This window comes from Plantactinospora sp. WMMB334 (genome assembly GCF_049179095.1).
Taxonomy (GTDB): Bacteria; Actinomycetota; Actinomycetes; order Mycobacteriales; family Micromonosporaceae; genus Plantactinospora.
Genome location: NZ_JBMHME010000002.1, coordinates 5,460,949 through 5,922,321 on the forward strand (window position 1 = coordinate 5,460,949; position 461,373 = coordinate 5,922,321).

General features: G+C 72.1%; 389 protein-coding genes, 2 tRNA genes and 7 pseudogenes (2 of these 398 cut by a window edge). 175 read left to right on the top strand and 223 right to left on the bottom strand.

The features are described 5' to 3' along the window. Nucleotides 1-1,076, top strand: the final stretch of a protein-coding gene (gene alaS / locus ACN27G_RS23295) for an alanine--tRNA ligase (protein WP_421494888.1). The gene continues 1,600 nt to the left of window position 1, outside the view; 1,076 of the gene's 2,676 nt are visible here — the last part of the coding sequence; its start codon lies beyond the left edge, outside the window; the stop codon is at nucleotides 1,074-1,076. Nucleotides 1,077-1,146: 70 nt separating this feature from the next. On the opposite strand, the gene ACN27G_RS23300 is transcribed toward alaS, so the two are convergent. The 3 genes from ACN27G_RS23300 to ACN27G_RS23310 all read right to left on the bottom strand — a co-directional run bounded on the left by ACN27G_RS23300 (nucleotide 1,147) and on the right by ACN27G_RS23310 (nucleotide 3,192). Next, nucleotides 1,147-1,785, bottom strand: a complete 639-nt coding sequence (locus ACN27G_RS23300; protein ID WP_421494889.1) for a hemerythrin domain-containing protein — start codon at nucleotides 1,783-1,785, stop codon at nucleotides 1,147-1,149. Nucleotides 1,786-1,885: 100 nt separating this feature from the next. After that, nucleotides 1,886-2,725: a hypothetical protein gene (locus tag ACN27G_RS23305; protein ID WP_421494890.1), complete on the bottom strand. Its 840-nt coding sequence runs from the start codon at nucleotides 2,723-2,725 to the stop codon at nucleotides 1,886-1,888. A gap of 77 nt (nucleotides 2,726-2,802) precedes the next feature. Beyond that, nucleotides 2,803-3,192, bottom strand: coding sequence for a hypothetical protein (locus ACN27G_RS23310; protein WP_421494891.1), 390 nt, complete (start codon nucleotides 3,190-3,192; stop codon nucleotides 2,803-2,805). Nucleotides 3,193-3,351: 159 nt separating this feature from the next. Between ACN27G_RS23310 and ACN27G_RS23315 the strand changes: the two genes are divergently transcribed. Both ACN27G_RS23315 and ACN27G_RS23320 read left to right on the top strand, forming a co-directional pair. Continuing rightward, nucleotides 3,352-3,690, top strand: coding sequence for a PadR family transcriptional regulator (locus ACN27G_RS23315; protein ID WP_421494892.1), 339 nt, complete (start codon nucleotides 3,352-3,354; stop codon nucleotides 3,688-3,690). Then, nucleotides 3,687-4,412, top strand: coding sequence for a hypothetical protein (locus tag ACN27G_RS23320; RefSeq protein WP_421494893.1), 726 nt, complete (start codon nucleotides 3,687-3,689; stop codon nucleotides 4,410-4,412). Before ACN27G_RS23315 ends, ACN27G_RS23320 begins: the two co-directional genes overlap by 4 nt. A 562-nt stretch (nucleotides 4,413-4,974) precedes the next feature. Here ACN27G_RS23320 and ACN27G_RS23325 read toward each other — a convergent pair. The 10 genes and pseudogenes from ACN27G_RS23325 to ACN27G_RS23370 form a co-directional block, all read right to left on the bottom strand. Next, the gene (locus tag ACN27G_RS23325; protein ID WP_421494894.1) at nucleotides 4,975-5,949 is read right to left on the bottom strand and encodes a hypothetical protein; all 975 of its coding nucleotides are present in this window, start codon (nucleotides 5,947-5,949) and stop codon (nucleotides 4,975-4,977) included. A 57-nt stretch (nucleotides 5,950-6,006) separates the two neighbouring features. Then, nucleotides 6,007-8,100: a glycogen debranching N-terminal domain-containing protein gene (locus tag ACN27G_RS23330; protein ID WP_421494895.1), complete on the bottom strand. Its 2,094-nt coding sequence runs from the start codon at nucleotides 8,098-8,100 to the stop codon at nucleotides 6,007-6,009. Beyond that, nucleotides 8,097-8,504, bottom strand: a complete 408-nt coding sequence (locus ACN27G_RS23335; protein ID WP_421494896.1) for an SCP2 sterol-binding domain-containing protein — start codon at nucleotides 8,502-8,504, stop codon at nucleotides 8,097-8,099. Before ACN27G_RS23335 ends, ACN27G_RS23330 begins: the two co-directional genes overlap by 4 nt. A 73-nt stretch (nucleotides 8,505-8,577) precedes the next feature. Beyond that, nucleotides 8,578-10,641: a glycogen debranching N-terminal domain-containing protein gene (locus ACN27G_RS23340; protein ID WP_421494897.1), complete on the bottom strand. Its 2,064-nt coding sequence runs from the start codon at nucleotides 10,639-10,641 to the stop codon at nucleotides 8,578-8,580. Then, nucleotides 10,638-11,012, bottom strand: a complete 375-nt coding sequence (locus ACN27G_RS23345) for an SCP2 sterol-binding domain-containing protein (RefSeq protein WP_421494898.1) — start codon at nucleotides 11,010-11,012, stop codon at nucleotides 10,638-10,640. Before ACN27G_RS23345 ends, ACN27G_RS23340 begins: the two co-directional genes overlap by 4 nt. Before the next feature lie 75 nt (nucleotides 11,013-11,087). Then, nucleotides 11,088-11,504: a CBS domain-containing protein gene (locus tag ACN27G_RS23350; protein ID WP_421494899.1), complete on the bottom strand. Its 417-nt coding sequence runs from the start codon at nucleotides 11,502-11,504 to the stop codon at nucleotides 11,088-11,090. 117 nt (nucleotides 11,505-11,621) lie between these two features. Next, complete coding sequence (locus ACN27G_RS23355; protein WP_421494900.1) at nucleotides 11,622-12,059, bottom strand: PPOX class F420-dependent oxidoreductase; 438 nt, start codon at nucleotides 12,057-12,059, stop codon at nucleotides 11,622-11,624. A gap of 29 nt (nucleotides 12,060-12,088) precedes the next feature. After that, a complete protein-coding gene (locus ACN27G_RS23360) occupies nucleotides 12,089-13,108 on the bottom strand; it encodes an aspartate-semialdehyde dehydrogenase (RefSeq protein ID WP_421494901.1) in 1,020 nt (339 codons plus the stop codon). 27 nt (nucleotides 13,109-13,135) lie between these two features. Then, nucleotides 13,136-14,512, bottom strand: coding sequence for a M16 family metallopeptidase (locus ACN27G_RS23365; protein ID WP_421494902.1), 1,377 nt, complete (start codon nucleotides 14,510-14,512; stop codon nucleotides 13,136-13,138). A gap of 116 nt (nucleotides 14,513-14,628) precedes the next feature. After that, nucleotides 14,629-15,906: pseudogene (locus tag ACN27G_RS23370) on the bottom strand (M16 family metallopeptidase); the annotation flags it as partial. Nucleotides 15,907-16,101: 195 nt separating this feature from the next. Here ACN27G_RS23370 and ACN27G_RS23375 point away from each other — a divergent pair. Further along, on the top strand, nucleotides 16,102-19,893 hold the full coding sequence (locus tag ACN27G_RS23375; protein WP_421494903.1) for a M12 family metallo-peptidase: 3,792 nt from the start codon (nucleotides 16,102-16,104) through the stop codon (nucleotides 19,891-19,893). A 215-nt stretch (nucleotides 19,894-20,108) separates the two neighbouring features. Here ACN27G_RS23375 and ACN27G_RS23380 read toward each other — a convergent pair whose 3' ends face one another. Both ACN27G_RS23380 and ACN27G_RS23385 read right to left on the bottom strand, forming a co-directional pair. After that, a complete protein-coding gene (locus ACN27G_RS23380) occupies nucleotides 20,109-20,360 on the bottom strand; it encodes a flavin reductase (protein WP_421494904.1) in 252 nt (83 codons plus the stop codon). Nucleotides 20,361-20,362: 2 nt separating this feature from the next. Then, nucleotides 20,363-20,767 (bottom strand): hypothetical protein, encoded by a 405-nt coding sequence (locus ACN27G_RS23385; RefSeq protein WP_421494905.1) that lies wholly within the window; start codon nucleotides 20,765-20,767, stop codon nucleotides 20,363-20,365. A gap of 257 nt (nucleotides 20,768-21,024) precedes the next feature. Here ACN27G_RS23385 and ACN27G_RS23390 point away from each other — a divergent pair, with 257 nt between their 5' ends. After that, complete coding sequence (locus tag ACN27G_RS23390) at nucleotides 21,025-21,891, top strand: helix-turn-helix domain-containing protein (protein WP_421494906.1); 867 nt, start codon at nucleotides 21,025-21,027, stop codon at nucleotides 21,889-21,891. Beyond that, on the top strand, nucleotides 21,888-22,088 hold the full coding sequence (locus ACN27G_RS23395) for a DUF397 domain-containing protein (protein WP_421494907.1): 201 nt from the start codon (nucleotides 21,888-21,890) through the stop codon (nucleotides 22,086-22,088). Before ACN27G_RS23390 ends, ACN27G_RS23395 begins: the two co-directional genes overlap by 4 nt. A 122-nt stretch (nucleotides 22,089-22,210) precedes the next feature. Here ACN27G_RS23395 and ACN27G_RS23400 read toward each other — a convergent pair whose 3' ends face one another. Further along, complete coding sequence (locus tag ACN27G_RS23400) at nucleotides 22,211-23,005, bottom strand: hypothetical protein (protein WP_421494908.1); 795 nt, start codon at nucleotides 23,003-23,005, stop codon at nucleotides 22,211-22,213. A 387-nt stretch (nucleotides 23,006-23,392) separates the two neighbouring features. On the opposite strand from ACN27G_RS23400, the gene ACN27G_RS23405 reads away from it, so the two are divergent. The 4 genes from ACN27G_RS23405 to ACN27G_RS23420 all read left to right on the top strand — a co-directional run bounded on the left by ACN27G_RS23405 (nucleotide 23,393) and on the right by ACN27G_RS23420 (nucleotide 28,089). Continuing rightward, nucleotides 23,393-24,487: a 3-deoxy-7-phosphoheptulonate synthase gene (locus ACN27G_RS23405; protein ID WP_421494909.1), complete on the top strand. Its 1,095-nt coding sequence runs from the start codon at nucleotides 23,393-23,395 to the stop codon at nucleotides 24,485-24,487. Between the two features lie 273 nt (nucleotides 24,488-24,760). Further along, on the top strand, nucleotides 24,761-27,259 hold the full coding sequence (locus ACN27G_RS23410) for a penicillin-binding protein (RefSeq protein WP_421494910.1): 2,499 nt from the start codon (nucleotides 24,761-24,763) through the stop codon (nucleotides 27,257-27,259). A gap of 345 nt (nucleotides 27,260-27,604) precedes the next feature. Further along, nucleotides 27,605-27,826 (top strand): hypothetical protein, encoded by a 222-nt coding sequence (locus ACN27G_RS23415; RefSeq protein ID WP_421494911.1) that lies wholly within the window; start codon nucleotides 27,605-27,607, stop codon nucleotides 27,824-27,826. A 65-nt stretch (nucleotides 27,827-27,891) separates the two neighbouring features. Then, nucleotides 27,892-28,089, top strand: a complete 198-nt coding sequence (locus tag ACN27G_RS23420) for a hypothetical protein (protein WP_421494912.1) — start codon at nucleotides 27,892-27,894, stop codon at nucleotides 28,087-28,089. 89 nt (nucleotides 28,090-28,178) lie between these two features. Here ACN27G_RS23420 and ACN27G_RS23425 read toward each other — a convergent pair whose 3' ends face one another. From ACN27G_RS23425 to ACN27G_RS23435, 3 genes are read right to left on the bottom strand one after another with little or no spacing between them, the layout of a single operon-like run. After that, nucleotides 28,179-28,697, bottom strand: coding sequence for a DUF1360 domain-containing protein (locus tag ACN27G_RS23425; protein WP_421494913.1), 519 nt, complete (start codon nucleotides 28,695-28,697; stop codon nucleotides 28,179-28,181). A 46-nt stretch (nucleotides 28,698-28,743) separates the two neighbouring features. Continuing rightward, complete coding sequence (locus tag ACN27G_RS23430; protein WP_421494914.1) at nucleotides 28,744-29,151, bottom strand: hypothetical protein; 408 nt, start codon at nucleotides 29,149-29,151, stop codon at nucleotides 28,744-28,746. Next, nucleotides 29,145-29,519 carry a DUF6158 family protein gene (locus tag ACN27G_RS23435; RefSeq protein ID WP_421494915.1) on the bottom strand — a complete coding sequence of 125 codons (375 nt, stop codon included), beginning with the start codon at nucleotides 29,517-29,519 and terminating at the stop codon, nucleotides 29,145-29,147. Before ACN27G_RS23435 ends, ACN27G_RS23430 begins: the two co-directional genes overlap by 7 nt. 138 nt (nucleotides 29,520-29,657) lie before the next feature. On the opposite strand from ACN27G_RS23435, the gene ACN27G_RS23440 reads away from it, so the two are divergent. Both ACN27G_RS23440 and ACN27G_RS23445 read left to right on the top strand, forming a co-directional pair. After that, nucleotides 29,658-30,071, top strand: coding sequence for a hypothetical protein (locus tag ACN27G_RS23440; protein ID WP_421494916.1), 414 nt, complete (start codon nucleotides 29,658-29,660; stop codon nucleotides 30,069-30,071). Nucleotides 30,072-30,083: 12 nt separating this feature from the next. Continuing rightward, on the top strand, nucleotides 30,084-30,395 hold the full coding sequence (locus ACN27G_RS23445) for a DUF3817 domain-containing protein (RefSeq protein WP_421494917.1): 312 nt from the start codon (nucleotides 30,084-30,086) through the stop codon (nucleotides 30,393-30,395). 149 nt (nucleotides 30,396-30,544) lie between these two features. Here the strand turns inward: ACN27G_RS23445 and ACN27G_RS23450 are convergent, their stop codons facing one another. Continuing rightward, nucleotides 30,545-30,901 (bottom strand): DUF397 domain-containing protein, encoded by a 357-nt coding sequence (locus ACN27G_RS23450; RefSeq protein ID WP_421494918.1) that lies wholly within the window; start codon nucleotides 30,899-30,901, stop codon nucleotides 30,545-30,547. 156 nt (nucleotides 30,902-31,057) lie between these two features. Here ACN27G_RS23450 and ACN27G_RS23455 point away from each other — a divergent pair, with 156 nt between their 5' ends. Both ACN27G_RS23455 and ACN27G_RS23460 read left to right on the top strand, forming a co-directional pair. Next, nucleotides 31,058-31,924: a helix-turn-helix domain-containing protein gene (locus ACN27G_RS23455; RefSeq protein ID WP_421494919.1), complete on the top strand. Its 867-nt coding sequence runs from the start codon at nucleotides 31,058-31,060 to the stop codon at nucleotides 31,922-31,924. 114 nt (nucleotides 31,925-32,038) lie between these two features. Next, entirely contained in the window at nucleotides 32,039-32,932 is an 894-nt protein-coding gene (locus ACN27G_RS23460; protein ID WP_421494920.1) for a C40 family peptidase, read from the top strand. Here ACN27G_RS23460 and ACN27G_RS23465 read toward each other — a convergent pair. Both ACN27G_RS23465 and ACN27G_RS23470 read right to left on the bottom strand, forming a co-directional pair. Continuing rightward, nucleotides 32,905-36,219, bottom strand: a complete 3,315-nt coding sequence (locus ACN27G_RS23465) for a BTAD domain-containing putative transcriptional regulator (protein WP_421494921.1) — start codon at nucleotides 36,217-36,219, stop codon at nucleotides 32,905-32,907. The genes ACN27G_RS23460 and ACN27G_RS23465 overlap by 28 nt on opposite strands. A gap of 9 nt (nucleotides 36,220-36,228) precedes the next feature. Further along, nucleotides 36,229-36,768: a DUF6232 family protein gene (locus ACN27G_RS23470; protein WP_421494922.1), complete on the bottom strand. Its 540-nt coding sequence runs from the start codon at nucleotides 36,766-36,768 to the stop codon at nucleotides 36,229-36,231. A gap of 670 nt (nucleotides 36,769-37,438) precedes the next feature. Here ACN27G_RS23470 and ACN27G_RS23475 point away from each other — a divergent pair. After that, nucleotides 37,439-38,401, top strand: coding sequence for an NlpC/P60 family protein (locus tag ACN27G_RS23475; protein WP_421494923.1), 963 nt, complete (start codon nucleotides 37,439-37,441; stop codon nucleotides 38,399-38,401). 25 nt (nucleotides 38,402-38,426) lie between these two features. On the opposite strand, the gene ACN27G_RS23480 is transcribed toward ACN27G_RS23475, so the two are convergent. Both ACN27G_RS23480 and alr read right to left on the bottom strand, forming a co-directional pair. After that, nucleotides 38,427-39,485 (bottom strand): D-alanine--D-alanine ligase family protein, encoded by a 1,059-nt coding sequence (locus ACN27G_RS23480; protein WP_421494924.1) that lies wholly within the window; start codon nucleotides 39,483-39,485, stop codon nucleotides 38,427-38,429. Beyond that, nucleotides 39,478-40,656, bottom strand: a complete 1,179-nt coding sequence (gene alr / locus ACN27G_RS23485) for an alanine racemase (RefSeq protein WP_421494925.1) — start codon at nucleotides 40,654-40,656, stop codon at nucleotides 39,478-39,480. The genes ACN27G_RS23480 and alr overlap by 8 nt, the downstream gene beginning before the upstream one ends. A 35-nt stretch (nucleotides 40,657-40,691) precedes the next feature. On the opposite strand from alr, the gene ACN27G_RS23490 reads away from it, so the two are divergent. Next, nucleotides 40,692-41,156 (top strand): DUF6480 family protein, encoded by a 465-nt coding sequence (locus tag ACN27G_RS23490; RefSeq protein ID WP_421494926.1) that lies wholly within the window; start codon nucleotides 40,692-40,694, stop codon nucleotides 41,154-41,156. Here the strand turns inward: ACN27G_RS23490 and ACN27G_RS23495 are convergent. The 5 genes from ACN27G_RS23495 to ACN27G_RS23515 form a co-directional block, all read right to left on the bottom strand. Next, entirely contained in the window at nucleotides 41,146-41,346 is a 201-nt protein-coding gene (locus tag ACN27G_RS23495) for a DUF397 domain-containing protein (RefSeq protein ID WP_421497432.1), read from the bottom strand. The two genes, ACN27G_RS23490 and ACN27G_RS23495, sit on opposite strands and share 11 nt — an antisense overlap. A gap of 34 nt (nucleotides 41,347-41,380) precedes the next feature. Then, nucleotides 41,381-42,235 (bottom strand): helix-turn-helix domain-containing protein, encoded by an 855-nt coding sequence (locus ACN27G_RS23500; protein ID WP_421494927.1) that lies wholly within the window; start codon nucleotides 42,233-42,235, stop codon nucleotides 41,381-41,383. Between the two features lie 236 nt (nucleotides 42,236-42,471). Further along, complete coding sequence (locus ACN27G_RS23505; RefSeq protein ID WP_421494928.1) at nucleotides 42,472-43,470, bottom strand: sigma-70 family RNA polymerase sigma factor; 999 nt, start codon at nucleotides 43,468-43,470, stop codon at nucleotides 42,472-42,474. 477 nt (nucleotides 43,471-43,947) lie between these two features. Then, nucleotides 43,948-44,847 (bottom strand): N-acetylmuramic acid 6-phosphate etherase, encoded by a 900-nt coding sequence (murQ, locus tag ACN27G_RS23510; protein ID WP_421497433.1) that lies wholly within the window; start codon nucleotides 44,845-44,847, stop codon nucleotides 43,948-43,950. 277 nt (nucleotides 44,848-45,124) lie between these two features. Next, the gene (locus ACN27G_RS23515) at nucleotides 45,125-46,033 is read right to left on the bottom strand and encodes a MurR/RpiR family transcriptional regulator (RefSeq protein WP_421494929.1); all 909 of its coding nucleotides are present in this window, start codon (nucleotides 46,031-46,033) and stop codon (nucleotides 45,125-45,127) included. A 262-nt stretch (nucleotides 46,034-46,295) separates the two neighbouring features. Here ACN27G_RS23515 and ACN27G_RS23520 point away from each other — a divergent pair, with 262 nt between their 5' ends. Beyond that, nucleotides 46,296-46,991 (top strand): SDR family NAD(P)-dependent oxidoreductase, encoded by a 696-nt coding sequence (locus ACN27G_RS23520; RefSeq protein WP_421494930.1) that lies wholly within the window; start codon nucleotides 46,296-46,298, stop codon nucleotides 46,989-46,991. Between the two features lie 148 nt (nucleotides 46,992-47,139). Here ACN27G_RS23520 and ACN27G_RS23525 read toward each other — a convergent pair. Next, a pseudogene (locus ACN27G_RS23525) lies at nucleotides 47,140-47,775 on the bottom strand (dTMP kinase); the annotation flags it as partial. Nucleotides 47,776-48,020: 245 nt separating this feature from the next. On the opposite strand from ACN27G_RS23525, the pseudogene ACN27G_RS23530 reads away from it, so the two are divergent. From ACN27G_RS23530 to ACN27G_RS23545, 4 genes and pseudogenes are all read left to right on the top strand, one after another. After that, nucleotides 48,021-48,578 (top strand): annotated as a pseudogene (locus ACN27G_RS23530) (nucleotidyltransferase); the annotation flags it as partial. Between the two features lie 80 nt (nucleotides 48,579-48,658). Then, on the top strand, nucleotides 48,659-48,934 hold the full coding sequence (locus ACN27G_RS23535) for a hypothetical protein (RefSeq protein ID WP_421494931.1): 276 nt from the start codon (nucleotides 48,659-48,661) through the stop codon (nucleotides 48,932-48,934). A gap of 10 nt (nucleotides 48,935-48,944) precedes the next feature. Continuing rightward, the gene (locus ACN27G_RS23540) at nucleotides 48,945-49,718 is read left to right on the top strand and encodes a metallophosphoesterase family protein (RefSeq protein WP_421494932.1); all 774 of its coding nucleotides are present in this window, start codon (nucleotides 48,945-48,947) and stop codon (nucleotides 49,716-49,718) included. Nucleotides 49,719-49,721: 3 nt separating this feature from the next. Beyond that, nucleotides 49,722-49,865 (top strand): GPGG-motif small membrane protein, encoded by a 144-nt coding sequence (locus tag ACN27G_RS23545; RefSeq protein WP_421494933.1) that lies wholly within the window; start codon nucleotides 49,722-49,724, stop codon nucleotides 49,863-49,865. A 182-nt stretch (nucleotides 49,866-50,047) separates the two neighbouring features. On the opposite strand, the gene ACN27G_RS23550 is transcribed toward ACN27G_RS23545, so the two are convergent. Continuing rightward, a complete protein-coding gene (locus ACN27G_RS23550) occupies nucleotides 50,048-50,824 on the bottom strand; it encodes a peptidoglycan DD-metalloendopeptidase family protein (protein WP_421494934.1) in 777 nt (258 codons plus the stop codon). Nucleotides 50,825-50,953: 129 nt separating this feature from the next. Between ACN27G_RS23550 and ACN27G_RS23555 the strand changes: the two genes are divergently transcribed. From ACN27G_RS23555 to ACN27G_RS23580, 6 genes are all read left to right on the top strand, one after another. Then, on the top strand, nucleotides 50,954-51,709 hold the full coding sequence (locus ACN27G_RS23555) for an HD domain-containing protein (protein ID WP_421497434.1): 756 nt from the start codon (nucleotides 50,954-50,956) through the stop codon (nucleotides 51,707-51,709). A 179-nt stretch (nucleotides 51,710-51,888) separates the two neighbouring features. Continuing rightward, a complete protein-coding gene (locus ACN27G_RS23560) occupies nucleotides 51,889-53,232 on the top strand; it encodes an ABC transporter substrate-binding protein (RefSeq protein ID WP_421494935.1) in 1,344 nt (447 codons plus the stop codon). 74 nt (nucleotides 53,233-53,306) lie between these two features. Beyond that, the gene (locus ACN27G_RS23565) at nucleotides 53,307-54,374 is read left to right on the top strand and encodes a carbohydrate ABC transporter permease (RefSeq protein WP_421494936.1); all 1,068 of its coding nucleotides are present in this window, start codon (nucleotides 53,307-53,309) and stop codon (nucleotides 54,372-54,374) included. Between the two features lies 1 nt (nucleotide 54,375). Next, entirely contained in the window at nucleotides 54,376-55,344 is a 969-nt protein-coding gene (locus tag ACN27G_RS23570) for a carbohydrate ABC transporter permease (RefSeq protein WP_421494937.1), read from the top strand. A 123-nt stretch (nucleotides 55,345-55,467) separates the two neighbouring features. Further along, entirely contained in the window at nucleotides 55,468-56,493 is a 1,026-nt protein-coding gene (locus ACN27G_RS23575) for a LacI family DNA-binding transcriptional regulator (protein WP_421494938.1), read from the top strand. Between the two features lie 136 nt (nucleotides 56,494-56,629). Continuing rightward, complete coding sequence (locus ACN27G_RS23580) at nucleotides 56,630-58,276, top strand: glycoside hydrolase family 13 protein (protein WP_421494939.1); 1,647 nt, start codon at nucleotides 56,630-56,632, stop codon at nucleotides 58,274-58,276. 14 nt (nucleotides 58,277-58,290) lie between these two features. Here the strand turns inward: ACN27G_RS23580 and ACN27G_RS23585 are convergent, their stop codons facing one another. The 5 genes from ACN27G_RS23585 to xylA form a co-directional block, all read right to left on the bottom strand. Further along, the gene (locus ACN27G_RS23585; protein ID WP_421494940.1) at nucleotides 58,291-59,748 is read right to left on the bottom strand and encodes an MFS transporter; all 1,458 of its coding nucleotides are present in this window, start codon (nucleotides 59,746-59,748) and stop codon (nucleotides 58,291-58,293) included. Nucleotides 59,749-60,032: 284 nt separating this feature from the next. Beyond that, nucleotides 60,033-60,347: a DUF6458 family protein gene (locus ACN27G_RS23590; protein ID WP_421494941.1), complete on the bottom strand. Its 315-nt coding sequence runs from the start codon at nucleotides 60,345-60,347 to the stop codon at nucleotides 60,033-60,035. Nucleotides 60,348-60,470: 123 nt separating this feature from the next. Continuing rightward, nucleotides 60,471-61,937 carry a hypothetical protein gene (locus ACN27G_RS23595; RefSeq protein WP_421494942.1) on the bottom strand — a complete coding sequence of 489 codons (1,467 nt, stop codon included), beginning with the start codon at nucleotides 61,935-61,937 and terminating at the stop codon, nucleotides 60,471-60,473. A gap of 126 nt (nucleotides 61,938-62,063) precedes the next feature. Then, nucleotides 62,064-63,479, bottom strand: coding sequence for a xylulokinase (gene xylB, locus ACN27G_RS23600; RefSeq protein ID WP_421494943.1), 1,416 nt, complete (start codon nucleotides 63,477-63,479; stop codon nucleotides 62,064-62,066). A gap of 69 nt (nucleotides 63,480-63,548) precedes the next feature. After that, on the bottom strand, nucleotides 63,549-64,736 hold the full coding sequence (gene xylA / locus ACN27G_RS23605) for a xylose isomerase (RefSeq protein WP_421494944.1): 1,188 nt from the start codon (nucleotides 64,734-64,736) through the stop codon (nucleotides 63,549-63,551). A gap of 136 nt (nucleotides 64,737-64,872) precedes the next feature. Between xylA and ACN27G_RS23610 the strand changes: the two genes are divergently transcribed. Beyond that, on the top strand, nucleotides 64,873-66,171 hold the full coding sequence (locus ACN27G_RS23610; RefSeq protein WP_421494945.1) for an ROK family protein: 1,299 nt from the start codon (nucleotides 64,873-64,875) through the stop codon (nucleotides 66,169-66,171). Between the two features lie 633 nt (nucleotides 66,172-66,804). Here ACN27G_RS23610 and ACN27G_RS23615 read toward each other — a convergent pair. Continuing rightward, nucleotides 66,805-67,281, bottom strand: coding sequence for a MarR family winged helix-turn-helix transcriptional regulator (locus ACN27G_RS23615; RefSeq protein WP_421494946.1), 477 nt, complete (start codon nucleotides 67,279-67,281; stop codon nucleotides 66,805-66,807). Between the two features lie 116 nt (nucleotides 67,282-67,397). Here ACN27G_RS23615 and ACN27G_RS23620 point away from each other — a divergent pair, with 116 nt between their 5' ends. Next, on the top strand, nucleotides 67,398-68,537 hold the full coding sequence (locus ACN27G_RS23620; RefSeq protein ID WP_421494947.1) for a PP2C family protein-serine/threonine phosphatase: 1,140 nt from the start codon (nucleotides 67,398-67,400) through the stop codon (nucleotides 68,535-68,537). On the opposite strand, the gene ACN27G_RS23625 is transcribed toward ACN27G_RS23620, so the two are convergent. The 3 genes from ACN27G_RS23625 to ACN27G_RS23635 form a co-directional block, all read right to left on the bottom strand. Beyond that, nucleotides 68,531-70,015 (bottom strand): sugar transferase, encoded by a 1,485-nt coding sequence (locus tag ACN27G_RS23625; RefSeq protein WP_421494948.1) that lies wholly within the window; start codon nucleotides 70,013-70,015, stop codon nucleotides 68,531-68,533. The genes ACN27G_RS23620 and ACN27G_RS23625 overlap by 7 nt on opposite strands. A gap of 313 nt (nucleotides 70,016-70,328) precedes the next feature. After that, nucleotides 70,329-72,080, bottom strand: coding sequence for a substrate-binding domain-containing protein (locus ACN27G_RS23630; RefSeq protein ID WP_421494949.1), 1,752 nt, complete (start codon nucleotides 72,078-72,080; stop codon nucleotides 70,329-70,331). 219 nt (nucleotides 72,081-72,299) lie between these two features. Further along, nucleotides 72,300-73,331, bottom strand: coding sequence for a lactonase family protein (locus ACN27G_RS23635; protein ID WP_421494950.1), 1,032 nt, complete (start codon nucleotides 73,329-73,331; stop codon nucleotides 72,300-72,302). Between the two features lie 134 nt (nucleotides 73,332-73,465). On the opposite strand from ACN27G_RS23635, the gene ACN27G_RS23640 reads away from it, so the two are divergent. From ACN27G_RS23640 to ACN27G_RS23655, 4 genes are read left to right on the top strand one after another with little or no spacing between them, the layout of a single operon-like run. After that, nucleotides 73,466-74,167, top strand: a complete 702-nt coding sequence (locus ACN27G_RS23640; RefSeq protein ID WP_421494951.1) for a GntR family transcriptional regulator — start codon at nucleotides 73,466-73,468, stop codon at nucleotides 74,165-74,167. Beyond that, the gene (locus tag ACN27G_RS23645) at nucleotides 74,158-74,901 is read left to right on the top strand and encodes a (Fe-S)-binding protein (RefSeq protein WP_421494952.1); all 744 of its coding nucleotides are present in this window, start codon (nucleotides 74,158-74,160) and stop codon (nucleotides 74,899-74,901) included. The genes ACN27G_RS23640 and ACN27G_RS23645 overlap by 10 nt, the downstream gene beginning before the upstream one ends. Beyond that, the gene (locus ACN27G_RS23650) at nucleotides 74,898-76,439 is read left to right on the top strand and encodes a LutB/LldF family L-lactate oxidation iron-sulfur protein (RefSeq protein ID WP_421494953.1); all 1,542 of its coding nucleotides are present in this window, start codon (nucleotides 74,898-74,900) and stop codon (nucleotides 76,437-76,439) included. The genes ACN27G_RS23645 and ACN27G_RS23650 overlap by 4 nt, the downstream gene beginning before the upstream one ends. After that, nucleotides 76,436-77,080: a LutC/YkgG family protein gene (locus ACN27G_RS23655; RefSeq protein WP_421494954.1), complete on the top strand. Its 645-nt coding sequence runs from the start codon at nucleotides 76,436-76,438 to the stop codon at nucleotides 77,078-77,080. The genes ACN27G_RS23650 and ACN27G_RS23655 overlap by 4 nt, the downstream gene beginning before the upstream one ends. Before the next feature lie 152 nt (nucleotides 77,081-77,232). On the opposite strand, the gene ACN27G_RS23660 is transcribed toward ACN27G_RS23655, so the two are convergent. The 5 genes from ACN27G_RS23660 to ACN27G_RS23680 form a co-directional block, all read right to left on the bottom strand. Then, a complete protein-coding gene (locus ACN27G_RS23660) occupies nucleotides 77,233-77,835 on the bottom strand; it encodes a GTP-binding protein (RefSeq protein WP_421494955.1) in 603 nt (200 codons plus the stop codon). Beyond that, complete coding sequence (locus ACN27G_RS23665; RefSeq protein WP_421494956.1) at nucleotides 77,816-78,208, bottom strand: DUF742 domain-containing protein; 393 nt, start codon at nucleotides 78,206-78,208, stop codon at nucleotides 77,816-77,818. The genes ACN27G_RS23660 and ACN27G_RS23665 overlap by 20 nt, the downstream gene beginning before the upstream one ends. After that, nucleotides 78,198-78,620: a roadblock/LC7 domain-containing protein gene (locus tag ACN27G_RS23670; RefSeq protein WP_421497435.1), complete on the bottom strand. Its 423-nt coding sequence runs from the start codon at nucleotides 78,618-78,620 to the stop codon at nucleotides 78,198-78,200. Before ACN27G_RS23670 ends, ACN27G_RS23665 begins: the two co-directional genes overlap by 11 nt. Continuing rightward, nucleotides 78,621-81,371 carry a nitrate- and nitrite sensing domain-containing protein gene (locus ACN27G_RS23675; RefSeq protein WP_421494957.1) on the bottom strand — a complete coding sequence of 917 codons (2,751 nt, stop codon included), beginning with the start codon at nucleotides 81,369-81,371 and terminating at the stop codon, nucleotides 78,621-78,623. Nucleotides 81,372-81,558: 187 nt separating this feature from the next. Further along, nucleotides 81,559-82,812, bottom strand: coding sequence for an MFS transporter (locus ACN27G_RS23680; RefSeq protein WP_421494958.1), 1,254 nt, complete (start codon nucleotides 82,810-82,812; stop codon nucleotides 81,559-81,561). Nucleotides 82,813-83,228: 416 nt separating this feature from the next. On the opposite strand from ACN27G_RS23680, the gene ACN27G_RS23685 reads away from it, so the two are divergent. Together ACN27G_RS23685 and ACN27G_RS23690 are read left to right on the top strand one after the other, a co-directional pair. Further along, nucleotides 83,229-83,831 (top strand): hypothetical protein, encoded by a 603-nt coding sequence (locus ACN27G_RS23685; RefSeq protein ID WP_421494959.1) that lies wholly within the window; start codon nucleotides 83,229-83,231, stop codon nucleotides 83,829-83,831. 14 nt (nucleotides 83,832-83,845) lie between these two features. Further along, complete coding sequence (locus tag ACN27G_RS23690; RefSeq protein WP_421494960.1) at nucleotides 83,846-85,282, top strand: hypothetical protein; 1,437 nt, start codon at nucleotides 83,846-83,848, stop codon at nucleotides 85,280-85,282. Nucleotides 85,283-85,414: 132 nt separating this feature from the next. Here ACN27G_RS23690 and ACN27G_RS23695 read toward each other — a convergent pair whose 3' ends face one another. Continuing rightward, on the bottom strand, nucleotides 85,415-85,561 hold the full coding sequence (locus tag ACN27G_RS23695; RefSeq protein ID WP_421494961.1) for a hypothetical protein: 147 nt from the start codon (nucleotides 85,559-85,561) through the stop codon (nucleotides 85,415-85,417). Between the two features lie 132 nt (nucleotides 85,562-85,693). Between ACN27G_RS23695 and ACN27G_RS23700 the strand changes: the two genes are divergently transcribed. Then, nucleotides 85,694-86,062: a hypothetical protein gene (locus tag ACN27G_RS23700; RefSeq protein ID WP_421494962.1), complete on the top strand. Its 369-nt coding sequence runs from the start codon at nucleotides 85,694-85,696 to the stop codon at nucleotides 86,060-86,062. Between the two features lie 171 nt (nucleotides 86,063-86,233). Here the strand turns inward: ACN27G_RS23700 and ACN27G_RS23705 are convergent, their stop codons facing one another. Then, a complete protein-coding gene (locus ACN27G_RS23705; RefSeq protein ID WP_421494963.1) occupies nucleotides 86,234-87,997 on the bottom strand; it encodes a glycoside hydrolase family 6 protein in 1,764 nt (587 codons plus the stop codon). Between the two features lie 722 nt (nucleotides 87,998-88,719). On the opposite strand from ACN27G_RS23705, the gene ACN27G_RS23710 reads away from it, so the two are divergent. The 4 genes from ACN27G_RS23710 to ACN27G_RS23725 all read left to right on the top strand — a co-directional run bounded on the left by ACN27G_RS23710 (nucleotide 88,720) and on the right by ACN27G_RS23725 (nucleotide 91,971). After that, on the top strand, nucleotides 88,720-89,448 hold the full coding sequence (locus tag ACN27G_RS23710) for a hypothetical protein (protein WP_421494964.1): 729 nt from the start codon (nucleotides 88,720-88,722) through the stop codon (nucleotides 89,446-89,448). Continuing rightward, entirely contained in the window at nucleotides 89,432-90,163 is a 732-nt protein-coding gene (locus ACN27G_RS23715; RefSeq protein ID WP_421494965.1) for a class F sortase, read from the top strand. The genes ACN27G_RS23710 and ACN27G_RS23715 overlap by 17 nt, the downstream gene beginning before the upstream one ends. A gap of 253 nt (nucleotides 90,164-90,416) precedes the next feature. Beyond that, nucleotides 90,417-91,214, top strand: coding sequence for a hypothetical protein (locus ACN27G_RS23720; RefSeq protein WP_421494966.1), 798 nt, complete (start codon nucleotides 90,417-90,419; stop codon nucleotides 91,212-91,214). Nucleotide 91,215: 1 nt separating this feature from the next. Beyond that, the gene (locus ACN27G_RS23725; RefSeq protein ID WP_421494967.1) at nucleotides 91,216-91,971 is read left to right on the top strand and encodes a class F sortase; all 756 of its coding nucleotides are present in this window, start codon (nucleotides 91,216-91,218) and stop codon (nucleotides 91,969-91,971) included. A gap of 66 nt (nucleotides 91,972-92,037) precedes the next feature. Here ACN27G_RS23725 and ACN27G_RS23730 read toward each other — a convergent pair whose 3' ends face one another. Beyond that, the gene (locus ACN27G_RS23730; protein ID WP_421494968.1) at nucleotides 92,038-97,086 is read right to left on the bottom strand and encodes an NAD-glutamate dehydrogenase; all 5,049 of its coding nucleotides are present in this window, start codon (nucleotides 97,084-97,086) and stop codon (nucleotides 92,038-92,040) included. A 427-nt stretch (nucleotides 97,087-97,513) separates the two neighbouring features. Between ACN27G_RS23730 and ACN27G_RS23735 the strand changes: the two genes are divergently transcribed. Next, nucleotides 97,514-99,478, top strand: coding sequence for a penicillin-binding transpeptidase domain-containing protein (locus tag ACN27G_RS23735; RefSeq protein ID WP_421494969.1), 1,965 nt, complete (start codon nucleotides 97,514-97,516; stop codon nucleotides 99,476-99,478). A gap of 122 nt (nucleotides 99,479-99,600) precedes the next feature. Here the strand turns inward: ACN27G_RS23735 and ACN27G_RS23740 are convergent, their stop codons facing one another. Both ACN27G_RS23740 and ACN27G_RS23745 read right to left on the bottom strand, forming a co-directional pair. Further along, nucleotides 99,601-99,834 carry a TM2 domain-containing protein gene (locus ACN27G_RS23740; protein WP_421494970.1) on the bottom strand — a complete coding sequence of 78 codons (234 nt, stop codon included), beginning with the start codon at nucleotides 99,832-99,834 and terminating at the stop codon, nucleotides 99,601-99,603. Between the two features lie 111 nt (nucleotides 99,835-99,945). Further along, the gene (locus ACN27G_RS23745; protein ID WP_421494971.1) at nucleotides 99,946-100,503 is read right to left on the bottom strand and encodes a TetR/AcrR family transcriptional regulator; all 558 of its coding nucleotides are present in this window, start codon (nucleotides 100,501-100,503) and stop codon (nucleotides 99,946-99,948) included. A 903-nt stretch (nucleotides 100,504-101,406) separates the two neighbouring features. On the opposite strand from ACN27G_RS23745, the gene ACN27G_RS23750 reads away from it, so the two are divergent. Beyond that, nucleotides 101,407-101,667, top strand: coding sequence for a hypothetical protein (locus ACN27G_RS23750; RefSeq protein ID WP_421494972.1), 261 nt, complete (start codon nucleotides 101,407-101,409; stop codon nucleotides 101,665-101,667). Nucleotides 101,668-101,758: 91 nt separating this feature from the next. Beyond that, nucleotides 101,759-102,043, top strand: coding sequence for a hypothetical protein (locus ACN27G_RS23755; RefSeq protein WP_421494973.1), 285 nt, complete (start codon nucleotides 101,759-101,761; stop codon nucleotides 102,041-102,043). A gap of 667 nt (nucleotides 102,044-102,710) precedes the next feature. On the opposite strand, the pseudogene ACN27G_RS23760 reads toward ACN27G_RS23755, so the two are convergent. The 4 genes and pseudogenes from ACN27G_RS23760 to ACN27G_RS23775 all read right to left on the bottom strand — a co-directional run. After that, nucleotides 102,711-103,790, bottom strand: a pseudogene (locus ACN27G_RS23760) (arginase family protein); the annotation flags it as partial. 82 nt (nucleotides 103,791-103,872) lie between these two features. Further along, a complete protein-coding gene (locus ACN27G_RS23765; RefSeq protein WP_421494974.1) occupies nucleotides 103,873-104,805 on the bottom strand; it encodes a tetratricopeptide repeat protein in 933 nt (310 codons plus the stop codon). Nucleotides 104,806-104,914: 109 nt separating this feature from the next. Next, on the bottom strand, nucleotides 104,915-106,603 hold the full coding sequence (locus ACN27G_RS23770) for an acyl-CoA mutase large subunit family protein (RefSeq protein WP_421494975.1): 1,689 nt from the start codon (nucleotides 106,601-106,603) through the stop codon (nucleotides 104,915-104,917). 167 nt (nucleotides 106,604-106,770) lie between these two features. Beyond that, nucleotides 106,771-107,205: an Asp23/Gls24 family envelope stress response protein gene (locus tag ACN27G_RS23775; RefSeq protein WP_421494976.1), complete on the bottom strand. Its 435-nt coding sequence runs from the start codon at nucleotides 107,203-107,205 to the stop codon at nucleotides 106,771-106,773. A 171-nt stretch (nucleotides 107,206-107,376) separates the two neighbouring features. Between ACN27G_RS23775 and ACN27G_RS23780 the strand changes: the two genes are divergently transcribed. Continuing rightward, a complete protein-coding gene (locus ACN27G_RS23780; protein ID WP_421494977.1) occupies nucleotides 107,377-107,829 on the top strand; it encodes a DUF2000 family protein in 453 nt (150 codons plus the stop codon). Here ACN27G_RS23780 and meaB read toward each other — a convergent pair. After that, nucleotides 107,804-108,811: a methylmalonyl Co-A mutase-associated GTPase MeaB gene (meaB, locus tag ACN27G_RS23785; protein ID WP_421494978.1), complete on the bottom strand. Its 1,008-nt coding sequence runs from the start codon at nucleotides 108,809-108,811 to the stop codon at nucleotides 107,804-107,806. The genes ACN27G_RS23780 and meaB overlap by 26 nt on opposite strands. A gap of 41 nt (nucleotides 108,812-108,852) precedes the next feature. Continuing rightward, entirely contained in the window at nucleotides 108,853-110,052 is a 1,200-nt protein-coding gene (locus ACN27G_RS23790; protein ID WP_421494979.1) for an acetyl-CoA C-acetyltransferase, read from the bottom strand. 64 nt (nucleotides 110,053-110,116) lie between these two features. Here ACN27G_RS23790 and mce point away from each other — a divergent pair, with 64 nt between their 5' ends. Next, nucleotides 110,117-110,581, top strand: a complete 465-nt coding sequence (gene mce, locus ACN27G_RS23795; protein WP_421494980.1) for a methylmalonyl-CoA epimerase — start codon at nucleotides 110,117-110,119, stop codon at nucleotides 110,579-110,581. 59 nt (nucleotides 110,582-110,640) lie between these two features. Here mce and ACN27G_RS23800 read toward each other — a convergent pair whose 3' ends face one another. Beyond that, the gene (locus ACN27G_RS23800) at nucleotides 110,641-111,522 is read right to left on the bottom strand and encodes a hypothetical protein (protein WP_421494981.1); all 882 of its coding nucleotides are present in this window, start codon (nucleotides 111,520-111,522) and stop codon (nucleotides 110,641-110,643) included. A gap of 179 nt (nucleotides 111,523-111,701) precedes the next feature. Between ACN27G_RS23800 and ACN27G_RS23805 the strand changes: the two genes are divergently transcribed. The 5 genes from ACN27G_RS23805 (at nucleotide 111,702) to ACN27G_RS23825 (ending at nucleotide 119,734) form a co-directional block, all read left to right on the top strand. Next, nucleotides 111,702-112,838 (top strand): TIGR03621 family F420-dependent LLM class oxidoreductase, encoded by a 1,137-nt coding sequence (locus ACN27G_RS23805; RefSeq protein WP_421494982.1) that lies wholly within the window; start codon nucleotides 111,702-111,704, stop codon nucleotides 112,836-112,838. A gap of 110 nt (nucleotides 112,839-112,948) precedes the next feature. Continuing rightward, the gene (locus ACN27G_RS23810; RefSeq protein ID WP_421494983.1) at nucleotides 112,949-114,217 is read left to right on the top strand and encodes a cell division protein DivIVA; all 1,269 of its coding nucleotides are present in this window, start codon (nucleotides 112,949-112,951) and stop codon (nucleotides 114,215-114,217) included. A gap of 191 nt (nucleotides 114,218-114,408) precedes the next feature. Next, a complete protein-coding gene (locus tag ACN27G_RS23815; protein ID WP_421494984.1) occupies nucleotides 114,409-116,673 on the top strand; it encodes a hypothetical protein in 2,265 nt (754 codons plus the stop codon). A gap of 146 nt (nucleotides 116,674-116,819) precedes the next feature. Further along, complete coding sequence (locus tag ACN27G_RS23820) at nucleotides 116,820-118,121, top strand: AI-2E family transporter (RefSeq protein ID WP_421494985.1); 1,302 nt, start codon at nucleotides 116,820-116,822, stop codon at nucleotides 118,119-118,121. Nucleotides 118,122-118,381: 260 nt separating this feature from the next. Beyond that, nucleotides 118,382-119,734 (top strand): hypothetical protein, encoded by a 1,353-nt coding sequence (locus tag ACN27G_RS23825; RefSeq protein WP_421494986.1) that lies wholly within the window; start codon nucleotides 118,382-118,384, stop codon nucleotides 119,732-119,734. Here the strand turns inward: ACN27G_RS23825 and ACN27G_RS23830 are convergent. Genes ACN27G_RS23830 through ACN27G_RS23850 form a run of 5 tightly spaced genes read right to left on the bottom strand, consistent with a single transcriptional unit; the run spans nucleotide 119,704 to nucleotide 125,182 of the window. Continuing rightward, a complete protein-coding gene (locus tag ACN27G_RS23830) occupies nucleotides 119,704-121,113 on the bottom strand; it encodes a Coenzyme F420 hydrogenase/dehydrogenase, beta subunit C-terminal domain (RefSeq protein ID WP_421494987.1) in 1,410 nt (469 codons plus the stop codon). The genes ACN27G_RS23825 and ACN27G_RS23830 overlap by 31 nt on opposite strands. Then, on the bottom strand, nucleotides 121,113-122,444 hold the full coding sequence (locus ACN27G_RS23835) for a polysaccharide pyruvyl transferase family protein (RefSeq protein ID WP_421494988.1): 1,332 nt from the start codon (nucleotides 122,442-122,444) through the stop codon (nucleotides 121,113-121,115). Before ACN27G_RS23835 ends, ACN27G_RS23830 begins: the two co-directional genes overlap by 1 nt. Next, nucleotides 122,441-123,076: a PIG-L deacetylase family protein gene (locus ACN27G_RS23840; RefSeq protein WP_421494989.1), complete on the bottom strand. Its 636-nt coding sequence runs from the start codon at nucleotides 123,074-123,076 to the stop codon at nucleotides 122,441-122,443. Before ACN27G_RS23840 ends, ACN27G_RS23835 begins: the two co-directional genes overlap by 4 nt. Beyond that, nucleotides 123,073-123,933, bottom strand: coding sequence for a glucose-1-phosphate cytidylyltransferase (locus ACN27G_RS23845; protein ID WP_421494990.1), 861 nt, complete (start codon nucleotides 123,931-123,933; stop codon nucleotides 123,073-123,075). The genes ACN27G_RS23840 and ACN27G_RS23845 overlap by 4 nt, the downstream gene beginning before the upstream one ends. A 19-nt stretch (nucleotides 123,934-123,952) precedes the next feature. Further along, nucleotides 123,953-125,182, bottom strand: coding sequence for a methyltransferase domain-containing protein (locus ACN27G_RS23850; protein WP_421494991.1), 1,230 nt, complete (start codon nucleotides 125,180-125,182; stop codon nucleotides 123,953-123,955). Between the two features lie 179 nt (nucleotides 125,183-125,361). Here ACN27G_RS23850 and ACN27G_RS23855 point away from each other — a divergent pair, with 179 nt between their 5' ends. Genes ACN27G_RS23855 through ACN27G_RS23870 form a run of 4 tightly spaced genes read left to right on the top strand, consistent with a single transcriptional unit; the run spans nucleotide 125,362 to nucleotide 130,235 of the window. Beyond that, nucleotides 125,362-126,393: an NAD-dependent epimerase/dehydratase family protein gene (locus tag ACN27G_RS23855; protein ID WP_421494992.1), complete on the top strand. Its 1,032-nt coding sequence runs from the start codon at nucleotides 125,362-125,364 to the stop codon at nucleotides 126,391-126,393. Then, nucleotides 126,390-127,652: a methyltransferase domain-containing protein gene (locus ACN27G_RS23860; protein WP_421494993.1), complete on the top strand. Its 1,263-nt coding sequence runs from the start codon at nucleotides 126,390-126,392 to the stop codon at nucleotides 127,650-127,652. Before ACN27G_RS23855 ends, ACN27G_RS23860 begins: the two co-directional genes overlap by 4 nt. Nucleotides 127,653-127,666: 14 nt before the next feature. Then, complete coding sequence (locus ACN27G_RS23865; protein WP_421494994.1) at nucleotides 127,667-128,599, top strand: glycosyltransferase family 2 protein; 933 nt, start codon at nucleotides 127,667-127,669, stop codon at nucleotides 128,597-128,599. Between the two features lies 1 nt (nucleotide 128,600). Next, complete coding sequence (locus ACN27G_RS23870; RefSeq protein ID WP_421494995.1) at nucleotides 128,601-130,235, top strand: lipopolysaccharide biosynthesis protein; 1,635 nt, start codon at nucleotides 128,601-128,603, stop codon at nucleotides 130,233-130,235. A 454-nt stretch (nucleotides 130,236-130,689) separates the two neighbouring features. On the opposite strand, the gene ACN27G_RS23875 is transcribed toward ACN27G_RS23870, so the two are convergent. Both ACN27G_RS23875 and ACN27G_RS23880 read right to left on the bottom strand, forming a co-directional pair. Continuing rightward, the gene (locus tag ACN27G_RS23875) at nucleotides 130,690-133,530 is read right to left on the bottom strand and encodes a PQQ-dependent sugar dehydrogenase (RefSeq protein ID WP_421494996.1); all 2,841 of its coding nucleotides are present in this window, start codon (nucleotides 133,528-133,530) and stop codon (nucleotides 130,690-130,692) included. 163 nt (nucleotides 133,531-133,693) lie between these two features. Beyond that, a complete protein-coding gene (locus ACN27G_RS23880) occupies nucleotides 133,694-136,588 on the bottom strand; it encodes a PQQ-dependent sugar dehydrogenase (protein ID WP_421494997.1) in 2,895 nt (964 codons plus the stop codon). A gap of 477 nt (nucleotides 136,589-137,065) precedes the next feature. Here ACN27G_RS23880 and ACN27G_RS23885 point away from each other — a divergent pair, with 477 nt between their 5' ends. From ACN27G_RS23885 to ACN27G_RS23910, 6 genes are read left to right on the top strand one after another with little or no spacing between them, the layout of a single operon-like run. Beyond that, nucleotides 137,066-138,319, top strand: coding sequence for a glycosyltransferase family 4 protein (locus tag ACN27G_RS23885; protein WP_421494998.1), 1,254 nt, complete (start codon nucleotides 137,066-137,068; stop codon nucleotides 138,317-138,319). A 41-nt stretch (nucleotides 138,320-138,360) separates the two neighbouring features. Continuing rightward, nucleotides 138,361-139,182, top strand: a complete 822-nt coding sequence (locus ACN27G_RS23890) for a hypothetical protein (RefSeq protein WP_421494999.1) — start codon at nucleotides 138,361-138,363, stop codon at nucleotides 139,180-139,182. Between the two features lie 53 nt (nucleotides 139,183-139,235). After that, nucleotides 139,236-140,636, top strand: a complete 1,401-nt coding sequence (locus ACN27G_RS23895; protein ID WP_421495000.1) for an O-antigen ligase family protein — start codon at nucleotides 139,236-139,238, stop codon at nucleotides 140,634-140,636. Then, a complete protein-coding gene (locus ACN27G_RS23900; RefSeq protein ID WP_421495001.1) occupies nucleotides 140,633-141,484 on the top strand; it encodes a glycosyltransferase family 2 protein in 852 nt (283 codons plus the stop codon). The genes ACN27G_RS23895 and ACN27G_RS23900 overlap by 4 nt, the downstream gene beginning before the upstream one ends. Beyond that, nucleotides 141,478-142,338 carry a glycosyltransferase gene (locus tag ACN27G_RS23905; protein ID WP_421495002.1) on the top strand — a complete coding sequence of 287 codons (861 nt, stop codon included), beginning with the start codon at nucleotides 141,478-141,480 and terminating at the stop codon, nucleotides 142,336-142,338. The genes ACN27G_RS23900 and ACN27G_RS23905 overlap by 7 nt, the downstream gene beginning before the upstream one ends. Further along, nucleotides 142,335-143,321, top strand: a complete 987-nt coding sequence (locus ACN27G_RS23910; protein ID WP_421495003.1) for a glycosyltransferase family 2 protein — start codon at nucleotides 142,335-142,337, stop codon at nucleotides 143,319-143,321. The genes ACN27G_RS23905 and ACN27G_RS23910 overlap by 4 nt, the downstream gene beginning before the upstream one ends. Nucleotides 143,322-143,331: 10 nt before the next feature. On the opposite strand, the gene ACN27G_RS23915 is transcribed toward ACN27G_RS23910, so the two are convergent. Both ACN27G_RS23915 and ACN27G_RS23920 read right to left on the bottom strand, forming a co-directional pair. After that, complete coding sequence (locus ACN27G_RS23915; RefSeq protein ID WP_421495004.1) at nucleotides 143,332-144,132, bottom strand: alpha/beta hydrolase; 801 nt, start codon at nucleotides 144,130-144,132, stop codon at nucleotides 143,332-143,334. A 140-nt stretch (nucleotides 144,133-144,272) separates the two neighbouring features. Next, the gene (locus ACN27G_RS23920) at nucleotides 144,273-144,599 is read right to left on the bottom strand and encodes a hypothetical protein (RefSeq protein WP_421495005.1); all 327 of its coding nucleotides are present in this window, start codon (nucleotides 144,597-144,599) and stop codon (nucleotides 144,273-144,275) included. Nucleotides 144,600-144,775: 176 nt separating this feature from the next. Between ACN27G_RS23920 and ACN27G_RS23925 the strand changes: the two genes are divergently transcribed. From ACN27G_RS23925 to ACN27G_RS23945, 5 genes are all read left to right on the top strand, one after another. Continuing rightward, nucleotides 144,776-145,882, top strand: coding sequence for an Ig-like domain-containing protein (locus tag ACN27G_RS23925; RefSeq protein WP_421495006.1), 1,107 nt, complete (start codon nucleotides 144,776-144,778; stop codon nucleotides 145,880-145,882). A 197-nt stretch (nucleotides 145,883-146,079) separates the two neighbouring features. Further along, on the top strand, nucleotides 146,080-147,168 hold the full coding sequence (locus ACN27G_RS23930) for an Ig-like domain-containing protein (protein ID WP_421495007.1): 1,089 nt from the start codon (nucleotides 146,080-146,082) through the stop codon (nucleotides 147,166-147,168). A 75-nt stretch (nucleotides 147,169-147,243) separates the two neighbouring features. Then, nucleotides 147,244-148,371 carry an FG-GAP-like repeat-containing protein gene (locus ACN27G_RS23935; RefSeq protein ID WP_421495008.1) on the top strand — a complete coding sequence of 376 codons (1,128 nt, stop codon included), beginning with the start codon at nucleotides 147,244-147,246 and terminating at the stop codon, nucleotides 148,369-148,371. 41 nt (nucleotides 148,372-148,412) lie between these two features. Next, entirely contained in the window at nucleotides 148,413-149,528 is a 1,116-nt protein-coding gene (locus ACN27G_RS23940) for an FG-GAP-like repeat-containing protein (RefSeq protein ID WP_421495009.1), read from the top strand. A gap of 177 nt (nucleotides 149,529-149,705) precedes the next feature. Beyond that, a complete protein-coding gene (locus ACN27G_RS23945) occupies nucleotides 149,706-150,806 on the top strand; it encodes an FG-GAP-like repeat-containing protein (protein ID WP_421495010.1) in 1,101 nt (366 codons plus the stop codon). A 54-nt stretch (nucleotides 150,807-150,860) separates the two neighbouring features. On the opposite strand, the gene ACN27G_RS23950 is transcribed toward ACN27G_RS23945, so the two are convergent. From ACN27G_RS23950 to ACN27G_RS23960, 3 genes are all read right to left on the bottom strand, one after another. Continuing rightward, a complete protein-coding gene (locus tag ACN27G_RS23950) occupies nucleotides 150,861-152,561 on the bottom strand; it encodes a 3-hydroxyacyl-CoA dehydrogenase family protein (RefSeq protein ID WP_421497436.1) in 1,701 nt (566 codons plus the stop codon). Nucleotides 152,562-152,726: 165 nt separating this feature from the next. Further along, nucleotides 152,727-153,860: an alpha/beta fold hydrolase gene (locus ACN27G_RS23955; RefSeq protein ID WP_421495011.1), complete on the bottom strand. Its 1,134-nt coding sequence runs from the start codon at nucleotides 153,858-153,860 to the stop codon at nucleotides 152,727-152,729. A 111-nt stretch (nucleotides 153,861-153,971) separates the two neighbouring features. Continuing rightward, a complete protein-coding gene (locus ACN27G_RS23960; protein ID WP_421495012.1) occupies nucleotides 153,972-154,517 on the bottom strand; it encodes an FHA domain-containing protein in 546 nt (181 codons plus the stop codon). A 234-nt stretch (nucleotides 154,518-154,751) separates the two neighbouring features. Here ACN27G_RS23960 and ACN27G_RS23965 point away from each other — a divergent pair, with 234 nt between their 5' ends. Together ACN27G_RS23965 and ACN27G_RS23970 are read left to right on the top strand one after the other, a co-directional pair. Beyond that, nucleotides 154,752-156,239 (top strand): aldehyde dehydrogenase family protein, encoded by a 1,488-nt coding sequence (locus ACN27G_RS23965; RefSeq protein ID WP_421497437.1) that lies wholly within the window; start codon nucleotides 154,752-154,754, stop codon nucleotides 156,237-156,239. A 79-nt stretch (nucleotides 156,240-156,318) separates the two neighbouring features. Further along, on the top strand, nucleotides 156,319-156,978 hold the full coding sequence (locus ACN27G_RS23970; protein ID WP_421495013.1) for a class I SAM-dependent methyltransferase: 660 nt from the start codon (nucleotides 156,319-156,321) through the stop codon (nucleotides 156,976-156,978). Between the two features lie 27 nt (nucleotides 156,979-157,005). Here the strand turns inward: ACN27G_RS23970 and ACN27G_RS23975 are convergent, their stop codons facing one another. From ACN27G_RS23975 to nucS, 4 genes are all read right to left on the bottom strand, one after another. Beyond that, nucleotides 157,006-157,851: a MauE/DoxX family redox-associated membrane protein gene (locus tag ACN27G_RS23975; RefSeq protein ID WP_421495014.1), complete on the bottom strand. Its 846-nt coding sequence runs from the start codon at nucleotides 157,849-157,851 to the stop codon at nucleotides 157,006-157,008. Between the two features lie 84 nt (nucleotides 157,852-157,935). After that, nucleotides 157,936-158,538 carry a cell wall protein gene (locus tag ACN27G_RS23980; RefSeq protein WP_421495015.1) on the bottom strand — a complete coding sequence of 201 codons (603 nt, stop codon included), beginning with the start codon at nucleotides 158,536-158,538 and terminating at the stop codon, nucleotides 157,936-157,938. A gap of 13 nt (nucleotides 158,539-158,551) precedes the next feature. Next, nucleotides 158,552-158,962: a hypothetical protein gene (locus ACN27G_RS23985; RefSeq protein ID WP_421495016.1), complete on the bottom strand. Its 411-nt coding sequence runs from the start codon at nucleotides 158,960-158,962 to the stop codon at nucleotides 158,552-158,554. A gap of 195 nt (nucleotides 158,963-159,157) precedes the next feature. Next, entirely contained in the window at nucleotides 159,158-159,817 is a 660-nt protein-coding gene (gene nucS, locus ACN27G_RS23990; RefSeq protein ID WP_421495017.1) for an endonuclease NucS, read from the bottom strand. 100 nt (nucleotides 159,818-159,917) lie between these two features. Here nucS and ACN27G_RS23995 point away from each other — a divergent pair, with 100 nt between their 5' ends. The 3 genes from ACN27G_RS23995 to ACN27G_RS24005 are packed head-to-tail and all read left to right on the top strand — an operon-like array spanning nucleotide 159,918 to nucleotide 162,263. Then, nucleotides 159,918-160,553, top strand: coding sequence for a DUF4126 domain-containing protein (locus tag ACN27G_RS23995; protein ID WP_421495018.1), 636 nt, complete (start codon nucleotides 159,918-159,920; stop codon nucleotides 160,551-160,553). 7 nt (nucleotides 160,554-160,560) lie between these two features. Beyond that, nucleotides 160,561-161,409, top strand: coding sequence for an ABC transporter ATP-binding protein (locus ACN27G_RS24000; protein WP_421495019.1), 849 nt, complete (start codon nucleotides 160,561-160,563; stop codon nucleotides 161,407-161,409). After that, nucleotides 161,406-162,263: an ABC transporter permease gene (locus ACN27G_RS24005; RefSeq protein ID WP_421495020.1), complete on the top strand. Its 858-nt coding sequence runs from the start codon at nucleotides 161,406-161,408 to the stop codon at nucleotides 162,261-162,263. Before ACN27G_RS24000 ends, ACN27G_RS24005 begins: the two co-directional genes overlap by 4 nt. Nucleotides 162,264-162,291: 28 nt before the next feature. On the opposite strand, the gene ACN27G_RS24010 is transcribed toward ACN27G_RS24005, so the two are convergent. Together ACN27G_RS24010 and ACN27G_RS24015 are read right to left on the bottom strand one after the other, a co-directional pair. After that, complete coding sequence (locus tag ACN27G_RS24010; protein WP_421495021.1) at nucleotides 162,292-163,140, bottom strand: 3-hydroxyacyl-CoA dehydrogenase family protein; 849 nt, start codon at nucleotides 163,138-163,140, stop codon at nucleotides 162,292-162,294. Nucleotides 163,141-163,235: 95 nt separating this feature from the next. Then, complete coding sequence (locus tag ACN27G_RS24015; protein WP_421495022.1) at nucleotides 163,236-163,796, bottom strand: NADPH-dependent FMN reductase; 561 nt, start codon at nucleotides 163,794-163,796, stop codon at nucleotides 163,236-163,238. A 102-nt stretch (nucleotides 163,797-163,898) separates the two neighbouring features. Here ACN27G_RS24015 and ACN27G_RS24020 point away from each other — a divergent pair, with 102 nt between their 5' ends. Further along, nucleotides 163,899-164,423 carry a MarR family winged helix-turn-helix transcriptional regulator gene (locus ACN27G_RS24020; protein WP_421495023.1) on the top strand — a complete coding sequence of 175 codons (525 nt, stop codon included), beginning with the start codon at nucleotides 163,899-163,901 and terminating at the stop codon, nucleotides 164,421-164,423. A gap of 17 nt (nucleotides 164,424-164,440) precedes the next feature. On the opposite strand, the gene murA is transcribed toward ACN27G_RS24020, so the two are convergent. Then, complete coding sequence (gene murA, locus ACN27G_RS24025; protein WP_421497438.1) at nucleotides 164,441-165,811, bottom strand: UDP-N-acetylglucosamine 1-carboxyvinyltransferase; 1,371 nt, start codon at nucleotides 165,809-165,811, stop codon at nucleotides 164,441-164,443. Nucleotides 165,812-165,920: 109 nt separating this feature from the next. On the opposite strand from murA, the gene ACN27G_RS24030 reads away from it, so the two are divergent. Both ACN27G_RS24030 and ACN27G_RS24035 read left to right on the top strand, forming a co-directional pair. After that, nucleotides 165,921-166,493: a cob(I)yrinic acid a,c-diamide adenosyltransferase gene (locus ACN27G_RS24030; protein WP_421495024.1), complete on the top strand. Its 573-nt coding sequence runs from the start codon at nucleotides 165,921-165,923 to the stop codon at nucleotides 166,491-166,493. Beyond that, nucleotides 166,480-166,908: a VOC family protein gene (locus ACN27G_RS24035; RefSeq protein ID WP_421495025.1), complete on the top strand. Its 429-nt coding sequence runs from the start codon at nucleotides 166,480-166,482 to the stop codon at nucleotides 166,906-166,908. Before ACN27G_RS24030 ends, ACN27G_RS24035 begins: the two co-directional genes overlap by 14 nt. On the opposite strand, the gene ACN27G_RS24040 is transcribed toward ACN27G_RS24035, so the two are convergent. Together ACN27G_RS24040 and ACN27G_RS24045 are read right to left on the bottom strand one after the other, a co-directional pair. Continuing rightward, on the bottom strand, nucleotides 166,885-167,604 hold the full coding sequence (locus ACN27G_RS24040) for a response regulator (protein ID WP_421495026.1): 720 nt from the start codon (nucleotides 167,602-167,604) through the stop codon (nucleotides 166,885-166,887). The two genes, ACN27G_RS24035 and ACN27G_RS24040, sit on opposite strands and share 24 nt — an antisense overlap. Continuing rightward, complete coding sequence (locus ACN27G_RS24045) at nucleotides 167,601-168,647, bottom strand: sensor histidine kinase (RefSeq protein ID WP_421495027.1); 1,047 nt, start codon at nucleotides 168,645-168,647, stop codon at nucleotides 167,601-167,603. Before ACN27G_RS24045 ends, ACN27G_RS24040 begins: the two co-directional genes overlap by 4 nt. 130 nt (nucleotides 168,648-168,777) lie before the next feature. Between ACN27G_RS24045 and ACN27G_RS24050 the strand changes: the two genes are divergently transcribed. Next, entirely contained in the window at nucleotides 168,778-169,431 is a 654-nt protein-coding gene (locus tag ACN27G_RS24050) for a class I SAM-dependent methyltransferase (protein ID WP_421495028.1), read from the top strand. Here the strand turns inward: ACN27G_RS24050 and ACN27G_RS24055 are convergent. The 16 genes from ACN27G_RS24055 to ACN27G_RS24130 all read right to left on the bottom strand — a co-directional run bounded on the left by ACN27G_RS24055 (nucleotide 169,428) and on the right by ACN27G_RS24130 (nucleotide 184,479). Next, the gene (locus ACN27G_RS24055; RefSeq protein ID WP_421495029.1) at nucleotides 169,428-169,871 is read right to left on the bottom strand and encodes a DUF2550 domain-containing protein; all 444 of its coding nucleotides are present in this window, start codon (nucleotides 169,869-169,871) and stop codon (nucleotides 169,428-169,430) included. The two genes, ACN27G_RS24050 and ACN27G_RS24055, sit on opposite strands and share 4 nt — an antisense overlap. A gap of 12 nt (nucleotides 169,872-169,883) precedes the next feature. After that, nucleotides 169,884-170,165: a F0F1 ATP synthase subunit epsilon gene (locus ACN27G_RS24060; protein WP_421495030.1), complete on the bottom strand. Its 282-nt coding sequence runs from the start codon at nucleotides 170,163-170,165 to the stop codon at nucleotides 169,884-169,886. 88 nt (nucleotides 170,166-170,253) lie between these two features. Next, nucleotides 170,254-171,504: an LCP family protein gene (locus ACN27G_RS24065; RefSeq protein ID WP_421495031.1), complete on the bottom strand. Its 1,251-nt coding sequence runs from the start codon at nucleotides 171,502-171,504 to the stop codon at nucleotides 170,254-170,256. Nucleotides 171,505-171,806: 302 nt separating this feature from the next. Then, nucleotides 171,807-173,243: a F0F1 ATP synthase subunit beta gene (gene atpD, locus ACN27G_RS24070; protein WP_421495032.1), complete on the bottom strand. Its 1,437-nt coding sequence runs from the start codon at nucleotides 173,241-173,243 to the stop codon at nucleotides 171,807-171,809. Continuing rightward, nucleotides 173,243-174,175 carry a F0F1 ATP synthase subunit gamma gene (locus ACN27G_RS24075; protein WP_421495033.1) on the bottom strand — a complete coding sequence of 311 codons (933 nt, stop codon included), beginning with the start codon at nucleotides 174,173-174,175 and terminating at the stop codon, nucleotides 173,243-173,245. Before ACN27G_RS24075 ends, atpD begins: the two co-directional genes overlap by 1 nt. A 9-nt stretch (nucleotides 174,176-174,184) precedes the next feature. Beyond that, a complete protein-coding gene (gene atpA / locus ACN27G_RS24080) occupies nucleotides 174,185-175,840 on the bottom strand; it encodes a F0F1 ATP synthase subunit alpha (protein WP_421495034.1) in 1,656 nt (551 codons plus the stop codon). Nucleotides 175,841-175,920: 80 nt separating this feature from the next. After that, a complete protein-coding gene (locus ACN27G_RS24085; protein ID WP_421495035.1) occupies nucleotides 175,921-176,742 on the bottom strand; it encodes a F0F1 ATP synthase subunit delta in 822 nt (273 codons plus the stop codon). Continuing rightward, nucleotides 176,742-177,302 (bottom strand): F0F1 ATP synthase subunit B, encoded by a 561-nt coding sequence (locus ACN27G_RS24090; RefSeq protein WP_421497439.1) that lies wholly within the window; start codon nucleotides 177,300-177,302, stop codon nucleotides 176,742-176,744. Before ACN27G_RS24090 ends, ACN27G_RS24085 begins: the two co-directional genes overlap by 1 nt. Nucleotides 177,303-177,331: 29 nt before the next feature. Continuing rightward, complete coding sequence (locus ACN27G_RS24095; RefSeq protein WP_107260457.1) at nucleotides 177,332-177,571, bottom strand: F0F1 ATP synthase subunit C; 240 nt, start codon at nucleotides 177,569-177,571, stop codon at nucleotides 177,332-177,334. A gap of 90 nt (nucleotides 177,572-177,661) precedes the next feature. Continuing rightward, nucleotides 177,662-178,474 carry a F0F1 ATP synthase subunit A gene (gene atpB, locus ACN27G_RS24100; RefSeq protein WP_421495036.1) on the bottom strand — a complete coding sequence of 271 codons (813 nt, stop codon included), beginning with the start codon at nucleotides 178,472-178,474 and terminating at the stop codon, nucleotides 177,662-177,664. A 12-nt stretch (nucleotides 178,475-178,486) separates the two neighbouring features. Beyond that, a complete protein-coding gene (locus tag ACN27G_RS24105; RefSeq protein ID WP_421495037.1) occupies nucleotides 178,487-178,714 on the bottom strand; it encodes an AtpZ/AtpI family protein in 228 nt (75 codons plus the stop codon). Nucleotides 178,715-178,920: 206 nt separating this feature from the next. Next, the gene (locus ACN27G_RS24110; RefSeq protein ID WP_421497440.1) at nucleotides 178,921-179,376 is read right to left on the bottom strand and encodes a hypothetical protein; all 456 of its coding nucleotides are present in this window, start codon (nucleotides 179,374-179,376) and stop codon (nucleotides 178,921-178,923) included. 302 nt (nucleotides 179,377-179,678) lie between these two features. Beyond that, nucleotides 179,679-181,967: a transglycosylase domain-containing protein gene (locus ACN27G_RS24115; RefSeq protein WP_421495038.1), complete on the bottom strand. Its 2,289-nt coding sequence runs from the start codon at nucleotides 181,965-181,967 to the stop codon at nucleotides 179,679-179,681. Between the two features lie 179 nt (nucleotides 181,968-182,146). Then, nucleotides 182,147-182,767 (bottom strand): phosphotyrosine protein phosphatase, encoded by a 621-nt coding sequence (locus tag ACN27G_RS24120; RefSeq protein WP_421495039.1) that lies wholly within the window; start codon nucleotides 182,765-182,767, stop codon nucleotides 182,147-182,149. Beyond that, the gene (locus ACN27G_RS24125) at nucleotides 182,768-183,412 is read right to left on the bottom strand and encodes an L-threonylcarbamoyladenylate synthase (RefSeq protein WP_421497441.1); all 645 of its coding nucleotides are present in this window, start codon (nucleotides 183,410-183,412) and stop codon (nucleotides 182,768-182,770) included. Between the two features lie 59 nt (nucleotides 183,413-183,471). Further along, complete coding sequence (locus ACN27G_RS24130) at nucleotides 183,472-184,479, bottom strand: N5-glutamine methyltransferase family protein (protein WP_421495040.1); 1,008 nt, start codon at nucleotides 184,477-184,479, stop codon at nucleotides 183,472-183,474. A gap of 167 nt (nucleotides 184,480-184,646) precedes the next feature. Between ACN27G_RS24130 and ACN27G_RS24135 the strand changes: the two genes are divergently transcribed. Beyond that, nucleotides 184,647-186,206 (top strand): GGDEF domain-containing protein, encoded by a 1,560-nt coding sequence (locus ACN27G_RS24135; RefSeq protein ID WP_421495041.1) that lies wholly within the window; start codon nucleotides 184,647-184,649, stop codon nucleotides 186,204-186,206. Between the two features lie 102 nt (nucleotides 186,207-186,308). On the opposite strand, the gene prfA is transcribed toward ACN27G_RS24135, so the two are convergent. Both prfA and rpmE read right to left on the bottom strand, forming a co-directional pair. After that, nucleotides 186,309-187,397, bottom strand: a complete 1,089-nt coding sequence (gene prfA, locus ACN27G_RS24140) for a peptide chain release factor 1 (protein ID WP_421495042.1) — start codon at nucleotides 187,395-187,397, stop codon at nucleotides 186,309-186,311. Nucleotides 187,398-187,529: 132 nt separating this feature from the next. Continuing rightward, nucleotides 187,530-187,754 (bottom strand): 50S ribosomal protein L31, encoded by a 225-nt coding sequence (gene rpmE / locus ACN27G_RS24145; protein WP_203867866.1) that lies wholly within the window; start codon nucleotides 187,752-187,754, stop codon nucleotides 187,530-187,532. Between the two features lie 354 nt (nucleotides 187,755-188,108). On the opposite strand from rpmE, the gene ACN27G_RS24150 reads away from it, so the two are divergent. Continuing rightward, nucleotides 188,109-189,005: an AAA family ATPase gene (locus ACN27G_RS24150; protein WP_421495043.1), complete on the top strand. Its 897-nt coding sequence runs from the start codon at nucleotides 188,109-188,111 to the stop codon at nucleotides 189,003-189,005. A 210-nt stretch (nucleotides 189,006-189,215) separates the two neighbouring features. On the opposite strand, the gene ACN27G_RS24155 is transcribed toward ACN27G_RS24150, so the two are convergent. Together ACN27G_RS24155 and ACN27G_RS24160 are read right to left on the bottom strand one after the other, a co-directional pair. After that, complete coding sequence (locus tag ACN27G_RS24155) at nucleotides 189,216-192,647, bottom strand: phosphodiester glycosidase family protein (RefSeq protein ID WP_421495044.1); 3,432 nt, start codon at nucleotides 192,645-192,647, stop codon at nucleotides 189,216-189,218. A gap of 128 nt (nucleotides 192,648-192,775) precedes the next feature. Beyond that, nucleotides 192,776-193,645 carry a hypothetical protein gene (locus ACN27G_RS24160; RefSeq protein ID WP_421495045.1) on the bottom strand — a complete coding sequence of 290 codons (870 nt, stop codon included), beginning with the start codon at nucleotides 193,643-193,645 and terminating at the stop codon, nucleotides 192,776-192,778. Nucleotides 193,646-193,862: 217 nt separating this feature from the next. On the opposite strand from ACN27G_RS24160, the gene ACN27G_RS24165 reads away from it, so the two are divergent. Continuing rightward, a complete protein-coding gene (locus tag ACN27G_RS24165; protein WP_421495046.1) occupies nucleotides 193,863-196,802 on the top strand; it encodes an AfsR/SARP family transcriptional regulator in 2,940 nt (979 codons plus the stop codon). Nucleotides 196,803-196,905: 103 nt separating this feature from the next. Here the strand turns inward: ACN27G_RS24165 and ACN27G_RS24170 are convergent, their stop codons facing one another. Then, nucleotides 196,906-197,286 (bottom strand): winged helix-turn-helix transcriptional regulator, encoded by a 381-nt coding sequence (locus ACN27G_RS24170; RefSeq protein WP_421495047.1) that lies wholly within the window; start codon nucleotides 197,284-197,286, stop codon nucleotides 196,906-196,908. A gap of 96 nt (nucleotides 197,287-197,382) precedes the next feature. Here ACN27G_RS24170 and ACN27G_RS24175 point away from each other — a divergent pair, with 96 nt between their 5' ends. Then, nucleotides 197,383-198,267: an NAD(P)-dependent oxidoreductase gene (locus ACN27G_RS24175; RefSeq protein WP_421495048.1), complete on the top strand. Its 885-nt coding sequence runs from the start codon at nucleotides 197,383-197,385 to the stop codon at nucleotides 198,265-198,267. Nucleotides 198,268-198,354: 87 nt separating this feature from the next. Here ACN27G_RS24175 and rho read toward each other — a convergent pair whose 3' ends face one another. The 11 genes from rho to argS form a co-directional block, all read right to left on the bottom strand. Next, entirely contained in the window at nucleotides 198,355-200,334 is a 1,980-nt protein-coding gene (gene rho, locus ACN27G_RS24180) for a transcription termination factor Rho (protein WP_421495049.1), read from the bottom strand. A 298-nt stretch (nucleotides 200,335-200,632) separates the two neighbouring features. After that, nucleotides 200,633-201,580, bottom strand: coding sequence for a homoserine kinase (gene thrB, locus ACN27G_RS24185; protein ID WP_421495050.1), 948 nt, complete (start codon nucleotides 201,578-201,580; stop codon nucleotides 200,633-200,635). Nucleotides 201,581-201,589: 9 nt separating this feature from the next. Further along, on the bottom strand, nucleotides 201,590-201,841 hold the full coding sequence (locus ACN27G_RS24190) for a hypothetical protein (protein WP_421495051.1): 252 nt from the start codon (nucleotides 201,839-201,841) through the stop codon (nucleotides 201,590-201,592). A 12-nt stretch (nucleotides 201,842-201,853) separates the two neighbouring features. Continuing rightward, the gene (locus ACN27G_RS24195) at nucleotides 201,854-202,720 is read right to left on the bottom strand and encodes an SPFH domain-containing protein (protein WP_421495052.1); all 867 of its coding nucleotides are present in this window, start codon (nucleotides 202,718-202,720) and stop codon (nucleotides 201,854-201,856) included. Between the two features lie 123 nt (nucleotides 202,721-202,843). Next, nucleotides 202,844-203,569, bottom strand: coding sequence for a phosphodiesterase (locus tag ACN27G_RS24200; protein WP_421495053.1), 726 nt, complete (start codon nucleotides 203,567-203,569; stop codon nucleotides 202,844-202,846). Between the two features lie 143 nt (nucleotides 203,570-203,712). Beyond that, nucleotides 203,713-204,969: an MFS transporter gene (locus ACN27G_RS24205; protein WP_421495054.1), complete on the bottom strand. Its 1,257-nt coding sequence runs from the start codon at nucleotides 204,967-204,969 to the stop codon at nucleotides 203,713-203,715. Nucleotides 204,970-205,083: 114 nt separating this feature from the next. Beyond that, complete coding sequence (locus tag ACN27G_RS24210; RefSeq protein ID WP_421495055.1) at nucleotides 205,084-208,362, bottom strand: efflux RND transporter permease subunit; 3,279 nt, start codon at nucleotides 208,360-208,362, stop codon at nucleotides 205,084-205,086. Nucleotides 208,363-208,568: 206 nt separating this feature from the next. Beyond that, the gene (gene thrC, locus ACN27G_RS24215; protein WP_421495056.1) at nucleotides 208,569-209,618 is read right to left on the bottom strand and encodes a threonine synthase; all 1,050 of its coding nucleotides are present in this window, start codon (nucleotides 209,616-209,618) and stop codon (nucleotides 208,569-208,571) included. Nucleotides 209,619-209,757: 139 nt separating this feature from the next. After that, a complete protein-coding gene (locus tag ACN27G_RS24220; RefSeq protein ID WP_421495057.1) occupies nucleotides 209,758-211,107 on the bottom strand; it encodes a homoserine dehydrogenase in 1,350 nt (449 codons plus the stop codon). Nucleotides 211,108-211,109: 2 nt separating this feature from the next. Continuing rightward, nucleotides 211,110-212,495, bottom strand: coding sequence for a diaminopimelate decarboxylase (gene lysA / locus ACN27G_RS24225; protein WP_421495058.1), 1,386 nt, complete (start codon nucleotides 212,493-212,495; stop codon nucleotides 211,110-211,112). A 65-nt stretch (nucleotides 212,496-212,560) separates the two neighbouring features. Further along, nucleotides 212,561-214,222, bottom strand: a complete 1,662-nt coding sequence (gene argS / locus ACN27G_RS24230) for an arginine--tRNA ligase (protein ID WP_421495059.1) — start codon at nucleotides 214,220-214,222, stop codon at nucleotides 212,561-212,563. A 95-nt stretch (nucleotides 214,223-214,317) separates the two neighbouring features. Between argS and ACN27G_RS24235 the strand changes: the two genes are divergently transcribed. The 7 genes from ACN27G_RS24235 (at nucleotide 214,318) to ACN27G_RS24265 (ending at nucleotide 220,359) form a co-directional block, all read left to right on the top strand. Continuing rightward, on the top strand, nucleotides 214,318-215,181 hold the full coding sequence (locus ACN27G_RS24235; protein ID WP_421495060.1) for a DUF3105 domain-containing protein: 864 nt from the start codon (nucleotides 214,318-214,320) through the stop codon (nucleotides 215,179-215,181). A gap of 5 nt (nucleotides 215,182-215,186) precedes the next feature. After that, nucleotides 215,187-215,864, top strand: coding sequence for a DUF305 domain-containing protein (locus ACN27G_RS24240; RefSeq protein WP_421495061.1), 678 nt, complete (start codon nucleotides 215,187-215,189; stop codon nucleotides 215,862-215,864). Nucleotides 215,865-216,056: 192 nt separating this feature from the next. Then, nucleotides 216,057-216,737, top strand: a complete 681-nt coding sequence (locus ACN27G_RS24245) for a winged helix-turn-helix domain-containing protein (protein WP_421495062.1) — start codon at nucleotides 216,057-216,059, stop codon at nucleotides 216,735-216,737. 102 nt (nucleotides 216,738-216,839) lie between these two features. Then, nucleotides 216,840-216,914 (top strand) — tRNA-Arg (locus ACN27G_RS24250). Between the two features lie 215 nt (nucleotides 216,915-217,129). After that, a complete protein-coding gene (locus ACN27G_RS24255; RefSeq protein WP_421495063.1) occupies nucleotides 217,130-218,584 on the top strand; it encodes a hypothetical protein in 1,455 nt (484 codons plus the stop codon). 177 nt (nucleotides 218,585-218,761) lie between these two features. Further along, the gene (locus ACN27G_RS24260) at nucleotides 218,762-219,898 is read left to right on the top strand and encodes a DUF4238 domain-containing protein (RefSeq protein ID WP_421495064.1); all 1,137 of its coding nucleotides are present in this window, start codon (nucleotides 218,762-218,764) and stop codon (nucleotides 219,896-219,898) included. 260 nt (nucleotides 219,899-220,158) lie between these two features. Continuing rightward, nucleotides 220,159-220,359: a hypothetical protein gene (locus ACN27G_RS24265; RefSeq protein ID WP_421495065.1), complete on the top strand. Its 201-nt coding sequence runs from the start codon at nucleotides 220,159-220,161 to the stop codon at nucleotides 220,357-220,359. Between the two features lie 432 nt (nucleotides 220,360-220,791). On the opposite strand, the gene ACN27G_RS24270 is transcribed toward ACN27G_RS24265, so the two are convergent. The 5 genes from ACN27G_RS24270 to ACN27G_RS24290 all read right to left on the bottom strand — a co-directional run bounded on the left by ACN27G_RS24270 (nucleotide 220,792) and on the right by ACN27G_RS24290 (nucleotide 227,340). Next, nucleotides 220,792-221,370 carry a hypothetical protein gene (locus ACN27G_RS24270; RefSeq protein WP_421495066.1) on the bottom strand — a complete coding sequence of 193 codons (579 nt, stop codon included), beginning with the start codon at nucleotides 221,368-221,370 and terminating at the stop codon, nucleotides 220,792-220,794. A 507-nt stretch (nucleotides 221,371-221,877) separates the two neighbouring features. Then, the gene (locus tag ACN27G_RS24275) at nucleotides 221,878-223,278 is read right to left on the bottom strand and encodes an IS701 family transposase (RefSeq protein WP_421495067.1); all 1,401 of its coding nucleotides are present in this window, start codon (nucleotides 223,276-223,278) and stop codon (nucleotides 221,878-221,880) included. A 271-nt stretch (nucleotides 223,279-223,549) separates the two neighbouring features. After that, complete coding sequence (gene ltrA / locus ACN27G_RS24280) at nucleotides 223,550-224,896, bottom strand: group II intron reverse transcriptase/maturase (RefSeq protein ID WP_421495068.1); 1,347 nt, start codon at nucleotides 224,894-224,896, stop codon at nucleotides 223,550-223,552. A gap of 837 nt (nucleotides 224,897-225,733) precedes the next feature. Beyond that, nucleotides 225,734-226,558 (bottom strand): hypothetical protein, encoded by an 825-nt coding sequence (locus ACN27G_RS24285; RefSeq protein WP_421495069.1) that lies wholly within the window; start codon nucleotides 226,556-226,558, stop codon nucleotides 225,734-225,736. Further along, entirely contained in the window at nucleotides 226,555-227,340 is a 786-nt protein-coding gene (locus ACN27G_RS24290; protein ID WP_421495070.1) for a hypothetical protein, read from the bottom strand. Before ACN27G_RS24290 ends, ACN27G_RS24285 begins: the two co-directional genes overlap by 4 nt. 195 nt (nucleotides 227,341-227,535) lie before the next feature. Between ACN27G_RS24290 and ACN27G_RS24295 the strand changes: the two genes are divergently transcribed. The 3 genes from ACN27G_RS24295 (at nucleotide 227,536) to ACN27G_RS24305 (ending at nucleotide 229,801) form a co-directional block, all read left to right on the top strand. Beyond that, a complete protein-coding gene (locus tag ACN27G_RS24295; RefSeq protein WP_421495071.1) occupies nucleotides 227,536-228,735 on the top strand; it encodes a PucR family transcriptional regulator in 1,200 nt (399 codons plus the stop codon). 344 nt (nucleotides 228,736-229,079) lie between these two features. Next, complete coding sequence (locus ACN27G_RS24300; protein ID WP_421495072.1) at nucleotides 229,080-229,541, top strand: hypothetical protein; 462 nt, start codon at nucleotides 229,080-229,082, stop codon at nucleotides 229,539-229,541. A 2-nt stretch (nucleotides 229,542-229,543) separates the two neighbouring features. After that, the gene (locus ACN27G_RS24305; protein WP_421495073.1) at nucleotides 229,544-229,801 is read left to right on the top strand and encodes a DUF3817 domain-containing protein; all 258 of its coding nucleotides are present in this window, start codon (nucleotides 229,544-229,546) and stop codon (nucleotides 229,799-229,801) included. A 283-nt stretch (nucleotides 229,802-230,084) separates the two neighbouring features. Here ACN27G_RS24305 and ACN27G_RS24310 read toward each other — a convergent pair whose 3' ends face one another. Continuing rightward, nucleotides 230,085-230,567, bottom strand: a complete 483-nt coding sequence (locus ACN27G_RS24310; RefSeq protein WP_421495074.1) for a MarR family winged helix-turn-helix transcriptional regulator — start codon at nucleotides 230,565-230,567, stop codon at nucleotides 230,085-230,087. Between the two features lie 77 nt (nucleotides 230,568-230,644). Here ACN27G_RS24310 and ACN27G_RS24315 point away from each other — a divergent pair, with 77 nt between their 5' ends. From ACN27G_RS24315 to ACN27G_RS24325, 3 genes are read left to right on the top strand one after another with little or no spacing between them, the layout of a single operon-like run. Then, complete coding sequence (locus ACN27G_RS24315; protein WP_421495075.1) at nucleotides 230,645-230,932, top strand: hypothetical protein; 288 nt, start codon at nucleotides 230,645-230,647, stop codon at nucleotides 230,930-230,932. 4 nt (nucleotides 230,933-230,936) lie between these two features. Next, on the top strand, nucleotides 230,937-231,635 hold the full coding sequence (locus ACN27G_RS24320) for an NADPH-dependent F420 reductase (protein ID WP_421495076.1): 699 nt from the start codon (nucleotides 230,937-230,939) through the stop codon (nucleotides 231,633-231,635). A gap of 52 nt (nucleotides 231,636-231,687) precedes the next feature. Beyond that, entirely contained in the window at nucleotides 231,688-232,065 is a 378-nt protein-coding gene (locus ACN27G_RS24325) for a DoxX family protein (protein ID WP_421495077.1), read from the top strand. Nucleotides 232,066-232,077: 12 nt separating this feature from the next. On the opposite strand, the gene ACN27G_RS24330 is transcribed toward ACN27G_RS24325, so the two are convergent. From ACN27G_RS24330 to ACN27G_RS24345, 4 genes are all read right to left on the bottom strand, one after another. Next, the gene (locus tag ACN27G_RS24330) at nucleotides 232,078-234,087 is read right to left on the bottom strand and encodes a beta-galactosidase (RefSeq protein ID WP_421495078.1); all 2,010 of its coding nucleotides are present in this window, start codon (nucleotides 234,085-234,087) and stop codon (nucleotides 232,078-232,080) included. Nucleotides 234,088-234,176: 89 nt separating this feature from the next. After that, nucleotides 234,177-235,517, bottom strand: a complete 1,341-nt coding sequence (locus tag ACN27G_RS24335) for an ABC transporter substrate-binding protein (protein ID WP_421495079.1) — start codon at nucleotides 235,515-235,517, stop codon at nucleotides 234,177-234,179. A gap of 49 nt (nucleotides 235,518-235,566) precedes the next feature. Next, on the bottom strand, nucleotides 235,567-236,367 hold the full coding sequence (locus ACN27G_RS24340; protein WP_421497442.1) for a carbohydrate ABC transporter permease: 801 nt from the start codon (nucleotides 236,365-236,367) through the stop codon (nucleotides 235,567-235,569). Between the two features lie 122 nt (nucleotides 236,368-236,489). Further along, nucleotides 236,490-237,407, bottom strand: a complete 918-nt coding sequence (locus ACN27G_RS24345; RefSeq protein ID WP_421495080.1) for a carbohydrate ABC transporter permease — start codon at nucleotides 237,405-237,407, stop codon at nucleotides 236,490-236,492. Nucleotides 237,408-237,657: 250 nt separating this feature from the next. Here ACN27G_RS24345 and ACN27G_RS24350 point away from each other — a divergent pair, with 250 nt between their 5' ends. The 4 genes from ACN27G_RS24350 to ACN27G_RS24365 all read left to right on the top strand — a co-directional run bounded on the left by ACN27G_RS24350 (nucleotide 237,658) and on the right by ACN27G_RS24365 (nucleotide 242,776). Further along, complete coding sequence (locus ACN27G_RS24350) at nucleotides 237,658-238,821, top strand: LacI family DNA-binding transcriptional regulator (protein ID WP_421495081.1); 1,164 nt, start codon at nucleotides 237,658-237,660, stop codon at nucleotides 238,819-238,821. A 112-nt stretch (nucleotides 238,822-238,933) separates the two neighbouring features. Continuing rightward, a complete protein-coding gene (locus ACN27G_RS24355; RefSeq protein ID WP_421495082.1) occupies nucleotides 238,934-239,611 on the top strand; it encodes a permease prefix domain 1-containing protein in 678 nt (225 codons plus the stop codon). Nucleotides 239,612-239,802: 191 nt separating this feature from the next. Next, on the top strand, nucleotides 239,803-242,043 hold the full coding sequence (locus tag ACN27G_RS24360; RefSeq protein ID WP_421495083.1) for an MMPL family transporter: 2,241 nt from the start codon (nucleotides 239,803-239,805) through the stop codon (nucleotides 242,041-242,043). Beyond that, the gene (locus ACN27G_RS24365) at nucleotides 242,036-242,776 is read left to right on the top strand and encodes a nitrilase-related carbon-nitrogen hydrolase (protein WP_421495084.1); all 741 of its coding nucleotides are present in this window, start codon (nucleotides 242,036-242,038) and stop codon (nucleotides 242,774-242,776) included. Before ACN27G_RS24360 ends, ACN27G_RS24365 begins: the two co-directional genes overlap by 8 nt. On the opposite strand, the gene ACN27G_RS24370 is transcribed toward ACN27G_RS24365, so the two are convergent. Beyond that, complete coding sequence (locus ACN27G_RS24370) at nucleotides 242,773-243,804, bottom strand: ArsR/SmtB family transcription factor (RefSeq protein WP_421495085.1); 1,032 nt, start codon at nucleotides 243,802-243,804, stop codon at nucleotides 242,773-242,775. The two genes, ACN27G_RS24365 and ACN27G_RS24370, sit on opposite strands and share 4 nt — an antisense overlap. Before the next feature lie 63 nt (nucleotides 243,805-243,867). On the opposite strand from ACN27G_RS24370, the gene ACN27G_RS24375 reads away from it, so the two are divergent. From ACN27G_RS24375 to ACN27G_RS24385, 3 genes are all read left to right on the top strand, one after another. Continuing rightward, the gene (locus ACN27G_RS24375) at nucleotides 243,868-244,848 is read left to right on the top strand and encodes an aldo/keto reductase (protein WP_421495086.1); all 981 of its coding nucleotides are present in this window, start codon (nucleotides 243,868-243,870) and stop codon (nucleotides 244,846-244,848) included. Nucleotides 244,849-245,040: 192 nt separating this feature from the next. Beyond that, nucleotides 245,041-245,931, top strand: a complete 891-nt coding sequence (locus ACN27G_RS24380) for an oxidoreductase (RefSeq protein ID WP_421495087.1) — start codon at nucleotides 245,041-245,043, stop codon at nucleotides 245,929-245,931. Nucleotides 245,932-246,692: 761 nt separating this feature from the next. Then, the gene (locus ACN27G_RS24385; protein WP_421495088.1) at nucleotides 246,693-248,606 is read left to right on the top strand and encodes a hypothetical protein; all 1,914 of its coding nucleotides are present in this window, start codon (nucleotides 246,693-246,695) and stop codon (nucleotides 248,604-248,606) included. Between the two features lie 206 nt (nucleotides 248,607-248,812). Here the strand turns inward: ACN27G_RS24385 and ACN27G_RS24390 are convergent, their stop codons facing one another. After that, complete coding sequence (locus ACN27G_RS24390; protein WP_421495089.1) at nucleotides 248,813-249,181, bottom strand: DUF3499 domain-containing protein; 369 nt, start codon at nucleotides 249,179-249,181, stop codon at nucleotides 248,813-248,815. Nucleotides 249,182-249,364: 183 nt separating this feature from the next. On the opposite strand from ACN27G_RS24390, the gene ACN27G_RS24395 reads away from it, so the two are divergent. Beyond that, nucleotides 249,365-249,814 carry a metallopeptidase family protein gene (locus tag ACN27G_RS24395; RefSeq protein ID WP_421495090.1) on the top strand — a complete coding sequence of 150 codons (450 nt, stop codon included), beginning with the start codon at nucleotides 249,365-249,367 and terminating at the stop codon, nucleotides 249,812-249,814. 74 nt (nucleotides 249,815-249,888) lie between these two features. On the opposite strand, the gene ACN27G_RS24400 is transcribed toward ACN27G_RS24395, so the two are convergent. The 3 genes from ACN27G_RS24400 to ACN27G_RS24410 all read right to left on the bottom strand — a co-directional run bounded on the left by ACN27G_RS24400 (nucleotide 249,889) and on the right by ACN27G_RS24410 (nucleotide 254,442). Then, complete coding sequence (locus ACN27G_RS24400; RefSeq protein ID WP_421495091.1) at nucleotides 249,889-250,146, bottom strand: WhiB family transcriptional regulator; 258 nt, start codon at nucleotides 250,144-250,146, stop codon at nucleotides 249,889-249,891. A gap of 325 nt (nucleotides 250,147-250,471) precedes the next feature. After that, on the bottom strand, nucleotides 250,472-253,015 hold the full coding sequence (locus ACN27G_RS24405) for a bifunctional FO biosynthesis protein CofGH (RefSeq protein WP_421495092.1): 2,544 nt from the start codon (nucleotides 253,013-253,015) through the stop codon (nucleotides 250,472-250,474). A 116-nt stretch (nucleotides 253,016-253,131) separates the two neighbouring features. Then, entirely contained in the window at nucleotides 253,132-254,442 is a 1,311-nt protein-coding gene (locus ACN27G_RS24410; protein ID WP_421495093.1) for a hypothetical protein, read from the bottom strand. 99 nt (nucleotides 254,443-254,541) lie between these two features. Between ACN27G_RS24410 and cofD the strand changes: the two genes are divergently transcribed. Next, nucleotides 254,542-255,504 carry a 2-phospho-L-lactate transferase gene (gene cofD / locus ACN27G_RS24415; protein ID WP_421495094.1) on the top strand — a complete coding sequence of 321 codons (963 nt, stop codon included), beginning with the start codon at nucleotides 254,542-254,544 and terminating at the stop codon, nucleotides 255,502-255,504. Beyond that, nucleotides 255,501-256,688: a coenzyme F420-0:L-glutamate ligase gene (locus tag ACN27G_RS24420; RefSeq protein ID WP_421495095.1), complete on the top strand. Its 1,188-nt coding sequence runs from the start codon at nucleotides 255,501-255,503 to the stop codon at nucleotides 256,686-256,688. The genes cofD and ACN27G_RS24420 overlap by 4 nt, the downstream gene beginning before the upstream one ends. Nucleotides 256,689-256,775: 87 nt before the next feature. On the opposite strand, the gene ACN27G_RS24425 is transcribed toward ACN27G_RS24420, so the two are convergent. Then, nucleotides 256,776-257,795, bottom strand: coding sequence for an ArsR/SmtB family transcription factor (locus ACN27G_RS24425; RefSeq protein WP_421495096.1), 1,020 nt, complete (start codon nucleotides 257,793-257,795; stop codon nucleotides 256,776-256,778). Nucleotides 257,796-258,196: 401 nt separating this feature from the next. Next, on the bottom strand, nucleotides 258,197-259,255 hold the full coding sequence (locus tag ACN27G_RS24430; RefSeq protein WP_421495097.1) for a hypothetical protein: 1,059 nt from the start codon (nucleotides 259,253-259,255) through the stop codon (nucleotides 258,197-258,199). Between the two features lie 233 nt (nucleotides 259,256-259,488). Here ACN27G_RS24430 and ACN27G_RS24435 point away from each other — a divergent pair, with 233 nt between their 5' ends. Both ACN27G_RS24435 and ACN27G_RS24440 read left to right on the top strand, forming a co-directional pair. Beyond that, nucleotides 259,489-260,781: a M20 metallopeptidase family protein gene (locus ACN27G_RS24435; protein ID WP_421495098.1), complete on the top strand. Its 1,293-nt coding sequence runs from the start codon at nucleotides 259,489-259,491 to the stop codon at nucleotides 260,779-260,781. 33 nt (nucleotides 260,782-260,814) lie between these two features. Next, a complete protein-coding gene (locus tag ACN27G_RS24440) occupies nucleotides 260,815-261,390 on the top strand; it encodes an NUDIX hydrolase (protein ID WP_421495099.1) in 576 nt (191 codons plus the stop codon). On the opposite strand, the gene ACN27G_RS24445 is transcribed toward ACN27G_RS24440, so the two are convergent. Together ACN27G_RS24445 and ACN27G_RS24450 are read right to left on the bottom strand one after the other, a co-directional pair. Beyond that, nucleotides 261,381-262,487 (bottom strand): mannose-1-phosphate guanylyltransferase, encoded by a 1,107-nt coding sequence (locus ACN27G_RS24445; protein ID WP_421495100.1) that lies wholly within the window; start codon nucleotides 262,485-262,487, stop codon nucleotides 261,381-261,383. The two genes, ACN27G_RS24440 and ACN27G_RS24445, sit on opposite strands and share 10 nt — an antisense overlap. 74 nt (nucleotides 262,488-262,561) lie before the next feature. After that, nucleotides 262,562-263,710: a glycosyltransferase family 4 protein gene (locus ACN27G_RS24450; RefSeq protein WP_421495101.1), complete on the bottom strand. Its 1,149-nt coding sequence runs from the start codon at nucleotides 263,708-263,710 to the stop codon at nucleotides 262,562-262,564. A gap of 243 nt (nucleotides 263,711-263,953) precedes the next feature. Between ACN27G_RS24450 and ACN27G_RS24455 the strand changes: the two genes are divergently transcribed. After that, nucleotides 263,954-264,661, top strand: coding sequence for a TIGR03089 family protein (locus tag ACN27G_RS24455; protein WP_421495102.1), 708 nt, complete (start codon nucleotides 263,954-263,956; stop codon nucleotides 264,659-264,661). Nucleotides 264,662-264,710: 49 nt separating this feature from the next. On the opposite strand, the gene ACN27G_RS24460 is transcribed toward ACN27G_RS24455, so the two are convergent. The 3 genes and pseudogenes from ACN27G_RS24460 to ACN27G_RS24470 form a co-directional block, all read right to left on the bottom strand. Further along, entirely contained in the window at nucleotides 264,711-266,582 is a 1,872-nt protein-coding gene (locus ACN27G_RS24460) for an acetoacetate--CoA ligase (protein ID WP_421497443.1), read from the bottom strand. Between the two features lie 21 nt (nucleotides 266,583-266,603). Next, a pseudogene (locus tag ACN27G_RS24465) lies at nucleotides 266,604-266,870 on the bottom strand (acetyl-coenzyme A synthetase N-terminal domain-containing protein); the annotation flags it as partial. 156 nt (nucleotides 266,871-267,026) lie between these two features. Then, nucleotides 267,027-267,548 carry an acyl-CoA thioesterase gene (locus ACN27G_RS24470; RefSeq protein ID WP_421495103.1) on the bottom strand — a complete coding sequence of 174 codons (522 nt, stop codon included), beginning with the start codon at nucleotides 267,546-267,548 and terminating at the stop codon, nucleotides 267,027-267,029. A 147-nt stretch (nucleotides 267,549-267,695) separates the two neighbouring features. Here ACN27G_RS24470 and ACN27G_RS24475 point away from each other — a divergent pair, with 147 nt between their 5' ends. After that, nucleotides 267,696-268,358 (top strand): hypothetical protein, encoded by a 663-nt coding sequence (locus ACN27G_RS24475; RefSeq protein ID WP_421495104.1) that lies wholly within the window; start codon nucleotides 267,696-267,698, stop codon nucleotides 268,356-268,358. A 147-nt stretch (nucleotides 268,359-268,505) separates the two neighbouring features. Beyond that, nucleotides 268,506-269,372: a DUF3824 domain-containing protein gene (locus ACN27G_RS24480; protein ID WP_421495105.1), complete on the top strand. Its 867-nt coding sequence runs from the start codon at nucleotides 268,506-268,508 to the stop codon at nucleotides 269,370-269,372. A gap of 246 nt (nucleotides 269,373-269,618) precedes the next feature. Here the strand turns inward: ACN27G_RS24480 and ACN27G_RS24485 are convergent, their stop codons facing one another. The 3 genes from ACN27G_RS24485 to ACN27G_RS24495 all read right to left on the bottom strand — a co-directional run bounded on the left by ACN27G_RS24485 (nucleotide 269,619) and on the right by ACN27G_RS24495 (nucleotide 272,290). After that, on the bottom strand, nucleotides 269,619-270,788 hold the full coding sequence (locus ACN27G_RS24485; RefSeq protein WP_421495106.1) for an acyl-CoA dehydrogenase family protein: 1,170 nt from the start codon (nucleotides 270,786-270,788) through the stop codon (nucleotides 269,619-269,621). Between the two features lie 163 nt (nucleotides 270,789-270,951). Beyond that, nucleotides 270,952-271,380, bottom strand: coding sequence for an organic hydroperoxide resistance protein (locus ACN27G_RS24490; RefSeq protein ID WP_421495107.1), 429 nt, complete (start codon nucleotides 271,378-271,380; stop codon nucleotides 270,952-270,954). Nucleotides 271,381-271,462: 82 nt separating this feature from the next. Continuing rightward, complete coding sequence (locus tag ACN27G_RS24495) at nucleotides 271,463-272,290, bottom strand: alpha/beta fold hydrolase (protein WP_421495108.1); 828 nt, start codon at nucleotides 272,288-272,290, stop codon at nucleotides 271,463-271,465. 114 nt (nucleotides 272,291-272,404) lie between these two features. Here ACN27G_RS24495 and ACN27G_RS24500 point away from each other — a divergent pair, with 114 nt between their 5' ends. Then, a complete protein-coding gene (locus tag ACN27G_RS24500) occupies nucleotides 272,405-273,019 on the top strand; it encodes a TetR/AcrR family transcriptional regulator (protein WP_421495109.1) in 615 nt (204 codons plus the stop codon). A gap of 102 nt (nucleotides 273,020-273,121) precedes the next feature. Here the strand turns inward: ACN27G_RS24500 and ACN27G_RS24505 are convergent, their stop codons facing one another. Next, the gene (locus tag ACN27G_RS24505; RefSeq protein ID WP_421495110.1) at nucleotides 273,122-275,920 is read right to left on the bottom strand and encodes a M14 family zinc carboxypeptidase; all 2,799 of its coding nucleotides are present in this window, start codon (nucleotides 275,918-275,920) and stop codon (nucleotides 273,122-273,124) included. 520 nt (nucleotides 275,921-276,440) lie between these two features. Here ACN27G_RS24505 and ACN27G_RS24510 point away from each other — a divergent pair. From ACN27G_RS24510 to ACN27G_RS24520, 3 genes are all read left to right on the top strand, one after another. Then, nucleotides 276,441-277,868, top strand: a complete 1,428-nt coding sequence (locus ACN27G_RS24510) for a UDP-glucose dehydrogenase family protein (RefSeq protein WP_421495111.1) — start codon at nucleotides 276,441-276,443, stop codon at nucleotides 277,866-277,868. Between the two features lie 246 nt (nucleotides 277,869-278,114). Further along, entirely contained in the window at nucleotides 278,115-283,283 is a 5,169-nt protein-coding gene (locus ACN27G_RS24515; protein ID WP_421495112.1) for an SCO7613 C-terminal domain-containing membrane protein, read from the top strand. A 110-nt stretch (nucleotides 283,284-283,393) separates the two neighbouring features. Beyond that, nucleotides 283,394-284,233, top strand: coding sequence for a hypothetical protein (locus ACN27G_RS24520; RefSeq protein WP_421495113.1), 840 nt, complete (start codon nucleotides 283,394-283,396; stop codon nucleotides 284,231-284,233). 31 nt (nucleotides 284,234-284,264) lie between these two features. On the opposite strand, the gene purE is transcribed toward ACN27G_RS24520, so the two are convergent. The 7 genes from purE to mca all read right to left on the bottom strand — a co-directional run bounded on the left by purE (nucleotide 284,265) and on the right by mca (nucleotide 293,702). Continuing rightward, complete coding sequence (purE, locus tag ACN27G_RS24525; protein ID WP_421497444.1) at nucleotides 284,265-284,747, bottom strand: 5-(carboxyamino)imidazole ribonucleotide mutase; 483 nt, start codon at nucleotides 284,745-284,747, stop codon at nucleotides 284,265-284,267. A 29-nt stretch (nucleotides 284,748-284,776) separates the two neighbouring features. Beyond that, nucleotides 284,777-285,991, bottom strand: a complete 1,215-nt coding sequence (locus ACN27G_RS24530; RefSeq protein ID WP_421495114.1) for a 5-(carboxyamino)imidazole ribonucleotide synthase — start codon at nucleotides 285,989-285,991, stop codon at nucleotides 284,777-284,779. 13 nt (nucleotides 285,992-286,004) lie between these two features. Continuing rightward, nucleotides 286,005-288,005, bottom strand: coding sequence for a thioredoxin domain-containing protein (locus ACN27G_RS24535; protein ID WP_421495115.1), 2,001 nt, complete (start codon nucleotides 288,003-288,005; stop codon nucleotides 286,005-286,007). A 139-nt stretch (nucleotides 288,006-288,144) separates the two neighbouring features. Beyond that, nucleotides 288,145-289,164, bottom strand: a complete 1,020-nt coding sequence (locus ACN27G_RS24540) for a hypothetical protein (protein ID WP_421495116.1) — start codon at nucleotides 289,162-289,164, stop codon at nucleotides 288,145-288,147. A gap of 311 nt (nucleotides 289,165-289,475) precedes the next feature. Then, nucleotides 289,476-292,289 (bottom strand): putative bifunctional diguanylate cyclase/phosphodiesterase, encoded by a 2,814-nt coding sequence (locus ACN27G_RS24545; protein WP_421495117.1) that lies wholly within the window; start codon nucleotides 292,287-292,289, stop codon nucleotides 289,476-289,478. Between the two features lie 173 nt (nucleotides 292,290-292,462). Next, nucleotides 292,463-292,765: a hypothetical protein gene (locus ACN27G_RS24550; protein WP_421495118.1), complete on the bottom strand. Its 303-nt coding sequence runs from the start codon at nucleotides 292,763-292,765 to the stop codon at nucleotides 292,463-292,465. Nucleotides 292,766-292,820: 55 nt separating this feature from the next. Next, entirely contained in the window at nucleotides 292,821-293,702 is an 882-nt protein-coding gene (gene mca / locus ACN27G_RS24555) for a mycothiol conjugate amidase Mca (protein WP_421495119.1), read from the bottom strand. A gap of 165 nt (nucleotides 293,703-293,867) precedes the next feature. On the opposite strand from mca, the gene ACN27G_RS24560 reads away from it, so the two are divergent. Together ACN27G_RS24560 and greA are read left to right on the top strand one after the other, a co-directional pair. Next, nucleotides 293,868-294,302: a DUF4307 domain-containing protein gene (locus ACN27G_RS24560; protein WP_421495120.1), complete on the top strand. Its 435-nt coding sequence runs from the start codon at nucleotides 293,868-293,870 to the stop codon at nucleotides 294,300-294,302. A gap of 118 nt (nucleotides 294,303-294,420) precedes the next feature. After that, the gene (greA, locus tag ACN27G_RS24565) at nucleotides 294,421-294,918 is read left to right on the top strand and encodes a transcription elongation factor GreA (protein ID WP_421495121.1); all 498 of its coding nucleotides are present in this window, start codon (nucleotides 294,421-294,423) and stop codon (nucleotides 294,916-294,918) included. A gap of 84 nt (nucleotides 294,919-295,002) precedes the next feature. Here the strand turns inward: greA and ilvA are convergent, their stop codons facing one another. The 3 genes from ilvA to ACN27G_RS24580 all read right to left on the bottom strand — a co-directional run bounded on the left by ilvA (nucleotide 295,003) and on the right by ACN27G_RS24580 (nucleotide 298,920). Further along, nucleotides 295,003-296,223 carry a threonine ammonia-lyase gene (ilvA, locus tag ACN27G_RS24570; RefSeq protein WP_421495122.1) on the bottom strand — a complete coding sequence of 407 codons (1,221 nt, stop codon included), beginning with the start codon at nucleotides 296,221-296,223 and terminating at the stop codon, nucleotides 295,003-295,005. 97 nt (nucleotides 296,224-296,320) lie between these two features. Then, nucleotides 296,321-297,721 carry an amidase gene (locus ACN27G_RS24575; RefSeq protein WP_421495123.1) on the bottom strand — a complete coding sequence of 467 codons (1,401 nt, stop codon included), beginning with the start codon at nucleotides 297,719-297,721 and terminating at the stop codon, nucleotides 296,321-296,323. 56 nt (nucleotides 297,722-297,777) lie between these two features. Next, complete coding sequence (locus ACN27G_RS24580; protein ID WP_421495124.1) at nucleotides 297,778-298,920, bottom strand: cystathionine gamma-synthase; 1,143 nt, start codon at nucleotides 298,918-298,920, stop codon at nucleotides 297,778-297,780. A gap of 23 nt (nucleotides 298,921-298,943) precedes the next feature. On the opposite strand from ACN27G_RS24580, the gene ACN27G_RS24585 reads away from it, so the two are divergent. The 5 genes from ACN27G_RS24585 to ACN27G_RS24605 all read left to right on the top strand — a co-directional run bounded on the left by ACN27G_RS24585 (nucleotide 298,944) and on the right by ACN27G_RS24605 (nucleotide 303,155). Further along, a complete protein-coding gene (locus tag ACN27G_RS24585; protein WP_421495125.1) occupies nucleotides 298,944-299,357 on the top strand; it encodes an HIT family protein in 414 nt (137 codons plus the stop codon). Between the two features lie 72 nt (nucleotides 299,358-299,429). After that, on the top strand, nucleotides 299,430-300,092 hold the full coding sequence (gene msrA, locus ACN27G_RS24590; RefSeq protein ID WP_421495126.1) for a peptide-methionine (S)-S-oxide reductase MsrA: 663 nt from the start codon (nucleotides 299,430-299,432) through the stop codon (nucleotides 300,090-300,092). A 378-nt stretch (nucleotides 300,093-300,470) separates the two neighbouring features. Continuing rightward, nucleotides 300,471-301,448, top strand: coding sequence for a ribonuclease Z (locus ACN27G_RS24595; protein WP_421495127.1), 978 nt, complete (start codon nucleotides 300,471-300,473; stop codon nucleotides 301,446-301,448). A 38-nt stretch (nucleotides 301,449-301,486) separates the two neighbouring features. Beyond that, nucleotides 301,487-302,014, top strand: coding sequence for a GNAT family N-acetyltransferase (locus ACN27G_RS24600; protein ID WP_421495128.1), 528 nt, complete (start codon nucleotides 301,487-301,489; stop codon nucleotides 302,012-302,014). 121 nt (nucleotides 302,015-302,135) lie between these two features. Then, complete coding sequence (locus tag ACN27G_RS24605; RefSeq protein WP_421495129.1) at nucleotides 302,136-303,155, top strand: S1C family serine protease; 1,020 nt, start codon at nucleotides 302,136-302,138, stop codon at nucleotides 303,153-303,155. A 60-nt stretch (nucleotides 303,156-303,215) separates the two neighbouring features. On the opposite strand, the gene ACN27G_RS24610 is transcribed toward ACN27G_RS24605, so the two are convergent. Both ACN27G_RS24610 and ACN27G_RS24615 read right to left on the bottom strand, forming a co-directional pair. Continuing rightward, on the bottom strand, nucleotides 303,216-304,592 hold the full coding sequence (locus ACN27G_RS24610) for a cystathionine beta-synthase (RefSeq protein WP_421495130.1): 1,377 nt from the start codon (nucleotides 304,590-304,592) through the stop codon (nucleotides 303,216-303,218). 205 nt (nucleotides 304,593-304,797) lie between these two features. Next, complete coding sequence (locus ACN27G_RS24615; RefSeq protein ID WP_421495131.1) at nucleotides 304,798-305,181, bottom strand: YkvA family protein; 384 nt, start codon at nucleotides 305,179-305,181, stop codon at nucleotides 304,798-304,800. A gap of 136 nt (nucleotides 305,182-305,317) precedes the next feature. Here ACN27G_RS24615 and ACN27G_RS24620 point away from each other — a divergent pair, with 136 nt between their 5' ends. The 3 genes from ACN27G_RS24620 to ACN27G_RS24630 all read left to right on the top strand — a co-directional run bounded on the left by ACN27G_RS24620 (nucleotide 305,318) and on the right by ACN27G_RS24630 (nucleotide 308,621). After that, a complete protein-coding gene (locus ACN27G_RS24620; protein ID WP_421495132.1) occupies nucleotides 305,318-306,430 on the top strand; it encodes an SGNH/GDSL hydrolase family protein in 1,113 nt (370 codons plus the stop codon). Beyond that, nucleotides 306,427-307,260: an SGNH/GDSL hydrolase family protein gene (locus ACN27G_RS24625; RefSeq protein ID WP_421495133.1), complete on the top strand. Its 834-nt coding sequence runs from the start codon at nucleotides 306,427-306,429 to the stop codon at nucleotides 307,258-307,260. Before ACN27G_RS24620 ends, ACN27G_RS24625 begins: the two co-directional genes overlap by 4 nt. A gap of 98 nt (nucleotides 307,261-307,358) precedes the next feature. Further along, nucleotides 307,359-308,621, top strand: coding sequence for an acetyl-CoA C-acetyltransferase (locus ACN27G_RS24630; protein ID WP_421495134.1), 1,263 nt, complete (start codon nucleotides 307,359-307,361; stop codon nucleotides 308,619-308,621). 64 nt (nucleotides 308,622-308,685) lie between these two features. Here ACN27G_RS24630 and ACN27G_RS24635 read toward each other — a convergent pair whose 3' ends face one another. The 3 genes from ACN27G_RS24635 to ACN27G_RS24645 form a co-directional block, all read right to left on the bottom strand. After that, nucleotides 308,686-309,027 carry a hypothetical protein gene (locus ACN27G_RS24635; RefSeq protein WP_421495135.1) on the bottom strand — a complete coding sequence of 114 codons (342 nt, stop codon included), beginning with the start codon at nucleotides 309,025-309,027 and terminating at the stop codon, nucleotides 308,686-308,688. A gap of 180 nt (nucleotides 309,028-309,207) precedes the next feature. Beyond that, nucleotides 309,208-310,029, bottom strand: coding sequence for a Bax inhibitor-1/YccA family protein (locus ACN27G_RS24640; protein ID WP_421495136.1), 822 nt, complete (start codon nucleotides 310,027-310,029; stop codon nucleotides 309,208-309,210). Nucleotides 310,030-310,138: 109 nt separating this feature from the next. Next, nucleotides 310,139-310,219: transfer RNA gene (locus ACN27G_RS24645), tRNA-Leu, on the bottom strand. A 98-nt stretch (nucleotides 310,220-310,317) separates the two neighbouring features. Between ACN27G_RS24645 and ACN27G_RS24650 the strand changes: the two genes are divergently transcribed. Next, entirely contained in the window at nucleotides 310,318-312,159 is a 1,842-nt protein-coding gene (locus ACN27G_RS24650; protein ID WP_421495137.1) for a hypothetical protein, read from the top strand. A 57-nt stretch (nucleotides 312,160-312,216) separates the two neighbouring features. Here the strand turns inward: ACN27G_RS24650 and ACN27G_RS24655 are convergent, their stop codons facing one another. The 13 genes from ACN27G_RS24655 to ACN27G_RS24715 form a co-directional block, all read right to left on the bottom strand. Then, the gene (locus ACN27G_RS24655; RefSeq protein ID WP_421495138.1) at nucleotides 312,217-313,563 is read right to left on the bottom strand and encodes an NAD(P)/FAD-dependent oxidoreductase; all 1,347 of its coding nucleotides are present in this window, start codon (nucleotides 313,561-313,563) and stop codon (nucleotides 312,217-312,219) included. Nucleotides 313,564-313,695: 132 nt separating this feature from the next. Next, the gene (locus ACN27G_RS24660; RefSeq protein WP_421495139.1) at nucleotides 313,696-314,247 is read right to left on the bottom strand and encodes a hypothetical protein; all 552 of its coding nucleotides are present in this window, start codon (nucleotides 314,245-314,247) and stop codon (nucleotides 313,696-313,698) included. Nucleotides 314,248-314,275: 28 nt separating this feature from the next. Continuing rightward, a complete protein-coding gene (locus tag ACN27G_RS24665; protein ID WP_421495140.1) occupies nucleotides 314,276-315,751 on the bottom strand; it encodes a DUF58 domain-containing protein in 1,476 nt (491 codons plus the stop codon). Then, nucleotides 315,748-316,761 carry an AAA family ATPase gene (locus ACN27G_RS24670; protein ID WP_421495141.1) on the bottom strand — a complete coding sequence of 338 codons (1,014 nt, stop codon included), beginning with the start codon at nucleotides 316,759-316,761 and terminating at the stop codon, nucleotides 315,748-315,750. The genes ACN27G_RS24665 and ACN27G_RS24670 overlap by 4 nt, the downstream gene beginning before the upstream one ends. Then, nucleotides 316,758-317,345 carry a hypothetical protein gene (locus ACN27G_RS24675; RefSeq protein ID WP_421495142.1) on the bottom strand — a complete coding sequence of 196 codons (588 nt, stop codon included), beginning with the start codon at nucleotides 317,343-317,345 and terminating at the stop codon, nucleotides 316,758-316,760. The genes ACN27G_RS24670 and ACN27G_RS24675 overlap by 4 nt, the downstream gene beginning before the upstream one ends. After that, nucleotides 317,342-318,133: a DUF4129 domain-containing protein gene (locus ACN27G_RS24680; protein WP_421495143.1), complete on the bottom strand. Its 792-nt coding sequence runs from the start codon at nucleotides 318,131-318,133 to the stop codon at nucleotides 317,342-317,344. The genes ACN27G_RS24675 and ACN27G_RS24680 overlap by 4 nt, the downstream gene beginning before the upstream one ends. Before the next feature lie 21 nt (nucleotides 318,134-318,154). Then, nucleotides 318,155-318,880, bottom strand: a complete 726-nt coding sequence (locus tag ACN27G_RS24685; protein ID WP_421497445.1) for a uracil-DNA glycosylase — start codon at nucleotides 318,878-318,880, stop codon at nucleotides 318,155-318,157. 121 nt (nucleotides 318,881-319,001) lie between these two features. Beyond that, nucleotides 319,002-319,691, bottom strand: a complete 690-nt coding sequence (locus ACN27G_RS24690) for a dienelactone hydrolase family protein (RefSeq protein WP_421495144.1) — start codon at nucleotides 319,689-319,691, stop codon at nucleotides 319,002-319,004. A 206-nt stretch (nucleotides 319,692-319,897) separates the two neighbouring features. Beyond that, entirely contained in the window at nucleotides 319,898-320,908 is a 1,011-nt protein-coding gene (locus ACN27G_RS24695; RefSeq protein ID WP_421495145.1) for an HAAS signaling domain-containing protein, read from the bottom strand. Next, entirely contained in the window at nucleotides 320,908-321,240 is a 333-nt protein-coding gene (locus ACN27G_RS24700) for a PadR family transcriptional regulator (RefSeq protein WP_421495146.1), read from the bottom strand. The genes ACN27G_RS24695 and ACN27G_RS24700 overlap by 1 nt, the downstream gene beginning before the upstream one ends. Nucleotides 321,241-321,272: 32 nt before the next feature. Next, entirely contained in the window at nucleotides 321,273-322,163 is an 891-nt protein-coding gene (locus ACN27G_RS24705) for a cytochrome c oxidase assembly protein (protein ID WP_421495147.1), read from the bottom strand. After that, a complete protein-coding gene (locus ACN27G_RS24710) occupies nucleotides 322,163-322,747 on the bottom strand; it encodes a DUF2243 domain-containing protein (protein WP_421495148.1) in 585 nt (194 codons plus the stop codon). The genes ACN27G_RS24705 and ACN27G_RS24710 overlap by 1 nt, the downstream gene beginning before the upstream one ends. 168 nt (nucleotides 322,748-322,915) lie before the next feature. Beyond that, a complete protein-coding gene (locus ACN27G_RS24715) occupies nucleotides 322,916-324,448 on the bottom strand; it encodes a DHA2 family efflux MFS transporter permease subunit (protein WP_421495149.1) in 1,533 nt (510 codons plus the stop codon). A gap of 169 nt (nucleotides 324,449-324,617) precedes the next feature. Here ACN27G_RS24715 and ACN27G_RS24720 point away from each other — a divergent pair, with 169 nt between their 5' ends. Beyond that, nucleotides 324,618-325,097: a MarR family winged helix-turn-helix transcriptional regulator gene (locus ACN27G_RS24720; RefSeq protein ID WP_421495150.1), complete on the top strand. Its 480-nt coding sequence runs from the start codon at nucleotides 324,618-324,620 to the stop codon at nucleotides 325,095-325,097. A gap of 406 nt (nucleotides 325,098-325,503) precedes the next feature. Here the strand turns inward: ACN27G_RS24720 and ACN27G_RS24725 are convergent, their stop codons facing one another. From ACN27G_RS24725 to eno, 6 genes are all read right to left on the bottom strand, one after another. Then, on the bottom strand, nucleotides 325,504-326,637 hold the full coding sequence (locus ACN27G_RS24725) for a low temperature requirement protein A (RefSeq protein WP_421495151.1): 1,134 nt from the start codon (nucleotides 326,635-326,637) through the stop codon (nucleotides 325,504-325,506). An 80-nt stretch (nucleotides 326,638-326,717) separates the two neighbouring features. After that, nucleotides 326,718-327,728, bottom strand: a complete 1,011-nt coding sequence (locus ACN27G_RS24730) for an exopolyphosphatase (RefSeq protein WP_421497446.1) — start codon at nucleotides 327,726-327,728, stop codon at nucleotides 326,718-326,720. A gap of 139 nt (nucleotides 327,729-327,867) precedes the next feature. Further along, complete coding sequence (locus ACN27G_RS24735) at nucleotides 327,868-328,398, bottom strand: amino-acid N-acetyltransferase (protein ID WP_421495152.1); 531 nt, start codon at nucleotides 328,396-328,398, stop codon at nucleotides 327,868-327,870. Then, the gene (locus ACN27G_RS24740) at nucleotides 328,395-328,922 is read right to left on the bottom strand and encodes a DUF501 domain-containing protein (protein ID WP_421497447.1); all 528 of its coding nucleotides are present in this window, start codon (nucleotides 328,920-328,922) and stop codon (nucleotides 328,395-328,397) included. The genes ACN27G_RS24735 and ACN27G_RS24740 overlap by 4 nt, the downstream gene beginning before the upstream one ends. A gap of 77 nt (nucleotides 328,923-328,999) precedes the next feature. After that, the gene (locus ACN27G_RS24745; RefSeq protein WP_421495153.1) at nucleotides 329,000-329,692 is read right to left on the bottom strand and encodes an FtsB family cell division protein; all 693 of its coding nucleotides are present in this window, start codon (nucleotides 329,690-329,692) and stop codon (nucleotides 329,000-329,002) included. Nucleotides 329,693-329,759: 67 nt separating this feature from the next. Then, nucleotides 329,760-331,043, bottom strand: a complete 1,284-nt coding sequence (gene eno, locus ACN27G_RS24750) for a phosphopyruvate hydratase (protein ID WP_421495154.1) — start codon at nucleotides 331,041-331,043, stop codon at nucleotides 329,760-329,762. A 234-nt stretch (nucleotides 331,044-331,277) separates the two neighbouring features. On the opposite strand from eno, the gene ACN27G_RS24755 reads away from it, so the two are divergent. Continuing rightward, the gene (locus ACN27G_RS24755) at nucleotides 331,278-331,994 is read left to right on the top strand and encodes a hypothetical protein (protein WP_421495155.1); all 717 of its coding nucleotides are present in this window, start codon (nucleotides 331,278-331,280) and stop codon (nucleotides 331,992-331,994) included. A 45-nt stretch (nucleotides 331,995-332,039) separates the two neighbouring features. Here the strand turns inward: ACN27G_RS24755 and ACN27G_RS24760 are convergent, their stop codons facing one another. Further along, nucleotides 332,040-333,665 carry a DUF885 domain-containing protein gene (locus ACN27G_RS24760; protein WP_421495156.1) on the bottom strand — a complete coding sequence of 542 codons (1,626 nt, stop codon included), beginning with the start codon at nucleotides 333,663-333,665 and terminating at the stop codon, nucleotides 332,040-332,042. Between the two features lie 162 nt (nucleotides 333,666-333,827). Here ACN27G_RS24760 and ACN27G_RS24765 point away from each other — a divergent pair, with 162 nt between their 5' ends. Beyond that, the gene (locus tag ACN27G_RS24765; protein ID WP_421495157.1) at nucleotides 333,828-334,409 is read left to right on the top strand and encodes a redoxin domain-containing protein; all 582 of its coding nucleotides are present in this window, start codon (nucleotides 333,828-333,830) and stop codon (nucleotides 334,407-334,409) included. Nucleotides 334,410-334,417: 8 nt separating this feature from the next. Continuing rightward, a complete protein-coding gene (locus ACN27G_RS24770) occupies nucleotides 334,418-335,281 on the top strand; it encodes a cytochrome c biogenesis CcdA family protein (protein WP_421497448.1) in 864 nt (287 codons plus the stop codon). A gap of 47 nt (nucleotides 335,282-335,328) precedes the next feature. Here ACN27G_RS24770 and ACN27G_RS24775 read toward each other — a convergent pair whose 3' ends face one another. The 3 genes from ACN27G_RS24775 to mfd are packed head-to-tail and all read right to left on the bottom strand — an operon-like array spanning nucleotide 335,329 to nucleotide 340,780. After that, nucleotides 335,329-336,345: a nucleoside triphosphate pyrophosphohydrolase gene (locus tag ACN27G_RS24775; RefSeq protein ID WP_421497449.1), complete on the bottom strand. Its 1,017-nt coding sequence runs from the start codon at nucleotides 336,343-336,345 to the stop codon at nucleotides 335,329-335,331. Then, nucleotides 336,342-337,127, bottom strand: a complete 786-nt coding sequence (locus ACN27G_RS24780; protein ID WP_421495158.1) for a hypothetical protein — start codon at nucleotides 337,125-337,127, stop codon at nucleotides 336,342-336,344. The genes ACN27G_RS24775 and ACN27G_RS24780 overlap by 4 nt, the downstream gene beginning before the upstream one ends. Continuing rightward, nucleotides 337,124-340,780, bottom strand: a complete 3,657-nt coding sequence (mfd, locus tag ACN27G_RS24785) for a transcription-repair coupling factor (RefSeq protein ID WP_421497450.1) — start codon at nucleotides 340,778-340,780, stop codon at nucleotides 337,124-337,126. Before mfd ends, ACN27G_RS24780 begins: the two co-directional genes overlap by 4 nt. Nucleotides 340,781-341,442: 662 nt before the next feature. Between mfd and ppc the strand changes: the two genes are divergently transcribed. Continuing rightward, on the top strand, nucleotides 341,443-344,229 hold the full coding sequence (gene ppc / locus ACN27G_RS24790) for a phosphoenolpyruvate carboxylase (protein ID WP_421495159.1): 2,787 nt from the start codon (nucleotides 341,443-341,445) through the stop codon (nucleotides 344,227-344,229). Nucleotides 344,230-344,552: 323 nt separating this feature from the next. Then, on the top strand, nucleotides 344,553-345,194 hold the full coding sequence (locus tag ACN27G_RS24795) for an N-acetylmuramoyl-L-alanine amidase (RefSeq protein ID WP_421495160.1): 642 nt from the start codon (nucleotides 344,553-344,555) through the stop codon (nucleotides 345,192-345,194). Nucleotides 345,195-345,330: 136 nt separating this feature from the next. Here ACN27G_RS24795 and ACN27G_RS24800 read toward each other — a convergent pair whose 3' ends face one another. The 4 genes from ACN27G_RS24800 to ACN27G_RS24815 form a co-directional block, all read right to left on the bottom strand. Beyond that, nucleotides 345,331-346,041, bottom strand: coding sequence for an ABC transporter permease subunit (locus ACN27G_RS24800; protein WP_421495161.1), 711 nt, complete (start codon nucleotides 346,039-346,041; stop codon nucleotides 345,331-345,333). 5 nt (nucleotides 346,042-346,046) lie between these two features. After that, the gene (locus tag ACN27G_RS24805) at nucleotides 346,047-346,958 is read right to left on the bottom strand and encodes an ABC transporter ATP-binding protein (RefSeq protein WP_421495162.1); all 912 of its coding nucleotides are present in this window, start codon (nucleotides 346,956-346,958) and stop codon (nucleotides 346,047-346,049) included. A gap of 121 nt (nucleotides 346,959-347,079) precedes the next feature. After that, nucleotides 347,080-347,964 (bottom strand): ABC transporter permease, encoded by an 885-nt coding sequence (locus tag ACN27G_RS24810; protein WP_421495163.1) that lies wholly within the window; start codon nucleotides 347,962-347,964, stop codon nucleotides 347,080-347,082. Next, the gene (locus ACN27G_RS24815; protein ID WP_421495164.1) at nucleotides 347,961-348,914 is read right to left on the bottom strand and encodes an ABC transporter ATP-binding protein; all 954 of its coding nucleotides are present in this window, start codon (nucleotides 348,912-348,914) and stop codon (nucleotides 347,961-347,963) included. Before ACN27G_RS24815 ends, ACN27G_RS24810 begins: the two co-directional genes overlap by 4 nt. Before the next feature lie 177 nt (nucleotides 348,915-349,091). On the opposite strand from ACN27G_RS24815, the gene ACN27G_RS24820 reads away from it, so the two are divergent. The 6 genes from ACN27G_RS24820 to ACN27G_RS24845 all read left to right on the top strand — a co-directional run bounded on the left by ACN27G_RS24820 (nucleotide 349,092) and on the right by ACN27G_RS24845 (nucleotide 356,618). Further along, complete coding sequence (locus ACN27G_RS24820) at nucleotides 349,092-349,769, top strand: DM13 domain-containing protein (RefSeq protein WP_421497451.1); 678 nt, start codon at nucleotides 349,092-349,094, stop codon at nucleotides 349,767-349,769. Nucleotides 349,770-349,987: 218 nt separating this feature from the next. Beyond that, entirely contained in the window at nucleotides 349,988-351,514 is a 1,527-nt protein-coding gene (cysC, locus tag ACN27G_RS24825) for an adenylyl-sulfate kinase (RefSeq protein WP_421495165.1), read from the top strand. Nucleotides 351,515-351,713: 199 nt separating this feature from the next. After that, the gene (locus ACN27G_RS24830) at nucleotides 351,714-353,873 is read left to right on the top strand and encodes a beta-galactosidase (protein ID WP_421495166.1); all 2,160 of its coding nucleotides are present in this window, start codon (nucleotides 351,714-351,716) and stop codon (nucleotides 353,871-353,873) included. Next, nucleotides 353,873-354,652, top strand: a complete 780-nt coding sequence (locus ACN27G_RS24835; RefSeq protein ID WP_421495167.1) for a DeoR/GlpR family DNA-binding transcription regulator — start codon at nucleotides 353,873-353,875, stop codon at nucleotides 354,650-354,652. The genes ACN27G_RS24830 and ACN27G_RS24835 overlap by 1 nt, the downstream gene beginning before the upstream one ends. Nucleotides 354,653-354,755: 103 nt before the next feature. Further along, the gene (galT, locus tag ACN27G_RS24840) at nucleotides 354,756-355,835 is read left to right on the top strand and encodes a galactose-1-phosphate uridylyltransferase (RefSeq protein ID WP_421495168.1); all 1,080 of its coding nucleotides are present in this window, start codon (nucleotides 354,756-354,758) and stop codon (nucleotides 355,833-355,835) included. Nucleotides 355,836-356,174: 339 nt separating this feature from the next. Next, the gene (locus ACN27G_RS24845; protein WP_421495169.1) at nucleotides 356,175-356,618 is read left to right on the top strand and encodes a VOC family protein; all 444 of its coding nucleotides are present in this window, start codon (nucleotides 356,175-356,177) and stop codon (nucleotides 356,616-356,618) included. A 278-nt stretch (nucleotides 356,619-356,896) separates the two neighbouring features. On the opposite strand, the gene ACN27G_RS24850 is transcribed toward ACN27G_RS24845, so the two are convergent. Next, a complete protein-coding gene (locus tag ACN27G_RS24850; protein WP_421495170.1) occupies nucleotides 356,897-358,114 on the bottom strand; it encodes an NADP-dependent isocitrate dehydrogenase in 1,218 nt (405 codons plus the stop codon). 235 nt (nucleotides 358,115-358,349) lie between these two features. On the opposite strand from ACN27G_RS24850, the gene ACN27G_RS24855 reads away from it, so the two are divergent. Next, the gene (locus ACN27G_RS24855; protein ID WP_421495171.1) at nucleotides 358,350-359,942 is read left to right on the top strand and encodes an alkaline phosphatase D family protein; all 1,593 of its coding nucleotides are present in this window, start codon (nucleotides 358,350-358,352) and stop codon (nucleotides 359,940-359,942) included. Nucleotides 359,943-360,002: 60 nt separating this feature from the next. Here ACN27G_RS24855 and mdh read toward each other — a convergent pair whose 3' ends face one another. Next, nucleotides 360,003-360,953 (bottom strand): malate dehydrogenase, encoded by a 951-nt coding sequence (gene mdh / locus ACN27G_RS24860; RefSeq protein WP_421495172.1) that lies wholly within the window; start codon nucleotides 360,951-360,953, stop codon nucleotides 360,003-360,005. Between the two features lie 152 nt (nucleotides 360,954-361,105). Continuing rightward, the gene (locus tag ACN27G_RS24865) at nucleotides 361,106-361,987 is read right to left on the bottom strand and encodes a bifunctional methylenetetrahydrofolate dehydrogenase/methenyltetrahydrofolate cyclohydrolase (RefSeq protein WP_421495173.1); all 882 of its coding nucleotides are present in this window, start codon (nucleotides 361,985-361,987) and stop codon (nucleotides 361,106-361,108) included. A gap of 475 nt (nucleotides 361,988-362,462) precedes the next feature. On the opposite strand from ACN27G_RS24865, the gene ACN27G_RS24870 reads away from it, so the two are divergent. The 8 genes from ACN27G_RS24870 (at nucleotide 362,463) to ACN27G_RS24905 (ending at nucleotide 372,328) form a co-directional block, all read left to right on the top strand. After that, on the top strand, nucleotides 362,463-364,094 hold the full coding sequence (locus tag ACN27G_RS24870) for a peptide ABC transporter substrate-binding protein (RefSeq protein ID WP_421495174.1): 1,632 nt from the start codon (nucleotides 362,463-362,465) through the stop codon (nucleotides 364,092-364,094). Between the two features lie 103 nt (nucleotides 364,095-364,197). Next, a complete protein-coding gene (locus tag ACN27G_RS24875; RefSeq protein ID WP_421495175.1) occupies nucleotides 364,198-365,136 on the top strand; it encodes an ABC transporter permease in 939 nt (312 codons plus the stop codon). A 13-nt stretch (nucleotides 365,137-365,149) separates the two neighbouring features. Next, a complete protein-coding gene (locus ACN27G_RS24880; RefSeq protein ID WP_421495176.1) occupies nucleotides 365,150-366,079 on the top strand; it encodes an ABC transporter permease in 930 nt (309 codons plus the stop codon). Between the two features lie 4 nt (nucleotides 366,080-366,083). After that, a complete protein-coding gene (locus ACN27G_RS24885; RefSeq protein WP_421495177.1) occupies nucleotides 366,084-367,133 on the top strand; it encodes an ABC transporter ATP-binding protein in 1,050 nt (349 codons plus the stop codon). Then, on the top strand, nucleotides 367,120-368,169 hold the full coding sequence (locus tag ACN27G_RS24890) for an ABC transporter ATP-binding protein (protein ID WP_421495178.1): 1,050 nt from the start codon (nucleotides 367,120-367,122) through the stop codon (nucleotides 368,167-368,169). Before ACN27G_RS24885 ends, ACN27G_RS24890 begins: the two co-directional genes overlap by 14 nt. A 136-nt stretch (nucleotides 368,170-368,305) precedes the next feature. Next, nucleotides 368,306-368,512, top strand: coding sequence for a hypothetical protein (locus tag ACN27G_RS24895; protein ID WP_421495179.1), 207 nt, complete (start codon nucleotides 368,306-368,308; stop codon nucleotides 368,510-368,512). Beyond that, entirely contained in the window at nucleotides 368,509-369,375 is an 867-nt protein-coding gene (locus tag ACN27G_RS24900) for a DUF2637 domain-containing protein (protein WP_421495180.1), read from the top strand. The genes ACN27G_RS24895 and ACN27G_RS24900 overlap by 4 nt, the downstream gene beginning before the upstream one ends. Nucleotides 369,376-369,961: 586 nt before the next feature. After that, complete coding sequence (locus tag ACN27G_RS24905) at nucleotides 369,962-372,328, top strand: tetratricopeptide repeat protein (protein ID WP_421495181.1); 2,367 nt, start codon at nucleotides 369,962-369,964, stop codon at nucleotides 372,326-372,328. Nucleotides 372,329-372,704: 376 nt separating this feature from the next. Here the strand turns inward: ACN27G_RS24905 and ACN27G_RS24910 are convergent, their stop codons facing one another. Together ACN27G_RS24910 and ACN27G_RS24915 are read right to left on the bottom strand one after the other, a co-directional pair. After that, entirely contained in the window at nucleotides 372,705-373,616 is a 912-nt protein-coding gene (locus ACN27G_RS24910; protein ID WP_421495182.1) for a phosphotransferase family protein, read from the bottom strand. After that, entirely contained in the window at nucleotides 373,613-374,983 is a 1,371-nt protein-coding gene (locus ACN27G_RS24915) for a helix-turn-helix domain-containing protein (protein ID WP_421495183.1), read from the bottom strand. The genes ACN27G_RS24910 and ACN27G_RS24915 overlap by 4 nt, the downstream gene beginning before the upstream one ends. A 695-nt stretch (nucleotides 374,984-375,678) precedes the next feature. On the opposite strand from ACN27G_RS24915, the gene ACN27G_RS24920 reads away from it, so the two are divergent. From ACN27G_RS24920 to ACN27G_RS24975, 12 genes are all read left to right on the top strand, one after another. Beyond that, nucleotides 375,679-376,308 carry a GOLPH3/VPS74 family protein gene (locus ACN27G_RS24920; RefSeq protein WP_421495184.1) on the top strand — a complete coding sequence of 210 codons (630 nt, stop codon included), beginning with the start codon at nucleotides 375,679-375,681 and terminating at the stop codon, nucleotides 376,306-376,308. Nucleotides 376,309-376,357: 49 nt separating this feature from the next. Then, nucleotides 376,358-377,878: an APC family permease gene (locus tag ACN27G_RS24925; protein WP_421495185.1), complete on the top strand. Its 1,521-nt coding sequence runs from the start codon at nucleotides 376,358-376,360 to the stop codon at nucleotides 377,876-377,878. After that, on the top strand, nucleotides 377,875-378,498 hold the full coding sequence (locus ACN27G_RS24930; RefSeq protein WP_421495186.1) for a GNAT family N-acetyltransferase: 624 nt from the start codon (nucleotides 377,875-377,877) through the stop codon (nucleotides 378,496-378,498). Before ACN27G_RS24925 ends, ACN27G_RS24930 begins: the two co-directional genes overlap by 4 nt. Continuing rightward, nucleotides 378,495-378,701 carry a hypothetical protein gene (locus ACN27G_RS24935; protein ID WP_421495187.1) on the top strand — a complete coding sequence of 69 codons (207 nt, stop codon included), beginning with the start codon at nucleotides 378,495-378,497 and terminating at the stop codon, nucleotides 378,699-378,701. Before ACN27G_RS24930 ends, ACN27G_RS24935 begins: the two co-directional genes overlap by 4 nt. Next, on the top strand, nucleotides 378,698-379,576 hold the full coding sequence (locus tag ACN27G_RS24940; protein WP_421495188.1) for an SAM-dependent methyltransferase: 879 nt from the start codon (nucleotides 378,698-378,700) through the stop codon (nucleotides 379,574-379,576). Before ACN27G_RS24935 ends, ACN27G_RS24940 begins: the two co-directional genes overlap by 4 nt. A 54-nt stretch (nucleotides 379,577-379,630) precedes the next feature. Further along, the gene (locus tag ACN27G_RS24945) at nucleotides 379,631-380,296 is read left to right on the top strand and encodes a DUF4254 domain-containing protein (protein WP_421495189.1); all 666 of its coding nucleotides are present in this window, start codon (nucleotides 379,631-379,633) and stop codon (nucleotides 380,294-380,296) included. Nucleotides 380,297-380,559: 263 nt separating this feature from the next. Further along, entirely contained in the window at nucleotides 380,560-382,218 is a 1,659-nt protein-coding gene (locus tag ACN27G_RS24950) for a hypothetical protein (protein ID WP_421495190.1), read from the top strand. Beyond that, nucleotides 382,199-382,753: a phosphoribosyltransferase gene (locus ACN27G_RS24955; protein ID WP_421495191.1), complete on the top strand. Its 555-nt coding sequence runs from the start codon at nucleotides 382,199-382,201 to the stop codon at nucleotides 382,751-382,753. Before ACN27G_RS24950 ends, ACN27G_RS24955 begins: the two co-directional genes overlap by 20 nt. After that, a complete protein-coding gene (locus tag ACN27G_RS24960) occupies nucleotides 382,732-383,829 on the top strand; it encodes a glycosyltransferase family 9 protein (protein ID WP_421495192.1) in 1,098 nt (365 codons plus the stop codon). Before ACN27G_RS24955 ends, ACN27G_RS24960 begins: the two co-directional genes overlap by 22 nt. Further along, a complete protein-coding gene (locus tag ACN27G_RS24965; protein WP_421495193.1) occupies nucleotides 383,817-384,959 on the top strand; it encodes a hypothetical protein in 1,143 nt (380 codons plus the stop codon). Before ACN27G_RS24960 ends, ACN27G_RS24965 begins: the two co-directional genes overlap by 13 nt. Beyond that, nucleotides 384,956-385,702, top strand: a complete 747-nt coding sequence (locus ACN27G_RS24970) for an SDR family NAD(P)-dependent oxidoreductase (protein WP_421495194.1) — start codon at nucleotides 384,956-384,958, stop codon at nucleotides 385,700-385,702. The genes ACN27G_RS24965 and ACN27G_RS24970 overlap by 4 nt, the downstream gene beginning before the upstream one ends. Nucleotides 385,703-385,719: 17 nt before the next feature. Next, nucleotides 385,720-386,316 (top strand): histidine phosphatase family protein, encoded by a 597-nt coding sequence (locus tag ACN27G_RS24975; RefSeq protein WP_421497452.1) that lies wholly within the window; start codon nucleotides 385,720-385,722, stop codon nucleotides 386,314-386,316. Here ACN27G_RS24975 and ACN27G_RS24980 read toward each other — a convergent pair. Further along, entirely contained in the window at nucleotides 386,282-386,722 is a 441-nt protein-coding gene (locus ACN27G_RS24980) for an NUDIX hydrolase (protein WP_421495195.1), read from the bottom strand. The genes ACN27G_RS24975 and ACN27G_RS24980 overlap by 35 nt on opposite strands. 429 nt (nucleotides 386,723-387,151) lie before the next feature. Here ACN27G_RS24980 and ACN27G_RS24985 point away from each other — a divergent pair, with 429 nt between their 5' ends. Beyond that, the gene (locus ACN27G_RS24985; protein ID WP_421495196.1) at nucleotides 387,152-387,895 is read left to right on the top strand and encodes a replication-relaxation family protein; all 744 of its coding nucleotides are present in this window, start codon (nucleotides 387,152-387,154) and stop codon (nucleotides 387,893-387,895) included. 695 nt (nucleotides 387,896-388,590) lie between these two features. On the opposite strand, the gene ACN27G_RS24990 is transcribed toward ACN27G_RS24985, so the two are convergent. From ACN27G_RS24990 to ACN27G_RS25005, 4 genes are read right to left on the bottom strand one after another with little or no spacing between them, the layout of a single operon-like run. Further along, nucleotides 388,591-391,488, bottom strand: coding sequence for a Z1 domain-containing protein (locus tag ACN27G_RS24990; RefSeq protein ID WP_421495197.1), 2,898 nt, complete (start codon nucleotides 391,486-391,488; stop codon nucleotides 388,591-388,593). Next, the gene (locus tag ACN27G_RS24995) at nucleotides 391,485-392,477 is read right to left on the bottom strand and encodes a PD-(D/E)XK motif protein (protein ID WP_421495198.1); all 993 of its coding nucleotides are present in this window, start codon (nucleotides 392,475-392,477) and stop codon (nucleotides 391,485-391,487) included. The genes ACN27G_RS24990 and ACN27G_RS24995 overlap by 4 nt, the downstream gene beginning before the upstream one ends. Then, nucleotides 392,474-393,988: an ATP-binding protein gene (locus ACN27G_RS25000; RefSeq protein WP_421495199.1), complete on the bottom strand. Its 1,515-nt coding sequence runs from the start codon at nucleotides 393,986-393,988 to the stop codon at nucleotides 392,474-392,476. The genes ACN27G_RS24995 and ACN27G_RS25000 overlap by 4 nt, the downstream gene beginning before the upstream one ends. Nucleotides 393,989-394,014: 26 nt before the next feature. Continuing rightward, nucleotides 394,015-396,000, bottom strand: a complete 1,986-nt coding sequence (locus ACN27G_RS25005; RefSeq protein WP_421495200.1) for an AIPR family protein — start codon at nucleotides 395,998-396,000, stop codon at nucleotides 394,015-394,017. Nucleotides 396,001-396,305: 305 nt separating this feature from the next. Here ACN27G_RS25005 and dcm point away from each other — a divergent pair, with 305 nt between their 5' ends. Further along, nucleotides 396,306-398,315: a DNA (cytosine-5-)-methyltransferase gene (gene dcm, locus ACN27G_RS25010; RefSeq protein ID WP_421495201.1), complete on the top strand. Its 2,010-nt coding sequence runs from the start codon at nucleotides 396,306-396,308 to the stop codon at nucleotides 398,313-398,315. Here dcm and ACN27G_RS25015 read toward each other — a convergent pair. The 4 genes from ACN27G_RS25015 to ACN27G_RS25030 form a co-directional block, all read right to left on the bottom strand. Next, nucleotides 398,273-399,589: an ATP-binding protein gene (locus ACN27G_RS25015; protein WP_421495202.1), complete on the bottom strand. Its 1,317-nt coding sequence runs from the start codon at nucleotides 399,587-399,589 to the stop codon at nucleotides 398,273-398,275. The genes dcm and ACN27G_RS25015 overlap by 43 nt on opposite strands. 49 nt (nucleotides 399,590-399,638) lie before the next feature. Further along, complete coding sequence (locus tag ACN27G_RS25020) at nucleotides 399,639-400,043, bottom strand: very short patch repair endonuclease (protein ID WP_421495203.1); 405 nt, start codon at nucleotides 400,041-400,043, stop codon at nucleotides 399,639-399,641. A gap of 464 nt (nucleotides 400,044-400,507) precedes the next feature. Next, nucleotides 400,508-400,804 (bottom strand): hypothetical protein, encoded by a 297-nt coding sequence (locus ACN27G_RS25025; protein ID WP_421495204.1) that lies wholly within the window; start codon nucleotides 400,802-400,804, stop codon nucleotides 400,508-400,510. A 218-nt stretch (nucleotides 400,805-401,022) separates the two neighbouring features. Then, the gene (locus ACN27G_RS25030; protein ID WP_421495205.1) at nucleotides 401,023-401,688 is read right to left on the bottom strand and encodes a DUF6907 domain-containing protein; all 666 of its coding nucleotides are present in this window, start codon (nucleotides 401,686-401,688) and stop codon (nucleotides 401,023-401,025) included. Nucleotides 401,689-402,343: 655 nt separating this feature from the next. Here ACN27G_RS25030 and ACN27G_RS25035 point away from each other — a divergent pair. Then, nucleotides 402,344-404,071, top strand: a complete 1,728-nt coding sequence (locus tag ACN27G_RS25035) for a replication-relaxation family protein (protein WP_421495206.1) — start codon at nucleotides 402,344-402,346, stop codon at nucleotides 404,069-404,071. Nucleotides 404,072-404,808: 737 nt separating this feature from the next. Further along, nucleotides 404,809-404,961, top strand: coding sequence for a hypothetical protein (locus tag ACN27G_RS25040; protein WP_421495207.1), 153 nt, complete (start codon nucleotides 404,809-404,811; stop codon nucleotides 404,959-404,961). Nucleotides 404,962-405,028: 67 nt separating this feature from the next. On the opposite strand, the gene ACN27G_RS25045 is transcribed toward ACN27G_RS25040, so the two are convergent. Beyond that, a complete protein-coding gene (locus tag ACN27G_RS25045; protein WP_421495208.1) occupies nucleotides 405,029-406,591 on the bottom strand; it encodes a recombinase family protein in 1,563 nt (520 codons plus the stop codon). A 221-nt stretch (nucleotides 406,592-406,812) separates the two neighbouring features. Here ACN27G_RS25045 and ACN27G_RS25050 point away from each other — a divergent pair, with 221 nt between their 5' ends. Continuing rightward, entirely contained in the window at nucleotides 406,813-407,301 is a 489-nt protein-coding gene (locus ACN27G_RS25050) for a hypothetical protein (RefSeq protein ID WP_421495209.1), read from the top strand. Between the two features lie 64 nt (nucleotides 407,302-407,365). Here ACN27G_RS25050 and purH read toward each other — a convergent pair whose 3' ends face one another. Next, a complete protein-coding gene (purH, locus tag ACN27G_RS25055; protein WP_421495210.1) occupies nucleotides 407,366-409,564 on the bottom strand; it encodes a bifunctional phosphoribosylaminoimidazolecarboxamide formyltransferase/IMP cyclohydrolase in 2,199 nt (732 codons plus the stop codon). A 248-nt stretch (nucleotides 409,565-409,812) separates the two neighbouring features. Between purH and ACN27G_RS25060 the strand changes: the two genes are divergently transcribed. Further along, on the top strand, nucleotides 409,813-410,100 hold the full coding sequence (locus ACN27G_RS25060; RefSeq protein ID WP_421495211.1) for a CD225/dispanin family protein: 288 nt from the start codon (nucleotides 409,813-409,815) through the stop codon (nucleotides 410,098-410,100). Between the two features lie 29 nt (nucleotides 410,101-410,129). Next, entirely contained in the window at nucleotides 410,130-410,699 is a 570-nt protein-coding gene (locus ACN27G_RS25065) for a hypothetical protein (protein WP_421495212.1), read from the top strand. 214 nt (nucleotides 410,700-410,913) lie between these two features. Here the strand turns inward: ACN27G_RS25065 and ACN27G_RS25070 are convergent, their stop codons facing one another. The 4 genes from ACN27G_RS25070 to ACN27G_RS25085 form a co-directional block, all read right to left on the bottom strand. After that, nucleotides 410,914-412,371: a DUF6350 family protein gene (locus ACN27G_RS25070; RefSeq protein ID WP_421495213.1), complete on the bottom strand. Its 1,458-nt coding sequence runs from the start codon at nucleotides 412,369-412,371 to the stop codon at nucleotides 410,914-410,916. Between the two features lie 207 nt (nucleotides 412,372-412,578). Further along, on the bottom strand, nucleotides 412,579-413,478 hold the full coding sequence (gene sucD, locus ACN27G_RS25075) for a succinate--CoA ligase subunit alpha (RefSeq protein WP_421495214.1): 900 nt from the start codon (nucleotides 413,476-413,478) through the stop codon (nucleotides 412,579-412,581). 1 nt (nucleotide 413,479) lies between these two features. Then, the gene (gene sucC / locus ACN27G_RS25080; RefSeq protein ID WP_421495215.1) at nucleotides 413,480-414,658 is read right to left on the bottom strand and encodes an ADP-forming succinate--CoA ligase subunit beta; all 1,179 of its coding nucleotides are present in this window, start codon (nucleotides 414,656-414,658) and stop codon (nucleotides 413,480-413,482) included. Nucleotides 414,659-415,258: 600 nt separating this feature from the next. After that, nucleotides 415,259-415,666, bottom strand: a complete 408-nt coding sequence (locus ACN27G_RS25085; RefSeq protein ID WP_421495216.1) for a cobalamin B12-binding domain-containing protein — start codon at nucleotides 415,664-415,666, stop codon at nucleotides 415,259-415,261. Between the two features lie 399 nt (nucleotides 415,667-416,065). Here ACN27G_RS25085 and ACN27G_RS25090 point away from each other — a divergent pair, with 399 nt between their 5' ends. Together ACN27G_RS25090 and ACN27G_RS25095 are read left to right on the top strand one after the other, a co-directional pair. Then, nucleotides 416,066-416,797 carry a M23 family metallopeptidase gene (locus tag ACN27G_RS25090; RefSeq protein ID WP_421495217.1) on the top strand — a complete coding sequence of 244 codons (732 nt, stop codon included), beginning with the start codon at nucleotides 416,066-416,068 and terminating at the stop codon, nucleotides 416,795-416,797. A 273-nt stretch (nucleotides 416,798-417,070) separates the two neighbouring features. Continuing rightward, on the top strand, nucleotides 417,071-417,964 hold the full coding sequence (locus ACN27G_RS25095; protein WP_421495218.1) for a M23 family metallopeptidase: 894 nt from the start codon (nucleotides 417,071-417,073) through the stop codon (nucleotides 417,962-417,964). An 83-nt stretch (nucleotides 417,965-418,047) separates the two neighbouring features. On the opposite strand, the gene pcrA is transcribed toward ACN27G_RS25095, so the two are convergent. Beyond that, entirely contained in the window at nucleotides 418,048-420,453 is a 2,406-nt protein-coding gene (gene pcrA, locus ACN27G_RS25100; protein WP_421495219.1) for a DNA helicase PcrA, read from the bottom strand. 287 nt (nucleotides 420,454-420,740) lie between these two features. On the opposite strand from pcrA, the gene ACN27G_RS25105 reads away from it, so the two are divergent. Continuing rightward, on the top strand, nucleotides 420,741-421,070 hold the full coding sequence (locus tag ACN27G_RS25105; RefSeq protein ID WP_421495220.1) for a chorismate mutase: 330 nt from the start codon (nucleotides 420,741-420,743) through the stop codon (nucleotides 421,068-421,070). Nucleotides 421,071-421,326: 256 nt separating this feature from the next. Here the strand turns inward: ACN27G_RS25105 and ACN27G_RS25110 are convergent, their stop codons facing one another. The 7 genes from ACN27G_RS25110 to ACN27G_RS25140 all read right to left on the bottom strand — a co-directional run bounded on the left by ACN27G_RS25110 (nucleotide 421,327) and on the right by ACN27G_RS25140 (nucleotide 429,652). Beyond that, entirely contained in the window at nucleotides 421,327-422,358 is a 1,032-nt protein-coding gene (locus tag ACN27G_RS25110) for an ABC transporter ATP-binding protein (protein ID WP_421495221.1), read from the bottom strand. Further along, a complete protein-coding gene (locus ACN27G_RS25115; RefSeq protein WP_421495222.1) occupies nucleotides 422,339-423,385 on the bottom strand; it encodes an ABC transporter ATP-binding protein in 1,047 nt (348 codons plus the stop codon). The genes ACN27G_RS25110 and ACN27G_RS25115 overlap by 20 nt, the downstream gene beginning before the upstream one ends. Nucleotides 423,386-423,393: 8 nt before the next feature. Beyond that, nucleotides 423,394-424,335, bottom strand: coding sequence for an ABC transporter permease (locus ACN27G_RS25120; protein ID WP_421495223.1), 942 nt, complete (start codon nucleotides 424,333-424,335; stop codon nucleotides 423,394-423,396). Nucleotides 424,336-424,419: 84 nt separating this feature from the next. After that, nucleotides 424,420-425,346, bottom strand: a complete 927-nt coding sequence (locus tag ACN27G_RS25125) for an ABC transporter permease (RefSeq protein ID WP_421495224.1) — start codon at nucleotides 425,344-425,346, stop codon at nucleotides 424,420-424,422. Nucleotides 425,347-425,528: 182 nt separating this feature from the next. Continuing rightward, entirely contained in the window at nucleotides 425,529-427,163 is a 1,635-nt protein-coding gene (locus ACN27G_RS25130; protein WP_421495225.1) for a peptide ABC transporter substrate-binding protein, read from the bottom strand. Between the two features lie 567 nt (nucleotides 427,164-427,730). After that, the gene (locus tag ACN27G_RS25135) at nucleotides 427,731-428,414 is read right to left on the bottom strand and encodes a response regulator (RefSeq protein WP_421495226.1); all 684 of its coding nucleotides are present in this window, start codon (nucleotides 428,412-428,414) and stop codon (nucleotides 427,731-427,733) included. A 5-nt stretch (nucleotides 428,415-428,419) separates the two neighbouring features. Further along, nucleotides 428,420-429,652 carry a PspC domain-containing protein gene (locus ACN27G_RS25140; protein ID WP_421495227.1) on the bottom strand — a complete coding sequence of 411 codons (1,233 nt, stop codon included), beginning with the start codon at nucleotides 429,650-429,652 and terminating at the stop codon, nucleotides 428,420-428,422. Nucleotides 429,653-429,850: 198 nt separating this feature from the next. Between ACN27G_RS25140 and ACN27G_RS25145 the strand changes: the two genes are divergently transcribed. The 3 genes and pseudogenes from ACN27G_RS25145 to ACN27G_RS25155 all read left to right on the top strand — a co-directional run bounded on the left by ACN27G_RS25145 (nucleotide 429,851) and on the right by ACN27G_RS25155 (nucleotide 433,555). Beyond that, nucleotides 429,851-431,545: a PspC domain-containing protein gene (locus tag ACN27G_RS25145; protein ID WP_421495228.1), complete on the top strand. Its 1,695-nt coding sequence runs from the start codon at nucleotides 429,851-429,853 to the stop codon at nucleotides 431,543-431,545. Beyond that, nucleotides 431,542-431,799: pseudogene (locus ACN27G_RS25150) on the top strand (hypothetical protein); the annotation flags it as partial. The gene ACN27G_RS25145 and the pseudogene ACN27G_RS25150, both read left to right, overlap by 4 nt. 502 nt (nucleotides 431,800-432,301) lie before the next feature. Further along, entirely contained in the window at nucleotides 432,302-433,555 is a 1,254-nt protein-coding gene (locus ACN27G_RS25155) for a phosphatidylserine decarboxylase (RefSeq protein ID WP_421495229.1), read from the top strand. 124 nt (nucleotides 433,556-433,679) lie between these two features. On the opposite strand, the gene ACN27G_RS25160 is transcribed toward ACN27G_RS25155, so the two are convergent. From ACN27G_RS25160 to ACN27G_RS25170, 3 genes are all read right to left on the bottom strand, one after another. After that, nucleotides 433,680-434,612, bottom strand: a complete 933-nt coding sequence (locus ACN27G_RS25160) for a CDP-alcohol phosphatidyltransferase family protein (RefSeq protein ID WP_421497453.1) — start codon at nucleotides 434,610-434,612, stop codon at nucleotides 433,680-433,682. 391 nt (nucleotides 434,613-435,003) lie between these two features. Beyond that, the gene (locus ACN27G_RS25165) at nucleotides 435,004-435,921 is read right to left on the bottom strand and encodes an NUDIX hydrolase (protein ID WP_421495230.1); all 918 of its coding nucleotides are present in this window, start codon (nucleotides 435,919-435,921) and stop codon (nucleotides 435,004-435,006) included. A gap of 82 nt (nucleotides 435,922-436,003) precedes the next feature. Next, complete coding sequence (locus ACN27G_RS25170; RefSeq protein WP_421495231.1) at nucleotides 436,004-436,951, bottom strand: NUDIX domain-containing protein; 948 nt, start codon at nucleotides 436,949-436,951, stop codon at nucleotides 436,004-436,006. Between the two features lie 165 nt (nucleotides 436,952-437,116). On the opposite strand from ACN27G_RS25170, the gene ACN27G_RS25175 reads away from it, so the two are divergent. Beyond that, entirely contained in the window at nucleotides 437,117-437,575 is a 459-nt protein-coding gene (locus ACN27G_RS25175; protein ID WP_421495232.1) for a PspC domain-containing protein, read from the top strand. Nucleotides 437,576-437,582: 7 nt separating this feature from the next. Here the strand turns inward: ACN27G_RS25175 and guaA are convergent, their stop codons facing one another. Both guaA and ACN27G_RS25185 read right to left on the bottom strand, forming a co-directional pair. Next, nucleotides 437,583-439,142, bottom strand: a complete 1,560-nt coding sequence (gene guaA, locus ACN27G_RS25180; RefSeq protein ID WP_421495233.1) for a glutamine-hydrolyzing GMP synthase — start codon at nucleotides 439,140-439,142, stop codon at nucleotides 437,583-437,585. Nucleotides 439,143-439,267: 125 nt separating this feature from the next. After that, entirely contained in the window at nucleotides 439,268-441,019 is a 1,752-nt protein-coding gene (locus ACN27G_RS25185; protein WP_421495234.1) for an FAD-dependent oxidoreductase, read from the bottom strand. A gap of 188 nt (nucleotides 441,020-441,207) precedes the next feature. On the opposite strand from ACN27G_RS25185, the gene ACN27G_RS25190 reads away from it, so the two are divergent. Next, nucleotides 441,208-442,371: an LCP family protein gene (locus tag ACN27G_RS25190; RefSeq protein WP_421495235.1), complete on the top strand. Its 1,164-nt coding sequence runs from the start codon at nucleotides 441,208-441,210 to the stop codon at nucleotides 442,369-442,371. A 41-nt stretch (nucleotides 442,372-442,412) separates the two neighbouring features. Here ACN27G_RS25190 and ACN27G_RS25195 read toward each other — a convergent pair whose 3' ends face one another. Further along, nucleotides 442,413-442,637 (bottom strand): helix-turn-helix transcriptional regulator, encoded by a 225-nt coding sequence (locus ACN27G_RS25195; RefSeq protein WP_421495236.1) that lies wholly within the window; start codon nucleotides 442,635-442,637, stop codon nucleotides 442,413-442,415. A 150-nt stretch (nucleotides 442,638-442,787) separates the two neighbouring features. On the opposite strand from ACN27G_RS25195, the gene ACN27G_RS25200 reads away from it, so the two are divergent. Together ACN27G_RS25200 and ACN27G_RS25205 are read left to right on the top strand one after the other, a co-directional pair. Beyond that, the gene (locus ACN27G_RS25200) at nucleotides 442,788-443,072 is read left to right on the top strand and encodes a hypothetical protein (RefSeq protein ID WP_421495237.1); all 285 of its coding nucleotides are present in this window, start codon (nucleotides 442,788-442,790) and stop codon (nucleotides 443,070-443,072) included. Between the two features lie 252 nt (nucleotides 443,073-443,324). Then, nucleotides 443,325-444,317, top strand: a complete 993-nt coding sequence (locus ACN27G_RS25205) for a hypothetical protein (RefSeq protein WP_421495238.1) — start codon at nucleotides 443,325-443,327, stop codon at nucleotides 444,315-444,317. Nucleotides 444,318-444,380: 63 nt separating this feature from the next. On the opposite strand, the gene ACN27G_RS25210 is transcribed toward ACN27G_RS25205, so the two are convergent. The 3 genes from ACN27G_RS25210 to guaB form a co-directional block, all read right to left on the bottom strand. Beyond that, entirely contained in the window at nucleotides 444,381-445,754 is a 1,374-nt protein-coding gene (locus ACN27G_RS25210) for a M1 family metallopeptidase (RefSeq protein ID WP_421497454.1), read from the bottom strand. Between the two features lie 122 nt (nucleotides 445,755-445,876). Then, nucleotides 445,877-446,995 carry a GuaB3 family IMP dehydrogenase-related protein gene (locus tag ACN27G_RS25215; protein ID WP_421495239.1) on the bottom strand — a complete coding sequence of 373 codons (1,119 nt, stop codon included), beginning with the start codon at nucleotides 446,993-446,995 and terminating at the stop codon, nucleotides 445,877-445,879. A gap of 48 nt (nucleotides 446,996-447,043) precedes the next feature. Continuing rightward, nucleotides 447,044-448,606 (bottom strand): IMP dehydrogenase, encoded by a 1,563-nt coding sequence (guaB, locus tag ACN27G_RS25220; RefSeq protein ID WP_421495240.1) that lies wholly within the window; start codon nucleotides 448,604-448,606, stop codon nucleotides 447,044-447,046. A gap of 243 nt (nucleotides 448,607-448,849) precedes the next feature. On the opposite strand from guaB, the gene ACN27G_RS25225 reads away from it, so the two are divergent. Next, a complete protein-coding gene (locus ACN27G_RS25225; RefSeq protein WP_421495241.1) occupies nucleotides 448,850-449,269 on the top strand; it encodes a DUF5319 domain-containing protein in 420 nt (139 codons plus the stop codon). 54 nt (nucleotides 449,270-449,323) lie between these two features. On the opposite strand, the gene ACN27G_RS25230 is transcribed toward ACN27G_RS25225, so the two are convergent. Beyond that, nucleotides 449,324-450,412, bottom strand: a complete 1,089-nt coding sequence (locus tag ACN27G_RS25230) for a response regulator transcription factor (protein ID WP_421495242.1) — start codon at nucleotides 450,410-450,412, stop codon at nucleotides 449,324-449,326. A gap of 263 nt (nucleotides 450,413-450,675) precedes the next feature. Between ACN27G_RS25230 and ACN27G_RS25235 the strand changes: the two genes are divergently transcribed. Further along, complete coding sequence (locus ACN27G_RS25235; protein WP_421495243.1) at nucleotides 450,676-451,056, top strand: WhiB family transcriptional regulator; 381 nt, start codon at nucleotides 450,676-450,678, stop codon at nucleotides 451,054-451,056. Nucleotides 451,057-451,134: 78 nt separating this feature from the next. Here ACN27G_RS25235 and ACN27G_RS25240 read toward each other — a convergent pair whose 3' ends face one another. The 7 genes and pseudogenes from ACN27G_RS25240 to groES all read right to left on the bottom strand — a co-directional run bounded on the left by ACN27G_RS25240 (nucleotide 451,135) and on the right by groES (nucleotide 459,715). Then, a complete protein-coding gene (locus ACN27G_RS25240) occupies nucleotides 451,135-452,622 on the bottom strand; it encodes an FG-GAP repeat domain-containing protein (protein ID WP_421495244.1) in 1,488 nt (495 codons plus the stop codon). An 85-nt stretch (nucleotides 452,623-452,707) separates the two neighbouring features. Further along, the gene (locus ACN27G_RS25245) at nucleotides 452,708-453,616 is read right to left on the bottom strand and encodes an FG-GAP repeat domain-containing protein (protein ID WP_421497455.1); all 909 of its coding nucleotides are present in this window, start codon (nucleotides 453,614-453,616) and stop codon (nucleotides 452,708-452,710) included. A 21-nt stretch (nucleotides 453,617-453,637) separates the two neighbouring features. Beyond that, nucleotides 453,638-453,904, bottom strand: a pseudogene (locus ACN27G_RS25250) (hypothetical protein); the annotation flags it as partial. Between the two features lie 727 nt (nucleotides 453,905-454,631). Beyond that, a complete protein-coding gene (locus tag ACN27G_RS25255) occupies nucleotides 454,632-455,657 on the bottom strand; it encodes a helix-turn-helix domain-containing protein (RefSeq protein WP_421495245.1) in 1,026 nt (341 codons plus the stop codon). Nucleotides 455,658-455,876: 219 nt separating this feature from the next. Then, complete coding sequence (locus ACN27G_RS25260) at nucleotides 455,877-457,481, bottom strand: molybdopterin-dependent oxidoreductase (RefSeq protein ID WP_421495246.1); 1,605 nt, start codon at nucleotides 457,479-457,481, stop codon at nucleotides 455,877-455,879. A gap of 198 nt (nucleotides 457,482-457,679) precedes the next feature. After that, entirely contained in the window at nucleotides 457,680-459,320 is a 1,641-nt protein-coding gene (gene groL, locus ACN27G_RS25265; protein WP_421495247.1) for a chaperonin GroEL, read from the bottom strand. 80 nt (nucleotides 459,321-459,400) lie between these two features. Then, entirely contained in the window at nucleotides 459,401-459,715 is a 315-nt protein-coding gene (gene groES, locus ACN27G_RS25270; RefSeq protein ID WP_199187625.1) for a co-chaperone GroES, read from the bottom strand. Between the two features lie 248 nt (nucleotides 459,716-459,963). Between groES and ACN27G_RS25275 the strand changes: the two genes are divergently transcribed. Together ACN27G_RS25275 and ybaK are read left to right on the top strand one after the other, a co-directional pair. Next, on the top strand, nucleotides 459,964-461,253 hold the full coding sequence (locus tag ACN27G_RS25275; protein WP_421495248.1) for a THUMP-like domain-containing protein: 1,290 nt from the start codon (nucleotides 459,964-459,966) through the stop codon (nucleotides 461,251-461,253). A gap of 87 nt (nucleotides 461,254-461,340) precedes the next feature. After that, nucleotides 461,341-461,373, top strand: partial view of a Cys-tRNA(Pro) deacylase gene (gene ybaK, locus ACN27G_RS25280; protein ID WP_421495249.1) — the beginning only. The gene runs 447 nt beyond the window's last position; only the first 33 of its 480 coding nucleotides appear in the window; the start codon lies at nucleotides 461,341-461,343; its stop codon lies off the right edge, out of view.

The window sequence follows — 461,373 nt, forward strand, 5'->3', positions numbered from 1 at the left end:
CGGGCCTGCACGTGCACGCCGGTCGGGTCGAGCGCGCCGAGCTGCGGCCCGGCGACCCGGTCGTGGCCGAGGTGGACGGTGCGCGGCGGGCGGCGACCGCGCGTTCCCACTCGGCGACCCACGTGCTGCACGCGATGCTGCGCCGGGTGCTGGGCGGGCACGCCCGGCAGCGGGGCTCGCTGGTCGCGCCCGGCCGGCTGCGGTTCGACTTCACGCACGTCGCCCCGGTCGACGGGACCGCACTCGACACCATCGGCACGCTTGTCGACGACTATCTGCTGACCGACCCGGAGGTGCGGGTCTGGCAGGCGAGCCGGGCCGAGGCGGAGGCGGCCGGCGCGATCGCGTTCTTCGGCGACCGGTACGGCGAGCGGGTCCGGATCGTCGACATCGGTGACGCCTCCCGGGAGCTCTGCGGCGGCACGCACGTCGGGCACGGCACCCAGGCCGGGCCGGTACGGATCCTCGGCGAGTCCTCCGTCGGTGCCGGCGTACGCCGGATCGAGGCGCTCACCGGCGGCGACGCCCTCCGGTACGCCGACACCGAGCGGCGGCTCCTCGCCGAGGTCGGCCGGCTCGTCGGCGCCCGCCCCGACGAACTGCTCGACACCCTGGCCAGGCGGCTCGACGCGCTCGCCACGGCCGAGGCGGCGCTGCGCCGGCACCGGCGCGACGAGCTCGACTCGCTCGCCGGGGCGCTGCTCGGGCGGCGCCGCCCGGTCGGCGCCGGTTGGCTGGTCAGCGACCGGCGCGACGACCTGACCCCGGCCGAGCTCCGTACCGTGGCCGGCGGCGTGCTGGCGCGGAGCCCGGCCGGCACCCCGACGGTCGTGGTCCTGGCGACCGCGCGGGAGGGCCGGGCGCAGCTCGTCGCCGGCCTGGACCGGACGCTGCTGGACCGGGGCGCTCAGGCCCGCGAGCTGCTGGCCGGGGCGGGTCGGTTGGTCGGCGGCGGCGCCGGTGGCACGGGCGGCCTGGCCCACGCGGGCGGTCGGCACGCGGACCGGATCGGCGAGGCGCTGTCCCGGGCCGAGGCGGCGGCACGCGACCTGCTCGGCCACCACCCCGACCGGTAGCGCCAGGACGTCCCGTGCGGCTCCCGCGCAGGAGCGGCACGGGACGCGCCACCGGTCGTCGTCGCGCGGCTCAGACCTGTCCCGGATAGAAGCCGTGCCGGGCGAGTGGGCCGATCAACTGCGCCTCCTCGTACGCGAAGTGCGAGAGCAGGGTGTCGGTGAGCAGGTCGATCGCCTCGGTGATCGGACCGTGGTCGGTGGGGTTGCGGGCCAGGTGCACCAGCGCCGCGTCGATCCCCTCCAGGACCTCGTGGATGGCGAGGTGCTCCTCGTGCAGCCGGTCCAGCACGGCCGCCAGGTCCGGTTGGCTGCGCCGCAGGTGCGGGAAGATGGCCTGGCTCTCCATCGTGTGGTGGTTCGCCACCGAGCGGCAGTGTGCCTGGCAGACCCCGCCGAGGGTCCAGTCGTTGGCCCGGATCGTCATCATGTTGAGCTGGTCGCGGGCGTCGCCGACCTGCGTCGCCCCCTCCCTGACCTGCTGGAGGATGTCCCGGACCTGGCGCAGCTCCGCCCGGTAGTGGTCGTGCACGTCGACGAGGTGCTGACCGACGTACCGGCCACGGTGGGGGAAGGTGATCTCCGGGGGTGGCTCGGGGGCGACCGGCCGGGTCGCCTCGTCCAGCACGCTCTTCGGGCTGAGTCGTTCGGCCGGCGGAACGGTCGGCGGGACGCCGGTCCGCCGGGTCAGCCAGTCGTTCTCGGTGGTCATGACCTGCCTCCCGCGATCTTCTGGAGGCGTCGATTATCCGCCATCCCGACCCAGGTCATGATCGGCAGGGTCGCCGCGAGCGGACCTGCCCCAGGCCGGGTCAGCCGGCCCGGGCCGCCCGCCACCGCCGGGCCGCCCGGCGCTGCCGGATCTCACCGCTCGCCTGCTGCCGGGCGTTACCGCTCCCGGCCGGTCCACCCCGCTTCCCCGCCGTGGGCGGCAGCCATCGGTGGAGCTGTTCGGCACGGCTGGCCGCCGCGAACGCCTCCTCGCGGAGGCTGCGGGCCGCGGCGGCGGCGACCTCGGCGTCCCGCCACGCGGCCTGTTCCCGCTCCTCCGCCGCGCGGTGCGCGGCCAGCAGGGTGTCCCGGGCCACCCGGCGGAGCACGATCTCCTGCTCGGCCGGGTGCCGCCTCGGGTCCCAGCCGTTGCGGTTGGCCAGCGCGTCGCTCAGTTGCAGTACCGAGAGCTCGTGCCGGGTGGCGGCCGCCATCGCGGCGCGGTGCAGGAAGCGCTCCCGTTCGGCGTACTCGGCAGGGGTGCGCGGCGTACGCGGCTCGGGCAGCAGCGCGGCGGCACCGATCCGGCTGGCAGCCGCGTCCGCCGCCTCGTAGCGCCGCCAGGCCGCCTCGGCCGCCTCCTGCGCCGCCAGCCACTCGTCCCGGTGCCGCTGGGCGGTGACGGTCGACCGCTCGGCGGCCACCGCGACCTCCTCGGCGTAGCGGTGCAGTTCGGCCGCCCTGGCGGCCAGCCGCTCCCGGCGTCCCTGGGCATCCGCAGCCGCCACGTCGTAGCCGGTCGCGTCCCGGTGGTCGGGTGCGTGCTCGCGTGGACGCACGACGATCCAGATGCCGGCGGCCAGAGCGAGGCCGACCACGGCGAGCCAGAACGTGGTGGACGTGGCCACCTCGATCAGGAAGTTGTACAGCAGGTCGTTCATCAGGGCACCTCACGGGGGTGGACGTTGCGAACGGGGTCGGCGAGACCGGACCGGACGCCGTCTGGTGCGGCCGGCCCTCAGCGGAGCGGAGGCGCGCGCGGCCCGGTGGCCCGGACGTACGCGTCGCCGGCCTGCCGTGCCCCGGCCGCCGAGCCGGCCACGGGCCGGTCCGGCCGCTCGACGAGCAGGCCGGCCCGGACCAGCACGGTCGGCACCACCGAGCCGGCAAGTGCCGGCCCCTCCGTCACGGTCGACTGCTCGACCCCCGCCGACGGCCGATCGGCCACCAGTGCCTGCTCCCGCCCGGCGCCCTGCACGCCCGGCGGCGGCGCGTCCACAGTCGACCCGACGACGGCGGGCGGCTGCGGGGTTGCCGCCGCGGCCGGACCGGCGGGGGAAAGGGCGGTCCCGGCCCCACCCGCGCCGAGTAGCAGGCCCATCAACACCAGGGCGGTCACGAACCGCACCGACCGGCACGCTATCCACCACACGGGGCGGACCAACGCGACGGAGAGCACCCACCCAAACTACCTCGGACCCCGCGCAACCGCTCGTCGAGGAGCTCGCCGGTGACCGACGCCAGTAGATGGCTGTGCCAGCTAGCTTGCTGTGCTACTTTCTTCGGCGTGGATCAGGAGCGCCGTGGCCAGTGGCTGCGCGGGGTGCTCGACCTGTGCGTCCTCGCCCTGCTGCACCGCCGGGAGTCCTACGGATACGAGCTGGCCCAGTCGCTGGACGCGGCCGGCATCGGCCCGATCCAGGGCGGCACCCTCTATCCGGTGCTGCTCCGGCTGCAACGCACCGGCCTGGTCAGCGCGCAGTGGCGGGAAGGGGGCGCCGGTCCGGCCCGCAAGTACTACCGGATCACTCCGGTCGGCGTCGAGACGTTACGCCGGACCGCCGTCGACTGGGACGCCTTCTCCGGCGGGGTGGGGATGGTCCTGCGGGAGGTGCGGAAGCGATGAACCACGACGGATGGTTGCACGCACTCGCCGGTGAGCTGCACCGGCGCGGCGTCGACCCGGACCTCTCGCGGCATGTGGTCGCCGAGGCCGCCACCCATCTGCGGGACAGCGGCGAGCCGCCGTTGCGGGTCTTCGGCGCGCCCGCGGCGTACGCCACGGCGGTGGCGGAGAGCGTCGGCGTGCCGCAGCCGGCCGGCACGCCCGGCACGGGCCGGGGCACGCCACAGCCGGCCGCGGGCGTCGCCCGGGTGGCCGGGCCGGCGGCCACGGCACCGCGCGGCCACGGCCCGGTCCGGTTGGAGGTGCGCGGGATCACCAAACGCTACCGACGGCGGCCGGTGCTGAGCGGGGTCGACCTGACCGTCCGGGCCGGCGAGATCGCCGCCGTGGTGGGACTGCTGGTCCACGCCCCGCAGCACCCCTGTCGCGCTGACCGGGGCCGAGACCGCCGAGATCCTGGCGCTGGCGGACCCCCCGCCACCGGCCCGGCCCGACAACCGGCGAGCCCGGCGGGACGCGCCGACGAACCCGCATCGGAACAACGGCCGGGCCGGCACCCTGACCCCGGCCCAGCAGCGCCGCTCCCGGTCCGGCGCCCGGGTCTGACCCGTGATCGGGCCGTGGGCACGGTGGGAACGGCACGCCGCACGGCGCCGCACGAGAGCGGCCCGCATGGCCCGCGCGGCCCGCCCGGCCCCGGTGCCCGGCGAGCACGAGCCTGACGGGCGATACCGGTGCCGGGTGTGCGAGTACACGCCCTGGCCGTGCGAGACCGCGCGGACGGACCTCCTGACGGGCTTCGGCGGAGACCGCGTGGCTCTGCTGACGTACCTCGGAGTGCATTTGACCCGAGCGCTACAGGCGCTACCCGACACGCATCCCGCCCTGGTCGTCAGCCAGATCATCTACTGGGTGCCCCGGCGCCGACCCTGACCTGACCGTCCACTCACCACCGGTAGGACCCCACGGCCCGCCCTGGACTCCTTCCCAGGTCCCGGGCGGGCCGACGGCCGGGACCTCCGGTCACGACACTGTCGAGCTGCCCCGCCTGTGCTCCCGGGCGCTGCCCGACTCGCCGACGACAGCGAAGGTGTCCCGTCCATGCACCCAGCTCGACAGTCACGCGAGAACCATCAGCCCCGCCCCACGACCACCACACCGCCCCACGACCACCACACCGCCCCACGACCACCACACCGCCCCACGACCACCACACCGCCCCACGACCACCACACCGCCCCACGACCACCACCGCCACCCGACGACCGGCGCTCCTGTCCGGGTTCAGTGGTCGGGTCGCGGCGCGGGCGGGTCGAGCAGCAGGGCGAGCCGGTCGACGCTGAGCGCGCTGACCAGCAGCCGCTCCTTGCGGTTGCCGAGCAGCCGACCGGTCCAGTCGACGAAGCCGCCGTCGCCGAGTTCGACCCGCTCGCCGTCGACCACCGCGCCGATCTTGAAGCACCATCCCGTGTAGTAGCCGCGACCGCCGGAGCGGTCCGGATCGTCGCGCAGCACGACCTTCGGATGGTCGGCGAGGGCGGCCCGAGCCGCCTCGGCGACCGGTGCCGCCGACGGTTCCAGCACGGTGAGGGCGACCTCGACCGCCTGCACCCCGGCACTCTCCAACGCCGCGCAGAGGATCCGCAGCTGCTCGCCGCAACTGCGCCGCTCGAACGCCAGACTGCCGGTGTCCCGGCCGGCGGTGACCAGGGCGAAGAGGCTGAAGTGGGCGAACCGTCCGGCACCGGCGAAGCGCTGGGCCCGGATCACCCGTTGCAGGGTCGCCAGCCGCACCGGCGGCGCGGAACGGCCGTGCCGGGCGAGCAGCTCCCGGCGCCGGACCGCCGCCTCCAGCGCGAGGCCGTTGGTCGGATCGGCCGCCACCTCACTGCCCCGGATGGTGGCGAGCACGTTGTTCTGGTTCACGCCCGCGACGGCGGAGTGGGTGCCGAGCGGCACCACCGGGGCTAGGGTGAGCAGGTCGAACCGGTCCGGAAGGGCGGAGAGCAGCAGGTCCTCGGCCCGGCGCAGCCTGCGGAAGCCGGCCGGGGCGGGTGCCACGAAACGGTCCTCGGCGTACCGGCGCAGCACGTCGGCGGGGGTGAGGAACCCGGCCCGGGTCCGGAACGCGGCCAGCAGCAACGTGACCAGGTCGGAGCCGGAGAGCCGTACGCCCAGGATGTTCAGGATCTCGGCACCGCCGGCCTGGCGTAGTACGCGGGCCAGCGCGGCACCCTCCACCGTGTCAGGATCCGCCATCGCATATCGCTATCACGACGGATCGCCGTCCACCACCCGCATTTCAGGCCCGGCAGGTCACCGGTCCCCACCCCGTCCGTCGCGGGCGACCGGGCCGCGTCCCGGCCAGCGCTCATCGGGCTCGATGTGGACCCGCCCCCTGCCGAACGCGTCGGTCCGGCCCCAGCGCCCGAGGATGTCGATCAGCTCGACCCGGCCGAGATCCTCGGGGATGGCCGGGTCGATGGTCAGGTGGTCCTCGTGCGGGCGCAGTCCGAGCATCGTACGCAGCAACGCCAGCGGGGTGCCGGCCGACGAGGCGTGCGGGCCGCACGCCCGTGGGTACTGCACCGGATACCTGGTGAGCCGCCGGTCGTAGCCGGCGAACGCCTCCGGCATCCTCGCGCCGAAATACCGCGACGCCTCCAGCAGGCCCATCGCCAGCCGGGCCGACTCCTCGACGAAACCGTAGCGGCGCAGGCCGAGGGCGATTATCGAGTTGTCCCACGGCCAGATCGCGCCGGTGTGGTAGCCGATCGGGTTGTAGCGGGCCTGGTCGTCGGCGAGCGTACGGACGCCCCAGCCGGAGAAGAGCGGGCGGCTGAACAGGTGGTCGACCACCTGCCCGGCCCGGGACTCGTCGACGATGCCGCTCCAGAGCAGGTGTCCCATGTTGGAGGCGAGTGCGTCGACCTGACCGCCCTCGGCGTCGAGCGCGAGCGCGTAGTAGCCGCGCTCGGCGATCCAGAAGTCCCGGTTGAACCGGGTGCGCAGCTGGGCGGCCTCCCGCTCCAGCCGGTCCGCGTACGCCGGATCGTTCCAGAACCGGCGGGCCAGCCGGGCGGCCCGGATCTTCGCGTCGTACGCGTAGCCCTGCAACTCACAGGTGGCCCGGGGCGTGCCGGGCAGCCGCCCGTCGGCGTACGAGATGGCGTTCCACGAGTCCTTCCAGCCCTGGTTCTCCAGCCCGCCCGGACTGCGGCGCTCGTACCAGACGTAGCCGTCGTCCATCAGGTTGCCGTACGAGTCGATCCAGGCGATCGCCTGCCGGGCCTCGAATTCGAGCTGCCGCACCGTCTCGACGTCCCCGGTCCACCGCTCGTACTCGTCCAGCAGGATCACGAAGAGCGATGTGCAGTCCGCAGTGCCGTAGTAGGTGGTGTAGGGACTGTCCTCGAACCCGCCCGGCTCGCCGTACCGGATCTCGTGCAGGATCTTGCCCGGCTCCTCGTCGCGAAAGTCGTCGATCCGGCCACCCTGGAGCAGGCCGAGCACCCACAGCGCGCTGCGGGCGAGTTGCGGCTTGAACGGCAGCGCCTGGAAGCCGGTGATCAGGCTGTGCCGGCCGAAGATCGTCATGAACCAGGGCAGCCCGGTCGCCGTCAGCCGCACCTGGCTGGTCAGCCCCGTGTACTGCAGGGCGGCGAGGTCGACCAGGCTCTGCCGGTAGACGTCGGCCAGCGGCTCGCAGTCGCAGGTGAGCTTCGGCGCCTGCGCCAGCCACTCGCGCAGTTCCCGCCGCTTCTCCGGGCGGGTCTGCTCGTAGCCGCGAAGGTTCTCCCGGACGTCGCGGCCTCCCGCGCCGAGGATGACCCCGACCGCCTGGAGGGTCGTGGACCACGCCCCGTGCGGGCCGAGTTCGATCCGGAAGGTGATCCCGTGCTCGTCGATCTCGGCGGGCTCGCTCGTGGAGACGACCGTCTCGGAGACGTGCCGTTCCCGGTCGCGGCGCAGCCGGAGCCGGCCCGGCTCCACGAACCTGCGCGCCCGGCCGGGCAGCGATCGGGCCTCCCGGGCGTCGAAGATGTCGGCGAAGTCGCAGTCGACCTCGACCCGGAGGGTGAGTTCCACCGGCTCGTCCCGGTGGTTGAGGACGGTCAACTGCTCCTCGAACGCGCCGCTGAGCGACCGGTGCCGGATCACCGACGTCTTCGCGTCCACGTAGTGGGTCGGCTCCCCCGGCACCAGGAAGAACCGGCACTCGAAGTACTGGAGGTCGTCCACGGAGAGGGCGTGCAGCCGCTCGCCGTCGACGGTGAGCACCCACTTGGAGAGAAAGCGGGTGTCCCAGGCGAAGAGTCCGGACGGATAGTCCGGGGACGGGTCGACGTCGCCGCGGGAGTCGCTGAGCATGAACGTGTTGCCGTCCAGGATGTCGACGAGATCTTTCACGGCACCGGCTCCCCGTCCCGCAGCCCTCTCCGGCCGGCGAACCGCTCCCGGATCCGCTCCCGGGGATCGCGGGTGCCGGGCGGTGGTGGAAAGACCCGCCGGAACATCAGCAGCAGCGGCAGGCTGCCCTGCACCGTCAACTCGTTCCGGTTGTACGCGGCGACCACCTGTGCCTCACCCGTCGCGAACCGGTCGAAGAGCGCCTTCTCGACACCGACGACGCAGTCGGCGTCCCGCCGCTCGTGCGAGACCAGCACGTTGCCCCGGTTGATCGCGACGAACCAGTGCTCGACCCCGCCGTCCCGGCCGAGGTCGAACCGGATGGTTCCCCTGGCCTTGACGGGCAGGATCTCCGGCCCGCCCTGCTCGAGCCCGGCGAAGAACTCGGCGGTCGGATCCGCCATCGGATGCCGCCTCCCCTCCTGGTTCGTCCGATCCGTGCGCCGCGACGGCTGTGACTGGTCGCGACGACTGCGACTAGTCCGTCAGGTGCGGCGGCGTCCGGCTGTGTTCGGCCCGGCCCCGGCCGAAGGCGTCGATCAGGCCCCAGCGCCCCGGAATGTCCAGCAGTTCCATCCGACCCATCGACGCCGGCAGGGCCGGGTCGACCACCAGGTGCTCGCCGTGCGGGTCCAGGCCGAGCAGGGTCCGGATCATCAGCATCGGCGTGCCCGTCGACCAGGCCTGCGGGCTGCACGCGGTCGGATACTGCACCGGGTACTTCGTCAGCGCCCGGTCGTATCCGGCGAACGCCTCCGGCAGCCGGCCGGCGAAGTACCGTCCCGCGTCGATCATGGCTTCCGCGATCTGGCCCGCCTCGTGCCGGAAGCCGTACCGGCGCAGGCCCCAGGCGATCAGCGAGTTGTCGAACGGCCACACCGTGCCGACGTGGTAGCCGATCGGGTTGTACCGGCCCTCTCCCTCGGCCAGGGTGCGCACCCCCCAGCCGGAGAAGAGCCGGGGACCGAGCAGGTGCTCGGCCACCTTCGCGGCCCGGTCGTCGTCGACGATCCCGCTCCACAGCAGGTGCCCCATGTTCGACGAGAGCGCGTTGACCTGGCCGCCCTCGGTGTCCAGGGCGAGCGCGTAGTACTCGCCGTCGGCCACCCAGAAGTCCCGGTTGAACCGCTGCTTCAGCTCCATCGCCTCCCGCTCCAGCCGGTCGGCGAAGACCGGATCCTGCCAGATCTCGCGGGCCAGCCGGGCGCTGCGCATCTTGGCGTCGTAGGCGTAGCCCTGAAGCTCGCAGGTGGCCCGGGGAAACGCCGGCAGCCGCCCGTCGGAGTACGAGATGGCGTCCCAGGAGTCCTTCCAGCACTGGTTCTCCAGGCCGTTGCGCAGGTTCCGACGCTCGAACCAGATGTAGCCGTTGCCCATCAGGTCGCCGTACCGGTCGATCCAGCGCAGCGCGGCGTGGGCCTCGTGCTCCAGCGTCGCGACCAGCTCGACGTCCCCGGTCCAGCGCTCGTACTCGTCGAGCAGGATCAGGAAGAGCGGGGTGGAGTCGGCCGACCCGAAGTAGGCGGAGTGCGGCTGCTCCTCGAACGCGGAGGACTCGCCGTACCGGACCTCGTGCAGGATCTTGCCGGGCTCACGCTCCCGGAAGTCGTCAAGCGTGACCCCCTGGGTGGTCGCCAGGTAGCGCAGGGTCCGGCGGGCGAGTTCCGGAGTGAACGGCAGCGACTGCAGGCAGGTGATCAGACTGTCCCGGCCGAACATGGTCATGAACCAGGGCAGGCCGGCGGCGGGCAGCGAACCCTCGGAGATCAGCGGTGAGTAGCGCAGCGCGGCCAGGTCGACCAGGCTCCGCTCGTACGTCTCCCGCAACGGGTCGCTGTCGGTGTGCAGCTTCGGCGCCCGCGCGAGCCAGGTGTCCAGGTCCCGGCGCAGCTCCTCCGGGGAGCGGCTCTGGTGCCGCTGGATGCTGAGCCGGATGTCCCGACCCCCGGCGCCCTCCACCAGGGTCTCGACCCGCAGCCGGGTCCGCCACTTCCCGTGCGCGTCGATCCGCAACGCGAAGGTGAGGCCGTGTTCGTCGAACTCGGCCGGCGCGCTGGAGGTGACGACCGACTCCCGGCGGAAGGTCTCCCGCTGGTAGGTGAGGCACAGCCGGTCCTCCCCCACGGTCGCGGTGGTCTCGCCCACCTTCTCCCGCACGTCCTTGATCTCGAACAGGTCGGCGAAGTCGCTCTCCACGTTGATCCGGACCGTCAACTCGGCCGGCGTGTCCTGGTGGTTGAGGACGGTGAGGTCCTCCACGAAGCTGCCGCCGACCGTCCGGTGCCGGATGATCGACAGCTTGGCGTCCACGTAGTGAGTCGGTTCTCCCGGCACCAGGAAGAACTGCGACTCGAAGTACTGCAGGTCGTCGACGGAGAGCACGTTGAGCCGGGCACCGTCGACGGTCAGCTCCCACTTCGACAGGAACCGCGTGTCGAAGGAGAAGAGCCCGGTGGGGAAGACCGGCGACGGGTCGATGTCGCCCCGGTTGTCGCTGACCACGAAGGTGTTGCCGTCGAGGATGCTCACCAGTGGATTCATTGCCGCTGCCCCCGCTGTCGTACCCAGTCCTGCGGTTCGTGCGCGCCGGGCGGGCCGGGCACCAGATGGTGCAGGTAGCTGTAGAGGGCGATCTTGCCCTCCACGGTGACCCGGTTGCGCAGCAGAGCCGCCAGCGGATTCGCCTCGCCTGCGGCGATCCGGTTGAAGAAGAGCCGGTCGGTCCGGACGGTGCAGTCCGCCGGGCGGTCGGCCTGGGCGGCGCTCACGCTGCCGGCACTCATCACCAGCAGCCAGACGTCGTCCCCGTCGTCCGACTCGAGTTCGAAGCGGATGGTCCCGCGGACCCGGCTCAGCAACGGATCCGGCGGACGGTGGTTGAGCCCTTCGAAGAACTCGGTGGTCGGATCCATCGCACCGCCTCTCCCTCGCGCCGTAGCCCGACGAGCCCGGGGACGCCGTTGTCGCCCGGACCCGTCGGGCCGCTCTCAGTTGTTCGGTTCATCGGCGCTGATGTCGGCGAGCACGGACTGCGGCTCGCGCTCGACCGCGAGGTCACCGAGGGAGACCAACCCGATCAACCGGCCGTCCTCGACGACCGGCAACCGGCGTACGCCGTACGTGCGCATCAGGTCGGCGGCGGCGACCGCGTCGTCGTACTGCGTCACGGTGATGACGTCCTGGGTGAGTATCTGGTTGAGGGTGGCGCTGGACGGGTCCAGTTCCTCTGCCACCCCGCGAACCGTGATGTCCCGGTCGGTGACGATGCCTATCACGTCGTCCCCGTTGGTCACGATTACGTCGCCGATCGCGCTGTCCCGCATCTCCTGGGCGGCGGCGGTGAGCGTGTCGCCGCCGTCCATGGTCACCAGGCGGGTCGTCATGAACTCTCCGACGGTCGTCATCCCGCTCCCCTCTCCGTGTCGGCCGTCGCGGTCTACCCGGGCAGACCGCGACGTAACGCCGCACGACGAGAGCTGGAAAGACCGGCCGGAATCCGGGCTCAGGCGGGCCTGAAACGGTCAGGCGCGCGGTGGTGCGCCGTACACCCGGTCGACCGGGAGCCGGAGCACCAGCCGGCGGTCGGCCACCATCGCCCGGCGGTAGTCGTCCCAGTCCGGGTGCTCGCCCCGGACCGCCCGGTAGACGTCGATCAGCTCCTCGACGGTCGGGTCGGTCGGCTCGGCGGCCTCCGGGGTCAGCTCGGCGACGCCCTCGACGACCGCGTACGCCCAGCCGTCCGGGGTGCTGACGTGGAAGCTCGCCCGGGGGTCACGCCGCAGGTTGGCGGTCTTGGCCCGGTCGCCGGTGACGGAGACGCGGATCAGCCGGCGCTCCGGGTCGTAGGTGTAGCTGACGTTGGAGAGCTGCGGCCGGCCGTCCCGCTTGAGCGTCGCGAGCACGCCGAGCGACCCGCGCCGGACGATGCCGAGCAGCGCCTGTTCCGTGCGTCCGTCCACCACGCTCACCTCCCGAGGCCGAGTCGAGCCTAGCCCGCGGCGAGCAGCTCGGCGATCTGCACCGCGTTCAGCGCCGCCCCCTTGCGCAGGTTGTCGTTGGAGCAGAAGAACGCGAGCCCGTGCGCGACCGTCTCGTCGACCCGGATCCGGCCCACGTACGTCGGATCCTGTCCGGCCGCCAGCAGCGGGGTCGGCACGTCGGCCAGGGCCACCCCGGGCGCCCCGGTCAGCAGCTCGCGGGCACGCTCCGGCGTCACCGGCCGGGCGAAGCTCGCGTTGACCTGCAACGAGTGCCCGGTGAAGACCGGCACCCGCACGCAGGTGCCGGAGACCTTCAACTCGGGGATCTCCAGGATCTTGCGGCTCTCGTTGCGGAGCTTCTGCTCCTCGTCGGTCTCCGCCGACCCGTCGTCGACGACCGAGCCGGCCAGCGGCAGCACGTTGAAGGCGATCGGCGCGGCGTACTGCCGGGGGGCCGGGAACTCGACCGCCCGGCCGTCGTGGGTGAGCGCGGCGGCGCCGTCGACCACCTTGCGGACCTGCTCGTCCAGCTCGGCGACGCCGGCCAGGCCGGAGCCGGAGACCGCCTGGTAGGTCGCGACCACCATGCTGAGCAGGCCCGCCTCGGCGTGCAGCGGGCGCAGCACCGGCATCGCCGCCATCGTGGTGCAGTTGGGGTTGGCGATGATGCCCCTGGGGCGTACGGCGGCGGCGTGCGGGTTGACCTCGGCGACCACCAGGGGCACCTCGGGGTCCATCCGCCAGGCCGAGGAGTTGTCGATCACCACGGCGCCGGCCTCGGCGACCCGTGGGGCGAGTGCCCTGCTCGTGCCCTTTCCGGCCGAGAAGAGTGCGATGTCCAGCCCGCCGTAGTCGGCGGTCTCCGCGTCCTCGACGGTGACCTCGCCGTCCCGCCACGGCAGAGTGCGCCCCGCCGAGCGGGCCGAGGCGAAGAGCCGCAGCTCCGCCACCGGAAACTGGCGTTCGGCGAGTATCCGCCGCATCACGCCACCGACCTGCCCGGTGGCCCCCACAATGCCGATCCTCATACCGCGGCCGATCCTCATACCGCGAGGCTACCCAGCCGCCCCGGAGCCCGCGTCGACCACCTCACCGAGGCCGCTGGCGACCAGCTCGTCCCGGATCACCGCCGCATCACCCTCGACCACCAGCGTCATGCCCTGCGGGTGCAGGTGTGCCGCGGCCGCCGCCGAAACCGCCGGCTCCCCGGTGGAGAGCAACCGCTCGCGCAGCGTCGCGTGGTAGTCGTCCGGCAGGCCGTGCACGACAAGCGTGGCCAGAGCGCTGGCAATGGCCCGGGGCGTCTGCAACTCCACCGAGAGCTGCCCGGCCCGCCAGGCGCGGGCGACCGCCAGCTCCGGCTCGGTCACCCCGGCGTCCCGGGTCCGGGTGATCTCGCCGACCGCGTCCACCAACGCGGGTGCGGTCACCGCGGTCTGCACCCCCGAGCTGACCACGAAACGCCCGAACCGGCGGGAGTGGCCGAACTCGGACCTGATCCCGTACGTGTAGCCGCGCACCTCGCGGATCAGGTGGTTGAGCCGGGAGGTGAACGCCCCGCCGAGCACCGTGGCGGCCAGCGTCATCGGCACGTGGTCGGGGTGTGCCCGGTGCGGCGCGGTGTGCCCGAGCCGCAGCGTGGACTGGACCGAGCCGGGCCGGTCGACCAGGATGATCCGCCGGTCGTCACGCACCGCCACCTCGAGCACCGGGCCGGTCGGCTCGGCCGCACCGGAGGCACCGGCGAACGCCGCGCCGCCGAGCGCGTCGAGGTCGATCCGGTCGAGGTCGCCGACGACCAGCAGGGTGCCGAGCCGGGTCAGCCACCCGGCGTGGAACGACGTCACGTCCTCCACCGTGACGGCGGCGACCGACTCCGGATCGCCGTCCATCGGGCGGCCGGGCCGCTGGTCGGCACCGAAGAGGTCGGCCCGGAGCGCCGCGTCGGCCCGGGGGCCGGGGTTGGCCCAGTACATCCGCAGCGCGGTCACCTCGTCGTCGCGTACCCGGAGGATGTCCGCCGGGTCGAGGCGCGGGGTGCGGACGGCCTCGGCCAGCAGTTCCACCGCGGCCGGCAGCCGCTCCACCGGGACCTGGACGCTGACCTGGAACGCGTCCCAGTCGGTGGAGATGGTCAGGTCGGTGCCGAGCCCCTCCAGCGCCAGCGCGTACGCCGTGGAGTCCCGCCGGGTCGTCCCCTCCTCCAGCGCCTTGGCGAGTACGCCGGAGAGCCCTTCCCGGCCGACCGGCTCGCGCCCGGCGCCGCCGTCGAGCAGCAGCACCGCGACGGCGAGGTTGTGCCCCGGCAGGTGGGCGGCGACCACGTCGCCACCGGCCACCGTCCGCCGGACGACCCGGGGAAAGGCGTACGGCCGCGCGGTGCCGGTCGGCGGCCGTTCCGCGATCAGGATGGGGCCGGGCTCGGTGGTCATGAAACGCTCTCCTGGCTCTCTTCGGTCTCCCGGGTCGCTTCGGTCCTCTGGCCGTCTTCGGTCCTCTGGCCGTCTGCGGTCTCCTGGCCGTCTGCGGTCTCCTGCGTCTCCCGGGTCTCCGGCAGGTAGCTCAGGGTGGCCCGCTCCTCGGGGCGGAGCAGTTCGGCGGCGAGCGCGCCCACCTGCTCGGCGGTGACCGCGAGCAGGGACGGCAGCCGGTCGGCGGCCCGCGCCGGGTCGCCGAGCTGGACGGCGTGCCGGCCGAGGATGTCGGCCCGACCGTCCACGCTGGCGAGCTGCCGCCACCAGGCGGTGGTCAGCAGGGCCCTGGCCCGGTCGAGCTCGGCCTCGGTGACCCCGTCGGCCATCCCGTCCAGCACCTCGACCAGCCCCGCCTCCAGCCGGTCGGCGGTCACCCCGTCCCGGGCGGTGGCGGTGACGATCAGCGGAGCCGGCGCGTACGCCAGGTCGACGCCGAACGCACCGACGCTCTCCGGCTGGGCGAGCCGGGCGCCGTCGGCGAGCCGCTGGTAGAGCCGGCTGCCCCGGCCGCTGCCGAGCACCGTGGCGAGCACGGTCACGACGTCGTAGCCGGGGCTGCCGAACGGATGGGTCCGGTGTGCCAGATAGACCCTGGGGGCCGGCACGTCGGCGGTGACGGTCTCCCGGACCGGGGCGCCGGTGGCCGGCACCACCAGGCCGTCCGGGGCCGGCGGGATGTCCGGCTGCGGGACGAGCCGGCCGAAGTAGCGCTCGGCGAGCGCGAAGACCTCCTCGGCCGAGGCGTCCCCGGCCACCGTCAGCACCGCGTTGTTCGGCGCGTAGTAGGTGGTGTGGAAGGCCTGGAAGGTGGCGAGGTCGGCGGCGTTCAGGTCCGCCATCGAGCCGATCGTGGCGTGGTGGTAGGGGTGCCCGGGCGGATAGAGCAGCGGCAACAGGCGCAGCCAGGCGTCGCCGTACGGGACGTTCTCGTAGCGCTGCCGCCGCTCGTTCTTCACCACCTCGCGCTGGTTGTCCAGGGTCTCCTGGGTCAGCGCCGGCACCAGGCCGCCCATCCGGTCCGCCTCCAGCCAGAGCGCGAGCTCCAGGTGCTCCGACGGCAGCGTCTCGAAGTAGTTGGTCCGGTCCGGATTGGTGGTGGCGTTCAGCGAGCCGCCGGAGCCCTGCACCAACTGCATGTGCTCGGTCTTGGCCACGTTGACCGAACCCTCGAACATCAGGTGTTCGAACAGGTGGGCGAAGCCGGTCTGGCCGTCGGGCTCGTGCCGCGAGCCGACGTCGTACCAGAGGTTCACCGCGACAACGGGTGCGCTGCGGTCCTCGCTGACCACCACGCGCAGGCCGTTCTTCAGGCGGGTGGTCTCGATCGGCCAGGGATAACCGGTCTCGGGCATGGCCACGACGCTATCCGATGGACCCGCCCCGGCGGGGACAACCCCGCCGGAGCGCGGTGCCCGGGGCTATCCACATCGGCCTCCGGGCGCCTATCGTTCGGCACACCACCGCCGTCGATCAATGGCTCAGCTGGGTAGAGACACGCGCCCCCGCACCCCCGGACCGGCGCGGCGAGCAGTCCCGAGGAGACCTCCTTGACCACTTTCCCCCCACCCGGCGCCGACGGCCGCCGGGCCACGTCCGGGCGGCGCCCGCCGACCTCCCGGCGCCGCCTGGCGGTCGTCGCGGTCGCCGCGCTCACCGCCGGCATGCTGCCGGTGCTGACCGGCACTCCGGCGGCCACCGCCGCCCCGGACCGGCCGGCCAACCCGTGGACCCGGCTCGCCGACGGCTCACCCGCCGCCCGCACCGCCGGCCCCACCGACGTCCGGGCCGCCCGCTTCACCGGGTACGCCCTCGACCGCGCCGCCCTCGCCGCCACCCTGGCCCGGGCGCCGGAGGAGCGCGGCGGCGCCGCCCGGTCGGGTGCCGACGCCCGAGCCAGCGACGCCCTGGTGGTGGCCCTGCCCACCCCCGAGGGCGGCTTCCAGCGGTTCACGCTTGTCGACTCGCCCGTGATGGCTCCCGGCCTGGCCGCCCGGCACCCGGAGATCCGGACGTACGCCGGCCGAGGGCTGGACGACCCGACCGCGACCGTCCGGGCCGACCTCACCCCGCTGGGCTTCCACGCCTCCGTCCGCTCCGCGCACGGCGTCTGGTACGTCGACCCGTACAGCCGGACCGACCAGGGCCGGTACGCCAGCTACCACGTGCGGAACGCCACCAACCCGGACGGGCCCTTCGTCGAGCGGGAGGACGTGGCGCACACCGCCGACGCGCTCGCCGACGAGGTCGGCCCCGGCGCGACCGGCCCGACCGGCCCGACCGGCCCGACCGGCGCGACCGGTGGGGACGTGACGCTGCGGACGTACCGGCTCGCCCTGGTGACCGATCCGTCCTACGCGACCTACTTCGGCGCCGCGAACGTCACCGCCGCCAAGGTGACCCTGGTGAACCGGGTGACGCAGGTCTACGAGGACGAGACCGCGATCCGGCTGGTGCTGGTCGAGGAGACCGAGAAGACCAACCTGAACACCCCGGCCGAGGCGATCGGCGCCGACGGTCCCTGCGGTGCCGCGCCCTGCTACACGGCGGCGCAGCTCACCTCCTGCGGCAGCGGCACGCTGAACCGCAACATCGTCGCGCTCGGCCAGCTCGTCGGCGCGTCCGACTACGACGTCGGGCACATCGGGCTCGGCGTCAACGGCGGCGGCGTCGCCGGGCTGGGCGTGGTCGGCGGGGCCAGCAAGGCGCGCGGCTGCACCGGCCTGCCGACCCCGGTCGGCGACTTCTTCGCGGTCGACTACGTCTCGCACGAGATCGGCCACCAGTTCGGCGGCAACCACACCTTCAACGGCACCCAGTGGAACTGCTCCGGCGGCAACCGCAGCGCCGCCAACTCCTACGAGCCCGGCAGCGGGTCGTCGATCATGGCGTACGCCGGCATCTGCCAGCAGGACAACCTGCAACCGCACAGCGACCCGTACTGGTCGCAGCGGAGCTACACCGAGATCACCACCTTCGTCACGTCCTCCCGGCCGGCCGTCAACGAGGTGCAGAACGTCGCACTGCGCGGCTTCGACACCGACGGCGACTCGTTCAGGCTCAGCTTCGGCGGTGCCGAGTCGGCGCCGATCGTCCGGGGCGACACCTACAGCACGGCCGGGATCAGGGCGGCGATCGAGGCGATCCCCGGCTGGCCGGCCGGCGCCGCGGTCTCGGTCGCGGCGTTCGGCGGCAGCGGGGCGCTGGACGACACCGGCTTCCAGGTCACCTTCTCCGGCGGGCCGGTGGCGACCACCAACGTGGACGCGCTCGCCGTCACCGGCGCCACCGGCACGGACGGCTTCGTCGGCGAGACGGTCAAGGGCGGCCCGATCGACAACGGCGGCGCTGAAATCGAGCAGACCGGCAACTCCGCCCCGGCGGTCAGCGCGCCGGAGGCGCACACCATCCCGGTCCGTACGCCGTTCGCACTGACCGGCAGCGCCACCGACCCGGACGGCGACACGGTGACGTACCTCTGGGAGCAGAACGACCGGGGCGGGGTCAGCGGCGGCAGCAGCGCCGGGACCGCGCTGGTCAACAACACCAGGACCAACGGCCCGCTCTTCCGGCAGTTCGGCACGGCGGCGATCGTCGGCCCGGACGACACGCTGGAATACCACTCCCCCGGGCTGAACGCGGTCAGCACCGACCCGACCCGGGTCTTCCCGGACCTGGCGCAGATCCTGGCCAACAACACAAACGCGGCGACCGGCGCCTGCCCGCCCGCGCCGCCGGCACCGCCGAGCGGCGGGGCGAGCAACGTGCCGCCGGAGCTCGTCGACTGCTACTCGGAGTTCCTGCCCACCGCCGACTGGGTCGGCTTCAGCGGTGACCGGACCCTGCACTTCCGGCTCACCGTCCGGGACGGCCATCCGGGTGCGGGCGGAATCGCCAGCGCCGACACCGCACTGACCCTGGCCCCGGCCGCCGGACCGTTCCTGGTCACCTCGCAGGCGGACGGTGCGCCGCTGGCCGGCGGCGCGGCCGTGCCGGTCAGCTGGGACGTGGCCGGCACCGACGCCGCCCCGGTCGGGGTCGGCGAGGTGAAGATCTCGCTCTCCGTCGACGGCGGCCGGACCTTCGGGTACGTCCTCGCGGAGCGGACCGCCAACGACGGCGCCGAGACGGTGACCCTGCCGAACGTCGGCGCCAAGGCGGCCCGGATCAGGGTCGAGGCGGTCGGCAACGTCTTCTTCGACCTCAACGACGCCGACTTCGCGCTCCGGGCCACCCCGCAGGTGGCGCTCGACGGGCCGGGCGGGGTGGTGACGGTCCAGTACAGCGACCCGATCCTGCCCGAGGTGCGGGTCACCGCGACCGACCCGGACGGCGCACCGGCCGGACTCACCGCGACCGCCACCGGGCTCCCGGCCGGCCTGCTGCTCGGCACCGCCAAGCTGCCGGACGACCCGGACGCCGCCGGTGGCACCGCCAGCTGGAACATCGTCGGCAACACCCGGGCGGTCCCCGGCGACTATCCGGTGACGGTGACCGTCGCCGACCAGCACGGCCTGACCGGGACGGTCTCGTTCGTGGTCCGGGTGCTGCCGGAGGCCGCCGAGGTCGCCTACACCGGGGACACCCTGGCCTCCGGTGGCTCCTCGGGGGCGACGGTGCTGCTCCGGGCCACCCTGCGGGAGATCTCGCCCTATCCCGGGGCCGAGCCGTGGCCGGGTGACGTCTCGACCGCGACGGTGACCTTCGCCGCCGGTGGCCGGACGCTCTGCACCGACGTGCCGGCCCCGCTGGCCGACGGCGACGGTGCCTCGGTGGCGAGCTGCACGGCGACGCTGCCGGCCGGCGGCACCGAGGTGACGGTGACGCTCGGCGGCACCTACGCCGGCAGCGCGACGGCGCGGGTCGAGGTGGCCCGGCCCGGCACCCGGGTGGTGCTCGGCGGCGGCTCGCTGACCCCGGCCAGGTCGGCCGGGGCGTACCCGGTGGACCCGCGCTCGCGGGCCGACGTCGGTCTGCTGGTCGCGCAGACCCGGCTCGGCGGCACCGGCACGGCGACGATCTCGTTCCGCTCCGACGGCCGGAGGTACGAGATCCGGGGCGTCGGGCTCGACTCGTTCGGCGTACGGTCGGCCGGCGGTGCCGACCGGCTGGACCTGCGCACCCGGGCCGGCCTCTACGACGTCACCGACCCGCGCCGCCCGGTGACCGTGGCGACCGGGCTCACCCTGCGGATCACCGGCACCGACCGTGGCCTGCTCGGCGGCAGGGACAGCCTCGGGGTCACCCTGACCGACGGCGACCGGCTGCTCCTCTCCTCCGACTGGACCGGCCTGACCACCCAGGAGACCACCCTGACCGGCGGCACCCTCGTCGTCCTCTGACGGCACGCCCCACCAGACCCGCCCCGAGCTGTCCTGACCACCCCGACAGCTCGGGGCGGTGTCGGTCGGGCAAGGTCGAGCACTGGTCAGCGCCGACGGTCAACCCGGTAACCCGGATCCCCCAGGCGGCACGCCGTGGTCAACGAGAAGACGAGGAGATCTTGACGAGTTGTTGTCGTTCCAGGCGCAACAAGTCGTCGAGATCGGATCGACAGTCAGCGACGGCGTGGGATCCAGTGCAGGAAGCGGGCGGCGAGGAGCGCGGGATGCGCGTCGGGCAGCTCGCGCAGCGCGCGGGCCAGGTGGGCGCCGAGATAGACCATCAGGCCCAGCCGGTCGCCCCGGAAGCCGGTCAGCAGCGTCAGGCGCGCCCGCCGGCACGGCCAGTCGTCGCCACAGCTCCGGCACCGGTACGAGGGATGGGCCGGCAGGTGCCGGCGTCGCCACCGCTCCTCTGGCCCGATCACGGCTACGCGCCACCGACCCGCTCCGCCCGGCCAACCCGCTCCGCCCGGCCAACCCGCTCGACCCGGCCAACCCGCTCCGCCCGGCCAACCCGCTCGACCCGGCCCGGTCGCTCAGCCGCGAAGCGGGCTCTCCCGGACCGGGCCGCGCGCTCCGCCCGGCCCGACGCCGAGGTCCAGAGTGGATCGCGGCTGTTCCGGGCCCACGGCCGGAGCGGTGACCAGACCGACGGCGGCCCGACGGTCAGCCCGACCGACGGCGGCCCGACGGTCAGCCCGACGGTCGGTGGCACCTGTGGGGCGTACGGCATCGGCACGGGGGGCAGGGAGTCGGGGCAGCGCCAGCGGAGGCCGCAGCGGCAGTAGCGCCAGAGGCGCCGCCAGTCCCGTCGGTGTCGAAGGCTGCTCATCACGTACCTCCTGGGAAGTGGGAGGGGAGCCGGTCCCGGCGGGGAAAGTGAGACCGGCTCCCCGTTGGCGAGTTCCACCCGGGCGGCTGGCGGTCACCGAGCGGTCCTGCTGGTGCCACTCTCGGTGCCCCCACAGATCACCTGCAAGCGTCTAAGCTGGCACATCCCACACCACTTGTTCCTTTCTCACATTCCAGTGGAAACGGTCGCAGCGTCGGCCACATTGTTGCTCCAATTTGAGACAGGAGGGCTCGACGATGACGTACGCCGGATCGTCCATCCCGCGCCGGCAGCTCGGCCGGTTTCTCCGACAGGCCCGGGAGGAGGCCGGGCTCTCGCTGGAGGCCGCCGGCGCCGACCTGGAGTGGTCGCGCTCCACGATGTACCGGATCGAGGGCGGCCAGGCCGCCGTCAAGGCGCGCGACGTCGAGGCGATGTGCCGGCTCTACGGTGCCTCGGGCGAGTGGACCGAGGCGCTGAAGAAGCTCGCCGCCGAGACCAAGGCGAAGGGCTGGTGGCACGCGTACGGGGACACCCTGCCCGCCTGGTTCGAGCTCTACGTCGGGATGGAGGCGGCGGCCTCCCGACTCCGACGCTGGGAGCCGGCCGCGATCCCCGGCCTGCTCCAGACCAGGGAGTACGCCGACTTCCTGCTCCGCTCGCACCCGGACCTGCCGCCCCGGGAGGTCGACCGGCTGGTCGAGGTGCGGATGGAACGCCAGAAGATCCTGACCCGGCGGAACCCGCCCCCGCCGCGCCTGGACGTGATCGTGGACGAGGGCGTGCTGCGCCGCCCCTTTCCCGGCATGGTCGCGCAGCTCGGCCACCTGCGCCGGCAGGCCGCCGACGGCGTCGCGACGATCCGGATCGTGCCCCGCTCGGCGCCGCCGAACTACGCGCTGACCAACGGCGGCTTCGCCATCCTGGAGTTCCCGACCGCCGGTCTCCGGACGCCGGAGCCGGTCACCGTCTACAGCGAGTCGCTCACCGGCGCCCTCTATCTGGACAAGCCGAAGGAGGTGTCGATGTACGCTGTGGCATGGAAGGTGCTCGAGGGACTGTCGCTCGACCCGGAGCGGTCCATGGAGCTACTGGCGCAGATCGCCGAGGAGATGCAGCGATGAGCAACCTGACCGGAGCGGTGTGGCGGACCTCCACCCGCAGCAACGGGGCGGGCGGGGAGTGCGTGGCGGTGGCCGGCAACCTTCCCGGGGTCGTCGGCGTCCGGGACAGCAAGGACCCGGAGGGCGGCACGCTGGCCTTCGCCCCCGACCGGTGGCGGGCGTTCGTCGCCCACGTGCGGCGGGTCCCGACCGGCTGACCACCGACGTCCGACGAGTGACGCGACCGGCCTCCCCGCGTCGTCGACGCGGGGAGGCCCGGTGGCCGCCACCGTGGCGACCAGCCCTCGGGTCACCAACCTCCTCAGCCTGGTCCCCACCGTCAGACTCCCCCGTCGGTCATCCGCTGCAACTGGTCCTTGGCCAGTTCCCAGCTCGTGCCGGCGCCGGCCGCGGCCTCGAGCGCCGGCCGGGTCCACGGCCCTTCCCGCCATTCGCCGTCGACCTGGTAGTCCTGGAAGGTGCGGAGGCCATGCGGAGTGGAGCATTCGTGCACCACGTGATAGATCGACGGGTGGTAGTCCAGCTCGCCCTCGCGAGAGGTACACCTCGGCTTCAGCCGGTCGACGATCGCCTGCATCGCCTCCCGGTAGTTCGGCATGTACGTGCTGGTGCCGATCCCCGCCGCGACCCGCGCCTCGAGCCCGACCGAGTAGAGCGAGTAGATGGCGAAGCCGAGGTGGTCCGCCTCGACCTCGGAATCGACGGCGTCGAAGACACGCCTGGCCTGACGCGCGTGCAGGGCGACCTCCAGCGCATAGTCCTGCAACGTGTCCTCGGTGAGCACAGGCAGCGTGGGGACCTCCAGGATCGCGTGCTCGGCCGCACCGACCCACGGAGCCGAGGCGAGCGCGTCCAGATGCGCCATGATCGCGTCCTCGGCCTCGCCGACCACCGTGACGAACTCCTGCAACGCCTCGAAGATCTGCTGCTCGGTGAGATCACCGTCGCGGGCCTGAAGGAACAGGCTGAATGCCTTCACACCGATCCTCTTGATCGAGTCGACGCCGACGGTCGCCCGCGCCGGGGTGATCGCGGCGGGGAGCAGCACCACCACCGCCAGCAGCCCTGCGGTGATGCCGCGCCACGAGGCGCCGCGCAACGATCTGGCTCTCACTCCGAGTCTCCCTCCCTGTGGCCGCAGACGGGTCGAGCCCGTCGATGCGGTGCCGGTTGCGGTAGGAAGGTTGCCAAGCACGACTGGACATCGACTGGACGCGATGGCGGAAAGTCCGGGACGGCCGGGCGGGCTTCCGGGCGTACCAGGGATTGGGCACCCGGCTCCGGTCGGGCCCGGCATCGGGTATGGTTCGCTGCGTGGCGCGCTCGTATCGATGGTTTAGCCAGCCGGCTCCGGAGCCGGTGACTCGGCCATGAACTGACGTCACCAGATCCAGCAGAGCCGGCTCGAGCAGGGACACTGTCCCTGCTTTTTGTATGAGCAGCCGGCTCGGCTCCCGGGCGCCGGCCCCGGGCGGCGGTCGGCAGAGAGGGAGCCTCGACGATGACCACCACCGGATTGGGTCGGGTCAGCGACCAGCGCATCGACCGGGTCGTGCCGCTGACCACCCCGGCCATGCTGCACCACGAACTTCCGCTCGGCGACGAGCTGGCCGGCGCCGTCCTGGACGGCCGACGATCCGTCGCCCGCGTGCTCGACCGCGAGGACGACCGGCTGCTCGTCGTGGTCGGGCCCTGCTCGGTCCATGACCCGGAGGCGGCCCTGGACTACGCGCGGCGGCTGCGGGAGGCGGCGGCCGAGCACGCCGACGACCTGCTGGTGGTGATGCGGGTCTACTTCGAGAAGCCCCGCTCCACCGTCGGCTGGAAGGGCCTGATCAACGACCCCGGGCTGGACGGCTCCGGCGACGTCAACGCCGGGCTGCGGGCCGCCCGGGCACTGCTGGTGGACGTGCTCCGGCTGGGGCTGCCGGTCGGCTGCGAGTTCCTGGACCCGATCACCCCGCAGTACATCGCCGACACGGTGGCCTGGGGTGCCATCGGCGCCCGTACGGTCGAGAGCCAGGTGCACCGGCAGCTCTCCTCCGGCCTCTCCATGCCGATCGGGATGAAGAACCGCCCGGACGGCAGCGTGGGCACGGCGGTGGACGCGATCCGGGCCGCCGGGGTGCCGCACGTCTTCCCCGGCATCGACATCTCCGGCGCCCCGGCGATCATGCACACCCGGGGCAACGCCGACTGCCACCTGGTGCTGCGCGGCGGGCGGGGTGAGCCGAACTACGGCGCCGAGTCGGTGGCGGCGTCGCTGGCGCTGCTCCGGGCGGCCGGGCTGCCCGAGCGGCTGGTGATCGACGCGAGTCACGACAACAGCGGCAAGGACCACCGCCGGCAGCCGGTGGTCGCCGCCGACGTGGCCCGGCAGATGGCCGACGGCCAGCGGGGGATCGCCGGGGTGATGCTGGAGTCGTTCCTGGTCCCCGGCCGGCAGGACCTGGACCCGACCCGGCCGCTGGAGTACGGGCAGTCGATCACCGACGCCTGCCTCGGCTGGGCGGAGACCGAGGACGTGCTCGCGGATCTGGCGGCGGCGGTCCGGGCCCGGCGGGCGGCGACCCCGGCCGGCACCGCCCTGGGCTGAGCCCTCCGGCGAGCGGGCGAGCGGGTGGACCGGGCGAGCAGGTGGGTCGGGCGAGCAGGTGGGTCGGGCGAGCAGGTGGGTCGGGCGAGCGGGGCGACACGGGTGTGACGTACCGGGTGTGACGTAGCAGTCAATTGGGCGGGCGGCCGCGACGCAACCGCGTGGTTCCGGGCTGCGTCTGGATCAATAGGGGTAAAAGACGCGCGTACGGTTGTGCTCGCGCCGGCCGCCCCGCCCGCGACCTGTCCGCCAGACCCAGAGGTTTCCGCGATCATGCCCAAGCTCAGCCGCCCACCAGGCCGGGGCCCCGGCCGCCCGCACAGCCCGGGGCAGCGGCCCCGCCGACGCGGTGTGACCAAGGCCGGCACGCTGCTCACCTGCGCCGTGCTCGCCGGGGTGGTGGTCGCCGGGGCGGCCTTTCCGGCGGTGGCGATGTCCGGGCTGGCGGCGAAGGCCGGGGCCGACTCGTTCCAGGACCTGCCCACCGAGCTGACCGTGCCGCAGGTGCCGGAGGCGACCCAGGTCTACGCGGCCGACGGCAGGACGCTGATGGCGACGTTCTTCGACCAGAACCGCCAGGACGTTCCGCTCGCCGAGATCTCCCAACCGATGCGGGATGCGATGATCGGCGCCGAGGACCACGCCTTCCTCCGGCACAACGGGGTCGACCTCAAGGGATTCGTCCGGGCGTTGATCTCGAACTTCACCGGCAACTCCCGGCAGGGTGCCTCGACCCTGACCATGCAGCTGGTCCGGATGTCGATCGTCTACGGGGCGACCGACCCGAACGACGTGGTGGCGGCGAGCGAGGACACCAACGCCCGGAAGCTGCGCGAGATGCGGCTGGCGGCGGCTCTGGAGAACAGGCTCGGCAAGGACGAGATCCTGGAGCGCTACCTGAACATTGCGCCGTTCGGCCACGGCACCTACGGGGTGGCCGCGGCGAGCCGGTTCTACTTCGGCAAGGAGCCGAAGGCGCTCACCGTGCCGGAGGCGGCGATGATCGCCGGCCTGGTCAAGTCGCCGAGCTACTACGACGCGCTGGACACCGAGGGGCCCGGCTACGACCGGACGGTGGAGCGGCGTAACTGGGTGATCGGGCAGATGCGGGAGATCGGCGCGATCACGGAGCAGGAGAAGGAGGCGGCGCTCGCCACCCCGCTGAAGGTCAGGGGAAAGGGGCCGACCAACGGCTGCACCAGCTCGGCGCATAACGACTGGGGCTTCTTCTGCGACTACTTCCGGCGGTGGTGGCTGGAGCAGCCGGCCTTCGGCGACAGCGCGTACGACCGGGAGCGGCGGCTGATGAGCGGCGGCTACCGGATCGTCACCACGCTCGACCCGGCGGTGCAGAAGGCGGCGTACAGGAACGTGCAGCAGTACCTGCCGACCGGGAAGCGGGACGCCCTGATGGTCGCCGCCGTCGAACCGGGCTCCGGCCGGGTCCGCGCCCTGGCCACCAACCGGACCTTCGGGCTGGACGATCCGGCGAAGCCGAAGAACCCGATCTCCAGTAACCCGAGGCAGGCCGCCGCCGGGATGCGGGCCACCTATCCGCGTACGACGAATCCGCTGCTCACCGGCGGCGGCGACATCACCGGCTACCAGGCCGGCTCGACGTTCAAGGGGTTCACGATGGTGGCGGCGCTGGAGCAGGGCTATCCGCTCAGCCACAGCTACGACGCGCCGCAACGCTACCCGTCGAAATACTCGGCGGCGGCCGGCACCGAGTCCGCCTGCCCCGGCACCGAGCGGTGGTGCCCGAGCAACGACAACACGAGCATGGCCGGCCGGCACGACATGTGGAGCGCGTTCGGCCGCTCGGTGAACACCTACTTCGTGCCGCTGGAGGAGCGGGTCGGGGCGGCCGAGGTGGTCGACGCGGCCAAGCGGCTCGGCATCCGGTTCCGCGAGCCGGGTGAGGCGGCGATCGCCGACGACCCGGCGCAGGCCGACACCTGGGGCTCGTTCACCCTCGGCGTCTCGGCGACCACCCCGCTGGACCTGGCCAACGCGTACGCCACGCTGGCCGCCGACGGCCGGCACTGCGAGCCGATCCCGGTGCAGGAGATCAGGGACCAGGCCGGCAGGCCGCTCGACATCGCCGAGCCGCGCTGCGACCAGGCGGTGGATCCCGAGGTGGCCCGGGCGGCCGTGGACGCGGCCCGCTGCCCGGTCGGCGACCAGTCCGCGTACGGCAGGTGCCGGGGCGCGACGGAGTCGGACGTGCACCGCGTGGTGGGGCACCCGGTGGCGGGCAAGACCGGCACCACGGACAGCGACCGGACGGCGTCGCTGGTGGCCATGACCACGACGCTCTCGGTCGCCGGCATCATGGCGAACCCGGACTGGCCGGAGACGACCGCCAACATGGACCACGACATCGTCAACCCGGCGGTCTACGAGACCCTGGCCGACGCGATGAAGGGGAAGCCGAAGAAGGACTTTCCCAAGCCGGGCGAGACGCTGGTCTACGGGGACCAGCGTTCCGTGCCGTCGGTGAGCTGCCGGTCGGTCGACGAGGCGACCGCGGTGCTGCGCGACGCCGGGTTCACGGTCGAGGTGGATTCGCACCAGGTGGCCTCGAACTGCCCCGCCGGCTCGGTCGCCGGTACCGACCCGTCCGACCGGACCGTCTCCGGCGGGGTGGTGATGCTCCGGATCAGCAACGGGCAGCCCTCGGCGGGCGGTGCCGGCGACGGGCAGGACCCGCCCGACGGCGCGGCCGGGGCCGGTGCGGGCCCGGCGGACCGGCCGGGACGGCGCCGCTGACCGGCGGCAGGTGAGCGCGCCCAGCGGAGCCCGGCCAGCGGAGGGGCATTGCGCGGCGGCCGGAAGCGTTACGCCGCCCATGGCACGGGGCCATGGGCGGCGTGGGTGTCGGTGTGCAGGTCGCCTCTCGGCGCGTGGCGCGACGCGGCTCCAGCCGGACGGTATTCCGCGAAGGCAATTTAGGTGAGGCCCGGGGACACTGGACACACCGACATACCTAGTCAACCGCAGGTCCCGGCCCACTGTTCCGGCTTCCACGGTGACGCACGTCACCTGACCGACCGCCCGCCCGGCGGCAGGGATACGGGTGCGTTTGGCCGGTTCGGCGCTGGGTAGCTGATCTCCGTGACCCATCTACCGGCCCCGGACGGCGCCACCAGCCCGGAACTCGACGCCCTGCTCGACGACCTCTACGCGGGTCAGGAGCGGGTCACCCAGTCGGAGATCCAGCGGCGGGCCGTCGCCGCGGAGGTACCCGCCGAGCTGTTGACCAGGATCACCGCCCTGCCCGAGGGCGAGTACGCCGCCGACGAGGTCGCCGACCTGCTGGGCGGTACGTCGGGCTGAACCCGACGGCGAGGCAGGCAGCCCGGGACGGCACGGCAGCCCGGGACGGCGAGGAGAGGTAGTCGATGAACAGCAGGGACGACAAGCCCGGTCCGGCCCGTCTGGCACCGCTCGGGCAGCCGCCCGACGAGACCGACCCGCAGGACGACCCGGACTTCACCACCGAACACGACAAGACGGCGGTGGACGCCGACATCATCACCGGCGCGGACACCGAGCGGGAGCCGGAGTCTCCCCGGGGCTGGTCGGGCATGCAGCGCTGAGCGACCTTTGATCCGACGCGGAGCAACCTCGGACCCGACGCACCGGCGACGGGCCGCAGACCCCGACTACGCGGGGCGCCGAGCCCCGACTACGGGCGGGAGGCGGCCCGCTGCGCGACTGCGTAGCCCATCTGGAGAAAGTCGGAGGCGGCCACGGCGGTGAACGCGGCCGCCACCAGCCGGGTCAGCCGGGGAGCGAGCACCAGGCCGCCGGTCAGCCCGGTGGCCACCCAGACGGCCAGGCAGAACGGACAACTGAGCAGTTCGCCGACGGCGTGCCGGGCCGGGCTGCCCTGGTCGCGTACCTGCTCCATCACCTCGCCACTGCCGATCGGCCGGTCGTAGCGGGTGAACGGGGCGCGCAGCGGGCTGGTCACGGCGTCCTTGGAGAGCATCCGGCTCAGCTTGTGGGTGGCGATCGAGAGCAGCACGACATCGCCGGCGGTGGGCCGTTCCGGCACCCGCCGGCCGGTGGTCTTCGCGGCCGTCGCCAGCGCCAGCGCCACCCCGGCGTAGGTGCCCATCGCCGCCAGGTAGCCGCCGAGCGGCCGGTGCTCGTCCGGCGCGTACGCCTTGCGCAGTCGCGCCACCCTGTCCCGTACGTTCATCGCTGTCCCCTCTTCCCCACCACCCGGTCCGGCCGGTCCCACCGGCTCATCCCGCGCTGAGGTTGTCGTCGACCTCCCGGGCGAGGCTCGTCAGCGACTCGTCGGCGATCGCACGCAGGTCCCGGCCCGACGACGGGTCGGACTCCGCCTCCAGTTCGAGTCGTACCGTGGCTCCGCCGGCCGCGGCCGGTGACACCTGCAACCAGGCCGACCAGTCCGGTTGCCCGGAGCTGTGCCAACGGGCCTGCAGGTCGGTGGCGGTCGCCAACTCCGGCCCGTCCCGCCCGTCGCCGTCCCGCCCCGGCCCGCCGTTGTTTCGCAGGTGGGCCGGGAGTCCGCCGTTCTCCCGCAGGTGGGCCGGGAGCCAGGCGGCGACCCGGTCGGGGTCGGTGGCGGTGTTGAACACCACCTCCGGCGGGGCGGACATGCCCCGCTCGGCGCCGGCTCTCACCATGCGCCGTCCCGGAGGCGACCCGGGTCGACCTCGCGGCCCGGATGCCGGGTCAGGTATTCGGTCTCCAGTTCGGCGGTGCGCCGCAGGTGGTTGCCGAGTGCGGTGTCAGGGGCGTGCCGGAGGGTGTCGAGCCTGGTCCGGTGCAGGCTGTGCATCTCCCGGATCAGGTCCTCGTCGCTCAACTCGACCGGGTCGATACCGAGGTTCTCCTCCTCGGCGACGGCGAAGTCGCTGGCCGTACCGCCGCCGCTGGCCGTACCGCCGCCGCTGACCGGGTCGCCGTCCCACTGGCCGATCCGCTGCTCGGGGCTGGCGTCGACCGGCGCTCCGGCCGGGGAGAACTCGTCGTTACGGACTGATTCGGACATCGTCGCCCCCGATATCTCCGTTTGGGTTGACGACTAGACGGTTGCCCAAACCGGGTACCGCCAAACCCCCGGCGCGGCGCGGGCGACACTACGACGCCTCGTCGGAGACGAGACCGGCTCCCCGGTACGCTCGGGGGCATGAAACGGCTGTGCACACCGGCGTGGATCGCACGCCACGTGCTCACCGTCGCGCTGGTCGTGGCCTTTCTGGCGCTCGGCTGGTGGCAGATCAGCCGGGCGCTGTCAGGCAACGCGCTGAGCTGGGCGTACGCCTTCGAGTGGCCGATCTTCGCCGGCTTCGTGATCTTCCTCTGGGTACGCGAGGCCCGGTACACGCTGCGCGGTGGCCGGCCGGCGCATCCCGAGCCGGCCGCGCCGCCGACCCGCACGGCCGCCCAGGGGGTACGCCGACCGGTGCGCACGGCCCGTCCCCGGCCGGCCGCCGAGGGCCCGGACGACCCCGCGCTGGCCGAATACAACCACTACCTGGCGTGGCTGAACGCCAACCCGGGCGCTCGGCCCGCCGACTATCCCGGCCTGGGCCGGCAGTAGGAAGGATGGATCGTGGGCGCAGCCCTGACCCGCTACCGCGTGGTCGCTTACGTCGTCGGCGTCGTCTTGATCGTGCTCGTCGTGCTGGGCATGCCGCTCAAGTACGCCTGGCACGACCCGGTGATCGTCGAGACGGTCGGCCCGGCACACGGCTTCCTCTACATGGTCTACCTGGCGGCCACCTTCGACCTGGGCCGCCGGGCACGCTGGCCGTTGGGGCGGATGGTGCTGGTCATGCTGGCCGGGACGGTGCCGTTCGTCTCGTTCTACGCCGAGCGGTTGGTCACCCGACAGATGCGCGAGCCGCAGCCGGCGGCCGGCTGAACGACACCGCCCGGATCCGGGGCGGCTCGCCGGCGAGCCGCCCCGGATCGTCATTCATGCGAATGTCTCGCAATATGCCGGCCAAACTCCGTGGTCAGGGCGACCGGCGGAGCCGGAACGTGAATGAATCACGTCGCCGGCTCGGCTCTTCACGCGCGACGGAGACCGCGCACAAATGCTCGCCATGAGGCGGCGCCGAACAGCAGCGAGTGGGCGGGATCGACCGAGTCGCGGACGGCGGCGGCACCATCCCCGACCTGAGCCACCTCGACACAATGCTGCGATTCGCATCGGGTGCTCTTCCGCCATACGAGCTCGGCGGAACCAGTCTGTGACATGCGCCCTCCTCGGCAGCCAATACTGTTGGGACAGACGCCGCGACAGATGCCGCGACAACGGACAGAGGCTACCCGTCGCCCCGCATTTGGCACAGCCCGAGAAACCAGGATTATGATGTCGTCGTCGACAATGGACACGACCGGTGATGGGGTGGTCGCGACAAGCATCGGCGCTGGTGGAACCCGACCGGCCCGTGTAGCCTGCACAAAGCCCTGGCAATCCGGCAGGTGACCGGTAGCCAGGTGGCATGTTTGAGGGATCGAAATCAGCCGAATTGACCCCTCACTCGGCCGCCGGGACGCCGTGTGAAGGGAGCGTTCCCGATGACTACGGCCTACGGCCCGACGGTGGGGCGCCGCAAGCTCCGCTCGGCGATCCGGCGGGCCCGGGAAGCGGCCGGGTTCACCCAGGAGCAGGCGGCCGTCGCGATGGACTGGTCGCTCTCCAAGCTGATCCGGATCGAGGCCGGCTACGTCTCCATTTCCACCAACGACGTCAAGGCGTTGCTCGATTACTACCAGGTGCGGGATCCGAAACAGGTCGACGAACTCGTGCAACTGGCCCGGGTGGCCCGGAAACGCACCTGGTGGTCGCAGTATCGCGACGCGCTGCGACCCGCCTACTATTCGTACATAGGCTTGGAGGCGGAGTCCTCGGAGCTTTGTTTCTATCAGTCCGTCGGCATGCCCGGCCTGCTCCAGACAGAGGCGTACGCGCAGGCGGTCCTCAGGTCGGCAATTCCCAGGCTGGACGATCCCGACGAGGCGCAGGCGTCGGTCGCGCTCCGTTTACGCCGGCAACGGGAAGTGTTCGACCGGGCCGATCCGCCGGCAATCGTCGTGGTGTTCGACGAGGCGGCACTGCACCGGCAGACCGGCGGGCCGGCGGTCATTCGGGAACAGCTTCTGCACCTGGTCGACCTGGCCGAATCCGGCCGGATCACCGTGCAGATACTGCCGTTCACCTCCACCATCTACACACCGCTCGGCCAGTTCGTGATCGTGCGCTTCGCCGCCGCCGAGGACGCCGACGTCGTCTACCTGGAGAGCACCGGCCTCGAGGATGTCATCGACGATCCCGACGAGGTGACCGCCCACCTGCGCACCTTCACCGGGCTCCGGGCGGCGGCCCTGGATCCGGCCGACTCGACGCGCCGGATCTCGGAGATCGCCGCCGCCCTGGCCGGATGACGGACGCGCCGGCCGTCCCGGTACGGGTGAGGTACGGGAATCGGCGACGCCGGCCGGATTCCTAGTCTCCCTGATGTCCGATCACAGGACGGACGAACCGAGGGAGAGAGTCGAATGCTCACGAAGACGCCCGGCCGGCGACGCCTGTCGCTTCCCGCGACACTGCTCGCCGTACCGGTGTTCCTGGCCACCAGCCTCGCCATGGCCGCGCCGGCCTCGGCCGCGCCGATCGGCAACCCGAGCCTGGAGATCCCGGTCGGCTGCCCGGGTGCCCGCGCGGTCATCCAGGTCGAGTGGGAGGGCACCCGCACCGCCAAGGTGCACTGGGAACTGACCGACACCAGCTCCGACGGCAAGTCGCCGTTGATCAAGATCGCCGCCAGGGACGACTCCGGCGACGGCCGGAGCTGGGTCTTCCGGAACGACGAGGTGGTGTTCGGGGTCGACGGCGGCTACGGCGCCTCCGCCAGCGGCGGCGGCCACTCCTGGGACCCGGCCGGGATCGCCCAGTTCAACCACCTGGAGGTGAAGGTCAGCAACGGCACGAGCGGGCAGGGCACCACCTGCTCGGTGACGAAGAAGACCTACAACTACACCCGGCTCGCCTACCAGTACGCCCTCAACCAGATCGACAAGCGTTACGTCCTGGGCGCCGAGGGTCCGGACGCGTACGACTGCTCGGGCCTGGTCAAGTTCGCCTACGAACGGGTGGTCAACTTCCCCGGCTGGGGCGGCGTCAGGTCGTCGGCGCAGCAGTACGACTGGGCGCGTTCGGAGGCCAACAACAACAATGCCGACCTCACCAACCTGAAGAGCCGCGATGCCATCCGGGTCAGCCGCGGCCAGCTCAAGGTCGGGGACCTGGTCTTCTACGACGGCCACGTCGGCCAGTACGCGGGCGGTGGACAGTTGTACTCGGCCATGACCCCGGCGGCGGGGATCGGTTACATGAGCGTCGACTTCAAGCCCCCGCTGGGCTACTACCGGGTGGTCGGCGTCACCGGCTGATCGGGAACCGGCGGGTCCGCCCCGATCGCCCTCGCCTCCGTGGCGAGCGTCCCGAACCCCAGGTCGTGGGCGACCCGCTCGGCCCGGCCGGCCTCGTGTCGCGCCGCATCCGGCTCACCGGCCAGCGCCAGGGCACGGGCCAGGCCCACCCGTGCCCTGGTCTCCAGATAGCGGTACGAGTGCCGCCTCGCCATCGCCACCCCGTCCCGGAGTACGTCGAGCGCCTGCGTCATCTCGCCGTTCTCCCGGAGCGCGTCGCCGAGCGTGCCGGCGGTCATCGCCTGGGCCCGCCGGTCGTACGTCTTGACCGCGAGATCGTGTGCCTGCCGGGCCAGGCCCAACCCGGTGGCGAGGTTCCGCCGGTCGATCTCCAGCCGACTCATCTCGTCCAGGGTGGACAGTTCGCCGCGCAGGTCGCCGCGCCGCCGGTACCTGCGCAGGACGGTGTCGAGCTGCTCGGCCGCGTCGAGGAGTTCACCACGCTGCCGGAGTACGCTCGCGAGGTTTCCCCGGTTGACAAGCGCCGAACGCTCGCGCCCCGTCGCCTTGTTGATCTCCAGTGCGGCGGTGAGGCTCGTCGCGGCGTCCTCGCGGCGGCCACGATCGAGCATGATCATGCCGATGCCGTTCAGGGCCGCCGCGCGGATGTGCCCCAGGGGCTCGTGCGCGGTCAGGTCGAGAGTTCGGCCGAACCACGTCTCGGCGTCGGCGAACCGGCCGAACTCGTAGTACTGCCAGCCGACGTTGTGGGAGAGATAGGCCGCCGCCGCGTCCCAGTCGCACTCCTGCGCCAGCCGCAGGGCGGTGAGCGCGTCGTCGAGACCTTCCCGGTCGCGACCGACCATGCTCCGGGCCTGCCCCCTGGACATCAGCATCGCCGCCCGCGCCCGGCGGTCGGCCGAACGCTCCGCCGCGGACCAGCCGGCCTCGACGATCCGGGTCCAGCCGTCGACGTGCGGGTTGACCAGAAAGTAGCCGCGCAACTGGTCGGCGATCCGCCAGGCGAAGTCGGCGAGCCCGTCCTCCCGGCCGGCCCGCTCGGCCAGCAGCACCAGCGCGGTCGCCTCGGCGTCGAGCCAGGCCGCCGCCCGCTCCTCGTCCGGGAACCGGCCCTCCGGCCGGGGATGACCGGCGAGCCGGACCGTCTGGGGCAGCGCCCGGTCCATCGCGGCGGTCACCCGCTCGGCATAGGAGGCCAGCAGCCGTGCGAGGGCGTCGTGTCGGGTCCGGCCGCTCTCCGCCTCGACCAGCTTGCCGGCGTAGAGCCGGAGCAGGTCGTGGAACCGGAACCGGTGTGCCGAGTACTGCAGCAGCATGTTGGCGTCGAGCAGTTCGTCCAGGATCCGCTCGGCCGTGCCGTCGTCCGTGTCGAGCAGGGCGCCGGTGGCGGTCACCCCGAAGTCCTGCGCCGGGTGCAGCGCGCAGAGCCGGAACGCCCGCCGGGCCGGTTCGCTGAGACTGTCGTAGCTGAGCTGGAAGCTGGCCAGTACGCTCGTCGACCCGTCGTCGAGCTGGGCGAGGCGGCCATTGTCGTCACGCAGCCGCTGCACCAGGTCGCCGATCGCCCACGACGGACGGCTCGCCAGCCGCGCCGCCGCGATCCGCAACGCGAGCGGAAGGTGCCCGCAGACGGTCGCCAGTTCCTGCGCGGACCGGGCGTCGGCCGCGACCCGTTCGCCGCCGGCCGCCGCCGCGATCATGTCGAGCGACTCGGCCGCCGTCAGGGTGCCGAGCGGCACCGAGGCCGCGACCTCCAGCCCGCGCAGCAGCCGCCGGCTCGTCACCAGGACGTCACTTCCGCCGGTACCCGGCAGCAGCGGTCGCACCTGCGCCGCGTCGCTCGCGTTGTCGAGCACGACGAGCATCCGGCGCCCGGCCAACTCGGTACGCAGCAGGGCCGAGTCCTCGACGAGGTCGCCGCCGATGCGGTCGGCCGGCACGCCGAGTGCCCGGAGGAACCGGCCGAGGACCGCCGCCGGGGAGGCGGGCTCGGGCGAGGCGCCACCGAGATCGGCATAGAGCTGGCCGCCGGGATACCGCGGGCGCAGCCGGTGCCCGGCGGTGTGCGCCAGGGCCGTCTTCCCCGATCCGGCCGCACCGTGTACGAGGACGACCCGCGACGACGCGTGCCGCAGCTCGTGCCCCGTACGCGCGACGGCGGCGACGATGCGGGCGAGCTCCGGCTCCCGGCCGACGAATCCGGTCGGGGCGGCCGGGAGCTGCTGGACCACGGTGCGGGCGGCCGTCTCGGGCACCCGCCAGCGCTGCTGGAGCACGCCCACCTGGGCGTCCCGCAGCAGCTTCCCGGGATCGAGCCCGAGCTGTTCGCGCAGGTTGGCCCGAACGCGCTCGTACGCCGCCAGTGCCTCCGCCTGCCGCCCGCTGGCCGCCAGCGTGACGATCAGCGCGGTGTGCAGCGGCTCGTGGAACTCCAGTCGACCGGCCAGCTCACGCAGGCGTGGCAGTGGCCGCTCCGGCTCGCCGACGTGCCGGGCGACCTCGGCGAAGTGCCGCAGCAGGGTGGCGTACTCCTCGGTGACCGAGGCGAGCAGCGGGTCGCCGGCCAGCTCGTCCAGGGCGCACCCGCCCCGCCACAGTTCCGCCGCCTGCGCGAGGAGCGTGAGCGCGTACTCGGGCGACGCGTCGCGCGCCCGCGCGGCCAACTGCCGGAGTCGGGCCAGGTCGAGCTGTTCGGCGGTGGCGACGAGGCGGTAGCCCGACGGGGTCGGGACGATGAGGCGCTGGCCCGAGGGCTCGACCAGTCGGCGAAGCCGGGTGAGGTGCGTACGCAGCAGCTTCGTCGCGTCCTCCGACGAGTACCGGCCCTGCAGCGGTTCGCGGAGGGAGCCCCGGGGGACCGGTCCCGGGGCGCCGAGGGCGAGCTTCGCGAGCAGAACCCGTTGGGTGGCCGAGCCGATGGCGACGGGTTCGTTGCCGCGCCGGAGTTCGAGCGGCCCCAGCACCCGGATCTGTACGGGCGCACCGGGGTCGGCCACCGGCCCCGGCTCGTACGCCCGCGTCGCCGCGGTGGCCGAGGTGTGCAGCGCCTCCCTGGCCCGGTCGTCGAGGCCGAGCGCCGCCGCGATCGCCGCCACCGAGGCGTGTCTCGGCCTGGTGCTCCGCCCCTGTTCCAGGTCGCGGAGCGCGGCGATGCTGAGGCCGGCCCGGACCGCCAGCTCGCGCTGGGTTAGCCCGCTGTGCAGGCGGTACCTCCGGAGCAGCCTGCCCACCGTGGGTCGGCCGGACGGCGTGTTCGGGGGATCCCCCGAGGTCACGCCGTCGCCCATGCGGCGATGTTAGGACATCGGCTCGTAGGGGGTGGTGGAGGCGGGCGGGTAGGCCAGCCCGCCCAGCCGGGCGGCTTCCCGGGCACGGATCAGCGCCCGCGTCACCTGGCCGAACTGGCGCTCGTGATCGGAGCTGAACAGCAGCACCAGGTCACCCTTGTGCCGCCCCCACAGCTCGTACGCCGGCGGTCGCCAGCGGGCACCCGCGAGCGCGAGCCCGACCGGCACGAAGGCGGCCAGCCCGAGCCCGGCGTACGTGGTGGCGGGGAGCCGGTAGAGGTCACCGGTGTAGCCGAGGGCGATCCCGATGCCGATCAGCACCGCCGCCGTGATCCCCACGGCCCGCAGCGTCAGCCGGTCGTGCGGCCCCCGGGCGGTCTGTAGATGGGTGAGTTCGGTTATCGGGAACTTCCGCCCGGCGACGAAGAACGCCTCGCTGGTGACCCGTACTCCGGGTTGGCGGTAGAGGTCGACGGGACGCGGGCGGCCCGGTCCAGATACCTCGAATGACGCGTCTGGCAGGTGGACTGGAGGGCGGGTAGGCTCCATTCTTGCCTCCAACGGCTCCTGAGGCGGGCTGGTGTGGTGGTTCGTAGAGATCGGCATCTGGTGGCAGCCGGGTGCCGATCGTCCTGCGGGACGGCAAGCCTGCGGGGCGGCTGCTCGTCGGGACATTCCGGGCATCGACGGCCCGCGACTACGACTGGTTCACTGCAAGCGACCTCGCCCCCCTGCTGGCGGCTACGCCATGTGCATGTTGTGCCGGTCCCCCGGGAGCCTGACGGCTCCTGCCTTCATTGTGCGAACGGGATACCAGCAAGTGGTAGTGGCGCAGACAGCCACCTGGCAGATTTCCAGGCGGCAGCTTGGCCGCCCGCGGCCCTCTGCCCCGCCTGATGATGGTTTGCCCACAATCGACACCGGCCACCATCCGCAGGAACCGACCTATCGGGCGAACGACGGGAGAGCGGCCGGACCGTCGCCCACCCGCCGGCAATATCACGTTCGGAGTCGATCTCGATACGATTCGTGATCATGACATTCCGGCTATCCCGCGCTACTGCCGCATCTCGCCCGCCGGCCACTGTCGGTCACCGCCGAGCCGGGCTACCGTGAACCGGCTGGACCGGTCGTCAGTCATCCCGCAGGGGTGGTGCCGGTCCGGTGCCGCCGCAGGGGGACCCCGCGGCGGCGTACGGGAAGAAGGGTTCTGCACACGTTGTCTTCGGTGCGGATCCTGCTGCGGACCCTCGTCGTGGCCGGCCTCTCGGCGGCGCTCCTCGCCCCGGCATCGGCGGTCCGGGCCGAACCGTCGGTCAGCGAGCTCACGCAGCGGATCAACAAGGCCTCCGCCGAACTGGAGAAGGTCGTCGAGTCCTACAACAAGCTGAACGAGGAGATCAAGGACACCAGGGCCGCCGCAGCCGCGCTCGGGGCCCGGATCGAGCCGCTCCGGCAGCAGGCCGACCAGAGCCGGGCCGCGGTGGCCGACCTCGCCAATCGGGCGTACAAGCTCGGTGGCCTGAGCACGGCGAACGCGCTGCTGATCCGCGGCGACGGCGCCAGCCTGGCCGACCGGCTCGGCGTGCTGGAGCAGTTGGCCCGCGACCGGGACCGGCAGATCGCCGGGTTCGACGCGGCCCAGCGCCAGTACACCGAGGAGAAGTCCCGGCTCGACACCACGCTGGCCCGGCAGAACGCCCAGGCGAAGCAGTTGGCCGCCGGCAAGAAGAAGATCGAGGGTGAGCTGGCCAAGCTCTACGAGATGCGCCGCGAGGCGTACGGAGCGGCGACCTCGGCCGGCAGCCGGTACACCGGCAGCGTTCCCGCCGTCTCCGGCAAGGCCGGTGTCGCCGTCCGATACGCGTACGGCGCGATCGGCAAGCCCTACGTCTGGGCGGCCGAGGGCCCGAACGGCTACGACTGCTCCGGGCTCACCCTGGCCGCCTGGCGGGCCGCCGGCAAGTCCCTGCCGCACAACGCCGCGATGCAGTGGAACAAGGTGGCACACATCGGCCGGGGCCAACTGAAACCCGGCGACCTGGTCTTCTACAGTGGACTCGGCCACGTCGCGCTCTTCGTGGGCGGCGGAAAGGTGATCCACGCGCCCCGGGCCGGTGAGAGCGTCAAACTCGCCAGCGTGGACATGATGAGCCCGTACGGCTACGGGCGCGTCCGCTAGGCGACCGCCCGCCCAGCGGGGCAGATCAGCGTGATGCTCGCGCGCCGGACCGGTCGGTCCGGCGCGCGAGCGCGTTCTCGACCAGGATGTCCAGCAGCTCCGGATAGTCCACCCCGGCGGCCCGCCAGATCTGCGGGTACTGCGACACCGGCGTGAACCCGGGAAAGGTGTTCACCTCGTTGAGCACCGGCGTGCAGCCGCCGTCGGCTAACCGCCCACCGTCACGGAGCGGGCCGCCGTCACGGAGGAAGAAGTCGATCCGGGCCAGTCCGGCGCAGCCGAGCGCCCGGAACGCGCGCACCGCGAGATCGGCCAGTTCCGCCCGTACCCGGTCGGGAAGCCGGGCCGGGATCTCGAAGACCGTGCCGGGGTCGCCGTACTTGGCGTCGTAGTCGAAGAACGACCGCTCACCGGCGACCAGGATCTCCAGCGGTGGCCCGACGTCGAGCCGGCCGTCCGGACGTTCGAGGACCGCCAGGTCGATCTCCCGGCCGGGCACCGCCGCCTCGACCAGCACCTTCGGGTCGCTCGACCGGGCCCACTCCAGCGCCGCCGGCAGCTCCGCCCAGTCGGTCACCCTGGTCACCCCCAGGCTGGAACCGGCCCGGGCGGGCTTGACGAAGACCGGCAGGCCCAGCCGGCGCAGTTCCGCCTCCGGCGGGACGCCCTCCGGATCTGTCGGCCGGGACACCACCGCGTCGGCCACCGGTATCCCCTCGGCGGCGAGCAGCTTCTTGGTGAACTCCTTGTCCATCCCGGCGGCGCTGGCCAGGACGCCGTTGCCGACGTACGGCACGCCGGTCAGCTCCAGCACCGCCTGGAGGGTGCCGTCCTCGCCGTACGGGCCGTGCAGGGTCGGGAAGATCACGTCCACCGTACCCAGCCGCCGTACCGCCTCGAAGACGGTGACCGGCGCCCCGGCGCCGAAGACCCACTGCCCGGTCCTGGTGATCAGCACCGGCTCCGGCCGGTAGCGCGCCGGATCCAGATTCGCCAGTACGGCCGCCGCCGACCGGCGCGATACGTCGTGCTCGCCGCTGCGCCCGCCCGAGACGACCGCGACCCTGATCGGGGACTCAGACATTGACCCGCTCCCGTCCGGTGTGCCGCCCGGCCCGCACCGGCAGGTAGCGCCGGCCGACCCGGGCGCCGATGCCGGTGAAGATCTCGTGCGGGTTCGTGCCGGCCCAGCCGGCCCAGTCGACGACGGACGGCTCGCCCCGGTCCCCGGGACCGAAGAGCAGCACCTCGTCCCCGGTACGCACCGGCAGGTCACCGACGTCGACGACGATCTGGTCCATGGTCACCCGCCCGGCCACCGGGTGGCACCGGCCCCGGATCCAGACCTGGGCCGCCCCGGCCACCGCCCGGGGAACGCCGTCGGCGTAACCGACCGGCACCAGCGCCAGGGTGGTCGGCGCGGCGACGACGTAGTCGTGCCCGTAGGAGATCCCGGTGCCCGCCGCCACCCGCTTGGTCAGGATGACCCGGGACCGCAGCGTCATCACCGGGCGCAGCCCGGCCGGTCGCGCCGGCAACGGCTCCACCCCGTACACCGCGATGCCGGCCCGGACCAGGTCGAAGTGCGTCTCCGGGAGGCCGACCAGGGCGGCCGAGTTCGCCAGGTGCACCAGCTCCGGAGCCAGCCCGGCGGCCCGGGCCAGCGCCAGCGCCCGGCCGAACCGTCGCAGCTGTGCGATGTCCCGCGGATCGTCCGGCCCGTCGCCGCCGGCCAGATGCGACCAGACCCCCCGGACCCGGATCCGGCCGACCGCCTCCAGGGACCGGGCCGCCCGCACCAACTCGGGCCAGTCGCTCTCGGCCGCCCCGTTGCGGGACAGGCCGGTGTCGGCCTTGAGGTGGACGTCGGCCCGTACGCCGGCCCGGGCGGCCCCGGCCGCGATCCCGCGCAGGTGCGCCACGGAGGCCACCGACAGGTCGATCCCGGCCGCCACGACCGGGCCGAAGTCCTCGTCCTCGGCGTGCAGCCAGCTCAGCACCGGCGCCTCGACACCGGCGGCCCGCAGCGTCAACGCCTCGGCCCGGGAGGTCACGCCCAGCCAGCGTGCCCCGGCCGCCAACGCCGTACGCGCCACCGGCAGGAAGCCGTGCCCGAAGGCGTCCGCCTTGACCACGGCGAGCAGCTCCGCCCCGGTCAACCCGGCCAGGGTACGAACGTTGTGCGCGACCGCGTCGAGGTCGACGACCGCCTCCGCGAGCGGCCGAAACGCACCTGCTCCCCCGATTGTGATCACGGTGCGTGAGCCTAGAAGGCAGGTATGCGGATCTCGTGAAGGCGGAGTGCGGTGGCTGTGCGGGCTCTCTGCCCGGCGCCCTCCACGGCCGGGCGCCAACCTGCCGGGGTGACCCCGCCCCCGCCGGAGCGACCCCGCCCGCCGAGAGCCCCCGAGAGGCTACCGGCGACCGCCGGGAGACCCGCGGACAGCCCCGATCCCGCCGCTACGGCCCGTGGATCGCGCTCGGCGCGGTCGTGCTGCTCCTGCTGGCGGCCGGTCTGGTCGTCCGGGCGGTGCTCGGTGAGATGACCGGCGTCGGCGGCCTGACCGCGGACTCGAGCTGCGCGGAATACCGGCAGGCGCCGCCCGAGGAACGGGTGGCGGCGATCCGACGGGTCGGCCTGGCCAAGGGAATCTCCGGGGTCGACGGCCCGCTGGTGATGACGGCCATCGACCAGCTCTGCGAAACCCAGCCGTCAGCCCGGCTCGGCGACCTCCTCGCCCGCCTCAACCGCTGACCCCCGGGGGTTGGGGGTGGGCGGGGTCGACGACGGTGAGGAAGGCCGCCCAGGCGGCCGACCCGAACCTGAGCACGGGACCGGCGGTGTCCTTCGAGTCACGCACGGCAACGCCGAGGGCGAGCCGGGCCACCTGGACACAGTTGCCACCCTCGCCGCCCGAGCGGCTGCTCTTTTGCCAGCTCAGCATGGTTTCGTCCGGTCGCATCCCCGCCAGCCCTCCCTCACGTCCAGAAGGCCGCCGTCTCCCTGAGCAGCCGCGCCGATTCTTTCCGCGACAACGCTGCCGCAACGAGGTGGTCGAAGGCAAGCGCGAAGGATGCGATCTGGGCCGGCTCGTCGATGTAGAGCGCGCCGGTGCGATGTTCGGTGTAGACCAGCCCCGGATCGGTGGGCTCGGGGAAGCCGAGGATCGCGAACGGGCGGCCGAAGGCGGTGTACGCCGGACTGTTGAACCGGACCACCCTGAGCTCGACGTTCGACCGCTCGGCGAGCACCGCGAGGTTGCCGAGCTGGTCGCGCATGACGGCGTTGTCGCCGACCCGGCAGCGCAGCACCGCCTCACCGAGCACCACCCTCAGCCGCATCGGGTCGTGCTCGAAGAGCCGCCGCTGCCGGGCGAGCCGGAGTTCGACCTGACGGGTCAGTTCCTCGGCCGGGGCGAGCGGCTGGGTGGCCCGGATGAGCGCCGCCGCGTACGCCTCGGTCTGCAACAGGCCGGGCACCAGGTGGCTCTCCACCGTCCGGATCTCGGTCGCCTCGGACTCCAGTCCGACGTACACCTCGAACCAGTCCGGGATCGCGCCGCCGTAGGTGACCCACCAACCGCGCTGGGTCGACTGCTTCGCCAGGGTCGCCAGCACCTCGCGGGTGCGCTCGTCCGAGACCCGGTAGATGTCGAGCAGGGCGAGGACGTCCCGGGTCCGGGTGGAGTGCTTGCCCGCCTCGATCCGGGAGATCTTGGCATCGGAGCACTTCATCCGCTGCGCCACCTGGAGGAGGGTGAGCTGCTCCCGCTCGCGTAGGCGGCGCAGCTCGATGCCGAGCCGGCGACGCCGGGCGGTGGGACTGATCGGCACGGAATCCTCCCCGTAGAAACCGTCGTCGGTGCCGAGCGCGCCGTCGTCGGCCGCGGCCCGGGCGCCGCCACGAACGAGCGCACAGTCGTGGTGCCGGTCACCCTAATTGGTCGGCCCGGGGTCGCAATCCGCGGGCACCGGACGATTCCGGGGTACGACGACGAGTGGCCGGCGTCCTCTCTGGACGCCGGCCACTCACCGCTGTATATGCCGGCCGTTGACCGCCGGTCGGTTGCTCAGGCCGCCTGCAGCCCCTCCGCGCGGGCAAGCTCCCGCAGCCGACCGAGCGCCTGGATCTCCAGTTGCCGGATCCGCTCGCGGGAGAGGGAGAAGCGGGAGGCGACCTCGGTCAGCGAGTGCTCGCGCCCGTCCTCCAGTCCGTAGCGGGCCCGCATGATCCCGGCCGACCGGTCGTCGAGGTGGTTGAGCAGCCCCTCGATGCGCTGCCGCTCCAGCCCGGTGAGCACGATCTCCTCCGGCGACGGGGCGTCGCTGTCCGCGACCAGGTCGCCGAGGTTGGTGTCGCCGTCGTCGCCGACCGGGGTGTCGAGCGAGACGGTGTCCTGCGACCAGCGGACCAGCTCGTGCACCCGCTCCACCGGCACGCCCAGCGCCGTCGCGATCTGCTCCGGCTCCGGGTCGGTGCCCAGCTCGCGGGTGAGCTGCCGGGCCACGTTGCGCATCCGGTTGACGTCCTCGACCAGGTGCACGGGGAGCCGTACGGTCCGCTCCTGCTGCGCGATCGCCCGGCTGATCGCCTGCCGGATCCACCAGGTCGCGTACGTCGAGAACTTGTAGCCGCGCTCGTAGTCGAACTTCTCGACCGCCCGGACCAGACCGGTGTTGCCCTCCTGGATCAGGTCCAGCATCGGCATCCCGGACCGGACGTACCGGCGGGCGATGGAGACCACCAGCCGGAGGTTGGCCCGGATGAACAGGTCCTTGGCCCGCTCTCCCTCGACCACCAGCCGCTCCAGCTCGGCGCGGGTGACGCCGACGGGGAGCTTGTCCTCGTCGATCAGATGCTCAGCGTAGAGGCCAGCCTCGATGGACTTGGAGAGGTCGACCTCGGCGGCGGCGTCGAGCAGCGGTGTGCGGGAGATCTCGTGCAGGTAGACGCCGACCAGGTCGCGCTCCTCGGCGACCTCGTCGGTCCGCATGACAATCTTCTTCTCCACGTTCCCCACGGTCCCCTCGTCGTTCCTCCCGGCGGCCCGGGTTCCTGCTCCTGCCATCCCCACGTTCATCAGCCCTCCCCGTAACCTCCGCTGTGCCCCGTGGTGCTGACACCTACACAACAGTTGAGACGCGTTAGGGATTCCATCTGGTGAGTCGAAAGTGTCACGAATGCCTGAGTAGTTGCTGAGAGCACGATCGACGTTTGCTGTCAGTCGTCCTGATCGGGGGGTGTGCCGCCCCGGCGACGCCGCAGCTCCGCGGCCTACCGCGGCCGCCCGCCGGCTATCGCACCATCACCGGACAACGACGCACAGCGATGTAGGTCACCAGGTTGCTGCGATTCTCGTCACGTCTGTATCTACGTCCGGCACGGCTCGTCGGTTCATCCTCACCGCTTGAGGATTACCCCTCCGCCTGGCCAACAATCCGGAGCCCGGAGATAGTCCCCGCCCGACACGCCAGATCGACGACGGGCCGGGGTGACGACGGTGGGGTTCAGCCGGCGGGGTGGGGTTCAGCCGGCGGGGTGGGGTTCAGCCGGCGAGCAGGGCAATGGCCCCCCGGACCTGGTTGGCCGACCGGTCCAGCGCGGCACGGGCGTCGGCGATCGCCGCGCCGGAGAGCAACGACACCAGCGCGGCCTTGAGATCACCATCCGCCTCGGTCAGCGCACGCTGTGCGATCTCCTCGGCACATCCGGTCGCCTCCACGAGGATCGAGATCATCCGTCCCCGCAGTTTGGCGTTGGTCGCGACCATGTCGATCATCAGGTTTGAGTAGACCCGTCCGAGTCGCACCATCACGGCCGTGGAGAACCCGTTCAACACCAGTTTCTGGGCGGTCGCCGCCTTCATCCGGGTCGAACCGGTTACCACCTCCGGGCCGGTCTCCACCCCGATGAAGACGGTCACCGACCGGGCCGCCGCGGCGTCCGGATCGGCGCAGAGCAGGACGGTGTCGGCGCCCACCTCGGTCGAGGCGCGCAGCGCGCCCAGCACGTACGGCGTACGCCCGCTGGCGGCCAGGCCGACCACCAGATCACCGGCGGCCACGCACGACCGGGCCTCCTCCGCACCGCCGACCTCGTCGTCCTCCGCGTCCTCGACGGCCCGCCACATCGCGTCCGGCCCACCCGCCAGATGGGCGCAGAACCAGCGGTCGGGAGCGTTGAACGTCGGCGCCAGCTCGGCGGCGTCGAGTACGCCCAGCCGCCCCGAGGTGCCCGCGCCGAAGTAGTGCACCCGCCCACCGGCGCGCAGTGCCGTCACGGCCAGCTCGACCGCCACGGTGATCTCGTCCAGGACCTTCGTGACCGCCGCCGGCACCCGCCGGTCGTTCTCGTTGATCACCTTCAGCACGTCCCGGACGGACATGAGATCCAGGTCGAGACTGCTCGGGTTGCGCAGCTCCGTCGGGGAGCTGACCCGGACCATCGTCCGCACCTCCGGCTGCCGCGCCCCCGTGCCGTCCGGCCGGTGGCCCGGCTCGTCCACCGGGTAGGGGGATCCGCCGTCGGCCGCCGGGGCAGGAGACTCGTCCACCGGGTAGGACGACCCGGTCGCCGGGTAAGAGGACCCCGCGTCGGAATCCGGACGCGGGGTGGCGGCGGGTGGTGCACCGGGCTCGGCCCGGCCGGCCGTCATCGCCGCCCCACCGCGCCGGCACCACCGGCCGGCGACCCCGCGCCGGGCCGGTCGATCCGCCCGCTTCTCATGCCCGCCTCCCCTTGACCCGGTGCGGTTGTACCGCCTCGGCGGTCACCTCCAGGGCCTTCTTCGCCTTCGCCCGGTTGCGGGCCGCGACGCCGACGAAGAGGCAGTCCACCACCGTCAGCTGGGCGAGCCGGCTGGCCATCGCGCCGGACCGGTAGGTCGTCTCCCGCGCCGCCGTGGTGAGCACGTGGTCCGCGACATCGGTGATCGGTGACCGTGGAAAGTTGGTGAGCGCGACGGTTGTCGCGCCCCGGGCCCGCGCCTGCTCCAGCACCTCGACCGCGTCCAGCGTGGTGCCGGTGTGCGAGATGCCCATCGCGACGTCGCCCTTGCCGAGCAGGGCGGCCGAGGTGAGCGCGGTGTGCACGTCCGGGAAGTAGAAGGCGGTCCGGCCGATCCGGTGCAGTTTCTGCTGGAAGTCGGAGGCGACGAAGCCACTCGCCCCGGCGCCGTAGATGTCGATCCGGCCGGCCCCGTTGATCGCCTCGACCACCTGCTCGCAGACCGCCGGATCGAGTTGTTCCGCGGTCTCCTCGACCGCCCGCGCGTCGCTGAACGCGATCGTCGCGATGATCTGCGCCAGATCGGCGCCGGGCGGGATGTCACCACCGACGACCCTGGCGTCCGGCGGCTCGACCCGCCGGGCCGCCTCGGCGGCGAGCCGGATCCGCAGTTGTGGGTAGCCGTCCATGCCGACGGAACGGCAGAACCGGATGACCGTGGCCTCCGACGTCTCGGCCGCGGTCGCGAGGTCTGTGATGGTGCGGCGAGCGGCGTCCGCGGGATCCGCCACGACGAGTCTGGCGACCCGTTGCTCGGCGGGCGACAACGACGGGAGCAGGCCGCTGATATGGACTATCAGCCCGCCCGTCTCGTGACTCGCAGAAACCTTCGCAGTCTTCACCACGGATGAAACTTACTTTCACGGAGGCGGAAGCGTCAACCGTGACGCGCTATACCTGCGAAAGTACGCCCACCCCGTGGGAATTTGCGGCCGGTCGGACCAGCCGACCGTGCCATTCCCACCGCACCTTCGTCTCGACGGGGTCACCGGGACGCAGTACCGGACAGCGTCCGGATGAATAGGCATCGATCGATAGGCTGGCGGATCGGTCGGACGCGCCGGGTCGCGGGCGTCCGACCGGGGCCGGGGCGATAGCGTGACGCCCATGGCGGATCGCAGTGTACTCATCAGCGGCGGCGCGGGCGGGCTCGGCCGAGCGGTCAGCGCCGCATTCGTCGCGGCCGGTTGGCGGGTGGTGGTCCCGGTGCGCCCGGGCGCGGCCGGCGACGGGCCGGGCACCCCCGACGGTGTGCTGCGGATTCCGGCGGAACTCAGCGACCCGGAGCAGGTCCGCGCGGCGGTGGAACTGGCCGGCGGCGATGCCGGGGCACCGCTGCGGGCCGTGGTCAACCTGGCCGGCGGATACGCGATGGGCGGCCTGGTGCACGAGACACCGATCGCCGACTTCGAGGAGATGCTCGCCCGCAACCTGCGCCCGACGTACCTGGTCACCCGGAGCGCGTTGCCGTACCTCGTCGAGGCCGGCGGCGGGTCGGTGGTCTGCGTCTCCTCCCGGGCGGCGCTGCGCCCGTTTCCCGGCGCCGCCGGCTACGTCACGGCGAAGGCGGCGGTGTTGGCCTTTGCCGCGGCGGTGGACGTCGAGTACCGCCAGTCGGGTGTCCGGTGCAACACGGTGGTGCCCAGCATCATCGACACGCCGGCCAACCGGGCGGCGCAGCCCAGCGCGGACCACTCTCGTTGGGTGCCCCCGGCCGAGATCGCCGGTGTGATCCGCTTTCTGGCCAGTGACGAGTCGGCGCCGACGAGCGGCGCGACGATACCGGTGTACGGGCGGGCCTGACCGGCGCCGAGCCGGCCGGTTCGGGCGCGCCGGGCTGGTGCCCGACCTCGCCCGGCCGGGCGAGATCCGCCTCCGGCCGGGTACCTGCCCCGTCCGGCGGACCCGCTGCCCCGTCCGGCTCGCGGTCGGCCCCGCCCGGCGGGATCGGCGGCGTGGGTCCGGAGTCCGGCGGCGGGCCGCCGGCCGGCAGCCACTCGCCCATCCCGGCCCGGATCGCCCGGCTCACCTCGTCGGGAGCCCGGTTGGCGTCGACCACCACGAAGCCGGCGAACTCCGGCAGCGACCGGTACGCCGCCCCTCCGGCCGCCAGATAGGTGATGTCCTCGTGGTCGGTGCCCCGGGCCTCGATCCGCCGGTACGCCTCCCCCGGGTCGACGGCGAGCAGAAGGGTGACGTCCGGGGGCGGAAAGACGCGGTAGAGCAGTCGGGCGAGCCCCTCCCAGCGGCGACCACCACCGTGTGCCCGGATGCTGGCGTACTGGCAGACCGAGTAGCGGTCCATCACGGCGACCCGGGAGCGCAGCCGGGACCGGAGCAGTGCCCGCGCGATGGCGAGCCAGCGCAGCACCGACTCGGCGAGGAGCATCCCGTCCCGCCCCAGCAGGCGCTGGGCGTCCCGCCGGCCCAGTTTCCGGGCCAACCGGCCGAACCACCGCCGGCCGCCCGCGTTCTGCCAGTACGTCGCCGGTAGGCCGGCCGCGGTCAACGCCTCCGCCAGCAGGTGCGCCTGCGTGGTCTTGCCCGAGCCGTCGATCCCGACCAGGGCCACGGTCCGCAGCCGCATCCCGTTTCGCCGCTGAACCAGAGTCCGGGCCACGCTCAGCAACGGTACCCGGCGGGCGCATCCCTCCCCGCCCGGCAACGACCGCCCGGGGCGGTCTGCGGCGACCTGTGCCGTACGCCCGGTTCGGGCCGTGCCGGGCGGTTGCCGGAACCTGGGCCAGGTGTGAAGGAACGAAGTGCCGGGTACCGGTAAATCTCCACCCCGTTGACCAGATGCCCATCCGACCACCGACCCGGGAGACCCTGATGGATGATCGCGGCGACGAGACCCTACTTGCCACGCTCAAGCGGGTCGCCGCCGTCCTGAAGCAGTCCGAGATCCCCTTCGCGCTGGGCGGCAGCTTCGCGGTGTACGCGCACGGCGGCCACTCCAGCGACCACGACGTCGACTTCCTCATCCGCGAGCAGGACACCGAGCGTGCGCTGGAGGCGCTCGTCGAGGCCGGTTTCACCGCCGAGCGCCCGCCGGAGGACTGGCTGGTGAAGGTCTGGGACAACGACCGGATGGTGGACCTGATCCACCGGCCGATCGAGACCCCGGTCACCGACGAGACCTTCCGGGACACGGTGGTCCGGCCGGTCGACGCCATCCACATGCCGGTGCTCTCCGCCACCCACCTGATGGTGCACAAGCTGTTGAGCTTCTCCCAGCACTACTGCGACTTCGCCCGGGGACTGCCGCTCGCCCGCTCGCTGCGGGAACAGATCGACTGGGACCGGGTTCGCAAGGAGACGGCGCACTCCCCCTACGCCGAGGCCTTCCTGGTGCTGCTGGACCGGCTGGACGTCGTGCCCTACTCGGGGGCCGGCGGCGAGCGGCGCTACCCGCGGGCCGGCCGGGAGCAGGAGATCACCGTCATGGACGAGCGGAGTGAGGTGGCGACATGAACCAGCGCGGCACGGGCGGCACCGAGCCGCCGGACGACTATCTGGAGGCGGCGATCCAACGCCTGCTCACCGAGCGTACGGAGATCGCCGAGCAGGGCATCACGGTGAGCCGGCGGGACCACTCGGTGGTGCTCTGCGGCGAGGTGGAGAGCGCACAGCGCCGCGAGGAGATCCTCCGGCTGGTGTTGGAGCACTTCCCCAAGGTGCCGCTGACGGTCGACATCGGACTGATCCGCACCCAGGCACCGACCGAGGTGGAGGATTTGCGGTGAGGGAGGGAACATGGTGATCCGGATCGCGGCGGTCGGCGACGTACACCTGGACCAGGACGTGGTGGGCCGGTTCCGGCCCGCCCTGGAACAGTTGCCGGACGTCGCCGACGTGCTGCTGCTCGCCGGTGACCTGACCCGGCACGGCACGGAGTCCGAGGCGCGCTGCGTGGCGACCGAGTTCGGCAACCTCGGCGTGCCGGTGGTCGCCGTGCTCGGCAACCACGACCACCACTGCGACGAGGTGCCGGCGGTGATCCGGGTCCTGGAGGACGCCGGCATCCAGGTGCTGGAGGGCACCAACGTGGTGCTGGACTGTTTCGGAACGCGGCTGGGCATCGCCGGTGCCAAGGGATTCGGCGGCGGCTTCGCCGGGCGCTGCGCCAGCGCGTTCGGCGAGCCGGAGATGAAGGCGTTCGTCGGCACCACCAGCGCCATCGCCGACCAGCTCGGCGAGGCGCTGCGCGAGATGGAGTGCGACCTCCGGGTGGCGCTGACGCACTACGCCCCGGTGCCCGACACGCTGGCCGGTGAGCCGCTGGAGATCTATCCGTTCCTCGGCTCGTACCTGCTCGGCCAGGCGATCGACTCGGCACCGACCGACCTGGCCCTGCACGGGCACGCGCACGCGGGCAGCGAGCGGGGCACCACCCCGGGCGGCGTACGCGTCCGCAACGTGGCGCACCCGGTGATCAAGCAGGCGTACAGCGTCTTCCACCTGCACCCGCGCCGCGCCGGAGCGTCCGCCGGGAAGGTTTCCGCGAGCAGCGCCCCGGGTAGGTCATGAGGCATGGAATTCTTGCTCTGGATCCTTGCGGTCGTACTCGTGGTCGCCGGCGTGTTGGCGCTGTTCCGGCGGCAGATCCTCTGGGGGGTCGTGCTGATCGTCGTCGGGCTGCTGGTCGGGCCGGGCGGCGTCAGCCTCTTCACCTGACAGCGGGGCCGACGTCGGTGCTGCGCCGGCCTCACCCGATCGGAGAAACCCTCCAACCGAAAACCCCCACAGGACCGGAAACCCCCACAGGCAAGCCGGGGTCGCCGCGCCCGGGTCTCCGCTCTCCCCCTGGATGACCCGGGCCCGGCGGCCCCGGCGCGATCGTCTGCCGGGATCCCGGCTCAGCAGCGTGGTACGCCGGGGATGAAGCCGTCGTAGCCGGTGTAGACGTAGGCGTCGGAGACGAAGCGACCGGAACCGATCCGGTCCCAGATGTTGCTGGTGCCGTAGGTGCCGGTCACCGTCGTACCGGTGGTCTGGCAGTGGATGGTGACCCCGGCGCCGTCGGCGACCGTGCCGACCGAGGAGTAGCCCGTGCCGGGCCCGGAGCGGACGGTGAGCGGGCTGCCGGCGGTGTTGACCGTGCCGGATCCGGTGCCGCCGGAGCAGGCGTTGTCGCTGGTGTAGGTCCGGGTGCCCCAGTAGAGCGCGAGCGTGCCGTTGAACCTCACCTGGATGTCGGAGCCGTTCAGGCGCTGCTCGTAGTGCAGGTGCGGCCCGGTGGAGCCGCCGGTCGAGCCGACGTACCCGATCACGGTGCCGTAGCCGACGGTCCGCCCGACGGCGGTGTTGAAACTGCTCAGGTGGGCGTAGTAGGTCGTGTAGCCGCTGCCGTGGTTGATCCGGACGTACCTGCCGTAGCTGGTGTTGCCGAGGTCGGTGACGACGTCGACGGTGCCGGGCGCGCTGGCCACCACCGGGTCGCCCTGGTCGTCGGTGCGGTTGAAGTCGACGGCGTACGCCGGGCTGTGGTTGGTCCGGGTCTGGCCGGACCAGGACTGGCCGCAGGGGAAGGGGACCTTGAAGGTGGGTGCGGCGGCGGCCGGCGAGGCCGGCAGCAGCACCGTGGCGGCCAGCAGCAGGCCGGCACCGACGGAAGCGAGCGGGCGGAAGCGCACGAGGACCTCCCATGGCGAAAGTTTTCCATGTATTGATGGATCGTGGCAGAAAACTTCACCCAGCGGAAGGGGCGGGACCGGGCGCGGGCGGACCTCGGCAGCAGGGACGATCCGGTATACCTGGACGACATGGCCTCGCCGACGTACCTGATGAGCATGCCGCTGCACGCCGTGACCGAGGTCTACGGCGAGGCCGGCCTGCGGGACCGCTTCCGGCTGGAGGTGGCGGCGCGCTTCGGCGCCGCCGACCAGGCCCGGCTGGCGACGGCGCTGGAGCTGGCCGCCAGCCTGCACCGCGACGACCGCCGGGTACGCGAGCCCTACCTCAACCACCTGCTCCGGGTGGCGATCCGGATCATCTGCTACTACTCGGTGACCGACGTCGACGTGATCGTGGCGGCGCTGCTGCACGACGCGGTGGAGGACCACCCGGCGGAGCTGGCCGGCCTGCCCGCCGAGACGAACCGGGCCGTGGCCACCGAGGCCGGCCTGGCCGAGGTCGCCCGGCGGTTCAACCCCCGGGTCGCCCGACTCGTCGCGGCGGTCACCAATCCGGAGTACGACCCCGGCCGGGACCGGGACGAGCAGTACCTCGCCCACCTGACGGAGAGCCTGGACCGGGAACCCTGGGCCCGGGTGATCAAGGTTTCCGACTTCACCGACAACGGGGTGGGGATCATCCACACCACCGGCGAGAAGGTGCAGCGCTCGGCGCGGAAGTACCGCCCCCTGGTGCCGCTCTTCCGTGACCTGATCACCCGGCCGGACACCCCGCTGGACGCCGAGGCCCGGGAGCACATCCTCGACCAGATCGACCTCGCCGAGCAGCGCTTCGCCGCGATCCTCGACAACCCGCCCGGCTTGCCGGCGGCCCCGCACCGCTGACTGGCCGGCATTCACCGGGCAGTCCCCACCCCGGCGCTGAGCAGGTTTCCGAATCGTTACGGCCTCGTGGCTCACTGGGTCTGGACGATCTTGGCTGCAAGCGCTTACATGTGGTGACGCCCACTGGCCGGCTCGGACGCCAACAGGTGACCGGCACGCCGGCACGAAAGGAGGACGGCATGGCGGTCCAGTCCAGACCACGCCAGGCCTTCGCGATCGCCGGTGTGTTGGCCCTGGCACTCGGCGCCACCGCCTGTTCCGGCGAGAGCGAGAGCGGGCTCGACCCCGACTCTGCGGAGTGCGAGCCGTACTCGGCATACCAGGGCCACGACGGCGAGAACGTCTCGATCTACGCGTCGATCCGGGACGCCGAGGCCGACCTGCTGCGGGAGTCCTGGAAGCAGTTCGAGGACTGCACCGGGATCGAGATCGACTACGACGGCAGCGGCGAGTTCGAGGCGCAGCTCCAGGTCCAGGTGGACGGCGGCAACCCGCCCGACCTGGCCTTCATCCCCCAGCCCGGACTGCTCGCCCGGTTCGCCAACGCCAGCAAGCTCAAGCCGATGACGGCCGAGCAGAAGAGCCTGGCCGAGTCGAACTACCCGGCCGACTGGCTCACGTACGCCACGGTGGGCGGCCAGTCCTACGGCACCCCGCTCGGCGCGAACGTGAAGTCCTTCGTCTGGTATTCGCCGAAGGCGTTCGCCGACAAGGGCTACCAGGTCCCCACCACCTGGCAGCAGATGATGGAGCTCAGCGACAAGATCGCGGCGACCGACCAGAAGCCGTGGTGCGTCGGGCTGGAGTCGGGTGAGGCCACCGGCTGGCCGGCCACCGACTGGATCGAGGACCTGATGCTGCGTACGCAGCCGCCGGAGGTCTACGACCAGTGGACCACCCACGGCATCCCGTTCAACGACCCCCGGGTCGTGCAGGCGGTCGACCAGGCCGGCCAGGTGCTCAAGAACCCCGAGTACGTCAACGGCGGCTACGGCAACGTGAAAAGCCTGATCACCACCCCGTTCCAGGAGGGTGGCCTGCCGATCCTCCAGGGCCAGTGCTCGATGCACCGGCAGGCGAACTTCTACGCCAACTACCTGCCCGAGGGCACCAAGATCGGGCCGGACGGCGACATCTACGCCTTCTACTTCCCGGCGGTCGACCCGAGCAAGGGCAAGCCGGTGCTGGGCGGCGGCGAGTTCACGGTGGCCTTCACCGACGGTCCGGCGGTGCAGGCCGTCCGGCAGTACCTGATGACCGGCGAGTACGCCAACTCCCGGGCGAAGCTCGGCAACTGGATCTCGCCGAACAACAAGCTCGACGTCAACAACGTCACCCAGGCGGTGGACAAGCTCTCGATGGAGGTCCTGCTCGACTCCAGTGCGGTCTTCCGGTTCGACGGCTCCGACCTGATGCCGGCCGCGGTCGGCTCGGGCACCCTCTGGAAGGGCATGGTCGACTGGGTCAACGGCAAGGACACCAAGAGCACCCTCGACTTCGTCGAAGGCTCCTGGCCGAAGTAGTCCGCCGACGGTCCGGCCCGCGCAGGTGCGGGCCGGACCGTCGTTTCCGCTCCACCCGGCGTTGGAGGCGCTGAATGGAATTCGCCGACGAGGCACCGAAGCTGCTGATGCTGCTCTACGGCCTGATCGCCTTCGCGGTCGTGGTCGGCGGACTGCTCGTGCTGCTCGACGTCGTACCCAACTGGTTCACCCGGCGCCGCGAGGCGGCGCTGGTCGCGGCGGCCCGGGCCGGCACCCCGCCCGCCGCCGGCCCCCGGCCGCGCCGCCGCTCGGTGGCGAACCGTCCCGAGGGCGGGCTCGCGCTCTTCTTCCTGCTGCCCGCCCTGCTCCTGCTGGCGGTCGGCCTGGTCGTGCCGGCCGTCCGGACCACGGTTCTCTCCTTCATGGACGGCGGCAGCGACCGCTGGGTCGGGTTCGCCAACTACCGGTGGATGTTCGCCCAGGACGAGATCCTCGGCATCCTCACCAACACCCTGATCTGGGTGATCCTGGTGCCGCTGGTGGCCACCACGGTCGGGCTGGTCTACGCGGTCCTGGTCGACCGGGCCCGGTTCGAGGCGGTGGCCAAGGCGCTGATCTTCATGCCGATGGCGATCTCGTTCGTCGGCGCCAGCATCATCTGGAAGTTCGTCTACGCCTACCGCGCCGCCGAGTACGACCAGATCGGCCTGCTCAACCAGGTCTGGATGATGCTCGGCGGCGAGCCCCGGCAGTGGCTCGCCAACCCGCCGCTGAACACCCTGCTGCTGATCGTGATCATGATCTGGATCCAGGCCGGGTTCGCGATGGTGGTGCTCTCGGCGGCGATCAAGGCGATTCCGAACGACGTCGTGGAGGCGGCCCGGCTGGACGGGGTGAACCCGTGGCAGATGTTCTGGCAGATCACCCTGCCGAGCATCCGGCCGGCCCTGATCGTCGTGGTGGTCACCGTCTCGATAGCCACGCTGAAGGTCTTCGACATCGTCCGGACCACCACCAACGGCAACTTCGACACCGGTGTGATCGCCAACGAGATGTACAACCAGGCGTTCCGGTTCGGCCAGACCGGACAGGGATCCGCGCTGGCCGTCTTCCTCTTCGTCCTGGTGATCCCGATCGTGATCTACCAGATCCGCAACCTGCGCAGGCAACGGGAGGTATGAGATGACCACCACGACTCCTCCCGCGCCGGCCGGCACCCGGGACGCGGACGCGCTGCCGGCCAGCCGGGGCGCCCGGGTCCGCCGCCGGCTCAACACCCCGGTCGCGACCGCCGCCTCGATCGTGATCGCGGTGCTCTGGACGATCCCCACCTTCGGCCTCTTCGTCTCGTCGTTCCGACCCGAGGACGAGATCAAGACGACCGGCTGGTGGACCGCGTTCAGCAATCCCCAGTTCACCCTGGAGAACTACCAGGAGGTGCTCTTCGGCCGCTCGGCATCGGCCGGGCAGCTCGCCGGATACTTCGTCAACTCCCTGGTGATCACGATCCCGTCCGTGCTCTTCCCACTGGCCTTCGCCGCGCTGGCCGCGTACGCGCTGGCCTGGATGAACTTCCGGGGCCGGGACTGGATCTACATCGCCGTCTTCGCGCTGCAGATCGTGCCGTTGCAGATGGCGCTGGTGCCGCTGCTCAGCTTCTTCTCCGAGGGCGTCAGCCTGGGCGGCATCGGGCTGCTCCCGGCGTGGAACCTCGACGACGAGGAGAAGTTCATCCAGGTCTGGTTCGCACACACCTGCTTCGCGCTGCCGATCGCCGTCTTCCTGCTGCACAACTTCATGTCGCAGCTCCCGAAGGACCTGATGGAGGCCGCTCGGGTGGACGGCGCCACCCATCCGAAGATCTTCCGCTCCATCGCGCTGCCGCTGATCGTCCCGGCCCTGGCCGCCTTCGGCATCTTCCAGTTCCTCTGGGTCTGGAACGACCTGCTGGTAGCGCTGATCTTCGCCGGCGGCGGCAGCGAGACGGCGCCACTGACCGTACGCCTGGCCGAGCTGGCCGGCACCCGGGCCAACGAGTGGCAGCGGCTGACCTCGGGCGCGTTCATCTCGATCGTCGTACCGCTGATCGTCTTCCTCTCCCTCCAGCGCTACTTCGTACGTGGCCTGCTCGCCGGCGGTGTCAAGGGCTGACCGGTCGGCCCGGACCGACCGGGTACGGCCGGCACGTCGACCGGGTCGCCGGGCACCCGCCCGGCGGCCCGCGGCCGTGCGGGCCCCCGGCACCGGCGGTAAGGTCGGATCAGGATGGCACCCGTGACCACAATCGACGACGTGGCCCGTCTGGCGGGGGTCTCCACCGCCACCGTCTCCCGTGCCCTGCGCGGCCTGCCGACCGTCTCCGAGACGACCCGGATCCGGGTGCTGCTCGCCGCGGAGCAGCTCGACTACGCCGCCTCACCCAGCGCCTCCCGGCTGGCCGGCGGAAAGACCTGCACCGTCGCCGTGATCGTCCCCAGGATCACACCCTGGTTCGTCGGCGCCGTGCTGGAGGGTGCCGAGGAGATCCTGCACGCCGCCGGGTACGACCTGCTGCTCTACAACATCGGCGGCCGTGAGCAGGCCCGGGCGCGCCTGCTACGCAAGGCCAACCTGCCCAAGCGGGCCGACGCGGTGATGCTGGTCGCGACGCCGATCGGCGCCGGCGACCTGACCGTCATCGCCCACCTGGCGCTGCCCGGGGTCACGGTCAGCTCCGGCACCGTGGTCCCCGGCTGGCCGAGCATCCGGATCGACGACCGGGCGGCCGGCCGGGCCGCCACCGAGCACCTGCTGCGGCTCGGGCACCGGCGGATCGCCTGCGTCTTCGGCGACCCGGCCGACGAGTTCGCCCATCCCGCCCATCTGGAACGGCAACTCGGCTACCGGGAGGCGCTGGACGCCGCCGGGATCCGCCCCGATCCCCGGCTCGGCATCGAGACCCGGGCGGACGCCGAGGGGGGCCGGTCGGCGACCGAGCAGTTGCTCACCCGGGGCGACCTGCCCACCGCGATCTTCGCGAGCTGCGACGAGGTGGCGATGGGTGTGGTCAACGCGGTACGCCTGGCCGGGCTGCGGGTGCCGCAGGAGGTGAGCGTGGTCGGCGTCGACGACCACGACCTGGCCGGCGCGTTCGGCCTGACCACCGTCGCCCAGCCCGCCGCCGAACAGGGCCAGCTCGCCGCCGCCAGCCTGCTGGGCCCGCTCGCCGGCCGGACGCGGAGCCAGGAGGAACTGGACCCGGTGATCCTGCCCACCCGGCTCGTCGTGCGGGATTCGACCGGCCCGCCCCGGGCAGACTGACCTGACGGGCCTGACCCGACCTGACCCGACCTGACCTGATCGCTGCCGGAAGCGCGACCATAGGGAGAACATCCTGAACAGCACCGGAACAACCCCGCCCGCCGTCACGTCCACCGACGCGGCACCCACCGGCCCCGTGCCCGCCACCGAGGCGGTGCCGTGGTGGCGGCACGCGGTCATCTACCAGATCTATCCCCGCTCGTTCGCCGACTCCGACGGCGACGGCGTCGGCGACCTGCCCGGGATCACCGCCCGGCTCGACCACCTGGTCGAACTCGGCGTCGACGCGGTCTGGCTCTCGCCGTTCTATCCCTCCCCACAGGCGGACGCCGGCTACGACGTGGCCGACTACCGGGAGGTGGACCCGCTCTTCGGCACCCTGGCCGACCTGGACCGGCTGATCGCCGCCGCCCGGGAGCGCGGCCTGCGGTTCATCGTGGACCTGGTGCCCAACCACACCTCGTCGGCACACCGCTGGTTCACCGCCGCCCTCGCCGCCGGTCCGGGCAGCCCGGAGCGGCAACGCTACGTCTTCCGGGACGGTCGCGGCCCCGGCGGCACCGAGCCGCCGAACGACTGGCAGAGCGTCTTCGGCGGACCCGCCTGGACCCGGGTCACCGAGCCGGACGGCCGCCCCGGGCAGTGGTACCTGCACCTGTTCGACCGGGAACAGCCCGACCTCAACTGGGACCTCCCCGAGGTGCGCGCCGAGTTCCTGGACATCCTGCGCCACTGGCTCGACCGGGGCGTGGACGGCTTCCGCGTCGACGTGGCGAACGGGCTGGTCAAGCAGGCCGACCTGGCGGACTGGCATCCGCCGGTGGAACCGGTCACCGGTGAGGGCACCGAGGGCCCCCGGCCACCGATGTGGGACCAGGACGGCGTACACGAGATCTACCGGGAGTGGCGGCGCCTGCTGGCGGAGTATCCCGGCGAGCGGATCCTGGTCGCCGAGGCGTGGGTGCAGTCCTCCGAGCGGCTGGCCGCGTACGTCCGGCCGGACGAGATGCACCAGGCGTTCAACTTCGAGTACCTGGAGGCGGCCTGGACCGCCCCGATCCAGTACGCGGTGATCACCCGCTCGCTCGAGGCCAACGAGGCGGTCGGCGCACCCACCACCTGGGTGCTCTCCAACCACGACGTGCTGCGGCACGCCAGCCGGCTCGGGCTGCCGGTCGGCACGCCGCGACCCCGGGGCATCGGGGTCGACGACCCGCAGCCCGACCCCGTCGTCGGGCTGCGCCGGGCCCGCGCCGCCACCGTGCTGATGCTCTCACTGCCCGGCTCCGCCTACCTCTACCAGGGCGAGGAGTTGGGCCTGCCGGAGCACACCACCCTGCCGGACGAGGCCCGGCAGGACCCGACCTGGGAGCGGAGCGGGCACACCGAGCGCGGCCGGGACGGCTGCCGGGTGCCGATCCCCTGGGAGGCGGACGCCCCGTCCTACGGCTTCGGCCCGGGGGACGCGAGCTGGCTGCCGCAACCGGAGATCTGGGCCGAGTACGCCCTGGACCGGCAGCGCGGGGTGGCCGGCTCGACGTACGAGCTCTACCGGACCAGCCTGCGGCTGCGCCGGGAGCTGGGGCTCGGCACCGGCACGGTGCAGTGGCTGACCAGCCCGGACGAGGTGCTGGACTTCCGCAACGGCGCGACCCGGGTGCTGACCAATTTGGGCGCCGACCCGGCCCCGCTGCCCGAGGGCGCGGAGCTGCTGCACGCCAGCGGCCCGCTCGACCCCGACGGCCGGGTGCCCACCGACGTCACCGTCTGGTTCCGGGAGTAAGGAAGGGCCCCCGCTTATCGTTTTCTGTTGTAGCGGGGGCCCTTCCTAACCGGTGGGGCGGTGGCTTCGGCGCGGTCGGTGAGCAGGGAGTGCACGGCCCGGATGTCGTCGGGGGCGGTGCGGGAGGCCAGCCAGTACATGATGCCGGTGGGCAGGAAGAAGAGCTGGAAGGCGGCGAGCCCGACGGCGAAGTTCATCGGCGGCGGGAACGCCGCGCGCAGCGCCTGGGCGGCCACCCCGATCAGCCCGTTGCCGGCCGCCCGGCCCACCCCGTTGACCAGGTTGCCGAGGCTGTAGACCGTGCCCCGGTGCTCCGGCGGGTTGACGTCGGCGATCAGCGCGAACCAGTTCGGCGAGTTGGCCGAGGTGAGGCCGAGCGCGAGCAGGGCGGTGAGCAGGCCGATCCCGACCGTCGGTTCGGTGAGGACGCTGCCGAGCACCGCCCCGGCCACCGTGGCGGCGCCGGCACCGTCCGGCACGTCGATCCGGATCGGCACGAAGAACAGCACCGCGTAGAACGGCACCGCCGCGAGGATCCCGATCGCCGCGACCAGCGCCCGCCCCCGGGGCGTACGCCGTTGCGCGGCGTCGCCGACCAGCCCGCCGACGATCGAGAGCACCCCGCCGAGCTGGAAGAGCACGGCGAAGATGCTCCCCACCATCGTGGCGGTGGCCGACGAGTATCCCTGTGCCTCGGCACGCTCGCGGAAGAGCGCCGGCAGCCAGACCAGCGAGCCGAACGCCACCTGGGCGGTGAGCCCCTGCAGCACGAGCCACCGGTTCGTCCGGCGCTGCAGGATCACCGGCAGGTCGGCCCGGCTGATCCGGTAGTCGTAGTCCCCGCCGGCCGCCAGCGCCCCGGTCAGCTCGGGCTCGCTCTGACCGCGCCGGATGTCGTAGGTCAGCAGGTAGGCCAGGGTCGCCACCAGGCCGGCGACGCTGAGCAGCAGGAACGGCCGGCGCCAGTCGTGCGCGCCGAGCACGCCGCCGACCAGCGTGCCGGCCAGGGTGCCGACGCCCTGGGAGAGCCCCCAGAAGCTGAGTACCACGCCCCGGCGGCGCGGGCTGACCAGGTCGGTGACGACGGAGAAGCCGACCGAGCCCACCGCGCCGAGCCCGATCGCGGCCAGCAGTTGCGCGCCGAAGAACGCCGGGTACGTGCCGGCGTACGCGCTGCCGGCGGTCCCGGCGGCCCAGAGCAGGGTGCCGGTCATCAGCAGCGGCTTGCGGTTGGTCTGGTCCCCGACATACGCCCAGCCGACCGCGGCAACCGCGCTGACCAGGAAACTCGTCGCGGTCACCGCGCCGACCGCGCCGGTGCCGACGCCGAACGCCGGTGCGATGGAGCCGTAGAGCGGCGGCACCAGCCCGATGGCGACGTTGTCCAGCGAGGCGAGCACGACGAAGACCGCGACGCTGTAGAACCGGTGGACCGGCCCCCCGCCTCGGGCGACACGGCCGCCGATCGTCATGTGTGGCACCCAACCAGGATCAGGTAACGGTGGGGTGACGGGTTCACCGGGGAGGCCGACCGGATGTTCCGCAGCGGCGGCTCATCCGTACCGGGCGGGCGCCACGACCGCACACCAGCGGTCCGGTCCGGGACCCGGCGCGGCCGGCCGTGACGCGTACGTGCTCGGCGGCGCTGTCTGAGATGCCGGCTGGGGTGCGATCGGTGCCCCCAGCCACCGGATCCACACCCCAGCCGGCCCGGTCGCGGGCCGGCCCGCGCCGGCCCGGTCGACCGGCCCGTCGGTCAGCGCGGCGGCGTCACGTCCCGGCGCTCCTCGACCCGCCGGTACTCGGCCGGCTCACCGGCGACGCCGCGCCGGTACTCGACCGGCTCGGTCTCGGCCTGCCGGTACTCCGTCGGCTCGGTGGTCGTTGTCGTGGTCGCGGCCGAGCGGCGCCGGTTGTTCCAGAACACCATGGTCAGGATCAGGCCGAGCACGCCGGCCGCCATCAGGACCCAGCCGACCACGTCCAGGTCCAGGCCGCCGATGGCGACGTCCACCGCGAAGGTCAGGATCGCACCGAGCGCGATCAGGAAGATGCTGGTGCCGATACCCATGACACGCCTCCTTGCAGGGGTGTTGGCTGTCGTGGTGCTGCTACCCAATCCCGGAGCCGGCCAATCCGGACCCCGGCCGGACCGGCGGGCGTCCCCTCGCCCTACCAGCGCCAGTTCCGCCAGCTACCAGCGCCAGTTCCGCCAGGAGAGCAGCCGGCGCCGGCCGGCCAGCGCCGCACCAACCTGCCGGACCATCCGCCCGAACAGCGGCGCCACCAGCCAGAGCAGCACCACGCCGTACCCGGCGAGGGCGACCCGTTGCCACCCGCTCAGGGCCGGCGTGTCCACCAGCGGATACCACAGCGGACTGAACTCCGGGGTGAAGTGACAGAGTGACTCCAGGTAGTAGTCGTTCTCGTAGCAGGTCCACGGCCAGAGTTGCCCGTACACCAGGCTGCTGGCCGCGCCCCAGACCGAGAGCAGCGTGGCGGCCAGGGTGGCGAGGTTCGCCCACGGCCCGGCGTCCCGCGCCCCGAGCCGTACGGCGAGGGCCAGACTCGCCGGCAGGATGGCGATCAGGAAGAACCTGGGCCCCCAGTACAGACCGCCGTACCAGGCCCACCAGGAGGCGTAGACCAGCACCAGCCCGGCCACGAAGAGCAGCCACGACAGCCAGACCCCGGAGACCGCGTCACCCGGCCGGCGCAGCCGCAGGAACAGCCCCGGGGTGAACCAGAACAGCCCCTTGCCGAAGGAGAAGAGGATCGCCACCACCCCGAGCAGGAACGGATAGGAGAAGCCCGGCTCGCCCGAGTACGGCATCACGGTCTGGCCGCCGCCGTTGCCCGCGTACGCCCGGTGCAGCGGGTCACCGAAGCGCAGCCACGCCTCCCCGGCGATCAGCAGGCCGGTGGCGAACAGCACCGACAGGTAGCGCAGCCGCCGCTCGCGGAGGCAGCGCACCGCGACGACGAGGCCGAGCGCGACCACCGACGCCGGGGTGTTGGCCACTCCCAGCACCACCCCGCCCCAGCCGGCGAGCCGGGTCGGCCGGCTCGTCCCGGGCAGCGTCGCGGCGAGCAGCCCGACCCCGACCGTCGTCGCGGTGAAGACCTCGCCGTAGAAGTCCTGCACGTGCACCGCGATCATGCTGCCGGCGACCAGCACCAGCAGGAACCGCCGGAGCAGCCGGGGCTCCATCCGGTCCCGGAGCAGCCGGTGGACCGCGACCAGCGCCAGGGTGAAGAGCAGCAGGTTGTACTGCGCCAGGAACGGCAGCGGGTCGCCGTACCAGCGGCCGACCGCCCAGAGCGGCGTCGCGAAGAGCGGGCCGATCAGCGAGTACGGCATCTCCGGCAGCTGCCGCTGGTCGAGGAGTTGGAGCAGTGCCTGGTAGCGGGCGAGGCCGTCGCCCATCATCGCCGGTCGGGGGGTGAGCGCCAACAGTGCCATGCCGGCCGCGATCAGGAACGGCTCCACCACCGCCGCGACACCGCCACCCGACCGCTCCGCCACCCCGCCCGGCGCCTCCGGGGACCGCCCGGAACCCGCCGAGGACTCTCCGGGCCCCGACCGCTCGGACTCCGAGCGCTCGGACTCCGGCCGCTCGTCGGGCCCCTCCCGGGCGCCGTCGACCACCGGAGCGTCCATCGACAGGCCCCCTTCACGCTCGCACACCGGCACGGACGGAACTCCGACCACACGCAGTGTGCCAAACGCCGACCGACCGTTCCATAGGCATCCGTAGATGTCTTTGGGACGGTCGGTCGGCCGCGGTCAGCCGGTCGTCCGTTCCACGATCAGGTCGCGGGCGCGGGCGTACTGCTCACGGATCTGCGGGACGCCGCTGCCGGCGTACTCCTGGACCTGGCCGGCCGACCACGAGGGCGGCTGCGACCCACCCTGGAGGACCCAGGCGGCCTGCCGGGCGGCCCCGTCCGCGACGTACTCCCCCGGCTCGGGCACCAGCACCGGGCAGCCGAAGACCTCCGGCGCGATCCGGCGCACCGCCTCCGACCGCGCACCGCCACCCACCAGGATGATCCGGTTCGCCGTGGCCCCCTGCGCGAGCAGCGCGTCCAGCCCGTCGGCGAGCGCGCAGAGCATCCCCTCCACCGCCGCCCGGGCCAGGTGTGTCGCAGTGGCGGTCCGCAGGGTCAGCCCGTGCACCGCGCCGGTCGCGAGGGGACGGTTCGGCGTCCGCTCCCCCTCCAGGTACGGCACCATCACCAGCCCCTCCGCGCCGGCCGGTGCCGACAGCGCCAGCTTGGCCAGCTCGTCCAGCCCGACGCCGAGCATCGCCGCCGCCGCGTCCAGCACCCGTGCCGCGTTGAGGGTGCAGACCAGTGGCAGGAACCGCCCGGTGGCGTCGGCGAACCCGGCCACCGCACCCGACGGGTCCGCGGCGGGGGTGTCCGCGACGCTGAACACCGTCCCCGACGTACCGATCGAGACGACGACGTCGCCCGGCACCGCACCGACGCCGAGCCCGGCGGCCGCGTTGTCCCCGGTCCCGGGACCCAGCAGCGCGCCGCCCGGCAGCCGCCCGGCCGCCTCCGCCGGCCCGAGCACCGCCGGGACCACCGGCACCCGACCGAGCGCCCGCTCCAGCAGGTCGAGGCGGTATTCGCCGGTCGCCGGCGACCAGTAGCCCGTCCCGCTGGCATCTCCCCGGTCGGTCCGCAGCGCGTCGAGCCCGGGCGCACCCGCCAGCCGCCAGGTCAGCCAGTCGTGCGGCAGGCAGACCGCCGCCACCCGGGCCGCGTTCTCCGGCTCGTGCCGGGCCAGCCAGCGCAGCTTGGTGACGGTGAAGCTCGCCACCGGCACGCTGCCGACCGCGTCCGCCCAGGCCCGCCCCCCGGCCTCGCCGCCACCCAGCTCCTGCACCAGCTCGGCCGCCGCATCTGCCGAGCGGGTGTCGTTCCACAGCAGGGCCGGGCGCACCACGGCACCGGACTCGTCCAGGCAGACCATCCCGTGCTGCTGGCCGCCGACCGACACCGCCGCCACGTCGTCGAACCCGCCGGCCTCGTCGGTGGCGGCCCGCAACGCCGCCCACCACGCCCGCGGGTCGACCTCGGTCCCGTCCGGATGCGCCGCCCGGCCGCTGCGGACCAGCGCCCCGGTCCCGGCCTCCCGGATCACCACCTTGCACGACTGGGTCGACGAGTCGACCCCGGCGACGAGCGCCATCTCATGCCCTCCCTCCGGGCTCAACGGACGGTGTCGGTCATCCGGCCGATCGAAAGCGGCGGGGACCACTCAGCGGGCCCCGAGCAGGTGCTCCACGGCCAACTGGTTCAGCCGGACGAACCCGAACCCGCGCGCCGCCACCGCGTCGACGTCCACGTCCTCGAACGTGCTCCGATCGGCCAGCAGGTCCGCGTAGGTCTCGCCCGGGTTCAGCGTCGGTGTCGAGAGTTCCGTCACCTTGCTGGCCGCCAGCGCCTCCCGCACCTCCGGGTCGGCCCGGAACGCCGCCGCCCGCTCCTTGAGCAGCAGGTAGGTCCGCATGTTCGCCGCCGCCGAGGCCCACACCCCGGTGTAGTCCTCGGTGCGGGACGGCTTGTAGTCGAAGTGCCGGGGCCCGGTGTAGGCCGGTCCGCCCTGCGGCCCGCCGAACTCCAGCAGGTCCACCAGCGCGAAGGCGTTCATCAGGTCGCCGTGCCCGAAGACCAGGTCCTGGTCGTACTTGACCCCGCGCTGCCCGTTGAGGTCGATGTGGAAGAGCTTGCCGGCCCAGAGCGCCTGGGCGATCCCGTGCATGAAGTTGAGCCCGGCCATCTGCTCGTGCCCGACCTCGGGGTTCAGCCCGACCAGCTCCGGGTGGTCCAGCTCGTTGATGAAGGCGAGCGCGTGCCCGACCGTCGGCAGCAGGATGTCGCCGCGCGGCTCGTTCGGCTTCGGCTCGATCGCGAACCTCAGCCCGTAGCCCCGGTCGACGACGTACTGGGCGAGCAGGTTCACCGCCTCGCGGTAGCGGTCCAGCGCCGCCCGGACGTCCTTGGCGTGATCGTATTCCGAGCCCTCCCGGCCGCCCCACATCACGAAGGTCTGCGCACCCAGCTCGGCGGCGAGGTCCAGGTTGCGCAGCACCTTGCGCAGGGCGTAGCGGCGCACGTCCCGGTCGTTGCTGGTGAAGCCGCCGTCCTTGAAGACCGGATGGGCGAAGAGGTTGGTGGTGACCATCGGCACCACGAGACCGGTCGCCTCCAGCGCCTTGCGGAACCGGGCGATGTGCTGCTCCCGGGCGGCGTCGTCGGAGCCGAACGGGACCAGGTCGTCGTCGTGGAAGGTGATCCCGTACGCACCCAGCTCGGCGAGCCGGTTGACCGCCTCGACCGGGTCGAGCGCCTCCCGGGTCGCTTCACCGAAGGGGTCCCGGGCGGTCCAGCCCACCGTCCAGAGACCGAAGGAGAACTTGTCGGCAGGGGTTGGTTGGGCTGCCATGGCGGACCTCCAGGGGAACCGACTCGACGTTGAGGTGAGGGGCGCGGGCGGTGAAATCCCGGGTTGACGCGCCGGCAACCCGGCCGATTTGTTTATCGGTTGAATTATTTGACTGCGGTATGGCATTGTCAATAGCGTGACGCAACCCGCGGCGGTGCCGGTCGGCGCGGCGGTGAGCGCCGTCCGCCAGGCGAGCCTGCGCGAACACAACCTGGCCCTGGTGCTGCGGCAGATCGCCGCCGCCGACCGCCCGCCGTCCCGGGCGGACCTGGCCGCCGCCACCGGCCTGACCCGGGCCACCGTCTCCGCCCTCGTCGACGACCTGATCACCGGGCGGTTGCTCACCGAGGTCGCCCCGACGCCCCGGTCCGGCGCCGGCCGCCCGGCGGTCGGCCTCACGCTCGCCGGTCACGGCCCGGCCGGCCTCGGCCTGGAGATCAACGTCGACTACCTCGCCGCCGTCCTGGTCGACCTCGCCGGGACGGTACGGCACCGCGCGGTACGCCGGGTCGACCTGCGCCCGGTCTCCCCGGTCGAGTCCCTGGCACTGGTCGGCGAGATGATCACGGAGGCGGGTGCCGAGGCGGACCGGCAGGACCTGACCCTGGCCGGCACGGCGCTCGCGGTCCCCGGCCTGGTCACCGCCACCGGGCTGGTCCGGCTCGCGCCGAACCTCGGCTGGCGGGACGTGGACGTACCGGCCCTGCTCGGGGCGCATCCGGGGCTGGGCGGGCGCGGGCTCGGCGTGGACAACGAGGCCAATCTCGCCGCACTCGGCGAGCTGCACGCCGCACCACCCGGCTCCGCCAACTTCATCTACATCTCCGGCGAGGTCGGCATCGGCGCCGGCATCGTGCTGCACGGCACGCTGTTCCGGGGGGCGCGGGGCTGGAGCGGGGAGATCGGCCACGTGCCGGTGCACCCGGAGGGCCGGCCGTGCCGCTGCGGCGGTCGGGGCTGCCTGGAGCAGTACGCCGGCCAGGAGGCCATCCTGGCCCGGGCCGGAGTGACCGACCCGCCCGCCCTCGACGCCGGCCCGGACGCCCTCGACGCCGACCCGGACGGCTCCCTGCCGGCCCCGGTGCCGGGCGCGGCGGTCACCCGGCTGGTGGCGGCGGCCACCCGGGACGAGCCCGCCGCCGAGCGGGCACTGGTCGAGGCGGCGACCGCGCTCGGAGTCGCGGTCGCCGGAGTGATCAACCTGCTGGACGTGGACACGGTGGTGCTCGGCGGCGTCTACGCCCCGCTGGCCCGCTGGCTGGCCCCGACCGTGGAGGCCGAGATCCGCCGCCGGGTGCTCACCGCCGCCTGGTCGCCGGTGACCGTCCGGCCCGCACTGCTCGGCGGTGACGCGGCCGCGCTCGGCGCCGCCGGATCGGTCGTCCGCACGGTGCTGGAGCATCCCGCCCGCTGGCTCGGCCGCCCCGGCCGCTAGCCGGAAGCGGCCCGCGGCGCTAGCCGGAAGCGGCCCGCGACGCTAGCCGGAAGCGGCCCGCGACGCTAGCCGGAAGCGGCCCGCGACGCTAGCCGGAAGCGGCCCGCGACGCTAGCCGGAAGCGGCCCGCGAGGAACCGCCGGACGCACACCGGGCGGAGCGGTCCGACGCGGCACGCGAAGAACCCCCACACGCACCACGCGGAGCGGCCCGACGCGGCCCGCGAAGAACCGCCGGACGCACCGGGCGGAGCGGCCCGACGCGGCACGTGCGGAGCCGCCGGCAACGGCACGCCGCGAGCGGGAACACCGACGGCCGGGAACAGGAGACAATCGGACGTCCGGCCCGCCACGCCGCTCGTCACGCCGGGCGGGACCGGCCGGACGCACCGCTCGTTGCCCGGGCGGAAACGGAGGTGACACGCGGCGCGGCGCCCCGGGGCGACCTCGGCGACGGTGCCGAGATCGGCTCGCTATTGTTGCCCCCGAGCAACTATTCCGATCAGCAATCATTGTCGTGGCGACAGGAGTGCCAGCGCCGATGCGCACAGCTCGACGAGCCGGAGAATGGCCCGCGAACCACCGCTGCCCGCGCCGGTCACAGGACCGCGCCGACGTGCCGCCGACGCTCCGTTCAGGCCGAGCGCTCGGTCCGCTCGACGCTGCCCCGGAACGCCCGGTCGAACTCGACGAGCCCACGCAGCAGCGCCTGCCGGCCGGCCGGACTCATCCCGCCCAGCGTCTCGGCGAGCCGCTCCCGACGGTCGGCGCGGATCTCGGCCAGCAGCTTCTGCGCAACCGTGGTGAGATGCAGCGAGATCTCCCGGCGGTCGGCCCGGCCCGGCTCGCGTTCGAGCAGCCCGGCCGCGACGAGCCGGTCACAGAGCCGGCTCGCCGAGGAGAGCAGCATCCCGAGGATCCCGGCGAGTCCCCGCAGGTTGATCCCGTCGAACTGCTCGACCACCATCAGGGCGCGCAGTTGCGAGCTGGAGAGCCGCCCGCTCGTCCGTTCCCGGGCCGCGTCCCAGATCGACAGCAGCGCCGCCGCGGCGGTGTCCACCGCCGTAGCGAGTGTCGCGTCCGGTCCGCCGGGACCGCCGGAATCAGCCATGGTGGTCTCGACACTACCGCCGTCCCGCGGGCGACCGCATCGGTGCGGGTCGGGACGGCCCAGCCGGATCGGCGCGGACGACTCCCGCGCGGCGCTTCCGTTACGGCAGGTCGGAAGTGACGGACCGGCTCTCCGACATCCGCCGCCGCCTGGCCGAGGCGCCGGCCGATCTCGTGGTGGAGTGTCTGGCCACGGAGCTGGCCAGGGCGTACGGGACGGTGGAGACCGAGCTGCTCCAGGTCGACTACCGGCTCGCCGCCCTGGTCCCGCTGCACGGCGGCGACCCGGTGACCGGGGCCGGCACCGCGGCCTGGCGCTGCTTCGACCATCAGGCACCCGCGCTCCAGGACGGGATTCTCCACCTACCGGTCACGATGCGCGGGGAGCGGCTCGGTGTGCTCCGGCTCGCGCCGGCACCCGAGGATCCGCGGCGGCGCGACGAACTGGCGGAGGCGGCCGACGCGCTGGCGCACGAGCTCATCGTGGTACGCCCCGGCACCGACAAGTACGCCGTGGGCGCCCGGACCCGCCGGCTGACGCTCGCCGCCGAGATGCAGTGGGAACTGCTGCCCGGCCGCAGTCGCATCCGTCCCGCCTTCAGCCTCGCCGGCCAGCTCGAACCGGCGTACGCGGTGCGCGGCGACAGCTTCGACTGGGCCGACGACGACCAGCGGCTCTGGCTCTCCACCGTCAACGGCATGGGCGAGGGGGTGACCGCCTCGATGCTCACCTGCCTCGGCACCAACGCCCTGCGCAACGCGCGCCGGGCCGGCCTCGAACTCGCCGACCAGGCGGCCCTGGCCGACCAGGCGATCTACGCCTACCACCAGGGCATCCAGCACCTCTCGGCGCTGCTGCTGGAGTTGGACCTGCGGACCGGGGTGGTGACGGCGGTGGACGCCGGCTCGCCGCGGCTGCTCGTGCTGCGCGACGGTGAGGTGATCGAGCAGCCGTTGGACGACCAGTTCCCGCTCGGGATGTTCGACGGCACCATCTACCAGTCGCAGAGTTTCCCGCTCTCCGTCGGTGACCGGCTCTTCGTGGTTAGCGACGGCGTCTTCGACGCGACCTCCCGCACCGCCCGGTACGGCGACACCGCGCTGCACCGCTCCGTCCGGCGCACCAGGTCGATGGCGCCGCTCGAGGCGGTACGGTCGCTCCTCGGCGACCTGCGGGCGTTCGTCGGCAGCGACCTGGTGGACGACGCGGTGGTGGTCTGCCTGGAGTGGCGGGGCTTCCACGCCGAGGGTCAGTAGGCGCCCCTGGTCCGGACCACCGCGCCGAACGTCTTCCAGAGGATGGTCAAATCGGCGGCGAGCGACCAGTTCTCCACGTAGTAGAGGTCGAGCCGGATGCCGTCCTCCCAGCTCAGGTCCGACCGGCCGCTGATCTGCCAGAGGCCGGTGATGCCCGGCTTGACCAGCAGCCGGCGGGCGACGTCGCCGTCGTAGCGGGCCACCTCGGACGGCAGCGGCGGGCGGGGGCCGACCAGGCTCATGTGCCCGAAGAGCACGTTGGCGAGTTGCGGGAGCTCGTCGAGGGACCACTTGCGCAGGATCCGACCGACCCGGGTGACCCGGGGATCGACCCGCATCTTGAACATCAGGCCGTCGGTCTCGTTCCTGGCTGCCAGGTCGGCCAGGAGCGCGTCCGCGTTCACCACCATGGTCCGGAACTTGTAGACCCCGAACTCCCGGCCACCCTGGCCGACGCGGATCTGCCGGAAGATCACCGGCCCGCGGCTGTCCAGCTTGACGGCGAGCGCGATGACGGCGAGCAACGGCAGGGCGACCGCCAGGGCGGCGGCGGCCATCGTCCGGTCCACAAAGGCCTTGACGACCTTGCGGGCGCCACGGAACTCGGGCGCCTCCACGTGGATCAGCGGCAGACCGGCGACCGGCTGGGTGTGGATGCGTGGGCCGGCGACGTCGGTCAGTGCCGGGGCGAGCACCAGGTCGATCCCGGTCCCCTCCAGCTGCCACCCGAGCCGACGCAGCCGGGTGGCGGTCAGCTCGTTGGAGGCGGTCACCGCCACCGTGTCGGCGTTGATCGCCGCCGCGGCGTCGACGATCGCCCGGAACGATCCCAGCACCGGCACGTCACCGAGTCGCTGCGGCACCGGGGCGAGCAGCGCGTCCGGGATGCAGGCGCCGACGACCTGGTAACCGGCGTACGGCTCACGGCGCAGCGTGTGCACCAGCTCCAGTACGTGCGCGGTGTCGCCGACCGCCAGCACCCGCCGGGACCAGCCGGCCCCCCGCGAGCGGGACCGGTGCAGCCGCTTCCGCGCGGCGAACCGGGCGAGCACCAGCCCGACGGTGCCGACCGCGAACGAGATGCCGAGGAAGCCCCGGGAGACGCCGACGTCGGCGAGGTAGCCGGCGATCGCGATGCCCCCGGCGAGCCGGAGACCGGCCGAGACGACCCGACGGTACTCGTCGGCACCGTAGCCGAGCACCCGGTGGTCGTAGCAGCGCAGCGCCTTGAGCGAGGCCAGCCAGGCGAGCACCAGGGCCGGCCCGACGATCGCGTACGGGATGTCGGAGCCGACGGCCTCGTCGCCGCCGAACCGGGCGACGTAGCCGCCGGTCACCGCCAGCACCAGGATGACCGCGTCGAGCAGGAACAGGGTGCGGATGTAGCCGCGCTGGCGCGTCCGGGACGACGTGACGGATGCCCCCGCAGTCGACTCCGGAGGCATCGTGGTGGGGCTCAGCAGTGTCGCCGACGTCACCGGCCCTCCCTCGCTCCAGGGGGCACCACCCGATCGGCCGCCCGCCGTCTGACCGAGCGGCCCGGAGGCACCTGGACATCTTCACCCCACCGACAGCATCACGGAGAGCTTCCGACAGATTACTGTCACTTGATTGCGTCGCCGCTGATCCGGCTGCTCATCTCGTCGTCGCGCCGCGCCCGACGGGAAACGACCCGACGGGAAACAAGCGTGCCCGCCGTACCGGCACGGCTGACCGGTACGGCGGGCGCTGTCGATCGGGATCGTGTGGGTTGGCGGGAAGCGGCCGGCCCACACCGGGGTGGCACGGGCGTCAGCGTGGGGCGGACGGCCGGCTGGCGATGGCCTGCAGGAAGATGTCGCCGATCTTCGCCGGGTCCTCGGTGACGAAGGCGGCACCGCCGGTCACCTTCGGGATCGGATCCAGCTCGGCCTTGCTGACCTCGGCACCGATGCCGACGATGATCACCTGGACCGGACGGTCCGGGTCACTGATCCGCTTCAGCTCGGCGAGCAGGGTCGCCTGGCTGATGCCGTCGGCGTCCTCGTTCTTGCCGTCGGTCATCAGCACCACCGAGTTGACCCGGCCGGGCTCCCACTCGTCCTGGACCGCCCGGTAGGCGGCGAGGATCGTGTCGTACATGCCGGTGTCGCCACCCCGCTTGGGTGTGATCCGGCCGAGCGCGCCCTCCAGCTCCTCCCGCTGACTGGACATCGGTCCGATCGGCACCAGCGAACGGTAGTCGCGGGAACCGTTCAGCTCGGTGGAGAAGATCCAGAGGCCGAGCGCCCAGGAGTCGTCGAAGAGCGCCAGCCCTCGCCGGGCCGCCTCCAGGGTGACCTGCATCCGGGTGGCGTTGTTGGCGGTGGGCACCCGCTCGAACATCGAACCGGAGACGTCGATGACCGCAAGCATCCGGCCGGACTGGGTGGCGACCGACCAGCTGGAGAGCACCCGTTCGATGGTCGCCCCGTCGCCGCCGCCGGCCGTACCGCCGGGGTTGGGCGCCGCGGTGGTCGGCGCCGGCTCGGTGCCGGCCGGGCTCGGCGCGCCCCGGGGCGGCGCGAAGCCCTCGGCCCAGGTGCCGTCCGGCGCCCGGAGCCCCTGCCCGGCCAGCCTGCCCCGGAAGGCCGGGGTGCCGAGCGCGGCGAAGAGCTTCCCGGCGGCCTCCGCCTTGGCGGGTTCGGTGCCGGGCATCACCGCGTACGGGTAGTCGAGCGAGATCGGCGCCGGCTCGAGGTAGAGCGCGGCGAGCGGAACGGGCGGCTTCTCCGCGTTGAACTTGATGACCTCCTCTTCGGAGAGCGCCGCCGCACCCAGCCCTCGGGCCAGGGAGGTCGGGTCGGTCGCCCGGGGGAACCGGGCGATCAGCTCCTCACGGACGGCCGAGACGCCGGTGGCCAGGGCCCGCAGGGCCGCAGTGGTCGCCTGCTGCGCCCGGGCACCGCCACCGGACTGCGCGGCGGTGGCCAGCGAGAGCAGCCCGGCCAGACCGGCGGCGTCCCGGCTCGGCTCGACGAGGCCGGTCTTGAGCTGGGTCCCGGTGGTGATCTGGCCCAGCAGGTCCTTCCAGCCGAGCTTCTTCTGCGGCCAGCCGACGGTGGTCGCGAGCGGCTCCGGCATGGCCACCACGACAGGGCTACGGGCGACCGAGGCGTTGTTGCGGGAGGCGAACGCGGGGGCCTGCTGCCGCAGCCGCAGCAGCCAGGTTGAGGAGTCCGCCAGCCAGACGTTGGGCAGTACGGCGCTGCCGCTGGCCTGCCCGACGCCGGAGAGCGACACGCCGTGCTGGCCGGCGATGGCCGCGGCCACCTCCACAGGCTCGCTGGCGGTCACCTCGACGGCGACGCAGAGGCCGTCGACCTCGGCACCGTCGGCGGTCAGGTCGGCGGCGGTCTCCTTGACGGCCGGAGCGATCTCCGGCGCCGCGGCGACGGTGAGCGTCAGCTCACCCGAGCAGTTCGACCCCGCCCATTGCCGATAGCCGAACCACCCTCCAACCGCGACAAGGACGAACGCCATCGCACCGGCGATGGCGCCCGCCCCACGGATACTTCTACGCATGCGATGGCGGCCAGGCACCTGACCATCTTGAGGGCTTCTGCGAAGTCGTGCCAGGGGCGAACGGCGGAATGTTATCGAGCCGGGAAAGAGTTTCTGAAAGTTGTTGACTTTCGGTAGTCGAGCGGCCTCGGACCGTCGAAGATCGGGCCCAACGGGGCCCGATCCGCGCACGGCGCACCAAAAAGATCTTATAGAGATTTATGCAAGAATTAAGGGCCGCTATCCGAGGAGACAGGTCGGGCTGGCCACCGCGACCCGGGTCGGCGGCGCCGCCGGGATCCCTGATCCGGGGTCGACCGCGAAGACCGCGACCGCGTCGGCCCGCTCCTCCGCGACGTAGAGGTGACGGCCGAGCAGCGCGAGGTGCCGGGGCCAGTCGCCGATGCCCTGGACCTCCGCCAGATAGCGGGGCACCTCCGCGTCGAGGGCGAAGACCGTCACCGTGCCGGCGCCCCGGTTGGCCAGGTAGAGGAAGCGGCCGTCCGGCCGCACCGCGATCTCGGAGGGCTGGACCGGGCCCGGCCGTTCGCTGGCCCGGACCCGACCGCGCTCGGCCAACCGGTCGGGTCCGTCCCAGGCGTACGCGGTGACGGAGGCGTCCAGCTCACCGGCGACGAAGCAGCGCCGCCCGTCCGGGTGCCGGGCCAGATGCCGGGGGCCGGTGCCGGGCGCCGTCGGGATCCGGGCGGTGGTGCGCAGTCGCCCGGCGGCGTCGCGGTGGTGCCGGTAGAGCGTGTCGGCGCCGAGGTCGACGGCGAGCAGCCCGGTGCCGGTCGGATCCGGCGAGACCATGTGCGCGTGCGGCCCGGCCTGGCGGTCGGGAACCGGCCCTCGACCGTCGTGCACGACCAGGTCGCTCCGGTCACCCGGCGCCCCGGTCCCGTCCAACGGGTGTACGGCGACACTGCCGCTGCCGTAGTTCGCCACGTACAGGAACGTTCCCGCCGGGTCGACGGCGAGGTGGCACGGATCGGCACCGCCGGTGGCACGGACCGCGAGCGGGGTGAGCGCGCCGTCCGGACGGACCGTCCAGGCGCTGACGGTCCCCTCGGCCAGCTCGTTGACCGCGTAGAGCACGGGGAGCCGGGGATGGCGGGCCAGGAACGACGGCGACGGCGTGGCCGCCACCACGCCGAGCAGCTCCAGCTCTCCGGTGTCGGCGTCCCGGCGGGCCGCCACGATGCCGGTACCCCGCCCACCGCCCTCGACGGTGTAGCAGCCGATGTGCACGATCCCGACCTCGCCCGACATGCGCCGCTCCCTTCCGGCCGACCGCCCCGGGTCGCACCGTTCCGGCCCGATCAAACCAGAGCCCGCCCCTGGCGGCAGGGCAATCGCTTCCGTGCCCTCCCGCCTCGACAGCTTTTCCTATAGGATCTTCGATCGTGAACGGTCTCCTCCGGCCGGCTCGCCGGACCACGCTCGCCGACGACGTGTACGAGTCGGTCCGGGCCCTCCTGATGGACCATGCCGTCGCCCCCGGGGAACGGATCAACATCGACGCCCTCGCCCGGCGACTGGAGGTGTCGCCCACCCCGGTCCGCGAGGCCCTCGCCCGGCTGGAGTCCGACGGTCTGGTCCGGAAGCGGCCGCTGGCCGGCTACACCGCCGCACCGCTGCTCACCCGGGCCGAGTTCGACGAGCTGGTCGAGATGCGGCTGATCCTGGAGACCGCCTCCGCACGCCGGGTCGCCGACCGGTTCGCGGACCGGCCCGACGCCGGAGCGGCCGGCGAGCTCACCCGGCTCCGCCGCGAGGCGGAACTGCCCGGCCAGGTCCCCGGCACCGAGGGCTTCGCGGCGATCGCCGCGTTCACCAGCCAGGACGCACGCTTCCACCACCTGCTCGCCGAGTGGTCCGGCAACCGGATGCTGCACGCCGCCGTGGTGCGGCTCCGGGCCCACCTGCACCTGTTCCGGCTGCACTTCCCCGCCGCGCACCACGGCACCAGTGCCCGCGAGCACCTGCGGATCGTCGACGCCGTCGCCACCGGCGACCCGGACGCCGCCGGCACCGCCATGCGGGACCACCTGCTCGCCGCCGCCGACCGGCACCTGCCGTTCTTCCAGGGAACCCCATGCGCATAGCTCTCTTCGTGACCTGCGTCAACGACCTGGTCTACCCGGCCACCGGCCGGGCCGTGGTACGCGTACTGGAGCGGCTCGGCCACACCGTCGACTTCCCGGCCGCGCAGTCCTGCTGCGGGCAGATGCACGCCAACAGCGGCTACCGCGCCGAAGCGCTGCCACTGGTCCGGCACTTCGTCGACACCTTCGCCGGCTACGACGCCGTGGTGGCGCCCTCCGGCTCGTGCGTGGCGATGGTGCGGGAGTCGTACCCCCGGCTCGCCGGGGCGGACCCGCACCTCGCGGCGGCGGTCGCCGACCTCGCACCCCGGGTCCACGAACTCTCCGAACTGCTGGTCGACGTGCTGGAGGTCACCGACGTCGGCGCCACCTTCCCGCACCGGGTGACCTACCACCCCACCTGCCACGGCCTGCGGATACTGCGGCTGCGCGACCGGCCGCTGCGGCTGCTGCGCGCCGTGCGCGGGCTGGAGCTGGTGGAGCTGCCCGGCGCCGAGGAGTGCTGCGGCTTCGGCGGCACCTTCGCGGTGAAGAACGCCGACGTCTCGGCCGCGATGCTCGCCGACAAGTGCGGCGCGGTCCACGACACCGGGGCGGCGTATCTGGCGGCGGCGGACAACTCCTGCCTGGCCCACATCGGCGGCGGCCTCTCCCGGCACGCCGCCGCACCGCCCGGCGGCCCCCGCCCCATCCACTACGCCGAGATCCTGGCAAGCACCGAGGAGCAGCCATGAGTGCAAGGAAGGGCCCCTCCTTATCGTTTTCTGTTGTAGAAGGGCCCCCTCCTTACACCTCGGGCAGCGGGAACATCGTGGCGGCGGTGCCGTTTCCGGTGGCGGCCCGGCGGGAGCTCGCCGACGGGCAGCTCCGGGCCAACCTGCGCCGGGCCACCCACACGATCCGGGACAAGCGGCTCCGGGTCGTCGACGAGGTGCCGGACTGGGCGGCGCTGCGCCGCTCGGGTGCGGCCATCAAGGACGACGTCCTGGCCCGCCTGCCTGAGCTGCTGGAACAGTTCGAGGAGGCCGCGACCGCCGCCGGCGCGACGGTGCACTGGGCCAGGGACGCGGCCGAGGCGTGCAAGGTGGTGACCGGGCTGGTCGAGCGGACCGGCAGCCGCGAGGTGGTCAAGGTCAAATCGATGGCCACCCAGGAGATCGGCCTCAACGAGGCGCTCGCCGAGGCCGGCATCGCGGCGGTCGAGACCGACCTGGCCGAGCTCATCGTGCAGCTCGCCGACGACACCCCGTCGCACATTCTGGTGCCGGCCATCCACTACAACCGGCGACAGATCCGGGACATCTTCGCCAGCCGGATGCCCGGGGTCGACGTCGACGCGCTCACCGACGATCCGTCCGCGCTCGCCGAGGCGGCCCGCCGGCACCTGCGGGCGAAGTTCCTCGACGCGCGGGTGGCGGTCTCCGGCGCCAACTTCGCGGTCGCCGAGACCGGCACCCTGGTCGTGGTGGAGTCCGAGGGAAACGGCCGGATGTGCCTGACCCTGCCCGAGACGCTGATCTCCGTGGTCGGGGTGGAGAAGCTGCTGCCGACCTTCCGCGACCTGGAGGTCTTTCTGCAACTGCTGCCCCGCTCCTCCACCGGCGAGCGGATGAACCCATACACCTCGCTCTGGACCGGGGTCACCCCGGGGGACGGTCCGCAGACCATGCACATCGTGCTGGTGGACAACGGGCGTACCGAGACGCTGGCCGATCCGGTCGGGCGGCAGGCGCTGCGCTGCATCCGCTGCTCGGCCTGCCTGAACGTCTGCCCGGTCTACGAACGGGTCGGCGGACACGCGTACGGGTCGGTCTACCCCGGTCCGATCGGCGCGATCCTGTCGCCGCAGATGACCGGCCCCGAGGCGGGCGCGAACCGCACCCTGCCGTACGCCTCGACGCTCTGCGGCGCATGCTTCGACGCCTGTCCGGTCCGGATCGACATCCCGGAGGTGCTGGTGCACCTGCGGCAGCGCGGTGTGGACGCGCGCCGGGGCAGGCCCTCGGCGGAACGCACCGCGATGCGGGCGCTCTCCTGGGCCATGCGCGACCGGCGGCGGTACGCGGCCGCGCTCCGGGCCGCCCGGCGTGGCGCCGCGCCGCTGCGGCTGGTCGCCGGGAGACGCGGCCAGGTACGCCGGCTGCCGTGGCCGCTCTCGGCCTGGACCGCGAGCCGGGACGCCCCGCTGCCGGCGGCGCAGACCTTCCGGGACTGGTGGGCCGAACGTGGACGGGATCGCCCCGGTGGTGCCGAGCGGGGTGATCGGGCGTGACATCGGCTCGGGAGGAGATCCTGGCCCGGATCCGGGCCGCCCGGCCCGACGGACCGGTGCCGGTGCCCCGGGACTACCGGACCGGCCCGATCGGTGTGCCGGACCGGTCGTCGCCGGACGGGGCGCTCCTCGACCTGCTGGTCGATCGCCTCGTCGACTACCGGGCCACGGTACGCCGCTGCGGGTCCCGGGAGGTGCCGGAGGCGTTGACCGATCTGCTGGGCGAGGTACCGACCGTGGTGGTGCCACCGGGAGCTCCGGCGGAGTGGCTGTCGGCGTACCTCGGCCGGATCCGGCGGGACGGCGACCCGCACCCGCTGACGGTGGCCGACCTCGACGCGCCCGGCGTGGCCGTGGTCACCGGCTGCGCGGTGGCGATCGCGCAGACCGGCACGCTGCTGCTGGACGCCGCTCCCGACCAGGGGCGGCGGCTGCTCAGCCTGGTGCCCGACCATCACCTCTGCGTGGTCCGCGCCGACCAGGTGGTCGACGGGGTACCGGAGGCGCTGGCCCGACTCGCCGCGCCGGAAAGGCCGATCACGCTGGTCTCCGGACCGTCGGCGACCAGCGACATCGAGCTCAACCGGGTGGAGGGGGTGCACGGGCCACGCCGGCTGGACGTGCTGGTCGTCACCGGCTGAGCGGGGGGACGATCCGGCAGGCCCGGTTCGGTCCAGCGGGCCGGCTCAGACGGGCGATCCGGACGGGCCGGCTCAGACGGGCGATCCGGACGGGCCGGCTCAGACGGGCGATCCGGACGGGCCGGCTCAGCCGGAGGGTCCGGCAGGCCGGCTCAGTTGGCCGGGACGCGGTCGGTGCGCCGGGCGGCGACGTGCTCCACCAGGGCGACCAGCACCACCTTGCCCGACTGGCGGCTACGGGCGTCGCAGAGCACGACCGGGACGTCCGGGTCCAGGTCGAGCGCGCCGCGCACCGCGTCGGGGCTGAACCGCTTGGCGCCGTCGAAGCAGTTGACCGCGACCACGAAGGGGATGCCCCGGCGCTCGAAGTAGTCGACCGACGGGAAGCAGTCGGCGAGCCGCCGGGTGTCGGCGAGCACCACGGCACCGAGCGCACCGAACGCCAACTCGTCCCAGAGAAACCAGAACCGGTCCTGTCCCGGGGTGCCGAAGAGATAGACCTGGAGATCCTCGTTGATGGTGATCCGGCCGAAGTCCATCGCGACGGTGGTGGTCTGCTTGCCCTCCACCCCGTAGAGGTCGTCGGTGCCGGTCCCGGCGTCGGTGAGCACCTCCTCGGTCTGTAGTGGACGGATCTCGCTCACCGCCCCGACCAGGGTCGTCTTGCCGACCCCGAAGCCACCGGCGATCAGGATCTTCAGGGCGAGCGGGATACGCCGCCTACCCGTCCCCTGGTCAGAGAGCCCGGAGTCCATTGACCACCGCCTTGAGGATGTCGTCGTCGGGGAACTGGCGAGAGGTGGGTGGGTCGTACATCGAGACCTGGCCGGTGGCGAGCAGGTCTCCGAGCAGGACCCGGATCACCCCCACCGGCAGGTCGAGGTCGGCGGCGAGGTCGGCGACGGTCACCGGCTGCTGCGCCCGCGAGATGATCGCCCGGTGCTCCGGGTGGGGCGGCGGACCGTCGCCGCCCTCCTCCTCCAGCGGGCCGGCCACCACGTACGCCACCAGGTCGAACCGGCCCGCGGAGGGCTGGACCCGACCACCGGTCATCGTGTAGGGCCGGACGACCGGCCCGGCCTCGTCGTCCAGCCAGTCGTGGTGGGGCCCCGGAGCGTCACTGCGCATCTGCCGGCGCCCTGGGCGATCGGCTCGGCGCGGAGAGGGTCTGCCCGACCCGGGTCACCAGCATCGCCATCTCGTACGCGATGACGCCGATGTCCGACGCGGCGCTGGCCAGTACGGCGAGACAGGCGCCCTGGCCGGCGGCGGTGACGAAGAGGAAGGCGCCCTCCATCTCGATCACGGTCTGCCGTACCGGGCCCGCCTGGAAGTGCCGGCTGGCCCCCTTGGCCAGGCTGTGGAAGCCGGCCGCCATCGCCGCCATGTGCTCGGCGGCCTCCCGGCCCATCTCCCGCGACGTGGCCATCAGCAGACCGTCCGCGGAGAGTAGTACGGCCTGCTGCGCGGAGGGCACCCGCTCCACGAGATCGTCGAGCAGCCAACCGAGGTCCGCACCCGGCTTCGTCGTGTGCACCAGTCACCCGTCCCCTTCAGAGTGTGTGGCTCCCGGATCGGCGACCCGGGAGATGGCGTCAGAGGTGGCACCGGAGGTGTCCGCGTCGGCCGGCGCCGCCGTCTCGGCGTCCCGGCGCCCCCGCGCCGTGCCTGCCTGCAGCGCCGCCATCACCGCCCGGACCTGCTCCGGGGTACGCGGCCGCGGCTCGTCCAGCGCCGCACCGCGCTCTGCGTCGGCGGCCGCGTCGGCAGCCGGTCGTGCGGACCGGTCGGAGCTGGCGTCCGGGCCGTTGCGCAGTTGTGGCGCCAGGCTCGTCTGCCGGATCCGCCGGGGCAGGCCGTCCGGGCCGATCGGGGCGACGTCCGGCCGCACCGGGCCGCCCGACTGGACCGCCGGAAGGACCACGGTGTCGTCGTCCATCGCCGGCTGCACCGACCCGGGTGTCATGCCGGCAGGGGCCGACTTCGACTCCCCCGGGCCGGCAGGGGCCGACTTCGACTCCCCCGGATCGGCAGGGGCCGACTTCGACTCCCCCGGATCGGCAGGGGCCGACTTCGACTCCCGCTGTCCGGCGGCGGCGACCAGCGCGGCGAGCGCCGCTCCCGCCTGCCGCCTCGGTCCGAGTCCGGCACCCCGACCGGCGCCCGGACCGGGATCCGTGGCCGGCCCGTCACTGTCCGGGATGACCCCGCCCCGGTCCGATCGGGACGGCGGGGCCACCGTGCCAGGACCGTTCGCGCCGACGGCGTCCGGGCCCGGGGTGGCCGTCGCCGGCGGGGCGTCCGGGCCGGCGATGGCCAGCGGAGCCTTTCGGCCGCCGATTCCCCGCTGTGCGGCCGGGACGGTGCCGGACGCCTCTCCCTGCCCGCCGGAGAGGGCGGTGGCGGTGCTCTCCGGCACCACGAGATCGCCGGGTACGAGCGCGACCGCGGTCACCCCGCCGTACGGCGAGGTGCGCAGCTGGACGCGTACCCCGTGCCGGGCGCCGAGCAGGGCGACGACGAAGAGGCCGAGCCGGGCACTGTTGGACGGATCGAAGTCCGGTGGGTCGACCAGCCTGCGGTTCGCCTGCTCGATCGCGTCCGCGGTCATGCCCAGGCCACGATCCTCGATCTCGATCGCGTAGCCGTTGGAGACCACCTGGCCGGTCACCTGCACCCGGGTGTGCGGTGGCGAGAACGATGTCGCGTTCTCGATCAGCTCGGCGAGCAGGTGAATGACGTCGCCGACCGCCCGGCCGGCGCAGGCCGCCGGTGACACGCTGACCAGGTGGACCCGGGCGTACTCCTCGACCTCGGAGATCGCGCCCCGGATCACGTCGACCATCGACACCGGGTTGCGCCAGCCCCGTCCCGGCGCCGCTCCGGCGAGTACGACCAGGTCCTCCGCGTGCCGCCGCATCCGGGTCGCCATGTGGTCGAGCCGGAAGAGGTCCTCCAACTCCTGCGGCTGCGCGGCCCGCCGCTCCATCCGGTCGAGCAGCGCCAACTGGCGGTGCAGCAGAGTCTGGCTTCGCCGGGCGATGTTGAGGAAGACCTCCCGGAGGCCGCGCCGCAACGCGGCCTCGTCGATCGCCGAGGCGACGGCGGTCCGCTGCACCTCGTTGAAGGCCTGGCCGACCTGGCCGATCTCGTCCTGGCCGTAGTCCAGCGGTGGCGCCTCGGTGTCGACGTCCACCTCCTCGCCCTTGCGCAGCCGGGCGACGACGTCGGGTAGCCGTTCGTCGGCAATGGTCAGCGCGGCGGCCCGCAGGCCGGTCAGCCGCCGGACCAGGGAGCGTCCGATCCGCAGCGCGACGACCACCGAGAGCAGTACGGCGACGAAGCCGAGCAGGCCGGCCAGGCCCAACCGGAGCAGGATGCCGGCGGCCACCGGCCGACTGCGCTCGGCGAGTGCCTCCGCACCGGCCAGTTCGAAGTCGCGCAGTTGCCGCTGCACCGAGTCGTAGCTGCTCTGCCACTGCGTGGCACGGACCGGCAGCGTGCTTCCGTCGCCCCGGCCGATCAGTTCGTCCTCCATCCGGCGCAGCCGGACGTAGGAGTCGCCCTCGGTGAGCTGCTGGTATTCGACCCGGTCGGCGTCGGGCAGCTCGGCGGTCGCCGTCGCGTAGAGAAACCGCTGGGTACCGACGATCTGGATGAACTGGGCGTGCTCCCCCGGCCCGAAGCGCCCCTCGTTGAAGACCCCGGCGAGCAGCGCGTCGGCCTGGGCCAGCACCTCGCGGGCCCGGCCCAGCTCGGTCAGGGTGCGCGCCTCCCGGTCGAGCGTGTCGTCGGGGAGGGTGCTCAGCGCGGAGAAGGTGCGGAACGCGGCGTCGATGATGCCGCTGTAGAGGCCGAGCGCGCCACTGGCGTCGACGCTGCGGCGGTCGACGAAGAGCCGGCCGGACTGCAACGCGTCGACGGCGGTGAGCAACTGGTCGATCCGGGCGTCGAGCAACTCGCCGGTGGTGTCCCGCACATCGCTGTCCGAGGTCCGGCGCCGGAACTCCACTATCGCGCGATCGGTACGGATCCGCTGGTCGGCGAGGGCCGCGGTGGCGTTCGGATCGGCCAGCTGGAGCACGGAGAGCCGGCGCTCCCGCTGCAATTCCGCCACCAGCGCCTCACCCGGCCGGCCGACCTCGTCGAAGAGGGTCCGCGCGGCGAGCAGATCCGACGCCGGTCCGACCGTGAGCGTCGTCGCGAAGATCCAGAGAGCCGACAACGCGAGGATCGGCACGGCGACCAGCGCGACGATCTTCGAGCGGATCGGCCAGTTCTGGGTTTCCATCAGACCTCGCCGGAATGGGTTGTGTCAGGGACGACACCCGCACCGGCGGCCCGCGGCTCCGGCCAGAGTCCGAGGGTCACGGGCGCGCGTGCCTTCGGCAGGATACGTAATCGAGGGCGTCGGCACTACTGGACGGGGGGCTCCGAGTTGATCGGACCGAGGAAAAAATCATTGATCACTGTCTTTATTAATTCGTCTCGACGCCTTCCGGTGCGTCCGACCGGGGCTCCGCCGGTGGCCCGGCCCACCGCAGCGCCACCGCCAGGGCCAGGTACGGAAGGGCGAACAACGCGAAGATGGCGCCGTGTCCGGCGACCGTCGAGGCGAGGGCGTAACCGCCGTACACACCGATCGTGACGAGTTCGGTGCCGAGTCCCGCCAGCGACGTCATCGTGGCCCGCGCCGATCCGCCGATGCTCTCCTGCAGGCGTACGTCCGCCACCAGGCTCGCCATCTGCAACGCGCAGAACGCCGCCGCCACCAGTACGAAGCCGGCTGGCCGGCCGCTCAGCGCGCCAAGGGCCAGGGCGACCGGGGCCGCTCCGACCGCCACCGCGAACCGTCCCGCCGGCAGGCGCTGCCCGATCGGGGTCAGCAGGCCACCCAGCATGACCCCGAGCCAGACCAGCAGCACCAGCAGCGGCACGCCGGAGGCCGGAACGACCGTGCCGGCCAGCAGCGGTACGTACTCCTCCAGCGCCCCCCAGATGCCCAGCATCGCCGGCAGGAGCAGCAGTGCCCGCCGTACTCCCGGGTTGTGCCGGGCCTCGACGAGCGCGGAGCGCAGGATCGCGAGACAGCCGGGCGACGCGGGATCCGCGGTCTCCGCGCCCGGCCCGTCGACCGGCAGCGGCGCCCGGTGCTCCGGCAGCGCCAGCCCCACGGCCGCGCAGAGCAGGCTGGCGAGCACGCTGGCGATCCCCACCGCGACGTAGCCACCGGCCGCGAAGACCGGCCCGGCGACCGCGATCGCCAGCAGGGCGGCGAGCAGGCCGATCGTGCTGGCCCGGCCGATGACCCGCCCGTACCGGTCGGCCCGGCCCACCCGGTCGAGCTCGTCGAAGAGCAGCGCCTCGGCGGCTCCGGACTGCAGCGCGCCACGGGCGCCCCAGAGCACGAAGCCGAGCGCGAACGCCCAGTACGACGGGGCCACCACCCATAGCCCGAAGCCGGCGGCGCCGAGCAGCGGGGCCCCGGCGAGCAGCAGCCGCCGGGACACGGCATCGGCCCAGACGCCGGAGGGGACCTCGAGCACGACCCCGGTCAGCGACCAGATCACGAAGAGTGACGAGACCTGGGCGACCGAGAGCCCGGTGTCGGTGAAGAGCAGGGCGTAGACCGGGTAGAGCAGGACGAACTCGTCCAGGAACGCGTACAGGTAGAAATTGACGGTCAACCGCCGCGCGGAGGTTGTCGGCGCGGCGGACGGGGCGACGGGCATGAGACCTTCCCACGGGGACGATTCGGACTCTCGGATCGGGTCACGAACGCCCCTGGGCGGGCCCCGGCAGCGCGGGCCGGGCCGGCCTCCGGCGGGGAATTAATGTCGGTGCGTCATACGGCCGAGTGTAGCGACGGGCGGCCGTGACCGCGCCGGCCCGGGCGGCACGGCCACACCAGGCGATCCGGGCGGCACGGCGATCCGGGCGGCACGGCCACCAGGCCATCCGGGCGGCACGGCCACGGCCGATGGTTGCGGCTCGATCCACCGGTTCCGGCCGGTTTCGGCTGCCGGAAGCCGTAACGGCCGGTTTCTGCCTTGTCTGCGCCGGCTCCCGGCGCCGGGGCCCGAAAGTGTGCCGGATCTGGATTGGTGATCAGGGCTGAGCGGGAATACCAGGAGACGAAGGAGGAGTCATGTCGCCCATAGAAGTCATCCTCATCGTCCTTGTGGTCCTCGCCGTCGCCGCAGCCGTTCCCGCCATCTGGGTGGCGAGCCGCCGCCGCGCGCTGCGCCACAGATTCGGCCCGGAGTACGACCGGCTGGTCGCCGAAGAGCAGAGCCGGTCGGCCGCCGAGCGCGAACTCCGGGAACGCGAACGCCGGCACGCGGACCTCACCCTCACCCCGCTCTCCGCCGACTCCCGCCGCCGGTACGCGGCCGACTGGGAGGAGATCCAGGCCCGCTTCGTCGACTCGCCCGCCGAGGCGGTGGGCGCGGCGGACGAACTGGTCACCCGGCTGATCGCCGAACGCGGATATCCGATCGGGGAGTACGACGACCAGCTCGCCCACCTCTCCGTCGAGCACGCCCGCACCCTGGGCCACTACCGGGACGCCCACGAGATCCATCTGCGCAACGAGCGCGGCGAGGCCAGCACCGAGCAGCTCCGCCAGGCCGTCGTGCACTACCGGGAACTCTTCGCCGACCTGCTCGGCGAGGACCCCGTACGACAGCCGTCGGACGAGTCCGGTGCCGAGTCCCGTCCGGACACCACGCACGACGTACCGAGCCGGTGAGGAGGAACGCCGTCATGCGCCAGAAGGAAGAGCAGATTACCGACAACGGCCCCGACGTGATCCGCTCCGAGCCGGTGCCCGTGACCGGTCCGGGTGAGGTCGGGACCGCCCCGACCGACGAGGGCCGGCACCGGTCGGAGTATCCGGAGGGCACCGGCGACCAGGGCCCGGACGCCCTGGACGAGCGGGGCTCGTACGACAGCGACCTCGCCACCAGCGGCGCGGGACCGGCCTGGCCGACCGACCCGGCCGCGGCGGCACGCGCCAGGGACGACCGCCGGGGCGAGGAACGCTCGGGTGAGGAACGGACCGAGGATGCCGCGCTCGACGACGACGCGCTCTCCGAGCGCTCGCCCACGGACCGCAGCACGGCGGGTCCCGCCGACGACGTCCGGAGCAGCGACGACCTCCAGGGCACCGGTGAACTCCAGAGCACCGGTGACCGGGGTGACCTGGCCGACGCCAGCCGGGCCGACGCCGACGCCAGCCGGGCCGACGCCGGCAAGGACGCCGGGGCCGGCAAGGACGCCGGGGCCGACAACGGCGCCGGGGCTGACACGGTGGACACCGAGAGGACGGTGGACACCGAGAGGATGGACACCGACGCGGACACCGACGCGGACACCGGCAAGGTCCATGACGACGGGCCGGAGTTCCACGAGCCCGCGCCGGTACCCACCAGCTTCGGTGCGCCCACCGTCGGCGGTGCGGTGGCGGCGGCGGCGATGGCCGGCAGTCACCGCGATGCCCGCAACGACGACACCGTACGCAGCGGTGACGGGCCGGCCGAGGACCGGATCGACGGTGCCGGCGACGAGCCCGCCGGCAGTGCCGCGCAGCCGTCCCGGGGTGCCGGCGCCGGGCGGCCGGTCGACGGCGTCGCGCAGCCGGACGTGCCGGACCGGAGTCTCGGCGCGGCCGACGCCACCACCGCCCCCCGGCCCGGCGTCCGGCCGGACGCCGACCTGGACGGCGACGCCGGGGCGGACGCGGACGGCGACCGGCCGGTCGACCCGCTCGGCCGGGCCGAGCCGACGCAGACGGTGGCGGTCGGGGTGGCGCATCCACCGACCCCCAACGTGCTCAGCGCGGGCAACCCCGACGTGCTGACCAGCGACGACGGCGAACCGGACGACCGTGTGGACGGTGGCATGCGCCCCGCCGGGGGACCGGAGGCCGACCCGATGGTCGGGCTCCTGGACGGGGAGGCGGTACAGGGCTTCCGGGACCGTTGGCGGGAGGTGCAGCTGCGCTTCGTCGACGATCCGCCGGGCGCCACCGCCGACGCGCACCGGGTGGTCGAGGAGACCGTGGAGGCCGTCACCGCCGCCCTGAGCCGCCAGCGCGACGACCTCGGCGACTGGCAGCGTGACGGCGCCGCGGACACCGAGCAGCTCCGCATGGTGGTACGCCGCCACCGCGACTTCCTGGACCGCCTGCTCGGCCGGTAACCGTCGCGACGCGACCGAGGGCTCCCGCTATCGCTTCCCGTCGTAGCGGGAGCCCTTCCCGCACACCCTGCCGACGGCTCACGGCTCCCCCACGGCTCAGGGCTCCGCAACGGCTCAGGGCTCCGCAACGCCTCAGGGCTGCCCCAACGCCATGCAGGCACTGCTCGGCTGGCCGCTCTGGGTCTCCATCGTCGTCGGTGCGCTGATCGTGCTGGTCCACATCACGATCGGTGGACTCTCCTCGGCGATCCACAACGAGGTGCTCCGGTTCTTCGGCACCGCTCCGACTCCCGGCGGCAGGCGGGCGGATGCGCAGGCATGGCGCCGGTCATCCGGGGTAGTCGATGCGGAGGACCGGTCAGCCGGAAGACCGGTCACCCGCACGCCGCATCCGGACAGGAGGGCAGCACGATGACGGAGCGCGATCCGACGCCGAACCGGCCATTGGAGGAGAGTCCCGAGGTGGCGGCCGCGGTCGAGGACGAGACCGCCGTACCGCAGTTGTCCTCCGACGGCGGACGAGGCGTCGACAATCCGGACTTCGTGGACGTCGAGGAGGTTCCCGGCGACTTTCCGGCCACCGACGACCTGCTCGGCGACCCGCACGGGCAGGGAGCGGGCGGTGCCGGCGACGCCCGTACCGGTGCCGAACAGCCGTGGGATCCGGAGGACGTGGCGGCCGCGCAGGGGCGTGACCCGACACCGGACAACGTCGGGCGGGCCCGCGAGCAGCTGGACCGGGAGGGCACCGCCGCCACGGTGGAGAGGACGGTGCCCTGACCGGCGGGCGCAGGAGCGGGCGGCGGTGCGGGCGAACCACACCCGCCCCTCCGACCACATGCGACGGTCCCCGGGACGCGACGGTCCCCGGGCCCGCGCGTCGCCGCGCCGACCCGGGGACCGCCCGGATGGTACTGACTTCGTCGTGCTACCCCGGTTGGTGCCTTCGGATCAGAGCGCCGGGTAGGCGTTCTGCATCAGCTGGGTGAGCTGTGCCGGGAACCAGGCACCCGAGATCGGGGCGCCGGAGAGCGCACCGCTCATGTTGTTGTTGTTACGCGGGTTGCCACCGTAGGTCGGGTCGCACATCCGGTCGAAGCCCTTGCCCTCGTCGTTGTCGATCTGGGTGCTGGAGCCGTCCGACTCGCCCGGGGGCTTGATCCAGACGTACGCGTCGATCCCGGTCGCCGGGTTGGCCCGCGGCCGCTCGCCGAGACCGGCCCCGCTCTGGTTGCACCAGTTGCCGAGGTGGATCCGGCGGTCGATCCGGGAGCCGTCGACCTGCTGGTCCACGCTGCCGCTGGTGACCGGGCCGGTGGGCCGGGCCGAGCCGCCCCAACCGTTACGCGAGGTGTCGATCAGCATACCGATGTTGCGGTCGAAGCCCTGCGAGACCAGCTCGGTACGGAGTGCCTGGGCGAAGCGCTGCTCGTCCACGTACCGGTTGTAGTCGATCCACTTGGAGAGCCGGTTCTGCTCGGTCACGTTCAGGTAGGGCTCGAGCGTGGCCGAGTAGTTGGCGGTGTTGGCGATGAAGCCGTGCACGTTGGCCGTGGTGCTGCCCTCGGCGCGGGCGGCCTCGGCGAAGATCTGCGCGGAGGCCCGGAAGTTGTCGTCCCACCCGATCCAGCCGTGGTGGCCGGCGTCGATGTAGTTGTAGACGTTCGGCACCGCACCGAGCTTGGCCAGGGCGTAGCCGACACCCTTGACGTAGTTGCCGTTGGCCTTCATCGTGTCGCACTGCGCCGTCGCGGTCTCCCGCGGCGCCACGTTGGTGACCAGGTTCGGCAGCGAGTCGATCTCGATGATCGCGACGATCCGCAGGTTCCGGTACGCCGAGTCCGACATGATCGCCGCGATCGGGTCGATGTACTCGGACTTGTACCTGGGCAGTGCGTCGGCCGGAAGCTCACCGTTCGAGGCGAGCGCCGCGCAGTCCCGGCCGGGCAGGTTGTAGATGACGATCTGGATGTAGCCGGCGTTCTGTGCCACCGCCTCGTCCAGGTGGTCCCGCAGGCCCATCGGGCCGTTCGAACTGCTGTCCGGGGTGCCGGTGATCGCCGCGATCCGGTCCAGCCAGACGCCGGTGGGGTTGTTCGAGATCCGGCTGCCGCCGGAGACGCTCTCCGCCTTGGCCTTCCACTCCGGGTTCACGTAACCCCGGGCGCCCGCGTACGGGTTGTCGACCCGCTGGCCCGGGGTGCCGGTCGGCGGGTTCGTCGGGTTGCCGGTGGGCGGGTTCGTCGGCGGGTTGGTCGGCGGGTTCGTCGGCGGGTTCGTCGGCGCGGTGCCGTTGCAGGTGGTCCCGTTGACGCTGAAGGACGTCGGCGCCGGGTTGCTGCCGCTCCAGGAGCCGTTGAACCCGATGCCGGTGGAGGCGCCGGTGGCCAGGTTGCCGTTCCAGGACATGTTCGTCGCGGTCACCTGGCTGCCGGACTGGGTCCAGTTCGCCGACCAGCCCTGGGTCACCCGCTGGCCGCTGTCGGGGAAGGTGAAGCGGAGGGTCCAGCCGTTGATCGCGTCACCGACGTTCCGGATGGTGATGCTGGCGCTGAAGCCACCCTGCCACTGGTTGGCGGTGTAGGTGACGCTGCACCCGGGGGCCGCCTGCGCCACCGACGCCGGGATGGTGACCAGACCGGCGGCGACCAACGCGCTGGCGCCTGCCACCGCGACGGCCTTCTGCCGGACGGACAGTCTACTCCGTAAATTCATGCCACTGATCTCCTTGGGCCAGCCGGTTACGACGGACGGAACCGGCGCGGCGGTCACGGACGTCACGTCAGGTGGGGTACTCCGTGGACGCCATGGGGGATTGCAAAGGTGCCCGACCCGGACGGGCGCATGTGGTGGTGGTGCCGGCCGCGGCTGGCGGCCGTGGTGACGCCGTCCGGTGAACCGGCTGCCCTCGGCGTCTGCTGCGCGGTGTGGCTCCCCCAGCACAGTGGATGAATTCTTGCATGGGAGCGCTTCCACCACAACACCCCGGCACTGATGGATGACGATTCCCTGCTCGCGCGGGCTGCCGCGCCCACCTCGGCCGACCTGCGACGGCACGCCCGGACGAGCACAGCGGCACGCCCGAGCGAACACAGTGGACGCACGCCGGAGGGGAAACCGTACCCCACTCTGGCCCTCCCGGGCCGGGCCGTCAACCGGGCGAACAGGGACCGGGCGATTCCGGCAGACCCGCCGCACCCACCCGATCAGGTGATCGGCACCGATCCCGGCCGATCCCGCCCGGGCGCGGCCAGCCGGCGCAGTCGGTGGCGACCCGGCCGGTACGCCGCCAGAGGCCCCAGGTAGCACGGGCAGCCCGCGTCCGGGGTCAATCGGGGAAATGTGACGAAAATAAGATGAAAACTCACAAACTCGCTACTCTCAGTCATGGCTCGTCTGCCGGCGAGCTGAGGCAGAACGGAAGGATGACGAAAGTCATGTCCAAGAAGTTCCTCGGCAAGGTGATCGCTGGAGCCGCCTTCGGCGGCGCCTCGCTACTCGTTTTCACCCCCTCCGCCGCGCTCGCGGACGGCGGGTACCACCCGGAGGGACAGCGGTCCGGCAGCTCGGGCCGGATCTTCACGAAGCCGCACGTCGCGAAGGCCGGAGACAAGATCGAAGTCGTCGAGGTCTGCCCCGAGGCACAGCAGCACGCGTGGTTGTGGTCACGGGTCACCGGAAAGGTGGACCTGACACCCGGGCACCGCGACGACCACCCCACCGGCGGGGACTCCGGGACGGGCGGGGACGGGCGGGAAGGCGGCGGAGAACCGGAGGACACCGACGGGCCCTCGAACCCCGGCGACTACGGGGAGTACAGGGGCGAGAACGGCGAGGAGACAGGGCCGGCGAGCGGCCGGCCCGGCGGCGACCACCGGGCGGCCGGCCCGGACGGCTGGACCGGTGGGGACCGGGCCGGCTTCGAGTACGGGACCACCGTCACCATCCCGTGGGACGCCGAGCCGGGATCGTACGCGCTCAAGGGCTCCTGCGGCGAGGGTGAGCTGATCGTCGCGCCGAAGGGCTGGGTCGACGGCGGTGCCGGCGGCACGTCCTCCGGCAACCGCGACAACCTGGCCGTCGCGGGCACCGGGACGCTCGGGTTGGCCGCGCTCGGCGGGCTGGCGTTGCTGCGCCGGCGCCGTACCGATGAGTCGCCCGACTGAGGCGACGGCGGGCCGTGCCGGCGGCGCCCCCGGGAAACCGTGGCGCGCCGCCGGCACCGCCCTCGTCGCGGCGCTGGCGCTGGTCGGTGCCGGCCTGATCGGCGTTGCGCTCGCCGCCCCGGATCCGGTCGCTCCGCCGGCGCCGGGCGCCGGTGCCGCCCCGGACGACCCTGACCGGGTCTCCGGCGACGCTCCGGCCGGTGGCCCCGGGGACGCCTCCGCGCCCCCCGCGCCGGAACTCCCCGGCGGCACCGGCCTGGCCAGGTCGGAGCCGGCGATGATCAGAATTCCGAAGATCGGCGTGGTCGCCACCATCCTGCCGCTCGGGCTCACCCCGGACGGCATGGTGCAGGTGCCGCCGCTGACCAGGGCGGAACTGGCCGGCTGGTACGAACTCGGCCCGACACCCGGCGAACCCGGCAACTCCGTGATCGTCGGGCACGTCGACTCCCGGGAGGTCGGGCCGGCGGTCTTCTTCCGGCTCGGTGCCCTGCTGCCCGGGGACGGCGTGGAGGTGATCCGGCGGGACGGCAGCCTGGCCAGCTTCGTGGTGGAGGGCGTGAAGTCGTACCCGAAGAGCGCCTTTCCCACCGAACTCGTCTACGGCCCGAGCGAGACCCCGGGACTCCGCCTGGTGACCTGCGGCGGAGACTTCGACGAGCGGACCGGCTCCTATCCGGACAACATCATCGCCTTCGCGAGGCTCGCCAGGTAGGGAGACTCCCACCCCGACGGCGCCCGCGACGGCGCCCGAAGCATCCCGGGCCCGCAGGGGACAGCGACCGACGCTGTCCCTGCTTCGGTACGCCGATCCGGACATCGTCGGAGCGAAGACTCTGTACCACCCAGAGGTGAGCTTTCCCGGGAAATACTCGTAATCACGACATCAGCTCACAAAGTGGCTAGCGTCGGTCGTGGCTCGACTGGCCGTCGAGCAACGGAAACGGGGAAGGAAGTGACTACGAGTCATGGGTAGCAAGTTGCTGGGCAAGGTGATGGCCGGTGCCGGCCTGGGCGCCGCGTCCCTGCTGATCTGCGCACCAGGGACCGCCCTCGCCGACGGTGGCCCGTACGACTGGGAGGACGGCGGGCACATCTACACCGTGCCCAAGGGAGTGAAGGCAGGACACAAATTCAAGATCATCCTGAAGTGTGACCGTCCGGTGGAGAAGCCCTGGGTTTCGTCGAAGGTCACCGGCAAGGTCTGGCTCAAGCCCCTGGAGGACGGGGTCCGGGTGCCCGACGACGTCCAGCCGCCGACGCCGCCCAACGGCGGACAGCCACCGCTGCCGCCCAACGGCGGACAGCCGCCGCTGCCACCCAACGGGGAACAGCCACCGCTGCCACCCAACGGCGGACAGCCACCGCTGCCACCCAACGGGGAACAGCCACCGCTGCCGCCGGACGGCGGACAGCCGCCGCTGCCCGACGGGGCGCAGCCCGCGGCGCCGGACGGTGCCGACGAGGGTGCCGGTGCGCAGCCGGAGGGCGGCCAGGGCGGTCAGGCCGCGTACGGCCACGAGGCCACCTACTGGGGCTGGGCCAAGGTGTCGTACAAGACCAAGCCCGGTCACTACTCCGCCTGGGGGGCCTGTGACGGCAGGGGCAAGATCATCGTCCTGCCCAAGGGCTGGGTGCACGGTGGTGACGGTGGCGCCAGCACCGACCAGAGCCGGGTCGCCGCTGGTGCGGGTCTGCTGGGGGCGGCCGCGCTCGGTGGCTTCCTGATGATCCGGCGGCGTCGTACCGATGGCTCACTCGCCTGACGTGCCGACCAGGCGCGCCGGCGGCCGGCACGGGCGACCGTGGCGTGCCGCCGGCGTCACCCTGGTCGCTCTCCTCGCGCTCAGCGGCACCGCGCTGCTCACCGCCGGCCTGAACCCGGCACCGGCGCAGCCGCCACAGCCCGCCCGGACCGAGGCCGGCGAGGCGTCGGCGCAGCCGACGCCGGGCCCGGGGACGGCCACACCGACCCCGACGACGACGCCGGGCACCCGCTCGGGCGCGCCCGGCACCGCCTCCGGCCCGCCCCCCGGGGCGGCCGCACCGCCCCGGGCGGTGGGACTGCCCCGCTCCGAGCCGGTCCGGATCACCATCCCGAAGATCAAGGTGAATGCGAAGATCATCCCGCTCGGGGTGGAGGAGGACGGCACCGTGCAGGTGCCGTCGCTGAAGGAGGCCAGGCTCGCCGGCTGGTACAGAGGCGGCGCCAGTCCCGGCGAGATCGGCAACGCGGTCGTGGTCGGGCACGTCGACTCGGCCGCGATCGGACCGGCGGTCTTCTTCCGGCTCGGCTCGCTGAAACGCGGCGACCGGATCGAGGTGACCCGCAAGGACGGCAAGGTCGCCCGCTTCACGGTGGACGCCGTCGCGTCGTTCCCGAAGACGGCGTTCCCGTCCGAACTGGTCTACGGGGATGCGGAGACCGCCCGGCTCCAGGTGGTGACCTGTGGCGGCACCTTCGACCGCAAGAAGGGCAGCTATCCCAACAACATCGTCGTCTCCGCGACCCGGATCCCCTGACCGCGACGGCGGCGTGCCGGGCCGGCCGCTCGCCGGCCCGGCACGCCCCTGGTCGACAGGGCCGGATCAGGAGGCGGCCGAGGTCCGCACCAGGGTACGGATCTGCCGCAGCAGCACCGAGAGCGCGGAGAGATCGGCCCGGGACTCGTCGAACTCACCCATCGCCCGACGGGTACGGCCCACCGAGATCGAGTTCGACTCCTCCCACTCCCGCACCCGCTCGTCCGGCGGCAGCTCGGCCGAGGTCGCGCCGAGCACCTCGGCGGTGAGCGCGGCGAGCGCCGCGTAGAGGTCGTAGCGCAGCGCCATCCGGGCCAGCGTCTGCCAGCGGTCCTCCCGGGGCAGCAGCGAGATCTTCGACAGCAGCGAGTCGACCCGGAACCGGTCGGAGAGGACGAAGTAGACCGCCGCCACCTCGCCGACCTCCCGGCCGGTTGCGGTGGCGGTCTCCACCACGTCGAGCAGGCCGAAGCTGTACATCAGCCGGGTGGAACGCTCGGCCAGCTCCCGGGGCAGCCCGCGCCGCACGCACATGTCGACGTGCGCCTCCAGCGCCGCGCGCTCGCCGCCGCAGAAGAGCCTGTCCAGCAGGGGCAGGAGCCGGGACACCCCGTCGTGCAGCCGGGAGATCTCGGCCGGTACGTCGATCGGCGAACGCCGGTTGGTCACCAGCCATCGCACGGCACGGTCGAGCAGCCGGCGGGTGTCGAGGTAGACGGCGGTCTGCACATCGGTCGGCACCCTGTTGTCCAGCGCCTCGATGTCGGCCCAGACCTGCCGCAGCCCGAACACCTCGCGGACCACCACGTACGCCCGGATCACGTCGGCGGGCGTGGCACCGGTCTCCTCCACCACCCGGTAGATGAAGGAGATGCCGCCCCGGTTCACCGCCTCGTTGACCAGCACGGTGGTGACGATGTCCCGGTGCAGCCGGTGCTCCGGCATCCGGCCGGCGTACCGCTCGCGCAGCGGGGACGGGAAATAGCCGGTGAGCACCTGGAAGGTCCACTCCTCGTCCGGCAACCTGTCGGCCAGGATCTCCCGCTCCAGCACGATCTTGACGTACGCGAGCAGCACCGCGAACTCCGGCGCGGTCAGCCCGATGTCGCCGCGGACCGCCAGTTCCTCGTCCGGCGGCAGCGCCTCCAACTGTCGGTCGAGGTGACCGGCACGCTCGAAGTCGGAGATCATCCGGCGGTGCACCGGCAGCAGCGAGGCCGCCTGCGCCTGCGCGTTGCCGATCGCCCGCGCCTGGTCGTAGTTGTCCCGGAGCACCAGCTCGGCGACCTCGTCGGTCATCTCGGCCAGCAGCGCGTCCCGGTCCGGCACGCCCAGCTCGCCGTCGGCGACCGCCGCGCCGAGCAGGATCTTGATGTTCACCTCGTGGTCCGAGGTGTCCACCCCGGCCGCGTTGTCGATGAAGTCGGTGAAGATCCGGCCGCCGGCCAGGGCGTACTCGATCCGGCCGACCTGGGTGAAGCCCAGGTTGCCGCCCTCGCCGACCACCCGGGCGCGCAGGTCCTTGCCGTCCACCCGGATCGCGTCGTTGGACTTGTCCCCGACCTCGGCGTTCGACTCCGACGACGCCTTGACGTAGGTGCCGATGCCGCCGTTCCAGAAGAGGTCGACCGGGGCGCAGAGGATCGCCTTCATCAGCTCCTGCGGCGACATCGACTCGACGTCGCCGAGGTCGAGCACCGCCCGGACCTGCGGGCTGATCGGGATCGACTTCGCGGTACGCGGATAGATCCCGCCGCCCTCGCTTATCAACTCCGCGTTGTACTCCTCCCAGGAGGAGCGCGGCGTGTCGAAGAGGCGGCGGCGCTCCGCGTAGGAGACGGCCGGGTCCGGGTCCGGGTCCAGCACGATGTGCCGGTGGTCGAAGGCGGCCACCAGCCTGATGTGCTCGGAGAGCAGCATCCCGTTGCCGAAGACGTCGCCGGACATGTCGCCGACACCGACCACGGTGAAGTCCTGGGTCTGGGTGTCGATCCCCATGTCCCGGAAGTGCCGCTTCACCGACTCCCAGGCGCCCCGGGCGGTGATCCCCATCCTCTTGTGGTCGTAGCCGGCCGAGCCGCCGGAGGCGAACGCGTCGGCCAGCCAGAAGCCGTTGCGCATCGAGATCTCGTTGGCGATGTCGGAGAAGCTGGCGGTGCCCTTGTCCGCCGCCACCACCAGGTAGGGGTCGTCGGCGTCGTGCCGGACCACGTCGTGCGGCGGCACGATCTGCCCGCCGACCAGGTTGTCGGTGACATCCAGCATGGCGGAGATGAGCCCCTGGTAGCAGGCGACCGCCTCGTCCCGGTCGCCCGGCTTCTGCTTGAGCACGAAGCCGCCCTTGGCGCCCACCGGCACGATCACGGCGTTCTTCACCATCTGTGCCTTGACCAGGCCGAGCACCTCGGTCCGGAAGTCCTCCCGCCGGTCCGACCAGCGGATGCCACCCCGGGCCACCGGCCCGAACCGCAGGTGCACGCCCTCGAAGCGCGGCGAGTAGACGAAGATCTCGTACTTCGGGCGGGGTGCCGGCAGGTCGGGCACGGCCTGCGGGTCGAGCTTGAACGCCACGTACGACTTCGGCCGCCCGTCGGTGCGCCGCTGGTAGAAGCTGGTCCGCAGGGTCGCCTGGATCAGCGTCAGGTACGACCGCAGGATGCGGTCCTGGTCCAGGCTGCTCACGTCGTCGAGCTGCTGGTTGATGGAGGTGACCAGCTCCTTGCTCCGCAGGTTGCGCTCCTCGGCGGAGTAGCCCAGCGTCGGCGAGAACCGCACCTCGAAGAGTTCCACGAGCGAGGCGGCGAGCTGCGGGTACGCGATGAAGGTCGACTCCATGTAGTCCTGCGAGAAGACCGTGCCGGCCTGCCGCAGGTATTTCGCGTACGCCCGCAGCACCACCACCTGCCGCCAGGTCAGACCGCCGCGCAGCACCAGCTCGTTGAAGCCGTCCACCTCGGCCTCGCCCCGCCAGGTGGCGGAGAAGGCGTTCTCCACGTGCGGGCGCACCTCGGTCAGGTCCCGGGCGCCCTCCGGCAGCTCCAGGCCGAAGTCGTAGAGGTAGATCCGGCCGTCGAGCCGCTCCACCTCGTACGGGTGCTCGTCGATCACCCGTACGCCGAGCGAGTGCAGCACCGGCAGCACGGCGGAGAGCACCATCGGTTCGCCGTACCGGTAGACCTTGAACCGGACGTCCTCGACGGTGGTGGCCGGGGCCGGCCCGCCCGGCCGGGCCGTCTGGTGCTTGCGGAACATGTGCATCTCGAGCTGGCCCGGCTCCTCGAGCAGTTCGAGCTTTGCCAGGTCCTTCATCGCCTCGTACGGGGTGTGCCCGTCCTTGTAACCCTCGGGAAAGGCGTCGGCGTACCGGGTGAAGAGCCGCTTGGCCTGCTCGTCGCCGAGCTTGCGCTCCAGCACCAGCCGGTAGTCGTCGTCCCAGAGCCGGGTCGCGTCGGCGAGCTCCTCGGCGAGCAGGTCCGCGTCGACCTCGCCGGGCGGGTTCGACGGGTCGGTCCGGACGATGAAGTGCACCCGGGCCAGCATCGACTCGGTGACCCGGGTGGTGTAGTCGACGCCGATCCCGTTCAGCTCGCGGAGCAGGATCTCCTGCATCCGCAGCCGGTTCTGCGTGGTGAACCGGTCCCGGGGCAGGTAGATCAGGCAGGAGATGAACCGCCCGTAGCCGTCCCGGCGCAGGAAGACCCGGAGCTGCCGGCGGCCCGCCATCCGGAGCACCCCGACGACGGCGTGGTAGAGGTCGTCGGTCTTGATCTGGAAGAGCTCGTCCCGGGGATAGGTCTCCAGGATCTGCAACAGGTCCTTGCCGGAGTGGCTGCGCGGGCTCAGCCCGGAGCGGTCCAGCACCTCGGCGACCTTGCGCCGGACCACCGGCAGCTCCCGGACGCTGGTGCGGTACGCCGCCGTGGCGAGCAGACCGAGGAAGCGCCGCTCCCCCACCACCTCGCCCGCCGAGTTGAAGATCTTGAAGCCGATGTAGTCGAGGTAGGCCGAGCGGTGCACGGTGGCCCGGGAGTTCGCCTTGGTGATGATCAGCAGGCGCTTCTCGGTCACCTTCTGGTGCGCCTCCGGGGTCATCGAGGAGAGCGTGCGGGGCGTGGTGGAGTCCTGGCGCAGGATGCCCAGCCCGCTGCCGAGGATCGCCTCCAGCGCCGGCCCCTGCTCGGTCTGGATCAGCCGGTATTCCCGGTAGCCGAGAAAGGTGAAGTGCTCGTGGGCGAGCCAGCGGAGCAGCTCCACCGAGTCGGTGATGTCCTTCTCCGGCACCGGTGGGCGGTTCTCCGAGGTACGCGCGGCGGCCAGCTCGTCGGCGAGCGAGAGAGCCCGCTGGCGCATCTTGGGCCAGTCCTCCACCGCCTCGCGGACGTCGGTGAGCACCCGCTGCAGCTCGGCGCGCAATCGGTTCCGGTCGGCCTCGCCGCGTACCGGGTCGATCTCGATCCGCATCCAGCTCTCGACGATGTCGCCGTCGATCCCGTCGTCGGGCTCGACGTCGGCGGCGACCTCGGTCAACCTGCCGAGCGGCTCGCGGCGGACCACCACGAGCGGGTGTACCAGCATGTGCACGTCGAGGTGGTGCCCGGTGAGCAGCGCGGTGACGGAATCCACCAGAAAGGGCATGTCGTCCGTGACGATCTCGATCACGGTGTGCTGCTGGTCCTCGTCCGGCTCGCGGATCCGCAGCTTCAGCTCACCCGGTACGCGCTGCTGGGCGAGATCCCGGTGCTCCCGGGCCGCGGTCAGCATCTCCTCCGCGGTGAAGCCGACCAGTTCCTCGTCAGGTGCGAAGCGCCAGAACCGGTCGACCAGGGTCGCCGCGTCGTGGTCGTCGCCGGCCAGCGCCACCGCCTGGGCGACCAGCCGCTCGGCGTTCGGCACCGGCTCGTCCAGGTCGGCGTCCTCGACGTCGTCGACGAGGGCCTCCGGCGGCAGTCCGAGATCGTAGAGCGTGTCGATGCTGGCCCCCGGCACACCGGTGACGCCGGAGGCGAGTCGAGAGCCCGCCCCGTCGTCGTCGATCGCCGCATCGTAGCTGTCGTCCCGGCCGGCATCCTCCGGCCGAAGGACGGGTTCCGGTGAGATCGCCGGACGCCGGTCCATCGTGCAACTCCCCTCGACCCACCACGCCGTGGGTCACTCTCCGCCCAGACTAGGCCCTACCGATAAGCCCCTCTGTCGGTGGACCGGCGGCCGGATGTCGGATCTGGGTTATGTCCTTTCCTGCGGTGCGGGCACCCGACACGCCCGCCCCGGAGTACCCACGCACGCTCCGCCATCACCCGATCCATGCGGCGGACAGCGGGTCCGGCACGGTGCCAACACCAGACATCTCCACCCTGACCAGCACGGAAACCCGAGAAGAGCCTCGAAAACAGGGGTGATCCGGCCCGCAGCGTGCCGTAGCGGGACAGCCGGCATTGGTTCCCCCGTACTACCGTCAGACTGCCGCCGAGCGACGCCCGGCGCTGCGTTGAACTGCCGCCGGAGCGAAGTCCGGCGAAGCGCCGACCTGGGAGGTAACCGCGGCATGCGCTTTCCGACGCCACCTCGTCAGCTCCACCCCGGGCAGCACGTCCGGCGTGGCGCCGCCACCGCACTGGCCGGTGTGCTGCTGGCCGCCGGGGCGCTCGCCGGCTGCTCCGAGTCGGACGGGCCGGACCGCGCGGTCGACGCGTTCCTGGCGGGCTGGCGCGGCGGCGATCTCCACAGGGTCGGTTTCCGCAATCCGGCCGGCCAGCGGGTCCCGGCCGAGGAGGTGGCCGAGGAGATCACGCAGCTCTCCGGGGAGCTGGCCAGCACCCCACCGGCACTGCGTCGGGAGGGCGACGCGAAGATCGAAGAAGACATCGCGACCGCGACGGTACGGGTCGACTGGACGTTGCCCGGTGACACGCACTGGACGTACCCGTCGGAGATCCAGCTCAAGCGTGGCGAGGACGACGAGTGGCAGGTGATCTGGGAACCGAAGGTCGTCGAGTCGCGCCTGACCAGGGGTGACGAGCTGACGCTGCGCCGCCTGACGGCCACCCGGGCGGCGGTGACCGACGGTGCCGGTGCACCCCTGGTGGCGCCCCGGCCGGTGGTGGTGGTCGGTGTGCAGCCCGACCAGGTGACCGACGTGCCAGGGCTGGTGCGGCAACTGGACGCTGCGTTCCGGGCGATCCGGCCGCCGATCACCCCGGCGATCGACCTGACCGACCTGCCGGGCCGGATGCGGGAGGCGAAACCGGACGCCTTCGTCGAGGTGGTCACCCTCCGCCGGGATGCCTACCTCCAGGTCAAACCACGCATCCATCCGCTGGAGGGGACGAAGTTCCGCGAGGAGCAACGGGAGCTCGCCCCGACCCGGGACTTCGCCCGGGCCCTGCTCGGCTCGGTCGACCCGGTGCAGGCCGACGACATGACGGCCAACCCCGGGCTCTTCGAGGAGGGTGACCTGGTCGGCCACGGCGGGCTCCAGGGCCGGTACGACAGGCAGCTGCGCGGCGGGACCGGGCTGAGCGTGATCATCGCGAGCAAGCGGCCGGACGGTACGGTCACGCCGAGCGGCACCGAACTCTTCCGGCGAGAGCCGGAGCCCGGCGTACCGCTGAAGACCACCCTCGACGTGCCGACCCAGAACGCGGCGGACGACGCGCTGCGCGGCACCCGGCAGCGCTCCGCCCTGGTGGCGGTCCGGGTCAGCGACGGCGCGGTACTGGCGGCGGCGAACGGTGGCACCGCCGAGAACCTCGCCTTCACCGCCCAGGTGCCACCGGGCTCGACCTTCAAGATGGTCAGCACACTCGGCCTGCTCGACGCCGGTGCGGTCACCCTGGACGGCCCGGTCGCCTGCGACAGGACCTTCACCGTCGACGGCCGCTCGTTCAAGAACTCCGACAACTTCGCGCTCGGCACGGTGCCGTTCCGCACCGACTTCGCGCGCTCCTGCAACACCGCCTTCGCGGCGCTCGCCCCGAAGCTGGGGCCGGACGGGCTCGCCAACGCCGGGCGCAGCCTCGGCCTGGAGGCCGAGTGGAAGCTCGGGCTGGACGCCTTCTCCGGCAAGGTGTCGGCGGGCGGCCCGCCGGCCGAGCGGGCCGCCGCCGCCTTCGGCCAGGGCACCACCCTGGTCAGCCCGGTGGCGATGGCGGCGGCGACGGCCGGGGTCGCCCGCGGTCAGTGGCAGCAGCCGAAGCTGGTGCTGGAGCCGTCGCCGGGTGAGCCCGCGCCGGCCGGCCCACAGCTGAAGGCCGCTTCGGTCGAGCCGCTCCGCACGATGATGCGGGAGGTGGTCACCAAGGGCACCGGCACGGCGCTCGCGGACGTGCCGGGCGGCCCGGTCCACGGCAAGACCGGCACCGCCGAATACGACGACAACCCGGCACACACGCATGCCTGGTTCGTGGGCTGGCAGGGGGATGTCGCCTTCGCCGTCTTCGTCGAGAAGGGCGGGTCGAGTACGGCCACCGCCGTGCCGATCGCCGAGAAGTTCCTTCGCGGCCTCGCCTAGTTCCTGGGCGGCCTCGCCTGATGACCCGTGGCAGGCGGCGGACGACCGTCAGACGCGACGGCCGGGACGGTCGACGGGGGGGGTTCCCCGGACCGCCCCGGCCAGCGGAGTGTGTGCCTGCCTCAGCGGGCGAGCGCCTGCCCCTGCTTGTCGGTGAACCTGCCGATCAGGATCATGATGAAGTCGATCAGAACCCAGAGGCCCAGCCCGCCGAAGGTGAGGAGCATCAGGATGCCGGTGCCGACCTTGCCGACGTAGAACCGGTGCACCCCGAGCGCACCGAGGAAGAAGCAGAGCAGCACCGCGACGATCCAGGACTTCTGCCCGGTGGCCGGAACAGCGGCGGTTGTGGACATGGTTATTCCTTTCAGGACACTCAGAAAATAGGGTGTTCGCGCGGCGTCGAAGGTCCGCCGTGAACAGCGATCGCGGACATTACCGCACTCCATGCCGCTGCGCTGTCCCGGTCAGCGGCGGGGCAGGCTGGCGACGAACATCGCGATGAGTTGCTCGTAGGTCTCGTCCAGGTCCTCCGGCAGCCCGAAGCCGCCGCTCGCCTCCAGCGAGGCGAACCCGTGCGCGATGCTCCGACCGCAGCGGGTGGCGTGGATCGCCGCCGAGTCGGTGAGACCGTAGCCCCGCAGCGCGGCGAGGAAGACCTGCAACATCCGGCTGGCGGCGTCGACCATCACCGGCTCGTGCAGGGGGTTGGGCGGCATCGCGGCGTACCGGGCCGGATGCTCGCGGACGTAGTCGCGGTAGGTACGCAGCAGCACGGCCACCGCGTCGTCGCCGCTGCGGCCCAGCACCGCCGCCACGAACCGGTCGGTCATCTCGGTCATCACCCGGATGCCGACCAGCGTCCGCAACTCGGCCAGGCCGGCGACATGCTTGTAGAGCGAGGGCGGGGCGACCCCGGTGCGCGCGGCGACCGCCGCCAGGGTCAGCGACTCGACGCCGTGCTCGTCGATGACCTCGATCGCGGCGTTGACCACGGCGGTCGTCGAGAGCCCGACCCTAGGCACCGCACCACCCGTGCGACGCTCCTCGTCGACCCGCTGACTCGCTAATCACAATAGCCTGAAAGCTAGTAACGCTAGCCCGCAATGTCAAATCCTCGCCTGACCCATCCTGCCCGATCAGCCATCGGTGCAGTGGCCTGATTCCAGAGGGTGTGGGCTACGCGCGGGCTGGGCGAGGGCATATGGATGGCACGGCTGCCGGCGTTCTGCCAGTGCCGGCCGCCCGCGAGGTGAACCCTGCCGCCCCTGGGATCGCCGGTCACCCGGTATAAGGGAGCGTCCGGCTCGCCCTGACGGGCCGGACGCTCCCTTATCAAGGTCGTTCGCTCCAGGTCGCCGCTTCAAACACCTTTGCTGCTACTCGTCCGAGGCATCGTGCAATCGCTCACGGCGCCGCGCTGCGTACGCCCGGACGTCGGTGGCGGACCAGATCCGGCCGACAGTCAGTGTGTCCAGAGGCGCCGGGAAGTCGGGCCTGTCCACCAAGACCGCAGCGCGCTGGCGGCTGACCCCGAGGTGGTCGGCCACTTCTGCGAGCGCCATGACATGCATTCGGCGCACCATCTGCTTGGAGGGGTTGACAGCTTGCCTAGCCCTGGGTTGACTACTTGCCAACGGCCGATCAGAAGCCCCGAGCATGCCCGGTTGCGGGACGACGAAACGCCCGCGATCGGGCCGACGACGGATCCTCGCACCGGCCGGAATTCAGGACTGTCCCCGTTGCCGTACTGCGAGCTGGGCTGCGGTGGCGGGGGTGGGGTGATCCGGTCGGGCCCGAGATGGCCGGGTCACCCCGCCCAGGGGAACTGAGGGCACAGGACAGATCAGCGAGAAGGGACGTAGCGACGTGCGGCAACTCCTTCGGCGCACCCCGGCACGATCACGTACACCCGACCGGGTGACCCCATGCGGGTGAGCCGGTACGTCATCCACCTGCCGATCGTCACGACCGACCTCTCCCGGGCCCGCATCCTGGCCCGGACCGCCGCCCGGGCGTTGGCCTTCCTCTGCGTCGACGTCCAGGAGACCACCGTGTCGGAGGCGGCGACGCCGGGCGTACACCATCGGGTCTTCTGCGACCGGCGACTGGCCAACGGCCGGCGCTGCGGCCTGCGGATCGACCATGAGCTTCCGTGTACCCGGCGGGTGCGGCGGCGGTCGATATGACCGTGCTCACCTGCTCCGAGTGTGCCGGGGTGACCTTCACCGTCGTCGCCTGCCGGTGTACCGGAGTCTGCCGGCGGCGGTCGCGGACTGCGTGACATATCTCGAGGTCGCGCTCGCCGCGACGGTGCCGACCGACCCGCACCAGCCGATCCCGGTGCCGCAGACCCCACGACCACACCCGGTCGACGACCCGGCCCGGTTGACAGCGCGGCTCGGGGAGCGCCACCCGGGCAGGCCCGTCACGGTGCGCTTCGACCGCACCGGCTGCACGATCCACCTGCACGAGGATGGCTCGTCCCGGTTGCTGGCCGGGGCGGCCACCCTGCGCCAGGCCGTCGCCGCACTCGGGTTGCCCAGCCCGGACCCACCTCGCTGACCAGCGACGGTGCCCAGTGCTGCGAGCGCCGGCCGCAGTGAGCCCGGCCCGGCGTTGCTCGCTGCCCGTCGCCGGGGCCGGACCGGGGCCGGACGTGCGCCGATCCTCAGGCGATCTCCGCCGCCGATCCCCGCTCCAGACCAGGGGTCGGTGCGTCACCCCGCGCTGCGGGCCCGTTGTCGGCCTGGCCAGAATCCGGCGGAGCCCCGGCGGCGGGTCCCCCGACCGGCTCCCCGACCGGCCCCTCGGCCGGTTCGTCGGCGGGTTCCTCGACCGGCGGTGGCGGGTTGCGGCGGAGCCGTCCAGGACCGGCCGAGGCGGGCGGGCCGACCGGCTCCGACCAGCGGGCAGACAGGTCGGCTACCTCGGACCGGGCTCGGTCGGCGCCGTCCGGCCCGAGGGTGGCATCGCCGTGATCCCGCTCCGCCGCCGGTAGGTCTGACGAAGCTGCCTCGACAGGCCGCGGACCGGCCGATCCCGTGTCGGCACCCTCCCGCCCGGCGGGTTCGCTCGCCGCGCCGGTCGAGCCCGGCGCAGTGGACGGAGCGGACGGGGCCGGCACCGCTCCGAACGCCGTCGCGGCCGGAGAGGGGCGGGAGAAGGCGGGAAACTCGACCGCCGGTATCCCCCGCCGGACGGTGGCCGGCGCCGCGCCGGTCGACGGCACCACCGGCCGCCGGACCGGCACCGCCGGAACGGCTTGGGAGGGTGCCGCCGGAACGGCTTGGGAAGGTGCCGCCGGAGAGGCTTGGGACACCGTACGGGGTCCCGGCACGACCGGGTCCCGCCCGGGGGCGGCCGGCCGGCTCGGGGCCAGCCGGGGCGGCACCGCCTCCGGCGCGGCGACCGGGGCCAGGCCGGCGACCAGGGCCTCGACGATCTCGGCCGCGTAACTGCCGTCCGGGTCGTAGTCCGGGTCGAAGACGGTGAGCTCCACCCCCAGGCAGTGCGGGGTGTCGACCAGCCCGGCCAGCAGCAACTCCAACTCGGCGAAGGCGATCCCGCCCGGGTCCGGTGCGTCGACCGCCGGCATCACGGCCGGATCGAGCACGTCGACGTCGACGTGCAGCCAGTAACCCGCGCAGTCGGTCAACTGGTCGTGTGCCCACTGCGCCGTCCGGGCCGCCCCCTCGACCCGCAGCGCCGGCACCGGCCGGGTCACGATCCCGGCCGCCTGGAGATCGAGCCGGTACTCGTCGTGCGCCCGGATGCCGAGCACCACCACGTCGATGTCCCGGAAGTATGGCCGGCGCCCCTCGATGGCGGCCAGGTCGGCCTGCCCCCGCCCGGTGACCAGGGCCAGGTCCTCCCCGGCGGCGGCGCCGACGTAGGAGGCGTTGCCCGGATGCCGGAAGTCGGAGTGGCCGTCGACGAAGACCAGGCCGATCCGACCACCCACCGCCTCGCCGAGCCGGTGCATGGCCAGTGCCGAGCCGAGCAGGACCGAACAGTCCCCGCCGAGCACGAGCGGGAACTCCCCCTGGTCGATGATGCCGCCGATCCGCTCGGCCAGCTCCGTCGAGTACCGCGCGATCGCGTCGGCGTGGCACACCCCGTCCCCGGGACGCCAGTCGCCCGGGTCGTACCGGGGCGGGGTGAGGCAGCCGGCGTCCCGGGCGGCGAGCCGGCCGAGCAGGTCGTGGTCGCGCAGCGCGCCCGGCGCCTTGGCGCAGCCCGGCACCGACGTGGGGGTCGGTGGACGCAGACCCAGGTTGGACGGGGCGTCCAGGACGGCGATCCGGCGCATACTGTGCTCCCGTCCGGTATCGCGGCTGCCAGGCCGGCACTCGTGCCGCTCGTAGTGCCTACTGACGCTAGCTGCCTATTGTCTAGAAAAGCGCACGCGAGAGCGCCCGTCGGGCACCGGCCACCGCGGGATCGTCCGGACCGGCGATGGTGAAGAGGGAGACCAGGTGCTGCCGGGCCACCTCCCGGTCGTCGCCGGCCGTCCGGCGGACCAGCTCGACCAGCCGGGCGTACGCCTGCTCCGCCTGACCGCTGAGCACCTCCACGTCGGCGGCGAGCAGCTGCGCCGGTACGTCGTCCGGCGCCGCCGCGGCCGCGGCCAGCGCCGCCGCCGGGTCCGCGCCGCTCACCCGGCGGGCCAGCGCGACGTGTGCCAGGCCGGCCTCGGCCGCGGCGTCCGAGGGCGCGTCCGAGAGGATCTTCTTGTACGCCCGCTCGGCGGCGTCCAGGTCACCGCTGATCAGCGCCTCGTCGGCCTCGCTGAGCCGGGGGTCCTCCGGGGCCTCGACCGACACCCCGCCGGCCTTGAGCACGGCGCCGATCCACTGCCGCAGCTGGGCCTCGGGCACCACACCGGCGAAGGCGTCGACCGGCTGGCCGCCCACCACGGCGTAGACCATCGGGATGCTCTGCACCCGGAACATCTGCGCGAGCCGCTGGTTGGCATCGACGTCGATCTTGGCCAGCACCCAGGAGCCGCCGCCCTCGACGGCCAGCCGCTCCAGCACCGGGGAGAGCTGCTTGCAGGGCTCGCACCACTCGGCCCAGAAATCGATGACGACGGGCGTGTTCAGGGACCGTTCCAGCACCTCGGACTGGAACGTGGCCTCGGTGACGTCGATCACCGTGACCCCGCCTCCACCCGTCTGGGGTGTGCCCGGGCCGCCGGCACTGCCGGGACCGGCCGGCGAGGGGGCGGCTGCCGCCGGTGTCGCGGGCGTCTGGGCGGCGCGCAACGCGCCGAGGTCGACCGCGCCGCGGGTGAAGATCGACGAGGTGATCCGTGGGTCGCTCATGGTTCCCTAGTCTCGCACGCGGTGTCGCGAACCCTGTCCAACCGCCCGTGCCGGACGTGCCAACCGCCCGGACCGCCCGGACCGCCCGGACCGGACCCGGCCCCGGGGATCAGAACCGGGCCGGTTCGCGGTAGACGCCCCACTCGGCGCGGAGCGCGTCGCAGATCTCCCCGAGGGTGGCCTCGGCGCGCACCGCCGCCAGCATCGGCGGGATCAGGTTCTCCCCGGTCCGGGCGACCTCGACCATCCGGCCGAGCGCGGCGGTCACCTCGGCGGCGTCCCGGCCGGCCTTGCGCCCGGCCAGCACCTGCCGCTGCTCCAGCTCCACCTCGTGCGAGACCCGCAGGATCTCCAGCTCCTCGGCGACCGTGCCGGTGTGGCAGTTGACCCCGACGATCTTCTTGTCGCCCTTCTCCAGGGCCTGCTGGTAGGTGAAGGCCGACTCGGCGATCTGGCCGGTGAACCAGCCCTCCTCGATGCCGCGCAGGATGCCGGAGGTCATCGGCCCGATCCGGTGCGGGCCGTCGCCGCCGAGCTGCCTGATCCGGGCGAAGATCTCCTCCGCCTCGGCCTCGATCCGGTCGGTCAGCGCCTCGACGTACCAGGAGCCGCCGAGCGGGTCGGCGACGTTGGTGACCCCGGTCTCCTCCATCAGCACCTGCTGGGTCCGGAGCGCGATCTCGGCCGACGAGTCGGTGGGGAGCGCGAGAGTCTCGTCCAGCGCGTTGGTGTGCAGCGAGTTGGTGCCGCCGAGCACCGCCGCCAGCGCCTCCACGGCGGTGCGCACCACGTTGTTGACCGGCTGCTGCGCGGTCAGCGAGACACCGGCGGTCTGGGTGTGGAAGCGCAGCCAGAGCGCCCGCTCGTCGGTGGCGCCGTAGACCTCGCGCAGCCAGCGGGCCCAGATCCGGCGGGCGGCCCGGAACTTGGCGATCTCCTCGAAGAAGTCGACGTGCGAGTCGAAGAAGAAGCTCAGCCCGGGGGCGAAGCGGTTGACGTCGAGCCCCCGGCTCAGCCCCAGCTCGACGTAGCCGAACCCGTCCGCCAGGGTGTACGCCAGCTCCTGCGCGGCGGTCGAGCCGGCCTCCCGGATGTGGTAGCCGGAGACCGAGAGCGGCTTGTAGCGCGGGATCTCCCGGGCGCAGTACTCCATCAGGTCACCGATGAGCCGCAGGTGCGGCTCGGGGTCGAAGAGCCACTCCTTCTGCGCGATGTACTCCTTGAAGATGTCGGTCTGCAGCGTGCCGTCCAGGGTGGAGAGATCCGCCCCCTGCCGCTCGGCGGCGACCAGGTACATGCAGAAGACCGGCACCGCCGGCCCGGAGATGGTCATCGAGGTGGTGACGGCGGCCAGGTCGATCCCGTCGAAGAGCACCTCCATGTCGGCGGCCGAGTCGATGGCGACGCCGCAGTGCCCGACCTCGCCGAGCGCCTGCGGGTCGTCGGAGTCCCGCCCCATCAGGGTCGGCATGTCGAAGGCGACCGAGAGACCGCCGCCACCCGCGCCCAGGATCATCCGGTAACGCTCGTTTGTCTGCCGGGCGTTGCCGAAGCCGGCGAACTGCCGGATCGTCCAGGTCCGCCCCCGGTAGCCGGTCGGATACAACCCCCGGGTGTACGGATATTCGCCCGGCCAGCCGATCCGGGCGAACCGGGGGTCGGCGCTCCCCTCCGGCGGACCGTAGACCGGCTCGACGGGCAGCCCGGAGAGCGTGGTGAAGTCCGCCTCCCGCTTGCGTGCCCCGTCGTACCGGGCCTGCCAGCGGGCTCGACCGGCGGCGATCTCCTCGGCGTTCATCGCGGGGGCCTCCTCGCACTCCTCGACTTCGCCCGAGTGTAGAGGGGATCCCTGAACGATCGCTAAGGCGACCCACGATCAGGGGATCTTCCGGCCCCGGGCCCCGGCCCAGGCCGGTGCGGTGGCCGGTGCGATCCGCCCGGAAGATCCCTGATCACGGCGCCCGGTCAGGCTCCGGCGGCCGGCCCGGCGTTCAGCTCGATGTCGTCGACCTTGACGTTCACCTCGGCGACCGTGATGCCGTACGCCTCCACCGCCTCGACGACCGTGGCCCGGACCGCCTCGGTCACCTCCTGCACGACCGAACCGGCCGCGATCACCAGGACGACCCGGATCGTCGCGCTGGTCCCCCTCACCTCGGCCGAGACGCCCCGCCCGGCGTCACCCACCTCGTCCAGGCCGACCCGGTCCAGCACGTTGTTGAAGAACCGGGCCACGTCGCCACCGAGATCGGCGACACCGGGCACCGAGCGGGCCGCCGTACCGGCGATCTTCTCGATGACCTCTTCGGACACCTCGGTGCCGCCCCTCGGGGCGGCGGGCTGTGCCGCCGGCGCGACGCTCTCCGGGGCCTGGTCGGAACCGTTCTGAACCTCGGTCATCTGCTCGTCTCTCTCCCCTGGTCTCGACGGTCCGGCACGGCACCGTCGGCGTTGACGGAGCCTACTCGGCAGCGGCAAGCCGGCGGGGAAGGCGCGGGCAAGGAACGTACAAGACCGGGCCGTCGCCGACGGGACAGGTTCGGGGCGACGACCGACCGAGGGGGTACCCCGATGACCGCTGCCGTCCCGACGGCCGGGCCGGAGCAGGCGCGTGTCCGCTTCGACACCAAGATCGCCGTCCTGCTCCGCGACGACCTGGCGAGCTGGCAGCGGCTCAACGTCACGGCGTTTCTGACCAGCGGCGTCGCCGGGGCCGAGCCGGAGCTGCTCGGCGCCGACTACCAGGACGCCGACGGCACCCGCTACCTGCCGATGTTCCGGCAGCCGGTGCTGGTCTTCACCGGCGCCCGGGACGTCCTGGTCGGCGCGCACCGGCGGGCCGTCGAGCGCGGGACGCGGATCGCCACCTTCACCGGCGAACTCTTCTCGACCGGCAACGACCGGGACAACCGGGCCGCGGTACAGGCGGTCGCACGCGACCGGCTCGACCTGGTGGGGCTGGCCGTACACGGGCCGAGGAACGCGGTCGACAAGGTGGTCAGGGGCGCCGTGCTGCACCCGTGACCCGGTCGAGCTGGTCGAGCAGCTCTCCGGCGGCCGCGTACGGGTCCACCGACCCGTCGGCGACCCGGGCGGCGAGCGACGCGAGCGACGTACCCGCGCGGAGCGAGCCCATCCGGTCCCGGAGCGTGCCGAGCGCGATCGCCTCGACCTCGGCGGCGGCCCGCGTCTCTCGGCGGCGGCGCAGCTCGCCGTGCTCGACCAGCCAGCCGTGGTGCTTCTCGACGGCCGTGACCAGGTCGTCGATCCCCTCGCTCCGGGCTGCCACCGCGCGCACCACCCGGGGTCGCCACTCGCCCGGGCCGCGCTCACCCAGCGCGATCATGCCGTTGATGTCCCGCACGGTGGCGTCGGCGCCGTCCCGGTCGGCCTTGTTGACCACGAAGACGTCGGCGATCTCCAGGATGCCGGCCTTGACCGCCTGGATCGCGTCACCCATCCCGGGCGCCAGCAGCACCACGGTGGTGTCGGCCAGCGAGGCGACCTCCACCTCCGCCTGGCCCACCCCGACGGTCTCCACGAGTACGACGTCGCAGCCGGCCCCCTCCAGCACCCGGACCGCCTGCGGGGTCGCCGCCGCCAACCCGCCCAGGTGCCCCCGGCTCGACATCGACCGGATGTAGACCCCGGGGTCGGTGGCGTGGTCCTGCATCCGGACCCGGTCACCGAGGATCGCCCCGCCGGTGAACGGGCTGGACGGGTCGACCGCGAGCACCCCGACCCGGTGGCCACGGGAGCGCAGCGCCCGGACCAGCTCGTTGCTGGTGGTCGACTTTCCCACCCCGGGCGAACCGGTCAGCCCGATCACCTGGGCCCGCCCGGTGTACGGCGCGAGGGCCGCCGCCACCCGCGGCAGCAGCTCGTCCCCGGACTCGACCAGGGTGATCAGCCGGGCGACCGCCCGGGGATCGCCCTCCCGGGCCAGCGCGACCAGCCTCGGTACGTCCCGGCTGCGCCGCACCGAGCCGGGGGCGCGGGTCGGCACGGCCGGCCCGGAAGCGGGTCGGTCTCCGGCCGCCCCTGCCGTCACTCGCGCCCGCCGGCCTGCCCCGGCACGTGCACGAGCAGTGCGTCGCCCTGGCCGCCGCCCCCGCAGAGCGCCGCCGCGCCCGTGCCGCCGCCCCGGCGGCGCAGCTCCATCGCCAGGGTGAGCACCAGTCGGGCGCCGGACATCCCGATCGGGTGGCCCAGCGCGATCGCGCCGCCGTTGACGTTCACGATCTCGTCCGAGACGCCGAGATCCCGCATCGACGTGATGCCGACCTGGGCGAACGCCTCGTTGATCTCGATCAGGTCGAGGTCGGCGACGCCGAGTCCGGCCTTGCGCAGCGCGTGCGCGATGGCGTTCGCCGGCTGCGAGTGCAGCGAGTTGTCCGGGCCGGCGACGTTGCCGTGCGCGCCGATCCGGGCGAGCCAGGTCAGGCCGAGTTCCCGCGCCTTCGCCTCGCTCATCACCACCACCGCGCAGGCACCGTCGGAGATCGGCGACGAGCTGCCGGCGGTGATCGTGCCGTCCGGGGTGAAGGCCGGACGCAGCCGCGCCAGCCCCTCGGCGGTGGTCTCCGGCCGGATCCCCTCGTCCTCCTCGATCACCAGCGGGTCGCCCCTGCGCTGCGGCACCGTCACCGGGACGATCTCCTCGGCGAAGGCACCGTTCTTCTGCGCGGCGGCGGCCCGCTGGTGGCTGGCAGCCGCGAAGGCGTCCTGCTCGGCCCGGCTGATCGCGTGCCGGGCGTTGTGCCGCTCGGTGGACTCGCCCATCGCGCAGCAGTCCCACGGGTCGGTGAGGCCGTCCAGCGCCATGTGGTCCCGGACCGTCACGTCGCCGTACCTGTAGCCGGCACGCTGGCCGAGCAGCAGGTGCGGGGCGTTGGTCATCGACTCCATCCCGCCGGCCACCACGATGTCGAACTCGCCGGCCCGGATGAGCTGGTCGGCGAGGGCGATCGCGTCCAGGCCGGAGAGGCAGACCTTGTTGATCGTCAGCGCCGGTACGGACATCGGGACGCCCGCCTCGACCGCCGCCTGGCGGGCCGGGATCTGCCCGGCGCCGGCCTGGAGCACCTGACCCATGATCACGTATTGGACCTGGTCGGCGGGGACCCCGGAGCGCTCCAGGGCGGCCCGGATGGCGATCCCGCCGAGCTTCGTCGCCGGAAAGTCCCTGAGGTTGCCGAGCAGCCGCCCCATCGGGGTACGGGCGCCGTTCACGATCACGGATGCCATTTGACCTGTCGCCTCCGGGGGGCCTGGCGGAGCACCTTAACGTCGATTAGGTCAGACTAGCCCGGTGGACGACGACACCTCGGGCGGCCCGGCTGCCGACTATCTCACAGGCATCGGCCTGCTCGGCATCGACCACGTCGGGGTGGCCGTGCCGGACCTCGACGCGGCGATCGAGTTCCACCAGCGGGTCTTCGGCATGCGCTGCGTACACACCGAGACCAACCCCGAGCAGGGAGTCCGGGAGGCGATGCTCCGGGTCGGCCCGACCCCGGACGGCGCGGAGATACAGCTGCTGGCGCCGTTGACGCCGGACTCCACGATCGCCAGGTTCCTGCACCGCAGGGGCCCGGGGTTGCAGCAGATCGCCTACCTCGTCGCGGACGTCGACGCGGCCTGCGCGGCGCTGCGCGAGCGGGGCGTCAAGCTGCTCTACGAGACGCCCAGGCGCGGCACCGCCGGCTCGCGGGTCAACTTCGTGCACCCCCGCGACACCGGCGGCGTCCTCGTCGAACTCGTGCAGAAGGCGTAGGTGTAAGGAAGGGCCCCCCGTTATCGCTTTCTGTTGTAGCGGGGGCCCTTCCTAACACCTCAGGCGGGCACGGTGTCGTAGGACTCGACCAGGTCGGCCGGGAGCGGGGCCAGATCGGTGGCCCGGCGGAAGTCGCCGAGGGTGGTGCCGGTGCACTCCGAGTCGACGTTGCGGGCACCGGCCCGACCCTGCACGTCGCGGAGGTTGACCGCCCGGAAGTCGATCGAGAACCGCGTCCGGCCGGACGTGTTCGGCACCGTGGCGTGCAGTTGGGCACCGGAGAAGACCAGCACCCCGCCGGGCGGGGTGATCACCCGCAGGTCGGGCTCCCGCTCCAGCTCCTGCTCCAGCCGGGGCTGGCGGCGGGTCTCGGCGTGCACCTGCGCCGCCGCGGCGCCGCGGGCGTGCGCCACCCACTGGGCGTAGTTGTAGTCCCGCGAGCTGTTGCGGACCCCGGTGTCGAAGTATCTCGGGTGGAAGGCCATCACGTTGGACTCCGCCACCTCGTAGACCGGCATCCAGAAGTTGATCTGTGACATCGGCGCGGAGAACCAGGTGTCCCGGTGCGACTCGAACTGCAGGGTCAGGCCGGCGTTGAGATATTCGCTGGTCATCGAACGCAGCCGGGGGACGTCGAAGTAGGTCTGCGCCGGATCCGCACCCAGGTCGGAGAGGAGTCCCCGGACGAGGTCCGCGCTGCGTGGATGGTTGATGAAACCGGGCTTCAGGTCGGCCAGCACCCGTACGTAGTCCGGCCCGGCCAGCTGGTGCTGGGCCTCCGGCGGGAAGTGCGGCGCGAACGCGGTCTCGGTCATCTCCCGGGCGAAGGCGACAAGCGCCATCGAGTGCGGCGTCGGCGAGTAGACGAACAGGTCCCCGGCGAAGAGCCGTTCCCGACGCTCGTCGTCGGAGATCGGCGAGTTGAAGTGCAGCACCGTCACGGCGGCCTCCCGCGATAGCTCCCGATAGGTCCTCTAGGCAGCGGTCACGCTAGGCCGGGAGCCGGCGGCTCGGAAGCCGCCGTCCGGTCGGGCCGGCGTCCCTGTCGACAATCCGACTTCGCCTCGGGTACCCGCCGGGAACGCCCTACGGGCCCGCCCGGCCCGCATATCGTCAGGCGATGCCCCCCACGCAGCCGTCCCCACCCGCCACGGCCACGGCCAGCACCACGGCCACGGCCGGCGCCGCTGCCGCTGCCACGGCCGGCGCCGCTGCCAGTGCCACTGCCGGCGTCCCTGCCACTGCCGGCGTCCCTGCCACTGCCGGCGTCACGGCCACTGCCGGCATCACGGCGCGGCCGGCCTCCGGCGCGGTACGACCGTTCCGGTTCACCGCGGCGATGCCCGGGCTGGACCGGCCGGTGGCGCGGTGGCGCGACGAGGTCCGCCGGATCGAGGACCTCGGCTTCGACTCGGTCTCCGTCTCCGACCACTTCACCGGCGGCTGGGCGATGGACCCGCTGGTCGCGATGACCGTCGCCGCCGAGGCGACCACCCGGCTGCGGGTGCTCGGCTTGGTCTTCTGCAACGACTTCCGGCACCCGGTCCTGCTGCACAAGGCCCTGGCCAACCTCGACGTCTTCTCCGGGGGCCGGGTGGAGATCGGGCTCGGCGCCGGCTGGCTCCGCGACGACCACGACGCGGCGGGGCTGCCGTTCGACCCGCCGCAGGTGCGCGTCGCCCGGTTGGCCGAGTCGATCGAGATCCTGCTCCGGCTCTTCGGCGACAGGCCGGTCGACTTCGCCGGACAGCACTACCGGGTCACCGGACTCGCCGGGCTTCCGGCGCCGGTGCAGCGCCCCCATCCACCGCTGCTGGTCGGCGGGGGCAGCCGGCGGATCCTCCAACTGGCCGGCCGGCGCGCCGACATCGTCGGGCTCAACCCGCGGCTCGCCCCGGACGTCGACCCGCTGGCCGCCGTCGAGGAGATGAGCGCCGCACGCTTCGCCCGGAAGGTGGCCTGGGCCAGGGACGCGGCGGTCGCCGCCGGCCGGGACCCGGCCGATCTGGAGTTCCAGGCCCGGATGTTCGACGTACGCGTGCAGCACCGCGGTGTCGAGTACCGCGCCTCCTCCAGTCACACCCGCCTCGCCGACCCGGCCGCGCTGGCCGACTCGCCGTCGGTGCTGCACGGCAGCGTCGACGAGTGCGTCGACCGGCTGCTCGCGCTCCGTGACCGGTACGGCGTCAGCTATCTGCACCTCGGCGGCAACCTGGACGCCGCCGCCCCGATCGTCGCCCGACTGGCAGGACGCTGACCGGGTAAATGGCCCGGCCGGACGGCGGGTCGAGTTGACCTTGTGAACTGGGCGCGATAGTACGGTCCGGCCCTTGCGAAGCACCCCGGTAAGTCTGCAAGTATGTCCCAATGCCCCAGCAGCAGTCCTCCCCTCTCGCGTTCTTCGACAACGCGAACTCGCAACCAGACTTCACGGTCGCCCTGCGCGGCTACGACCGTGAGCAGGTCAACAGCCACCTCGGCCGGCTGAACGCGGCACTGAACCAGTCCGAGCAGTCCCGGGCCGAGGCCGAGCAGCGGATGAACGACGCCCAGCGCCGGCTCCGTCAGGCCGAGCAGCGGCTCGCGTCGGTGGAACAGAAGCTCACCGACACCAACAAGCAGCTCGAGGAGAACAACCGCCCGACCCTCTCCGGCCTGGGCACCCGGGTCGAGCAGATCCTGCGCCTCGCCGAGGAGCAGGCGAACGACCACCGTGGCGAGGCCAAGCGCGAGTCGGAGGGCATCCTCTCGGCCGCCCGGCTGGAGGCGCGGGAGATCACCGACAAGGCCCGCGCCGAGGCCGCCGCGATGAAGGCCACCGCCGAGCGGGAGGCGGGCAGCGTCCGCACCGCCGCCGAGCGGGAGGCCGCCGAGGTCCGGGTGCAGGCCCGCCGGGAGGCGGACACCCTGCGCGCCGACGCCGAGCGGGAGACGAAGCAGCTCCGGACGGTGACCGCGCACGAGGTCGCCGAGCTGAAGTCCACGGTCGAGCGCGAGGTCGCGACCCTCCGGGCCACCGCCGAGCGGGAGATCACCCAGCAGCGCGCCAAGGCGGCCCGGGAGGCCGAGGAGAAGCGCGCCGAGGCGACCAAGCTGCTCACCGACGCCCGGGACAAGCGGGACAAGGACCTCCAGGCGCTGGAGCTCCAGCTCGCCGAGCGGCGTGAGAAGGCGGAGCGCGAGGAGTCGGAGCGGCACGCCGCCCAGGTGGCCCAGACCCAGAAGCTGGTCGCCGAGGCCGAGCAGCGGGCCCGGGCGGCGCAGGACCGCGCCAAGGAGATCGAGCAGCGCGCCGAGGCCCGCCGGGTCGAGTCGGAGCGGAACGCCGCCGAGACCATCGACAAGGCCAAGGCGCTCGCCGACAAGACCCTCAACGAGGCCCGCGCCGAGGCACACCGCCTGCTCAGCGAGGCGCGTACCGAGGCGGACCTGACCACGCAGGCGGCCCGCCGCGAGGTCGAGGACCTCACCCGGCAGAAGGACGCGGTCACCTCGCAGCTCGGCCAGATGCTCTCCGGCCTCGCCGGCATCGTGCCGGGCGTGGGCGGGGCGGCCAACAAGCCCGAGGCGCCCACGGCGGCGGTCGCCGAGAAGGACGACGCGGAGGAGCGGGTTCCCGCCGACGCGGCGAGCTAACCCCACGACGGTCGCGGGTCGGACTGCGGGGCAGCAGCACGGCCAGGGCCGTACCGGAATTCCGGTACGGCCCTGCGCGCTGCACGGCGTACGAGGCGTTAGGTGGGGTCCTGTCCGCACCGGTGAGCTTCGTCCCATCAGCCCCGCCCTGTATCGCCGCAGAACGGGGCGACCCGTGTGAGGATGGAACTATGTCGCACGGCGAGGAACTCTTTGCCCTGAACGGAGATGTCGCTACGGAGCCGAGCTTCGAGCCGGCCTTCCGGGGCTACGACAGAGGGCAGGTGGACCGGTACGTCGCTCGTGCCGAAAACGACATCGCCACCCTGGCGGCCCAGCGCGAGCACGCGTACAGCCAGATCCACAATCTGGCCGGCCAGGTCGAGGCGTTGCAGCGCGACCTCACGGCGGTGCGCCGGCAGGTCGGCGTGGTGGACCGCGCGTCGTTCCGGCACCTCGGACCGGTGGTCGAACAGATTCTGACCCTCGCCGAGGAGCAGGCCGAGATCATCCACCGGGAGACGCTCCAGGAAATCGAGGCCCGGCGGGTCGAGGCGGAGCAGGTGCTGGAGGACGCCCGCCAGCAGGCCGCCGACGCGCTGCGCGATTTCGAACTCGCCCTCGCCGCCCGACGGGCGGAGGAGGAGAAGGTCAACACGGCGCGCCGGGCGGAGGCGGACGCCGCCGTCACCGCCGCCGCCGAGGAGGCCACCCGGCTGCGCGAGGCCGCGCAGGCCGCCTTCGAGAAGGCCAAGCAGGAGGGTTCCGAGCTGCGCAACCGGGCCGCCGAGGAGGCGAACCGGCTCCGCGAGGCGAGCCAGGCGGCACACGCCAAGGCCGTCCAGGAGGCGAAGCAGCTCCGGGACACCGCCGAGGAGGAGGCGCGGCGGCTCACCGAGCGGACCACGCGGGAGGCCCAGGAGCTGACCGAGCGGACCGAGCGGGAGAGCCAGCAGGTCGTCGAGCGCGCCCGCCAGGAGTCCGCCCGGCTCCGGCACGCGGCACAGCACGAGGCCAACCGGCTGCGCGACGCCGCCCAGCAGGAGGCGACCCGGCTGCGCGAGGCCGGCCAGGCGGCACACGTCAAGGCCCAGCAGGAGGCGCAGCGGCTCGTCGACGCGGCGAGCCAGGAAGCCGACCGGATGGTCGAGATCGCCAAGCAGGAGGCCACCCGGCTGCGCGAGGCCGGCCAGGGGCTGCACGCCAAGGCGAAGCATGAGGCCACCCAGCTCCGCGAGGCGGGCCAGGCGGCACACGCCAAGGCACAGCAGGAGGCGACCCGGATCAACGAGGAGACCGCCGAGTACGTCCGCCGCTCCCGGGCCGAGGTCGAGGAGTACGCCCAGAAGGCGCGGGCGGAGACGCAGCAGGAGTTGGGCTCCTGGCGCACCGGCGTCGAGCAGGAGGTGAACCGGCGCATCTCCGCCGCCGACGAGGAGATCGCCGCCAAACGGACCGAGGCCGAGCAGGAGATCACCGCCGCCCGGACCGCGTTGGAGGAGGAACTGGCCGCCTACCGGGCCGGCGCCGACAACGAGTTCACCCAGCGCAGGGCCGAGCTGGAACAGCAGCACCAGGAACGGCAGGGCGAGCTGGAACGGCAGTTCGCGGAGCGGCAGTCCGAGCTGGAGGAGTCGTACGAGAGCCGCCGCCAGGAGATCGAGGGCGGCGCCGAGCAACTCCGCCGGGACGCCGAGGAGTACGCCACCCGGGTGCGCGGGGAGGCCGAGGAGCGGGCCGCCGAGATCCGGCGGGAGGCCGAGGAGCGGCTCGCCGAGTTGCAGCGGCAGGCCGACGAGCAGGCCGCGACGTCCCGCCGCCAGTTCGAGGAGTACATGGCGACGGCGCAGCAGCACCTGGCCACCACCCAGCAGCACCTGGCGAGTACCCAGCAGGAGGCGGTCGCCGGCCGGCAGCAGTTGGCCGGGGTGATGCAGGAGATCGCGGAGGCGCAGCAGGCGCTCGCCGACATCCGGCAGGAGACGGTCGCCTCCCGTCAGGAGTCCGACCGGATCCAGCGACAGCTCGCCGCCGCGCGGGACCAGCTCGCCGGCGAGCAGGAGCGGCTGACCGGCACCGAGCAGTCGGCGCAACAGGCCGAGCAGCAGTTGGCCCGGGCCGAGGCGGACATGCAGCAGATCGTCGAGGCAGCCGCCGAGCAGGCCGCCGCCGACCAGCACGCCGGAGCGGCGGGCGACGGGGCGGCGGGCGACGGGGCGTCTGGGGGCAACCGGTTGACCGACGGCGGCAACCGGGTGGCCGAGCCGGTGACCGCCGGGGCCGACGGCGCCGGCATCGACGGCGAGCCCACCGTGGCCGCGGTGCCGGGCAGCGGCGGCCGGGAGCCGACGCCGACCCGGATCACCAGCACGGGTGATTCCGCGAAGCGGAGCGGCAAGCCGACCGTCGAGGACCAGGCCACCAAGTCCACCAAGGTCTCCGTCGACTCGGAGTAGCCGGCGGACCGCCATTCATGATCCGGTAGTGTCCGGCCCGCCACAACGGGCCGGACACTACCGGATCATGATCTGTCTTCGGTGCGGCGGGCGTTGGGGGTGACCGGTAGCCTCGGCGCAGGCGTGGTGGCGTCGGGGAGGTCCGGATGGAGAGCATGCGGTCGACGGTTGACGGCGGCACCCCACCGGCCGGTGGGGAGGGCGGGGACGCCGGTGACGCGCCCGAGCCGGCCGCCGACCCGCGAGGCAACACCGACCCGCGAGGCACCGCCGACCCGCAACGCACCGCCGACCCGCAACGCACCGCCGAGCCCCCGGAGAGCATCGCCGAGCCACGACGCAGCACCGGGCCGCCGTCCGGAGCTGCTGTCGAGCGTGGTGGCCCTGGTGACGGCGGGTCGGGGCGGTTCGGTCAGCCGGGCCGGCCGCTGCGGCGCAGCCCGTTCCTGATCGGGCTCACCGGCGGGCTGGGCGTGCTGCTCGCGTACACGATCTTTCTCGCGGTCCGCAACGCGGGCTCGATGCTGGTGCTGGTCTTCATCGCGCTCTTCCTGGCGATCGGCCTGCACCCGGCGGTGGTCCGGCTGCGCTCCTGGGGGTTGCCCCGTGGCCTCGCCGTCACGGTGGTCACACTGACCCTGCTCGGCATCATCGCCGGTGGGGTCTACGCGCTGGTCCCGCCGATCGTCAGCCAGACCGGCGAACTCATCGAGCAGCTTCCGGGATACGTCGGCCAGCTGCGCCGCAACGACAGCGTCAACGACCTGATCGGCGAATACGACCTGATGGGTCAGATCGAGTCGGCCGTCACCACCGAGAACATCACCCGGGCGTTGGGCGGGGTATTCGGGGCGGCCGGCTTCATCTTCGGCACGGTCTTCAACATCGTCACGGTGATCGTGTTGACCATCTATTTCATGGCCACCTTCGAGCGGCTACGCGACCTCGGCTACGGCCTGGTCCCGGCCAGCCGTCGCGACCGGGTCCGGTTGATCGTCGACGAGATCCTGACCAAGGTCGGCGCGTACATGGTGGGGGCGCTCGCCATCGGGCTGCTGGCCGGGGTGAGCACGTTCGTCTTCGCGGTCATCGTCGGGCTGGCGTACCCGTTCGCCCTCGCGGTGGTGGTGGCGATCTGCGACCTCATTCCGCAGGTCGGCGCGACCATCGGGGCGGTGGTGATCAGCCTGGTCGGCTTCGCCGCCGACGTGCCGACCGGCATCGCCTGCGTGGTCTTCTTCGTCATCTACCAGCAGTTGGAGAACTATCTCGTCTATCCCCGGGTGATGCGGCGCTCGGTGCAGGTCAACGACGTGGCGGCGATCGTCGCGGCGCTGCTCGGGGTGGCGCTGTTCGGGGTGATCGGCGCGCTGGTGGCGATCCCGGCGGTGGCCGCGATCCAACTGGTGCTCCGCGAGGTGATCCTCCCCCGCCAGCAGCACCGCTGATCGGCGGCTTCTGTCTGCAATCCGTCTGAATCACAAATTGTAATCGCTTCAATACGGCTTGTAGTATTCAGTCATGGCCAGCGGATCGAGACGATCGGAGACACACCCCTTCTGACCTGGGCGGGTGCTTCGGTCGCGGGCGATCGTGTCGGCTCGGGGGGAGTCGGCGCGGAACAGGCCGGATCGGTGGTGGGAGCGGCCCTCGTTGCGGCACGAGCTGTGGGCCATGGCCGTCTGCAACGCGCCTGTGGGGGGTAGCCGTGACCGACACCAACGCCACACCTCCGACCGAGCCGGCAGACCTCGACCGGGTATCGGAACGCGGCCGGCGGGAACGCATCCGACGCCGGGCGACCGTCGCCGGCATCTTCGGCCTCACCGCCGCCCTCCTCGCGGCCAGCGGATACCTCGTGCTCACCGTCGCGGGGCAGCCGGTCCGGGCCGCACCGCTGGTGCTGGACCAGCCCGCCACCGTGCTCTGGGGACAGACCGTGAACCGGCCCATCGAGGTCGCGGCCGACAACGTCACCATCCGGCGGGTGAAGATCCGCACCGGAGGCAGCGCCGCGATCGTGATCCGGGTCGGCGTGACCGGCACCCTCATCGAGGAGACCGAGATCCGTTGCACCTCGGCCCGGACCGACGGCGTGACACCCGGCGGCTATTCGGCGCTGCGGGTGCGGGTGAACGGTTGCCGCCAGGCGTTCCGGCAGACCGACGACAACCCGGCCACGATCGTCGACTCCCACCAGGACGGCAGGCCGTACCGGGGCGGAGCCCCGAGCAGCCCCGGGCCGATCCCGAACCCGGACCCCGACTCGGCGATGGCCGACGAGCCGCCGTACGCGCCGGCCGGTGCGCCGCCGACCCCGATCACGTACTGGCCGAGCGCCGCGACCACCGGCGTACCGGCCGGAACGGCGCTGCGGAACTCCGGCTCACTCAGCCTGCGCAAGGCCGGGCAGGTGGTGAGCGGGCTGAACATCGTCGGCTGCGTCACCGTCGCCGCCGCCAACGTGCAGATCCTGCGCTCCAAGATCACCTGCAACAGCACGACCTACTCGATCCGGACGCTGAGCGGGACCTCCAACCTGCTGATCCAGGACGTCGAGATCAACGGCATGGGGCGGAACTCGGCCTCGATCTGTTGCAGTGACTACACGCTGCGCCGGGCCAACATCTACAACATGATCGACGGCCCGCGGCTGAGCAGCAACACCCGGGTCTACGACTCCTACATCCACAGCCTGAACCGGGTGGCCGGCTCGCACAACGACATCCTGCAGAGCACCGGCGGCAACAACATCCTCGTCCAGCACAACACGCTGCTGTCGTACAAGCCGGAGACCGGGGACCCGTTCAACTCCTGCCTGACGATCGGCTCGGAGACCGCACCGTCGCTGACGAACCTGACCTACCAGGACAACTACTGCAACGGCGGTAACTACTCGATCGGGATCAGCCCTCGGCTGGTCGGCTCCAACATCCTGTTCCGGAACAACAAGTACGGCCGCGACTACCGCTACGGGGTGGCCTCCGGCTGGAACCGGGCCGGGGTCACCTGGGAACGGGCCACCAACGTCTACTTCGACAACGGCCAACCGGTGGTCTGAGCCGACGGCGCCACCGGAGCGGGCCGGGTCGGCGGCGCCACCGGAGCGGGCCGGGTCGGCGGCGCCACCGGAGCGGGCCGGGTCGGCGCCGGCCCCGGCTGGGCCGGCGGACGGTACGGCTCCAGGGCGGCCGGCTCGCGCAGCCGCTTGCGGCCGATCCGACGCAGCGTGCCGACGGTGGAACGCAGCTTCTCCACCGTGGACAGGTGCCGCCACCAGATGCCGGCCATCGGCAGGTTGCGCAGCCGGGGCGTCATCAGGCCGGCGGCGCGCAGCGTGGCCAGCCGCCCCCAGACCGCGCCCCGGGCCCGCAGCAGGTTCGGCTGCGAGGCGGGCAGGATGCCCGGAGCCACCGGGGTCAGCACCAGCGCGCCGGCCGCGACGGCGGCCTCCACCAGCCGCACGCCCCGCTCGGTGCGGGCCAGCACCAGGGACTGCCCCGGGTCGTCGCCGGTCGGCCTGTACCACGGGTCCCCGACCGCCACGTCGGCGAACTCGCCGGTGTGGTCGGCGCAGAGATAGCAGCGCCACTGCCGGTGCTTCTGCAGGATGTCGCCCCAGGACTCGGCGTAGCTCAGCTCCCGGCGCGTCCCGGGCGGGTCGTCGACGAGTCGGGCCCGGGCCTGGCCGGGCCAGCCGGCGCCCCGGTAGTGCACCGAGGCCAGCCCGGCCGGGTCGGGCACGCCGAGCCGGGCCAGCATCTCCAGGGTGCCCCGGGTGGTCGGAGTGCCGGCACAGAAGATCGCGATGGTCAGCCCGAGCCTGCGGTCCAGCTCCGGCCGGAGCCGCCTGGCCATCCGGACCGCCGCCACGTCGCAGGGCTTGCCGACGAAGACGCAGGGACCCTCGGCCGCCTCGACCAGGTCCAGCCGGTCGCAGGGGCTCGCCGGGGCGTACCGGGAGCCGGCGTGCGCGAGCAGCTCGGTCGGGGTGCGGGAGAGCCGGGTCTCGTTCAGGTACGGCACGTCGGCGCGGGCGCCGATGTGCAGCACCCCGGCCATCCCCTCGGCGGTCAGGCAGTGTCCGGCCAGTGCGGTCGCCACCCCGCCGCTGGAGCCGGCGTGCCGGATCCGCGGGTCGGCCGCGTACCCCTCCCAGAGGGCCCGGACCGGTCCCCAGGCCGCGCGCAGCTCGGCGATCTCGCCCGGCGCGGGCCGGGGGTCGTCGTGGGCCAGCCGCACCCCCGGGCAGCAGCTCAGCGCCGCCGCCGCGCCCGGGCCGGTCACACCGGCACCGACCGGGGTGATCGGCAGCGGCCGGCGGCCGTGGTCGAGTACGTCGACCATCCGCACCTCGTCGGGAGCGAGATAGGCGCAGACCCCGCAGCCGGTGCAGAGCTTTCCGGCGGCGACGTCGTGCACGGTGCGCGGCCGGGCCATCAGCGCACCCCGGCCGGGTGGCGGCGGTCCCGTTCGGCCCGGGCCAGCGCGACGAACTCGTCCATCTGGGCGACGGCCCGCGCGATCGCGGCGGGGGTGCGCACCGCCAGCTCGGCGGCGGCCGCCTCCCGGCCGGTCCAGGAGTCCCAGAGCGCGTCGAGCAGGTCGGCACCGCCGAGCCGGCGGGCGTCGGCGACATGCTCCCGCTGCCCCACGCTGGCGAAGACCCCCCGCGCCTTGTCGCTGTAGGCCACCACCGCCGCCGGTACGCCGGAGGAGAGCGCCGCGATCGTCGCGTGCATCCGCATCCCGCAGAACCAGCTCGTGCGGGCGATGGCCCACTTGCTCTGGTGCGGGTCGAGGCCGGACGGGGCCAGGTAGACCCGGTCGCCGTACCGGGGTGCCAGGGTGGCGTAGAGCCGTTCGCTGGCCGACCGGTCGTCGTCGGCTCCGTTCGGGGTGAGCACGTGCGGCACGATGATCACCCGGGCCTCCGACCGGTCGAGCAGGCGCTCGCAGAGCCGGGTCGCCACCTCGGCGGTGTCCCCGGTCAGCCCGAACCGGGCCCGCCCCTCCGGCCGGGCGATCAGCCCGCTGACGTTGATCCCCGCCACCGGACCGGGATCCGCCTCGAACCATCCGGCCAGCCGCTGGTACGCCGGCTCGTCCGGCACCCTCGGCTCCAGCCCGAAGGCGACGTCCACGCCCTCCCGGTGCCGTTGCGGGTCGAGGTCGGGGCCGAGCAGGTCGGCGAGGGCGGCGAAGCTCTCCGGATCGCGTGCCCAGGCCGCCCGGGCGCCCCGGACCAGCGCCGCCGCCTCGGCCCGGAGCCGCGGCGACCGGAACGGCCCGTACGTCTGCGGCAGCAGCACCAGCGGGCGGCGGCGGAGCAGGGCGAGCCGCTTCGGCCAGGTCACGGTCCGGAACCGGTGCTCGCCGTAGATGTCGCTGAAACTGTCCCCGCCACTGACGTCGAGGACCACGTCGGCGGCGTCGATCCGGGCCAGCCCGGCGTTGCCGAGCCCGCCGAGCGCGGCGCTGATCCGCATGTTCAGGTAGGACTCCGGCCGGTGGTAGCGGCGCGAGTGCCGGGCACCGGCGAGCGAGATCGGCACCGGTCGGCCGGCCACGAAGGCGTGCCCGGCGCGCTGCCCCCAGCCGTCGTCGAAGACGGTGACCCGCGCGCCCGGCTCGCGGGCCAGCAGGCCGCCGAGGGTGGCCGCCCGCAGCGCACCGACCCCGAGGTTCAGATGTGCGCCGGGGACCCCGAAGAGGCAGGCGGAGATCGGCCTGCCGGCACTCGACCCGGTCGTCTCAGTTGCTTCGGTCACTGCTCGATCACCGCTTTCTCGCACCGGAACGCCTCGGCGTACCGGGACCGGCACTCCATCCCGCGCAGTCGCGCCAGGCCGAGGAAGACCTCCTCGTCCCACCAGTCCCGGGCCCGCTGGGACGGATAGCCGGCGTGCAGCAGTTCGACCTTGCGGCGGATCCGCTCCTCGGTCAGCGGCAGGTAGACGTTGCGCCGGCCCAGGTCCCCGTCCCACTTGGGGATTTCGTAGTACAACACCGTGGCGTCCCGAAACGACGTGGGCACCAGGGCGGCGAGTGTGTGGTGGTCCTGGTGCGCGTCGTCCGGACTCGGCGCCAGCACCAGGTCGGCGCGGAGCGTCGCGGCGGCGGCCTGGACGATCTCCTTCGCCTCGCCCCACCGGGCCGGCACCCGGCCGTCCGGCAGGTCGTGCAGGGCGAAGCTGAGCCGGGCGCCGGGCAGGAACGCCCCGGCCGCCGCCCGCGCCTCGGCCTGCCGGTCGGGGGTGCCGGTGAGCAGCACGTAGTGCACCCGGAGCCCGGGTACGTCGCCGAGGGCGAGCAGCAGGCCACCGGCCCCGATCTCGATGTCGTCCGGATGTGCCCCGAGCAGCGCCACCGAGCGGGCGGCGGAGAGGCGCAGCGGCATCATCCGCCGATCGGTCCCGGATCGCGGGTGCCCGCACCGGCGAGCACCGGCTCCAGGGTGGCCGGCCGGCGGCCCCGGCTGCGGTTGGCGTCCCAGAGCATCCACGGGCAGCGGGCCGAGTGGTAGAGCTGCTCCAGCTCGGCCCGGTCCTTGAAGGTGTCGGCGGCCCGCCAGAACCCGGTGTAGCGCTGGGCGATCAGCCGCTGCGCCGACAGCAGCCGCTCGAAGGCGTGCGGCACCAGGTCCTCACCCTCGCGGAGCACCTCGAAGATCCCCGGGCGGAGCAGGAAGTAGCCGCCATTCTCCCACTGCATCAGCTCGCGGATCGGGCGTACCCGGGTGACCTGGTCGCCAGCGGCGATGTCGATGACGTGGTGCGTCGACTGCACCGGCACGGCGAGCAGGCTCGCCACCGCGTCGGTGCGGTGGAACCGGTCGACCATCTCCGGCAGCGGCGCGTCGGTGAGAGTGTCGGCGTAGTTGGCCAGGAACATCGGCTCGTCCTCGACGTACCGGCGGATCCGCATCAGCCGTTCCCCGATGCTGGCCCCGAGACCGGTGTCGATGAAGGTGATGTTCCAGTCGGTGATGTCGGCGGAGTGCAGCCGCACGTCCCGGCCGTGCATGGCGAGACTGAAGTCGTTGGAGAGCGTCTCGTCGTAGCGCAGGAAGTAGTCCTTGACCGCGACGGCGCCGTAGCCGAGGCAGAGGATGAAGTCGGTGTGCCCGAAGTGGGCGTAGTAGCGCATCACGTGCCAGAGCAGCGGACGATCCCCGATCATCGCCATCGGCTTGGGCGCGGAGGCGGCGTCCTCGCGCATCCGCATCCCGAGCCCGCCGCAGAAGAGCACGACCTTCATCCGCAGACTTCCTCCCTCATCAGATCACCTCCAGGGCCGGGATCGGGAAGACCAGCCGCCCGCCCCAGTGCCGTACGTAGGCCAGTTGCGCCGAGATCTCGGTGCGCAGGTTCCAGGGCAGCACCAGCACGTAGTCGGGGCGGTCCCAGGCGATCCGCTCCGGGGAGTGGATCGGGATGTGCGTGCCGGGCAGGAAGAGCCCCTGCTTGTGCGGGCTGCGGTCCACGGTGTATTCGAGGAGGTCGGCGCGGATCGCGCAGTGGTTGAGCAGGGTGTTGCCCTTGCCCGGCGCACCGTAGCCGACCACCCGCCGGCCCTGCGCCCGCGCGGTGAGCAGAAAGTCCAGCAGCTCCCGCTTGATGTCGAGGACCGCGTCGGCGAAGCCGAGATGCCCGGCGACGGTGTGCAGGCCCGACTCGGACTCGGCGTCCAGCACCGACTTGACGTTGCCGGACGGCTCACCCGCCGCCGCGGCCGGGCGGGCGTGCACCCGCAGCGACCCGCCGTGCGACGACAACTCGTCCACGTCGACCACGATCAGGCCCGCGGTGGCCAGCGCCCGCATCGCGGTACGCAGCGTCAGGTATTGATAATGCTCGTGGTAGATCGTGTCGTACTGCCGGCGCTCGATCAGCCGCAGCAGGTGCGGGAACTCGCAGGTGACCAGCCCGGTCGGCTTGACCAGCGCGGCCAGCCCGGCGGTGAAACCGATCAGGTCGGGCACGTGCGCGTAGACGTTGTTCGCCGCCACCAGGTCGGCCCGGCCGTACCGGTCGGCCAGTTCGGCGCCGGACTCCGCGCCGAGGAAGCGCACCTCGGTGCGTACGCCCCGCCGCCGGGCCGCCTCGGCGACGTTGCCGGCCGGCTCCACCCCGAGCACCGGCACCCCCCGGGCGACGAAGTGCTGCAACAGGTAGCCGTCGTTGCTCGCCACCTCGGTGACCAGGGAGTCCGGCCCGAGCCGCAGCGCCTCGGTCATCGCGTCCGCATACCGCTTCGCGTGCGCGACCCAGGAGTCGGAATAGGATGAGAAATAGGCATAGTCGGAGAAGATTTCCTCTCCGGACACGTACGCCGGAAGTTGCACGAGCAGACAGTTCGAGCAGATTCGGACGTGTAGCGGATAGAACGTCTCCGGCGCGTCGAGACGATCGGAGCTCAGATAGCTCTCGCAGAGCGGCGACATCCCCAGATCGACAAACGTCTCGGTCAAAACCGCTGCACACAGCCGGCATCTGGCATCGGTCATGCCCCACCCACCCCGATGTGATCGGAATACCGGCGCGGCGCCCGCCCGCCTGCGCGACACGCTAACCAGCACCGCCGGAGCACGGAAGGGGTTCAGTAAAAAGTCCGACAATAGCCGGGCCGCTCCGGGGGCCACCCATAAACTCGCCTTCTCACCCGGGCGACGACGGGAGCTTTGCCGTGCGTGTTCTCGTGACCGGCCACCATGGTTACCTCGGCAGCGTACTCACCCCGATGCTTCAGGCGGCCGGGCACGACGTGACCGGCCTGGACACCGACTACTACGCCGACTGCCTGCTCGGTCCGGCACCGGCGGCCGTGCCGTCGCTCCGGACGGACCTGCGGGACGTCCGGCCCGAGCACTGCGCCGGGTTCGACGCGGTCTGCCACCTCGCCGCGCTCTGCAACGACCCGATCGGCAACCTCAACCCCGAGCTGACCTACGAGGTCAACCACCGGGCGACGCTGCGGCTGGCCCGGGCCGCCAGGGCGGCCGGGGTGACCCGGTTCCTCTTCTCCTCCTCGTGCAGCCTCTACGGGGCGGGCAGCGACGACCGGCCACTCGACGAGAGCGCCGGCTTCGCCCCGGTCACCCCGTACGGCGAGTCGAAGATCCTGGCCGAGCAGGATCTCGGCTCCCTCGCCAGCGACGACTTCTCCCCGGTCTTCCTGCGCAACGCCACCGCGTACGGCTTCTCGCCCCGGCTCCGCGGCGACCTGGTGGTCAACGACCTGACCGCGCACGCCCTGCTCACCGGCGAGGTGCGGCTGCTCTCCGACGGCTCGGCCTGGCGGCCCCTGGTGCACGCCGAGGACATCTGCGCCGCCTTCCTCGCCCTGCTGGAGGCGGACCGGGCGGTGGTGCACGGCCGGGCGTACAACATCGGGGTCACCGGCGAGAACTACCTGATCCGGGACGTCGCCGAACTCGTCGCCGAGGTGGTGCCCGGTTCCCGGGTGACCTTCGCGGGCGGCGCCTCGGCGGACGCCCGCAACTACCGGGTGAGCTGCAACCGGGTCGCCGCCGAGGTGCCCGACTTCCGTCCCCGCTGGACGGTGCGGAAGGGGATCGAGGAACTGGTCGAGGCGTACCAGCGGTACGGGCTGACCATCGAGGCGTTCCGGGGCGAGCGGCACCAGCGGTTGCGCCGGATCCGGGCGCTGACCGAGGCCGGCCGGCTAGACACCGAGCTGCGCTGGAGCGCCCGGTGAACGGTGTGACGACTGCCGGCGGCCAGGCGCCGGTGCACCGCTGCGCGGCCTGCGGGGAGCACGACCTGGTGCCCTTCGCCGACCTGGGCGAGATTCCGGTCTACTGCGGGGTGCACTGGGCCAGCCGGGCCGAGGCGCTGGCCAGCCCGCTCGGCCGGATGTGGCTGGCGTCCTGCCCGGGATGCGGGTACGTGCGCAACCTCGCCTTCGACCCGGCCGTTCTGGTCTACGACACCACCATGGACACCAACCTGCACCACTCGCCCGCGTTCGGGGTCTTCTCGGCGGAACTGGTCAAGCACCTCGCCGGGCGGTTTCCGCTGCGCGGCGGCACGGTGCTGGATGTCGGCTGCGGCCAGGGCGAGTTCCTCCGCGAGCTCTGCCACGTCGCCGGCTGCCGGGGTGTCGGCTACGACGCCATGTACGCCGGCCCACCCGGCCCGGACCCGTCCGGCGCCACCTTCGTCCGCGGCCACGCGCCGCTGGACTCCGACACTCCCGCGTTCGACCTGGTCACCTCCAGGCACTGGTTCGAGCACCTGGCCGACCCGTACGCCTTCCTGGTCCGGCTCCGCGAGCTGGCCGGCGACCGTCCGGTGCACGGCTACCTGGAGGTGCCGGACGCCGGCTACGACCTCGCCACCGCCGGCTGGGAGGTGATCTATCCGCATGTCTCCTACTTCGACGGCTACTCGCTCTGCCGGATCGTCGAGCGGGCCGGCTGGCGGGTGCTCGCCACCGGGCGGCTCTTCTCCGGCATGTTCCGGTACGTCGAGATCGCGGTGAACGCCCCCGACCCGGCCGCCGGCACCGAACTGCCCGGGGCGGGACTGCCCGGGGCGGGACCGGCCGGCCCCGAACTACCGGGAGCGGAGACGCCGGGGACGGCCGACCGGGACCGGCAGCTCGCCGCGATCGCCGGCTTCGCCGACCGGCACGCCGCCGAGCGCGCACGATGGCGGGACACGATCGACCGGCTGCTGGCCGCCGGTGACCGGCCGGTGCTCTGGGGTGCCGGCTCGCGGGGGGTGCAGTTCCTGCACCTGGCCGACCCGGAGTGCCGGCTCGCCGCCGTGGTGGACGTCAACCCGCGCAAGTGGGGGCGCTACCTGCCGGTGACCGGGCACGAGGTGCGGGACCCGGCCACCCTCGCCGGCTCCGGCACCCGCACGGTCATCATCACCAACCCGGCCTACCGGGACGAGATCGACGCCGCGCTGCGCCAGCTCGGCGTGCAGGCCGAGCTGCTGGTCGCCTGAAAGCGGAGGAGACGATGGAGCCAGCGCCGCGGGTGAGCCTGGGTGTACCCCTCTACAACGCCGAGCGCTACCTCGAAGGTTGCCTCGACGCCCTGCTCGCCCAGGACTACCCCGACTTCGAGATCATCGTCAGCGACAACGCCTCCACCGACCGGACCTGGGAGATCTGCCGGAGCTACGCCGCGAAGGACCCCCGGATCCGGCTCTACCGCAATCCGCGCAACTTCGGTGGGCACGTCAACTACGCCCGGGTGGTGGAGCTGGCCAGGGGCGAGCTCTTCAAGTGGGTGGCGTACGACGACGTCTGCCTGCCGGCGTACCTGAGCACCTGCGTGGCGGCGCTGGACGCGGCCGGACCGCACGCGGTGCTCGCCTATCCGCGTACCGTCCTGATCGACGAGGCCGGCGAGGTGATCGGCCCGTACGCCGACCGGCTGGACCTGCGCGACCGGCGGGCGTGGCGCCGGGTCGCCGGGGTGGCGAAGAACATCAACCTCTGCCACGCGCACTTCGGGGTCTTCCGGATGTCGGCGCTGCGCCGCACCGGCATGATCCGCCCGTTCCTCTCCTCCGACTACACGCTGATCGCCGAGGTGGCCCGGCTCGGCGAGATCCACGAGGTGGCCGAGCCGCTCTTCCTGCGCCGGATGCACGGCGCCTCGACCCGGCAGGCGAAGGACGCCACTCCGGCCTCGGCACTGGCCTGGTTCGCCCAGAGCGGCAAGCGGGTCCGGGCGCCCCGGCTGCGGATGCTCGCCGAGACGCTGCGGACGCTCTCCACCGGCTCGCAGCCGCTCGGCACCCGGCTCAGTTCGGCGGCGGCGTTCCTCGCCACCTGGTGGGCGCGGCGGGTCCGGGTCCGGCTGGGCCGGCTGCGCCGCCGGGCCCCGGTCTGGCTCGGCCGGCTGATCCGGCGCCGTGCCAGCGCGGCGAAGGGCAGCGCCTAGGGTGGCCGGGCTCCAGCCCGCCCGGACGGCTCCGGAGCAGCCGCCCCCGGCGGATCCGGAGTCACCCCCGGCGGATCCGGAGTCACCCCCGGCGCCGCTCCAGGCCGGCGCGCCCGGGGCCGCGACCGGAAGCGGGACCGGCGACGGTGGTGGTGGTGCGGGTCGGCTACGCTCGGCGATCGGCTGGTCGTACGTACTCACCGCCGGTCGGATCGGCTCGTCGATCCTGGTCACCTTCCTGCTCGCCCGGCTGCTCGGGCCGACCGAGTTCGGCCTGGTGGCGATGGCCACCGTCTTCATCACGGTGGCGCAGACGCTGATCCAGCAGGGCCTGGTCTCGGCGATCGTGCAGCGCGACCGGCTCACCCGCGAGCACCTGGACGGCGCCTTCGTGGTGCTGGTGCTGGCCGGTCTGGTGATCGGCGGGTTGACGGCGGCGGCCAGTCCGCTCTGGGCACTGGCCAACCGGGCGCCGGAGCTGACCGCGATCTGCGTGGCGCTCTCCCCGCTGGTCCTGGTGCAGGGGCTCTCGATCGTCCCGGAGGCGGTGCTCCGCCGCGAGCTGCGGTTCCGGGCGGTGGCCATTCGTACCCTGCTCGCCTCGCTGCTCAGCGGCGTCGTCGGGGTGGTGCTGGCGCTGGTCGGCGCCGGCATCTGGGCGTTGGTGGCGCAGCAGTTGGTGAATGCGGTGGTCGGCCTGGTGGTGCTCTGGGTGGTCTGCCCGTGGCGGCCGAGCCGGCGTCCCCGGCTCGCCGGGATCAGAGAGCTGCTGGTCTTCTCCGCCCACTCGGCGAACGCCGGGCTGGCCCTGATGCTCAGCTCCAAGGCGGACGTCATCTTCACCGGGCTCTTCTTCGGGCCGGTGGCGACCGGGATCTACCGGCTGGCGGCCCGGCTGCCCGACATGCTCGTCGACGTGACGGTCCGTTCGTTGCAGCAGGTGGCGCTCCCCTCACTGTCCCGGTTGCAGCGGGACCGGGCGGCGCTTGCCGCGCAGCTCAACCAGCTCCAGCACCTCGGCGCGCTGGCCGGGCTGCCGGTCCTCGGCATACTGGCGGCGACGGCGCATCCGCTGGTCACGCTCCTGGGTCCGCAGTGGGCCGGCACCGAGGTGCCGCTGCGGCTGCTCTGCCTCTTCGGCGCCGTCAACGTGTACGGGGTGCTGCTCGGTCCGGCGCTCCAGGCGATCGGCCAGCCGGGCAAGCTCGCCGCGATCCTCTGGACCCGTGGGGTGCTCGGGGTGGCGACGCTGGCCGCCGTCGGCGTGCTCTTCACCGGTTACGGTGACGTGGCCGAGGCGACCGCCGTGGCCGTGGCCGGGGTGGGAATGCAGCTCGTGGTGACCGCCCTGGCGGTCTGGGTCACGGTACGCCGGGCCGCCGGGGCGTCGGTCGCGGCGTTCCTCGCCCCGACGGTGCCGGCGGTGCTGGCCGCGACGGCCGCGGCGCTGGTGCCGCTGGCGGTCTCCCGGACCGGCCCGCACGCCGGGCCGCTGGCCGAGCTGCTGGTGCTGGGCGGAGCCGCCGGCCTGGTCGCCGGGGTGCTGCTCTGGGCCACCGACGCCCGGCTGCGCCGCCTGGTGCTGGCCCGGCTCCCCCGCCGGCGTGGCGACGCGACCGACGCGACCTCCAGGTGATCGCCTCGCGGCCGGGACGGCCAGCCGTGCGAGGTTTGCCGCCGCCTTCGCCAACACCGCGTCGGGATCGCGCCAGAAACACGAGCCGGTTAGATGTCGCCGCTGACGACGGGCGGCCGGACCTGCCCGGCCGCCACGCGGTGCGCCGCTGGAACGTGAGCGCACCGCCGGTGTCGACCGCGTAGACGGAGACCGCCGCCGGGCTTGGCCACGGCTGGCCCGCGACCAGCACCGACGGGGCGCCGACCACCGTGACGAGAATCGGGTGGTCGTGGAAGTCCTCGCCGGCCAGACCGGTGGTGACCACCGCCGGCTGCCGGCCGAGGTCGACCATCCCGATGTTGCCGTAGGCGTCGTGCCGGTCGTTCCGCACAGTGCGGCCGGCACGAGTCTCCGCCGGACCCGTTAAGAAGGGCCCCCGCTACCACAGAAAGCGATAAGCGGGGGCCCTTCCTTACGCCGGTGGGGTGAAGACGATCGCTTTGCCGTTGGCCAGCACCAACTGGTTGACCGAGTACTGCACCGCGTCGGTGCCGGCCGGGTTCTCGATGCCGATCGTCGCCGAGTTGCCCAGCTCCCGACCGGCGTTCAATGCGGTGTAGTTGAAGGTGATCTGGCCCCATTCCGAGACGAGCACCTGGAAGCTGATCCGGGCGGCGGAGGCGCCGTAGAGGCCGACGTTGCGCCATTCCACCACGAACTGCCGGTCCGGCGTACCGCCGAGCAGGGCGGTCCGGACGCTCGAGTCCGGATGCAGCACGATGTCGTCCCAGAACGGATAGAGCGTGGCGTTCGGCCGGGCGGTGCTCGGCAGCGCCTTGTTGGTCGGGTACGACCCGCCCGGGTCGGCGAAGGAGAGCGAGCCGTTGATGTCCACCCACGCCCGGGTGTACGACTGGCCGTAGAACGGGACCGGGAACGGCAGCGTCACCGGCGCCACCCCGTTGTCGCCGGTCAGCGGGAGGATCACCTCGTCGGCCGGCAGGAACGGCCGGCCGCCGGCGGTCGTGCAGACGTAGCCGAAGCCGTCCGCGCAGCTACCCGGTGCGCCGTCGTAGGTGGCGGTGTAACTCCGGGAGGTGGCCGGCGCCGTGATCACGTGGGTCGCGGCACCCCCGTCCGACCAGCTTTCGAAGGCGTACGTCGCCGGGCCGAGCCGCTGCGGGCCGGGCGCGCTGACCGTGGTGGTGGAGCCGGCGATCACCTGCACGGCGTACGGCGTGGTGAGGGTGCGGCCGTTGAGGTTGACCCGCAGCCCGGCGGGTCGGGTCGCCAGGTTGAGCTGCACCGTCTTCGGGTCGAGCCGCAGCGTGGTGCTGCCGGTCAGCCCGGTGCCGTCCCGCGCGGTCAGGGTCAGCTCCAGATAGGACGGATACTCGTGGTCCGGCGCCACGAACGTGCCGGAGGAGACCCCGGTCAGCTCCCGGACCGGGTGGCTGTGGCAGTTCTCCGGCGTGCTGCAGTGCCGGTTGACCAGGGTCCAGGAGAGCGCGGAGGGCGGCAGGGCACCCTGTTGCGGATCGGTGGCCCGGCCGCTGAACGTGACCGTGTCCCCGGTCGACCAGCGCAGCGCGGCGGTCGGCGTGTCGATCACCGGCACCGGCGCGCTGGTGCCGACCCTGATCTGCACCGTGGCGGTGTCGGCGAGGCCGGCGAAGTCGACGACCCGCAACCGGGCGGTGTAGGTGCCCACGGCGGTGTAGCGGTGGCTGGCGGTCAGCCCGGTGGCGTCGACGGTCCCGTCACCGGTGAAGTCCCACTGGTATTCGAGGATGTCCCCCGTGTCTGGGTCGGTCGACCCGACCGCGTCGAACGAGACGGTCAGCGGCGCGGTTCCGCTGGTCGGGGTCGCCACGACGGCGGCGGCCGGGGCCCGGTTGCCGGAGTTGTAGTGGAAGCGCCGCACCGTGCCGCCGAGCAGGTCGACGTAGTACAGGTCGTTCTCCGGCCCGATCCGCAGGTCCGCCACGCCGGGCGCCGCCGCGAACGGCACGATCCGGGCCGGGTCCGGCAGCCCGTTGGCGCCGGCCCGCATCGCCCAGACGCAGCCCCGGGAGTAGTCGGCGAAGAAGAGCGCGCCCGCGTACGTCGCCGGATAGCCCCCGCCACTCCCCGGATAGAAGGCGACCCCGGACGGTGCGGAGCCGCCGGTCCGGCAGCCGTCCCCGGGCGCGACCTGCTGGCTGTGCTGGTAGGTGTGGTACGGCGGGGTGACCGTGCCGGCGGGCGCGGCGTAGAGGCTCTCGCAGAGAGTCAGGTTCGCCGCGTTGTAGCCGCCCTGCGGCGCGTTCCCCTCGTAGCAGGGCCAGCCGTAGTTGCGGACCGGCCCGACCGCCGGGTCGACCACCCGGTTGATCTCCTCCCAGGTACGCCACCCCACGTCGCCGAGCCAGACCTCGCTCGTGCCGGGCCGGAAGGTCCAGCGGTACGGGTTGCGCAGCCCGTACGCGAGGATCCGCCGGTTGTTCGGGTCGGTGCTGGCCGCCAGCGGGTTGTCCGGCAGCCCCGCCCCGGTGTTCGGGGAGATCCGGATCAGCGTGCCGGAGAGCCCGGTCGGGTCGCCCGGGGTGCGGATGTCCTGGGAGCGCAGCGCCCCGCCCTCGGCGCTCGGCGGCGTCATCGCCGCACCGGCCGGTCCGGGCGGGTCGGCGCAGGGGTTCGCCGGGCTGCCCGCCTGCCCGTAGTCGGTGAAGGTCGCCGACGCCCCGTCGCCACCGGTGACGTAGAGCGCGCCGTCCGGACCGAACGCCAGGTCCCCGATCGAGTGGCTCTCGATCTGGTGGCACCAGTCGTGCAGCAGCACCTGCTCGGCGCCGGTCGCCACGTCGCCGGCGAGGCGCAGCCGGGAGACCCGGGCGCTGGCCACGCAGTTGTTCTGCGAGGTGCAGTTGTCCCGGTAGGTGGGTGCGCCGCCGCCGACGACGCCGTCGTAGGTGTAGCTGACGTAGAGGTACGGGTCGGTGGGGAAGGTCGGTGGCAGGGCCAGGCCGATCAGGCCCAGGTCGTCGTAGTCGTACACCTGGGTGCGCAGGTCGGCGACGACCGTGGGGGTGCTGTCGGCCAGGCCGTCGAAGACCTTGACGATGCCGCTCTTCTCCGCGACGAAGACCCGGCCGTCCGGCGCGAAGACCAGCTTGGTGGGACGGGTCAGCCCGGCGAAGACGACCTGCTGGGTGAAGCCGGTCGGCAGTGCCGCCGCAGGCCCGGGTTCGAGCGGCGGCAGGCCGACCACGACAGGTGCGCCCAGCACGAGTGCCAGGGCCAGTGCCGAGCTGCGCCGCACGATCCGCAACATGGCGGTCTCCTCCCCGCGGCGCCGCCGGTCGGCGGCCCGCCGCGGTTCCCAGGATCACCGTGAGTAGCGGGTGCAGGCTGTCGCGAGGTTGACCACGGCGGCCAACCGACCGGACGTTCCTTAACGGTCGATCAGCCCCCCTGGTCAGCCGTTTGCCGAGCGGTCACCTGGGCCGTCGACCCGGGAGCGACGGTTGGCGGTCCGGGGATCGGTCGACTACCAAGGGTGGCTGACCGTTCGGCTGGAAGAGGATCGAGGTGCCGTTCGTGAGCGCCGCCCGGTTGAACGAGAACTGCAGCCCCGCCGTACCGGGCGGGTCCTCGATGCCGACCGTCGCCGCGCTGCCCCGCTCCCGCCCGGTGCCGTCCAGATCCGCATAGTTGAAGACGATCTCCCCGTTCTCCGCGACCACCGCCTCGAAGCTGATCCGGGCGGAGACGAAGCCGTACATCCCGACGTTGCGCCACTCCACCACGAAGCGACGGTCCGGCGCCGTACCGGTCACCGTGGTACGGACGCTGGAGTCCGCGCGCACGTAGAGGTCGTCCCAGAACGGATAGATCCCGGCGTTCGGCGGGCCGGTCACCGGCAGCGCGCTGTTGGACGGCCGCGAGTGGCCCGGGTCGGCGAAGGAGACGAACCCGTTCGTCGAGATCCAGGCGGTGCGGTAGGTCCGGCCGAAGAAGGGCACCGGGAACGGCAGGTCCACCGGGGTGACGACGTCGTCGCCGGCCAGCGGCAGCACGGTACCGGCCTGGCGCCAGGGTTGGCCGGTCTCGGTCTCACAGGAGTAGCCCGGCACGGCGCCGCAACCGGGCGCGTCGGTGTAGGTCGCGGTGTAGGTGGTGGCGGTGGCCGGCGCGGTGATCACGTGCGTCGCCGCCTCCCCGTCCGACCAGTCCGCGAAGACGTAACCCGACCTGCCGGCCGTCTGCGGGCTGGGCGCGCTTACCGTGTTCGTCGAGCCGACGATCACCGTACGGGTGAACGGGGCCGTCCCGGTGATGGCGCCGACGCTCAGCCGCAGCCCGGGCGGGTTGCTGGCGAAGGTGAGGTCCACGGTGCGCGGGTCGAGCCGGCGTACCACGGTGTTCGACAGGCCCTGCCCGTCGGTGGCGGTCAGCTCCAGCTCCAGATAGGAGGGATATTCGTGGTCCGGCGCCACGAAGGAGCCGGCGGCCACCCCGGACCACTCCTGGAGGTGGTGGGTGTGGCAGTTGCCGACCGACTCGCAGTGCTCCATCCGCAGCCGCCAGCGCAGCGCGGAGGCCGGCAGGTCACCCTGCTGCGGGTCGGTGGCCCGGCCGGCGAAGTCGAGCGTGTCCCCGACCCGCCAGGTGGTGCCGAGCACCGGGGCATCCAGCAGGGCCGTCGGGGCGGAGTTGCCGGGCTGGATGGTGACCGTGCCGCTCGCCGTGGCGTCCAGGGTGTCGACGACGGTGAGCGTCGCGGTGTAGCGGCCGGCGTCCGGATATCTGAAGGTCGCGGTGGGTCCGGTGGCGTCGACCGTACCGTCGCTGGTGAAGTCCCACCGGTAGCGCAGCCGGCCGGCGTCGGCCGGGTCCGGGTCGACGGAGGCGGTGCCGTCGAAGGTGACGGTGAGCGGCGTCGGACCGCTGGTCGGGGTCGCGCTGATCACCGCGGTCGGTGGCTGGTTGCCGGGGAAGTAGCGGATCCGGCGTACGGTGCCGCCGGTGACGTCGGCGTAGTAGAGCTCGCCCCCGGGGCCGATCGCCAGGTCGACCGGTGCCGCGGCGGCCTGGCCGAACGCCTCGATGTCGGCCCGGTTCGGCAACCCGCCGGGGCTGTTCGGGCGCATTGCCCAGATGCAGCCGCGCGAGTAGTCGGCGAAGAAGAGCGCCCCCGCGTACGCCGCCGGATAGCTGCCGCCGCTGCCGGGATAGAACGCGAGCCCGGTGACGGCGTCCCCGCCCGAGCCGCAGTTCTCCCCCGACACCACCTCCGCGCTGTGGTGGTAGCCGTAGTAGGGCGCGGTGTGCCCGCCCGCGCTGTAGAGCTGCTCGCAGAGGTTCAGGTTGGCATTGTCATAGCTGCCCATCCGGCTTGCGCCCTCGTAGCAGGGCCAGCCGAAGTTGGTCACCCCCGCCGTCGGGTCGACGATCCGGTTGATCTCCTCCCAGGTACGCCAGCCGACGTCCCCGAGCCAGATCTCGTTGGTGCCGGGCCGGATGGTGAACCGGAACGCGTTGCGGGTGCCGTGGCCGACGATCCGCCGGGCGTTGGGGTCGGCGGCGCCGATCAACGGGTTGCCGGGCGCGGCGGCACCGGTGGCCGGGTCGAGTCGGAGCACCGCGCCGTTCAGTCCGGTCGGGTCGGCGGTGCTCCGGACGTCCTGGGCGCGCAACGCGCCGCCCTCGGCCGTGGGTGGGGTCATGGTGCCGCCGGGCGGGTCGCCGCAGGGGTTGGCCGGAGAGCCCAACTGGCCGTAGTCGACGGAGTTGAAGCTGGCCCCGTCCCCGGCGGTCGCGTAGAGCATGCCGTCGGCGCCGAAGTGCAGGTCGCCGACGGAGTGGCTGGGGTACTGCTGGCACCAGTCGGAGATCAGCACCTGCTCCGCGCCGGTCATCACGTCGCCGCCGGCCCGCAACCGGGAGAGCCGGCCGGTGGCGACGCATTGGCCGTTGTTGGCGTTGCCGCAGGTGTCGTTCCAGTAGGGGGCGGTCTGGCCGGGCGGCGCGTCGTAGGTGTAGAGGACGTAGACCCACGGGTCGGCCGGGAAGCCGGGCGGCAGCGCCAGGCCGAGCAGCCCACGGTCCCACTGGTGGTGTACGACCGTGGAGAGGTCGGCGAAGACCGTCGGGGTCGGGTCGGCCAGGTCGCTGAAGACCTTGATCCGGCCGCCCTGCTCGGCGACGAAGATCCGCCCGTCCGGGGCGAACTCGATGTTCGTCGGCTTGTCCAGCCCGCTGAACACGACCTGTTCTCCGAACCCGGTCGGCAGGGTCACCGCCGACGCCGACGTTCCGGGCAGCGGGACCACGGCGCTCGCCAGCAGCGCCAGCACCAGCCCGAGTCGCATGCCACCTCGCAGCCCCATGGCGCACTCCTTCCCCCTGTGTCCAGCGACCGCCCTGCGGGCCCGAGGTGAACACCGGCTCACGTTTGTCGGCACAGAGTAGTTTCGACCCCCTGCGTTCCACCAGGGGCGCGTCAAATCGCGAATCAGGACAGAGATCATGAAACCCGTGCCTGCCCGGCGGTTCATCCATTGTGGCGGCAAATCAGTGTGGATCAACCGCGTGACCTGCCGTTGCGGCCCCGACACGCGGATGAGTGAGTGAAGGAACAATCATCCGATCGGTCGTGACCTTGTAAGTAACTCGACACATCCGCCATTCGCCGGTCCTTGCCCGGACCGGGTTGGTAGAGCAATGTCTGTGGCAGCACCGGGCCGGTCGCGGGATGGCCGGTGCGAGTGGACATCATTTGGACATCATTCGGATCGCGACGCAATTTCCGCTGTCGCGACCGTCCATCGAAAACGTCGTCCGAGCTGCGCGGATGGGAGTTAGAGATGGCGGATCGGCGCCCCCATGTCGTCATCGTGGTGGTGAATCTGCCGGCCGAGCGGGACCGCCGGGTGATCCGGGAGTGCCAGGCGCTGGAGGCGGCCGGCTACCGGGTGTCGGTGATCTGCCCGCGCGGACCGCGTCGGCTGACCGTGTTACCCGGCACCACGGCCACCCGGATCCACTCCTTTCCCCAGCCGCTGGCGGGCAGGGGCGTGCTCTCCTTCGCCGCCGAGTTCGCCTGGGCGCTGATCGCCGTCGCCACCCGGTTGCTCGGCCTGATGCTGCGGACCCGGGTGGACGCCGTCCAGGCGTGCAATCCGCCGGACGTCTTCTGGGTGGTCGGGCTGCTGATGCGGGCCATCGGCCGCCCCTTCGTCTTCGACCACCACGACCTGAGCCCGGAGCTCTACGAGTGCAAGGCGGGCGAGCCCCGGCCGAGTGTGCTGTGGCTGCTCCGACTCTTCGAACGGCTCTCCTGGCGCACCGCCACCGCCGTGGTCGCCACCAACGAGTCGTTCCGGGAACTGGCCCTGCGCCGGGGCGGCTGCCCGCCGGAGAAGGTGGTGGTGGTCCGCAACGGGCCGGCGCTGGCGGAGGTCAGGCACGGCGAGGGTCCGACCCCGGAGGATTCCCGGCAGCGGGTGGTCTACGTCGGCGTGATAAACCCGCAGGACAACGTCGAGGCCACCGTGCTGGCCGCCGAGCGGCTGGCGGGGTTACGCGGCACCGAGGACTGGGAGCTGGTCGTCGCCGGCGACGGCGAGAGCATGCCGGAGCTGCGCCGGCTCGCCACCGAGCGGGGGGTGGACGACGTCGTGCGCTTCACCGGCTGGCTGGAGGCCGAGGAGGTCGACGCGCTGCTCTGCTCGGCGTCGGTAGCCATCCAGCCGGACAAGCCGAGCCCGATGGCCGAGATGTACACCATGGCCAAGACGGTGGAGTACGTCGCGCGTGGCGTACCGGTGGTCGCGGTGGATCTGCTGGAGACCCGGCGTACCGCCGAGAAGGCTGCGAGTTACGTGGTGAACGGCAGCCCGGACGAGTTCGCCAAGGCGATCGACCAGCTGCTCAGCGACGGGCAGGCCCGTGCGGCGATGAGTGCCACCGGACGGCGGCGCTTCGTCGATGAACTCGCCTGGGACCACCAGGTGAAGTCGTACATCCGACTCTGGGATCGATTGCTCCGCCGGTCGCGGAGCGACTACAACGAAGTCTCACACGGTAACGGGGCCGATGCCGCGCGGCTACCACTCTGACCGTCCGCACCACACTTCCGCGCTCTCGAAAGGGCCGCCCGATGGACCTTCTCGACCTGCTGAAGCTCATGTTTCGGCGGTGGTACGTCTCGGCGCCGATCGTCGTCGTGACGCTCGGCGCGGCCCTCGCGTTCGGCGTGGCGATCCAGCCCGAGTACAAGACCGAGGTGGCCATCCTGCTCGTGCCGCCGACCACCACGGCGGCCCCGGAACCGGACGCGGCACCCCGGCCGGGCAACCCGTGGCTGCGGATCGGCGAGAACGCGATGGCGCAGGCGGTGCAGATCTCGACCTCCGCGCACGACGCCCGGACCAGGATCGCGGCGGCCGGCGGCGATCCCGACTACGAGGTCGGCCTGGTGACCCGGAGCTCGATCCTGACCGTGGCGGTGACGGCGGCGAGCGAGGAGAGTGCCCGGAAGACGGTGGAGGCGGTGACCCAGCTCATCCACGACGACGTCGCCGGACGGCAGGCGCCGTACCAGCCCAACCCGGGTGAGCAGATCACCACCGAGGTGCTGGACCCGGGGCTGAACATCGTGCCGTCCCGTTCCAACGTGCTGCGCGCGCAGGTCGTGATCGTGGCCATCGGCATGCTGCTGGCCGCCGTCGCCGCCGTGGTGCACGACGCGCTGGTCCGTCGCCGGGCGAGCGCCCAGCTCGGGCGACGCCGCGACGCGCGTACCCCGATGGCCTGGAACGCCGGCCAGGCGCCGGTCAGGACCCCGCGCCCGGCACCGGCGGTGACCCCGGCCCCGGTCTCCCCGGCCCCGGCGGTGGCTCCGGCCCGATCCGGATCCACGGAGGAGACCGTCCTGCTCACCACCACCGCCCGGAACATCCGGGACGAAGCCGGCCGATGACCTCCGGGAAGCCCACGAGCGCCGGTTGACGGCGCAGGGACGAGACGAGCGACGTGCCGACCTACCTATCCGCGCGGCGGTCCGACACCGTGTACGACGGCATCACCCCCGCCGTACGCCACTTCCCGGACGCGACAGCGGCGGTCGTCGCCTCGGTCATGCTCGCCTACCTGCTCCCGTTCCGGCTGGTCTTCCCGCCCCTGAGCGACCTGGGCAAGCCGGGGCTGATGATCGGGTTCGGCCTGCTCGTCTGGTGGGCGCTGAGCCGGCTGCATCCCACCCTGCTCACCCGGGGGCAGCAGCCGATGCGCTGGGCGCTGGCGATCTACCTGGTGACCCTCTTCCTCTCCTACGTCGCCGGGCAGGCCCGGGGGATGCCGGTGCTGGAGGCGAACGGCGCCGAGCGGACCCTGCTGATGGCGCTCGCCGGTGCGGGGATCCTGCTCGCCGCCGCCGACGGCGTGCTGACCCGGGAGCGCATCGACAAGGTGCTCCGCTGCCTCTGCTGGGGCGCCAGCTTCATGGCCCTGGTCGCGCTGGTCCAGTTCGTGACCCGGATCGACCTGACCGCCTACATGAAGCTGCCACCGCTGCTGACCTTCCACCGCGAGGTGATCGGCTTCCGCGACCGGGGCGGCGACGGCCTGGTCCGGGTCGCCGGCACGGCCGGGCACTACATCGAGTTCAGCGTGCTGATGGTGATCAGCCTGGTGGTGGCGATCCACTTCGCCCGGTTCTCCTCGACGCGGCGGGACCGCCAGATCTACGGCGCGCTGGCGATGTTCCAGGCGGCGGTCATCCCGATCTCGCTCTCCCGCACCGGCGTGCTCGCCCTCGCCGCCGCGATGCTGCTCTTCGTCCTGGTCTGGCCGCTGCGCACCACCTTCAACGTGCTGGTGGTCGGCTGCTTCCTGGCCGCGCTGATCCAGGTCGTCCGGCCGGGGCTGCTGGCCGCGATCAAGTCCCTGCTGCTCGCCGGGGAGAGCGATCCCAGCGTGCAGGCGCGGGTGGAGGACTACGACTACGTGACCCCGTTCATCCGGGAACGGCCCTGGCTGGGGCGCGGCGTCGGCACGTTCCTGCCGGAGCTCTACCAGCTGCTCGACAACCAGTGGCTGACCACCCTGGTCCAGGGCGGCATCATCGGCGTGGCCGGGCTCGCCGTCCTCTTCGGAGCCGGGGTGCTGGTCGCCGGCCGGGTACGCCGGTTCGCCCGTACCGAGCGGGACCGCGACCTGGCGGCGGTGCTGGCGGTGGCGATCGGGGTGGCCGCCGTCTCCGGCTTCACCTTCGACTCCATGTACTTCACGACCTTCTTCATCACCGTGCACGTGCTGCTCGGCCTGACCGGGGCGCTGTGGCGGCTGACCAGGGCGGAACGCACCAACCGGATCGAGTCGGGCCGGCCCGGCCGGCAGTCCGGGGAGGCCGAGCGGAGGGGAGCGGTCGGATGACCGGCGACGGTGGCATCGACATCCTCATGATCACGTACGACCGCCCGGAGTACGTCCGGCTCTCGCTGCCGCACCTGCTCGACACCTGCCCGGCGGACGCCCGGGTCTGGCTCTGGCACAACGGCACCGACCAGCCGACCCTGACGGCGGTCGAGGAACTCCGGCACCACCCCCGGGTGCACCGGTTCCGGTCCAGCCCGGTCAACGCCGGGCTGACCGAGCCCACCAACTGGCTCTGGTCGGAGGCGACCGGCTCCTACCTGAGCAAGGTCGACGACGACTGCCTGCCCGACCCGGACTGGCTCACCATCCTGCGCCGGGCGCACCAGGACGTACCCGGCTTCGGGGTGATCGGCACCTGGCGGTTTCCGGCCGAGGACGTCGACGAGGCGCTGGTGGCGGCGAAGCTCGCCGACTATCCGGGCGGGCATCGACTCTTCCGCAACCACTGGGTGCAGGGCAGCGGCTATCTACTCAAACGGGAGACGCTGGCCCAGGTGGGGCCGCTGACCGGCGGCGAGACCTTCACCGCGTGGTGCCTGCGGGCCGCCCGGCTCGGCTGGCTGAACGGCTGGTACCACCCCTTCCTGCCCGAGGACCACATGGACGATCCGCGCAGCCCGCACACCATCTATCGCACCGATGCCGACTTCGTGGCCCGGCGGCCGCTCTCGGCCCGGCGTACCGGGGTGACGACCCTGGCCGAGTGGACACAGCAGATGCGCCACTCCGCCCGGGTCGTCCAGGCCGCCCCGCTGGACCTGCGCGAATACCAGGGCTGGCGGCTGCGGCGCCGCAACGCCACCCGCCGGCTCCGGCTCGCGCTGACCGGGCGCGCCCCGTGGTGACCAGCGTGGTGGTAGCCGCGCACGACGAGGCGGCGGTGCTCGGCCGGACCCTGCGGACCCTGCTCGCCGACGCGGAGCCGGGCGAGTTCGAGGTGGTCGTGGTGGCGAACGGCTGCACCGACGCCACGGCGGCGGTGGCCCGGTCGGTGCCCGGGGTCACCGTGCGGGAGCTGCCCGAGCCGGGAAAGCCGGCGGCGCTCAACGCGGGCGACGGCGCGGTGGCCGGCTTCCCCCGGATCTACCTCGACGCCGACATCGCGCTGGAGACCACCGGGGCCCGGGCGCTCGCCGCCGCGGTCACCGTGCCGGGGGTGCTGGCCGCCGCGCCGCGCCGCCGGCTCGACACCACCGGCCGTCCCCTGCTGGTACGCGGCTACTACGCGATCAACGGGCGGCATCCGGCGTACCGGGACGCGCTCTTCGGCCGGGGCGCGATCGCGCTCTCGGCGGCCGGCCGGGCCCGGTTCGGCCCGTTCCCCGACGTCGTCGCCGACGACCTCTTCCTCGACTCGCTCTTCGGCGCGGCCGAGAAACGGGAGGTCGCCGAGGTGGCGACGGTGGTGGCGACACCCCGGCGCACCGCCGACCTGCTGCGCCGGCTCGGCCGGGTCCGGGCCGGCAACGCCAGCCTGCGCGCCGCCGACGATCGGGTACGCCGGGCCCGCCGCAGCTCCTGGCTGGTCGACGTGGTGCTGCCCCGGCCCTGGCTGCTGCCGGCCGGGGTCTGCTACGCCGGGCTGACCCTGCTGGCGGCGGCGGCCGCCCGACGCCCGGCGGTACGGGACGGTTGGGGGCGCGACGACTCCAGCCGCGTGCCGGCCGGATCCGACGGCGCGCCCGGGGCGGCGTCGTGAACCCGGTGGTGAGCGTCCTCGTCGTCTCCTACCAGACCCGCGAATTGATCCTGACCGCGCTGGCCACCCTGCGTGCCGCCTGCCCGGCGGAGCCGTACGAGGTGATCGTGGTCGACAACGCCTCGACCGACGGTTCGGCGGCGGCGGTCGCGGCGGCCTTCCCGGAGGCCCGGGTGCTCCGGCTGGCCCGCAACGTCGGCTTCGGCCGGGCGGTCAACGTCGCCGCGGCCCGGGCCCGGGGCGAGTGGCTGCTGCTGCTCAACCCGGACACCGAACCGGTCGGCAACGTCATCGGCGAGTTGCTGGCGTTCACCCGGGCCCGTCCCGGGCACGGCATCTACGCCGGCCGCACCCTCGCACCGGACGGCAGCGACGACGGGCACTCCGTCTTCGGCCCGCCCTCGCTCTGGACGCTCACCTGCTTCGCCACCGGCCTCTCCACGCTGCTGCCCCGGTCCCGGCTCTTCAACCGGGAGGCGCTGCCCTGGCTGGACCGGTCGACACCGGTCCGGGTGCCGGCCGCCTCCGGCTGCCTGCTACTGGTCCGGCAGACCCTCTTCGACCGGCTCGGGGGCTTCACCCCGGACTACTTCATGTACAGCGAGGACCTCGATCTCTGCCTGCGGGCGACCGCGCTCGGCGCCCGGCCGGTGCTGGTGCCGGCGGCCCGGGTCCTGCATGTCGGCGGGGCCGCCTCGACCAGCGCCGGCAAGCGGGTGATGCTGCTGCGCGGCCAGGTCACCTTCCTCCGGCTGCGCTGGTCGCCGTTCCGGGCCGCGCTGGGCCGGACACTGTTGGCGGTCGGCATCGCCACCCGGGCCGCCGGAGCCCGGCTCACCGGCCGGGCCGGCTACTGGCGGGAGGTCTGGCGGCAGCGCCGCACCTGGCTGGCCGGCTGGCCACCGGCGGCCGAGCTGCCCCCGGCCGAGGTCACCGCTCCGGTGCCGCCCGGCCCGCGCGGCACCCCGGACGTGACCGGCTGAGCCGGCGGGCTCAGTCCTGCTCCTCGCCCGGCACCGGTACGTCGGCGAAGGCCGCCACGGTCCGGTCGGCGTACGCGCTGGCGTCGCCGGTCTCCATCGGCCCGTCCCAGGTGGTCGGCAGGGGTACCGGCACCGCCGGGTTGACCCGCCGGACCACCTCGTCGAGGACGGTCTCGGCGTCGCCGACCCAGAGGTGCTTGGCGCCCGGCACGCCGACCACCTCGGCCCGGGGCACCACGGCGAACCGGCGACGGGCCTCCTCCGGCCGCAGGTAGTCGTCGAACTCGGGGACGAGCGCGGTCAGCGGCTTGCCGGACTGCGCCCACTCGGCCAGGTCGGCGTCGGTGCTGCTGCGCAGCGGCGGGGAGAGCAGGATGGCGCCGACGACCCCCGGGTCGCAGCCGTGCCGCAGGGTCAGGTCGGTGCCGAACGACCAGCCGAGCAACCAGATCCGCGGCAGCTCGGCGAACTCGGCGTACTCGATCGCGGCCGCCACGTCGTACCGCTCGGCCTCGCCGCCGTCGAAGGTCCCCTCGCTTGTGCCGCGCACGCTGCTGGTGCCCCGGGTGTTGAACCGGAGCACCGCGAGGTCGGCCAGTGCCGGCAGCCGCCAGGCGGCCTTCCGGAAGACGTGGCTGTCCATCATCCCGCCGTGGGTGGGGAGCGGGTGCAGGCAGACCAGGGTGGCTACCGGGTCCCGCTCGGCGGGCAGCGCCAGCTCGCCGACGAGCCGGAGGCCGTCGGCGGTGTGCAGCGCGATCTCCTCGCGGCGGGCGGGCAGGATGCTGGCGGCGCGGATGGCGGGACTCACGGGGACAAGTCTTACCCGCCGATGGCCGGCCGGTGCAGCCGGCCGGGGGACCGTGACGAAGATCCCCTCGCCGTCGCAGCCCGAGTGGGAAGCGTCAGCCGTGGCGCGGGGCGCCGGTCAGCCGTGGCGCGGGGCGCCGGTCAGCCGTGGCGCGGGGCGCTGCGCGAGCGTTCCACGCCGGGGCCGCGCCGGTCCCGGGCCCGCCAGCAGCCGGTGTGCCAGTGCCGGCGGTCGGTCAGGTCGCCCTGCCCGTCGGCGGGCCAGGCCACCAGGTGGGCGACGCCGGGGCGGATCTCCTGGGCGCAGCCGGGACAGCGGTAGGTCTTGGCCGCCGCGCTGCCCGGGATGTTGCGGACCTGCCACTCGCCGTCCCGCCAGCTCTGCACCGAGCCGACCCCGCGCTCCAGGCGTGCGCGGTCCAGCGGCGGGGCGTCCTCCGGACGCGGTCGGTTGCGACGCGGGCTCACGTCTTCCAGGGTACGCAGCAGCCGGCCTGGGGCGATCAAGCGGCCGACCGCCACCCTCGTCGCTATATGTAGTTGTCAAATCACGGTCAGTGCGGACACCGGATTCCTGAACAAGGGTTAAGGTCCAGGAAATTCCCTTTCGGCCGGCAATCCGGACCCCGAGCGAGGAGGACGCGATGCGGAACAGACGTATCCTCGCGGCCCTGGTGGTGGCGGCGGTGGTGGTGCTACTCGCCGCCGCAGCTCCGCCCCGGGCCGCCTGGGCCGGCGCCCCCGGTGAACCGATCCTGGCCGACTTCAACGACGACGGCGTCACCGACCGGGCCGTCCTCGGCGCCATCCACCCCGACCTCTGCTCGTTGATCATCCAGTACGGCTCCGCCCCCGGGGTCTACCTGCCACCGATCGCCTACACCTACGAGCGACCCGGCGGCGACATCGGGACCGACTGCCCGGACATCGGCACCGCCTTCAACGGGGACGGCGACCGCTACGACGAACTCTGGCTCGCCTGGAGCGAGACGGTGCCGCCCGGCATCTCCTACAACCGGGTGGCCATCGACAACGACTTCACCACGATCCTCACCTACACCTCGCCGCTGCCCAACCCGACCTATCTCGGCACGGAGGACTTCACCGGCAACGGCACTCCCTCGCCGTTCGCCGTCGGTCCGGGCGGCTACTACACAGCCGTGATCGCGAACGGCACCGCCGTACTCGGCCCGGCCCGGTGGTGCTCGGCGGACACGCCCGCCTTCCAGCACGCCGACCTCGACCTGAACCAGCGGGTGGATGCCGTGCTGGCGTACAGGGGCGGCTGCGCCGACGGCGGCAACGGCGTGGTGGTGGTGCTCGACGACGGTGGCACCCGGCAGCTCGAACTCGATCCGACCGGACAGGCCACCTGGCGGATCCAGATCGGTCAGCTCGGCACGGACCGGTTCCTGGACGTCCGGACCCAGAACCTGCGCACCGGCGAGGTCAACTACCACCACGGCGTCGGCAACGGCGACTTCATCCGGGGACCGGACGCGAACACCGACCGCGTCCAGCTCACCACGGTCAAGCCGGTGGCGATCGACGTGCAGGCCAACGACTACACCACGGCCGGGGCCCGGATCGTCGTCACCTCGCCGCCCCGGTACGGCAGCACACAGGTGCTCTCCGACGAGCGGATCCTCTACCGCCCCCGGCCCGGGCACGGCCGCACCGACCGCTTCACGTACCAGATCCAGCGCGACGACCGCCGGAGCAGCGCGGTGGTCTACATCAGCTTCCCCTGAGGCGGGAGCCGGACCGCTCCGTGGGCCTGCGATTCTCCGCTGACCTGGGGTTACGTCGTGCCGACTCGGTGTCGGATCACCGTCAGCACCGGTCGATACGGAAGGATTCGGTCTAGCGTCCCAAATATGGGCTGGACCGACTGACCAGCCAAAGCATGATATAGGGGAACGGAATGTGGAGCGTCCGCCTCAGCGCTGTGATCGTCACGGCCGTCGTCGGCGGCCTGGCCGCGCCGGCACCCGTCAGCTGGGCCGCCGGCCCCGGCGAAACCGTCTACGGTGACTTCAACGCCGACGGCATCCTGGACGCGGCGCAACTGGGCTCGGTCAACCCGGACCGCTGCTCCACCATCGTGCAGTACGGGACGGCGTCCGGCACGCTGCTCCCGCCGATCGCCTTCGTCTACCTGAGGCCGGGCACCACGCCGACCCCGGACTGCCCGGACATCGGGGTCGCCGCCGACCTCGACGGGGACGGGCTCGACGACCTCGGCATCGGATGGAGCAGGGGCGCCCCGGCCGGGCTGACCTTCAACCGTCTCTTCCTCTACCCCCCGACCTTCCAGCCCGCGATGACCTACACCTCGGAGCTCACCCACCCCACCTACTTCGGAGTGGGCGTCTTCAGTCCCGGCGCCGCGCCCTCCCCGTACGCGATCGGTCCGGGTGGGATCGTCAACGCCGTCATCCGGGACGGCGCCGTCGTCCCGGGTCCGATCCGGTTCTGCTCCGTCGACGCCCCGACCGCGCAGCTCGCCGACTGGAGCCGGATGGACGTCGACGGCGTCCTGCTGGCCTACGCCGAGGCGTGCGGCGACGGCAGCAGCGGAGTCGTCCGGATCCGGCAGAACGGCTCGGTCCAGCAACTGGAGATCGACCCGACCGGCCAGACCCGGTGGAGCGCCCGGGTGGTCGACGCCGACGGCGACCGCTACCCGGACGTCCGCACCACGGACCGGCGCACCGGCCGGCTCAGCTACTTCGTCAACACCGGAGACGGTGGCATGTACCTCCTGGTCCGGGCGCCCGACGCCAACACCGACCGGGTGACCCTGGATCGGGCCAGGCCACTCGCCATCGACGTGCTCGACAACGACCACGTCAGCCGGTGGGCCACGGTCACGGTCAGCACCCCGCCCCGGTACGGCACCGTCCAGGTTCTCTCCGACCGCCGGATCCTCTACCGGCCCGACCCGCGGCACGGCCGGACCGACCGGTTCACCTACCAGGTGACGGAGGACGACCGGAGATCCAGCGCCACCGTCTATCTCAGCTTCCCGGACTGAACCGCACCGTCCGGGCTGGACAGGACCATCCCGGACCCGGAGAGGCCGGAACACGTCGACTACCAGGGAGGGGCCATGTGGCGTAGACGTACCGCCCTGGCGATGGTGATCGTGGTCGTGGCCGCGACGGGCGGAGGGGTGGCCTGGGCGCCGCCGCTGGCCTGGGCCGGCGGCCGGGGCGAGCAGGTCTTCGGCGACGTCAACGGCGACGGCTTCACCGACCGGGTCACCCTCGGCCTGGTCCAGCCCGACTTCTGCTCCGTCATCGTGGAACACGGCACCGCCTCCGGCGGCTACCGGCTACCCGTCGCCTCGGTCTACCTGCGGCCGGGTGGTACCGGGATCGGCACCCGCTGCCCGGAGCTGGGCGTGGCCGTCGACCTGAACGGAGACCGGCGGGAGGAACTGGTCGTGGCCTGGTATCCGGGACCGCCACCGACCGTGCCGTACAACCTGATGTACCTGGACAACTCCTTCCGGCCGGCGTCCGGCCTGCTCTCGGCGATCTTCGCGCCCTACCACCTCGGCACCGACGACTTCGACGGCGACGGCCGGGAGGACGTCTACGCGATCACCGACCAGGGGCAGGGCATCGAGACGTACCTCAACCAGGGCAACGGCACGCTGGTGCAGGGGCCGACGCAGTGGTGCGGCATGCCGATCGACTACAACCTGGCCGACTTCGACCTGGACGGCGCCACCGACCTGGTCAACAGCTACAGCGAGCGCTGCCGGTCGAGCACCTTCAACAGCGGCGTCGTGGTGGTGCTCGACGACGGCACGCCGCAGGAACTCCAGCACGACCTGGTCGGCGTGGAGACCTGGACCAGCCAGGTGGTCAACGCCAACGGCGACCGCCTCCGGGACATCCGCACCGTCTCCCGGCTGACCGGAGCGATCGAGTTCTTCATCGGCACCCCGAGCGGCAGGTTCGTCCGGTCCCCCAAGGCGAACACCGACTCCGTCACGCTCACCGGCACCAAGGCGGTGGCGATCGACGTCCTCGCGAACGACTACGTCAGCTCGCGGGCCACGGTCACCATCAGCACGCCGCCGCGGTACGGCACCGTCCAGGTCATCAGCGACCGTCGCATCGTCTACCGCCCCCGGGCCGACCATGGCGCAACCGATCGGTTCACGTACCAGCTCACGGATGGCGACCACCGCAGCAGCGGGGTCGTCTATCTGCGGTGGACCGGATAGCCCGACCCTGGAGGGGGTTGGCGAGGCCAGGGAGGCGGACCATGAGGGGTAGGCGGGTCGCCGCCGTCGCCATGGCGGCAATCATCACGACAGCCGGTGCGGTGGGCACGGACGCGCCCGGTGCCGCCGCGGGCGGCCCGGGCGAGGCGATCATCGCCGACGTGAACGGGGACGCCCACCCGGACAGGGTGGTGCTCGACCACCTCGTCGGGGCCTCGACGTCCTGCCGGGCGGTGGTCGGTCTGGGGTTGCCCGGCGGCGGCTACGGGGCGGGGCGGCCGTACACCTACCTCTCCCTGCCGGCCGCCGAGCCCAACTGCCCGGACATGGGAGTGGGGCTCAACCTCGACGCCGACCCGCCGGCCGAACTCGCGGTCACCTGGTTCGCCGGCCCGCCGAGCACGGTCCCGCACACCCTGCTGGCACTTGACAACTTCCAGGTCTCGGGCGGCTTCAACACCATCTACCAGCCCAGCTTCATCGGCACCGCCGACTTCAACGGCGACGGCCGGCAGGACGTCTACCAGTGGACCGACCAGGGCGAGGGGTTCGCCACCTACCTGGCCACCGGCACCGGCACGCTGACGCCCGGCCCGGTGCGGCACTGCTCCGGGCCGCTGACCAGCCGGCTCGCCGACTTCAACCGCAACGGCGCGATGGACGTGGCGATCGCGTACGTCGAGGGCTGCGGCGACTACTTCAGCGGGGTGGTGGTGGTCCTCGACGACGGCCGGCTGATTCACCTGCACACCGACGTCGAGGGGTTCGCGAGTTGGACCGCCGAGACGGGGGACGCCAACCGGGACGGCGTGCCGGACGTGACCACCCACAACGACCTGACCGGTGAGGTCGCCACCTTCATCGGGGTGGGCAACGGCACCTTCGTCCGGTCGCCGGTCGCGATCCGCGACTATCCGACGGTGAGCGGGCTGAAGGCGACCGGCATCGTGGTGCTCGGCAACGACTTCGCCGCCACCGACCGGGTCAGGGTGAGCATCTGGACGCCGCCCCGGCACGGCACGGTGAAGGTCACCACGAACGGCACCGTGATCTACACCCCCCATCCGGTGCACGGCGGGACCGACGTCTTCATCTACCGGCTCACCCAGGACGGCCGGACCAGCAACGCCGCGGTCAGCCTGCGGATCGTCGGCTGAACGCGGACGCGGGCAGGGCGGGCCGGACCCGCCCTGCCCGCGTCGGTACCCATGGACAGGCCGCCGAAACAGCGTGTCACATTACGGTCAGCACATAGTTGATTGCTCTGCGTGCGCCCTATTCTCCACCAGGAAAGCGATTTGTCCCGAAGCGCCAACTGGGTCGGAGGAGGCACCATGTGGAGCCGACGCATCACCATCTTCGCGGTCGCGGTCGGGGTGGCCACCGCCACCGTCGGCCTGACCGCGCCGCCCGCACTCGCGGGCTGGCAGGACGAGCCGATCGTCGCCGACGTCAACGGGGACGGCCGGCCGGACCGGAACACCCTCGGCACCGCGCCCGGCGCGTCCGGCTGCGTGGTACGGGTCGAACTCGGCCGCCCCGGCGGCGGCTACGGCCCGGCACAGTCGTACCCGTACCTGCCGTCGGCCGAGTACTGCCCGGACATGGGGGTCGGGCTCGACCTCGACAGCGACGCCGCCAACGAACTCGTGGTCACCTGGTTCGCCGGTCCGCCGCCGTCGATCGACGACACCCTGCTGCTGCTGGACGGCTTCCGGGTCGTCCGCGGCTTCGACACCATCTGGCAGCCCAGCTACATCGGCACCGCCGACTTCAACGGCGACGGGCGGCAGGACGTCTACGAGTGGACCGACCAGGGCGAGGGGTTCGCCACCTACCTGGCCACCGCCGGCGGCACGCTGACGCCCGGCCCGGTGCGGTACTGCTCCGGCCGGCCACAGCACCACCTGGCCGACTTCGACCGCGACGGCGCGATGGACGTGACGATCGCGTACGCCGAGGGCTGCGGCGACTACTTCACCGGCGTGGTCGTGGTGTTGGACGACGGCACCGTGCTGGATCTGCACGGCGACGCCTACGGCGACGAGTCCTGGAGCGTCGCGGTGGCGGACCGCAACGGCGACGGGATCCTGGACGTCGTCACCACCAGCGACGTGACCGCGGCGCAGACGGTCTTCATCGGCACCGGCACCGGCGGGTTCGTGACGGCGCCGCGGGCGGTCCGGGACAACCCCCGGGTCAGCGCGGTCAAGGCGACCGGCATCCCGGTGCTGGCCAACGACTTCGCCACCGGCACCACCCGGCTCACCATCGTCACTCCGCCGGCGCACGGCACCGTGCAGGTCACCACCGGCCGGACGGTCATCTACCGGCCGAACGGCGACCGCCGGGCCGGCAGCGACCGCTTCGTCTACCGGCTCACCGACGGCGGCCGGAGCAGCAACGCCGCCGTCAGTCTGCGGATCGCCCGGTAGCGGCCCGGCCACGGTCACGCGGCCGCGCGATCGCCCGGCGACACCGGCGGGGAGTCACTCCGCCGGTTGTCCCCGGAACGTTCGGCCGGCGGTGACCACCTGTTCGAGCAGCGGAGCCGGGGCGAGCCCCGGCTCCCGGGACTCCCGGTAGAGCCGCAGCTGGATCCGCAGCGCCGCCTCCGGACCGAGCCGGTCGAGCACCTCGAACGGGCCGGTCGGATAGCCGCAGCCCAGCGTCATCGCGTGGTCGATGTCCTCCACCGTGGCGTACGACGCCTCCAGCATCCGCACGGCGTCGTTCAGGTAGGGGTGCAGCAGCGCCCGCACCACGAACCCGGCCCGGTCCCCGCAGACCACCCCGGCGCGGCCCAGCTTGGCGCAGACCGCGCGGGCGGTCGCGACCGCCTCCGGCGAGGAGCGGACGGTACGCACGATCTCCACCACCGCGCCGGCCGGGGTCGGGTCGAGCAGGTGCAGCCCGACCACCTCGGCCGGCCGGCGGGCGGCCATCGCGATGTCGATCACCGGAAGGGTGCCGGTGGTGGCGAGCAGCGCATCCGGCTTGCAGACCTCGGCCAGTTCGGCGAAGAGCGCCCGCTTGGCGGCGAGTTCGTCGGCGACCGCCTCGACGACCAGGTCGGCATCGGCCACCGCGGTCAGCCCCGGCGACCCCCCGGAGGGCGCGGCGCCCCGGGCGACCACGACCACGTCGTAGCCGGCTCGCCCGAAGAGCTCGCCGAGCCCGGCGGCGGCCTCCCCCGACCCGACCACCCCGACCCGGCGCACCGGACGGGCACCGTCCGGCGCCGCCGGGGTCTGCCCGTCGGCTACCACGGTGCCCGAACCGGGCCGCTCGTACCGGTAGAAGCCCGCACCGGACTTGCGGCCGAGCAGTCCCGCCGTGACCATCTGGCGCAGCAGCGGCACCGGCGCGTGCCGGCGGTCCCGACCACCGCGCCGGTACATGGTCTCCAGGATCTCGTACGCCGTGTCCAGGCCGATCAGGTCGAGCAGGGCCAGCGGCCCCATCGGCAGCCCGGCACCCAGCCGCATCGCGGTGTCGATCTCCTCGCGGCCGGCGTACCCCGACTCGACCATCCCGACGGCCTGGTTGAGATAGCCGAAGAGCAGGGCGTTGGCGACGAAACCGGCCCGGTCGGCGATGGTCACCGCGACCTTGCCGAGCCGGGCGCAGAGCTGCTGCACCGCGCCGACCACCTCGACCGAGGTGGTCACGGTCCGGACCACCTCGACCAGCTTCATCACCGGCGCGGGGTTGAAGAAGTGCATCCCCACCACCCGGTCCGGCCGGCCGGTCGCGACGGCGATCTCGGTGACGCTCAACGAGGAGGTGTTGCTGGCCAGGATCGTCGCCGGCCGGCATATCCGGTCCAGGTCGGCGAAGAGCCGCCGCTTCAGGTCGAGCCGCTCCGGTACCGCCTCGATCACCAGGTCGACCTCGGCGAGCGCGGGCAGCCCCACCGCGAAGGTGACCCGGCCCAGCAGGGCGTCCCGGTCGGCGCCGCTCAGCCGCCCCCGGGCGACCGCCCGGTCGGTGGAGCGGGTCAGGGTGGCGCGGCCCCGGTCGAGGGCCTCCCCGGTGATCTCGACGGCGACCACCCGGAGACCGCCGCGGGCGAAGACCTCGGCGATGCCGGCGCCCATGGTGCCGAGCCCGACGACGCCGACCGTGGCGAGGGGAGCGCCCTGCGCACCGGGCCCGCTCGGGGTGCCGCCGGCACCGGGCCCGCTCAGGGTGCCGCCGGCACCGGGCCCGCTCAGGGTGCCGCCGGCACCGGGCCCGCTCGGGGTGCCGCCGGCACCGAATCGGCTCGGGGTGCCGCCGCCGGCACCGGTCGTTCCGCCTGCCACCCGTGGCCTCCCGCACCGTCACGAGCGGCCGCCTGAACGGCCGCTAAGTCACTGCGGCGAGTCTGCCACGGCCCGCCCGGCGGCCTCGACCCGGTGCGTCCCCGACACCAGGTCCCGCAGGGCGGCGGCGAACTCGGTGGGGCGCTCGATGGTGGGCGAGTGGCCGCAACCGGCAAGAACGATCTCCCGGTAGCTGCCGCCCGCCGCCGCGTACCGGTCCAGCACCGCCCGGGTCTGCCCGATCATCGGCTGCGGCGGGCACGCCTCCGCCCCGGGCCAGCCGGGCAGTACGCCGAGCGCGCCGAGCTGCGCCAGGTCGAAGAGGGAGGTGTCCGAGACGATCGCGTCGGCGTCGCCGCGTACCCAGGTGATCGGCGGCTTCCCGGCGACGGCGACCAGCTCGTCCGCGATCCGGAAGTGGTTCGGCGCCAGGGTGTTGAGCACGCCCCGGTCCCCCGGCGCCACCCCCGGCCAGTTGTCGCTGGACCGGTGCGTGCCCGGATAGTTGTCGTCGCCGGTCGCGGTGGAGAGCACGGAGTCGAGCAGCAGTTCCTCGTCCGCGCCGAGGCTGGCCGGGTCGGCGACGTAGGCGGTGCGCAGCACCGTACGCGGACTGGTCCGCTCGTCGGCGCTCCGGTCACCGGCGGCCAGCCGGCGGACGAAGTCGGGGTTCGCCGTGCCGCCGCCGGTGCCGGCGAAGTCCGGGGTGGTCGGGGTGCCGACCAGGTCCCGGGTGCCGCCGAAGCCGTACGGCGAGACCGGCGCCGCCAGCAGCAACCCGGCCACCCGCCCGGGGTGGTCCACCAGCAGCCGCATCGCCACGCCACCGCCGAGCGAGTGCCCGACCACCACCGGCCGGGCGCCCGCCACGCCGGAGCGGGTGGCGTCGAAGAGGGTCGGGGCGAAGAGGGTCGGCTCGTCGAGCAGCGCGGCGACGTCGTCGGTGAAGACCCCCAGCCCTCGCGTCGCGTCCACCGGCGCGACCTCGGTGCCGCCGTAGCCGCGCAGGTCGGGGGCGACCAGGCGCAGATCCGCCGGTAGGTGCCGGAGCAACGGTCGCCAGAAGTCGGCGGACGAGCAGTTGCCGTGGATCAGCAGTACCGGGCGGCCGTCCGGCGGGCCCGCCACCAGGACCCGCTGCCGGATGCCGTTCGCCGAAATCTCGTGTGCCCGGATCTCCATCCGGGCGATGATGCCAGCCGGCACCTGCTGCGGACATGTGGCCCGGCCCCATATCCCGGCCCGGGCACATGACCGGGTGTGCCACCTGCGGTCGGAGCACGTGCGCCCAGGTCATCCGAGGGCGAGGTACGCCCAGGCCATTCCGCCGGCGAGCACGACGCAACCACCGATCATCAGGAGCATCCGGCGGGACCGCCCGGCAGGCGTACCGATCAGTTGGGTCGGTGCGGCGAGCGCGCCGGCCGCCGACGCCGGACCGCCGGCACCGGCCGGCACGAGCGGGGGTGCGGGCGCGGGCGGCCCGAGCAGGTCGCGGTACGTGCCGAGGCGGTCGGTCGCGGCGGCTCCGGGATCGAAGAAGCGCAGCTCCAGGTTGCCCAGCCGGATCCGGTCACCGTCCCGCAGCTCGCCGTGCCCGCGGAGTCGTTCGTCGTTGATCCACGTCCCGTTCGTCGATCCGGTGTCGGTCAACACCACCCGGCCGGCGGCGAGTTCGACAGTGGCGTGCCGGCGGCTCACCTTCGGGTCGTCCAGCAGCACGTCGGCGCCGTCTTCCCGACCGATCCGGCGCAACCCCGGACCGAGCCGGAAGCTCGCACCTCGCAGCGACCCACTGGTCACGGTCAGTATCGGCAACAGCTCGTGTTCATCGGACATGGATGTCTCCATCCGGTTCCACCCCCCACACCGACGCGGCAACGTCGGCCCCCGGCCAGCTTCCCACCCGGAACGGCCGGGTTCCACGTCCCGCCGGGTCGAACCGCACCGACCGGCAGGGGACCGCGACCTCGCCGGTTCGGCCGATGCGGCGCCGCCGCGTACTTACCCGCGGGTAATCCTCGGGTCTAGACTCCCGTCATGACGACCGCGCACGCTCCCGGCGCACCCGGAATGCACGCTCCCGGCGTACCGCGGGTCTCCGACGGAGAGCTGATCTCCACCAACCCCGCCACCGGGGAACTGGCCGGGCGGTTCCCGGTCGCGGACGCCGATGGTGTCGGCCGGGCCGTCGAACGGGCCCGGGTCGCGGCGGACTGGTGGGCGGGGCTCGGCTTCACCGGCCGGCGCACCCGGTTGCTGCGCTGGCGGGCGCTGATGGCCAACCGGATCACCGAACTCGCCGAACTGTCCCACCTGGAGACCGGCAAGCCGGTCGTCGAAGCCGTGGTCGAGACGGTCAGTGCCATCGACCACCTCGACTGGGCCGCCCGGAACGCCAAGCGGGTGCTCGGACCCCGCCGGGTGCGCTCCCGGCTCTCCGTGGCCGAGTTCTCCGCCCGGCTCGAATACCAGCCGTTCGGGGTGGTCGGTGTGATCGGCCCGTGGAACTACCCGGTACTCACCCCGCTGGGTTCCATCGGCTACGCCCTCGCCGCCGGGAACGCGGTCGTCTGCAAGCCGAGCGAATACACCCCCGCCGTCGGCCAGTGGCTCGTGGACACCTTCGCCGAGGTCGTGCCCGAGCAGCCGGTGCTGCAGGCGGTGCAGGGGCTCGGCGAGGTCGGCGCCGCGCTCTGCCGCTCCGGCATCGACAAGTTGGCCTTCACCGGCTCCACCCGTACCGCCAAACTGGTCATGGCCGCCTGCGCCGAGACGCTCACCCCGCTCGTCATCGAGGCCGGTGGCAAGGACGCCGCCATCGTCGACACCGACGCCGACCTGGACGCCGCCGCCGGGGCCTGCGTCTGGGGCGCCTTCACCAACGCCGGCCAGACCTGCATCGGCATCGAGCGTGCCTACGTCGCCGCGCCCGTCTACGACGCCTTCGTCGACAAGGTGGTGACCAGGGCCGGCCGGCTGACCGTCGGCCCGGACGACGCCGACCTCGGCCCGATCACCATGCCCGACCAGATCGCCACGATCCGCCGGCACATCGAGGACGCCATCGCGCGCGGCGGCCGGGCCGTACTCGGTGGCCCCGACGCCGTCCGGCCGCCGTACGTGCACCCGACGATCCTGGTCGACGTGCCGGAGGACGCCGAGGCCGTCCGCGAGGAGACCTTCGGCCCCACCCTCACCATCAGCCGGGTCAGCGACGCCGAGGAGGCGCTGACCCGCGCCAACGCCGCACAGTACGCCCTGGGTGGCGCGGTCTTCGGCCGGCGCCGGGCCACGCGGATCGCCGCCCGGATGCGCTCCGGGATGACCGCGATCAACTCCACCCTGACCTTCGTCGGGATGCCGACACTGCCCTTCGGCGGGATCGGCAACTCCGGCTTCGGCCGGATCCACGGCGCGGACGGGCTGCGCGAGTTCGCCCGCAGCAAGGCGGTGACCAGACGGCGCGGTCCCTCGCTGCTGCCGGCGATGACGTTCGAACGCACCCCGGCACACCTGGACCGTATCGTGAAGGCGGCCAAAATAATGTACGGGCGGTGATGACAGTCTGACCGATCGTGGCGACAAAAGGACGACTAAGGCATCCCTCGCCGCCTCTCGCATCGGTACCGTTCGCCCAATGGGACTGCACGCGTTGCGATTCCGCCTGGTCGACAGCGACAACTCCTGGGGTGCCCGGCGGCGACAGCGGCGGGCCGGATGGCTTGCGGAAACCTTCCCGGATCTGGCCCAGATGTCCGTCATCGACCTCGGCGGACGGCTCGGCACCTGGGTCCGGGCCCGGGTGCGCCCCAAACACGTGCACGTGGTGAACCTCGAGGAGGCCCCCGCCGACGTACCGGACTGGGCGGAGGTCGACCGGGGCGACGCCTGCGCGCTGCCCCGGCACATCGCCGGCCGCCGCTACGACCTCGTCTTCTCCAACTCGGTGCTGGAGCACGTCGGCGGGCACGAGCGCCGGCTGCGGTTCGCCGAGACCGTGCACGCGCTCGCCGACGCGCACTGGGTGCAGACCCCTTACCGCTACTTCCCGATCGAGCCGCACTGGATCGCCCCGGGCATGCAGTTCGCCCCGGTCCGGTTGCGGGTCGCGCTGGCCCGGCATTGGCCGCTGGCGCACACCCGGCCGGACTCCCGCGAGACCGCGATCCAGCAGGTGCTCTGGACCGAGCTGGTGGACCGGTCGCAGATGCGGCACTACTTCCCGCACTCGCGGATCCGGGCCGAACGGCTGGCCGGGATGATCAAGTCTCTGATCGCGGTCCGCACCGGCAGCTGAGCCGTCGGGCCGACCGGGGGCGCGGCGTCAGGTGGCGTACGCCCGCTCCCCGGCCAGGCTGACCAGCGTGGCCCCGGTCGAGTCGTCCACCACCGCGACCCGGACCCGCTCCGGTGCCACCTCCGCCGCCGGCACGGCGAAGACCGCCGTCGCCGGCCGGCCCTGGTAGCGGGCCGAGTAGCAGACCATCCGCCACGGATCCTCCAGCCAGTGCTCCCGGACGTCGGAGGTGAGCAGCGCGGCCACCTGCCGGTACGCGGCACTGAGCTGAAGCTGTTGCACGCTGGCCAGCAGCGGCACCCCGGAGCCGCCCCGCAGCGGGGAGGTGAGCCGGACCCGGAGCCGGCGCAGTGGCAGCAGCCAGGCCGAGTCGAACTCGGGAGAGAGCGCCACCACCACGGCCGCCTCGGCCAGCAGCACCCCGACCGCGCCGACCGGCCGGTCGAGCAGCACCGGCAGCCAGTGGGCGCCGCCGGCCGCCGCGCCCGCGAGCCCGGCCAGCACCAGCAGGCCGGCCCGGCCGATGCTGCGACCGGTGACCGGGGTGGCCCTGGCACTCAGGCAGCCGCACGACGCGCCGGGTGCGGCGCGGCGCGCGTACCAGAGGTAGCCGACGAAGCCGGTGGCCAGCCCGGCCGCCGCGAGCGGCTCGGCGACGGGAGCCGGCGGCAGCACCAGCAGGATGCCGAGCAGCAGCTCGACCCCGCCGAGCAGCCGGTACGCCGGCACCGCCCGCTCCTCGCCGACCAGCGTGCCGAGTGCCGAGCGGCGCGCCTGCCCGGCGGCCCGCCGGTCCAGCAGCTTGATCCGGGCCGACCAGATCAGCACGACGCCCACCAGCAGGGGCTGGAGCGCCGCCAGGAGTTGCAGCATGATGCCTCCTCTTCCAGGGGAAGAGGTGCAAGGAAGGGCCCCCGCATATCGTTTTCTGTTGTAGCGGGGGCCCTTCCTTGCACCTCAGTTGGCGGCGTAGACGGTGGCGATGCTGATCTCGTTGGTGTCGGGGTGCCAGGCGCCGATCACCTGGACGTGCCCGCCGACCCGGAGCAGCGACACGTCGGAGATGGCGGGCGTGCCGTTGTAGACGGCGGCGGTGGTGCCGGGTACGACGTGCCCGACCACCCGCCTGCCGTGGTGGTCGAGGTGCAGCACGTTGCGCCCGACCGAGACGATGTGCGCGGTCAGGTTGACGATGTTGGCCCAGAGCGAGTCGGCGGCGAGGGTGCCGTCGGGCAGCCGTACGCCCCGGACGTACATGCCGTCGCCCTTCTCCAACCGGTCGAAGGTGGTCGGCTGGAACTTCCAGATGCTGGTGCCGTTGGTGACCTGGATCCGGTGCAGCGCACCGTCCGAGGCGGCCAGCAGCACCACGGTGCCGGTGATCGAGGTGACCCGCCCCTCGGCGAAGTTGGGGTCGGGAGCCCCGGGTTCGAGCGTGACCGGTTCGGCGGCGAGGGCCGCCTCCGGGGCGAGCGGGCCGAGCACGGAGGCTCCGGCGAGGCCCGCGCCGCCGAGCACGGCGGTGCTGAGCAGCCGTCGACGGTCCATGGTGTTCGTCATCGCGGCTCCTCCCCTACACCGTGTCGACCGAGCACGGCCGCAGCCCGGTGGAGAGGCTGGCGATCGCGCTGTAGGCGGCCGGGGTCAGGTCGATGATGCGGTTCGTCCCGCAGGACGAGCCGCAGCAGGTGCGCTCGCCGCAGAAGAGGTCGGTCTGCGGCCCGCAGTCGGCGATCGAGGTGCGGACCCGGGCGCCGTTGCAGAGGTTGGTGGTGTAGTGGACGAACCCGCAGGTCCGGCGGGCCAGGCTGGGCCCGCAGACGTGCGGTCGGGTGATGTCCAGGCATGCCTGCGAGGTGTTCGGCCAGGCGTGCTGGAGGTTGCCGGATCTGCAGGTGCCGCAGGCACCGCCACCGGCCGTGCCGCAGGGGCCCCAGGAACTGCCGCAACAGAACCAGGACACCTCCCCGGTCACAGCTACCATGATCGGTCCTCCCTTCGGGGGTTTAAGGGAAACGACGTTGATCAATATTGACGCCAATTATTACGGCGGAAATGGCCAGCGTCAATCGATGTAACTGAAAGTTTTCTTCAGCTTCGGCGCGCGCCACCGCCCGCCCGGTCGGTCACTCCCGACCCGGGCGCGTCCGATCTGCGGTCAGCAGCGTCTGGCCTGCGCTCAGAAGAGCGTCAGCTCGTCGCGCTCGATGCCGCGCAGCCGGTCGTAGTCGACCACCACGCACCGGATGCCCCGGTCGGTGGCGAGCACCCGGGCCTGCGGCTTGATCTCCTGGGCGGCGAAGACGCCGCCGACCGGGGCGAGCAGCGGGTCGCGGTTGAGCAGCTCCAGATAGCGGGTGAGCTGCTCGACCCCGTCGATCTCACCCCGCCGCTTCACCTCCACCGCCACCGTGGCACCGACGCCGTCCCGGCAGAGCAGGTCGACCGGGCCGATCGCGGTCATGTACTCCCGGCGGATCAGCGTGAACCCGTCGCCCAGCGCGGTCGGGCTGGCGGCCAGCAACTCCTGCAGGTGCGCCTCCACGCCGTCCTTGCGCAGCCCGGGGTCCACCCCCAACTCGTACGACGAGTCCTGGAAGATCTCCTCCAGCGTGATCCGCAGCTCCTCGCCGGCCTTGTTGACCACCCGCCACACGCCGGGGGCCTCCTCCAGCCGACACGGCGGGCTCATCCAGTTGAGCGGCTTGTAGGCCCGGTCGTCGGCGTGGATCGAGACCGACCCGTCCGCCTTGACCATCAGCAACCGGGTCGCGGGCGGCAGGTGGGCCGAGAGCCGTCCGACGTAGTCCACCGAGCACCGCGCAATCACCAACCGCACCCGACGAGGGTAGCGGAAGCGTCGATCTCCACCCGACGCGCCGTGCTGGCGGGTCGGTGCCGGCGCGCCGGAGTGGCGGGTCGGTGCCATCCTGGTACCCGTGCTGGAAGCCCTCACCGGAACCGGCCTCGCCGCATCGGCCGGACTCAACGCGTACATCCCGCTGCTCACCATGGGCCTGCTCGCCAGGTACACCGAGGTCATACAGCTACCCAGCGGCTGGCAGTGGATCTCCAACGGCTGGGTGCTGGCGATCCTGGCGGTGCTGCTGGTGATCGAGGTGGTCGCCGACAAGGTGCCGGTGGTCGACCACGTCAACGACGTGGTGCAGACCGTGGTCCGGCCGACCGCCGGCGGGCTCGCCTTCGGCGCGGGTTCCGGGGCGGAGACGGTCACGGTCAGCGATCCGGGTGCCTTCTTCGGCTCCAGCCAGTGGGTGCCGGTGGCCATCGGGGTGCTGATCGCGCTCGGCGTGCACGGGTTGAAGGCGGCGGCCCGACCGGTGATCAACGCCGGTACGGCCGGCCTCGGCGCCCCGGTGGCGAGCACCGCCGAGGACGCCACGAGCGTGGTCTTCTCGCTGGCCGCGATCCTGCTGCCGGTGCTGGTGCTGCTCTTCCTGCTGGCCGTGCCGCTGCTGGTGCTCTGGGTGGTACGTCGTCGGCGCCGCCGCCGGGCGGAGCGGCAGGCCGCCCGGGAGGCCCGGTCTCCGGCACCGCCGGCCCGTCACGCATAGTTGACCCATGGCAGACCAGCTCGCGATCTCCGTACAGGGGTTGCGCAAGGCGTACGACGGGACGGTCGCCGTGGACGGCGTCGACCTGGCGGTGCACCGGGGCGAGGTCTTCGCCCTGCTCGGCCCGAACGGTGCCGGCAAGACCACCACGGTGGAGATCCTGGAGGGCTACCGGCGCCGGGACGCGGGCGAGGTCACCGTGCTCGGCGTCGACCCGGGCCGCGCCGACGCGCGGTGGCGGTCCCGGGTCGGCATCGTGCTCCAGGGCACCGGCGAGTTCGACGACCTCACGGCGGCCGAGGTGGTGCACCACTTCGCCGGCTTCTATCCCGACCCCGACGACCCGGACAAGGTCATCGAGCGGGTCGGGCTGGCCGGCAAGGCGAGGGCGCGCACCCACACCCTCTCCGGCGGGCAGAAGCGCCGGCTGGACGTGGCGCTGGGCATCATCGGCCGGCCCGAGCTGCTCTTCCTGGACGAGCCGACCACCGGCTTCGATCCGGAGGCCCGGCGCGAGTTCTGGGAGCTGATCCGCGACCTGGCCGCCGCCGGCACCACCATCGTGCTGACCACGCACTATCTGGACGAGGCCGAGGCGCTGGCCGACCGGGTGGGTGTGATCGCCGCCGGACGGCTGGTCGAGGTCGCCGCCCCGGGGCGGCTCGGCAACCGGGCCGAGGCCCTGGCGACGGTCTCCTGGCGTACCCCGGACGGCGGCCTGGAACGCGTCGAGAGTGCGACGCCGACGGCGCTGGTCGGCGAGCTGGCCGCGCGGTTCGGCGGCGAGGTGCCGGGGCTGACCGTCACCCGGCCCACCCTGGAGGACGTCTACCTACGGATGATCGGGCACCGATGAGCACCTCGACCACCGCACCGAGCAGCGCCACCACCCCGCCGACGTCCGCACCGGCCCGGCGGGTCGGGCCGGTCGCCCTGGGCCTGCGGCAGGGCCGGCTGGAGGTACGCCAGTTCCTGCGCAGCCGGGAGTCCGTGGTCTTCACCATGCTCTTCCCGGTAGTGATGATCATGATCTTCGCGTCGATCTTCAAGGGTGAGATCGGCGGCGGGGTCCGGTTCACGCAGTACTTCGTCACCGGCATGATCGCCACCGGCCTGATGACGGTCGGCTTCCAGAGCCTGGCGATCCAGATCCCGATCGAGCGGGACCGGGGAGTGCTGAAGCGGCTGCGTGGCACGCCGATGCCGAAGTGGGTCTACTTCGCCGGCAAGGTCGTCATGGTGGCCGTGATCGGTGTCGCCGAGACGGTGCTGCTGCTCGCGGTCGCCACCCTCCTCTTCGACCTCTCCCTGCCGGAGACCGCCGCCAGATGGCTCACCCTGCTCTGGGTCTCGGTGCTCGGCATCACCGCCTGCACGCTCTGCGGCATCGCCTTCTCCTCGCTGCCCCGTACCGGTCGGGGCGCCTCGGCGGTGGTCACCCCGGTCGCCCTGGTCCTCCAGTTCATCTCCGGGGTCTTCTTCGTCTTCACCAGCCTGCCGCCCTGGATGCAGCAGGTCGCGGCGATCTTCCCGCTGAAGTGGATGTGCCAGGGCCTGCGCGCGGTCTTCCTGCCCGAGTCGTTCGGCGCACAGGAGCCGGCCGGCTCCTTCGAGCTGACCCGGGTCGCGCTGGTGCTCGCCGCCTGGTGCGTCGTCGGCCTACTGCTCTGCCTGACCACCTTCCGCTGGACCAGCCGGCGCGACGGCTGAGCCGGCCCGCCCCGCCGTGCCCTCGGTCTCAGTACGAGTAGAAGCCCTTGCCGGTCTTCCGCCCCAGGTCACCGGCGGCCACCATCCGCTGGAGCAGCTCCGGCGGGAAGAACTTCTCGTCGGCGGTGTCCGCATAGATGTTCTTCGTCGCGTGCAGCAGCACGTCCGCACCGGTCAGGTCGGTGGTGGCCAGCGGGCCCATCGCGTGCCCGAAGCCGAGCCTGCAGGCGGTGTCCAGGTCCTCCGGCGAGATCACCCCGGACTCCACGAGCGCGATCGCCTCCATCACCAGGGCGGTGATCAGCCGGGTGGTGACGAAGCCGGCGATGTCCCGGTTGACCACCACGCAGGTCTTGCCGATCTCCTCGGCGAACGCCCGGGCGGTGGCCAGCGTCTCGTCGCTGGTCTTGTAGCCCCGGACCAGCTCGCAGAGCTTCATCATCGGCACCGGCGAGAAGAAGTGCGTGCCGACGACCGACTCCGGTCGGGCCGTCACCGCCGCGATCTGGGTGACCGGGATCGCCGAGGTGTTGGTGGCCAGCACCGCACCGGGCGCGCAGATCGTGTCCAGCGCCCGGAACACCTCCTGCTTGACCTCCAGGCGCTCGAAGACGGCCTCGACGACGATGTCGGCGTCGGCCGCCGCCTCCAGTTCGGTGGTCGGGGTGATCCGGTCCAGCGCCGCCTCGACGTCCGAGGCGTCGATGGTGCCCTTGGCCGCGAACTTCTCCAACGACGTACGGATGCCGGAGAGGCCCCGGCGGGTGGCGGCGTCGTCCAGATCGCGCAGGGTGACCTGCCACCCGGCCCGCGCCGCCACCTGCGCGATGCCCGAACCCATCAGACCGGCCCCGACGACCGCGAGTCGACCCGCCATCTCTGCACTCCTTCGGCTGGATTGTGTCCCTCCGGAGCACCCTAACCGGCGGGCCGGGCGCGACTACCGGCCGGTAACAGTTCTGGCCGACACCATCAACTGGCGCGCAGCGGGGCCAGCGCCCTGCTCCAGGTCACGGTCTGGTCCAGCACGGTGCCGAGCGCCTCCCGCTGGTAGTCACCCGGCGTGAAGGTGCTGAAGTTCTCGAAGTCGGTACGCAGCGTGAGCGTCACCTGGGCCCGCACGTCGGCCATCATCAGCTCGCCGGCGACCAGCCGCAGGTGCTCCACGGCCCGGGCGCCGCCGACGCTGCCGTAGCTGACGAAGCCGACGGCCTTGTTGTTCCACTCCGCGAAGAGGAAGTCGATGGCGTTCTTGAGCGCCCCCGAGGTGGAGTGGTTGTACTCCGGGGTCACGATGACGAAGCCGTCGAAGGAACCGATCTTGGCGGCCCACTCCAGGGTGTGCGGGTTGGCGTACTGGCCCATGCTCGGCGGGATCGCCTCGTCGAGGTGCGGCAGCTTGTAGTCGAGCAGGTCGACGAGCTCGTACTCCGCGTCGCCGCGCTGACGGGCGATGTCGTACACCCAGCGCGCCACGGCTTCGCCGTTGCGGCCCGGGCGGGTGCTGCCGAGGATGATGCCGATTCTGGTCATTACCGCAGTTTCCCTCCGAAGTGAGCGGCAGGTTGCTTGCCACGTCAAGCAAATAGTCAGATACTTGCTTTGTCAAGCAACTTCCGTGTTACTGTGTTCTCCATGACAGCGCCGTTGCGCCCGCTGAGCCGCGACGAGGAGGCCGTCGTCCGGGCCCTGAGCCGGGTGATCACCGTCGTCCCGCGGGCGCTGGACGCCGACCTCACCCGCGAGCAACGCCTGTCGATCAACGAGTACGGCGTCCTGATGCACCTCTCCGAGGCGCCCGACCGCCGGATGCGGATGAACGAGCTGGCCACCGCCGGCGACCTGTCGCTGAGCGGGATGACCCGGATCGTCGGCCGGCTGGAGCAGCAGGGCTTTGTCCAGCGGATCCGCTGCCCGGAGGACGCCCGGGGCTGGAACGCGGTGCTCACCGACGCCGGGCTGACCCGGCTGCGGGCGGCCTACCCGACCCACCTGGCCAGCGTCCGGCGGCACATCGTCGACCACCTCGACGGGCTCGACCTCGCCCAACTCGCGGACGCGCTGCGTCGGTTCGCCACCACCGGCACGTGTGCCGGGCACCCCGAGGCCGACGCCCGGGGGCCGGTACACCCCGACCCGGAGCCCGGATCCGCCCGCTGACCGGGCCGGCGGCCGGGTCATATCGTGAACGCCGGCTCTTCGGGAGCGGTCGCCCGCTCCACCTCGACGCCGAGGGACCGCAGGTCGGCGATGAAGTCCGGATAGCCCCGGTCGACGTGGTGCACGTGCGAGATCTCGGTGACCCCGTCGGCGCAGAGCCCGGCGATCACCAGCCCCGCACCGGCCCGGATGTCGGTGGCCCGGACCGGAGCGCTGGAGAGCCGCTCCCGACCGCGGACCACCGCGTGGTGCCCATCGGTCTTGATGTCCGCACCCAGCCGGGCCATCTCGTTCACGAACATGAACCGGCCGTCGAAGATGTTCTCGGTGACCAGCGAGGCCCCCTCGCTCACCGAGGCGAGCCCGATCGCCATCGGCAGCAGATCGGTGGCGAAGCCGGGATAGGGCAGCGTCACCACGTCGACGGCGGATGGCCGCCGGTCCAACTGCACCCGGAACGCGTCGGGCCGGGTCTCGACCAGGCAGCCGGCCGAGACCAGCTTGTCGAGGGCGATCTCCAGGAAGGCCGACTCGGCGCCGGTGACCGTGACGTCGCCCCTGGTCATCGCCGCCGCGAAGGCCCAGGTGCCGGCGACGATCCGGTCGCCGACGGTGGCGTGCCGGACGGGCCGCAGCTCGGGCACGCCCTCGATGCGCAGCATCGAGGTGCCGGCGCCGTCGATCCGGGCACCCATCCGGGTCAGCATGGTGCAGATGTCCACGATCTCCGGTTCCCGGGCGGCGTTGTCGATCTCGGTGACGCCCCTGGCCAGTACCGCCGCCATCACCAGGTTCTCCGTGGCGCCCACGCTCGGGAAGTCGAGCCAGATCGTCGCGCCGCGCAGCCCACGCGGCGCCGAGGCGATGACGAACCCGTGCTCGCCGGAGATCTCCGCACCCATCCGGGCCAGCCCGGCCACGTGCATGTCCAGCCCGCGCGAGCCGATGGCGTCGCCGCCGGGGTGGGCGACCCGGACGTATCCGCGCCGGGCCAGCAGCGGCCCGAGTACGCAGATCGAGGCGCGGAGCCGGCGCACCAGGTCGTAGTCCGCCTCGGTGCCCGGCTCGGCCGGCACGTCGATCGTCACCGAGCAGGAGCGGGGCGGGCCGCTGTCCGCGATCGCCACGCCACCTTCCACGATCGCCCCGTCGGCGCCCACCTCACCGCCCACGTCGTCGGCGAAGGAGACCTCGCAGCCGAGCCGCCGCAGCACCTCCGCCATGATCGCGATATCGGTGATCCGGGGCACATTCGTGATCACGCTCCGCCCGGGGGCGAGCAGCGCCGCGGCCATCAGCTTCAGCGCGGAGTTCTTGGCACCCACCACGTGCACCCGGCCGACCAGTCGGGCACCGCCACCGACTCTGATCACGTCCACGTCGCACATCGTAGAGTCGTCCGCGCCACCCGGCCCGGTACCGTCGGGCCAGCCCGCCGCCACCGGGGTGAGTTCCCGCGGGGACGCGGCCGGCGCCGACGTCCGTACGCTGTTGGTCATGGCCGTCCACCTCACCCGCATCTACACCCGGGCCGGCGACGCCGGCACGACCAGGCTGGTCAACAACGAAGATGTCGCCAAGACCGATCCCCGGATCGGCGCGTACGCCGATGTCGACGAGTGCAACGCGGCGATCGGCGCGGCACTGGCGCTCGGCCGGCTCGACGACGACGTCCGGACCGTGCTCGGCACGGTCCAGAACGACCTCTTCGACGTCGGGGCCGATCTCGCCAACCCGGTCGAACCCGAGCCGGCGTATCCGCCGCTGCGGGTCACCGAGGAGTACGTGCGGCGTCTGGAGGGCTGGTGCGACCGGTACAACGCCCGACTGGCCAAACTCGACTCCTTCGTCCTGCCCGGCGGCACTCCGGGAGCGGCACTGCTGCACGTGGCGCGCACGGTCACCCGACGCGCCGAGCGCTCGGCGTGGGCTTTGCTCAACGCCGAACCAGAGCGAACCAACATTCTCCCGGCAAAGTATCTCAACCGCCTCTCGGATCTGCTCTTCATCCTGGCAAGAACGGCAAATCCGGCCGGAGATGTGCTATGGGTCCCCGGTGCCCAGCGCTGACGAGGAGCCCGGCGGGCTGCACCACGTGGAGATCTGGGTGCCGGATCTCGACCGGGCCGCCGCCGGTTGGAGCTGGCTCCTCGGCGAGCTGGGCTGGACGCCGTACCAGAGCTGGGACGCCGGCCGCTCCTGGCGGCGCGGCGCGACCTACCTGGTGCTGGAGGAGTCCCCCGCGCTCTCCTCGCGGCGACACGACCGGTTCGCGCCGGGCCTCAACCACCTGGCCTTCCACGCCGGCCCGCCCGCCGTCGTGGACCGGCTGGTGGCGCAGGCCCCGGAGTACGGCTGGACGCTGCTCTTCGCCGACCGCCACCCGTACGCCGGTGGGCCGGAGACCTACGCCGGTTACCTGGTCGACGGGTCCGGCTTCGAGGTGGAGCTCTGCGCCCGCTCAGTCCCCGCCCGCCAGGGGTGACCGGTCGGCCGGCACCGGCCGGAACTCGTCGTCGACCAGGCCGAGCCGGTGCGCCACCACCGCCGCCTGGACCCGGTTGCGCAGCCCGAGCTTCTCCATCGCCGCCGAGACGTGCGTCTTCACCGTGGTGACGCCGACGTGCATCCGGGCGGCGATCTCGGCGTTGGAGAGCCCGGCCCCGACCAGGGCCAGCACCTCGCGCTCCCGGGCGCTGAGCAGCCGCCGGCCCGACGGCCGTACGCTCTCGGAGCCCCGTTCGGTGTCCCGGGTGTGCGCCTGGAGCGCCCGGTGGACGATCCGGGAGAGCACGGCCGGCGCGAGCAGCGGCTCGCCCCGGGCCGCCCGGCCGACCGCCTCCACCAGGTCCTCCGGGGCGCCGTCCTTGACCAGGTAACCGATCGCACCGGCGCCGAGCGCCCCGTAGATGTTGGCGTCGTCGGCGAAGGTGGTGAGCACCAGTACCCGGGTCGCCGGATGCCGGTCGAGGATACGGCGGATGGCCTCGATCCCGTCCATCCGGGGCATCCGCAGGTCCATCAGGACCACGTCCGGGCGGAGCCGCTCGGCCAGCCGGACCGCCTCCCGCCCGTCGCCGGCCTCGCCCACGATGTCGAACCCACCGGCGGTGCGCAGCAGCAGCGTCACCCCGGCCCGGACCAGCGCCTGGTCGTCGACGACGAGCACCCGTACGGTCACCGGCACCACCCGGCCGGCTCCGGGGCCCTCTCCCGGACCTCCGGCGCCCTCTCCCGGACCTCCGGCGCCTTCTCCCGGATCGGCAGGTGGGCGGCGAGCCGCCAGCCGCCGGTGCCGGTCGGGCCGGCGAGCAGCGTGCCGCCGAGCAGCCGGACCCGCTCCCGCATCCCGGCCAGCCCGTGCCCGGAGGGCGGCAGCAGCGACGGCCGGGGCCGGTCCGGACCGGTGTCGAGCACCTCGACCAGCAGCCCGGAGCCCTCCGGCCGGATCTCCACCGAGGCGGTCGCGCCCGGTCCGGCGTGCTTGAGCGTGTTGGTCAGCCCCTCCTGGATCACCCGGGCGGCGGTGGTACGCACCACCAGCGGCGCCGCACCGACGTCACCGGCCAGGTTCATCCGGACCACCACCCCGGCCGCCCGGACCCGCTGCTCCGCGTCCATGATGAGCTGCTCCGGCTCGATCGGCGGCCCGCCCGCCGTGATCGCGTCGGGGTCACGCAGCACCTCCAGCAGCGCCCGCAGCTCGTCGAGCACCTGGCCGGCGGTGACCCGCAGCTCCCCCAGCGCCTGCACCGCGTCGTCCACCCGGCCGGTACGCCGGGCCGCGTACTGGGCCGCGCCGGCCTGCAAGGCGATCGCCCCGACGTGGTGCGCGACGATGTCGTGCAGGTCCCGGGCGATGGCGGCCCGTTCGGCCAGGCGGGCCGCCCGGGTCTGGACCTCCTGCTGCTCCTCGACCTCCCGGGCGCACTCCTCTGCCGAGTGCGCCGCCCGGCGTACCGCGGCGAGGTAGCGGGCGAGTAGGACCGGGGCGACGGCGATCCCGAAGAAGCCGGCGAGCTGGACGAAGCCCTGCCGCCCCGGCAGCAGCCCCGTACCGCCCAGGTACAGCAGCGCGGCCGCGTACGCCAGACCGAGCGCCACGCCGGTCACCAGCGGGACGGGGCGGCTCCGCACCACCGGCCGGCCGGCCCTGACCGGGCCGACGACGCCGCCGACCAGGCCCGTCAGGACATCGGGCCACGACCCTCGCCGATCACGCACCTGGGCAACGATACGGAGCCGGCCGTCGGGGGGCGAGTCCTGCCGCCGCGCACGGCGCCTCCTCCGAGTGGCCGATACACCGACCGGCCGGACGACATCGAAAGATGATCACGTCGCTTAGCTTCGGTCCGTGCCCACCGAGATGATCTCGTTTCTGGCCCAGTTGGCCCGCGACCCCCGATCGGTCGGCGCCATCGCGCCCAGCGGGGCGCCGCTCGCCGAGCGGATCACCGCGACGATCCCCCGGACCGGGCAGCCGCTGGTCGTCGAACTCGGCCCGGGCACCGGTGCGTTCACCCGGGTCATCCAGCGCCGGCTGGCGGGGCAGGGGCGGCACCTCGCCCTGGAGATCAACCCGACCTTCGCCGATCGCCTGGCCCGGGAACATCCGGCGGTCGACGTGCTACAGGCCGACGCCAGTACGCTGGCCGGACTGCTCGCCGAGCGGAACCTGCCGCCGGCCGAGGTGATCGTCAGCGGCCTGCCCTGGGCGGTCTTCGGCGCGGACCGGCAGCGGGCGATCCTGGCCTCCGTCGTCGCGGCGCTCGCCGACCACGGCGTCTTCACCACCTTCGCCTACCAGCACGCCCGCTGGTCGCCACCGGCCCGGCGGCTGCACCGCAACCTCCGGGACCTCTTCGAAGAGGTCGTGGTCGGCTCGACGGTCTGGGCCAACCTGCCCCCGGCAGTGGTCTATCACTGCCGCCGACCGGTCCGGCAGTTGGCCGGGGCCGGGGCCGGGGCCGGTGCCGAACGGGGCGTCCCGGCGGTCAGCGCGGCCTAGTCGCGCAGGGCTAGAGACGGAGAAACCGCCCCCGGAGGGGCGGATTCAAGCCAGGAGAGAAAACCGGTGACCGTGGACTTCGCCATGGCGATCTCCACGGGCGCCTGGTGGCTGACACATCGCAGGATCACCCAGTCGGCGGGCATGATAAGCCGTTCCTGACCCTCAGGCAGCCGTCGGCGCTCCACCGCGAGGCCGCGCCGGGACAGCACCCGCTTGGGCCGGAAGGCGAAGCTGAACATCCGGTACCAGCGGAGTTCGGTCTCGGCGAACCGCGCGAACCCCGGCGACCAGCCGCGACCGTCGAGGATGGTCGAGACGCGCACACTGAGCCGGATGATCCCACCGGAGCGGGTCATCAGGGCCCGCCGGAGGAAGAGCGCCGCCACCGCGAGCAACAGCACCAGGACGCCGATTCCGATCCACCGCAAGACCAGCATCGACGTGTCTGATCAGCGGCTCGTGGCTTCGGTCACCGGGCTGGCGCTCTCGGCCAGGACCGTGACCCCGGCCCCGGTCACCGAGAGGAAGCCGCCGTTCACCTCGTAGGTCAGCTGCTCGCCGCCGGACACCTTGATGCGTACCTGGCCCGGCTCGGCGAGCTGCCCCAGCAGGGGGGCGTGTCCCGGCAGCACCCCGAGCTCACCCTCGGTGGTCCGCGCGACGACCATCTCGGCCTCGCCCGTCCAGATCTTCTCCTCGACGGCTACGAGCTCGACCTGAAGCTGTGCCACGCTGTCTCCTTGCTGCGGCGGCGGGATGGTGCCGAGTCTAGCCCCGCTCCCGCCGCCGCCCGCAGCCGGGTGGCGGCTCGCGGAGCGCTCATTTGACCTTGTTCAACAACTTCGGGTTGTTGATCACGAAGCTGTCGACGGTGCCCGCCTGGAGCGCGTCGAAGAACTCCTGGGCGACCGGCTGGAACTGCTCACCCCGGTAGTCGTCGCCCTCGTAGACGCCGCCGCCCGGCAATTTGATCATCTTGATCGAGTCGGAGCGCAGGTTACGCAGGGCGAAGCCGAAGTCGATCAGCTTGTGCCCCCGACCGCTGAAGACCAGCGACTCGCCGGCCGCCCGGATCACCTTGTCCAGCTTGATCGGGTTGGTCACCACGTCCTTGCTCAGCGCCTGGTCGGCCATTGCCCGGACGAACTGCTGCTGGTGCCGCTGGCGACCGTAGTCGCCGTCGGTGACCCCGTTCTTCGGGTACCGCTGCCGGACGTAGTCCAGCGCCTCCCAACCCTTCAGGTGCCGGGTGCCCTTCCTGTAGGTGGCCTGCGGGCCGAGGTAGCCGCCGCCACCGGGCTTGAGCGTCCGGTGCGTGCCGTCCGGGCGGCGGTGCTCCGACTTGACGTTCTGGTCGATGTACATCGTGACGCCACCAATGGCGTCGACGATCTTCAGGAAGCCGCCGAAGTTGATGATCGCACCCGCGTCGAACCGCTCGATCCCGGTGACCTTGGAGACCGTCATGGAGAGCAGTTCGAAACCCTGGGCAGCGCTCGGCAACTTCTCGCCGGGCACCTTGCTGCCGTACGACATCGCGGCGTTCAACTTCGTCCGGTCACCCGGAAAGTTCGCCTTCGAGAAGCGGGGAATCTCCACCAGCAGGTCCCGGGGCATCGAGAAGAGGTACGCGTCGTCAAGCGTCTCGTTCACGTGCAACACCATGATCGAGTCGGCCAGTGGCGGCGTCTCCGGCTTCCGGGGGTCGATCCCGACCAGCAGGATGTTGAGCGGACCCTTGATGTCCGACTTCTTCTCCGCCGCCCCGGCGGCCTGGTCGCCGAAGAGGTCCTCCTCGGTGACCGCACCCTCGAACCGGGCGAGCACCGCCTCCAAGCCGACAAGCGTCCCGCCGCTGAGCACCACGAGCACCGCACCGAAGATCGCGCAGAGCCGGGCCCAGAGAGGCACGGCGGACTTCCTGCGCCGCTTCTCCCGGATCGGCCGTCCGGCGCCGGTGAGGTCGCCCACCCGGCCGTCGTCGGCCGGTCCGGGACCACCGTAGTTCCGGCCACGGTCCGGCCGGGCCGTCCGCCTGCCCGACCGACCGGCGCCCATGCCCTCGCTCACCTGCATCTCCATCCGTCGCGCACCGCGAGTGTCACGCCCCCTCACTGATGACGGGATGACGGGGCAAAAGTGTTGCAGAGCCGCAGCCTCGAACGTGTTACATCTTCACGTCCGATCGATGGGAACTGCTCGCCACGGTAGCGGCGCACCCGACGGTACCCGGCGAACGCGGCTTGCCAAAGCACCGGAACTACGCGAAGCGCGGATAAACCGACCAGAGCGCGCAGGTGAACAGCACGTGAAGCGCCGAAACCGCACCGGCGGCTACCGGTGCGGCTTCGGCGCGGGTACGGTCCGGAGACCTAGTCCTTCATCAGCTCCCGGGCATTGCGCTCCAGGTCGTCCAGGCCACCGCACATGAAGAACGCCTGCTCGGGGAAGTGGTCGTACTCACCCTCGCTGATCTTCTTGAACGCCTCGACGGTGTCCTTGACCGGCACGTACGAGCCCTTGATGCCGGTGAAGACCTCGGCCGCGTACGTGTTCTGGGAGAGGAACCGCTCGATCCGGCGGGCCCGGCCGACGGTGAGCTTGTCCTCCTCCGAGAGCTCCTCGATGCCGAGGATGGCGATGATGTCCTGCAGGTCCTTGTAGCGCTGCAGGATCCGCTTCACCTCGGAGGCGACCGTGAAGTGCTCGGCGCCGACGAACTCCGGGGCGAGGATCCGGGACGAGGACGCCAGCGGGTCCACCGCCGGGTAGATGCCCTTGTCGGAGATGGACCGCTCCAGGTTGGTGGTGGCGTCCAGGTGCGCGAAGGTGGTGGCCGGCGCGGGGTCGGTGTAGTCGTCCGCCGGCACGTAGATCGCCTGCATCGAGGTGATCGCCTGACCCCGGACCGAGGTGATCCGCTCCTGGAGCTCGCCCATCTCGTCGGCCAGGGTCGGCTGGTAGCCCACCGCGCTCGGCATCCGGCCGAGCAGGGTGGAGACCTCCGAACCGGCCTGGGTGAACCGGAAGATGTTGTCGATGAAGAGCAGCACTTCCTGCTTGTTCACGTCGCGGAAGTATTCTGCCATGGTCAGCGCGGAGAGCGCCACCCGGAGCCGGGTGCCCGGCGGCTCGTCCATCTGGCCGTAGACCAGCGCGGTCTTGTCGATGACGCCGGACTCGGTCATCTCGTGGATGAGGTCGTTGCCCTCACGGGTCCGCTCACCCACCCCGGCGAAGACCGAGGTACCACCGAAGTTGTTCGCGACCCGGGTGATCATCTCCTGGATCAGCACCGTCTTGCCCACGCCGGCACCGCCGAAGAGGCCGATCTTGCCACCCTTGACGTACGGGGCGAGCAGGTCGATCACCTTGATGCCGGTCTCCAGCATCTCGGTCTTCGGCTCCAGGTCGGCGAAGGCCGGCGCCTTGCGGTGGATCTGCCACCGGTCGGTCGCCTTGAAGGTCTCGCCCTCCTTGAGGTTGAGCACCTCGCCGATGGTGTTGAAGACGTGGCCCTTGACCTCGTCACCGACCGGCACCATGATCGGCGAGCCGGTGTCCCGGACCTCGGTGCCCCGGACCAGGCCGTCGGTCGGCTGCATCGAGATCGCCCGGACCATGTTGTCGCCCAGGTGCTGGGCGACCTCCAGGGTCAGGGTCTTCTCGCCCCCGGAGAGGGTCACGTCGACGTGCATGGCGTTGAAGATGTCCGGCATGGCGTCGCGCGGGAACTCGGCGTCGACGACCGGGCCGATGACCCGGACCACGCGGCCCGTCGCGGTCTTGGTCTCTGTAGGAGCAGTCATCACACTTCACTTCCCGACGCGGCCAGCGCGTTGGCGCCGCCGACGATCTCGCTGATCTCCTGGGTGATCCCGGCCTGGCGGGCCGAGTTCATCTCGCGCGTGTAGTTCTCGATCATCTCTTCGGCGTTGTCCGTCGCGCTCTTCATCGCCCGGCGACGGGACGCCGACTCGCTCGCCGCCGACTCCAGCAACGCCGCGTAGATCCGCGTGTTGATGTATTTCGGCAGCAGCGCGTCGAGCAGCGCGTCCGCCTCCGGCTCGAACTCGTACGCCGGCAGCACCCCCTCGGAGCGCGGCCGGTCCTCGACCTCCATCGGGCCGATGATCCGGGTCACCGGGGTCTGCGACATCAGGGACTTGAACTCGGTGAAGACGATGTGCAGCTCGTCCACGCCGAGCACGCCGTCGATCCCCGGGTCGCCGCCCTCCAGATCGTCCGCGCCGGAGACGAACGCCTTGATCAGCGTCTCGCCCACCTGCTTGGCGTCGGCGAAGGTCGGCTGCTCCGAGAAGCCGGTCCAGCTCGCCTCCACCTTCCGCTGCCGGAACCGGTAGTAGCCGACACCCTTGCGGCCGATGACGTAGAGCACCGGCTCCTTGCCGTCGGCCCTGAGCCGGGCGATAAGCGACTCCGCGGCCTTGATCGCGTTGGAGGTGTAACCGCCGGCCAGGCCGCGGTCGCTGGTCACCACGACCACCCCGGCCCGCCGGACCTTCGGCCGGGCGGTGAGCAGCGGGTGGTCGATGGCCGCGTTGGACGCCAGCGCCGTGAGCACGCCGGTGATGGCCTGGGCGTACGGCAACGAGGCCGCGACCCGGGACTGGGCCTTGGCGAGCCGGCTCGTCGCGACGAGCTCCATCGCCTTGGTGATCTTCTTCATCGACTTCGCCGAGCGGATCCGTTGACGAAGAACGCGTACCTGGGCAGCCACCGGTCGGCCCTACTGCTTCTCGGCCGGGGCCGACTCGCCGCCGTCGCGGTAGCGGGTGACCGTCTCGCGGTCCTGCTCGCCCTCCATCGGCTGGGCGGGTGCCTCGTTGATCCGCACCTCGTCCTCCTTGCCGAGGAACATCTGCTTAAACCGGGCGACCGCCTCGTTGAGCGCGTTGACGATGTCGTCGTCCCAGTTGTTGTCCGCGATCGACTGCAACGTCGGCTTGTACTGGTGGCGGAGGAACTCCAGGAACTCGGACTCGAAGCGCCGGACCTCGCCGATCGGGATGTCGTCCAGCTTGCCCTCGGTGCCGATCCAGACCGAGACCACCTGCTCCTGCACCGGGAACGGCGAGTAGTTGGTCTGCTTGAGCAGCTCGACGAGGCGCGCGCCCCGGCTGAGCTGGTCCTGCGATGCCTTGTCCAGGTCCGAGGCGAGCGCGGCGAACGCCTCCAGCTCCCGATATTGCGCCAGGTCCAGCCGGAGCCGGCCGGCCACCTTCTTCATCGGCTTCACCTGTGCGGCGCCGCCGACCCGGGAGACCGAGGTACCGACGTTGATCGCCGGCCGGACACCCTGGTTGAAGAGGTCGGTTTCCAGGAAGATCTGGCCGTCGGTGATCGAGATGACGTTCGTCGGGATGAACGCGGAGATGTCGTTGCCCTTGGTCTCGATGATCGGCAGACCGGTCATCGAGCCGCCGCCCATCTCGTCGGAGAGCTTCGCGCAGCGCTCCAGCAGCCGGGAGTGCAGGTAGAAGACGTCACCCGGGTACGCCTCGCGGCCCGGCGGGCGGCGCAGCAGCAGCGACACGGCCCGGTACGCCTCGGCCTGCTTGGTCAGGTCGTCGAAGACGATCAGGACGTGCTTGCCGGCATACATCCAGTGCTGGCCGATGGCCGAGCCGGTGTACGGGGCGATGTACTTGTAGCCGGCCGGGTCGGAGGCGGGCGCGGAGACGATGGTGGTGTATTCCATCGCGCCCTGCTCCTCCAGCAGCCCCTTCACCGAGGCGACGGTGGAGCCCTTCTGACCGATCGCCACGTAGATGCAGCGGACCTGCTTGGCCGGGTCGCCGGAGCGCCAGTTGTCCCGCTGGTTGAGGATCGTGTCCAGCGCGACGGTGGTCTTGCCGGTCCGCCGGTCACCGATGATGAGCTGCCGCTGCCCCCGGCCGATCGCGGTCATCGCGTCGACGGCCTTGAGGCCGGTCTGCAGGGCCTCGAAGACGCTCTGCCGGGCCATCACGTTCGGCGCCTGGAGCTCCAGCTCGCGGTAGCCCTCGTTCTCGATGTCGCCGAGGCCGTCGATCGGCTGCCCGAGCGGGTCGACCACCCGGCCGAGGAACGCGTCGCCGACCGGCACCGAGAGCACCCGGCCGGTCCGCTTGACCCGCTGCCCCTCCTCGATGCCGCGGTAGTCGCCGAGCACGACGACGCCGATCTCCCGGACGTCGAGGTTCAGCGCCAGGCCGAGGGTGCCGTCCTCGAACTCCAGCAGCTCGTTGGTCATGGTCGAGGGAAGGCCCTCGACGTGGGCGATGCCGTCACCGGCGTCGGCGACGGTGCCGACCTCCTCACGGGAGACGTCGGGCGAATAGGAGGAGACGTAGCGCTCCAGCGCGCCGCGGATCTCCTCCGACGAGATGGTCAGCTCGGCCATCCTCTTCTTCCTCTATTCAGGGCCCGGTTAACCGGAACGGCGTGGATGTGGTTCTCAGCGCTGCGCGGCGTCGGCGGTGCTCATCGCCGCGCGAGCGCGTTTCGGGTGTCGGTGAGGCGGCGCAGGATCGTGCCGTCGTAGAGGTCGGAACCGATCCGGACGCTCAGCCCGCCGAGCACCGCCGGGTCGACGGTCTGCTTGACGCTGACCTCCCGACCGTATAGCTCGGCCAGCTTGCGGCCCAACCGCTGCTCCTCCTCCCCGGTCAGCGGAGCCGCGACGGTGACGTACGCCACCTGGCGGTCCCGCCGGTCGGCGGCGAGCTCGACCAGCCGGGTCAGCGCGCCGGTGAAGGACCGCCCGCCGAACCCGGCGAGCGCCACCTGGACCAGCCTGACCGTGACCGGCCTGGCCTTCCCCTCCAGCAGCGCCCCGGTCAGCTCGGCCCGCTGCGACACGGGCGCGATCGGGTCGGAGAGCACGTTGGAGAGCCGCGCGTCGGCGGCGACCACCTGGCCGAAGCGGAACAGCTCGTCCTCCACCTCGCCCAGCTCCCCGGCCTGCTCGGCGCTGGCCAGCAGCGCCTCGACCCCGAGCCGTTCGGTGGCGTCGAGCAGCTCGGACGGCGCCGACCAGCGGCCGGAGACCAGCACGCCGAGCAGTTTCTTGGCGTCCGCGCCGATCTTGTCGCCGAGCAGCGACTCCAGCAGTGCGGCCCGGTCCTCACCGGCCCGGGCCGGGTCGGAGAGCGCCCGGCGCAGCCGCGGCTCGCGCCGCAGCAGGCCGGCGACCGAGCCGAACTCGTCACCGGTGGCGGAGACCCGGGCCGCGTCGGTCTGCCGGGCGTACTCGTCGAGACGCTGCCGTGCGGCGGCGTACGACTCCCGGCTGGCGGCCTGCATCAGCTCGCCCGCACGGCGGAGCCGTTGGCCGAGCCGACACCGTCGAGGTCGGCCAGGAAGCGCTCGACCGTCCCCTTGCGCCGCGCCTCGTCGGCCAGCGACTCACCGACGATCCGGCCGGCCAGGTCGACCGCGATCGTGCCCACCTCGGTACGCAGCTCGCGCACGATCGTGGCCCGCTCCGCGGCAAGCTGCTCCTTGCCGGCCGCGATGATCCGGTCGGACTCCTCCCTGGCCTTGGCCAGGACGTCCTGCCGGATGCCCTCGGCGTCGGCCCGGGCGTCGTCGCGGATCTTCGCCGCGTCGGTCCGGGCCTCGGCGAGCTGGGCTCGATATTGCTCGAGAAGCTGGTTGGCCTCGGCCTGGGCGGCCTCGGCGCGCTTGATCCCGCCCTCGATCGCGTCGACCCGGGCCTGGAAGGTCTGCTCCATCCGCGGGAAGACGAACTTCATCAGCACGAAGCAGAGGATGGCGAAGGCGACCGAGCCGACCACGATCTCCTGCCAGAGCGGGATGATCGGGTTGTGCTCGGTGCCGCCCTCTGCGGCTAGGTAGCGCAGCATCGGAACCTCCTCGGTCGAGGGGACGGCTAGTTGCCGAAGGCGTAACCGAAGGCGATGCCCAGCAGCGCCAGCAGCTCGATGACGGCGAAGCCGATCCAGACGTACGGCAGCGTGATCCGGGACGACTCGGGCTGCCGGGCGGTCGACTGGATGTAGGCGCTGAAGACCAGGCCGACACCGATGCCGGGGCCGATGGCCGCGAGGCCGTAGCCGATGGCGCTGAGGCTGCCGGTGATTTCGACGGCGGCGAGGGTCGACGACAACATTGGTTGGTTCCTCCTGAAATCACGCGTGACGGTTCACGCGGGACGACAACGGTTGTGCGGTTGTGCGGTTCGGTGTTCGTCGGATGCGGATCAGTGTTCGTCGGCGAGCGCGCCCTGCACGTAGCTGGCGGTCAGCACGGTGAAGATGTAGGCCTGCAGGACGATGACCAGGGCCTCCAGGAAGGTGATCGCGATCGACACCGCCCAGGAGACCACCGAGATCGGCTTCAGGAAGAACGAGTCGGCGTTCAGCAGCACGAAGCCGCCGAGGGTGAAGACCAGCAGGATGATGTGCCCGGCGAACAGGTTGGCGAACAACCGCAGCGACAGCGAGACCGGCCGGGCCACGAACGTCGAGAAGAGCTCGATCGGGATCAGCAGCGGCTGCATGAACCACGGCGCCGGCGGCATGAGTGAATGCTTGAAGAACTTTCCGAAACCGTGGTGCCGGATGCCGACCCAGATGAAGAGCACGTAGCTGATGATCGCCAGGAACGCCGGAAACGCGATGTGCGACATTGGCGAGATCTGCACGACCGGGACGATCTGCCACAGGTTGTTGATGAAAATGAAGCAGAAGAGCGTGGTGAGATACGGCGCGAAGGCGACGCCCCGGTGCCCGATCATGTCGACCGCGATGTTGTTCCGGACGAAGCCGTAGATCGACTCCGCGATCCACTGCCCCTTCGTCGGCACCAGCTTCGGATTCCGGTAGGTCGCCAGGAAGAAGATTATGAGCAGTGCGGCGCCCAGCCAGATGAGCACCGTGAACTTCGTGATCCAGTAAACGTTGTGCCCGCCCCAGGGCACGATGCTCGGCAGAAAGAAGTCTTCCACGCTGGGTGGAAACGGAACTTCGCCCTCCGCGAGGCCCTCCGCGAGGACGACCGACTCTCCGATCACCGCGTCCCTTCCCTAGCTAGGGGTGCCGAGCCGGCGGATGACCAGGTAGACGCCCCCGGCCCCGCCGAGCAGGAACCCGATCCCGGTGGCCAGGCCATCGGTCTCGAGCCACTGGTCGACCAACCAACCGATGAAGCCCCACACCGCCAGACCTCCGATGAGGTATGCCAGCGCGGTCCAACCCTCGCCGGCCTCCGGAGCGGGGCCGCCAGGGGGTTGGGGGGTTTGGTCACCGGTCATGACGGCCGAACGATATCAGCCGGGGATACGAGGCTGTGCCTCACCCCCCGCACAACCTCGTTGTGTGGGCCTCTGGGTGGGCGCGTCGTCTGTGGGCACGCTACTCCGGTTCCGCCACCGGGAAAATGACCGATCACTGACAGTTTCCTGTGTGCCGTCCCGTCTACGGGACCACGGCAATTCCGGCCCGGTGGCCGTGACCCATGTCACCCGGCGGAGCCGGGCCCCGTCCGCGCGGCGTGCACGGTCACCACCCACCAGATGTTCGCGCCGATCCAGGCCACCACCCCGGCGAGGACGCCCCAACCGAACGGCACCAGCCCGGCCCAGCCCTGTGCGGCGACCCCGGCCATCACCACGCCGATCACGCTGAACTTGGCCACGTACATCGCCAGCCCGAACGGCAGGACCAGGTTGGGGTGGACCGAGTCGGCCCAGGCGATCACCAGGGTGGAGATCAGATAACTCAGCGTCACCAGACCGACTCCGGCCGCCGCGCCGAGTGCACCGATCCCGCCGCCCAGCACGGCGCCGAGCACCGTGGCGACGCCCAGCAGCGCCGCTGAGGCCCCGAGCACCACCGGCAGGTGCGCCAGCCGCCAGTGCCGCCCTGCGGCCTCCGCCGGCCGGTCCGCCTCGACCGGCCGGTCCTCGGTCTCCACCGGACCCTCCGCCGCCTCGACCGGCCGGCCTGCCTGCTCAGCCACGCCGGTCAACCGGACCGGAGACCGGGCGGATCCCCGCAGCCGCGGGAGCGGCGGCCGGCGCCTGCGCGTGCGAAACCATCTGGGCAGCGTAGCGCCTGGCGGCACGGCATCCCTTCTGACCCAATGCGCCGGACGCCCTCCGTCGCAGCGCGGGGGCTTCCGTCGCAAGCACGGGGGCCTCCGTCCGCAGCACGGGGCGCAGCACGGGGCGGCGGCCTCCGCGCCGCGTGGAGCGCCCCGCCGCAACGCGGGCGTTTCTAGCGGGGCGGGGGGCGTGGGGCGGTGGCGGTGCTGCGCGGCGGCGTCGGCCGGGGAACGGCGGCCGTGGGAACGGGCGTCGGGCGGGGCACGACGGCGGGCGGCGGGGTCGGAACGGCGGTCGGCGGCGCCGTCCGGACGGGCGCCGGGGCGAACGGCTCCGGATCGAGCTCGCCGGGAGCGGCGCCGAGGCCGGCGCCGAAGGCGATCTCCCGGCCGGGCGGCATGAAGTCCCGCCGTGGCGCGCCCCGCAACGCCCCGGCCATGGTGTTCGCCACCGCCGCGATCACCCTCCGCTGCGCCTCCCGGCCGACGGCGTCGCTCGGGTCGTCCGGGTTGGTGGCGATGCCCGCCGCCGCGAGCTGCGGAGTGAAGGCGACGAAGGTCTCCGTGGCGTACCCCTCGGTGCTGCCGGTCTTGCCGGCCACCGGCTGGGTGCCGAGGATCCTCGCCACCTCCGGGGCGCTGCCACCGTCGCACTGGGCGTACACCGACTGGCCGCCGACCGGACAGCGGGCCGCGTCGGTCGCCGCTCGGGCCACCTCCGCCTTGAGCATCTTTCCGCAGCTCGGCGCGGCCGCCGGCAACGCCCGCCCGGTGGGATCCACGATCCTGATCACCGGCAGCGGCTTGCAGTACCTCCCCTCGGCGGCCAGCGTGGCGTACGCGTTCGCCAGCTCCAGCGGGGTGGTGGCGGCCACGCCGAGGGTGAAGGCGCCCCAGCCCCGTGCCCCGTACGCCGCCAGTTGGGCGTCGCGGTCGGCCCGGAACACGATGCCCAGCCGCTCGGCCATCCGGACCGCCCGCTCCGCGCCGATCCACTGTTGCAGCGCGACGAAGTAGGTGTTGACGGAGCGCCCGAAGGCGGTCCACATGGTGTGGTAGCCGTCCATCCACCCCGGGTTGGCGTTGGCCGGGCACCAGTAGCCGCCGCAGCTGTTCGGGCTGTCGACCGGATAGCGGGTCAGCAGCCGGGACGGCGCGTCGTAGCCCGCGCTGAGCGGCATCCCGGACTCCAGCGCGGCCAGCAGCGTGAAAATCTTGAACGTGGAGCCGGCCTGGTAGCCGTTGATCCCACCGCCGCCGGCGACCAGTTGGTTGACGGTGTTCGGGTGGTTGCGCTGTCCCGCCGGATTGGGGTCGAGCCGGTAGTTGCGGTTCACCGCCAGCGCCAGTACCCGGCCCGTCCCGGGCTGCACCACGGCGATCGGGGCGGCCCTGCGGTCGTCGAGGTCGTACACGGTCAGGCTCTGCCGCAGCGCGCCGGCCTGGATGGCCGGGTCGAGCGAGGTGACGATCCGGTAGCCGCCGCGCCGCAGCGTCTCCCGCCGCTCGTCGACGGTGAGCCCGAACGCCGGGTTCGCGTCCCACCACTGCCGGAAGTAGTCGCAGAAGAAGCCCCAGTCGGAGTGCCCGTCCGGGATGCCGGCGCAGTCGTTCGGCTCGGCGCCGGGGCGCAGCCGGATCGGCTCCGCCTGGGCACGCGTGGCAGCCTCGTCGGAGATCATCCCGCTCTCGGCCATCTGCCGCAGCACGTACCCCCGGCGGACCAGCGCGGCGTCGGCGTCACCGCCGATCGGGGTGTCCGTCTCCGGCGAGCGCACCAGTCCGGCCAGCAGGGCGGCCTCGGCGAGAGTGAGGCTCCGGGCCGGCTTGGAGAAGTACCGCTGGCTGGCGGCGGCGACGCCGTACGCCCCGGCGCCGAAGTAGGCGATGTTCAGATAGCGGCCGAGGATCTCGTCCTTGGCGAGCCGGCGCTCCAGCGCGACCGCGTACCGCACCTCCTGGATCTTGCGCGCGGCGCTGGTCTCGGTGGCCTCGGCCCGCTGCTCCGCAGTCAGGCCGGGGTCGCTGGAGAGGACGTTGCGGACGTACTGCATGGTCAGCGTCGAGGCGCCCTGCCGGACCTCCCCGTCCACCCTGTTCGCCACGGCGGCCCGGAGCACGCCCCGGACGTCGACGCCCCGGTGGGAGTAGAAGCGGGCGTCCTCCGCCGCCACCGTGGCCTGCCGCATCACCTCGGCCACCTGGGCCAGCGGCACGTTCGTCCGGTTCTCGTCGTAGAACGAGGTGATCATGGTGCGGCCGTCGCTGGCGTAGAGGTAGGAGCGCTGGGCGCTGGGCGGGGTCCGGAGGTCCTGCGGCAGGTCCTCGTAGCGGGCGCCCAGCGACCTCAGGCCCACGGCGGCCAGCACCGAGGCCGGCAGGGCCGCCGCGGCGAGGATGGTGCCGGCCAGTATCCCGGCCAGGGTCAGGGTCCAGAGCTGGCTCAGCCGCTGCCGGAGCATGCCGTACCTCCCGGACGGACGGCGTCGGGCGACCCGGACGGTAGGCCGGGTTCAGGACACCGTCAGCCTGACGGCACTTTCGGAACTCTGCACCCGTTTCACGCCAAATCAACCCAAGCGGGTTAGGAGGGGGCCCTTCTTATACAGAAAGCGATAAGCGGGGGCCCTTCCTTACACCTTCAGGGCAGGAGGACGGCGGCGAGTGGCTGGACCGCCTCCTCGATCTCGTCGGCGACCCGGCTGAAACACTGGTCGCCTCGGCCCCACGGGTCGTCGAGGTCGTCGCCGGGGAGCGGCGACGAGCCGTGCCGGGCCGCCGCCACCGCGGCCACCAGGGCGCTGCCCCGGGCGTGGACGGCGTCCGGATCGGGCGGGTCGGTGACCGGCGGCAGGACGGTGGCGTCGACCGTGGGCAGCAGCCGACCGAACTCGCCGAGCACGAAGGTGCGGTCGGCGGCGTCGGGACGCAGCGCCACGACGTACTCCTGCTGGTCGGCTGTTGCGGTCAGCACCAGGTCGGCCGCGTCGATGTGCTCGGAGCGGAGCTTGCGGGCGCCGAAGTCGTCCACGTCCCCGCCCCGGGACCGCACCTGCCGGGCGGCCGGCGGGTTCATCTCCTCACCCGCGTGCCAGCCGCCGGTGCCGGCGCTGTGGCTGTGCACCAGGCGGTCGACGTCGGCCGCCTCCGCCGCCGGCCGGCGGGCCAGCCGTTCCCGTACGGCCAGCGCGAGCAGCCGCTCGGCCATCGGGGACCGGCAGATGTTGCCCAGGCAGACGTGCAGGACGGTGAAGGGCGGCACTCAGGACACCTGGCCCTGGATGTCCGGCACCACGTCGCGGAGCTTCTCCAGCGGGATCGCGCCCTGGCGCAGCACCCGGGGCACCTCGCCGGTGACGTCGACGATGGTGCTCGGCACCGGATCCGGGCACTGCCCGGCCTCCAGGTAGGCCCGGACCGAGTAGCCGAGCTGATCCCGCGCCTCCTCGGCGGTCACCGCCGCCGGCTGGCCGGTCTTGTTCGCCGACGAGACCGCCATCGGCCCCGTCTCGCGGAGCACCTCCAGGGCGACCGGGTGCAGCGGCATCCGCACCGCCACCGTGCCGCCGGTGTCACCGATGTCCCACTGCAGGCTCGGCGAGTGCTCGACCACGATGGTCAGCGCGCCCGGCCAGAACGCGTCGGCGAGGTCCCGGGCCGCGCTCGGCAGCAGGAAGACCAGCCCGTCGAGGGTGCGCCTGGAGCCGACCAGCACCGGCGGCGGGTGCTGCCGGTCCCGGCCCTTGGCGTTGAGCAGCGCCGTGACGGCGTACGGGGTGAACGCGTCCGCCCCGATCCCGTAGACCGTGTCGGTCGGGATCACGACCAGCTCACCGTTCTTGACCGCCTCGATCGCCGCGGCGATGCCTCGGTCACGGTCCTCGAGCGACCGGCAGTCGTAGAGCATCACGGGGAGCCAGTCTGCCACGCCGGGACCCCTGCCGTGGCACGGGGACTTCGGGCCGGTCACGAGCCGGCGTCGGCCCGCCGGGCGGTGGTGAAACGGGGCCGGCCGACCAGGTCCGGATGATCGGCGATCCCGACGAACCGGCCGTCGGCGCGGAGCAGCTCCGGAACCGCCGTACCGTGCGTGTCGTCGTGTTCGATCCCGAGCGCCCCGCCCGGGCGCAGCAGCCGGGCCGCCCGGTCCAGCACCGGCCGGATCACCGCGAGCCCGTCCCGGCCGCCGAAGACCGCCTCCGCCGGGTCGTGCTCGGCCACCTCCGCCGGTACGGGGGTGCCGTCCGGCACGTACGGCGGGTTGCAGAGCAGCACGTCCACCCGGCCGGCGAGGTCGGCCAGCAGCTCCGGATCCGTCACGTCCCCGGCCACCACCTCGACGGGCCGGTCCCCGGCGGCGGTCCGGTCGGCGGCGTTGCGCCGCAGCCAGTCGAGCGCCGGCGCCGCCCGCTCCACCGCGATCACCCGGGCCCCGGGCACCTCGGCGGCGACCGCGAGCGCGATGGCGCCGCTGCCGCTGCACAGGTCGACGACGAGCGCACCGCCGGGGCCGACGTCCAGCGCACCGGCGGGGTCGACGTCCAGCGCACCGGCGGGGTCGATGTCCAGCGGACCGGCGGGGTCGACGACGGGCGCACCCGCGCCGGCCCGGCGCGCCTGCTCGACGCCCCAGCCGGCCAGCAGTTCGGTCTCCGGGCGCGGGATGAAGACCCCGGGGCCGACCGCCAGCTCCAGGTAGCGGAACGCCGCCGTGCCGAGCAGGTGCTGCAGCGGCTCGTGCCGGGCACGCCGGTCGACCAGGTCCCGCAGCCGCGCCTGCTGTGCCGGCGTGACCGGGCCGGCCAGGGCCAGACCGCCGCGCGACACGCCGAGGACGTACGCGAGCAACAGTTCCGCTTCGATCCGGGCCAGGCCGACACCGGCCCGGGCCAGCGCGGACGTCGCCGCCGCGATCGCGGCCGGCGGCGGAACGTCCGCTGGTGCCGGGGAGCTATGCCGGGGAATACGCGTCACGACATAATCATGAAACGTCGACCGGGGATCATCGCGTCGCGGGCGCAATCCCGGGTCGACCGGGTGCTCGGGCCGGTCGGGCGTCCCGGAGAGCCTCCTCTCCGGTCTGCCGACGGGCCGGGCCCTCGGCAGACGGGGTCTGGCTGGCGAGGCGATGGAGGTTGTGCGTGAGTTGGCTCGACCGGGTCGGAGACCGGGCCGAGGAGTTGAGACACGCCCGTGACCTCATGGAGAGCAGTCGTTCCGCCGAGGCCTGCCTGATCTTCGAACGGGTCGTCAACACCACCGACGATCCATATTCCCGGGCCGAGGCGCTGCTCCAGCGGCTCTCCGCGATTCTCAACCTGGGCCGCACCGCCGAATACACCCGGGCGGTGGAGCGGGCCTTCGACGCCGCTCGGGACCTGCCCGAGCCGTACCTGCACGGGCACCTGCACGCGCTGGCCGCGCTCGCCGCGCACAACCAGGGCGCGCTCGACCGCTGCGTCACGCACCTGGTACGCGGCGCCCGGGCGCTCGGCTCGGTCGACGACCCGGACCGGCAGACCGCCTGGGGCTGGCACGACCTGGCGATGGCCTACTCCTACCTCAGCTTCCACGGCTACGCCCTCGGTGCCATCGAGCGGGCCCGCCGGCTGGGCGTCGCCGCCGGCATCCCGGAGGAGACGTTCGCCGCGCCCGGCATCCGGCTGCGCAACGCGGTCGCGCTCGACCACCACGGGGACAGCGACGGCTGCCTGCGGGTGCTCCGGGACGTCGGCGGTGACCTGGAGCGCTTCGTCACCGCCGGGACCGCGAGCCGGTTGCGGCCGAGCAGCCGGGCGGCGTACGGCTACGCGCTGGCCCGGCAGGCGGCGCTCGGTGCGGCACCCGACCGGCCGGCCGTGCCGGAGTTCGATCCCGGCTGGCTGCTCGGCAACGGCGGGGACAGCGCCCGCACCCGGGACATGCGGCAGCTCGGCGGGGCGTGCCTGGCGATCGCCGGTGGCCGGTCGGCGGAGGCGCTGGCCCGGCTGGAGACGGTGCACGTCTCGGCCGAGACGCTGGGCGCGGCCGAACACGCCCGGCTCTCCAGCCTGGCGTACGCCGGGGTCGGCGACCACGCGGCGGCGCACCGGGCCGACCGGTACGCGTTCCGGCTGGCGACCCAGCGCAACGACCGGCTCCGGGACGTCTACGTGGACGGCATCGCGGCCCGGATCGAGCACGAGGAGATGCGGCGCGAGGCGGCCCGCTACGAGGGCGAGGCGTTGACCGACCCGCTCACCGGGCTGCCCAACCGCCGCCGCCTGGAGCGCTACGTGGCCGCGATGGTGAGCCGGGGCGAGCGGGCGGTGCTCGGCGTCTGCGACATCGACGGCTTCCGGGCGGTGAACGACCGGCACGGTCACCGCTGCGGGGACCTGGTGCTGCAACGGATCGCCGGTGTGATCAACCGGGTGATGCGCCGGGGCGACTTCGTGGCCCGGTACGGCGGCGACGAGTTCGTGGTGGTGCTGCCCGGCGCCGGGATGAGCGAGGCGGCCGAGGTGGGCCGGCGGATCCGGGCGGCGGTCGCCGCCGAGGAGTGGGAGACGCTCATCCCCGGCAGCTCGGTCGGGGTGAGCGTCGGCTTCGCCGAGATGCAGGGTTCGGGTGTCGGACGGCAGGACGTGCTGGGCGCCGCGGTCGCCCGCGCCGACCGGGCGCGGCCCCGGGCCGGGACGGACAGCTCCGCTCAGCGGTGAGACAGCTCCGGCTGCGCGGCGGAACAGCGCTCACCGGCGGAACAGCCCTCACCGGCGGAACAGCCCTCACCGGCGGGACAGCGCTCACCGGCGGGACAGCGCTCAGCGTCGGGACAGCTCCGTCTCGCCGGCCAGCCGGGCCGAACGGTCCGCCTCGGCCAGCGCGTCGAGCACCCCGTCCAGCTCGCCGGCGAGCACCAGGTCGAGGTTGTACGCCGTGAAGCCGATCCGGTGGTCGGTGATCCGGTTCTGCGGGAAGTTGTACGTCCGGATCCGCTCCGAGCGGTCCACCGTGCGCACCTGGGAGCGGCGCGCGTCCGAGGCCGCCGCGTCGGCCTGCTCCTGCGCGTTGGCGAGCAGCCGGGCCCGCAGGATCCGCATCGCCTGCTCCCGGTTCTGCAGCTGGGACTTCTCGTTCTGGCAGGAGACCACGATCCCGGTCGGCAGATGGGTGATCCGCACCGCCGAGTCGGTGGTGTTCACCGACTGCCCGCCCGGCCCGGACGACCGGAACACGTCGATCCGCAGCTCGTTCGGGTCGATGGTGACGTCGACCTCCTCGGCCTCCGGCAGCACCAGGACGCCGGCCGCGCTGGTGTGGATCCGCCCCTGGGACTCGGTGACCGGCACCCGCTGCACCCGGTGCACGCCCCCCTCCCACTTGAGCCGGGACCAGACCCCGTTGCCGCCCTCCGGCACCCCCCTGGCCTTGACCGCGAGCGAGACGTCCTTCACGCCGCCGAGGTCGGAGTCCTGCGCGTCGAGCACCTCGGTCGCCCAGCCGTGCCGTTCGGCGTACCGCACGTACATCCGGAGCAGGTCGCCGGCGAAGAGCGCCGACTCCTCGCCACCCTCGCCGGCCTTGATCTCCAGGATCACGTCCTTGGCGTCGTGCGGGTCGCGCGGGATCAGCAGCTCGGCGAGGCGCCCCTCCAGCACCGGCAGCGTCTCGGCCAGCGACTCGGCCTCGGCCGCGAAGGAGGGGTCCTCGGCGGCCAGTTCCCGGGCCGCCGCCAGGTCGGCGCGGGTCTGCTCCAGCTCACCGGCGGCCTTGTGCAGCGGGGTCAACTCCGCGAACCGCCGACCCACCCGGCGGGCGGTGGCCTGGTCGGCGTGGATCGCCGGATCGGCGAGCCGTCGTTCCAGCTCCGCGTACTCGTCGAGGAGACCGGCCAGCCGATCGCCGCTCATGCTCGTACTCCCTCTGCTGGAACCGTCGACTTCTGCGGGGAACGTCGACTTCTGCGGGGAACGTCGACGGCCGATACGGCACGACGGCGCCCGCCCCCGGCGGGAAGCCGGAGGCGGGCGCCGTCGACGCGGCTACTTGGCCTTCTTGGCCTGAACCTTGGCGTACTTCTGCTGGAACTTGGCGACCCGGCCGGCGGTGTCGAGCACGCGCTGCTTACCGGTGTAGAACGGGTGGCAGGCGCTGCAGGTCTCGACGTGGATCGAGCCGCCCTTCGCCGTGCTGCGGGTCGTGAAGGTGTTGCCGCACGAGCAGGTGACCTCGGTGGTCACGTACTCGGGGTGGATGTTGGGCTTCATGTCGCCTCGGTCCTTTCGTGGTTGGTCGCCGGGTCGCCCTCGGCACCCGCCGTCGGCACGATGTCGGGATATCGCGCGGCACGGCGGACTCGGGCGTGAACCGGAACCGGTGGCCGACTGACCAGTGTGCCATGGCGGCCGGGTCGCCCCGGCAGCGGGCAGGCACACACGATCCGTGACGGACAACGCCACTCCTCCGCTCCGCATTCCCGCCCTGGCCAGCCACACACCCCGGCGGACCGGGCAATACCGGACGAAAAGCCCGAGAGGGGCCGGAACCTCCGGCCCACGGTTTCCGACCCGACGCCCGGGCCACGAAGATCGAACCGGCTACGGTGAACGGGGAGTGAGCGGATGAGACTGATCGTGACCCGAGGGCTGCCCGCCTCCGGGAAGACCACCTTCGCCCGCAAGTTGCAGCCCGGGGTGGTCCGGGTGAACCGGGACGACCTGCGCCGGATGCTGCACGGCGAACGGCTCTTCACGCAGTGGGCCGAGGGGCAGGTCACCGTCGTGCAGCGGGCCCAGGTCGAGGCGCTGCTGCGGGCCGGCGTGGACGTCTGCGTCGACGACACCAACCTGCGCTCCCGGACGGTACGCGACTGGGCACAGCTCGCCGCCCGGTTCGGGGCCGACCTCGAGGTGCACGACTTCACCGACGTACCGGTGCAGGAGTGCGTCCGGCGCGACGCGGAGCGGCCCGAGCGGGAGCGGGTCGGCGAGGAGGCGATCCGGCGGCTGCACGACCGCTACCTCTCCGGCCGGAACCTGCCGCTGCCGGTGCCGACCGCCGAACCGGGTGGTCCGGCCGCCGTCTACACCCCGCCGTCGGGCGACGCGCCGGAGATCGTCCTGGTGGACATCGACGGCACGGTCGCGCTGCTGGCCGGGCGCAGCCCGTACGACATGAGCCGGGTCGGCGAGGACCACCCCAACCCTGCCGTCATCGCGGCGGTCCGGGCGATGCACGCCGCCGGCCACGGCGTGGTCTTCTGCACCGGCCGGGACGCCTCCTGCCGTCCCCAGACCGAACGGTGGCTGGGCGAGCACGTCGGCGTCCCCTACCTGGCCCTGCACATGCGGGCGGTCGGCGACCAGCGCCGCGACTCGGTGGTCAAGCGCGAGATCTTCGACCGCGAGATCCGGGACCGCTACCGGGTGGTCGGCGTCTTCGACGACCGGATGCAGGTGGTACGGATGTGGCGCGAACTCGGCCTCACCGTCTTCCAGGTCGCCGAGGGCGACTTCTGACCCGCCACCCCGCCGGCGCCGCCCGCCCCGGCCCGACACCTCCGCGCGTCGCCGCCGCATTGATCCGCGTGACCTGGACACCAGAGGCGTTATCCGCCATCGATAACGCCTCTGGTGTCCAGGTCACCGTCTGTACCGGCCCATCGGCTGTACCGGCCCATCGGCTGCTCGGAACGTCCGGGCGGGCGGCAGGGCCCGGCGGGCAGGGGGTCAGGGCCGGCGGCGGGTGAGGGTGACGGTGGCTGTGGTGGTCACCTCGTTGACGGTGACGGTGAGCCGTACCGAGCCGGTCGAGCGCAGCGCGGTCAGCCGGCCGGTGGCCGGGTCGAACCAGGCGGCGTGCCAGGGCCGCAGCCCCCACGGCGACGATCCGATGTACAGGTTTGCCGAGCCGGCCCAGTCGGCCGAGAGCGGGGCGGCGACCGGCACCTGCCGGCCGCCGGGCTGGGTGACCGTGGCGGTGACGGTGCCGGTGCCGCCGGCCGGCAGCGTCACCGGGGCGGCCAGGGCGAGCCCGTCCACGTGTGCCCGGGTCTGCGCGGTCACCCACTCCGGGCCGGCGGCCAGCGGGTCGCGCCGGGCCGCCGCCGACTCCGCCGGGCTGACCGGGTCGACCCCGAACATCGTCCAGCCGCTGAACCCGCCGAACTGCGGCGCGGTCGACGGGTTCTTGCCGGCGTTGCCGTTGACCAGGTACGGCACCCCGTCGACCCGGTCGGCGGAGAAGCTGCCGACGTGCGCGCCGACGAAGAGGACGCCCTTGCCGGTCTCCCGCTGGAACTCGGCGAGCCAGCGCTCCAGCAGCGCCGCCTCCTTGCGGTCGCCGAGCTGGCTCGCCCTGGCCGGGGTCGGGTCGCGCATCGGGTGATGCTCCAGCACCACCACGGAGCCGACCGCCGGGTCGCGGGCCGCGCCGTCCAGGGCGGTACGCAGCGCCAGGACCTGCCCGAAGCCGCCGCCCCGGAGGGTGCCGGTGGAGGTGTCCAGGGTGACGAACCGGGTCCGGGTGCCGCCCCGGCGCGGGGCGTGGTCGAAGACCCGGAAGGTCTCCCCGAAGGCCGCCCGGAAGTTGTCGATCGGCGCACCCATGATCTCGTGGTTGCCCGGCACGTAGACGTAGGGCAGCTCGCCGCGCAACTCCTCGTCCAGGATCCGCTTGGCCAGCGCGAAGTCCGCCGGATGGGCGGTGTCCACGAAGTCCCCGTTGACGACCAGGAGGTCCGGCTTCGCGGCCCGCACCTCGCGGAGCGTACGGCGGGCCTGGGCGACCAGGTCGCTGTCGGGGTCGGCGGCGACGAACTGGGCGTCGGAGAGGACCGCGAACCGCCACGGTGCCCGGTCCACGGTGCCGTCGGTCAGCACCACCCGGTCGGTGCGGAGCGGCTCGGCCGGCGGGGTCACTTCGACCGGCACCTTCGCCACGATGTCGTCGATGATCACCTCGCCGGTGTACGCCGCCGCCGCGTCGGTCTCGGCCACGTAGAAGCGTCGGACCCGCACCGGGTACGCCACGCCGGCCGGGACCGGCATCTCCACGTACCGCCAGCCGGTCCAGTCCAGGTAGGGGCCGCGGAGCACGTGCTGCTGGTCGAGCGCGTCGTGCAGGTGCAGGCTGGGCCACTCGCCGTGCCCGTTGGCGTAGATCCACATCCCGAACGCCTGCGGCTGGCCGGCGACCGGGATGTAGCCGGGCGGGTCGGCGTACGCGGCCCGGGTGCCGGTGGACTGGCCGAAGTCGTACGCCAGCTTCAGGCCGGTGCCGGTGCGGCCCGGCACCGGGGTGACCGAGCCGGCGGCGCGGGCGGCGCTGAACCGCCAACTCGCCGCGTCGTCGTCGAACGTGGCCACCGGCACGTCGGTGAGCCCGACCGTCACCGGCAGCACCGTGCTGGTCGCGCCGACCCGGACGGTGACCAGCCCGGCGCCACTGTCCACCCTGGCCTTCACGGTGAGTCCGCCGCTCGGCGCCGGGGTGATCTCCAGCAGCTCCCGGTCGTACTCCAGCCGCAGGTCGGCCGGCTCGATCGGCGCGGTGTTCCCCTCGGCGTCGAAGCCGACCACGCCGAACGTCCCGGTGCCGCCCGCGCCGGCCAGCCCGACCTTGTCGACGGTGCCGTCGATCCGGGCCAGTGGGCCGAGCACGGTCAGCTCCAGCTCGCCCCGCGCCCGGCCCCGCGAGGCGGTGACGGTCACCTCGCCGGTGCCCCGGGCCCGGAACAGCCCGGCGGAGTCGACGGTGCCCCGGCTGCCCGGCCCGGCCCGCCACGTCGGCGCGCCGGCCGCCGGCCCGTACGTCTCGTCGTGGCCGGCCGCCGAGAGCCGCCGGGTCAGCCCGGGGAAGACCCGGTCGGGGCGCCCGCCGCGCACCGGACCGGCGCCCGGCGCCATCGCCGCGTCGAGCACGGTCGTCACCCAGTACGCCTTCAGCCGGCCACTCCCCTGCGGCGCGAAGAGCGCGAGCCCGTTCGGCACCGACCGCTCGGACCCGTCCGAGGGGCTGTTCTCGACCCGGACGGCGGCCTGGCCCGGCTCCCGGGCGAGCAGCGTCGACGAGCCGCCGCCGTCGAGGTTGAGTGCGCTGTGCGCGCCGAGGTCGGCCATCATCCGGCCGAGTGCGGTGAGCGTCACGCCCCGGCTGTCGGCCTGCCGGCCGTCCACTGTGAGCAGGAACATCTTCCGGCCGTCGGCGGAGAATCCGACCGCCGTCCGGGGCTCGGGGTTGACGTCGCCGATCTCCTGCGGCACGCCGTCGCGGACCAGTACCCGGTTGCCGCCGATCGCGGCGTGCAGGGTGCTGCCGTCGGAGGGCTTCGGCGCGTACGCGATCTCGACCGGGTCGCCGGGGCGGAGCGCGGCGAGCGCGTCGGCGCCGGCCTCCCGGCCGAGCAGGATCGTCGTGCCGGCCGGGACGGGGCCGCTGCCGGCGGCGGCGGAGACGGTGCCGACCCGGCCGCCGCGCACCGTCACCTCGGTGACCCGGCCGGCGCCCTCGACGGCGCGGGTGCGGGGGTACGACCCCCAGAGCGGGGTGAAGACGCCGACGCCGTTCGTGGCGACCATGTTGTTGAACTGGGTGAGGGTGAGCGGCCCGGCCGGCAGGGTGGCGGTGCCGTCGAAGTGCACCTGGATGATTCGGCCCACCCCGTCGGCGGTGATCCCGACCGCCTCGTGGTGGCCGCTGACCGGCGACTGGATCAGGTTTCCACTCTGGATGCCGATCCCCTGGGCCGCGCCCGAGTCGTTGATGTCGAAGAAGTCTCCGTTGACCGCGGCCACCGCACCGGCCCGGTCGGCGGCCGCGCGCAGCGGCTCGGTCCTGGCCACCTCGCCGGAGTTGACGTAGTCGACGGTGAGCCCGCCGCCCAGGTCGGCGGTGAGGGCGTCGGCCCGGATCCAGCCGTCGGCGTCGTAACGGTCGAAGGAGGTCAGCGCGAGCCCGGGTGCGACCGGTCGGGTCCGGGTGTCGGTCTCGATCCGGTCGGCGGCGGGCAGGGCGGCAACGGCGGGCGCGGCGGTTGCGGCGCCTGCGGCGGAGCCGCTCGCGACGGGCGGCGCCGAGTAGGCGGGTGCGGGCCCGGCGAGGGTGAGCAGCGGCGCCAGCAGGAGCAGTCCGGCGGAGCGGAGGGATCGGCGGGTACGCATGCCCGTAGTCAACCCGACCTTGTTTAGAAGTTTCAATAGCTGCCGAGTGAAACGAAGAAAAACTCCAATATCGTGGGCGGGAGCCGCTGGCCGGCGCGCCTGCCAGCGGCTCCCGCGTCCCGACCCGGTCAGCTTCCGCAGATGCCGTACCCGAGGAAACTCCACGCGTTCGACGGACCGCCGTCGTACTCGTCGGCCCAGGCCGACGTGGTGTCCGAGTCGATGATGTTCACCCCGGAGAGCAGCACCGCGCCGTTGCCGGCGACGATGTCGGAGCCCGCGCTGTAGAGCGCCTTGCCGGCCGGACAGGACTGGCTGACCCCGGCGTGCCCGGCGGCGTCCGGGCTGGACGAGAAGGAGATCCGCTCCAGCCCCGCCGGGTTGGTGGCGCAGATCGCGTACGCCGTCACGCTCCAGCCGGCCGGCGGCCCCGAGCCCGGCACCTCCACGCCCCGGGCGGTCACCGAACGCAGGTCGGCGGCGGGCACCACCTGGTCCAGCAGGACGTCACCGGCACCACCACCGTTGATCCGGCCCCCCATCCCGATCACCCGCCTGGTGCCGCAACTGGCGGTGACGTACTGGCTCTCGGCCGGGCCGGTGGTGGCGACCACCTGCCAGCCGGCCGGGGCCGGGGCGCAGACCGCCTGCCCGGTCAGCGTCCAGTCGCCCGCGAAGTTGACGCTGCCGGCCTCGCGCATGGTCACCACGAAACCGGTACCGCCGGCCAGCGGTTCGAACCGCTCGAGGCCGACGTGCCCCCACGCGCTGCTCGATGCGGCGAGATAGCCACCGCCGCCGGTGACCACGGTGCCCGCCGGGCAGCTCGCGGTCACCGCCTTGTCGACGCTGTTCCGGGCCGAGTTGACGCCCACCTTCACCAGGCCGGGCGGGTCGGCCGCCGCCGGTGCCGCCGGCACCGTCGCCATCGCGACGGCGACGGCGACGCCGGCCAGCCCGCCCAGTACGGCGCGGGCGGATCGTGCGGAGCTGCTCATCGTGCTGCCTCCTGTTTCCCCCTCCGGGAGCCGACCGCCGGCCACCCGGCAGACCCGTCCGAACCCGCCGGGGTAAGCCCCGGGAGGGCCGGAAGGTGCTGCGGGACCAGCCTCCGAGCCGTCGCTTGGCGTCCGCTATCCGACCGCTAGGCAGCGACCGCCACGCCGGTGGCGAACCTACGATGAGGACGTTCACGGCACACCGTGAGGTGGGGCGATGCGCTGGTGCCTCCTCGGCCCGGTCGAGGCGACGGTCTCCGGACGGCCGCTGGAGATCCGCCGGCCGCAGTACCGCGGCCTGCTGGCCCTGCTGCTGCTCAACCCGAACCGTGTGGTGTCGGTGGCCCAGATCGAGCGGGCACTGTGGGGCGACGAGCCGCCGGCCAGTGCCCGGACCCAGGTGCAGGTCTGCGTCTCGCAGCTCCGCGCCGCCCTACGTACCGCCGAGGCCGGCGACCTGCTCACGCACCGGGCCGGCGGATATCGGCTCGCCGTCGCCGACGGCAGCCTCGACCTGGCGGAGTTCGCCGGGGCCGTGGAACGGGCGCGGATCGCCGCCCGGGACGGGCGGCCCGAGCAGGCCGCCGCGGAGCTGCGGGCCGGGCTCGCGCTCTGGCGCGGTCCGGCGCTGGCGGGCGCGGCCGGCGCCTTCGTCCCGGCCGCCGCGGCCGGGCTGACCGAGCAGCGGCTGGCCGCGTACGAGCAGCTCGCCGAGGTCGAGCTGGCGCTGGGCCGGCACGAACGGCTACTCGGCACGCTCCGCCCGCTGCTGGCCGAGCATCCGCTGCGGGAACGGCTGGTCGCCCGCTGCATGCTGGCGCTGGCCGGCTGCGGTCAGCAGGAACCCGCGCTGCGGCTCTACGCCGAGACCCGGTCCCGGCTCGCCGACGAACTCGGCGTCGAGCCCTGCGCCGAACTGGCCTCGACGCAGCTGCGGGTCCTCCGGCACGAGGTGCCGGCCGCCGCGGCTGCCGATGCCGTTGCGCCGGCCGCCGCGGCTGCCGCCGACGACTCGCCGGGGCGGCCGGTGCCGGCACAGCTACCGGCCGACGTCGCCGGGTTCACCGGGCGTACGGCGTTCCTCCGCCAACTCGACGCGCTGCTCCCCCGCCCGACCGACGAGGGTGCCGGACCCGCCCCGGTCGTGATCTCGGCGATCGGCGGCACCGCCGGGGTGGGCAAGACCGCGCTCGCGGTGCACTGGGCGCACCGGGTCGCCCACCGCTTTCCCGACGGCCAGCTCTACGTCAACCTGCGCGGCTTCGACCTCGACGGGCGGGCGGTGACGCCGGGCGAGGCGCTCCGGGACTTCCTGGACGGCCTGCGGGTGCCCCCGCACCAGGTCCCCACCGAGGAGTCCCGGCAGGCCGCCCTCTACCGCAGCATGCTGGCGGGCCGGCGGATGCTGGTCCTGCTGGACAACGCCCGCGACGCCGACCAGGTCCGGGCACTGCTGCCCGGCGCGTCGGGCTGCCTGGTCGTGGTGACCAGCCGCGACCAGCTGCTGCCGCTGGTGGCGGCGGAGGGGGCGCGCCCGCTCACCCTGGACCGCCTCTCCACGGTGGAGGCCCGGCAGCTGCTGGGACGGCGCGTCGGCGCCGACCGGGTGGCCGCCGAGCCGGGCGCGGTCGACGAGATCGTCGAGCGGTGCGCCCGGCTGCCCCTGGCCCTGGCCGTGGCGGGAGCGCGGGCGGCGATCAATCCCCGGTTTCCGCTCGCCGCCCTCGCCGCCGAGCTGCGCGACGCCGAGGACGCCCTGGCGGCCTTCGACGCCGTCGACCCGGCCACCGGGGTGCGGGCGGTGCTCTCCTGGTCGTACCGGACCCTGGGCGCCGCCGAGGCACGGCTCTTCCGGCTGCTCGGGCTGCACCCCGGCCCGGACGTCTCGGCACCGGCCGCGGCCAGCCTGGCCGGGCTACCACCGCACCGGGTACGGCCACTGCTGGCCGGGCTGACCCGGGCACACCTGCTCGCCGAGGACCAACCGGGGCGCTACGCCTTCCACGACCTGCTCCGGGCGTACGCCGCCGAGCTCTGCCTGCGGGTCGACGGCGACGCCGAGCGGGAGGCCGCCCGGCACCGGCTGCTCGACCACTACCTGCACGCCGCCGGAGCCGCCGACCACCTGCTCGACCCGCACGGGCTCGCGCCCCGGGTCCGGCTCGCGCCGCCCCGGCCGGGGGTGACCGTCGAGCGGCCGGACGGGCACGCCGAGGCGATGGCCTGGCTCTCCGCCGAACACCGGGTGCTGCTCGCGGCGGTCGCCCAGGCCGCCACGACCGGCTTCGACCGCCACGCCTGGCAGCTCGCCGCACTGGTCACGACGTTCCTGGACCGGCAGGGGCACTGGGTGGAGCTGGCCGGTGCCCAGCGCGTCGCCCTGGCGGCGGCGCAGCGCCACGCCGACCTGCCGGGCCAGGCGCACGCGCACCGGGGGCTGGCCGTCGCGTACACCTGGCTGGGCCGGCACGGCGAGGCGCACCGCCACTTCCGGCGGGTCGTCGACCTCTACGAGGAGCTCGGCGACCGGGCCGGCCAGGCGCACACCCACGTCGGGATCAGTTGGCTGCTCGCCCGGCAGGGCCGGCACCGGACGGCCCTGGAGCACGCCGAACGCGCCCTGCTGCTCTATCAGGCCACCGCCGCCACGGTGGGGCAGGTCTATCAGGCCACCGCCGCCACGGTGGGGCAGGCGAAGACGCTCAACAACATCGGCTGGCTGCACGCCCGGCTCGGCGACCACCACCGGGCCGTCGCCTGCTGCCACCAGGCCCTCGCCCTGCACGCCCGCAACGACGACCGGCGCGGCGCCGCGCTCACCTGGGACAGTCTCGGCTACGCCCACCAGCGGCTCGGCCAGCACGACCGGGCGGTCGAGTGTCACCGGCGGGCCCTGGCCCTGCACCGGGAGCTCGGCGACCGGTACGACGAGGCCGAGGTGCTCGCGAACCTCGGGGACAGCCACCGGGCGGCCGGAGACCTCGACGCCGCCCGGGCCGCCTGGCGGCAGGCCCTGGCAATCTACGACGAGCTGCACCACCCGGACGCGGACCAACTGCGGGCCAGGCTCGCCGTTGCACGCGGGCCGGGCACCGCCGGGCCGGGCAGCACAGCCTCGGCCGTCCCGGCCGACGAGGCGACCGCGACCAGCGACTGAGCCGTGTCGGCGGGGCGTACGACGATCGACCGGACCGTGCGGCCAGAGGATCGTGGGACCGGACGCCGGACCGCTGTGGGGCCGGACCAGCGCCGAGGCGTGGTCACGTCCGGGGAGAGGCAGCCGGGGCAGAGGTCCCGCCCGCGCCGGCGCCGAGGACGTGCTGCCGACCCCACGCGCCGAGCGGTTCCAGGGCCGCGTTGAGCGAGACACCGAGCGGGGTCAGCGAATATTCGACCCTCGGCGGCACCTCGTCGTACACCTCCCGGTGCACGATGCCGTCCGCCTCCAGCTCGCGCAGGTGCGAGGCGAGCACCTTCTCGGTCACGCCCGGCACCAGCCGGCGCAGCTCGCCGAACCGGCACACCTGCTCGCCGAGCGCCCAGAGGATCAGGACCTTCCACTTCCCCCCGACCACCGCCATCGCCGCGTCGATGCCGCAGACGTACCCGCCCGGCGCGCCCGGCCTCGTCACCGTCGCCACGGTCCCCTCCCCCGGCCAGCTCGCTTTCCCCCGGGTAACCACCCACAACGAAGTGCGTACTTGAGCGGCCCCGGGTACGGCGGCAAGTCTACGAGCATGCGACAGGACACCACCGGAGGAACTCCACTCACCCTGCTCGGGCTCGGCGCCATGGGTACCGCGCTCGCCCGCGCCTGGCTCGCCGCCGGGCATCCGTTGACGGTCTGGAACCGCACCGCCGCCCGGGCCGAACCACTCGCCGCCGAGGGCGTGACGGTCGCCGCCACCGCCGCCGAGGCGGTCGCCGCGAACGGGCTCGTGGTGGTCTGTCTGCTTGACGACGCCTCGGTACGGCAGGCGTTGGCCGGCGCCGACCTGGCCGGCCGGGACCTGGTGAACCTGACCACCGGCACCCCCGGCCAGGCCCGCGACCTGGCCGACTGGGCACACGAACGCGGCGCCCGGTTCAACGGCGGTGGGGTCATGGCGGTGCCCCGGATGATCGGCGTACCGGGCTCCGGCGGCTACGTCTTCTACAGCGGCTCCCGCGAACTCTTCGAGGCTCACCGGGACGTGCTGGCCGTGCCGGCCGGCGCCCGGTACGTCGGCACGGATCCCGGCTTCGCCGCCCTACACGACGTGGCGCTACTCAGCGCGATGACCGGGATGTTCGCCGGGATCGCGCACGCCTTCGCGTTGATCCGCAGGGAGACGATCGCACCCGGGGACCTCGCTCCGCTGCTCGCCGACTGGCTCGGCGCGATGGCCGCGTCGTCCGTGCACCTGACCGCTGCCCAACTGGCCAGCGGCGACTACGTCACCGGCACCGGGTCCAACCTCGCGATGATGGTCGCGGCCAACGACACGCTGCGGCGTACGGCGCAGGAGCAGGGCGTCGGTGCTGAGCTGTTGCAGCCGTACCTGACGCTGATGGCGCGCCGGCTCGCCGACGGCCACGGCGCGGAGAGCGGAACCGGAGTGGTCGACCTGCTGACCGGCTGACCCGGCCCGGGAGCCGACCCGGAAGACACCGAGGGCCCGGCCGGAACCGGCCGGGCCCCACGACTGTCTCTGTCGGGATCCGGGCAGCTACTCGCCCGGTGTCGACTTCGCGATCTGCATCAGGAACTCGATGTTGGTCCGGGACTGCTTGAGCCGGTCCAGCAACAGATCCAGTGCGGCCTGCGAGTCGAGCGAGTGCAGCACCTTGCGCAGCTTGTGCGTGATCGCCAGTTCCTCCGGGGCCAGCAGGATCTCCTCCTTGCGGGTGCCGGAGGTGTGGATGTCGATGGCCGGGAAGACCCGCTTGTCGGCGATCTTCCGGTCCAGCTTCAGCTCCGCGTTGCCGGTGCCCTTGAACTCCTCGAAGATGACCGTGTCCATCACGGAGCCGGTCTCCACCAGGGCGGTGGCGAGGATGGTCAGCGAGCCGCCGTTCTCGATGTTCCGGGCCGCGCCGAGGAACCGCTTCGGCGGGTAGAGCGCGGTGGAGTCGATACCGCCGGACATGATCCGGCCGCTGGCCGGGGCCGCCAGGTTGTACGAGCGGCCGAGCCGGGTCACCGAGTCGAGCAGTACGACCACGTCGTGGCCGAGCTCGACCAGGCGCTTGGCCCGCTCGATGGCGAGCTCCGCGACCGTGGTGTGGTCCTGCGGCGGGCGGTCGAAGGTGGCCGCGACAACCTCGCCCTTGACCGAGCGCTGCATGTCGGTGACCTCTTCGGGCCGCTCGTCGACGAGCACGACCATCAGGTGGCACTCGGGGTTGTTGTGGGTGATCGCGTTGGCGATCGCCTGCAACACCATGGTCTTACCGGCCTTGGGCGGCGACATGATGAGCGCCCGCTGCCCCTTGCCGATCGGGGTGACCAGGTCGATGACCCGGGTGGTCAGGATGTGTGGCTCGGTCTCCAACCGGAGCCGCTCCTGCGGGTAGAGCGGGGTCAGCTTGTAGAACTCGGGACGCCGCTTCGCCTCGTCCGGGTCCATCCCGTTGATGGTGTCGAGCCGCACGAGCGGGTTGTACTTGTCCCGCCGCTGCTCGCCCTCCCGGGCCGCCCGGACCGCGCCGGTGACCGCGTCACCGCGACGCAGGCCGTACTTCTTGACCTGGGACATCGACACGTAGACGTCGTTCGGGCCGGAGAGGTAGCCGGTGGTCCGGACGAAGGCGTAGTTGTCGAGAACGTCGATGATGCCGGCCACCGGGACGAGCACGTCGTCCTCGTTGACCTGCGGCTCCCGGCCGCCACCGCCCTCGCCGTTGTCCGACCGGTCGCCACGGCCACGCCGCCGGTCCCGGAAGCGGCTCCGCCGGCTGCGCCGGCCGCCGCCCTCACCGTCGTCGTCGCCGTCGTTGTCCCGGTCCGCCGAACGCTGCCCGCGGTCGCCGCGCGACTCACCGCGCTCGCCCCGGTCGTTACGGTCGTTACGGTCGTTACGGTCGCCCCGCTCGTTGCGGTCGCCCCGCTCGTTGCGGTCGTTACGGTCCCGGCCGTTGCGCGACTCGCCGCGGTCGGCGCGTTCGCCGCGCTCGGCACCGTCGGTCCGCTCGGCACCCTCACCGCGTTCGCCGCGATCCGCCCGCTCGCCACGCTCGGACCGGTCGGCCCGCTCGCCCCGCTCCGCCGGAGCCGTGTCGGTCTCCGGCTCGGAGGTGGCGGCTCGGCCGGACGACCGGCGGGACGACCGGGTCCGGCCCTCCCCACCAGCGGGCGCCTGCTCGGCGGCCCGACGCTCACCGTCGGGTCGGTCGGCGCTCTCCCGCACGTCGGCCCGGACCTCCTCGCGGGCCGGAGCGGACGCCGCCGACACCTCGACGCGGGGCCGTGGCGCACCTCCACCCGCAGTGTTGGTGGCACCAGCCTGCCGTTCCGAGATGGCGGCGATCAGCTCGCCCTTGCGCATCCGGGCCGTACCGGAGATGCCGAGCGACGCGGCCAGGCTCTGCAACTCCGGCAGCAGCATCGCCGACAGTCCGGTGCCGGTCCGCCGACGGCGGGTGGCGCCTGCGGTGGCTTCGCCAGCGACGTTGGAAACATCCGACGTCACGTCGGTGGTGTCGCTCAATGGATTCCTTCCCTCGTAAGGCCGGGGCCCGCCCGTGGCCGGAAGTGCTGGCTGGCCGGGCGGCCTCGGTGCACCCGCCTCGCGTGACGCGTAGCGGGAGTCTGTAACACAGCAGCCGGTTGGTTTCCCGACCCACCAACATCGGTGGGCAGGTCTCGCCGCCTGCGGCGACCTGTGGAAACTGCGGTGCGGCGTAGACCTAGGCAGGGGTGAGACGGGCTGACCGCCGAGAGCTTCGGGGGTGCACCGACCCGCAGGAGTCGCATTGCTTCGCGGCTGTGCTAGGTCTAGAGCGTAATCAACTCTTCCGACCTGCGGCAACAGGGTCCCGCTCGGCGTGTCCCAGTCTACCCCCATCGACCCGGGCCCCGGCTACGTCTATCGGTAACCTTTGCGCGGTCCAACCCATTCCCGCGTCGAATTCCTCGTCGGCGCCGGTCAACGCCAGGATCGAGGGTCCTGCCCCACTGACCACAGCCGGCACACCAGCCGCACGCAACTCGGCAAGTCGGGCCGCCGTCGCCGGCATTCCGGCCGCCCGGTAGTCCTGGTGCAACCGGTCCTCGGTCGCCGCGAGGAGCAGCGCCGGATCGGTCGTCAGGGCGTGCACCAGCAGGGCGGCCCGGCCGGCGTTGCGGGCGGCGTCCGCGTGCGGCACCGTCGCCGGCAGCGCGGCCCGGGCCGTCGCGGTCAGGCCCCGCTGCTCCGGCACGAGGACCGTGGCCCTGACCTGCGGCGCGACCGGCAGCCGGACCGCCCTCGCCGGACCGGCCGGATCCGTCCAGGCGATGGTGAAGCCCCCGAGCAGGCAGGGCGCGACGTTGTCCGGGTGGCCCTCCAACTCGGCCGCCAGTCGCAGCGCCGCCGCGTCGTCGAGCCGCCGCGTCCCGTCCACGACCAGGGCCCGGGCCAGTTGGATGCCGGCGACGATCGCCGCCGACGAGGAGCCCAGCCCGCGTGCCTGCGGAATCCGGTTGACGCACTCGACGGCCAGTCCGGGCGGCTGCGCGCCGAGCGCGTCGAAACCGGCCCGCATCGCCCGGACGACCAGGTGGTCCTCACCCGCCGGAAGCTCCCCGGCACCCTCCCCGGTGACCTCGACCCGGCAACCGGTCGGAGTCGTCCAGGCGCTGACGTCGTCGTAGAGCGCCAGTGCCAGACCGAGCGCGTCGAAGCCCGGGCCCAGGTTGGCGCTGGTCGCCGGCACCCGGACCCGGACCGGCTCGGAAACGAAGGTCGGCCGCATCGGCTCATGCTAGGCCCCCGGGTCCGGCTCCTTCGTACCCCGCTCCTCCGCGACCTTGCCGGACCCGTCGGTATCGGCGGTGGGAACGGCCGGCGAGCCGCCACGGGCCGGCTTCGGGGCCCGGCCGGCCGAACGCAGAGCCAGCCGCAGCGCGTACTCGATCTGCGCGTTGACGCTGCGGAGGTCGTCCCCGGCCCATTTCGCGATCGCGTCGTAGACCTGCGGGTCGAGCCGGAGCAGCAGCTTCTTGCGTTCGGCCATCGTGGGCGGGTCCTAGCCGTAGAGGGTGCCGGCGTTCACCACCGGCTGGGCGGCCCGGTCACCGCAGAGTACGACCAGCAGGTTCGACACCATCTGCGCCCTCCGTTCCTCGTCCAGCTCCACCACCTCCTCCTCACTCAACCGGTCCAGCGCGTTCGAGACCATGCCCACCGCACCCTCGACGATCTTGTATCTGGCGGCCACGATCGCGTTCGCCTGCTGCCGGGCCAGCATCGCCTGGGCGATCTCCGGCGCGTACGCCAGGTGCGTCGTGCGGGACTCCAGCACCTCCACGCCGGCCAGTTCGACCCGTTCGCGAAGTTCGGAGGTGAGCTCGTCGCTGACCACCGCACTGTCCCGCAGGCTGGCCCGGCCCGAGTCGTGCGCCTCGTACGGGTAGCTGGTGGCGAGATGCCGGACGGCCGCCTCGGACTGCACGGCGACGTACTCGACATGGTCGTCCACCGCGAAGGCGGCCCTGGCCGTGTCGACCACCCGCCACACGACGACGGCGGCGATCTCCACGGGATTGCCGTCCGCGTCGGAGACCTTGAGCCGGGCGGTCTCGAAGTTGCGCACCCGCAGCGTGATCTTCTTCCGGACGGTGAACGGCCAGGTCCAGTGCAGGCCGGCGGCCCGGATGCTCCCCACGTAACGGCCGAAGAACTGCACCACCTGCGCCTCGTTCGGGTTGACCACGGTGAATCCGGTCGCCACCACGGCGGCGAGCAGGGCATAGCCGACGGCGACCGCGGTGACCCGGAGGTCGGCCTCCGGCTGGTCGAGCACCGGCACGACGGTCGCGACTCCGACCGCGGCCAACACCAGCATGACCGCGATCGACAGGAACCCGGAGACCCGGAAGGCGGCTCGTTCCATGACATCCCCCTGCTAGCGAAATGATATCACAAGGATATCCACCAGCCCGGGGTGCAAGGAAGGGCCCCCGCTTATCGCTTTCGGTAGAAGAAGGGCCCCCGGTTAACGCGTTCGGTGCCGAGCTCAGGGCAGCCGCGTCTGGTCCTCGGCGGCGCCCCGGCCGCGCTGCGACCACGGATAACCGACCGTCCGCAGCCGCTGGAGCAGACCGCGCGGTCGCAGGTCGAAGCCGCCCCGGCCGTTCGGATCGAAGGCCAGCGCGGCGTCGACCTCGGCGGGGAGCCGGCTGCCGAAGGTGATCCGGCCGAAGGGTCGCCACGGGCCGCCGGCGCCGGCCGCGAGCAGGTCGATCCGGGCCTCGTGCCGGGCGGCGAGCTCGGCCACCCCGTCCAGCGAGCAGCCGAGCGGACGACCGGCGCGGGCCAGCAGATAGACCCGCCGGCCACCGAACCGGTACGCCAGCAGGCTGCCGTACGGCCCGGCGAAGTCACAGCGCGGCAGGGGCAGGTGCCGGAGCACCGGCAGCCGCCCGGTACTGGAGAGCAGCAGGTCGACCGGGCCGTCGGCACCGTGCAGCCGGAGGGCGAAGCCCAGCACGTCGGGCCAGCCCTCCGGGGTCGGGATGCCGCGGGAGAGCCGCACCGTTCCGGTGTACCGGCCGGCGCCACCGGCCAGCGGACCGGCGAGCGGGCCCCAGACCTCGGCCTGGCCGGTGAAGGAGAGTCCGCGTGGATGCAGCAGGCGACCGCCGCGCCACCGGGCGGCACGGCTGGACCCTCGGGAGCCCCGCGACTCCGGAATCGTGTCGATGGCCTCCGGATACCCTCCCGCCGGCCGGGCAATGCACACCAGTGCCGAGTCGGCGCCGACGGCAGCCTGTCCAACCCGACCCGAGCCCGCCCGACCCGAGCCCACCCAACCCGAGCCCACCCAACCCGGGCGGACCGACGCAGCCCGCCCAACCCTGGCGGACCGACGCAGCCCGGTCGGGGTCAGCCGGGCTGGTTGACCGGGCGGGCGACCGGCTCCGGGTTCTCGTCGTCCGAGGGGTCGAGCCGGCGGGTCGCCACCCACCAGCCGATCGCGTACACCAGGGTGGTCAGGCCGCATCCGGCCAGCACCACCCGCTGGTCGACGTGGTCCACCACGCCGGCCACCACGAGCTGGCTCAGCGCGATGGCCACGGTCGCCAGCATCATGTCGGTGGCGAAGACCCGGCCGCGCAGCCGGTCCGGCACCTCGGCCTGCAACGCGTAGTTGGACATCACCCAGTTGCTGCCCCCCGCCAGGTGCGCGACGAAGACCAGGACCAGCACCAGCGGGAACCACCGGGTCACCGACACACCGAGGTAGCCCAGCCCGTACAGCGACATCGACAGGGCCAGCCCGGTGAGGAGCCAGGAGCGGTGCTTCAGCACCCGGCGCATCAGCAGCGGGCCGACCAGCGCGCCGGCGCCGCGTACCGCGAAGAGCAGGCCGGTGCCGATCGCGCCGACCCCGTAGACCGCGGCCAGCAGCGGGAAGACGGTCAGCACGCCGTTGCCGAGCCCGACCGCGCTCTTCACGGTGACCAGTGCCAGTACCCGGGGGCGGCGCCCGATGTAGTGCACCGCCTCGCCGAGCGCCGCCCACGGGCGCGGCGCCGGCAGATCGTGGTCGCGCGGCTGCTGCAGGGGGCGGCGGATCAGCCAGGTCAGGCCCGCGGCCAGCGCCAGGCCGACCAGGGCCACCCAGAAGCAGGCGTACGGCCCGATCGCGGCGGTCAGCACACCGCCGAGCGAGGCGCCGACGATGCTCATCGTGCCCCACGCCGAACCGGCGACCGCGTTCGCGGCGGCGAGATCCTCCGGGTCGACGATGTTCGGCAGTGCGGCCTGCGCGGCGGGCGAGTAGAACGCCTTGGCCACCGCCACCGTGCCGACCGCCACCAGCGCCAGCCAGGCGGTGCCGGGCGAGCGCACGCCGAGCAGCAGCACGATCGCGGTGACCGCGACCAGGTTGGACGCGATCAGGATCCGCTTGCGGTCCAGCCGGTCCGCGACCGTTCCGGCGTACGGCAGCAGCAGCGCCAGGATGCCGTTGTCGGCGGCGAGCACCAGCGCTCCCCACACCCCGCTGCCGGTCAGCTCGGGAAGGAGCACCAGCAGCGGCACCATGATGAACCAGTCGGCTCCGAAGACGACGAGTTCGGCGGTGAAGAGGCGGCGGAAGTCCCGGTTGCGGGTAAGGACTGAAACGACGGGCGACACGTACCGGAACCCTACCCGGCCGCCGCCGGACGGGCGATCGACGCCGACCAGCGGCGACCGGCGACCCGGCCGACCGCCGGTCGGCTCGGCGTCGACGCGCTTTCCCCGGCCGGGTCAGTCCTCCGTCGGCGGCAGGGGCGACCTCCGGCTCTTCGGCAGGCGGAGCACCTCGAACTGGTCGGTCCCGTCGATCAGCGCCCCCGACGGGGCGGGGTGGGCGGGCACCGGCCCCGGCGAGCCGCCGGCCGGACGGGCCACGGTACCGCCGACCGGCACCGGCCCGCCGGCCGGTACGCCCGCGGCGACGGCCCCGTCCGCACCGTCCCGGTCCGCACCGGAGCCGCCCCGGAGCCGCTCCCTGGCCCGCTCCACCATCGTGTAGAGGGTCGGCACCAGCACCAGGGTGAGCAACGTCGAGCTGATCAGGCCGCCGATCACCACGATCGCCAGCGGCTGCGAGATGAACCCGCCCTCGCCGGTCAGCCCGAGCGCCATCGGCAGCAGGGCGCAGATGGTCGCGATCGCGGTCATCAGGATCGGCCGCAGCCGGCGCCGGCCGCCCTCGATCACCGCCTCGACCACACCCATCCCCCGGGCCCGGTACTGGTTGATCAGGTCCATCAGGACGATCGCGTTGGTCACCACGATGCCGACGAGCATCAGCACACCGATCAGCGCCGGCACCCCCAGCGGGGTTCCCGTGGCCAGCAGCAGACCGATCGCGCCGGTCGCCGCGAACGGCACGGAGACGAGCAGGATCAGCGGCTGCACCAGGCTGCCGAAGGTGGCGACCATGATCACGAAGACGATCGCGATCGCGGCCAGCACCGCCAGCCCCAGGTCGGCGAAGGCCTCCTGCTGCTCGGCGCTGACGCCGCCGATCTCGAAGCTCGCACCCGGCACGTCGATCCCGTCCAGCCGTTCCCGCAGCGCGGTGGTGGTGGCGCCCAGGTTGGAGCCGGCCGCCGTACCGCTGATCGTCACGCTGCGCTCGCCGTCGATCCGGGTCACCGCGACCGGTCCCTGCATCTCGGTGACGTCGGCGATGTCGTCGAGCGTGACCGCACCACCCGGTCCGGGCGGCCCCACCGGCATCGCCCGGAGCGCCTCGATGCCGGCCGGCGGCTGCCCGGTACGCAGCACCACGTCCTGCTGCCGCCCGTCCAGCGCCACCTGCCCGAGCGGGCTGCCCCGGAACTGCTGCGCGACGAGCTGCCCGACGGCCGCCTCGGAGAGCCCGAGCCGGGCGGCGGCGGCCCGGTCCACCGTGACGTCGATCCGGGGGGCGCTCTCGGCGAGGCTGCTCCGCACGTCGGTGACGTCCGGCACCTCCGCCATCGCCTCGCGTACCTGCTCGCTCGCCCGGGTCAGTACGCCGGTGTCGGCGGCGCGGACGATCACCTGGATCTCGTCGACGGCGCCGCCGCCCGGTCCACCGCCACCGCCGAAGCTGAGCTCACCGACCCCGGCCAGCCGGCCGAACTCGGCCCGGAGTGCCTCCTCGACCCGCTCGGCGTCGGCCTCCTCGTCCAGGGCGACCGAGAAGCTCGCCTCGTTGGCGCCGCCTCCCCCGCCGAACGGGTTGCCGCCGCCACCGCCGACCGTCACCTGGTACGACCGCACCCCGTCGGCGCGGGAGAGCACCCCCTCGACCTTCCTGGCGGCCGCGTCGGTGGCGGCCAGGCTGCTGCCGACCGGCAGCTCCTGGCTGATGTTCAGGGTGTCCTGGCCGGAGTCGTCCAGGAAGTTCGTCTCCAGCCGGGTGGAGAGGACGAACGTGCCGAGCAGCACCACCAGGCCGAGGGCGACGGTGAGCCAGCGCCGCCGGGTGGCGAACCGGATCACCGGCAGGTACCCGCGCTGCAGCGGGCTGCGCAGCTCCTTCTCCTCTGCGGCCCGCCGGACCTCCTCCTCGGTGGCGCCGCCGCCCGCCGGCCGGAGGAACCAGTAGGCGAGCACCGGGATGACGGTCAGCGAGACCAGCAGCGAGGCGAGCAGCGCCACCGTGACGGTGACCGCGAACGGCGCGAAGAGCTGCCCGACGAAGCCGCCGACCAGGACGATCGGGGTGAAGACGGCGACGGTGGTGAGGGTGGAGGCGACGACCGCGCCGGCCACCTCGCGCACGGCGCCGAGGATGGCGGTGCGCTTCTCCTCTCCGTAGCCGAGATGCCGTTTGATGTTCTCCAGCACCACGATGGAGTCGTCGACCACCCGGCCGACCGCGATGGTGAGAGCGCCGAGGGTGAGCAGGTTGAGCGAGTAGTCGGCGACCCAGAGCGAGATCAGCGCCACCACCACCGAGAGCGGGATGGAGACCGCGGTGACCAGGGTGGAACGGATCGAGAGCAGGAAGACCAGGATCACCAGGACGGCCATGACCAGGCCGAGCAGGCCCTCGGTGGTCAGGCTCTCGATCGACTTCTCGACGAAGGGCGCCTGGTCGAAGACGACGGTGAGGGTGGTGCCGGAGGCGGTGGAGAGCTCGGCGAGCCGGTCCCGGATGTCGTGCGAGATCCGTACCGCGTTGCCGTCCGGGCTGGCGGTGATCATGACACCGAGGCTCTCCGCACCGTCGGTGCGGGTGAACGAGGTCGGGGCGGCGAGCTGCTGCTCGACCGTTGCCACGTCGCCGAGCCGGACGGGCTGACCGCCGGAGCGCGCCGGCAGGTAGATGCCGGCGAGGTCGTCGACCGAGGTGATCCGGCCACCGACCTGGACCGTCCGGGTCTGGTCACCCTCGGCCAGCGCCCCGGCCGGAATGGTCACGCCGTTGGCCCGCAGCGCCTCGCCGATCGCGGCCGGCGTGACGCCCGCCCCGGCCAGCCTGGCCGGATCCGGGGTGATCACCACCTGTTCGTCGCGGGCACCGGTCACCTCGACGGCCCGGACGCCGTCGATCGACTCCAACTCCGGTACGACGGTCTGGGCGAGCCGGTCGGCGAGGACGCGCTCGTCGCCGTTGCCGGCCGCCGCCAGCACCACCGCCGGCAGGTCGTCGGTGCTGCCGGCGATCACCTGCGGCTCGACGCCCTCCGGAAGCGGGGTCCGGTTCAGCGCGGTCTGCATCTTGTTGACCGCGTCGTCCAGGTCGGTGCCGAACTCGTACTCGACCTGCAGGGTGGCGCTGCCCTCCTGCGAGGTGGAGGTGACCGTGGTCAGCCCGGCGATGCCCTGGATGCTGTTCTCGATCGGCTCGGCGACCTGCTGCTCCACCACCTCCGGTCCGGCACCGGGGTAGGGCGCGACGATGAAGGCCGCCGGAAACTCCAGCGACGGCAGGAGCTGCTGCTTCAGCGACGGCACGGCGTAGACGCCGAAGCCTGTGATCACGATCGCGATGAGCGCGACGAGCCCTCGGTTGGCGAGACTGAGTCTGGCGAGGAACGACATCGGCGGCTCACTCCTGAATGATCGAGATGGCGCGAGACTGCTCTTCGCGCGAGTTCCGACTCGACGCGGCAGGGAGAGTCTGCCTGACCCGGAACGCGACCCCGGCCCCGGGGCGCTCGGCCAGCCTGCGTGACGACTCAGCAGGTCGGCAACCCCTGCTCAGCACCTTCTCAGCTCGCCGTACCGCCCGGATTCACGACCGGCGGTCAGGCCAGGTCGAGCGCGCGGGCCGCCGTCGGCACGTCGTTGCGGATGGTCATCGGCGAGGGTGCGGTGGAGATCGCCCACTCCGGGTCCTTGAGCCCATGCCCGGTGACGGTGCAGACCACGGTGGAGCCGCTCGGCACCCTGCCCTCGGCGGCCTGCTGCAGCAGCCCGGCGACGCTGGCCGCACTGGCCAACTCGACGAAGACGCCGACCTCCCGGGCGAGCAACCGGTATGCGGACAGGATCTCCCGGTCGGTCACCGCCGCGATCAGCCCGCCGGAGGCGTCCCGGGCGTCCACCGCCTTGGCCCAGCTCGCCGGGTTGCCGATCCGGATCGCGGTGGCGATGGTGGAGGGCTCCCGGACCGCCTCGCCGGTGACGATCGGGGCGGCGCCGGAGGCCTGGAAGCCGTACATCTTCGGCCGGCGGGTGGCGTTGCCGGCCTCGGTCTCCTCCGAGTAGCCCATCCAGTACGCGGTGATGTTGCCGGCGTTGCCGACCGGCAGGCAGTGGATGTCGGGGGCGTCGCCGAGCGCGGCGACGACCTCGAACGCGGCGGTCTTCTGCCCGTGCAGCCGGTCGATGTTCACCGAGTTGACAAGCGCCACCGGGTAGTCCAGGGCCAGCTTGGCGGCGAGCGCCAGGCAGTCGTCGAAGTTGCCGTTGATCTGGAGCAGCCGGGCGCCGTGCACCAGCGCCTGGGCCAGCTTGCCCAGCGCGATCTTGCCCTGCGGCACCAGCACCGCGCAGGTGAGCCCGGCCCGGGCCGCGTACGCCGCCGCCGAGGCGCTGGTGTTGCCGGTGGAGGCGCAGATGATCGCCTTGTTGCCGGCCTCGACCGCCCGGGAGACCGCCAGCGTCATGCCACGGTCCTTGAACGAGCCGGTCGGGTTGGCCCCCTCCACCTTCAGGTAGACGTCACAGCCGAGCCGGGCCGAGAGCACCGGGGCGGGCAGCAGCGGGGTGTTCCCCTCGTGGAGGGTGATAACCGGCGTGGCGTCGCTGACCGGCAGCCGCTCCCGGTACGCCTCGATCAAGCCCCGCCACATCTCGCTCTCCTCGCCTCGCGCCCACCCGGCCCGTCACCGGCGGCGAACAACTCTGCTCTCCACGGTGACCCAGCGTCGCCGATCCCCCGCACCGGCACCAGCCGGTAACCACCTGACGAGACGGCGGACCCCCGGATCGTTACCGGCCGCCGCCCTCCACCCGGAGCACGCTGGCGATCGACCGGACGATCTCCAGCCGGCGCAGCTCGTCGACGGTGGCGGCGAGCGCGGCGTCCGGTGCCGCGTGCGTCACGATCACCAGGACGGCGTCGTCGCCCCGGCCCACCGCGCCGGCAGCACCGTCGGCCGGGCCGCCCGGGGCCGGGGCCTGCCGCACGGTCGCGATCGACACGTCGTGCCGGGCGAAGACCCCGGCGACCGCGGCCAGCACGCCCGGCCGGTCGGCCACGTCGAGGCTGATGTGGTAGCGGGTGATCGCCTCGCCCATCGGCCGGATCGGCAGCGCCGCGTAGACGGACTCGCTGGGTGCGCGTACCCCGGCGAGGTTGTTCCGGGCCGCCGCGACGATGTCGCCGAGCACCGCGCTCGCGGTCGGCGCGCCGCCCGCCCCGCGCCCGTAGAACATCAGTTCACCGGCGGCGGCGGCCTCGACGAAGACCGCGTTGAAGGCGTCGCCGACGCTGGCCAGCGGGTGCCCGACCGGGATCATCGCCGGATGCACCCGGACGCTGACCGAGTCGGCGCCGGTCGAGTCCGGCCCCCGGGAGGCGATGCAGAGCAGCTTGATGGTGCAGCCCATCGCCTTGGCGCTGGCCACGTCGGCGGCGGTGACCTCGGTGATCCCCTCCCGGTGCACGTGCGCGGCGGTGACCCGGGTGTGGAAGGCCAGCGAGGCCAGGATGGCCGCCTTCGCGGCGGCGTCGAAGCCCTCCACGTCGGCGGTCGGGTCCGCCTCGGCGTATCCCAGCTCGGTCGCCTCGTCGAGCGCCTCGGTGAAGCCGGCACCGGTGGCGTCCATCGCGGAGAGGATGAAGTTGGTGGTGCCGTTGACGATCCCGGTGACCCGGGTGATCGTGTCGCCGTGCAGCGACTCGCGCAGCGAGCGGAGCAGCGGGATGGCCCCGGCCACCGCCGCCTCGTAGTAGAGGTCGGCCCCGCCCTCGGCGGCCGCGTCGTGCAGCGCGCCGCCATCCTCGGCCAGCAGCGCCTTGTTGGCGGTCACCACGCTCTTGCCGGCCCGCAGCGCCTCGACCAGCCAGCTCCGGGCCGGCTCGATGCCGCCGACGACCTCGATCACCAGGTCGATGTCGTCCCGCTTGACCAGGCCGAGGGCGTCGGTGGTGAAGAGGGCGGGGTCGACCGGCAGCTCACTCCGGTCCCGGCCGGGCCGGCGTACGGCGATCCCGGCGAGGTGCAGCGGCGCGCCCACCCGCGCGGTCAGGTCGGCGGCCTGCTCGTGCAGCAGGCGCACCACCTCCGCGCCGACGGTGCCGCAACCGAGCAGGGCGAGACGGACAGGCTTCGTCAAGGTCAATCCACATCCAATGCCAGCAGATCGTCTTCGGTCTCCCGCCGGACGATCAGCCGCGCGCGGCCGTCCCGGACCGCCACCACCGGGGGGCGGGGAACATGGTTGTAGTTGCTGGCCATGCTCCGGCAATAGGCGCCCGTGCCGGGAACGGCGAGAAGATCTCCGGGCTGCACGTCGGCGGGCAGGAATTCATCCTTCACCACCACATCCCCGGCCTCGCAATGCTTTCCCACCACCCGGGCGAGGATCGGCTCGGCGGTCGACCGGCGGGAGGCGACCGTCGCGGAGTAGGAGGCGCCGTAGAGCGCGGTCCGGATGTTGTCGCTCATCCCGCCGTCCACGCTGACGTACGTCCGGATCCCGTCGACGTCCTTGACCGTGCCGACCTCGTAGAGGGTGAAGACGGCCGGGCCGACGATCGCCCGCCCCGGCTCGATCGAGAGCCGGGGCACGGCCAGCCGCAGCCCCTCGCACTCCCCGTCCACGATCTTGTGGAGCCGCTTCGCCAGGTCGTGCGGTGGCGACGGATCGTCCTGGGTGGTGTACGCGATGCCGAAGCCGCCGCCGAGGTCCAGCTCCGGCAGCTCGACCCCGCGGGCGTCCCGGATCTGCGCCTGGAGGGCGAGGATGCGCCGGGCGGAGACCTCGAAGCCGCTGGTGTCGAAGATCTGCGAGCCGATGTGCGAGTGCAGCCCGCGCAGCTCCAACACGTCCTCGTCGAGGATCCGGAACGCGGCGGCCGCCGCCGCGCCGCCGGCCAGCGAGAAGCCGAACTTCTGGTCCTCGTGCGCGGTGGCGATGAACTCGTGGGTGTGCGCCTCGACGCCGACGGTGACCCGGACCAGCACCCCGGGCCGGACGCCGCGCTCCCGGGCCAGCGCGGTCAGCCGGTCGATCTCCTGGAACGAGTCGACGACGATCCGCCCCACCCCGGCGTCGACGGCGCGGGCCAGCTCCGCCGGGGACTTGTTGTTGCCGTGGAAACCGATCCGGTCCGGCGGCATCCCGGCGGCCAGCGCCACCGCCAGCTCCCCGCCGGAGCAGACGTCCAGGTGCAGCCCCTCCTCGGCGACGACCCGCACCACGGCCCGGCAGAGGAACGCCTTGCCGGCGTAGTAGACGTCCTCGTCCGGAAAGGCGGCCCGGAAGTCCCGGCAGCGGCTGCGCAGGTCGTCGGAGTCGAGGACGTAGGCCGGGGTGCCGAACTCGGCCGCCAGCTCGCGCACGCCGAGGCCCGCGACCTCGAGCGCGCCGTCGGCGCCGCGCGCCACGTTGCGCGGCCAGAGGTGCGGCACCAGGGCGTTGACGTCCTCCGGGGTACGCAGCCAGGCCGGACCCCGTACCCCGAGGTCGCCGTGGAGTGCCCCCGCTTCGTGAGCGCGCATGTCTGTCGTCTCTTCCCTTCGCTACGCGCGTCTTCCCCGTCGCTGTCCGGAGAGCCGGAGCCGGGTCACATCTGCTCCGGCGCGGAGACGCCGAGCAGGTCCAGGCCGTTGGCCAGGACGGTCCGGGACGCCTCCACCAGCCAGAGCCGGGCCTGGGTCAGCGGCGGCGGCACCGGCCGGTCCGCGCGCGGCAGCACCTGGCAGGCGTCGTAGAACCGGTGGTAGGTGCCGGCCAGCTCCTCCAGGTAGCGGGCGACCCGGTGCGGCTCGCGCAGCTCGGCGGCGGTGGCCACCACCACCGGAAACTCGCCGAGCGTCTTGAGCAGGTCGTTCTCCTTCTCGTGGCCGAGCAGCCCCGGGTCGAAGTCGTCGCCCCGGTCGATCCCCGAGTCGGCGGCGTTGCGCAGCAGCGAGGCGATCCGGGCGTGCGCGTACTGGACGTAGAAGACCGGGTTGTCGTTGGAGTTCCTGGTGATGACGTCGATGTCCAGGGTCAGCGGCGAGTCGGTCGAGGAGCGGGCCAGCGAGTAGCGGGCCGCGTCCACGCCGACCGCGTCGACGATCTCGTCCAGCGTGATGATGTTGCCGGCCCGCTTGGAGAGCCGGACCGGTGCGCCGTCGCGGACCAGGTTGACGAGCTGGCCGATCAGGATCTCGATGTTGGAGTCGGGATCGTCCCCGGCGCAGGCGGCGATCGCCCGGAGCCGGTTGACGTAGCCGTGGTGGTCGGCGCCGAGCAGGTAGACGCAGCGGTCGAAGCCCCGCTCCCGCTTGTCGATGTAGTACGCCGAGTCGGCGGCGAAGTAGGTCAGCTCGCCGTTGCTGCGGATCAGCACCCGGTCCTTGTCGTCGTCGAAGTCGGTGGTGCGCAGCCAGATGGCGCCGTCGGCGTCGTAGACGTGGCCCTGCTCGCGCAGCCGGGCGAGCGCGTGCTCGATGGCGCCGCTGGTGTGCAGGGTGCGCTCGGAGAACCAGACGTCGAAGTGCACGCCGAAGCGCTCCAGGCTGGTCCGCATCTCGTCGAGCATCAGCCGGTAGCCCCGGTCCCGGAAGACCGGCAGCGCCTCGCCCTCCGGCAGGTCGAGCAGGCCGGGGTGCCCGGCGACGATCCGCTCGGCGATCTCCGCGACGTACTCGCCGGCGTAGCCGTCCTCGGGGGTCGGCTCACCCCTGGCGGCGGCGAGCAGGGAGCGGCCGAAGCGGTCGACCTGGGCACCCGCGTCGTTGACGTAGTGCTCGCTGGTCACCTCGGCGCCGGCCGCGGCGAGGATCCGGCGCAGCGAGTCGCCGACCGCCGCCCACCGGGTGTGCCCGAGGTGGATCGGGCCGGTCGGGTTGGCCGAGACGAACTCCAGGTTCACCCGTTGGCCGGTGAGCCGGTCGCTCCGCCCGTACGCCTGACCGGCCCGGACCACCTCGCGGGCGAGTTGCCCGGCGGCGGCCGCGTCGAGCCGGATGTTGAGGAAGCCGGGACCGGCGATCTCGACCGATTTGACGCCCGGGGTCCGGGCCAGCTCCTCGGCGAGGGCGGCGGCCAGGTCCCGGGGCGGCATGCCGACCCGTTTGCTCAGCTGGAGGGCGACGGTGGAGGCGTAGTCGCCGTGCTCGGGGTTCCGGGGTCGCTCCAGCGTCACGGACTCGGGCAGGATCGTGCGGTCGAGTCCACGCCGGTCGAAGACGGCGTGCGTGGCGGCGAGGACGGCCTCGGCGAGATTGGCGGGAGTCACCGAACCATGCTACCGGGGGTAGACTCGGTCACTCGGTGGCGACCCTGCGCGTGTGTGGCCCGCCATGCCCTGACCGACCGACATGACGAGGGACCATGAGCATCAGCACCTCGGGCGGCGAACAGCGCCGTCCGTCCGTGGTCAGTACCGGCAAGAAGCCGCCGGCCGGCGGCAAGCCCGCCGAGGGCGGGAAGGGAGCCGGGGCCAAGTCCGCAGGCGCGGGCGCCCGGGTGCCGGCCGGCCGCACGGGTGGGGCCGGGGGTGGTAAGAAGCCGCAGCAGCGCCGCCCGGTCACCCCGGTCAGGGTCAGCCAGGGCCGGTCGTGGGGCTCCATCGGCCTCTTCGTCGCGGTCGGCGTGATCGCCGCCGGCATCATCGGGTACGGCGCGTACGCGGTGATCCAGAACGGCAGGAGCTGGGAGGACAAGGCCGCCGCGATCGACGGGATCACCAACTACCGGGAGAGCGACCCGTCGGCGGTGAACCCGATGCCGGGCAAGCAGTCCCACGAGGCCGGCCCGCTGACCTACGCGATCAACCCGCCGGTCGGCAGCTCGCACAACAACGCCTGGCAGAACTGCATGGGTGACGTCTACGACGCCCCGATCGCCAACGAGCACGCGGTGCACAGCCTGGAGCACGGCGCCGTCTGGGTCACCTACCGGTCCGACCTGCCGGCCGAGCAGGTGGAGCAGTTGGCCGGCAAGGTCCGGGGCAACGAGTTCATGCTGATGAGCCCGGTGGAGGGCCTCGACCGCCCGATCTCGCTGCAGGCCTGGGGCTACCAGCTCAAGCTCGACAGCGCCGACGACGGCCGGATCGACGAGTTCATCACCGCGCTGCGGCAGAACGCCTCCATGGAGCCCGGCGCCGCCTGCTCCGGCGGCATCACCGCCACCGGCACGACCCCACGGGACAACGTGCCGGGCGACCAGCCGATGCCTCCGGCGGGCGGTTGATCGGGATGACCAGCGGACCGGGGGCGGTGGCGGCCGCCACCGCCCCGGAGGAGAACGGGGTCGTCGCCGGCCGCAGCAGCCGCACGTGGAGCGCGGGCCCGGCCCCGCTGTCCCTCGCGATCCTGCTGGGGCTGCTGCTCGGCTTCGCCGCCGGCCTGCTCGCCCCCGGGCTGCTGCGCCCCGGTGACAGCTCCCCCGAGGCCGGCTTCGCCCGGGACATGTCGTCGCACCACGCCCAGGCGGTCGAGATGTCGATCCTGGCGCACGAAAAGGGCACCGACCCGGACGTGCGGACCCTGGCAGCGGACATCGCCCTCACCCAGCAGGCCCAGATCGGCACCATGCAGAGCTGGCTGAAACAGTGGGATCTCGGCCCGACCGGCCGGGATCCCCGGATGGCCTGGATGCCGGAGGGCGCCGAGGCGGTGCAGGACGGGCTGATGCCCGGGATGGCCTCCGACGACGAGCGGGCCGAGCTGCGCGCCGCCACCGGGCGCGACTTCGACCTGCTCTTCCTGCGGCTGATGCTCGACCACCATCTCGGCGGGATCCACATGGCCGACGGCATCCTCGAGCTCTCCGACGACGAGCAGGTGACCGCGCTGGCCCGGTCCATGGTCGCCGGGCAGAAGAAGGAGATCGAGCTGATCCAGAGCCTGCAGAGCAGGATCGGCGCCGGCTGAGCGCCGCCTTCCTGTTCACGCACGACCACCGCTCCGGCGGCCGTTCCCACCGATGGGACGGCCGCCGGATCCGTTCGAGGTGTGCGATCTCCATCCGCAGCCGTTAGGTCCGGCTTAGGATACTTGCCCGCTTTGGCGAGGTTTCTCCATACATAACGTGACCAGTCGGGATCTGCCGTCGTTGTCCTAGACATGACGGTTGCTCTCCGGGACGGACGTCGCTCGGTCACCAGCTGGTGCCGTCGGCACACCATCGGCGGGGACGGCGCGGTCGCGGCCGTCCGGCGCGGGCAGCGGTCCGGCGAGGCGGGGACGCTCAGCCGAGACCAGGAGCTGGACCTGATCGACACGCTGCGCGGCTGCTACCCCGACGAGCTCGGCCTGGAGGACGAACTCTGGACCCGGCAGAGCGTCGCCAACCTCGTCCACCGCCGGTACGACCTGCCCGTCGACACCACCGAGGTCGGCGGCTACCTGAGGGCCTGGGGCCTCGGCCCCCGCCAGCCGACCGAGCGGGCCTGCGGGCTCTGCGTCGACGCGGTGGCCCTCTGGGTCGAGCGGGAGTACCCGGCGATCGTCCGCGCCGCCGAGGAGCACCGCGCCGAGCTCTGCTGGATCGGCCGCACCCGGCTGCACGGGGTGGTCCCCGCCGCCGACGTCCTCTCCGCGGTCTCCGTACGCGGTCGCGTGCGGTTCGTCATCGCCACCCCGAACGTCGACCCGGCCCTCCCCCGCGACTTCCTGCTCCGGCTGAGCGGCGCGGAGGGGAACGCCGTCCACGTCGTGGTCGACGGCTCCTGGACCCGGGCCGAGTGGCCCCGCCGGCTCCCCCGCCGGATCGTGCTGCACCCACTCCCGAGCTGCGGCCGGTGAGCGTCGGGTAGCGGGTTTCGGCAGGTACGGCGGGTGCACCGACCCGGGGCATACCGATTCGTGTCCCGGCGGCCATGCCTGCTACTCTTCCTGGGTCGCTGAGCCCCCGTAGCTCAGGGGATAGAGCACCGCCCTCCGGAGGCGGGAGCGCAGGTTCGAATCCTGCCGGGGGCACCACGTAGATCTGCAAAATCGCAGCGTGGTCGGTCGCCTACTGCACGTAGAGGCGACGTTCATGTTGCCGTAAAGCGTCTTGTCGTGGCCCCGGGCTCTGTGCTCCGGGGCCGCTGCCTTGCTGACGAGGCAGCGTGGTGAAGGATTTTGGCGCGCCGGGCGTGTGATCGAGCGGCGTGGTGACGTTGGGGCACACTGTCGGTGACGACAGGAGCTTCATGCGGTTCACGGCTCACGCCGGCATCATGCCCGGCGCGGAGGATGACTGGTTTGATCCAGTTCTGACCGAAGACACCCCTTTGTACGTTGACCCGTTCCTGGTGTTCGAGGATCAGTCGCCGCTGTTCTCCGATGCCCACGATCTTGTGGTGCGGTTCTTCTCGACGTGCCGAGACCTGGTACGTGCGGACGCTGGGCGCCGAGGCCGGCACTGGGACAAGGCCGTCCGGTTGCTCACGTTCCCCGAGCCGAAGGAGTTCGCGCTGGGCGTGGCGATGGGCTCGCCGAACGGCTCCGGCACGGATCTGCACTATGCCGAGCAGATGGCGGGGGCGCTGGAGGCGATCACCCGGGTAGTGGAGCGCCGGGTGGCGTACGTCGAAATGTTCGGGTTGTTCGTGCCTGGGTTGGGCGTGGACCGGATCAGCGACATCTTCTGCAACATCCTGAAGTCTCGGTTCATCGCCTACACCGAACAGGTGTGCCAGCGCCACGGCATCACCGTTGAGCAGGTGACCGTCCGTAACGCCTCATGGAATCAGACCGCTGCTCGTTGGTCCGACGCCCGGCTGCGTCTGCCGCGTAGCCCGGTTACCAAGGGTGCGGTGCTGCTGACTCCAGATCGGTTCTTGCAGGACATTCCGCTTCGGATCACCGCCGACGGCTTCTACGGGTGGGCCGAGACGAATCACAACGCCGAACTGCGTGATGATCTGAACTACGACCTTGCGACCGACCTGAGTCGCCGGGAGCAGGCTGAACGGGGCCGTGACCTCGCGCAACGCCGTCCGGGTATGGCGTTCGAGTATGTCGATGAGGTGGCCGAACAGGCTGATGCCCGCCCGTACGACGTGGCGGCGGACCCGGACCTGTTCGTGCGCTGGTACGAGGCCGGCCGCGCGGCCGGGCAGCGCGAAGCCGAGCGATCCGACCCGGTCGGGCAGCCGAGCGAGGCTGACTTCCATGCCTGGCTCGGCGCGCTGATCGACCGATTCGCACACGCGGTGGAGCACAGCGACCTGTGGCGGGTGTTCTGGAACGACGAGTTGACCCGGCACCGCAAGGAGAAGGTTGTCCAAGCGGTTGCCGGGCAGCTCTGGGTGCTGTTGTGCGAACGCTCTAACGTTGATATCAGCCGCGAAGCCAACGTCGGCCGCGGGCCGGTCGACTTCAAGTTCTCCGCCGGGTGGCGCCGCCGGGCGTTGATCGAGCTGAAGCTGATGTCGAGCCGGAAGCTGCGGCAGGGCGCCGAGGCTCAGCTACCCCAGTACATGATCAGCGAGCGGATCAGCAGCGCCTACTACGTGTGCGTCGGCTTCACCGACGACGAACTGTCCGAAGACCGCAAACGTCTCGTGCGCGGGACCTGCGCCGTGTACGAGGCACAGTCCGGGTACACGGTCACACCTCGCTTCGTCGATGCTCGTCCGAAGGCATCGGCATCCACCCTGTAAGTGAGGCACCGATGGCGCCGACCGACCGCCGTACCTCACTCCCACCCAGGCTGTTGGCCACCTACCACCACCAGGCAGCGAATACTGGTTTGTCACTCTCGGCGTGCAGGGGGAACATGGTCGACGGTCCGTGACGCGGACGATCGCGGTGGCCACCTTCGGCCGGAGAGATGACGGATGGTTGCTCCAGACTGGTTGGACGACTTAGAGACGTCGTGGGCGGATCTCGCGTGGGATTCGGATCCCGAGCTTCGCGACGAGGTGAACGCCTGGTGGGCGACAACGTCCCCGAGGCAGAAGGTCGGCAGCCGCCATCACACCGTCCCGCGCTCCTACCTGGAACGGTTCGCGACCAAGGGCAAGATCATGGTGCGCGACCGGGCTAGGGGGCAGGGCGGCCCGCGCAACATCAGCGACCTCGCGATCCGCGACTTCTATACGTTCATCAACCTGGATGGTCAGCGCGACGGGCGTTTGGAGGAGATCCTGGCGGTCGTGGAGGGCGGGGCGAAGGAGATATTCGACCGAATCCTGAGCCCGTTCCACCGTCCCGGCCCGCTGCCGGCGAACGAGTCGATGCGGCTCGCGCTCTACCTTGCGTTCCAGTTCTTGCGTACGCCCAAGAGACGTCGTGAGATCGAGCTGATCGGTGACTACATCATCCGGACCGAGCACCAACACGTGCGGGGAATCAACCAAGTCCGCGTGGTGCCTGAGCCGAACGAGCACCTGAACCACATGACCAAGTCGGTATTCAAGCTTAGCGAGGTCTTCTTCAGAAGGCCCACCATGCTGATCACCATCGATCAGCCGTTGTTCATAACGGCCGACGAGCCCGTCATCTATGTGACGGCCGGCGACCAGAGCCACGTGAGACACCGCCCCAATTGCTTCAAGAACCAGAAGCGGCGTCAGAAGGAGTCGAGGAAGCCAAGCCGCAATCGGCGTCGCAACTTGGACCTGCTGCACGTTTACCCGACGAGGCCAGGCGCATTGCAGGCGATCGAGGTCGGATTGCCGCTTACGCCTCGGTCACTACTGGTGCTAGGCCCGCCTGGCGCGAACGGCCCCGCCCAGCGGACCGTGACCGGGACCGAGGCCGAGACGCTGGCGGCCGATTTGAACCGCAGGTTGATCGAGCAAGCCTTTCAATGGGTCGCGGCACAACCGAACCACCCCACATTCCAGGCTATGGACTTCCCGGCGCCAGGCCCGCTGGTCCTGGCCTGCGACGGCGGGTCACCGAGGTCACGCGAGTTGGACCAGGCCCCGTCACCTCGGCGGCCGGTACTCCTTGGTCGGGATTGGCACTAGCGGCGTTGAGGAAGGCGGATCGCTCAACGGGACGCCCAAAGCCCAAGACTGGCGATTAGCCGGTTTTAGCCCATTGGCTGGCCGCAGTGCTGAAGAATGTCAAGGCAGCCTTGCACGCCTTGGCAGTCAGAGTCCTACGTTGCTTGGAGGTACTAATGGGACCTTCGGCGCCCCCTGACGATGACGAGTGGCAACAACGCCAGAACGCGAACCTGGACCGAGCAACTCGGCGCCTAGCGGAACGCTTGGGTGATCTCACGGTGCACAAGGACGGGGACGTCTACACCATCCAGGATGCCGGCGGCACCCCGGACGTGAGCGGCTCGCTAGCCGAGGTTAGCGAGCGGCTTGAGGACGAAGACGAGGCACGCAAGTCGCTAGCCAAGATATTGAAGATGGTTTCTGAGTACGGCCTCGACCATACCGTGGCCTTGATAGAGATGATCAAGCAGGCGGAATGACTCTGACGTGCTAGGCCGGCAGCGCCGTCAACCGTACGCATATCGGGCCGAGGCCGACGGACCTCCCCGACTGCATGCTGACGTAGTTGCTCGTGTCGCTGTAGCCCCGGTTGTCTAACCTGGGCCACGAACCGCCGTCACCGCCGGCGGAGGCCGTTCAGGGAGCGTCAAAGGACCAACCTGCGCCAGTTTCCCAGCCCGAACCACGAGGTCAGGAATCATATCTTCGCAGCTAGAGACGCTGAGAACGGCGTGATGAAGCGCAGGTCTATCTCTTTCCGGGGGCACCACGTAGATCTGCAAAATCGCAGCGTGATCGGTCGGCGACTGTGCGTCGAGGCGACATTCCCTCTGCCGTAGCCTGGTGATGGATCAGCGCCTGGCTTGACCATGGGGCGACGCGGCAGCATCGCCCCATGGCATGCGACTCGGCTATGGCTCGTCCTGCTGTACTGGCCGACCGTCGGGGTGTAGGTCATTCTCTGGGGTGGCATCTACTGAGCCATACTCCTGGTCGAACCACGCCAGGAAGCCGGCCACGCCACCCCATCGAGCGGTAATCCGTTTGTAGACGGCGCGCTGGTCGTGGCCCGATTGGAACATTCGGGTGCCGGTTACCTCTTCGCCGCAACCGCAGGCGCAGCGACGGGCAAGTTCAGCCGGGTGGTCGATGTAGGTAACTGGGTTGCGGTAGGCGTCGAGGATGGGCTGGCCAACTAGCTGATCATGGACTGAGTTACCGGGGCCGAGAATGTCGCCGACGATGGCCCACTTGCCGCCGCCGACGTCTTCCATGCCGGTCTTCGCCACCACGAGGACCACCTGTTTGGTGACCGTGGAGGAGAACGCGACGTACCGCTCAACGCCGGCGCGAGCGCCGAGCAGCCAGCGCCCACGGTTGCGTGCGAACAACTGCTCGGGGGTTTGGTCGGGGCTCCAGCCGACGAAGTCTCTGCCCATTGGGTCGTCGGTCGCCGCCGGCCGTGCAGGTCCGAGCTTGATGTGGATCATCCTGCCCCCATAATTGATAAACCTTGCCCTAGTGGTTATAAGGTTACGTTCATGACTCATGCATAGCAAGGCTTGGATTATTGGTTATGGCGGGGGTTCTTGGAGGTCGGGCGCCTACAGGTTGTATCGGACCAATTTTTCGGCTTTATAAGCTATATAACTTTTTTGATGCTTTGGTATATTTGTTCCTGCTCATGGGAATTTTGGTTCGCCCGTATGCTCACGGGGGCCGCGCACGCAGCGAGCCAATTTTGTCGGTGGTCGCGTGTAGCCTCCGGCTCGTGGCATCTAGCAGGCGCAAGGACATCCCAGACCCGGTCACGAACCGGCTGTTCGCCCTTTCCGGGAATCAGTGCGCGTTTCCCGGCTGCACCAACACGGTCACGCACCAGGTTGCTGCGGGCGAGCAGCCGGTCACGCTGGCCCAGCGGGCTCACATCGTGGGTGTCGGCCGGCAGGGTCCGCGATCTCGTGCGGCCTCGGGGCTAGTACGGCAGCCGCCATTTGCTAGCTGGCCAGGGAATACTCTCGGTTGAGTCGGGTGCGTTGGTGGAACCAGCGTGCTCGGGCTTGGTGGCGGCGTCGCCAGTTGCGCCAGTGGGTGTCGTGGTCGGCGGGTTTCGGCTGGTGCCAGATGGTGGCGAGTAGTCGTGCGGTCTCGGGGATGGTCAGTGGGATCATGCCGGGCTCGGCCGGTGGTCTCTGGTCGGGCGTGTGCGGTGGCGGGGCTTGGGTGTCGGTTCTGGTCTTGAGGCGGGCGGCGGCGACCGCGCAGATGGCCAGGGCGGTCATGACCAGCACGGTGTGCCGGATGATCGCGGTGTGGAGCCGGGCTTGGCATTGATCGAGGCCGAAGGAGTCCTTGCCGAACTCGAAGGTTTCCTCGACCGGCCAGCGCAGCCCGGCGGCTCGCACGAGCCTGGCCAGGGTCAACGGTTGGCCTGGTGGCACGTAGCAGTAGTGGAAGGCCAGGTCACCGCTGGTGAGGTGACGGCGGACCAGTAGGTAGTGCCGGGGTGAGACGGTCGCGATCCACGCCCACGCGTACCAGCGTTTTCCCTTCGCGCCGGCGCCGGCCGAGCGGACCTGCCACCGGTGTGTGTCCCTGGCGAGCAAAGCGACGGCCTTCGCGCAGGTCATCCGGGTTTCCGGGTTCAAGGTGAGCATGAAGTTCGAGGCGACGCGCAGCACGTAGGCCTGTTGCCGCTCTTCGAGGAACTCCCGTAGTGGGGTGCAGTTGCCGTAGACCTCGTCACCGCAGACGAAATCGAAGGTGACGCCGTCGGCGTAGGCGTCGGTGCAGATGTCGATGGCCAACTGCCCTTTGGTCCGGAACACCAGCCCGTCCGCGATGCCCATCCCCGCCCGGGTGTCCGGGTCGGTGAGGTGTTCGGCCGGGATCCATTGCCGGGCGCCGATCAACGCGTGCCCGACACCTTCGCGCACGTAGGCCAGGTGCACCGTGTTGATCCCGTTCGCGAGCCGGCCGGCACAGCCCATGTACTGCCGTTTCACCCCACACGTCGCCGTGCCGGCCTTCTGCTGGCCGGTCTCGTCCAGCGCGGCGATCCGCAACCCCCGCCGAGCACGGCGTCCGGATACGGTGTCCAGGCCGGCCACGACGAACCGGCGCACCTGACTGGCCGCCGCCTGCCCGTCCCACACCGCCCGGTTCAGCAGCCTCTGGGTACGATCCGGCGTGCGGTCCCCGACCTGCTGCGCGATCGTCCACCCGTTCCGCTTCGGGATCTCGCTGACCACCGCCGATACGTACCGGCCCGCGTGCTGCCAGGTCTGCGTACGCACGAAACACGACCGCAGACGCTCCAGCAACTCACCCGCCGTCGAGGCCGTCCGGGCGGCCTCTATCCTGGCAGCAGCAGCCGCCTTCGATCTTGTTGTCTTCACAAACACATGATCAACAGGCGGCTGCGTCCATGTTGGACACCACCCCCACCACATCCCAGCAGGTCATACTGCTAATGGGGAGGGTCGGGAACTGGCGCGGTGGCGTTGATCGGCGGTAGGACACGGAGCCTCGGTGACCGCACGGTTTCCCGCAGGGTCGTTCTTCTCCGTGACCGTGGCGCGATATCTGCCCCGTTTCCAGCTCCCGCCCGTCAAACCGTGCATGCGGTTCTCCCGCACACGGCTTACCGACGTTCTTCACCGGCGGCATTCAGCGTTTCCAGACCCGGAAGGGCCTGGGTGGTACGACGATTCCATCGAGGCTGATCAAGCCCAGATGACTCGGAGAGAGCAACACCTGGGTCATCCCCCATCCCCACGCTCGGCGGCGTTTGCCCCGCTTGGACAACCACAACGCGAGTCGGGTCAGGGCGTAGTTCCTGATCTGGCCGAGCAGCAGGGCTGAGTTCCCGTAACGGAAGTACCCTGCCCATCCGCGTAGGAACAGGTTGAGTTCCTCGACGATCTGCTCGACCGGTACCAGCAGACGGGCCCGGGCCGTAATGGAGCGGATCCGGTCCCTCGCGTGCTGAACAGCCCGACGGGCGGGCCAACGGGCGAGGAAGACCAGATGCGCCGACCGGGGAGTCCGCCCGCGCACCAGCCGATTGTGGAAGCCCAGGAAGTCCAGCCCCTGTCCCCCTTCAACCAGGTGCACGATGCGGGTCTTGGCTGCCTTGGGTTCCAACCCCAGATCGCCCAGCAGGACCGTCAATGCCGCCAACGCGGCGTCGGCCTGCTCCCGTGACTGGCACATCACCACCAGGTCATCGCAATAGCGGACCAGCACCCCATGCTCTGCGGTGTTCCACGCCCGGTCCAGCCGGTGCAGATACACGTTGCAGAACAGCGGCGACGCCGGACCGCCCTGCGGGGTTCCGGACACCTCACGGCGCACCGTCCCCTCCTGCATCACTCCCGCCCGCAGCATCACGCGCAGAAGCTTCAGGACCGCCTGGTCGCTGACACGTTCCTCCACCGCTTGTATCAACTTCTCATGCGGGATCGCCGTGAAACAGTTGGCGATGTCCGTCTCGACCACCCACCGCGCGCCCCGCCAGGATTCATCGATCAACACCTGCAAGGCATCGTGCGCCGAGCGCCTCGGGCGGAACCCGAAACTACACGGAAGGAAATCCGCTTCAAAGATCGGCTCGAGCACGATCTTCACCGCAGCCTCCACGACACGATCACGGACCGAGGGAATCGACAACGGACGCTGCTCGCTCGTCCCGGGCTTGGGTATCAACACCCGCCGCGCCGGCAACGGACGCCACCGTCCGCCCTTCAACTCCTCGGCCACCTCATCCAGGAGCCGTTCAACGCCGTACTCCTCGACATCGGCCAGGGTGGTTCCGTCGATACCCGCAGCGCCACCGTTGCGGCGCACCGCGACCCACGCCCGCCACAAGACGTCTCTGCGATAGACCTTGTCTCGCAGCGCATGAAACCGTCGTCCCGGATCAGCCTTGGCCGACCGGTACAGCGCATGCTGCAAGACACGAACCGAGTCCCTCGTGGACCCCGACGCGGTGGAACTAGCCTGATCGGCACTCACCGGGCCCCTCCTCCCAGACACCACGCATGAACGAAGCAGCGGCCCTTCCCTCACCGGCGGTTATGTTGTCCGCCCGGCTCGATCGGTACTACGACCGCCTCCGACTCCCTCCCGGCACCCGATCCACTTCCCGGCTCCACACCGGTTATAAGACGAGCCGTCCGCGCCGATCGCAGGGCGCTTCGGCCGGGGAGGGCCTCTCCAGTTCCCGCCGTTACTGTCTCAACGTTCCGCGCCCTCTTACGCCGGGGAGTCCTTCGCGGCTGCGCCTCCAGGCTCTTCACCGCTTCCATGGCCTTCACCGTGAACCGCCCGGCTCGGCTCTCCCCCAATGTCTAACGACGCGGCAGGCTTCGCTCTCCGCTACGGACCGCTGATTTGCTCCCCCAACAGGGCTTTCGACGCTGGGCTTCGACCCGGCCCGTTTCCAGACCAAGCCGCCAGCCTGCTACCGGGCCTCCTGGCAGCTACCCGGACCGGACTCACACCGGCAAGCAACGACGAGCTTCAGACCAAGACACGACCGCTGAACGATCACCTCTCAATCACTGGACGCACCGGCTGCCGTACTACGCGACGCCGCGACGACCCGGCTCCATCGTGGACCGAATGCCCATGCCCGCCAACGTAGACACCAGGCGCGGCACCGCCATCAGTGGATTCACCGAGCCAGTACTGAGTCGTTGACGGCACCGCCGCCACCGACTGCCGCACAAGCCACCGTGGACCCGGCGCGAACTCCGGGTCCACGGCATGCCCGCACACACCGAACGACGATCTGCGCCTATGCACACCGTCTCGACGGCAAGCACGAAACAGCTACGTTACTGAGCTGGGTCAGAGCGGGACCTGCCGCAGCTTCGGCAGCGCGTCCTGGGACAACGGCCGGCTGGTGTTGCGGGTCGCGGTGTTCTCGACGGCCGTCGGGTTGATCGGCGGACCGAGCCGGTCCGGGCCGAGCCACAGCTCACTGTCCTGCGCCAGGTCGCCGTTGTAGGCGACGCACTCATAGATCTTCTCGGCGACGGGGACCGTGGGGCTGAGTTGCCGGAAGAAGTACCGGCAGGTCGGCGCGAGCCGCGCCACGATGGCCTCGTGGGTGCGGATCAGGTCGCCCAGGAGCAGGTTGACACTCAGACCGGCCTCGGCGCGGGCCGCCATGGCGATGGCGTAGATCTCCGGAACGAGAAAACCGATCCGGTCGGCCGAGGCCAGGCTCTGCACCGAGTTGAAGAAGGCGCTGGCCAGCGTGGCGCAGGCGGTGGCGTCCTGCGCCCAGAGCCGGAGCACGGTCGGGGGCATCTGGTCGATGTCCCCGAGTTCGATGGTGTGGTGCCGAGCGCACGCCTGTACCTCGGCGGCGGCGATGGCGTCGATGTGGTCGAGAATCTCGGTCCTGGACTGCTCGACGGCGCCGATGATCTGCTGGATCGCCGCCTCCAGGTCGCCGCCCCCGCCGCCACCACCGCTGAGGGCGGCCTGAGCCACCGCGACCACGAAGCTGGTCCAGTCGAAGGCCTGGGCCTGGTAGTCGTCACCGCTCTCCGCCGACGCCTGGGCCTGCACCCGGGCCTGGGCTCGGGCCGGCGTGACGGTGCCGCCCACGCCGAGCGTGACCGCGACAGTGGCGGCGGCGATGCCGCGTAACAGTTTGCTTCTCACGGGTTCTGCTCCAGGAGTTCCTTGGCGACCACCCAGGCCGAATCGATGGCGGACTCGAGTTTGAGCTGGTTCAGATCGACCGGTCCGCGTAGCCACTGGCCGGTCATGTCGTTGCGGATCTGGTAGTCGGACGACGTGTCGCCGTTGGCCGCGACGCATTCGTAGTGCACCTCGCTGATGAACGAGGGCGTGCCCTCCCGCACCCGTGAGGTGCAGACCGGTTCCAGATCGGCGACGATCCTGCGGTTCAGATCCTGGTAGTCCGCCTCGTAGCGGGGCAGGCCGTTGAGCGCACCGGCGTCCTTACGGACCACGAGGGTGATCGGATAAATGGTGTTGGCCGCCAGGCCGATCTGGTCCTTGGCCTTCTTGCTGCTCACGGCGCCGTACTTCGCGTACGCGTTGTTGGCGTACCCGCCGAGTTTCTGCCCGAAATTCCACAGCATGATTTCCTCCTGCCTGACGACGGCATAGTCCTCCATGTCGTAGGAGATCTCACGGGTGTGTCCCAGCACGGTGGCCGCTTCGAGTCCGTCGACGTGCCCGATCGTCTCGTTCTGGACCGCGTTGACGGCGCCGACGACCTCCCGGACCAGCGTTTCGACGTCTTCCGCCGACAGGCCTCCGCCGCGGAAGGCCCGGAAGGCGGTGAACGCCAACGTGATGACCGAGTCGGCGGCTCCGTCGTCGTCCGTGGCCTGTGCCGGCTGCGCGGTGCCCGGCACGACGACCACCAGCGCCAGCACGGCGGTGGCCAACCTGCGCCGGATTCTGGCCGTCATCTCCACCTCCTGAAGTGTGTTCGTGGATCACTCGGGCAAAGGGTTTGCCGACAGGGTGCCAGCCGCCCTGTTGTCGCGTCTTCGTGAACATTGATAAAGTTCGTCGGCTGGATCGGGCGACGCGCTTGTCATTGATGACAGTGCACCGCCCCGCATCCACGTTCGCGGTGCCCGCGGTGCCCGCAGGGAGGTGTCATGGGTGATCTCTTCCATCACCTGCGCCGCCAGGTCGACGCCAATGCCCGCCGCGCTGTTGCCACCTACCGCCGCGAATTAGACGATTTCCGGAGAATGGAAGCGACCGGGACGGCTCTGACCACGATGTTCGACTTCGCGGTGGTGCTGCGCCGCCGTACCGCCGAACTCGCCGAGAACGACCACCCGTTCGCCGATGACGACCTTCACTTCATCGCGTCGGTCGGCCAGGAGCGCGGCGAGCGGGGCATCTCGCCGGAGACCGAACGGGCGGTGCGGAGCCTGCACACCACGCTGACGTTGCAGGAGGTACGGGAGGCGGCGGGCCCGGACGAGATCGCCGACGTGCTGCACATCCTTCGCTGGATCGGCGTCAACGGGGTGCACGCCCAGAACGCCTACACCCGTGGCTTCCTGGCCGGCCAGCGGAACATCGTGTCGTTCCCGCGCCGGGTCCAGCGGCTGGCGGCGATGCTCCTCAGCGACGACCCTGCGGCGGGTCAACTCGCCGCCGGGCTCGCCGTCGCCGCCGGAGCCCGGACCTGGGTGACGGTGGTCCGCATCCATGACGACGTCGGCCCGTTCACCGACAAGGTCCGGACCGCCGCGGTGGAGGCGCTCCTGAACACCCACCGGTTCCCGATGATGTGGCGTACCCCGGACGAGTTCGTGGTGCTGACCCCGGCGACGGTCGCGGCCACACCGTTCGTCCCGGTGGACGGCGACGCCGTGTCGGTGCTCAGGGACCTCCACGAGATGGTCGACCGGCCCTGCGCGGCCGGATCCACGGTGGGCCGGTCCGGCCACCTCCGCGAGGCGACCGCGCTGGCCCGCCGGATCAGCCGGGTCGCGCCGGTGCAGCGTACGCCGCGACAGGTGCACACCGTGGCCGACGTCATCGTCGAACTCGCCCTCGGCGAGCTGCCCGAGGTCGACCGCTGGCTACGGGCCCTCGGCGAGTTGCTCGACGGGGGCCCGGACCTGATCCGGACCCTGGACGCCTTCTACCGCCACGACATGAACCGGACCGAGGCCGCCAGCGCGTTGCGGATCCATCCGCGGACCCTCGACTACCGGCTGCACCGGGCGGGCGACCTGACCGGCCTTCATCCCACCTCCACCCGGGGCGTGCAGGTGATCGGCGCCGCGGTGACCCACGCGATGCGCCTGGCCACCCGCCCCGAGAGCCCTCCGGCCTGACGGAATACGCCGTGTGGCGCCGGCTCCGCCGGTGGCTGGTGGTTGTGGGCCCGGGAAGCCCCGCCGGAAAGGCGCCCCGACCCGACAGCCGACCCGCCCCGGTCGGCGACGCGGTCGACCGGGGCGGGATCACGTTGGCGAGAAACCGTTGGAGTATGGCAATCCAGCCGCTACCCGGCCTCGTACCGGCTGAATAGTGTCGGCCTCACCGCCGACGAAGAAGGACTGGTCCGGTTGCCCGCGCGCTTCAGCACACGTGTCATCCGCGCCGCACGGTGGTCGTCCGGCCACCACCGCCGGACGCACCACCCGACCCGCCCCGCCGTGAGCTGCTGGCAGCGCCGATGACCACGTTTCTGCTCTCGGTCCACGTGCTCGCCGCGATCGTCGCGATCGGGCCGGTGACCGTCGCCGCCAGCATGTTTCCCCGGATGGCGCGCCGCGCCATGGCCGGGTCCGGCACCGACCGGGACCTGGCCGTGCTCCACTCCCTGCACCGGATCTGCCGCGTCTACGCCGCCGTCGGGATCGTGGTACCCGTGTTCGGGCTCGCCACCGCCAGCAGTCTCGGCGTGCTCGGCGACGCGTGGCTGATCACATCGATCGCGTTGACCACGGCCGCCGCCGGCGTACTCGTGCTGCTCGTCCTGCCACGCCAGGCCCGCATTCTCGGCCCGGCGGCGGGCCCGGACGTCGATACGCGGGGGCCGGCACGGCTGGCCATGTACACCGGGATGTTCAACATCCTGTGGGCCGTGGTCACCGTGCTGATGATCGTCCGACCCGGCTCCACGACCGGGGTGTAGGCGTGAGTCCGTTACCGGCACTGCGCCTTGCGGCGGGGGCGGAGCTCGCGACCCTGGCCATCCTGCTGACGAACCTCGCCACGGCGCACTGGCCGCAGGTCTCCTCCGCGATCGGACCGATCCACGGCTGCGCCTACCTGTTCGTCATCGTCCTCACCGTCCGGCTGAGCCGGGTCCGCCGCACCCGGGCCACGGCCGTGGTCCCCGGCATCGGCGGCCTGCTCGTCCTGCGGCAACTCGCCCGTCCGGGGAAGGACTAGACGCGCTGCACCCGCTGTCGGGACACGCGTAGCCGCTCCTGCAACTCCTGCGGCCCATACAGGTGGCGACCCATACTCCGACGCTGTGCAAGTGCCGAGTGGTCACATTGCCAGATGGTCAGGACGCCACTGTCGTCTTGACAGGCCCCAGTCACTCCGACACCCTCAACCCGCAATCCAGACCTGACCTGGTCGAACTGCTCACCCGATTCATCGCCTGGACCGGACGCGATCACCCGCCACGTTCCCGCCGGTAGCCGCGGGGCAGGGAGACGCGCTGTCGTCAGTCGGGGTCCGGCGGCGGGGCCGGCCGCGTCAGGTGCGTCCGCAGGGCGGCGGCGATCTGGGCGGCGGCGGCGAGCTGATCGGTGGTGAGGGCGTCGACGAACAGTTCGCGTACGGCGCGCAGGTGCGGGACCGTGGCGGCGTGGAACGCCTCGGCGCCGACGGACTCCAGCACGACCTCGGCGCCCCGGCTGTCGACGGCGCACTCCTCGCGCCGGATCAGGTGCCGCCGCTCCATCCGGTTGAGGTGGTGGGAGAGGCGGCTGCGTTCCCAGCCGATCCGGGCGGCCAGCTCGGAGGAGCGGAGCCGGTGCCCGGTCGCCTCGCTCAGGGCGAGCAGCACGGCGTAGTCGCTCCGGGAGAGCCCGCTGTCGTGTTGGAGGCGGGCGGCGAGCGTGGTACGCAGCGCCTCGGTGGTCTCGACGAACTCGCGCCAGACGCGAAGTTCGTCCCGGGTGGGAAGCTTCCGTGCCCTTCCCATCGTCACCACCTCCACTACTTGACGCGTCAATGATATGGCGTCATGATTGACGCGTCAATCATGTGGAGGGCAGCACCGTGAGTGAGCTCCTGCTCGGTCTCGACACCTTCGGCGACGTGCCGGTGGACGGGGCCGGCGCGCTGCGCCGGGCGGAGTTCGAGGCCGAGGTGGCGGAGGGGTCGCTCTACATCGGCTCCCCGGAGACCGTCGCCCGGAAGATCGCCCGGGCCGTCACGGCGCTCGGCGTCGGGCGGTTCGACCTGATCTACTCCGCCGGAGCCCAGCCGGCCGCCGCCAGGATGCGCGCCGTCGAGCTCTTCGACGCCAAGGTGGCGCCGACGGTCCGCGACATCCTGGCAGGCTGAGGCGATGGAGACGCGCAGCACGAGCAGCACCACCGTGGGCATCCTCGGTGCCGGCAAGCTCGGCACCGTGCTGGCCCGGCTCGCCGTCGCCGCCGGTCACCGGGTCCTGGTGGCCGGCTCCGGCGACCCGTCGAAGATCGCGCTCATCGTCGAGATCCTCGCCCCGGGCGCGAGCACGGTGACCGCGGCCGAGGCCGCCGGGCGGGCCGACATCGTCATCCTGGCGCTTCCGCTCGGCAAGCACCGCAGCGTGCCGGCCGAGGCGCTGCGCGGCAAGCTGGTGATCGACGCGATGAACTACTGGTGGGAGGTGGACGGGATCCGGGACGACCTCACCGACCCGCGTACCTCCTCCAGCGAGACCGTGCAGAGGTTCCTGTCCGGGTCACGGGTCGTCAAGGCGTTCAACCACATGGGCTACCACGACCTCGAGTCCGAGGCCCGGCCCGCCGGCACGGCTGGGCGCCGGGCGATCGCGATCGCCGGGGACGACCCGGACGGCGTCGCCACGGTCGCGGCCCTGGTCGACGCGCTCGGCTTCGACCCGGTCGTCGCGGGCGGCCTGGCCGAGGGCGTACGCATGGAGCCCGGCACCGGGCTCTTCGGCGCGAACACCGACGCCGTCGGCGTGCACGCGATGCTCGACCGCTTCCCGGACTCCGAGCGTGGCCGCGCCGTCGGCCAGGCACGCGCACGACCCTGACAACCCTTTCCCACCCCCACTCCCACCCCTCGACCCAAGGAGTTCCCCGATCATGAACATCGTCCTCTGGATCGTCGCCATCGTGCTCGCGGCCGCCTTCGTCGGGGCCGGCGCGATGAAGCTGCTCCAGCCGAAGGAGAAGCTCGTCACCGACCCCCGGATGGGCTGGGCCGAGCCGTTCCCGCCCAACCTGATCAGGACGATCGGCGCCCTGGAGATCCTCGCCGCCATCGGGCTGACCCTCCCGGCCCTGCTGGACATCGCCCCGATCCTCGTGCCGCTCGCCGCCACCGGCCTGGTCGTGATGATGATCGGTGCCGCCGTGACGCACGGCCGGCGCGGTGAGACCCAGTCGGTCGTGATGAACCTGGTGCTGCTCGCGCTGGCCGCCTTCGTCGCCTGGGGGCGGTTCGGCCCGTACGCCTTCTGACCCTGCCCGGGGTCAGTCCGGGGCACCCTCGACGACCACCACCCCGTCCCGCTCCAGCAGGACCGCACCGGCGGTCGCGCGGAGCGTGGCGGCGTCGAGGGGAGCCCCGGTCCGGTTGACCAGGAACCGGTAGCGGCCGCGTACCGCGAGGTCGACCCGGCCCCGCAGGTGCTCCGGCAGGTCACTGTGCACACCGGCCCGGTGTGCCAGGTCGGCCAGCACGGGCGTCAGGCCCGCCGGGCCGAGCCGGGTGGAGACGTACGCCGCCGAGCCGCCGCCGACCGTCCGGCGGGTGATCGCCGCCCGGCCGGCCTGGTCGCCGGTCTTGTACGAGGCCAGCACCTCCGTGTCGGGATCGGTGCGCTCGATCCGGTCCGTCCAGAGCGTGCCGGTGCCGCCGTTGTCCAGCTCGACGCTCTCCCCGTCGCGCAGCGGGGCGAACTCCTCGATCCGGATGCCGAGCAGGTCACGCAGCGCGCCCGGATAGCCGCCGAGCCACACCCGGTCGTGCTCGTCGACGATGCCGGAGAAGTAGGTGCTGACCAGGTGGCCGCCGCCCGCGACGAAGCCGCGGAGCCGGTCGGCCAGCGACGCCGGTACGACGTGCAGGATCGGCGCGACCAGCAGGTCGTACTCCTCGATCGGCGCCGCGACCGGCACCACGTCGGCGCGGATCCCGAGGTCGAGGAAGGCGGTGTACCAGTCCAGCGCCTCCTGCCGGTAGCGGAGCCGGTCGGTGGGGTGGGAGTCGAGTTCCGCGGTCCACCAGGACTCCCAGTCGAAGAGGATCGCCGCCCTCGCCCGCCCGCGCCGGGTGCCGGCCACCGGAGCCAGCGCCCGCAGCGTGGCGCCGAGCTCGGTCACGGCGCGGAAGACCTCGCTCTCCTCGCCCGCGTGCGGGACCATCGCGGAGTGGTACTTCTCGGCGCCGCCCGCCGACTGCCGCCACTGGAAGAAGCAGACCGCGTCGGCGCCGTGCGCCACCTGCGCGAGCGAGTCCCGGGCCAGCTCGCCGGGGCGCTTGGCGACGTTGACCGGCTGCCAGTTGACGGCGCTTGTGGAGTGTTCCATCAGAAACCAGGGCCGGCCCTGCGCCAGGTTGCCGGTGAGGTTCGCCGAGAAGGAGAGTTCGTCGTAGGACTGCGGCCCCGGGGTGCGGTAGTGGTCGTTGGCGACGAAGTCGACCTCGCCGGCCCAGTCGGCGTAGTTCATGCCGCTGGTCCCGCCCATCACCATGAAGTTGGTGGTGACCGGGATCTCCGGGGTCAGGGCGCGCAGCAGGTCGCGTTCGGCCCGCAGGTGCTGCTTGAGCGCGTCGGAGGAGAAACGCTTGAAGTCCAGTTGCTGGCCCGGGTTGGGATAGGAGGCGGCCCGGCGGGGCGGCAGGATCTGCGCCCAGTCGCTGTAGTGCTGCGACCAGAACGAGGTCGACCAGCCCTGGTTCAGCGCCTCCAGGCTGCCGTAGCGGTCGCGCAGCCAGGCCCGGAACGCCGCCGCCGCGTCGTCGGAGTAGTCGTAGATGTTGTGGCAGCCGAGTTCGTTGGAGACGTGCCAGGCGGCGAGCGCGGGATGCGTGCCGTAGCGCTCGGCGAGCCGGCGGGTCAGCCGCAGGGCGTGCTCGCGGAAGACCGGCGAGGTCGGTCGCCAGTGCTGCCGGCCGCCGGGCCAGAGGGTACGCCCGTCGCGGTCGACGGGCAGGATCTCCGGGTGTTTCGCGCTGAGCCAGGGCGGCGGTGAGGCGGTGGCGGTGGCCAGGTCGACCGCGATGTCGTTCGCGGCCATCAGCTCGACGACCTCGTCGAGCCAGCCGAAGTCCCACTCCTGCTCGGCGGGCTGGAGCCGGGCCCAGGAGAAGATCGCCAGCGAGACGATGTTCACCCCGGCGGCCCGCATCGCGCGGGCGTCCGCCGGCCACACCTCGCGGGGCCACTGCTCCGGGTTGTAGTCGGCGCCGTACGCCAGCCGTGCCCGGCCCGGGTCCGAGGGCCAGCGGAGCCAGCGGTGCCTGCGGTCTTCTCCCACGACGAACTCCCCAGGATGACGGTGCTGCTTGGGCGGACACGACCGGCCGGCCACCGCTCGGGCGGCCGGCCGGTACGCGACGAACCCTGCTACTTGACGGTGAAGCCCTGTTCCTGGCCGTACTTGACCGAGGCGTCCTGCCATGCCTTGAGCCCTTCGGCGAGGGTGGCCTGGCCGAGGTAGGCCTTGCCGACGGTGTCGCCGAAGATGCTGTTGGCGTAGACCTGGAAGGGCAGGTACGACCAACCGGGCGCGACCTGCCGGGCCGACTCGGCCAGCACCTGGTTGACCTTCTGGCCGCCGAAGTACGGGAACTCCTTCTCCAGGAACTGCGGTGCGTTGAGCTGGGCGGTGGTGGCCGGGAAGGCACCGCCGTCGGCACGGGTCTGCGCGCCCTCGTCCACGGTGGCGTACTTGAGGAAGGCGTACGCGAGGGTCTTGTTGGCGGCCTGTTCCGGGATCGCCAGCGAGCTGCCGCCGTTCTCGGCGGTGACCGTGCCGCCGGCCTCCCACTGCGGCATCGGCGCGACCCGCCACTTGCCGTTTCCGGCCTTGACGCCCGACTCCAGGTTCGCCGGCATCCAGGCGCCGATCACCAGCGTCGCGATGGTGCCGTCGCCGAGCCCCTGGTACCAGTCGTCGCTCCAACTGGTGACGGGCGAGAGCAGCTTGCCGTCGATGAGCTTCTGCCAGGTGGCGGTGAACTTCTGCGTGCCCGGGTCGGCGAAGTCGACCCCGACCGTGGTGCCGTCGACGCTGTAGGGGCGGCCACCGGCCTGCCAGATCATGCTGGTGGTGAAGCCGGCGTCGCCGACGTCGTTCGTGATGTACGCCTTCGGGTCGGCCCGGTGCAGCTTCTCGGCCTCGGTGACGTACTCGTCCCAGGTGGTCGGGACAGTGAGGCCGTGCTTGTCGAAGACCTCCTTGTTGTAGAAGAGCGCCATCGGGCCGGAGTCCATCGGCAGGCCGTATACGGCGTCGCCGGAGCGCACGGCGTTCCACGGGCCGGGGGTGAAGGTGCCGTCGAGCGCGTCGGTGCCGTAGCCGTCGAGGCTGGTCAGCGCCTTGGAGAGCACGAACTGCGGCAGCGCGTAGTACTCGATCTGGGCGACGTCCGGCACCCCGGAGCCCGCCTTGACGGCGTTCTGAAGTGCGGTGTACTGGTCGTTGCCGGTGCCGGCGTTGACGAGATCGACCTTCACCTTCGGGTACTTGGCCTGGAAGTCGGCGGCGACCTGCTTGAGGGTCGGCTCCCAGGCCCAGACGGTGATGGTGCCGCCGGCCTCCAGGGCGGCCTGGATCTCGGCCTCGGAGGCACCGGAGGCCGGCCCGGCGGAGCCGCCGTCGTCGCCGGAGCCGCAGGCGGTGACCAGCAGCGAGGCGGAGAGGACCGCGCTCGCCAGTATTGTTCGGCGTCGTATGCGCATCATCAGGGTTCCCTTCGTGGAATTCTTCTGTCGCGGATGTGCTGGGGGTGGGTTATTCCTTGACGCTTCCGGTGGAGAGGCCCGACTGCCAGTAGCGCTGGAGCAGCAGGAACGCCGCGATCAGCGGGACGATGGTGAGCAGGGAGCCGGTGATCACGAGGTTGAAGACCACCTCACCGCCCGCGGTGCCGGCCTGCCGGTTCCAGGCGTCGAGGCCGATGGTGAGCGGATACCAGTTCGGGTCCTTGAGCATGATCAGGGGCAGGAAGTAGTTGTTCCAGGTGGCCACGACGTTGAAGAGCAGCACCGTGACGGTCCCCGGCGCCAGCAGCGGGGCGCTGACCGAGAAGAAGGTGCGGAACTCGCCGGCGCCGTCGATCCGGGCCGACTCGAGCATCTCGTTCGGCACGGCGTCGGTGGCGAAGGTCCACATCAGATAGAGCCCGAACGGCGAGATCAGCGAGGGGATGATGATCGCCCACGGGGTGTTGGTCAGTCCCAGCCGGGAGAACATCAGGAAGGTCGGTACCGCCAGCGCGGTGCCGGGCACGGCGACGGCGCCGATGACCACCGCGAAGACGCCCTTGCGGCCCGGGAAGTCGAACTTGGCCAACCCGTAGCCGGCGAGCGCGGCCAGCAGGGTGGCGCCACCGGCGCCCAGGGTCACGTAGAGCAGGGTGTTGAGCAGCCATCGGGTGAAGATGCCGCCGTCGTAGCGGAAGGTGTCGACGATGTTGTCGAAGAGCGCGAAGTCGCCGGCCGGGGCCAGCCCGAAGGAGTCGAAGAGCCCCTGCTGGGTCTTTGTCGCGTTGATCAGCAGCCAGGCGAGCGGCAGCAGCGCGTAGATCAGCATCAGGCTGGCCAGCACGGTCAGCGTCACGCTCCGGCGGCGGCGCGGGGCCTGCCGGCGTACGGTCGGCGGCCGGCGCCGGGTCGTCGCGCGCGGCGGTGTGGGGGTGGTCACAGTCGCCATGCTCAGACCGCCTTCCGGGTGGCGCGGAGCTGGACCAGATAGGCGACGATCATCGTGATCACGCCCATCACGATCGCCACCGTCGCCGCGTAGTTGAACTGCTGCCCGGCGAAGGAGAGCGAGTACGCGTAGAGGTTGGGCGTGAAGTAGGTGGTGATCGAGTTCGGCGCCAGGGTCTTCAGGATGGTCGGCTCGTTGAAGAGCTGGAAGCTGCCGATGATCGAGAAGATCGTGGCGATCAGCAGCGGACCGCGCAGCGCCGGCAGCTTGATCGCGGTGATGATCCGCAGCTGGCCGGCCCCGTCGATCGCCGCCGCCTCGTAGAGGGACGGGTTCACCACCCGCAGGGCCGAATAGAGGATCAGCATGTTGTAGCCGACGAACTCCCAGGTCACGATGTTGCCGATCGAGGCGAGGATCAGGTCGGGCGAGAGCGGGTCGGGCAGCGAGATGCCGAACGCCTCGTTGAGGTTGCCGACCAGGCCGAACCGGGTGCCGTACATGAAGCCCCACATCAGGGTGGCGACGACGGCCGGCACGGCGTACGGCAGGAAGACCGAGATCCGGAAGAACGCCGACCCGTAGAGCCGGCCGCTGTCGATGGCGAGTGCGATCAGCAGCGCCAGGAACAGCATGATCGGCACCTGTACGGCGAGGAAGATCGCCACCCGGCCGAACGCCGACCAGAACTGCGGGTCGCTCAGCGCGTTGGCGTAGTTCTCCAGGCCGACGAAGGTGGTGCCGCCGATGAGCTGGGTCCGGAACACGCTCAGATAGAGCGAGTACGCGATCGGCGCGAGGAAGACCAGCGCGAAGACCGCCATGAACGGGCCGACGAACTGCCAGCCGACCCAGGACCGCCGGCTGCCGGACCGCGCTCTCCGGCCCGCCGGGCGGTACGTCTGCCCTGCCGAAGCCACCGGTGTGCTCCTTCCCCACCCGGACCCCGGGCGATGACGGTTACGTAAACATTGCCACGGGATTCGTGCCCGATGACAGTGGGTACCGACTGAGGGCCGCAGAGCAATGTTTACGTAAACTCGCGTTGCGGTATAGTGGCACTCCGCTCCACGGCCGTCAAGTAACGGCTTGGACGCGGGGAGTGGGCTGACGCGGGCGTGGGCTTTCGGCGTGGGCTTCTTTCGGTCTGGGCGCAGGGCAGGAGCGACGATGGAGGCGGAGACCCGGGGGCACCGGCCACCCATGCAGGTCGGTGGCGCCCAGCGCGGCGGCTCGGGGATCCCGGGCGGGCGCCGCAAGCAGCGGGTCTCGATGGCGGACGTCGCCCGGCTCGCGGGGGTCTCGTCGCAGACCGTCTCCCGGGTCTCCAACGGCCATCCGGCGGTGGTCGAGACGACCCGACAGCAGGTGCTGGCCGCGATGCGGCAGCTCGGCTACCGGCCCAACAGCGCCGCCCGGGCCCTGCGCTACGGGCAGTTCAACACCATCGGTGTGATTCTGTTCAACCTCTCCTCCACCGGCAACAGCCGGACCGTCGAGGCGATCGCCACGCACGCCGCGATGGAGGGCTACGCGATCACGCTGATCCCGCTCGGCGCGCCCACCCAGGACAACGTGCTCGGCGCCTTCACCCGGATGGGCGAGCTCGCCGTCGACGGCGTCGTCGTCATCATCGAGATCCACCTGCTCGACACCGGCACCGTGGCGCTGCCGCCCGGCGTGCACGCGGTGGTGGTGGACTCCGACGCCGGGGACCGGCACCCCGTCGTCGACACCGACCAGGCCGACGGCGCCCGGCAGGCCGTTCGCCACCTGCTCGACCTCGGGCACCGTACGGTGTGGCACGTCGCCGGCCCGGCCGAGTCGTTCGCCAGCGAGCGGCGCGCCAGGGCGTGGCGTGCCGTTCTCGAGGCGGACGGCCGTCCGGTGCCGCCGCTGGAGCGCGGCGACTGGTCCGCCGAGTCCGGCTACCGGGCCGGGCTGCGGCTGGCCGCCGAGCCCGACTGCACCGCCGTCTTCGCCGCCAACGACCAGATGGCGCTCGGCGTGCTCCGGGCCCTGCACGAGTACGGCCGGCAGGTGCCGGGCGAGGTGAGCGTGGTCGGCTTCGACGACATCCCGGACGCCTCCGCCTACCTTCCCCCGCTCACCACCGTGCACCAGGACTTCGCCGAGGTGGGGCGGCGCTGCGTGCAGGCACTGCTGCGGCAGATCCGCGACGAGCCCGCCGACCCGGGCACCGACCTCGTGCCCACCCGGCTCGTCGTCCGGTCGAGTACCGCCGCCGCCTCACCGCCGACGTCACCGCGGACGCCCGCTCCGGCTCGTTTCCCTACGTCGTACCCGCCTGAGCGCCGCACCGCGAGGGGGTGACGGCGGCACCCGTAGGTGCCTGCCGCTCAGGGAGATCTCCGGGTCGGGCACGCTTCGCTTCCGGCGGTCCGGCCGGCATACTGGGACGCCGGTACGCGACGGATTGTGAGCTGTGACTGCTGCGATTGAGGGCTATCTCGCCGACCTCGACCGGGCCCTACGGGGGCCACGGCGGGCCAGGGCGAGCCTGCTCCGGGAGGCCCGGGACAGCCTGGTCGACGCGACCGAGGCGTACGCGGAGACCGGTCTGGGGCCGGAGGCCGCCGCGCGGCAGGCGATCGACGACTTCGGCGACGTCGCCCGGATCGCGCCCGACTACCAGGCCGAGCTCGCGCTGGCGCAGGGGCGGCGTACGGCGCTGCTGGTCTTCGCCACCCTCATCGCCCAGCCGCCGATCTGGCACCTGGTCGACTGGATCGGGGGCGGACCGGATCCGCTGTCCGGCCTGGCCGGTTTCCTCGACGCGCTGGTGAGCTGGCTGGGTGCGCTGACCATCGTGGTCACGCTGGTCGTCGTCTGGACCTTCGGCACCGGGACACGCCGGCTCGGCAGCACGCGGCTCGGCAGCACACCCTGGCGCACCCGTGTCACCGGGCTGTTCGCCTGTGCCGTGGCGGTCACCTTCAGCGCGATCGGCCTGCTGCTCGCGCTCGTCAGCCCGGCGACGGGTCTGCTGGCTCTCGCCCGGATCCCGGTGGCGCTGGTGTTCCTGATTCTCCCGATGCTCCTGGTGGCCCGGGACGGCGCACGCTGCCTCGCGACGGCACGGGCGACAACGACCTCCCGCTGACCGCGCGCCGACGCTCCGGAACTCGCCGAACCCGCCCATCTCAGGCAGGTTGCCGCTCGCAGTTCGATGCGACCGCCGCCCGGACTCCTCCCCCAATGCGTAGTTAGACTACATGTAGGCTCCTAACTGCTTGACCGACCAGGCGACGGAGCCGGCCCGAGGCCGATCCCGAGAGCACGAGGAGAAATCCGATGCCCACCGAATCAGGCCCCACGCAACGACGCGCCGCCGCACCGCCCCCGTCCGGCGGGGTTGGGCCGCACCGGGCCGGTGTCTTCGCCCGGATGGCCGGCTGGTCCTACCGACGGCGGTGGAGCGCCCTGCTGATCTGGGTGGTCGTGCTCGCCGGCCTCACCGTGGCCGCCCAGGCGGTCGGCCCGGACTACCACAACGACCACTCGCTGCCCGGGACCGAGTCCCAGGCCGCCACCGACACGCTCCGGGCACACGGCTCGACGCGGACGGCGGGCAGCGTGCAGATCGTCCTGCACCACGCGAACGGCATCGGCGGCGCCGAGGTCCGGCGGCGTGTCGAGCCGATGCTCGCGCGGGTGCGCCGGATGACCTCGGTGGCCGAACTGACCAGCCCGTACGAGGATCCCCGGGCGATCACCTCGGACGGCACCACCGGCTACGCCGGCGTCACCCTCACCGGGCCGGGCGGGGAGGTGCCGGCCGAGGACGTGCGGGCCGTCATCGACGCCGCCCGGTCGGTGGCCGGCGACGGGTTGCGGGTGGAACTGGCCGGAGACCCGGTCCGGGTCGCCGAGGAGTCCGAGGGCGGCGCGGCGGAGGGCGCGGGCCTGCTGGCGGCGCTGGTCATCCTGGTGATCCTCCTCGGTTCGCTGCTCGCCGCCGCCCTGCCGATCGGAATCGCGATCTTCGCGGTGGGGAGCACGCTCGGTCTGGTCGTGCTCGCCTCGCACGTCGCCACCGTCGCCGACTACACCGCCCCGCTGATGGCGCTTGTCGGGCTCGGCGTCGGCATCGACTACGCCCTACTGGTCTTCTCGCGTTTCCGGTCGGAGCTGCTGCACGGCGCCAACCGGGGCACCGCCACCCGCACCGCCCTGGACAGCGCCGGCCGTACCGTCTTCTTCGCCGCCTGCACGGTGGTGATCGCGCTGCTCGGCCTCGTCGTGCTCGGTCTCGGCTCGCTCCAGGGCGTGGCCGTGGCGGTGGCGCTGACGGTCCTGGTCACGATGCTCGCCTCGCTCACCCTGCTCCCCGCGCTGCTGGCGATCGTCGGCGGCCGCGTCGAGCGGGGCATCCGCCGCCGGGCGGAGCGGGCGAAGCGCACCGAGGGCACGCTCTGGCGCCGCTGGTCGGCAACGGTGCAGCGCCGGTCCTGGCCGGCCCTGCTGCTCCCCACCGCGCTGCTGCTCCTGCTGGCGGTGCCCGCCCTCGACATGCGGCTGGGCTTCGCCGACGCCGGCAGCGACGCGCCGGGCAGCACCAGCCGGCAGGCGTACGACCTCATCTCGACCGGCTTCGGCCCGGGGCACAACGGCCCGCTGGTGGTGGTCGTCGAGGGCGGCCACCCGGCGGCGACCGAGGTGGCGGCCGCGCTGGCCGGTGCCGACGGTGTCGCCTCGGTCACCCCGCCGTTCCCGGCACCCGACGGGCAGGTGCACACCCTGCTGCTGGTCCCCACCTCCGCCCCGCAGGACGCGGCGACGATGGAGCTGGTCGACCGGCTCCGCACCGAGGTGCTGCCGCCGGTCGAGCGGAGCACCGGCGTGCCGGTCCTGGTCGGCGGCGGTACGGCGGCGGCCGTCGACTTCGCCGACGCGGTCGCGGACCGGCTGCCGCTCTTCGTGGTCGTGGTGGTCGGCCTCTCCGCGCTGCTGCTGGTGGTCGTCTTCCGGTCCCTGCTGATCCCGGTCAAGGCGGCGCTGCTCAATCTGCTCAGCGTCGCCAGCGCGCTCGGCGTGATCACCTACGTCTTCCAGTACGGCAACCTGGGTGTCCAGCCCGGTCCGGTCGAGGCGTTCGTTCCCGTACTGATCTTCGCGATCGTCTTCGGTCTCTCGATGGACTACGAGGTCTTCCTCGTCTCCCGGATGCACGAGCACTGGGAGCGGCACCGCGACGCGGCGGGCGCGATCCGCGAAGGGCTGGCCACCACCGGACGGGTGGTGACGGCCGCCGCCGCCATCATGATCGTGGTCTTCAGCGCCTTCCTCTTCGACCCGGGCCGGATGCTCCAGCAGTTCGGGCTCGGCCTGGCGGTCGCCATCCTCGTCGACGGCTTCGTCATCCGCTGCCTGATCCTGCCCGCCGCCATGCACCTCTTCGGCGCCCGCGCCTGGTGGCTGCCGTCCCGGCTGGGACGCTGGCTCCCCCGGGTCGCCCTGGAACGCCCCGGGCCGGCGGCGCCCGGTGACCGGCTCGGGCCGGCGGCGCCGGACTACCATCGGCCGGGTGCGTGAGCCGTTGATCCTCGCCGTCGCCCAACCGCACTGTCTGGCCCACGACGTGGCGGAGAACGCGCGCGGCCACGCCGGGGCGGTCCGGGCCGCCGGCGCCCGGGTGGTGGTCTTTCCCGAGCTCTCCCTCACCGGGTACGAGTTGGACGCCGCCCCGCTCGGCGCCGACGACGCGCGGCTCGCCCCGATCGTGGCGGCCTGCGCCGAGGTGGGTTCGCTGGCCCTGGTCGGCGCCCCGGTGCCGGGCGGCGGCGGACGGCGGCACATCGGGGTGCTGGCCGTCGACGGCACCGGAGCCCGGGTGGCGTACCGGAAGATGTGGCTGGGCGGGGCCGAGCCGGAGCACTTCGCCGCGGGCCCCGCACCGGCGGTCGTCGAGGTGGCCGGCTGGCGGCTGGGGCTCGCGGTCTGCAAGGACACCGGCGTGCCCCGGCACGCGGCCGAGACCGCCGCGCTCGGCATCGACGCCTACGTCGCGGGGGCGGTGGACTCCGCGGCGGATTGGGGCATCCAGGCGGAGCGGGCCCGCCGGACCGCCGCCGCGCACCGGGTCTGGGTGGCGACCGCCAGTTTCGCCGGCCCGACCGGCGGAGGGTTCGCCGACACCGCCGGCCGGTCGAGGATCTGGAACCCGGACGGGATCGTGGTGGCGGAGGCGGGACCCGAACCGGGTGTGGTGGTCCGGGCGACCCTGACCAGCCCGCCCCGACCCGCACCGGACGGTGGAAACCGCTAGGGACGCCCGGACGGCGGTGTCCCGGCACCCAGTTGCTCCCCCAGCCCGGTACGCAGATAGCGCAGCCGCCGGCCCACCCGCTCGCCCACCACCAGGCCGGCGTCGCGCAGCGTGGTCAGATGGTGCGAGGCGGTGGCCGGGGCCAGCCGCAGGGCGGTCGCCACCTCACCGGTGCTGTGCGGCACCGCCAACAGGGTGAGCACCGCCGCCCGGGTCGGGCCGAGCAGCGCGGCCAGCGCCGGCGGCGGTTCGACCGGGGCCGCCCCGCCCGGTACGCCACCCGCCGGCCGCTCCGGAACCGGCGCGTCCCAGAGCCGACCGTATCCCCGGGGCGGATACCAGAGCGCCCGGCCGATCGGCCCTGCGGTCACGGGATAGACCATCGGGCCGGCGAAACCGGCCGGTAGCAGGGCCAGCGAACGCCCGTCCAGGCTCCACCACCGCTCCTTGGCCGAGGCGAGGAGCAGCGCCGTACCGTCCCAGTCCAGTTTCGGGTGAAGCCCGCGCAGCAGCGCCCGGGGACCGCGTTCGGCGGCACCGAGCGCCCGGTGCGCGATCTCGCCCTCGGCAACGGCCCGCAGCCTGGGCCAGACCGGCGCGATCGCCAGCGCGACGTACTGCCGGACCTGCCGGACCAGCTCCGCCAGCCCGCCGGCCGGGTCGGTGCCGAACCGGACGATCTCCGGCGGCGCGGCATGGCCCGCCCAGGCCCGGTCCACCTCGGCGGCGACCACGTCCCACGGGGTCTCCGCGATCACCCGCAACTCCTCGTCCAGGGTGGGGCGGGCGACGGCGGGCACCGGGGTGAGGAAGTCCGGCACCTGGCAGGTCGGCGCGGCCACCACGGCGCGGAGCGTCCGCAGCGAAACGTTGGCGAGCGCCGGCCGCACCCCGTCCCGCCAGGCCGCATGCATCCAGAACCGGTCCGGGCGCTCCAGCGCGAAGAGGCTCGTCACCACCTCGACCATCGGCGAGTGCGCGAACCTGAGACCGGCCAGGTCGGCCGGGGCGAACTCGATCCGCAGCATGCTGCCATTCGAGCACGCTCGAACCGCTCCCGACCAGCCGGCGGCCGGGCCTACCGTCCCGGCATGGAATACACCCACCTCGGCCGCACCGGCCTGGTCGTGAGCCGGATCTGCCTGGGCACCATGAACTTCGGCTGGCAGATCGACGAGGCGGAGAGCCACCGCGTGCTGGATCGGGCGTACGACGACGGGATCAACGTCGTCGACACCGCCGACATGTACGGCCGGGAGGACGGCGACGGCCTGAGCGAACGGTTCATCGGCCGCTGGTTCGCCCGGACCGGCCGACGGGACCGGATCGTCCTCGCCACCAAGGTCTACGCCCCGATGAGCAGTTGGCCGAACGACGGCGGCCTCTCCGCCCGGCACATCGTGGCCGCCTGCGACGCGTCACTGCGCCGGCTCGGTACCGACTGGATCGACCTCTACCAGATGCACCACGTGCAGCGGGAGACGCCGTGGGAGGAGATCTGGCAGGCGATGGAGACCCTGGTGTTCCAGGGCAAGATCCGGTACGTCGGCTCGTCCAACTTCGCCGGCTGGCACCTCGCCCGCGCCCAGGCCGCCGCCGACCGGCGCGACTTCCTCGGCCTCGTCTCCGAGCAGTGCAAGTACAACCTGCTCACCCGGCACGTCGAGTTGGAGGTGCTGCCGGCGGCGATCGACCTCGGCATCGGGATCCTGCCCTACTCCCCGCTGCACTTCGGCGCGCTCTCCGGTGCACTCCGCAAGATCCGGGACGGGGTTCCCGGCCGGGCCGTCCTGCACGCCGCCGACCGGGTCGAGCCGCATCGAGCGGCTCTGACCGGATACGAGAAGCTCTGCGCGGAGCTGGGCGAGGAGCCGACCACGGTGGCGCTCTGCTGGCTGCTGTCCCGGCCGGGAGTGGTGGCGCCGATCGTCGGCCCGAGATCGGCCGACCAGCTCGACCTGGCGGTGCGGGCGGTCGGGACCGACCTCGGCACCGAGACCCTGCGCCGGTTGGACGAGTTGTTTCCGCCGATCGGTTCCGGTGGACCGGGCCCGGAGGCGTGGGCCTGGTGAATTCGCGGCCGACCGGCGACACGACGGGGGCGCCGGTCGGCCGCGGCCGGGCCGGCGGGTCGGCCGATCAGCCGGACGGGTGGCGGCGTTCCGCTTTCCGCCGCCCGCAGACCCGGGACATAGCAGAGTCGAGCACGAGCCGTCCCGGCTCACCATCACCCGGACACCGCTCGTCTCGAAGGGGATCGCAGCATGGCGAAGACGTGGCTGATCACCGGAAGTTCCCGGGGGCTGGGTCGGGCGCTCAGCCGGGAGGTGCTGGACCGGGGCGACAACCTGCTCGCCACCGCCCGGCAGCCCGACCAGCTCGCCGACCTCGTCGACCGCTACGGCGACCAGGTGCGACCGTTCGCGCTCGACGTCACCGACCCGTCCGGCGCACGGGCGGCGGTCCAGGCCGCGGTGCAGACCTTCGGCGGGCTGGACGTGGTCGCCAACAACGCCGGCTACGCCAACAGCGCCCCGATCGAGGAGACCCCGGAGGAGGACTTCCGGGCCCAGATCGAGACCAACCTCTTCGGGGTCGTCAACGTCACCCGGGCAGCCCTGCCGGTGCTGCGGGCCCGCCGATCCGGGCACTTCCTCCAGTTCTCCTCGGTCGGCGGCCGGGTCGGCGGGAGTCCGGGGCTGGGCGCGTACCAGACCGCGAAGTTCGGCGTGGAGGGCTTCTCCGAGGTGCTGTACCACGAGGTCAGGCCCTTCGGCATCCGGGTCACCATCGTCGAACCCGGCGCCTTCCGCACCGAGTGGGGAGGCGCGTCGATGCGGCTGGCCGAGGTGGGCGAGGACTACCGGTCGACGGTCGGGCGCATGCACGACCTGCGACGGGAGATGGACGGCCAGCAGGCCGGCGACCCCGAACGGGCCGCCCGGGTGATCGCCGACATCGTCGGGCTCGCCGTGCCCCCGCTGCGGCTGCTGCTCGGCTCCGACGCCCTCCGGCTGGCCGAGGAGTCGGCGCAGTCCCGTTCCCGGGAGGCCACCGCCTGGGCGGACGTCAGCCGGAGCACCGACCACGACAGCACCACCGACTTCGCGAAGACACCGGTCGCCGCCCTGCTCGCGCCGCGCAGCCCCAGCTGACGGGAACGGATCAGCGGCCCAGGCCGAGGCTCCCGGCCCGCAGGCCGGCCTGGAAGCGGGAGTCGGAGTCGAGCTGCTGCAGCAGCAGGTGGCCTCGAACAACGCGCGTACCCCGGCGATCAGCTCCGGAACGGTGACCACGGTGAACTCCCGGTCCGCGCCGCTCGTCGCCCCGGCCAGGATCACGACCCTCCGGTCGAGAATGATCGTCTCGTGCGGCAGCGGCGCCGCGCAGATCCGTACCCCGAGTCCGGAGGCCGCGGCAGCGGCGAGGCGGTCGCGCTGCGCGTCGTCGACGAGCGCGGCGACGGTGTAGAGCTTCCGCACGGTGAGACCGGCCCGGACGTGCGACCGGACCCCGCCGACCAACCCCATCCGGGCGGTGGTCCGGGACCAGGTCTCCAGGTCGGTCGCGGCACAGGCGAACTCGCTCCGGACGCCCGTGAAGAGGTGCCCGGCCCGCCGGACCAGCTTGTCCTCCCCGCGCACGGTGATCACCCGGCCATCCGCCACCCACCCAGTCTGACCCGGCCGACCGGGCGGCGCCAGATCCCCCGTCCTCGCCCCGCCTCCGGTGAACCCGGGTCGCCGCGGAAAACGCGAACGGCAGCGCCGGCCCGACCGGCTGACCGGGGCCCGACCGCAGTGGCAGAAACTGACGTCGACGGATGGCCTGCCATCCACATGGGACGTACGCTCGGGCGACACACGTTCGACGACGGTCCGACGGCGGAAGGTCAGGCATGAGAAGGAGACGCACCATGGTCGTGGCGGCCGCCACGGCGGTGGTCACCGTGCTGTCGCTGGCACCGGCGAGCAGCCAGGCCGCGACGACGCGATACCAGCATCTCGACCCCGGTGGGCAGCCACGGCTGACCGAACGGGTCCCGGTCAACGTGGTCTTCGTCGGCTACGGGTCGCACCAGGTGCCCCGGGCGGCGTACCAGGCCGGGCTGCCCCGCGGCTACGAGCCGGTGGTGCGGTCCCGGCTCTGGTACGGCACCCAGGAGAAGCTCGGGCTGCACTACACCTACGACTACCGGATCAGCTACGCCGACCGGCGCTACGAGGACCGGTTCTTCGGCGAGCTCACGCGGCTGGCCGAGCCGGCTCCGCTCACCTCGCTCCAGGCCGAGTACAACGCGCAGCAGCGCAACGTCCTCGACATCGCCGGCAACCACCACATCGACGCGCCCAGCGTCGAGCGCTGGCTGGCCAAGAACCCGCCGGCCGGGGTCGACACCCGGCGCAACACGATCTTCTTCATCAACTGGTACGGGCGCTCCGACTTCCGGTTCCACGTCTACACCAAGACCAACGAGCCGGATCCCGACACCGGATACAACTTCGGCGTCGAGCGGGACAGTCGAAAGATCATCGCGTGGGGCGGCACCACCGCGCGGGACGAGGAGGACGGCCTCGGCTCCACCCACCGGGTCTGGTTCCACGACCTGTCGGCCGGCCCGGAGTCCTGGACCTCCAACTGGAACGTGGACACCCCCGACCTCGACGACAACGGCGTCGAGGACTACCGGATGCCGCCGACCTGGGAATACGCCCCCGGCGGCTACCGGGCGCCGGGGAGGCTCGCCGGCGACCTCGGGTTGATCACCCGGTACGTCGCGCTGAACCTGCTCTTCACCACCTCGCCGCTCTATCCGGTGGAGCTGCCGACGGCCGGGCCGCCGCGCTCGATCAACCTCGACAGCAACGTCTACGAGGGCTGGCCGGGCGTGGACGCCTCCCGGAGGTACGTCAAGCCCGACCTGCTCCTCGCCGAACTGCGCGAGCTGCGCTGGCGCAACAGGCTCGACTACGACAGCCAGGACCTCCCCTTCACCGGTGACGCCGAGCGCTGCTACCGGCTGGCCGTGGAGGAGGACGTCTCCTGCTATCCGGAGACCGGCTTCCCCGGCTTCGCCAACTTCTATCTGCAGAACCGGAAGCAGTTGGCGCGTACCCAGGACGACCAGGGACGGGTCGACTACGAGCTGCCGATGTTCAGCTACGCCGTGCCGGAGGGGACCGACGTGCCGGCCCTCGGCTTCGCCGACGACAACTACGTCGACGGCACCCAGTCGTACGTCTTCGCCTTCGTCTCCCCGGCGGTGGTCGAGGCCGGATACGGCCTGACCACGACGCTGATCCACGAGGTGGGCCACCACGTCGGGATGAGCCATCCGCACGACGGCTACGACAGTACGTCCGGGGTGGACTACGAGCCGGCCGACGGGTTCTACTTCGTGAACGCCGGTGACCAAACCAACTCGATGATGAGCTACATCGACCTGAACTGGGACTTCAGCCAGTTCGACCACGACAACAGCGACCGGTTCCTCACCGCCGCCTATTACGAGGCGGCGAACCGGCTCGCCGCCGACGTCCTCGCCTCGCCCCGGGCGCACCGGGCCCGCGACGAGCTCGCGGCGGCGGACCGGCTGATCGGCAAGGCCACGTTCGCCCTCGCCGCCCACCGGTACACGTCGGCACACGCATACGCCGACCAGGCGTACGCCGAGGTCGTCGAGGGTGCCCGGCAGGCGGGCGTGCCGACCGACCGGATCGGCGCCCAGATGTCGGCGGAGGCGAGGGCCGCCCGGACGCTGGTGGAGGCGAACCAGCCGCACGAGTTCATCGACAGCCTCGACCCGGACGGACCGCGCAGCCAGCCCTGACCCGGGTCGTGGACGGCGGGCACCGACCCGTGCGGAATCCACGGCCGGCTGACAACACGCACAGCGCCCCGTGCCCCCGGCGACAAGCCCGGGGCACGGGGCGCTCCACGCCTTCTCCGGCTCGTCGGCTGGGCGCCGGGCCCGCGCCGGGCGCTCGTGAGCAGGGTACGCCGACGGGCCGGCTCGCCGTCCCGCACCGGCGCGGTTCAATGGCTGGGCGGGATGACCCGGAGGTGGCCGCGCCGGCCGGTCTGCTGCCCGGTGTGCGGATCGAACTCGGCCTCGTCCGGGCGGGGCGGGGCGGGGCGGGCCGCCTCGCGGACGGCCTCGGCGAGCGCCACCAGGTCGTCGGTGGTCGGCGGCGGCGGCTCGAACTCGCCCTCGTGCCGGACGACGTCCCAGCCCCGGGGAGCGGTCAGGCTCCGGGCGTGCGGCTCGCAGAGGTCGTAGGTGTGCGGCTCGGCAAAGGCCGCGAGCGGGCCCACCACGGCTGTCGACTCGTGGTAGACATAGGTCAGCGTGGCTACGGCCTGTCGGGGGCAGCCGTTGCGGGAGCAACGCCGTGGTGACCTCACGGCGGCACGGTATCTCCATTACCGGCTCCGCCACCACGCTTGGGCTTGCGACACGCCGGTACGGCGTGATCACATTCCGGACACCCGACTCCGACACGGCCGAGTCCCCGAGCCGATCTTGACCCCGGCAGGTCTACCCTGTCGTCGTGGGCGGTCGTCCACGACGAGCGAAGCGGGGTACAGATGACCAGTCCGGAGAACCGCCGGCCGGGTTCCGGGCACCGGTCACGCCGGGACCGGCACGGGCGCGGGCTGCGCGGCCGGCTCGTTCCGGCCACCGTCCCGCTGGCCCGGACCAAATCGGAGATCTTCGACGACCTGGTGCTGGACACGGTCGAGACGCTCGAGCGCCGCTTCGCCAAGGAGCTCGCCGGGGTCGAGTTCGCGGTCGAGGACGTGCCGCCGGACCTCAACGTCTACGACTCGGACGTGCTGGAGGACGGCGAGGTCCCGTTGGCCCGGCTGCTTCCCGGACGCCCGGGTCGGCAGGACGTGCCGCCCCGGATCGTGCTCTACCGCCGCCCCCTGGAGTTCCGGGCGATAGACCGGGACGACCTGGCCGACCTGGTGCACGATGTGATCATCGAGCAGGTCGCGAACCTGCTCGGCGTCGATCCGGACGAGCTCGACTGAGCCATCGACCGAAGCCGCCCGACCCGCAGGGGCTGGCCTGACCCGGGCGGCCCCCACCACCCGGGCGCGGCCGCTCAGGCGACGCGGCGCTTCAACTTGCGCCGTTCGCGTTCGGACAACCCGCCCCAGATTCCGAACCGTTCGTCGTGCCCGAGCGCGTATTCCAGACACTCGGCCTTGACCTCACACCGGGAGCAGATCCGCTTCGCCTCGCGGGTCGAGCCGCCCTTCTCGGGAAAAAACGCCTCCGGATCGGTCTGCGAGCAGAGCGCCTGCTCTTGCCACTCCGGAGCGTTTCCGAGCAGGTCGGCCACCTCGAGTCGGCCGTCCATCCAGTTGCCTCCTTATCGCGCACCGGCGCGGCAGCCGGCGCAACCCCCCACGCGGAAGGCGTGTTTGTCCGTCCGGTAGCGATTTGATGCGCTCCGTACGAACGACCCCACTGAAATTACACGTGTGTCATACGTGCGTCGTCAAGCCGAACCTGCTAAGTGGAGCCACCCTTACCGCGTGCCCGGACGACTGTGGAGTCATCGGGTCTCGCAACCTGCCCTATCGATTCAGACCGGGTGCGGGTAACGCCCGCTCGGCGAGTTGCGTCGGATATCCGGCGTGGCGCGCCCGGCGCGCCACAGGCGCCGTGCCCCGCCGCGCGGATCAACCGGCGTATCCGTAGACCGTCGTCCGGCGCCGCGCGGGCCGGCCGGCGGCCGCCGCGATCCGTTCGAGCTGGGCGATGGTACGGGCGGAGCCGTGGTCCGAGCCAGCCATCCGGGAGATCGTCTCCTCCATCAGCGTGCCGCCGAGATCGTTGCAGCCGCTCCGGAGCAACTCGGCCGTACCGGAATCCCCCAGCTTGACCCAGGAGCACTGGATGTTGTCGATCCGCCCGTGCAGCAGCAGCCGGGCCATGGCGTGCACGACACGATTTTCCCGCCAGGTGGGACCGGGCCGCGCGATGCCGGCAAGATAGATCGGCGCGTTGGTGTGCACGAACGGCAGCGCGACGAACTCGGTGAACCCGCCGGTGCGGTCCTGCAGCCCGGCCAGCACCCGGAGGTGACCCAGCCACTGCCGGGGGTGGTCGACGTGGCCGTACATCATCGTGGAGCTGGACCGGATGCCCAGCTCGTGCGCGGTGCCGACCACCTCGACCCAGGTGGCGGCCGGCAGTTTGCCCTTGGTGAGCACCCAGCGCACCTCGTCGTCGAGGATCTCGGCGGCGGTGCCCGGGATGGTGTCCAGCCCCGCGTCGCGCAGCTCGGTGAGCCACTCCCGGACCGGCACGCCGGCCTTGGCCGCACCGGTGACGATCTCCATCGGCGAGAAGGCGTGCACGTGCATGCCGGGCACCCGAGCCTTGATCGCCCGCACCAGTTCGGCGTACGCGCCGACCGGCAGCTTGGGGTCGATCCCGCCCTGCATGCAGACCTCGGTGGCGCCGGCCGCCCACGCCTCCTCCGCCCGGTCGGCGACCTGCGCCACGGAGAGGCGGTAGGCGTCCGCGTCCCGCTCCCGCTGGGCGAAGGCGCAGAACCGGCAGCCCACGTAGCAGACGTTGGAGAAGTTGATGTTGCGGTTGACCACGTACGTCACGTCGTCGCCGACGGCGGCCCGGCGCACGTCGTCGGCAATCCGACACAGCTCGTCCAGGGCCGCGCCGTCGGCGGCGAGGAGGGCGAGCGCCGCCGCCTCGTGCCGGGGCTCCAGCAGTGCCGCCGGATCGTCGGCGGCCAGCCGCAGCCCGGCCCGCAGCTCCGGATCGTCCGCCCGGGCGGCCGGCGCGGGTGCCGCCGCGCGCGGCGCCCCGGAGAGGCCGGCCGGCACCCGGGCGCCGACGGCGGACCAGTCGCCGTAGACGGAGTCGAAGTCGCCGCGCCGGTCACCGGTCCGGCCGGTGCTGTCGATCGTGGCGTGCAGGTCGGTCCGGCCACCCGGCACGAAGGCGTCGTCCGGCTCCTGCCAGGGCCGGCCGGTCGGCCGGGCCGACTCGACCGCCAGCCCGGTGCCGGGGTCGGCGAGCGCTCCGACGTGCGCGGCGAGCCGCGGATCCAGCCACGGATCGGCGCGCCGGACGTACTCGGGATAGACGGTCAGCCGCTCCCGCAGGGTGAACCCGGCGGCGGCGGTACGCGCCGCCAGCTCGTCCAGGTGCGGCCAGGGTCGCTCCGGGTTGACGTGGTCCGGTGTCACCGGCGAGACGCCACCCCAGTCGTCGATGCCGGCCCGCAGCAGGAGGTCGTACTCCCCCTCGATCAGGTTGGGCGGCGCCTGGACCCGCGCGCCCGGCCCGAGCAGGATCCGGGTCACCGCCACGGTCGCCGCTAGGTCGTGCAGCTCGGCGTCGGGCATCCCGCGCATCGCGGTGTCCGGCTTGGCCCGGAAGTTCTGCACGATGACTTCCTGGATGTGGCCGTACTCGCGGGCACTGCGCCGGATGGCGAAGATCGAGTCGATCCGCTCGGCGGGCGTCTCGCCGATCCCGATCAGGATGCCGGTGGTGAACGGCACCGCCACCCGCCCGGCGTCGGCCAGCACCCGCAGCCGGACCGCCGGTTCCTTGTCCGGCGAGCCGTAGTGCGGCCCACCCGGCTCGGCCCAGAGCCGGGTGGCGGTGGTCTCCAGCATCATCCCCATGCTCGGCGCCACCGGCTTGAGCCGCTGCAACTCGGCCCAGGAGAGCACGCCGGGGTTGAGGTGCGGCAGCAGGCCGGTCTCCTCCAGCACCGCGATCGCGCACGCCCGGAGGTAGTCCAGGGTCGAGTCGTAGCCCCGCTCGGTCAGCCACTGCCGGGCCTGCGGCCAGCGCGCCTCGGGCCGGTCGCCGAGGGTGAAGAGCGCCTCCTTGCAGCCCTGCGCCGCCCCGGCCGCCGCGATCGCCAGCACCTCGTCCCGCTCCAGATAGGCGGCGGGCAGCCGGTGCGGCACCGTGGCGAAGGTGCAGTAGTGGCAGCGGTCCTGGCAGAGCCGGGTCAGCGGGACGAAGACCTTCTTGGAGAAGGTCACCACGCCGGGGCGCCCGGCATCGACCAGCCCGGCGTCACGGATCCGGCCGGCGATCGCCAACAGCTCGTCCAGGAACTCGCCACGCGCGGCGAGCAGTGTCGTCGCCTCGTCCGGGTCGAGGGTCCGGCCCTCCGCCGCCCGGCGCAGCGCCCGACGCAGACTCGCGACGGTCGGTTGGTCACTCCCATCAGCCACTCGTGCAGCCTAGGCCGAATCCTCATCGACACCGTGCCCGGCGGCCTGCCGCCGTGGCCGGGGCGGGCGTGGCAACAGTCACAGCCGGCGGCCCGGCCAGACCGGGCCCGGCCGGATCAGTGGGGCTGGGTCGGGTCGTCGTCGCGGTCCGACGGCGGCGGCTGGTTGCCGGCCGACGGCTGCTGGCTGGCCGGGTTGATCCGCTGCGTGCGATCGGGGACGTCGGACCCGCCCCGCTGCGGGATCACCTGGGTGCGCCCGGTCTCCTCCGTCTCCGGCTCGCCGGCCGGGTCGTCCGCGGGGTCGTCCGTTGGCCCGGCGCCAGCCTGGGGTGCGGACGACTCGGCACGGGGCGCGGGCGGAGCCGACGACGGAGCCGGCGGAGCCGACGACGGAGCCGGCGGAGCCGACGACGGAGCCGGCGGAGCCGAGGAGGGAGCCGGCGGAGCGGACGACGGAGCAGGTGGAGCGGACGACGGAGGAGCCGAGGAGGGGGCCGCGGACGAGGCAGGCGGGACGGCGGAGGGCGTGGCGTACCCGGGTTGGCCGTAGCCGGTCGGCTGGCCGTAGACCGTGGGCTGGCCGTGCTGGCCGTAGACGTGCGGGGCGGCGGGCGGATACCCCTGGTGGGGAGCGACCGGCTGTCCGTACGTGGTCGGCTGCCCGTAAGGCTGCTGGCCGTAAGGCTGCTGGCCGTAAGGCTGCTGGCCGTAAGGCTGCTGGCCGTAAGGCTGCTGGCCGTAAGGCTGCTGGCCGTAAGGCTGCTGGCCGTAAGGCTGCTGGCCGTAAGGCTGCTGGCCGTAAGGCTGCTGGCCGTAAGGCTGCTGGCCGTAAGGCTGCTGGCCGTAAGGCTGCTGGCCGTACGCAGGTTGCTGGCCGTAGGACTGGGGGTGACCGTAGGACTGCGGGTTGCCGTAGACGCCGGGCTGGGGTCTCGGCTTCGGCACCTGGAAGAGCAGCCGCCACACCCGGAAGACCACGAAGGCCGCGACCAGCAGCATCAGGAACATCCCGCCGAAGACGAGGGTCCTGGTGAACGCCTGCCGGAACTGCGTCTCGGCGAGCAGCCCGAAGATCCCGGCGAGCAGGGTGATCACGCCGAGCAGCAGCGAGACACCGTATTCGACGAGCGCGACCAGGGTGATCAGCCGGGCGTGCCCGACCACCGGCTGGAGGTGCGTGGCGAGCAGCACCGCGAGCACCGGCAGGGCGATCTGCTCCAGCCCGGCGAAGGCGTAGAAGAGGCTGAGCGAGCGGTCACCGAAGTCGGAATTCTCCCAGCCGCCGAAGAAGAGCTCGATCAGCCCGCCGAACAGGAAGAGGGCGTTCGCCCCGACGAGCACCAGCGCGATCAGCTCGCGCAGCGGCCTGGTTGTCGAACTGGCCTGCGGCGCCTCGCTCGGCGCGGGCCCGGGCTGGCTGGTCAAGGCTCCCCCTGAGGGCGGTGACGGACTCCTGCGACGCCTGAGCCTAGTCGGCCGGCCCGACCGCCGCCCGTTCGACGCGGATGGGCGAGGATGGAGGCCATGCGCATCGCAGTTTTGACGGGGGGCATCGGCGGCGCCCGCTTCCTGACCGGCGTCCGTGCGTACGCCCGTCAGGTCGGCGCCGAGGTGACCGCGGTGGTCAACGTCGGCGACGACGTCGTCCTGCACGGCCTGAGGATCTGCCCCGACCTGGACAGTGTCATGTACACCCTCGGCGGCGGGGCGGACCGGGAGCGGGGTTGGGGCCGCGCCGGCGAGACCTGGACCGTCAAGGAGGAGTTGGCCGCGTACGGCGCGGAGCCCACCTGGTTCGGCCTCGGCGACCGGGACGTGGCGACCCACCTGGTCCGGACCACCATGCTGAACGCCGGCTACCCCCTCTCGGCGGTCACCGAGGCGCTCTGCGCCCGCTGGCAGCCCGGGGTACGCCTGCTTCCCGCCACCGACGACCGCCTGGAGACCCACGTCGTGGTGGGTACGCCCGACGCCGACGGCCCGGAGGCGCAGCGGGCGATCCACTTCCAGGAGTGGTGGGTACGCCACCGCGGCGACCTGCCCACCTCCCGGTTCGTCTTCGTCGGCGCGGAGGCGGCCAAGCCGGCCGCCGGGGTGCTCGACGCGCTGGCCGCCGCCGACGTGGTGCTGCTCGCCCCGAGTAACCCGGTGGTGAGCATCGCGCCGGTGCTCGCCGTCGCCGAGCTGCGGGACGCGCTGGTCGGCGGCCGGGCGCCCGTGATCGGAGTCTCGCCGATCATCGGCGGCGCCCCGGTACGCGGGATGGCCGACCGCTGCCTGGCGGTGCTCGGTGTGCCCTGCACCGCTGCCGGGGTGGGCGGGCTCTACGGCGCCCGGTCGGCCGGTGGCATCCTGGACACCTGGCTGGTGGACACCGCGGATGCCGGGACCGAGGTGGAGGGGGTGGCCGTGCGGGCCGCTCCGCTCTGGATGACCGACGAGGCGGCGACCACGGCGATGGTGCGGACCGCGGTGGAGTGGGGATGAGACTCGAGGTGCTGCCGGTACTCGGCATCGGTGACGTCACCGAGGGTGACGACCTGTCGGCGATGATCTCGACCGCCGCGCCGTGGCTGCGGGACGGCGACGTACTGGTGGTGACCAGCAAGGTCGTCTCGAAGGCCGAGGGGCGACTGGTCGACGTACCTGTCGACGGGCCGGAGCGGGAGGCGGCCCGGGCGGAGGCGCTGGCCGGCGAGACGGCCCGTCCGGTGGCCCGGCGCGGCGGGACCCGGATCGTGCAGACGCACCACGGCTTCGTGATGGCCTCCGCCGGGATCGATGCCTCCAATGTGGACCGTTCCCGGCTGGTCCTGCTGCCGAAGGATCCGGACGCCTCCGCACGGGCGCTGCGGGCCGGGATCCGGGAGCGGCACGGCGCCGACGTCGCGGTCATCGTCTCGGACACCATGGGCCGGCCCTGGCGCAACGGCCTCACCGATGTCGCGCTGGGGGTCGCCGGGATGCCGGCGGTCCGCGACCACCGGGGCGAGGTCGACCCGTACGGCAACAAACTGCACATCACCCAGATGGCCGTCGTCGACGAGCTGGCCGGCGCGGGCGAGCTGGTCAAGGGCAAGTGTGACCAGGTGCCGGTCGCGGTGGTCCGCGGCTACCTCGGTACGGCCGACCCCGACGACGGACCCGGCGCGGCGGTGCTGGTCCGCGACGCCGAGCACGACCTGTTCGCCCTCGGCACCGCCGAGGCGCGGGCGGACGGGCTGCGGGCCGCCGCCACCCTCGGCGAGTCGTCGCCGGGCACACCCGCTCCGGTGGTGCCGGCGGTGCTGGACGGCGCGGACGGCGGGCTCGACCGTGCGGCGGTGGACCGGGCGCTGCGGACGGTGGCCGGGGTGGTCGCGCCCGGCACGGTCTGCACCCTGGTCACCGACGGGCAACGGGTACGCGCCCGGCTCGGCGCGACGGTGCCGGCGGGGAGGCTACCGGCCACCGCGCTGCTCGACTGCGCGCCACCCGGGCCGGCCGGGGCAGACCCCGGCGCCCTGATCCGGTTCGGCGCCGACCTGCACCGGCTGCGGGCCGCCCTGGCCGCCGAGGGGATCGGCTCGGCCCTCCTACCGCCCCCGCCGGCTGCCGACGGCGGCGGGGCCGGCGTCGGGGTGACCCTGCTGGTCAGCGCTCCCCCGTCCCCACCGACCCCCGGCGGCTGAACCACTGGCGGCAGCCCCGACCCGCCGGCCCGCCACCGGACGGGGGCAGCGGAGCCAGCTACCCGGAGGGGACGGCCGAGCCAGCGGTCAACCGGTCAGCATGGCCCGGCCGAGCGGGGTCAGGATGTGCAGCACGGTGTTGCGGTCACGGTGGCTGACCAGCAGCCCGGCGTTGCGCAGCACCGTGGTGTGCTGGCTCGCGGCGGCCGGCGAGATGTGCAGCCGCCGGGCCACCTCTCCGGTGGAGCAGCCGTCGCCCACCACCTCGAGTACCCGGGCCCGGGTCCGGCCGATCAGCGCGGCGAGCGCCGCCTGGTTCTCCGGCCGCCCGGCCCCCCGGGGCGGGCCGGCGCCCTCGCCGGGCGCCGGTGTCAGGCCACCCAGCCGGTCGACCGGATAGACCAGGACCGGCGGCAGGTCGGGGTCGACCAGGGTCACCGGGATGCGGGCGCAGAAGAAGGACGGCACCAGCAGCAGTCCCCGGCCATCGAGGTGCAACTCCCGCTCGACCGGATAGCCCGGCACCTCCAGCAGCCCCGCCTCCCAGCGCATCGCCGGGCGGAGGCTGGCCAGCAGCCCTTCGGTCCCGCCGTCGAGCAGGGCCCGGGCCCGGCGCGCCCGGTCCGCCTCCACCGCAGCCTGGATCCGGTCCCAGTACGGCTCGACCGCGGTCGCCTGGTAGACCCGCATCGAGTCGGTGAGGTGCTCCAACACCTCGACGTCACCCCGGGCCAGGATGCTCGCCGAACTGGGCAGGGGCAGCGGACTCTCCGCGGCCAGCACGTTGAGATCGCGCTCCAGCGCGCCGATCGGGGTGGAGCGGACGGCGTCGAGCCCTGCCGCCAGGCCGTACATGCTGTGGTAGGGGGTCAGGAAGTCGGGAAAGTAGCCTCGGGGCGGGTTGAGGGCGAGCAGCAGTCGCAACTGGCCCGGTACGGTGTCCCGGCGCAGCCCGCCGGAGACGCCACGCCGCCAGCCCGCCATCACCGGGTCCCGGCTGCGTCCCTGCAACAGGTGCAGGCTGAGGACCAACTCCCAGATCTGGTCGGCGGCGGGAGCGACACGGGTCCGGGCGACGTCCTCACCGGAGAAGAAGATCCGCAGCATGGCTTGCACTCCCGGGCCGGATGGGGTTGGCCGGCGACCAGTCGCACTCTACCGGCCCCTATCTATCAGCGTCTTTCAGTGTCAGCCGAAATACCTCGACGCCCGGCGACGCGGGCGGGCATGCTCACTGTGCCGATAGCGGAGTCATGCGGTGCCCAGCGGCCCGCTGGTTCCGCGGCGTACTGGGGGGTAGGGGAGGAACGCGGCGACCCGGATGATCGCCACGAGGGTTCGCGGACATCTGTCCGTGAAGTGCGCTGTCCGGGTTGTCGCCTCCCTTCTCTACACCTCTCCCAACGCCGGATCCTCTCCACACTCCGGGCGTCCCGCTTCCGACCGGGGACGGCGCCGCCCGCGGAGCGCATGTCCCGGCACGGGGTGGGCGGGCCCGCTCGCCGTGCTCAACCGGGCCGTTCTGACATGATCAACAACGCGACCCGGTGGTCCTCGTCGGTCACGTAGTAGCGGGCGCCGTCCAGTTCGGTCAGCCCTTCCACGTTGTGCAGCGGCGCGAGGTCCGCCACCAGATCGCCGGCGACGCTGGCCCCGGCCGGAGCGGGGGGCCAGCGGAACCGGACGTGCCGGCTGGTGACGTCGCCGCCCGCCGGATGGTCGTCGAGCAGCACCGACCGCTTGCCGAGCGCGTCGATCGAGCCGACCACCGCGTCGTACCCGCCGTCCCGCCCGGCCGACAGCGCCCGGAAACCGGTCAGCTCGCCGGGCCGGGTCACCCCGGTCAACGCGTACGCCCCGACGGCGTGCGGCCAGCTCCGCCGGTCGAACATCCCGGCCACGTCGGCCAACTCCACCAGGATCGGCTCGCCACGGTCGGTGACCGGAAACCGCAGCCCGAGCAGCACCGTACCGGCCGGGGTGAAGGCCGCCGCCTCGACGTTCACCGGCAGGTCCTCCTCGGCCAACCGGCCGACCCAGCTCTTGGCCCGGGCGGTGCCCCGGTCGCGGGTCGCGGCGATGAAGCGGTGCCGCACCTGCTCACCGGGGGGCAGCACGGCGATCCCGGCCGCCACCAGGGCGTCGTTCACCGCCCGGTGCAGCCGGAACTGGTTGCGGACCACGTGCAGCCGGGGCAGCGGACCGGCCGCCTCCGCCTCGCGGAACCGGCCCACGAAGGCCCGCCGGGGGCGCAGCGGCCCGCGCTTGGAGCCGAAGTGCGAACCGAAAACGTAGATCCACCCGTCGTGCCGGGCCAGCGCCTCGCCGTCCTCGGTCCGGCCGTTCTCGGCCCCGGCGTCCATCCACACGTGGTGCGTCTGCCACTCGCCGTCGTGCCGCTCCACGAGCAGGGCCAGGCAGTGCTCGACCGGCCCCTCGTCGAGCACCGTCCAGAACGCCCGCCGCGCGCCGTGCGCGGCGAGCACCTCGCGGGCATGGACGGGCAGCAGGTCACTCGCCTCGTTGCCGGCCACGGCGAGTTCGACCGTACGCGTGGGGCACGTCATACCGATCATGCTACGAACCCCGCACCAGTGCCTTCGCCAGCAACGTTCACGGTGTCGGGCGTTCTGCGACCTGCGTCACGTACAGGTTGTGCGGCCCCTGGTTACGCCTTCCTGGTGAAGCCCCGGAAACGGGAGAGGGACATGACGGACCGCTGCTCTTCGTGCACAATCTCACCTACGACCGGCGCCAGCCGCTGTTGGTCCAGCTGGCGACCGGCCGATTGGACGACGTGATGACTCAGCATGACCGGCTGCGTGCCGACGCCGCAGCCCTGCAGGACGACCTGGTACGGCTGCGGCGCGACATCCACCGGTACCCGGAGGTCGGCCTCGACCTGCCACGCACCCAACAGGCGGTGCTGAACGGGCTGGCCGGGCTCGGATTGGAAATCACTCCCGGCAGATCCCTGAGTTCGGTGACCGCGGTGCTACGCGGCGGAGACCGGGAGTCGGTGGCGCCGCCCGGCGGCGAACCCGTCGCCGCGGTGCTGCTGCGGGCCGACATGGACGCCCTGCCGCTCACGGAGAGAACCGGGCTCGACCACGCGAGCCGGGTGGACGGTGCGATGCACGCGTGCGGGCACGACCTGCACACGGCGATGCTGGTCGGCGCGGCCCGGCTGCTCAGCGCGCACCGCGCCGCGTTGGCCGGCGACGTGGTCTTCATGTTCCAGCCCGGCGAGGAGGGCTGGAACGGCGCGGCCCGCATGATCGAGGAGGGGGTCCTGGACGCGGCCGGGCCACGGGTCCGTTCGGCGTACGGCATGCACGTGCGCTCGTACGGAAGCCCCGTCGGACAGTTCCGTAGTCGCCCCGGACCGTTGATGGCGGCCACCGCCGAGCTCAGGGTGACCGTGCACGGGGCCGGCGGGCACGGCTCCATGCCACACCTCGGCCGTGACCCGGTCACCGTGGCGGCGGAGATCGTGACCTCGTTGCAGACCCTGGTCACCCGACGATTCGACGTCTTCGACCCGGTGGTCGTGACGGTCGGCGCGATCCATGCCGGGACCACGTCGAACATCATCCCCGACACCGCCGAGATCAACGCCACGGTACGCACCTTCTCGACCGCGAACCAGGCACGGCTGCGTACCGAGGTCACCCGGTTGTGCCGGCACATCGCCGAGGCGTACGGGCTGACCGCCGAGGTCGAGTACCTCGACGGTTACCCGGTGACGGTGAACGACGAGCAACAGTACGAGTTCGCCCGTACGGTGATCTCCGAGGTGCTCGGCGAGGAACGGTTCGCACCGCTGACCCACCCGGTGGCCGCCGCGGAGGACTTCTCCGAGGTGCTCAACGAGGTGCCCGGCTGCTATCTGATCCTGGGGGCGAGTGGCGCCGACGATCCGACGAAGGCGCCACCCAACCACAGCCCACAAGCGGTGTTCGACGACCGGATACTCGCCGACGGCGCACTCGTCCACGCGGAACTGGCAATCCGGGCACTGCGCCGGCACGCGGGCCCACCTGCCTCGCCCGGCCAGGCGCCGCGACGACCCTGGCGCCGTCCGACACCGTGAACGTCCGTGGCCACCGCACTCTAGGGTGAGGCCGTGTCCGATGCCCTCTACGCCGACGCGTTGGCCCTGCTCACCGCCTGGCGGCCGCCGACGCCCGAGGCCGCCGCCGCCCTCGCCGGGACGCTGCGGCTGCTGCGCGGGAGTGGCCCGGCGGCGCTGACCCGCGAGCACCGGGCCGGGCACGTCACCGCCAGCGCCCTGGTGCTCGACGCGACCGGAGGCCGGGTGCTGCTCTGCCTGCACGGCCGGTTCCGCCGCTGGGTGCAGCTCGGCGGGCACTGCGAGCCCGGCGACGCGACCCTCGCCGGCACGGCGCTGCGGGAGGCGACCGAGGAGTCCGGGATCCCCGGCCTCTGGCTCGACCCGACCCCGATCGACCTGGACGTCCACCCGGTCTCCTGCCGGGGCGGCTCGCTCCACCACGACGTGCGGTTCGCCGCCGTCGCCCCGCCCGGTGCGGTGGAGCGGGTCAGCCCGGAGTCGGTCGAACTCGGCTGGTTTCCGCCGGACGCGCTGCCCGAACCGCTGGCCGGTGCCACCGCCCACCTGGTGGCACCGGCGATCGCCGTCTTCGGGCGGAACTTCCCACGGCCGGCACCTCACAGATAGGGGTGGGCCTCCTCGGCCTCCAGCGCGGCGACGATCTCCTTGACCTCCTGGGCACGGGACCGGGCGCAGACGAAGAGCGCGTCCGGCATGTCGACCACCACGGTGTCCTGGACACCGAGCGTCACCAGCAGCCGGCCGGACTGGCTCACCACCACCGAGCGCTCGGTGTCCCGGAGCACCACCCGGCCGGCCGGATGCGTGCCGTCGGGCCCCTCCCGGAGCACCACGTTGCTGGCGTCGTCGCCGCTCAGCGCCTCGCCGAGAGTGTGGAAGTCGCCGACGTCGTTCCAGCGGAAGTCCGCCGGCACGGTGGCGACCAGGCCGCGCTCCGCCGCACCCTCCATCACCGCGAAGTCGACCGAGATCTTGGTCAGCTTCGGCCACATCCGGTCCAGCACCGCAGCCTGCTCGGGGGTGTGCCAGGCCTCGGCGATCTCGGTCAGTCCGGCGTGCAGCTCCGGTTGCTGCCGGGCCAGCTCGGCGAGGAAGACGTCGACCCGCCAGACGAACATCGAGGCGTTCCAGTAGAAGCGGCCGGACTCCACGTATTTGACCGCGAGATCGTACTCGGGCTTCTCCTTGAAGCGGACGACCTGCCGGGCGGGGCCGTCGCCGATCGGTTCGCCCGACTCCAGGTAGCCGTAGCCGGTCTCCGGGTGGGTCGGGGTGATGCCGACCGCGACCATCAGGCCGTCCTGTGCCGTCGAGATCGCCGCGCGGAGCACCTCCAGGAAGCGCGTCTGGTCGCCGACCACGTGGTCGGCGGAGAAGGCACCCATCACCGCGTCGGGATCGCGCCGGGCGATGATCGCCGCCGCCAGGCCGATCGCCGCGCAGGAGTCCCGGCGGGAGGGCTCGACGAGGACGTTCTCCTCGGGTAGGTCCGGCAACTGCCGGGCCACCGCCACCGCGTGCGCGGCGCCGGTGACCACGAACGTGGTGTCCGGGCCGGAGAGTGGGCGCACCCGGCGTACGGTCGCCTGGAGCAGCGACTCGTCCGAGCCGGTCAGCGGGAGGAGAAACTTGGGGCGGCCGGCGCGCGAGAGTGGCCACAGACGCGTGCCACTGCCGCCGGCCGGGATCACGGCGTAGAACATCGCCACATCATGCCCGAGACGTCGGGTGCGGCACGCGCACACCGGCTGATAGCACCCGATTTCCGCCCGTCCCGTTACGCGACCCGGGCCCGACCCCAGGCCGCCAGGTGCACCTCGGCGCTGGATTCCCAGGTGAACTCCTTGGCCCGGTCGAAGCCGGCCTTCGCCAGCGCGAGCCGGCGCGCCTCGTCGTCGAGGAGCGCGGCGAGATCGGTCGCGATCTGCTGCGGGTCCTCGCTGGTGTAGGCGACCGCGTCGCCACCCACCTCCGGCAGGGAGAGCCGCGGCGTGGTGAGCACCGGGGCGGCGCAGGCCATCGCCTCCAGGATCGGCAGCCCGAAACCCTCGCCGTAGGAGGGATAGGCGGCGATCAGCGCACCGCCGAGAAAGCCCGGAAGGTCGGCGTAGCGCAGGTAGCCGGGGCGGAGCAGCCGCAGGTGGGCCGGAACCTCGGTCACCGCCTGGTCGATGTCGTCGTCGTGCCCCTGGCCGCCGGCGATCACCAGGGCCGGCGGCTCCGGCCGGTCCTTGACCGCCAGCACCCAGCCCCGGATCAGGTTCGGCACGTTCTTGCGGGGCTCCTTGGAGCCGAGGAACGCCACGTAGCTGTGGCCGCCGAGGCCGAGCCGGGCGCGTACCCGGGCCTTCTCCTCGTCGCTCGGGGCGTGGAACGCCGCCTGGTCCACCCCGTGGTAGGCGACGTCGATCCGGGTCGGGTCGGCGTCCAGCAGCCGGATCAGCTCGTCCCGGGTCGCCTTGCTCGGCACGATCACCCGGTCGGCCCGGCGCAGCGAGGTCTTGATCGCGCTCCGGAAGAAGGTCCGCTTTGATTTGTCGTAGTGCTCCGGCTCGGTGAAGAACGTCGCGTCGTGCACCGTGACCGTCACCGGACAGCCGGCCCGCAGCGGGCAGGTGTAGAAGGGCGAGTGCAGCACGTGCGCGCCGACCTGTTGGGCCAGCAGCGGCAGCCCGGTCTGCTCCCAGGCGAGCCGGGCCGGCCGGTGCGCCACCGCCGCCGGTGCCGCGATCACCTCGGCGGCCGGCAGCATCCGCGAGTATCGCTCGACGTCGGTGCGGAGACCGACCACGGCCAGCTCCAGGCCCGGCCCGATCAGCTTGCCCAGGGCGCCGAGCAGGCCGTCGACGTATCTGCCCACGCCGCCGCGATCGGCGGGGACGCTGGTGGCGTCAATGAGCACGCGGGGCGGGCGACCGGCGGTCACTGGGCAACTCCTCGACTTGGGTGTGATGTGGGGAACAACACTTGCTCCAAGCCTACGCCGCACGGTCCCGGACACGTCGACTGCGACCCGTCGGGCAACTGTCTTTCCGGTGACTCGGACACGGCCGCCATCGCACCGTCACCGTCGGTGCCGGCCCGGCCGGAGGCCGGCCTCGCCGGCCATCCGGACCGGGCGACGGCGCGCTCCGGACCGGCGCTTCCCGGATCGGTATCGTCGCGGGCGATGACCGAGAACATTGCCGCGCTCTTCGCCGCCGCGATCGCCGCCGACCCGACCCGCCCGCTGCTGACCTGGTACGACGACGCGACCGGCGAGCGCACGGAGCTCTCCGGCGCAACCCTGGCGAACTGGGTGGCCAAGACCGCCAACCTGCTTGTCGACGCGGCCGGCGTGGCACCGGGCGACCCGGCCGGGGTGCTGCTCCCGCCGCACTGGCAGACCGCCGCCGTGCTGCTCGGCTGCTGGTCGGCCGGGCTGGCGGTCGACGGTGCCCGCCCCGGGGAGCGGGCCGGGCACCCGGTCGAGGTGCTCTTCGCCGCCGCCGACCGGGTCGCCGAGGCGGACGGCTGGCCGGCCGGCGAGCGGTACGCCCTCGCGCTCGCCCCGCTCGCCGCCCCGGTGCGGGACCTGCCGGCCGGCTGGACCGACTACGTGATCGAGGTACGCGGGCACGGCGACCACTTCACCCCGTACCCCGCCGCCGGGCCGCAGGACCCGGTGCTGGTCGACCTGGCGGCCGAGCGCGCCGGGGAGTTGGGGATCGGGGCCGGCGACCGGGTGCTGGTCGACGCCGCCCGTCACCCCGACCCGGTGGACTGGCTGCTGGCCCCACTGTCCGTCGGCGCCAGCACGGTGCTCTGCGGCAACCTCGCCCCGGACCGGCTCGCCGACCGGGCGGCGGCGGAGAAGGTCACGGCCCGGTTGACGTAACCTACGTCACACCGGGCCGGCGGCCTACGTCACACCCGGCCGGCACACGTCACGCCGAGCCGGCCGGTGCCGCCCCGGCCCGTTGCCGGGCCAGCCGCTCGAAGGCGGCCAGCGACTCCGGGTTGGCCAGGGCGCCGGTGGCGGCGGCCGAATCCACCGCCACCCCGGTGAGGATCTTCTTCACCGGCACCTCCAGCTTCTTCGCCGAGAGAGTCCTCGGCACCGCGCCGACCTGGTGGATCCCGTCCGGCACGTGCCGGGGCGAGAGACCGGTACGCAGCTCCCGGTTGATCCGCGCGGTCAGTTCCGGCCCCAGCTCCAGCCCGTCGGCCAGGACGACGAAGAGCAGCAGCTCCCCGGCACCGCCCTCGTCGTCCTCCAGGTGCACCACCAGCGAGTCGGTCACCTCGGGCAGCCCTTCCACCACCGAGTAGAACTCGGCGGTGCCGAGCCGCACCCCGCCCCGGTTCAGGGTGGCGTCCGACCGACCCGTGATCACGCAGCTCCCCCGCTCGCTGACCGTGATCCAGTCACCGTGCCGCCACACCCCCGGATAGACGTCGAAGTACGCCTCCCGGTAGCGGCTCCCGTCCGGGTCGTTCCAGAACCCGACCGGCATGCTCGGCATCGGTGCGGTGATCACCAGCTCGCCGAGCTGGCCGAGCACCGGGTCGCCGCCGGCCGACCGCGCCTCGACCCGGGCGCCGAGGCACCGGCAGGTGATCTCGCCGGCCCGGACCGGCAGCAGCGGCACGCCGCCGACGAAACCGGTGCAGACGTCCGTCCCGCCGGAGATCGAGTCGAGCCGCAGGTCGGTGCCGATCTCGTCGTACACCCAGCGGAAGCCCTCGGCCGGCAGCGGCGCACCGGTCGAACCGACCCCGCGCACGGCGGAGAGGTCGGCCAGCTCCGCCGGGCGCAGCCCGGCCTTGCGGCAGGCCAGCAGGAACGGCGCCGAGGTGCCGAAGTAGGTGGTGCCGGTCCCGGCGGCCAGCCGCCACAGGGTGCCGAGGTCCGGCTCGGCCGGCCGGCCCGGCTCGACCCGGACCGCCGGGTTGCCGTCGAAGAGCACGATCGCCGCGCCCACCGCCGGGCCGGAGACGAGGAAGTTCCACATCATCCAGCCGGTGGTGGTGAACCAGAAGAACCGGTCGCCCGGCCCGAGGTCATGATGCAGCGCCAGCATCTTCAGGTGTTCGAGCAGGATCCCGCCGTGCCCGTGCACGATCGGCTTCGGCAGCCCGGTGGTGCCCGAGGAGTAGAGCACGTAGAGCGGATGGTCGAACGGCACCGCCGCGAAGGTCAGCGGCTCCCCGGTCTCGGCCGCCAGCTCCGCCCAGCTCGACGTCCCGTCCACCCGGCCCGGCCCGCCGGCAGGCCCCGCCGCGCTGTCGGAGACCGCCGCGCTGTCGGAGACCGCCGCGCTGTCGGAGACCGTCCCGCTGTCGGAGACCGTCCCGCTGTCGGAGACCGTCCCGCTGTCGGAGACCGGCGCGTCGCCACGCTCCAGCTCCAGGTAGGGGATCACCACCGTGTGCGCCACCGACGGCAGCTCGGCCCGGATCGTCGCCAGCTCGGTCCGCCGGTCGACGGCCTTGTCGCCGTAGCGGTAACCGTCCACCGCCACCAGCACGGTCGGGGCGATCTGTCGCCAGCGGTCCAGCACGCTGCGGGTGCCGAACTCGGGCGCGCAGGACGAGAAGACCGCACCGAGGCTGGCGGTGGCGAGCATCAGCACGAGGGTCTCGGGGATGTTCGGGGCGTACGCCGCCACCCGGTCACCGGCGCCGACACCGAGGCGGGCGAGCCCGGCCCGGACCCGGCGTACCTGCTCGCGCAGGTCGGCGGCGGTCAGGGTGACCGGGGCGCGGGTCTGGCTGTGTGCGATCACCACCGGCTCGTCGTCGGCCATCCCGGGCATCCGGAGCACGTGCTCGGCGTAGTTGAGGGTGGCACCGGGAAACCAGCGGGCCCCCGGCATCGCCGGATCGGCGAGCGCCGCGCCCGGCTCGGCGTACGCCCGCACCTCGAAGTAGTCCCAGATCGAGCGCCAGAACCCGTCGAGATCACTGACCGACCAGCGCCAGAGCGCCTCGTAGTCGTCGAGGTCGAGACCCCGGTGCCGGCGCAGCCAGCCCAGGTAGTCGCCGATCCGGCTCCGCTCCCGTACGTCGGCCGGTGGCGTCCAGAGCACCTCGCCGTCGACCATCCGCCTGCTCCTCCCCTGCGCCCAACACCCGACCCGCCATTGTCCGCCCCCGCCACCCCACCCGACGTGTGCCCACCCCACACAAGGAAGGGCCCCCGCATATCGTTTTCTGTCGTAGCAGGGCCCCTTCCTAACCACTTCCCAGGGGTGCGTGCGTCAGGCGGTGCCCCGGTGCGCCTGGATGGCCTTGCGCTTGGCGAGCCGGTGCTCCCGGCGGATCTCCGCCTCGCGGAACCGCCGCTCGTCCTCCGGGTTCTCCGGCAGCACCGGGCGGACCGGGCGGGGGTTTCCGGCCACGTCCACACCGACGAAGACCAGGTACGCGGTGGCCACCATGATCGGGGCGTCCTCGGCGCTGTCCCAGCGCTCGGCGACCACCCGGACCCCGACCTCCATCGACGTCTGCCCGGTCCAGTTGACCTGGGCGTGCGCGTGTACCAGGTCGCCGACCCGGACCGGCTCGGCGAAGACGATCTCGTCGATCGCGGCCGTCACCGCCGTACCCCCGGAGTGGCGCGCCGCCGAGGCTCCCGCCACGTCGTCGACGAACTTCATCAGCACGCCACCGTGCACCGTGCCGTAGAGGTTGACGTCGACCGCCGTCATGATCCGGCTCAGCGTGACCCGGGAGTACGCGGTCGGCTTCCCCGGCGGCGGTGGCAGGAACTGCTCGGTCATGCCGGCAACGGTACGGTGGCGGCGGGTCGCGCCGCCCTCGCCGGTTACCCAGCTCACCCCGGTCACCCCACGGTGACAGTCAGCAAGATCGATTTAGACGCGCCGGGGCAGGCTGCTCCACGCCGTTCCAGGCGGTACGGTGCGCGGATGCGACATCTCTGGAGCTTCCTCGCCGGAGTGGTGGCGGCGCCACTTGCCTGGATCCTGATCGCGCTCGGTCAGGACGGGTCGGCCCGCACCGTAACGCGGTGGGAGGAACTCGGCACGTACAACACGGCCAACCTGATCCAGGGGGCCGTCTATCTCGCGGTCGCGGGAATCCTGCTCGGTCTGCTCGGCACGCTGCGCCTCTCTCCGGCCGGTCCGCTCGTCGCCGGCCTGCTGCTGGCCGCCCCGTACGTCGGGTTCTTCGTCGACCCGTTCGCCGTACGCGACGCGGTGCCGGCGAACTGGAGCCTCTTCGGCGACCCGCTGCCGCTGCTCCGGGTCCTGGACAACGGCACGACGTTCGTGATCGGCGTGCTGCTGCTGATGGCGACCTTCAGCGCCCAGCGGTGGCGCCGCTGGCCCTGCCCGGCGACCGCCGACTCCGCCCCGACGACGTCCGATGTGGAGGAACTCCCCCGGACCGACTGGTCCGCGCTGACCAACCCGCCGGAGAGCGACGTCAGGCCCCCGACGCTCGGTTACCCCGAGCCGGACGACACGCCGACGACGCCGCTGCCGCGCCGGGAGGCCGGATCGCCATGGGCGGCACCGCCCCGGACCGGCCCCAAGCGCGACGACGCGGCGGACAGCACGACAAGCTGACCGACCGTCGGACGAGCCGGCACCACGACGAGCCCGACCGTGCCGGGGCGGGTCGTTCGGTCGATCCGCCCCGGACCATCACGCCGGGGCACGCCGTTGCCCGGTGCCGGTACGGTGCCGGAAGACATCCGGAGAGGGGACGTTGCCGTGCGACACCTTGGATCGCTGGTTCTCGGCCTGGTCAGTGCCCCGATAATCTGGGTGTTGACCGGCATCGGGTGGATCAGGTTCAACGGTGGCATCCAGGCCGACGAGCTCGGCGACAAGCTTCTCGGGTTCGTCGTCCTGCTGGTCGTCGGCGGACTCCTCGCCGCGCTGCTGCTGCCCCGCTGGTCCCCGGTCGGTCCGGCGGTCGCCGGCTGCCTCTTCATGATCATGGCACTCTGGTCGCTTGTCGACTTCGGCTCACTCGTCGACGTCGTGCCGGACTCGCTCTTCGGCGTCCGATTCGCGCTCACCGCGCCGTCCGGGGCGCTCTCCGTGCTGCTCGGTGTGCTGCTCTTCGCCACCGTCGCCGTACCGCACCGGTGGCGTTCCACCCGTCCGGCCCTGGCCGGCTTCCCCGGCGCTCCCGGCCAGCCCGGATACCCGCCATACCCGGGCGCCCCCGTGCCGCACAGCCGTCAGTTCCCGCACAGTCCTCAGTTCCCGCCGGGTGGCCCGGTGCCCGGCCAGTTCCCGCCCGGTGGCCCGGTGCCCGGCCAGTTCCCGCCCGGCATGCCCGGGCCCGCCGGGCACCCGCCGAACTACGGGCCCTCGGCCGCACCGAGCTTCCCCCAGTCCGCCCCGCCGAACTTCGGCCCGGCGGTCCCGCCGAACTACGGGCCCACGGCACCGGCGCCCCCACCACCCCCGGCACCGCCGTACGACGCGCCGGCCGGGGCGACGCACCACGGTCCGCCCCCGATACCGGCGCCGCGACCGGCCGAGCCGTCGAGTGCGGATGAGACCACCCGGATCACCGGCCCGGACGACGACATGGACGGAGTCACCCGCCGGCTCGGCGACCGCTGAACCGGCGCGCCCACACCACCACAGCGCAGCACCACGACACCGCCACACCGCCACACCGCCACACCGCCACTGCGCCACCGCGCGCAGCGGCCGGCGGGGAATCCCATCTCTTGTCCAGGGGTGCCGATGTAGATGCTGGTCGTCAGGTGGGGAGGCGTCGCACGGCCCGGTTTCCGGCGCACCTGTTCAGGATGGACGGCGACCCGGCCGCGATCCGTGCCTCCGCCGGGGCCCTGGCAGGCCCTGCTATCCGTCGGCCCTGAGGAGCTGCCGGGCCATCACGATCCGCTGCACCTGGTTGGTGCCCTCGTAGATCTGGGTGATCTTGGCGTCCCGCATCATCCGCTCGACCGGGTAGTCCCGGGTGTAGCCGTACCCGCCGAGGAGCTGCACCGCGTCGGTGGTGATCTCCATGGCGGCGTCCGAGGCGAAGCACTTCGCCGCCGCGCCGAAGTAGGTCAGGTCGGCGTCGCCCCGCTCCGACCTGCCGGCCGCCGCATACGTCAGCTGCCGGGCCGCCTCCAGCTTCATCCCCATGTCGGCGAGCATGAACTGGATGCCCTGGAACTCGGCGACCGCCCTGCCGAACTGCTTCCGCTCCCGCACGTACGCCTTGGCGTAGTCCAGCGCGCCCTGGGCGATCCCGACCGCCTGGGCGGCGATGGTGACCCGGGTGTGGTCGAGGGTCCGCATCGCGGTGCCGAAGCCGGTGCCCGGATCGCCGATCATGCGGTCCGCCGGGATCCGCACGCCGTCGAGGTAGACCTCGCGGGTCGGCGAGCCCTTGATGCCGAGCTTCTTCTCCGGCGCACCGAAGCTGACCCCGGGGTCCGACTTCTCCACCACAAAGGCGGAGATGCCGCGGGACCGTGCCGCCGGATCGGTGACCGCGAAGACGGTGTAGAACTCCGACACCCCGGCGTTGGTGATCCAGCGCTTGACGCCGTCGAGCACGTAGTGGTCGCCGTCGCGCACGGCTCGGGTGGTCATCGACGCGGCGTCGCTGCCCGCCTCCGGCTCGGAGAGGCAGTACGAGAACATCGCCTCGCCCCGGGCCACCGGCGGCAGGTAGCGCCGCTTCAGCTCCTCGGAGGCGGCGAGCAGCAACGGCAGGGTGCCGAGCTTGTTCACGGCCGGGATCAGGGAGGAGGCGGCGCAGGCCCGGGCCACCTCCTCGATCACGATCGCGGTGGCCAGCGCGTCGGCTCCGGCACCGCCGTACTCCTCGGGGATGTGCGGGGCGTGGAAGTCGGCGGCCCTGAGTGCGTCGTACGACGCCTTGGGGAACTCGCCCGTCTCGTCGGCCTCGGCCGCGTTCGGGGCGACCTTGGCGTCGCAGACCTCCCGGACGGCCCCACGGACCGCCTCGTGCTCCTCAGGCAGCAGGTATGCGTCGAACGACGGCTCACTGGTCAACGCGGCCCTCCCGGCTCGTCCCCCCGGCGGCGAACACCTCCGGAAGCCTGACGATACCCGCCGGTAACCAGTGTGCGGCAGCCCCTCCCCGGCCCTACCCGGACCGATCGCGCCGGGCGCCGGGACGGCGGCGCGGGTGCCGCCGTCCCGGCCGGTCGGTCGGTCAGGCCACGGTGGCGTCGATCGTCACCGGGATGTTGCCGCGGGTGGCGTTGGAGTATGGGCAGACCGCGTGAGCCGCCTCGACCAACTGGTCGGCCGCACTCTGGTCCAGCCCGGCCAGTGCGACGTGCAGGGCGGCGCTGAGGCCGAAGCCTCCCTCGGCCGTCGGGACCACGCTGACCTCGGCGACGACCGCCGAGTCGCTGATCGTCAGCTTCCGTCGTGCGGCGACGAGCTTGAGTGCCGAGTGGAAGCACGAGGCCCATCCGGCGGCGAACAACTGCTCGGGGTTGGTCGCGCCGCCCGGGCCGCCCATCTCCTTGGGTATGGCGAGGGCGACGTCGAGCAGGCCGTCGTTGGTCACGGCCCGGCCTCCCGCCCTGCCCTCGCCGGTGGAGGTCGCGATCGCGGTGTAGAGCTTGTCGGACACAGTTCTCTCCTTAGCCTCTGGGTTCTGCCTGTTCTTCCGGGTTCTGCCTGGTTCCGGGACTGCCTACCGGATTTCGGCCGGGTCAGCGCACGGCTCTCGCGGCGGACTCGATCAACTTTCCCGTGCGATCGGCGTGCGAGATGAAGCCGGCGTGCGAGGCCCTGACCTCGACCGTGTCGGCGCCGGCACGCTGGGCGAAGAAGCGCTGCGCGACCGGGGACAACGCCCTGTCCTGGCCGAAGACGAGGTACCAGCTCGGGATGGTCCGCCACGCCGGCTCGTCGTGCGCCTCGTCGAACGACGCCACCGAGACCGGGCGCTGCCGGGCGGCCATCCTCGTCGTCTCCGACCGGGGCAGGTCGGCGGCGAAGATCTCACGGAACCGGACCGGGTCGATGCTCGCCTCGGCACCCCCGGGGTACGGGCGGACCACCAGCGCCTCGGGGGTGAGCTTGCTGCCCGGGTACCGCGTCGGGTCGGAGAACTGGTTGAGGGTCTCGCCCCGGTCCGGAGCGAACGCCGCGACGTAGACCAGAGCCTTGACGTTCGCGGCACCGGTGGCGGCGTTGGTGATGAGGGAACCGCCGTAGGAGTGGCCGACCAGTACCACGGGACCGGGCACGGTGTCGAGGATGCTGCGCAGGTATGCCGAGTCCGCCGCGAGGCCGCGCAGGGGGTTGGCCACCGCGAGCACCGGATATCCGTCGCGCTGGAGGATGCCGATCACCCGGTCCCATCCGCTCGCGTCGGCGAACGCGCCGTGCACCAGCACGACCGTCGGTGTGGTGCGCCGGGCGTCGGCCACCGCCGGCGCCTGGCCCGCCGAGGAGGGGGCGACGGCGACGCCGAGCATGGCCACCACGCCGAGACCGACCACCGCCAGCGACCGGAATCGAGATCTGAGCTGCACCGGGGGCTCCTTTCGGGAGAGGTAGACTAACTAGTACGTCTACACGCTAGCACACACCGCCCGGACACCCCGGGGACTAGGCTCGGGGGACGGACGGCAGAGACGGGAGCACCGGTGTCGGCAAGGGGAAACACGGCGCACGCCGCGACGGGAACGGCGGTCCCACCCGTGCGGCAGCGGATCCTGACCGCCGCGGACACGCTCTTCTACGCCGAGGGGATCCGTGCGGTCAGCGCGGATCGGATCATCGCCGAGGCGGAGGTCAGCAAGGTCACCTTCTATCGACACTTCCCGACCAAGGACGATCTGGTGCTGGCCTACCTGCGGGGGCGGTCGGACTGGGAGCGCGGCGCCGTCGAGGAGCTACGGGCCGATCACCCCGGTGACCCACAGGGCACGCTCGTCGCCCTCGCCAGGGCCATCGTCGACAGCAGCTGCACGACCGGATTTCGCGGCTGCCCGTTCATCAACGCCGCCGCCGAGTACGCCGATCCCGCCCATCCCGTCCGGCGGGCCGTCGCCGAGCACCGGGCGTGGTTCGCCGGGCTGCTGGACGACCTGCTCGGCGAGCTCGGCATCGGCATGCGTGCCGCCACGGTGGACCAGCTGGTCATGCTCCGGGACGGCGCCATGGTCACCGGATATCTCGGCACCGGCTCCGCTCCGGGCGCCGACACGCTCGTCGACGCCGGCCGCGCGATCATCGAGGCGGCCCGGCGAGCCGGGTAGTGGTCCGCAGCCAACCACGTGTTTCGGGAATCCTGGGACGAGCGAGGGTGGCCGCCGCGTTGCGCGGAGGCCACCCTCCCGACATCTGGCGCGCGATCCTTCTCAGGCGACGACGGAGCGGAGCGGGATTCCGGCGGCGCGGAGGTCGCGGATCAGGGCGCGTAGGAACGGGTGCTCGTCCGCGGCGAGACCGTCCCGGTTGGGGATGGTGAAATAGCTCGCGCCGTTCGCGGTCGCGACGCGCAGGTCACCGGTGTGCCGGGCGACGATGTCGCGGGTGCGCCCCGCGTCGGCGTCGGCGACCGCGACGGTGATCGGGCGCCACTCGCCGCCCAGGTTCTCCGGTGCCGGCACGGCGGCGGCCGAGGCCCGGGCCGGCGGTACGGCCGGAGCCGTCGACCGGGCGTCCGGTGAGGCCGGGGCAGCGGCCGGCCGTGGCGCCAGCAGCGCGTTGGCCACCAGGTGCAGCCCGCTCTCGTTGTACGCCCGGAACAGCGGGTTGAACGCGAAGAGCACCGCCCGGCCCGCCCCGGTCGGCTCGTCGACCAGCGCGACCGTGCCCCTGAGCGCGTCGGCCCGCACCGTGTAGCCGTTGTGCCAGAACCGCCCGTCGGCCGGGTACGTCAGCACGTTCGTGCCGGTGCTGGACGGGGCGAGGATCGAGTCGTTGTTGTTGAACTCGAAGTCCTCGGCCGGCCGGCCGAGCCCGACCGGGCTGCCCGGGTCGACGTCGACCCGCAGGTGCGAGCCGATCACCGTGTAGTCGGCCGGCTTCGGCAGCTCGACCGTTGACGTGAGCCCGGCCGCCCGGGCCATCCGGGTGCCCTGGTTGCGCAGCCCGAGATAGGTGCCGCCGGCCGCCACCCAGGCCCGCAGGTTGGCCTGGCCGGTCGCGGTCAGGCCGCCGGTCGGGTTGCCGCCGTCCGGCACCAGCAGCACGTCCCGCCCGGTGAACGCGGCGGTGTTGTCGTTGATGTCCGCCGTGCCGACGGGGGTGAGGTCGAGCCCCCAGCGCCTGCCGAGGACGTACCGGGCCTCGCCGTGCGAGCCGGAGGTGGTGGAGATGCCGGTGCCGGCGTACAGGCCGACGTCGGGCAGGGCCAGTGGGGTGCCGGTGGCGCCGCGCCAGCTCGGGGTCAGGGTCACCCCGAGCGATTCGGCGAGCCGGTCGCGGGCGCCGGTGAGGGCGGCCGCCGGCAGGGCGACGACCCCGGTGCGCTGGTCGCGGCGCACCTCGACGCCGGCGCCGAGCAGCGCGAAGGTCAGCTCGGCCGCCGCCGCCGAGTCCAGCGGGTACGCGTACGAGCCGAACCGGGGTGCGTATCCGCTCCGCCCGCCGTCGATGTCGCGGACCCGTTCCGCCCTCGGCGAGAGCCGGTCCCCGGTGTAGATCGTCTCCACGCCCATCAGCAGCGGGTTGCTCCAGGAGGAGACGTCGTAGAAGTACGGGAACGGGACGTACGGGTCCTCGCCCATGGTCGCCTGGATCCAGTGCTTCTGCGGCTGCTCCATCGGGATCCAGTACGCGCCCGCCGGCACCGTGTGGTTCCGGGCCGACCGGCCGCCGAAGATCTTCGCGTGCGGCACCCGCACCGGCCTCGTCAGCCGGTAGACCTCGACGTCCATCCGGCGCAGCCGCTCGACGAGCCGCCGCACGTCGCCGAGCTGCCGGCCGGGCAGCAGGAAGTAGGAGCGGACCGTCACGTCCGGCACCGGGAACTGGACCTCGTTGGTCGGCTGCACCACCTCGTTGGGCTGGAGCGCCCCGGCCCGCCCCTCGGCGAGCGCGTCGGACCAGATCCGGTAGTAGCCGGCCAGGATCTCCCGCTTGTGCTCCGAGGCCCAGCCGACGGTGGCCCACTGGGTGTGGAACTGCTGCTGCACCCGGTCCTGGACCGCCGACGAGCTGCCCTTCTCGTAGGTCATCCCGGCGGCGCCGAAACCGGTCGCCGGCACCGTGTCGCCGTACCCCATGAAGAAGAGGTCGTAGACGTCGTAGTTGAAGTAGCACTCGGTGGTCACCGCGTCGGTGCAGGCGCCGTTGTAGCCGAAGCCGGCGGCGTTCGCCGCGCCGATCCGGTTGATCCAGTCGACCGGCTCGTCCGCGATCTCGTGGTGGATCGGGTCGGCGTTCGGCGGGAAGAAGTACTGCCGGCCGCCCATCTCGTGCGCGTCGACGAAGACCTGCGGCGGGTAGCGGCGCAGCAGCTCAAGCTTGGCGTCGGTCTCCGGCTGGGTCCGGGCGAACCAGTCCCGGTTCAGATCGAAGCCGTACTCGTTCTGCCGGCGCGAGGCGTCCCGGCCGTCCGGGTTCTGCGTCGGCATGATGATCGTGACGAGGTTGTCGTTGCGCTCGCGTACCTCGCAGGAGAGGCCGGCGGCGAGCTCGTAGAGGGTCTTCAGCGCGGCGTCGGCGCCGGACTTCTCGCCGCCGTGCACGTTGCCGGTCACCCAGACGATCGCCGGGCCGCTCCGGGCGATCTCCGCCGCCCTCCGGCTCGACAGCCGCCGCGGGTCGCGCAGGTCGCGGACGTCCCGCGCGATCCGCTCCAGGGCGCCGCGCCGGAGGTGGTCGGGGTCGGAGACGATCGCGTACGGCAGCGACTGGCCGAGCACGCTGTCGCCGACGTTGCCGGTGACCACCCGGTCCGAGGCGGCGTCGACGGCACCGAGGTAGGAGCGGATCTCGTCGTCGGTGACCACCCGTTCCTGGCCGAGGCCGAGCGGGAAGCCGAGGTGGCTCTCCGGGCTCGGCACCCCGCCGAGCCGGGCGGCCGGGTCCGGGCTGCAACCGGGTGAGGCCGGCGGATGGCCGGGGTGGGCGCCGGCCGGGGTGCCGGGCAGCAGCGGCAGCGGGGCGATCAGCAGGGCGACCGCGGCCCCGCCGAGCCGCCGGAGCATCGATCTCCGGGGATCCGAGGGCTTCGGCGGATCCGAAGGTCTGGGCGGATTCGACGGAAACGTCAGGGGGAACTTCGAAACTGTCATGTGAAGTTCGGATTCCCTTCTCGGGGATGGCCGGGACGTCTCGGAAGATCGACCTGGGAGTGGCTCGGAGCCTATGAGCGGCCATTTCCGGCGGTCAAGATCTTGTAGGCACGGCGTCTTCCCACCAGCTACCAAACACGCCTACCACCAGAAATCAGGGGAATAGCGGCGGGAAGGGGCGGCCCAGGCGGGCGGGTCGGCGTACCCGGTCGGCGAGGGCTGTGAAGATGCCGACCGAAGATGCGCCGGGAAGCGCCGTCCGCGTAGGCTCAGCGCTTGTCGTACCGGCACGCGCGGCCGACCCGCCGACCCCGCAGCCTCGACACCACCGACAAGACCACACAATGTCCGGCAGCGGCGCTCTCCTCCGGCGCCGGCCTCCCCACCACCGCGACGCAATGAAGCGCCGCCACTGCGAGCGGAGAACACAGGCGTGACGATCCCGTACCCGAGCAGCCAGCCCATGCCGACGATCCCGGCGGTGACCCCGCCCTCCGGCGCCTCCCGCCCGCGTCTCACCTTCCTCGGCACGGGCTACCTGGGCGCGACGTACGCCATCTGCTTCGCCGAACTCGGCTACGAGGTGATCGGCTTCGACGTCGACGCCGAGAAGATCGCCAAGCTGGCCGGTGGCGAGGTGCCGTTCCACGAGCCCGGCCTGGACGAGCTGCTCAAGCGCAACCTGGCGGCCGGGCGGCTGCGCTTCTCGACCGACATCGCCGAGACCGCCGCCTTCGGCGACGTGCACTTCATCTGCGTCGGGACCCCGCAGCGGGCCGACGGGATGGGCGCCGACCTGTCGTACGTCGAGGCGGCCGTCACCGGCCTCTCCCAGCACCTGACCCGCAAGGCCCTGATCGTCGGCAAGTCCACCGTCCCGGTCGGCACCGCCGAGTGGATCGAGCAGCTCGTCGGCAAGCACGCCGGGGCCGACCTCGGCGTCGAGGTCGCCTGGAGCCCGGAGTTCCTCCAGGAGGGCTTCGCCGTCGAGGACGTGCTCCGGCCCAACCGGATCGTGGTCGGGGTCAAGAGCGAGTGGGCCAACGGCATGCTCTACTCCGCGCACAAGGGCGTCTTCGACCTTGCCGCCACCGAGGACCGGGAGGTCCCGCTGGTGGTGACCGACTTCGCCACCGCCGAACTGGTCAAGGTGGCCGCGAACGCCTTCCTCGCCACCAAGATCTCGTTCATCAACGCGATGGCCGAGGTCTGCGAGGTGGCCGGAGGCGACGTCACCCAGCTCGCCCGGGCGATCGGCTACGACCCCCGGATCGGCAACCGCTTCCTCCAGGCCGGCGTCGGCTTCGGCGGCGGCTGCCTGCCCAAGGACATCCGGGCGTTCCAGGCCCGGGCCCAGGAGCTCGGCGCCGGCGAGGCGCTGCGCTTCCTGCACGAGGTCGACCTGATCAACCTGCGCCGCCGCAGCCGCGTGCTCCAGCTCGCCGCCGAGCTGCTCGGCCGCCGCTACGGGCCGGCCGGCCCGGACCTCTCCGGCACCCGGGTCGCGGTCCTCGGCGCCACCTTCAAGCCGAACTCCGACGACGTCCGGGACGCCCCGTCGCTCGCCGTCGCCGCCGCCCTGCACAAGGCTGGCGCCGAGGTGCACGTCTACGACCCGGAGGGGATGGAGAACGCCCGCCGGGAGCGGCCCGAGCTGACGTACGCGGTCAGCATGAACGAGGCCGTCCGCGGTGCCGACCTGGTCTGCGTGCTGACCGAGTGGGCCGACTTCCGCAACGCCGACCCGGTCGCCCTCGGCGAACTCGCCGCCGGACGGCGGATCGTGGACGGTCGCAACTGCCTCGACTCCGCACTCTGGACCCAGGCCGGCTGGGAATACCGGGGCATGGGCCGGCCGTAGCTCCGGCAGCGCTGCCGCAGGTCCGCCCGCTACCTCAGGGGCGCGATACCGCAGGGGCGTGACGGCGACAATCGTGAATTCGACGCCGACTTGCCGGCCGTGGACCCGACCGGGTGCACGGCCGGCCTTTTAGGATCTCCTCAGCCCGGTCACGCACGCGATCGGGGGCTGTTCAACGGTTGCCCTTGATGGGCATGCTTCGGTGGAGGCCCGTGACGCGGCCATGCGCCGGCTGGAGGGGATGCCGTGAGTACGACGTACCAGTGCTCCTCGTGCGGCCGGGAGATCGAGCCGGCGCCACACTGCCCGTACTGCGGCGCCGAGCAGCTCCAGTATGCCGACGACCTGGCCCGGATCGAACGCTCGATCGCCGAGATGAAGATCCGCGAGGCGGCGCTCGCCAAGGAGCAGAAGACGATCGCCTCGCAGATGCAGGCGGCACTCTTCCAGCGGGACATCCTGGGGCACGCGGCGGACCAGCGCCGCAAGCAGAGCAACAAGCCGCGCCGGGTGCTCCGGCGCCGGGCCGCCCGCCGCCCGCCGACGGCGGCACCAACCGCTCCGGGCGGGCCGGGCGGTGCGGGCGGGCCGGGCGGTGCGGGCGGGCCGGGCGGTGCGGGCGGACCGGGCGGTGCCGGCGGGCCGGGCGGGCCGCCGCCCCGGGTGCCCCGGCAGTCGAAGGGCGGCGGCACCGAGCGGGTGTCGACCGTGCCGCCGCCCCCACCCCCGCCGCCGGTGCCCGGCGCCGAACCGGCCTGGGACGACGGCAAGGCCCGGCCGGAGGCCTCCACCCGCGAGGTGCAGAACATCCTGCTCGGGCTCGGTGCGCTGCTGCTCGGCATCGCGGCCGTGGTCTTCGTCGCGGTGGCGCTCAGCTCGCTCGACGACTTCAGCCGGGTGGCGATCCTGGTCCTGGCCACCGCGCTGATGCTGGCCGTACCGCCCCGGGTGGCCGGGCGTGGGCTGAGCGCCACCGCCGAGACGGTCGCGGCGGTCGGGCTGCTGCTGGTGCCGCTGACCGGGTACGCGCTCTGGACCGTCGACCGGTTCGCCGACAGCGACCTGCCCGGGTCGCTCTTCGGAGGGCTCACCTTCGCGGTCACCGCCGTCGTGGCGGCCGGTTACGCCGGGGCGACAGGGCTGAACGCTCCCCGCTACGCGGCGGTACTCGCCGTCCAGCCGATCCTGCCGCTGCTGGCCTACGGCTGGATCTCCGGGCCGGTCGGCTGGTCCGTGGTGCTCGCCGCGGTGGCGGTCGGCAATCTCTATCTCGCCCGGCTCTTCGGTGACGACGGGCAGCTGACCGGCTGGCCGGCCCGCTTCCGGTTCGGCCCCGGAGTGCCGCTGGAGGTCCGGCCGTCCCGGCCCGACGGCGGGCCCGGAGATCGTCCCGGGGGCGGCTCCGGAGACCGTCCCGACGGCTTCCCCGACGATCCGGACCGACCGGACCGGGGCACGCCCGGGACCCGGGCCGGCGGGACCGGGCCGGACCGGCCGGAGACGTTCCCGGAGGAGGCGGACGCGGTCGTCGAGGCGGAGCCGGCACCGGGCGGGCCGGCGAGGCGGGTCCGCACCCCGGGGGTCCGGCCGACCGCCAGCATCCCCTGGCTCCGGGAGCTGGCCTGGACGCTGCACGGCATCGCCTTCGCCGCCGCGGTGGTCTGTGCGGTCGTGGCACTGGTGGACGCCGACACCGTGCCCGGTGCGGCCCGGGCGGGCATGGCCCTGCTGCTCGCCGCCGCTGTCGGCCTGGCCGGTGCGCTGACGCTGCGCCGGCCGCCCCTGCCGGACATCGGCGCCGGGATCATGACGCTCGCCGTGATCGGCGCCTTCGGCCGGGTCGCCGCGGTGGCGCTGCCGGGGCGGGCCCTGGTGGTGATCGCCGCCGTCATCGCGCTCACCGGCATCGGCGTACGGGCGGTGCCCGAGGCGGCCCGGCGCGGACCGCAACTGGCCTCCGCCGCCGCACTGATCGTGATCGGCATCGTGGTGGCCGGCGGCGTGCTCCGGGCCGCCTCGGCCCCGATCCGGGCCGCGCTGCCGGTCTGGGAGGCCGACCTCGCCGCATACCCCGGCACGCTCGCCGCCGGGGTCGGTGACACCTCCTGGCAGCTCGCCGTCACCGCCCTGCTGCTGACGGTCGCCGCCGTGCTCTCCTCGCCACCCGAGGTACGCCGCGAGTTCGCCGTGGTCGGCGCGGCGCTGACCGCACTCGCCATGCCCGCCTCGTTCGGGCTCGGCTGGGCGGCGGCACCCTGGCCCCCGGTGCTGGTCGCCATCGGCATCGGTCTGGTCGGGCTGACCGCCGAGACCCGGCGGGTCGCGCTCACCCACGCCATCGCCGCCGCCGTGGTCGGGCTCGCCGGTGCGGCGGCCTCGGTGGCCCGGCCGGGCCTGACCGCCGCCGTGCTCTTCACCCTCGCCGTCGCCGGGGCGGCGGCGGCGCTGGCACCCACCACCCGCTCGCTGCCGATGGGCCGCTGGTCCGGGCTGGTCGCCGACTGGGCGGCCGGTGGTGCCGCGTTCGCCTTCCCCGGCGCGGTGGCCGCCTTCGTCGCGTCGGCGGTGCCGGTCGACCCGACCCCGACCGCGATGTCGGTACGGGAGGCGACCGAGCCGGTCCTCGCCGCCAGCTTCCTCGCCGTCTGCGCGGTGCTCTGCTACGCGGCGGTCACCCAGGTCGCCCAGCGGCAGATCAGCGTCCCACTGGCCGTCGGCACCGGGCTCGGCGCGCTCGCGGTCACGGCGGCGGCCTTCGGTGCGCCCGGCGCCACCCTGCCGGACACCCTGGTCGGCGCGGTGCTGCTGGTCAGCGCGGTGCTGCTGACACTGGCGCCGTCGATCGACGCCGGCCGGCGGGCGGACCGGCTGCTCGACGGCTCCGACATCGCCGCCGCCGCGGTGACCGCCGCCCTGGTCGGCACCCTCGCCCGGATCGCCGGCGTCCTCGGCGACGGCGCCGAGCTGGCCGCCGCCGCCTTCGTGATCCTGGTGGTGGCGGCCGGGATCCGGGCCATGCCGGAGCACTGGCGGCGCGGCCCGATCCTCGGCATCGCGCTGACCGGAGGCGTCGTCGGGCTGATCGCCGCCTGGACGGCGCTGGTCGGCGGGCTGGAGGTGCTGGCCACGCCCGGCCGGCTCTGGGAGGCCGACCTCACGCGGTGGCACGTCAGCGCGACCGGCACCGGCTGGCAGGCACCGGTCGCCCTGGTGCTGCTCGCCGGGGCCGCCGCGATCGCCCTGCCCCGACCCTGGTCCTACGATGTCGCCGCCGTCTGCGCCGGCCTCGCCGCCGTCGGCACCCCGGCCGCGTTCGGGCTGCCGTGGTGGTCCCCGATCGTGGTCGGCGGCGCGGTCGCCACCGTGTACGGGGTCACCTCCGTCGTCGCCGCCGACCCCCGGGCCGGACTGGCCCGGGCCACCGTCGCCGCCGCGGTGGCGCTGCACGCCGTCGGGGCGAGCCTGGTCCGCCCCTGGACGACCGCTGCCGCACTCGGTGTCGTCGCGCTGATCGGCGTCGTCGTCGCCGTCCTGGCCCGGGTCGTCGGCACCCTCTCCGGCCCGGCGGAGGAGGCCGACTCCCTGTCGCTGGCGCCACAGACGGCACAGATCGGCGGGCTCGCCGCCGGTGGTGCGCTCGTCGCGTCCGCCGGCTCGCTCGCCGCGCTCGCCGCCGCGCTGGGCTGGCCGGCCGAGGTCGTGGTGCTGGCCAGCCTGGCCGGGGCCAGCCTCGGCGTGGCGGTGGTCGGGCTCGTCCGCCGGCAGGTCCCGCAGTACCTCCCGTACGCCACCATCGGCGTCGTCGGCGGTGCGACCGCCGCCCCGGTCGCGGCGCTCCTCACCGGCCTGCCCTGGGGCGTCTACGCGGCCGCGGCCGTCCTGCTCGGGGTCCTCGCCGAACTGGTCCGGGCCGCCACCCCGGCCCCGACCCCGCTACGCGAGCCGATCCGGCGCTGGTCGGTGATGCTCGGCGGTGCGTTCCGTCGCCTTCCCGAGCCGGTCCGGGGCCGCTGGTCGGTCAGCCCCGCCGTCGGGGCGATGCTCGCCGCCACGCTGCCCACCGCGCTGGCCGTGGCGGCGCTCGCCCCCGCCCTGGTCGCCGCGCTGGTCGAGCCGTACCAGACGCTCGGCCAGGTCTGGCAGGGGCCGCCGGCCGGGCTCACCGATCCGGAGCCCGGCGCCGTCGACCCCGGCAACGTGCTCGCGGCCCTGCTGCTGACCATCGCGGCCGGGCTCGCCGCCACCGGGTTCAGCGAGGGCCGGCCGGCCCGGGCGGTGCCGGTGGTGCTGCCCGGAGCCGCGATCACGCTGCTGATCACGCCGATCTCGCTCGGCCTGGCCTGGCCGAACGCCACGCTGGCCGCGCTCGCGGTCTTCACCATCGCGATGCTCGGGCTGGCCCTGACCCCGCCGCCGCCGGACGCCGAGGTGGCCCGCTCGCTGCGGCTGACCCGCATCCTGGTCTTCGGCATCGGGCTGGCCGCCGGTGGCGCCGGGCTGGCCGGCGCGCTGGCCACCCGCGAGCTGACCCTCTTCACCCTCGGCACGGCGGTCGGCGTCGGCGCGGTCGCCGCGCTGGGCGGCCGGAGCCAGAACGCCCGGATCCTCGGCTGGCTCTTCGCCGCGATCATGGCGCAGACCTTCGTCTTCACCGCCGGCCTGGTCCTCGGCCTCGACCCGGCCTGGTCCGCGTTCGGGGTGCTGGCGGTCGGCGCGGTGCTGCTGCTGGTCGCGGCGATGCTGCCCCGGCTGCGCCGCCCCGAGGCGATGCGCGAGGCGGCCACCGTGGAGTGGACCGGCTACGCGGCCGCGCTGATCGCCGCCGCGCTCGCCTACGACTCGCCCCGGCACATCGCCGCCCTGCTCGCCGCCTGGGGCGCCGTGCTCGGGATGGCCGCCCTGCGGCCGTATCGCAGCACCGTCGAGCGGCGCACGCTCTTCTGGTCGGCGGTGGGCTGCGAGATCGTCGCCTGGTGGCTGCTGATGGCACTGGCCGACGTCGCGCTGCCGGAGGCGTACACGCTGCCGTTCGCGGCGCTGGCCCTGCTGGTCGGCCTCCTGGAGCTGCGGCACCGGGCCGACCTGAGCAGTTGGGCGGCGTACGGCCCGGCGCTGGTGGCGGCCTTCCTGCCGACCCTGGTGATCGTGCTCTTCGGCAACGACAGCGCGCTGCGCCAGGTGCTGCTGCTGCTCGGCGGGGTGGCGACCCTGATCTACGGCGCCAACCGGCGCCAGCAGGCCCCGGTGATCGTCGGAGCGGTCGTCACCGCGCTCACCGCGCTGCGCGCCCTGTTCAGCTACGGGCCGTGGCTGGTGCTGATCCCGGTCGGTCTGCTGCTGCTCGCCTTCGGCGCCAGCAACGAGAACCGCCGCCGCACCCAGGAACGCTTCCGCGCCGTCCGCGGCATGCGCTGAAGTGTAAGGAAGGGCCCCCGCTTATCGTTTTCTGTAGATGCGGGGGCCCTTCCTAACCCATCAGCGGCGGCGCGTGGCTGCGCCTGCCCACAGGTAGGAGGCGAACGGGAATGAGCGTCAGAACGCGGACGCGGCAACGTCGTACGGGACGGCGCAGCGGCGTCGGGAGTGCCGTCGCGACGCTGGTGCTGCTGGCCGGCACCGCCGGCTGCCAGGCGGCCAGCTCGGACGGGACGGAGCCCACGACGCCCGCTTCGACGGGTGGGGTCGGTGTGACGGGAAATACCGGACTTGTCTGGTGGATGTCTCGGCTGGACCGGGCCGGCACCGCCGCCACCCTCTACGTCTCGCGTCCGCTCGACGCTCCGCCCTGCCAGGGTTCCCTGCGTCCCGAGGCGACCGTCACCACTGGCAGTGCGGCACTCACCATCACGGTCTCCGACGGCTCCGGGACCGGCATCGGCTGCGTCAGAGACGACAAGCTGGCCATCGTGCCGGTCAACCTTCCGGAGCCGCTGGGCCGCCGCACGCTGATCGACGGGTACGACAACGGCCGCCGCCCGGTCTACCGCGAGGCGGACCTGCCAGCGGTGCCCGGAGGTGATGACGGCTCGTCCGAGGTGCCGACCGGTTTCGGGGTACCCACGCCGGCCGACGCCGCGCCGCCCGGCGCGTGGAGCCAGGCGTACACCCGGCCCGGCGGCCCGGACATCCGGATCAGTGGATACCCGCCGGACCACGCGCTGGCCAGGGCGCCGGGAACCGACCCCGTCGGCACGGCCGAGGTGGCCGGGGCCCAGGGCGCGATCTATCGGTACGGCGGGGACCGGTTCCAACTGCGGTGGAGGGCCTCAGGACTGGTCTACCTGCTCGACGTCGTGCCCACCGAGGGCGACTCCATCTCGCTGTCGACGTTCCGCGGCGTGTTGACTCGGCTGGACGCCGCCTGAGCGCGTGGACCGGGCGGGTGTGCGGGCTTCCTCAGCCGGCCGGTGGCCCGAGGGAGGCGAGCAGGTTGGCCTCCTTGCGGGCGACCACCTGCTCCAGCTCGGCCTGGTACGCCGCCATCCGCTCCCGCAGCGCCCCGTCACCGGCGCCCAGGATGCGTACGGCGAGCAGGCCGGCGTTGCGGCCGTTGCCGATCGAGACGGTCGCCACCGGGATGCCGGCCGGCATCTGCACGATGGAGAGGAGCGAGTCGAGCCCGTCGAGGTGCGCAAGCGGCACCGGCACCCCGATCACCGGCAGCGGGGTGGCCGAGGCGACCATGCCGGGCAGGGCCGCCGCACCGCCCGCACCCGCGATGACCACCCGGATGCCCCGCCCGGCGGCGGACCGGGCGTACTCGATCATCTTGACCGGGGTGCGGTGCGCCGAGACGACGCCGACCTCGTAGCCGACGCCGAACTCGGCCAGCGCCTCGGCAGCCGCGCCCATCACCGGCCAGTCCGAGTCGCTGCCCATGATCAGGCCGACCGGTGGCGCTGACTCCGTCACTCGTGCCCCTCCCGTAGCCACCAGGCCGCCCGTACCGCGCGGGCGCGTACCTTCTCCAGGTCGTCACCGAGCACCGTGACGTGCCCGATCTTGCGGCCGGGGCGGACCTGCTTGCCGTATAGGTGCACCTTGGCGCCCGGGTCCTCGGCGAAGAGGTGGTGCAGCCGCTCGTCGATCGACATCCCGCCCTCCGGGCCGCCGAGCACGTTCGCCATCGCCACCACCGGCGCGGTCAGCGCGGTGTCACCCATCGGATAGTCGAGCACCGCCCGCAGGTGCTGCTCGAACTGGGAGGTCCGGGCCCCCTCGATCGTCCAGTGCCCCGAGTTGTGCGGCCGCATCGCCAGCTCGTTGACGACCAGCGCCGGCTCGCCGTTCCCGCCGCTCGCCGGTGATCCGTCGTCCGCCCGGCCGGCGACGCCGGAGACCTCGAAGAGCTCCACCGCGAGCAGGCCGACCACGCCGAGCGCGGTCGCCAGGTCGATGGCGAGCTGTTGGGCCCGCAGCGCCAGCTCCTCCGGCAGCCGGGGCGCCGGGGCCAGCACCTCGACGCAGATGCCGTCGCGCTGCACGGTCTCCACCACCGGGTACGCCGCCACCTGGCCGAACGGCGAGCGGGCGACCTGCACCGCCAGCTCCCGGCGCAGCGCGACCCGCTCCTCGGCGATCAGTTCGGTGCCGGCGGCGCGCAGCCGGCCGACCAGGTCGGCGGCCTCGGCCGGGCCGGAAACGACCCAGACGCCCCGGCCGTCGTAGCCGCCCCGGGCCGCCTTGAGGATCACCGGCCAGCCCAGTTCGGCGACGAAATCGACCAGATCCGTCGCTCCGGCCACCGACCGCCAGCGTGGCACCGGGGCGCCCAGCTCGGTCAGCTTCTCCCGCATCGCCCACTTGTCCTGGGCGTACCGCAGCGCGTCGGCGGGCGGATAGACCGGCACGCCTGCCCCGGCCAGGGCCCGCACGTGCTCGTTCGGCACATGCTCGTGGTCGAAGGTGACCACGTCGCAGCCCTCGGCGAAGTCGCGCAGCGCGGCGAGATCGGTGTGCCTGCCGTACCGGACGTCGGCGGCGACCAGCGCCGCCCCGTCGGAGGGGTCGAGGGCCAGCACGCGGAGCGACTGGCCGAGGGCGATCGCGGCCTGGTGGGTCATCCGGGCCAGTTGGCCGCCGCCCACCATGCCGACAACGGGCAGACCCGTGCGGGAATCCATAGCGGGCGCAAGCCTAACTCCCGGCCGCGCCGAGCTGCGCGAGCAGGTCGTCGGCGGTGCTGACCGGGCGGTCACAGACGAAACCCCGGCACACGTACGCGGTCGTGGCGCCGTCGCGCATCGGGCGGTCGGCCAGCAGTGGTACGCCGGGGCGGTCCGGCTCCCCGGCCACCACGACCGCGCCGGGCGGGGCGTGCCGGTGGGCGAGCGCCAGCAGCGGGTCACCGGCCGGCTCGGCGGTGACCACCGCGATCTCGTACGGGCCGGAGAGCAGCGCCTCGCCGACCGTGGCGGCGTAGCCGGTGAACCGGGCGTGCCGGGCGGCGATCGGCGCCACCGTGCCGAGCGCGGTCCCGGCCGCCTCCCGGTAACGCACCCGCCCGCCCAGCGCCGAGTACGCCACCAGCGCCGCCGCCACCGCCGAGAGCCCGGACGGGGTGGCGTTGTCGGTCGGGTCGGCCGGCCGGCTGACCAGCTGCTCGGCGTCGTCGGCGGTGTCGTAGAACCCGCCCTGCCCGGTGCCGAACCGCTCCAGCGCCACGTCGAGCAGCTGCCCGGCCAGCTCCAGCCAGCGTCCCTCGCCGGTGAACTGGTGCACGGCGCAGAACGCCTCGGCGACGCAGCCGTAGTCCTCCAGCACCCCGGCCGGCTCGCCGACCCGGCCGTCCCGGGAGACCCGGCGCAGCCGCCCGTCGACGAGGTGCCGCTCGGCCAGCACCTCGGCGATCCGCACGGCCGCCGCCCCGGAGACCGGGTCGGCGGTGAGGGTGGCGTACTCGACCAGGGCGGTGACAGCGAGGCCGTTCCAGGCCGCCACGACCTTGTCGTCCCGGGCCGGCTGGGGCCGCTGGTCGCGTACCTCCCGGAGGCGGGCCCGGACCCGCTGCCAGCGTTCCCGGATCTCCGGGTCGGCGTCGTCGATGTCCCGGGCCAGCCGCAGCACGCTGGTGCCGTGTTCGAAACTGCCGGTGTCGGTGACGGCGAAGAGGTCGGCGGCCCAGCGGCCGTCGTCGTCGCCGAGCGCCTCGACGAGCTGGGCCGGGGTCCAGGCGTAGGTGGCGCCCTCCACGCCGTCGGTGTCGGCGTCCAGCGCCGAGGCGAGGCCACCGGCCGGGGTGCCGAGGTTGTCCAGGAGGAACGCCACGGTCTCGGCGGCGACCCGGCCGGCCAGCCCGTCGCCGGTGAGCCGCCAGAGCTGGGTGTAGACCCGCAGCAGCAACGCGTTGTCGTAGAGCATCTTCTCGAAGTGCGGCACCGTCCAGTGCCCGTCCACGGAATAGCGGGCGAAGCCGCCGGCGAGCTGGTCGTAGATCCCGCCCCGGGCCATCGCCTCGCAGGTGTGCCGGACGATCTCCAGGTCCCGGGTGGAGCCGGTGCGCTGGTGGTGGCGGAGCAGGAAGAGCAGGTTCATCTGCGGCGGGAACTTGGGCGCGCCGCCGAAGCCGCCGTTGGTCTCGTCGTACTCCCGGGCGAGCTGGTCGGCGGCGGCGTCGAGCAACTCGGCGGTGAGCGGGGCGCTCGGCCCGCCGACGGCCTGGGCGCCGGCCAGCGCCTCGACCACGGCGGCGCCCTGGCGCAGCACCGCCTCCCGCTGCCCGGTCCAGGCCTCGGTCACCGACTGGAGCAGCCGGACGAAGTTGGCCTTCGGGAGGTAGGTGCCGCAGAAGAACGGGGTGCCGTCCGGGGCGGCGAAGACCGTCATCGGCCAGCCGCCCTGCCCGGTCATCGCCTGGGTGGCGGTCATGTAGACCGCGTCGACGTCCGGCCGCTCCTCCCGGTCCACCTTGATCGACACGAAGTTCTCGTTCACCAGCGCGCCGACGGCCCGGTCCTCGAAGGACTCGTGCGCCATCACGTGGCACCAGTGGCAGGCGGCGTAGCCGACCGAGATCAGCACCGGTACGTCCCGGCGGCGCGCCTCGGCGAACGCCTCGGCCGTCCAGGGCCACCAGTCGACCGGATTGTCCTTGTGCTGGAGCAGGTACGGGCTGGTCGCGTCGGCCAGTCGATTCACCCGACGACCATAACCGCTCGACGGACCGCCCGCCCGGGATCGCGCCGGTGGCGGCCCCCGGAAGCCGCCGCCGAGGTGCGCCGACGGGGGTGGGGAGCGCTAACGGGGAGCGGGGAGCGCTAACGGGGAGCGGGGAGCGCTAACGGGTGGCGGGGAGCGTGCGGCAGAGTGCCGGCGGGAAGTCCGGTGCCGCCTTCAGCACGTCGGCGCAGCCCGGTCCGGCGCTGCGCGCGACGGTCCGCCAGCCGGCCGGCTCGAAGCGCAGGAAGTACCGGTACACGGACGGCGGTGCCGAGCAGCCGGGGCGACCGCCCGCACCGCACTGCGTACTGTTCAGGTTGACCGTCATCACCAGCCAGCGGCCGTCGCACTCCTCCACGTGCCGGGAGCTGTTCCGGGGCACGTCCATTCCCTTCATCGCCGCCAGCACCCAGGTCGTGTCGCAGTGGTCGGCCGGGGGTGTGCAGCCGAGATCCGGGTCGCAGCGGCGGTATCCGTCGCCGTCCGGCGCCCACGGCTGGCCGTTGAGCACCACGATCCGGTCGCCGACCGGCTTCGGCGCGGTCAACCGGGCCACCCCCGGTGCCGTCGTCGGGCAGCCGCCGACCATCCCGCTGCGGGCCGAGTCCTGGACCACGTTGGCGTGGATCAGGTTGTGCTCCTCGGTGTAGGAGGTGATCCGGGGATCGCGGGCGCACTCGGGGTGCCCGGCGGGCAACGCCACGTCGACCAGCAGGGTGCGCGGGTCGGGCCCGCGTCGTACCCCGGTCACCTCCGCCTGGAACGTCGACCATTCGGCCGGCCCGGCGGCGGTGGTCGGCGGCGCCGGCGTGCCCCGGGCGCCGCCGGCCCGGGCCAGCGCCGTGCTGCCGAGGCCGGAGGCGGTGGTCGGGTCGCCGCTCGCCGTCCGGGTGCCGATGACCAGCACCGCCACCAGGTAGTCCCGGGCCACCCCGACGTAGTACGCGGCGGTCGCGTCACCGTCGGAGTAGGAACGCAGGATCAGCAGTCCGGCAGCGTCCTCGGCGAGGATCTTCCAGTCGTCGCCCCCGGCCGGACGGCCACACCGGGACAGCTCGCCCCGGAGCGCGTCCAGCGCCGTATCGGCGAGTCCGGCCGGATACCGCGCCACGTACTCGTAGACACGGTGATCGCCCATGGTCGCGTTGACCGTGCGCTCGGCCACCGGCCGGGGCCGCTCCGGCCCGGGGGTGACCGTCCCGCCCGGAGAGACGGGTGGGGAGACCGGGACGACGGCCTTACCGGGTGGAGAGTCGACCGCCGTACCGGGCTTACCGGCTGGAGAGGCGACCGCCGTACCGGGTGGACCCGTCGGGGCGATCGCGATCGACGCCGGGGCGGATCGGGGCTGGGCGGCCAAGGGCGGCGGGCAGAGCCAGGGTGGCAGCGGATCCCCTGAGCCCCGCTACTCAACCGTCCGCACCCGCCGTCCGCGGGTGGGGTGGTGAGTCAGGAGGCGCCGTCGGCGCGGAGGGGGAGGATCCGGGCCTGGGCGGAGTCGAGCAGGGAGCGCAGTACCGCGACGATCTTGTCGGATGGCATCGGGCGGAAGAAGTGGTAGCCCTGGGCGGCGGTGCAGCCCAGCTCCGCGAGCGCGGCCCGCTGGTCGGCGGTCTCCACCCCCTCCGCCACCACCCGCAGCCCCAGCTCGCGGCCGAGGTCCACAGTGGTCCGGACGATCGCCGCCGCCTCCGGCGACTCGGCCATCTTCATCACGAACGACCGGTCGACCTTGAGCTCGTCCACGGAGATCCGGGTCAGGAAGGTCAGCGAGGAGAAGCCGGTGCCGAAGTCGTCGACCGCCAGCTGCACCCCCATCCCGCGCAGCGCGGAGAGCACCTCGTCGATCACCTCCAGCTCGCTCATCACCACCGTCTCGGTGATCTCCAGCACCAGCCGGTGCGCCGGCACCTGGTGCCGGCGCAGCGACTCGGCGACCTCCGCCGGCAGCCGCGGGTCGAGCAGGCTGCGCGCGGAGAGGTTGATCGAGATCGGTACGTCGAGACCGTGCCGGGCCCAGTCGGCCGCCACCCCGAGCGCCTTGTCCACCACATACCGGGTGAAGGCGCCGAGCAGCTCGCTGCCCTCGATCGTCCGGACGAAGTCCGCCGGGGTGAGCCGGCCCCGCCGGGGATGCCGCCAGCGGATCAACGCCTCCACCCCGGTCGGCTCACCGGTGGACAGGTCCACCGCCGGCTGCAGCGCCAGTTCGAGCTGGTCGTCGGCGTCCAGCGCCTCCCGCAGCTCGGCGACGAGGGCGAGCTTGTCGGTGCTGGCGGCGTCCCGCGCGCTGTCGTACGACGCGACGCTGCCGCCACCCTGCTTCGCCTGGTACATCGCGATGTCCGCCCGGCGCAGCAGCTCGGTCATGTCGGCCGTCCCCGCACCGGCCACCACCACCCCGACCGACACCTCGACCGACATCCGCACCCCGGCCACCTCGATCGGATCGGCGAGCAGCTCGACGATCTCCCGGGCCCGGCGCAGCACGTTCGGCAGCGGAGAGCGGTCGCTACCCGGCTCGGCCGGCCCGGCCGGAGCCGGTGTCAGCACCATCGGGGACGAGGTCGAGAGCACCGTCGACGGGGTCGGCACCGACGGGAACGGGATCAGCAGCGCAAACTCGTCGCCACCGAGCCGGCCCAGCAGCTCGCCGGGGTTGACCAACGCCTCCAGCCGGTCCGCCGTCACCTGGAGCAGCTCGTCGCCGGCCGCGTGGCCGAGCGTGTCGTTGACCTCCTTGAAATGGTTGATGTCGAGCAGCAGCAGGGCCACCGGATGGTCGTGGCCGAGTTGGTGCAGCGCCAGGTCACCCTTGCTCAGCAGCGCCGCCCGGTTGATCAGGTTGGTCAACGCGTCGTGCACCGCCTCGTACGACGACTGCGCCGTCACCAGTCGGAGCTGGAGGTGCGTCGCGGCGTCGTGCAGCGCGGCCGCCAGGGCGTCGCCGAAGGCCGAGAGGGCGTCCTGCTCCCGTTGGCCGGGCGGGGCCGAGCGGGGGAAGCGGACCCGCAGCTCGCCGACCGGGGAGCTGCCGACCACCAGCGGCCGGACGAGTTCCTGCTCGGTGCGCCCACCCGCCGGCCCAACCGCACCGGGGCCGGGCCGGCTGCCGGCAGGAGTGGCACCCCGCCCCGCGGCCAGGTCGACGCCGATGTCGCTTCCGACAAGTTCCAGGCCGAGCCGGCTGGTGAGCGGAAGTCGACCGACGCCGGGGCGACGACCCCACGGGAGGTCCGGCCCGGAGTCGGTCCGCTCGGTCGCGGCAAGGTCGCGGTGCGCCACCGGCCGACCCGGCTCGCCACGGTAGCGCCGCCACCGGCCGTCGCCGCGCCGGACGTCCATCTCGACCCAGTCGGCGCCGAAGAGGGTGAGCGGGCCGGTCACCCCGGCCGTGGCGACGTTGTGCTCGTCGAGCTGGTTGAGCGCGCCGGTGGCCTCGGCAAGGGCGCGCCAGGCCCGGCGCTCGTCGTCGGCACGGATCCGATGGCTGTACGTCTGCTGGAGCAGCCACAGCACCGGAGGCAGGAAGAGCAGCCAGCGCGGGTCGTATCCGAGCACCGCCACCACGGCCAGGCCGACGAAGACGTTGCCGACGAACATCAGCGACTTGCCCTGTAGGGCGCCGAGCAGTGCGGGCCAGATCCGTTCGCCGTGCCGCAGCGAGAGTGTCAGTCCGACGAGCCACGCGCTGGCCAGCAGATAGGTCAGCGCACCGACCGCGAGGGCGGCGATCAGCGGCGGTGTCAGGCCGGTGGCGAGCGGCGCACGCACCGCCTCCGGGACCGCGCTGCCGAGCGCCGCCGCGACGGCCAGTGTGGCCGCGACGCCGAGCGCGACAGCGGTGGCCAGGGAGGCGGTGGTGTGCACGACGTCCAGCGCGGAGCGCCGGTCCACGAAGACGGTCAGCAGCGTCCAGCCGAGCAGCGCGCCGAGCAGCGCGGCGGCCGGCAGCCAACCGGGCGGCACCAGGGAGAGACCGATGATGAACGACGCCTCGCCCCAGGTGACGCTGACCCGGCCCGTGCCGACCCGGAGCCGCAGCCGGAAGAGTTGTGCGACCGCCATCGCGGCGGCGGCGATGCCGAGCCGCCCTGCCGCCGGCAGCGAGCCGCCGGACGCTTCGGTGGGGACGAGCAGGCCCGCCACGGCGAGCAACAGCGCGACGGGCACCAGGACGAGGGTGAGTACGCGCACCCGGCGGGGTGCGGAGGCGATGCCGACCCGGACGAGGAAGCGCCCGGACCGGCCGTCGCCAGTCACGGATCGCCGCCGTTCGCCGAGCGTCGTTGCGCGACGTGGCCGTGCCGTCTCCGGCGCTGGGCGTCGGGTCTGGTTCTCATCGGCGCCCCCTCCCGCGCACGCTGCGGGACTTTTGGTCCCCGGCGGAAGGCTAAGCCAATCCGATTGAGCGCAACAGGGGGCGCCTGGCCGGTTTAGCGTGAATCATGTCCCGGACTGACCGTCCCGCTGCTGGTGGGAGGAGTGGGAGCGCTTCCACCAGAATCCTCACCGGAAGATGGTGCGTCGGCGGGCGTGTCGCCCGCCGACGCCTCCTCCTCCGGCTGCTCGGGAAAGCGGTCCGGCAGCCGGCGCAGCCGGGCGTTCATATTACGGATCAACAGGACCGTGGCGACAGCCAGCACCGTGATCAGGAAGAGACCCATGGGCCCGGCCAGACCACCGGTCCGGGTGTCACCGAAGTTGTTCTCCGCGAGCACCTGTGCAGCGGTCAGCATGGGTGGAAATCCTCCGATGTGGCGGGCTCTCACCCTACGGTACGCCTACCCCCGCTCAGCGGGCATGGGCGGTCTCCCGCACCCCGGCGAAGAGGTCGGACTCCGGCATCGGACTCTCGACCACCGAGCGGACCAGCTCGAAGTCCTCCGTCGGCCAGGCCTGGCGCTGCAACTCCATCGGCACGTGGAACCAGAAGCCGTCGGGGTCGACCTGGGTGGCGTGGGCGCGCAACGCGTCGTCGCGGACCGGGAAGTAGTTGGCGCACTCGACCCGGGTGGTGATCCTCGGCCCCTTGTCCGGCCGGTCCTCCCAGCGGTCCAGCCACTCCGCGTACGGCGACTCCCTGCCGCTGGCCAGCATCGTCTCGTGCAGCGCCATGATCTTGGCTTTGGAGAAGCCGATGTCGTAGTAGAGCTTCGACGGCTGCCACGGGGCACCCAGCTCCGGATAGCGCCCGGGGTCGCCGGCGGCGTCGAAGGCCGCCACGCTCACCTTGTGGCACATGATGTGGTCGGGGTGCGGATAGCCGCCGTCCTCGTCGTAGGTGGTCACCACGTGCGGCCGGAACTCGCGCATCAGCCGGACCAGCGGCGCCGCCGCGACCTCGACATCCTGGAGCGCGAAACACCCCTCGGGCAGCGCGGGCAGCGGGTCACCCTCCGGCAGCCCCGAGTCGACGAAACCGAGCCACGCCTGCTCGATGCCGAGGATCGCCCGGGCGGCGTCCATCTCGGCACGGCGGATCTCGGCGATGTTGGCCCAGACGTCCGGCCGGTCCAGCTTGGGGTTGAGGACGCTGCCCCGCTCACCTCCGGTGCAGGTGACGACGAGGACCTGCACGCCTTCGGCGACGTATTTCGCCATGGTCGCCGCGCCCTTGCTCGACTCGTCGTCGGGATGGGCGTGCACGGCCATCAGACGTAGCTGCTCTGTCAACTCAGCTGCTCCCTCGTATGTGCCCGGACCGGGCCCGGCGCCCCGTTCACTGAAACCGCCCGCCTTCACCGACCCCGACGGGGGCCGGCCCGGTCGCCGGCTGAGAAGATGGGCGTACCCATTCTTGCCGATGCCACCGACAACAGTCCCAGGAGATACCCGCCGGTGCCCGAGACGCCCGCCACACCCGTACCGACAGCCCCGGTGTTCCCACCCGGTCGGTACGGCCGCCGCCGGGCGCCCCGACGCCGCCGGCCGTGGGTGTCTGCGCTGCTGGCGGTCGCTCTGGTGGCGGCACTCGGTGCCGTCTCGTACCGGCTCTACCGGCAGTACGGCGACCCGAACTACGACGCCCAGGTGATCACCTACACCGAGATCACCGACACGCAGGTGGTGGTCGACTTCCGGGTGACCGTGCCGGCCGGCGGGTCGGCGGTCTGCGTGCTCCGGGCCCGCTCCCGGGATGGTGCCGAGGTCGCCCGCGAGCAGGTACGCGTCACCGCCGAGCCGGGGCAGCGGCACCTCACGGTCCGGCACCGCCTGGTCACCACCGGACGGCCTCTGCTGGGCGAGGTGCTCCGCTGCCACCCGGCCGACTGAGCACCCTGCGGCGCCCTCCCACCACCCCCTACCGCGATAAATGACGTGGCGTCCGGTGTGTAGCGCACTGGTAACTTGGTAATTCGTCCCTGTCCACGACTACCCGAGGAGATCGTCTGTGTCCACGACCGACCGCGAGGCAGCCACCTGGCTGTCGCAGGAGGCCCACGACCGGCTGCAGGCGGAGCTCGACGAGCTGATCGCCGGAAGGCCGGCGATCGCCGCAGAGATCAACGCTCGGCGCGAAGAGGGTGACCTCAGGGAGAACGGCGGTTACCACGCCGCCCGGGAGGAACAGGGCAAGCAGGAGGCGCGCATCCGTCAGTTGCAGGAACTGCTGCGTACCGCCCAGGTCGGCGAGGCGCCCACCGCCGACGTGGTGGCGCCGGGCTGCGTCGTCACGATCCACTTCGACGACGACACCGACGACACGGAGACCTTCCTGCTCGGCTCCCGGGAGATCGCGGCGACGACCGACCTGACCGTGTACAGCCCGGAGTCGGCCCTCGGCAGGTCCATCCTCGGCGCCCGCCCCGGCCAGACCGTCACCTACACGGCGCCGAGCGGCGCGGAGATCAAGGTGACCGTGGTCCGGTTCGAGGCGTACGGCGGCTGACCGGAAGCCGCCGCCGGGAGGCGGACACACCATCACGCCGCCGCACGGAGGCGGACACACCATCGACGCCGGAGCCCGGCCGGCTCAGCCCGGCTGGGCGACGTCGACCTGGTAACCGCTGCCGCGCAGCGCGCCGATCAGCCGGTCGGAGTGTTCGGCCCCCCGGGTCTCCACCGAGAGTGCCACCTCGACCTCGCCGAGCCGCAGGTGCGGGTTCTGCCGCTGGTGCACCACGTCGACCACGTTGCCCCGGTGCTCGGCGATCAGGCCGAGCAGCGAGGCGAGCTGGCCGGGCCGGTCGGCGCAGCGGACGGTGATCCGGAGGAACCGGCCCGCCGAGGCGAGCCCGTGCTCGATCACCCGCAACATGAGCAGTGGGTCGATGTTGCCCCCGGAGAGCACCGCCACCACCGGCGGCCGCACGGCGACCGCCCCGGACATCAGCGCGGCCACCGCCGCCGCCCCGGCCGGCTCCACCACCTGCTTGCCCCGCTCCAGCAGCATCAGCAGGGCCCGGGAGATGTCCTCGTCCGGCACCGTCACGATCTCGTCCACCAGCTTGCCGACGTGGGCGAAGGTGATCTCGCCGGGGCAGCCGACCGCGATGCCGTCGGCGATCGTGGCGTAGGCCGGCAGGCGTACCGGCTCACCGGCCCGCAGCGAGGCGGGAAACGCGGCGGCACCGGCGGCCTGCACCCCGATCACCCGTACCTCCGGCCGTAGCGCCTTGGCGGCGACCGCGATCCCGGAGATCAGCCCTCCGCCACCCACGCCGGCGATGATCGTCCGCACATCCGGGCACTGCTCCAGGATCTCCAGCGCCACCGTGCCCTGCCCGGCGATCACGTCCGGATGGTCGAACGGGTGGATGAAGACCGCGCCGGTACGGGCCGCGAAGTCCTCCGCCGCCACCAGTGACTCGTCGACGGTGTTGCCGACCAGCTCCACCCGGGCGCCGTACCCCTTGGTGGCCGCCACCTTCGGCAGCGGCGCGCCCACCGGCATGAACACCGTGGCGGCGGCGCCGAGCAGCCCGGCGGCCAGCGCCACCCCCTGGGCGTGGTTGCCGGCGCTGGCGGCCACCACCCCCCGGTCGCGCTCCGCCGCCGAGAGCCGGGCGATCCGCACGTACGCGCCCCGGACCTTGTACGACCCGGCCCGTTGCACGTGTTCGCACTTGAGCCAGACCGGTCCACCCAACGCGGCGGAGAGCGGCCGGGACGGTTCCAGCGGTGTCTCCCGGACGACCTCGGCGAGCAGCTTGCGGGCGGCGGTGACCTCGGCGAGTCCGACCAGCTCCGTCATGCCCGAAATCCTCGCATCCCGTCCCGGAAACGCTCGCTTCCGGCGGGGCGGGCGTGCCCGAGCTCACCTCCCGAGCCGCGGCAGGCGGACCGGTCGGTCAGCCGGCCGGGGAGGGCACGCGGGGCCAGTCCGGCGCGTGCCGCCGCCAGGGACCGGCCAGCTCGAACTGCCCGGCCACGCCGAGCAGCAGCAGCTCCGAACCGGGCGGACCGGTCAGTTGCACCCCGACCGGCAGCCCGTCCGGACGCAGTCCCACCGGCACGACCAGCGACGGCAGCCCGGCCATGTTCCACGGTCCGGCGTACGGGGCGTACCGGATGCAGGTCAGTAGGTTGGCCCGCCAGGAGCGGGCGGCCCAGCCGGCGGCGCTCGGCGGTGCGGCGGCCAGCGCCGGGGTCAGCAGCAGGTCGACCGAACGGTCCGCGAAGAAGGCGATGCTCCGCTCCCGCCACTGCGTCCGGTCCTGCTCGCGCACCAGGCCACGGCGCAGCGCCCAGGCGCCGAGGGCGGCGTGCCGGCGACTGCGCCGTTGCAGGGTGCCGGGTCGCAGACCGGCCGCCTCGACCTCGTTCGCCGCCGCCGCCAACCAGGTGGCGATGCCGCGCAGCCCGAGCGACGTCGGATAGACCGGGTCGGTCGAGACGGTGTCGTGCCCGGCCACGGCCAGCAGCCTGGCGGCGGCGGCGACCGCGTCCCGGTTGGCCTGGTCCGGGCGTACGCCCGCGACCGGCGAGCGGAGCGACACCGCGACCCGCAGCCGCTCCGGCGGCACCAGCTTCTCCGGCCGGCGACCGGCGAGCACGGCGAAGCCGACCGCGGCGTCCGCCACGGTGGTGGCCAGGATGCCCTGCTCGCCGAGGCCGTACCAGTCGTTGGCGCCGAGTTGGCACGGCACCACGCCCCGACCGGGTTTGAGCCCGACCAGCCCGCAGCAGGCGGCCGGGATCCGGATCGAGCCGAGCGCGTCGTTGCCGTGCGCGATCGGCACCATCCCGGCGGCCACGGCCGCCGCCGAGCCGCCGGACGACCCGCCCGGAGTCCGGTCGGGCGCCCACGGGTTGCGGGTCGCCACCGTCTCGTCGTCGGTGAAGCCGAAGATCCCGAGCTCGGGCATCCGGGTCACGCCGACGATCACCGCCCCGGCGCCGCGCAGCCGCCGGACCACCTCGTGGTCGTCCTCGGCGACCGGGGTACGGGCGGCCTCCGACCCGTTCCAGGTCGGCAACCCGGCCACGGCGGTGTTCTCCTTGACCGCGACCGGCACCCCGGCCAGCGGCAGGTTCGCCAGGTCGTCCTGCTCGTCGACCTTCTCCGCCTCGACGATCGCCTCTCCGCCGCGCACCACCCGGAACGCGGCGAGCTCGCGGTTCGCCCGGTCGATGTGGTCGAGGTGATCCGCCACCACCTGGGTGGCGGAGGTGTCGCCCCGACGTACCGCCCGGGCGATCTGTTTCGCGGTCGCGCCCACCCAGCTCGGCATGATGTCCTGCACGGCCACTCCCCATCGACTTGTCCGCGGCGCCGTCCGGGCGGCGGACGGCGGCCGGACGGCGGTCAGCCGAGCGCCTGCTCCAGGTCTGCGAGTAGGTCGTCGGCGGTCTCGATGCCGACAGACAGTCGCACGAGATCGGCGGGAACTTCAAGCGGCGAGCCGGCGGCGCTGGCGTGTGTCATCCGGCCGGGATGTTCGACAAGCGACTCCACCCCGCCCAGCGACTCGGCGAGCACGAAGAGTTTCGCCCGGTCACAGATCTGTACGGCGTGCTCCTCGCCACCGGCCGCCCGGAAGGAGATCATCCCGCCGAACCGGCGCATCTGCTTCGCCGCGATCTCGTGTCCGGTATGGTCGGGCAGACCCGGATAGAGCACCTGGGCCACCGCCCGGTGCCCGACCAGGTAGTCGGCGATCCGCTCGGCGTTGTCACAGTGCCGGTCCATCCGTACGCCGAGGGTCTTCACCCCGCGCAGCGTCAGCCAGGCGTCGAAGGGTCCGTTCACCGCCCCCATGGCGTTCTGGTGGTAGCGGAGCTCCTCGCCGAGCGCGGCGCTCGCCGCGACCAGGGCACCACCGACCACGTCGGAGTGTCCACCGACGTACTTGGTGGTCGAGTGCACCACCACGTCCGCACCGAGTGCGATCGGCTGCTGGAGGTAGGGCGAGGCGAAGGTGTTGTCGACCACCAGCAGCGCGCCGACGTCGCCGGCCAGGGACGCCAGCCCGGCGATGTCGGCGATCCCGAGCAGCGGGTTGGTGGGCGTCTCCACCCAGATGACCCTGGTCTCGCCCGGACGGACGGCCGCGCGTACCGCGTCGATGTCGGAGATCCGGGCCGCGGTCCAGTGCAGTCCCCAGCGCTCCGCCACCCGGGCGAAGAGCCGGAACGTGCCGCCGTACGCGTCGTCGGGGATCACCACGTGGTCGCCCGGCCGGCAGACGGTGCGCAGCAGGGTGTCCTCGGCCGCCAGGCCGCTGGCGAAGGCCAGCCCGACCGGCCCGCCCTCCAGCGCGGCCAGGCACTCCTGCAGCGCGTCCCGGGTCGGGTTGGCGGAGCGGCTGTACTCGTAGCCGAGCCGGGGGGCGCCGACCGCGTCCTGTGCGTAGGTGCTGGTCTGGTATATCGGCGGCACCACCGCCCCGGTGCGGGGTTCCGGCTCCTGGCCGGCGTGGATGGCGATCGTCTCGAAGCCGTGACTCATCTGCAGAAGGCTAGCCTGCACTGGTGGCGGGATGCGTGTTCTGCGGGATCGTGGCGGGTGCGGCGGCGTTCCGGGTGGTCGACTCCGACGACGGGGTGGCCTTCCTCGACGTCCGCCCGGTCTTCAGGGGCCATCTGCTGGTCGTGCCGCGCGAGCACGTCGAGACGCTGGACGAGCTGCCGGAGGCGGTTCTGCCGGGCTACTTCCGGCTGGTGCAGCGGTTGGCGCGCGCCGTCGAGACCGGGCTCGGCGCGGGTGGGACGTTCGTGGCGATGAACAACCGGGTGTCGCAGTCGGTGCCACACCTGCACACCCATGTCGTACCGCGGACGAAGGGGGACGGCCTGCGCGGCTTCTTCTGGCCCCGGACGACGTACGCCTCGGACGAGGAGGCCCGCTCCCACGCCGGCCGGATCGCCGCCGCGCTGGACGGGTAAGGATCGCTGGGCGGGTAAGGATCCTGGTGCGTACCGCGTTGCACCCGGCAGAGGTACGAAAGGAGTCGCACCGTGTTCCTACGGCGCATCAAGGCCGACCTGCCCACTCCCGACCAGGCCCTGCCCGGCCGACCGATCGCGATGCCGGTCTCCGACCGGCACGAGGTGCTCGGCACCCCGCTGCGCGGGCCGTGGCCTGACGGCACCCAGGTCGCGGTCTTCGGCATGGGTTGTTTCTGGGGGGCCGAGCGGCTGTTCTGGACCCTGCCCGGGGTGATTTCCACCTCCGTGGGTTATGCGGGCGGTTACACCCGGAATCCGACCTACGAGGAGGTCTGCTCCGGCGGCACGGCGCACGCCGAGGTGGTCCAGGTGGTCTACGACCCCTCGAAGATCGGCTACGAGGACCTGCTCAAGGTCTTCTGGGAGAACCACGACCCGACCCAGGGGATGCGGCAGGGCAACGACGTCGGCACCCAGTACCGGTCGACGATCTACACGACCACCGACGAGCAGCTCGCGGCCGCGACCGCGTCCCGGGACGCCTTCGCCCCGATCGTGGCGGCCGCCGGGCACGGCGGGATCACCACCGAGATCGGCAGGCTGGGCGACTACTACCACGCCGAGGACTACCACCAGCAGTACCTGGCGCCGACCAAGAACCCGAACGGCTACTGCACCCACGGCCCGAACGGGATGACCTGCCCGATCGGCGTCGCCCGGACCGGGGCGTGACGCGGGCTCGCCGGGCGACTTCCGAGCGGAAGATGTGTGGTCAAAAACCGTTGCCGGTGCCGACCGGGGATGGATAGCGTGGCCGTACACGGGAAGGGAGGTGGTCCGAGCTTTGTATAGCAATAGGACTCGTGAGGTGGCTGTCCGCTAGCCGCTGTCCTTGACAGTTTCGGTGTCCGCCGCAGGCGGGCAGTTGCAAAGTCGTCGAGACCGTGTGGCAGCGGTGCGGCGAATCCACGACAGCCACCCGACCCCCGGGGGGAGCCGGCCATAGTCCAGTCGGCCTCCGCGTGACGACCGTCACGCGGGCCCCGGGGGTCGATCATTTCCTCCGTCGGCCGGCGCACCCGCCGCCGACGTACCGCCGGGAAGGCCGCCGTGTCAGTGCGCGAGCTGGCGGTGTTGGGCACGGCCAGCCAGGTGCCGACCCGGCACCGCAACCACAACGGCTACGTCCTGCGCTGGGACCGCGAGGTGATCCTCTTCGACCCCGGCGAGGGCACCCAGCGGCAGATGACGCTCGCCGGGATCCCGGCCGGCGACCTGACCCGGATCTGCGTCACGCACTTCCACGGCGACCACTGCCTCGGCCTGCCCGGCGTGGTCCAGCGGCTCTCGCTCGACCGGGTGGCGCACCCGGTCGACGCGCACTATCCGGGCGGCGAGGCCCACTACTTCGCCCGACTGCGGCACGCCAGCTCCTTCTACGAGACGGCCGAACTGCGCGAGCTGCCGGTGCTGCGGGACGGCCAGACCTTCGCGACCCCCGCCGGCCGGCTGCGCGCCCGCCGGCTCCGGCACCCGGTCGAGACGTACGGCTATCAGCTGGTCGAGCCGGACGAGCGCCGGATGCTGCCGGAGCGGCTGGCGGCGTACGGGATCCGGGGGCCGGCGATCGGCGCGCTGGTCCGGGACGGCCGGATCGACGTCGCCGGGCGGCGGGTGACGCTGGCCGAGGTGAGCGTTCCGCGTCCCGGGCAGCGGTTCGGCTTCGTGATGGACACCGGCCTCTGCGACGCGGTCTTCGAGCTGGCCGACCGGGCCGACCTGCTGGTGATCGAGTCGACCTTCCTGACCGAGGACGCCGCGCTCGCCGCCGAGGTCGGCCACCTGACCGCCGCCCAGGCGGCGCGGGTGGCGGCCGAGTCCGGGGTACGCCGGCTCGTGCTCACCCACTTCTCCCAGCGCTACCACCCGGCGTCCCGGGCCGGTGTGCCGCCGGCCGCCGAACGCTTCGCGGCCGAGGCCCGGGAACACTTCGACGGCGAGCTGGTGGTGGCCGAGGACCTGCTCCGGGTGCCGGTGCCCGCCCGACGGGTCGGTGTGCCGGCGGCCCCGCCCGGCGGATCGGTGTGACGGCGGCCCCCCGCCCACCGCCTCACTACGATCAACCGATGACGATCATCCTGCGCCCGGCCGTCGCCGCCGACCTGATGGCGGTGGGAGACCTGCACCACCGCTCCCGCGCCGCGGCCTACCGGGACATCGTCCCGGCGGAGGCGCTGGCCACCGTCTCCGGCGAGATGATGGGGCGGTACTGGTCGGAGCGCTGGTCGTACGAGCGGGACACCCACCTGATGACGGTGGCGGAACGGGACGGCCGGCTGGCCGGCTTCACCTATCTCGGGCCGCACGACCCGACCGAACCGGACCCGGCCGGCACCGACGTCGGTGAGCTGTACGCCATCCACCTCGACCCGGCCGAGCAGGGACGCGGAACCGGTCGGGCGCTGATGGTCGACGCGCTGGCCACCCTGCGTGCCCGGGGCTGGCGCCGGGCGGTGCTCTGGGTGCTCGTCGACAACACGCACGCCCGGGACTTCTACGCCAGGGGCGGCTGGGCACCCGACGGGGCGGAGCGGGACGGCGACATCGGCCCGGCGATGACCCGGCAACTCCGCTACGCCCGGGACCTCCCCTGACGCGGGGGACCTCCCCTGACGCGGGGGACGGCCCCTGACGCGGGGGACGGCCCGGTCCGGATTTCGCTCTGGGCGCAGCGGTCCGGGGATGGGCCGGGGCCGGGCCGGCGTTGACCGGCACATGAGCACCGAACAACTCGAGCCGGAGCGCCCGGAGCACCCGGAGCACCATGAGGCTCCGGAGCACCACGAGGCTCCGGAGCCTTCGGAGCGTGCCGAAGGGGCCGCGCTGGACGCGTACTCCCGGGTGGTGACCGGGGTGGCGGCGCAGGTCCTGCCGAGCGTGGCGGCGCTGGCCGTACGCGGACCGCGCGGCGCCGGAGCCGGCTCGGCGGTGACCTTCACCGACGACGGGTTCCTGCTCACCAGCGCGCACGTGGTGCAGGATGCGCCCGGCGGGATCGCCACCTTCGCCGACGGTGCCGAGGCCCGGTTCGACGTGGTCGGCGCCGACCCCCTCTCCGACCTGGCCGTGCTCCGGGTCCGGGCGACCGCCGCCGCACCCGCCGAGCTCGGCGACGCCGACCCGCTCCGGATCGGGCAGCTCGTGGTCGCCGTCGGCAACCCGATGGGGCTGGCCGGCTCGGTCACCGCCGGAGTGGTCTCCGGGCTCGGCCGGTCGCTGCCGGCCCGGGACGGCCGGGTGGTCCGGCTGATCGAGGACGTCATCCAGACCGACGCCGCGCTCAATCCGGGCAACTCCGGCGGGGCGCTCGCCGACGCCGCCGGCCGGGTGGTCGGGATCAACACCGCCGTCGCCGGGTACGGCCTCGGCCTCGCGGTGCCGATCAACTCCACCACCCGGCAGATCATCGGTGACCTGGTCACCTCCGGTCGGGTACGCCGGGCCTGGCTCGGCGTCGCCGGGGTGCCGGTACCGCTGCCGCCGGCCGTCGCGGAACGCACCGGCCAGCAGCGCGGGCTCCGGGTCGTCGAGGTGGTCCCGGAGAGCCCCGCCGGAAAGGCCGGGATCTACCTCGGTGACGTGATCATTTCGGCCGGCGGCCGGCCGGTGGCGAACGGCCAGAGCCTGCAACGCCTCATGCTCGGCCCCGCCATCGGCAGCCGCCTCCCGGTCACACTGCTGCGCCGGGGCGCCTTCGTCGACGTGATCGCCGTACCCACCGAACTGACCCGGTGAAAGGAGGGGGCCCTTCTTATCGTTTTCTGTATAAGAAGGGCCCCCTCCTAACACCTCGGGTCAGCGGGAGTGGCCGCCCAGGTGGGCCAGCAGGTCCTGCCGGGTGAGTACGCCCTTCGGCTTGCCGTCCACCAGCACCAGGGCGGCGTCGGACTTCTCCAGCAGGTCGACGGCCTCGCTCACCGGCTGCCCGCCGCCGATCATCGGCAGCGGCGGCCCCATGTGCCGCTCGATGGTGTCGTGCAGCTTCGCCTGCCCGGTGAAGAGCGCGTCCAGCAGGTCCCGTTCGGCGATCGAGCCGGCGACCTCGCCGGTCACCACCGGTGGTTCGGCCTTGAGCACCGGGAGCTGGGAGACGGCGTACTCCCGCATGTAGTCGACGGCGTCCCGGACGGTCTCGGTCGGGTGCACGTGGACCAGCTCGGGGATGCCGTTCGGCTTGCTCGCCAGCGCGTCGGCGACGGTCGCCTCGGCGGCGCTGGTGCCCATGAAGCCGTACCGGGCCATCCACTCGTCGTCGAAGATCTTCGACAGGTAGCCGCGACCGCCGTCCGGCAGCAGCACCACCACGACGTCGTCCGGGCCGGCCCGCCGGGCCACCTCCAGGGCGGCCGCCACCGCCATTCCGCAGGAGCCGCCGACCAGCAGCCCCTCCTCGCGGGCGAGCCGGCGGGTCAGCTCGAAGGAGGTCTTGTCGGAGACCTTCACGATCTCGTCGCAGATGCCCCGGTCGTACGTCTCCGGCCAGAAGTCCTCACCCACCCCCTCGACCAGGTACGGCCGGCCGGTGCCGCCGGAGTAGACCGAACCCTCCGGGTCGGCGCCGATGATCCGCACCGCCCCGCCGGAGACCTCCCGGAGGTAGCGACCGGTGCCGGTGACGGTGCCGCCGGTGCCGACCCCGGCCACGAAGTGCGTGATCCGGCCGCCGGTCTGCTCCCACAGCTCGGGGCCGGTGGTCTCGTAGTGCGAGCGCGGGTTCGCCGGGTTGGCGTACTGGTTGGGCTTCCATGCGCCGGGAATCTCCCGGGTCAGCCGGTCCGACACGCTGTAGTACGAGCGCGGGTCCTCCGGTGCCACCGCCGTAGGGCAGACCACCACCTCGGCCCCGTACGCCCGCAGCACGTTCTGCTTGTCCTCGCTGACCTTGTCGGGGCAGACGAAGACGCACCGGTAGCCGCGGGTCTGGGCGACGAGGGCCAGCCCGACGCCGGTGTTGCCGCTGGTCGGCTCGACGATGGTGCCGCCGGGCCCCAACAGGCCGGCCCGCTCCGCGTCCTCCACCATCCGCAGCGCGATGCGGTCCTTGACCGACCCGCCGGGGTTGAAATACTCCACCTTGGCGAGGACGGTCGCCGGGATGCCGGCGGTGACCTGCCGGAGCCGGACCAGCGGGGTGTCGCCGATCAGCTCGATGACGTTGTCGTAGTAGCGCACGACGTTGTGCCCTCCTCGGTGCTCGCCGGCCGGACGGCACTGGCCGGGCACAGGGTCGGTGCTGGTGGCGTGCGGTCGGGGCGAAGGATCGTCTCTTCCGCCGCCAGCCTACGTGCCCGCGACCCGGCCCGCGGCCGGGGATCCCGGCCCGCGACGGCAGGTGCGGATCGGGATCCCCGGGCGCGGGCCGGCGACCGGAGGCGGGTCAGTGCACCACCTTGCCGGGGATGACGGAGGCACGCCGGGCCTCCCAGTCGAGGAAGCGCTCGGTCTCGTCGAGCACGGCACCGGCCAGCCAGGTGACCATCACCGCGTCGTCCGCCAGCCCGAATATCATCAGGGCGAGTTCCGGCACCAGGTCGACCGGGCTCAGCACGTACGCGGTCGCGGCGGTCATCAGGGCGAGCCGCAGGCCGCCGTCGTACTCGCCCCGGAAGGTGGCCGCGACCATGCGGGGCAGTGCGGCGATCCGCCTGCCCAGTGGCGGCCCGCCCCGGGAGCCGGCGGTCAGTGCCCGGAACAGCGCTCTGAAGGCGGCAGTTCGTCGAAGTGTGTTGGTGGCCATGTCCGCGCCCTCCTTTCGTTTCATGATGCATCCGTTCGCAACAGCGCGCCCGTCGGGGAAAGCGGTCGCCGGGTGAGGCGGGACGCTGACAGCGTGTAGGTGGGCGACCGGGCTAGTCTCGAAGGTCGCGGGGGTGCGGCGTGACAGGCGGGGGGCCCTGATGAGTCCGGCCGGATCGAGGCGGCGGCAGTCGCGGCAGCGGAACCTGACGTCATGGGAGCGGTCGCCGTGGCCCGTCGCCCGGCGGGTGGCGAAGGTGACGGCCCTCGGAATGGGCCTGACCGCGCTCAGCACCGCCGCCGGCTACGGGCTGCTGCTCGGGCAGGCCCGGCAGGCCCGCCGGGTCATCCCGCTGGCCGAGGCCCCGCCGCCGCGCGGCGACGGCGTCTACGGTGCCAAGTTCCCGGGCGAGCCGATCACCATGGTGGTGCTCGGCGACTCGTCCGCCGCCGGTTACGGGGTGCACCGGCCCCGGGAGACCCCCGGGGCGCTGCTCGCCATCGGCACGTCCCGCCGGTTGCGCCGGCCGGTGCGGCTGTACCGGTTCGCCGTGGTCGGCTGCCTCTCCGCGGGTCTCCGCCCCCAGGTCGACGCGGCGCTGGAGCGCGAGCCGGACGTGGCGGTGATCCTGGTCGGCGGCAACGACGTGACGAACCGTACGCCGCAGGCGGTGGCGGTCCGCTATCTCGTCGAGGCGGTACGCGAGCTGCGCGCCGCCGGTGCCCAGGTGGTGGTCGGGACCTGCCCCGATCTCGGCGCGATCCAGCCGATCAAGCCGCCGCTGCGCTGGCTGGCCCGGCGTTGGAGCCGGCAACTGGCCGCCGCGCAGACCGTCGCGGTGGTCGAGGCCGGCGGTCTGACCGTCTCCCTGGGTGACCTGCTCGGTCCCCGGTTCGCCGCCGAACCGACCCGGATGTTCGCCTGGGACCACTTCCACCCCTCCGCCGAGGGGTACGCGATCGCGGCCGCCGCCATGCTGCCGACGGTGCTGGCGGCGCTCGGCGCCGGTGCCGAGCGCCGCCCGTCGCTCGGCGCCGACCAGGAGCTACGGTCGCTGCCGGCGGCGGCCCAGGAGGCGGCCCGGCACGCCGGTACGGAGGTCCGGGGTGTCCGGGTCGGCGGCAGCGAGCACGGTCCCGGTGGCCGGTGGGCACAGCTTCGCCGCCGCAGGGCCTGGTTCGGGCACCCTCGGGCGGGAGAGACTGGGAGCCCGCCGGATACACCGGCATCGCTGGACGAGGCGACGACCTCCACGGTAGAGGAACGGGCATGACGGGACTCGACATGACGAGCGGCGCGGCGACGTACGGGGTGGCCACCCGGATCGCCCGGGGGGCCGCGGTCACGCTGATCGCCGGGGCCGTCGGCGGGATCGCGTTACTGGCCGGCGAGGCCGTGGCGGCCCGCAACCGGCAGTACGCCCGGCCGGAGCTGGGCCTGGCGCTGCGTTCCACCGTCGGCCGGGCCGGCGCGCCTCCGCTCCGGCTGGTGCTGCTCGGCGATTCGGCCGCGCTCGGCGTCGGTGTGGAACGGGCCGTCGACACGGTCGGCGGGCAGCTCGCCCGGCTGCTTGCCGAGGGTGTCGGCCCGGCCGTCGGCGGCGAGCGCCAGGTGTGGCTCTCCAGCGTCGGCGTCTCCGGCTCCCGCTCCACCGACCTGGCGACCCAGGTGGCCCGGGCGCTGCTCGGCGGGCGACCGGACGTCGCGGTGATCCTGGTCGGCGCGAACGACGTGCTGGGGCTGCGCCGGCCGGGTGAGGCGGCGGCGTACCTCGGCGCGGCGGTGCGCCGGCTGCACGGCGCCGGAGTCCGGGTGGTGGTCGGGACCTGCCCCGACCTCGGCGCGGTCCGGGCGATCGCGCCGCCGCTGCGGCAGGTCACCGGGTGGCTCGGCCGGCAGGCGGCCCGGGCGCAGGCCGTCGCCGTGCTGGAGGCCGGCGGTACGGTCGTGGATCTCGCCGCCGAGACGGGCGCGGTGTTCCGGGCGGACGCGGGGACGTTCTGCTCGGACGGCTACCACCCCTCGGCCGACGGCTACCGGGTCTGGGCGCACGCCCTGCTGCCCGCCGTGGCCAGGGCCGCCGCCGGCACCCGGCAGCGGTAGATCCCGCCACGCGCACGCGGCCCGGCGCGCGGACGCGGCCCGGCGCACGGACGCGGCCCGGCGGTGAGAGTGGCGCCGAAGCGGGTTAACGTTGGTTCATGTCGACCGCGTCCCCCCGCGAAGCCGTTATCGTCGCGACCGCCCGCTCCCCCATCGGCCGGGCCCACAAGGGCTCCCTGCGCGAACTGCGCGCCGACGACCTGACCGCGACCATCGTCCAGGCCGCGCTCGACAAGGTGCCGCAGCTCGACCCGGCCCTGATCGACGACCTCTATCTCGGCTGCGGGCTGCCCGGCGGCGAGCAGGGCTTCAACATGGCCCGGGTGGTGACCACCCTGCTCGGCCTGGACACCGTGCCGGGGGCGACCCTCACCCGATACTGTGCCTCCTCCCTGCAGACCACCAGGATGGCGTTCCACGCGATCCGGGCCGGCGAGGGTGACATCTTCGTCTCGGCCGGCGTGGAGTGCGTCTCCCGGTACGCCCGGGGCAACTCCGACACCCTGCCGCCGGAGGCGCAGGAACGCGTCGGTGGCGGCTGGCAGAACCCGAGGTTCGACGCCGCCCGGGTCCGCTCGGCGGCACGGACCGAGGCCGGCGCGCCGGTCTGGACCGACCCCCGGCTCGACGGCGGGTTGCCGGACGTCTACCTGGCGATGGGCCAGACCGCCGAGAACCTCGCCCAGGTCTACGACGTCAGCCGGGCCGAGATGGACGAGTTCGGCGTACGCAGCCAGAACCTCGCGGAGAAGGCCATCGCGGACGGCTTCTGGGCCCGGGAGATCACCCCGATCACCCTGCCCTCCGGCGAGTGGGTCGACTCCGACGACGGGCCGCGCCCGGGGGTGACCCTGGAGGGCGTCGCCGGGCTGAAGCCGGTCTTCCGCCCTGACGGCCGGATCACCGCCGGCAACTGCTGCCCGCTCAACGACGGAGCGGCCGCGGTGATCGTCATGAGCGCGGAGCGGGCCCGCGAGCTGGAGATCACTCCGCTGGCCCGGATCGTCTCCACCGGGGTGACCGCGCTCTCCCCGGAGATCATGGGACTCGGCCCGGTCGAGGCCTCCCGGCAGGCGCTGCGGCGCGCCGGGATGACCATCGACGACGTCGACCTGGTCGAGATCAACGAGGCGTTCGCGGCCCAGGTGATCCCCTCGTACCGGCAGTTGGAGATCCCGCTGGAGAAGCTCAACGTGATGGGCGGGGCGATCGCGGTCGGCCACCCGTTCGGGATGACCGGCGCCCGGATCACCGGCACCCTGCTCAACGCGCTGGACTGGCACGACCGGACGATCGGTCTGGAGACCATGTGCGTGGGCGGCGGCCAGGGCATGGCGATGGTGCTGGAGCGGCTGAGCTGACCCGTCCGGCCGCTCAGGGCGGCTGACCCGGCGGCGGCTCGGAGCGGCTGCCCGGGGTGACGGATCAGAGCGCCTGACGGGTGGCCGCCACCTCGGCGGCGGCGCCGGCCAGCACCGGCTCCGGCGGGTCCACGGCGACCAGGTCCGCCGCCACCACCCGGAGCTGGTCGGGCAGGGCCAGGTCGTTCTCCAGCCGGGGTACGCTCCGCCGCGGCTCGCCGGCGGCGTCCGCGCCCAGGTCGGCGAGGAACTGGACGAGCCGGTGCACCCGGTCGCTCCGGGCCGGGCCGCCGGACCGGCCAGGCGCCGCCCAGCGCGGTGGCGTCCAGTGGCCGACCTGCCGGACGAGCAGGTCGAGCTGGCGGCTCAGCGGCTCGGCCGGGCGCACTGGTTCGGCGGCGTTCATCGCTGCGAGTCTACGGTCGGGCGGCGCCGGAGGTGGCTGAGCGGCCGGACCGTGAGGCCGTACGACGACCGGCCGACCGATCCCGCGAAACGGCGGACGCCCGCCCCCGGCCGGGCCGGGGAACGGGCGTCGCGGATCGGCAGGCGATGATCCCGCCGGCCACGGGACGAGCAGTCGGGCTCAGTCGTCGCCCTGGAAATAGCTCAGCAGCCGCAGGATCTCGATGTAGAGCCAGATCAGGCTGACCAGGATGCCGAAGGCGGCGGTCCAGGAGTAGCGCTGGGGTAGCCCCATCCGCACGCCCTCCTCCACCTCGTGGAAGCTGAGGATGAAGCTGAGCGAGGCGATCACGATGCAGATCAGGCTGAAGCCGATGGCGACCGGGCCACCGCTGCGCAGGCCGGTGTCGACGCCGAAGAGGGCCAGCACGAAGTTGATCAGGATGACGGCGAAGATCCCGATCATGGCCGCGATGACGCCCCGGACGAACTTCGGCGTCGCCCGGATCACCTTGGCCCGGTAGAGCATGGCCATCAGGAAGAAGACGCCGAAGGTGGCGATCACCGCCTGGAGGACGATGCCCTGGTAACCGGCGATCACCTCGAAGTATTTGCTGACCATGCCGACGAAGACGCCCTCGACGACGGCGTAGGTGACGACCAGCGCCGGGTTGGCGATCCGCATGAACGAGATCACCAGGCCGAGCACCAACCCGACGACGGCGGCACCGATCCAGGCCACCCCGACCAGCGCGTCCGGCACCAGCACCCAGGCGAGCGCGGCGGAGAGCCCGGTGATGCCGAGCAGGGTGACCGTCTTGACGACGACGTCGTCGACGGACATCGGCGTTACGGTGGGCGGCGCGGCCGGGTAACCGGCGTCCGTCGGGTACGGCTGCCCGTAACCGGGCTGCCCGTATGCGCCGGCCGGGGCGTATCCCGCAGCCCGCTCCCGCTCGGCCGCCTGACCGAGTCGGGCCAGCACCGGATTGGACGTCTTCACTGTGTCAAGCCTCCTGGAAAGGTTGGTACACCATGCCGTGCCCTATCCAGGGTAACGGTCCCCGGCAAAGCTGTGGAGATCCATGTCACGCGGCCACCCGAGCAGGTTGTGCCCGGGGCGGGGGTCGAACCCGCACGCCTTGCGGCAGCCGCTTTTAAGGCGGCCGTGTCTGCCTTTCCACCACCCGGGCAGGTGGGCCGAACTCGGTCGGTTCCGGTGCCTGCCACGGTAGCGGGTGAAGACCCACCGGGCGCACCCCGTTCTCGGATCGGCACTAGGGTCACTGTCGTGACCAGCACTGCCCGCGCGGCGCAGGACGCCGGCCCCGGCCCGGCCAGCACAGACAGCGTCTCCGGTCCGGCCGGCCCCGGGCTGGCGCGCTGGCTCGGCGTGATCCACCGGCACCGGTCCGACCTGGTGGTGTGTCTGCTCTTCCTCCTGCTGGCCGGGTGGCTCACCGCCGGGATGTGGCCGGCACCCGGCGCCCGGGTCCTGGCGCTCAATCCGGAGGACCAGGTCCTCTACGAGTGGTTCCTGGCTGTCGACTCCCGGATCCTGCACGGCGACTTCTCACTGCTCAGCGACCGGCTCAACGCCCCCGACGGGGTGAACCTGATGGCCAACACCACGGTCATCGCGCTCGGTTTCCTCTTCGCGCCGATCACCCTGGCCTTCGGTGCACCGGTCACCTTCGCACTGCTCGTCGCCGGCAACCTCGCCGGCACCGCGATCGCATGGTACCTGCTCTTCAACCGACTGCTCGGCGCCCGCCGGCTCGCCGCCGCGCTCGGCGGCGGGCTCTGCGGATTCGGTCCGGGCATGATCTCCCAGTCCAACAGCCACCTGCACATGACCGCCCAGTGGCTGGTGCCGGTGCTGATCTGGCTGGTCGTCCGCATGGCGCGGGCTGCCGACCCGCAGGCCCGGCCCGACCGTCCGGGTGTCGACCGGCGGCGCCTCGTGACCTCGGCGGCCTGGCTCGCCGTCGCGGTGTCGGCGCAGGTCTTCGTCGGCGAGGAGGTGCTCTACCTCACCGCCGTCGCCATGATCATCTTCGTGCTGGCGTACGCCGCCGTGAACTGGCGGCTGGCCCTGCGGGTGCTGCCCGGGTTCCTCGCCGGCATGCTGCTGGCGGTCACGCTCGCCGTCCTGCTGCTGGCGTACCCGCTCTGGTTCCAGTTCGCCGGGCCGCAGAGCGTGCCCAACGGCATGTTCAGCCCGCACTACTTCTACGCCGACCTGGCGAGCTGGCCGGCGATCTCCCCCATGTCGGTCGCCGGCTCGCCCGAGGCGGCGCGGCTGACCACCGGACCGGCCGAATACAACACCTTCCTCGGCTGGCCGCTCCTGCTGGCCGCCGTGCTCGCCGCCGGCTGGCTGATCCGGCGGCCGGTCGTCGTCGGCTGTCTCGCGTCCGGGCTCGTGATGGCGGCACTGTCGCTCGGGCCGACGGTCGTGGTGGACCGGGAGCCGACCGGCGTCACCGGGCCCTACTCGCTCCTGCTGGGAATTCCCGTGGTGGACGGCGCGCTGCCGATGCGGTTCGCCCTGGCGCTGCTCCCGCTGATCGCGACGGTACTGGTGCTCGCCCTCGACCACGGCCTGGCCGCACCGGAGCGGTCGGTACGGATCATGGTGCCGGCGGCGGTGGTCGTCGCGCTGCTGCCGGTCTTCCCGGCCCAGATGCCGACCGCCGCCCGGCCGCCGGTGCCGCAGTTCATCACCGCCGGGCACTGGCGGGACTGCGTCGAGCCGGGCGGCGTGCTCGTGCCGGTGCCGCTGCCCACCCCCAAGGAGCCCTGGCCGATGCGCTGGGCGGTCGCCGCCGATGCCGCCTTCGCGCTGCCCGAGGGCTTCTTCATCGGTCCGTACGCGGCCAACGGCGAGGCGTCGATGGGCACCTACAAGCAGCCGACCTCGCAACTGCTGACCGAGGTGTCGAAGAACGGCGGGGTGCCGGTGATCAACCAGGAGCAGCGCGACCAGGCCCGCCGGGACATCGGGTTCTGGGGCGCCTCCTGCGTCGTCCTGGCCGACGACGCCCCGCAGCTGGCGAGCCTGCGGGCCACCCTGGAGGCGCTGCTCGGCCCCGGCACCCGGGTCGCCGACGCCTGGACCTGGCGGGTCTAGCGGCGCGGGTCCGGTGGCGCGGGTCCGGCCGCACGGGCCTGGTGGCGCCCGCCCGGGTCAGCCCGGGCGGCGGTCGCCCGGCCGGCTCCCCGCCGCCGTACTCGCCTCGACGAACTCCTCCCGGGGATCGTGCAACTGGCCCAGCGCGACCACCTCGCGGCGGAGCACGAAGGCGAGGGTCCAGTCCACGATCACCCGCACCTTGCGGTTGAACGACGGGATCCGGCTCATGTGGTAGGTCCGGTGCATGAACCAGGCCGGCAGCCCCTTGAGCTTGATCCCGTAGACCTGGGCGACGCCCTTGTGCAGGCCGAGGCTGGCCACGCTGCCGGCGTGCTTGTGCTTGTAGTCCACCGGCAGCCGCCCCCGGATCACCGCCCGGATGTTGTCGGCCATCCGGACCGCCTGCCGGACCGCGTGCTGCGCGCTGGGCGAGCAGTACGCCCCGGGCGGGCCGGTCAGGTCCGGCACCGCGGCGCAGTCGCCGGCGCTCCACGCGCCCTCGACGAGCCGGTCGCCGTCGACCACCTGGAGGGTCGGCAGGCAGGTGATCCGCCCCCGCTCGTCCCGGGGCAGGTCGGTCTGGGCCAGCATCGGCGACGGCTTCACGCCGGCCGTCCAGACGATCGTGTCGGCCCGGAAGCTGTCCCCGTCGGAGAGCCGGACCAGCCCGTCCACACAGGACTCCAGTCGGGTCTCCAGCCGGATGTCCATCTTCCGCTTCAGCAGCTGGGCGACCGTGTAGGCGCCCATGTCCCGGTCGACCTCGGGCAGCACCCGCAGGGTCGCCTCCACCAGCACCCAGCGCATGTCGTCGGGCTTCAGCTCCGGGTAGTACTTCAGGGCGTCCCGGGCCATGTCCTCCATCTCGGCCAGCGCCTCGATGCCGGCGTAGCCGCCGCCGACGAAGACGAAGGTGAGCGCGCAGCGCCGGGTGTCCGGGTCGGTGGTGGCGGCGGCCACGTCCAACCGGTCCAGCACGTGGTTGCGCAGGAAGATCGCCTCGCCGATGGTCTTGAACCCGATGCCCTGCTCGGCCAGCCCGGGGATCGGCAGGGTCCGGGAGACGGATCCGGGCGCCACCACGATGTGGTCGTACCGGATCTCCCGGGCCGGGCCGATGATCGGCTGCACGATCGCGGTCTTCCGGGCGTGCTCGACCCGGGTGACCGTGCCGGCCACGATGGTGCAACGGCGCAGCTCGCGGCGGAGCGGCACCACGGAGTGCCGGGGCGAGATGTTCCCGGCCGCCGCCTCGGGCAGGAACGGCTGGTACGTCATGTGCGGCTGCGGGTCGACGACGACGACCTCCGCCTCCCACGACCGGAGCTTCTTCGACAGGCGCAGGGCCGCGTACAAACCGACGTGCCCGGCACCCACCACAAGGATCCGCTGCGGATTCACACCTCCATCCTTCCCCACCCGGCTCCGGATGCCGGCCAGATGCCCCCTTCTGTGACTGAGGACGCCCGGTGACCCGCGTTACGTGGTTTGCGCTGATCTTGCCGCCGTCGCAACCGGCCGGCCGGGCCACCGCTACCGGCGCCGGAACAGCCAGCCGAGCAGGGCGGCGGCGCCGACCGCCAGGACCAGTCCGCCGAGCAGCGCGGCGACGAAGTTCCGGTCGCCCCACCGGCCGTCCAGCGCGAGCAGCGGCACCGCGAGCACCGCCGAGGCGAGCGCGATGCCCAGCGCCCGGCCCACCCAGCGGGCCAGCACCTCGGGCGCGACCACCACGTCGTACGAGAGCAGGGCGGCGAGCGCCGCCAGGCTGTGGGTCAGGTAGAGGAAGGTGGCCAGGGCGAGCAGCCGCCACAGCTCCACCCGCTGGTCGTACCAGCCGGTGGCCACCACCCAGGCGGCCACCGCCGCCAGCAGCACGAGGGTGGGCCAGTTCCGCCGGGGCGCGATCGCGGGTGCCAGTGCCGCGACCACCAGCAGGCCGAGGAGGCGCAGGTCGGCCGGCCCGGCCGGGTACGCCAGCAGCAGCGCGAGCAGCGCACATCCGAAGACACCGGCCCGGACCAGCAGCGGCACCAGGGTGATCCGGCCGATCGCGACGTAGAGTTCCCTGACCCGGCTCACCATCGCGGTCCTCCGTTCGACCTGCCGGCCCTCATCGCAGCGCCGGGCGGGGTGCGGAGGCGAGCCGGGCGACGTCCCGGAGCACCAGGTCGAGGCTGCCGGCCCCGGCCCAGGTGACCACCGGCACCCCGTGCTCGCGGAGCTGGCCGATGGTGGTCTCCCGGTCCAGCCGCCAGAGCCGGTGCGCCACCTCGGTCCACTGTCCCCGGCTCGGCGGCGTAGCCGACGTGGGCAGGGTGTCCACCGCCACCACGAACCGGCCGGAGCGGGCCAGCCGGGCCAACATCGCCGCCGACCTGGCGTCCACCAGCGGGGTGAGCACCACCACCAGCGCGTTGGAGGAGAGCAGCTGCGGTCCGAAGACCTGGTCGTACGGCTCGTGCGGGGACTGCTCGACCCGGACGTCGAGCAGCCACTCCAGCAGGGTCAGGTACTGCCGGCGCCCGGTGGCCGGCCGGAGCCGACGGGCCGACGGGCCGTACTCGAGCAGCGAGACCCGGTCGCCCCGGTGCAGGTAGTGCTCGGCGATCGCGGCGGCGGCCCGGACACAGGTGTCCAGCACCGAGGCGCTGCCCCGGATCCCGCCCGACCGGCCCGCCTCGGCGAGCACGTCGAGCAGGAGCACCACCTCGGCGTCCCGGTCGGAGAGCATCGCCGCGACGTGCAGTTGCCGGGCCCGCAGCGAGACCCGCCAGTCGATCCGGCGCAGCCGGTCACCGGGGCCGAAGATGCGTACCCCGGCCAGCTCGCCGCCCTCGCCCGGGCGCCGCGACCGGTGCCCGCCGACCAGGCCGGCGGCCCGGGGCATCGCCTCGTCCGCGTCGAACGGCTCGGTGACCGGATAGACCGGCACCAACCGGGCCTCGCTCAGCACCGTCTGGCTGGCCATCAGCCCGTCGCAGGCGATCGCCCGGACCGCCGCCGGCCCGATCGAGTGCCGCCCCCAGCGCAGCGTTTCCCCGCGCAGCTCCAGGTCGGCGATGGTGCCGGCCGGCACCGTGAAGCCGTACGGGCGGTCGGTGGCGTCCCGGCGGCGCGTCCCGGCCCGGTCGGCGTCGCCGGGAGCCGGCTGCGCCTCCTCCGGCGAGCCGGCGCCGCCGGGCGCGAAGTGAACCTCGTCGATCCGCAGCCAGGACGAGACCACGGTCCGGACCAGCACCAGGTCGTAGCCGACGTCGTCGCGGTTGCCGACGCTGATCCCGCCGAGCAGGGCGGCGCCCTCGACCAGGTTGGTGTCGTCGGCGCCGATGCCGATCTCCGGTGGCCGGGTCGGGCGGCGCCGCAGCGCGTACGCGGTGCCGAGCGCGAACGGTGCGGCCAGCACGACGAGGTCGACCCGGCCGAGCAGTGCGCCGGCCACCAGGAGGAGCCCGGTGAGCAGCACCGCCCGGCCGAGCGCCCGGGTGGAGACCCAGTCCGGCGGCGGAGTCTCCCACGGGTGCGCACCGGCCGGCGCGGCGGTGCGCTGCCCGGGTACGGCGGGACGCAGGGTCGGTCCGGAACTCACGGCGAGTGTGCCCCGGCCGGCCGGGCGGCGTAACTGGGCAGCGCGCCGCTGGCCGGGGCGGGCGTGCTCTCCAGCACCTCGTTGACCACGAACGACGGGTCGACCCGGCGCAGCCACATCTCGGGGCGGAGCGTGATCCGGTGCGCCAGCACCGGCACCGCCACCGCCTTGACGTCCTCGGGGATCACGTAGTCCCGGCCGGCGAACGCCGCGATCGCCCGGGCCAGCAGCAGCAGCGCCAGCGAGCCGCGCGGCGAGGCACCGACCAGCACCGAGGCGTGCTCCCGGGTGGCGGCGGTGAGCGCGACGATGTAGCGGCCGACCGAGTCCTCCACCACCACGTTCTCCAGGGCCGACTGCATGGCCCGCAGCGTCGTGGCGTTCACCACCGGCTTCAGCTCCGCCTCCTCCTGGCGGCGGGCCATCCGGCGGCGCAGCACGTCCCACTCCTCCTCGTGGCCCGGATAGCCGAACGAGACCCGGAGCAGGAACCGGTCGAGCTGCGCCTCCGGCAGCGGGTAGGTGCCCTCGTACTCGATCGGGTTCGCGGTGGCGATCACGTGGAACGGCGGGTCGAGCCGGTAGGTGACCCCCTCCACCGAGACCTGCTTCTCCTGCATCGCCTCCAGCAGCGCCGCCTGGGTCTTCGGCGGCGTACGGTTGATCTCGTCGGCGAGCAGCAGGTTGGTGAAGACCGGCCCGGCCCGGAAGCTGAAGTCGGCGGTGCGCTGGTCGTAGAGGAACGAACCGGTGACGTCGGCGGGGAGCAGGTCGGGGGTGAACTGCAACCGCCGGAAGTCGAGCCCGAGCGCCTGGGCGAAGGAGCGCGCGGTCAGCGTCTTGCCGAGCCCCGGCAGGTCCTCCAGCAGCACGTGCCCGCCGGCCAGGATCCCGGCCAGCACGAGCTCCAGCGGCGCCCGCTTGCCCACCACCACGGTGCCGACCTGGTCCAGCACGGCCTGCGCCAGCCGGCCCACGTCGAACGTGTTGACCTGCTCCGCGTCTGTCATAGCTTCTCCAATTGGGCGACGATCGCCGCGAGGTCGCGCGGCGCCGGGGTGCGCTTGGGCGGCTTGTCGAGAAAGCTCCAGAGGGCGTCGCCGAGCAGGGCGCGGGCCCGGCCCGGGTCGCCGGCCCGGGTGACCCCGTGCCGCTGCCGCAACAGCTCGTCGACGAGTTCGCCGAGCACCGGCAGCACCGACCGGGCGAACCGCTCCGGCTCCCCCTGCGACCAGGTCAGCTTCGCCTCCCACCGGTAAACCGAGCTGCCGAGGGCGTCCCCGACGTTCCAGTTGTAGTGGCCGTCCTCCTCGCCCCCGCGCAGCGGCCGGATCGTCGCCGGTGGCGGTGGTACGAGGCTCCGGCCGAGCCGGCGCAGCAGGAGCAGGGCGAGGAAGCCGGCGAAGACGGCGGCCGGCGACACGCCGACCCCGGCCATCCGCAGCCCGAGGACGACGGCCGCGGTGAGTCCGGCGGCGGCCAGCCCGAGCCGCAGCCAGCCCGCCACCCCGGCGCGCCGGCGGGCGGGCGCGGGCTGCTGTTCCTCCTCCTCGTCCTGGAGGAGGTCGTAGATGCTCGTGCTGGACCCGCTCATGCCGGCGCGTCCCCGGCCGGCACCCGGCCGCCGGCGGCCGAGGTGAGCTCGGTACGCAGCCGGCGCAGCGCCGCCCTGGCCTGGCCGCGCATCCGCTCGTCGACGGTGTGCGTGGCGTACCGGGCCTCGCGGTAGACGTCGGCGAAGGCGGCCAGCACGTCGGCGCTGACCGGCCGTCCGGCGCCGAGCAGCCGGGTGACGAGGTCGGTCGGGGTGTCACCGGGGCGGCGTTCGACACCGGCCGCGGCGGCGGCCTGCTCCAGGCGTACCCAGCAGGCGATCACCGCCCTGCGCGGGTCGGCGTCGGTGTCGTCGAGATCGACCAGGCCGGCGTCGAGCGCGGCGACCACCTCCTCCGCGGTCTGCTCGGCCGAGCGCAGTTGCCGGGCAGCGGTGCGGGAGACGTTCCGGCGGCGGCGCAGCAGGTCGCGGAGGAGGGCCCAGAGCAGCGCCCCGAGCACCGCCGCCACCACCGCGCCGCAGAGCACCGCACCGACCGTCGGCAGCCAGCCGGGCAGGTAGGCGCCGGGCTGACCGGGTACGACCGGCGTCGGGCTCGGCTCCGTCACCGCGGCGGTCCGGCCCGGCTGCTCGATCGTCGGGACGATGTCGGCCGGCGGCGCGACCCGGGTCACCCCGAGCGACGAGTGCGCGGCGGCCAGCGCGGCCAGCGCCAGCAACCCGGCGACGGCGGCCAGCGGCCAGAGCGTGCGCAGCAGATTGGCGGTGCTGCCGGATCGGGGCGCCGGGGGTGCCGGACGGGCACGACCGGGGTGCCCGTCGGTCATCGCGCCGCCCTCCTGAGCCGCCTAGCGGAAATCGCCCAGCCCGGCCAGGCGCCGGGTCCGGGCGAACACCTCGTCCAGCATTGTCGGTGTGAGCCGCCCGGTAAAGGTGTTCTGCTGGCTGACGTGATAGCAGCCGAGCACCTGCGGGACGGCGTCGTCTCCGGACCAGTGTGCCCCATGGCCGAAGGCGGGTCGCGGGGTGGGCGGGCGCACCCCGTACACCTGGCGGAGCACCGGCCACCACGCCGCCCAGGCGAACGCGCCGAGCGCGACCACGACGCGCAGGGTCGGCCTGATCAGGTCGATCTCCCGGTGCAGCCAGGGCGCGCAGGTGTCCCGCTCCACCGGGGTCGGCCTGTTGTCCGGCGGTGCGCACCGGACCGCGGCGGCGATCCTCGTGTGCCGCAGGGCGAGCCCGTCGTCGGCGGCGACGCTGGTCGGCTGGTTGGCCAGGCCGGCCCGGTGCAGCGCGGCGAAGAGGACGTCGCCGGAGCGGTCACCGGTGAAGATCCGCCCGGTCCGGTTGCCGCCGTGCGCGGCCGGTGCCAGCCCGAGGATCACGATCCGGGCGTCGGCGACGCCGAAGCCGGGGACGGGGCGACCCCAGTACTCCTGGTCGCGGAAGGCGGCCCGGCGGACCACCGCGACCTCCTCCCGCCACGCGACCAGCCGGGGGCAGGCGAAACAGTCGGCGACCGCGCCGTCCAGCCCGGCCAGGTCGCCCACCCGCGCCGCGCGGGCGGACACCTCCCCGGGGGTACGCGACCGCCGGTCGGTACGCGACCGCCGGTCCGGCCCGGCGCCGGACGGCTCGCGGCCCTCCTCCGGGCCGGACGGCCGGCGCCCCGGTCCGGTGGGTCGGTGCTGCTCAGCCAAGCCGGGTCCGGAAAAGCTCCAGCGTGCGGGCCCAGGCGCTCGCGGCGGCCGGCTGGTCGTAGACCTCGGGCCGGTCGTCGTTGAAGAACGCGTGCCGGGTGCCCGGGTAGTCGTGGGCGACGCAGTCGCCGCCGGCCGCCTCGATCGCCTGCCGGGCCGCCTTGACCCCGTCGGCGGCCGAGGTGCCGTCCTCCTCCGAGCAGTGGATCACCGCGGCCTTGCCGGCGTAGTTCGACCACTCGGGACGCATCCGCTCCCACGGCAGTACGGGATAGAAGCCCGCGGTGGCGACGATCCGCTCGGAGAGCGTGGCCGACCAGAGCGCCAGGCTGCCGCCCGCGCAGAAGCCGACGCAGCCCACCTTCTCGCCGGTGACCTCGGGCCGCTCCACCAGGTAGTCGGCGGCACCGGCGATGTCCCGGGCGGCCTGGTCCATCGCCAGACCCATGATCAGCTTGCCGGCGTGGTCCGGCTCGGTGGTGGAGATCCCGTGGTAGAGGTCGGGCGCGAGCGCCACGAAACCCGCCTCGGCGAAGCGGTCGGCGACCGATGTGATGTGCGGCACCAGCCCCCACCACTCCTGGATGACGATGACCGCCGGACCAGTGGCGCCGGCCGCCGGCACCGCCAGGTAGCCCTCGCTGGTCCCCCCGTTGCTCCGGTAACTCACCATCTCGCCCATCGGTGGCCCTCCTGTCGGTCAGTCATCGTTGGCTGGTCGCACAGTTTCACCGCACCGAAATCCGATGGCCGGATCTTGCGTGCCGGGTGTTCGGGTAGCGTGCCACGCCCGAGCGGGGTACGGAAGCCAAGAGCGACGTGGCGTACACCTCCTGTTGCCGAGGTGTACGCCACGTCGTCGCCCGTCCGCCGGGCGGCGGCTACGGTTCAGTCGGTCGGGACGGGAGTGGGAGTGGGCCCACCGCCCGGGGTGGCCTGGCCGCCGCTCGGGGCGGCGGTCGGCGCCGCGCCCTCCGGGGTGGCCGCCGACTCGGCCGGCTCGGGGGTCGGCGGGGCCGAGGGCGAGTGGATCCGGAACGGCGCGTTCTGCGGGCAGTACGGGTAGGGCTGCCGCATCGGGTCGACGTGGTCCGGGCCGGGCTGGATCCGCTGCCACCCCTCGTCACACCACGGGCTGCCCAGCCGGATCGGCTCGCCGTTCTGGTCGAAGAGGCGTACGCCCTCCAGCAGCCGCCCCTCGCTGTCGTAGACGTAGACGTCCTGCACGCCGGAGTATTGATCGGTGTAGACCTGCTCGTACGGGATCGGCGCACCGCCACCGCCGGCCCGGCTGTCGAGCAGGGCGAAGCCGGCCAGGCCGAAGAGGACCAGCAGTGCCGTGCTCAGGTGCAGCACCACCCGGGGGCGCCGGCCCAGCCGGTCGGTGCGGCGGCCGAGCCAGATCGACCCGGTGACGGTGGCGGCGAGCATCAGCAGCGCGGCCAGGCCACTGCCGCCGAGCCGGGGCAGCAGCCCGAACGAGCCCCCGGTCAGCACCGCGGTGATCAGCATCGCGGCGAGGTAGCCGCGGACGATCCACCAGGCGGGGCGGAGCAGCCGGAGGAAGTCGCTGAGCCGGGCGTAGCCGAGGACCGGCCCGAGCCGGCTGTCGACGGCACCTATCCGGGCCCGGCCCCGGCGCACCGCCGCGCTGATCCGCTGGTCGAGGTTGGCGGCGGTGGCCGGCGAGCTGACCCCGGCGGCGGTGCGCAGCTCCATCGCGTACGCCTGGGGCGGGCCGAGCCGCTCGTGCAGCGGGCCCTCCCCCTCGGCGGCCACCTCGGCCAGGTGCTCGGGCAGGTCTTCGAGCAACTCGTCGCGGATTGCCGGCGGCAGGTCGGCCAGCGCCGCGCGGACCTGCCCGACGTACCGGGCGATCTCCTGCTCGGTCACGGTCATCAGGCTGCCATCCCCTTGTCGTCGAGCAGCGTGTCCATGGTGGTGGCGAAGGAGCGCCAGACCTTACCGGATCGGACGAGCTGGTCGCGCCCGGCCGGGTTGAGCGCGTAGTACTTGCGGTGCGGACCCGACTCGCTCGGCACCACGTAGGTGGTGAGCAGGCCGGCCTGGAAGAGCCGGCGCAGCGTGCCGTAGACCGAGGCGTCGCCGATCTCGTCGAGGCCGGCGGCGCGGAGCCGGCGCATGATGTCGTAGCCGTAGCCGTCCTCGTCCCTCAGCACGGCCAGGACGGCGAGATCCAGCACGCCTTTGAGCAACTGGGTCGTGTCCATGTCGGGATACTACTGTTCAATGCGTAGTACCGTCAACGCGCCACTACTCTGGGGCGGTCGGTGTGCGAACCGGGGCGGCGGCCGGCGCGGCCGTCCGGGTCGGGTTCCGGCCGGCGGTCCGCACCGCGCTCCGGACGCCAGGTGGCGACGAGGGCCGCGGCGAGCAGCAGTTCGGCGAGGTCGCCGCCGTAGTACATCAGCTCCGCTCCGGTGCGGACCTCGGCGGCGGGAGCGGCGATCCGGACCCAGTAGCCGCCGTACATCAGCTGCGAGACGACGGCGTGCAGCGCGATGGCGCAGCCGAGACAGACCAGCCGGGTGCGTACGCCGGGCCGGGCCGGTGCGGGATCGGGACCGGCGATGGCGTGGACGAAGAGGCATCCGGCGAGCAGGAAGTGCAGGTGCAGCAGCCAGTGCCCGGCCGGCCGGGCGGTGATCGTGTCGAAGAGCGGGGTGAAGTAGAGCAGCGCGAGGCTGCCGGTGGAGAGGAGCCAGGCGGGTGCCGGATGGGTCAGCACCCGGGCGGGGGCACTGTGCAACACCGCCGCCAGCCGCCTGCCGTGCGGGGCGGGCAACGTACGCAGCAGCAGGGTGACGGGGGCGCCGAGCACCAGGGCGAGCGGGGCGTACATCCCGACGAGCAGGTGCCCGAGCATGTGACCCCGGAAGTCGGTGTGTCCGAAGGTGGCGAGCGGCGGCAGCAGCCCGACCGCCAGCAGGAGCAGCCCGGTGAGGAAACCGGCGGTACGCCACCGGCTCCAGCCCCGCGCCGGGTTGCGCCGCCGGGCCCGACCGGCCAGGTGCAGGTAGCCGGCGGCGCAGACCAGCAGCACGAGCGCGGGCAGCAGAACGGCGGCGGGCGGCAGGACCGGGAGGAGACCGCCGCCCGCACCGTGTCCCGGCACCGGGTGGTCGTGGTCCATCAGCCCTCCCGTCGAGATCCCCCGGGCATCCCGGTGGCCGGGTGCCGGCCGGCGGGCGGCTCGGGGTCGACGGAGCGCCCGCCGCGCTGGAGCAGCCAACCGCCGGCGACCAGCAGCGCGCCCAGGACCAGGAAGGCGATGTCCCACCAGAGCTGGTGGTCGCCGCCGTAGACGTGGTGGATGCCGAGGATGTGGTGGTCGAGGATGCCCTCGACGAGGTTGAAGAGGCCCCAGCCGACCAGGATCCAGCCCCAGAGCACCCGGGACGTCCAGACCCGGCGACGGTGGTGGGTGACCCGGGAGTAGAGGACGGCCAGGCCGATCAGGACGGCGAGCCAGCACACCGCGTGGAAGATGCCGTCCCACACCGTGTTCATCTCCAGCCCGGGGACGGTCTCCGGGTTGTAGTACCTGACCCCGACGTTGTCGCTGTCGGTGCCGGTGAGCATGTGGTGCCACTGCAGGATCTGGTGCAGCAGGATGCCGTCGACGAACCCGCCCAGTCCCACCCCCAGCACGATTCCGGGTAGCTGGAGGCTGGCCGGCCTGATGTCTGTTCGCGCATCGCCCGCGCTGGTGGCCATCGGTTGCCTTCTCCGTTCCGTCCGTGCCGCGCTGCGGCTTCGCACCGCATCGCGGCTTTTTCGCGGCAGGGCGTACCCGGACAGGGCGGGGATAATCACGCAGACGGCGAGGCCCTTCCGCCGACCGACGGAAGGGCCTGGTGACCGCTGGGGTATCGCGGGCCGTGGTCAGTGCATGGCCACCGGGACCGGCGTCTCCCCCGGCTCCGGGACCGCCGGCTCGATCCGCCTGCGCGGCAGCAGCAGCGCGGGGATCACGCAGAGCACGATCAGGACCAGCGCGATCACGTACGTCTGGCCGAAGGCGTCGGCCAGCGACGACTGCCCCTGGGCGAGTACCTCCGGCGGCACCTGCTCCGCCGGCACCTGCCCCTGGGTCACCGCCGTGTACGCGGTGGCGGCCGGGTTACCCAGCACCTGGTTGGTGAGGACCACGGACATCACGGCGGTCCCGATCGAGCCGGCGGTCTGCTGGACGATGTTCATCGTCGTGGAGCCGCGGGCCACCTGCTGGTGGGTCAGGCTGGCCATCGCGGCGGACATGATCGGCATCATTGTCATGCCCATCCCCAGGCCCATCACGAAGAGGCCGCCGAGGAGCAGCAGGTAGGAGGTGTCGGCGGTGATCTGCGTGAAGGAGCTGAGCCCGACGGCGATCACGACGATCCCGGTCAGCACCATCCGGCCCGGCCCGGTCCGGTCGGTGAGCCGACCGGCGATCGGCATGGTGAGCATCGCGCCGATGCCCTGCGGTGCCAGCAGCAGGCCCGCGTCCAGGGTGCCCTCGCCGCGCACCTGGAGGAAGTAGCTGGGCAGCAGCAGCATCGCGCCCATGAACGCCACGGTGAAGAGGGTCATCGTGACGACCGCGGTGGTGAGGTTGCGGTTCCTGAACAGCCCGAGGTCGATCAGCGGGTGGTCCTTGCGCAGCGCGTGCAGCACGAACGCGATGATCAGGACCAGACCGGTGATCGCCGGGACCAGCACCTTGGCGGCGGCCACGGTGCCGGCCTCCGGGATGGAGGAGGCACCGTAGAGGAAGAGCGCGAGTCCCGGCGAGAGCAGCAGCATGCCGACGAAGTCGAAGGACTCTGCGGGGTGCGGCTCGTCCTTCGGCAGCACCCGCAGGGCCAGCAGGAAGGCGACGAGGCCGACCGGCATGTTGATCAGGAAGATCCAGTGCCAGGACGCCGCCTCGATCAGCCAGCCGCCCAGGATCGGCCCGCCGATCGGGCCGAGCAGCATCGGTACGCCGAGCACGGCCATCACCCGGCCGACCCGGTGCGGTCCGGCGGCGCGGGTCATGATCGTCATGCCGAGCGGCATCAGCATGCCGCCACCGAGACCCTGGAGTGCCCGGAAGACGATCAGCGGGCCGATGTCCCAGGCCACGCTGCACAGCGCCGAGCCGGCGAGGAACAGCACCAGGGAGAGCAGGTAGAGGCGCTTGGTGCCGAACCTGTCGGCGGCCCAGCCGGTGACCGGGATCACGGTCGCCAGTGCCAGCGTGTAGGCGGTCATCGTCCAGGCGACGGTGGCGTAGCTGGCGTCGAACTCGCGCTGGAAGGTGGGCAGGGCGACGCTGACCACGGTGACGTCGAGGATCGACATGATGGCGCCGAGCACCACCACGCCGGCGACTTTCAGGACGGCGGGATCGAGCTTGTCGCTCCCGGCATCAGGTTGGACGGCCACGGACATGCCGGCTCGCTCCTTCTCCCCGTAGATAAAGTTAGGCCGACCCTAACAGTTCGGCTCAAGCGAAGTATTTTGGGTGGGCATGGTGCCTGGTAGCCTCCGCAGACCGCGCAGGCGCCGGGCGGGCGTGGTGAGCGACGGCGAAGTGCCGTCCAGGTGTCAGGAGGCAGCGGTGAGTGACCGGGAAAATCTCATCGCGCAGATCATGGATGCGCAACGTGAGATGCAGCACCACTTCGCCAACGACCCGGCGAACCCGCTCTTCACCCTGCACCTGACGCTACCGCAGCTCAAGGCGCTGCTGCTGCTCTCCGCACACGGCAGCATCGCCGGTCAGGAGCTCAGCACCGCGATGGGCGTCAGCCTGGCCACCATGACCGGCATGGTCGACCGGCTGGTCGCGCAGGGCCTGGCCACCCGCCGCGAGGACCCGCACGACCGCCGGGTGCGCCGGATCGAGCTGAGCGGGCCCGGGCGGGACCTGGTCGACCGGTTCGTGACGGCGGGCACGGAGAAGATGCGCCGGATCCTCGCCCGTCTCTCCGAGGACGACCTGCGTGCGCTCGCGCGCTGCGGCGCGCTGCTGGCCGGCGCCATGGCCGACGACCGCGACCCACCGGCGGGCGGCTGCCTCCCGTTCGCGATCAGCTGACGCCCGCCCCGTAGGCATACCCGACCAGATCTCGACGATCTGTTGTCGTTCCATGCGCAAGAAGTCGTCAAGATCTGACGCCCGACATCGACGTACCGGATCTTGCCGGGCGGCTGGCGGTGGCCACGCGGGCGACGGACGACGGACGCTCACCGCGGCTCAACCGGATCCGCAACCGGCTGCTCCTCCTCGCGCCCATGGTGTGGCAGGAGATTTTCCGGCCGGCGCCCTGCCGACCGTCCACGCCGCCACCAGCCCGGAAGCCGAGGGTGGCGGCTGTCACGGGCCGGATGGGTTCGGCGAGCTCAACGGCGGGCCGGCACCGGCGGGGCTTCCCGACCGGGCCCGGCACGAGGCGGTCGCGGCCAGGCTCTGGGACGTGTCGGAACGGCTGACCGGGGGTGACCTACCCCGATCCGCGACGGCCTCCCGGCTGAGCCGCCGGGCGGTGCCGAATGATCGCCTCCTCCAGCAGGTTGACGACGACGATCACGACGGACAGTCCGGCGAGCGCGATCATGGCGGGCATGTGGAGCGCGAGTGGCCACACGGCCAGGCAGGCGACTGCCGCACCGATCCGGCGCCAGGCAATCTGCCGGTGGATGCGCCAGTGCGTGTAGACGAAGGTGCCGACGAAGAGGGCGCAGCCCGCGCAGAGCAGCCATGCCTCCCCCTTGGGCAGGGGTTTCACCGGCGCCGAGACCACCCCGGCCAGGCCACTCGCGGTCAGGATGATCGCGAAACCGAACGAGAGGTGTCCGTGGACCAGGACGGACCGGCGGATGTCCACCGCGTCGGGGCGCTCCAGCGCCTCCCGGAAGGCTCGCCCGCCATAGATGAAATACACCCACCACAGCCCGCAGACCAGGGTGAACGCGATGCCCACCGTGGTCATCCGGACGGGAGTGAGGGTAAGGGCGCTGGCTACCATGCCGACCTGGATGATGGACTCGCCCAGCACGAGGATGATCAGCAGTCCGTACCGATGCGCGTAATGCGCCGGTCGGACCGGTGCCCTGGCCAGGGCACGGCGGGCGATCCACGGTCCGGACATGTCGATCAACGCGGCGATCCCCCAGAGCATGGGCCGGGCGGTGCCACCGACGAAACCACCCGCCAGTTGCAGTGGGCCGGTGACCAGGCCCACCCCGTACGGTCCCGAGAAGACCGCACGCGTGGCCCGGCGGTTGCGCAGCGCCAGTACGGCCAGCAGCACCCGGATCGCCAGATACACGACGACCAACGACAGGGCACGGTCGCCGTACGCATCGGAGATCATCAGTGCCAGCAGCAGGTTGCCCAGGGCGAGGGTGAACAGGCCCAACCGGTCGACGGCGTTGTTGATGTCGCGCTGGTCGGTGTGATAGGTGGCGGCGACCCAGCTCCAGTAGATCAGGGCGAACAGGATCAACGCGCGGACGATGCCGCCCCAACTGTGATCGCCGTGCAGCACCTGCGAGAGCTGGATGAGTGCGAACACCAGGGCCAGGTCGAAGAAGAGTTCTTCCCAGGTCACCCCGGGTTCCGCTGGCGGCCGCACCGGCACACGGTAGCCGGGATGCGAGCCGTCATTTCCCGTTTGACGCAATCGCCCGTGGCCGTGGCCGTCAGGCCCGATGCCTATCCGGAGGTCTGGGCGAGGCTCCAGGCGATGCCGTCGAGGATGTCGTGCTCGCTGGCGATCACCGACGTCATCCCGGCCCGCTCCATGATGATCCGGAGGATCAGCGCACCCGCGCCGATCACGTCGGCCCGGCCGGGGTGCATCACCGGGATGGTCAACCGCTCGGCCACCGACCGGGCCAGCAGGTCGGCGGTCGCCTTGGCCACCTCCGCGTACGACAGCCGGGCGTGGTGGATCCGGTCGGGGCGGTACTCCGGCAGGCCGAGCGCGATCCCGACGACCGTGGTGACCGAGCCGGCCACCCCGATCAGGGTCGCGGCCTCCCGCCCCGGCACCGCCGAGAGCGCCCGGTCCACCACGGCGGTGATCTCCGCCTCGGCCGCCGCCACCTCCTCCGGCGTCGGCGGGTCGCCGTGCAGGTGCCGTTCGGTCATCCGGACGCAGCCGATGTCCATCGACACCGCCGCGTCCACCGCCGCCACCGAGACCGCCGCATCGCCGTTCGCCACCGACACCGCCGCGTCCACGTCCGCCGCACCCCCACCGGTGGGTCGGCCGCCGACCACGAACTCGGTCGACCCCCCGCCGATGTCCACCACCAGGTACGGCGCGGCGACATCGGCACCGAGCCCGCGTACGGCGCCGATGAAGGAGAGCCGCGCCTCCTCGTCGCCGGTCACCACCTCGGGCTCGACGCCGAGCGTGTCCACCACCATGGAGCGGAACTCGCCGGCGTTCTGCGCGTCCCTCGACGCGGAGGTGGCGCACATGCGCACCCGGGCCACGCCCAGCGACTCGATCCGGGTCGCGTACCCGATCAGCACCCGCCGGGTCCGCTCCAGCGCCTCCGGCGCCAGCCAACCGGTCCGGTCGAGGTCCTGGCCGAGTCGGACGATCTCCATCCGGCGGACCACGTCGACCAGCCCGGCGTCCGGGCCGGCGGAGGGCTCCGGCAGGTCGGCCACGAGCAGACGGATCGAGTTGGTCCCGCAGTCGATCGCGGCCACCCGGTCGCGCCCCGTTCGCGTCGTCACGCCCACCAGCCTACCGATCGGCCCGAGGGCGGGCCGGGGCGCGCACCTCGGCTGCTCGAGGTGTTAGGAGGGGGCCCTTCTTCTACAGAAAACGATAAGCGGGGGCCCTTCCTTACAGGCGTAGCACCATGCGGACGTTGCCGAGGGTGTTGGGCTTGACCCGTTCCAGGCCGAGGAATTCGGCGACGCCCTCGTCGTACGAGCGGAGCAGTTGCTCGAAGACCGCCGGTGGCACCGGTGCGCCGTCGATCTCGACGAAGCCGAAGGTGGCGAAGAACCGCGTCTCGAAGGTGAGCACGAAGACCCGGGCCACACCCAGCTCCCGGGCGGTGGTCAGCAGCTCCGCCACGATCCGCTGGCCGATCTTGCGGCCCCGGTGCGCCGGGTGCACCGCCACGGTGCGGATCTCGGCCAGGTCCTCCCACATGACGTGCAGGGCGCCGCAGCCGACCACCGTGCCGTGGGAGGGGTCGACCGCGACCCAGAACTCCTGGAGGTCCTCGTAGAGCGTGACGGTGGCCTTGCTGAGCAGCAACCGCTCGGAGCTGTACATGTCGATCAGCTCCCGGATGCCCCGTACGTCGGCGGTCCTCGCCCGCCGGATGATCAGCTCCGCCGGCACCGGCTCGGCGGGCCCGGTCATCCGGTCGGCTCCGCCGAGCGTGCCGGCCCGACCGGCCGCACGCAGGGGCCGTCGGCCCACCACGGCTCCAGCAGCTCCAGCACCTCGTCGCCGAACGGGTTGACGCCGGGGCCGGCGGCCAGCGAGTGCCCGAGGTGCACGTGCAGGCACTTCACCCGTCCCGGCATGCCACCGGCCGAGATCCCCTCGATCTCCGGCACCCGACCGATCGCCTCCCGCCGGGCCAGGTAGTCGCGGTGCGCCGCCAGGTAGCGCTCGGCCAGCTCAGGGTCGTCCGCCAGCCGCTGTGCCATCTCGCGCATCAGCCCGGCGGACTCCAGCCGGCTGCACCCGGCCACCGCCCGGGGACAGGTCAGGTAGAAAAGGGTCGGAAACGGCGTACCGTCGGCGAGCCGTGGGGTGGTCTCCACCACGTCGGGTCGACCGCAGGGGCAGCGGTGCGCGACGGCCCGGGTGCCGCGCGGGGTCCGGCCGAGCTGGGCGGCCACCGCCGCCAGGTCGGCGTCGGTGGCCGGCTCCCGCACCGGTGCCGGTGCGCCGGCCGCCGCCGACCCCGCGTCCCGCCGACCCGCACCGGGTACGCCGACCGCCTCCGGTCGGCTCACCGGCCGGCCCGATCCGGCTCGTTGGCCGCCTGCACGCTGGACCAGAGGGTGTCGTACCAGGGCTCCGGAGCCCGTTCGGCGGCCGTCGGGTCGATCCCGGCGTCCCGGGCGGCGCCCTCGTGGTCGGTGAGCACCACCAGCGGCGTCTCGCCGGGAACCACCATGTAGAAACGCTCCCGGGCCTGGATCTTCACGTATTCCGGATCGTCCCAGAGCGCCGCCTTCTCGGTGAGGTCACCGATGTGCTCCCGCTGCGCCTGCTGGGCGGCCTCGATCCGGGCGATGTCCGACTGCTGGTTGAGATAGATCCGGACCGGATAGGTGTAGGCGAGGGCGAGCGCGACGAGCACCCCGGCCAGGACGGTCGCCCGGCCGGTGTAGCGCCGGGGGTGCTGGGCGTAGGTGCGCTTCACCGTCCGGGCGGCGACGGTCCGGCGTGCCGCCGCGGGCCGGCTGCCCGAGCGCGTCCCGTCGGCGCCCCGGGCGGAGCCGCTGCCGCGGGCGGCACCCGCGCCCCGGGAGGCGCCGGTCGACCGCGCCGACCCGGTCGGCCGACCCTGGCGTGGCTCCGACCGGGACGCGGCGTCCCGGGAGGTCGTCCGGCCCGTCCGGGGCGTACCGGCCCGGCCGCCAGCGCGGTCCGGTCGCCGGGCCGGACCCTGCCCGCTCGGCGTACGGCGTTGCGTCATCGCCGTCGCCCTCCTCCCCCGAAGGCTCGACCGTCAGTTGTAGCTGATCGTGAGTTGGACTCGACCGTCAGTGGGAACGGTAGCGCGGGAAGGCGCTGGTGCCGGCGTACCGCGCCGCGTCGGCCAGCTCCTCCTCGATCCGCAGCAGCTGGTTGTATTTCGCCACCCGGTCGGAACGGGCCGGCGCGCCGGTCTTGATCTGGCCGCAGCCGGTGGCGACCGCGAGGTCGGCGATGGTGGTGTCCTCGGTCTCGCCGGAGCGGTGGCTCATCATGCACTTGAAGCCGGCCCGGTGGGCCATGTCGACCGCCTCGAAGGTCTCGGTGAGCGAACCGATCTGGTTCACCTTGACCAGTACGGCGTTCGCGGTCTGCTCCGCGATCCCCCGGGCGATCCGCTGCGGGTTGGTGACGAAGAGGTCGTCACCCACGATCTGGATCCGGTCGCCGACCGAGGCGGTCAGGCCGGCCCAGCCGGACCAGTCGTCCTCGGAGAGCGGATCCTCGATGGAGACGATCGGGTAGTCGTCGGCGAGCTTGTGGTAGTAGGCGGTCATCTCGTCGGCCGTGTTGCTGCCGCCCTCGAAGGTGTAGACCCCGTCGGAGAAGAACTCGGTGGCGGCGACGTCGAGCGCGAAGACGATGTCGGCGCCGAGCCGGTAGCCGGCCTTCTCGACGGCCTCGGAGATCAGGTCGAGCGCGGTGGAGTTGGTCGGCAGGTCGGGCGCGAAGCCGCCCTCGTCACCGAGGCCGGTGGCCAGGCCCTTCTTCTTCAGCACCGACTTGAGCGCGTGGTAGACCTCGGCACCCGAGCGCAGCGCCTCCCGGAACGAGGGCGCACCGATCGGGGCGATCATGAACTCCTGCACGTCGACGTTGGAGTCGGCGTGCGCGCCACCGTTGAGGATGTTCATCATCGGCACCGGCAGCAGGTGCGCGTGCGGCCCGCCCAGATAGCGGAAGAGGCTCAGCTCGGCGCTGCTCGCCGCCGCCTTGGCCACCGCGAGGGAGACGCCGAGGATGGCGTTGGCGCCCAGCTCGGACTTGTCGTCGGTGCCGTCGATGTCGAGCATCTTCTGGTCGATCAGCCGCTGCTCGCTCGCCTCGTAGCCGACGAGCTGGTCGACGATGCGGTCCTCGATGTTGCTGACCGCCTTCTCCACACCCTTGCCGTTGTAGCGCTGCTTGTCCCCGTCGCGCAGCTCGATCGCCTCGAATGCCCCGGTGGACGCGCCGGACGGCACGGCGGCGCGGGCGACCGTACCGTCGTCGAGGCCGACCTCGACCTCGACGGTCGGGTTGCCGCGCGAGTCGAGAATCTCCCGGGCGACGATTCCCTCGATGGTGGCCACTGTCCTGCTCCTCAGAATCGAAGTCTATCCATCGGCAGCCGATGGTGGTCGTCCCCGTCGCGACGGTGCGGCGCAGGCTCCGCAGGGCAGCCTATCGGGCCGCCCCGGCGCTCCGGGCGCTGCCTCCGGGGCCCGGTGACGATCCACGCTCCAGTGGTGACATCTGCGGATATCCTTCACAGTACGTGGGAACCGGTTTGCGCGGGCTCGGCCCGATCGACAAGGCTGTGGGCCATGCCGGCTGTGTCGATCTCACTCCGGGTACTCGCGGGGGCGATCATTTCCGTACTTACCGTTTCCGGGTGCCAGACCCTGGACGATGCCGGCCGGGTGATCGGCCGGGCCGACCTGGTCAACGACCTCGCCGCCCGGCTCGACAAGTCCACCGAGCTCACCTACTCGGCCGACTACCAGCTCCCCGGGGGGCGGAGCGCCTCGATCTCGCAGTCCCAGGATCCGGTGCGCGCGGCGTACACCTATCCCGGCGGCAAGCTGACCGTCACCGCCGACGCGACCACGGCCTGCGACACCCGCGCGAAGAAGCCGACCTGCACGCTCGACCCACCCCAGGCGACGAACACCAAGCCGTCGCTGACGATCTTCACGGAGATGAACAGGCGGGGCCTGGTCTCGCCGCCGGTGGTGATCGGCCTGCTCACCGCCGCCGCGATCGATCCCGACGCGGCGATCAGGCAGTACGACACCACCGTCGCCGGGCGGCACGCCACCTGCGTGGAGGTCGGCCAGCTCAGCGACGCACCCGCCACCGGCTTCGACGCCTGCATCACCAGCGAGGGCGCGTTGGGCAGCTTCACCGGTACGGTCGACGGCACCGACATCGAGGTGGCGCTGAGCCGCTACCGCGACGCCGTGGAGAAGAACGCGTTCGACCTGCCGCCCGGCGCCGGGCTGGTCGACCGGCGCGGCACACCGAGCCCGTCGCCGGAGTGACGCGGGTGGGAGCCGCTCCCGGCCGGGTGGGCCCACGCCGGGCCGTTACCCGTCGAGGCCGAGCAGGGCGGGCAGGTGGCGCGGCGCCGGGGAGCCGTGCGCGAGCATCGCGTCGTGCCACTCCCGCACCGGCACCCCGGCCGGCCGGCGCGCGGCGATCCCGGCCACCTGGTGGTAGCCGACGAAATAGGTGGAGAGCTGTGTCGAGGTGAGCAGGGCCCGGCGCCACTTGCCGGTCGCCTCGCCCTCCTCCTGGAAGCCCCGCCCGGTCATCAGCGCGAGCCCGTCGGACTCGGTCAGCTCCTCGCAGTGCACCAACTGGTCGAGGATCGCGTTGATGGTCATCCGGAGCTGCATCTTGAGCTGCTGCAACCGGACCGCCAGGCCGCCGTACCCCCGCTCGGCCATGGCCTCCTCGGCATAGACCGCCCAGCCCTCCACGAACGGCCCGGAGTGGCCGAGCGCGCGGGCCCGGCTGCTGCCCCGGTGGCGCCGGGCGTGCGCCAACTGGAGAAAGTGGCCCGGCACCGCCTCGTGCACCGTCAGATTGCGGATCATGTGCTCGTTGTACTCGCGGAAGAACGACTCGACCCGGGCCGCCGACCAGTCGGCCGGGGTGGGCGCGATGCAGTAGTACGTCGGCACCGCGGCGGTCTCCAGCGGCCCGGGCGCGTCGCAGTAGGCGACGGCGACTCCCCGGTCGTGTTCCGGCATCTCCCTGATCACGCAGTCGTCGTCGACCAGCGACACGAGCTCGGTGTCGGCGACGAAGTCGAGGACCTCGTCCAGGGTCGTCCGGGCCAGCCGCACCACCGAGGCGTTGTCGGGGTGCTCGTCGGCGAGCAGGGAGAGCGCCTGGCGTACCGCCTCGTCCGAGGGCGCGCCGCCGACCAGCTCCACCGCCGCCGCCCGGATCTCCTCGGTGACCCGATCCAGGTTCGCCCAGGCCGAGTCGAGCACCTGCCGGGCGCCGAGCTCGGTGTCGAGGGTGTGCCAGAGCCGGGCCTCCCAGAGCCGCCGTCCGAGCCGGGGATCCCGGCCGGGCCCGGGATCGTCCCGCAGGCCGGACCGGAGCCGGTCGGCGAAGGCGGTCAGCTCGCGTACCGCCGCCCGGGCGACCGGCTCGACCGTGCCGGCCAGGCCGGGTGCCTCGGCGAGCAGGGCGGGCACCTGGTCCCGGACCAGGGCCGCCGCCCCCTCGAACTGCCCGACGGCCGTCTCGGCGTGAATCCGGGGCACGTCGCGCAGCACCGCCCGGGCGGTCGCCAGCGCGTCCGGCACGGCGGCCAGCCGCCCGGCGAGGCTGGTCAGCCGTACGTCGGCCGGGGCGAACGGCCGGGCGAGCAGCGCGTGCAGCAGCGGGCCGGGGTTGTGCACCAGGGGGTTCCACTCGTGCGCCCGCACCTCGGCCAGCTCGAAGATGCCCCGGTCGACCAGGGCGGTGAGCACGGCGTGGTCGACCTGTTCCGGCACCGGCAGCTCCTCGGCGTCCACCTCGGAGAGCGCGTGGGCGGCGTCCCGCAGCATCGCCACCCGCCCCGCCACGGCGTCCACGGAACGGTCCGGCAATCGGTCGTCGACGCCGTGCTCGCCGACCGACGAGGCCAGCTCGGGGTCACTCGCCAGGAGTGCATCGACGATCCGCTCGGCAAGCGGCACGAATGGTGGCATGGAGGCCAACCTAGACGGGCCGGAGCGGCCCTGCCCGACGGGGCGCGGTATTGGACCGTCGGATGGTGCCGTCGGCACCGACGTAATCAGCCGGTAAGGGTTGTCCCGGGCCCGCTGTCGATAGATTGGCCTCCACCTGACGGGAGTACGTGGAGGGGTCGGATGGCACGGAGAGGTCGAGCGGCAGCACTGGTCGCCGCCATCACGCTCGCCCTGGCGGGCTGCGCGACGGAGCCGGGCACACCGGGCGGGACGGACGGGGGCCCGGCCCCGGCAACGCCCCCGAGTTCCGCCCCGGCACCGGCCGGGGAGACCGGGCCGCCGGGCACCGGGGCGGTGCCGGAGACGCTGCGGTTCACCGCCACCACCGTGGACGGCAAGCCGTTCGACGCCGCCGCGCTGTACGGCCGGCCGGTCGTGCTCTGGTTCTGGGCCGCGTGGTGCACCCGCTGCCGGGCCGCCGCCGACGACGTCGCCGCGACGCACCGGAGCTACGCCGACCGGGTGCACGTGGTCGGGGTCGCCGGGCTGAAGAGTGGCGACGGCGCGATGCGCGAGTTCGTCACCGGCCAGGGCATCGGCGGCTTCGTCAACCTCGCCGACGACGAGGGCGAGGTGTGGCGGCGGTTCGGCGTCACCAGCCAGGAGTACTACGTGCTGCTCGACGCCGCCGGCACGGTCGTGCACAGCGGAGCGCTGACGCCGGACGCGCTGCGCGAGCGGGTCGCCGCGCTGGCCGGGTGACGGTACCGGTGCTCGACGCCCCGTACGCCCTGGCCCTCGCCGCCGGGTTGCTGGCCGCGCTCAACCCGTGCGGGTTCGCCATGCTCCCCGCGTACCTGTCGTTCCTGGTGCTCGCCGACGGTGCCGCCGGACGGTCCCGGGCGGTCGGCCGGGCGCTCTGGTCGACCCTGGCGATGACGACCGGCTTCGTCGCGGTCTTCGGGGCGTTCGGCCTGCTCGCCGCGCCCGCCGCCGACCTGCTGGCCCGGCACCTGCCCTGGGTGGGCATCGTGATCGGTCTGGTCCTGGTCGGGCTCGGCGCCTGGCTGCTGGCCGGCCGCGAGCTGCCCGGCGCCGTCCCGAAGGTCGGTGCCTCCCCGGAGCTGACCCGCCGGTTCGGCTCGATGGCGCTCTTCGGCGCCTCCTACGCGGTCGCGTCGCTGGGCTGCACCGTCGGCCCGTTCCTCGCCGTGGTGGTGGCGGGCTTCCGCACCGATTCGGTCGCCGCCGGGGTCGGGCTCTTCCTCGCGTACGCCGCTGGCATGGCCCTGGTGGTCGGGCTGGCCGCCCTGGCGGTGGCCCTGGCCAAGGTCTCCCTGGTCCGTGCCCTGCGCCGGGCGGCGCCGGTCGTCGGGCGGGTCGCCGGTGGACTGCTGGTACTGGCCGGCGGCTACGTCGCCTGGTACGGCTGGTACGAGATCCGGGTCTTCCGGGGCGGCGCCGACGCGGACCCGGTGGTCGACACCGTCGCCACCGTCCAGGCCACGATCGCCGGCTGGGTGGACGGGCTCGGCCCCGGCCCGCTCGCGCTCATCTTCGCCGTTCTGCTGCTCGCCGGCACGACCGCGGGGGCGACGCTGCGGCTCCGGCGCAGGGCCCGCCGGCCGGGCTGAGCCTTCCGGGCCACACCGGGCGGGACACCACCCGGCATGCCCCGGCGTCAGGACGCCGGGTCGGAATCCCGTTCGGCGGCGCGGACCGTGGCCGCGTAGTCCAGGGTCGCCTGGCGCAGTGCCGCCTCCGCGTCCAGCCCTGCCGCCCGGGCCCGGGCCACCGTCTCCAGCAGGCCGGCGCCGAGCCGGGCCGTCTCGTCCGCCCCGGCGGCGGGCTCCGGCGGCGGCAGGTCGAGCCCGGCCCGCTCCACCCGGTGCAGCACCTTCGCCGCCAGCGCCAGCGCCGGCTGGGAGAGCGCGACGCCGTCCAGCACCGAGGTGAGGGGCTTCTCGGCCCGCTTGATCCGCTCCCAGTTCTCGGTGATCTCGTCGATGCCGCCGACCTCGGTGCCGGCGAAGACGTGCGGGTTGCGCCGGACCATCTTCGCCACCAGGCCGCCGGCCACGTCGTCGATCGACCAGCGCTCGCCCTCGGGCAGGTTCTCGGCCAGCCGGGCGTGCAGCACCACCTGCAACAGCACGTCGCCCAGCTCTTCGCGGAGCGCGCCGAGGTCGTCGGCGACGATCGCGTCGTACGCCTCGTAGCACTCCTCCAGCAGATAGCGGGCCAGGGTGGCGTGCGTCTGCGCCCGCTTCCACGGGTCACCGCCGGGCGAGGCGAGCCGGTCCATCACCGCCACCGCGTCGAGGAGCCGGGCGCCAGGCGGATCCCAGGAGCCGTACATCAGCTCCAGCTCGGCGAGCCCCGGCTCGCGGGCCAGCCGCAACCCCAGCTCGCGGGCGAGCTCCTCGTCGCCGGCCGGGCCGGCCAGCCAGACCGCCGCACCGTGCGCGGCGACCGTGGCCAGCAGGTCCGGCACCGGGGTCTCCGTGACGGTGACCTTGGCGCCCGCCGCGCGTACCGCCGTGCAGAGTTCGCTCTCGGCGCCGGCCAGCACCGGATGGACGCGTACGGCGTCCCAGGCCGCCGCCGTCAGCAGCCCGGCCGGCAGCCGGGGCGAGGTGACAAGCAACACGATCCGGCCGGTCGGGCCGGTCGGGCCGGTCGGGGCGGCGGCGCTCAGCGGGCGTCGATCACGGTGTCGGGGCCGTGCTGCCCGATCGGGACGACCAGCGCCGGACTGCTGTCCGAGAAGGTCAGCACCGGGTACTCCAGCGGCCGGTACCGGGGGTTGACGGTGACGTCGTAGCCCTCCAGCGCCTCGTGCAGGGCGTTGCGCATGGCCAGCGCCCGGCGCAACACGTCACCGTCGAGCTGCTGGCCGGCCTCGCCGTCCTTCGCGTCCGGCGGGATCACCCCGGCGACCCGCCCCCGGGCCACCACGTCCATCAGCTCCTCCTGGGTGGGCGCGACCGGCTGGGTCACCGGGATGCCGGCCCGGCAGGCGTCCAGCTCGGAGAAGAGCCGCACGTAGCGGGAGTCCGCCGGCAGGCCGGTCGCCTGGGCCACCTGCTCGATCGGGGCCTGCTCCGACGGGGTGAAGCCCTTGTCGGCGGCGAGCTTCAGGCAGACCTCCCGCATCGTCAGGGTGCTGACCACCTCGGTCCGGGTCGGCGCCTTCACCTCGGGCGCGCCCGGCGCGGGCGTGGCGCCGGGCTCGTCACCGCCCTGCGGCACCCTGTCCCGGACGTCGTCGAGGACCTCGGTCACCTCGTCCTCGGTGATCTTCTTGTCGCCGAGGTAGACGGCGACGCTGGAGTCGGACCGGCAGGCGGAGAGGGCGGTGGCGCCGAGGACGGCAATGACCGCGATCGAAGCCAGACGACGGGCACGCTGCATGCTCGACACTCTCTCACGCAGCCCGGCCACGGTCGGCACGGGGTCGGACCCGCCGGATGCGCTCACCTGGCCGGCTCCGCCCTCGCCGGCTCCGCCGTCGCCGACCTCGCGGGTTCGCCGAGCACGTCGCGGAGGAGCTGGGCACACCAGTCCAGCAGTGCCTGGTCGCGCAGTGGCTCGCCGCCGATCCGCCGGGTGGTCGGGCGGGGCACGCTCACCTGGTCGGTCGCGGACTTGTAGACCGCGTCCGGGTGGTAGCGCTTGAACCGGAGCTGCTTCGAGTCCGGCAACGGCAGCGGCGAGAACCGCAGGTGGCGGCCCTGGGCGGAGACGTCGGTCAGCCCGTACGCCCGGGCCAGCAGCCGGAACCGGGCCACCGCCACCAGGTTGGCGACCTGCGCGGGCGGCTCGCCGTAGCGGTCGCTCATCTCGGCCACCACCTCGGCCAGCCGGTCGGCGTCCCGGGCCTCGGCGAGCTTGCGGTACATCTCCAGGCGCAGCCGCTCGACGCCGATGTAGTCGTGCGGCAGGTGCGCGTCGACCGGCAGGTCGACCTTGATGTCGACCTCCTCCTCCGGCCGCTCACCCTTGAACGCCTGCACCGCCTCACCGACCATCCGGACGTAGAGGTCGAAACCGACCCCCTCGATGTGCCCGGACTGCTCGCCGCCGAGCAGGTTGCCGGCGCCCCGGATCTCCAGGTCCTTCATCGCCACGTACATCCCGGCGCCCAGCTCGGTGTGCTGGGCGATGGTGGCCAGCCGCTCGTGCGCGTGCTCGGTCAGCGGCTTCTCCGGCGGATAGAGGAAGTACGCGTACGCCCGCTCCCGACCCCGGCCGACCCGGCCCCGGATCTGGTGCAACTGGGCCAGCCCGAGCAGGTCGGCCCGCTCCACGATCAGCGTGTTGGCGTTCGGGATGTCGATCCCGGACTCGACGATCGTGGTGCAGACCAGGACGTCGTACTCCTTCTCCCAGAAGCCGACCATGACCTTCTCCAGGGCGTCCTCGCCCATCTGTCCGTGCGCGACCGCGACCCGGGCCTCCGGCACCAGCTCGCGGATCCGCCGGGCCGCCCGGTCGATCGACTCGACCCGGTTGTGCAGGTAGAAGACCTGACCGTCGCGGAGCAGTTCCCGGTGGATCGCGGCGGCCACCTGCCGGTCGTCGTACGCCCCGACGAAGGTCAGCACCGGGTGCCGCTCCTCCGGCGGGGTGGCGATGGTCGACATCTCCCGGATGCCGGTGATCGCCATCTCCAGGGTCCGGGGGATCGGCGTCGCCGACATGCTCAGCACGTCCACGGCGGTCCGGAGCTGCTTGAGGTGCTCCTTGTGCTCCACCCCGAAGCGCTGCTCCTCGTCCACCACCACCATGCCGAGCGACTTGAACCGGGTCGCCGCCTGGAGCAGCCGGTGGGTGCCGATCACGATGTCGGCGCCGCCGTCGGCGACGGCTGCCAGGGTCGCCTCGGCCTCCTTCGGGGTCTGGAACCGGGAGAGTTGCCTGATCGAGACGGGGAACTGCCCCATCCGCTCCGCGAAGGTGTTGTAGTGCTGCTGCGCCAGCAGCGTCGTCGGCACCAGCACCGCCACCTGCCGGCCGTCCTGCACCGCCTTGAAGGCGGCCCGGACCGCGATCTCGGTCTTGCCATAGCCGACGTCGCCACAGATCAGCCGGTCCATCGGGACCGGCTGCTCCATGTCCCGCTTGACCTCCTCGATCGCCGCGAGCTGGTCCGGCGTCTCGGTGTAGGGGAAGGCGTCCTCCAGCTCCCGCTGCCACGGCGTGTCCGGGGCGAACGCGTGCCCCTTGGACGCCTTGCGGGCGGCGTAGAGCTGCACGAGCTGGGCGGCGATCTCCCGGACCGCCCTGCGGGCCCGCGCCTTGGCCTTCTGCCACTCGGCACCGCCCATCTTGTGCAGCGCCGGGGTCTCGCCGCCGACATAGCGGGAGAGCTGGTCGAGCTGGTCGGTCGGGACGAAGAGCCGGTCACCGGGCTGGCCGCGCTTGCTGGCCGCGTACTCGATGACCAGGTATTCCCGGTCGGCGCCGTTGACGGTGCGCTGCACCAGCTCGACGTAGCGGCCGATGCCGTGCTGCTCGTGCACGACGTGGTCGCCGGCCCGCAGCTCCAGCGGGTCGATGGTGTTGCGCCGCCGGCTCGGCATCTTGCGCATGTCCCGGGTCGACGCGCCCCGGCCGCCGGTGATGTCGTTGCCGGTGACCACCGCGATCCGGGAGGTGGCGTCGGTGAAGCCGTGACCCAGCGAGCCGCAGGCCACGACGAGTTCCCCGGCGGCGGGCGGTGCCGGCACGGTCCCGGTCAGCGCCGCGCCGAGCCCGGCGTCCCGGAGCACCTCGACCGCGCGCTGCGCCGGCCCGTGCCCCTCGAAGACCAGCGCCACGCCCCAGCCGTCGCCGACCCAACGTTTGAGGTCGTCGACCACCCGGGCCGTCTCGCCGTGGTAGAGCGGCACCGGCTGGGCGTGCATCGCCAGCGACTCGCCCGCGTCCGGCACCACCGTCACCTCGGGCTCCGGCTCCACCGCCCACGGCTCGGGCGTGGCGGCCGGCCCGGGGGCGGCCTCCACCAGCCCGAACGGCGACGCCGACCACCAGGGCTGGCCCAGGGCGGCGGCGGTGGCGCGTACCTCTGCCAGGGTCTTGAAGGCGGCGGCGCCGAGGTCCACCGGGGCCTGGCCACCGGCGGCGGCCGCGGCCCAGCTCGCCTCCAGGAACTCCGCCGAGGTACGCACCAGGTCGTGCGCCCGGGTCCGGATCCGCTCCGGGTCGCAGAGCAGCACGTGGCTGCCGGTCGGCAGGCAGTGCAGCAGCAGCTCGAGCGAGTCCGCGCCGATCAGCGCCGGGGCGAGCGACTCCATCCCCTCGACCGGGATCCCCTCGGCGAGCCTGTCCAGGATCTCGGCCAGCTCCGGATGCTCCCCGGCCAGCTCGGCGGCGCGCCGCCGGACCGGGTCGGTGAGCAGCAGTTCCCGGCAGGGCGGTGCCCAGAGCGCCGGCACCGCCTCGATGGTCCGCTGGTCGGCGACGGCGAAGGTGCGGATCTCCTCCACCTCGTCGCCCCAGAACTCGACCCGGGACGGGTGCTCGTCGGTGGGCGGGAAGACGTCCAGGATGCCGCCCCGGACGGCGTACTCCCCGCGCTTGGTGACCAGGTCCACCCGGGCGTACGCCAGGTCGGTGAGCCGGCGGGCGGTCTCCTCCAGCCCGGCCCCGGCACCGGCGGCGAGCCGGACCGGCTCCAGGTCGCCGAGCCCCCTGAGCTGCGGCTGGAGCACCGAGCGGACCGGGGCGACCACCACCCGGACCGGCCCGGCGTGCTCGGCGAGGTCGGGGTGGGCCAGCCGGCGGAGCACGCCGAGCCGCCGGCCCACGGTGTCGGAGCGAGGCGAGAGCCGCTCGTGCGGCAGGGTCTCCCAGGCCGGATAGACCACCACCTGCTCCGGCGGCAGCAGGCTGCCCAGCGCGGCGGCCAGGTCGTCGGCCTCCCGGGTGGTGGCGGTGACGGCGAGCACCGGCCGCCCGGCGCCGCCCGCCTCCTCGCCGGCCGCCACGGCGGCGACCAGGAAGGGCCGCAGCGCAGGCGGGGCGGTCAGATCCAGCCCGTCGGCCTCCGCGCCGCCGGTGCGGGCAAGCGTTCGGGCCCGGGCCAGCGCGGGGTCGCGGAGCGCGGCGGTCAACAACCCGGTAAGCACACTGATCACACCTTCGAGCCTGGGCACGCGGAAGCGGCCCCGCGTCCGCGTCGGACGGGGGTCGGGGTGGGGTGCGGGAAGGACCTCCGCGCCGTCGCCATCGGAGCCGTCGCCATCGGAAGGGGCCCTCTCGGCACCGCCCCCAAGCCTATCCCCTGAGCCCGACAGCCTCCGGACCCCCGCCACCCCCGCCACCCCCGCCGCGCCCGCCGCGCCCCCGCGCCGCGCCCGCCGCGCCCCCGCGCCGCGCCCGCCGCGCCCCCGCGCCGCGCCCGCCGCGCCCCCGCGCCGCCCCCGCCGCGCCCCCGCGCCGCGCCCCCGCGCCGCGCGCGGTGGCCTGGACCGTCACCTGGACACCAGAGGCGTAATCCGCGCGCTTTGACGCCTCTGGTGTCCAGGTGACGGCGGCACCGGCGGTGTGGTGGGTGGGCGGATGACGGTCCGGAGGGGGAAGGAGCTCCGGGGGCGTGAGCAAGGTAACGGAGTTCGGCTGACCCGTCCGAAGGTCGACATAACGCACGTTCTGCCGGCGCTGGATACGCTCTACCAGTACCCGCGGCGGGGCGGGACGGCACGACTCTCGTTGGCGTTCCGGGACCGGCCGCCGATAACATCCACTTGTCGGACAACGCTGTCCTCCGTACTCGACCAGGGAGCGCACGGTGACCGACCAGCATGATCACGACGGGCCCGACGCCGCTCTGCGGGCCGACATCCGCCGCCTCGGCAAGCTCCTCGGCCAGACCCTGGCCCGCCAGGAGGGTCGGCCCCTGCTCGACCTGGTCGAGGAGATCCGCGCGCTGGTCCGGCAGGACGCGGAGGCCGCCGCCCAGCGGCTCGGTGCGATGGACGTGACCACCGGCACCAAGCTGGCCCGGGCCTTCTCCACCTACTTCCATCTGGCGAACATCACCGAGCAGGTGCACCGCTCCCGCGACCTGCGCCGGCAGCGGGCCACGCACGGCGGCTGGCTCGACCAGGCGGCCCGGCTGATCCGGGAGCGCGGCGTGCCGCCGGAGGAGATCGCCTCGGTCGCCCGCCGGCTCTCCGTCCGGCCGGTCTTCACCGCCCACCCGACCGAGGCGGCCCGCCGGTCGATCCTGTCGAAGCTGCGCGCCGTCGCCGACGAGCTCGACGCCGAGGCCGCCGCCGCCATCCTCTACGGGGCCAGCGACGAGGGCCCGGCGAGCCGGCGCCTCGCCGAGCTCCTCGACCTGCTCTGGCAGACCGACGAGCTGCGGCTCGACCGCCCCGACCCGACCGACGAGGCCCGCAACGCCATCTACTACCTCCGTGACCTCTACGCCGAGGCCGCCCCGCAGGTCCTCGACGACCTCGCCGACACGCTGCGCGGGCTGGGCGTGGAGACCGCGCCGACCGCCCGGCCGCTGACCTTCGGCACCTGGATCGGCGGCGACCGGGACGGCAACCCCTTCGTCACCCCCCAGGTCACCCGGGACGTGCTGCTGATCCAGCACGAGCACGGCATCCAGGCGACCGAGGCGGCGATGGAGGAGCTGATCAACGAGATCTCGGTCTCCCGCCGGCTGCGCGGGGTCTCCCTCGACCTCTCCGCCAGCCTCGCCAAGGACCTGGACGCGCTTCCCGAGGTCGCCGCCAGGTTCCGTCGGGTCAACGCCGAGGAGCCGTACCGGCTCAAGGCGCGGTGCGTCCGGGCGAAGCTCGCCAACACCCGGCGCCGGCTCAACCAGGGCACCCCGCACGTGCCCGGCCGGGACTACCGGGGCTCCGCCGACCTGCTGGCCGACCTGGAGCTGATGCGCGCCTCGCTGGCCCGCAACTCCGGTCAGCTCACCGCCGTCGGCCGGCTCGCCTCGGCGATCCGCACCGTCGCCGCGTTCGGCCCGCACCTGGCGACGATGGACATCCGGGAGCACGCCGAGGCGCACCACGTCGTCCTGGCGCAGTTCTACACCCAGGTCGGCGAGGTGCCGGACTATCCGGCGCTGAGCCGGACGGAGCGGACGAAGCTGCTCGCCGAGGAGCTGACCGGGCGCCGCCCTCTCTCCACCATGGACACCCCGCTGACCGAGGCGGCCCGCAAGACCTTCGACGTCTTCGGCGCCATCCGCGAGGTGCAGGAGCGGTTCGGGGTCGAGGTGATCGAGTCGTACATCATCTCGATGACACTCGGCGTCGACGACGTGCTGGCGGCGGTGGTGCTGGCCCGGGAGGCCGGGCTGATCGACGTGCACACCGGCCGGGCCCGGATCGGCTTCGTGCCGCTGTTGGAGACCCCGGGCGAGCTGGATGCCGGCGGTGAACTCCTCGACGAGATGCTGTCGCTGCCGGCGTACCGGGCGATCGTGGCGGCCCGGGGCGACGTCCAGGAGGTGATGCTCGGCTACTCCGACTCCAACAAGGAGGCCGGGATCACCACCTCGCAGTGGTCCATCCACCGGGCCCAGCGCGCGCTGCGGGACGTGGCCGCCCGGCACAACGTACGGCTGCGGCTCTTCCACGGCCGGGGCGGTACGGTCGGCCGGGGCGGCGGCCCGACGCACGAGGCGATCCTCGCCCAGCCCTACGGCACGCTGGACGGCGAGATCAAGGTCACCGAGCAGGGCGAGGTCATCTCCGACAAGTACACTCTGCCCTCGCTGGCCCGGGAGAACCTGGAGCTGACCCTCGCCGCGGTGCTGCAGAGCACCCTGCTGCACACCACGCCCCGACAGCCCGCCGAGGCGCTGGACCGCTGGGACGCCACCATGGACGTGGTCTCCGGCGCCGCCTACCGACGCTACCGGTCGCTTGTGGAAAACCCGGACCTGCCGGCCTACTTCTGGGCCTCCACCCCGACCGAGTTGCTCGGCGCGCTCAACATCGGCTCCCGGCCGGCGAAGCGCCCGAACACCGGGGCCGGACTCTCCGGGCTGCGCGCCATCCCGTGGGTCTTCGGCTGGACCCAGACCCGGCAGATCGTGCCGGGCTGGTTCGGCGTCGGCACCGGGCTGGCCGCCGCCCGCGAGGCCGGGATGGGCGACGTCCTGGCCGAGATGCACCGGGCCTGGCACTTCTTCGGCACGTTCCTGTCGAACGTCGAGATGATGCTGACCAAGACCGACCTGACCATCGCCCGGCGGTACGTCGAGACCCTGGTCCCCGAGCCGCTGCACCCGATCTTCCACCTGATCGAGGCGGAGTACGAGCTGACCAAGCAGGAGGTGCTGGCCATCACCTCCTCTCCCGCGCTGCTGGAGAACTCTCCGGTGCTGCAACGCACCCTCGCCGTCCGGGACACCTATCTGGAGCCGCTGCACCACCTCCAGGTGGCGCTGCTGCGGCAGTACCGCGACTCCGGCGCCGCCGGACGGGCCGTGGCCACCGCCCCGGGCGGCCGGCGTGCCCCGGGTGACGGGACCGCACTGGAACGGGCCCTGCTCACCACCGTCAACGGCATCGCCGCCGGGATGCGCAACACCGGCTGACCAGCCGGGCCTGACAAGCGGGTACCACTCGCACCGGACCAGGCCAGGAGGCGCACCCCACCGACGGTGGGTCGACCGCCGGATCCGGTCTTGACATCGACGTCCGTCGTGTCGAAAACTTACGGCAGCTTTTCCGACGGTGAAAGATACCGTCCGAACGCTGCCGGTGCAGGGCCATGGCGTTCCACCCGGCGGCGGGGCCCCGCACGCATGCCCGCACCCTCGACCTCATCCGTGACTCCCGCTGTCACGCCACCCCCGGTTTCGGCTGTCACATCCGCCCGTGGACGGCACCGTCCGTCCACATCCCCTGGGAGGAACTCATGTCCGACGCACCCCTCGTACGTAGACGGGTCCTGCTCGCCGCGGCCGCCGGTATCGTCGCCGCACCCCTGCTGGCCAGCCCGGCCCACGCCGCCACCCCCAAGATCTATCTCGACGCCGGGCACGGCGGCACCGACACCGGCGCGGTCGGAAACGGCCTCCAGGAGAAGGCTCTGACCCTCGACATCGCGTTGCGTACCCGCAGCTACCTGCAGAACAACTGGACCGTCTCGGTGCGCATGTCCCGCACCACGGACATCACCCGGAGTCTGGCCTGGCGGACCGACGACGCGAACGCCTGGGGCGCCAACATCTTCGTGAGCATCCACATCAACGCCGGCGGCGGCACCGGCTTCGAGAGCTACATCTACCCCACGGCCGGTGCGGCGACCCAGCGGCTCCAGGACGACGTGCACGCGGCCGTGCTGAGCAACGCCCGAAGCGTCGCCCCGGTCACCGACCGCGGCCAGAAGACGGCCAACTTCCACGTCCTGCGCGAGACCGTGATGGCGGCCGTGCTCACCGAGAACCTCTTCATCGACCGGGCCGCCGACGCCAACCTCCTCGGCCAGGCCACGTTCCGGCAGGCGCTCGCCGTCGGACACGCCCAGGGCATCGCCCGCTACTTCGGGCTGAGCTGACCGGGTCGCGCCTCCCTCGGTCGGGTCGCCCCCGCGCCTGCCGGGAGACACCTCGGCGGCGGTGAACCGGACCGGAGCCGCCGTCCCCTGACCGGGACGGCGGCTCCGGTACCGCGTCGAACCGCTCGCTACACCGTCAACTCGTCTCGCCGGCCACGCTGAACGAGCGCAGCCGGCGGATCGCCAGCAGGGTGAAGCCGACCGTGAAGAGCGCGCTCATCACGACCGCCACCGGCAGCGACACCGAACCGTCCAGCAGTGCCGTCGGCGCGATCCGGTCGGCCAGGGTCACCACGTAGTGCTGCACCGAGAGCACCCGGGTGCCGCTGACGATGTTGTTCAGCAGGCCCTCCCAGATCAGCACGTACACCAGGCCGAGCAGCACCGGACGTCGGGTGATCAGACTCAGCGCCAGGAAGAAGGCCGAGTACGCCAACGCGCCGACCGCGCTCGCCGCCGCCAGGCCGAGCCCGAAGCGTACGGAGTCGACCAGCACCCCGGCGACGTAGAGCGGAATGGCGGCGGTCAGCGCGGTGACCACGGTCGCCACCACGAGCTTCGGCAGCACGATCTGCCATCGGGGCAGCGGCTTGGTCAGGATGTGCAGCAGGGTCCCGTCGTCGATCTCGGAGCCGAGCACGCCCGTGCCGACGATCAGTGCGGTCACCGGCAGCAGCACGGCCAGCCCCAGCCCCAGCACCACGGGCGGACCCCACTCGCCCGGGTCGACCCCGGTCGACCGGGCCAGCACCGCCAGCCCGACCAGCAGGATCGGCAGCGGGAAGAGCAGCAGGAAGCGACGCCGGCCGAAGAGGCCACGCGCGGTGATCCAGGAAACAGTCGACATTGACGTCACGCCTCCACCAGGTAGGAGAAGACACTCTCCAGAGACTCGTCCGAGGGGAGCAACCGGCGTACCCGGATGCCGGAGGCCAGCGCGATCTTCGGCAGGGCCCGGGTGAAGCTGCCGTAGTCGCCGGCCCGGACGGTCAGCCCGTCCCGGCCGAGGTCCACCCCGTTCACCGAGGGCTGCCCGATCAGCTCCACCGCCAGCCGCCGGTCGTCGCTGGACTGCACCGCGAAGACGTGCGGCCGGTTGGTCATCAACCGCCGGATGGTCCGGAAGTCGCCGGAGGCGGCCAGCCGGCCCGAGACGATCACCTGGACGGTGCCGGAGACCTGCTCGACCTCCTCCAGGATGTGCGAGCTGAACAGGATCGTCCGGCCCTGACCGCCGAGCGTGTGCAGCAGCTCCATCATGTGCAGCCGCTGCCTCGGGTCCATCCCGTTGAAGGGCTCGTCCAGCAGCAGCACCTCCGGGTCGTGCACCAGCGCGGCGGCGACCCGGGCCCGCTGGCGCATGCCCTTGGAGTACGTACCGATCCGGCGGTCCTGCGCGTCGGTCAGCTCGACGAGCGCGATGGCCCGCCGCGCCGCCGCCTCCGGGTCGGCCAGGCCGTGCAGCCTGGCACTGGCGAGCACGAACTCGTACGCGCTGAGGAAGTCGTACACCGACTCGCGCTCGGTGACCAGGCCGAGCCGCCGGTAGACGGCGGGATTGCGCCAGGTGGGCTCGCCGCCGAGGGTCACCGTGCCCTTGGAGGGGGCCAGGAACCCGGCCATCATGTGCAGCACCGTGGTCTTGCCGGCGCCGTTCGGCCCGAGCAGCCCGGTCACCCCGGCGCCGAGACTCATCGACACGTCGTTGACCGCCACCACGTTGCCGTACCAGCGGGACACCGCGGCCAGTTCCAGATCCGTCATTTTGCAGTGCCGCCTTTCGTTCGCGACTGCGGGGCTCGCAAGACCGGCTCACTCCTCGCGCTCACCACACCACCATCCGTTCGCGACTGCGGGGCTCGCAAAACCGGCTCACTCCTCGCGCTCACTTTGCGGCGACCTTCCGGTAGCGGGCGAGCAGCAGCAGGATGCCGGCGGCGACCAGGCCGACCGCGACCAGGCCGTAGAGCGGGCCGTAGTTGCCGACGTCCGTTCCGCCGCCCGACTCGAAGAGCCAGTCCCCGACCCCGCCGACCAGGGTCACCGGGCTGGCCAGCCCGGCGAGCTGGCTCGCCGCCTCGTAGGGGAGCAGGAAGAGCACCCCGACCACCGGGGTGGTCACCAGGAACGCGCCGACGATCGCCCCGGCCGCGACGGCCCGGCGCCGGAGCAGGGAGGCGACCAGGAGCGCCACCACCGAGAAGACCACCGCGTGTACGGCGACGTAGCCGAGCGCCGGCAGGAAGTCACCGAGTTCGGACCAGACCGCCTTGAAGCCGTCCAGCATGAACGCGGCCCCGACGAACATCACCGTCAGCGGGACCCCGAGCATCAGGAACGTCGCCGAGACCAGTGCGGCCAGCTTGACCACCGCGTAGTCACCGCGGTGCAGCGGGCGGGCGAAGTAGAGCGGCAGCACCCCGCTGTGCAGGTCGCGGGAGGCGATCTCCGGCGCGACGATGGCGCAGAAGAAGATGATCAGCACGGTGAGCGTCTCGGGGAACTCGGCGTAGCTCATCGGCGCCTGGCCGGTCTGGGCCCGGACCGCGGTCAGCACCGCCGCGACCACCCCCACCACCCCGACGATCAACCAGGGGAAGATCTTCGCCTTGACGCTGCGCCCGAGCCCGAAGGCGGTACGCAGACTGTGCACGTAGAGCGCGCCGAGCAGGTGGCGCCGGCCGAGCCGGGGGCCGTCGTAGCGCCGGTAGCCGATGTCGTGGATGACCCCGGCCGGCCGGTCGGGCCGCTGCGTGTCGAGGGTGGTCATCGGGTGCCTCCCGGGGTCGCGCCGGCACCGACCGGCTCGGCCGGGCGGGCCGGATCGGCGGCGAAGAGTTCGACGACCCGGTGCCGGCGCTGGTCGAGCCGGTGCAGCGGCAGGTCCAGCTCGGCGACCGCCGTCAGGATCAGGTCGTAGGTCATGTCGTCCAGCAGCGGGACCAGCAGCAGCCGGCCCTCCCGCCGGACCGGCAGGTCGGCGGCGGCGAGCCGGGCGGCCAACTCCTCGGTGCCCTCGCTGACCTCCACCGAGAGCACCTCGGTCACCGCGGTCATGTCGGCGACCTGCGCCGACCGGAGCAGCCGGCCGCCCTCGATCGCGACCAGCGCGTCGCAGATCCGTTCCACCTCGCCGAGCAGGTGCGAGCAGACCAGCACCGAGATGCCGAACTCGGTGCCGATCCGCTCGATCAGGCTGAGCATGGCGTCCCGGCCGGCCGGGTCGAGCCCGTTGGTCGGCTCGTCGAGCAGCAGCAGGTCCGGGTCGTGCACCAGCGCCTGGGCGAGTTTGACCCGCTGCTTCATGCCGGTGGAGTAGCCCCCGATCTGGCGGTAGCGCTCCTCGTAGAGGCCGACGTGCCGCAGGGTCTCGGAGGCCCGTTCCCGGGCGGTGGTGCGGGGCAGCCCGCTCATCCGTCCCATGTGCGTCACGAACTCGGCGGCCGACAGGTCCGGCGGCAGGCAGTCGTGCTCGGGCATGTAGCCGACCCGGGCACGAACCTCGTGCCCCTGCACCGTCGGGTCGAGGCCGAGCACCCGGGCCTGCCCGCCGGTCGGTTCGAGCAGACCGAGCATGATCTTGATAAAGGTCGACTTGCCGGCTCCGTTGGCCCCGACCAGACCGACGATGCCCGGCTCGACGGTGACCGTCAGGTCGGACAACGCGGTCACGCGATTGCCGTACGTCTTGGTCAGCGACTGGGTCGCGATCAGTGTCACGCCTGCCAGAGTATGGCCGGCGGGCCATACCGGACGCCCTGAACCCACCCTGGAAGTACCCTGAATAGTCCGCCGGCCGCGCCCGGCTCCCCTAGGGGCCGGGGTAAGACTTTGGTAAGGCGTCCGGCACCACGCGGCGGGCCGTGATCGGGTTGACTGGGTGGCATGTCACGCGGTCTGTCCCGTCGTCTGCTCCGCGCCCCGGTGACCTGGGTGGTCGCCGCCGTCCTCGTGGCCGCCGCGGCCTTCGGCGGCTACTGGTTCCAACCGTGGAAGCTCGTCGTCGACCAGACCGTCGCCGAGCGGCTCACCGACCCGGCCCCGGAACCACCGGCCGGCACCGGGCCGACCGGAACGGCCTCGCCCGGCGGAACGGCCTCGCCCGGCGGACCGGCGTCCTCCGGCGGGTCGGCGTCACCGGGCGGGCCGGCGTCACCGGGCGGGCCGGGAGGATCGGCGCCGACGACGACCGCCGCGCCGGATCCGGCCGCCGGGCGACCGGTGCTGCTGCGCAGCGGTGGCTTCGTCACGCACGAGCACCGGACCAGCGGTACGGCCCGGATCGTCCGCGACCCGAGCGGCCGGCACCGGCTGGAACTGGTCGACCTGGACACCTCCAATGGGCCCGACCTGCGGGTCTGGCTCACCGATCAGCCGGTGCGCGAGGGCACGGCCGGCTGGCACGTCTTCGACGACGGCCGCTGGGTCGAGCTCGGCCGGCTGAAGGGGAACCGCGGCGACCAAGCGTACGCCATCCCGGCCGGCACCGACCTCGACCGGCTGCGTAGCGTATCCATCTGGTGCCGGCGCTTTGCGGTATCGTTCGGCGCGGCCGAACTCCGCCCGGTTGGGTAACCTCCACCCGACCACCGGCCGCACGAGGTGCCACCGCGCGGGCTGCCACCGGACCAGGTGCCACCGGACCAGGTGCCACCGGACGGGATGGGCACCGGCGGCGGCACCGACGGCCGGGGCGTCACCGGTCGGCACGTCCAAACGGGAGTGCCGGTCTCGACCGATCGGCGCCCGGCTGAGAAACTGTGTGCCGGCCGGCCGGGTAGTTGGGGGTGCGGATGAGCAACGGGTGGGTGCTGCCCGATGAGCTGCTGCGTGACGCTCCGGCGTACACGCCGCGCCCGTATGAGCTGGCCGACCTGGAGTTGCTGCTCTCCGGGGCGTACGCCCCGCTCACCGGCTTCCTGGGCCGGGCCGACCTGGCCTCGGTGGCCCGGCGCGGCCGGCTCGCCGACGGCGACGCCTGGCCGGTGCCGGTGACCCTGCAGGTCCCGGGTGAGCTGGTCAGCGGCCTCGACCTGGCCAACCCGGTCGAGCGCGGGCTGGTCCTCACCGACCCGGAGGGGGCGCCGACCGCCCTGCTCGAGGTCGCCGACCTCTGGCCCACCACCCAGGGCTGGTACGGCGTCGGCGGCCCGGTACGCCGGATCGGCGACGGCGGCCACGGCCCGTTCCAGCGGCTCCGCCGCCCACCGGCCGAGGTCCGGGAGCTGCTGCCCCCGGGCCGGGTGCTCGGGGTCATCGCCGACCGGCCGCTGCACCGGCCCCAGCTCGCGCAGATCGCCCACGCGGTCCGGGCACTCGCCGCCCACCTGCTCATCCTCGTCCCGGTCGCCGACACCAACCCCGACGGGCTGCCGCCGGAGGTGCTGGTCCGCAGCGTCTTCGGCGCGCGGGACCGGATGCCCCCGGTCACCATCGTCGCGGTACCGCTCGCCCGGCGCGGCGACGACATCTGGGACGCGCTGCTGCGGGCCCGGGTGGCCCGGGCCTACGGGGTGACCCACGTCCTCTCCACCACCGAGATGGTCACCGGCGGCGGGCTGCGCATGCTGGTCCCGCGCGAGCTGGCCTACGACAACCGGGACGGCCAGTGGCGGTGGCGGGACGACATCCCGCCCCGCAACCGGCGGCTGCCGCTGGAGCAGGCCGAGATCGAGGACCTGCTCGACCGGGGCTTCCCGCTGCCCGAGTGGCACACCCCGCCGGCGGTGGCCAAGGAACTCGTCCGGGCCCGGCCACCCCGCCGGCACCGGGGTCTGGTGGTCTTCTTCACCGGCCTCTCCGGCTCTGGCAAGTCGACCGTGGCCCGTGGCCTCGCCGACACGCTGCGGGAGAGCGGCGACCGCACCATCACCCTGCTCGACGGCGACGTGGTCCGCCGGGAACTCTCCGCCGGGCTCGGCTTCAGCCGGGCCGACCGCGACCTGAACGTCCGCCGGATCGGCTGGGTCGCCGCCGAGGTGGGCCGGCACCGAGGACTCGCCGTCTGCTGCCCGATCGCGCCGTACGCCCGGGCCCGGGCCACGGCCCGGGAGATGGCCCGGCAGGCGGGCGCCGGTTTCGTCCTGGTGCACGTCGCCACCCCGCTCGCGGTCTGCGAGCAGCGCGACCGCAAGGGCCTCTACGCCCGCGCCCGCGCCGGCAAGCTCACCGGGATGACCGGCGTCGACGACCCGTACGAGGAGCCGACCGACGCCGATCTGGTGCTGGACACCACGGACCTGACGGTCGAGGAGTCCGTACAGCTGGTGCTGGCACACCTGACCGAGACCGGCTGGGTGGAGTCCCGCCTCCAGATGTAAGGAAGGGCCCCTTCTTATCGCTTTCTGTATAAAAAGGGCCCCCGCCTAACACGCGCCCACACCTCACACCCCACACCCACACCTCACACCCGCATCCCCTTACCCCGGCCGCCTGGCGTGCGGTAGTGTTCATATCTGTTGAATTGCGTGCGAGCGCGTTGGAGGCGGTGTGGGCAACCTGGTGCCGAGGATCGAAGGGTTGAGTTACGGGGGCGACTACAACCCGGAGCAGTGGCCCGAGGAGGTCTGGGCGCAGGATGTCGCGCTGATGCGCGAGGCCGGGGTCAACCTGGTCACCGTCGGCGTCTTCGCCTGGGCCTGGCTCGAACCGGCCCCCGGGGCGTACGACTTCGACCGGCTGGACCGGATCATGGACGGGCTGCACACCGGAGGGATCCGGGTCTGCCTGGCCACCGCCACCGCCTCGCCGCCGACCTGGTTCTCCCACGCCCACCCGGAGACGCTGCCGGTGGAGGCCGACGGCCGGCGGCTGACCTACGGCAGCCGGCAGGCCATCTGCCCCAGCTCGCCGGTCTACCGGCGGGCCGCGCTCGCCCTGACCGAGCAGCTCGCCCGGCGCTACGCCGACCATCCGGCACTGGCGGCCTGGCACGTGCACAACGAGTACGCCTGCCACAACGCGCACTGCTACTGCGACGTCTCGGCCGAGGCGTTCCGGGCCTGGCTGCGGCACCGCCACGGCGATCTCGACGGCCTCAACGCCGCCTGGGGTACGGCGTTCTGGTCGCAGACCTACACCGACTGGGCACAGGTGCAGCCGCCCCGGGCCACCCCGACCTCGTCCAACCCCGGCCAGGTGCTCGACTTCAAGCGGTTCAGCTCGGACGAGCACCTGGCCTGTTTCACCGCCGAGCGGGACGCGCTGCACCGGCTCTCCCCCGGGGTGCCGATCACCACCAACCTGATGACGGCGAGCTGCGTCAACCTGGACTACTGGGCCTGGGGCCGGGAGCTGACCGGCCCGGACCGGCTGCTCTCCAACGACCACTACCTGCTCGGCGAGCATCCCCTCGAACCGCCGGCCCAGATCGCCTTCGCCGCGGACCTGAGCAGGTCGCTGGCGGGCGGCCCGTGGCTGCTGATGGAACACTCCACCAGCGCGGTCAACTGGCAGCCCCGCAACCTGGCCAAACCCGCCGGCCAGCTCGTCCGGGACGCCTTGGCGCACGTGGCCCGGGGCTCCGAGGGCGCCCTCTTCTTCCAGTGGCGGGCCAGCCGGGCGGGCTCGGAGAAGTGGCACTCGGCGATGCTGCCGCACGCCGGCACCGACTCGAAGATCTGGCGCGAGGTGGTCCAGCTCGGCCGGCACCTGCGGGCGCTCGCCGAGGTCGAGGGCTCGCGGACCGAGGCCGAGGTCGCGGTGCTGCTCGACTACTCCAGCGTCTGGGCGCAGGAGGCGGCCAACCAGCCCAGCGCCGACATGGTCGCCTTCGACGAGATCCGGCGCTGGCACGGCGCGCTGTGGCGGGCCGGGATCACCGCCGACCTGGCGCCGCCCGGTGCCGACCTGAGCGGCTACAAGCTGGTACTCGCACCCGCGCTCTACCTGCTCGACGACGCGGCCGCGGCCAACCTCACCCGGTACGCCGACTCCGGCGGCACCCTGGTGGTCGGCCCGTACAGCGGGCTGGTCGACGAGTGCGACCGGGTCCGCCCGGCCCCGCTGCCCGGCGCCCTCGCCGAGCTGCTCGGCATCCGGGTCGAGGAGTTCTTCCCGCTCCCCGCCGCCGGCACGGTCCGCCTCGACGACGGCACCACGGCGGAGGTCTGGACCGAGGCGCTGGTCGCCCCCGGGGCCGAGGTGCTGGTGCGCTACGACAACGGGCCGGTGGCCGGCGCCCCGGCGATCACCCGCCGCAGCACCGGGTACGGCCGGAACAACGGAGACAGCCGGAACAACAGAGACAGGCAGGACAACAGAGACAGGCAGGACAGGGAGGACAGCCGGGACGGCGGGGACAACGGAGACAGCCGGGACGGCGGAGACGGCGGGGCCGCCTGGTATCTCGGTACCCGGGTGGAGACGACCGCGCTCGGCCGGCTGCTGCGCACGATCGCGGAGCAGGCCGGTGCCGGGCCGGCGCAGGCGCCCGTACCCGGAGTGGAGCAGATCCGGCGGCGGCACCCGGACGGCCGGTCGTACCTCTTCCTGCTCAACCACGCCGACCGGCCGGCGGAGGTCGACGCGGCCGGCACCGACCTGCTGACCGGCACCCGGTGGGCCGGGCCGACCCGGGTCGAGCCGAGCGGCGTCGCGGTGCTGGCCACCGCGCCGGCAGCGCCGCACTCCGACCCGGCCGGAGGGCCGACGGAGCCGGATCCGGCCGGGATGGCCTGATGCTCGCCCAGCAGCGGCAGGAGGCGATCCTGCACCGGGTCCGCACCGCCGGCGGGGTCCGGGTCACCGAGCTGGCCGGCGAGTTCGGCGTCTCGGACATGACCATCCGGCGCGACCTGGAGGCGCTGGCCGAACGCGGCCTGCTGGCCAAGGTGCACGGCGGCGCGACCACCGCCCGGCCCGGCTCCACCGACGAGCCGGGCTTCGCGGCCAAGTCGGTCCGGCAGCGGGGCGAGAAGGCCGCCATCGCGGCCGAGGCCGCCCGGCTGGTCACCCCCGGGATGGCGGTCGCGCTCTCCGCCGGTACGACCACAGCCGAGCTCGCACACCGGCTGGTCGCCGTGCCGGGACTGACCGTGGTGACCAACTCGATCCCGGTCGCCGAGATCCTGCACCGCTCCGGCCGCCCGGACCAGACGGTGGTACTCACCGGCGGGGTACGTACCCCGTCCGACGCGCTGGTCGGACCGGTGGCGGTGGCCGCGATCCGCTCGCTCCACCTCGACGTGGTCTTCCTCGGGGTGCACGGGATGAGCGAGCGGGCCGGGTTCAGCACGCCGAACCTGCTGGAGGCGGAGACCAACCGGGCCCTGGTGGCCGCGGCGGACCGACTGGTGGTGCTCGCCGACTCCACCAAGTGGGCGACGGTGGGCATCTCCTCCTTCGCCGACCTGGCCGAGGCGGAGGCCGTGGTGTCGGACTCCGGCCTCGCCGAACCGGACCGGGAGGTCATCCGGGCCGCCGGCCCGGAACTCCTGGTCTGCGAGGTGCCGGCGTGAGGACTGTCCTGGAAGGTGCCGGCGTGAGGACTGTCCTGGAAGGTGCCGGCGTGAGGACTGTCCTGGGAGATGCCGGCGTGGAGTTGCTCTGTGAGGTGACGGCGTGAAGCGGACCGAGATCAAGCTGGCCGACGGGCGCGAGCTGATCTACTTTGACGAGCACCCGGACGCGGTGCGGGACGAACCGGACCGGCGCGACCTGCCGCCGCCACCACCCGCCTCGCAGCTCCGGTACGACCCGTTGGTCGACGAGTGGGTGGCGGTCGCCGCACACCGGCAGGGCCGGATCTTCCTGCCCCCCAGCGACCAGTGCCCGCTCTGCCCGTCCACTCCGGAGCGTTCGAGCGAGATCCCCGCGTACGACTACGACGTGGTGGTCTTCGAGAACCGTTTCCCGTCGTTCAGCGACCGTCCCGGCGACCTGCCCGGCGAGATCACCCCGTACACGCCGGTGCGGCCGGGGACGGGGCGGTGCGAGGTGGTCTGCTTCACCGCCGACCACTCCGCGTCGTTCGGCACCCTGCCACCGGAGCGGGTGCGCACCGTGCTGGACGCGCTCGCCGACCGGACCGGAGCGCTCGGCGAACTGCCCGGGGTGGAGCAGGTCTTCTGCTTCGAGAACCGGGGGGTGGAGATCGGCGTGACCCTGCACCACCCGCACGGGCAGATCTATGCGTACCCGTTCCTGCCGCCGCGTACCCGGGCGATGCTGGCCGCCGCCCGGCGGCACGCGGAACGCACCGGCGGGCGCAACCTCTACGCCGACGTCTTCGCCGCCGAACGTGCCGCCGGGGAGCGGGTGGTGCTGGCCAACGACCACTGGACCGCGTACGTCCCGGCCGCCGCCCGCTGGCCCTTCGAGGTGCACCTGGCACCGCACCGGCCGGTGCCGGACATCCCCGCCCTGGACGACGCCGAGCGGGACGCCTTCGGCCCGATCTACCTGGAGCTGCTGCGCCGGCTCGACCGGCTCTTCGACCGGCCGCTGCCGTACATCTCGGCCTGGCACCAGGCGCCGGTACGGGTCGACCGGGAGCTCGGACACCTGCACCTGCAGGTGTTCAGCATCCGGCGGGCGGCGGACAAGCTGAAGTACCTGGCCGGCTCGGAGTCGGCGATGGGGGTCTTCATCAACGACATCGCGCCGGAGCGGGCCGCCCAACTGATCCGCGACGCCGGCTGAGCCTCGGGTGCCGGGCCGCGGGTCCCGTCGGGCCGCGGGACCCGTCGGACTGCGGAACTGTCGGTGCCGCGCCCTGGGTTGCCGGGATGACCAACCCGACGGCGTCCGATCGGCTCCGCGCGGCGATGGAGGCCCGGGTCGCCCGTGCAGAGCTGCCCGGCCTGGTCACGGTGGTGTCCCGGGTGACCTGGTCCACGTCCACCTGATCGGACAGGAGCGGGTCGACGGCCCGACGACACCGGGCCGGCCGCCCGGCCGACCACCGTCGAGGACCTGCTGACCTTCCGGGCTGGGCCGTACCAGGGGCGGCCTGCGGTGCGGGCTGCCAGAATCCCCTGCATGGAACAGCGCGTGCACTTCATCACGGTGGCCACCCGGGATCTCGACGCGGTCCGTCGCTTCTACGTCGACGGTCTCGGCTGGACGGCGACGATGGACGTGCCGGACGAGATCCTCTTCTTCCAGGTGGGCCCGGGGGTGATGCTCGGGCTCTTCGACGCGGAGGCGTTCGCCGCCGACCTCGGTGCCGGCACGCCGGTGCTGCCCGCCCCCGTCGGGTGCACCCTGTCGCACAACGTCGAGAGCCCGGCGGAGGTGGACCGGGTGCTGGAGCAGGCCGCCACCGCCGGGGCGACGATCGTCAAGCCGGGGCAGCACGCCGCCTTCGGCGGCTACCACGGGCACTTCGCGGATCCGAACGAGCTGCTCTGGGAGGTCGCGTACAACCCGGGCTGGCAGGTCGCCGAGGACGGCCGGGTGACCCTCGGCCCGGCCGACGAGTAGGCGAGAAGGCGAGATGAGGGCGCGGGGGGCCCGGGACAGGGCCCCCCGCAGGGAAGGGACGGCCGGCTGTGCGCAACAGCCGGGAAGACCGTCCGTCCGGTACGGGCCTCTCGCGGCGACCTCAGACCGGGCCGGTCTTCCTGGACGCGACTGGCATCACGTCCACCTCGTTCAACGAGTCGCCACCATCGCCAGTAACGGCACAAAGGGGTGGATGTTGACGACTTGTTGCTGTCGGAGCGACAACAAGTCGTCAACATCCACCCGAGACGGTGCGATCAGGCGGCGAGCCGGCGAGCCAGGTTGTTGTCCAGGGCGGCCATGAACTCGTCGGTGGTGAGCCACGGGGCGTCGCGGGAGATGAGCAGCGCCAGGTCCTTGGTCATCTGGCCACCCTCGACGGTCTCCACGCAGACCCGCTCCAGGGTCTCGGCGAACCGGGTCACCTCCGGGGTACCGTCCAGCTTGCCCCGGTGCGCCAGGCCGCGGGTCCAGGCGAAGATCGACGCGATCGGGTTGGTCGAGGTCTTCTCGCCCTTCTGCCACTGCCGGTAGTGCCGGGTGACCGTGCCGTGCGCCGCCTCGGCCTCCACCGTACGGCCGTCCGGGGTCATCAGCACCGAGGTCATCAGGCCCAGCGAGCCGAAGCCCTGCGCCACGGTGTCGGACTGCACGTCACCGTCGTAGTTCTTGCAGGCCCAGACGAAGCCGCCCTCCCACTTCAGCGCGGCGGCGACCATGTCGTCGATCAGCCGGTGCTCGTAGGTGATCCCGGCGGCGTCGAACTCCGATTTGAACTCGGCCTCGAAGACCTCGGCGAAGATGTCCTTGAACCGGCCGTCGTACGCCTTGAGGATGGTGTTCTTGGTGGACAGGTAGACCGGGTAGCCGCGGTCCAGGCCGTACCGGAAGGAGGCCCGGGCGAAATCCCGGATCGAGTCGTCGAAGTTGTACATCCCCATCGTGACGCCGCCACCGGGGAAGTTCGCCACCTCCATCTCGACCGGGGCGCCGCCGTCGGCCGGGGTGTAGGTGATGGTGACCGTGCCCGGCCCGGGCACCACGAAGTCGGTCGCCTTGTACTGGTCGCCGTGGGCGTGCCGGCCGATGATGATCGGCTTGCTCCAGCCCGGCACCAGCCGGGGCACGTTGGACATGATGATCGGCTCGCGGAAGACCACGCCGCCGAGGATGTTCCGGATGGTGCCGTTCGGCGAGCGCCACATCTTCTTCAGGCCGAACTCCTCGACCCGGGCCTCGTCCGGGGTGATGGTGGCGCACTTCACGCCGACGCCGTGCTGCTTGATCGCGTTGGCGGCGTCGACCGTCACCTGGTCGTCGGTCTCGTCGCGGTACTGGATCGACAGGTCGTAGTAGTGCAGGTCGACGTCGAGGTACGGCAGGATCAACTGTTCGCGGATCTGCTTCCAGATGATCCGGGTCATCTCGTCGCCGTCGAGTTCTACCACCGGATTCGTAACCTTGATCTTCGCCATCGGGCGACGCTCCTCTCCGGGACATCTGCGTTAACAGTACGAGCGTACTGGAGGGCGCGGGGCTGCCGCACACTGCCTGCCGTGCTCGGCCGCCCGGGGTGGGTCCGACCGGCGGGCCGCCGGCCGGCGTCCTCGGCACCCCGCAGCCGAGTACACCTTTCGTTCCGCTGTAGTACCTCTTCAGGTCGATTGTCGGAGGAGCTGGGCTTCGCCCCGGTTCACGATCATCGATCGCATGACTGCTCCGTACCCGTTGAACCGCCGGCGTTTCGTCTCGGCGGCCGGTGCCGCGACCGCCGGCCTGGTGGTCGGGCCGATGCTGCTCCGCGCCGACGGCGCGGCGGCGCACATCCCGTCCACGGCGGGCGGCCCACTTCCCGCCGGTCTCTTCACCCTCGGCGTCGCCTCCGGCGACCCGATGCCCGACGGCGTGGTGCTCTGGACCCGGCTCGCGCCGCAGCCGCTGCTCGGCGGTGGCATGCCGGACCGGCCGGTGCCGGTGCACTGGGAGGTCGCCGAGGACGACCGCTTCCGCCGGGTCCACCGCCGGGGCGTCGCGCTGGCCTCGCCGCACCTGGCCCACTCGGTGCACGTCGAGCTCACCGGGCTGCGCGCCGACACCGAGTACCACTACCGGTTCCGGGTCGGCCAGGAGATCTCCCCGGTGGGCCGGACCCGGACCGCGCCGGCCGCGCACGCCCGGCCCCGGCGGCTCCGCTTCGCGTTCGCGAGCTGCCAGGACTACCAGGCCGGGGCGTACACCGCGCACCAGCACCTGGCCGAGGAGGATCTGGCGTTCGTGGCGTTCCTCGGCGACTACATCTACGAGAACCGGCCGAACCCGGCGGCGTACCGGACGCATCAGGGCACCGACGAGCCGTACTCGCTGACCGACTACCGCAACCAGCACGCCCAGTACAAGACCGACCCCGACCTCCAGCGGTCGCACGGGGCGTTTCCCTGGATCGTCACCTTCGACGACCACGAGCTGGACAACAACTGGGCCGACGAGGTCCCGCAGGACCCCGACCTGCAGACCCCGGAGGCGTTCCGGGCCCGGCGCAGGGCGGCCTTCCAGGCGTACTACGAGCACATGCCGCTGCGCCGGTCGGCGCTGCCGCGCGGGATAGACATGCGGCTCTACCGGCGGCTGCGCTTCGGCGACCTCGCCAGCGTGCACGTGCTGGACACCCGGCAGTACCGCAGCGACCAGCCGGCCACCCTGGCCGAGGCGCAGAACCCGGAGCTGTCGATGACCGGGCCGGAGCAGGAGCGCTGGCTGGTGCACGGGATGCGCAGCTCCGGCAGCCGGTGGAACCTGCTCGCCAACCAGGTGATGTGGGCCTCCAACGACCGCCAGGCCGGCCCGGGACAGACCTTCGACCTGGACAACTGGGACGGCTACCGCGTGCAGCGGCGCCGGCTGCTCGAGTACTTCGGCTCCGGCCAGGTGGCCAACCCGGTGGTGCTGACCGGCGACCGGCACTGCACCTGGGTCTGCGACCTGAAGCCGGACTTCGACGACCCGGCCTCGCCGGTGGTCGGCGCCGAGATCACCGGCACCTCCATCACCTCCGGCGGCAACTCGGACCGGGCGGCGTTCCACCGCAGCTACGACCCGATCATGGCGGAGAGCCCGCACTGGAAGTACATCGACAACCAGCGCGGCTATGTCGTCTGCGACGTGACCCCGGAGCGGATGCTCAGCTCGCTGCGCCTGGTCGACACCGTCTGGGCGCCCACCGCCACGGTACGCACCGCCGCCGAGTTCGTGGTGCTCGCCGGCCGCCCCGGCATCTCCGTCGTCAGCCAGGAGCCGCAAGCCTGAAGTGCAAGGAAGGGCCCCCGCTACAACAGAAAACGATAAGCGGGGGCCCTTCCTTGCACCTCACATGTTGGCGACGTCGGCCTGCTTGGCGCGGACGGCCTCGGCGGCCGCCTTCAGGCTCGCGATCTCGTCGTCGTCGAGCGGCGTCTCCACCACCCGGCGTACGCCCTCGCGGCCGATCTCGGCCTCGACGCCCAGGTAGACCCCGGAGATGCCGTACTCGCCGTCGACCCAGGCGCAGACCGGCATCACCTCGCCGGAGTCGGTCGCCACGGCCCGGGCCATCCGGGCGGCGGCGGCCGACGGGGCGTAGTACGCCGAGCCCGTTTTGAGCAGCGCCACCACCTCGGCCCCGCCGTTGCGGGTCCGCACCACCAGTTCCTCGATCTGCTCGGCCGGCATCACGTCGCGCAGCGGCTTGCCGTCGACGGTGCTCCGGGACGGCACCGGCACCATCGTGTCGCCGTGCGAGCCGAGGGTGAGGGTCCGCACCGAGCCGACCTTCGCGCCGAGCGCCTCGGCGACGAAGTTGCTGAACCGGGCGGTGTCCAGCATGCCGGCCTGGCCGAGCACCCGGTTACGCGGGAACTGGGTGGCGATCTGGGCCAGCGCGGTCATCTCGTCCAGCGGGTTGGAGACGACGATGACCACGGCGTTCGGGGCGTACTTGGCGACGTTCTCGGCGACCTGGCGGACGATCCGGGCGTTCGTCTCCAGCAGGTCCATCCGGCTCATGCCCGGCTTGCGGGGCAGGCCGGCGGTGATCACCACGACGTCGGAGCCCTCGATCTGCTCGTAGCCCTCGCCGCCCTTGCCGGTCGTCACGCCGACGACCCTGGTCTCGAAGCCCTCGACCGGGCGCGACTGGTTGAGGTCCAGCGCGATGCCCTCGGGCTTCCCCTCGATGATGTCGGTGATCACGACCGTGTCGAAGACGTCGTACTCCGCCAGGCGCTGCGCGGTCGTCGAGCCGTAGAAGCCGGCACCGACTACGGTGACCTTTTTGCCCATGGTCGTCCCACTCCCTGATACCCGTCTGGTTATTTCCGGACGGTATCAGCCAGGAGTGTTCGGTTCTGGCCAGGGGCGGAATTGGCCGGCACCGCTCACACTCCGCCGACACCGCCCGCCCGTCACACTCCCCGACACCGCCCGGACTCCGGTCAGCTCTGCCCGGACGGCTCCAGGTTGGCCTCGGCGCGCTCCACGACGTTGCTGAGCAGCATGGCCCGGGTCATCGGGCCCACCCCGCCGGGCATCGGCACCAGCTTGTCGGCCACCTCGGCGACCTCGGGCTCGACATCGCCGGTGTAGCGGCCCTTGCCGTCCGCGCCGATCACCCGGGTGATCCCGACGTCGACCACCACCGCGCCCGGCCGGACCATGTCGGCGGTGAGCAGTCCGGGCACGCCGGCCGCCACGATCACGATGTCGGCGGACCTGGTGTGCGCGGCCAGGTCCAGGGTGCCGGTGTGGCAGAGCGTCACGGTGGCGTTCTCGCTGCGCCGGGTGAGCAGCAGCCCGAGCGGCCGGCCGACCGTGTTGCCCCGGCCGACCACGGCGACCTCGGCGCCGCGCAGCGGCACGTCGTGCCGGCGCAGCAGCTCGACGATGCCGCGCGGGGTGCAGGGCAGCGGGCCGGGATAGCCGAGGACGAGCCGGCCGAGGTTGACCGGGTGCAGCCCGTCGGCGTCCTTGTCCGGGTCGATCATCTCCAGCACGCGCTGGGTGTCCAGCTGGATCGGGAGCGGGAGCTGCACGATGTAGCCGTGGCAGGCCGGATCGGCGTTGAGTTCGGCGATGGTGGCGTCGACCTGCGCCTGGGTGGCGTCGGCCGGCAGCTCGCGGCGGATCGAGGCGATGCCGACCTCGGCACAGTCCCGGTGCTTGCCGTTGACGTACGCCTGGGAGCCGGGGTCGTCGCCGACCAGCACCGTGCCGAGACCCGGTACGACTCCCCGCTCGGCCAGCGCCTTCACCCGGTCGCGCAGTTCGTCCTTGATGGTTGCCGCGGTCGCTTTGCCGTCGAGAAGGGTGGCCGTCACAGGCAGATCGTCTCACGCGGTACGGCCGGCCGACCCGGCACCCGGTCGGTCGGTGCCGGGATCGGCTACTCGGCCCAGCGGTGGTCGTCCGGGCGAATGGCACCGGCCCATAACTACGCGTAACCGTGTCGTTAGTCACGCTGAGTTAGCGCCCTGTGGAGTTGTCCACATTCTGGACCGACCCATAGGGCCGAAATAGGACTATTCTCCGGGGCGCCGAACCTCAGGGGCAGATCCGTCCTGCGCCAGCTATGGGGCTGTTGGTGCTGGATGCCCGATTCTTAGGGAGGCCGAGTCCGGGCTTTCCTTAGCAGCTCATGCCAAACATATGCAAGCCCTGTGAGCCCACTGAGTTACTGACTCGTAACCATCCAGTTTGGCCATGGGTACAGCCACGACCTACCTTTACCGAGCGTTGCACAGCGTTACCCCAGTGTCGGGACGACTGCTCAGCGTAAGGAGACGAGGAGGCTTCATGCAGGTTCGTAGGCTCGCTGCCTGGACCGCCCTCCCCCTTGCCGCGACCCTCGGCCTCGCGGCCTGTGGCGGCGGCGGTTCGGGGGAGAGCGACCCGAATGCCACGGTTTCGATCCAGATCTCGGAACCGCAGCACCTGATTTCCACGAACACCAACGACTCGAGCGGCAACCAGGTGCTCTCGGCCCTGTTCACCCCGCTGGTGGACTACGACGCCGAGAACAAGCCGTACGAGGTCGCCGCCGAGTCGGTGACGTCGACCGACAACCTGACCTGGACGATCAAGATCAAGGACGGCTACACCTTCCACGACGGTGAGAAGGTGACCGCCGACAACTACATCAACGCCTGGAACTACGGCGCCTACGCGCCGAACGGCCAGGGCAACAGCTACTTCTTCGAGAAGATCGCCGGCTACGACGACCTCCAGTCGAAGGACCCGGACGGCGAAGAGGGCCCGCAGAAGGCTCCGGAGCCGAAGGCCACCACCATGAGCGGGCTCAAGAAGGTCGACGACCTGACCTTCACGGTGACACTGGCCAAGCCGTACGCCGAGTTCAAGACCGTCCTCGGCTACACCGCGTTCTACCCCCTGCCGGACGCCGCGTTCTCGTCCCCCGGTGTGATCAAGGACGGCTACGAGGACGCCCCGATCGGCAACGGCCCCTTCAAGATGAAGGGCACCTGGCTGCACGACGCCAAGGTCGAGGTCGAACGCTACGACGCGTACCCGGGCGACAAGCCGAAGATCGCCGGCGCCGAGTTCCGGATCTACCAGCAGCTCACCGCCGCGTACGCGGACGTGCTCTCGGACAACCTCGACGTGGACGTGACGGTGCCGACCGAGAACCTGAGCACCGCGCCGACCGACCTGGGCGACCGGTTCCAGCAGAGCCAGAACTCGTCCTTCCAGTTCGTGGCCTTCCCCACGTTCCAGGCTGAGTTCAGCAGGCCGGACGTACGCAAGGCGATCTCCATGGCGATCGACCGGGACGAGATCGCGAAGTCGATCTTCAAGGAGTCGCAGATCTCCGCCCGCTCGTTCGTCTCGCCGGTCGTCGCCGGCTACCAGGAGGACACCTGCGGCGAGGCCTGCGAGTTCGACCCGGCCAAGGCGAAGGAGCTCTACCAGTCCGCCGGCGGCCCGGCCGAGCTGAAGATCACCTACAACGGTGACGGCGGGCACAAGGACTGGGTCGACGCCACCTGCAACCAGCTCAAGGCCAACCTGGGCGTGGAGTGCGTCGGCACCGCCGAGCCGAAGTTCTCGGACCTGCTGACCAAGGTCGAGCAGAAGCAGCCGGTCGGCCTGATCCGGCTGGGCTGGCTGATGGACTACCCGTCCATGGAGAACTACCTCGGCCCGCTGTACACCACCAACGGTTCGTCGAACTACTACGGCTACAGCAACCCGGAGTTCGACCGGCTGGTCGCGGAGGGCACCGCCGCGGCGACCCCGGACGAGGCGATCGAGAAGTACCAGCAGGCTGAGCAGATCCTGGCTCAGGAGATGCCGGTGATCCCGCTCCGGTTCGGCCAGAACGTCTACGCGCACTCGACCAGGGTCACCAACGTCGAGGTCGACCTCTTCCAGGTCGTCGACCTGACCAAGATCGAGGTCGTCGGCTGAGCTGAGCGCAGGGCCGGTCCGGGCCACCCGTCCAGCGGGTGGCCCGGACCGTTCCACTGGACCGCTTCCACAGGGGAGCAAGCCACGGGGGAGTAAGCAAGGGATGTTCCGCTACATCGTGCGGCGCCTGCTCCAGATGGTCCTGGCCTTCTTCGGGACCACACTGATCGTCTACGCGCTGATGTTCGCCGGACAGGGTGACCCGATCCAGGCACTCGCCGGTGAGCGCCCGGTCAGCGCCGCGCAGCGGGCGTACCTGACCGAGAAGTTCCACCTCGACCAGACCGGGATCGGCGGGTTCTTCTACCGTTACTTCGACTACGTCGGCAACCTGCTCCGGGGCGACCTCGGCGACTCCCTGACCGGGCGGAAGATCAGCGACATGCTGGCACAGGCCTGGCCGGTCACCGTCAAACTCGCGATCATCGGGCTGCTGGTGGCGATCCTGGTCGGGGTCACCGCCGGGGTCGTCGCCGGGCTGCGCCGGGGCGGCATCTTCGACAACGCCACCCTGGTGCTGACCCTGCTGGTGCTCGGCGTCCCCACCATCGTGCTGGCGCCACTCGCCCAGTACTTCCTCGGCGTCAAGCTGCCGCTCTTTCCGCCGACCGCCGGTGCCGAGCCGAGCCTCTACGCCCTGCTGCTGCCCGGCATCGTGCTCGGCTCCCTGTCGTTGGCCACGGCGCTGCGGCTGACCCGTACCTCGGTGGCGGAGAACATGCGCTCGGACTACGTACGGACCGCGCGGGCCAAGGGCCTGCCGACCCGGCGCCTGGTCAGCGTGCACGTGCTGCGGAACTCCCTGATCCCCGTGATCACCTTTCTCGGCGTCGAGCTCGGCAACCTGATGAGCGGCGCGATCATCACCGAGGGCGTCTTCAACATCCCGGGCGTCGGGTTCAACCTCTTCCGCGGCATCAGGACCGAGGACGGTCCGCTGGTGGTGGGCCTGGTCAGCGTGCTGGTCGTGGTCTACCTGGTGTCCAACCTCGTGGTCGACGTCCTCTACGCCGTCCTCGACCCCCGCATCCGGTACGAGTGAGGGACGTAGCGCAATGAGTGATCTGCACACCGTCACCACGGCCGAGGCGGCCGGCAGCGGGACCGGATCGGGCGACCCGGCCACCCGGCCGCGCAGCCTGGCCGGTGACGCCTGGCGCGACCTGCGCCGCAACCCGATCTTCTGGGTCTCACTCTTCCTGGTCGTGGCCGTCACCGCGATGGCCGCCCTCCCCGGGTTGTTCACCGCGAACGACCCGCAGGACTGCACGCTGTCCCGGCAGCACGCCGGGCCCGGCGGCGGGGCCCCGTTCGGGTACGACTTCCAGGGCTGCGACATCTACGCCCGAGCCGTCTTCGGCGCCCGCGCCTCCCTGCTGGTCGGCGCCTTCTCCGCGCTGCTCACCGGGCTGATCGCGATCACGGTCGGCATGCTCGCCGGCTACTTCGGGCGGTGGATCGACGCGGCACTCTCCCGGGTGATCGACGTCGTCCTCGGCATCCCGCTGCTGCTGGCCGCGATCGTCCTGCTGAAGCGGATCGGCAGCGACAGCCCGAACGTCCGGATCATGGCGGTGATCTTCGTCCTCGCCATCCTCGGCTGGACCACCGCCGCCCGGGTGATCCGCTCCTCGGTGATCAGCGCCAAGCAGCAGGACTACGTGGCGGCGGCCCGGATGCTCGGCGCCGGCAACGGCCGCATCATGTGGCGGCACATCCTGCCCAACTCGCTGGCGCCGGTGATCGTGGTGCTGACCATCGCGCTCGGCTCCTTCATCGCCGCCGAGGCGACGCTCTCCTTCCTCGGCATCGGCCTGAAGGCCCCGACCATCTCCTGGGGCATCGACATCGACGCCGGCCGGACCCACATGCGGGAGTCGGCGCTGCCGCTGGTGGTGCCCTCGACCTTCCTGGCGCTGACCGTACTGGCCTTCATCATGCTCGGCGACGCGATCCGCGACGCCTTCGACCCGAAGCTGCGGTGATCACATGTCGGTTTACCTGAACGAACGGAGCGGGCAGGGCGGACCGCAGGGTGCCGGCGCCGCCGACGGCGGGCACCTGCTGGAGGTACGCGACCTCTTCGTGGAGTTCCACACCCGGGACGGCGTGGCCAAGGTGATCAACGGCGTCTCGTACCACCTGGACGCCGGGGAGACACTGGCGGTGCTGGGTGAGTCGGGCTCCGGCAAGTCGGTGACCGCGCAGGCGATCATGGGGATTCTGGACATGCCGCCGGCGGTGATCCCGTCCGGGCAGATCCGCTACCGCGGCACCGACCTGCTCTCGCTGCCCGAGGAGGAGCGCCGGAAGGTACGCGGCAAGCAGATCTCGATGATCTTCCAGGACGCGCTCTCCGCGCTGAACCCGGTCTTCCCGGTCGGCTGGCAGATCGGCGAGATGCTGCGGCTGCGCGAGGGACTCTCCCGGGCCCGGGCCAGGCGCCGGGCCATCGAGCTGATGGAACTGGTCAAGATCCCCGGCGCCCGGCAGCGGGTCGGGGACTATCCGCACCAGTTCTCCGGCGGGATGCGGCAGCGGGTCATGATCGCGATGTCGCTGGCACTCGACCCGGCGGTGCTGATCGCCGACGAGCCGACCACCGCGCTGGACGTGACGGTGCAGGCCCAGATCATGGACCTCCTCGGCGAACTGCGCCGGGACCTGGACATGGCGATGATCCTGATCACCCACGACCTCGGGGTCGTCGCCGACGTGGCCGACCGGATCGCCGTGATGTACGCCGGCCGGATCGTCGAGCACGCCGACGTGCACTCGCTATACGAGGCGCCGGCACACCCGTACACCAAGGGGTTGCTGGAGTCGATCCCCCGGCTCGACCTCAAGGGCCAGCGGCTGACCACCATCCGGGGCCTGCCGCCCAACCTGATGCGCATCCCGAGCGGATGCCCCTTCCACCCGCGCTGCCCGTACGCCCGGCAGGAGTGCGTCGACGTCGTGCCGGCGGCCCGGTCGCTCGGCGATGGCCGGACCAGCGCCTGCCACTTCGCCCAGGAGGTCCTCGATGGCACGCTCTGAGGAGCAGCGGACGACGACACCGACCAGGTCGCGCGGTGAGACCGTGCTGCGGGTCGAGAACGTCGTCAAGCACTTCCCCATCACCCAGGGCATCGTCTTCAAGCGTCAGATCGGCGCGGTGAAGGCGGTCGACGGGGTCAGCTTCGAGCTGGGCCGGGGCGAGACCCTCGGCATCGTCGGCGAGTCCGGCTGTGGCAAGTCGACCCTGGCCAAGCTGCTGATGCGGCTGGAGACGCCGACCTCGGGCCGGGCGATGCTGGAGGGCCGGGACATGTTCAAGCTCTCCGGCACCGAGCTGCGCCGGATGCGCCGGAACGTGCAGATGGTCATGCAGGACCCGTACACCTCGTTGAACCCCCGGATGACGGTCGGCGACATCATCGGCGAGCCGTTCGACATCCACCCGGACGCGGCGCCGCGCGGCTCCCGGCGGCACCGCGTCCAGGAACTGCTGGACCTGGTCGGGTTGAACCCGGAGCACATCAACCGGTATCCGCACCAGTTCTCGGGTGGGCAGCGGCAGCGGATCGGCATCGCTCGGGCGCTCGCCCTGAAGCCGGAGATCATCGTCTGTGACGAGCCGGTCTCGGCGCTGGACGTGTCGATCCAGGCCCAGGTGATCAACCTGCTGGAGAGCCTCCAGGACGAGCTGGACCTCTCCTACATCTTCATCGCACACGACCTGTCGGTGGTGCGGCACATCGCCGACCGGGTCGCGGTGATGTACCTCGGCAAGATCGTGGAGATCGGCACCGAGGCCGAGATCTACGAGCGGCCGACGCACCCCTACACCCAGGCGCTGCTCTCGGCGGTACCGGTGCCGGACCCGAAGGCCCGGGCGCACCGCGAGGTGATCCGGCTCGACGGCGACGTGCCGTCGCCGGCCGACCCGCCGTCGGGTTGTCGGTTCCGGACCCGGTGCTGGAAGGCGCAGGAGATCTGCGCCACCCAGGAGCCGCAGCTCGTCCTCCGGGCCGTCGAGCCGCACCCGTCGGCCTGCCACTTCGCCGAAGTCAGTGAACGGAAAATGGCATAAGGGTTCACGAACCAGCGAAACAAGTCCTGACCAGGGACATCCCGCCTGGTGCGACCGCGCCCGGTGCACCGCCGACCCGGCCAGTCAGGCCCACGGCTACCGGTCCGGCGTTGGCGGTGAGCACCGGTCCGCCGCGGTGCGGCTCGACCTGGCCGCCGCCTTCCCGCTCCCCAAGCCGGCGGGTGAGGCGTACCTGACCGAGGCGGTAGCGCCGTGGCCGTGTTCGACGTACCTACGCATCCGGGTTGGCGATGCCGAGGTGGCCATGCCCGTCGAGCAGGCCGCATCGGTGCTGTCGGCGCTCGGCATGCTCGCGGCGGCTGGGGAGGTGATGTCCCGATGAGGACTCGCACCGACAGACTGCTCATGGCGCTGACCGGCCTGTGCGTCGCCGGGCTGGCCATCGTCGCGGGCGCGATCTCCTTCGCGCACATGGTGGAGCTGGCCCAGCGGCACGACCAGACCGGGTGGAAGGCGTACGCGTTTCCGGTGAGCGTGGACGGGCTGGAGATCGTCGCCAGCCTGTACTTGGTCGCGCAGCGCCGCGCGGGCCGCCCGACCGGTTGGGTGCCGTGGGTGGCGCTCGTGGTCGGCACCCTGGCGAGCCTGGCCGCCAATGTCGCGGTTGGCGGTCACGACCCGATCGGCAAGGCCCTGGCCGGGTGGCCGGCGCTGTCAATGCTCGTGTCGGTCAAGCTGTTGTTCTCCATGATCGATCACGGCGATCTTGATCAGCGGACAATCCGGGACGATCAGCGGCCGGCCGACGATCGCTCGTCGATCTCGGGGACCGCCCCGGACGACGGGGCGTCGTCCGGGCTGGCGGCGGACGGGCGGACGGGAAACTCCGGCCCGGTCGGCATCCGCGGGACTGACCACAACGGCGGGCCCCCTCCGAGACGGTCGACGGACCGCCTGGATAGCACGGTCACGGTCGAAGTCCGTAGCGTCGCCCACCTGATTCCAGCAGCGCGAGCAGCCCGCGCCGCACTGACGAAGAGCGGCCGGTCGCTGTCGCGCGACGCGCTGGCCGACGTGATGCGCGACGATGGGCACGGCGTGTCGAACGCCCGCGCATCGCTGCTGTTGAAAGTGCTGAAAGCGGAGGAGTCAAGCTGCTTGGGGGCCGAGGAGAACGGGGCTACGAGACGGGACTCGGACGGCGGCCCGGACCTCGTGAGCATGAGACCCAATGTGGTCGATTAAAAGGGTTCTCAATTGATGTTTGGAGATTCTCGGACATGACCTCCGATAATTCGCCGGGCGCCCTGAACCGACACTACTGCCGCATCAGGCAGCAGTACCGGGGCGGCGACGAGGGTGGCAACCGGGTCAGGCTGACCCCAGATCTTGACCGTGGCGGCGAGCACGCCGTAGTGGAGCCAGAAGAGCATGATGACGGCGAGCGACGAGCCGGCACCGTCGATGCGCGCCGTAGGGTTCGGCTCTTGGTGAAGGTTCGGCTCGCAACCTGCGGACCAATTCGATCAAGGCCGTGGTCATAGTCAGGACGCCGGTGACCAGACCGACGATTGCGCCCAGAGTCTCGATCACTGTGAGCAGAGCCCCTTTCAAGTTTGTGCCGCCTCTGCCTCCGAGAGGTATGGCGATCATCTGCCAGTAGGGCAGGCTCGCAGCTGTGCTGCGGGTACCGGAGGACGGCACGGCGACCGAAGAACAGGCTCTAGCTGCATGTACGGCGTTCTGTTCGGCACACTGCCAGCACACCCGCCGCCCCCTTTCTGCGCGCCCTTGGGTTCTGGAATGGTGTAGAGGGACACGGATGGACCGGATGGGAGCGGCGGTGGCGGCTGGCAAACCGATCGACCCTACCCGCTGGCCCGATGCCGGCCCTCACCGCGACTTGCTGCAGCTCCTCGCTGAGGTGCATGAAGACAATGGGTTCAAGAGCCTGCGTGATGTAGCGGCAGGCATGAACTTGGCGTCCCGTACCCGGGTCAGCTGTCTCTTGCGGGCTGTCGACGGTACCCTTCCTGCCGACGAGAACCAGCTTGCACAGCTCGTACGAGCGCTCGGTGGCGGTGACGACGACGTTGCGAAGGCCACCCCTCTGTACCAGGCTGCGAAGCAGCAGCGGACTGGCCGCGCAGCCCATACATCGGGTGGGCCCAATGATCGGCTACCCAGCGTCGTGAACAGTGAGCCGCGAGCTCTTGGGGTACACGCCGCGATCACCACAACCCAGGGGGGATCAAGCCTTCCTCCATACGTCGACCGCGATGCCGACCTGGTTCTACAGCAGCTGATCGCTGAGGCCGCCACGAAAGGCGGGTTTATCCTGCTTGTCGGCGACTCATCAGTGGGAAAGACCCGGACGCTGTACGAAGCACTGCGCGGTGTCGTACCAAGCTGGTCGTTGTGGCAGCCGGCCGACGCAGCGGAGGTGCGGCGGTTGGATCACGTAACTCCGCAAACAGTGGTCTGGCTGGACGAGCTCCAACATTTCCTCCGCGGCGGACTGGCCGCCGGTGACTTACGAGCACTTCGCCGCCGCCATGATCCACTAATAATTGTGGCTACTCTCTGGCCCCTGCGATATCAGCAGTACAGCGTGATACCGCCGCCACGTTCCATGGAAGATCCATATCAGGCGGAGCGGGAACTGCTCGGACAGGCCGAGGTTGTGACTATCGACTCGCAGCTCAGCGTCGGTGAGCGGGACCGAGCGAGAGTCCTGGCCGCCTCCGACCCGCGCATCGCGCAGGCTTTGAACTCCGAATTCGGCATGACGCAGGCCCTCGCTGCGGCTCCCGCACTTGTCCAGCGCTGGGACCATGCGCCCGAACGCTACGTCTGGGCACTGCTGACTGCAGCGATCGACGCGCGTCGTATGGGTATTGACGCCCCGTTGAGTGCCGACCTGCTCCGCGCTGCGGTGCCCGGGTATTTGACACCGGTCCAGCAGGCGAAGGCGCCGGCAAACTGGTTCGAAGAGGCCCTATCGTATGCGACCAAGGACCTGCATGGGGCGGTCGCGGCACTGATACCAGTCGGAATCGGTATGGGCATGATCGCCGGCTATACCGTCGCGGACTACTTGCTTCAATATGGCGCGGAAATACGGAGGTCTGTCACGCCGCCCCGGTCAGCGTGGGACGCCTATCGTCGCAACCTGATGGAGCCGGCCGATTTATTGGCGGCCAGTCGTGCCGCAGAAGTCCGTTCGCTTTTAGATCACGCCGAAGATCTGCTGCGATCAGCACTTCGCCGTGGTAGCGATCCAGACGTTCGGCCCCGCCTCGCAATGCTTCTGCGGAAACTCTCGCGTCTCGACGAGGCGATCGAGGTATGGCGTGAGGCGGTTGCCGCCGAGGACCCCGGCGCCCGTCTTAGACTCGCCCTGCTCCTACAGTCGGAGGGACGCTGGGACGAGGCCATCGAAGTATGGCGAACGGCAGCTGACGCCGGTGACCCAGATGCCCACCTGCGGCTCGCGCTCCTGCTGAGGTCAGATCGCCGAGTCGATGACGCGATAGTCGCGCTGCGGCGTGCGGTCGCGGCCCGGGTGGAGGGCGCCCGCGCATGGCTCGTGGCAGTACTGCAAGACGACGGGCACGTTGACGACGCCATCAAGGTGTGGCAGGAGGGTGTTGCTGTCAACGAGGACGGCGCCCGCGAGGGCTTGGCAGCGTTACTGCAATCTGAAGGCCGCACCGAAGAAGCAATCAAGGAACTGCGCGAGGCAGTGGCCACAGGCTTGACAAGCCTACGACCCCGCCTAGCTGAGCTGCTGCACAACCACGGCTCCGTAGAGGAGGCTCTCGCAGTCTGGCGCGAGGGCGTACGGAACGGTGAGGCCGGTGCGCGGGCTGGTTTGGCCGTAATGCTTCAATTTGAAGGACGAGCCGACGAAGCTATTGCCATTCGTCGGGAGGCAGTCGAATGGAGCGACCGCGACGCCATCCGAGGGCTGGCCGAGCTCCTCGAACGGGAAGGGCGAGCTGATGAAGCCATCTGCGCATGGCGTACCGCAGTCAGGGCAGGCGTACCCGGAGCCCGGCTGCAACTCACGTGGCTCCTCCAACAAGCCGGACGTCTAGACGACTGCATCGCACTCTGGCAGGAGGCCCTGGCCGCAAACGAGCCGAATGCGACCCACTGGCTGACGCTGCTGTCCCACGCAAGAAAGGCCACATGAGGCGGGAGGTGAATTGCATTAGAAGGTCGAGAGTATGGGCGCCGAAATTGCCGTCCCTGCTGGTCAGGCGCCATACTCGTATTTTCGTGTAGCGGTCAGCCGGGCCTGTCGTCTGGGTGAGCTAAAGGAATCTCGGCGCTACATGACCGCTGATCTCGGCAGCCTCGTCGCGTTGTTGCGGGCCGGGCTTGAACGTCAACGGTGATTGTTGGAAATGAGGATTGTTCAGGCTCTGATGTCCACACTGTAGCCGTACCCGAAGCTGCGCTCCAAGCTGTACCCGACCTCCGATGAACCCGGCCCATGTCTCAGGTAAAGGGTGGCGGCGGCTGGGTTGATGACATTTCCAGCCAAGGCTGATGCATCGAAGAGTGCCTCACTTGTAAGGACTCCAGGTTGCAGCGTCATCGCCATCCCGGAAGGTTTTGAAGCGGTGTCGCCACTGTTCGGTAAGGCTCGGGTTGGTGTGGAGCACGGGCAGGACGCTGGTCACGAGTTGCAGCTCACGAAGTGTCCGCAGGACTGCGAATCCTGACCAGTCAAGGATGTTGACCCCGTACGCCTCGGCGAGTTGCTGGTGTGTGTCCTGTGAGTAGGAGAAGCGCAGCTTGCCGACCGCTACTGGCGTGAGGTCCCACTCTCGGGGCCCGACTGCCGCCGAATCGAAGTCGCAGACTACTGGTCCCTGCGGGTCGGGTATGAGGTTTCCGATGAAGCTGTCGCCGTGGATGGGACCTCGCGGCAGGAAGTAGTCGAGCCGGTTCAGGTTCGCTTCAGTTTCGTGACACTTGTCTTCGAGGAACGCGCGTTCTGATGGCGAGATATTGTCTGTCTCCTCGATCCGCTGCTGAATCGCCGTCGTCGGGCTCCATACCGGTAGCGCGGGCGGCGGTTCGGGCAAGGAATGGTAGCGGCGGAGGATTCTTCCCAAGTCGTAACCGGTCGGTGCCGGTCCGGTCGCCGGAACTCGGCGCCAGAAGGTGACCTTGTGGCCTCCAACCAGCAGCGGCTGTGCGATGTCGGTGAGTAGCCGGACGGATGGCATCTGGTGGCTTTCTAGCCATCGGGCCACCGCGACTACCTTGTCGACGCGGTCCCTGACCACTTGGGAGCCTGGTATTCGCACCACAACTGCATCGCTGGCGAGGTCGAAGACAGCGTTGTTCGTAAATTTGATCAGTCTGGCGTCTGCTGGGTTCAGCCCGACCTTGTCGCAGGCCTTCCTGAGGATCTTCTCAGGCCACCCGGCGCCAACACTGTCGGGTCTTTCGTTTCCTGACGAGCTCATACCACCGTTCGCAGCCTCGTGATGTCGTGCGCAATTTCCTGAATCTCGGGGTCTTTCGGGTACTGCGTTGCGGCATCCTCCAACGGCTGGAGCCGGTCGATAGTGCGGATGGACCGCACCGTTGCGGCTGACGCTACTGCATCACGAGCGATGCGCGTGCCGGCATCTCGGTCACCAGATCGCAGGTGCGCGACCGCGAGGGCGGTCGACTCGAAGACCCGACTGCGGGCCATCTCCCGGCCACGGTGGTCGAGTGCCTGGCCGATGTACTGGATCGCGACGGCCAGTTCGTCGGCGGTGGCGTCGGTCAAGGCGGCGTGAGCCACGCCGATAGAGGCGTGCAGGTCGGCTTCGCCGAAGAACCGGACCCACGCCTGGGCGTTCTCGCGGTTCGCCCGCACGAATTCGTCGGTGGCCCGGTTGACGGATCGTCTCATCTGCTTCCGGTCGCCGATGAGTCCGTAGGCCCATGCTTCGTTGGCGCATAGCATTGAGACCGTCAGCCCACAGCCGGAATCCTGGGCGGTGATCTGGCCGAGCTGGAAAAACCGAAGTGCGTCGCGGTGCATTCCACGATGTAGGTGGAGGCGACCCATTCGGTAGAGGATGTTTGCCGCCAGAGACAGGTCGTCGGCCGTCTTGGCTTGTTCGAGGGCGCGGGCGAAGTGCCGGCGGGCTGTGCCGTACATACCGACGTCGAAAGACGTCCATCCGGCCAAGTTGTGCAGGTCGGCGAGCGCGAGCAGCATCCGGGCGTGGATCTCCTCTGAACATGATGCTTCGAGCAGCTGCTGTACCCAGCGGACCTGTGCGGCGACCGCGTCGCGGCAGGCTCCGCCGCCGTGGCGGTAGTCGAGGGCGCGCATCGCGGCGGTCAAGGCCCGCACATGTTCGACGTCGCACACTCCGACGTGCGATGGCGCCGGGGCGACGTCCCGGTCGATAGGTTGCCACCAGCGGGCTACGTCGCTGACCGAGGTGCCCATGGTGACGTTGGCAGCATGAGACAACAGGGCCCGCACCTGTTCCCGTTCGCCTTTCTCTGGCGAGCAGGAGGCAGTGGCCAGGTCGAGTGCGGCTTCCGTCGACTCGTCGTAGGCCAGTCCCATGTAGCCGCGCGGCACACCGAGGCCGTCCGCGATGCGGACCAGCACGTCGTGAGCCATGACGCGTCGTCCTCGAAGAACCTCGTAGACCTCGGAAGCGCTCTGGCCGGTGAGGCGGGCGATGTGGCGTTGGGAGATTCCGACTCGCTGGAGCCGTTCGTACACCGCTTTGAGGTCGCGGGCGGCCAGCGCGCGGCGCATCTCGCGCTGCTCCCAGACTGCCGGTGCGATCACGTCAGGTCCGTGTTGATCCACGTTCATGCTGACCGCACCAGCCTTCCTCGGCAGCCTCTTTGTGCAGGCTAATCGGCACCAGCACGGGACGGAATCCCTGACATGGCAAGGGGACTAGCGCGACTAGTCATCGTGGCGCATATACAAGCCAATCAGTGACAGGTCTTACACGTACGGTGATCATCAGGGAAGCTGGTGCAGCAACGGCTCCGGTCCACCGGCACGCAGAGTCTCGCCGGTGCCGCGATGAAGCCGCAGGCATGGCACCGAATGGAGGGACGAGATGGTTCCTGTACCTGCCGCTGGCGGCACGGTCTCCGGCGGGCGGGATGGCGGCCCCTCCAGTCGAGGATCTCGAATCGCGTTACGCCTCCGGCGGGAACCTCGACGGCCGGTCGCAACCGTCCCCCCGGGTTGCGACCGGCGCCTGCCGGGCCGATCACGAGGGCCGCAGAATCGCTCGGGCTCACAACTGTCGGCCTGCGATCCCCGGGAGCGGGATGGGGCGATCTTGCCAATCGTGACGTCTGTTTCCGAACGGGCTCTGTCGAGGGGGCACATCTCCGTGGAAGCCGTCAGGGCCGACGCCGGCGCATCCGATGGTTTCCCGTTCGTGCTGCTCATCTGAGGCTGCCGCCCGCCGTCGCTGCCGGGGAGGGCGCGGCGGCGGGCTGGCCAAGTACCGGCCGTGGGTCCGTCTTCGTGCGATGTAGGTGAGTGGAGTGCGGTTCGCTGACGACTTCTGGCGTCTGGCGCATCACGATGTGACGGGAAAGCCACGCGTGAACGTGCGGGTGGCTGGGCTCGGTCTGGCGGCTGCCCTTCTCGGCGAACTGGTGTGGGCCGGCAGGATCGACGTCCGCGACGGCTGGTTGCGGTTGGTCGATTTGACTCCACCGGCCGACGTCCTCGCACACACCGTGTTGGACCAGCTCGTCGCTCAGCCGCAGCACACTGCGGTGCGGATCTGGCTCGACTTCCTGGCCCACGATGCCGTCGAGCAGGTCGCGCAGCGGTTGTGGCGGACCGGACACGTACGGCGGGAGGCGTCGCGCCGGCTTCTGCGGTCCGCCGAAGTGCGGTGGGTGCCGGTCGACTGGAATGTCGCCCACTGGCCTACGGCCCGGCTGTCTCTGCAACTCCGGGACCGCCGACCGATGAGTCAGGCGGACGCGTTCCTCGCCTGCCTGGTCGCCGTCACCGGTCTGGATGACCACCTGCTGGAGGATGCGCCGGCTACCAGCCGCGACTACCTGCGACACCTGACCAGCACGCTCTCCCCGCCGCTGCGGGAGCTCCTCACGCATACCCACGTCGCCGTCGGAGAGGCGGTGCTCTCGTATCGCACCTGACCACCACCCTCCGGCGCCTACTACCCGCTGAAATCGGAGACCATTTTCAATGTCCCTGTCCGCCCCACCTGCCCGGCCCAGTCCCGTCACGGCGCGTCTCGCCGCCGACCGGCTCGGTGTCCCGGCCGTGCTCTTCTTCGTCCTGTCTGCGGCGACACCGCTTACCGTGGTTGCCGGGGTCATCACCACCGGCTACGCCGCCACCGGCCTGATCGGCATCCCCCTAGCGTTTCTTCTGGTCGGGCTCGTGCTCGGCCTGTTCTCCATCGGCTATGTCTCGATGGCTCGACACGTCGCCAATCCGGGCGGGTTCTACTCCTACGTCGCCCAGGGCGTCGGCCGACCGTTCGGTGTCGGCGCCGCCTGGGTCGCCCTGCTGGCGTACAACGCACTGCAGGTCGGCCTGTACGGGGCGATCGGCGCGGCGACCGGCCCCCTGCTCGATCAGTGGTTCGGCGTCGCCCCACCCTGGTGGACGATCGCGTTGGTGGCGTGGGCCGTCACCGCTGCCCTCGGGGTCCGGCGAGTCGACCTCAACGGCCACGTTCTCGCCGTCCTGCTGCTCGCCGAGGTCGCCATCATCATGGTCTACAACCTCGGTAGCCTGACCCACCCTGCCGACGGCCGGTACAGCTACGAGGCTCTGACTCCGGGCAACCTGTTCGGCCCCGGCGTCGGCGCCATCCTCATCCTGGCCGTGCTCGGGTTCGTCGGCTTCGAAGCCGCTGTGGTCTTCTCCGAGGAGTCCCGAAATCCACGGCGTACGGTGCGGACTGCCACCTACCTGTCCGTCGTAGTGATTGCGGTCCTGTACGCCCTGTCCGCCTGGGCGATGACCGTCGCCGCCGGTGGCAATCGGATCGTCGACGTCAGCCGGGCCGAAGGTACGGAGGTCGTCTTCAACCAGGCCAGCGCGCACCTCGGCCAGACGCTGGCCGACCTCGGGCACGTTTTGTTCGCCACCAGCATCGTCGCGGCGATGATCTCGTTCCACAACACCACCGCCCGCTACATGTTCGCCCTCGGCCGGGAACGGGTCCTCCCCGCCAGCCTTGGCCGCGCCGCCCGAACCAGCGGCGCACCTCGTACCGCGTCTCTCTGGCAGAGCGCCATCGGCCTGACAGTGATCATCGCGTACGCCATCACCGGCGCAGACCCCGTCATCCACCTCTTCTACTGGGCGGGCACCTCCGGCGGCCTCGGCGTGCTGTTCCTCATCGCCACAACCAGCATCGCCGTCCTCGCCTTCTTCGGCCGCTACCCACACGACGAGCGCCTCTGGCGGCGCCTCATCGCCCCATCAGCCGCAGCCATCGCCCTGGCCGTGGTGGCCGTCCTAGCCATCGGCAACGTCGCCACCCTCCTCGGCATCCCCGACAACCACCCCCTCGCCTGGGCCGTCCCCACCGTCTACCTCGGCACCGCCGTCGCCGGCATCGCCTGGGGACTCGTACTGCGGCGCATCCGCCCGGACGTGTACGCCACCATCGGCCTCGGCGCCCGCAGCGCCTCCGCCCTGTACGGACCCGCCCACCGGCACGCCGTCCCCCGTACGGAGGTGTCCAGGTGAGCCACCTACCTCCTCCCACCAGAGCCGCCTACGACGAACGGGACGCCGTCAGCGCGCTTATCGCCGACGCGTTCCTCCCCCTCGCTCCCGTCGCGTGGCTCGTCCCCGACCCCGACCAGCGGCGAGCAATCCTGACCGCGAACTTCCGCATCCTCGTCGAACACGCCTTCTTCTACGGCGAGGTCCACACCCTCGAAGATCGCAGCGCGGTCGCGGTCTGGTTCCACCGGACCAGCCCCATACCCCCGCCAGTGGAGTACGAACGCCGGTTGGCCGCCGTGTGCGATCCGTACACCGACCGGTTCGAAACCCTCGACAAATTGTTCGACGCCCACCACCCCACCGCGCCGCACCACCACCTGGCATTCCTGGCAGTCGCGGCGGAGAAGCAGTGCACCGGCCGCGGCACCGCCCTCCTGCGTCACCACCACGCGGCGTTGGACCGTGTCGGTCTTCCCGCCTACCTGGAGGCCAGCAGCACCGGCAGCCGTGACCTCTATGCCAGACACGGCTACCTCCCGAGACAGCCGTTCCACCTGCCGGACGGCGCAACCTTCTACCCGATGTGGCGCCCGGCCGTGCAGACCCGCCGGAGCCAGCCGGACGAGGGTGCCCCGTGACACGTAACCACCTCATCCCGGTGGACCTCGTTGCCGTTGTCGCCGGCGGCCTGCTCCTCGTCGCCGGACTCGTACTGGCCGGCGCCTCGACCCGGGCCTGCCTACGACTCCGATTCCGCCTCAACCGGCTACTCACGACCGCGCCGCTCGTGATGCTGTTCTGGGCCCTCGTCAGCCAACTCATTGAGGCAGGTAGCCGATGACGCCAGATCAGTTCCTCACCGTCTCAGCCAGCTACGACCCCGCGCTGGGGACGCACGAGGTCGCCCGCCAGCAGTTCGACACCTCCCGGCCACACCCCGCCCGACGCTACGACTACTGGCTCGGCGGGAAGGACAACTTTGCCGCCGATAGGGAGTCGGGCGACCGAATTGCCGAGATCTACCCCCGAATCCGGGCGGTGGCTGGGGCGAACCGTGCATTCCTACGCCGAGCGGTCTCGTTCCTGGTGGCCGAGGCCGGCATCCACCAGTTCCTCGACCTCGGCGCCGGCCTACCCACCAGCCCGAACGTCCACGAGGTCGCGCAGGCCATCGCGCCCGCGTCCCGAGCCGTGTACGTCGACAACGACCCGATGGTGGTCACCCACGGGCATGGGCTAACGACCAGCACCCCGCAGGGTGCCATCACCCACCTGAAGGGCGACCTCCGTGATCCCGAAGCGCTCCTCGCCGACCCCGCACTCCACACCGTGCTCGACATGAGTCGACCAATCGGAGTACTCCTCATCGCCGTCCTGCACTTCCTTGACGACCACGACGATCCGCGCACCGCCGTCGCTCAACTGGTCCGAGCCCTGCCCGCCGGCAGTTACCTGGCGGTCTCGCACGCCACGTTCGACCCGCTGCCAACCGACACCGCTGAACGGCTCGCCGCCCTCACCGCCACCGGTGCCCACGGCACCTTTCAGCCACGCACTCGCTCGCAGCTCGCCACCTTCCTGGACGGCCTGGAGCTTGTCGATCCCGGCCTCGTCCCGATCACGCAATGGCGCTCCCCGCAGAAGCGGCAGCCCGAGCAGCCCGACGCGACGGTGGATGAGATCCCTGTGTACGGAGCGGTGGGCTGCCGGCCATGACAGGCCCCGATCCACACCTCATATCCCGCTCGGGCGCCGGGTGGGCCGGTGCCCATGACGATGCTCATGCCGCCCCAAGGTGACCAGCGTGCCGAGGCCACTGTCGGTTCATTCCACATCAACCAGACAAGGCGTTTGGAGGCCCTCGTGCCCATCGATGCCGAAGTGAACATCCCCAAGGTGCCAAGCCGACTCGGACGGCACAATTTCCTACCAGCCGCAAACCTGGTCATCGAGTCGTTCCGAGACAGCTCCGCCTGCTTGATGTCTCCATGGCAGGTTCCGCTGCACGCGTCCTGGCGACTTGCGACGCACCACGACGACCAGTGGTCAGCCGAAATGATCTCTCGTGACCCAACTACTGACGATCATGCCGTTGCTGCCTCGAAACGGTCCATCGACCTGCTGAACCGCGTACGGGTAGACCTGGTAACGGAGATCGACACGTGGGTCGACAGCATCCTGGGTGATCTCGACAGCGGGCCGCTGCACACCGAGACGATCGGTTCTGTAATCGACCGGCTGGCCATTGCCTGGGTGCGCTGTCAACGCCTCATCGACCGAGACCGGCAAGGGCAGAACGACGGCCAGGCCGGCTCCGCCTTGCGGCAGTTCCGCGAGCTCGCCCGCGCCTACGACGATCTCCTCCTAGACGTGCACGAGGGCCGTCGCCGGGTTCCTCGTTGGCGCCCCCTCAAAAGCTATGGCGAACGCCGATGAACCTCGCGGTGACTCTCAACGGTGCGGACAACGTCGGCAAGTCCACCAACGCGCAGTGGCTGGCGGCAGCAGTACCGGACGCGATCCTGACCGGAACCATCGACCGGTGGGACCCGCGATGGGCAGAGGTGTCACGGGACGACTTCAGTCGATGGTGGTTCGTCGACAGCACCACAGACGAGCATGTCGACCTCGTATTCCGCTCCTACGCCGCCCGGTTCCGGGGCGGCGGCAGGCTGGCGCTGGAGGACCGCGGCCGGCCCATGCTCGTCGCCACCTGTGCGGCTACGGCTGCGGTGAAGGACGGGATTCCGATCGACGAGGCGCTTGTCGAGGTCGAAGACCGAGCGCGGCGCTACTTCCCCGTCGGCAGGCGGGAACTTCATATCCTGCTACGCCACGGCCCTGATCTCTCAGCCGAGGCGAGCCAGGCGTTGGCTCGCGATCGGAGTCCGGCATCCGACCGGTACGGCGCCTACCAGCGTCAACTGGCCGAGGCCATCCAGCTCCAGGTGCGGCGTGGGGATTACCACAGGGTGATCGTGCGCGGCGACCGACCGCTCCTCGATGTCCAACGAGAGGTGCGCGAGGCCGTCGCCGAGTTCGGCGTGCCCGTCACCCTCCTACCTCCGGATCGTGTTGACCGGCTCTGGATCCTCGCCGGCATGTCCGAGAGCGGAAAGAGCACCGTCGGGGAGCTGCTCCGCACCGAACACGGCGTCACGCGCCTGAAGATCGGATACCTGCTCCGCCTCGCTGCCGACCGGTTCAGTGTTCCCGACCCATACCAGGCATGGGACGAGCCGACCGAGGCGCAGATGCTCTCCGAGGAGATCCTCCGCTTCGCCGCCCTCAACCCCGGATCCGGATGGATCAGCATCGAGAGTGCTCATCGCTTCGCAGCTACCGGGCATCTGCGGCAGATCTGGGGAGACCGCTGCAACATCGTCTATCTCGACGCGCCGCAGCCAGTCCGCGTGGGGCGGGGCGAGGAACCAGCCGAGTCGGTAGCGGCCCGGGACGCGACAAAGCGAAGCCGAGGCGCCGAGCGGATCGCGTCGATCGCCGACACCGTGATCGACAATGCCGGCAGCCTCCTCGCTCTGAAGCGCGCCGTCGCCGAACTGGTGCACCGTGCCTCCGGCGACCGGTGCCCGCCGCAACATGAGGCAGCCGTGCCGGCGGCACTACAACCCTTCCTCGCCACCTACACCGCCGAGCTGGTCGACGACGAGACGGCCCTGGTCGCGGCGACCGGCAGCCTGGCCTACGGAAACTGGCAACCCGACTGGAGTGACCTGGACATCCTCGTCGTCCGTGACACCCTCCCCGTCAGCTGGCTCGCCGGACGGTCGACCCCACACACCGGCCCGGACGGGGAAAAGATCGCGCTGTCGGCCTTCACCACCAACGAGGCGCGCACCGGCAGACTGCCTCCACGGCTGCTCTACGCTCTCCGCCAGATCGCGCACGACGGCCGGGGGCTGCTCTATCGCCGACCCGGTCTCGTACTACATGTCCTCGACCGGGATGCCGATGAGCGTGCCGCACGTGGCGACCTACCGCTCGTCGTCATGACGCTACGACGGCTGGCGGCCCGTCCCGATACCGACATCAGGGCGCTCTACAAGCATGTCGTCCTCGCCATGAAGATCATGCTTCGAGCCGACGGGATCGACCTGGACGCCAGCGACGATGTCCGCCGGGTCTTCACCAGCCAACATCCCGCCGCCCGCGTCGACCTGCCCGCCGTCGTCGACGTCAGCCGCAGCGAATCGCGATCGGACAACGAACTCGCGCAGCGAATCCGCAACGCCGCCAGCGACCTGCTGGCCTACGACGAAACGCTCGGCCGCACCACCATCCGCCAAGATCCCGACCAGGAAAGGACCACGGACGACAATGACGTCCACCACGCGTGAGGTACTCACCGCCGACCGGGTAGCCCGCCTCGGAGTCGGAGAGACGACCCGCCCGGTCAGAATCGTCCACGAACTCGACGGCGTCCGGACCGACACAGCGCCAGACCAGGTGCTGACCGCCGGCGACCACCTCTGGCGGCGATGGCGCGAACACCCTGCCTACCAGCCGCACGACCTACTGCTCGGTCTGGACGCTGGCGGCATCATCCCCACGCTCGCGGTCGCCTGGGCCAGCGGCAGCCACTACCGCATCGCATGGAAGGTCAACCTCGACCTGCCGGAGAAGCTCGTCTTCCACGAACCCCACGCCCGACGACTTGAGGTATTCGCGTACGGCCACTTCAAGGGCCAGCGCGTCCTCATCGTGGACGACGAGATCACCACCGGACTCACCCTCACCAACCTCGTCACCGCGCTTCGCAACGCCGGGGCCGATATCACCGGCGTGCTCTGTCTCGTCGAGGACACGACCGGAGGCGGACGGAAGCTGCTCGAACAGAACGAGGTCCCACTGTGCGTACTGACCACCCTCTGATCTCCACCGTCAGCCCGACCTGCCGGCGCGGCGGGCCGACGCTCGTCCGGCGCGAGCAGGCGCCGCTCGGTCGACTCCTGCCCTACCGGCGGGCCGCCGGAGAGTCCCCACCACCGCAGCCGACGCTCAACGCGGTACGCCAGAACGGCTGGCACCTCGACCTCGGCTCACGAGGGCTCGGCGACGTACTCCTGGGTCTGGCCATGGCACAGGCTCTGCAGGAGACGACCCGCGAGCAGTTCCCACAACCGGCATACGCTGGTCCCCAGGCAGATCTGCTCGCGCGATGCACCCTGCCGCTCAGCGTCACCTCCACGAACGGCCCACACTCGATCGGCACCGAAACTCCGACGCCCCGCGCCTTCGAGGCCGTTCCGGAGATCCCTCCGACGAGGCTCGACATCATCGACGCCAACGTTGTCCAGGTCCACGCCGCGCTGCCGATGCGCTACTACCTCGATATCGAGCAGATCCTCGGGACACCGCTGGGCGCTGACGCCGACCCGTGTCCGCAGTTCCGCGCCACCGAGCCCGCGCCAACGCCGTACCACGTGCTGTTCGTCTCCACCACCAGTCGGCCGGAGCGCAAGGACTATGGCATCGACAATTTCCGAACCATCGCGGACTGCCTCACCGCCCGCCGGCCCGACGCACCCTGGCAGTTCAGCCTGATCGCCGCGCCAGATCGGCCGGCACCGCCACCCGTCGCGCAGATCGAGGTAATCCACGGCCCACCGGCCGTCGACTGCCTCGACCTCTTCGCCACCGCCGAGTTGGTCATCGGCAACGACACCGGCCTGACCCACCTCGCCGCCCTCACGGCAAGACCGGACGGCACCGGGCCCACCGTCGTCGGTCTGTACGGCAGGCACGCGCACACTAAGTGGGTTACCGGCTCAACGCGCCACCACGCGGTAGCGACGCCGTTCTCGCAGCTCATGTCGATCGCCGACGCCTGCCCTGTCCGTGACGGCTACGACGACACCACCTGGTCCACGGCGAGCGAGTTGCGCGCCGTACCAGCCGAACTGATCGCGAAGTTCGCCGGCCAATGCACTGGCTGGTGGGACTCGTGATCCGCATCGCCCGCCACCGACGCTTCACCGCGAACCACACCTTCCACCTCGACGTCGGCGCACGCCGACTGTTCATCAAGATCAGCCCAAACCCCACCGAGGCCGCCGCCGAAATCGCCGGATACCAGCGAATACGGAACCACTATCCGCTCCCTGCTCTCCACGCACACCGCCGCGTCGGCCGCTGGGCCATGACCGTGTACGACCGGCACGAGCCCGACCTGCCCGACACCGGTCTGCTACTCGACGCCATCACGGCCAGCGACGCTGGCGCACTCACCGGGCTCGACCAGGGACTCGACGCCATCCTCGGCCACTACCAGCAGGTCATCGGCGCGACAATGCGCCACCTGCCGGCTGGCCGCACCATCGGCAAGCTCTACCGCGACCGGGTCCAACCTGGCGGCCGGCTCGACCTGTACTACGGCCACAACCCGACCCTGCTGACGATCCCCGACGGTTCCGCCATCCGGTGCAGTCAGCTACGCGAGACGACCCTCGTCGTCAACGGGCAGCCTCGACAGCTCGACTTCAACGCGCTCGCCACCGATCTCCGTACCGCCCTGCATCCGGACCGGCAGACATGGGCCGCGACCACGCAGGGCGACCCCACCGACTTCAACATCGGACTGGACAAGGACAGGCGACCCGTCTGGTTCGACTACGACACGGCCGGGCTCAACGCCCTACCGGGGGAAATCGCCTGCTTCCTGTGGTACCAGCGGCTACACGCCGCATGGCTCGTACCGCGCTACAACCTCGGGGCCTTCGTCGACCACCAACGGTCGCTCGCCGACGCGATCAAGCCACAGGTCCGACTGGCGAGACTGTCGGCACGCACGATCGCGATCGACTACCGGCACCGGCCGTCGACGGCACGCCAGCACACCATCGCGCGCTACCTCGACCAGCTCGCCCGCCCGCTCGCCGCCACCACCGGCACCGACCTGCTCGCCTGGCTGCGGCCGTACATCGCAATGCGCCTGCTGGCTGTTTATCCGCTGCACCGTATGGAGCCAACGGACGCCGCGTTGTCGATCGGACTACTCGCCGAGCTGTACTCATCCGAAGTCGATCTGACTCGACTCCTCGGGCTTACCGACGCTGGCGCTCTTGAGGACATCCCGTGAACCGCAACGTAGCGATCGTGACGGGGGCTGGCGGCGGCATCGGGTCCGCGATCGCCGCTCGTCTCGCCGCCGACTTCGACCTCGTCCTGGCCCATCTTGAGGACGATGACGACCTCGCTGCGGTCGTCGCGTCCGCCCACCAGCGCGGCGCGCGCACCAGCACCGTCATCGGCGACCTGACTCTGCCCACAACGCAGGAAGCGTTCCAATCGGCGGTCGACGCCCACGCCAACCGACTGGTCGCCCTGGTCAGCAACGCTGGTGTATACCCCCGAATCCCCTGGCACGAGCTGGACATAGACACGTTCCGCAGTCAGCTCGAACTCAATCTGGTTGCCCACGCCGCCTGTATCCGCGCCGCCACGCCCACCCTGATCTCGAACGGCCACGGCCGCATCGTCGCCGTCTCCTCGATCCTCACCCAACTCGGCCGCGTCGACCTGGCCGGCTACATCGCGGCGAAGAACGGGCTGGAAGGATTCGTCCGCGCCCTGGCCCGCGAGCTCGGCCCGTGCAACATCACCGTCAACACGGTGCGCCCAGGTTCGATCGAGGTCGCGGCCGAACGGGCCGTCGTTGACGACCATGCCGCCATGGTGCGACGCCAACTCGACCGGCAGTGCATCAAGCGTCGTGGCCAGCCCGCCGACGTGGCCGCCGCCGTCGCGTTCCTGCTCTCACCCGCAGCCGGATTCATCACCGGACAAGCGCTCAACATCGATGGCGGCTGGTACTTGTCGTGAACGAACCCGTTCTCTGGATGCGCCACGGCACCAGCCTCGACGGCCTCTGCCGCCCACATGCCCACGCCCGTCCCGACACGCCGTTGACGCTGCGTGGGGCTATCGAAGTTGTCACCGCAGGCCACCGGTTGCTCTGCCGAGACGCCAAGCCGAACATGATCCTCACCAGCCCTCTTCCACGGGCGGCGATGAGTGCCCGTCTCTTGGCCGATGTTCTCGGCGTACCGATCGCACCGCCAGATCCGCTTTACGCCGAGTGGCGGGCCCCCGACTGCGTACTCGGCATAGGACCAGACGACTATCCGAGCGAGTACCAGGCGTGGCGCAACGAGCGCCTCCGTCATCCGGTATCGGCTCTACCTGGTGGCGAAAGCCTGACCGCGCTACGACAACGCGCGACGGAGGCCGTCTCGCGCGCTCAAGAGGAGGTTGCCCGACACGGCCCGACCCTCGTCGTCTCTCACCGCGTCTTCATCGGCGCCGTGGTCGCAAGCCTCGAAGGCATCCAAAGCCCACTAGAGATATTCCAGGAAGCCCGACGTTTCAGGCTCGGCCCGGCGATGGTCTGGCCAGCCTGCCCTACATCGAGAGCAGCGCCTCTTCGTTGGCGGTGATGAACTCTTTCAGCACATCCGGCTTGAGATCCACCGCAGGCAACTTGTCGATCCCCACCCTGTCAAGCTGGTAGTCACCACGCGATGGATCGGCGAACTCATCCCCGCTGCGCGCCTCCTCCTTCATCTGCACCAGCCGACAGACGAAGAAGTGCTGGACGGAAACGCCCGCACCAGCGGGGGCGGTGAACAGAAACACCTGCGCGAACCGGCCTGCCTCCGCGCCGAGCTCTTCGTGCAGCTCCCGGCGCAACGCCACCTCCAGGGAACCATCCGTCGGCTCCAAGCCACCACCCGGCGTCGTCCAGTACGGCGCCTGGCCCGGCTTGATCCGCTTGATCAACACAAGGCGGTCGTCCTCATCCAGAAGAATGGCCCGCACCGACCTACGCACGATCTGACGCACGACTTGCCCCTATCCGCGCCCGGGACGATTCAGTGACAGCGTAACCTCACCAGCCGGCGCCACAGCCGGCGACCACCGGCCGTGGCCGAGTCTCACCGCATCGACGCATATGCGTTGGGCCCGTCGGCAACAGCCACCTACGGGAAGTCCATCTTGCCGCTTTAGCACTATTCATCCATCGGCCGTTTGGTTGATTCGCTGAACAGCCGACCCCAGGAAAGCGCTTTCTGATCAGTATCAGGAGCGAGAAGCCAGTTTCGAAGGTGGGCTGCCACGCTTGAACGGCGACGAGGCTCGGACTCTAACGGGGAGGAGGTGGCGGGCGTGGCGCGTCAGTACGCGGTCGGGCCGAAGAAGTACCCATTCGCTCCGCCGCCCCGGCAACCGGGGGATGTTCAGCTACACGGCCTTGGGCAACGGCATTGGGCGTTGCTGTCGTTGTTGGCCGAGCACGGGGTGCTGCACACCGGGCAGGTCGCGATGTTGATGTTCGGCAGCCGCCCGGCTGCCGCCCGCCATCTGGGTGTGCTGGCGCGGGCCGGGCTGGTGTGGCGGTTCGTCTACGACGACGACCCGAGCCATCTGGCGTTCTACGAGCTGAGCACGGCCGGGGCGGAGGTGTTGACCGCTCGGTTGCGCCAGGCGGGCCGGGCAGTCCCGGTGGCGTTGGGCAAACCAGGACCGGACGTGCTCGTGGTGAACGACTTCTTCGTCAGCCTCGTCGCGCAGGCGCGCGAGCGAGGGCGGGGCGAGCTGTTCCGGTGGCGGCGGGCGCTGGAAGCCGCCGTATGGCTGCGAGAGCACGGCGTGGCGGACGTGGCGCCGGCCGCGTATGGGGTATGGATCGAGCACGGCCTAACCGTCCGGTTCGTGTTGCACGTCGACCACGACGAGGCGGCCCCGATTACTGGTAGCCCTGCGCCGCCACCAGCGGATGCTCTGACCGGTTACCGGCACGCCCCGCGTGGTGTTCCGGTCACCGCCGTTCTGGTGCTGTGCCCCACGAGCGACCGTCAGACCGAACTGCACCGGGACCTGGCCGCCGTGCCCTTGCCGGTGCCGGTGGCGTCCACGACCCTCGACCTGTTGGCCGAGGCGTCCAGCGCCGCCGAGGCGATCTGGAGGGTGACCGGAGGCGAGAGCCCGGTGAGGCTGGCCGAGATAGGTCGGTAGCCAACCCCGTGTCGCGGTCCTTTGTGGATGGCTCGACGTGATACGGCTGGCAGATTCCGGACCGGTGGTGTTTGGATGTGCGTTCAGGGGTCGGTGGGGCTGTCGGTCTTGATCCGGACCCCTAAACCCACCCCTTTGCTCGTCTGACAGCCCTTGTCGAGGTACTCGCTGTCGTGTAGAGGACAGTACGCTGATCCTGCAGAGGACTGCCGGGTCGGCCCGTGTGGAAGCCGGCACGAGCCGGGTATCTGGCGATGTCGGTTGGCGCGGGTTGGGCACGGGGTTGTCGGCGACGCCAGGTACCGATACGGCGCGGCGATCCCATTCCGTCGCCCCCGCTCTTTGCTCGCGGCCCGGACACGGACCCATCGAGTCGGCCGTGGTCACGAGCCCACACGCTTCGACCGGTGAGCCGCTGCCAGCACAGGCGTCACCGCCGCCATTACCCGATACGCTCCGAATTGCCCGACCACGAGGTTGACCTGAGGGAAGCGGGACCGGGCAGTCGCCGAGTTCGGGTTGCGTTCCGCTGCAGCGAGGATCCCGTTGGCCGCCTCACAGCCCATCGGGTCTTCTTGGGCATCGTGGTGCGCCTCCTCGGGGCACGGCGCGCACGAGAGCCAGAAAGGGCTCCGGGCATGGACGCCGTCAAGGGCACGAGCGGGCGGTCCGGTACAGGCAGAAGGCAACGGAGTTCAGGCTCCTGGTGGAGATTCGACGACGATTGCCGTGGGGTTGCTGCTATCGATCGTGACCCACTTTATGAGCTTGCCGTCGATTGGCGCTGTACCCAATGGAGTCACGAAGTGGCAGGCCATGGTCACTTTTCCGGGATCGATCGGACCGTTGGTCTCTCCGTCGAGGGCTTCCTTCTCTACGACGGGGTACAACACGAGCGCGGCGGTCCTGCCGTCGTTGAAGGAGTCGGCTGTGGGATCCGGGTGATCCGTTGCTATTCCGGCAATGCGCCACGCGGCGTTGCGGTGCCTTGATTCACTGAAGACGGCAAATGAACCCGTCTCCTGTCTCTTCCGCTCAAAGATGCTGTATGGGCCCCGACCGAGGACGGTGCGGAGTGTCGTGGATCGGACCTGGTAGGGCAGGATGACGACCCATCGCTCGAGTTGTCTGGATGCGAGTCCTCGCAGCCAGTTCAGTTCGGGCTGGAAGGTTTCCGGGGTGAGCCAGTCGAGGTCGGTTAGCACGGCTAGGAGGTCCCGGTGGCCGACGGTGGCAAGCCGAGCCTCATATGCGGTGCGTGTGCCCGGAACGTTGAAGTGGACGGTCCTGGTCGCGACATCGAGGATCGGGAGCCAACGCTCCAGGTTCGCGCGCATCTTGGGCTCGGACCTGGGATATGCCACTGGCTCCATCGACGCACCGGGTGACGCCTTGGCAACGAGCCTGGCGTTCCACATCTTGTTGCGGGCTGAGGGCTTCAGGTCGGGCCGGTGCTGAGCAATCAGGGGTGGCACCTGTCGCGGGGTGAGGTGGGTTCCGTCGGGTGCCGGCTTGGCGTACTGGCGGAGTTCCCGGCGCAGGAAGTCCTCGTCCCGACAGGCGGCGGCGAACATGTCGTGCAGGTCCGGGGTCGTATAGAGACGGACGAGGTCGCGGTAGCCCGGTCGGAAGCCGAACCAGCGGCCCATCTGCATGAGCGTATCGACCTGGGATGTGGCTCTGCGGTAGTAGCTGACGGTCAGACCTTCGACGGTGAAGCCACGGGCCAGTTTGTTGCCGCCGACCAAAATCCGCCAGATTCCACGCTTGTCGAAGTCGAGGCTCTCCTGCTGGCGTTCCAGGTCCTTGTCGCTGTTCACGATGATTACCGGGCCGGTGTCGCGGTCCGGTGGGTTGATGCGGCGCAGTGCCTCCGCGAGATCGGCCCTCAGGTCGTTGAAGTCGGGGGTCGGTTGGCCTCCAAGCGCGCGGGAGACCGGAAGGATGTCGCTGTCGTACAGCTTCCGCAGGCGTTGCAGTCCGGCGGGTGTGTGGTAGGCGCCGCTTCGCCAGAGGTGGTTGATCAGACTCGCGGCGTCGCGGTGGACGTCACGGCCCATCGCCTCGTGCACGAGCATCGTGTGATGGCGGTAGGTGGACGCGCCCAGCCGTTCGCGGTGGATCTTGACTGCCCCAGTGAGCAGGTACATGTCCAGCGCTTCCCGGAGTTCCATGTCGTCGTGCTCGTCGGACAGATCCCGGACGTGGGCACGCTCCTTTGACGTGGCCAGGGGCCGGTCAGCTCTGGGCACGTCGGTGTCGAAGTCGTGAAAGTCCTCCGGCCCCATGTAGCCGGTGGGGCGTCGGAGCGAGATCAGGAAGTCGCGGGGGAAAATGTCCTGGACGTCGGAGGGATCGATGAAAACGTTGGCGTAGGGCGTTGCGGTGTAGCCGACGTACTGGGCTCGGGGCATCATCGTGAGTAGTTGTCCGATGAGCCGGTTGATGGCAGTGCGTTCCCTACTGTCGGCCTTCCACTTCTTGGGGCTTGTGGTGTTGATGGACGCCTGATCGGATTCGTCGTCGATGATCAGGACCGGTACCTCGCCCAAGCGGTCGGTGATGCGCCCGAGGTCTGCGACGAGGTCCTTCAGGACGGTGGGGTTCTTCTTTGCAACAACGAGTCGGGCGTTACTGGTGAACAGGTTGACGGGGTCATGGAAGCGGCGGTTGCGTTCGCGGCGTTCGAACTCGAGCGCGGCGAATCCCTGCCGGAGACGGCGGTAGTCGCCCGCATGATTGCTGAGCCGATGGATGTCGGGGTATCCGGAGTCGGAGGGCCGGCCGCCGTGGCGGATGAACCGGTCGGCGAGCCATTCCGGGTCGTCCTGGTAATCGTGGCCTTTGCGGTCGTGCGGCGAGATCTCCCTTTCGAGGTTCTCCCGGCCGCACAGTTCCATGTCCAGTCGTCGTTGAGTCTGGCTGCGGAGCATGTTCGTGGTGCCGGTAAGGACGACGACGAGTCGGTAGCCGGCGTCGATGGCCTTCGCGGCCACGCCGGTGAAGTTGGCGGTCTTGCCGCTCTGGACGTAGCCGACCACCAGACCCTTGGCCTGGTAGGGCAGGTTGCGGGTGGGATCGGACAGCCGACGGATGACCTCTTCGGTGGCGTTGTCGAGCCCGGCCACGGCGTCAGCGTCCCACCCCTTGGCGAGCAGGTGGTCACGATAGTGCCGCCAGTAGTGGTCATACTCGGCCCGGCGGTCCGCGGTACGCCACTCCTCCCACGAGTCAGCGATGACGATCGTGCCGTCGGGTTCGGCGACGGGAAACAGGTCGGTGAACAGTTCGATTGTCGTCTCGTCGATGGCCAGGGCGGCGTTGATGGCCCCACGTCGCGCGGCGGTGTTGCGGATCGTGCCCGCAGTCCATTCGGCGTCGGTTTCAGCGTGATCCCAGCCGGCGAGCGCGTGAGCGAACTGCTTGCGTAGCGCGTCGTCCGGGCCGGCCGCGCGGAGATGGGCGATCAGAGCAGTGCCGTCGCGCAGTCCGGGGTCGCCGAACATGGCGGCAAGGTCGTGCAGGGCGCGTGGACCCAGGCGTTGCATGCCGTCGAGGGCTGCGCCGTAGGCGGTGGTGACGATGTCACTCATGTCAGCTCCTGTTGTGCGGCGGTGATTGCGGCGTCCAAGGGCGCCGGCGCAGGGTGGGAGGTCAGCCCGGTCAGGTCCAAGCGGTAGCGGACGTCTGCGATGTGGGCCAGGTTGACGCCGGCGTGCTGCAGCAGGCGGGTGGACAGCCGCGGAAAGGTATCGGTGACGGCGAAGGCCGCCGGGTTGCTTCGCAGACGCCACCGTTGGCGGCAGGTCTCGCTGTGGTGGTCCCGCCAGCCGGATGCGTACAGGTGGGTGGTGAACTGTTCCTGTTCAGCGCCTGCGGCGAGGATTCCCATGACCCGGTCGATGATGTCGGGGAGGGTCCGGCCCCCTACCCCGGCAGTGGTGATCTGGCATGAGACGAGCCAGAGCGGTCGCTGGTTGGTCGGTTCGAGTTGCTGCAGGGAGCTGATCCAGTGGGTGCGGGTTTCCGATGTGGTGGTCTTGACTTCGACATCGTGTGTGTCCAGGCCGAAGTCGTGCTCCTCGGCGTCGCCGCCGCGCCAGCTGTCCAGTGCGGCGCCGGGCCCGAGTACGCGTAGGAGCCCGGTGAGCAGGCAAAGTTCGCCGATCAGGCCGACCTCGGCGTCGCGGGTGAGGGTGTCCTGGCGACGCAGTAGGTGGCCGAGCCGTCGCAGGGTGCCGGTCAGCGCGGTGGTCATGGGTTGGCGGTCGAGCTGGACCCGGTCCGCGACGGCGCACAGCACCGGGTAGGCCTCGGCGAACAGTCCGGCGTCGCTGACCTCGATCTCGATCATGCGGCGTCCCTGGTGGTGGACGGCGCGGACGTTGACGTGCTGGAGGTCGACGGTGATCGGGACTTCCCGTGGCCCGGCGGGTCCGCGTAGCCCAATGCGGATCCGTTGGGGGTCGATGAACAGCAGCAGCCGCGGTTCGCCGGGGATGGGGTGTTCGATCGGAATCCCGGCGTTCAGGTAGCCGGCGAAGCTGTCCGCGCTGAGGTGCCGATTCTCGTCCTCCGTCATGTGCGTGCCTCGAAGGTCGCCTTTTCAGCCCTGGCCGCGACGGTGAGGATCTCCTGCCACAGCTCGATGTTGTCCTTGTCTCGGCTGCCGAGATGGGCACCCTGGAACACCTGCTCGGTGAGCAGGAACATCAGCGCCTTGACCAGGGGCGCATCGTTGAGGCCGCCTCGGCGGCCACCAAGCAGCGCCCGGCGGTAGGCCTGGTTGAGCCACAGCGTTGAGGTATCGCGGTCGACCTCGAAGAGATGGTCACCGGCGAAATGCCTCCATTGGATGCTCAGCGGGGGATCATCGCGCTGGGGCAGTTCCTCGCGGATCTGCCGGCTCACCCGTGGATGGATGCCCCTGCCAGGCGGAAGCACCGCGGAACGTTTCGCGGTGGTGCGTCGGTTGGAGTTGATCCAGACGTCCTCGGCGGCCTGCAGGTAGTCACCGATCGTCGTGCCGTCCTTGGCCCGGGCCGCCCCAATCACCTGGGAGAATCCGGGACCGGCGGAGACCCGGGACTTTTCGGGATTCATCACGAACAGTCCGTGCATGTCGTCGTCAATGTCCACCTCGACGCGCGCCAACTGGAGGCGCCGGTCGGGGGCGTGGACGCCCTCCCAGCCGCCTGCGTGCAGTAGCCGATCGTGGCGGTAGAAGTAGAGACCCTGCCGCTGCTCGGCGCCGCCCGGGAGGCGGTACTCAGGTCGGTTGGAGCGTCCAGGCCAGATATGGCAGCGCAGGGTCACCGCCACGCCGTCGACGTGGGAGATCAGGTTCCGTGGCCAGGTGGGCACGGTCGCCGGGTAGGCGAACGGGTCCAAGGGGGTGACCGGGTTGGGCAAGCCGGTGCCGTGGTCGATGTCCTCGACGTCAATGAGCAGCCGGACCCGGTTGCCGGCCAGCAGACGATGGAACATCAGTCCGAGATGTCCCTGCAGGTGGGGGATCGTGCGGCCGAGGAACTCCGCGGTGCGGTCCGGGTCGTCGAAGCCGGGTAGGGCGTGCACGTCGTCCCAGCGGATGACGGTGCCGGAGCCGTCGATGGGGATCGACCACGGGCGGTTCAGTTCGGTGGTAGCGAACCGGGACGGGACCCGGTCGCAGTCGAAGCCGTCACGGTCACCGCTGATCAGCCATCGACGACCGACCGGTTCATGGCCGGCCGCGTGGGACAGAACGGTCAGGCTGGCCGCCTGGCTGAACGATGCCGCCTTGAGACCGAGGCCGAACCGGCCCAGATCGGCGCTTCCATACTCGCGTCGCCCGCCGATGGTCATCGCCGCATCGATCGCATCCGGAGCGATGCCGCAGCCGTTGTCGACGACGTACAGGCCGATCAGACGGGGCCCGGACTGGACGAAGCGGATCAGCACATCCGTCGCTCTGGCGTCGATGGCATTGTCCACCAGGTCGGCCAAGGCCGTCTCGAGGCTGTGGTTGCGGCCGAGGGCGTCCAACGCCCGCGGGTCGGGTGGGAGGTCCACCGTCCCGGCGGTAGGGATCTGCTCCTGCCAGTGGGGCATCGTCACGACCTCCTGGTTGCGGGTGGTCAGAATCCGGCGACGTGGCGGAAGCCGTGGCGTCGGGCCAGCCGCATCAGGGCGACCCCGTCGCGGATGTGGCGTCCGGCGGGGTTCCAGCCGTTGGACAGGGCGTGGGCGATTTCAGTCGCGGTGCGCCGCTGGGCGGCGGTAATCAGTCCGCCGTCGCCCGTCCAGATCGCCAGTTCGGTCCAGTCGGAGGCGGTGGTGGCGCTGATCAGGTGCAGATCCGCAGCGGAGGTGTCGGGCTCGACCAGCTCGGCGCGCAGGTCGGACGGCACCGGCCAGTCGATCTCACGGATGGCAGTCCAGCATTCTGGCCTCTTGGTCCACTCGCCGATGTTGGCCCGGCCGGGCGGCGGGCTGGTGATGACCTTCTGCACCAGAACACACAGCTCGGCGACGGCGGCCTGCAGTGCCGGAGAGAGGTCCTGGTCTCGCCAGATGCGATCGAGGTCGATCCGTTCGGCGGTGGCGTGCACGAGTTTGGCGATGGTGTATGCCACGATGTTGGCCTTGTAGCCGCCGAAGTTCTGCCGGGCCACGATCCGGTCGGTTCGGCGGAATAGCAGGGCGCGCGCGACCAGTCCCCGGCAGTAGTCCTTGTCGACGACGATCGGCATGGTCTCGAGGCGCTCGGAGAAGGCCACGAAGTTCTTCTCGGCGCCAAGGCTGACCACGTGGGGCTCCTGACCCCAGGCGTGGACGAACTTCGCCAGATCTGACTTGGTGAACTTCTGGGCGGGTGGGTTCACTGTCCGGAAGAGTTTCTGCCGGCTCGGCGTGTTCTCTCGGGCGAGCGCGTTCGCGTACTGGCCACGGGCACGCTCATAGAACCAGTGGGTGTCGTGCGGGTGCGCGGGCGTCGCCGGCGCCCATAGGGTCCGCATGATCCGCTCCACATCAACATGGAAGCCGCTGTTGGCCTTGAGGTCCGAGGCGGTGACCCTGTTCTGAGTGTTGGAGAAGGCCGAGATCTGCGGAACGATGTCGTCGAGGCGCTCGGGTGCGATCACGGTCAGCTTCATCTGCACGAAGACGCCGCTGATGTCGATGCGGTTGCGGTGGGCGTGATGGATTGTGGCGGTAGTCTGCCCACCGTTGACGATCTGCAGGTTGTGGATGCGGCGGATCACCTGCTGGCCGGTTGACGTGCGCTCCATGTCGACCTGGGAGGCGGTGGCGGCAATGCCGTTGTTGTAGGCCAGGAACCGTTCCGGATGGGTCCGCAGCGTCTCCAGAATGCCCCTGTTAACGCCGCCGCGTAGCTGCAGGAACGACCGGACGTTGAGTTCGAGGAGCCGCGCGCCGTGCGTGGAGTACAGCTCGGCGAGGTTATGCCCCGGCACGATGGACAGCAGCACGGAGTGATCCTCACCGTTGCCGGGAGCGGTCAGGCAGGGCAGGCACTCGGAGAACTCCGCAACGATCGGCTCCGCCCTGCTACCCGAGGCCGCCCAGTTGGCTAGGCGACGCAGGTCCCACACGTCGCGACTGACGGTGCGGCCCTGGAACGACAATGCCGGCATCGGCTCCCGCATGACGCTGCGGGCGTTGGTGATGAAGAGAAACCGGACCTTCTCCACCTGACCGAAGCGTTCGGCGATGGAGCCGCACATCGCGGCGACGTCCGAGGCGTGGCCCGGGGAGTCGATCCTCCCCTCCAGCACCCGCGTGAGGAAGTTCTCCAGCCGACGGAAGTGTGCCTCGACGCCGTTGCGGTCAACCTTGTGGTCGTCGTCGGCGCGAGGACTGTATGCCGTGAGGAACAGGTCCAGACAGCGGTCGTCGGAGGAGGACCCGTAGCCACTGATCTCCACGCCGTGGTCGCGGAGATGGACCGGGATGGCATCTTCGGCGTGCCCATCCGCACAGAACTGTTCCAACATCAGCCGGGTGAACGCCTCGGACAGTTCCACCTCGTCCATCTCCGCTTGGGCGCGGACCTCCTCTAGAAGGCTGTGGGCGTAGGACCCGATGTCCGGATCAGCCATGACCGGCCCTCACAGGCTTGTAGAGTGCCGGGTGGATCGGGATGGCGCTGACCATGTCGCTTCTCCGGACGATCACGGATGGACGGGGGCTACGGTCCGCTGCCGGCGATGCGCCGCCGGTGGCTGGCTCCAGAATATGCGCGGTACAGACAGTAGCGGTCTTCCCAACTCGCGTGGCAGCGGCGGACTCGTCCATGACGACAGCGACCTCCCCTCGGTCAGGTGGGACGGCCGGACCGTCCGGTGGATGCGGTGGTCCACCCCGGCGGGACGGGATGCTTGATCTGTCGGTCCGACGCGGTAACGTGCCCGAGGTTGTCACGTATCGGGAGGGAACTGGATTGGGTGAGGCAGCGGGCAAACGGGCCGGCTACGGCGTCAAGCTCGTTCGGGGCCCCTTCGTCCGACTCCCCCCCCATCCGGATTCCTGTACGACGGATGAGGAGTTCCTCGCCTTGGCCGCCACATGCCGACAGCAGGGGGCGCGGTTGGCGGCGGATCTGTTCTGTGGTGCCGGTGGTCTCAGCCACGGGCTCACCGACGCCGGCTACCAGGTGGTCCTCGGCGCCGATCACGACCCGGAGTCGGTGGAGACCCACCGACACCACCACCCCGGCCTAACGGTGGAGGGTGACCTCGGAGACGCGACCGTCGTGGCCCGCCTCGGTGACCTGGTACGCCGGGCCGGCGTGGAACTCCTCGCCGGTGGGCCCCCCTGTCAGCCCTTTTCCAAGGCCGGTCGGTCAAAAATCCGACACCGGGTTCGCGAAGGACTGCGCGACCCGCACGACGAGCGGCGGGACCTGTGGCGCTCGTTCCTAGAGGTGGCACGGATCGCCCGACCACCGGCCGTTCTGATGGAGAACGTGCCCGACATGGCCCTGGACCGGGAGATGTTCATCCTGCGGACAATGGTCCACGAACTGGAGGACATCGGGTACAGCGTCTCGGTCAGAGTCCTGGAAACGCTACGGTTTGGAGTGCCGCAGTTCCGACAGCGGCTCATCCTCGTCGCACTCCGCGACGGGCTGGCATTCGCCTGGCCACCCGAGGTTCCCGAACGGGTGTCAGTGGACAACGCCATCGGAGACCTTCCCGAGGTCGAGGGCGGCTGGCGTCCGGCCGGCGGCGCCGCCGGATGGACGCCCTACGACGGACCGAAGAGCGCCTACCAACAAGCGATGCGCGCCCGGGTGCCCGTCGAGCACGCCGACCGCGTCTACGACCACATCACCCGCCCCGTCCGGGCCGACGACGTCGCCGCCTTCAACCTTATGGGCGGTAAGACCCGTTACTCGGACCTGCCGGACGAGGTCAAGCGGTACCGCGACGACATCTTCGACGACAAGTACAAGCGGCTGGAGGAGAACAACTACTCCCGCACGATCACCGCGCACATCGCTAAAGACGGTTACTGGTACATCCATCCGACCCAGGACCGGACCATCACGGTGCGGGAGGCCGCCCGGCTCCAGACTTTCCCCGACGACTTCCGCTTCGCCGGACCACCCTCCGCAGCCTTCCGTCAGATCGGCAACGCGGTCCCGCCGGTCCTCGGCCGGCAACTCGGCCACGCGATCAGCACCGCGCTGCGCCAGGCCCACTCTGTCGGCCATCGGACGAGGGACGTGGCCGCTGCGTTGGCCGCCTGGTTCGACGCGGCCGCGCCCGGTGCCATGCCATGGCTACGCGCCCAGACGCGGTGGCAGGTGCTGGCGGCCGAAACGCTGCTTGACCGGGCACACCCCGACCATGTCCGGTTCGTGTGGCCGCTGCTGACCCGATGGGCGCGACCCGCCGACACCGTCAGCGCCATCGACGAACTCCGGGAGATCGGCGGTTGGATCGATCGGGACAAGCGGGCGCGCCGCTTGGAAGACCTGGCGCGAGAGCTGGCGCCGATTCCCGAGGTGCTCGACGGGGACGAGACGATTCGTATGGTTGGGGCCGACGCGGCGGCGCTGGACCTGGCGATTCTGGTCGTGCCGACTCGCGGCGACGACGACTCGGAGGAGCCCGTGCTCGCGACCAAGGGCGTCCTGCGGGTGGCTCGCAGGTTCACCGGTCACCTTGTCGACCGCCGCAACCGGCTCAGCGATGGACGACTCGCCTTGGCAGCGATGATCGGAGATGAGACAAACGCCCGCAGGGCGCACCTTGGCCTTATCGAGCTGGCCGCGTCGGTCTGCCACACGGCGGATCCCGCCTGTGGAAGGTGCCCGCTGCAGAACATGTGCCGGTACACCGGCGCCATTCAGCCGGAGCCGGCGGATCAGTCGTTGAGTCCCAGCGACGCGGCGACATCCGGAGCCTGAATCCGGATCACCTCGACGATCCTCTTCCATGCGGCGTACTCGCCGGCCTGCATCGCCGCTGACCGCAGCGCCAATCCGGCTGCGCCGACCCCCACCCCAACTGCGGATCGTGCTCGATCAGGCATGGACGGAAAATGTTCGCTTAGCGACGCCTCGTAATTTCCGGCGTTGTTTGCCGGCGTACGGGACGTCCGCCGGTAGGCGTCGTCCGCCCGGATGCACAACTCGTTGATGGGGCGCTCAAGCATCTGGCGCAACTGGGGCGGCATCGTCACCCGCATCTTGGCGACGTTAATGTTGAAAACGACATCAAGGTCGGTGTCGAACTCCAGCGAGGCCCGGGCCAGTTTCGTGTGCTCGTCGATCCCCCTGATACCGCCCCAGCCGCCCCACTGCACCAGCCGTTCGGCACGGTAGATGTACAGGCCCTGCTGGCGGTTCCAGTTCAAGGGTCCGGACATGCGATCGAACTCTGCCGGCGACGAGAACCGGTCACGGGACGGAAGCACATAAGGACGCAGCGTCACCCACCCCGATGCCTCCCCCACGGTGATCTCGAACCGTTGGACCGGCAGGACGTTGCAGGCCGGTTCATCCGGCGCAAAGGGGTTCCAAGGCTCGACCTTGACGCCGTTCACCGTAATGGCCAGCGGCTCGCCGGTCGCGCCCTCGAGGAACCGGTGAAACACGATGCCCAGATGCTGCACCGTACGCTCGGCGAGACCCTCAAGCCGGCGGCGTGCCCAGCCACCCTCCGGTCGTTTCTCCGGCAGGACCCGGTCGAGCTTGCGCCACAGCACCACGGTGCCGCCGCTGTCAGCGACCTGTTCCCGCGCCCGCCGTACGTGATCGTCAATGTCCGGAGAGATGATCAGCCAGTCGTCCTCCTCCACGACGACATCGAGGTCGATCACCCGGGTCACCGTCCGCGTGGCCGTCTGCGGCCGGCTGACGACCGTCACCGACCGGCACTGTGACAGGGACGCCGTTTTGAGACCGAGCCCGTACCGTCCGAGGTCGTTTCGGCCGTATTCCCGACGGGAGCCGTACCGTAGCGCCTCCATCAGACCGTTGGCGGTCATCCCCCGACCGTCGTCCGCGATCGACACCCAGGAACCGGCACCGTCGAAACGGATGTCGATCTCCACGCGGGTGGCCCCGGCCGCCACGCTGTTGTCGACGATGTCGGCAACAGCCGTGGGAAAGTCGTAGCCGATGTCACGCAGAGACTCGGTCAACCGAGCCGCCGACGGCGCCACGCTGGTGTAGGTCACCCGGGACACGTCACTCCCCTTCAGCAGAACGTCGAACGGGACCAGGGTCTCACATCGATCCCCGCGATCCAATGCGGCCGGCACGGTCGGCCAGCAACGAACGCCAACGCGCCTCAACCCGGTCAGCCGCCTCCGACACCGGCTCGTGTTCCCAGACGTGCAACGCCACCCAGCCGCACAGCGCCAACGCCGCATCCTTCTCCCTGTCGCGCTCGACATTGCGGTCGAGTTTGACCCGCCACCACTCCCCGTTGTTCCGGGGCAGCACCCCATGATCCGGGCAGCGGTGCCAGAAACATCCATCAACGAACACCGCCAGCCGCGCCCGTGTGAACGCGATGTCCGGCCGGCCGGGAAGTACCTTGAAATTCGTCCGGAAACGCAGGCCTCGTCGATGCAGTTCTCGCCGCAGCGCCACCTCTGGCCCGCTGGAAGCCCGCGGCATCCGCCGCATCTGCGCACTGACCGACGCGTTGAGGGCCGGAGGTCGCCGGCCCGAGTGCGGCGACACATGCACCCCCTGTTGAACCCGAGAAGGTCAGCGACCGGTCGGCAGCATCGACACAATACCGTCGGCTGTGCGAACGGCCCACCAGCACACCCGCCTCACTGGCCGGCACCACCGAGCCCCACCGCAGCGCCACCAGCGGCGGCGACGTGGATCACGTCGACAGCTTGATGATACATATGTTCGACTGCTGGCGGGCTGTGTTCGGAGCGCCGTGGGCACAGTTGGCCGACAAGGGTGTCAGGTGCCAAGACTCGAGTTCCTGCTGCCGACACGCCGGTTCAGGGACTACGTATTCAGGCGCCCTCGGATACTCGTTGATGATCCTCCCAGGCGTCGTCGCTGCCCCTGACCGAGCGGCCCGGACCCGCCTTGCGAGTGCTCCGGGCCGCTCCACATCATTGCCGTGGTCAGGCCTTGACTACATTGTTGTTGTAGGCGGCACGGGATGCGGCGATCAGTGACGCGCCGAGGTCCGCCGCCTTTTCATGGGTGAGCCGGATCGTCATGCGGTCCGAGCAGCCCGACAGCACCGATGCGGCCAGATGCCGGACTGCGCCGTGGTCCAACCCGTCGAGCTTGCTCAAGTCGATGGTGGGCTGTTCCGGGTTGTCGATGGCCAGCGTCACCGACGGCGGCTCGTCGCCGTACCCGTCGGGGGAGTTGAACGCATCGAGGTTGAGTTGCCATCCTGATGTCGTTGGCATCGTCGATACGGCGGCCGTACACGGCGGCCATGTGCCGGCCGTGCAGGCGGGCGCCGTCTTCGGTGGGGCAGTTCCCCTCGCACCACACCGGGCACTGCGGCTCGGCCGGCTTTGCGGGGGAAGCAGGTATCCGGCGTGCGACCACATGGCGAAGTCCACCACCGCGTCGACTGTCTGCTCCTCGGTGCAGTTCAACTGTGCGGCCTGCTCGGCGCCGCTCAGGCCTGCTGAGTGAGTCGCTCGGCGACCGCGCCGCGGAGCACGCTGATCTTCTGCCCGGCCGTCAGGCCCTCGTCGTCGATGACCCGGTCGACCAGGTCCCCGTCGAGACTCGGCCGATTTGGCGTCGGTGCTGGACCGGCCAACGCCTGGGCGGTTGTCGGCTGGTTGTCGCCATCGCGCGCCATGGCCACGACCCGGCCGATCGCCGTTCGCACCTGCTCGGCCTCGTCCAGCGTGAGGCGCAACACCGCCGTTGCTCCCTCAATCACCAACTTCACCACCGGCTCGAACGCATCGACGCGCTGCTCCATATCGACCTCCAGCCGCTGCGGCCGGTACGCCTGATCGCCGCACGACTCGCCGGCCGTGCTCACCGAGTTGTGCAGCGACAGCAGGACGGGCGGCGAGTCGTCTGGCCAGTGGAGCCGATCCTCGATGTCGTCACCGTCTCGGTGGTTCGCGATGCACCAGGACGGGCACGCTCGCTTCAGCCAATACGGCCGGCGCGTTTGGCAGGCCAGCATGACCGCCTCCCTGATGGATGTAGCGAGGTAGCTGGCGTCGGCCAGGCTGAGCGGACTCGGGACGGACACGAACAATTCGTCTGGCGTGCTCTCCTCGGGCTGGTCAAGGTATTCCAGTGAGAAGATCTCCACCGCCATTCCGCAGTCCTCGCCCTTGTGGGTCTCCATCACGGTCCGGGAGTGCCCTCGGGCCCGCTCGCCCGGGTTACCCAACTCTTCCCCGCCGTGGTCCTTCACGCACCACGGCGGGCAACCGCCTGGGTGTGCAGCCATCGGCGAACTCTCAACCTGGTTCAACATTCTAGGCATATCCGGATGTTTACACATATCCTTCCCAAAAGGACGGACACTGTGTCCGCCAAATTGTTCGCCGAGCTTCTCCCGCTGTGCCCCCGGACGAGGACAACGATGCGCCTGTGCCGGCTTCCAGTTCCCCCCGCGGACCGCATCGGCACTGTAGGCGATCGACCCGAACCGGGCAGAGCACATGATCGAACCACCGTTGTCCGGTTGAGTGTCGAAAAGGACGGTTTGAGGGTAAGCAATCTCCTTCGTCGGATTTCGCTCGAGGCATGTCCTGACAGAAGGCTGCCCTCGTGAATTGACCCACGCGCCGACGCTTCCTGATCTGTCAGGGGTTGCCGACTGCCCTGGACCCGATCCGCAACCCAACAAGCGGCGAACACGCAGGTCAACCCTCATACGTCCGTCATCGCCGGACCGGCGACTGACATAGATGTCATCTCCCCTGTAGAGGGGCCATATCCGCCATAGCAGCGAAAGGAACGAGCTGATGCCGCCCGGCACAACGAACCGGCTGCGGGCCTCCGGCGGCCCCAGCGAAGCACTCCTACTCATACTCAACGAACACCGGGTCATGACCACCGACCAACTCGCCCGCGCCACCAGCACCCCGGCTCGTACCGTCTTGTACCGCCTCGAACAGCTCCGCACCGCCGGCCTGGTCGGCTACGACCGGCCCGGACGGCAGACCGGCAGCGCACCCCACCACTGGTGGCTACGTCCCGCCGGAGCACGCCTCATCACCGGCACCGCGCCCGGCGACGGCCGCCGTCCCTCGGCCATGTTCAGCGCCCACGCCGCCACCATCACCGAGGTATGGCTCGCCCTGCGCGACCACGGCCCCACCGCTGGACTCACGATGACCGGCTGGGCCACCGACCGAGCCGGCTGGCAGCAATGGGAAGGCGCCACCTCCGCGTGGGGCAGCAGCACCACCAAACGCCTCACCCCCGACGCCGTGTATCAAGCCGTCCTCACCGATGGACGGCCGACCGCGGCGTTCATCGAAATCGACCTCGCCTCCATGACCCAAACCCAACTCAAGGCCAAACTTGACCGCTACCGCGCCTACGCCCGCGACGAGGCATGGCGCGACCGGTTCCCGCACTGCCCGCCCCTGCTGCTGCTCACCACCACCGCACACCGGGCCGTCACCTTCACCCGCACCACCGCCCGCTACGCCGCCGGCGAGCGAATCCCTGCCCACTACCGGCGGCTGGTCAACGACTTTGACCTGATCGGCGAACACGGCCGGCTCGTCATCGCCGCGACGGGCCTCGTCCGCGCCCCGGCCCGCGCGGTCACCGAGTACGTCTGGACGCTCACCGACCCGGAAGCCGCCGAGACGACCCTGACCGCCATCCTCACCGAACGCGTCACGGTCGCTGCCGCAGCCCAACCCGTCTACCAGCGTCAACAAGCCGCCGCCGTCCGCGAACAGCGTGAACACGCGCTGCGCCGGCTCAGCAGCCGGCTCCGACAACTCGCGCCGTTCCTCGGCCCGGCCGCCGTCGACCTCGTCGGCTATCTCCTCGACTCCCACCACGACCCCGCCAACCCGTTCACCCCCCACCTCGACAGTGACGCGATCCTCAACGCCGTCATCGACTGGTGGCAGCGCAACCGGCTCTCCGGCGACGACACCGACGCCCTACGCGCCAGGCTCACACGCCTGCACCACGCCGCCTGGTCCCACCAGGTCCGCCACCTCGCCCACCTCACCGGGACCGGCGAGGACCGACCCGCCTGGTACACCGCCGCACACACCCTCACCACGCACCGCCTACTCACTCCCGACGAGCAACACCAGCTCCGGCACGCCCGTACCCGCGACGGCGCCCAAGCCGAGGTATGGCGGCACTGGCACCCGCCGGACCACCGCAGCCCCACACCACCGCCGACCTACCCGCAATGGCGCGACCAGCAGACCACCGCGCAGTGGACCGACCTGTCCTGGTGGCAACGCCACCGCACCGACCCCGGCACCCTCGCCACCGCCTTCGACAACGAACACCTCACCGCCTGCGCCCGCTGCCGACTCACCATCCCCACCAACGACACCGCCGACTGCCCCGGCTGCCACCACCACAAACGCCTACCCCACCACCAACGCCACACCACCACCCCACTTACCGATCTGATCACTCCGCTGCTCGGCAAGACAGTCGACGACCCACCGCAGAAATCCCGACCGCGCCCGGTCGAGACTGACAAGTAAACGGCATATCTTGCTCGGCCGTTGGCGGCCAAACGTCATATCTTGCTGCGCGGTCGGAAGGTGCGTACGCGAGATCTGGTAACCCTTACTACAACTTGCTCCCCGGTCCGGTCTTTACGGGAACTGTCACCGCAACCGCGCTACGGGGCACGGACCAATCAATACGGAACGGTACAGCACGGCACGAGCGGCGTACAGCACCAAGGCCGCGATTCGACACGCCTCGTGGCAGGTGCCGGTGAAGCTCCCGCCTCGCCGCTGTCGGGGCGGGAGCCCCTGCTCCCGGCGTTACCAGCTGCTACCCGTAGCGCCGCAGCACCCGCCCGGAGGCGGTAACGCCCCGGTGGGGAAACCGCTTCGGCGCGAATGAACCGGCACGAACGTGCCAACTTCCTCACCCCCTATTTCCCGACCCGTGCCGGGTCTCATCGTCCCGTACCGACTCCTGACGGATAAGCCGTTACCGGCGGCTACGGGTAGCGCGGGTGGTAACGCCTGCGCGTCATTCTCAACTAACGAAAGGCGAACAGCGATGACCACAACACACCGGACCCGACGAGCGCCATCCACAGCGGAGGGACATGGCCACAAGCCAGACGACACCTAACCCGCGCCGTCGCCCACGGGGCGACCGGGGAACGCTCAACCGCGCGGCGACGCCGGGAGGCGATCCCACCCCCAACGACAATCCGAACGCCACCACACCCGGCCATCCGGACGCACGGGGGACGCTACCGATGGCCCGCCACCTACTCGACCCGACGACCGAAGACGAGATCCAGGCACTCGCCCGAACGGCGCCACCGTTGACCCCGGACGTGGCGATCCGGGTAGCCCGGATGCTGCGGTGGAACGAACGCGACACCACCCCCACCGACCGGGCAGCCTGACATGCATACGCCGGGTGGGCCGACCCAGCAGGATCGGCCCACCCCGGCGCTCATGTCGTCCAGCCGCTTACGCCCTGTCTTCTTCGGCTTCCGTTCCGAACCGCCACTTCCACTCCAAGCGATGCGCCCCAAATGGCTGTCGGCTGCCCTTACCGGCCGGCAGCAGCCGGATCTCCGCCACGGTGCGGATGATCTCCCGCTTCACCGCAACCTCGTCACCCAACTCAGCCCACTTCCGCGCCGCGTGCTCACCGAGCATCCCGCGCAGAACCGGCGGGATACCCGCCTCCTGCGCGCGCTCCTCATGCTCGGCGATCTGCGCCGTCAATCCCTTCTCCGCGCGGGCGAACGAGATCGCCGTAACATCGCCGCTCTCGGCGAGCCTGCGCCAATCCTCCAACTCGGCCCGCAACCGTGCCGCCTCGGCCCGGGCATGCGCCACCTGTTCGTCTCCACCGGACAGGGCCGACAACATCTCGCCAGTCTCCGGCAGGGACAGCCACGCCACCACGGTCCGCTGCACGTACTCGTCGAGAAACTCCGACTTGACGGCGGCACACCGTTTACGGAGGCAGGAGTACAACCGTCCCTCCCGACTCCGATGGTTCCCGTGGCTGGACGCGATCGGCCCGTCGCACGCCCCGCAGCGGACGATGTAGGACAGCAGATGGACGGCGCGTCCTGCGCGGGTCGTCGTCCGGGACGGGTCCTCCAGCAGGCGGACGCACGCCCAGTACGTGTCCTCGTCCACCAGCGCCGGCCAGATGCCGTCCCCGATCACCTCGCCCCTGAACACCCGCTTGCCGATGTAGGCGGGGTTCAACACCTGCTTGCGGATCATCGCCCGCCGCCACGTCGACCCTCGCGGCGATGGGATACCGCAGCCGTTCAACTCGTTCTCGATCGTGATCAGCGGAACTCCTCTGGCCACCTTGGCGAAGCTGTCCCGCACGATCCCGGCGTGGCTGTACTCGGTCACCGTCCCGTCCGCCGCCACCGCCTTGCGGATCTCGGTGTCCGGCTCCTGCCGCAGCAACGCCTTCGTCCGTTGGTCGTAGACCCGCCGGTAGCCATAGGTCAGCCTTCCGTGTGGGCGCCCCGCCTCAGCGGCGCCGACGATGCCGCGTAACACGTTGTCGCGGATCGAGTCGGCCAGCCACTCCGCCTGCACGGCCTGGAAGCCGAGCATCATCCGGTCGTTCTTGTCCCGCAGGTCGAACAGCACTCCGCCGACCAGCCAGAAGTACAGGCCGACCTCGGTGCACATGTCCCGAATCTTCACGTACACCGCAAGGTCGCGCTCCTTGCGGGAGATCTCCCAGATCACCAGCACGTCACCCTTGCCAGCCTTGATCTGCTCGATCAGCAACTCGAACTCGGGCCGGTCCTTCGTCGCGTGCCGACTGGCCGACCGGTCGTTGTCGGTGAACGACCCGGCGTCCGCCCAACCCCGCTTCGTGATCTCCGTGAGGTTCAGCTTGCCCTGATCGCCGACGCTCTTACCCTGTTCCTTCCTGTCCTGGCTGGCCCGCTGATACCGCAGCGCCCGCACGTCAGCGCCACCGGCCAACAGGGCGTCCTTGTTGGCGAAGCGAACCCGGTTTCCGGCCCGCGATCCCCGCCGTATCATCGGAGCGCCCCTCCCATCGATGCCCTGACCTGGTAACACATCGATATTAGCATCTAACGACACTTAGGAGAGCTGAGGTAGCAGGTCGGCGGATCCGGAGACCGACCGGGCGGCAGACCGCCCGGTACGGATGGACGGCGCGCGCGAGGCAGGACCGAGCGTACGGCGGGGGTGGAGAGCCCGGGAACCACACAATGGTTCCCGGGCTCTCGTCCTACATGGTGCGAATACTGTTCGTGACGCTGACCCTGGTCGCCTCGACGGTCCCGCTGGTGGGCTGCACCGGGGACGACCGGGGCACCGCCGAAGCGACCGCGACCGCGACGGCACCGGCGGCCGACCCGGCCCCCACCTGCACGACGCCGGTGGAGCCGCCGGAGGGGCCACCCGAGGTGCAGGGCGTCGCGAACGCCGGAAACTCCTTCTGGGGCCTGCTCTTCCCGCGCGGCGGCCCTGAGTTGCGGGCAGGCCGGGACGAGAAGATCGTCTGGCGGATGACCGGCTCCGGCAGCTTCGGTATCCGGGCCACCGGTCCGGGCGGCGCCAACCTCGGACCGGTCTGGGGACCCGTCGAACACGGCGGCAGCTCCTGGACCCGGCCGGGTGACGAATGGGGCACCGGCTGGAACTTCCCCACCGCCGGCTGCTGGACCCTGCGGGCCAACCGGTCCGGCGGTGCCACCGGCAGCGTGGTGTTGCGGGTCGGCTGACCGGCGGCACCCCCGGACAGGGACCGGCGGCACCCCGGACAGGGACCGGCGGCCCCGACAGGAATCAGTGGAGGAAGTGGCGGGTGCCGGTGAAGTACATCGTGATCCCGGCCGCCGCGACCGCCGCCGCCACCTCCTCGTCGCGCAGGGAGCCGCCGGGCTGGACGATCGCCCGGACCCCGGCGTCGACCAGCACCTTGGGGCCGTCCGGGAACGGGAAGAACGCGTCCGACGCGGCGACCGCGCCCCGGGCCCGGTCGGCACCGGCCCGCGCGACGGCGAGCTGTGCCGAGTCGACCCGGTTGACCTGTCCCATCCCCACCCCGACCGTCGCACCGTCGGCGGCGAGCACGATCGCGTTGCTCTTCACCGCCCGGACCGCGCGCCAGGCGAAGGCGAGGTCGGCCAGGGTCGCCGCGTCGGCCGGCTCGCCGGTGGCCAGCCGCCACGCGGCCGGGTCGTCGCCCGGCGCGTCCACCCGGTCGGCCATCTGCACCAGTACGCCCCCGCTGACCGGGCGCCACTCCGCCGGGTACGGCGCCCAGGCCGGCGCCCGCAGCAGCCGGATGTTCTTCTTGCCGGAGAGCACGTCGACCGCGCCCGGCTCGAAGTCGGGCGCCACGACCACCTCGGTGAAGACCTCCGCGACCTGCTCGGCCATGGCGACCGAGACCGGCCGGTTGACCGCGATCACCCCACCGAACGCGGAGACCGGATCGCAGGCGTGCGCCTTGCGGTGCGCGTCGGCCACGTCGACCCCGACGGCGATGCCGCACGGGTTGGTGTGCTTGATGATCGCCACCGCCGGCCGGTCGACGAAGTCGTTCGCCGCCCGCCAGGCCGCGTCCGCGTCGACGTAGTTGTTGTAGGACATCTCCTTGCCGTGCAACTGCACGGCCTGGGCCAGCCCGGGCGGGGAGGCCGGGTCGACGTAGAGCACCGCCGCCTGGTGCGGATTCTCGCCGTACCGCAGCGGGGTGGGCGCGGTCAGCACCTGGCCGGCGAAGGGCGGCCACTCCTGCTCCTCCGGCCCGGTCCGCACCGCGAACCAGTTCGCCACCGCGACGTCGTACCCGGCGATGTCGGCGAAGGCGCGGGCGGCGAGCTGCCGGCGCTGTGCGGCGGTGAAACCGCCGTCGGCCAGGGCCGCCAGCACCGACGGGTACGCCGACACCGACGTCACCACCGCCACCGAGGCGTGGTTCTTGGCGGCCGCCCGGACCATCGCCGGCCCACCGATGTCGATCTGCTCGACGCAACCGTCGAAGTCCGCACCGGAGGCGACCGTCTCGGCAAAGGGGTAGAGGTTGGAGACCAACAGGTCGAACGGGGCGATGCCGAGCTCGTCGAGCTGCGCCGCGTGCCGATCGAGCCGCAGGTCGGCCAGGAGCCCGGCGTGCACCTTCGGGTGCAGCGTCTTGACCCGGCCGTCCAGCACCTCGGGGAACCCGGTCACCGCCTCGACCGGGGTGACCGGGATCCCGGCCGCCTCGACGGTCGCCGCGGTGCTTCCGGTCGAGACGATCTCGACACCGGCGTCGTGCAACGCCCTGGCGAGCTCGACCAGCCCGCTCTTGTCGTAGACGCTGACCAGCGCGCGCCTGATCGGCCGCCGGCCGTCCGCGCCCGAACGTGAGTCGCTCACTCCGATCGTGACCTTCCTTCCAGTGATCGTCCAGCCCTCCCGGAGCAGCCGGCCGACCTGCGTGACGAGCTGACGTCGCTCGGCCACCTTGATCCGCTCGGTGAGGGTCTCCTCGTCGTCCTCGTCGAGCACCGGCACTGCCACCTGGGCGACGATCGGTCCGGTGTCGACACCGGCGTCGACGAAGAACAGTGTGGCGCCGGCGAGCTTGACTCCGTAGCGGAGGGCGTCGCGCGGGCCGTGCATGCCGGGAAACGCTGGCAGCAGCGAGTTGTGGGTGTTGACGTACCGGTCGCCGAAGGCCGCCAGGAAGTGCCCGCCGACCAGCTTGAGAAAGCCGGCCGAGACGACGAGGTCCGGTCGGTGCTCCGCGACGTGCGCGGTGAGCGCGCGATCCCACTCCTCCCGGGTCGGGTGATCCCGGACCCGGTCAACGAAGGTGGGCACCCCGGCAGCGGCGGCCCGGTCGAGTCCGGCGATGCCGTCCCGGTCCGCGCCGACAGCCACCACCCGGGCCCCGTACGCCGGGTCCGCGGCGGCGTCGAGCAGGGCCTGGAGGTTGCTTCCGGAGCCGGAGACGAGGACGACGATGCGGGCTGCCGACGCGGGCTCAGTCACCCCAGCACCCTATCGGGCAGGTCAGGCCGGCTTCCCGGCGCGGCGGGCGATCCGGGTCGGCCGGGGGGACAGCCCGCCCGCCGGAGACGCGCCGCCGGTCACGATCGGCATGTCGGGCGCAGGGCGGACCACCAAAGTGGCGCTGATTGGGTACGCTGCCGGACGCTCGGGGCACCGCTGTACCCCGACAAATAGACCCTCGGTAATTTCTCAGATGCGCTGAGTTCAGGCCCAAGGAGCCAACACACATGCAGCCCGGTTACCCCTCGCACCCCCCGCAGGAGATCAACAACAACATGACGATGTCCATCGTCGCGGTCTTCCTGTTCTGGCCCCTCGCCATCCCGGCCATCATCAACGCCTCGAAGGTGAACCCGCTGCTGCAGCAGGGCAACTACCCTGCGGCACAGGCCGCCGCCGCCGAGTCGCGTAAGTGGTCGAAGCTGGCCCTGATCATCGGCATCTGCTGGTACGTACTCGCCATCGTCTGCTGCGTCATCAGCTTCGTCGTCAACCTCAACGCGGCTAACGTCTAACCCGTAGGACCTGTCGAAGGAGTCTTGTCATGCAGCCCGGCTACCCAGGCCAGGACCCGTACGGGCAGCAGCCGTCGGATCCGAACGCACCGCAACCGCAGGATCCGTACGCGCAGCCGCAGCAGCCCACCTCGGGCCAGCCGTACGGTCAGCCGCCCACCTCGGGCCAGCCCTACGGTCAGCCGCCCACCTCCGGCCAGCCGTACGGTCAGCCGCAGTACCAGGACGCGCAGCAGCCGTACCAGGATCCGTACGGCCAGCAGCCGATGCCGGGCCAGCCCTACGGCGCGGCTCCCGGTTACCAGACCGGGGGATACGCCCCGGCCGGCGGGCAGAACAACACGCTCGGACTGATCGCGATGATCGTCGGCATCATCTCGATCCCGGCGGCGTGCTGCGCCGCGCTCGGCATCGTCGCCGGCATCGCCGCCATCGTGCTCGGCTACCTCGGCCGGGGCAAGGCCAGCCGGGGCGAGGCCAGCAACGGGGGCCAGGCCACGGCCGGTCTGATCTGCGGCGCGGTCGGCCTGGTCCTCGGGGTGGCCAACGCGATTCTCGCGGTCGTGCTGAACGTCAACGGATTCTCCTACACCCCGTGACCGTTCCCGGGGGGCACGGCGCCGCCCGGAAACGGTGACAGCCGCAGTGGGGCGCTCCGGAGGTTCCGGGGCGCCCCAAGCGCTTCCCCAGCCCGCCGAACACCCCCGGCGAACAAGCCCCGGCCGTTCTCAGCCCACGGCCGTTCTCAGCCCTCGGCCGTTCTCAGCCCCCGGCCGTTCTCAGCCCACGGCTGCTGTCAGCCCTCGGCCGCTCTCAGCCGCGGCCGATCGCGCGGGTCGCGACGGCGCCGATCAGGGTGCCGACCAGCACGACGACGGTCCCTCCGGCAGCCACCTGCCAGTAGACCGGCCCCACCTCGGCGAGCCGGCCGCCGCCGAGCGGCCCGCCGGAGAGGAACGCCGCGAGCCCCAACACCGTCCCGGCGACCGGTCCGCCGACCGCGGCCGCGCCGATCAGCGTCGCCCAGCCGGGCGGTGCCGCGTTCCGCTCGACCGCGGAGCGCATCCTGCGCCGGGCGAGCAGCCATCCCGCGGCCATGCCGGCCAGCACCGGTACGGCGAGCACGGCGCCACCGACCCCGCCGAGCGGCCCCTGCGGCAGCCCGGCCAGCAACGGTACGGCCGGCAGCGCCCCGATGGAGACCTCGGAGCTGCGAACCGCGGTGTCGGTGCCGACGGCGAATCCCGGCCCGAGGAGATAGCTGGCGGCCCAGACCGCCGCGTTCGGTGCGTAGCCGAGGCTGACCAGGGTGATGCCGGCCTGGCCGGGCAGACCGGTGCGATAGGCCCCGATCATGTCGGCGGCCTCCCCGCCGCCGGTCGCCACGGCCAACCCGGCGGCACCGGCACCGGCACCGAGCAGCAGCAGGGCCGCGACGACCCCGGTACGCAGCCCGTCCCGGAGCACCAGTGGGGTACGCCGGGCCACCATCACCAGTACGCCGCTGGTGCGCACCGCCCCGAACAGCGCGGCGACGGTGCCGAAGGCGGCCAGCGTCCACCCGGCCCGCAGCGGTGCGGCGCTCGGCCCACCGCCGCCCAGCAGCAGCGCGGCCAGTGCGCCGAGTACGCCGTACCCGATGCCGACCGCGCCCGCGACGGCGAGTGCCCGGCCCGCCGTCGGCCGCTCCCGGATCCGGGCCGCCCTGCTGACGTGCACACCGGCCCGGTTCAGCCGCCAGGCCGCGAGCATGGCGAGGGCGAGCGGCGGCAGGCCGAACGGCCCGGCGTCGGTCTGCAGCGGCACGCCGTGCCCGAGCAACCAGCCGGCCAGGCCCAGGCGCGCGGCACCGGCGAGGTCGCCGCCGCCGTCGGCGAGCCGGGCCGCTCCCAGCACCGCAGCGACCGGCAGGTAGCCGACCAGGGCCGCCCAGCCGGCGGCCACCGCCGCCGCCACCGCCAGCGGAGCCCGGCCGGGACCTCCGGTCCCGCTCCGGCGCTGCCGGGGCACCCGGCGCGGGCGGTGGGCAGCACCACCACGGTCGAGCCCGGGCTGTTCCTCCGCCGGAACCTTACCGCCCGGCCCGTTGCGCCGTCGTTCCGGGAGCTCCGCCGGCTCCGCACGCCGACCGGCCGGACCGCTCCGCGGCTCCGCACGCCGACCGGCGGGATCGACCTCCGCCGGCTCCGCACGACGTCCGGCCGGCGCGGTCGGGTCGGCCTCCGGCGGCTCCGGCCGGCCCGACCGGTCAGGAACGGTGGGTGGTGGCATCAGCGCCTACTCTGGCACAACAGCGGGGCCACACATCCACGACACCACCGCACGGCCGACCGGAGCCGGCGCGACAAGAACGGCCGGAGCCGGCGCGACGAGGAACGGCCGAAGCCAGCGCGAGGACGGACGGCCGGAGCCGGCACGACAACGGACGGCCGGAGCCGGCGCGACATCCGCGGGCCGGCCCCGGTCTCGCCGATCCGGTCAGTTGCCCGACATCAGTCCGCGCATCAGCCGGGCGGTTTCGCTCGGCGTCTTGCCGACCTTCACCCCCGCCGCTTCCAGGGCGGCCTTCTTGGCATCGGCGGTGCCGGCCGAGCCGGAGATGATGGCACCGGCGTGCCCCATGGTCTTGCCGGGCGGGGCGGTGAACCCGGCGATGTAGCCGACCACCGGCTTGGTGACGTTGGCCTTGATGAACTCGGCCGCCCGCTCCTCGGCGTCACCACCGATCTCGCCGATCATCACGATGGCGTCGGTCTCCGGGTCGGCCTGGAACGCGGCGAGCGCGTCGATGTGCGTGGTCCCGATGATCGGGTCGCCGCCGATGCCGACACAGGTGGAGAAGCCGATGTCGCGCAGCTCGTACATCATCTGGTAGGTCAGGGTGCCGCTCTTGCTGACCAGGCCGATCCGGCCCGCACCGCTGATGTCGGCCGGGATGATGCCGGCGTTGGAAGCACCCGGCGAGGCGATGCCGGGGCAGTTCGGGCCGATGATCCTGGTCCGCTCCCCCTGCGCGAGGTTGTGGGCCCAGAACGCGGCGGTGTCGTGCACCGGCACGCCCTCGGTGATCACCACCGCGAGCGGGATGCCGGCGTCGATCGCCTCGACCACGGCCGCCCGGGTGAACTGCGGCGGCACGAAGATGACCGTGGTGTCGGCGCCGGTGGCCGCCATCGCCTCGGCGACGTTCGCGAAGACCGGCAGCTCGACCCCGTCGTTGAGGCCCTCGAAGCCGACCTTCTGGCCGGCCTTGCGCGGGTTGACCCCGCCGACCACATTGGTCCCGGCCGCCAGCATCCGCCGGGTGTGCTTCATGCCCTCGGAACCGGTCATCCCCTGTACGACGACCTTCGATTCCTTCGTCAGCCAGATTGCCATCTCAGACCCCCGCAGCCGCGAGCTCGGCGGCCCGCTGGGCCGCACCGTCCATAGTGTCCACCCGCTGCACCAGCGGGTTGGCGGCGCCGTCGAGGATGGCCCGCCCCGCCTCGGCGTTGTTGCCGTCGAGCCGCACCACGAGCGGCTTGTCGACCGTCTCGCCACGCTCGGCGAGCAGGGCGAGGGCCTGGATGATGCCGTTGGCGACCTCGTCGCAGGCGGTGATCCCGCCGAAGACGTTGACGAAGACGCTGCGCACCGAGGGGTCGGAGAGCACGATCTCCAGCCCGTTCGCCATCACCGCGGCGCTGGCGCCGCCGCCGATGTCGAGAAAGTTCGCCGGCTTGACGCCGCCGTGCGACTCGCCCGCGTAGGCCACCACGTCGAGGGTGGACATGACCAGGCCGGCACCGTTGCCGATGATGCCGACCTCGCCGTCGAGCTTGACGTAGTTGAGGTCCTTCTCCTTGGCCCGCTGCTCCAGCGGGTCGACCGCCGCCTGGTCCACCAGCGCCTCGTGGTCGGGGTGCCGGAAGGCGCCGTTCTCGTCGAGCGAGACCTTGGCGTCGAGGCAGAGCACCGTGCCGTCGGTCGTCCGGGCCAGCGGGTTCACCTCGACCAGCGTGGCGTCCTCGGCCACGAACGCCTGCCACAGGCGTACGGCGATCGGCACCACCTGGTCGGTCAGCTCGGTGGGAAAGCCGGCCGCCTCGACGATCTCGCGCGCCTTCGCCTCGTCGACGCCGGCGTTCGCGTCGATCGCCACCTTGGCGACCCGCTCCGGCGTCTCGGCCGCGACCTGTTCGATGTCCATCCCGCCGGCCACGCTGGCGATGCAGAGGAAGGTGCGGTTCGCCCGGTCGAGCAGGTAGGAGAAGTAGTACTCCTCGGCGATGTCCGCGGTCACGGTCAGCATGACCTTGTCGACCGTGTGGCCCTTGATGTCCATGCCGAGGATGTCGGTGGCCCGGGCCACCGCCTCGTCCGCTCCCTCGGCCAGCTTGACGCCGCCCGCCTTGCCCCGGCCACCGACCTTCACCTGGGCCTTGACGACCACCCGGCCGCCGAGGCGCTCGGCGATCGCGCGGGCCTCCTCGGGATTCGTCGCTACGCCGCCGGCCAGCACGGGCAGCCCGTGCCGCTCGAACAGCTCACGCCCCTGGTATTCGTACAGGTCCACGATTGCGCGTCCCGTCCCGTCTCCGCGGCGCGCCGTCGCACCGCCGCCAGCGTGTGAATGAGTGTGGCCCGACGTACGCAGAACAGGCCATCGCCGCAGCCTAGCGAGGCGACCACGGCCGGCATCCACGTGGGTGCTCGGTGTGCGGTAACCCACAACCGCCGGAAGTCACCCACCCCGTCGACGGACGCGCCTCTCGCCGCCGCCGGAGGCACCCTTCGCCGCCGCCGACGTGCTCGTCGACGGCGGGCGCGGAAACCCCGCCGGAGGTGGGCCCGGGAAAAGATTCCCCGGGCGGCGTAACCCGGCGTAAGGGACGTCGTTGAGTCTGATGTCGGAGCGCTGGGGGGAGCGCAAAGACGGATACGGCCGATGCCCTGTCGGTCGAGGGGTGGCGGCGGGGCATCGTGCATAGAGAGGCCGGACGTGTGAGGGGTGCGTCCGGCCTCTCCCCCATCGCGCACCGATCCGCTCGCCGGTTCTCCGTCCTTCGAGGATGATGCCGGGCGTCGACGAGATGCCGTCGTTCGAGGAGATGCCGGAACGGACCGGGAAGGCGCGGGCCGGGGTCGAGCAGGCGTCGGGACCGGTCGCGGCGTTTCAGCCGACGACGGGCTGACCCACGTTGGCCCGCACCCACTCCACGATCGAGCCGGTGGTGGCGCCCGGGGTGAAGATCCTTGCCACGCCGATCCGCTCCAGCTCCGGGATGTCCGCCTCCGGAATGATCCCGCCGCCGAAGACGACCAGGTCCGCCGCGTCCCGCTCGGCGAGCAGTTCCAGCACCCGGCGGAAGAGCGTCATGTGCGCCCCGGAGAGCACCGAGAGGCCGATCGCGTCGGCGTCCTCCTGGATCGCCGTCTCGACGATCTGCTCGGGCGTCTGGTGCAGGCCGGTGTAGATGACCTCCATGCCGGCGTCCCGCAGGGCTCGGGCGACCACCTTGGCGCCCCGGTCGTGCCCGTCCAGGCCGGGCTTGGCGACGACGACCCGGATCCGAGAACTCATCAGCGCAACACCTCTCCAGGACACCGGTCAGACCCACCTTAACGAACGGTAACCCAGTCGCCGACCACCCGGGAAGCCATCCGGCGATCCCCCGAGCAGCGGCTCCGGGATCGCCCCGAGTCACACCGACCCGATGACAGGATGCTGCCGACACGGTGACTGAGCGTCAATAACGAGGTCGGTCGCAAAAGGTTACGAGATATGGCATTCCATGACGGACAACCGCACAGCGATCCGGCAATATGGCGCTGCGACTTGTGGCGCGCCTAGGGGTTGGCTACCGTGGCCCACGGTTGCCATCAGGTCCATGACCGGGTGACAACGCGGTCAACCGGAGTTCACCTCGATCCTCGAACGCCGGTGACGGTCGCAACACTGACCCGACAACGGAGGGTGTGCGTGCGCCAGCGCCTGTCGTCTGAGCCCGATCGCTATCGAGGGCGACGACGCGTCCCCACGCCCCCGCGCAGCCGTTACGCCGCCGTCGTCACCACCGCGTTCGTCGGCGCCGGCGTCGTCGCGCTCGGCGCGGGAGCTCTGCCGGACGCCAAGGCGGTCAGCCCGTCCGCACTCGCCGACCTGGAGAAGGCCGCCGCCACCAGCGAGGATCTGAGCGCCCGGGCCGCCGACGCCGAGGCCGAGCGGGCATCCCGGACCGACGACCGGGAGGACGGGCTCGCCTCCACGCTGGCCGCCGCCCCGGAGGTCTGGCGGCTTCCGCTGGAGGAATATCACTTCACCTCGCCCTACGGGATGAAGTGGAACAAGCTGCACGCCGGCATCGACCTGGCCGCCGTCGAGGGCACGCCCTACAACGCGGTGCACGCCGGCACGGTGACCAAGGCCGGCTGGTACGGCGGATACGGCTACTGCGTCATCGTCCAGCACCCCGACGGGACCGAGTCCATCTACGGGCACTCGTCGAAGTTGCTGGTGAGCGAGGGGCAGGAGGTCAAGGCCGGCGATCCGCTCGGCCTGGTCGGCAACACCGGCCACTCCTACGGCTCCCACCTGCATCTCGAGCTGCATGTCAACGGCAAGCCGACGGACCCGATCCCCTACCTGCGGGACCGGGGAGTGGACATCCAGCTCCAGGTCGACGACCTTTACGGAGAGGTACCCGTTTCCTGACTCTCCGTAACGTTACTTTACCGCCCGACCGGCACCGGTCGGGCGGTTTTTCGTATTCCGGCGGCCCGGCGAAGTTCCCTCCGTCACACCGGCCGGGGTGACCCGCCGCACACCGGCGGTACGCCGGAAAGCGCCCAGCCGTCGGCATTTCCGGCGTAACCCCGGCCACCGTTCCCCGCCCACCGGTCCACTCCGACGCCCCGGCGGCGATCAGGCACCGGCCCGCCGCCACGATTTCCGGGTCCATGCCCCCGCCTCCGGAAGGGACCCGTCGTGCCGGAGACCGACCCGACCCAGCCCGACCCGACCCAGCCCGACCCGACCGGCGCCGCCGAGCCGACCGTCCGCGCCACGCCGAACGATGCCACGACGCCGAGCGCTGATCCGCAGGGCCCCGGGCCGGGCCCGCGCCGCGGCCGGACCGGCGTCGCCCGGCACCGGCTCGGCCGCCGCCGCCCGTATCTCGTCCCCGGGCTGGTCGCGCTGCTCGTTGTCGCGGTGGCCGGCGCGGTGACGGCGGTGACCGTCGGCGCGGGCGGCGACCGGGCGTCCGAGCGGGTCCCGGTGGCGGATCAGGAGGCGGCGCGGGCCGCCGCCGCACGACGCGCCGACCGGTCCGCGCGGGAGGGCATCCCCACGGCCACCCCAGCTCCGACGCCGAGCGCCGCCACGCCCAGCACCTCCACCAGCGGCACACCGGCAACCGCCGGACCGGCCCGCAGCAGCACGCCCGCGAAGAAGGCGAGCCCGGCCGCCAGCCGCACGGCGCCGGCCTGGATCAACCCGATGCCGGGCGCCGGCGTCACCTCCTGTTACGGCCCGCGCTGGGGGACGATGCACGCCGGCGTCGACCTGGCGATGCCGGCGGACACCCCGATCCGGGCCGCCGGAGCCGGCACGGTGGTGAACACCGGCTGGGTCTTCGCCGGATACGGCATCTCGGTGGTCGTCGACCACGGCAACGGCTACCTGACCCACTACGCCCACCAGAGCCGGACCGTGGTCAGCGTCGGCCAGCGGGTCACCCCCGGCCAGGTGATCGGGTACGAGGGTGCCACCGGCGACGCCACCGGACCGCACCTGCACTTCGAGGTGCACGAGGGGCTGTGGAACCAGATCGACCCGGCCCCCTGGATGCGGGCCCGCGGCGTCGACCTGGGCTGCTGACCGGGCGCCCTGGTGGCACCTCGCCGACGCATTCCACGAACCCTGCGCAACCCCTGGCGGGCCGCTCGTCGCCGGTGGCTCCGTCAGAGCTTGTCGATCGGGGCGTGCCGGAGCACCAGCCAGAGCGTCTGGTCGCCGAAGTCGATCTGGGCCCGGGCGCCCGGACCGTGCCCCTCGACCGCCAGCACCCGGCCGAGGCCGTACCGCTGGTGGTTGACCCGGTCCCCGACGGCGACCTTGGGCGGCTGCTTCAGCTCGCTGGCGGTGCTGAGCCGGCTCCCGTCGATGCCGAGCCGCGAGGCGAGCTGGGCGGCCTTCGGCGTACCCCCGGCAAAGCCGCCGCCCCGGTGTCCGCCGGAGCGTTCCTCGGCGCCGGACCGGCCACCCACGCCGCCGCCCGTCCCCGACCACGACGTGTACGCGGCGCCGGTGCGCTCCCAGCGGACCAGGTCGCCGGGCAGCTCGTCGACGAACCGGGACGGTGGGTTGTATGAGGGCTGCCCCCAGGCCGACCGGGTCACCGCCCGGGAGAGGTAGAGCCGCTTGCGGGCCCGGGTGATCCCGACGTACGCCAGCCGGCGCTCCTCCTCCAGCTCCCGGTTGTCGCCGAGCGCGCGCAGGTGCGGGAAGACGCCGTCCTCCAGGCCGGTCAGAAAGACCACCGGGAACTCCAGGCCCTTGGCGGTGTGCAGGGTCATCAGGGTCACCACGCCCTGGTGGTCAGGGTCGTCCGACGGCACCTGGTCGGCGTCGGCGACCAGCGCGACCTGCTCCAGGAAGCCGGCCAGGGTCGCGCCGGTGCCGCCCTCGTCGGCCAGCGCCTCGACCCGCTCGGTGTACTCCCGGGCGACGCTCACCAGCTCCTGGAGGTTCTCCACCCGGCCGGCGTCCTGCGGATCGATGCTCTCCTCCAGCTCGCCGAGGTAGCCGGAGCGGGTGAGGGCCGCCTCCAGCACCTCCTCCGGCAGGGCGGTTCCGGCCAGCTCGCGCAGCTCGTCGAGGAGCGAGACGAACTCGGCGATGGCGTTGGCGGCCCGGGTGGAGATGCCCGGCGCCTCGGCCGCCCGGCGCAGCGCGGCGCCGAACGAGATCCGGTCCCGGGTGGCCAGCGCCTCCACGCATGCCTCGGCCCGGTCGCCGATGCCCCGGCGCGGGGTGTTCAGGATGCGCCGGATGCTTACCGTGTCGTCGTCGTTGACCACCGCGCGGAGGTAGGCAAGGGCGTCCCGGACCTCCTTACGCTCGTAGAACCGGACCCCGCCGACCACCTTGTAGGGGAGGCCGACCCGGATGAAGACCTCCTCGAAGACCCGGGACTGGGCGTTGGTGCGGTAGAAGACCGCGACGTCACCCGGACGGGCCGCACCGGCGTCGCAGAGCCGGTCGATCTCCCGGCCCACCCAGTCCGCCTCGGCGTGCTCGGTGTCGGCGACGTAGCCGACGATCTGCTCGCCGGCCCCCGCCTCGCTCCAGAGCCGCTTCGGCTTGCGGGAGCTGTTGCGCTCGATGACCGCGTTGGCGGCGTTGAGGATCGTCTGGGTGGAGCGGTAGTTCTGCTCCAGCAGGATGGTGCGGGCGTCGGTGAAGTCCCGCTCGAACTCGAGGATGTTGCGGATCGTGGCGCCCCGGAACGCGTAGATCGACTGGTCGGCGTCGCCGACCACGCAGAGCTCGGCGGGCTCCAGCCCCGGCGTGCCGCCCACCAGCTCCTTGACCAGCGTGTACTGCGCGTGGTTGGTGTCCTGGTATTCGTCGACCAGAACGTGCCGGAAGCGACGACGGTAGCTCTCCGCGACGTGCGGGTGCGACTGGAGCAGGTGCACGGTCGTCATGATCAGGTCGTCGAAGTCCAGCGCGTGCGCCTCGGTCAGCCGCCGTTGGTAGAGCGTGTATGCCTCGGCGAGTGCCCGTTCGTTCGGCCCCGACGCCCGGGCGGCGAAGGTCTCCGGGTCGATCAGCTCGTTCTTCAGGTTGGAGACCTGGGTGGTCAGGCCGCGCGCCGGATAGCGCTTCGGATCGAGGTCGAGCTCGCGGGTGACAAGCTGCATCAGCCGGCGCGAGTCGTCGGCGTCGTAGATCGAGAACGTCGACTTCAGGCCGGCGTGCTCGTGCTCGGCCCGCAGGATGCGTACGCAGGCCGAGTGGAACGTCGAGACCCACATCAGCCGGGCCCGCCCGCCGACCAGCGCGGCGACCCGGTCCTTCATCTCACCGGCCGCCTTGTTGGTGAAGGTGATCGCGATGATCTGCCCCGGGTGCACGTCCCTGGCGGCGAGCAGGTACGCGATGCGGTGGGTGAGCACCCGGGTCTTGCCCGAGCCGGCGCCCGCCACGATCAGCAGCGGCGAGCCCGAATGGGTCACCGCGTCCCGCTGCGGCCCGTTCAGCCCTGCCAACAGGGCCTGCGGGTCAGCGGGCGAGGGCCGGCGGCGCGGCGCGTCCTCGGCCGGAGGGACGGAGGGCGGCGGGGGTTCGAAGAGAGCATGCATCGCTCCGCGAGTCTATGCCGCCGGGCCGACAAGGTACGCCTGCGCCGGGCCGTACGCCCCCACCGGGCCGTCGGGCGGGGATCGGCGATGTGCTTGCCAAGCCATCGCTGGCTGGGCATACTCAAGCCGTGATCCATCGGGTGCGGCCCTACTTTTACTACGGCTCCGGGAGTCCGGCAGCCGTGGGTCGCGCCTGAGACATGACCTACGAAAGCCCCGGGCTCCTGGAGCCCGGGGCTTTTCGCGTCGGGATCCAGGCACCGGGGCCAACTGGCAGGGAGGACCCCATGGCGGCAGAGGTGGCAGCAGAGGTGGCGGAGCAACCCGTCGAGTCGAACGGCGCCGAGCCCGTGACCGGGACCAGCGCACCGGACGCCTCGGAGCACATTCTCGGGCTACGCGGGCGGATCGACGAGATCGACCGCGAGTTGATCGCGCTCTGGCAGGAGCGGGCCGCACTCTCCCAGCAGGTCGGCCGGACCCGGATGGCCTCCGGCGGCACCCGGCTCGTCCTCTCCCGGGAGCGCGAGATCCTGGACCGCTTCCGGGAGGCACTCGGCGCGGACGGCACCCAGCTCGCCCTGCTGCTGCTCCGCGCCGGCCGCGGCCCGCTCTGAACAGCCGGCCCGCAGTGAGCAGCCGGCCCGCACTGAACAGCCGGCCCGCACTAGGCAGCCGGCCGCACTGACCATCCCACGCGCTCTGGACAGCCGGCCCGCGCTACCTGAGCAGCCTGGTGACGCGGGCGGAGCCGGTTGACGCGGGCCCGGGACGCCGGCCGCATGGATGACGGCCCGCGCCCCGGGCAGTGAGGAGGCGTTCTACTACCACCGGTGGCGGCCGGGTCAGGCCCGCCACCGACGCCTGACCGGTCTAGTCGACCATGTGCGCGTGTACCACGTCCCGCTCCTCGGCGAAGTGGCACGCGCTCGGATGCGCCGAACGCTCCCGCTCCACCAGTGCCGGCTCCTGGGTCGCGCAGATCTCCTGCGCCTTCCAGCACCGGGTCCGGAACCGGCACCCCGAGGGCGGGTTGGCCGGCGACGGCACGTCGCCCTCCAGGACGATCTGGTCGCGCTGACCGCGCAGGGTCGGGTCCGGCACCGGCACCGCCGAGAGCAACGCCTGGGTGTACGGGTGCGTCGGCTGCTCGTAGATCTCGTCCTCGACACCGATCTCCACGATCTTGCCGAGGTACATCACCGCGACCCGGTCGGCGATGTGCCGCACCACCGACAGGTCGTGCGCGATGAAGATGTACGAGAGCCCGAGCTCCTGCTGCAACCGCTCCAGCAGGTTGATCACCTGGGCCTGGATCGACACGTCCAGCGCCGAGACCGGCTCGTCACAGACGATGATCTCCGGCTGCAACGCCAGCGCCCGGGCGATGCCGATCCGCTGCCGCTGCCCACCCGAGAACTGGTGCGGATACCGGTTGATGTGCTCCGGGTTCAGCCCGACCAGATCCAGCAGCTCCCGGACCCGGTTCTTCCGGTCCGCCCCCGGGACCACGTCCGGGTGGATGTCGAACGGCTCGCCGATGATGTCGCCGACCGTCATGCGCGGGTTGAGCGAGGTGTACGGGTCCTGCAACACCATCTGGATGTGACGCCGCGCCCGCCGCAGGGCGCCGCCGGCCAGCCGGGTCATGTCCTGGCCCCGGACGTCGATCGAGCCGCTTGTCGGCTTCTCCAGCCCGACCAGCAGCTTGGCCAGCGTCGACTTGCCGCACCCCGACTCGCCCACCACGCCGAGGGTCTCGCCCCGGCGCAGTTGCAGGTCGACGCCGTCGACCGCGCGCACCGCACCGATCTTCCGCTGGAAGACGATGCCCCGGGTGATCGGGAAGTGCTTGACCAGGTCGCGGGTCTCCAGCACCACGTCGTTACCTGACGGCTGGCTCATCGCCGACCACCTCCGTCCAGAAGTGGCAACGCGCCGTCCGGCCCGGTGCCACGTCGTACTGCTGCGGGGCCGGGTCGACCCGGCAGGCGTCGCGGGCGTACCCGCAGCGCGGGTGGAACGGGCAGCCGGCCGGGATCCGGGTCAGGTTGGGCGGCAGTCCCCGGATCACGTTGAGCTGCTGCCCCTTGTGGTCCAGCCGAGGAATGGACTCCAGCAGCGCCTTGGTGTACGGGTGCGCCGGCCGGGCGTAGATGTCCAGCACCGGCGCCTCTTCGACCACCTTCCCGGCGTACATCACCGAGATCCGGTCGGCCACGTCGGCGACCACGCCCATGTCGTGGGTGATCAGGATCAGTCCCATGTTCCGCTCCCGCCGCAGCTCGGCGAGGAGGTTCATGATCTGCGCCTGCACGGTCACGTCCAGCGCGGTGGTCGGCTCGTCGGCGATCAGCACCTTGGGGTCCAGCGCCAGTGCCATCGCGATCATGACGCGCTGCCGCATGCCGCCGGAGAACTGGTGCGGATAGTCGTTGATCCGCTGCCGGGCGGCCGGGATCTTGACCATGTCGAGCAGCTCGATCGACCGCTTCTTCGCGTCGTGCCGGGACATCCCCCGATGCATCCGGAACAGCTCGCCGAGCTGGAATCCGACCGAGAAGACCGGGTTCAGCGCGGAGAGCGCGTCCTGGAAGATCATCGCGATGTGGTTGGCGCGCACCTTGCGGCGCTGCTCCTCGGGGAGCTTGAGCAGGTCGACGCCGCGATAGCGGATCGCACCCCCGGTGACGAAGCCGGGCGGCGAATCGAGAATGCCCATGATCGCCTGGGCGGTGACGGACTTGCCGCAGCCGGACTCACCCAGGATCGCCAGCGTCTCACCGGGATCCAGGTACAGGTCCACCCCGTTGATCGCCTTGGCCACCCCGACCTGGGTACGGAACTCGACGCGCAGACCCTCGACCTCCAGCAGCCGGGCGGACGAGTCCAGCCCCGGCAGGACGTCGATCTCTGCCTTGATATCGGTCATGGGTCAGCTCACCGCAGCCTCGGGTCGAAGGCGTCGCGGATCGCGTCGCCGAGCATGATGAACGCCAGCACGGTCATGGCCAGGAAGACCGACGGCCAGACCAGCGGAGTGGCCGTCTCCCGGACGTACGGCGCCGCCGTCGAGATGTCGATGCCCCAGGAGATGGCGTTGCCCTTCAGGCCGACACCGAGGAAGGTCAGGGTGGCCTCGGTGGCGATGTTGATGCCGAGCAGGATGGTCAGCACCACCACGAAGGGCGCGGCCGCGTTCGGCAGGATGTGCCGGAACATCAGCCGCACCGGGCCGGCGCCCAGCATCCGGGCCGCCGCGACGTAGTCCTGGCTCTTGGCCGCGATCACCGACGAGCGCATGATCCGGGCACCGGTGGTCCAGGTCAGCACCCCCAGGGTGAAGACCACCGCCCAGAAGCCCGAGTTCTGCGGGTCGGCGGAGAGCCGCCGGGCGAGCACGATCGCCGCGAGCAGGGTGGGGATGCCGAGCACGATGTCGATGCCGCGGGCGAGCAGGGCATCGATCCAGCCGCCGAAGTAGCCGGCCGCCATCCCGACGACCAGGCCGATCGTCCCGGCGATCAGGGTGGCGAAGAGCCCGATCAGCACTGAGTTGCGGGCACCGTGGATCGTCCGGGCGTAGACGTCACAGCCCTGGAAGTTGTAGCCGAAGATCGCCCCGCCGGAGGGCCCCTGGTGCTGCCGGGAGAGCGCGCAGGCACCCGGGTCGGCCGAGGTGAACAGGGTCGGGAAGGCCGCCATCGTGACGACCAGCACGACCAGCACCGCGGCTCCCCAGAAGATCCAGTTCCGGCGCAGGTCGTCCCAGGCGTCGCCGGTCAGGCTGCGTGGCTTCTCCGGTCCTGCCTCCGGGGCTCCGGGCGGGCCTCCGGGTATGGCATCGGCCTCGGCCTTGGCCGCAGATTCGACGTTACTCATCGGGCGCCTCGCTCACTCTTGCCCGCCATCTCGCTACGCTCCGCGCCGCCATCAGGCACACACGCGCTGAGCCGGCGGTTTCGCTTACTCATAACGGATCCTCGGGTCGAGGACCGCGTACAGCAGGTCGACGATCAGGTTGACCACCAGGAAGACGATCACCAGGATGCTGACGAACCCGACCACCAGCGGCCCGTCCTCGGTGCGGATCCCCCGGAACAGGTTGAAGCCGACGCCCGGGATGTTGAAGACACCCTCGGTGACGATCGCGCCGGCCATCAGTTGCCCCAGGTCGAGACCGATCAGCGTCACGACCGGGATCAGCGAGTTGCGCAGCACGTGGACGCCGATCACCCGCCGGTTCGCCAGGCCCTTGGCCCGGGCGGTGCGGACGTAGTCCGAGCGGAGGTTCTCCGCGACCGACGCCCGGGTGACCCGGATCTGGGTGGCGATGACCAGACAGCTCAGCACCACCGCCGGAAGGATGAGTTGGTAGAACCCGGGTTCGGCACCGGCTGTCGCGGGAAACCACCGCAGCTGCACGCCGAAGATGAGCTGCGCCAGCGGCGCCAGCACGACGATCGGCAGGGAGAGCAGGATCAGCGTGATGATCAGCGTGGTGTTGTCGAAGAGCCCACCGCGCCGGATCCCGGAGATGATGCCGGCGGTGACGGCGAAGAGCGCCGAGATGATGATCGCGAATACGGCGAGCCGGATGGTCACCGGCCAGGCCTGCTGCATCATGTCGGCGATCGGCCGGTTGGTCAGCGAGATGCCGAAGTCCCCGGTCAGCAGGCCGCGCATGTAGTGGCCATATTGGAGGATGAACGGATCGTCCAGATGGTACCTTTCGGTGAGTGCCTGCCGGACGTTCTCCGGCAGTGGTCGCTCACCCGCCAGAGCCTGGAGCGGGTCGTCCTGGTTGGCGAACATCAGCGCGTACACGATGAAGGTGGCCCCGAAAAACGTCAGGACCCCCTGCAGCACGCGCCGCACGAAGTAGCGGAACATATCCCAAGTCCTTAGCGAGACGAGCATCGGCGACTGCCTGGTGGGCAGCAGACCGTGATGCGCACGGTAGCGACTGCAGCCCCACCGGTCCGATGGCGGGCCGGTGAGGCTCGCACGGACGGTCCGATCCGACCCGGGTTTGGCCGGGTGGACCGGACCGTCCGTGACGTGGAGCAGTCAGGTCAGCTCGTCGCCTCGATCTTGAGGAGCTCGACCTTCTGGAACTTGTCGACCTCGACGTTCTTGACCCGCTCCGAGTGGCCGTAGACGTTCTGGCCGAGCCGCAGCGGAATCACCGGCATGTCGCGGGCGAGGATGTCCTCGGCCTGCTGCCAGAGCTTGATGGCCTCTTCCTCGGTCGGCGCGGCCGAACCCTGCTTGACCAGGTTGTCGAACTCCGGGTTGCTGTAGCCGTAGTAGTTCGACGAACCGTTGGTCCCGTACAGCGGGCCGAGGTAGTTCTCCATCAGCGGGTAGTCCATGATCCAGCCGAGCCGGATCATGCCGACGTCTTCCTTGTTCTCGACCTTGGTGAGCAGGTCGGCGAACTTGGGCTCGCCGACACCGACGCAGTCGACGCCGAGGTTGGCCTTGAGCTGGTTGCAGGTCGCGTCGACCCACGGCTTGTGCCCACCGTCGGCGTTGTACGTGATCTTGATCTGCGCCGGGCCGCCCGCGGCCGCGTAGTCCGCCTTGGCCTTGGCCGGGTCGTAGGTGCACGGCTCGCCGCAGCTGTTCTCGCGGTAGCCGGCCACCGCCGGGGAGACGAACGAGGTCGCCGGGCTCTGCGAGCCACGGAAGATGTTGTCGGTGATCTCCTTGCGGTTGATCGCCATGGAGATCGCCTTGCGGACCTCGACCTTCGAGTACTGCGGGAGGAAGGTCGGGAAGCCGACGAACTGGAAGACCGAGTTCGGGCCGGTCTTGAAGCGGTCACCCAGGTCGGCCGGGGCCTGCGCCAGGTTCTCGATCGGAATCTGGGTCACCACGTCCAGGGCGCCACCCATCAGGTCGGCGTACTGGGCGGTCTGCTCCTGGTAGATCTTGTAGTTGACGCCGCCGACCTTGGGCTTGTCGCCCGGGTACGCGTCGTAGCGCTCGACCTCGATCTTCGAGTCGTGCTGCCAGGTGCCCTTCATCTTGAAGGGGCCGTTACCGATCGGCGCCTGCTCGTAGTCCTCCTTGAGCACGCCCTCGGAGGCCCACGCCGCCTGCGGCAGCGGGTAGAAGACGGTGTAGCCCATCACCGAACGCCAGCCGGAGAACGGCTCGGTCAGCGTCACCGTGAAGGTGAGGTCGTCGACCTTCTTGAGGCCGCTCATGGTCTTCGCCGCCGGCTCCGGAGCCTTCTGCGGGCCCTCTTCGCCGTCCGGGTCCTTGGACTGCAGGTCGTTGTAGCCCTCGATGCGCTCGTAGAAGTACGAGCCGCCGTTGCCGTTCGGGCCGTACGCGCCGTGGTTCCAGGCGTTGATGTAGCTGTCGGAGGTCACCTTCTCGCCGTTGTGGAAGGTGTAGCCGTCCTTCAGCTTGATCGTCCAGACCTTGTTGTCCGTCGACTCCACCGACTCGGCGGCGACCAGGTACGGCTTGTTGTCGGCGTCGAAGTCCACGAGCGGGCTGAAGAGTGCTGCCAGCACCTCGGCACCGTTGGACTCGGTGGTGTTGGAGGGGATCAGGTGCTGCGGCTCGCCGATGCCGATCGACACCAGGGCGTCGGCCGCCGAGGTCTCGTCATCGCCGCCGCCACCGCAGCCTGCCGCCAACAACATTATGGCGGTCGCTCCGACCGCCATCTTTAACGGGAATTGCCCGCGCATGAGTGAAGCCTCCTCAGGGCGCTCACGAGGGACTGTGAGGTGACTGACACTGTGACACTGAGCTGCCTAGCGCGGAAAGGTGCCGTTATCAACCCGTTAGTTGCCGGGCAATGTTTCCGGCGCGTGTACGAGCCACCCCGGCACCCCTCCAATACGGCTCTGAGCTGGGAAAACATGGCCAGCAACAGTTAGGTTGCTGGATGCCCGCCCGGCGCGCTGTGACGTTCCCCGCCTCGCTTCGGACGCTCTCCGATGTCAAGCGCATACCTGCCGTGTTCGGCCGTTCGGGCAACGCGACCCCGGACGGACGGGTAGCCGACAGACGACGGGATAGCGAGATTCATCGATGTAGGGTATCTGAACGTCATCGGTCGGGCACCCTCCGCTCGGCCGATGTCCCACCGGCGGATCCGCCGACGGCGCACCCGCATGGCGGCGGCCGACGGGCCGTGCGACGCGGCCGACGGGCCGTGCGACGCGGCCGACGGGCCGTGCGACGCGGCCGACGGGCCGTGCGACGCGGCCGACGGGCCGTGCGACGCGGCCGCTCCCGCCGGCCGGTTCGGATCAGACCAGGCGGCGGTCGGCGGCCCAGCGGGAGAGCTCGTAGCGGTTGGACATCTGGAGCTTGCGCAGCACGTTCGAGACGTGTGTCTCCACCGTCTTGATCGAGATGAACAACTCCTTGGCGATCTCCTTGTAGGCGTAGCCCCGGGCGAGCAGCCTCAGCACCTCCCGCTCGCGGTTGGTGAGCTGGTCCAGCTCCGGGTCCGCGACCGGCGCGTCCGGCCGGGAGGCGAAGGAGTCCAGCACGAACCCGGCCAGCCGGGGGCTGAAGACCGCGTCGCCGTCGGCTACCCGGCGGATGGCGGCGGTCAGCTCGTCCGGCGAGATCGTCTTGGTGACGTACCCCCGGGCGCCCGCCCGGATCAGCCCGATCACGTCCTCGGCCGCGTCCGATACGCTCAGTGCCAGGAACCGCACCTCCGGGCGGGTACGCCGGACCGCCTCCAGCACCGCCCGACCGCCCCCGTCCGGCATGTGTACGTCGAGCAGCACCACGTCCGGCTCGGTCGCCACGATCCGGGTGATCGCCTCGGTCACCGTGCTGGCCTCGCCCACCACCTCGACGTGCGCGCCCAGCTCGGCCCGTACGCCGGCCCGGAACATCGCGTGGTCGTCGACGAGGAAGACCCGCAGCGGCCGCGGCTCCGGGATGCCCTCCTGCGCCGGCCCCGTCGTCTCGACCATGATCTCTACCTGTCCTTTCCTGCTGCTGTGCTCTCCCGCGGAGTCGGCAGGAAGAGTCGCACCTCGGTACCGTCCCCCGGCGCACTGCGGATCTCGGCCCGCCCGCCGTGCCGCTTCATCCGCCCGACGATCGAGCCCCGTACGCCGTGCCGGTGTTCCTCAACGGTAGTCGGATCGAACCCCGCACCCCGGTCCCGGACGAAGACACTGACCTGCTCCGGCTCGACCTCGGCGTAGAGCGACACCGTCTGCACCTTCGCGTGCCGGGCGGCGTTGACCAGTGCCTCCCGGGCCGCGGCCACCAGCGCGCCGACCCGCTCGTCGGTTTCCCGGTCCCCGACCACCACCGCCTCCACCGTGATCGCGAAGGTGTCCTCCACCTCGGCGGCGGCCTGCTCCAGCGCGGCCGCGAACCGCTCGGTGGGAGAACCGGTCGGTCTGTACAGCCAGTTCCGCAGCGACCGCTCCTGCCCCCGGGCGAGCCGCTGGACGGTCTTGACGTCGGCCGCGTTGCGCTGGATCAGGGCGAGGGTGTGCAGCACCTGGTCGTGGATCATCGCGGCCAACTCGGCCCGCTCCTGCTCGCGGATCCGCCCCTCCCGCTCCGCCCGCAACTGGTTGTACGTGCGCCAGAGCACCGGTGCGGCCACCACGGCGACCCCGGCGAGCGCGACCAGCGCGAAGATCACCCCGTTGATCACGGCGTCGAAGTTGCCCTGCGGGCGGTACACCGCCACCACGCCGATCAGACCGACGGCGACCAGCACTCCGCCGCCGATGAACCGCAGGATGAAGGCCCGGCGGTCGCTCTCCGCCACCACCGCGCCGAGCCACGGCACCGGCAGCGACCGCTCCCACTGCCAGCGGCGCTCGGGCGCGGACTGGTGCCAGATCACCCCGGCGCCGACCGCGATGATCGACACCAACCAGCCGGCCGTCCCGGCCACCCCGCCCGACTTGAACGCCAGCACCTCGATCAGGATCACGCCGAGACCGATGGCGACGAACGGCATTAGTTGGAAGACGTTGCGCCGGGGTGGGGCACCGCCGGGCAACGGCGGCACCACCGCCCAGAACGCCGCGTAGAGCAGCAGGCCGAGCCCGCTGAAGCCGAGCAGCAGAAGGAACACCATCCGCACCCAGACCGCACGGACGCCCAGGTGCAGGGCGATCCCGGCGGCCACCCCGGCGACCATGCGGTGGTCGCGGGCGCGGTGCAGCCGGGGTGGCTCGGTCATGGCGCGGATCGTCGTACTCCTCGTGCGGATAGGTCCCGGTGGTGGCTGGTCCCGGTGGTGGCGGGTGCGCTCCGATCGTCACACGCGCCCCGCTCGGCGGCCATGGGGACTCCCCGGACTTTGCCGGCGAGATATCTCAGGGTGGGCTCAGGGTCACCGCCGGAGGCCGCCGCAGCATGACCGACGGAGGATCGGAGCATGACCGACGACGCTGCCGCCCGTGGAACGCCTGGTCCGGTGGGCGGCCCTGCCCGAGCGGACAGCCCCGACCTCGCCCAGGAGCGGCCCGGCGTGCCGGATCCGGGCGTTGCCGGCCCACCACCGGCCGAGCCGCAGGACTCCCCGCCCTCCGCAACAGCCTGGCCACCGCCGCCCGGCGACATCCCGCCGCCCGGGGCCGGCGAGCCACCACCCCCCGGGGCCGGCGGGCCACCACCGCCCGGCGGGCCACCGCCCGGCGGGCCCATGCCGCCCGGAGCCGGCGGGCCACCGCCACCCGGCGGCGGACCGGAGTTCGGATTCGCCTACCGGTACAACCTCGTCCGGCCGCGCGAGGGTCGCTACCTGGCCGGCGTCTGCGCCGCGATCGGCCGGGCCACGAACAGCGACCCGATCCTCTGGCGGGTCCTCCTCGCCGTACTGGGCTTCTTCGGCGGCATCGGCATCCTCGTGTACCTCGCCGCCTGGCTGATCATTCCGTCCGAGGGCGACAGCGCCTCACCGGTGGAGTCGATGCTCGGCCGTGGCCGGTCGAGCATGTCCCCGGTCACGGTGCTGGTGCTCGGAATCATCGTCGCGGTGCTGTTCGGCTTCATTGTCACCGACACCTTCCGGGCCGTGCTGCTCGGTGCGGCCGTCCTCATCACCGGTGCACTGCTGCTCAATCGGGACCGGGACCGGGGGCGGGCCGGGGCCTACTGGCAACCGGGCACCGCGCCACCACCGCCGCCGGGCTATCCACCGCCGGGGACCGGCTACCCGGTGCCGCCGGGGACCGGGCCCGGACACCCGGGCTGGTATCCGCCGGCAGCGCAACCGCCCGCCGCACCGGGCTATCCGCCCGGGGCCGCCACGGCCACCGCCCCGCCACCGCCGGCACCTGGCTGGGCCGCACCTGGCTGGCCGGCCGTGCCGCCGGCGGTCGCGCCGCACGGCCCGCAGCCGGCCGTACCACCCGTGCCCGGGGGCTACCGGGCACCGTTCGCGCCGCACGGCCCCTACGCCACCGCGCGGCCGGTCCCACCACCACCGCCGCCGCCGAAGGTGAAGGAGCCGAAGCGGCCACGCGAACGCTCGGCGCTGGGCGGCGCCACCTTCTCGATGATCTTCGTGGCGATCGGCCTGGTCGCGATCCTCGACCTGACCAACGCGATCCGGATCGCGCCGTCCACCTACTTCGCCGCCGTGCTGGTGACCATCGCCATCGGGCTGCTGGTCGGCGTCTGGTTCGGCCGGGCCCGCTGGCTGATCGCCCTCGGGCTGGTCGCGGCCTCTGCCCTCGGCATCTCCACCGTGGCCGAGTCGCAGACCAGGTTCCAGCACGAGGAGGACGTCCTCTGGGCGCCGGCCAGCTACGCCGTGCTGGCCGACCGCTACGAGACCCGGCTGGGCAGGGCCACACTGGACCTGACCCGGATCGACTTCACCGATCAGGACGCCCGGGTGAGCGTGGACGTCGACCTCGGTGAGGTGAAGGTGATCCTGCCGCCCACCGTCGACGTGACCGTACGGCTCGACGTGGACGCGGGGGACGCCCTGGTTCTGGACCACCGGTACGGCCACTTCAACGGCAGCCCGCGCGAGGTGACCGACCTCGGCGAGGACGGAGCCGGCGGTGGCAAACTGCTGCTCGACCTGTCGGTCGATGCCGGCACCGCGGAGGTGACTCGATGAAGGCGCACCGCACGGACGGGGTGTCGCTGACTTTCGCCCTGATCTTCCTCGCCATCGCCGCCTGGTGGCTGTTCGCGCAGCTCATGCACCTCACGCTGCCGGCCATCGGCTGGTTGGTGGCGGCGGGCCTGATCGGGGTCGGCGCGCTGGGGCTGGTCGGCGCTCTCCGGGCTAACCGGTCGGGGCGGCAGCCGGCGGTTACCGAGCCGGCCGGACCGGCGGTTACGGAACCGGCCCGGCCGAGCGATACCGAGCCGGCCCGACCCACCGACCCATACCGGGGCGGATCGATCGACCCGGACCAGAGCCGACCGATCGACCCGGACCCGTTCGCTCCGGTCGACCTCGCTCCGGTCGACCCGGACCCGACCGCATCGACCGCCACCGACCCGACCTGGCTGTTCGACCGCGACACCACCGGGCAGACCGACGCCGACCGACCCACCGCCGAGCTGTACCCCCGAGGGACCACCGAACCGTTCCCCCGGCCCACCGGCACGCCCTCCGGCGGGCAGGACGGCGACGACGGGCCGCCGTCTGAAGGGCCGGCCGGAAACCCCGGAGATGCCACCGGGACAGGCAGGGGCACCGGGCGACCCACGTGATCGGTGCGGCGGGATCGGGCGGTGCCTAAACTGGCCGGCGGAGGTTTCCCTCCGCCGGCCGATCACGTGCCGCAGCCGCGAACCGCCCACCGCGTAGCCCGCGCCGGCATCGGCAGCCGTCCGTCCTGACCTCGCGAGGAGCCCGCCCGAGATGACCCAGTCCCCCGCCGGACGCGCCACCGGCCCAGGCCGTCCGGTCCGCGTCGGCGAGCGCGCCGCCCGCGTCCTCACCACCGAGACCTCCCGGCACCAGGGCCCGAAGACGACCCTGCTGGTCGGGGCCACCACCGACTCGCCGGTGCTGGCCGCAGCGCTCGACGCGCAGCTGCACGACGACGTGCTCACCGTCGTACCGGCGGACGCGCTCGCCGCGGACCAGCTCCGGGAGCACCTCGGGACGCTCGGGCAGTGGACCGCCGACCGGGTACGGGTGGTCGACTCGCTGATCGAGGCGGACGCGGCGGACGTGGTGATCGCCGCCGAGCCGTTGACCGGCACCGCCGAGGAGACCCGGGCCACGCTGGACGGCCTGACCAAACACCTGACCGGCGGCGGCGTGCTCAGCGTGCTGGTGCCGGCGCTGCCCGGCCGGGCCCCGGGTGCCGCCGCCGAACTCGACCGGCAGAGCGCCCTGTTCGGCGTCGCCACCGACCTCGTCCTGGTCAACCAGCCTCCGGTCCGGGTGCACCGGCTCCGGTTCACCCCGGCCGACATGTCGGTCGCGGCCCGGTTGGCACCCGGCTACCGTACGTCGAGCGTGCCGCTGACCCGGCGGATGCACATCGACTCCAACGGGGTCGCCGCGGCCGGCATCGCGCTGGGGCTCGCCACGGTCACCCGGATCACCCGACCGAAGTCCCGGCTCTGGCTGCTGCCCGCACTCGCCGCCGGTCCGGTGGCCGCCTTCTTCCGGGACCCGGAGCGGGACGTGCCGGACGACGAGTCCGCCGTCGTCGCCGCCGCCGACGGTCAGGTCCTCTCCGTGCAGCGGCTCCGGGACGAACGCTTCGGCGACGGCGAGTTCCTCCGGATCGCGGTCTTCCTCTCCGTGCTGGACGTGCACGTCAACCGCTCGCCGGTGGCGGGCAAGGTGGTCGACTACTTCGTCTCCGACGGCGGTTTCGCCGCCGCGATGAAGCCGGACGCCGAGCACAACGTCGCCGCGTACACGGTGCTGGACACCGATCACGGCACCGTGGTGGTGGCCCAGCGGACCGGCCTGATCGCCCGGCGGATCGTGCAGCGGGCCCCGGTCGGTGCGCTGCTGGCCCGGGGCGAACGGTTCGGCCTGATCCGGTTCGGCTCGCGGACCGACGTCTACCTGCCCGCCGACGCGGCCGAGCCGGTGGTCGGCCCGGGCGAACGGGTGATCGGCGGATCCTCGATCATCGCCCGCTGGCGCTGACCGTCCCGGCCACCGACGGTCGCGACGTGCCCATGTGTCACGTGCCGCAGAGTTCGTGGAAGGGACTCTGCGGCACGGGTCGTCGTCTTCCGGTCCGGCGTACGGCGCGGCCGACGCGGCCGGGTCAGGCGGTACGGCGCTGGCGGAGCCAGACCAACGGCCCGCTGACCAGGTAACCGACCACCAGGAGCGCGAAGGTGAGCCTGATGTCGATCAGGGCACCGATCACCGGGACAATCCACACCCACGGCGGAAACTTGATCAACCGGGCCAGTTTGGCGTACGGGAAGCTGGAGACCATGGCGAGAGCGAGCAGTCCCATGCCGGCCACCTGGATCCTGCCGGAGACCGGCAGGCCGATCAGCACCGCCAGGGCGAGGACCGCCGCGGCCATCGTGGTCGGCACTCCGCAGAAGAACCGGCCGTCCTTTGGTGACACGTTGAACCGGGCGAGCCGGACCGCCGCGCACGCCGCCACGAGCGCGCAGGCCACGCCGGCGGCCGAGGTCGAGACCGAGCCCACCAGCGAGGCGTAGACCACCACCGGGGCGGCCAGGCCGAACGAGCACATGTCGGCCAGCGAGTCCATCTGAGCGCCGAACGGGCTGGCCACGCCCATCTTGCGGGCCAGTGCCCCGTCGAGTCCGTCGAACGCGACGCAGGCGATGAGACAGTACGCCGCGACCCGCACGTCACCCTGCATAGCCTGGAAGATGGCGAGCAGCCCGAGGGTCAGGCTGGCCAGGGTGCAGGCGTTCACCACCGCGAACTTGATCCGGCGTGCCGCGGTCCGCTCGCCGGGCAGGAGCGGGATCGCCATGGCGGAGGCGGGGGCGTCGACCGGCTCGGCCGGGCCGACCGCCGGGCTCACCGGCACGACCGACCCGATCTCGGCGGCGGAGAGCCGGCCGACCCCGTACGGGTCGTGCCGGGCGGGTTCGTCGCGGTAGAGGCGGTCGGACAGCACGTGGGCGCCGGTGCCGCCGCCCACGGTGTGGTCCCGGCGTCCTACCCGGACGAGCAACACCTGCCGGGCGAACGCACCGCTACGGCGCAGCCGTCCCGCCCAGCGGCGCCCTGCCGGGCGCGGGCTCTCCGACGTACGACGCCGACGCCATGGGGCTCTCGGCACTCTTCCTCCATCACCGGATCAACGTCTCCGCCACCGTGGCGGCAACCGCCCAAGCGCCATCGGGCGCCGGGACTCCTTGGCCGGCAACCAATTGCGGCCTACACCATCGCACAGACGGGCCGGGATCCGCGATAGCTACCTGAAGGCTATTTCGCGCAAACCGCCCGAGGCGCCCAGACCTCCCATCCAGGGACGCTGGTCCCCTCCGGGATGCGGTATCGACCCTCCGCAACTGTAGCCGAATCAGTCACAACCATCGTTTTGGGAGAAACGTTCGCGACCCGCCGGGGCGCGTCTCTCCGCTGGGTCGAGTTCGCTAGATCGCGGCGAGTGCCGCGTCCACCACCTCGGTACGCGCCAGCCGCCCCACCTCGTCCGGCCGGAACCAGCCGGCGATCTCGGTCGATCCGCCCGCCGCCTCGGTCACCGTCGCCTCGGTGGGCGCGTCGACCTCGACCCGGTAGATCACCCGGACCCCGTGCCAGTCCAGCGGCCGGCCCTCCGGACCGAACTCGGCGGTGTTGTGCCGGTGCGACACGTGCAGCAGGCCGGTCACCCGACCGAGCTGGCCGGTCTCCTCGACCAGCTCCCGCAGCAGCGCGCTGACCGGCTGCTCGCCGTGGTCGGTGCCGCCGCCCGGCAGGTGCCACCGGCCGGCACCGGGAAATCCCGCCGCGATCCGGGTGAGCAGGATCCGGCCGGCCGGATCGGTGGCCAGCCCGTACGCCGCGAAGCGCTGGTGCCGGTCGACCGGCGCGGCAGGTCCGGCGTCCCGAGCCTCCGCCGGGGCGAGCCGGGCCTCCTCAGGCAGCGGCTGCACCGGCAGGCCCAGCAGGTCGGCGGTGAACGGCATCAGGGCCAGCCCGGCCAGGTCGTCCGGGGCGACCCAGGCGACCTGGTCACCGCCACCGTCCGGCCCGGCGCGCGGCCTGCCGCCGGTCGGGACGACGTCGTAGACGATCCGGTCGGTGTGCTCGGCCACCCTCCCGTCGGCGGCGACCAGCCGGACCACGTCGGCGAGCACCGCACGCAGCCCGGTCACCTCGACGCTGAGCCCGGTCACCTCGGCGAACTCGCGCCGCACCGCCGTGGCCGGATGCTCCCCGTGCGCGACACCGCCGCCCGGCAGGTGCCAGACCCCCGGGAAGCCGGCGGGGGCGGGGCCCTGGACGAGAAGTACCCGCCGCCCGTCCCGGCACAGCCCGTACGCCCCGATCCGCCGTCGCCGTCGCACCACCGCTCCCTTCCCGCACCCGTATCGATCATGCCGCCCGCGACGGCGGCCGGCCCGGGTGGGGGTGGGTTCCGGTGCCGGCTCAGCCCAGACGGGCGGCCTGGACGGCCTCGGCGGTCACCTCGGTCAGCCGGTCCACCGGCAGCGCCTCCAGCTCCTCCCGGCCGAACCAGCGGGCCTCGGACGTGGAGCCGCCGACGTCGCCGACGGTCGGCGGTGCCGGCGAGTCGACCACCACCCGGTAGAAGGCGCGTACGCCGTGCCAGTCGATCGGATAGCCCTCGGGGCCGAGCGAGGCCGCGTCCCGGTGGCTCGCCACGCCGATCAGCTCGACCAGCCGGCCGCGCTGCCCGGTCTCCTCGACGAGTTCCCGGATCAGCGCCGCCCCGGGCTGCTCGCCGTAGTCGGTGCCACCGCCGGGCAGGTGCCAGCAGCCCGCCCCGGGATAGCCGTCGGCGACCCGGGTCAGCAGCACCCGGCCGTCCGGGTCGGTGGCGACCGCGTACGCCGCGAAGCGCTGGGCCCGGTGCAGTCCGTCCGGACCGGGCACGGCGTGGAAGGAGGGGAACTCCGGCGCCTCCTCCGGCCGCAGGTCGATCGGCCCGTACGGCAGGCCGAGGGCGCGCGCGGTGAAGGGCCGCAGCAGCAGCCTGCCGGCCTCCTCCACGGTGTGCCAGCGGGCGAGGTCGGTCGGTTGGCCGACGCGGTCGCAGAGCGTGCCGCCCCGCACGGAGACCTGGTAGAGCAGGCGATCGGTGTGGATCGTGACGCCCCGGTGCGGCAGCGATCTCATGTCGGCCAGGACGTCACGCAGACCCAGCACGGAGACCGAGAGGCCGGTCTCCGCTGCCGTTTCGCGCACCACGGTGTGGTTCGGGTCCTCGCCGTGGTCGACGGCGCCGCCGGGCAGCGACCAGACACCGGGCGTCCCGGAGCGGGAGGAGGCTCTGACCAGGAGCACACGATCCGTTGAATCGGTGCAAATCGCGTATGCGGCGATCCTGCGGATGGGTTCCAGCGCGGGGGTCACAGGACCAAATTCTCCCTTGATCATCTGACCCGGCCATAAATAGAGTCGGATTCCTGACAGTTGACCACGTCACCGCATCCGACGGACCCTGGTCAGGGAACGGTCAGGGTAGCTATCCGGGCGGTCACCGAGGGCAGCCGGGCGCGCCGGGCGGACTGTGGAGACATGACGCAGATGCCACCCACCCAGCCTCCGTACAAGCAGCTCCGCCGCCCGACCACGGACCGGATGATCGGCGGTGTGGCGAGCGGCCTCGGCCGCTACTTCAACGTCGACCCCACCCTGGTACGGGTGATCTTCGCTGCGGTCGCGGTCTTCACCGGCGGGCTCGGCCTGCTGGCGTACCCGGTGCTCTGGTTCCTGATGCCGGAGGAGCCGGCCGACGCGCCGGCCTGGCCGCACCCGGCCCCGGGCCGTGGCCCGGTCTGGCCACCGAGCTGGCCCGCCGGCACGAACACCCCACCGGCCCCACCTGCCCCACCGGCCCCACCTGCCGCACCTGCCGCACCGGCCGCACCGGCCGCACCGGAGCCGCCTACCGCGTCGGAGCCGCAGAGCGCACCCGAGCCGCCGCCTACCGCATCCGAGCCGCAGAGCCCGCCGGCCGCGCGCCCGCCGGCGTGACGGCGGGTCACTCCCACTCGATGGTGCCCGGCGGCTTGCTCGTCACGTCGAGCACCACCCGGTTGACCTCCGCGACCTCGTTGGTGATCCGGGTGGAGATCCGGCCGATCACGTCGTACGGCAGGCGGGACCAGTCCGCCGTCATGGCGTCGGAGCTGGAGACCGGCCGGAGCACCACCGGGTGCCCGTAACTGCGTCCGTCACCCTGCACCCCGACGCTGCGCACGTCGGCGAGCAGCACCACCGGGAACTGCCAGACGTCCCGGTCGAGACCGGCGGCGGTGAGTTCCTCCCGGGCGATCAGATCGGCCGCCCGGAGCAGGTCGAGCCGCTGCCGGTCCACCGCGCCGATGATCCGGATGGCGAGCCCCGGGCCGGGGAACGGGTGTCGCCAGACCATCGCCTCGGGCAGGCCCAGCGCCAGGCCGAGCTGGCGTACCTCGTCCTTGAAGAGCGTACGCAGCGGCTCCACCAGCGAGAACGTCAGATCCTCCGGCAGGCCGCCGACGTTGTGGTGCGACTTGATGTTGGCGGTGCCGCTGCCGCCGCCGGACTCCACGACGTCGGGATAGAGGGTGCCCTGCACCAGGAACTCGACGTCGCCGCTCGCCGCCACCTCCCGGGCCGCCGCCTCGAAGACCCGGATGAACTCCCGGCCGATGATCTTGCGCTTCTGCTCCGGGTCGGTCACCCCGGCCAGCGCGCCGAGAAACCGGTCGGCCGCCTCGACGACCTTGAGCTTGATCCCGGTGGCGGCGACGTAGTCCTTCTCCACCTGCTCGGCCTCGCCGGCCCGCAGCAGACCATGGTCGACGAAGACGCAGGTGAGCTGGTCGCCGACGGCCCGGTGCACCAGGGCTGCGGCCACCGCCGAGTCGACACCGCCGGAGAGGCCGCAGATGACCTCCCGGTCACCGACCCGGGAGCGGATCTCGGCGATCTGCTCGGAGATGATGTTCTCCGGGGTCCAGGTCGGCTCGATCCCCGCCACGTCGTAGAGAAAGCGCTCCAGCATCCGCTGGCCGTGCTCGGTGTGCCCCACCTCGGGGTGGAACTGGGTGCCGACCCGGCGCCCGGCCAGATCCTCGAAGGCTGCCACGGGCGCCCCGGCGGACTCGGCGGTCACGGTGAACCCGGCCGGCGCCTCCGTCACACAGTCACCGTGGCTCATCCAGACGGAGAGCTCGGCCGGAAGGTCGCGGAGCAGGGCGGTCGCGGTCGCGCCGGAGCGGGTGCGCAGGACGGTGCCGCCGTACTCCCGGCCGCCGGTGTGCGCCACGGTGCCGCCGAGCGCCCGGGCCATCGCCTGGAAGCCGTAGCAGATGCCGAGAACCGGCACGCCGGTGTCGAAGAGCTTCGGGTCGACCTGCGGCGCGCCCGGGGCGTAGACGCTGGCCGGGCCGCCGGAGAGGATGATCGCCGCCGGATCCCTGGTCAGCATCTCGGAGACCGGCATCGTGTGCGGCACGATCTCCGAGTAGATGCGGGCCTCCCGCACGCGGCGGGCGATGAGCTGGGCGTACTGGGCTCCGAAGTCCACCACCAGGACCGGGCGCGGCGTGTTCATGTGTACGGAGCCTACCGAGCCCCGGCCGGCACCGGTAAACCGCAGCGCCGCCGGATGCCGCTCCGCCGATCAGGTGTTAGGCGGGGGCCCTTCCTATACAGAAAGCGATAAGGAGGGGCCCTTCCTTACACCCAGCGGAGTGCTGCCGGGGCGTGCGGCGGGACCGCCGGGTGGTGGGGTGGCACCGGATCGATCCGGGTGTACGCCGCGCCGAGCGGGGGGCGGGGGTCCGGATCGGCGCGGTTCGGCCAGCACGAGATCGCCCGTTCCGCCTGGGCGGCGATGGTCAGCGACGGGTTCACCCCGAGGTTGGCCGAGACCGCCGCACCGTCCAGCACGTGCAGTCCCGGATGCCCGAAGACCCGCTGGTACGCGTCCACCACCCCGTCGTCCGGGCCCGTGCCGATCACGGCGCCGCCGAGCAGGTGCGCGGTGACCGGCACGTCGAACGGCTCGGTGACCGAGCCGCCGGGGATGCCGCCGATCTCCTCGGCGAGCAGCCGGACCGCCCGGTTGCCGGCCGGGATCCAGGTCGGGTTGGCGGCACCGTGCCCGGCGGCGGTGCCGAGGCGCCGCCGGCCGAGCCGGCCCCGGTGGTAGCGCAGCGTCAGCGAGTTGTCCCGGGACTGCATGACCAGCGCGATCACCGTGCGCCGGGACCACTCCCGCACCGAGAGCAGCGGCAGGTAGGTGCCGGGCCGCCGGGCCAGGGTGCCGAGCCAGCGCCGGATCCGGTGCGGCCCGCCGTCGACGAGCGCCGACTGGAGCAGCCCCATCAGGTTGGCGCCGGAGCCGTACCGGACCGGCTCGACCGAGGTCTCCGGGTCGGGGTGGAAGGAGCTGGTGATCGCCACCCCGCCGGTGAAGTCGACGCCGTCGCGGCGGGCGGTGCGCAGCGGCACCGTCGCGCCGAGGATCGCCTCCGAGTTGGTCCGGGTCAGCGCGCCGAGCCGGGGCGAGAGCTGCGGCAGCGCCCCGGTGGCGCGCATCCGGTGCAGCAGCCGCTGGGTCTGCACCGCCCCGGCCGCGACGACCACCTGGCCGGCCCGGATCCGTCGGCGGTGCCGGCGCGGCCAGGCTCCGGTGCGTACCGTCTCGACCTCGTAGCCGGTGCCGGACGGCGCCGGCCGGATCGCAGTCGCGGTGGTCAGCGGGCGGATCTCGGCACCGAGCCGCTCGGCGAGCCAGAGGTAGTTCTTGACCAGGCTGTTCTTGGCGCCGTGCCGGCAGCCGGTCATGCAGGCGCCGCAGTGCAGGCAGCCGGTGCGCGCCGGCCCGGCACCGCCGAAGTAGGGGTCGTCGACCCGCACCCCCGGGCGACCCAGGTAGACCCCGACGGGGGTGGCGGCGAAGGTCTTCCCGACCCCCATCCGCTCGGCCACCGCCCGCATCGCCCGGTCCGCGGCGGTCCGTTCCGGGTACGTCGTCACGCCGAGCATCCGCTTCGCCTGGTCGTAGTGCGGGGCGAGTTCGGCACGCCAGTCGGTGATGTCCCGCCACTGTGCGTCGGCGTAGAAGGCGGGCAGCGGCTCGTAGAGGGTGTTGGCGTAGACCAGCGAGCCGCCACCGACACCCGCGCCGGAGAGCACCAGCACCTTCGCCGGTCGGCCGTGGTCGTGCGGGCGGGCGGCGCGGAGCAGGGTCATCCGCTGGATGCCGAAGCAGCGCAGCGCCGGTGCCCAGAGGAAGCGGCGGATCCGCCAGGAGGTCTGCGGCAGTTCGTGGTCGGCGAAGCGCCGCCCCGCCTCCAGTACGACGACCGAGTAGCCCTTCTCCACCAGGCGCAGGGCCGCGACGCTGCCACCGAAGCCCGAGCCGATCACGACGACGTCGACGTCGACGTCGTCGGTGCCGGCGGCGGGGGCGGCGGGATCCATGGCGGCCATCATTACCGATGGGTAGCTACCGCGCCAGGGTGCGGTTGGGCCATGATTCCTGCTGCCGCGCTTCCGGGATGCAACGTCGGCGGGCCGACGGGGCGTCTGAAAGGTACGGCCGGTCCTGGCAGACCGTACGGCCGAGGGGATGTGGACGCGTGGCAGATCACGGCGGAGGCGCTACCGGCGTGCCCGGAAACGGCGGGGGCGACGGGCCGGCGCCGGCCGGTGGTGGCCGGCCGAGGCGGCGGCGGAGTGCCTGGATCGCCGCGATCGTCGTGCTGGCCGTGCTGCTGGCCGGTACGGCGTACGCGGCCAGCCGGTTCTGGGGCGGTCGCGGCGCGGAGACGCCGCCGGGAGCCGGGGCGAGCACCCCGCCGCCGACCTCTGCCGCCCCGACGCCCACCCCGAGCCCGACCCCGGAGCCCGGGGCCGACATCACCGGCCCGCTCAACCTGCTGCTGGTCGGCGTCGACACCCGGGTCAGCGATCCGGAGTGGGAGCCGCACGCCGACGCCGTGCTGATCCTGCACGTCACCAGGGCGCTCGACCGGGCCTATCTCTTCGCCCTCCCCCGCGACCTGGTGGTGGACATCCCCCGGTTTCCGAAGGCCAACTTCGGCGGCGACCGCACCAAGCTGACCCACGCGATGAGCTACGGCAGCCGGGTGCCGGGGAAGAACACCCCGCCGGACACCGCGCAGGGCTTCGAGCTGCTCTCCACCACCGTCAGCGCGTACACCGGGATCGAGAAGTTCGACGCGGGTGCGATCCTCACCTTCGGCGGCTTCGACAAGCTGGTCGACGCGCTCGGCGGGGTGGAGCTCTACGTCGACCAGCGGGTCGTCTCGCAGCACCGGGAACCGGACGGTACGCACCGCGAGCTGCGCGGCGGCGGCTACGTCGGGCCGCAGATGGTCTACGAGAAGGGCCGCCGGAAGCTGACCGGCTGGCAGGCGCTGGACTACGCCCGGCAGCGCTACACCACCGGTGGCGCGTACACCCGGCAGCGGCACCAGCAGCAGCTCATCAAGGCGATGCTGCGGAAGATCCTCGACCGGGAGCTGGCCCGGGACGCCGACCGGACGGCGCAGGTGGTCCGCTCGCTCGGCGACGCGCTGACCTTCGTCAGCGGCGACGGCCACGAGATCGTCGACTTCGGGTACGCGCTGCACCGGCTCCGTCCCGAGACGCTGACCCTGGTGGCGCTCCCCGGCAGCGGGGTGGGCCAGGGCAGCTCCTACCGGGGCGAACAGCTCACCACGGTGGGAAAGACGTTCTTCACCGAGTTGCGCGCCGGCCGGGTCGACGCGTACCTGACGGCGAACCCGAAGCTCGTGATCAAGAACTGATCCCTCCGGGCGGGGAGTACGGCACCTCGCGCGCCGACCGATCAGGCTGACTCGTCATCGTCGCCGCTGGTCGCGGGGCGTGGCCGACGGTGCTTCGTGATCCAGGCTTCGACATCCTTCCGCAGCCAGACCGAACCGCCGATCAGGGTCTGGAACGGCTCCGGAAAATTCCGTTGGTTGACGATCTGCCGCATCCGGGACCGGCCCACGCCCAGCATCGCCTGTATCTCGGCAGGTCCAACGAGCGGACCGGGCACCTCCGGCATGGGCGAGACCGTACTCACCAGCCTGCTCTACCCAGTTTGGTCCGGTACATTGCTCTGGCAAATTGCTCTACATACTTGCGCAGGGGATAGCGATCGAGAGAGGATCTGACCAGGCCCCCTGTCTGGTAACACGACCGCCGAGGAGGAAGCGTGTTCGATGCGGCTCCGCAGCCACCAGAGCCACCGCGACTCACCGCCGAACAGCAGATCGAACGGCTCACGAAGCAGACCCAGTCGCAGGAACGGGTCCTGCTCGACCTGCACCGCCGGCTCTGCGACGCGCGGGCCCGGCTGGCGCTCATCTCCAGGATCGCCCGCGACCAGGACCGGTGCCGGCGGACACCAGAAAGCTCCTGGGCCGCGGTCCGGGCGGCGCTCCACGCTCGCCCCGACAACCTTCGACTGGTCCCCCGGAACCTGCCGGCGCGGTGGTGAGGACCCGAGCAACGTGCGGTTGGCCCGTGGCCACGCGCCTCTGTCGCCCTACGCGCGGAGACAAAGACGATTTCTCATGATCTTGGTAACCCGTGGTTCGCCGCGAGCCATGAGTTACCGAAGATCTTGAGGGTTGTTCCAGACTGTGGGTGCTGCGAGGTGGTCCGATGCTTCGCGGGCACTTCCACAGGTCTCGTCGTCGCCGTGACCGTCGCCTTGACCGCCCCGGGGTCGGGCAATAGCCTGCAGTCGATGATCTCCAGGGCAACCGGCCAGGTCGTCGACGACGGGGAGGACGGCATGCGATTCGGTAGGAGACTGACCTTATTGGTCGCGATGGTGACCGGGTTTCTGGTCCTGTCTGGAAATCCGGCCCAGGCCGCCTACTACAACACGTACACCGACATAGCCAGCACGCCCAACACGAGCTGCTGCACCGGGGCACAGGGCTTCGCCGCCGGATCCAGCTACCTCTACTCGATCAAGAACCACACCAATTTCGACGACGTCTCCGTCATCTACCGCGTCCACCGGACCAGCGGTGCGCGGGTGCTGATGACGAACGGCACGAACAACACGTCGACCAACCCCTGGCTGGGGCATGGGAACGACATGACGATCGTCGACATCGACGGACAGCACCACCTCTTCGTCGTCACCATGAACGCGAGCGGCGCACAGCTCGTGAAGCTCCGCTACGAGGGCACCACCTACTATCACGCCGGGTCGTTCCAGTTGCGGCTCAACGGGGCCGTGGCGACGCCGTCCGGGATCAGCCGGGTCTCGGTCTCCAGCACCGCGATCGCGTTCATGTTCAAGAGTGGCCGGACGATCTACAACGGCAGTCTTCCGCTGCGCGCCTCCGCCGGGACCGTCGAACTGACGAACGCGTTCACCCTCCAGGTCGACGGTGCCCTCGTCAACGGTGCCCCGGTGCCGGACCTGGCCACCTTCACCAACCAGGGGTTCTTCTACGACGCGCCGAGGAAGGTGCTCTACTACCCGCTGACCAAGGCCAACCGCAGCATCGTGCTGGTCTACCGGAACGTGTTGCCGACGACGACCGGGACAGCGCCCGCGGCCACCGACCTCTCCTTCCGGATCACGTCCTCGAAATACTCGACCCTGTTCGAGATCGAAGGCGTGGGAATCAGCGACGGCAAGCTGTACTTCAACACGAACCGGGCGAACGCGGACGGCGCCTTCGACGGGGTCCACGTGTTCAACGGCTACGTCGCGGCGTAGCACGACGACGATGGGAGTCGGCTGTGGCTCGGCGTCCGGGTCACCGCCGGCCCGGCCGGTCGATCAGGGCACCGGCGGTGCCGTGGTGTCGGAGAGCCAGGCGCCGAAGAACGCCCGCAGCTCTTTCCCGGACACCCGTTCGGCGTGTGCGACAAAATCGTCGGTGGTCGCGTTGCCGTTGCGCCGCTCCGCCGTCCAGCCGCTCAGGATCCGGAAGAACGTCTCGTCGCCGACCGTACGCCGCAGGGCGTGCACGGCCAGCGCACCCCGCTTGTAGACGGCCCGGCTGAAGATCTCCGAGCGCCCCGGGTCGAGCGCCGGCTCCGCCCAGTCCGTGGCGGCGTACTCGCGCTCGAAGATGGCCTGCGCCGACGGGCCGCCGTCCTGCTCGGACCAGAGCCACTCGGCATAGGTGGCGAAGCCCTCGTTGAGCCAGAGGTCGCTCCAGCGCCGGATCGAGACGCTGTCCCCGAACCACTGGTGCGCCAGCTCGTGCGCCACCACCCCGAGGTTCGGCCCGGTGGCGAAGAACGCCGGGCCGTACACCGGGCGGGACTGGGTCTCCAGGGCGTACCCGATCCGGTTGTCGGCGACGGCGATCCCGCCGTACGCGTCGAAGGGGTAGGGCCCGAAGCGGGTGGCCAGGAAGTCGGCGATCTCGCCGGTGCGCGCCAGCGACTCCTCCGCCGGCCCGCCCGCCGGCAGCCCGGCCGCGATCGCGGTGACCAGCGGCCTGCCGGCGTGCGTGCCGGTGCTGACCCGGTAGCGGCCGATCACCAGGGTGACCAGATAGCTCGCCATCGGCGCCCGTTCCGCCCAGCGCCAGGTGGTCCAGCCGGCGTCGGTGCTGCTGCCGCCCGGCACCCCGTTGCTCAGCGCCGCCAGCCCCGCCGGCACGGTCGCCTCGATCCGGTACGTCGCCTTGTCCAGCGGATGGTCGTTTACCGGAAACCAGGTGCTCGCCGACTCCGGCTGGCCGAGCGCGATCGCACCGTCCGAGGTGTGCAACAGGCCACCGCTGCCCAGGTCGGGGCTGGTGATCGGGGCCGGCTTGCCGGCGTAGCGCACCCGCACGCTGAACGCCCTGCCCCGGCCCAGGCCGGTGCCCGGGGTGACCACCAGCTCGTCCTCGGCGCGGGCGTACGCGGCGTCGGTGCCGTCGACCCGGACCGACGAGACGGTCAGTCCGGCCAGGTCGAGGTTGAACCGGGAGAGGTCCTGGGTCGCGGTCGCCTCGATGGTGGCGTCGCCGGTCAGCTCGTCGGTCGCCGGGTCGTAGCGGACCCGCAGGTGGTAGCCGGCCACGTCGTAGCCACCGTTGCCGTAGGTCGGGAAGTAGGGGTCGCCGATGCCGGTCGCGCCGGGGCGGAAGCCCTCGGCCGGCCGGCCGTCCCGGCGGGTGCCGGTGCAGCCGCCGCCCGACGACACCACCAGCACCGCCACCAGTACGCCGGCCAGCACCGGCCGCGCCGCCCTGGTCACCGCCGTGACCCGATCATCGTCCCGCCCTGCTCATCGACCCTGCTCATCGACAACCGTTCTCCGGATCGCGGTGCCCGCTACCGGTCGAGGACGAGCCCGACCTTCTGGAACTCCTTCAGGTCCCGGTAGCCGCACTTGGCCATCGCCCGGCGCAGCCCGCCGAAGAGGTTGAGCTGACCCTCCGGGTCGTCCGAGGGGCCGAAGAGCAGCTTCTCCATCGAGCCGAGCGGCTCGTCGGCGACGCCGTAGGCGCCGCGCGGCAGCTTCGGGTGGCTGGCCGCCGGGTGCCACCAGGCGCCGCCGGCCGGTGCCTCGGCGCAGAGCGAGAGCGGCTCGCCGAGCATCACCGCGTCGGCGCCGCAGCCGAGCGCCTTGGCGATGTCGCCGGAGGTCTGCACGTCACCGTCGGCGATCAGGTGCACGTACCGGCCGCCGGTCTCGTCGAGGTAGTCCCGGCGGGCCGCCGCCGCGTCGGCGATCGCGGTCGCCATCGGCACCCGGATGCCGAGCACCGACTCGGTGGTCGACCACTCGTCGCCGCCGAGCCCGACGATCACCCCGGCCGCGCCGGTGCGCATCAGGTGCAGCGCCGTCTTGTAGTCGGTGCAGCCACCGGCGACGACCGGCAGGTCGAGGTCGGCGATGAACTCCTTGAGGTTGAGCGGCTCGTCGGTGGTGGAGACGTGCTCGGCCGAGACGATGGTGCCCTGGATCACCAGGATGTCCACCCCGGCGTCCAGGATCACCGGGGCCAGCGCCAGGGTGTGCTGCGGGGAGACCCGTACGGCGACGGTGCCGCCGCCCTCGCGCATCTGCCGGACCCGCTCGGCGATCAGCTCGGGGCGGATCGGCTCGGCGTAGACCTCCTGGAGCCGACGGGTGGCTGCGGAGCCCTCCTCCAGCTGGGAGAGCTCCTCGAGGATCTTGCTGGGGTCCTCGTAGCGGGTCCAGAGGCCCTCCACGTTGAGCACCCCGAGCCCACCGAGCCGGCCGAGGGCGACCGCCGACTCCGGGCTCATGGTCGCGTCGGACGGGTGCCCGACGCAGGGGATGCCGAACTGGTACGCGTCGAGCTGCCAGGCCGTCGAGACGTCGTCCACGTCCCGGGTACGCCGGCTCGGCACTATCGCGATGTCGTCCAGGTGGTAGCCGCGCTGTGCGGTCTTGCCCAACCCGATTTCGACCACGTCACGCATGGGTCACTCCAGAGTAGAAGGGGGTGGTTGGCGCCGGGGTGGTGACCGTCAACGGGTGTGGTAGTTGGGCGCCTCTACCGTCATCTGGATGTCGTGCGGGTGGCTCTCCTTGAGCCCGGCCGCGGTGATCCGGATGAGCTGGCCGCGCCGGTGCAGCTCGGGGATGGTCTCCGCGCCGACGTACCCCATGGCCAGCCGCAGCCCGCCGATGAGCTGGTGCGCGACCCGGGCCAGCGGGCCCCGGTAGGGCACCTGCCCCTCGACGCCCTCCGGCACCAGCTTCTCCTCGCTGGTCACGTCGTCCTGGAAGTAGCGGTCCTTGGAGTAGGACCTGGCCTGCCCCCGGGACTGCATAGCGCCGAGCGAACCCATCCCCCGGTACGCCTTGAACTGCTTGCCGTTGATGAACATCAGCTCGCCCGGGCTCTCCTCGGAGCCGGCGAGCAGGCTGCCGAGCATCACCGTGTCGCCGCCGGCCACCAGTGCCTTGGCGATGTCGCCCGAGTATTGGATGCCGCCGTCGGCGATCACCGGCACGCCGGCCGGGCGGGCGGCCCGGGCCGCCTCCATGATCGCGGTGATCTGCGGCACGCCCACCCCGGCGACGATCCGGGTGGTGCAGATCGCGCCCGGCCCGACCCCGACCTTCACCGCGTCGGCACCCGCCTCGACCAGTGCCCTGGCGCCCGCGTAGGTCGCCACGTTGCCGCCGATCACGTCGACGGCGGTGTCCTTCTTGAGCCGGCCGACCATCTCCAGCACGGCCCGCTGGTGCCCGTGCGCGGTGTCCACGATCAGCACGTCCACCCCGGCCTCGACCAGGGCCCGGGCCCGCTTGTAGGCGTCCTCGCCGACTCCGACGGCGGCGGCCACCCGCAGCCGGCCGGCGCCGTCCTTGGTGGCGAGCGGGTACTGCTCGCTCTTGGCGAAGTCCTTGACGGTGATCAGGCCGCGCAGCCGCCCGTCCGGGTCGACGATCGGCAGCTTCTCGACCTTGTGCCGGCGCAGCAGGTCGAGCGCCTGCTCCTTGGTGACCCCGACCTCGGCGGTGACCAGCGGCATCGGGGTCATGATCTCGCGCACCGGGGTGGCGCCGTCGGTGACGAACCGCATGTCGCGGTTGGTCACGATACCGACCAGGGTGCCCTGGGCGTCGGTCACCGGCACCCCGGAGATCCGGTAGCGCCCGCAGAGCGCGTCGACGTCGCGCAGGGTGTCGTCCGGCCCGCAGGTGACCGGGTGGGTGACCATGCCGGCCTCGGAGCGCTTGACCAGGTCGACCTGGACCGCCTGGTCCTCGATCGAGAGGTTGCGGTGCAGGACGCCGATGCCGCCCTGCCGGGCCATCGCGATCGCCATCCGGGCCTCGGTCACCGTGTCCATCGGGCTGGAGACCAGCGGGATGGCGAGCTCGATGTTGCGGCTGAGCCGGGTGATGGTGTTCACCCGGCTGGGGATGATCTCGGACTCGCCGGGTTGCAGCAGCACGTCGTCGAAGGTCAGCCCGAGCGGCACCACCCGGGCCGAGCCCGCCGGCAGTTCGGGCAGGTGCCCGGCGAGCTGGTCGGCGTCGGTGGCCGGCGGAAGGTCGGTGGCGGGTCGGTTCTCCACGATGTGTCCCCTGCTGCGGTTGTTGACGATCGATTGCGCTGCTGGTGGTGACGGCTGCTGGTGGTGACGGTCGACTGCGGCCCCGCGGCGGCAGGGGCGGTGTCAGCGCTCGCTCCGGGCTACGGCGCGCGATGGTTCATCGTACCCATCCGGCGGGCCCGGCGTCGCAGGCGCGGGTACAGCGGCGGGTACGGGCACCCGACGGGCGACCACGCCGGGCGGTGTGGGGACTACGGTGGAGGGGTGCACGAGGAGCCGATCGACCCGTTCAACGGTGACCCCGCCGATCCCTCCGCCGGACTGGACGAGCCGGGCGAGGAGACCGACCTCGACCCGCTCAGCGAGGTCGAGCGGCAGGACGTGCTGGAAGACCTGGCCGACCTGGAGATCTACCAGGCGCTGCTGGGTCCGGTCGGGGTGCGTGGCCTCGTGATCGAGTGCGAGGACTGCCGCGAGCCGCACTACTTCGACTGGGACCTGCTCCGGGGCAACCTGCGGCACCTGCTCAGCTCCGGCCGGCCCCGGGTGCACGAGCCCGCCTACGATCCCGACCCGGACCACTACGTCACCTGGGAATACGCGCGCGGCTACGCCGACGGTGTGCACGACACGCTGACCGAGACCGCCGACGAGAACGAGGGCGAGGCGGAGACCCCGCACTAGAGCCCGCGCGACGCCGGGAGGCGCGCCGGGCCCGGCGCCGAGCCGGAGCAGTGTTCAGGCCACCAGGCCGGCCCGGAAGCCCGCCGCCACGGCGTGCGCCCGGTCCCGGGCGCCGAGCTTGCGGAACAACCGCCGGGCGTGGGTCTTCACGGTGTCCTCGGAGACGAAGAGCTCCCGGCCGATCTCCGCGTTGCTCTTGCCGTCCGCCATCCCGACCAGCACCTGCATCTCGCGCTCGGTCAGCACCGGCCGACGGGCCGGCGGCGGCTGCCCCGGTCCTCCGCCGTCCGGTTCGGCGCCGCGCGGTCCTGACGGGTCGGTCCCGCCCGGATCGTCCCGGGCGGTCGTCCCGGGCGGGTATCCCGGACCGGTTCCCTTCGCGGCGGCGCCGGCCGCCGCCGGGTCGGTCGGGGCGTTCGGGTCGTCGCCGCGCTGGGCCGGCACCACCGCCGGCCCGACCGTCTGGTCTCCGGTCGCCTCGCCGGTGCCGGCCCGCGCCTGCGGGTCGTCCGGCCGGCGCACCCCGGTCGAGCCGTCCGCCGGACGCCGGCCCTCGCCCGCACCGTTCCCGGTCTGGTCGTCACCCGCGCCGTTCCCGGTCGGGCCCTCCCGGCCCGGTCCGCTGGGCGCCCGGACGGCGCTACCGAGCCGCTGACCTGCCCCCGGCCGGCCGCCCGGGTCGCCGGGCTCTCCGGACCGGCCGGTGGCGCCCGGGACGGCCGCCTGGCCCCCGGCCAGCGCGCCGCCGGGGACCGACCCGCCGCCGCCCCGGCCGGGCCGGCCGCCGAGCAGCAGGATCGCCTTCGCCACCACTGTCACCAGGTCGTGGTCGCCGCCCTGGATCAGCCCTCTGGCACCGGCGGCGATGGTCGCCGCCGCCACCCCGGGATCCTCGGCGCCGAGCAGCAGGATCGCCGCTCCGGGCGACCGGGCCAGTACCCGCCGGGTGAAGCCCACGCTGTCCGGGCGGGTGAGCGCGGTGTCGGCGAGTACCACGTCCGCCGGTCGCTCGGCGAGCCGGAGCATGGCTTCCGGATCGGATACGGCGGTGCGGACCGCGGCGGCCAACCCCAACCGGGCTGCCGCCGCCGCGACGTTCTGGGCCGCGAGCGGGGTCCGGACGCAGACAAGAACGGTGCGCACGGTGCTACTCCTCTCCGCAACGAGGAGACCACGCCGTTGAATGATCATGATGAGTTTCCACGGATGAACCACAAACTTTTTGGACGATTCGCCTCACCGGGGGGCTCGCCCGGAAGAAGTTCGCGATCACGCGCGATCAAGTACGTGTGAGCCGTCGGCGCCCTGGGTACCGGAGCCGTGGTCGGATCGGTGCGCCTGCGCGGCCCGCCGCCCCGTATTCCGACGGAGCAGTCATCGCGGTGCCGCGCGGAGGGAGGGTGCTGATGTCGAACGTACGCAGGCTGCCTGGACCCATCGTCGACCTGTGGGAGTGGCAGCGGCTTGGCGCATGCCGGGGCCGGGACAGCGCCCAGTTCTTTCACCCCGAGGGGGAGCGCGGCTCGTCCCGCAACCGTCGGGAGGCCAACGCCAAGGCGGTCTGCGTGAGCTGCCCCGTCCGCGCCGAGTGCGCCGCGCACGCGCTCGCCGTCCGCGAGCCCTACGGGGTGTGGGGCGGCTTCAGCGAATCCGAACGGCTCCGGCTGCTCGCCGTCGGCTGGGAGGACCTCGCCGACCGCCGGCAGAGCCGGGTGGACGTCGCCCGGCTGGAGGTCCGCCTCGGCCGGCCGTTCCGGACGGCGGTACCGGCGCAGCGCTCCGCCTGACCACGCGGGCCGCACACCGCGACGTGCCGGCCGGCGCCACCCCGCACGAGGGCTGGCGCCGGCCGGCTCTCTCCAGGATCAGGTGGTGGCGGGGTTGCTGGCGGCGGGGATGTCGGTGCAGCCGCCGTACCGGTGGTCGGCGAGCACCTGCGCGCCCGTCGCCGAGTTCTTCACCCACCACGACGAACCGGCCGCGCAGTCACGCCGGAACAACGCAAGATCCGTCCGCCCGTCACCGGTGTAGTCGCCCGGCGCGGGGATATCCGCGCAACCGCCGTACCGGTGGTCGGCGAACACCTGCGCGCCCGTCGCCGAGTTCTTCACCCACCACGACGAACCGGCCGCGCAGTCACGCCGGAACAACGCAAGATCCGTCCGCCCGTCACCGGTGTAGTCGCCCGGCGCGGGAATGTCCGACGCACCACCGTAACGATGATCAGCCAACAGCTGCGTACCCGACACCGTCTTCACCCACCACGACGAGCCCGTCTGACCGTTGCGCCGATACAACGCAAGATCCGTACGCCCGTCACCGTCGTAGTCACCCGGCGCGGGAATGTCCTCGCAGCCGCCGTACCGGTGATCGGCCAACAACTGCGTGCCCGACGCGGTCTTCACCCACCACGACGAACCGTTCACACAGTCACGCCGGAACAACGCAAGATCCGTACGCCCGTCACCGTCGTAGTCACCCGGCGCGGGAATGTCCTCGCAGCCGCCGTACCGGTGATCGGCCAACAACTGCGTGCCCGACGCGGTCTTCACCCACCATGACGAACCGTTCACACAGTCACGCCGGAACAACGCCAGATCCGTCCGCCCGTCACCGTCGTAGTCACCCGGCGCGGGGATATCCGACGCACCACCATAACGATGATCAGCCAACAACTGCGTACCCGACACCGTCTTCACCCACCACGACGAACCCGTCTGACCGTTACGCCGGTACAACGCCAGATCGGCGCGACGATCGGCGTCGTAGTCCACCGCCACGCCGGCCTGCCCACCCCACGCGGCAGCGGCTATCTTCGCCCCGTCGCCGGCCTGCTCACCGTAGCGCTCGGGAAACGCGGAGACCTGCACGGCCTGGCACACCTCGCCCACCGGCCGGGTGAGCCAACTGTTGTTCGGAAACTTGCGCAGCATCGCGTTGAGGAACGCGTTTGTGGAGTACACCGGGTCGAGGATCTGACTCTCCGTGCCCCAACCCTGGCTCGGGCGCTGCTGGTACAGGCCGAGGCTGTCCCGGTCGCCGTGATTCAGGTTCTGGATGCCACTCTCCACGATGGCGGTGGTGATGGCGAGGGTGGCGGCGTGGGACGGAAGTCCCCGGTTCTTGATCGTCAGCACGATGATCCGGACGCAGGCTGCCCGGCTGGCGTTGAAACTCTGGGACATGGTGCGGGTCAAGGTCGGCTTGACCCGCGCGGCGAACTCCGCGTCCGCGCTGGTCGGCGCCGCGGAGGTGCAGTCCGGGATGACCGCCGCCCGGGCCGCGGGCGGCCCGACCACGAGGGTGGCGAGGGTTGCCAGCGCCGTGAGCAGGACGTAACGGACGACTTTCATGCAGGGCTCCTTGTCGGACGGAGGGGGGAGAGTCGGCCGAGCACAAAGAGGCCGGGCCACCCGATCGACGGGTGGCCCGGCGAAATCAGGTGGTGGCGGGGTTGCTGGCGGCGGGGATGTCCGCGCAGCCGCCGTACCGGTGGTCGGCGAAGACCTGCGCACCCGTCGCCGAGTTCTTCACCCACCACGTCGAACCATCCGCACAGTCACGCCGGAACAACGCGAAATCAGCACGCCCGTCACCGGTGTAGTCACCCGAAACCGGAATATCCGTCGCACCGCCATACTTGTGATCGGCAAACAACTGCGCGCCCGTCGCACTCTTCACCCACCACGACGAACCCGCCTGAGCATCCCGCCGATACAGGGCCAGATCCGCACGCCCGTCACCGTCATAGTCACCCGCGACCGGGATGTCCGCGCAGCCGCCGTACCGGTGGTCGGCGAAGACCTGCGCACCCGTCGCCGAGTTCTTCACCCACCACGTCGAACCATCCGCACAGTCACGCCGGAACAACGCGAAATCAGCACGCCCGTCACCGGTGTAGTCACCCGAAACCGGGATGTCCGTCGCGCCACCGTACTTGTGATCGGCAAACAACTGCGCGCCCGTCGCACTCTTCACCCACCACGACGAACCCGCCTGAGCATCCCGCCGATACAGGGCCAGATCCGCACGCCCGTCACCGTCATAGTCACCCGGCACCGGAATATCCGCACACCCACCGTATTTGTGACCGGCGAACAACTGGGTCCCCGACGCGGCCTTCACCCACCACGACGAACCATTCACACAGTCACGCCGGAACAACGCCAGGTCGGCACGCCCGTCACCGTCATAGTCACCCGGCACCGGGATGTCCGTCGCGCCACCGTACTTGTGATCGGCAAACAACTGCGCGCCCGTCGCACTCTTCACCCACCACGACGAACCCGCCTGAGCATCCCGCCGATACAGGGCCAGATCCGCACGCCCGTCACCGTCATAGTCAATTCCCGCATCGCCCTGGTTGAGCCACTCCGCTACGGTTTCGCCCCGAAGAACGCTCAGCAGGGCCCGCTTGTTCTCCAAGCTCGTCACCTTGTCGCGGTCTTCGCTGAGGTGAATGTGCCAGAGGTGCGACTGGTCCGACGAGACCGCGCGGTCGTACCGGAAGTCCCAGCCCTCTACCGCGGTGTCGCTGTCAGCCTGCCCGTAGAACTCCCGCCAGCCGTCCAGGCGAGGATCGTAGGAATCCCTGCCGGAGGCCAGGAGCCGACTGGAGAACCGGGCGATGTTGCTGTAGTCGGCGGCGAGGGCCCGGCCGCCCGGAGTGCCGATTCCGTCGGCATGCGAGGAGTGATCGCTGTCGGCGGAACCCTCGACATCGATCGCCAACCGCCCGGCAGCCGCACCCTGGGCCTCGGGAAAGGTCCAGTCGTACGCCGCGGCCTTGTCGGAGGGCCCTCCCTTGTCCTCGGCGTCCCGGACCGAGTAGTCGTTGGAACTGTTCGCCGCGCGAGTGTTGTGGTAGCCGGGCTTGTTGGCGTAAATCCCCCCGTTCTGCGTGCCGGGATCCAGCCTCAGCAACTCCTGCATGAGCCACCAGGACGCGTCCGTGATCCTGGCCGGATTCGGATTGGCGGCGGCAGGTGCGGCCGGAACCAGCGCGACTCCGATGGGCAGCATTACTGAAGCGGCTGCGACCAATCCGCGCAATAACGTCGATCTCGACGCCCCTGCCGATGCAGAACCGCCTGTCGATGTACGCATCGTACTTCCCTCACCCTCATCTGGTGTTCGGAGGTCTCGATATCCGCACGTTGTGGGCACACGTCGGATGAAGCTCCCTGCAAGAACGGCCCCTGGGTGTGGCACTTACGACACGGGGCCGGGTGGCACTGGCTCTCGTGATTTCGGAGAAGCATGGCCTGGGCGACGAAACCCGCCAATGCCATCCCGCGCCGGATGATTGATCATCCGTGCCAGCCGTCGCCGTCGGGGCATCCCCACCGACGGCGGGCGTCGCTCAGGGTTCCCGACGCCCTGGTCCCGCGCTCTCGGCGCGGCCGCGCGCCGGCACCGCCGGTCGCACGCTCTGATGTAGGCGGCGGTAGGCCAGTGGACTCATCCCGACGACCGAGGTGAAGAGGCGGGTGAAGTGTCCGCCGCTCGGGAACCCCCATCGAGCGGCGATGGCCCGAATAGAGTGGCCGGCGAGCTCGGGGTCGGCGAGATCGCGTCGGCAGCGGTCGAGCCTGCGCTGGCGGATCCAACCGGCGACGGTCCGTCCGTCGGCCTCGAAGAGGCGGTGCAGGCTGCGCAGGGAGACGTGATGGGCGGTGGCGACCACTGCGGGTGACAGCTCCGGGTCGGCCAGTTGGGACTCGACGAACGTCAACATCTGACGGTAGATCGCCTGCTGCCGGCTCTCGTACGGAAGCGTGGCCTCCAGATCGAGCCGGTGGGCGAGCACGGCCGCGACGAGGTCGAGGGTGACGGCCCCGAGCCGGACAGCGTCGGCGGGCGCGAGCCGATCCGCATGCCGGGCCAGGCTGGTGAGATGGTTGGCGAGCACGGCGACGAGGCTGTCCCGCTCCGGGTCCAGGCAGGTCGCGCAGAGCCGTCTCGCCTGGTCGACAGGAATCGGTAGAACCGCGTGCGGGATCCGCACGGTCAGGGCCACCCCGCCCTGACCGTGCGGATCCGCCGCATAGCTGAGGTCATGCGGACTCGACGTGTCGAGCAGGCTGAGGTGGCCGGGCCCCGACACGCAGGTGTTGCGGTTCTGCTCGATAAGACCGCTGCCGCGAAGGGCCATGCTGACCTTGTAGAGTTCGGCGTCCGAGGATCGGATCATCTTCCGGGTACGCGCCACGCGCAACGACGGGATCTGGTGGACGGAGAGATCGACGGCGCCGAGGCGGACCGTCCGTACGGATGCGACGAAGTCGGCCGGCCGCTCGGCCCAGACCTGCACCCGCCCGAGTGACCGGGACAACATGTCGCGCCAGTAGTCGAGCCGCTCCGCTGGCGGCCTGTCCTGCGTGCTCATCACGAAATGGCCATCCTGCACCGCACACCCCCGTGGCGTCCCCGCTACGGTCACCACCGACACGGCAGGCGAGTGGCAGTCGAGGTGACCCGCACCAGACAATCTAGGCCGTGAACGCCTTCGATGGTGTACGTGAGGTGTCACCGGCACGGACGGTAGACGGCCAGCAGATGCCGACCGGGGCGACGCATGGCGGCACGGGGACCGGTGCCCCGCTCCTCAGGAGACGGTGACCTGGACCGCGTGCCAACCGGTGGCGCCATCGGGAGCGACCGGGCGCGGCTGGCCGGTCTGCACCGCCCCGGTGGCGTCCGTCGCCCGCACGTGGAGGGTGTGCTCGCCAGGCGTGGCGGGCCACCGCCAGGACCACTGCACCCAGGTGTCGGTCGAGACCGACGCGGCCAGCGTCGCCGGCTGCCAGTCGCCGTCGTCGACGCGCACCTCGACCTGCCGGATCCCCACGTGCTGCGCCCAGGCCACCCCGGCGACGACGACCTCGCCGGCCGGCAGCCTCCGGCCCGCCCGCGGGGTGTCGATCCGCGACTGTGTCCTGATCGGTCCCCGTGCCGCCCAGCCCCGGGGCACCCAGTACGCGTCGAAGTCGTCGAAGCTGGTCAGCTCCAGCTCGACGAGCCACTTGCAGGCCGAGACGTAACCGTAGAGGCCGGGCACCACGACCCGGACCGGGAAGCCGTGCTCGACGGGGAGCGGCTCGCCGTTCATCCCGACGGCCAGCATCGCGTCCCGCCCGTCGACGAGCAGCGCGGTCGGGCTGCCGCAGGTCCAGCCGTCGGCGGAGCGCCCCACCACCTGGTCCGCCCCGTCCAGCGGCCCGGCCTCGGCGAGCAGCGGGCCCAGTGGCACGCCGAGCCAGCGGGCGTTGCCGATCAGGTCGCCGCCGACCTCGTTCGACACGCAGGCCAGGGTGATGTGCCGTTCGATCATCGGCCGGGCGAGCAGGTCCGCGTAGCTCAGGGTCATCGGGTTACGCACCCGGCCGCCGATCCGCAACCGCCATGCCTCCGGATCCACCTGCGGCACCACCAGCGCGGTGTCGATCCGGTAGAAGTCCCCGTTCGGCGTCACGTACGGCGACAGGCCCGGCACCGCCGGGTCCGCCCCGGCCGGCACCGGCCCCGCCGGGCTGGCCGGGGCGGGCAGCCGTATCGCCGAGCGGGCGGCCGAGACACCCCGGCGGGTCGACAGCCAGCGCCCGCCGAGGCCGCCGACCGCCGCACCACCGAGCGTCAGCCCGACGCCGGTGAGGAACCGTCGCCGGGCGTACGCGTCCGGGTAGGCGGCAACGTCGCCCGGAGCCGCCGGCACGGCCAGTGCCCGGCCGAGCGGGCCGGCCACGAAGAGCCAGAGCACCCCGGCCGCCAGTCCGGCCCCGACCAGCGACGGCAGCGCCGCGGGCGGGCCGGCTCCGGGCCGGGTCAGCGCCGCCGCCACACCGACCGTGCCGAAGAGGCCGATCCCGGCGTACCCGAGAGGCAGCGAGCGGAGCGCGACCAGCCCGACCAGGGCGGCGAAGCCGGCCAGCAGCAGCGCGGTGCCGACCAGCAGGGCGATCTTGTCGTAGACGTAGAAGACGTCGACGGCGAACTGCTTGAGCGGTGCGGGCGCCACGTCCACCACGACACCGCCGACCGCGACCAGCGGCGCGGAGCGCGGCCCGGTGAGCACCGCCACGGCCTCGGCCGCGCCGACGGCGACCGCTGCGGCGGCCACCCCTGCCAGCGCGCCGAAGCGGCGTGCCGGAACGGGCCGCCGGAACGGGACCGTGGCCGGCTCCGCTCGGATCTGTTGCGGGCTCGCGTCCATCCGACAAGTGTTACCGGCCGCGCTCGGCGCGGAAAGTCGCGTCAGGAGTTCGTAATACCGGCGCCGGGGCTCTTCGAGACCGGCACCGGGACCTCCGCCGGCCCGGCCGACCACACGGGTCGACCGGGCCGGCGAGGATCGGCGTTGGAGCCGGTCCCGACCGGCCGGAGGTCCGGACCGGTCGGAAGCCCGGACCGGTCAGAAGCCCGGACCGTGCTGGTGGCCGTGTCCGTGCCCGTGGCCCCCGGCGGCGGCCGGCTCGGCCTTCTCCGGCTTCTCCACGACCAGGCTCTCGGTGGTCAGCAGCAGCCCGGCGATCGAGGCCGCGTTGGAGACCGCGTTGCGGGTCACCTTCACCGGGTCGATGATGCCGGCCCTGGCCAGGTCCTTGTACTCGCCGGTGGCGGCGTCCAGTCCGGTCCCCCAACCGCTGTCGGCGACCTTCTGCACGACCACGTAGCCGTCGTGCCCGGCGTTCTGGGCGATCCACCGCAGCGGCTCGACCAGCGCCTTGCGGACGATCGAGACGCCCACCTTCTCGTCACCGGTCAGGCCCAGGTCGTCGTCGAGTACCGAGACGATCTGCACCAGGGCGGCGCCGCCACCCGGCACGGTGCCCTCCTCCACCGCGGCCTTGGTCGCGGCGATGGCGTCCTCGATGCGGTGCTTGCGCTCCTTCATCTCGACCTCGGTCGCCGCACCGGCCTTGATCACCGCGATGCCGCCGGAGAGCTTGGCCAGCCGCTCCTGGAGCTTCTCCCGGTCCCAGTCCGAGTCGGATGCCTCGATCTCCTTGCGGATCTGGGTGATCCGGTCGGCCACCTCGGTGTCCCGGCCCCGGCCGTCGATGACGGTGGTGTTGTCCTTGTCGACCACCACCCGCCGGGCGGTGCCGAGCACCTCGATGCCGACCGAGTCGAGCTTGTAGCCCAGCTCGGGGGCGACCACCTCGCCGCCGGTCAGGATCGCCATGTCCTGCAGCATCGCCTTGCGGCGGTCGCCGAAGCCGGGCGCCTTGACCGCGCAGACCTTGATGGTCTTGCGGATCGCGTTGACCACCAGGGTGGAGAGCGCCTGCCCCTCCACGTCCTCGGCGATGATCAGCAGCGGCTTGGCGCTCTGCAGGACCTTCTCCAGCAGCGGCAGCAGCTCCTCGATCGACGAGATCTTCTGCGTGGTGATCAGGATGTACGGGTCGTCGAGCACCGACTCCTGCGACTCGGTGTCGGTGACGAAGTTCGGCGAGATGAAGCCCTTGTCGAACTGGAGACCCTCGGTGACCTCCAGCTCGGTGGCGAGGGTCGAACCCTCCTCGACCGTGATCACGCCATCCCGGCCGACCTTCTCCATCGCCTCGGCGATCAGGTCGCCGATGGTGGCGTCCTGGGCCGAGATCGTCGCCACGTGCGCGACCGACTCCCGGCTGCCCACCTCGACAGCCTTCTCCAGCAGCGCCGCGGAGACCTTCTCGGCCGCCGCGTCGATGCCCCGCTTCAGCCCGGCCGGACCGGCGCCGGCCGCCACGTTGCGCAGGCCCTCCCGGACCATCGCCTGGGCCAGCACGGTCGCGGTGGTGGTCCCGTCGCCAGCGATGTCGTTGGTCTTGGTCGCCACCTCCTTGACCAGCTGCGCGCCGAGGTTCTCGTACGGGTTGGTGAGCTCGATCTCCTTGGCGATGGTCACGCCATCGTTGGTGATCGTCGGGGCACCGAACTTCTTGTCCAGGACGACGTTGCGCCCGCGCGGGCCGAGAGTGACCTTGACCGTGTCCGCGAGCGTGTTGACACCGTGCTCCAGCAGGTGCCGGGCGTCATCCGAGAAGCTCAGAATCTTCGCCATTGTGTTAACAGGGTCCCTTCACGCAGCGCTGCCCCGGCCCGGCAGGGCCGGTCCGGGGCAGCGTCACTGGATCGGTCAGATCACTTCTCGATGACGGCGAGGACGTCGCGGGCGGAGAGCACCAGGTACTCCTCGCCGGCGTACTTGACCTCGGTGCCGCCGTACTTCGAGTAGATGACCGTGTCGCCGACCTTGACGTCAACCGGGATCCGGTTGCCGTCGTCGTCGAAACGGCCGGGGCCGACAGCGAGGACGGTGCCCTCCTGCGGCTTCTCCTTGGCGGTGTCGGGAATCACGATGCCCGACGCCGTGGTCGTCTCAGCCTCGTTCGCCTGGACCAGGATCCGGTCCTCGAGCGGCTTGATCGCAACCTTGGTCGCGGTAGTCACGGGCATACCCTCCTGGGGTACTGGTTTCTGTGCCGGACGGCGCACCGACCGGCGTCAATCTGCCACATGCCACCGGGCGGGGCCGTCGTCGCGGGTGCCGGTCCGCCTGGCGTTCCGCCTCCGGACCAGGGCCCGGAAGCTGGCACCCTCGGTTTGAGAGTGCTAACCGCAGGTTATGCCGGCGGCTAGCACTCCGTCAAGGAGAGTGCCAACCCGACACGCCCGCCGGTGACCCGGGCCGGCACAATGCTGCGGTGGACCTTGACCAGCTGGCCGCACTGCGTACCCCGGAAGGGGGAACCGCGCTGGCCACCGCCGCCGACCTGGCCGGCGGCGACCCGCTGGTCGCGGCGGCCGCGCTGCGCTCGGCCGGGATATCCGGCGGGCTCGCCGCCGCCGCGCTGACCCAGGCCGAACTGCGGCGGCGGGCGGCGGCCAAGTTCGGCCCGGACGCCGCCCGGATGTTCTTCACCCGGGCCGGCCTGGAGCAGGCGACCCGCCCCGGCGTGGCGGCCCGCCGGGCCGCCCGGCTGCGCGCCGCCGGGGTACGCACCCTGGTCGACCTCGGCTGCGGTCTCGGCGCGGACGCGATCGCCGCCGCCCGGGCCGGCATCCGGGTGTACGGCGTGGAGGCCGACCCGCTCACCGCGGCGATGGCCGCCGCGAACGCCGGGGCGGCCGGGGTGGCGGACCGGTTCACGGTCGAACCCGGCGACGCGACCCGGTTCGACGTCACCGCCGTCGACGGGCGGCCGGTCGACGCGGTCTTCTGCGATCCGGCCCGGCGCCGGCCCGGCACCGGCCGGCGGGTCTTCGACCCGGCCGCCTACTCCCCCTCCTGGGACTTCCTGCTCGACCTCGCCGGCCGGATCCCCCGGACGGTCTTCAAGGTCGCGCCCGGCATCGACCACGCGCTCCTGCCGCCGGGCGCCGAGGGCGAGTGGGTCAGCGTCGGTGGCGACCTGGTCGAGGCGACCGTCTGGAGCGCCCCGCTGGCCGGCACCCCGCGCCGGGCGACCCTGCTGACCGGGCCGGCAGCCCATGGCGCCCACGTCCGAACCGGCGCCCGGCCCGGTGAGCCGGACGGGCCGACCCGGCACGGGCCGACTGATCCGGCGGTGCACGAACTGACCGGCGACGGGACCCGGCAGGCCCCGGTCGGCCCCGTCCGGCGCTACCTCTACGACCCGGACCCGGCCGTGGTCCGCGCCCACCTGGTCGCCGAGTTCGCCGACACCGTCGACGGCACGCTCGCCGACCCGGAGATCGCGTACGTCTACGCCGACGCCGCCGCCCCCACCCCGTACGCCCGGTGCCTGGAGGTCGTCGAGTCGCTCCCCTTCTCGCTCAAGCGGCTGCGGGCCCGACTCCGGGAGCTCGGCGTCGGCCGCGCCGAGATCCTCAAGCGCGGTTCGGCACTGGAACCGGAGCGGCTCCGCCGCGACCTGCGGCTCACCGGGACCGAGCCGATCAGCCTGGTGCTCACCCGGGTCGCCGGCGCACCCACGGCGCTGCTCTGCCACCCGCCCCAGGACGGCTTGTAAGGAAGGGCCCCTTCTTATCGTTTTCTGTCGTAGAAGGGCCCCCTCCTAACGCCGTCCAGGCGGTCGCCCGGCGATAGGGTGCCGGTTGTGGCGGGCAGGGGGACACCGGCGACCGCGCTG

Coding starts and splice junctions, on each gene's coding strand:
- ACN27G_RS23300 (WP_421494889.1), bottom strand. CDS start 1,785: ATGACCACCGAGAACGACTGGCTGACCCGGCGGACCGGCGTCCCGCCG.
- ACN27G_RS23305 (WP_421494890.1), bottom strand. CDS start 2,725: ATGAACGACCTGCTGTACAACTTCCTGATCGAGGTGGCCACGTCCACC.
- ACN27G_RS23320 (WP_421494893.1), top strand. CDS start 3,687: ATGAACCACGACGGATGGTTGCACGCACTCGCCGGTGAGCTGCACCGG.
- ACN27G_RS23325 (WP_421494894.1), bottom strand. CDS start 5,949: ATGGCGGATCCTGACACGGTGGAGGGTGCCGCGCTGGCCCGCGTACTA.
- ACN27G_RS23335 (WP_421494896.1), bottom strand. CDS start 8,504: ATGGCGGATCCGACCGCCGAGTTCTTCGCCGGGCTCGAGCAGGGCGGG.
- ACN27G_RS23340 (WP_421494897.1), bottom strand. CDS start 10,641: ATGAATCCACTGGTGAGCATCCTCGACGGCAACACCTTCGTGGTCAGC.
- ACN27G_RS23345 (WP_421494898.1), bottom strand. CDS start 11,012: ATGGATCCGACCACCGAGTTCTTCGAAGGGCTCAACCACCGTCCGCCG.
- ACN27G_RS23350 (WP_421494899.1), bottom strand. CDS start 11,504: ATGACGACCGTCGGAGAGTTCATGACGACCCGCCTGGTGACCATGGAC.
- ACN27G_RS23360 (WP_421494901.1), bottom strand. CDS start 13,108: ATGAGGATCGGCATTGTGGGGGCCACCGGGCAGGTCGGTGGCGTGATG.
- ACN27G_RS23365 (WP_421494902.1), bottom strand. CDS start 14,512: ATGACCACCGAGCCCGGCCCCATCCTGATCGCGGAACGGCCGCCGACC.
- ACN27G_RS23385 (WP_421494905.1), bottom strand. CDS start 20,767: ATGAGCAGCCTTCGACACCGACGGGACTGGCGGCGCCTCTGGCGCTAC.
- ACN27G_RS23390 (WP_421494906.1), top strand. CDS start 21,025: ATGACGTACGCCGGATCGTCCATCCCGCGCCGGCAGCTCGGCCGGTTT.
- ACN27G_RS23395 (WP_421494907.1), top strand. CDS start 21,888: ATGAGCAACCTGACCGGAGCGGTGTGGCGGACCTCCACCCGCAGCAAC.
- ACN27G_RS23405 (WP_421494909.1), top strand. CDS start 23,393: ATGACCACCACCGGATTGGGTCGGGTCAGCGACCAGCGCATCGACCGG.
- ACN27G_RS23410 (WP_421494910.1), top strand. CDS start 24,761: ATGCCCAAGCTCAGCCGCCCACCAGGCCGGGGCCCCGGCCGCCCGCAC.
- ACN27G_RS23420 (WP_421494912.1), top strand. CDS start 27,892: ATGAACAGCAGGGACGACAAGCCCGGTCCGGCCCGTCTGGCACCGCTC.
- ACN27G_RS23425 (WP_421494913.1), bottom strand. CDS start 28,697: ATGAACGTACGGGACAGGGTGGCGCGACTGCGCAAGGCGTACGCGCCG.
- ACN27G_RS23430 (WP_421494914.1), bottom strand. CDS start 29,151: ATGGTGAGAGCCGGCGCCGAGCGGGGCATGTCCGCCCCGCCGGAGGTG.
- ACN27G_RS23435 (WP_421494915.1), bottom strand. CDS start 29,519: ATGTCCGAATCAGTCCGTAACGACGAGTTCTCCCCGGCCGGAGCGCCG.
- ACN27G_RS23440 (WP_421494916.1), top strand. CDS start 29,658: ATGAAACGGCTGTGCACACCGGCGTGGATCGCACGCCACGTGCTCACC.
- ACN27G_RS23450 (WP_421494918.1), bottom strand. CDS start 30,901: ATGCTTGTCGCGACCACCCCATCACCGGTCGTGTCCATTGTCGACGAC.
- ACN27G_RS23455 (WP_421494919.1), top strand. CDS start 31,058: ATGACTACGGCCTACGGCCCGACGGTGGGGCGCCGCAAGCTCCGCTCG.
- ACN27G_RS23460 (WP_421494920.1), top strand. CDS start 32,039: ATGCTCACGAAGACGCCCGGCCGGCGACGCCTGTCGCTTCCCGCGACA.
- ACN27G_RS23465 (WP_421494921.1), bottom strand. CDS start 36,219: ATGGGCGACGGCGTGACCTCGGGGGATCCCCCGAACACGCCGTCCGGC.
- ACN27G_RS23470 (WP_421494922.1), bottom strand. CDS start 36,768: ATGGAGCCTACCCGCCCTCCAGTCCACCTGCCAGACGCGTCATTCGAG.
- ACN27G_RS23480 (WP_421494924.1), bottom strand. CDS start 39,485: ATGTCTGAGTCCCCGATCAGGGTCGCGGTCGTCTCGGGCGGGCGCAGC.
- ACN27G_RS23495 (WP_421497432.1), bottom strand. CDS start 41,346: ATGCTGAGCTGGCAAAAGAGCAGCCGCTCGGGCGGCGAGGGTGGCAAC.
- ACN27G_RS23505 (WP_421494928.1), bottom strand. CDS start 43,470: ATGGCAGGAGCAGGAACCCGGGCCGCCGGGAGGAACGACGAGGGGACC.
- murQ (WP_421497433.1), bottom strand. CDS start 44,847: ATGGTCCGGGTCAGCTCCCCGACGGAGCTGCGCAACCCGAGCAGTCTC.
- ACN27G_RS23520 (WP_421494930.1), top strand. CDS start 46,296: ATGGCGGATCGCAGTGTACTCATCAGCGGCGGCGCGGGCGGGCTCGGC.
- ACN27G_RS23535 (WP_421494931.1), top strand. CDS start 48,659: ATGAACCAGCGCGGCACGGGCGGCACCGAGCCGCCGGACGACTATCTG.
- ACN27G_RS23540 (WP_421494932.1), top strand. CDS start 48,945: ATGGTGATCCGGATCGCGGCGGTCGGCGACGTACACCTGGACCAGGAC.
- ACN27G_RS23545 (WP_421494933.1), top strand. CDS start 49,722: ATGGAATTCTTGCTCTGGATCCTTGCGGTCGTACTCGTGGTCGCCGGC.
- ACN27G_RS23555 (WP_421497434.1), top strand. CDS start 50,954: ATGGCCTCGCCGACGTACCTGATGAGCATGCCGCTGCACGCCGTGACC.
- ACN27G_RS23560 (WP_421494935.1), top strand. CDS start 51,889: ATGGCGGTCCAGTCCAGACCACGCCAGGCCTTCGCGATCGCCGGTGTG.
- ACN27G_RS23565 (WP_421494936.1), top strand. CDS start 53,307: ATGGAATTCGCCGACGAGGCACCGAAGCTGCTGATGCTGCTCTACGGC.
- ACN27G_RS23570 (WP_421494937.1), top strand. CDS start 54,376: ATGACCACCACGACTCCTCCCGCGCCGGCCGGCACCCGGGACGCGGAC.
- ACN27G_RS23585 (WP_421494940.1), bottom strand. CDS start 59,748: ATGACGATCGGCGGCCGTGTCGCCCGAGGCGGGGGGCCGGTCCACCGG.
- ACN27G_RS23590 (WP_421494941.1), bottom strand. CDS start 60,347: ATGGGTATCGGCACCAGCATCTTCCTGATCGCGCTCGGTGCGATCCTG.
- ACN27G_RS23595 (WP_421494942.1), bottom strand. CDS start 61,937: ATGGACGCTCCGGTGGTCGACGGCGCCCGGGAGGGGCCCGACGAGCGG.
- xylB (WP_421494943.1), bottom strand. CDS start 63,479: ATGGCGCTCGTCGCCGGGGTCGACTCGTCGACCCAGTCGTGCAAGGTG.
- xylA (WP_421494944.1), bottom strand. CDS start 64,736: ATGGCAGCCCAACCAACCCCTGCCGACAAGTTCTCCTTCGGTCTCTGG.
- ACN27G_RS23615 (WP_421494946.1), bottom strand. CDS start 67,281: ATGGCTGATTCCGGCGGTCCCGGCGGACCGGACGCGACACTCGCTACG.
- ACN27G_RS23630 (WP_421494949.1), bottom strand. CDS start 72,080: ATGCGTAGAAGTATCCGTGGGGCGGGCGCCATCGCCGGTGCGATGGCG.
- ACN27G_RS23635 (WP_421494950.1), bottom strand. CDS start 73,331: ATGTCGGGCGAGGTCGGGATCGTGCACATCGGCTGCTACACCGTCGAG.
- ACN27G_RS23645 (WP_421494952.1), top strand. CDS start 74,158: ATGCGCATAGCTCTCTTCGTGACCTGCGTCAACGACCTGGTCTACCCG.
- ACN27G_RS23650 (WP_421494953.1), top strand. CDS start 74,898: ATGAGTGCAAGGAAGGGCCCCTCCTTATCGTTTTCTGTTGTAGAAGGG.
- ACN27G_RS23660 (WP_421494955.1), bottom strand. CDS start 77,835: ATGGACTCCGGGCTCTCTGACCAGGGGACGGGTAGGCGGCGTATCCCG.
- ACN27G_RS23665 (WP_421494956.1), bottom strand. CDS start 78,208: ATGCGCAGTGACGCTCCGGGGCCCCACCACGACTGGCTGGACGACGAG.
- ACN27G_RS23675 (WP_421494957.1), bottom strand. CDS start 81,371: ATGGAAACCCAGAACTGGCCGATCCGCTCGAAGATCGTCGCGCTGGTC.
- ACN27G_RS23680 (WP_421494958.1), bottom strand. CDS start 82,812: ATGCCCGTCGCCCCGTCCGCCGCGCCGACAACCTCCGCGCGGCGGTTG.
- ACN27G_RS23685 (WP_421494959.1), top strand. CDS start 83,229: ATGTCGCCCATAGAAGTCATCCTCATCGTCCTTGTGGTCCTCGCCGTC.
- ACN27G_RS23690 (WP_421494960.1), top strand. CDS start 83,846: ATGCGCCAGAAGGAAGAGCAGATTACCGACAACGGCCCCGACGTGATC.
- ACN27G_RS23700 (WP_421494962.1), top strand. CDS start 85,694: ATGACGGAGCGCGATCCGACGCCGAACCGGCCATTGGAGGAGAGTCCC.
- ACN27G_RS23705 (WP_421494963.1), bottom strand. CDS start 87,997: ATGAATTTACGGAGTAGACTGTCCGTCCGGCAGAAGGCCGTCGCGGTG.
- ACN27G_RS23710 (WP_421494964.1), top strand. CDS start 88,720: ATGTCCAAGAAGTTCCTCGGCAAGGTGATCGCTGGAGCCGCCTTCGGC.
- ACN27G_RS23715 (WP_421494965.1), top strand. CDS start 89,432: ATGAGTCGCCCGACTGAGGCGACGGCGGGCCGTGCCGGCGGCGCCCCC.
- ACN27G_RS23720 (WP_421494966.1), top strand. CDS start 90,417: ATGGGTAGCAAGTTGCTGGGCAAGGTGATGGCCGGTGCCGGCCTGGGC.
- ACN27G_RS23730 (WP_421494968.1), bottom strand. CDS start 97,086: ATGGACCGGCGTCCGGCGATCTCACCGGAACCCGTCCTTCGGCCGGAG.
- ACN27G_RS23735 (WP_421494969.1), top strand. CDS start 97,514: ATGCGCTTTCCGACGCCACCTCGTCAGCTCCACCCCGGGCAGCACGTC.
- ACN27G_RS23740 (WP_421494970.1), bottom strand. CDS start 99,834: ATGTCCACAACCGCCGCTGTTCCGGCCACCGGGCAGAAGTCCTGGATC.
- ACN27G_RS23750 (WP_421494972.1), top strand. CDS start 101,407: ATGCGGGTGAGCCGGTACGTCATCCACCTGCCGATCGTCACGACCGAC.
- ACN27G_RS23765 (WP_421494974.1), bottom strand. CDS start 104,805: ATGAGCGACCCACGGATCACCTCGTCGATCTTCACCCGCGGCGCGGTC.
- ACN27G_RS23770 (WP_421494975.1), bottom strand. CDS start 106,603: ATGAACGCCGAGGAGATCGCCGCCGGTCGAGCCCGCTGGCAGGCCCGG.
- ACN27G_RS23775 (WP_421494976.1), bottom strand. CDS start 107,205: ATGACCGAGGTTCAGAACGGTTCCGACCAGGCCCCGGAGAGCGTCGCG.
- ACN27G_RS23780 (WP_421494977.1), top strand. CDS start 107,377: ATGACCGCTGCCGTCCCGACGGCCGGGCCGGAGCAGGCGCGTGTCCGC.
- ACN27G_RS23790 (WP_421494979.1), bottom strand. CDS start 110,052: ATGGCATCCGTGATCGTGAACGGCGCCCGTACCCCGATGGGGCGGCTG.
- ACN27G_RS23805 (WP_421494982.1), top strand. CDS start 111,702: ATGCCCCCCACGCAGCCGTCCCCACCCGCCACGGCCACGGCCAGCACC.
- ACN27G_RS23810 (WP_421494983.1), top strand. CDS start 112,949: ATGCCCCAGCAGCAGTCCTCCCCTCTCGCGTTCTTCGACAACGCGAAC.
- ACN27G_RS23815 (WP_421494984.1), top strand. CDS start 114,409: ATGTCGCACGGCGAGGAACTCTTTGCCCTGAACGGAGATGTCGCTACG.
- ACN27G_RS23820 (WP_421494985.1), top strand. CDS start 116,820: ATGGAGAGCATGCGGTCGACGGTTGACGGCGGCACCCCACCGGCCGGT.
- ACN27G_RS23830 (WP_421494987.1), bottom strand. CDS start 121,113: ATGGCCCGGCCGCGCACCGTGCACGACGTCGCCGCCGGAAAGCTCTGC.
- ACN27G_RS23840 (WP_421494989.1), bottom strand. CDS start 123,076: ATGATGCCGCTGCGCCTCTCCGCCGCCCGCTCGGTGGCGCTGCTCGGG.
- ACN27G_RS23845 (WP_421494990.1), bottom strand. CDS start 123,933: ATGAAGGTCGTGCTCTTCTGCGGCGGGCTCGGGATGCGGATGCGCGAG.
- ACN27G_RS23850 (WP_421494991.1), bottom strand. CDS start 125,182: ATGACCGATGCCAGATGCCGGCTGTGTGCAGCGGTTTTGACCGAGACG.
- ACN27G_RS23865 (WP_421494994.1), top strand. CDS start 127,667: ATGGAGCCAGCGCCGCGGGTGAGCCTGGGTGTACCCCTCTACAACGCC.
- ACN27G_RS23875 (WP_421494996.1), bottom strand. CDS start 133,530: ATGTTGCGGATCGTGCGGCGCAGCTCGGCACTGGCCCTGGCACTCGTG.
- ACN27G_RS23880 (WP_421494997.1), bottom strand. CDS start 136,588: ATGGGGCTGCGAGGTGGCATGCGACTCGGGCTGGTGCTGGCGCTGCTG.
- ACN27G_RS23885 (WP_421494998.1), top strand. CDS start 137,066: ATGGCGGATCGGCGCCCCCATGTCGTCATCGTGGTGGTGAATCTGCCG.
- ACN27G_RS23890 (WP_421494999.1), top strand. CDS start 138,361: ATGGACCTTCTCGACCTGCTGAAGCTCATGTTTCGGCGGTGGTACGTC.
- ACN27G_RS23900 (WP_421495001.1), top strand. CDS start 140,633: ATGACCGGCGACGGTGGCATCGACATCCTCATGATCACGTACGACCGC.
- ACN27G_RS23925 (WP_421495006.1), top strand. CDS start 144,776: ATGCGGAACAGACGTATCCTCGCGGCCCTGGTGGTGGCGGCGGTGGTG.
- ACN27G_RS23935 (WP_421495008.1), top strand. CDS start 147,244: ATGTGGCGTAGACGTACCGCCCTGGCGATGGTGATCGTGGTCGTGGCC.
- ACN27G_RS23940 (WP_421495009.1), top strand. CDS start 148,413: ATGAGGGGTAGGCGGGTCGCCGCCGTCGCCATGGCGGCAATCATCACG.
- ACN27G_RS23945 (WP_421495010.1), top strand. CDS start 149,706: ATGTGGAGCCGACGCATCACCATCTTCGCGGTCGCGGTCGGGGTGGCC.
- ACN27G_RS23955 (WP_421495011.1), bottom strand. CDS start 153,860: ATGGAGATCCGGGCACACGAGATTTCGGCGAACGGCATCCGGCAGCGG.
- ACN27G_RS23960 (WP_421495012.1), bottom strand. CDS start 154,517: ATGTCCGATGAACACGAGCTGTTGCCGATACTGACCGTGACCAGTGGG.
- ACN27G_RS23965 (WP_421497437.1), top strand. CDS start 154,752: ATGCACGCTCCCGGCGTACCGCGGGTCTCCGACGGAGAGCTGATCTCC.
- ACN27G_RS23970 (WP_421495013.1), top strand. CDS start 156,319: ATGGGACTGCACGCGTTGCGATTCCGCCTGGTCGACAGCGACAACTCC.
- ACN27G_RS23975 (WP_421495014.1), bottom strand. CDS start 157,851: ATGCTGCAACTCCTGGCGGCGCTCCAGCCCCTGCTGGTGGGCGTCGTG.
- ACN27G_RS23980 (WP_421495015.1), bottom strand. CDS start 158,538: ATGACGAACACCATGGACCGTCGACGGCTGCTCAGCACCGCCGTGCTC.
- ACN27G_RS23985 (WP_421495016.1), bottom strand. CDS start 158,962: ATGGTAGCTGTGACCGGGGAGGTGTCCTGGTTCTGTTGCGGCAGTTCC.
- ACN27G_RS24000 (WP_421495019.1), top strand. CDS start 160,561: ATGGCAGACCAGCTCGCGATCTCCGTACAGGGGTTGCGCAAGGCGTAC.
- ACN27G_RS24005 (WP_421495020.1), top strand. CDS start 161,406: ATGAGCACCTCGACCACCGCACCGAGCAGCGCCACCACCCCGCCGACG.
- ACN27G_RS24010 (WP_421495021.1), bottom strand. CDS start 163,140: ATGGCGGGTCGACTCGCGGTCGTCGGGGCCGGTCTGATGGGTTCGGGC.
- ACN27G_RS24015 (WP_421495022.1), bottom strand. CDS start 163,796: ATGACCAGAATCGGCATCATCCTCGGCAGCACCCGCCCGGGCCGCAAC.
- ACN27G_RS24020 (WP_421495023.1), top strand. CDS start 163,899: ATGACAGCGCCGTTGCGCCCGCTGAGCCGCGACGAGGAGGCCGTCGTC.
- murA (WP_421497438.1), bottom strand. CDS start 165,811: ATGTGCGACGTGGACGTGATCAGAGTCGGTGGCGGTGCCCGACTGGTC.
- ACN27G_RS24030 (WP_421495024.1), top strand. CDS start 165,921: ATGGCCGTCCACCTCACCCGCATCTACACCCGGGCCGGCGACGCCGGC.
- ACN27G_RS24055 (WP_421495029.1), bottom strand. CDS start 169,871: ATGCTGGTCTTGCGGTGGATCGGAATCGGCGTCCTGGTGCTGTTGCTC.
- atpD (WP_421495032.1), bottom strand. CDS start 173,243: ATGACTGCTCCTACAGAGACCAAGACCGCGACGGGCCGCGTGGTCCGG.
- atpA (WP_421495034.1), bottom strand. CDS start 175,840: ATGGCCGAGCTGACCATCTCGTCGGAGGAGATCCGCGGCGCGCTGGAG.
- ACN27G_RS24085 (WP_421495035.1), bottom strand. CDS start 176,742: ATGCAGGCCGCCAGCCGGGAGTCGTACGCCGCCGCACGGCAGCGTCTC.
- ACN27G_RS24095 (WP_107260457.1), bottom strand. CDS start 177,571: ATGTTGTCGTCGACCCTCGCCGCCGTCGAAATCACCGGCAGCCTCAGC.
- ACN27G_RS24105 (WP_421495037.1), bottom strand. CDS start 178,714: ATGACCGGTGACCAAACCCCCCAACCCCCTGGCGGCCCCGCTCCGGAG.
- ACN27G_RS24115 (WP_421495038.1), bottom strand. CDS start 181,967: ATGCTCCGGCAGCGGCTGAGCCAGCTCTGGACCCTGACCCTGGCCGGG.
- ACN27G_RS24125 (WP_421497441.1), bottom strand. CDS start 183,412: ATGCTCTACGACTGCCGGTCGCTCGAGGACCGTGACCGAGGCATCGCC.
- prfA (WP_421495042.1), bottom strand. CDS start 187,397: ATGAGCGGCGATCGGCTGGCCGGTCTCCTCGACGAGTACGCGGAGCTG.
- rpmE (WP_203867866.1), bottom strand. CDS start 187,754: ATGAAGCCCAACATCCACCCCGAGTACGTGACCACCGAGGTCACCTGC.
- ACN27G_RS24150 (WP_421495043.1), top strand. CDS start 188,109: ATGAGACTGATCGTGACCCGAGGGCTGCCCGCCTCCGGGAAGACCACC.
- ACN27G_RS24155 (WP_421495044.1), bottom strand. CDS start 192,647: ATGCGTACCCGCCGATCCCTCCGCTCCGCCGGACTGCTCCTGCTGGCG.
- ACN27G_RS24160 (WP_421495045.1), bottom strand. CDS start 193,645: ATGAGCAGCTCCGCACGATCCGCCCGCGCCGTACTGGGCGGGCTGGCC.
- ACN27G_RS24165 (WP_421495046.1), top strand. CDS start 193,863: ATGCGCTGGTGCCTCCTCGGCCCGGTCGAGGCGACGGTCTCCGGACGG.
- ACN27G_RS24175 (WP_421495048.1), top strand. CDS start 197,383: ATGCGACAGGACACCACCGGAGGAACTCCACTCACCCTGCTCGGGCTC.
- thrB (WP_421495050.1), bottom strand. CDS start 201,580: ATGCGGCCGACCTTCGTTTCCGAGCCGGTCCGGGTCCGGGTGCCGGCG.
- ACN27G_RS24190 (WP_421495051.1), bottom strand. CDS start 201,841: ATGGCCGAACGCAAGAAGCTGCTGCTCCGGCTCGACCCGCAGGTCTAC.
- ACN27G_RS24195 (WP_421495052.1), bottom strand. CDS start 202,720: ATGGAACGAGCCGCCTTCCGGGTCTCCGGGTTCCTGTCGATCGCGGTC.
- ACN27G_RS24210 (WP_421495055.1), bottom strand. CDS start 208,362: ATGTCGTTCCTCGCCAGACTCAGTCTCGCCAACCGAGGGCTCGTCGCG.
- thrC (WP_421495056.1), bottom strand. CDS start 209,618: ATGTGGCGGGGCTTGATCGAGGCGTACCGGGAGCGGCTGCCGGTCAGC.
- lysA (WP_421495058.1), bottom strand. CDS start 212,495: ATGCGCGCTCACGAAGCGGGGGCACTCCACGGCGACCTCGGGGTACGG.
- ACN27G_RS24235 (WP_421495060.1), top strand. CDS start 214,318: ATGAGCATCAGCACCTCGGGCGGCGAACAGCGCCGTCCGTCCGTGGTC.
- ACN27G_RS24240 (WP_421495061.1), top strand. CDS start 215,187: ATGACCAGCGGACCGGGGGCGGTGGCGGCCGCCACCGCCCCGGAGGAG.
- ACN27G_RS24245 (WP_421495062.1), top strand. CDS start 216,057: ATGACGGTTGCTCTCCGGGACGGACGTCGCTCGGTCACCAGCTGGTGC.
- ACN27G_RS24255 (WP_421495063.1), top strand. CDS start 217,130: ATGCGGTTCACGGCTCACGCCGGCATCATGCCCGGCGCGGAGGATGAC.
- ACN27G_RS24260 (WP_421495064.1), top strand. CDS start 218,762: ATGGTTGCTCCAGACTGGTTGGACGACTTAGAGACGTCGTGGGCGGAT.
- ACN27G_RS24270 (WP_421495066.1), bottom strand. CDS start 221,370: ATGATCCACATCAAGCTCGGACCTGCACGGCCGGCGGCGACCGACGAC.
- ACN27G_RS24290 (WP_421495070.1), bottom strand. CDS start 227,340: ATGACGGCCAGAATCCGGCGCAGGTTGGCCACCGCCGTGCTGGCGCTG.
- ACN27G_RS24295 (WP_421495071.1), top strand. CDS start 227,536: ATGGGTGATCTCTTCCATCACCTGCGCCGCCAGGTCGACGCCAATGCC.
- ACN27G_RS24300 (WP_421495072.1), top strand. CDS start 229,080: ATGACCACGTTTCTGCTCTCGGTCCACGTGCTCGCCGCGATCGTCGCG.
- ACN27G_RS24310 (WP_421495074.1), bottom strand. CDS start 230,567: ATGGGAAGGGCACGGAAGCTTCCCACCCGGGACGAACTTCGCGTCTGG.
- ACN27G_RS24320 (WP_421495076.1), top strand. CDS start 230,937: ATGGAGACGCGCAGCACGAGCAGCACCACCGTGGGCATCCTCGGTGCC.
- ACN27G_RS24325 (WP_421495077.1), top strand. CDS start 231,688: ATGAACATCGTCCTCTGGATCGTCGCCATCGTGCTCGCGGCCGCCTTC.
- ACN27G_RS24335 (WP_421495079.1), bottom strand. CDS start 235,517: ATGATGCGCATACGACGCCGAACAATACTGGCGAGCGCGGTCCTCTCC.
- ACN27G_RS24340 (WP_421497442.1), bottom strand. CDS start 236,367: ATGCTGATCTACGCGCTGCTGCCGCTCGCCTGGCTGCTGATCAACGCG.
- ACN27G_RS24350 (WP_421495081.1), top strand. CDS start 237,658: ATGGAGGCGGAGACCCGGGGGCACCGGCCACCCATGCAGGTCGGTGGC.
- ACN27G_RS24360 (WP_421495083.1), top strand. CDS start 239,803: ATGCCCACCGAATCAGGCCCCACGCAACGACGCGCCGCCGCACCGCCC.
- ACN27G_RS24370 (WP_421495085.1), bottom strand. CDS start 243,804: ATGCTGCGGATCGAGTTCGCCCCGGCCGACCTGGCCGGTCTCAGGTTC.
- ACN27G_RS24375 (WP_421495086.1), top strand. CDS start 243,868: ATGGAATACACCCACCTCGGCCGCACCGGCCTGGTCGTGAGCCGGATC.
- ACN27G_RS24380 (WP_421495087.1), top strand. CDS start 245,041: ATGGCGAAGACGTGGCTGATCACCGGAAGTTCCCGGGGGCTGGGTCGG.
- ACN27G_RS24385 (WP_421495088.1), top strand. CDS start 246,693: ATGGTCGTGGCGGCCGCCACGGCGGTGGTCACCGTGCTGTCGCTGGCA.
- ACN27G_RS24395 (WP_421495090.1), top strand. CDS start 249,365: ATGACCAGTCCGGAGAACCGCCGGCCGGGTTCCGGGCACCGGTCACGC.
- ACN27G_RS24400 (WP_421495091.1), bottom strand. CDS start 250,146: ATGGACGGCCGACTCGAGGTGGCCGACCTGCTCGGAAACGCTCCGGAG.
- cofD (WP_421495094.1), top strand. CDS start 254,542: ATGCGCATCGCAGTTTTGACGGGGGGCATCGGCGGCGCCCGCTTCCTG.
- ACN27G_RS24420 (WP_421495095.1), top strand. CDS start 255,501: ATGAGACTCGAGGTGCTGCCGGTACTCGGCATCGGTGACGTCACCGAG.
- ACN27G_RS24425 (WP_421495096.1), bottom strand. CDS start 257,795: ATGCTGCGGATCTTCTTCTCCGGTGAGGACGTCGCCCGGACCCGTGTC.
- ACN27G_RS24430 (WP_421495097.1), bottom strand. CDS start 259,255: ATGACGTGCCCCACGCGTACGGTCGAACTCGCCGTGGCCGGCAACGAG.
- ACN27G_RS24435 (WP_421495098.1), top strand. CDS start 259,489: ATGACTCAGCATGACCGGCTGCGTGCCGACGCCGCAGCCCTGCAGGAC.
- ACN27G_RS24445 (WP_421495100.1), bottom strand. CDS start 262,487: ATGTTCTACGCCGTGATCCCGGCCGGCGGCAGTGGCACGCGTCTGTGG.
- ACN27G_RS24455 (WP_421495102.1), top strand. CDS start 263,954: ATGACCGAGAACATTGCCGCGCTCTTCGCCGCCGCGATCGCCGCCGAC.
- ACN27G_RS24460 (WP_421497443.1), bottom strand. CDS start 266,582: ATGCCCGGGATGGCCGACGACGAGCCGGTGGTGATCGCACACAGCCAG.
- ACN27G_RS24470 (WP_421495103.1), bottom strand. CDS start 267,548: ATGACCGAGCAGTTCCTGCCACCGCCGCCGGGGAAGCCGACCGCGTAC.
- ACN27G_RS24475 (WP_421495104.1), top strand. CDS start 267,696: ATGCGACATCTCTGGAGCTTCCTCGCCGGAGTGGTGGCGGCGCCACTT.
- ACN27G_RS24505 (WP_421495110.1), bottom strand. CDS start 275,920: ATGCTCCGGCGGCTCGGCGGGGCCGCGGTCGCCCTGCTGATCGCCCCG.
- ACN27G_RS24520 (WP_421495113.1), top strand. CDS start 283,394: ATGAGCGTCAGAACGCGGACGCGGCAACGTCGTACGGGACGGCGCAGC.
- purE (WP_421497444.1), bottom strand. CDS start 284,747: ATGGGCAGCGACTCGGACTGGCCGGTGATGGGCGCGGCTGCCGAGGCG.
- ACN27G_RS24530 (WP_421495114.1), bottom strand. CDS start 285,991: ATGGATTCCCGCACGGGTCTGCCCGTTGTCGGCATGGTGGGCGGCGGC.
- ACN27G_RS24540 (WP_421495116.1), bottom strand. CDS start 289,164: ATGGGCGATCACCGTGTCTACGAGTACGTGGCGCGGTATCCGGCCGGA.
- ACN27G_RS24550 (WP_421495118.1), bottom strand. CDS start 292,765: ATGCTGACCGCTGCACAGGTGCTCGCGGAGAACAACTTCGGTGACACC.
- ilvA (WP_421495122.1), bottom strand. CDS start 296,223: ATGACGGAGCTGGTCGGACTCGCCGAGGTCACCGCCGCCCGCAAGCTG.
- ACN27G_RS24580 (WP_421495124.1), bottom strand. CDS start 298,920: ATGAGTCACGGCTTCGAGACGATCGCCATCCACGCCGGCCAGGAGCCG.
- ACN27G_RS24600 (WP_421495128.1), top strand. CDS start 301,487: ATGACGATCATCCTGCGCCCGGCCGTCGCCGCCGACCTGATGGCGGTG.
- ACN27G_RS24605 (WP_421495129.1), top strand. CDS start 302,136: ATGAGCACCGAACAACTCGAGCCGGAGCGCCCGGAGCACCCGGAGCAC.
- ACN27G_RS24615 (WP_421495131.1), bottom strand. CDS start 305,181: ATGAAACGAAAGGAGGGCGCGGACATGGCCACCAACACACTTCGACGA.
- ACN27G_RS24620 (WP_421495132.1), top strand. CDS start 305,318: ATGAGTCCGGCCGGATCGAGGCGGCGGCAGTCGCGGCAGCGGAACCTG.
- ACN27G_RS24625 (WP_421495133.1), top strand. CDS start 306,427: ATGACGGGACTCGACATGACGAGCGGCGCGGCGACGTACGGGGTGGCC.
- ACN27G_RS24630 (WP_421495134.1), top strand. CDS start 307,359: ATGTCGACCGCGTCCCCCCGCGAAGCCGTTATCGTCGCGACCGCCCGC.
- ACN27G_RS24635 (WP_421495135.1), bottom strand. CDS start 309,027: ATGAACGCCGCCGAACCAGTGCGCCCGGCCGAGCCGCTGAGCCGCCAG.
- ACN27G_RS24660 (WP_421495139.1), bottom strand. CDS start 314,247: ATGGTGAGCCGGGTCAGGGAACTCTACGTCGCGATCGGCCGGATCACC.
- ACN27G_RS24670 (WP_421495141.1), bottom strand. CDS start 316,761: ATGACAGACGCGGAGCAGGTCAACACGTTCGACGTGGGCCGGCTGGCG.
- ACN27G_RS24675 (WP_421495142.1), bottom strand. CDS start 317,345: ATGAGCGGGTCCAGCACGAGCATCTACGACCTCCTCCAGGACGAGGAG.
- ACN27G_RS24680 (WP_421495143.1), bottom strand. CDS start 318,133: ATGACCGACGGGCACCCCGGTCGTGCCCGTCCGGCACCCCCGGCGCCC.
- ACN27G_RS24690 (WP_421495144.1), bottom strand. CDS start 319,691: ATGGGCGAGATGGTGAGTTACCGGAGCAACGGGGGGACCAGCGAGGGC.
- ACN27G_RS24695 (WP_421495145.1), bottom strand. CDS start 320,908: ATGACCGTGACCGAGCAGGAGATCGCCCGGTACGTCGGGCAGGTCCGC.
- ACN27G_RS24700 (WP_421495146.1), bottom strand. CDS start 321,240: ATGGACACGACCCAGTTGCTCAAAGGCGTGCTGGATCTCGCCGTCCTG.
- ACN27G_RS24705 (WP_421495147.1), bottom strand. CDS start 322,163: ATGGACCACGACCACCCGGTGCCGGGACACGGTGCGGGCGGCGGTCTC.
- ACN27G_RS24710 (WP_421495148.1), bottom strand. CDS start 322,747: ATGGCCACCAGCGCGGGCGATGCGCGAACAGACATCAGGCCGGCCAGC.
- ACN27G_RS24715 (WP_421495149.1), bottom strand. CDS start 324,448: ATGTCCGTGGCCGTCCAACCTGATGCCGGGAGCGACAAGCTCGATCCC.
- ACN27G_RS24735 (WP_421495152.1), bottom strand. CDS start 328,398: ATGACCGGGCCCGCCGAGCCGGTGCCGGCGGAGCTGATCATCCGGCGG.
- ACN27G_RS24745 (WP_421495153.1), bottom strand. CDS start 329,692: ATGACGCAACGCCGTACGCCGAGCGGGCAGGGTCCGGCCCGGCGACCG.
- ACN27G_RS24755 (WP_421495155.1), top strand. CDS start 331,278: ATGCCGGCTGTGTCGATCTCACTCCGGGTACTCGCGGGGGCGATCATT.
- ACN27G_RS24760 (WP_421495156.1), bottom strand. CDS start 333,665: ATGCCACCATTCGTGCCGCTTGCCGAGCGGATCGTCGATGCACTCCTG.
- ACN27G_RS24765 (WP_421495157.1), top strand. CDS start 333,828: ATGGCACGGAGAGGTCGAGCGGCAGCACTGGTCGCCGCCATCACGCTC.
- ACN27G_RS24795 (WP_421495160.1), top strand. CDS start 344,553: ATGTCCGACGCACCCCTCGTACGTAGACGGGTCCTGCTCGCCGCGGCC.
- ACN27G_RS24800 (WP_421495161.1), bottom strand. CDS start 346,041: ATGTCGACTGTTTCCTGGATCACCGCGCGTGGCCTCTTCGGCCGGCGT.
- ACN27G_RS24805 (WP_421495162.1), bottom strand. CDS start 346,958: ATGACGGATCTGGAACTGGCCGCGGTGTCCCGCTGGTACGGCAACGTG.
- ACN27G_RS24810 (WP_421495163.1), bottom strand. CDS start 347,964: ATGACCACCCTCGACACGCAGCGGCCCGACCGGCCGGCCGGGGTCATC.
- cysC (WP_421495165.1), top strand. CDS start 349,988: ATGAGCAACGGGTGGGTGCTGCCCGATGAGCTGCTGCGTGACGCTCCG.
- ACN27G_RS24835 (WP_421495167.1), top strand. CDS start 353,873: ATGCTCGCCCAGCAGCGGCAGGAGGCGATCCTGCACCGGGTCCGCACC.
- ACN27G_RS24845 (WP_421495169.1), top strand. CDS start 356,175: ATGGAACAGCGCGTGCACTTCATCACGGTGGCCACCCGGGATCTCGAC.
- ACN27G_RS24850 (WP_421495170.1), bottom strand. CDS start 358,114: ATGGCGAAGATCAAGGTTACGAATCCGGTGGTAGAACTCGACGGCGAC.
- ACN27G_RS24855 (WP_421495171.1), top strand. CDS start 358,350: ATGACTGCTCCGTACCCGTTGAACCGCCGGCGTTTCGTCTCGGCGGCC.
- mdh (WP_421495172.1), bottom strand. CDS start 360,953: ATGGGCAAAAAGGTCACCGTAGTCGGTGCCGGCTTCTACGGCTCGACG.
- ACN27G_RS24870 (WP_421495174.1), top strand. CDS start 362,463: ATGCAGGTTCGTAGGCTCGCTGCCTGGACCGCCCTCCCCCTTGCCGCG.
- ACN27G_RS24875 (WP_421495175.1), top strand. CDS start 364,198: ATGTTCCGCTACATCGTGCGGCGCCTGCTCCAGATGGTCCTGGCCTTC.
- ACN27G_RS24880 (WP_421495176.1), top strand. CDS start 365,150: ATGAGTGATCTGCACACCGTCACCACGGCCGAGGCGGCCGGCAGCGGG.
- ACN27G_RS24885 (WP_421495177.1), top strand. CDS start 366,084: ATGTCGGTTTACCTGAACGAACGGAGCGGGCAGGGCGGACCGCAGGGT.
- ACN27G_RS24890 (WP_421495178.1), top strand. CDS start 367,120: ATGGCACGCTCTGAGGAGCAGCGGACGACGACACCGACCAGGTCGCGC.
- ACN27G_RS24900 (WP_421495180.1), top strand. CDS start 368,509: ATGAGGACTCGCACCGACAGACTGCTCATGGCGCTGACCGGCCTGTGC.
- ACN27G_RS24905 (WP_421495181.1), top strand. CDS start 369,962: ATGGGAGCGGCGGTGGCGGCTGGCAAACCGATCGACCCTACCCGCTGG.
- ACN27G_RS24910 (WP_421495182.1), bottom strand. CDS start 373,616: ATGAGCTCGTCAGGAAACGAAAGACCCGACAGTGTTGGCGCCGGGTGG.
- ACN27G_RS24915 (WP_421495183.1), bottom strand. CDS start 374,983: ATGAACGTGGATCAACACGGACCTGACGTGATCGCACCGGCAGTCTGG.
- ACN27G_RS24925 (WP_421495185.1), top strand. CDS start 376,358: ATGTCCCTGTCCGCCCCACCTGCCCGGCCCAGTCCCGTCACGGCGCGT.
- ACN27G_RS24940 (WP_421495188.1), top strand. CDS start 378,698: ATGACGCCAGATCAGTTCCTCACCGTCTCAGCCAGCTACGACCCCGCG.
- ACN27G_RS24945 (WP_421495189.1), top strand. CDS start 379,631: ATGACGATGCTCATGCCGCCCCAAGGTGACCAGCGTGCCGAGGCCACT.
- ACN27G_RS24950 (WP_421495190.1), top strand. CDS start 380,560: ATGCTCGTCGCCACCTGTGCGGCTACGGCTGCGGTGAAGGACGGGATT.
- ACN27G_RS24955 (WP_421495191.1), top strand. CDS start 382,199: ATGACGTCCACCACGCGTGAGGTACTCACCGCCGACCGGGTAGCCCGC.
- ACN27G_RS24975 (WP_421497452.1), top strand. CDS start 385,720: ATGCGCCACGGCACCAGCCTCGACGGCCTCTGCCGCCCACATGCCCAC.
- ACN27G_RS24990 (WP_421495197.1), bottom strand. CDS start 391,488: ATGAGTGACATCGTCACCACCGCCTACGGCGCAGCCCTCGACGGCATG.
- ACN27G_RS24995 (WP_421495198.1), bottom strand. CDS start 392,477: ATGACGGAGGACGAGAATCGGCACCTCAGCGCGGACAGCTTCGCCGGC.
- ACN27G_RS25000 (WP_421495199.1), bottom strand. CDS start 393,988: ATGCCCCACTGGCAGGAGCAGATCCCTACCGCCGGGACGGTGGACCTC.
- ACN27G_RS25005 (WP_421495200.1), bottom strand. CDS start 396,000: ATGGCTGATCCGGACATCGGGTCCTACGCCCACAGCCTTCTAGAGGAG.
- ACN27G_RS25020 (WP_421495203.1), bottom strand. CDS start 400,043: ATGCGGCGGATGCCGCGGGCTTCCAGCGGGCCAGAGGTGGCGCTGCGG.
- ACN27G_RS25025 (WP_421495204.1), bottom strand. CDS start 400,804: ATGCCAACGACATCAGGATGGCAACTCAACCTCGATGCGTTCAACTCC.
- ACN27G_RS25030 (WP_421495205.1), bottom strand. CDS start 401,688: ATGGCGGTGGAGATCTTCTCACTGGAATACCTTGACCAGCCCGAGGAG.
- ACN27G_RS25035 (WP_421495206.1), top strand. CDS start 402,344: ATGCCGCCCGGCACAACGAACCGGCTGCGGGCCTCCGGCGGCCCCAGC.
- ACN27G_RS25040 (WP_421495207.1), top strand. CDS start 404,809: ATGGCCCGCCACCTACTCGACCCGACGACCGAAGACGAGATCCAGGCA.
- ACN27G_RS25045 (WP_421495208.1), bottom strand. CDS start 406,591: ATGATACGGCGGGGATCGCGGGCCGGAAACCGGGTTCGCTTCGCCAAC.
- ACN27G_RS25060 (WP_421495211.1), top strand. CDS start 409,813: ATGCAGCCCGGTTACCCCTCGCACCCCCCGCAGGAGATCAACAACAAC.
- ACN27G_RS25065 (WP_421495212.1), top strand. CDS start 410,130: ATGCAGCCCGGCTACCCAGGCCAGGACCCGTACGGGCAGCAGCCGTCG.
- ACN27G_RS25070 (WP_421495213.1), bottom strand. CDS start 412,371: ATGCCACCACCCACCGTTCCTGACCGGTCGGGCCGGCCGGAGCCGCCG.
- sucD (WP_421495214.1), bottom strand. CDS start 413,478: ATGGCAATCTGGCTGACGAAGGAATCGAAGGTCGTCGTACAGGGGATG.
- ACN27G_RS25085 (WP_421495216.1), bottom strand. CDS start 415,666: ATGAGTTCTCGGATCCGGGTCGTCGTCGCCAAGCCCGGCCTGGACGGG.
- pcrA (WP_421495219.1), bottom strand. CDS start 420,453: ATGCATGCTCTCTTCGAACCCCCGCCGCCCTCCGTCCCTCCGGCCGAG.
- ACN27G_RS25105 (WP_421495220.1), top strand. CDS start 420,741: ATGGCGGCAGAGGTGGCAGCAGAGGTGGCGGAGCAACCCGTCGAGTCG.
- ACN27G_RS25110 (WP_421495221.1), bottom strand. CDS start 422,358: ATGAGCCAGCCGTCAGGTAACGACGTGGTGCTGGAGACCCGCGACCTG.
- ACN27G_RS25115 (WP_421495222.1), bottom strand. CDS start 423,385: ATGACCGATATCAAGGCAGAGATCGACGTCCTGCCGGGGCTGGACTCG.
- ACN27G_RS25120 (WP_421495223.1), bottom strand. CDS start 424,335: ATGAGTAACGTCGAATCTGCGGCCAAGGCCGAGGCCGATGCCATACCC.
- ACN27G_RS25125 (WP_421495224.1), bottom strand. CDS start 425,346: ATGTTCCGCTACTTCGTGCGGCGCGTGCTGCAGGGGGTCCTGACGTTT.
- ACN27G_RS25130 (WP_421495225.1), bottom strand. CDS start 427,163: ATGCGCGGGCAATTCCCGTTAAAGATGGCGGTCGGAGCGACCGCCATA.
- ACN27G_RS25135 (WP_421495226.1), bottom strand. CDS start 428,414: ATGGTCGAGACGACGGGGCCGGCGCAGGAGGGCATCCCGGAGCCGCGG.
- ACN27G_RS25140 (WP_421495227.1), bottom strand. CDS start 429,652: ATGACCGAGCCACCCCGGCTGCACCGCGCCCGCGACCACCGCATGGTC.
- ACN27G_RS25145 (WP_421495228.1), top strand. CDS start 429,851: ATGACCGACGACGCTGCCGCCCGTGGAACGCCTGGTCCGGTGGGCGGC.
- ACN27G_RS25155 (WP_421495229.1), top strand. CDS start 432,302: ATGACCCAGTCCCCCGCCGGACGCGCCACCGGCCCAGGCCGTCCGGTC.
- ACN27G_RS25175 (WP_421495232.1), top strand. CDS start 437,117: ATGACGCAGATGCCACCCACCCAGCCTCCGTACAAGCAGCTCCGCCGC.
- guaA (WP_421495233.1), bottom strand. CDS start 439,142: ATGAACACGCCGCGCCCGGTCCTGGTGGTGGACTTCGGAGCCCAGTAC.
- ACN27G_RS25185 (WP_421495234.1), bottom strand. CDS start 441,019: ATGGATCCCGCCGCCCCCGCCGCCGGCACCGACGACGTCGACGTCGAC.
- ACN27G_RS25195 (WP_421495236.1), bottom strand. CDS start 442,637: ATGCCGGAGGTGCCCGGTCCGCTCGTTGGACCTGCCGAGATACAGGCG.
- ACN27G_RS25205 (WP_421495238.1), top strand. CDS start 443,325: ATGATCTCCAGGGCAACCGGCCAGGTCGTCGACGACGGGGAGGACGGC.
- ACN27G_RS25215 (WP_421495239.1), bottom strand. CDS start 446,995: ATGCGTGACGTGGTCGAAATCGGGTTGGGCAAGACCGCACAGCGCGGC.
- ACN27G_RS25235 (WP_421495243.1), top strand. CDS start 450,676: ATGTCGAACGTACGCAGGCTGCCTGGACCCATCGTCGACCTGTGGGAG.
- ACN27G_RS25240 (WP_421495244.1), bottom strand. CDS start 452,622: ATGAAAGTCGTCCGTTACGTCCTGCTCACGGCGCTGGCAACCCTCGCC.
- ACN27G_RS25255 (WP_421495245.1), bottom strand. CDS start 455,657: ATGAGCACGCAGGACAGGCCGCCAGCGGAGCGGCTCGACTACTGGCGC.
- ACN27G_RS25260 (WP_421495246.1), bottom strand. CDS start 457,481: ATGGACGCGAGCCCGCAACAGATCCGAGCGGAGCCGGCCACGGTCCCG.
- groL (WP_421495247.1), bottom strand. CDS start 459,320: ATGGCGAAGATTCTGAGCTTCTCGGATGACGCCCGGCACCTGCTGGAG.
- groES (WP_199187625.1), bottom strand. CDS start 459,715: ATGCCCGTGACTACCGCGACCAAGGTTGCGATCAAGCCGCTCGAGGAC.